Genomic DNA, 461,373 nt, shown 5'->3' with positions numbered 1-461,373 from the left:
GGCGCAGCTGATAGAGCAGATCCTCGCGCTGCGCTCGACCGACCTGATAGGCCGCGCGCAGGGCATAGGTTTTCAGCAAATCATTGCAGTGCGCCAGCAGCGCCTGGCGCTCATTTTGCGTCAGGTACAGACGCTTAAGCTCAAGCAGATAATTGCCCTGCTCGGCGCTGCTCAACCCGGCACCTGGCTCAGCAGAAAATACCGGCGAGACGCCCAAGCAGCTGCTCAACAGCGCAGCGGATACTAGCTTTCTTGTCAGTCGCAATTGCATGATGCACCCTTACCCGACGCTATAAATGAAGTGAGTCAATTGCCGCTTCAATCAGCATACTGGAAGCCAGCCATCGAATGAAAAGCCATCCCGATGCCGCGAGTCGTTTAGCGGCCGAGGTTGTGACACAGTTGCCAGTGCCTTCGCGCCTTGGCTTACTGCGTTTCGAGCGCTTGAATGAAGCCAGCTGGAGCCTGCTGTACCTCGATTCTGGCTGCGAACAACAGTTCGGTCTGCCGGCTCAAGAACTCTGCTCCATGCTCGACGCCCCGTACGCCAGCCTGATGGAGCCCACGGTTCGCTACCAGTTGCACGACAGCATTCAGCAGCAGTTAGCCGAGCGGCGGCATTACAGCGCGCAGTACCGCCTGCACACCCCGCGCGGTAGCCTGAACCTGATGGAAGTTGGTGAAGCCTTCAAGCAGCGCGGCCGACACATGCTCCGCGGCTATCTGCTGGTGTTGACCGAGCCGAACGCCGCCTCGCCACAGACTCTCGACCTGTACCAGCGCAGCCAGGCTGAGCTCCAGGCCCAGCAGCGCCGTACACAAGCCCAGCAACAGTTACTCGCCACTCTCGCGCAGCAGCACTACGGTGACAGCGAGCCGCTGCGTGAGGCGGCTGAGCTAATCAGCAAAAGTGCCTGCCTGGTATTTGCGGTAAGCCGCGTCAGCATTTGGAACCTCAAGGGCCACATTCTTCAGCCGGTGGCCATGTATCAGCGCGAAGCGGCTCAACACGTCCCACAGTCTGACCTTGATGCCAGCCCCTACCCCGCCTACCTGCAAGCACTGCACAGCGGCCGCGCCCTGGACGCCCACGATGCGCTGCAAGACCCGCGCACACGTGAACTTGGCGACAGCTACCTGCGCCCGAATGGCATTACCGCGATACTGGATGCAGGCATACGCATCGCCGGCGAGATAGTCGGCATATTGTGCATGGAGCATACCGGCCCTGCGCGCACCTGGCAGGCCGATGAAGTTGCCTTTGCCGGCGCACTGGCCGACCAGTACGCGCAGGTACTGGCTAACCAGCAACGGCGCTCGGCCACCAATGCCCTGTACCTGTTCCAACGCGCGGTCGAGCAAAGCTCCAGCGCGTTTATCCTGCTCGACCGCGACGGTTTGGTGGAGTACGTCAACCCGAGCTTTACCGCCATCACCCTGTACAGCGCCAGTGAAGTGCAAGGCCGCCGCCTGTCTGAAATGCCCGCCCTCGACAACCTCAGCGACCTGCTGTTCGACGCACGCACCAGCTTGGCCGAACACACCAGCTGGCAGGGCGAATTCAAGAGCCGACGCAAGAACCTCGAACCGTACTGGGGACAATTGTCGCTGTCCAAGGTGTATGCCGACGATGGCAGCCTGACTCATTACATCGGCATCTACGAAGACGTCACGGCCAGCAAGCAGGCGCAACAGCACATCGAGCGCCTGGCCTTTCGTGACAACCTCACCGGCCTGGGCAATCGCTATGCCTTTATCCGCTCGCTGGAAAGCCACTTCCGCGAGCACCCCGGCAAACCGATCAGCCTGCTGCTGGTGGACATCGACAACTTCAAGCGGATCAACGACAGCCTCGGCCACCAGACCGGCGACAAACTCCTGATCAGCCTAGCGCGGCGCTTACGCAACACCTTATCGCCCAGCAACGTGCTGGCACGCTTTGCCAGCAACGAGTTTGCCGTGCTACTCGACGCCAGCCCGGCCGATAGCCAGCTGATAGCGCAGCAACTGCTGAACACGCTGGACAAGCCACTGTTCGTTGACAACCAACTGATCAGCGTCACCGGCTCCATCGGCCTGGCCTGTGCGCCCGAACACGGCGACGACCCCCAGGCGCTGATGAAACACAGCGGCCTGGCCCTGCACAAAGCCAAGGCCAACGGTAAAAACCAGCTGCAGGTGTTTACCGATGTGCTGAATGCCGAGGCGCACCACAAGCTGTTCGTCGAGAGCAACCTGCGCCGCGCACTGATGCAAAATGAGCTGGAAGTGTTCTACCAGCCCAAGCTGTGCCTGAAGAGCGGCAAGCTGCTGGGTTTGGAGGCGCTGTTGCGCTGGCATCACCCGGAAAAAGGCATGATCAGCCCGGACAAGTTTATCGGCGTGGCGGAAGAAACCGGCTTGATCATCCCCATTGGCAAATGGGTGGCGCGCCAGGCCTGCCGCATGAGCAAACAGCTGATCGCGGTCGGCCATCAGCCGCTGCAAATGGCCATCAACCTGTCACCCAAACAGTTCTCTGACCCCGATCTGGTCAGGGAAATCGCCACCATCCTGCAAGAAGAACAACTCGACCCGGCCCTGCTGGAGCTGGAGCTGACCGAGAGCCTGCTGCTGGAAGCCACCGACGATACGCGCCAGCAACTCAACAGCCTGAAAAGCCTGGGCCTGACCTTGGCCATGGACGATTTCGGCACGGGCTATTCCTCGCTCAGCTACCTGAAGAAATTCCCCATCGATGTGATCAAGATTGATCGCAGCTTTATCAAGGACATTCCCGATAACCAGGACGACATGGAAATCACTTCCGCGGTGATTGCCATGGCCCACAACCTGAAACTCAAGGTGGTGGCTGAGGGTATCGAAACCGCCGCGCAGCTGAGCTTTCTACGCCGCCAGCAATGCGATATCGGCCAGGGCTACCTGTTCGATCGGCCTATCCCCGGACGCGAGCTGCTGGAAAGCCTGAAACGCTACCCTAACCGCGGTTGATCCCCCTGTAACAAGCCCGCCTATTAACGGTCTATGACACACATGCTTCTACTAAGGAAATAGCTCATGGTTCTGCGCTCGCAAATTCTCGCCCACAAACTCGAACTGCCGACGGCCGAGCAAGCCTTGCCGGGGCGCGCCGAAGCCATGCAAGTTGACCGCGCACACTTCGTTAACGGCAACGCGCTGCAAGGGCCATTCCCGGCAGGCTTGCAACAGGCGGTATTTGGCCTGGGCTGTTTCTGGGGTGCCGAGCGCCGCTTCTGGCAGCAGCCCGGCGTATGGAGCACGGCCGTCGGCTATGCCGGCGGCCACACGCCGAATCCGACCTATGATGAAACCTGCTCGGGCCTGACCGGCCACACCGAAGTGGTGCTGGTGGTCTTCGACCCGCAACTGACCAGCTACGAAGCCTTGCTGAAAGTGTTCTGGGAGGCGCACAACCCAACCCAGGGCATGCGTCAGGGTAACGACACCGGCAGCCAATACCGTTCGGCAATCTACTGCTATGGCGCCGAGCAACTGGCGGCGGCGCAAGCCAGCCAAATGCAGTTCCAGGCCGAGCTGGAAAAAGCCGGCTTAGGCCTCATCACCACCGAAATCCGCGAAGCACCGCCCTTCTACTACGCCGAAACCTACCATCAGCAGTACCTGGCGAAAAACCCCGAAGGCTACTGCGGCCTAAAGGGTACCGGCGTGTGCCTGCTGCCCTGAGCCTCGAGCGGATTCAGGGCCGCTAACGCCCTGAATCCGCGCGACCTCACTGCACCTGGGTCTGCGCCGCGCGCTCTACTGGCGAATCAGGCTGCCAGCTCTTCAATAGCTTGCCCACCTGATAACCGCGCCAGCCCAGCATGCGTGAGGCGGTCAGCACACCGGCCATCAGCGCGCCACCGACGCCAGCCGTTACGGTGTCCGCGCCGGTCAGGTACAGCCCCTTGATCGGCGTCTGGCTGTGAATCCAATGCTGTTGAAAACGCTGCACCGTGTGGTCGAGGCCATAGATCTCACCCTGCTCATTCCACTGATACCACTCGGTAGACAGCGGTGTGCCCAGCTCGCAGAAGTCCAGCGCCCCACGTAACTGCGGCTGATGTTGGTAAAGGGTTTCCAGCAAGCCAGCGCCGAGCTTGGCTTTCAGCGCTTCGTACTCGGCACCGCGCTTGCCCCAGGTGCTGCCTTTCCACTGGGCAAACCACTCAGGCAAGGCCAGGGCGACAATTTCCACCGTTGCCTTGTTCGGGTACTGGGCGTCCCAGCCGGGATCCTTGGCCGAGGGGAAGGAGATGTAGGTCAGTGGGGTTTGTGCCGTGTCGCCTTGTTTGAACGCACTGACATTGCGGTCGTGATCAAAGCTCGGGTAGACCCAGTAATTGCGCTTTGGCAGTTTCAGCTCGGTGCTGCTGCCCTTAAAGCCGGCGTACAAACACAGGGTCGCGGCTGACACTTCGACCTTGGGCATATTCGCCAACAGACCATGCTGACTGGCCACCTGCGGCTCCAGCAGGCGCGTGTAGGTGGGCACCAAACCGGCACAACTGACGATCTGTGCGGCGCGGATTTCCACGCCGTCCTTGTGCATACGCACGCCCACGGCGCGACCATTCTCAACCAAAACCTTGTCGACACCGGCATAGGTAAACACATGCCCGCCGGCGGCTTCGATCACCGGGATAATGCTTTCGGAAATCTTCGTCGCGCCGCCCACCGGGTAGTTACCGCCAGTGATGTAGTGCTTGGCGACCATGGCATGCATAACGAAGGCGGCCTGGCCAGGCGGCAGCCCGTAATCGCCCCACTGCGCGGTCAGCGCGCCGATCAATTGCTGATTCTGGGTCAGCCCTTCGAGCACTTCGCGGGTGGTCTTGAAAAAATAATCCGGCAGCCAGAAGCGGCGCAGCTTGCTGTACAACACGCCCAGTGAGCGCGGTAACGCCTGACCGGCGAAGAAACGCGGCACTTTGCCACTGACCTCGCCGAGCAGTTCCACGTAGCGATCAATCGCCGGCCCATCATCCGGAAAGTGCAACTTCATCTCGGCCTTGAACTCTTCGCGCCCGGCCACGTAATCGATCACCGTATCGCCCAGCACGATGCGGTCGTAGCGCGCATCCATCGGTGCCCATTGCAGCTTGCCGTCACTGATCACATCGAATACCCGACGGATCGTCGACCAGGGTTTGTGCACCTCACCGACGTAGTGCACGCCCACATCCCACTCGTAGCCTTCGCGCTCATAACTGTGGGTGTAACCGCCGGCGGTGTAGTGCTGCTCCAGCACGCAGACGCGCTTGCCGAGCTTGGCCAGCAGCGCGGCTGTAGTCAGCCCGCCCATACCGGAGCCGATGATGATGGCGTCGTAATCGTCACGCACTAGACGTGGGCGGAAGCGAGTACCGGTACGTTTCATAAAAGGCTCCTGCGTTATTTTTGTTATGCAATTTTTTGCATACTAGATAGCGACTGAAGCCAATGCAACTTTTTGCATAATCCGTATACTGCCGCGCACACTCATTAGCGCCGGTGAAACCCGCCCATGTCGCTCAAGCACGCCATTCTTATCCTGCTGGAAGGCGAGCCCGGCAGTGGCTACGACCTGCTCAAGCGCTTCAAGGATGGTCTCGGCTACTTTTGGAATGCCAAGCATCAGCAGGTCTACCTGGAGCTAAAAAAGCTCAGTGAAGCCGGCTGGCTGGAATTTGAAGCGCAGGCGCAGGACACCCGCCCAGACAAGAAGAACTACCGCCTGACACCGGCCGGCCACGCCGAACTGCTGCGCTGGCTGGGCGAGCCGGTGCAGCCCAACAAAATCAATGATGCATTGCTGGTCAAGCTCTACGCCGGCGCGCACACCAGCCTGGATAACCTGCGCGAGGAAATGCAGCGTCACGTGGCCGTGCACCGCAAGACCTTGGACAGCCTGCTGCAGATCGAAAAGGACTTCCACGCGTTGCCCGACGCACAACGCAACACCCTGCGCCTGCCCTACCTGACGCTGCGCCGTGGCATTCTCGGCGAGCAGTCCTGGCTGGCCTGGGCAGCAGAGGTGGAGCAGGAATTAAACCGCCACTGAGTCGGCGGGCAGTTCAATCCGCTGTCACGGCGCGGGCGCGAAGCTGCTGGCCTGGGCCATCTGCCACATCCGCGAATAGAACGCCCCGGACACCTCGCCAGTGAGTAACTCACCCGGCTTGAGGAAAACGTGCAGTTGCGAGTAAAGCTTGATCTCACTCGCCGACATGCGCCGCACCAAGTGCTTCGCCTCCAGTTGCGCGGGGCTATCCAAGCCGGCAGCAGTGAGCATCTCGGCCAGCGCCTTGAGCGTATTACGGTGAAAGCTGTACACGCGATCGGCCTTATCCGGCACGTTCAGCGCGCGCTGACGCAACGGGTCCTGGGTCGCCACCCCGGTCGGGCATTTGTTGGTATGGCACGACTGGCTCTGAATACAGCCAATGGCAAACATAAAGCCACGGGCTGAGTTGGCCCAGTCAGCCCCCAGCGCCAGCACGCTGGCAATATCGAAGGCGCTGACAATTTTGCCACTGGCGCCGATGCGGATCTTGTCGCGCAAGCCAATGCCGACCAGGGTGTTGTGCACAAACAGCAGCCCCTCACGCAGCGGTGCGCCGATGTGATCGGTGAATTCCACGGGCGCCGCTCCGGTACCGCCTTCCGTGCCATCGACGACGATAAAGTCGGGCAGAATGCCGGTCTCTAGCATGGCCTTGGCGATGCCCATAAACTCCCACGGGTGACCCAGGCAGAACTTGAAGCCCACCGGTTTACCGCCCGCTAGCTCACGCAGCTGGGCAACAAACTGGAGTAACTCAATAGGCGTGGAAAACGCACTGTGGCTGGCCGGAGAGACGCAATCCTGACCCATCGGCACGCCACGGGTCTGGGCAATTTCGGCGGTAATCTTGTGCTTGGGCAGAATCCCGCCATGCCCCGGTTTGGCCCCTTGGGATAGCTTGATCTCAATCATCTTCACTTGCGGGCTGGCCGCCTGTTCGGCAAAGCGCTGCGGGTCAAACTGGCCGTTGTCCTGACGGCAGCCGAAATAGCCGCTACCCAGTTCCCACACCAAATCGCCACCGTGCTCACGGTGATAAGGGCTGATACTGCCTTCACCGGTGTCGTGATAAAAACCGCCGCGCTTCGCCCCCTGGTTCAACGCGCGAATGGCATTGGCACTGAGCGAGCCGAAGCTCATGGCCGAGATATTGAATACCGAGGCCGAATACGCCAGCGTGCACTGCGGGCCGCCAATCCTCACGCGAAACGCGCTGGGGTCGGCATGCGCCGCCGGCTGCATCGAGTGGCTGATAAACTCAAAACCGCCTTGGTAGACGTCCGCCAAAGTGCCGAAGGCTTTGTCCGCACTCTGATTTTTTGCCCGCGCATAGACCAGCGAGCGCTGCGCCCGCGAGAACGGCAGCTGCTCACTGTCGGACTCCAGCAGGTATTGGCGAATTTCCGGGCGAATCGCCTCGACCAGGTAGCGGATATTGCCGAGGATAGGGTAGTTACGCAGCACCGCATGACGGCTCTGCAGCAAGCCATACAGGCCGATCGCACTGAGCAGCCCAGTCAGCACGACCAGCATCCACAACCAGGGATGCCCGGCGACAAACGGCAAGCTGCCCAAGGTGAACAGCACGCAAAAGGCAAAAAACGCATAGCGATTCAACAGCGACAAACTCATACAAGCTCCTTGCGGTATGCGGTGTGGCACTTCATCAGTGCGCCGAGGCTTCATCAGCAACGCTTAGCCGGCATTTTCCTCAATCAGCCAGTCCATGCGCCAACCGCCCTGGGTCTGGCCGAGCAATTTCGCCAACCAAGGCAGGATCTGCTTAAGCTCATCCTCGAGCCCCCATGGCGGGTTGCTGATCACCAGGCCCGAGCCATTCAGGCGCGTCGGCTCATCGGTTGAGTGCACATAAAGCTCCACGCGCAGCAGCTTCGGTGCCTTGCTCTTTTCCACGCCACTGTAAAAACGCCGCAGCTGGCGTAGGTCCTTGATCGGGTACCAGATCGCCACCACGGCCTGGCGCATACGCCCGATGGCTTCGCTCAACGACTGGGCGCAGCGCTCCATTTCGTCGGCCTGCTCGAACGGAGGGTCGATCAGCAGCAGTGCGCGTTTCTCACGGGTCGGCAGCAAGGCACGCGGCACATACCAGCCCTCGCCCAAATGCACGGCCACGCGGCGGTCACCGTGCATATTCTCCTTGAGCAAACGACCGTCTTCCGGGTGCTTTTCATTGAGGTGCAGGCGGTCCTGCTCACGGGTCAGCAGGCGCGCCAACTCGGGCGAACCGGGGTAGTGGCGCAGCTCGCCATCGGGGTTCATCGCGCGGATCACTTCCAGATAATCCAGCAGAGGGTCCGGCACATCGCTGGCCTGCCATAGCCGGGCGATACCCTCCAGCCACTCGCCCGTGCGACTGGCTTGATCACCGTGCAGGTCATACAGGCCAATACCGGCATGACTGTCGAGGTAGGCAAAAGGCGCCTCCTTGCGTGACAGCAGCGCAATCAGACGGCTCAAGACATAGTGTTTCAGTACGTCGGCATGGTTGCCGGCATGGAAGGCGTGGCGGTAGTTCATTGGGCGGGACTCCTCTGGCCGCACAGTTTAACCGCTTAACGCGGCATACAGATGCTCGGTTGCACTCAGCGGCACCCAGATAAGCAGTACCCGCAGCGCGCGGCAGAGCGCCTTATCACCCAACCGTGGCTCAGCGCAGAAAGTCCACGCGCAGAGCTGCGTTCAACCACCACCAGACCGACACGCAAAGGCGCTGCACTGGCAGTCTTGCGCCGACAACCGGTAAGGTGGCGCCACACGCTAAAAGAGTGCTCCCATGCCAGCTGTTGCTCCGCGTCAAATCTTCCTCGCCCTGTTTGCGGGCAGTGCAGCCCTGGTGGTGGTGCATGCCTTGGGGCGCTTCGCCTTCACCCCGCTGCTGCCGCACTTTCTCGCCGATCAGCTGTTTAGCCTGGAACAGGGTGCGCACCTGGCCAGCTCAAACTACCTCGGCTATCTGCTCGGTGCGCTGCTGGCACTGGCGCTATACACACCTTCGCGCTTGCGCCTGGCGCTGCCGCTGGCACTGCTGCTGAATGCCCTGCTGACCCTGGCACAGGGGCTCACCGGCGATTACCTGACACTGATGGGGCTGCGCTTGGCCAATGGCATCAGCAACGGCGTGGTCTTTGTACTGGCCCCGGCACTGGTACTGGAATGGCTCGCCATGCGCCAGCGCGCCAGTCTCAGCGGCCTGGTCTACCTTGGTTTCGCCGCAGGGCTGTTGCTCGCCGGTTGGCTGGCTGACGCCCCGGCCAACTGGCTGCACGGCCCCGAACGCTGGTGGCCGATGGCAGCCATTGCCCTGCCGCTGGCCCTGCTCAGCGCCTGGTTGCTTAGTCACCTGCAGCTGCAGCAACGGCATAGTGCGCCGGTCGCCAACCGCAGCCGCTTGTTTGACCGGGCCAGCACCCCGCTGTTTCTCGCCTATGCCGGCGCAGGGCTGGGTTACATCCTGCCGATGACATTTCTGCCGACCCTGGCGCAGGAGCAGTTACCGCCTGGCCACAGCCTGATTAGCGGAGCCTGGCGCTGGACGGCCCTGGCCTGCCTGATTTCGGTCCCGCTATGGAATACGCTGGGTGCACGCTTCGGCGACCGCCATGCCTTGCTGGCGACCTATCTGCTGCAAGCGGTGGGCTGCGCCGCGCCCTGGCTATTCCCCAGCGCCAGCGGCGTCCTGCTGTGCGCCGTACTCGTCGGCGGTAGCTTTATCGGCAGCGTGCTGCTGACGCAACGCCTGGCGCGTACCCTACAACCCCATCAAGGCCCCCGCCTGTCGGCCGCCCTGATCGCCTTATACGGCGGCGCACAACTGGCCGGCCCCTGGCTCGCCGGGGTGTGGCTGAGCTTCGGTGGCAACCTCACGCAAAGCTTCGCCCTAGGGGTTGCCGCCATGCTCTGGGCACTCGCCTGGACCTGCTACACCCCCACCGCCAACCCGGCCTCTGGAGCGCCGCACCCATGACTCTGCAATCGCTACTCGGCTGCACCTTACCGTTGATCCAGGCCCCGATGGCCGGCTCGCACAACCACACACTGACTGCCGCCGTGTGCAATGCCGGCGGCCTTGGCTCGCTCGCCTGTGCGCTGTTCGATGCCAGTGCGTTACGCCGCGAACTGCAAGCCCTTACTCGCAAAACCACGCAGCCGTTCAACCTGAATTTCTTCTGCCACACCCTGCCACTTGTCGACGCCACCCGTGACGCGGCCTGGCGGGAGGCGCTACGCCCTTACTACGCCGAGCTGGGCATCGATCCAGCCAGCATCAGCGATGGGCCCGGCCGCCAACCGTTTAGCGCCGAATTGGCCGACCTGCTCGATGAGTTCCGCCCGGCGGTGGTTAGCTTTCACTTCGGCCTGCCCTCGGCCGAGCTATTGGCGCGGGTCAAGGCCTGCGGGGCCAAGGTGCTGAGTAGCGCGACCACGGTCGAGGAAGCGCTGTGGCTGCAAGCCAACGGGGTCGACGCGATCATCGCCCAGGGCCTGGAAGCCGGCGGCCATCGCGGCATGTTTCTCAGCGCAGACCTGAACAGCCAACTCGGCACCTTCGCCCTGCTGCCACAGGTCGTGCAGGCCGTGCAGGTACCGGTGATTGCCGCCGGTGGCATTGCCGATGCCCAAGCTGTGCGCGCCGCCATGGCCCTAGGCGCGGCCGGGGTGCAGGTCGGTACGGCGTATTTGTGCTGCGTGGAAGCCAGCACCAGCGCCATCCACCGCGCCGCCCTGCTCAGCCCGGCGGCGCAGCACACCGCGCTGACCAACCTGTTCAGCGGCCGTCCGGCGCGCGGCATCGTCAACCGGCTGATGCGCGAGCTGGGTCCGATCAGCTCACTGGCACCGACCTTCCCCCTGGCGGGCGCCGCTATTGCACCGCTGCGCAGTCAGGCGGAGCAACACGGCAGTGGCGATTTCTCGCCGCTCTGGGCCGGACAAAACACCAGTGGCTGCCAGGCCATCGGCGCCGCCGAGCTGACGGCGCAACTGGCTCAGGGCTTTGTCACCGGCTAATCCACACGCGGCTTACAACGCCTCAGGCTAGGCGCGGCACCCGGCCCTACGGCTCGCTATCACGCTCATTGATAATGCTGGGAGCCATGCCCACGGCTGCTTAGACTCGGCACATTGCAACCGGAGGTATAAGCATGTCCGAGTCCCTGCTCAGTTCCCGTAACCTGGCCTTCGAGCTGTACGAAGTGCTGGACGCCGAAGGCCTGACCCAGCGCGAGCGCTTCGCCGAGCACAGCCGCGAAACCTTTGACGCGGCCATCGACACCGCCCGCAGCATCGCGGAAAACCTGTTCGCCCCGCATAACCGCAAGAATGACGAACACGAGCCTGAGTACGTCGACGGCGCAGCGGTGCTGATCCCCGAGGTCAAACCAGCGGTCGATGCCTTCCTCGAAGCCGGCTTCCTCAATGCCACCCGCGAGTTCGACGTCGGCGGCATGCAGCTGCCTAATCTGCTGTCGCAGGCCTGTTTCGCGCACTTCCAGTCAGCCAACGCCGCCACGACCTCCTACCCGTTCCTGACCATGGGCGCGGCCAACCTGATCGAAGCCTTCGGCAGCGCGGAACAAAAACAGCGCTTCCTCGAGCCGATGATCGACGGTCGCTTCTTCGGCACCATGGCCCTGACCGAGCCGCACGCCGGCTCATCGCTGTCCGACATCCGCACCCGTGCTGAGCCGGCAGATGACGGCAGCTACCGCCTCAAAGGCAACAAGATCTTTATCTCCGGCGGCGACCATCCGCTGTCGGAAAACATCGTGCACATGGTGCTGGCCAAGCTGCCGGACGCCCCCGCTGGCGTGAAAGGCATCAGCCTGTTTATCGTGCCGAAGTTCCTGGTCAACGATGATTGCAGCCTGGGCAAGCGTAACGACGTGGTGCTGGCCGGGCTGTTCCACAAGATGGGCTGGCGCGGCACCACCTCTACCGCGCTTAACTTCGGCGATAACGGCGACTGCGTCGGCTATCTGGTGGGCAAGCCGCACCATGGCCTGGCGTACATGTTCCAGATGATGAACGAAGCGCGGATTGGCGTCGGCATGGGCGCGGTGATGCTTGGCTACGCCGGCTACCTGTACTCACTGGATTACGCCCGTCAGCGCCCGCAAGGTCGTCTGCCCGACGGCAAAGACCCCAGCTCCAGCCAAGTGGCGATCATCGAGCACGCCGACGTACGGCGCATGCTGCTGACCCAAAAAGCTTACGTGGAAGGGGCCTTCGACCTCGGCCTGTACGCCGCGCGACTGTTCGACGACACCCAGACCCTGGCCAGCGAAGAGGAACGCCGCACCGCCCTGGAGCTGCTCGACCTGCTGACCCCAATCGTCAAATCCTGGCCTTCAGAGTTCTGCCTCAAGGCCAACGAACTGGCCATCCAGATTCTTGGTGGCCACGGCTACACCCGCGACTACCCGGTGGAGCAGTACTACCGCGACAACCGCTTGAACCCGATCCACGAAGGCACTCACGGCATCCAGTCGCTCGACCTGCTGGGGCGCAAGGTCTCGATGAATGGCGGTGCGGCGCTCAAGCAACTGCTCAAGTTGATCCACGGCACCTGCCAGCGCGCCGCAGCCCATGACTCGCTGGCAGCTCTGCGCCAACCACTGGAGCAACTGCTCGCGCGCCTGCAGGCAGTCACCCTGGCGCTGCTCGGCGACCTGATGAGCGGCAAGGTCAACCAAGGCCTGGCCAACTCGGCGCTGTACCTGAAGGTATTCGGCCACACCGTGATCGGCTGGCGTTGGCTAGAGCAGGCGATTCGTGCGCAAGAAGGCCTGGTCAGCGGCAACGTAGCCGATGCCGACTTCTACCAGGGCAAGCTGCAAGCCGCGCGCTACTTCCTGACCTGGGAAGTGCCGAGCTGCCACCATGACCTGGCCATCCTCGAAGCCCGCGACGACACCTGCCTGGGCATGCAGGACGCCTGGTTCTGAGCACAACCCTAGGCTCAGCGGCGCGCTGGCCCTGATGTGTTAAAAGCTGCAGCAGACCCTGCACCTGACACCGGCGCCCCGCTTAATGCGGGGCGTTTTTTTTCAGCGTCAACGCTGGCCAACGGTTAGAATCGCTGGCACGCGCCATGCATAGGTGGCACGTCCACCAACCCGCTCGGAGTACCCGCCTTGGATGCAAGCGCCATCAATAATCTGTTCTTGATCGGTGCAATGCTGGTAGCCATGAGCATTCTGGTGAGCGCTTTCGGCGCACGCTTCGGCATCCCCATTCTGGTGATCTTTCTCTGCGTCGGCATGCTCGCGGGCACCGACGGCCCGGGCGGTATCGTCTTCAACAATTACCCACTGGCCTACCTGGTCGGCAACCTGGCCCTGGCGATCATTTTGCTCGACGGCGGCATGCGCACCCGCGTATCGAGTTTTCGCGTGGCCTTGTGGCCCTCGTTATCCCTGGCCACGCTGGGCGTACTGCTCACCGCCGGGCTTACCGGCATAGCCGCCGCCTGGCTGTTTGACCTGACCTGGATGGAAGGTTTGCTGATCGGCGCCATCGTCGGTTCCACCGATGCCGCGGCGGTGTTCAGCCTGCTCGGCGGGCGCGGCCTTAACGAACGGGTCAGCGCCACCCTGGAAATCGAGTCCGGCAGTAACGATCCAATGGCGGTGTTTCTCACCGTCACCTTGATCGCCATGCTCGCCAGCGGCCAGGACGGCATAAGCTGGAACCTGCTGTTGCAACTGCTGCAACAGTTCGGCATCGGCGCTCTGTTCGGCCTTGGGGGCGGCTGGCTGCTGCTCAACCTGGTCAATCGCATGGCGCTGGCCAACGGCCTGTACCCGCTGCTGGTGGTCAGCGGCGGCCTGATCATTTTCGCCATCACCACGGCGGTCGGTGGCAGCGGCATTCTGTCGATCTACCTGTGCGGCCTGCTACTGGGCAACCGCCCAATCCGCTCGCGCCACGGCATCCTGCACATGCTCGACGGCCTGACCTGGCTCGCGCAGATCGGCATGTTCTTGGTCCTTGGCCTGCTGGTCACCCCGCACGAACTGCTGCCGATTGCCCTGCCCGCGCTCGGCCTGGCGCTGTGGATGATCCTCTTTGCCCGGCCACTGTCTGTGTATCTCGGCCTGCTGCCCTTTCGCGCCTTTCATGACCGCGAGCGGGCGTTTATCGCCTGGGTGGGACTGCGTGGCGCAGTGCCGATTATTCTCGCGGTGTTCCCGCTGATGGCGGGGCTGCCGAATGCCCAGCTGTTCTTCAACGTGGCGTTCTTTATCGTGCTGGTTTCGCTGCTGCTGCAAGGCACCAGCCTGCCCTGGGCGGCGAAACTGCTGCGGGTGACGGTGCCGCCAGAACCTGCACCAGTGTCACGCGCCGGCCTCGAGGTGCACCCGACCAGCCAGTGGGAACTGTTTATCTACTGCCTCGGCGCGGAAAAGTGGTGCATCGGCGCGCCCCTACGTGAGCTGAAAATGCCCGAAGGCACGCGTATCGCTGCACTGTTCCGGGGCACGGAGCTGCTGCACCCCTCCGGCAGCACCACCCTGGAGGCCGGCGATTTGCTCTGCGTGGTGGGCCATGAGAGCGACCTCGCCGCCCTCGGCAAGCTCTTCAGCCAAGCCCCGACCCGCGGCCAAGACCTGCGCTTCTTCGGTGATTTCGTCCTCGAGGGCGATGCCGAGCTGGCCGCCGTGGCGGCGCTGTATGGCTTGAAGCTGCAAGGCGCCGAAGGCCAGTTGCACCTAGGGCGTTTCATCGCGCACAAGATTGGCGGCGAGCCGGTGATCGGCGACCAGGTGGAGTGGCAGGGCCTGACTTGGACAGTGGCAGCAATGGAAGGGAACAAGATCCGCAAAGTCGGCGTCAGATTCCCCGAAGGTACTCGCCCTGGGCCTGGCCTCTTCCTCTAAACTCAGCGTCTTTTCGAGCCAACGATCACCATTATGTCTTCTCTGCGCACATACCTCGCCATTGCCCTACTCGGGCTTTGCCTGAGTTCAACCCTGCTCCAGGCCGCCGATACGCCGAGCAGCGCCAGCATACAAAGCAGCCTGGACAACCTGGCCGAGCGCAAGCTGCCGGAAGCCGAGCAACTGGCGATCAAGCAGACGCTGGAGAAAGCCCTGGCCCTGCTGGGCGAAAAAGCCGACAGCGAGCAACGCCTGGCGGCCCTGGAAAAGCAGCTGGAGCAAGCGCCGCGCATGATCCACGAGGCGCAGCGTGATTACGAACGGCTGAAAAACAGCCCGCCCACCCAGGTCAGCCTGCGCTATGGCAAAAGCGATCTGCCGCAGCTCGAACAGCTGTTGGCCGAACGCAACGCGCAATTGAGCGAATGGCAAAAGCAGATCATCGAAGCCAACAGCCTGGTGATCACCGCGCAAACCCGCCCGGAACGCGCCCAGGCCGAAATCAGCAGCAACCAGACCCGCAGCCAGGAAATCAACAGCATCCTGAAAAGCGGCCGTGACGCCAGCAAACCGCTGAGCAACGAACGCAGTGTCCAGTTAAAGGCCGAGCTGGCCAAACTCGACGCGCAAACGCAAATGCGCCGCCAGGAACTGGCCGGCAACAGCCTGCTGCAAGAGCTCGGCAACAGCCGCCGGACCCTGCTGGAGGAGCGCATCAAACGTATCGAGCAGGAACTGCTCGACCTGCAAAACCTGATCAACGAAAAACGCCGCAACCTGTCCGAGCAGACCGTGGCCGAGCAATCGCGTGAAGCCGAGAAAGCCGGTAGCGGCACCCTCCTGTCCCGCGAAAGCGCGCTCAACCTGAAGCTGTCCGACTACCTGCTGCGCTCCACCGACCGGCTCAATGAGTTGACCCGCCTCAACCTGCAGACCAAGCAGCAACTCGACAGCCTGAACCAGAGTGACCAAGCTCTGGCTGAGCAAATCAGCGTGCTGCAAGGCAGCCTGCTGCTCTCGCGCATTCTCTACAAGCAGCAACAGGCGCTGCCAACGCTGCAGATCGACAGCAGCCTGCCTGATCAAATCGCCGATTTGCGCCTGTATCAGTTCGAACTCAACCAGCAGCGCGAAGCCATCAACAACCCCAGCGCCTATGTCGACCAGTTACTCAGCGCTGCCCCAGGCAATGCTATCGACAACCTGGCCCTGCGTAACAACCTGCTGGAGATCATCAATACCCGCCGCGAACTGATCGACCGCCTCAATCGCGAGCTGAATACCCTGCTCAATGAGTCGATCACCCTGCAGCTCAATCAGAAACAACTGAAAACCACCGCCGAAACGCTGCGCAACACCCTCGACGAACAGATGTTCTGGATCCCCAGTAACAAACCGCTGGATCTGGAGTGGTTCAAGTCCGTACCACAGCTGCTCAAGCGGCAGATCGCCGAGTCACCCTGGGGGGCCAACCTGCGTCAGTTAGGTGCCGGTCTGACTGAGCGGCCGCTGCTGTTCCTGCCGCTGCTGCTGCTGATCGCCGTGTTGCTGTGGCGGCGCGGCTTCCTCTACCGCAAGCTGGGGGAGCTGCACCAAGACATCGGTCACTTCAAGCGTGACAGCCAGTTGCATACGCCGATGGCAATCATGCTCAACATGCTCCTGGCACTGCCCGGCACCCTGTTTCTGGCCTTGTGCGGCTTTGCCTTGCAGATGGATGCCCGCGGACAAAACGTCAACCTAGGTGATGCACTGTTCCAGATGGCCCAGGCCTGGCTGGTGTTCTACACCCTGTATCGCATCCTCGCCGATGCTGGCGTGGCCGAGTTGCACTTCCACTGGGGTCGTCCGCAAGTGGCCTTCCTGCATAAGCAGGTACGGCGTCTGGGCTTAGTGGTGATGGCGTTGGTGGCCGTGGTAACAGTGGCTAAACACCAACCGGCAAGCCTCGGCGATGACGTCATCGGCCTGACCGTGGTGCTTAGCTGCTACGCGCTGATGGTCTGGTTGCTGCACAAACTCCTGCTCAGTGGCCCGGCGCGCGAACACGCCTCCGTATTGCGCATGCTCATCGGCATCGCCCTCAGCTTACTGCCACTGGCACTGATCATCGCGGTCGGCCTCGGCTACTACTACACCGCGCTGAAACTCAGTGAACGCCTGATCGACACGCTCTATCTGCTGGTGATTTGGCTGGTCATTGAAGCCACCTTCATCCGTGGTCTCTCGGTGGCCGCGCGCCGCTTGGCCTACCAACGCGCCATGAGTAAACGCCAGGCGCAGATCAAGGACAGCGGCGAAGGCTCGGAAACCGTGGTCGAAGAGCCGACACTGGATATCGAACAGGTCAACCAACAGTCGCTACGGCTCATTCGCCTGGCCTTACTCGGCGCGTTTATCTTCAGCCTGTACTGGGTCTGGGCAGATCTGATCTCAGTCTTTGCCTACCTGGATAACATCGCCCTGTATGAATACAGCAGCGGCAGCGGCGACGCCGCCACCTTAGTGCCCATTAGCCTCAGCGACGTGTTGGGCGCGCTGATCATCGTCGGCATCACCGTGGCTCTGGGGCGCAACCTGCCAGGTTTGCTCGAAGTGCTGGTGCTGTCGCGCTTGAGCCTGGCCCAGGGCAGCGCCTACGCCACCACCACCTTGCTGTCCTATCTGATTGTGGCAATCGGCTTTGTCACCACCCTGTCGACCCTCGGGGTCAGTTGGGACAAGTTGCAATGGCTGGTGGCAGCGCTGTCGGTGGGCCTGGGCTTTGGCTTGCAGGAAATTTTCGCTAACTTTATTTCCGGCTTGATCATCCTCTTCGAGCGTCCGGTGCGGATTGGTGACGTGGTGACCATCGGCAATCTGTCCGGCACGGTGAGCAAGATCCGCATTCGCGCCACCACCATCACCGATTTCGACCGCAAAGAAATCATCGTGCCGAACAAGACCTTCGTCACCGATCAACTGATCAACTGGTCGCTCAACGACACCATCACCCGGGTTATCATCAAAATCGGTGTGGCCTACGAGACCGACCTGCCGCTGGCGCGCAAACTGATGATGCAGGCCGCCGAGGAAAACCCACGGGTGCTGCGTGATCCCGCCCCGCTGCTGTTCTTCCTGACCATCAGCGCCAGCACCTTTGACTACGAGTTGCGTTTTCATGTGCGCGAGCTGGGTGACCGCAACGCGGCCACTGACGAAATCCTCACACGCATCGCCTTGAGCTTCCGCGAGCACAACGTGGAGATGGCCTTCAATCAGGTCGACGTGATGGTCAAAAACCTGCAAGGCCAGGAGTTCAACCTGAGCACTGGGCAACTGATCACCGCCGCTGCCGCCGCCACCAAGCAAGAGCCACCGCCGCCGGCCTCGACCGTAGACCCGCTGTAACCCAGCGCCGCGGCCCGCCATGGCGGGCCTGAACCCTCACCACTGCCGGGCCGTTCTGCCCGGCTGGAGCCTGACCGTGAAGTCGCTCATCGAGCTGCAGTTCGACAATCGTTTCGCCCGCCTCGGCGATGCGTTTTCCAGCCATGTGCTGCCAGAGCCGATTGCCGAGCCGCGTGTGGTAGTGACCAGCCCGGCGGCCATGGCGCTGCTCGACCTCGACCCAAGCGAGGCCGAGAGCGCGGTGTTTGCGCAGATATTCACCGGACACAAGCTGTGGAGCACCGCCGAGCCGCGTGCCATGGTCTATTCCGGGCATCAGTTTGGCGGCTACAACCCGCGCCTGGGCGATGGTCGCGGTTTGCTGCTCGGTGAAGTAATCAACGAAGCCGGCGAGTATTGGGACCTGCACCTCAAAGGCGCCGGGCAAACCCCTTACTCACGCATGGGCGATGGCCGTGCGGTGCTGCGCTCCTCAATCCGCGAGTTTCTCGCCAGCGAGCACTTGCATGCCCTGGGCATTCCGACCTCAAGAGCGCTGTGCGTAACCGGCTCCAGCACGCCGGTGTGGCGCGAGCAGCAGGAAAGCGCGGCCATGGTCCTGCGCCTGGCCCCCAGCCATGTGCGCTTCGGCCACTTTGAATACTTCTATTACACCCAGCAGCACGAACAGCTGAAGCAACTGGCCGAGCACGTGTTGCACTGCCACTACGCCGACTGCCTGCAGCACGAGCAGCCGTACCTGGCGATGTTCCGCGAAATACTCGAGCGCAACGCCGCGATGATCGCCTACTGGCAGGCCTATGGTTTCTGCCACGGGGTGATGAACACCGACAACATGTCGATCCTCGGCATCACCTTCGACTACGGCCCCTATGCCTTCCTCGATGACTTCGATGCCCAGCACATCTGCAACCACTCGGACGACACGGGGCGCTATAGCTTCAGCAACCAGGTGCCCATCACCCAATGGAACCTCGCCGCCCTCGGTCAGGCGCTGGTGCCGCTGGTTGAGGTCGACGCCCTGCGCGAAGCCCTTGGCCTGTTCCTGCCGCTATATCAAGCGCACTACCTCGACCTGATGCGTAAACGCCTGGGCCTAGTCAGTGCCGATGAGGGCGATGAAGCCCTGGTGCAGCGCCTGCTGCAACTGATGCAAAGCAGCGCGGTGGATTACACCCGGTTCTTCCGTGAACTGGGCGACAGTCCGGCAGCCCAGGCCGTGGCGCGCCTGCGCGAGGACTTTACCGACCTGGCCGGCTTCGATGCCTGGGCCGCCGACTACCTGGCGCGCAGCGCTCAGGATGACGACGAACAAGCCCAGCGGTGTGCGCGCATGCACGCGGTTAACCCCAAATACATTCTGCGTAACTACCTGGCGCAAGAAGCAATCACGGCCGCCGAACAGGGTGACTATGCCCCGGTGCGTGAGCTGCATCAGGTGCTGTCACAGCCCTTCGCCGAGCAGCCAGGCTTCGAACGCTATGCCCAGCGCCCGCCGGAGTGGGGCAAGCACCTGGAAATCAGCTGTTCTTCCTGAACAACGCCGTAGGGAGTCATCCTCCCTACGAACGCAGCAGCCACTCTAGCCCCATCGCCACATGCACCTCGGCGCTGTCGAGCAACGGCAGCGGCGCGTCCACGCCGTCGAGCAACAAGCCGATTTCAGTACAGCCAAGAATCGCCACCTCGGCGCCCTGGTCGCGCAGCGTGCGCAAGCAATCCAGATAGAAATCGCGAGCGGGGGCAAGGAACTGGCCCTGACACAGCTCGGCAAAGATCACCCGGTCGATTTCCGCCATCTGTGCAGGCTGCGGAGTGATCACCTCAATCGCAAAACGCTCAGCCAGACGCTGACGATAGAAGTCTTCCTGCATGGTAAAGCGCGTACCGAGCAGGGCTGCACGGCGCACACCCTGCCGCTGCAACGCCTGACCGACGGCATCACCGATATGCAACAAGGGGATATCGACGGCGGCCTCTAACGCTGGAGCCACCTTGTGCATGGTGTTGGTCGCCAGCAACACGGCTGTCGCGCCCGCCTGCTGCAAGCCCTGCGCGGCCCCGGCCAAAAGAGTGCCCGCCGCGTGCCAGTCGCCACGTCGCTGCAGATCGGCAATTTCAGCAAAATCCAGCGAATGCAGGAGCAAGGGCGCCGAGTGCAAACCACCCAAACGCGCGCGCACGCCCTGATTAAGCAGACGGTAATAGCTGGCCGTCGACTCCCAGCTCATGCCACCCAAAATCCCTAGCTGACCCATACCCACCTCCTTCTGCGCAAAGCCTTGAGCCTAATCCGCATGCCAGTCAACGCACAGGCACAGTGCGCGGTAGAGCCACCCGTACAGCCTTATTCATTAAACCGAAAAGGCATATAAACCTTTCCAAACATTCTTAGACTCTCTAAGCAGCAACCCTTATCTTCGCAGCCTTGCGTGACTTACCCCTGTGGATTTGGCGCGCCCGACACCTCATACGAGATTCGCCGCTAAGGATGTCCATGTTCTGGGATTCACTGCCTCTGCCCCTGCTGTTTGTCGGTGCCCTGCTGGTGTGGGTGCTGTACGCCTTTGTGCGCGAGAAGTGGAGCCCGGATATCGTCGCGGCCATCGCCGTGGCGGCCCTGCTGGTCACTCAGCTGCTGGAGCCCAAGGAAGTGCTCAGCGTGCTGAGCAACTCGGCCCCAGTGACCATCGCCTGTATGTTCGTCCTCTCCGCAGCCCTGGAGCGCACTGGCTGTATCGATGCGCTGGGCAACTGGCTGGGCGACCTAGTCGGCACCAGCCCAATCCGCGTGCTGACTGGTCTGACGATTACCGCCCTGGTGATCTCGGCCTTCCTAAACAACACCCCGGTGGTGGCCATCCTCACTCCGGTGGCGATCTCCCTGGCGCGCCGCGCCGGGACGCTGCCTTCCAAGCTGCTGATTCCCCTGTCTTACGCCACCATCCTCGGCGGCACGCTGACGATGATCGGCACCTCGACCAATATTCTGGTCGACGGCGTGGCGCGTAAGGCCGGCCTGGAGCCGTTCGGCATGTTCGAAATCACCGGCGCCGGGTTGATCCTTGCCGCAGCAGGCATGCTCTACCTGCTGACCATCGGCCGGCACTTGCTGCCCGATCGCGAAACCCTGTCCAAGCAGCTGCGCCCGGACCTGGTGCGCACCTTTATGACCGAGTTACTGGTGCCGCACGACTCACCCGTCATCGGCAAGACCCTGCACGAAGCCAACCTCAACGGTGGCAGCGGCCTGCAGGTGCTGAAAATCTTCCGTGACGAACAGGAGCTTACCGAGCCCGCCTCCGACACCCAGCTGCGTGCCGGTGATCAACTGGTGCTGCACGGCCAGGTCAAAAATGTGGTTGAGCTGCGTGAAAGCGGTCATCTGATTTTCAACCGCAGTGATGCCTTCGAAACCATCAGCAGCCACGACGTGATCCTCGCCGAAGCCATAGTCGGGCGTAACTCGCGCTACAGCCACCGGCCGATGCGCGACCTCGACCTCACCGCGCGCTATGGCATCGCCGTGCTCGCCGTACACCGCCAGGACGAAAATATTCAGGGCAACCTGGATGACTTCGAATTGCAGTTCGGCGACGTGATGCTGGTAGAGGGCACACCCACGCAGATCAAGCGCTTCGCCGACAACGGTGAACTGATCAGCCTCAACGCCGTGCAGGAACGCGCCTTCCGCCGCGACAAGGCGCCGATTGCGATCATCGCCACCTTGGCCGTAATGCTGATGGCCGCCTTCGGCGTGATGCCGATCGAAGGCTTGGCGATCATCGGTGCCGTCACCGTGCTGGCGACCCGCTGCCTGGATGTGGAAGATGCCTACAAGGCCGTGGACTGGAAAATTCTCAGCCTGATTTTCGGCATGCTGGCCATCAGCATCGCCATGGACAAGGTCGGCCTGGTCAAGATGCTGGTGGAAAACACCATGACCCTGCTGCCGTGGGCCGGCCCACTGCTGATGCTGTCGTTCATTTACCTGTTCACCTCGATCCTCACCGAAATGCTCTCGAACAACGCCGTAGCGGTGCTGGTCACCCCCATCGCCATCGGCGTGGCGCAGCACCTCGGTGTCGACCCACGGGCGTTCGTGGTCGCGGTGATGTTTGCCGCCAGCGCCAGCTTCGCCACGCCCATCGGCTACCAGACCAACACCTTCGTTTACAACGCCGGCGGCTACCGCTTTACCGACTTCATGAAGGTCGGCATCCCGCTGAATATCATCCTGTGGATCGTCGCCAGCTTTGTCATCCCGTGGTTCTGGCCCCTGGTGCCGGTCTAAGGCTGAGCGTCAGCCAGCCAAGGCCTATTTCATTGCGCTAACGCATTGACCAGGCCGCGTTGCTTTGGCCATGCTGCGTGCTTGCACTCTGCCCTGAAGGAACGCACGCATGAAACTGGAAACCCTGGCCATCCACGCCGGCTATAGCCCTGACCCGACCACCAAGGCGGTGGCGGTGCCGATCTATCAGACCAGCTCCTTTGCCTTCGACGACACCCAGCACGGGGCAGACCTGTTCGACTTGAAGGTCGCGGGCAATATCTACTCGCGGATCATGAACCCGACCAACGACGTCCTCGAACAGCGCATCGCAGCGCTGGAAGGCGGCGTCGGCGCGCTGGCGGTGGCTTCCGGCATGGCGGCTATCACCTACGCCATCCAGACCGTGGCTGAAGCCGGCGACAACATCGTCTCGGTGGCCAAGCTCTACGGCGGCACTTATAACCTGCTAGCCCACACCCTGCCGCGCTTCGGCATCCAGACCCGCTTCGCCGCGCACGACGACATCGCCGCCCTCGAAACGCTGATCGACGACAAGACCAAGGCGGTGTTCTGCGAGTCCATCGGTAACCCGGCCGGCAATATCGTTGATTTGCAGGCGCTGGCCGACGCCGCGCACCGCCATGGTGTGCCGCTGATCGTCGACAACACCGTGGCCACACCGATCCTCTGCCGACCGTTTGAACACGGCGCCGACATCGTCGTGCACTCGCTGACCAAGTACATCGGCGGCCACGGCAGCAGCATCGGCGGCATCGTCGTCGACTCCGGCAACTTCCCCTGGGCCGACAATAAAGAGCGCTTTGCCCTGCTCAACACGCCGGACCCGTCGTACCACGGCGTGACCTACACCGAGGCCTTCGGCCCAGCCGCCTTTATTGGCCGTTGCCGCGTGGTGCCGCTGCGTAATACCGGCGCAGCGCTGTCGCCGTTCAACGCCTTCCTGATCCTGCAAGGCTTGGAAACCCTGGCGCTGCGCATGGAACGCCACTGCGAGAACGCCCTGAAAGTCGCGCACTACCTGCAAAATCACCCGCAGGTGGCCTGGGTCAAATACGCCGGCCTGCCCGACCACCCGGAACACGCACTGGCGCAGAAATATTGCGCAGGCACCCCGGCCTCGATTTTGTCGTTCGGTATTGTCGGCGGCCAGGAAGCCGGGGCGCGCTTTATCGATGCGCTGAAGTTGGTGGTGCGCCTGGTGAATATCGGCGACGCCAAATCACTGGCCTGCCACCCGGCCTCGACCACTCACCGCCAGCTGAATGACGAAGAGCTGGAACGCGCCGGCGTACCGCGTGACATGGTGCGCCTGTCCATCGGCATCGAGCACAGCGATGACATTCTCGCCGACCTCAGCCAGGCATTACAGGCGGCGCAAATCATCTAAGCCGGCACGGCGCACTTGATATCTGCGCCCGCGACTCCAGATTAGGACTATCCCGCCTCTGGAGTCGCCCGTGTCCAATCCCCTGCTGATCCCCTGCCCACAGTGCAACGGCCTTAACCGCATTCCCGCCGAGCGCCTGAGTGATGCGCCGCGCTGTGGCCGCTGCAAGTCCGAGGTGCTACCCAGCACGCCGTTTGACCTCAGTCAGGCCAGCTTCGCCGCGCAGAACAAGGGTGATCTGCCCTTACTGATCGACGTATGGGCCAGCTGGTGCGGCCCCTGCCGCAGCTTTGCGCCCATTTATGCGCAGGCCGCCAGCCAGCTGCAGGGCCGCTGTCGCCTGGCCAAACTGGACAGCGAAGCCAACCCGCAACTGTCGAGCCAGATGGGCATCCGCTCGATCCCCAGCCTGGTCCTGCTCAAGGGCGGCGTGGAAGTTGCGCGCCAGAGCGGCGCCCTGCCGTTGCCGCAATTACTCGGCTGGCTGCGTGAGCAGGGCATCTGAGCGAATCGGTCAACCCGGCAACGCCCTCGGGGTCATTACCCGAACACCGGGCAAGCTTTAGGCTGGTGACACAACCTCACTGTGGAGCCAGCCATGACCATGCCCCTTGAATTGGTGCGCCAACTCACCGAAGAACAGATCGCCTTCGTCCAGCGCAGCGGCCTCAAAGCCGAAGCCCTTGAGCCTGGCTATGTGCGCCTGCGCATGCCGCTGGCCGGCAACCAGAACCACATAGGTAGCATGTACGCCGGCGCGCTGTTCACCCTGGCGGAAATACCCGGTGGTGCCTTGTTCCTCACCAGCTTCGACGCCCAGCGTTTCTACCCCATCATCAAGGAAATGAACCTGCGCTTTCGCCGCCCGGCCACCGGCGATATTCGCGTCGAGGCGCGCCTTAGCGTGGAGGAAATCCAGCACCTGCAAAAACAGGCAACAGAGCAAGGAAAAGCCGAGTACCTTTTAGAGTTGCAGCTGACCGATGACAGTGGTGAAGTAGTGGCCTTAAGTCGTGGTGTGTACCAATTGCGCGCACGCTGACCTTGTCCTAGGTCAAAAGTCCAGCTATGACTTGAGGTCACAATACATGTGCCGACATGCATCGGCAGGAGATCGCCGCTCATGCCCAGTCATATCCTTATTGCCCACGACCTGCGCGGCACCGCCGATATGGCACTGTGCCGCGCCGCCCAGCTGGCCGAGCAGTTCGACGCCAAGCTAACCGTGCTGCACGTGCTTGATCCGAGCAAAAGCAGCAAGGAACACGAGCAGGCCAAGCAAGCGCTTGACCGCAGCCTGACGCAATATGCCCCCGCCGGTACGCAGTTGCTGGTCCGCAGCGGCAGCAAGCCCTCGGACACCGTGCTGCAGCACGTGAGTAGCCTGGATTGCGACCTGCTGGTACTCGGCGGTCATCACCAGCGTCACGACTTTTTCTCCGGCACCAGCCTCGACCGCATCGCGCGCAACTGCCCGGTGCCGCTGCTACTGGTCGCGCGCAATGATTTCCGCCCGTATGCGCGCGCCCTGGCCGCCATCGACTTCTCGCTCTGCGCCTGTAGCGCACTCGGCCAGGCCTACCGGCTCTTGCCAGAGACGGCCGAACTGCATGCCCTGCACGTGTTCGAGCCCGACAAAGGCCCGGCCAAGCAGGTCGAAGCGCAACTGGCCACGCAGAAAGCCCTGATTAGCCAGCTGCTGGAGGATGAAGCGCTGAACCTGCCAGAAAAAGGCCCAAGCCTCAGTCACTCGGTGCAGCAGGGTGGCATCCTGCGCTGCCTGCAAACTCACCTGAAAAATAACCACAGCGAGCTGCTGGTACTCGGCAGCCACGGCCGCAGCGCGCTGTCACAAGCCCTGCTGGGCAGCCTGGCGCAGCACTTCCTGCACAAGGCACCCTGCGATATCTACGTGGTGCGGTAGGGTGGGTTAGCCGCGCAGCGGCGTAACCCGCCATTGAAGGGGTGCGCATCTTGTCCGCAGGTACACCTTCGGCGAACTCGCCCCCATCTGCGGACCACAAAAAAAGCTGCCGCGGCAGCTTTTTTAATGTTCAGGCCCGGCTCAATCGGCGCTGTTCAGCAGGTCATGCAGCTCGACAAACTGCTGGCTCAGCTTGTGGTTGCGGTCCAGGTAGACCAAAGGCCGGCACGCCTGATGCGATTCACGCATCTTCACCGAACTCATCAGGTTGACCGGCAGCACCGGCAAGCCTTCGGCAACCAACTCATCAAGCAACTGCTGCGGCAGGCTGGCGCGCGGCTGGAACTGGTTAACCACAATACCTTCGACCTCAAGGCCCTCGTTGTGGTCTTCCTTGAGTTCTTCGAGTTCCCGCAGCAGGCCATACAGCGCCTGGCGCGAGAAGCTGTCGCAGTCGAACGGGATGAGCACGCGGTCGGCAGCGATCAGCGCTGAAACGGTGTAGAAGTTCAGCGCCGGCGGGGTGTCCAGGTAGATTCGTTCGTAATCCTCACTCAGATCCTCAAGCAATTTACGCAGCTTATTGATCTTGTGTTTCTGCTCCAGCTTGGGCTGCAGGTCAGCCAACTCGGCGGTAGCGGTGATCACATGCAGGTTGTCGAACGGCGTCTCATAGATATCCACACGGCCTTTCTTGCCGAACGGCGCGGACGACAAGCTGTTCTTGAAGAATTCAGCGATGCCCATGGGGATCTCATCGCCAGTCAGGCCGGTGAGGTAATGGGTTGAGTTGGCCTGGGCATCCAGGTCAATCAGCAGCGTGCGATAGCCCTGGGAGGCACTGACTGCGGCCAGGTTGCAGGCAATGCTGGACTTGCCCACCCCGCCCTTCTGATTGAAGATCACGCGCCGCATAAAATACTCTCCCTGAATCCCACATAAACCCCGAAATGGTCCCGGATTCTATGCAAAGTACATGACAAGGGCGAGATTTTCGGCAAATCCACCAGCGCCTAAGGCCCGCAAGGCAGCGCATGGATTTGCGCAGGGCCCGCGTGGTCTGGATAATGCCCGCACTTTGCCACACCTGCTGCCAAGCCCTCCGCTGGTTGCGGCTGGCGGTAGCCGACACGGACGCCCACCGCGTGACACATTTCAGGATCGAAAAATGGCGTGCCTGGGCACCTGGCCTGGACAGCACGGCTGACTGGTGCGCCTGGCATCAGGCCCCGTCACGCCTGGCTGACAGCGGTGAGCAACCCGACGTCAGCGCACTCCCGGCCATGCAGCGGCGGCGCTTGAGCCGCCTGGCGCGGATGGCCTTCCATGTCGCCTGGCCGCTGGCCGAAGCGTACCCGCAACTGCCCATGGTGTTCGCCAGCCGGCATGGCGAAACCTCGCGCACCCTAAGCATTCTCAGCGACCTGGCGCATAATGAGCCGCTGTCTCCGACCCAGTTCAGCCTCTCGGTGCACAACGCGATCATCGGCCTGTGGTCGATTCAGCGCGCTGACCACAGCGAAATGAGCGCTATCGCCGGTGCTGGCGACGGCCTGGAAAACGCCGTACTGGAAGCCTGCGGCATGCTCCACGACGGCGCGCCGGCCGTGTTGCTGGTAATCGCCGAGGAAGCACCGCCGGCGCTCTACGCGCCCTTTGTCGATGATGTGCCATTTCCTTATGCCGTGGGCCTATTGCTGACTCCCGGCACCGACTGGCACTTGCAGCTCGGCCGTGGCGACGCCGCCTGCAGCGAATGGCCGCATGCCCTCAACCTGGTCCGCGCGCTGTGCAGCGACCAGGCCACCCTGCAGCATCACTGGAAGAGCCGGCAATGGACATGGTCACGCAACAAGGCCTGAGCCGTTACAGCGCGCCCTATATCTGGCGGCTGTTTGCCACGGCCCTGAGTTTCAGCCTATTCGGCATCGGTGGCCTCCTGCTGCGCGTGCTGATCTTCCCACTGCTTGCCCTTTTGCCCGGCGACGCCCTGGTCCGGCGCACCCGCGCCCGTGCCGTGGTGAGTAAAACCTTCTACCTATTCGTACAGTTTATGTACCGCAGCGGCGTGCTGACCTACGAAGTCGAGGGGGTCGAGCGCCTCGGCCGCCCCGGGCAGATGGTGATAGCCAACCACCCCTCGCTGATCGACGTGGTGGTACTGATCGCCTTTATCCGCAACGCCAACTGCGTGGTCAAACAAAGCCTGTGGGACAACCCGAGCATGCGCGGGCCAATCCGTTCAGCCGGCTATATCAGCAACAGCGGCAGCATGGACATGCTCGACGAAGCGGCCGGTGCCCTGCAAAGCGGCCAGACCCTGGTGATTTTTCCCGAGGGCACGCGCACCACTCCAGGGCACAGCCCAGCGTTTCATCGTGGCGCATCGGCGATTGCCCTGCGCGGTGCGCGCCTCGTCACCCCGGTGGTGATCAGCGTCACGCCCACCACCCTGACCAAAGCCGAGCCTTGGTACAGCATTCCGTCGCGGCGTTTCCACTTTCGCCTGCGTGTAGGCGAGGATATTGACCCACAACAGTTCAATGCCATGGGGCCGCCACCGATCGCCTCACGCAAACTCAACGACTTTCTGCATCACCACTTTATTAAGGAGCTCGCCAAAGATGAGCGATTTACAGCTGGAAATTAAACACCTGATCATCGATGCCCTCGGTCTCGAAGACATGGCTGCCGAAGACATCGCCGCCGACTTAACCCTGTTTGGCGAAGGCCTGGGCCTGGATTCGGTCGACGCCCTGGAGCTCGGCCTGGCCATCCAGAAGCGTTTTGGCATCAAGATCGACGCCGAAGCCAAAGACACCCGCAAGCACTTTGCCAACGTAGCCAGCCTGGCGGCATTCGTGTCATCGCAACAGACCGCCTGAGGAAGCCACTGATGCAAACCCGTGAAGAAATTTTCGACACCCTGCGCGACGCCCTGGTCGAGTTGTTCGAATTGGACGCCGAGCGCATTACCCCGCAAGCCAACCTCTATCAGGACCTGGAAATCGACAGCATCGACGCCGTCGACCTGATCGACCACATCAAGCGCCAAACCGGCAAAAAGCTCGCCGCCGAGGAGTTCAAAGCGGTGCGCACCGTTGGTGACGTGGTCGAGGCGGTGCTGCAACTGGTCAACGCCCCAGTCAGCGAATAATGAGCCGCCTATTGGGCCTGCTCCTGCTGCTGGTCGGGCTGCTCTATCCGTTTGCCGTGTACTACGGCATCGAGCACCTCTCACCGCGCCTGTTTGCCGCGGTGCTCGGCGGCTTGTGGCTGGTGCGCGCGCTGAGCCAGTGGGGCAAACCCGGCAACCGCTGGATGACCGCCGTGGCTCTGGGCTTCTGCCTGCTACTGGGCCTGGCCGGCGACCCTGCGCTATTGCGCTGGTACCCAGTGTTACTGAACGGCCTGCTGCTGGCGCTGTTCGGCCTCAGCTTGAAGTTCGGCCCGCCGCTGATCGAGCGCCTGGCGCGTTTGACCGAGCCACAACTGCCCGAGGTCGCGGTGCGTTATACGCGCACCGTCACCCAGGTCTGGGCCGGGTTCTTCCTGGTCAACGGCCTGGTGGTAGTGGCGCTTAACTTCTACGCGCCGCTGAGCTGGTGGACCCTGTATACCGGGCTGATTGCCTACGGCCTGATGGGCCTGCTGTTTGCCGGCGAGTGGCTGGTGCGCCAGCGTGTAAGGAGACATGCATGAGCCTTTGGCTAGCTCTGGATCAACTGCTGCTGCAAGCCCACGCAGGACGCCCAGCCACTCCGGACATGGACCAGCCGCGCCTGCGCCAGCAGGCGTTGCAGCTGGCGGCAGAGCTGCAGCGCCGAAACGCACAGCGCGTGGCCCTGTACCTCGACGATGCCGGCGAACTGGCGATTGCCCTGCTGGCCGCCTGGCGCGCCGGCATCGCCGTGCTGCTACCCGCCGATGCCCAGCCGCAGACCCGCCAGCGCCTGAGTACGCAATGCGACCTGTGGCTGGACAGCCTCGACGGCCTGCTCAGCGCTGACGGCCCGGCCCTGTCGCCCGCGCCGTTGGCGCTCGACCACTGCCAGCTAACCCTGTGCACCTCCGGTTCCAGCGGTGCCGCTAAGCTGATCGACAAGTCCCTGCGTCAGTTAAGCAATGAAGTCGAGGCGCTTGAGCAACTGTGGGGCGCGCAGCTAGGCCGTGCGACCATCCTCGGCAGCGTCGCCACCCAGCACATCTACGGCCTGCTGTTTCGCGTGCTGTGGCCACTGTGCGCCGGCCGCACCTTGCTGCGCCGCGCCCAGCCGTTCCCGGAAGATTTGCAACGCGAAAGCCTGGCCACCGGCACAGCGTTCGCCTGGGTCGCCAGCCCGGCGTTACTGAAAAGAATGGGCGACAACCTTAACTGGCCGGCACTGCGTGCGGTGCGCCAGGTGTTCTCCTCCGGCGGCGCACTGCCTGCTGAAACCGCTGCCGAGCTGCATGGCCTGCTTGGTCAATGGCCCACGGAAATCTACGGCAGCTCGGAAACCGGCGGCATCGCCTGGCGTCAGGGCGGCGAGCTATGGACACCATTCGCCGATGTCGTGCTTGGGCAAAACGCCGAAGGCGCGCTCAACCTGACCTCGCCCTATCTGCCGGCCGGCCACCGCGAGCAGACCGCCGATGCGGGTGAGCTGCAGGCCGATGGCCGCTTCGCCCTGCGCGGCCGCCTCGACCGGATCGTCAAACTGGAAGAGAAACGTATTTCCCTGCCCATGCTGGAACAGGCGCTGAGCTGCCATGCATGGCTCAGCGACGCGCGCCTCGGGGTGGTCCAGGAAGGCCGCGCCTACCTCGGCGCGCTAGTAGCCCTGAGCCCGGCCGGCCTGCACGCGCTGCGCAATCAAGGGCGCAAAACCGTCATCGAAACCCTGCGCGGTCACCTGGCCGAGCATTGCGAGGCCATTGCCCTGCCACGCCGTTGGCGGCTGCTCGCGCAACTGCCCTACAACAATCAGGGCAAGCTGGCGCAAGCCACGGTGGAAACACTGCTGGCCGAACCGCGGCCGACCCAGGTAGAGCCGCTGTCGGCAGTCGAGCACGACGGCGAATGGCTGCTTGAGCTGGATGTACCGCTGGACCTCGCGTATTTCACCGGCCACTTCCCGCAGACCCCGGTGCTGCCAGGCGTGGTGCAGGTCGATTGGGCGCAACAACTGGCCCGCCGCCTGATCAACGACCTGCCGCCGCGCTTCAGCGGCATGGAAGTGCTGAAGTTTCAGCAGCTGATTCGCCCCGGTGACCGCTTGCAGCTGAGCCTGCGTTTCGACGCCGCGCGCGGCAAACTGTATTTCACCTTCCGCAACGGCGAAGCGCCCTGCTCTTCCGGGCGCATCTTGCTGGGGCAGGCGCAATGAGTGGCTTTGCTAGGTTGGCGTTGAGCGCAGCGATACCCAACAAGTTGGCGATGGGTATCGCTGCGCTCCACCCATCCTACGGGGTTGTGCGCCATGCATAAGCCCTGCGCGGTAATCCCGGTGTACAACCACGAACACGCTCTGCCGCTGGTGGTCGATGCCCTGCGTGATGCCGGCCTGCCCTGCGTACTGGTGGATGACGCGTCAAGCCCGGCCTGCGCGGCGGTGATCGATCAGCTGGCTGAGCAGCCTGACACCTATCTGCTGCGCCTTGCGGTCAATCAGGGCAAAGGCGGCGCGGTGATGGCCGGCCTGCGTGAGGCGGCGCGCCTGGGCTTTAGCCATGCCTTACAAGTAGATGCCGACGGCCAGCATGATCTGAATGATCTCGGCGCTTTTCTCGCCGCGTCCCGAGCCGCACCCGCGGCGCTGATCTGTGGCTACCCGCAATACGACGCGAGCGTGCCGAAAGGCCGTCTCTACGCACGCTACCTGACCCATGTGTGGGTGTGGATCAACACCCTGTCGCTGAGTATCCGCGACTCCATGTGCGGCTTTCGCGTCTACCCGCTGCCGGCCACCCTGGCGCTGATCGACTCGGTGAACATCGGCAAGCGCATGGACTTCGACACCGAGGTGCTGGTGCGCCTGGCCTGGCGCAATCAGCCCATGCATTGGTTGCCAACCAAGGTGCATTACCCGCTGGACGGCCTTTCACACTTCCGCCTGTGGCACGACAACGTTTTGATCTCGAAAATGCACAGCAAACTGTTCTTCGGCATGCTCCTGCGCGCCCCGCAGCTCCTCTGGCACAGGTGGCGCGGATGAGCCAGCAGCACTGGGCCGGGCAGCGCGAGCGCGGCAGTTTTATCCTGATGAAATTCACCGCCTGGCTGGCGCGCCTGCTCGGTCGCCGGCTGATCAGCCCGCTGCTGTACCTGATCGTGCTGTATTTCTACCTGTTCGGCGGCAAGGCGCGGCGCAGCATCCAGCAGTACCAACGCAACCTGGCCACCTGGAGCGGTCGCGCCGAGTTGCACCCCAGTCGCCGCTCAGTATTTCGTCATTTCATGAGTTTCGCCGACACCCTGCTCGACAAGCTCGACGTGTGGAACGGCAAGCTCGGCCTGGAACACATCACCCTGGTTGACCCGAGCAATACCTGCGCCCAGCTGCACCAGCAAGGCCGTGGACAAATGCTGGTGGCCGCGCACCTGGGCAACCTGGAAGTCTGCCGCGCCCTCGCCGAGCTCGGCGAGCAAGTGACCATGAATGTGCTGGTGCACACCAAGCATGCTGAACAGTTCAACCGCCTGCTCGGCGAGGCTGGTTCTAGCCACTTGCGCCTGATCCAGGTCAGCGAACTGGACGCGGCAATCATGCTGCAATTGTCCGAGCGCCTGGAGCGTGGCGAGTGGCTGGCGATTGCCGGCGACCGCGTGCCGCTCAAGGGCAGCCGCAAGGTCAGCGTGGACTTTCTCGGCAAGCCCGCGGCCTTCCCGCAAGGCCCGTGGTTGCTGGCTGGGCTGCTGCAATGCCCGGTCAACCTGATTCACTGCCTGAAGATCGACAAACGCTATCAGGTGATCATCGAACCCTTCGCCGAGCGCCTGCGCTGGAAGCGCAACGAACGTGATGAGGTGATCCGCCACTGGACCCAACGCTACGCCGACCAGCTCGCGCAACGCTGCCTGGATGCGCCTCTGCAATGGTTCAATTTCTACCCGTTCTGGAATAAAGATGACGACACATCAGCCTGATCCCATCGTGTTTGGCGAGCGCCCCTTGAGCATCGAACAGGTTGTCGCCCTGGCCAGCCGCAGCGCCCCGGCGCAGTTGCAAAGCGATGCCGTCTACCGTGAAAAAATCGCCAAGGGCGCGCGCTTTCTCGACAGCCTGTTGGATAAGGAAGGCGTGATCTACGGCGTCACCACCGGCTACGGCGACTCCTGCGTGGTGGCCGTGCCACTGCATCAGGTCGAAGCGCTGCCGCGCCACCTTTACACCTTCCACGGCTGCGGCCTGGGCAAGCTACTCGATGAGCCGGCCACCCGCGCGGTACTCGCTGCACGCTTGCAGTCGCTGTGTCAGGGCGTATCCGGGGTGCGTGTGGAATTGCTCGAACGCCTGCAGGCCTTTCTCGAATTTGATGTGCTGCCGTTGATTCCGGAAGAAGGCTCGGTCGGCGCCAGCGGTGACCTCACCCCGCTATCCTACGTGGCCGCCACCCTCAGTGGTGAGCGCGAAGTAATGTTCAAAGGTGAGCGCCGCAGCGCTGCCGACGTGCACGCCGAACTGGACTGGACGCCACTCACCTTGCGCCCGAAAGAAGCGCTGGCGCTGATGAACGGCACGGCGGTAATGACCGCCCTGGCCTGCCAGGCTTATTCGCGCGCCGACTACCTGCTCAAGCTGGCCACGCGCATCACCGCGCTTAACGTGGTGGCGCTGGAAGGCAACCCGGAGCACTTCGACGAGCGCCTGTTCGCCGCCAAACCGCATCCGGGGCAGATGCAAGTCGCCGCCTGGTTGCGTCAGGACCTGGCCATCGACGCACCGACCGCGCCGTTGCACCGCCTGCAGGACCGCTACTCGCTGCGCTGCGCACCGCATGTACTCGGTGTGCTGGCCGACAGCCTGGGCCTGCTGCGCCAATTTATCGAGATCGAGCTGAACAGCGCCAACGACAACCCGCTGATCGACGCCGAAGCCGAACGCGTGCTGCACGGTGGGCACTTCTACGGCGGGCATATCGCCTTCGCCATGGACAGCCTGAAGAACCTGGTGGGTAACGTCGCCGACCTGCTCGACCGCCAGCTCGCCCTGCTGGTCGACACGCGCTACAACCATGGCCTGCCGAGCAACCTGTCCGGCGCGCCGAGCGTCAGCGCGATGATCAACCACGGCTTCAAAGCGGTGCAGATCGGCACCAGCGCCTGGACCGCCGAAGCGCTGAAAAACACCATGCCGGCCAGCGTGTTCTCGCGCTCCACCGAGTGCCATAACCAGGACAAGGTGAGCATGGGTACCATCGCCGCCCGCGACGCCCTGCGCAGCCTGGAGCTGACCGAACAGGTCGCCGCCGCCACCCTGCTGGCCGCTAACCAGGGCGTATGGCTGCGTCAGCGCGACGGCAAAATCGACATCCCCGCCCCAGTGGCCGCCATGCGCGAGCAACTGGCCGTGGACTTCCACCCGGTCATCGAAGACCGCGCCCTGGAAGCCGAGCTGCGCCTGTGCCTGGCGCGCATCCGTGAGCAACACTGGAGCCTCTATGCGTAGCAAGGGTGTGCTGCAGGCCGAGATCGAACTACAGGTGCCGTTCTTCGACGTCGACATGATGGAAGTGGTCTGGCACGGCCACTACGTCAAATACTTCGAAGAGGCGCGCTGCGCCCTGCTCGACAAGCTTGGCCACAACTACCGGCAGATGCGCGACGCTGGCTACGCCTGGCCGGTGATCGACCTGCAGGTGCGCTATATCCGTGGCGCGCAGTTCGGCCAACGGATCACCGTGCGCGCCGATCTGGTGGAGTGGGAAAACCGCCTGAAGATCAACTACCTGATCTTGGACGCCGCCACCGGCGAGCGCATAACCCGCGGCAGCAGCGTGCAAGTGGCGGTGGAAATCGCCACCCGCGAGATGCAATTTGCTTCGCCCAAGGTGCTGCTCGACGCCGTTGCGAAGGTGTTGGCGTGAGCAGTCGTTGGGCTGGACTAAGCCGCGTGTTCAACCCTGTAGGTTGGGTTGAGCTTAGCGATACCCAACGCGGTGCGCGGATAAACGCGCAGGCAGTAAGCAGAACGCTATACGCCCTGTTCCTGCTGCTCTTAACCACCCACGCCCACGCTTTTGACCTCGAGCAACTCAGCGCCCAGCTGGCCAAGCCTGCGGTAGTGCGCGGCCCGTTGATTCAGGAAAAACACCTGCGCGCCCTGCCGCAGCCTCTGACCAGTCGTGGCCAGTTCGTCCTCAGTCGCGACCTCGGCCTGCTCTGGCAGCTGCAAAGCCCGCTGCAGCAGGATTACCGCATCGATAATCAGGGCATTGCCAAGCGCACGGCCAATGGTTGGCAACAGCAGCCCGGCCAGGATGTTGCCGCCCAGCAAAGCCGGCTGTTCCTCGCCGTGCTCAAGGGTGACCACAGCGGCCTGGCCCGCGACTTCGAATTGCAGCTGAGCGGCAGCGCCGAGGCCTGGCAACTACAGCTGATACCAAACTCACTGTTGCTGAAACAGATTTTCAGCCGCATCCAGATCGAAGGTGGTGCGCTGGTGCAACGCATCGAGCTGCATGAAACCCAGGGCGACCACAGCGTTTTGCGCCTGCCTGACAGCCAGGCCGGAACTGCGCTGAACGAACAGGAGCAGCGCGACTTTGCCCAGTGAACGCTGGCTGCCGCGCGGCTTTTTGCTGCTGCTCGTCGCCCTGCTCGCACTCGCCGCCTGGCAGTGGCGTAACGGCCCGCCCGTAGCAGCCGATATGCTCGCGCTATTGCCCGCTGGCAGCGGCGATGCGCTGGTAAAAAAAGCCGAGCAACGCATGCAGGAGCCGCTCAACCGCGACCTGCTGTTATTGATCGGTCACCCGCAACGCGAACAGGCGATTGCCCTGGTGCAGAAGGTGGGCGAGCAATGGCGTGGCAGCGGGCGTTTCGCCCAAGTGCAATGGAGCGTCGACAGCGACCTTGACGCCCTGCGCGACTACCTGCGGCATAACCGCCTGGCCCTGCTCCCCGCCGCCGATCGCCAGCTGTTGCTGGAGCAGCCACAGCAGTTGCTCGAACAACGCGCCGCTCAGTTGTTCGACCCCTTCGCCAGTTTCAGCCTGCTGCCCATCGAGCAAGATTGGCTCGGTCTTGGCCTGCGCGCGCAGCAAGCGCTGAATCCCGGCAGCCGCATCCAGGCCGACCTCAGCAGCGGTGCTCTGCTATTGGAAGAGCCGGGCATGACCTGGGCCCTGCTGCGCGCCAGCGCCCAGGGCAGTGCGTTCGATATGCAGGAGCCGCCGCTGATCGCCGCGCAGGTCGCCAGCACCCGCAGCCAGATCGAACGCGCCGGCGGTCAATTGCTGGCCGCCGGTGGCGTGCTGTATGCCGCTGCCGGGCAAGCCAAGGCGACCCGCGAAATCAGCCTGATTGGCGGCGGTGCCACCCTCGGCACCCTGCTGCTGTTGCTGCTGGCCTTCCGCCGCGTGCGGGTGCTGGTCAGCCTGCTGCCCATCGGCATGGCCCTGCTCGCCGGCTGCACCGCCTGCGTGCTGGTGTTCGGCCAGATCAACGCCCTGACCTTGGTGCTGGGGGCCAGCCTGGTCGGCGTGGCCGCCGATTACCCGCAGCACTATTTAAGTAAGAGCTGGAGCAATACCGAGGGTGCGGAGGACTGGAACAGTTGGGCCGCCCTACGCGCCACCCTGCCGGGCCTGAGCTTGAGCCTGGGCACCAACCTGATCGGCTACCTGGCGCTGGCCTTCACGCCGTTTCCGGCGCTGACTCAGGTCGCGCTATTCTCCGCCGCCGGGCTGATCGCCGCCTACCTCTGCTCGGTGTGCCTGCTGCCAGCCTGGCTCAAGGGCCTGCAACTACGCCCATCGCCGCGTCTGCTCAACTTCAGCAAACGCCTGCTCAGCGGCCGTGCGCGCCTGCTGAGTAACGTCGGGAGTGCGCCACTGCTAATCGTGTTGCTGCTGTTCTGCGCCGGCGGCCTGTGGCAGCTGCACACGCAAAATGATTTGCGCCAGTGGCTCGGCAAAGAGCCACAACTGCTCGCCGAGGCCCAGCGCATCGCCGAGCTGACCGGCCAGCAGCCCACCAGCCAGTTCTTCCTGGTGCGCGCCGCCAATGCGCAGCAACTGCTGGAGCGCCAAGCGGTGCTGAGCCAGCGTCTGGACCAGGCGGTAGAGAACGGCCAGTTGCGTGACTACCGCGCCCTGAGCCAACTGCTCGCCCCTGACAGTCAGCTGCAGCCACTGCGCGCGGCACTGCGCGAACTGCCGCCGCACTGGCAGCCCCTGCTCGACCTGGGCATCCCACCAGCCGCGCTGCACGGCGAACTGCTGGCGCTGCAGCAACGCAATCAGGCCAGCCTTGAGCAAGCCCTGGCCAGCCCCCTAGGCGAACCTTGGCGACCACTGTGGCTGGGCGCCTATAGCAAAGACGGGGCCGAGGGCGTGGCCGGGCTGGTCAGCCTGCAGGGGCTGAGCAACAGCCGCGCACTCAAGCCACTGGTCGAGGACCTGCCGGGCGTGCAACTGGTGGATCGGATCAGCGAACTCAACGCGCTGTTCAGCGCCACGCAGCTCAGCGCGGCCGAACTGAAACTCATCTCCAGCCTGGCGATCCTGCTGTTGCTGTGCCTGCCCTTCGGCCTCGGCGGCGCGTTGCGGGTGGTCTGCCTGCCGCTGCTGGCCGCTCTGGCGGCGCTGGCCTGTCTCGGCTGGCTGGGCCAGCCACTGACCCTGTTCAGCCTGTTCGGCCTGCTGTTGATCACCGCCATTGGCGTTGATTACGCCATTTTGATGCGCGAGAACATCGGCGGCCCGGCGGTGAGCCTGCTCGGCACCCTGCTTTCGGCGCTAACCAGTTGGCTATCGTTCGGCCTGCTGCTAATCAGTGACACCCCGGCAATTGCCAACTTCGGCCTGGCGATCAGCCTCGGTCTGCTGTTCTGTTTCCTCCTCGCGCCTTGGGCCGGCACTCAGCCCGCGCCACGCACAGAGCACGCCGCATGATCCCAAGCCCCCAGCATTCCCACCCAGAAATAAGGCCAGTAGCCGCCATGAAGTCTCTTGAAGTCGAACAACGCCAAGTCGTGGTGATCGGTGCCGGCCCGTCCGGGGCGATTGCTGGCGCGCTGCTCAAGCGTAAGGGGCATGACGTGCTGGTGCTCGAGCGACAACGCTTCCCGCGCTTTTCGATTGGCGAGAGCTTGCTGTCGCACTGCCTGGACTTCGTCGAAGAGGCCGGGATGCTCGACGCGGTCCATGCAGCGGGCTTTCAGACCAAGCATGGCGCAGCCTTCGGCTGGGGCGAGCGCTACAGCGAGTTCGATTTTCGCGACACCTTTACCAAAGGCCAAGGCTCGACCTATCAGGTAGTGCGCGCCGACTTCGACAAACTGCTGGCCGACCAAGCCGAGTTGCAGGGCGTGGACATTCGCTATGAAGAAGAAATTTTCGCCGCCGATTTCAGTGGCGACTGCCCGCGCCTGAGCGTTCGGCGTTTGGCCGACGGCCATGAGTACCTGGTCGAATGCGCCTTCGTCCTCGACGGCAGCGGTTATGGCCGCGTGCTGCCGCGCTTGCTCGACCTCGACATGCCGTCCAGCTTCCCGGTGCGCCAGGCGGTATTCACCCACGTCGAAGACCGCAGCGAAGGCACGGGGTTTGACCGCGAGAAGATCCTCATCACCACCCACCCCACCTTGCGCGATGTGTGGTTCTGGACCATTCCGTTCAGTAACGGGCGCTGCTCAGTCGGCGTCGTCGCCGACGCCAGCCGCTATAGCGGTCGTCCGCAGGATCTGGACGCCTGCCTCAAGCAGTTCATCGAAGAAACCCCCAGCCTGCACAATGTGCTGAAAAACGCCGTGTGGGACACCCCGGCACGGACCATCGGCGGCTACTCAGCCAACGTCAAAACCCTGCACGGTCCAGGCTTTGCCCTGCTGGGTAATGCCGCCGAGTTTCTCGACCCGGTGTTCAGCTCCGGGGTGACCATTGCCATGCGTTCGGCGAGCATGGCCGCTGGCATCCTGCACCGCCAGCTAAGCGGCGAGGCGGTCGACTGGGAGACTGAGTTTGCCATCCCGCTGAAGCGCGGCGTCGACACCTTCCGTGCGTACGTCGAGGGCTGGTATGACGGCAGCTTCCAGGACGTGATCTATTTCGAGAAAGCCCAGCCGGAGATCCGCCGAATGATCAGCTCGATCCTCGCCGGCTACGCCTGGGACCAGAGCAACCCCTACGTCGCCGAACCCAAGCGGCGCCTGCGAGTGCTTGCTGAGCTCTGCGCCAGAACTGAATAAGGACATTTATGAGTAACCCGGCCCCCACTTACGTCGCGGAAACCCGCTTCGGCTTCTGGTTTCTGCAAAGCCATGTGTGGCAGCACCATGTGCTGCGCGTGGCGATCAATGACCTGCGCGGCCTGTTCGCCGGGCCGCTGCCGCAGGCACCGGTGTTGCTGGATGTCGGCTGCGGTCAGGGCAAGTCTTTCGGCCTGCTCGCCGAGGCCTTCCAGCCGGCACGGATGATCGGCCTCGACGCCGACCCGCACAGCCTCGACTGCTCACGCGCCGAGGCCGAGCGTTTGGGCCTCGACGTGCAGCTGATCGCCAGTGACTGCGCCGCCATCGAGCTGGCCGATGCCAGTGTCGACCTGTTGTTCTGCCACCAGACCTTCCACCACCTGGTCGAGCAAGAGCAGGCCCTCGCTGAGTTCTACCGGGTGCTCAAACCAGGCGGCTACCTGCTGTTTGCCGAATCCACCCAGTTCTATATCGACACCTGGGTGATCCGCTGGCTGTTCCGTCACCCGATGCACGTGCAGAAAAGCGCCGAGGGCTATCTGGCCATGCTGCGCGAACAGGGTTTGCAATTCAGCGACGCGAATATCTCCTACCCCTACCTGTGGTGGAGCCGCTCCAAGGACTTTGGCCTGCTTGAGCGCTGGGGCCTGTGCACAGCCAAACCGGTTGGCCAGCGCAATGAAACCCTGGTCAACGTAGTGGCACGCAAGCCGCTGGACGCGCGCAACTGATGCGCAGCGTCCTGCTGCTCGGTCTGTATCTGCTGCTCGTGGCCTGCGCCACGCAGACACCACTGCCCACGCAGACGCCGGTACTGGTGGCGCCGCTGCCGCTGGCCCTGCAGGTGCAACGCAGCCAAGGGCCGAATCAGCAAACCTGGTGGCTGGTCTTGCAGGATGAACCGGGCGAGCTGCGGGCCTCGTTATTCGACCCGCTCGGCGTGCCGCTGGCGCGCCAGTCACTGCGCGCGGGGCAATGGCATAACGACGGCCTGCTGCCGCCCAACCCGGAAGCCCGCGAGCTGTTCGCGGCCCTGCTGTTTGCCCTCACACCCAGTGCACAGTTGGCTCAGCGTTACCCCACCGGCAGCTGGCAACTGCAGGCAGATGGCACGCGCTGGCTTAACCCGCAGTGGCGAATCAGTTACCGTGCGCCGCTGGATTTAACCCTGTACAGCGCGTCCGGCCTGGTTTATCAGGTCAGCGTGCTCCCTGACGACAAGGCACCTTGATGGCCAGTTACTTGAATGCCCTGGGCCTCAACTGCGCCCTCGGCCAAGGCAAACATGCGGTGGCAACGGCGCTGTTTGCCGGCGATGGCAGCGGCATGCGCGCGCAAAGTGGCTGGGTAGCCGAGCGCACGCTGACCGTCGGTGCAGTGCCTGGCTGCCTGCCTGAGCTCCCAGCGCTAGCGGGTCATCCGCCGAGCCGCAATAACCAGCTGCTGCTGGCGGCCGCCCTGGAAATCGAAGCAGATATCCGCGCCGCCATCGCCCAGTTCGGGCCAGAGCGCATCGCCGTGGTGCTCGGCACCAGCACCTCGGGTATCGAAGAAGCCAGCCAGAGCATTGGCCAATACCTCAAGCACGGCGAACTGCCAGCGGATTACCAGTACGCCCAGCAGGAGCTGGCCGCCCCGGCGAACTTCCTCAGTGACTGGCTCGGCCTTAGCGGGCCGTGCTTTAGCATTTCCACCGCCTGCACCTCCGGTGCGCGGGCACTGCTCAGCGCCCAGCGCCTGCTCAACCTGGGCGTGTGCGATGCCGTACTCTGTGGCGGCGTAGACAGCCTGTGCCGCCTGACCTTGAACGGTTTTTCGGCTCTGGAAGCCATCGCGGCTGAGCGCTGCAATCCATTCTCGGCGAATCGTCACGGCATCAACATTGGCGAAGGCGCGGCAGTCTTCTTGATGACCCGCGAGACCCTGCCGGCTAGCGCCACCCGCAGTGCCGTAGCGATCACCCTGCTCGGCGGCGGCGCCAGCTCCGACGCCCACCATATTTCCGCGCCGCAACCCGACGGTCAGGGTGCGCAAGCGGCCATGCACAAGGCATTGGCGGCGGCAGGCATCAGCGCCAGCCAGGTCGACTACCTCAACCTGCATGGCACCGCGACGCAGCATAACGACGCCATGGAAAGCCGCGCGGTGCAGGCCGTCTTCCCGAACGGCGTACCCTGCTCGTCCAGCAAAGCCATGATTGGCCACACCCTCGGCGCTGCCGGCGCACTGGAAGCGGCTTTCTGCTGGCTGACGCTAAGCGCTTACAACCCGGACAACCTGCTGCCGCCGCACCTGTGGGACGCTCAGGCCGACCCTGCCCTGCCGGCACTCGAGCTCGTCGCACCCGGCACCCGTCTGCAAAGCACCGGCCCGCGCCGGCTGATGAGCAACTCCTTCGCCTTTGGCGGCAACAATATCAGCCTGCTGTTGGGCGAAGAGCCAGGAGCGCACACATGAACCAATGGCCGATTGCCGAATTGATCCCCCACGCCGGCAACATGATCCTGATCGATCAGGTGCTGCGCTTTGCCGACGACGACATCGAAACCCAACTGACCGTGCGCGCGGGCGGTCTGTTTAATGACGCCGACGGCAGCCTGCCGGCCTGGGTCGCTATCGAGCTGATGGCGCAGAGCGTGGCCGCCTATGCCGGCTGCCAGGCACGCTTGCGCGGCGAGCCGGTGGAGCTGGGTTTTTTACTCGGCACGCGGAAATTCCAGTGCAACGTCGAGCACTTTCCACTCGGTAGCCAACTGCACATTCACGCCACCCGCTCATTGCAGGATGACAACGGCATGGGCGTATTCGAATGCCACCTCAGCGGCCCAGGGATCCAGGTAGAAGCGCGCCTCAATGTATTCCGCCCGCCTCAGGTGGCCAGCTATCTTCAGGAAGACTTTCAGGAATCACAGCCATGAGCGACACCATTCTGATCACCGGCTCCAGCCGTGGCATCGGCCGGGCGATCGCCCTGCGCCTAGCCAAAAGCGGCCACGACATCGTCCTGCATTGCCGCACCCGGCGTGACGAGACCGAAGCGGTGCAGGCGCAAATTGTCGCGTTGGGTCAGCAGGCGCGCATTCTGCAATTCGATGTAGCCGACCGTGCCGCCTGCCGCGCCGCGCTGGAAGCCGATGTCGAGCAACACGGTGCGTATTACGGCGTGGTGTGTAACGCCGGCCTGACCCGTGACGGCGCGTTTCCGGCGCTGTCCGAAGACGACTGGGACATTGTCATGCGCACCAACCTCGACGGTTTCTATAATGTCCTGCACCCGCTGACCATGCCCATGGTGCGCCGCCGCAAGGCCGGACGCATCGTCTGCATCACCTCGGTGTCCGGGCTGATCGGCAACCGTGGCCAGGTCAACTACAGCGCCTCCAAGGCCGGCATCATCGGCGCAGCCAAGGCCTTGGCGATTGAGTTGGGCAAGCGCAAAATCACCGTTAACTGCGTGGCCCCAGGGCTGATCGATACCGAGATTCTGGATGCCGATGTACCGGTTGAGGAAATCCTCAAAATGATCCCGGCCAGCCGCATGGGCACCCCCGAAGAAGTGGCCGGCGCAGTGAATTTTCTGATGTCTGAGGAGGCGGCCTATATCACCCGCCAGGTCCTCGCGGTGAACGGTGGGTTGTGCTGATGAACGGATGCAAACGGGTTGTAGTCACCGGCATGGCCGGTGTGACCTCGCTGGGCAGCGACTGGCCAACCATCGAAGGCAACTTTCGCGCGGGAAAAAGCGGCATTCGCTATATGCACGAGTGGGACCGTTTCAGCGAGCTGAACACCCGTCTCGGCGGCCCGGTGGATGACTTCGTGCAACCCAAGCACTGGAACCGCAAGCAGACCCGCAGCATGGGCCGCGTCTCCAAGCTCGTGGTGTACGCCGCCGAACGCGCGCTGGAGCATGCCGGCCTGCTCGGCGACGAATCAATCAAGGATGGCCGCATGGGTGTGGCCTGCGGCTCCTCCACCGGCAGCACCGACGAGATCAAAGCCTTCGGCAACATGCTGCTCAATTCGGTGGCCGACGGCCTCAACGCCAACTCCTATATCCGCATGATGCCGCACACCACGGCGGCCAATATCAGCATCTTCTTCGGCCTCAAGGGCCGCCTGATCCCCACCTCCAGCGCCTGCACCAGCGGCAGCCAGGGCATCGGCTACGCCTATGAAGCGATCAAGTTCGGCCGCCTGCCAATGATGCTCGCCGGCGGTGCCGAAGAACTCTGCCCCACCGAAGCCATGGTTTTCGATGCGCTGTATGCCACCAGCCTGAAAAACGATGCCCCGCACACCTCGCCACGGCCCTACGACAGCGGCCGCGACGGCTTGGTGATTGGCGAAGGGGCCGGCATTCTGGTTCTGGAAGAGCTGGAACACGCCCTGGCCCGTGGCGCGACCATCCACGCGGAAATCGTCGGCTTTGGCTGCAATTCCGACGGCCAGCACGCCACCAAACCCGTACAAGCGACCATGCGCGGGGCGATGGAACTGGCCCTGCAGGACGCCGGCTTACAACCGGCTGACATCGGCTACGTGAATGGTCACGGCACCGCCACCGAGCAGGGCGATGTGGCCGAAACCCAGGCCACCGCCGAGTTGTTCGGCAGCCAGATGCCGATCAGCTCGCAGAAGAGCTATTTCGGCCATACCTTGGGGGCCTGCGGCGCACTGGAGTCCTGGTTCAGCATCGAAATGATGAACGCGGACAGCTATGTGCCGACGCTCAACCTAGAGAATATCGATCCGGCCTGCGGCGAACTGGATTACCTGCGCGGCGAATTCCGCCAGATGAGCCACCAGTACGTGATGAACAACAACTTCGCCTTTGGCGGGGTCAACACCTCACTAATCTTCAAACGCTGGAGCTAACAGGCCACTGGCCTAGACTGACAGCAGCTGTAACACCTGTGCGCACCTCACACGCAGTTCCCAGAACAGCCTCATTACAAGGAGCAACTCATGAACGCCAAATCCTGGATTCTCGCAGCCGCCTGCATCAGCCTGTTCCCGGCCGTCAGCCAGGCCCGTGACACCACCCACTTCCTGCCGTTCGACGCGGTGGTGCAGGAAGCCCTGAGTGCCGGTCGCCTGGACGGCAGCGTGAAGTTCTACCTGGCAGGCAACAACCCGGCCGGCTCAGTCAACGTGGTCAAAACCGGCGTCACCACCAGCCAGAAGACCAACGCGTTCAACAAGACTGACGAAGCCGCCTGCAGCTGGGTGCTGCAGTCCGCCTTGATTCGCCTGCAGAACGCTGCCAAGGCCGCTGGCGCCAACGCCGTGGTCGAACTGGCCAGCAACTACAAGAACGTCGAGTACAAAGACAGCCAGAAGTACGAATGCCACGCTGGCGCGATCATGGCCGGCGTCGCCCTCAAGGGAAACCTAGCCAATGTTAAGTAAACCGGCGCGCCTCGGTCTATTTGCCACGCTGAGCCTGCTCGCCAGCCTACCCGCGCAGGCTGAAGTGGATGGCCAGCAGCTGTATCGTCAGCACTGCGTCAAATGCCACGCCGCAGACGGCCGCGCCAACACCCTGCGTGGCTGGCTGTACTTTGCGCAGAACCTGAGCAAGGCCAAGTGGCAAGACAACACCAGCGACCGCGAGATCCTCGAAGCCATTCAGGACGGCCCCCGTGCCATGCCCAGTTTCGCTGACACACTCAACGAGGCTGAACAGCTGGCGCTGGTAAGAGCCGTACGCGACTTGCGCAAGCCCTGAGAGCCTGCCTCTGGTCTGCTGCGCGTCGGCGATACGGCGTTAAAAGTGGCCTCGGAATGCTCATTTACACCAGTAAACTCCGCTTCCTCGGCCACTTTTGCCCTGTCTCGCTCTAGCTCGCGAGCCCCAAAACAGGCTCTAAGAAAACGCAAATAAAACCAAGGCCGCATTCGCGGCCTTGGTTTTATGCGGGTTTTAAACGTGGTACTGCGCGGACAACTCATGCACCGCTTCGAAGAACGCGCCGGCATGCGCCGGGTCGACTTCCGGGGTGATGCCGTGGCCGAGGTTGAACACCTGGCCGCTGCCATGGCCGTAAGCCGCGAGGATGCGTCCGACTTCGGCGCGGATCGCCGCCGGGTTGGCGTACAGCACGCTCGGGTCCATGTTGCCCTGCAGGGCCACCTTGTCACCGACGCGGGCGCGGGCGCTGCCGATGTCGCAGGTCCAGTCCAGGCCCAGCGCCTCGGCGCCGCTGTCGGCCATGGACTCCAGCCATAGACCGCCGCCCTTGGTAAACAGAATCACCGGCACACGGCGACCGTCGTGTTCGCGGATCAAGCCGTCGACGATCTTCTGCATATAGGCCAGGGAAAACTCCTGGTAGGCCGCCGCCGACAGCGAGCCGCCCCAGGAATCAAAAATCTGCACCGCCTGCGCGCCGGCCTTGATCTGCCCGTTGAGGTAGGCGGTGACCGACTGCGCCAGCTTGTCGAGCAGTGCGTGCATGGCCTGCGGGTTGTCGTAGAGCATGGCCTTGGATTTGCGGAAGTCCTTGGAGGAGCCGCCTTCGACCATGTAGGTGGCCAGCGTCCACGGGCTGCCGGAGAAACCGATCAGCGGCACACGGCCATTCAGCTCGCGGCGAATGGTGCTGACGGCGTCCATCACATAGCCCAGATCCTGCTGCGGATCGGGAATCGGCAGCGCCTCGATATCGGCCATGCTGCTGATGACTTTCTTGAAGCGCGGGCCTTCGCCAGTTTCGAAGTACAGGCCTTGGCCCATGGCATCGGGGATGGTCAGGATGTCGGAGAACAGAATCGCCGCATCCAGCTGCGGGTAGCGATCCAGCGGCTGCAGGGTGACCTCGCAGGCCAGCTCGGGGTTTTTCATCAGCTTAACGAAGTCACCGGCCTTGGCGCGGGTGGCGCGGTACTCCGGCAGGTAACGACCGGCCTGGCGCATCATCCACACCGGGGTGACGTCGACAGGCTGCTTGAGCAGGGCGCGAAGGAAACGGTCGTTCTTCAAGACGGTCATGGCTGCATCCGACAAAAGTGTGAGCACCTTGCACGGTGAACCTAGCGCAATGCGGGGGAGTCCACCGCCCATAGGCGAAAAGATTAGCCATTGTCGCAAAGCGCATAACAAAAGGCACGGCAGCGGCCGTGGGTTTTATGCATTGCGACGATTTGCCTCGCCGTGCGGCGCGGTAAATAACGAATCGCTGATGAGTTCTTGACGTGTTTTTCACGCCCGCGCCCCTACTTTGGCAGCGTCTTACCCTCCTCCCTGCCTGACGGACTCCGACGATGAACAAACTGCCTGCCATTACCCTGAGCTTCTGGGTGATGAAGATCTGCGCCACCACCCTGGGCGAAACCGCCGGGGACTTGTTGTCCATGACCCTGGATGTCGGCTATGCCATCAGCTCGCTGATCCTTATCAGCCTGTTTCTCCTCACCCTGATCGGCCAGCTACGGGCGCGCAGCTACAACCCGGCGCTGTACTGGACGGTGATTCTGGCCACCAGCACCGCTGGCACCACCATCTCCGACTTTATGGACCGCACCCTGGGCCTGGGCTACGCCAGCGGTTCGGCGCTGCTGGTGACCTTGTTGATTGCGATCTTCGCGATTTGGTACCTGAGCGAAAAGACCCTGTCGGTCGAGCACATCGACAGCCGCCGGGGTGAGCTGTTCTATTGGGTCGCGATTCTGTTTTCCAACACCCTGGGCACCGCACTGGGCGACTACCTGGCCGATGACTCGGGCCTGGGTTTTGCCGGCGGTGCGCTACTGATCGGCAGCCTGATCGCCGCAGTGGTGGCGGCTAAGTACGTCACGCGCATCTCCCACGTGGTGCTGTTCTGGCTGGCATTTGTGCTGACCCGGCCATTCGGCGCGACCCTCGGCGACTTCCTCAGCAAGCCGCTGGATCACGGCGGCCTGGGCTTCGGCACTGTGGGTTCGTCCGCCGCGCTGGCCATCACCCTGGCCGTGCTGGTAGCTGGCGCGGTATGGAGCACCCGCCGCCAACGCGCAGTTGGTTTCGCGGCCGCGCCCGGCAACTGAATCCGCTCGACCGCTCAGCGCCACCCGCACAGGTATCGCGGGCAGCAGAAACGACAAAGCCAGCCCTAGGGCTGGCTTTGTCTATAACGCCCTGACTGTTCGGTGCTTACACGCCGAGGTAGTCGAGGATGCCTTCGGCGGCGTTGCGGCCTTCGAAGATCGCCGTCACCACCAGGTCAGAACCACGGACCATGTCGCCACCGGCGAAGATCTTCGGGTTGCTGGTCTGGTGCTTGAACCGGCTCTGCTCCGGCGCCACCACACGGCCCTGGCTGTCGGTTTCGATGGTGAAGTCGCTGAACCAGGCCGCTGGGCTTGGACGGAAACCGAAGGCAATCAGCACAGCTTCCGCCGGGATGATTTCCTCAGAACCCGGAATCGGCTCGGGGCTACGACGGCCACGGGCATCCGGCTCGCCGAGACGGGTCTCGACCACCTTCACACCTTCAACCTTGTCTTCACCAACGATGGCGATGGGCTGACGATTGAAGAGGAACTTCACACCCTCTTCCTTGGCGTTCTTCACTTCCTTGCGCGAGCCCGGCATGTTCTCTTCGTCACGACGATAAGCGCAGGTCACGCTCTTCGCGCCCTGGCGGATCGAGGTGCGGTTGCAGTCCATCGCCGTATCACCGCCGCCGAGGACGACGATGCGCTTGCCCTTCATGTCGATAAAGTCTTCCGGCGACTTCTCGAAACCGAGGTTGCGGTTGACGTTGGCAATCAGGAAGTCCAGCGCATCGGTAACGCCCGGCAGATCCTCACCGGGGAAGCCACCCTTCATATAGGTGTAAGTGCCCATGCCCATAAACACCGCATCGTACTCATCCAGCAGCTGCTGCATGGTTATGTCTGTGCCGATTTCGGTGTTCAGGCGGAACTCGATACCCATGCCGGTAAAGACTTCGCGGCGATGGCTGAGCACGGTCTTTTCCAGCTTGAACTCGGGAATGCCGAAGGTCAGCAGGCCACCGATTTCCGGGTTCTTGTCGAACACCACCGGCGTGACGCCATTGCGCACCAGCACATCGGCGCAGCCAAGGCCTGCAGGGCCGGCACCGATTACTGCCACGCGCTTGCCGGTCGGCACGACGCCGGACATGTCCGGACGCCAGCCCATGGCAAAGGCCGTATCGGTGATGTACTTCTCCACCGAACCGATGGTCACCGCGCCGAAGCCGTCGTTCAGGGTGCAGGCACCCTCGCACAGACGGTCTTGCGGGCACACCCGGCCGCAGACTTCCGGCAGGGTGTTGGTCTGGTGGCTGAGTTCGGCGGCGGCGAGGATGTTGCCCTCGGACACCAGCTTCAACCAGTTGGGAATGAAGTTGTGCACCGGGCACTTCCATTCGCAATACGGGTTGCCGCAACCCAGGCAGCGGTGCGCCTGGTCCGCGGCATGGGCAGGCTTGAAGTTGTCGTAAATCTCGACGAACTCTTTTTTCCGCTGACGCAACAGTTTCTTCTTCGGGTCTTTGCGCCCGACTTCGATGAACTGGAAGTCGTTATTCAGACGTTCAGTCATTGCAATACCTCATCAAACCACTTCAGGCGCATTCTTATTGCGGGTTGGCACGGGTGCTGGAGAGCAACGACTTCAGGCTTGCCGCCTTCGGCTTGACCAGCCAGAACTTGCGCAGGTAGTCGTCCAGATTTTCCAGCAGGTTTTGGCCCCACTCGCTCGATGTTTCTTGCACGTACTCTGTCAGCACTTGCTGCAGGTGAGTACGGTAGGCTTCCATCGCCTCGTTACTGATCCGCTGAATTTCCACCAACTCGTGGTTGACCCGGTCGTAGAAGCTGTTGTCCAGGTCGAGTACGTAGGCGAAGCCGCCGGTCATGCCGGAACCGAAGTTGTAGCCGGTTTTTCCCAGCACGCAGACGAAGCCGCCAGTCATGTATTCACAGCAATGGTCGCCAGTGCCTTCCACCACGGTGTGCGCACCGGAGTTACGCACGGCGAAACGCTCGCCTGCGGTACCTGCGGCGAACAGTTTGCCGCCGGTGGCGCCGTACAGGCAGGTGTTGCCGATGATGGCGCTGTCCTGGGTCTTGAACGGGCTGCCTTTAGGCGGGGTGATCACCAGCTTGCCGCCGGTCATGCCCTTGCCGACGTAGTCGTTGGCGTCGCCTTGCAGGTAGAGGTTCAGACCGCCGGCGTTCCACACGCCGAAACTCTGCCCGGCCGTGCCTTTGAAGCGGAAGGTGATCGGCGCTTTGGCCATGCCCTGGTTGCCGTGGACACGGGCGATTTCGCCGGAGACACGGGCACCAATGGAGCGGTCGCAGTTGCAGATATCCAGCTCGAACTCAGCGCCGCTCGCCGCATCAATCGCTGGCTTAGCCATCTCGACCATCTTCTCAGCCAGCAGGCCTTCGTCGAATGGCGGGTTGCGATCAACCAGGCAGAACTGCGGTTTGTCCGCTGGAATGTGGTCGCTGCCGAGCAGCGGCGTCAGGTCCAGGTGCTGCTGCTTGTCGGTTTCGCCCGGCAGCATGTCGAGCAGGTCGGTACGCCCGATCAACTCTTCCAGGCTGCGTACACCAAGCTTGGCCAGCCACTCGCGGGTTTCTTCGGCGACGTAGGTGAAGAAGTTCATCACCATTTCAACGGTGCCGATGAAGTGATCCTTGCGCAGCTTGTCGTTCTGCGTGGCCACGCCGGTGGCGCAGTTGTTCAGGTGACAGATACGCAGGTATTTGCAGCCCAGGGCGATCATCGGCGCAGTACCGAAGCCGAAGCTCTCGGCACCGAGAATCGCAGCCTTGATCACATCGAGACCAGTCTTCAGGCCGCCGTCAGTCTGCACCCGCACCTTGCCGCGCAAATCATTACCGCGCAGGGTTTGGTGGGTTTCAGCCAGACCGAGTTCCCACGGCGCGCCAGCGTACTTGATCGAGGTCAGCGGTGAGGCACCGGTGCCGCCGTCATAACCGGAGATGGTGATCAGGTCGGCATAGGCCTTGGCCACACCGGCGGCGATGGTGCCGACACCAGCTTCTGCCACCAGTTTGACCGACACCAGAGCAGACGGGTTGACCTGCTTGAGGTCATAGATCAGCTGCGCCAGGTCTTCAATGGAGTAGATGTCGTGGTGCGGCGGTGGCGAAATCAGGGTCACGCCGGGTACGGCATAGCGCAGCTTGGCGATCAGGCCGTTGACCTTACCGCCAGGCAGCTGACCGCCCTCACCGGGCTTGGCGCCCTGAGCGACTTTGATCTGCAGCACTTCGGCGTTGACCAGGTACTCTGGGGTGACACCAAAGCGGCCGGTGGCCACCTGTTTGATTTTCGAGCTGCGCAGCGTGCCGTAACGAGCCGGGTCTTCACCGCCCTCACCGGAGTTGGAGCGCGCGCCCAGACGGTTCATCGCCTCGGCGATGGCTTCGTGGGCTTCCGGCGACAATGCGCCGAGGGAAATACCGGCGGAGTCGAAACGCTTGAGAATCTCGCCGAGCGGCTCAACCTGCTCCAGCGGCAACGGCTGGTCGGCCAGTTTCAACTGCAGCAGATCACGCAGCATCGACACCGGACGGGTATCAACCAGCGTGGTGTATTCCTTGAATTTCTCGTAGCTGCCCTGCTGCACAGCGGCCTGCAAGGTGTTCACCACGTCCGGGTTGTAGGCGTGATATTCGCCGCCGTAGACGAACTTGAGCAGGCCACCCTGCTGGATCGACTTGCGCGCATTCCACGCCTCGGCCGCCAGCAACTTCTGCTCGGCTTCGATATCGACAAAGCGCGCGCCCTTGATGCGGCTGGCCACACCACGGAAGCACAGCTCGGTGACGTCATCGGCCAGGCCGACTGCTTCGAACAATTGCGCACCGCGGTAAGACGCCACGGTGGAGATGCCCATCTTCGAGAGGATCTTCAGCAGGCCTTTGGAGATGCCTTTGCGGTAGTACTTGAACACTTCATACAGATCGCCCAGCACTTCACCGGTGCGAATCAGGTCACCCAGCACTTCGTAAGCCAGGTACGGGTAGACCGCCGACGCGCCGAAGCCGAGCAGCACCGCATAGTGATGCGGGTCGCGGGCGGTGGCAGTCTCGACCAGGATGTTGCAGTCGCAGCGCAGGCCTTTCTCAGTTAAACGGTGGTGGATTGCACCGGTGACCAAGGAGGCGTGAGCCGGCAGTTTGCCAGGCGCGATATTCCGGTCGGACAGCACCAGCAGCACCTTACCGGCGCGCACGGCTTCTTCAGCCTGGTCCGCCATGTTGCGCACGGCGGCTTCCAGGCCCATCGACTCGTCATAGTTCATGTCGATCAAATGACGCTCAAAACCTGGGCGATCCAGGTTCATCAGCGCGCGCCATTTGGCCGGCGAGATCACCGGGCTGCTGAGAATCACCCGCACAGCATGCTCGGGCGACTCTTCGAAGATATTGCGCTCGGCACCGAGGCAGATCTCCAGCGACATGACGATAGCTTCACGCAGCGGGTCGATCGGCGGGTTGGTGACTTGGGCAAACTGCTGACGGAAATAGTCGTACGGCGAACGCACGCGCTGGCTAAGAATCGCCATCGGCGTGTCGTCACCCATCGAGCCCACAGCTTCCTGGCCCTGCTCGCCGAGCGGACGCAGCACTTGGTCACGCTCTTCGAAGGTGACTTGGTACATCTTCATGTACTGCTTGAGCTGGTTCGGCTCGTAGAAGGCCGAACCGTGGTCACGGTCTTCCAGAGTCGCGCGAATACGCTGCGCGCTCTTGCGCATCCATTGCTTGTAGGGATGACGCGACTTCAGGCGGTTGTCGATGTCGTCGCTACCGAGAATTTGTCCGGTTTCGGTGTCGACTGCGAGAATCTGCCCCGGGCCGACGCGCCCCTTGGCAACCACATCTTCAGGCTGGTAGTTCCACACGCCGATTTCAGAGGCCAGGGTGATGTAGCCATTCTTGGTGGTGACCCAACGCGCCGGACGCAGACCGTTACGATCGAGCAGGCACACGGCATGACGACCGTCGGTGAGCACTACGCCGGCCGGACCATCCCACGGCTCCATGTGCATGGAGTTGTATTCGTAGAACGCGCGCAGATCGGCGTCCATGGTCTCGACGTTCTGCCAGGCTGGCGGAATCAGCATGCGCACGCCACGGAACAGGTCGATGCCGCCGGTGACCATCAGCTCAAGCATGTTATCCATGCTCGATGAGTCGGAACCCACGCGGTTAACCAGTGGGCCAAGGTCGTCCAGATCAAAGATCTGGTCGTTGGCAAACTTCAGGCGGCGCGCCTGTGCCCAGTTACGGTTACCGGTGATGGTGTTGATTTCACCGTTGTGCGCCAGAAAGCGGAACGGCTGAGCCAGCGGCCACTTCGGCAGAGTGTTGGTGGAAAAGCGCTGGTGGAATACACAAATGGCAGTCTGCAGGCGCTCGTCACCCAGGTCTGGGTAGAACTGCTGCAGGTCGGCCGGCATCATCAGGCCTTTGTAGATGATGGTCTTGTGCGAGAAGCTGCAAATGTAGTGGTCGCTGTCCACGGCATTGGCCACGGATGAACGGCGACGGGCACTGAACAGCTTGATCGCGAATTCCTGATCGGACAGGCCTTCGCCGCCGACAAACACCTGTTCGATCTGCGGCAAGCGCTCAAGGGCTAGACGCCCGAGCACGCTGGTGTCGATTGGCACTTTGCGCCAGCCAACCAAACTCAGGCCGGCAGCCAGAATCTCGCGATTCATATTCTCACGGGCAGCCTCGGCCTTCACCGGGTCCTGGTTGAGAAACACCATACCGACGGCGTACTGCTTGGGCAGCTCAACGGCAAAGTGCTGCTGGGCCATGGCCCGCAGGAAAGTATCAGGCTTCTGGATCAGCAGACCACAGCCGTCGCCGGTTTTACCGTCGGCGTTGATCCCGCCACGGTGGGTCATGCATGTCAGGGCTTCAATCGCGGTCTGCAGCAGGTGATGGCTAGCTTCACCCTGCATATGGGCGATAAGGCCGAAGCCACAGTTATCCTTGAACTCATCAGGACGGTATAAACCTGCTTTCATAGAGACCCTCACCAGACGACCTTTTGCAAGGCAATTACTTTCTAATTCAATAACTTACCGTGCGCGCAGGTCAAAGCACCAGCTTTGCGCAGGCGAAAGGGCAGCCATTGTACATATCCACTCAGGCCGCCACAAACCCAGCTGGCGAAAATATGCAAGCTTATGTCGCTAAAGCGAAGGATAAGACCACAAGGTCGTGCTACCGACCAGCAAGTCACAGCACTTAAATTAGCGCGCCTGAGCAATCTCCTGCTGGATACCGGCGAAATTACGCGGCCACGGCTTGCCCGCCTGCACCTTGGCCGGCAAGGCGCGCAAGGCCGCTTGCGCTGCATCTCGGGACGAGAAACTGCCATAAGTGACCACGTAAAGCGGCTTACCCTGATGCTGCTTCTTGAAATAGTGGTAATCCGCGCCATGAGCTTTTACAAACGCCTGCGCAGCGCTTTCCAAACGAGCACCGAGGATTTGCAAGGTAAAGCGCGAACCCGCCTGAGTGGCATACCAACCACCCGCCACAACAGGTTTAGCGAGCGCTGACACCGCAACAGCCTTGGGCGCAACCGGCTTGAGTACAGGCGCGGCCGGCGGCGCAACCTTCTCTACCTCGACGACCACAGGCGCAACCGGAACGCTCGCCACTTCCACTGAAGCAGGCTCTATTGCGATGTCCGCAGCCCCCGAAGCACCCTCAGCTTCCTCCGCACCGCTCATGCCGGCGGCCTGAGCCAAGGGCTCACGAATAACAGGCTGCGCCTCACCTACTAGAGGCAACGGCAGCGGCTGGCTTGCGCCATCGAACTGGATCGCAGGCGCAACCGCTGCAGTCGCCGGTTGCGCAGCCACTGCAGATGGTGCAACCCCACCAAGAGGCAGTTGGGCAATGACCGGTACAGCTACATCCTTATCAACCCGCCCCTGCATAAACCAGGCGGCCATAACGCCGATAGCGACCACACACAGAGCGAGCAGATGCTTGCGCGGCAAGCTGAAAGAAAAACCACCGCGACTCGCCGCACCGCGCTGCGCCAGCATCGCCTCAATCAGCGACTCCCGCGCAGCTTGATTGATTAACCCCGGCCAACCAGCCGACTGTTCGTAAATATCGGCGATCTGATCATCACTTAACACCTCAATCCCTTGCGCCGCACCCTCAAGCCGCTGAGCCAGATACTCTCGCGTTTCTTCCTCGCTATAGGGTTGCAACTCGATGACATGAAAACACTCCTCGCCCGCAGCAAGATGCTCAAGCCGCGGCAGCAACTGCGTCTCGGCAAAGAGAAAGACATGCGGGCGGCCTTCTGCACTCCCCGCAGCGAGGCTTAACAGGCTGCTCAGCGCGGCATCACTAAGGTCCTCGGCATCATCAACCAGCACGTAAACTTCTTGCCCGGTTAGCGCCAACTGGCCAACCTGGGCAAGGATGCCCGGCAACTCAGGACGCTGCACCTGCAAGCCCTGCGCGACCTGACGCAAAATGCTCGCGGGATCAGACGCGCCCTTTGCGGACACCACCACACTCTGCACCGCCTGCTTGTTGGTACTCGCTACCAGCGCCTGACGCAGCAATGTCTTACCGCTGCCATCCGGCCCACTGACCACCAGCAGCAGCTGACTGTAACGCGCCAGATGGTGCAGCTGCCCAAGCACCGGCTTACGCTGCGCCGGAAAGAACTTGAACCCCGGCACCCGTGAAGCAAAGGGATCATGGGTGAACTGGTAGTGATCGAGAAACGCCTCGTCAGCATGCAAACTTGTCATGGAGTACTCGTTAATTTTTAAGCTGAGCCAGCTGCGCCGCATAGTCTGCGCTCAGCGTGGCATTCAAAATTTCTCGGGGAAAATCACCGGTTACAACTGCCTTACCCAAGCCACGCAACAAGACCAAGCGCAACTTGCCATCAAGCACCTTCTTGTCGACCGCCATATGCTCCATAAAGTCCTCTGGCGTCATATTCTCGGGCGGAACAACCGGCAACCCAGCGGCAATGAACAAGCGAACGGCACGCTCACGCTCGGCCTGGCTAATCCAGCCCAGACGCTCGGACATATCCAACGCCATCACCGTACCCGCCGCAACAGCCTCACCATGCAACCAGGCACCATAACCCTGATGCGTCTCAATGGCATGGCCAAAGGTGTGCCCAAGATTCAACGTCGCACGCACCCCTGACTCACGCTCATCAGCCGCCACAACACTCGCCTTAGCCGCGCAGGAATGCGCTATTGCCGTAGTCAGCGCAGCCTGATCAAGGGCGCGCAGCGCTGGCATATGCTCCTCAAGCCAGGACAGGAACGGCTCATCGCAGATCAAACCGTACTTGATCACCTCCGCCAAACCCGCAGACAGCTCACGAATCGGCAAAGTAACCAGGGTATTGGTATCGATCAACACAGCTTGTGGCTGGTAGAAAGCCCCCACCATATTTTTGCCCAGCGGGTGGTTAATACCCGTCTTGCCACCGACAGATGAGTCGACCTGCGACAACAGCGTGGTCGGCACCTGGATAAAGTTCACGCCACGCTGATAACACGACGCTGCAAACCCAGCCATATCGCCGATCACACCGCCACCCAATGCGATCACCGTCGTGCGCCGGTCATGCCGTGCTCCCAGCAGACCGTCAAAGATCAGCTGCAAGGTTTCCCAGGTTTTATAGCTCTCGCCATCCGGCAAAACCACAGTAGCAATGGCGCAGCCCGCGAGTGAGCGCTCAAGTGCAGCCAAATACAGGGGGGCAACTGTTTCATTAGTAACTATTGCAACTTGCCGACCCACGATGTGCGCTGCCAGCAAATCACCACGAGCCAACAACTCGGCACCGATGTAGATCGGATAACCGCGCTCACCAAGTTCGACACGAAGAGTTTGCATAAAGCCCCCAAGATACAAAGGAGCCTAGGATAGCGCAGTTCAGCCTGCGCTTTAACGGGGAGAAAGCGCCTCGAGGCGCTCAAGAATCTCTTGCACAACCAGGCGCGGTGGACGCTCGTCGGTTTCGATCACCACGTCGGCGATTTCACGGTAGAGCGGATCACGAAGCGCAAACAGCTCAGCCAATACCTTGCCGGGATCTGCGGAGCGCAGTAGCGGGCGATTACGATCACGTGAGGTACGATCAACTTGCTGCTCAACGGACGCATGCAGATAAACCACATGACCGCCGCGCCTTAACGCAATGCGGTTTTCTGCACGCATCACCGCCCCGCCACCGGTGGCTAAGACCATACCGTCAACATCGCAAAGGTCTGCGATTACCGCCTGCTCACGCTCACGAAACCCCTGCTCACCTTCCACATCAAAGATCCAGGGAATATCCGCACCCGTACGCTGTTCAATCTCTTTATCAGAGTCTTTAAACGGCAAGCGCAATTCTTTGGCAAGCAGACGCCCGATGGTGCTTTTGCCAGCACCCATCGGGCCAACGAGGATCAAATTACGCACTGAATCAACGACTCACCGCAATGGCTTGGTTGTTCATAATACGCGGAGTAAGGAATACCAAGAGTTCAGACTTATTATCCTGAACAATATCGCGACGGAACAAACGCCCCAAGTAAGGCAGGTCCCCAAGGAAAGGTACCTTCTCAACACCTTTAGTTTGGGTATTTGAGAAAACCCCACCGAGGACAATTGTCTCGCCGTCGCTCACAAGAACCTTGGCATTAACTTCGTTCTTATTGATCGGCGGCACACCATTCAGGGCCCGGGCAAAATCAGGCGCATCTTTAGTGACCTTGACCTCCATGATAATTCGATTATCCGGAGTGATTTGCGGCGTCACCTCAAGGGACAAGGCGGCTTCCTTAAACGAGGTCGTTGTAGCACCACTCGAGCTTGCCTCTTGATAAGGAATCTCTGAACCCTTCAGGATCTTCGCCGTCTCTTTATCAGAGGTAACAACTTTCGGCTGCGAAATAATTTCACCGTTGCCGGTTTTTTCCATCGCCGACAACTGAAGATCCAAAACAATATTATCGGTCAAGAAACCAATACCGATACCCGAAGTGCTCCCCAACACGCCCATATCTACAAACGGAACAGGCGCCACGCCATCTTCTAGAGTGAAACCACCAATGGTGTCCGTACCAGGCAAAAGCCGCTGCCCCTCATCATTAAACGATTGAGCACCGTCTTTACCATACGCGCTCCAGTTTCCACGCGTGGCAGAACCACCCCAACGCACACCCAAAGCTTTATCGTAATCGACATTCGCCTCAACAATACGAGCTTCGATCATTACTTGGCGCACAGCCACATCAAGCTGCGCGATAATCCGGCGCAACTCATCAAGCCGCTCTTGTGTTTGGTAGGCAATAATACTATTGGTTCGATCATCAACCGTCACCGAGCCGCGCTCAGTTGCTGCACCGTCCGCGCTTGTCACGGACTGGAACAGCTGAGCCATATCGGAAGCCTTGGCATAATTGACCTGAATAAGCTCCCGGCGCAGAGGAGCCAGGTCTGCAACTTGCTTCTTTGACTCAAGCTCTTGACGTTCACGCGCCGCTATTTCGTCAGCCGGCGCAACCAGCAGCACATTACCGACCTTCCGCTTATCAAGCCCCTTGGTCTTGAGCACTAGATCCAAGGCTTGATCCCACGGAACATTCTGCAGGCGCAACGTAATATTTCCAGCCACCGTATCACTAGCAACCAAGTTGAGGTCCGTAAAGTCTGCAATCAACTGCAGGACAGAACGAACATCAATATCTTGGAAGTTGAGCGATAGCTTTTCACCCGTATAGGAGAAGCTATCGGCTTTACGTTGCTCCGCCTGATCCTGGGTCAACGGCTTTACACTAATAGTCAGCTTATTATCTGTTTGGTAAGCCAGATAATCATAAACACCCACAGGCTCAATCAGAATGCTTGCTTTATTGGCTGTACCTGTAGCACTGACAAACTGAACAGGCGTGGCAAAATCTTTTACGTCGAGCTTTACCCTTAGCGACTCTGGCAACTGCGTCCCGGCAAAGTCCAAACGGATTTTCCCGCCTTGATCCTGAATATCAGGGCTAACAGAGGCGTCGGACAAAGTAATTACGATATTACCCTCACCCAACTCTCCGCGCTGAAAGTCGATATTGCTGATCGCATTTGACTGAGCTGCATATTTTTTTGCAGTGACGGCCACTGCTGCTGCAGGCGCCACTGGCTGAGCATTAGACGCAACATTACTACCACCTTCCCCCACCACCACAAAAACGCTATTCCCTTCTGCACGAGTGTTATATGGAGAAAGACTGGTCAAGTTTATGATAAGTCGCGTACGGTCTTTCGCCTCAACAACGGTAACACTGCGCGCATTACCTACGCCTAACTCTCTGGTTTTGGCACCTAGCTTGTTAGAGACCCCAGGCAAGTCAAGCGCAATACGCGCTGGCTGCTCAATGGTGTAGCCCCGCGGCGCCAGCACAGGCTCGTCAAAAGTTAATTTTAATTCAACACGGTCTCCGGGCAACGCAGCCACGTCAAGCGCCTGCAGGTCTGCGGCCATTAGTGATGGCGAGAGAAGCGCAGCCAAAAGAGGAAACCCTAAAAAAGATGGGGATATGTTCATCATATTCCACTGAGCAGATCGGTTATTTTTCTTCATATTCACTCCGCTCCGTTTAAGAGCGCTCCTTAAGGGACAAGCTACGCGGCCGCTCTAACCAACCACCCTCGCCATCCGGAACGATTTCAATTACATCAACCCTTGATTCGTCTATGGCAAGTATTCGACCATGATTACGGCCTAAGTAGTCACCGACTCGAACCCGGTGAACGCCACCCGCGCCACTGACCAACGCAAATGCGCCGGAATCATTCGCCAAGGTACCGACCATCACAAAGGTTTCGATATTAAACCCTTCAAGAAACTGCTTTGTGCGCGCCTCATCGGGCTTCACATCCTTAGAACCTTTCTGCCTATCAGCCATCTCCAGCTTAACCGGCGGCTGAAACGGACTTCTCAGCGCTGCAGCGCTGTATGTAAAGCTTTCATAAGGCTGAAACGTCGGCAGCGGTTCGATCTCCCCCTTAGGACGCGCTCGCACTTCATCCATATAGGCTTGAAGATCAGAAAAGCCACCGCGCCCATCGCAACCAGAGACAATCAAAAATGACAAAACAAAAACAGACTTCATAAGCTTCACTGAACTTCCCCCTTATCGTTATAACGATAAGTCTTGGCCAATATGCTCATTCGCAACTTAGAAGAACTATTATCATTAGCCGGGACAAGATCAAAGTCATGCAGCGTAACAATTCGCGGAAGACTCGCAACACCGCTGACAAAGGTCGCCAAGTCGTGATAGGCACCCACAACTGTAATCTGTATAGGGAGTTCGATATAAAACTGCTGAGCCGCCTCAGGCAGAAGTTTAATCTCTTCGAACTCCAAACCGCTCCCCAACCCGGTCCGGGTTATATCTTCAAGCAAGCCGGGAACCTCGGTATCACTCGGCAACTGTTTCAGCAGCGCACCAAACGACACCTCCATCTCTTGCATTTGCTCTTTATAGGCATCTAAATTTGCCGCTTGAAAAGCCTTACTTGAGAACTGCTCCTTCAGGGACACCTCTTCAGCTTGCTTGCCTTCTAAACTAGCTTGCAAGTCTTTAAGGTGAAAGTTGTAGCCCAACGCAACCACCACCACCAGCAGCAAAGCACCCGCAATAAATTTTACTGCCGCAGGCCACGAGCCAACGTTATTAAAATCAAGATCATTCAAATCAATTTGGCGCAGACTTTCTAAGGAATCATTAAGACTCATTGCGCAGCCCCCTCTGCAGCGAGCGCAGGCTGGGTCTGCTGCACACTTAATTGAAAGACATTCGCTTGATCAACCGCCCCCGCTGTTACAGATTTAACCTCGGTGAGGTTTGGCGCCGTCAACCACTCAGAAGCATCCAGGTTACGCATCAGGTTCGATACACGGTTATTCGACTCGGCCGCACCCACGATAGCGATATTTTTCACTGTCATTTTCACGCCAGTAAAATGCACACCGTCTGGCAGCGTACGAACCAACTGATCGAAGACACGACCGATAATCGGCCGATTACCCTGCAGATCCTGAATAATCTTCATGCGCTCAAGAAGCTGCTGGCGACGAGTTTTAAGCTCGCTAATTTCTTTGATCCGCGCATCCAAGACAGCGATTTCTTTACGAACAAATTCATTCCGCGCGTCTTGCTGCTCGATCGCACCGCTGAGGTACTGGTCACCTAGAAATACAGCACCAGCCGCCACAATGAATACACCAGCAAGCGTTACCAAAAAACGCTGTTTACGCTCTTCGCGTAATTGCTCACGCCAGGGGAGTAAGTTAATCCGCGCCATTAGTCAAAACTCCTCATCGCCAGACCGCAGGCAATCATCAAGGCCGGTGCGTCACTGGCGAGTGCACCGGCATTAACCTTGCCACTCAGCGCCATCTCAGCGAATGGATTGGCGACCAATGTTTGGGTGCCTATTTTTTGCTGGATCAAGCGATCAAGGTCCGGAATTGAAGCCGTACCACCCGCTAGCAGGATGTAATCGACATCGTTGAACTGCCCCGCGGCGAAGAAGAATTGCAGGGAGCGAGCAACCTGCTGAACCACAGCCTCTTTAAATGGCTGCAGTACTTCGCTGTCATAGTCATCCGGCAAGCCGCCCTGCTTCTTGGCAAGACCTGCCTCTTCAACAGAGAGCCCATAACGACGCTGAATTTCCTCGGTGAGTTGCTTGCCACCAAACAGTTGCTCACGGGTGTAGATAGTCCGACCGTTATGCAGGACGCTGAGCGTGGTCATGGTTGCGCCAATATCAACAACCGCCACAGTCAACTCGTCACGCCCCCCGCCAAGCTGATCAACCAGCAAGCTGTATGCACGCTCAAGCGCATAGGCTTCAACGTCAACCACTTTGGCGGTGAATCCAGCAAGCGCTAAAGCAGCCTCGCGAACCTCAACATTCTCTTTGCGGCAAGCGGCAAGCAACACTTCAACCCGATCAGCATTGCGTGCAGATTCACCCTGAACCTCGAAATCGATCGCAACCTCCTCCAACGGATAAGGAATGTACTGATCGGCCTCGATCTTCAGCTGATTTTCCAGTTCATCGTCAGAAAGCCCGGCTTCCATCTCGATAGTTTTGGTAATCACTGCTGATCCGGCCACAGCCACCGCAACGGTTTTTACACCGCTCTTGGATTTGGCGAGCACACGTGAAAGGGCCTGCCCCACGCCTTCTAGGTCGGCAATGTTCTTTTCGACCACAGCGTTTGGCGGGAGCGGCTCGACTGCGTAAGCCTCTACTTTGTAGCGGCTTCCGGAGCGGCTCAATTCGAGGAGCTTGACGGAGGTCGAACTGATATCGATCCCGAGTAGCGTATTCGCTTTCTTATTGAAGAGCCCTAGCACGACCGATTTCCTATTGGCATCCGCGACTTACGGACTAATTATGTTTTTTCACATTAAATAACAGTCTTGACAGAAGCGCAAATGGCGACCCGGCAAAAAACCCGCTTATAATGTGATCAGTTTTTCTCTTTTAACCTTATGTTTCGCTTAACCCATTCTTTTATCTGGAAATCCAAACATCTTGATGCGTCTTTTGCGTTTTCTTTGCTGGTCTTGCCTCGCCGCTTTTTGTGGCGTGGTGCTCAGTTTCAGCGGAGCCTTCCTCTATCTTAGCCCCAGCCTCCCATCCGTCGAATCGTTGCGCAGCATCCAGCTGCAGATCCCCCTGCGCGTCTACAGCAGTGACGCCAAGCTGATTGCTGAGTTCGGCGAAATGCGGCGCTCGCCCATTGCCTTCGCCGACATCCCCGAGGATTTCATCGGCGCGCTGCTGTCCGCTGAGGATGATAACTTTGCCAATCATTATGGCGTCGACCTTAGCAGCCTGATGCGCGCTGCAACGCAAATCTTGAAAAGCGGGCAGATTCAATCCGGCGGCAGCACTATTACCATGCAGGTGGCGAAGAACTTTTTCCTCACCAGTGAGAAAAGTTTTTCGCGCAAGATCAATGAGATACTTCTAGCCCTGCAAATTGAGCGAGAGCTCAGTAAAGACGAAATTCTTGAACTTTATGTGAACAAGATTTACCTGGGCAATCGCGCCTATGGTATTGAGGCCGCCGCTCAGGTTTATTACGGCAAGTCCATTCGCGAGACCAGTCTTGCGCAAATGGCAATGATTGCCGGCCTGCCTAAAGCCCCTTCGCGGTTCAACCCCCTAGTCAACCCAGCCCGCTCGATGGAGCGCCGTGACTGGATTCTCGGACGGATGTACAGCCTTGGACGCATCGATAAGCAGCACTACGAAGAAGCGCTGGCCGAACCAATCAATGTCAGTTACCACGTGCCGACGCCAGAATTAGTCGCTCCTTATATTGCCGAAATGGCACGCGCGGAAATGGTCGGCCGCTACGGCAGCGAGGCGTACACCGAGGGATTCAACGTCACCACTACGGTGCCCAGCGACCTACAACAGGCTGCCAATAACGCGGTTCGTGAAGGGCTGATCAGTTACGACCAACGCCACGGTTATCGCGGCCCGGAAAGCCGCCTGCCGGGCATGACCAAAGAACATTGGCTGAGCGAGCTGAACAAACAGACATCTCTTGGCGGCCTGGAGCCGGCCATTGTCACGAGCGTTGAGAAAAGCGGCATCATGGTCCTGCTGCGTAACGGCGAGGAACACGCCGTGGCCTGGGACAGCATGAAATGGGCGCGCCCCTTCCTTAACACCAACAGCATTGGCCCACGACCACAGCAGCCTGCGGATGTGAGCCAGATCGGCGACCTGATCCGCGTGCAACGCCAAGCCGACGATAGCCTGCGCTTCGTGCAACTGCCCGCAGCGCAGAGCGCACTGGTATCGCTAGACCCCGACAATGGCGCAATTCGCGCGCTGGTCGGCGGTTTCTCCTTCGAGCAGAGTAACTACAACCGCGCCGTACAGGCCAAGCGGCAGCCGGGTTCAAGCTTCAAACCCTTTGTTTATAGCGCCGCGCTGGATAAAGGCTATACCGCCGCCACCCTAGTGAATGACGCGCCGATCGTGTTCGCTGAAGACCCCCAGTCGCAGGTCTGGAGGCCGAAGAATGACAACAACACCTTCCTCGGCCCGATCCGCCTGCGTGAAGCGCTGTACCGCTCACGTAACCTGGTTTCCATTCGCCTGCTGCAAGACCTCGGCATCGACAGCACCCTGAGCTATATCGAGCGCTTCGGCTTTGAGAAAAAGGACCTGCCGCCCAATCTATCCCTGGCCCTAGGCACCGCCAGCCTAACGCCAATGGAAATTGCCGAGGGCTGGAGTGTTTTTGCCAGCGGCGGCTACAAAACCGAGCCGTATCTGATTGAGCGGATCGAGGACCGCACCGGTAAGCAGCTGTTCAACGCCAACCCGGCGCAGACACCGGCAAGCGCTACCTTGCGAGCTGAGCGTGGCAACACCGAACAACTCAATGGCGATGAGCAAGCACTGCCTGAGCCAGTGCTTGCCGAGCAGATCATTGACGAGCGCACGGCTTACATCATGACCAGCCTGCTTCAGGACGTGATCAAGCGCGGCACCGGTCGTCGTGCCATGGCACTGGGTCGAGACGACCTGGCGGGCAAAACCGGCACCACCAACGAGTCGAAAGATAGCTGGTTCTCCGGCTATAACGCCGACTACATCACCACCGTCTGGGCCGGCTTCGATCAGCCGGAAAGCCTTGGTCGTAATGAATATGGCGGCACCGTGGCCCTGCCGATCTGGATGAGTTACATGGCCGCCGCATTGAAGGACAAGCCCAGCCACGTACTGCCAGAACCTGAAGGCATCCTGAGCCTGCGCATCGACCCTCACAGCGGCCGGGCAGCCACGCCCGATACACCGAATGCTTACTTCGAGCTGTTCAAGAGTGAAGACTCACCGCCACCCATGGGTGAGTTTGAGCCTGGCATGTATATCCCAGGCAGCCCACTGCCCGCCGATCAAGTCGCTCCGATCGACCTGTTCTAAAGCTGCTAGCGCCCAAGCAAGTGGCCTGTTAAAGCCGAAATAGCAGCAATAAAAAACCCGCCGTAGCGGGTTTTTTATTGCTTGGGTGCCGAGCGCTTAGCCGTTGAACACGTCATTAACCGACTGCAACGGGTAGTTCTTCGGATAGGGCAGCGTCGCCACACCACTTTCAATCGCCGCCTTGGCAACCGCATCGCAGACCACAGTGATCAGGCGTGGGTCCATTGGCTTCGGAATGATGTACTCACGACCGAACGACAGGGAGATGCCGCCGTAAGCGTCACAGACTTCCTGCGGCACCGGCAGCTTGGCCAGATCACGCAGGGCCAGGGCCGCAGCGATCTTCATTTCTTCGTTGATGCGGGTCGCGCGAACGTCCAGAGCACCACGGAAGATAAACGGGAAGCCCAGTACGTTGTTGACCTGGTTCGGGTAATCGGAACGACCGGTGGCCATGATCACGTCATCACGCACTTCATGGGCCAGCTCCGGCTTGATTTCCGGATCCGGGTTGGAGCAGGCGAAGACGATTGGGTTGGCAGCCATGCGCTTGAGGTCGGCAGGCGCCAGCAGGTTGGCACCGGACAGCCCGACGAACACATCAGCGCCTTCCAGCGCGTCAGACAGGGTTCGTTTGCTGGTTTCGCTGGCGAATACCGCCTTGTACTGGTTCAGATCGTCACGGCCGGCGTGGATCACGCCTTTGCGGTCGATCATAAAGATGTTCTCAACCTTGGCCCCCATGCTCACCAGCAAGCGCATGCAAGAGATCGCGGCAGCGCCAGCCCCCAGGCACACAACCTTGGCTTCTGGCAGGGTTTTGCCGGCGATTTCCAGCGCATTGAGCATACCCGCAGCAGTCACGATCGCAGTGCCGTGCTGGTCATCGTGGAACACCGGAATATCGCACTGTTCGATCAGCGTGCGTTCAATTTCAAAGCACTCAGGTGCCTTGATGTCTTCCAGGTTGATACCGCCGAAGGTGATGGAGATACGGCGCACGGTGTCGATAAAAGCCTGCGGGCTCTCGGACTCGACTTCGATGTCGAATACGTCGATACCGGCAAAGCGCTTGAATAGCACGCCTTTACCTTCCATAACCGGCTTGGACGCCAACGGACCGAGGTCACCGAGACCGAGAATCGCGGTACCGTCAGAAATGACTGCCACCAGGTTGCCTTTGCCGGTGTAGCGATACGCCAACTCCGGATCACGCGCGATTTCGCGCACAGGCTCAGCGACGCCCGGGCTATAAGCCAGAGCCAGGTCGCGTGCGGTTGCGGTGGGCTTGGTTAACTCGACACTCAGCTTACCCGGGCGGGGCTTAGCGTGATACTCGAGAGCGGCTGTTTTCAAATCAGACATATGGGCATTTCCGCTTTGGGCTGTTGAACAGGCAGGCGGCCGAGGATACGCAAGTTGTATACAACTGCACAAGACTGCTAAGTCCGGATACGCACGCAGGCCCTAGCGCACGACCTTCAGCCAATCGCCCGCACGCGGCTGACCTGACGGATAGAGGTTATTCAACAAGCGCAGCGCCTTCAGCGTATCACCCGGCAATTTACTGCCTTTGGCCAGCGCCTCAAGGGTTTGCCCGGACTTGACCTTGACCATGTGCAAGCGCAACGGCTGCGCCTCTTTACGCTCGGCACGGCTCATCGGCCGAAAGCTTTTGATCACGCTTAAAAACTGCTCATCCTGGCTTTCCAGCGCGGCCCGCCCACGCACCGCCGCAACAAACAAATATGACTGTGCGCCGTGCTGAATGATCGCCACGCGCTTGGCCGCGTTACCCGGAATTACCGCGCTGTAGCCCTGTAGACCGGCCTGCTGTAACTCGACGCCTGCCACCAGGCGCTGATTGCCCGCGCGCTGGCGGAGCAACTGCGCGGGCGCTAGCTGCTGCGGGTTAGCTTCCAGCGTCATCGCGATAAACGCCTGCTGATCGGCGGTATGCCCGATCAGCGCGTCCGGGCGATTGATCAGCGTCCAGCCCTTTGGGTAAGCCAGGGTAAAGTTCAGCGGCGCATGGTAGAAACGCTGACCACGACGTACACCGGTTTCAGCGGAGTCACCAAAAGGCAAACCTTCCAGGCGCTTGAGAAAGGCTTCGCGATTAACCTCCTGCTGGCCAGTGGCCAAGGCACGCGCCGGACCCAGCACCTGTTGCAGGCGGCGGTCGTTATCCGGGTGTGTATCAAAAACTCCGTGATAACCGCCGGCAGGCTGCGCCTCACCGCGCTCCGCGGCCTGGTCGCGCGCGAAGTCTTCCTGGTTTTTCAGCACCTTGACCACTTCGATCATCGCCTGCGGGTCATAACCGCTGCGCGCCAAGTACTGCGCGCCCAGGCCGTCCGCCTCAAGCTCCATGTCACGACCATAGCCGCGCACAATAGCGCCGCCCAATGCCCCGGTGACATCAGCGGCCGCACCGACGCCCGTGCCAATTGCCACGGCCTGACCAAGCAGCCCCCAGGCGGTGGACTGGCTTTGCTGCTGAACGCTGTGCCGCGCAGTTACGTGGCCCACTTCATGGCCCAGCACGGCCGCCAACTCGGCCTCAGAACTGAGATAGGCGAGCAGCCCGCGATGGATATAGATGTAGCCGCCCGGCAAGGCAAAGGCGTTGATATCCGGACTGTCGACCACGGTGAACTGATAGGCCAACTGGCTACGGTGGCTGTACTTGGCCACCCGCTCACCGACCTGCTGTACGTAGGCCTGCAGTTTTTCGTCGGCGTAACGCGGGTTTTCTTTGAGGATCTGCTGGTTGTAGCGGCGACCGAGGTCGAGCTCTTGCTGCTCGCTCATCATCACGAAGTTGCTTTGCCCAGTGGCTGGATTAACCGCGCACCCGGCCAATTGCAGCAACACCAGTAATAACCATATACGCATGATCATGGCAGCACCTCCAACATGGACTTGTCCGTCAACGGTAGCATCCAGCGCGCCTGAGCCTTACGCAAACCGCCACGTTTGGCGCGATCAATCACCCAACCACGGGCTTCGACCTGACGCCCCTCAAGCCCTTGGACAGCGCGCCGGTCAAAATTGTCCAGCGCACGGCGGGCGATATGCAGCACCAGGCCGTCAGCCATCTCCAGCCACAACCCGGCGCCATTGCCTTCGATACGCTTAATACGCCCCTGCACCAAGGCAAAACCACCCTGTTTCAGCTGCGCGGGCGCTTGCACGGGCGAGCGCCGCCAGAGCCCAGCACGCGCCTGCCGCGCACTGCGTTCGGCAGCTTGCTGGCAGCGCACCAAAGCCAGATTAGGCGTCACAGCCACCTGATAGCCCAAGCCTTCGCTGAGCAACTGTGCTTCCAGATTGCGGCCACGGTTGTCATAAACATGCGCCAGGGTGCGCCCGTAATGATCTTTACCCTGCTGGCCGACTTGTAAGGCGACGCGCCCGTCACTGGCCGCCAGCAACGCCTGCAAGCGCTGGCGGGCCTGCTCGGCAAAGGGCTCAGCGCTGCGCCCCTGACGGCCCAACTCCGGCGTATTCAGGCCGATCAAGCGGACAGAACGGCCGTCGGCCAGGCGCAAGGTGTCGCCGTCCACCACGCGCTGCACCGTGACGCTCGGCAAATTGCCCGGTGCGGGGCACAACGCCAGCGCGGCATCGAGATAAATGCCGCACACAAAAAAGGCGCCCACTAGGGACGCCTTTTTCAGTAGCGCGGTGCAACCCATGCGGGTCTGCGGCGCTGCGCGCAAGCTTACTGCTTGGCGCCGAACATGCCGAAACGCTGCTTGAAGCGATCAACACGGCCGCCGGTATCCAGCATTTTCTGCTTACCGGTGTAGAACGGGTGGCACTCGTTGCACACGTCCAGAGGCAGTGCTTTGCCCAGGGTGGAGCGAGTTTCAATCACGTTGCCACAGCTGCAAGTGGCGGTGATGGCTACATAGTTCGGGTGGATATCGGCTTTCATGGTGATTCCTCAGGGCTGTCACGCCGCCACCAGACACTATTGTCAGGTACCGCGCGGAATTAGGCCGGCGATAATACCAGCTCACAGCAGTGACGCAAGGCCGGCCGTCGACTGGCTGCGTGCTAAGATCCTGCCCTTTCCGCTGGAGCCTTTGCGTGCCCGACGTCATTCTGCGCCTCGCCTTGCCCTCGCCTCTGCGCCGCCTGTTCGACTACCGCGCCCCCGCCGGGGTAGCGCGCAGCGCGCTGCAGCCGGGCGCGCGGCTGCGCGTGCCGTTCGGGCGGCGCGAGATGATCGGTATTCTGATTGAGGTGACGGATCACAGCGAGGTGCCGGCGGACAAACTCAAGCCTGCCCTGCAGCTGCTCGACGCCCAATCACCGCTGCCGCCGGCGTTGTTCAAACTGTGCCTGTGGACCGCGCAGTACTACCAGCACAGCCTCGGCGACACCCTGAACTGGGCGCTGCCGGTGCTGCTGCGCCAGGGCGAACCGGCGGAAGTGCGCCAGCAGCGCTTCTGGTCCGTCGTCGAGGGCGCACAGCTCGATGACCCTCGCCTGAGTCGCGCACCGCGCCAGCGTGAGGCGCTGCAAACCCTCGCGCAGCACCCGCATGGCGTCGCTCACGCACTGCTGAGCAAACTGCAACTGAACAAGGACAGCCTCGACCTGCTGTTGGAGAAAGGTCTGGTGCAGGTCGACGTGCGCCGTCATGCCCCCAGCGAGCGCCACGCCAAGTGGCTGGCACAGCCGGAACTGCCGCTGAATGCCGAGCAACGCGCTGCCACCGAAGCGATCCGCTCGGGCCTCGACAGCTTCAACGCCTTTCTCTTGGCCGGCGTCACCGGCAGCGGCAAGACCGAGGTGTACCTACAGCTGATCCGCGAAACCCTGGAGGCCGGCAAGCAGGCCCTGGTGCTGATCCCGGAAATCAACCTCGGCCCGCAGACCTTGGCGCGCTTCGAGCAGCGTTTCAATGCGCGCATCGCCCTGCTGCATTCGGCAGTCAATGACCGTGAACGCTTGGACGCCTGGCTGGCCGCCCGCGATGGCGAAGCCGACATCATCATCGGCACCCGCTCGGCACTGTTCACCCCCATGCAGCGGCCGGGGCTGATCATCATCGATGAAGAACACGACGCCTCTTATAAGCAGCAAGAGGGCCTGCGCTATCACGCCCGCGACCTGGCCGTGGTGCGCGCCCATCAAGAGAACATCCCGATTGTGCTCGGTTCGGCCACGCCCTCGCTGGAGAGCCTGCACAACGCCCATAACGGCCGCTACGCCCTGCTGCACCTGCGCGAGCGTGCCGGCGGGGCCAAGCAGCCGCGTTTTCTGCGTTTGGACGTGAAAAGCCGACCGCTGGATTCCGGCATCTCCGGGCCGATGCAACAAGCCATCGCCCAGACCCTGCAAGCGGGTCAGCAGGTGCTGGTGTTCCTCAACCGCCGTGGCTTCGCCCCGACCCTGCTGTGCCATGACTGCGGCTGGCTATCGGAATGCCCGCGTTGCGATGCGCGGATGACCGTGCACCAGCGCTCACGCGAGCTGCGCTGCCATCACTGCGGGCACGCCGAGCGCCAGCCGAGCAACTGTCCGAAGTGCAACAACGTCGACCTGCGTCCGGTGGGGGCCGGCACTGAGCGTGCGGAAGAGCGTCTGGAGACGTTGTTCCCGGACGTGCCGGTGCTGCGCGTCGATCGCGACAGCACCTCACGTAAAGAGGCCATGACCACGCTGTTCAACACCGTGCAGCGCGGTGAACCGTGCATCCTGGTCGGCACGCAGATGCTCGCCAAGGGCCACCACTTCCCCCGCGTCACCCTGGTGGCGATTCTGGATGCTGACGGCGGGCTGTTTTCCGCGGATTTCCGCGCCAGCGAGCGCATGGCCCAGCTGATCGTGCAGGTCGCCGGCCGCGCCGGGCGCGCCGAGGAGCCGGGCAAGGTGATTATCCAGAGCCACCTGGCCGACCATCCGTTATTGGTGCAGCTGACCGAACAAGGCTACTTCGCCTTCGCCGAACAAGCCCTCAGCGAACGCCGTGGCGCGGGCCTGCCGCCGTTCTGCCATCTCGCCCTGCTGCGCGCCGAAGCGCATAACCCCGGGCAGGCCGAAGGGTTTCTCGACGATGCCTGCACAGAAGCGGAGCTGCTCCTCGGCGAACTGCAGCTCAGCGGCATTGAACTGCTCGGCCCCGTTCCCGCACCGATGGAACGCCGCGCCGGCCGCTACCGCGCGCAGTTACTACTGCAGGCCAACGCCCGCGCGCCGCTGCACCGCCTGCTCAACAGCTGGATGCTGGCCCTGGAACAGATGCCCAGCGGCCGTGCAGTGCGCTGGTCGCTCGACGTCGATCCGATCGACCTGTTCTAGAACCGGCTGCGCACCGACCAGCTGTTAGCAACGAGGCCTGCTGCCCAGCCTGTTACACTGCACGCCATTTCGTTTAGCAGGCCTGTACCGTGACCAACACCGCTTTTTCTTCTCTGCCGCTTTCCCCCGCCATGCTGGCGAACCTCGAGTCCCTCGGTTACACCGAGATGACTCCGATTCAAGCGCAGAGCCTGCCGGTAATGCTCAAGGGCATGGACCTGATTGCCCAGGCCAAGACCGGCAGCGGCAAGACCGCCGCGTTTGGTATTGGCCTGCTCAACCCGCTCAACCCACGCTACTTCGGTTGCCAGGCGCTGGTGATCTGCCCAACCCGCGAGTTGGCCGACCAAGTGGCCAAAGAGCTGCGCCGCCTGGCGCGCTCGGCCGACAACATCAAGATTCTCACCCTGTGTGGCGGCGTGCCGTTCGGCCCGCAAATCGGCTCGCTGGAACACGGCGCGCAAATCATCGTCGGCACCCCTGGGCGCATTCAGCAACACCTGAGCAAGGGCACGCTGAAACTCGACGGCCTCAACACCCTGGTCCTCGATGAAGCCGACCGCATGCTCGACATGGGCTTCTACGACAGCATCGCCGAGATCATCAGCCAAACCCCGACACGCCGGCAGACCCTGTTGTTCTCCGCCACTTATCCGAGCGGCATCAAGCAGCTGTCCGCGACCTTTATGCGCGACCCGCAGCAGGTCAAGGCCGATGCGTTGCACGACGACACGCAGATCGAGCAACGCTTCTACGAGATCGCCCCTGAAGAGCGCATGGAGGCCGTGGTCAAGCTGCTCAACTGCTACCGCCCACAGTCCTGCGTGGCCTTCTGCTTCACCAAGCAGCAGTGCCAGGAAGTGGTCGACCACCTGACCGCCAAAGGCATCTCGGCCGCCGCGCTGAACGGTGACCTGGAGCAGCGTGACCGCGACCAGGTGCTGGCGATGTTTGCCAACCGCAGCCTCTCCGTACTGGTGGCCACCGATGTGGCCGCGCGCGGCCTGGATATCGACGCCCTGGACATGGTGATCAACGTCGAACTGGCACGCGATTCGGAAATCCACATTCACCGCGTCGGCCGTACCGGTCGTGCCGGCGAGAAAGGCCTGGCCATGAGCCTGGTTGCCCCGGCCGAAGGCCACCGTGCCCAGGCCATCGAAACCCTGCAACGGGCGCCGCTCAACTGGCACCCGCTGAGCAGCCTGAAGCACCAGGGCGGCGCACCGTTGCAGCCGCCCATGACTACGCTGTGCATCGGCGCGGGACGCAAAGACAAATTGCGCCCCGGCGACATTCTCGGCGCCCTCACTGGCGAGACTGGCATCCCCGGCGCGCAGGTCGGCAAGATCGCTATCTTCGACTTCCAGGCTTATGTCGCCGTTGAGCGCAGCGTGGCCGTGCGGGCGCTCAAGTGCCTCAGTGAAGGCAAGATCAAGGGTCGCTCGCTGCGCGTGCGCGCCCTGTAATTACCGGTGTAAAAACGACCTCGGTGCGGCGACGCGGCCGCGCTGACAGCCTTCTCATGCGGGTTTTCGCTGTCTTACGCCACGCCAGCAAGCTGTCTTGGCGAGGCAGCGTGCGGCACCACGCTGACTTGCGTCTGTATTACGCCTACAACCTGCGCTGTAGGTGTAACTGCTGGTGGTAAGCACCGGCCGAAACGCTGCCAGCCGCACAGCCATCAGTTAAGATGCGCGCTGTTTTGCGCCAGCCTTGGCGCGCGCCGCATGTTGAGGAAATAGTCGTGCTTACACCCCAGGTCGTGATTATCGGAGCCGGTGCCGCCGGGCTTATGTGCGCGCTGACGGCGGCCGCGCGCGGCCGCCAGGTGCTGCTGCTGGATCACGCCAACAAAGCCGGCAAGAAGATCCTGATGTCCGGTGGTGGGCGCTGTAACTTCACCAATATGTACAGCGAACCCAGCAACTTTCTCTCGGAAAACCCACACTTCTGCAAATCCGCCCTGGCGCGTTACACCCAGTGGGACTTTATCGGCCTGGTGGCCAAGCACGGTGTGCCGTACCACGAGAAGAAACTCGGCCAGCTGTTCTGCGACAACAAATCCAGCGACATTCTCGGCCTGCTGCTCAGCGAGTGCGCTGACGCCGGCGTCGAGCTGCGCCTGGACACCTCGGTCCACGAGATTGCCAAACTGGACAGCGGCTATCAGTTACAGACCAGCGCTGGCGCGGTGCGCTGCGAGTCCTTGGTGATCGCCACCGGCGGTCTGTCGATTCCAACGCTCGGCGCTACCGGCTTCGGCTATCAGGTGGCCAAGCAGTTCGGCCACAGCCTGCTGCCAACCCGTGCTGGCCTGGTGCCCTTCACCATTACCGACCCACAACTAAAGGCGCTGTGCACCGAGCTGTCCGGCACCTCGGTGGAAGACTGCCTGGTGAGCTGCAACGGCCAGAGCTTCAAGGAAAATATCCTGTTTACTCACCGCGGCCTCAGCGGCCCGGCGATCTTGCAGATTTCCTCATTCTGGCAACCCGGGGACGCCATCAGCATCAACCTGCTGCCGCACATCGACCTGCCTGAGTGGCTGACGCAGCAGCAACGCGAACGCCCCAACAGCGAGCTGAAAACCCTGCTGGCTGAACTCTTCACCAAGAAGATGGCCGGGCTGCTGGCGGACAACTGGTTCGCCTCCAAGCCGCTGAAGCAATATACCCATGGCGAACTCAAGGCGATTGCCGAACAGCTCGGCGACTGGCAGCTGGTGCCGGCCGGTACCGAGGGCTACCGCACCGCCGAAGTCACCTTGGGTGGCGTCGACACCCGCGAGGTCTCATCAAAAACCATGGAATCGCTAAAATCACCAGGGCTGTATTTTGTCGGTGAGGTGCTCGACGTCAGTGGTCATTTGGGCGGTTTCAATTTCCAATGGGCCTGGGCCTCGGGCTACGCGGCGGCGCAATATGCTTGAGCCTGCGCGAGTAGGTGATGTACCCGACGCGCCAGGCGTGTTTTGCTAAGCCACTGCCTCCAGTGACCCATTTCTAAGGATTGCTTCCTCGCATGAGCCAAGACCAAGGGCTGATCTTCGCCATCCTCGCCGCCACCATGGGCTTGTTTCTGTGGGGCCGCTGGCGGCATGACATAGTCGCACTCGGGGCCCTGCTGGCCTGTGTAATCACCGGCCTGGTGCCGGATCAGGAGGCTTTTACCGGCTTCGGCCATCCGGCGGTCATTACCGTAGCCTGCGTGCTGGTACTCAGCTTCGGCTTGCAGAGAACCGGAGTAGTGGACGCCATGGCGCAACGGGTATTACCCGCCAATGCCGGGCCCATGCTCTCGCTCGCCGCACTGACCGGGCTCGGCGCGGTGTTATCGGCCTTTATGAACAACGTCGGCGCACTCGCCCTGCTGATGCCGATTGCCCTGAAGATCGCCAGCAAGCAAGAGCTGCCACCCGGACGCCTGCTGATGCCGCTGGCCTTTGGCACCATTCTGGGTGGCATGACCACGTTGATCGGCACACCACCCAACTTGATCGTGTCGAGCTTCCGCGCACAGAGCGGTGCCGGCCCGTTCGCCATGTTCGATTTCAGCCCGGTGGGGGTGGCCGTCGCCCTGGCCGGCGTACTGTTTATTAGCCTGGTCGGCTGGCGGCTGGTGCCGCGCAGGGAAGTCGCTGGAGTCGCCAGCTTTGATACCGGCACCTACATTACCGAGGCGCGGGTCAAGGAAGGCGCCAAGGCCGTTGGCAAGAGCCTGCGCGAGGTCGAACAGCTGCTAGAAGAGGCCGACGCCCAAGTGGTAGGCATGGTGCGTAACAAGCTGCGTTTATCGGCCCCTAACCCGCGGCGCATCCTCCAGGCCGATGACGTGTTGATGATCGAGGCCGAACCTGAAGTCCTCGGCGAGGTGCTCAGCAAGCTCGGCTTGAAGCTCGAGGCCGCTAAACAGGCCACGCCAGATGAGGACAAGGACGACAAAACCGACTCAACCAAGAGCAAAGCGGACGAAAAGAAAGACAGCCATCATGAAGACCGGGTGCTGCAGGAGTTGCTGGTACGCCCGGACTCCCAACTGATTGGTTTGGCGGCCAGCAATATCCGTTTGCGCCACCGCTACAACATCAACCTGCTGGCGATCTCGCGGCAGAGTCACCGCTCGATCAAGCGCCTGCGCTCGACCCAGTTCGAACGCGGCGACGTGCTGCTCATGCAGGGCGAGCTGGCCGATATCCATGACTTTGCCAGCGACTATGCCTGCGTGCCGCTGGCCGACCGCGCCATCAGCATTCCTAACCCCGCCCAGGCCAGTTTCGCCGCCGGGGTGATGCTGCTGGCCGTGATCCTTGCCGCGTTCGGTGTGCTCTCGGCGGCAGTCGCCTTCGCCGCCGGCGTGCTGGTGTTTATGGTGGCGCGCATCGTGCCCCTGCGCCTGCTCTATCAATCCATCGACTGGCCAGTGATCGTCCTGCTCGGCGCCATGATTCCAGTCGCCGGAGCGATGTCCGCGACTGGCGCGGCCGACCTGCTGGCGCGCCTGCTGATGGAGCATGTGGCGCAGGGTAATCCGGTGGTGGTGCTGACGCTGATCCTGGTGGTGACCATGACCCTCTCGGACTTTATGAACAATGCCGCCACCGCTGCGGTGATGTGTCAGATCGCCTTAAGCGCGGCCAGCCAGCTCGGGGTCAGCCCAGACTCCCTGTTGATGGCGGTGGCAATCGGCGCGTCCTGCTCATTCCTCACCCCGATCGGCCACCAGAACAACACCCTGATTCTCAGCCCGGGCGGCTTCCGCTTCGGCGACTACTGGCGTCTCGGCCTGCCGATGGAGATCATCGTGGTGCTGGTCAGCGTGCCGCTGCTGCTGCTGGTCTGGCCGCTTTAGCGGCCAGACCAGCAGCAGCGCTTAAGACACCGGCATCAGCCTTGGGCTAATGCCGAAGCGCGCTTAACCGGCCCGCACGCACGCTGGTAGTGGGTCAGCAGGCGCTGGAACCAGGCCCCCACGTTGGAATCCGTTTCCCAGGGCTGGGTGCCCAGGCACCAGGCCCAGAAGAACAGGCCACCGACTAGGTAATCGCTGCCGCCTGCGCTGTCGCCGTCCAGGTAGAGCTGCTCGCCCAGCCAGGCTTCCAGCGGCGCGATGGCTTGGCGTAGCTGCACAGTGCCCGCCTCGGGATCGGCGAAAGCCTCCAGCGTAGCGCCCAACGCCTTCTCGCGAGTGCTGCGGAAATAGTCTTTGTCTGCCTCATCGATCACCGCGTGCACCTGCACCACGAGGATCTTCAGCAAAGGCCTGCGCATTGCCTGAAACACCAGGCGCTCAAGCAAGCGTGCGCGACTCAGCGCAGTTCCCTCGCCCAGCAAGGGACGCTCAGGATAGGCGCGATCCAAGTACTGAAAGATCGCCACGCTGTCATGCACCACGCTGTCGCCATCACGCAGCACCGGCACCTGCTGCTGCCCCGAGCAGCTCAACGGCTCCTTGTCGATAAAGCGCAGCGGCCGACTGTGAAAGTCCAGCCCCTTGTGCAGCAGCGCCAGGCGTACGCGCCAGCAATAGGGGGAAAACAGCAGCTCGGGGTCGGCCCCGCGCAGCTCAAATAGTTCACGCATGCATATCTCCATTGCAGTGGAGCCGAACGACTCCGCTGTCGCGCCAGAAAAAGCAGCCCGCTCACTGCGCCGCCGAGGCGACTGAGGGTTTCAGGCCGCAGAGGGATCACCGGCCGAATTGAGAACCTAACCGCCCTGAAATACAACCTCGACACAAGGCGAGGACGCTTAGGATGTTGGCGTCTTGATTCCTTGCAACAGCTCGATCGGCAACGGGAAGACGATGGTCGAGCTCTTGTCGCCGGCGATGTTGCTCAGGGTCTGCATGTAGCGCAACTGCATGGCCCCGGATTGGCGACCGAGCATCTCCGCCGCCTGCATGAGTTTTTCCGAGGCCTGCAGTTCACCCTCGGCGTGAATGATCTTGGCCCGCCGCTCACGCTCGGCCTCGGCCTGCTTGGCGATGGCGCGAATCATCGACTCATCAAGGTCAACATGCTTGATCTCGACATTGGCCACCTTGATGCCCCAGGCATCGGTCTGCGCATCCAGCACATGCTGAATATCAACGTTAAGCCGCTCGCGCTCGGCGAGCAGTTCGTCCAACTCATGCTTGCCGAGCACCGCACGCAACGTGGTCTGGGCCAGTTGGCTAGTCGCCTTGAGGTAGTCCTCGACCTGAATGATGGCCTTCTGTGGGTCGAGCACGCGAAAGTACACCACGGCATTGACCTTGACCGAGACGTTATCCCGGGTGATCACGTCCTGGGTCGGCACATCCAGCACGATGGTCCGTAGATCGACGCGGACCATCTGTTGAATGCCTGGAATGATGATGATCAGGCCCGGGCCTTTGACCCGCCAGAACCGCCCCAGCATAAACACCACACCGCGTTCGTATTCACGCAGGATGCGAAATGCCGAGACCAGCAGGGCGATGACCAGCACCGCCACAGCGACAAAACTCAGCTCGAAACCCATGGTTATTCTCCTGTAGGCGAGATGCCTTCAGCCGCAGACACCTCCAGCATTAGGCCTTTACGCGCCAACACCCGGACCTGCTGACCGGGCTGTAACGGCGCCTGACTGATCACTTGCCACGTTTCGCCCTGCAGGTGCACCGAGCCGCGTAGGGCGTTATCCGCCGTGACCGTGTTAATCCGCACCAGGCTGCCGAGCAACTCGCCATCACCGCTAACCAGAGCACTGCGCCTGGCGCGTATGGCCATGCTCAATATGGCGAAAATCACCAGCGCACTGGTCAGCGCCAGGGTCAGGATCAGCAGCAGCGGGATGCCGAAGCCCGGCACATCGGTGTCGATCAGAATCAACGCACCAAAGCTGAACGCCACGATCCCGCCAATACCCAGCACACCGAAACTGGGCAGAAAAGCCTCGGCAGCGATAAAGGCGATACCCAGCAGAATCAACGCCACACCGGCGTAGTTAACGGGCAGCAACTGCAATGAATAGAGCGCCAGGATCAGGCAGATGCCGCCCAGCACACCACCGACCCCAGTGCCTGGATTGGAGAACTCGAAGAACAAGCCATAAATGCCGATCATCATCAGCATCAGCGCCACGCTGGGATTAGTAATCACCGCCAGTAGTCGCGTGCGCCAGTCGGGTGCATGGGTCACAAGCAGTGCACCTTCGGTATCCAGGGTGACTTTGACGCCGGCAGCGGTGAAGGATTTGCCGTGCAGCTGTTTGAGCAGCTGCGCCAGGTCGTTGGCCAGGTAGTCAACCACCTTGAGTTGCAGGGCTTCCTCTGCGGACAAGCTGACCGCCTCGCGCACGGCCTGCTCGGCCCACTCGACATTGCGTCCGCGCATCTGTGCCAGGCCGCGAATATAGGCCGCGGCATCGTTAATCTGCTTTTTACTCAAGGTGTCGCTAGGCGCGCTGCTGTTTTCGCCCGTTGACGGCCGCTCGGCCGACTCGCGCTCCTTACTCGCCTCGGGCGGGTTCGGCTGTGGCGATGGTGCACTGGGCATGCCGCCGATCTGCACCGGGGTCGCCGCCCCCAGGTTGGTGCCGGGGGCCATCGCCGCAATATGGCTGGCATAGAGGATATAGGTACCGGCGCTGGCGGCGCGGGCACCGCTAGGGGCGACATAGCTGGCCACTGGAAGCGGGCTGGCGAGGATCGCCTTGATGATGTCGCGCATCGAGCTGTCCAGGCCGCCCGGGGTGTCGATGCTCAACACCACCAACTGCGCCCCCTCCTCTACCGCCTGCGCGAGGCCGCGCACCACATAATCGGCGCTGGCCGGGCCGATCACGCCCTCGACTCGCAGCTCGACCACCGCAGCTGGCGTCGCACTCAGCCAAGCCGGCACCAGTAGCAGAGCCAGGGCGAGACACAGGTGGCGTAGCAACGCCAGGGTCGCGGCAAGATTCACAGGCCTCTCCATGACAGCCTCCAAGCGTGAAGCCCCGCTCGCGGGGCACGGCTGTCTTAACTGAGCGTAGCCCATGCGGGTCTCACCGAGCGCAGCAGGCGCTGACTGGTATTTCCGCGGCACGATGCAGCGTGGCCCGTGTATTGCAGCCGTGTATTGCATTAGTCTTCTGCAGTCTTCCTCGTACGCTGCATGCTCAAGGCCACTGTTTGATGTCGTCACCTTCGCTCCGCCATTCGCTGCGCCGCCTTTGGGCGCAGGACAAATTCAGCTACAGCCTGCGGGTATTTATCGCCCTCAGCGGGGCGCTGCTGCTGTGCTGGTCGCAGGACTGGATGCATGCGCTGATTCCGCTGTTTCTCGGGGTGATCGCCAGCGCCCTGGCGGAAACCGATGACAGCTGGCAAGGCCGCCTGGGGGCGCTGCTGGTGACCCTCGGCTGCTTCAGCGCGGCGGCCTATACGGTGGAGTTCCTGTTCGCCTACCCCTGGCTGTTCGTCATCGCGCTGGCATTGGCCAGTTTTGCCCTGACCATGCTTGGCGCGCTCGGCGAACGCTACGCCACCCTCGGCTCAGCGACCTTGATTCTCGCGGTGTACAGCATGATTGGCGTGGAGCAACGCGGCGGCGCGGCCGGCCTGTGGCAAGAGCCGCTGCTGCTGGTCGCCGGAGCAGCCTGGTATGGCGTGCTGTCGGTGCTGTGGAATGCGCTATTTGCCAACCAGCCGGTGCAGCACAGCCTGGCCCGGCTGTTTCGCGAGCTGGGTCAGTACCTCAAGCTCAAGGCAGCGCTGTTCGAACCCTTGCGCCAACTGGATGTGGAAGAGCGCCGCCTGGCCCTGGCCAAACAAAACGGTCGCGTGGTGGCGGCGCTTAACGCCGCCAAGGAAATCATCCTGCACCGCGTCGGCAATGGCCGGCCTGGGCCTAAGGTCAGCCGCTACCTGAAGCTGTACTTCCTCGCTCAGGACATCCACGAACGCGCCAGCTCCTCGCACTACCCCTATAACGAGCTGGCCGAGGCGTTCTTCCACAGTGATGTGCTGTTTCGCTGCCAACGTCTGCTGCGCTTGCATGGCGAGGCCTGCCAGCGTCTCGCCCAGGCCATCGAGTTGCGCCAACCGTTCGAATACCGCGAGCTGTGTCGCCAGGCGTTGACCGACCTGCACGACTCCCTCGAACACCTGCGCCTGCAGAGCAACCCGGCCTGGCGTCACTTGTTGCGTTCGCTCGGCGCATTAGCCGGCAACCTGCGCAGCCTGGATGTGCTGCTGGGCAATGCCAGTAACCCCGACGCCATGGCCGAAGAGCAGGACAGCAGCCTGCTCGACCGCGAGCCGCAATCACTCAAGGATGTCTGGGAGCGCCTGCGCTTGCAGCTGACCCCCACCTCACTGCTGTTTCGCCACGCCCTGCGTCTGTCCATCGCGCTAGCCGCCGGCTACGGCGTACTGCACTGGATTCACCCCACCCAGGGCTACTGGATTCTGCTGACCACACTGTTCGTCTGCCAGCCGAATTACGGCGCGACCCGGCGCAAATTGGTGCAGCGTATCAGCGGCACCGTGCTCGGCCTGCTGCTCGGCTGGGCGCTGTTCGACCTGTTCCCCAGCCCACTGGTGCAGGCGCTGTTTGCAGTGGTCGCCGGGGTGGCGTTCTTTGCCCTGCGCAACAGCCGCTACACCCTGGCCACGGCCGCCATCACCCTGCTGGTACTGTTCTGTTTCAATCAGGTCGGTAATGGTTATGGCCTGTTTATTCCACGCCTGGTCGACACCCTGCTGGGTAGTCTGATCGCTGGCCTGGCGGTGCTGTTGATCCTGCCGGACTGGCAAGGCCGCCGCCTCAATCGTCTGTTGGCCAACACCCTCAGCTGCAACAGCCGTTACCTGCAGCAGATCATCCAGCAGTACGCCAGCGGCAAGCGCGACGACCTGGCCTATCGCCTGGCCCGACGTAACGCGCACAACGCCGACGCCACGCTGTCGACCGCACTGGGCAATATGCTGATGGAGCCTGGGCATTTTCGTAAGGAGGCGGATATTGGCTTCCGCTTTCTGGTGCTGTCGCACACCCTTCTGAGTTATCTCTCGGGCCTCGGCGCGCACCGCGGTGAAACCAGTTTGAGCAGCAGTGAGCACCCGCTACTGGCCAGTGCCAGCCAGCTGACCGCCAGCCTCGAGGAGATCGCCGCCTGCCTGTATGAGCAACGCCCGGTGGCGATTCACAGCGATGCCGAGGAGCAACTGGCCAGCGAACTGGAGCAACTCAGCGACAACCTGGATGATCAGCAGCGGCTGCTGCAGACCCAGTTGGCGCTGATTTGCCGGCAGCTCGGGCCACTGCGCACCCTCGCTGCGCACCTGCTCAAGGGCGAGCATCAGCGCTGATCCGCCAATGCTGCCTCGCGCAGGAACACGGCCCGGCACTCGCGCTTTTCCGCTACCCTGCAGGCCTGCCCGAAAAGTGCCCGCCATGAACAAGACTGAACTGCTACAACAGGTGCTCAGCCGCCTCGAGGATGACCGTTTACAAGCCCAGCAGGCGGCATTGACCGCCTACGAGACGGCCACCGCCAAAGAGAACATCGCCGAAAACAAATACGACACCCTCGGCCTGGAGGCGTCCTACCTGGCTACCGGGCAAGCCCGCCGGGCGGCGGCCATTCGTCAGACGCTGGCGAACTGGAAGCAACTGGTGCTGCGCAGCTTTGACCCGCAGCTGGGCATTCAACTCGGCGCACTGATCGAGCTGAGTGACGACGAGGACAGGCGTCAGTGCCTGTTCCTCGGCCCGGACGGTGCGGCCATGAAGCTGCAGCAAGACGGCCGGGTGGTGCAGGTCATTGGCCCGCACGCACCGCTGGGGCAGATTTTGCTCGGCAAGGGTGTCGGCGACGAGGTCACCCTGCGCGTGGCCAGCGGCGTGCAACTGTTGGAGATTCTCTCGGTCGACTGAAAGCGGCTATAACTTAAGGGCCGCCCCGCACACCCTCAGGAGACCACCATGTACCCACAGACGCATGACCTTGCCAGCCTGTTCAAACAACTCGGCCTGGCGAATGACGAAGCCGCCATCGAGCGTTTTGTCGAGCAACACTCACCTCTGGCAGAAGGCTGCAAACTCGCCGACGCACCGTTCTGGGATAAAGCCCAGGCGGCCTTTCTGCGCGAGGAGATTAGTGAAGATGCCGACTGGGCCGAGGTGGTTGATCAGCTCAACCTAATGCTACGGGGCTAGAAGCGTACCGGCCGTGCCGGGCAACTCGCGCCACGTCAGATAAACCCGCAGGTCGAACTCCAGCTGGTGGTAGCCGGGGAGCATGTGTTCGCACAGCTTGTAAAAGGCCTTGTTGTGCTCGGCCTCCTTCAGGTGCGCCAACTCGTGCACCACGATCATCTGCAGAAACTCCGGCGCCGCCTCACGGAACAACGAGGCCACGCGTATTTCCTTCTTCGCCTTGAGCTTGCCACCCTGCACCCGCGAGATTGCCGTGTGCAGGCCGAGGGCGCGGTGCGTCAGGTCGAGGCGATTGTCATAGAGCACTTTGTCGATGGCCGGGGCATTGCGCAGGTGCTCCTGCTTGAGCCCCTGGATATAGGCGTACAGCGCCTTGTCACTCTGGATGTTGTGCCGGCCGCTGTAGGAGCGCGCCAGGTAATCACCCAGGCGCTGCTCGGCGATCAGCTGGCGGATCTTCTCTTGCAGCGCGGCGGGGTAGGCTTGCAGGTATTTAAGCGGGGTCATGATCGCTGTGTCAGGGCACAATAAGGCCGACGATTATGCCGCAAGCCGCAAGCCGCACGGCCCAGGGGGCAGGGGGCAGGGGGCAGGGGGCAGCTTTTAGCGCCACAGGAGCACACGCCTACTGGCTCGGGACAACGCGCAGCAAACGCCCTTCAGGGTTGTCGGTCAGCAAATACAGCGCGCCATCCGGACCGCCGCGGACATCGCGTATACGCTCGCCCAGCTCCTCAAACAACACCTCCTGCCCCGCTAACTTGCCGTTCTGCAGACGGATGCGCCGCACACTGCGTTCGGCCAGGGTCGAGGCGAACAGGTCGCCCTGCCACTGTGGAAACAACGCACCGCGGTACTGGCTCAGGCTCGACGGCGCCACCGAGGGCGTCCAGTGCAGCAACGGTTGTTGCAAGCCTGGCAGCTCGGTGTAGGGCGAGATCTGCGCACCGCTGTAGTCAACGCCGTAGGTGATCAGCGGCCAGCCATAGTTGTTGCCCGGCGTAATCAGGTTCAGCTCATCACCACCGCGCGGGCCGTGCTCATGGCTGTAAAGGCGCTGCAACTGCGGGTCATAGACGATGCCCTGCACATTGCGATGCCCCCAGCTGTAAATTTCCGCTGCGGCACCCGCCTGGCCAACCAGCGGATTGTCCTGGGGAATGCTGCCATCGCGGTTCAGCCGGACGATTTTACCGAGGTGGTTGCGGGTATTTTGCGCCTGCTCACGCCAGTCAAAACCATCGCCCAAGGTCAGCACCAGGGTGTTATCCGGGAGAAAGGCCATGCGCCCGCCGTAATGCGCGGCACCTTTTTTAGCCGGCAATGCGCTGAACAGCACCGTGACATCCTGCAACTGCCCATCAACCAGGCGCGCCTTGGCCAGACGGGTGTTGTTGGCCTCGGCGGTGCCGTAGGCGTAGCTCAGGTAGAGCTGCTGATTGCTGGCGAATTGCGGGTCAAGCATGACCTCCATCAGCCCCGCCTGAGCGGCGACAAAGGCTGCGGGCAGACCAGCAACCGGCTGTGGATTAAGGCGGCCGTCCGCCTGAATAATGCGCAGGCGGCCGACCCGCTCGGTCACCAGCATGCGTCCATCCGGCAGGAAGGCCATTGACCAGGGATGCTCCAGCCCAGTGGTGACAGTTTCAATGCGGTAATCCATGGCGTGCGCCAGGCTGCTACCGAGCAGACCAAGCAATAACAGCGCGCGGGATGTTTTCAGCATGGCACAGGCCTTTTCAGCGAAAGTGGATCAATCAGGATTGCGCAGACGCGACGGGGCGTCTCAGCACGGCAAACAACAGCGCACCCAAGCTGCCACTGGCCATCAGCCCGGCGGTGCCGGCCAGGCTGCGATTGGCGGCAATCAGCGTCGGCATCGGCAGCAATGCATTGGCCAACGCCAGCGCCGACCACACCGCCAGCGCCCCCGCCAGGGCAAACACCAGCCAGCGGGCAGTCGGCCAGCTACGCGCCAACCGGCCCGCCAGCGGCAAGGCCAACACAAAACCGCAGATCACCAGCACCGCGAAAGTCGGGCTAAAGCCCAACAGGTCCAGGCCGGTGGTGTGCAATCGCACCATCAGCGGTATCGGCGCGCCGAGGGCCTGCAAGTTAGCCAGGTTGAACTGCGTCTGCAGGACAGCACCCAGCACGCTCGTGAGCAGGACAGCCAGGAGGAAGTACAGCACGGTGCGTGATTTACTCGGCATGAAGGCGGGCATCCAGAAACAACAGTGACCCGAGTATGGACCAGCACGCCGAACGGTATGCGCCCGGTGTTTTACATGGTTTTACCAAGCCGCCCGGTTCAAGCCGCGCTAGGCAGACCTGATCAAGCGCAGTATTCAGCGCGCCCCACATAGCAAAAAGCCCCGCATCGGCGGGGCTTTCAGTACAGCAACAGGCTTAGTTGACCTTGGCGGCCAGCTCACCCTTGGCGTAGCGCTGGAACATGGTTTCCAGGTTCATCGGCTTGATCTTCGAGGCATTGCCGGCAGTGCCGAAAGCTTCGTAACGGGCGATACAGATGTCGCGCATGGCGGTTACGGTGGCGGCGAAGAATTTGCGCGGGTCGAACTCGCTCGGGTGCTCGGCCATCATGCGGCGCATGGCACCGGTGGACGCCAGGCGCAGGTCGGTGTCGATGTTGACCTTACGCACGCCGTGCTTGATGCCTTCGACGATTTCTTCAACCGGCACGCCGTAGGTTTCTTTGATGTCGCCGCCGTACTGGTTGATGATCGCCAGCCACTCTTGCGGTACCGAAGAAGAGCCATGCATCACCAGGTGGGTGTTGGGGATGCGCGCGTGGATCGCCTTGATGCGGTCGATGGCCAGAATGTCGCCGGTAGGCGGCTTGGTGAACTTGTACGCGCCGTGGCTGGTACCGATGGCGATAGCCAGGGCGTCGACCTGAGTCTGCTTGACGAAGTCGGCAGCTTCTTCCGGGTCGGTGAGCATCTGGCTGTGATCGAGCACGCCTTCCGCGCCAACGCCGTCTTCTTCGCCGGCCATGCCGGTTTCCAGGCTGCCCAGGCAACCCAGCTCACCTTCCACCGACACACCGCAGGCGTGGGCGAAGGCAACGGTCTGCTGGGTCACACGGACGTTATAGTCGTAGTCGGCGGGGGTTTTGCCGTCTTCTTTCAGCGAGCCGTCCATCATCACCGAGCTAAAGCCCAGCTGGATCGAGCGCTGGCAAACATCCGGGCTGGTGCCGTGATCCTGGTGCATGCACACCGGGATATGCGGAAACTCTTCGATAGCCGCGAGGATCAGGTGACGCAAAAACGGTGCACCGGCGTATTTACGCGCACCGGCGGAGGCCTGGACGATCACCGGGGAATCGGTCTTGTCAGCCGCTTCCATGATCGCGCGCATCTGCTCGAGGTTGTTGACGTTGAAGGCCGGCACGCCGTAGCCGAATTCGGCGGCGTGGTCGAGCATCTGGCGCATGCTGATAAGTGCCATGGTGTTCTTTCTCCCGGTGGGGCTCGTTAATCGTGCAAGCCTGCCGCAGGGGCAGGCGCTATTCAAGTCATTCAGATCAGGGGTAAGCCTGGCCTGTATTCAAATCGCTACTCGGGCGCTTTGCAGCCACGGCCGATCAGGTTATCGCTGGCGGTCCAGTAGACCAGCCCTTCCTCAGCCTTGGTATGAAAGGACAGCACACCATCGCTGTACAGTGCACCCGAACCAGATACTTGCTGGGTCAGGTGATAGACGTGATCGCCGCCATTGAGGCGTACATCAACGGACTCGCCGCTGCTGTCAACGAAGCGCCACAGCACTTCGGCCTGGCTGTCGCACACCCAGCGCGTCCAAGTCTCCGACGGAGTCGGCTGGCTGGCGCATGCGCCAAGCAAGCTGAACAAGGCCAGCAGGCTGATTGGCTTAATCATTGGCGCGCTGTTCCAACACTGCAACTGCCGGCAGCACCTTGCCTTCGACGAACTCAAGGAAGGCACCACCACCGGTGGAGATATAGCTGATCTGCGCGCCAATGCCGTACTTGTCAATGGCCGCCAGGGTGTCACCACCGCCAGCGATGGAGAACGCCGGACTTTCGGCAATGGCCTGGGCCAGTACCTTGGTGCCGTTGCCGAACTGGTCGAATTCGAATACGCCAACCGGGCCGTTCCACAGAATGGTTTTCGACGATTTCAGCAATTCGGCGAACTGCGCAGCGGTCTGCGGGCCGATATCCAGAATCATGTCGTCTTCCGCCACATCGGCGACCAGTTTGACGGTGGCTTCGGCGTCTTCGGCAAAGGCTTTAGCGACTACCACGTCAACCGGCAACGGCACGCTGACCTTGGCGGCGATGGCCTTGGCCGTCTCAACCAGATCAGCTTCATACAGCGATTTACCAACCGGGAAGCCAGCAGCCGCGAGGAAGGTATTGGCGATGCCGCCACCGACGATCAGCTGGTCGCAGATCTGGCTCAGGCTGTTGAGCACGTCGAGCTTGGTCGACACCTTGGAGCCGGCAACGATCGCCGCCATCGGCTTGGCCGGGTTGCCCAGCGCCTTGCCCAGCGCATCCAGCTCGGCGGCCAGCAATGGGCCGGCACAGGCGACTTTGGCGAACTTGGCCACGCCATGGGTCGAACCCTCGGCACGGTGTGCGGTGCCGAAGGCGTCCATGACAAACACGTCGCACAGTGCGGCGTATTGCTGGGCCAGTTCGTCGGCGTTCTTCTTCTCGCCCTTGTTAAAGCGCACGTTCTCGAACAGCACGATCTCGCCGGCTTTCAGCTCAACGCCGCCCAGGTAGTCAGCCACCAATGGCACGTCACGACCGAGCGCCTTGCTCAGGTAGGCGGCCACAGGCGCCAGGCTGTTCTCGGCGCTGAACTCGCCTTCAGTCGGGCGCCCCAGGTGCGAGCAAACCATCACCGCCGCGCCCTTCTCCAGCGCCAGCTTGATGGTCGGCAAGGAGGCGAGGATGCGCGCGTCGCTCTTCACTACGCCGTCTTTTACCGGCACGTTGAGGTCTTCGCGGATCAGCACGCGCTTACCGGCGAGGTCGAGGTCGGTCATCTTCAGAACGGTCATAGGATCAGTCCTTCACAGCAACAGAATTAGTCATAGAAAGAAAATGCTCGGCCACATCAAGCATGCGGTTGGCAAAGCCCCACTCGTTGTCGAACCAGGCCAGCAGGTTGACCAGTCGCGGCCCGGAGACGCGCGTCTGGCTGCCGTCAACAATCGCCGAATGCGGGTCATGGTTGAAATCACAGCTGGCATGCGGCAACTCGGTGTAGGCCAGCAGCCCTTTCAGCGGGCCGGCCTCGGCCGCCTGACGCAACACCGCGTTGATCTCGGCCGCCGAGGTATCGCGGGCGGTTTGCAGGGTGATGTCCAGACACGAGACGTTCACCGTCGGCACGCGGATGGCTTTGGCCTGAATCCGCCCGCTAAGTTCTGGCAGCAAGCGTTCGATACCACGGGCCAGGCCAGTGGACACCGGAATCACCGATTGAAAAGCCGAACGGGTGCGGCGCAGGTCTTCGTGGTGATAGGCGTCGATCACCGGTTGATCATTCATCGCCGAGTGAATGGTGGTGATCGACACGTACTCGATGCCCACCGTCTCATTCAGCAACTTGAGCAACGGCACGCCGCAATTGGTGGTGCAGGAGGCATTGGATACCAGGCGCTCGCGACCGCTCAGGTTGGCCTGATTGACCCCGAATACCACGGTAGCGTCGATATCCGCTTCGCCGGCCATCGGTTGCGACAACAGCACCCGTGGCGCACCGGCATTGATAAAGCGTTGGGCGTCGGCACGCGTGGTGTACTGGCCAGAGCACTCCAGCAGCAGGTCGATATCCAGCGCGGCCCAGTCAACCCCTTCAGGCGTCGCCTGACGCAGCACTTTCACGCTGTCGCCATTGATATGCAGGCAATCACCGTCGACCCGCACTTCGCCGGGGAAACGGCCGTGGGTGGAGTCAAAGCGGGTCAGGTATTCAATACTGGCCTGATCAGCCAAGTCATTCAGGGCAACGATTTCCAGCTGCGCACCCGCACCGCGCTCATGCAGCGCACGCAGCACGCAGCGGCCGATCCGGCCGTAGCCGTTGAGGGCAATTCGATAGGGGCGCTTGGACATGGCGATCTCAGTGGTGGAGCAGGCGTAGGGTGGGTTAGCCGCGAACGGTGTAACCCACCATGAACGTTGATGGGTATCGCTGCGCTCAACCCATCCTACAGCCGGTTAGGCGTCCAGCAGCTCGGCGGCAGTTTCCAGGATGTTTTCGACGGTGAAGCCGAACTCCTCGAACAGCGCCGGGGCCGGAGCCGACTCACCGAAGGTGGTCATGCCGATGATGCGACCTTCCAGACCGACGTACTTGTACCAGTAGTCCGCATGCGAGGCTTCGATGGCGATACGCGCGCCAACCTGCACCGGCAATACGGCCTGCTTGTAGCCGGCATCCTGCTGGTCGAACACGCTGGTCGACGGCATCGACACCACACGCACCTGACGGCCTTCGGCAGTCAGTTTCTCAAAAGCGGCTACGGCCAAACCGATTTCCGAACCGGTGGAGATCAGGATCAGCTCCGGCTCGCCGGCGCAGTCTTTCAGCACATAACCACCACGGGCAACATCGCTCAGTTGCTGGGCGTCGCGGTTCTGGTGCGGCAGGTTCTGCCGGCTGAAGATCAGCGCGCTCGGGCCGTCGTTGCGCTCAATCGCGTACTTCCAGGCCACCGCCGATTCCACGGCGTCGCAGGGGCGCCAGGTGTCGAGGTTCGGCGTGCCACGCAGGCTGGCCAGCTGCTCGATCGGCTGGTGGGTCGGGCCGTCTTCACCGAGACCGATGGAGTCGTGGGTGAACACAAACAGCACGCGCTGCTTCATCAACGAAGCCATACGCACGGCGTTACGGGCGTACTCCATAAAGATCAGGAAGGTTGCGCCGTACGGCACGAAGCCGCCGTGCAGAGCCACGCCGTTCATGATCGCGCTCATGCCGAATTCACGTACACCGTAGAACATGTAGTTGCCGGACGCGTCGGCAGCCGAGACACCCTTGCAGCCTTTCCACAGGGTCAGGTTGGAGCCGGCGAGGTCAGCCGAGCCACCGAGGAACTCCGGCAGCAACGGACCAAATGCGTTGAGGGTGTTCTGGCTGGCCTTGCGGCTGGCGATGGTTTCGCCTTTGGCGGCGACTTCCTGGATATAGGCAGCGGTCTTCTCGGCGAAGTCGGCTGGCAGCTCACCGGCGACACGGCGCTTGAACTCGCTGGCCAGCTCGGGGAAGGCGGCAGCGTAGGCAGCAAAGCGCTGGTCCCACTCAGCTTCGGCGGCGGCACCGGCTTGCTTGGCGTCCCACTCGGCGTAGATATCAGCCGGGATTTCAAACGGGCCGTGGTTCCAGCCCAGAGTGGCGCGGGTCAGGGCGATTTCTTCGAGGCCCAGCGGCGCACCGTGGCAATCTTCCTTGCCGCCTTTGTTTGGCGAACCGAAGCCGATGGTGGTTTTGCAGCAGATCAGCGTCGGACGGTCATCGGTTTTACGCGCGGTCTCGATGGCCATCTTGATTTCGTCGGCGTCATGGCCGTCGACATTGCGGATCACCTGCCAGCCGTAGGCTTCAAAGCGCGCCGGGGTGTCATCGGTGAACCAGCCTTCGACTTCGCCGTCGATGGAGATGCCGTTGTCATCATAAAAGGCCACCAGCTTGCCCAGGCCCAAGGTGCCGGCCAGGGAGCAGACTTCATGGCTGATGCCTTCCATCATGCAACCGTCGCCGAGGAAGGCGTAGGTGAAGTGGTCAACGATCTGGTGGCCGTCACGGTTGAACTGCGCGCCCAGCACCTTCTCGGCAATGGCAAAGCCGACCGCGTTGGCAATGCCCTGACCGAGCGGGCCGGTGGTGGTTTCCACGCCCGGGGTGTAACCGAACTCCGGGTGACCCGGGGTGCGGCTGTGCAGCTGGCGGAAGTTCTTCAGGTCTTCAATACCGAGGTCGTAGCCGGTCAGGTGCAGCAACGAATAGATCAGCATCGAGCCATGACCATTGGACAGCACGAAGCGGTCACGGTCGGCGAATTTCGGGTTGCTCGGGTTGTGCTTGAGGAAGTCGCGCCACAGTACTTCGGCGATATCCGCCATGCCCATCGGGGCACCTGGGTGGCCGCTGTTGGCTTTCTGCACGGCATCCATGCTCAGGGCACGAATGGCATTGGCTCGCTCACGACGGCTGGGCATCACTGAATCTCCTACGGGGCTGCTTGGGCAACTGGGGGTCGAAAAAGGCGGCCATTTTCGCCCAGCGGGGGCCATGGGGCAATCACAGATGGTCGTTAAACCCAGACAATCGGCAATAGACCCTTGGTTAACCGCCTTAAACCGTCTTCGCCACAACCAGGCACGGTGCTTTGAACAGCTCGCCATGCCAGAGACCTCTCAGAGTGTGACGCATCACCCACATCCATATGAGCGCTAACAAGCCGGCCAGCAGCAGCCCAACCCAGGTGAAAAACGCCAACCCGGTTAACTGCTGCAAGGCAAAGGTAGCGAGGGTAAACACCCCTAGCGGGAAGGTGAATCCCCAGCAGCCCAGGTTGAACGGCAACTCCCGGCGCAGGTAATGCTGAGTAAACATACTGGCCGCCACCAACCACCAGAACCCGGCCCCCCAGAGTGCCAGCCCGCCGACCAGACCCAGCTGCTGCGCCATTTCTGCTGCGCCCTGCAAGGCCGTACCCTGCCAGGCCTGTGGCGCGGCTTGTCCCAGGCTGACCAGGCCCAAGCACCCGGTAGCCAACGGCCCCAGCGGCAACCAGCTGCTGGCGGCGAAATCCATGTCCGGCAATTTATGCAGGGCCAGGCGCAGCAGCACCAGGGCGATCAGGGCAAACGCCAAACTCAGGGACAAGCCCCACAACATATAACCGAGACTCAGCAGTAATTGCGCCGACTCGGCCGGCAGATGTGGGGCCAGCGGCGCAGCACCACTAGCGACCACCTCAGGTGCCACTATCGGCAGTAACCAGACGCCTGTCAGGGTCTCCAGCACATGCTTTTGCCGGGTAAACATCAGGTAAGGCACACCCAGCGCAGCCCCCAACGCCAAGGCCAAGGCCAGCCACCAAAGGCCGTGCGCCAGTTGCACCACTGGCGCGCCATACACCGGTTCGGCAAACAGCAGCATGCCGTTGATCACCTGCACCAGCCCCATGGGAATCGCGCCCAGGAACATCGACTGCACCGGATGATCCAGCATCGGCCACAGGGTGTCGCGAAACAGCAGCAAGCGCGCGACAAACAGCAGGCTGAACAGCCCAAACAGTAGCAGCGTCAGCAGCCATAGGCCTTCGGCCAGCCACAACTGCCCGGTGAACGACAAGGGCAGCTTGGCCACTACCTGGGCCAACACGCCGGTGCCCATGGTCATGGCAAACCAGTTGGGGGTGAACTGACGCACGAACGCCAGCGGTTCATGCAAACGAGTAAAAGGACGAAGCATCACGGCATTCCTCACAAACGACCGGCTGTGGCGGTCTATGCCTGCAAGGTTAGGAGAGGCTGTGCTATAGGTGAAATACATATAGAAGATACGAGGCATGCCTTTTATTTATGAATCTACATCACCTCAAGGTGTTTCTCGCCATCGCCGAAACCGGCAGCATCAGCGCCGGTGCGGCACGCTTGTTTATCAGCCAGCCGGCGGTGACTAGGGAAATCCGCGAGCTGGAAGCGCGCCTAAACTTGCGCCTGTTTGATCGCCAGAGTCGCGGCGTCAGCCCGACCGCCGCCGGCCAGCGGTTACTGCCTTACGCCGAGCGCATCTTTGCCTTGGAACAAGCCGCCGAGCGCGACCTGCACGCTTTCGCCAACCTCAGCTGTGGCGAGCTGGCACTGGGCGCCAGCGCCACGCTGGGCAGCTACCTGCTGCCAGGCCTGATCGCCGGTTTTCACCAGCAGCACCCGCAGTTGCAACTGAGCCTGCTGATCGGCAATACCGCCGACAGCTTGCGGCAACTCGAACGCAATGAAATCACCCTGGCGTTTATCGAAGGCCCGTTTGACCGCGAGCAGTTCAGCCACCGCCTGCTTGGCGCTGACGCCCTGCTACCCGTGGCCAGCCCACAGCACCCGCTCGCGGGCCGCAGCCAGCTGAGCCCGGCAGAGCTGGTCGCCACGCCACTGCTGATCCGCGAACAGGGATCCGGCACCCGCACCACCCTGGAACAGGCCTACCAGGCACTCGGCCTGGAACCATGTATTGCCATGGCGCTGGGCAACAGCGAGGCACTCAAGCGCAGCCTGCTGAACGGGCAGGCCATCGCCTGGATCTCGGAACTGGCAGTGCAAGAGGAGCTGCGCAGCGGTCAATTATGCTGCCTGGCCGTCAGCGGCCTGAGTATCAGCCGCGACCTGCATGCGGTCTGGCAGCGCGAACACAGCCTGAGCCCTGCGGCGGATGCACTGTTAAATCAGGTGCATGATGCTCTGAACACCAGCAAGGCCAATATCAAAACTTTTTGATATTGGCCTTGCTGGATAAAAAATGACCGATTAGACTGCCCCTCCTATGAATATGCGTGCCTCCCATTTGGCCTTTGAGCCAGTCGACGCCCTCGCCGCCCTGTGCAAGGCCAGCGGCGATGCGCTGCGCCTGAACATCCTGCGCGCGCTGGCCAACAACTCGTTCGGCGTGCTGGAGCTGGCGCAGATATTCGCCACCGGCCAATCCGGCATCAGCCACCACCTCAAGGTGCTGGCGCAAGCCGAGTTGGTGGCCACCCGCCGTGAGGGCAATGCGATTTTCTACCGGCGCGCCTTGGCACAGAGTGAACAGCTCGGCAGCCTGTTGCACGCGGCACTGCTGGATGAAGTCGACCGTTTACCGTTACCGGCCGAGGTGCAGCAGCGCATTGGCGCAGTACACAGCCAGCGTGCCGCCGCCAGTCAGGCGTTCTTCAGCCGCAGCGCGGCCAGCTTCCAGGCGCAGCAGGACCTGATCGCCGGCCTGCCGCAATACCGTGACAGCGTGCTGGCCCTGCTCGACTCCCTGGGGTTTGCCGCCAACGCCTGCGCGGTGGAAGTTGGCCCCGGCGACGGTGGCTTTCTGCCGGAGTTGGCGCGGCGTTTTGAGCATGTACTGGCACTGGATAACAGCGCGGCGATGCTCGAACTGGCCCGCCTGCGCTGCGCCGAAGAGGGCTTGAATAATGTTCAGCTGCAACTGGCCGACGCCCTGCACGACGATTACCCGGCGGCCGATTGCCTGGTACTGAACATGGTCTTGCACCATTTTGCGGCCCCGGCCGAGGCGCTCAAACAGCTGGCTCAGCGCGTTAAGCCAGGCGGTAGCCTATTGATCACCGAGCTGTGCAGTCACAACCAGAGCTGGGCCCGCGATGCCTGTGGCGACCTGTGGCTGGGCTTCGAACAAGACGACCTGGCGCGCTGGGCCAGCGCCGCCGAGCTAAACACCTGCGAAAGCCTGTATGTGGGCTTGCGCAACGGCTTCCAAATTCAGGTACGGCACTTCGCCAAACCTTCACTACCTTATGGCCCACGGGCTGCAACTATCGATCACTCACAGGAACCCGAACGATGAGCGAATACTCCCTCTTTACCTCCGAGTCCGTCTCCGAAGGCCATCCCGACAAGATCGCCGACCAGATTTCCGATGCCGTGCTCGACGCCATCATCACCCAGGACAAACACGCCCGCGTCGCCTGTGAAACCATGGTTAAGACCGGTGTGGCCATCGTCTCCGGCGAAGTCACCACCAGCGCCTGGGTCGACCTGGAAGAAATCACCCGCAAGGTGATCTGCGACATCGGCTACACCAGCTCCGACGTCGGCTTCGACGGCAACACCTGCGGCATCATCAACATCATTGGCAAGCAGTCCCCGGACATTAACCAGGGTGTTGACCGAGCCAAGCCGGAAGACCAGGGTGCCGGCGACCAGGGCCTGATGTTTGGCTACGCCAGCAACGAAACCGACGTGCTGATGCCCGCACCGATCGTGTTCAGCCACCGCTTGGTTGAGCGCCAGGCCGAAGCACGCAAGTCCGGCCTGCTGCCGTGGCTGCGCCCGGATGCCAAATCCCAGGTCACCTGCCGTTACGACGGCGGCAAAGTGGTCGGCATCGACGCCGTGGTGCTGTCGACCCAGCACAACCCGGATGTCTCGCTGCCCGACCTGCGTGAAGCGGTGATGGAACTGATCATCAAGCACACCTTGCCGGCTGAACTGCTGCACAAGGGCACCCAGTTCCACATCAACCCGACCGGTAACTTCGTTATCGGTGGCCCGGTGGGCGACTGCGGCCTGACCGGCCGTAAGATCATCGTCGACTCCTACGGCGGCATGGCCCGTCACGGTGGCGGGGCGTTCTCCGGCAAGGACCCGTCCAAGGTTGACCGTTCAGCCGCTTACGCCGGTCGTTACGTGGCGAAGAACATCGTCGCTGCTGGCCTGGCCGAGCGCTGCGAAATCCAGGTGTCCTACGCCATCGGCGTGGCCCAGCCAACCTCAATCTCGCTGAACACCTTTGGCACCAACAAGGTGGCTGAAGAGCTGATCATCAAGCTGGTGCGCGAGCTCTTCGACCTGCGCCCGTACGCCATCACCAAGATGCTCGACCTGCTGCACCCGATGTACCAGGAAACCGCCGCCTACGGTCACTTCGGTCGCACCCCTGCGCAGAAGACGGTCGGCGACGACACCTTCACCACCTTCACCTGGGAACAAACCGACAAAGCCGCCGAGTTACGCGCGGCTGCCGGCCTGTAACCCTCGCAGCAGCAAAAGCCCCGCCTGGTGCGGGGCTTTTTATTGCGCGCGTTTCAACCCACAGGGCTAAAAACGACTAGCCTTGAATGGTCACCCGCCGAGCAAGGATGCTCATGATGAAAGCGCTGATCGCCGGCCTCCTGCTACTCAGCAACCCGTTATGGGCCGCCTGCCCGGACTGGCCCGCGCCACGCGCCGCACTGGAAATCAGCGCACTGGCCCAGCAACTCAGAGCCTGGGACGACGCCTACCATCGCCAGGGACAAAGCCCGGTCGCTGACGAGCTTTATGACCAAGCCAGCGCCACCCTGCAGCACTGGCGCAGCTGCTTCGCCACTGCCAGCCCGCCCCCCGGGAACCCACTGAGCACCAGTAGCGGGCCACTGCGCCACCCCGTGGCACAAACCGGGCTGCGCAAGCTGGCGGACCAACGCGCCGCCGCCCGCTGGATCGCTCAGCGCAAAGACCTGTGGATTCAGCCAAAGGTCGACGGCGTTGCCGTGAGCCTGGTGTATCGCCAGGGTCGGCTGCAGCAACTGATCAGTCGCGGCGATGGCCGCAGCGGCCAAGACTGGACTGCCGTGGCGCGCCAGCTGCCGGCCATCCCCGCACAACTGCCGCGGCCGCTGGACGTGATACTGCAAGGCGAGCTGTATTGGCGGCTGCCAGGGCATATTCAGCACCGAGCCGGCAGCCTCGGTGCGCGTAGCAAGGTCGCCGGACTGCTGGCCCGGCAAGCGCTAACGGCTGAGGAGGCTGCGGGCATCGGGCTGTTTGTCTGGGACTGGCCCGACGGCCCGGAGCAGATGCAAGACCGCTTAGAGCAACTCGGCGCACTGGGCTTTGCCGACAGCCAGCGCTTTAGCCAGCCCATTCGCACGCCCCGCGAAGCCGTCCAGTGGCGCGAGCGCTGGTACAACAGCGCCCTGCCCTTCGCCAGCGATGGCGTGGTGCTGCGCCAGGGCCAGCGCCCGTCTGCCGCACGCTGGCAAGCCGAGCCACCGCATTGGGCAGTGGCCTGGAAGTACCCGGCCAGCCAGACAGTCGCCGTCGTGCAGGCCGTGGATTTTCGTATCGGCCGCAGCGGACGCATCACCCCGGTGTTGCGCGTGCAGCCAGTTATATTGGACGACCGGCGCATCGAATATGTCAGTGCTGGCTCGCTACATCGTTGGCGGGCCTTGGACATTCGCCCCGGCGACCAGGTGGTGATCCGCCTCTCCGGGCTAACCATTCCCACCTTGGACCGCGTGCTCTGGCGCACGCAACAACGCGCCGAGCTGCACGTGCCAGATGCCACGGTTTACCACCCCCTTAGCTGCTGGCGCCTCTCCGCCGCCTGCGCCAGCCAGTTCCGCGCGCGCCTGGCGTGGCTCAGCGGCAAACAGGGGCTGGCCTTACCGGGTGTGGGCCCCGGCACTTGGGAGAAGCTGTTGCGCGCGCAACAGGTCCATAGCCTCAGCGACTGGCTGCAGCTCTCGACCGAGCAGCTCAGTCGCGTGCCCGGCCTCGGCCCGCGCAGCGCCGCCAGCCTGCGACAGAGCTTCGACCTGGCCCGCGAACGCCCACAGCACCGCTGGCTGCGCGCAATAGGTGTACCGAGCCAGGTAAAACTGGATGCCGACTGGGACACCCTGGCGCTACGCAGTCGCGCCGACTGGCAACGCCAACCTGGCATCGGCCCCAAACGGGCGGCGCAGCTGCAGGCGTTTTTCCAACACCCGGAAGTACAGGCCTTGCGCGCGCAATTACGCGACGCGCAGATCGCCGGCTTTTAAACGCCAATAAACTTTACCCAGCCACTGCGGTCGACTGCACACACCAATATAAGAGAAATGATCATGCGCAAACCCCTGTTAGTAAGCGCCCTGCTACTGACCAGCGCACTGGCCTACGCGGCCACAAGCGCAACGCAGCCACTCAGCGGCTGCGCCGGTAAACGCCAAGCCATCAGCGAACAACTCGACATCGCCAAACGCCACGGCAATAGCAATCAGCAAGCCGGTCTGGAGAAAGCCCTGAAGGCAGTGGACGATAATTGCAACGATGCCGACCTGCGCGCAGAGCGCGAAGCCAAGGTGGTCAACGCCATCGAGGACGTTGACGAGCGCGAGAAGGATTTACGCGAAGCGCTGGCCGATGGCGACCAGGACGACATCAACAAGCGCCAGGACAAATTGCAGGCCTCGCGCGCGAAACTGCAGCAAGCCCGCGATGCGCTCGGCCAATAGCTAAAGCCGCTAACTGTGCAGCTTTAACTCAATAGCGCTGACGCGCAGCGCCTTTAGGACTGTTGCTTAGAACGCGCGGAACTCTTCATGGCACGCCTTGCAGCTGTCTTCGACCCGCTGCACCGGTGCCGTCAGCGCCTCAGGCGTGAGGGGTTGAGCATGGGTCGCCACTACCAGCGCCGCCGTGCTGGCCTCCATCGCCCGCGCCAATTCCTGAAAACGCGCCTGGCGCTGCCAGACATCATCTTTGGCACGGGTTTCGCCACTCTCCTCTTCGCGCACCTGCGGAAAGTGCTGCCAAGGCTTGCGCGTCAGTTGGTCGAGCTCGGCCGCCCCGGCAACAAACGCTGCTTCCTTGAACGCAACCCGCCCACGCAACATGCCGCCAAGGTTTTCGCTGACCTTGAGCATCTGCTTAAAAATGCTCTGCCGCTGGCCTTCTGGCGAGTTGGGGTCAACACCGCCGCAACCACTCACAGCCAGCAGCAATAAAATCAGGGACAGGGTTTTAAACTTCATAACACCTTCATGGCCAACAACCGGGTGGATAACGGCTGACAGTATCGCCACCCGCCGCCCAGTGGCCAAGCGTGGTGTTTTGCCGCAGCTGACAACAGCCGTACAGGCGAACGCCAGCAGGCTTAAGCCGCAACCACGAACAGGCTGATAATCAGCCCCATGTTGACGAACCACATCAGCGAACGCACAGGAGCCCAGTCCGCCAGGTAGCAAACGAGATAGAGGAGGCGGCTGACAATAAACGCCATCGCCAACTGATCGATCAGCGCCTGCTCGGCTCCGCCAGCCAGGTGAGCAATGATCACCGCAGCGGAAAACGCCGGGGTCACCTCGAAGCTGTTGAGCTGGGCATTGTTGGCGCGCCGGCCAATACCGCTGAGGTTATCCAGCAGCGCACGCGGATCGTGGTTGTGCTTAGGGCTGAACCCGCCGCTAACGGCCTTGGCCGTCACGGCCGACACGTAAGGCAAAAACAGCGCAATCAACACACACCAGTAAGCAACGGTCATGGCAACACCTAAGGTCAGGACAAAGAAGCCGAAGCTTGGCCTGCAACCTTAGCGGCGTCCATGACTCGCGCTCACAATACGACGGCAATTCAGCCAATCATGCCGCCTGTTTCTCCTTGGCCAGCGCTACCGAGGCCGCGAGCATGGCGCGCAGCAACACCGCGCAACCGGCAGCCAAGTCGGCTGGCGCCGCATTCTCGATTTCGTTATGGCTGATCCCGCCTTCGCACGGCACAAAAATCATCCCGGCCGGCCCCAGCTCGGCAAGAAAGATCGCGTCATGCCCGGCGCCGCTGACGATATCCATATGTGTCAAGCCCAGCCCGGCCGCCGCACCACGCACCGCCTCGACGCAGCCTTGGTTGAAATACAGCGGCGGGAAATCCGCCGTCGGCGTCATCTCGAAGCTCAAACCGTGCTTGGCACATGTAACCTCGATCACCTCTCGCACCTCGGCAATCATCGAGTCCAGGCGCGCCGGTTCCAGATGGCGAAAATCCAGGGTCATACGTACCTCACCGGGAATCACATTGCGCGAGCCTGGATAAGCCTGCAGGCAACCCACCGTGCCGCACGCATGCGGCTGGTGCTCCAGGGCCACCCGGTTGACTGCCGCCACTACAGCCGCCGCGCCGACCAGCGCGTCTTTGCGCAGGTGCATCGGCGTGGGGCCGGCATGCGCTTCAACACCCTTGAGGTTGAGGTCGAACCACTTCTGCCCAAGGGCACCGAGTACCACACCGATGGTTTTGCCCTGATCTTCGAGAATCGGCCCCTGCTCGATATGCGCCTCAAAGTAAGCACCCACCGCGTGCCCCGTCACAGCGCGCGTGCCGGCGTAACCGATGGCGTTCAATGCTTCGCCGACACTGACACCCTCGGCATCGCGCTTGGCCAGGGTTTCTTCCAGGGTGAATTTCTCAGCGAAGACCCCGGAGCCCATCATGCACGGGGCAAAACGCGAGCCCTCTTCGTTGGTCCACACCACCACTTCCAGCGGCGCTTCCGTTTGCACATCCAAATCATTCAGGGTGCGCAGCACCTCGACGCCAGCCAGCACGCCGAAGCAGCCGTCAAACTTGCCGCCGGTGGGCTGGGTATCGATATGGCTGCCGGTCATGACCGGTGGCAGTGCATTATTGCGCCCAGGCCGGCGGGCAAAGATGTTGCCTACGCCATCCACGCTTACCGTGCAGCCGGCATCCTCGCACCAGCGCACGAACAGGTCGCGGGCCTGTCGATCGAGATCGGTCAGCGCCAGCCGGCAGACCCCGCCTTTAACCGTGGCGCCAAGCTGCGCCAACTCCATCAGCGATTGCCACAGGCGCTCGCCGTTGACGTGCGGGCGGCTGGATTGCAAAACCTCAGTGGCCGTGTTCATGCTCAACTCCTCTACTTGTCATCTGTTACGCACTCACCGCAGGAGCGCGCCTGCTGAATCACGTCGCGGGCAAGCCCGCGCTGTTTATCCGTCAAACCGGGGCTTTGGCCGCCACAGGCTGCGCGCTACGCAAGCTGCACAAGGCGAAATAGATCAGGCCGCCAAGGAAGGAGCCGGTAAACCAGCCGTAGTCATAAAACCAGCTGAAGGCGTTACTGCCGAGCGACAACAGGGTGAGCGCCACTGGCACCGCAAAGGCGGCAAAGCCGATCCAGTTCCATGCCGGATAGACGTCGTCGCGGTACAGACCAGCCAGGTCGAGGCGCTGCTTTTTGATCAGGAAATAATCCACCACCATGATCCCGGCAATCGGCCCGAGCAGGCTGGAGTAACCCAGCAGCCAGTTGGAGTAGACGCTTTCCAGGCTGAGGTCAGAGACCAGCAGGCCGAGCTTTTTCAGCAGCTCGTGACCCATCAATCCCAGTCCAATCAGCCCGGTCAGCATCACCGCCTTGGTGCGGTTGATCAGCTTGGGCGCGATGTTCTGGAAATCATTGGTCGGCGAGACGATGTTCGCGGCGGTGTTGGTCGACAGCGTGGCGACGATAATCAGCGCCATGGCCAGGGCAACCCAGCCGGGGCTCTGGATATGCCCGATCAGCGTGACCGGGTCGGATACGGTCTCACCGACCAGCGAGGCCGAAGCCGCCGTCATGACCACACCGAGGGCGGCGAAGAGGAACATGGTCAACGGCAAACCAATGACCTGGCCGATGATCTGGTCCTTCTGGCTCTTGGCGTAGCGGCTGAAGTCAGGAATGTTTAACGACAGGGTGGCCCAGAAACCGACCATCGCCGTCAGCCCAGCGAGAAAGTAACTGGTCACGCTGGCGCCCTCCGGACGGTTCGCCGGCTGCGCCAGCAGTTCGCTCATCGACACATTGGGCAACGCCCACACCAGCAGACCGGCACCGACCAGCACCAGCAGCGGTGCTGAGAGGGTTTCCAGCCACTTGATCGACTCGGCCCCGCGCAGCACCACCCACAAATTGAGGGTCCAGAAGATCATAAAGCCGATCACCTCACCGGTACCGCCCAGGCTTTTCCAGCCCTCGAAGATCGAACCGAGCAGCAGGTGAATGGCCAGGCCGCCGAACATGGTCTGAATACCAAACCAGCCGCAGGCCACCACGGCGCGTATCAAGCAGGGCACGTTGGAACCGATCACCCCAAATGAAGAGCGCAATAACACCGGAAACGGTATGCCGTACTTGGTGCCGGGGAAGGCATTCAGTGTCAGCGGGATCAGTACGATGATGTTGGCAAACAGGATGGCCAGCAGTGCCTCGCTGACCGATAGACCGAAGTAGGCGGTCAGCACGCCGCCCAGGGTGTAGGTCGGCACGCAGATCGACATGCCGACCCACAGTGCGGTGATGTGCCACTTGTTCCAGGTGCGCTCGTGCACCTGAGTGGGGGCGATGTCGTGGTTATAGCGCGGGCTGTCGAGTACGTCGGGGCCAGCGGCCAGTTCGTACAAGCCATCGCGTTCAGTCACTTGTGATCTGCTCTGTTGCATGGGCCTCTCCAGTGATTGTTCTGATTATTCGCACATCGGGATGACCAGCCGCCTGGCAGTGTTTACACCACCAATCGGCCGCTCACGATGGCCGGAGTACTCTTCCACCTCAGGGCCGGCCAGCTCGATAGCGAGGGCCATCAATAAGCGTGCCGAGAACCTGCTGGCTCATCTACTGCCTCGATAAAACCTTTATAAACAGATGATTTTTATAGGCTTTATAAAAAATCAGGCTTTTCTCTCAACGTCTTACAGGCACTTTCCAGCTCGGCCCAACCAGCCTGTCTAACTAGTCAGGATTCAAAGTGGTGCAGGCCAATAATTTTTCGTTTGTCGCAGTCTCTCCACCAACCCGCTCAAACGCCTGATTTTGCATAGGAAATCTTGTTCATATTTGGTTCTTGTCAAGTGAGTCAAAATGGTGAGGGCCTGCACCATTATGTGTAATTAATATTTTTACGTTTATTTTCAATAACTTATACGAATAAATTGATCGCAATAAATATTCTTGCCCAATCGCAAAACAGCGACTAGATTCAATTCCTGTCAGCAGTGGCAGGAATAAAAACCGCCCTTCTGACAGGCCATAACACCAAGAACCGGCACGCACCGGTCAGCCTGAAAGGAGTTCGCTATGTCGCTGTTGATCCGTGGTGCCACGCTGGTCACTCATGAGGAAAGCTACCGCGCCGATGTTCTCTGTGTTGGCGGCCTGATCCAGGCCATTGGCGACAACCTCGACGCCCCCGCCGGCTGCCAGGTACTCGATGGCAGCGGCCAGTACCTGATGCCCGGCGGCATCGACCCGCACACCCATATGCAACTGCCCTTCATGGGCACCGTGGCCAGTGAAGACTTCTTCAGCGGCACCGCCGCCGGCTTGGCGGGCGGCACCACCTCAATCATCGACTTCGTCATTCCCAACCCGCAGCAATCGCTGCTCGAAGCCTTCCACACCTGGCGCGGCTGGGCGGAAAAGTCCGCCGCTGACTATGGCTTCCATGTCGCCATCACCTGGTGGAGCGAGCAAGTCGCCGCCGAAATGGGCGAGCTGGTGGCCAAGTTCGGGGTCAACAGCTTCAAGCACTTTATGGCCTACAAGAACGCCATCATGGCCGCGGATGACACCCTGGTCGCCAGCTTCGAGCGCTGCCTGCAACTGGGCGCAGTGCCCACGGTGCACGCGGAAAACGGCGAGCTGGTCTATCACCTGCAACAAAAACTCCTGGCCCAGGGCATGACCGGGCCGGAAGCGCACCCACTGTCACGCCCCTCGCAGGTCGAAGGTGAAGCGGCCAGCCGCGCCATTCGGATTGCCGAAACCCTGGGTACGCCGCTGTACCTGGTGCATGTTTCCACCCAGGAAGCGCTGGATGAAATCACCTACGCCCGCGCCAAGGGCCAGCCGGTGTACGGCGAAGTATTGGCCGGGCATCTGTTGCTGGATGACAGCGTCTACCGTCACCCGGATTGGCAGACCGCTGCCGGTTATGTGATGAGCCCGCCGTTCCGCCCCAAAGCGCATCAAGCCGCGCTGTGGCGTGGCCTGCAGTCGGGCAACCTGCACACCACCGCCACCGACCATTGCTGCTTCTGCGCCGAGCAAAAAGCCGCCGGCCGGGATGACTTCAGCAAGATCCCCAACGGCACCGCCGGCATCGAAGACCGCATGGCCGTGCTGTGGGATGAAGGAGTGAACAGCGGCAAGCTGTCGATCAACGACTTCGTCGCGCTGACCAGCACCAACACGGCAAAGATCTTCAATCTGTTCCCGCGTAAGGGCGCACTGCGCGTCGGCGCCGACGCCGACTTGGTGCTCTGGGACCCGCAGGGCACGCGCACCATTTCGGCGAAGACGCATCACCAACAGGTCGACTTCAACATCTTCGAAGGCAAGACCGTGCGCGGCATCCCCAGCCACACCATCAGCCAGGGCAAGTTGGTCTGGGTTGACGGTGACCTGCGCGCCGAACGCAGCGCCGGTCGCTATGTCGAGCGCCCACCATACCCGGCGGTGTTCGACTTGCTGAGCAAGCGCGCCGAGCGGAATCGACCGACGGCCGTCGAGCGTTAAGCCGCGCACACCGGCGCTACACATTACTTCGCCACACCGGCCCGTAGAGGCCGGGCGGCGGCTTATCAGCTGTTAACTGCCCAATAAAAGCCACAAAACCGTGAGGCAATAACCGTGATAGACACCCTTAGCCATTTGCCACGCGCGGATGCCGACGCAGCCGAATTGGCCGATCGCTTCAGCGATCTGGCCCCGCCGCTGAATGCTCGCCAAGCTGCTCTGGAAAGCGCCCGCTGCCTGTATTGCTACGACGCGCCGTGCATCAACGCCTGCCCCAGTGAGATCGACATCCCCTCGTTTATCCGCAATATCAGCCATGAAAACGTTCAGGGCGCGGCCGAGAAAATCCTCTCGGCGAATATCCTTGGCGGCAGCTGCGCTCGCGTTTGCCCGACCGAAGTCCTGTGCCAGCAGGCCTGCGTGCGGAATAACGCGCAAGAGTGCGCGCCGGTGCTGATCGGCCTGCTGCAGCGCTACGCCATCGACAACGCGCAGTTCAGCGAACACCCCTTCCAGCGCGCGCCACTCAGCGGCAAGCGTATCGCCGTGGTCGGCGCAGGGCCGGCGGGTTTGTCCTGCGCCCATCGCCTGGCAATGCACGGTCACGATGTAGTGATTTTCGAGGCCCGCGAGAAAGCCGGCGGCCTCAACGAATACGGCATCGCCGCCTACAAGCTGGTGGACGACTTCGCCCAGCGCGAGGTGGAATTTCTCCTGCAGATTGGCGGCATCGAGATCCGTCACGGGCACAAACTCGGTGACGACCTCAGCCTGAGCGAGCTGCACCAGCAGTTCGACGCGGTGTTCCTCGGCATCGGCCTGGCCGCCAGCAAGTGCCTCGGTTTGCCACACGAAGACGCGCCGGGCCTGCTCGCCGCCACCGACTATATCCGCGAGCTACGCCAAAGCGATGACCTCAGCCAGCTGCCGGTGGCCGACCGCTGCATCGTCCTCGGCGCTGGCAATACCGCCATCGACATGGCGGTACAAATGAGCAAGCTCGGCGCTCGCGACGTCAACCTGGTTTATCGCCGTGGTTTTGAGGAGATGGGCGCCACCGAACACGAGCAGGAGATTGCCAAGGCTAACCAGGTACGCCTGCTGACCTGGGCACAACCACAAGACGTGCTGCTCGATGAGCAAGGCCAAGTGCGCGGCATGCGCTTCGCCCGCACCCGCCTGGAAGATGGCCGTTTGCACAGCACCGGGCAGACCTTCGAGCTGGCCGCCGACGCCATCTTCAGCGCCATCGGCCAGGCCTTTGACGGCCAAGCCCTGAGTGACCCGCTGGCCCATGAATTGAAACGCGAGGGCGAACGCATCTGGGTTGATGCGCAACTGCAGACCAGCGTGCCCGGCATCTACGCCGGCGGCGACTGCACCGCCCAGGGCCAGGACCTCACCGTACAAGCCGTGCAACACGGCAAGCTGGCCGCCGAGGCCATCCACTCTCACCTGATGCTCACTGTGGAGGCCGCATAAATGGCCGATCTATCCATCGAATTCGCCGGTATTAAGGCACCTAACCCGTTCTGGCTGGCCAGTGCGCCGCCCACCGACAAGGCCTACAACGTGGTCCGCGCCTTCGAAGCCGGCTGGGGCGGCGTGGTCTGGAAGACCCTCGGCGAAGACCCGGCAGCGGTCAACGTATCGTCGCGCTACTCGGCGCACTTTGGCCCCAACCGCCAGGTACAGGGCATCAACAACATTGAGCTGATCACCGACCGCTCGCTGGAGATCAACCTGCGTGAAATCACCCAGGTAAAGAAGGACTGGCCAGACCGCGCGCTGATCGTGTCACTGATGGTGCCGTGCGTCGAAGAATCCTGGAAAACCATCCTGCCGCTGGTGGAAGCCACCGGCTGCGACGGCATCGAGCTGAACTTCGGCTGCCCCCACGGCATGCCCGAGCGCGGCATGGGCGCGGCGGTCGGCCAGGTGCCGGAATACGTGGAAATGGTCACCCGCTGGTGCAAGACCTACAGCTCGTTGCCGGTGATCGTCAAACTGACGCCGAACATCACCGACGTGCGCCTGTCTGCCCGCGCCGCCCATCGCGGCGGCGCCGATGCGGTGTCACTGATCAACACCATCAACTCGATCACCAGCGTCGATCTGGAGCGGATGGTCGCCCACCCCATCGTCGGCAACCAAAGCACCCACGGCGGTTATTGCGGCTCGGCGGTTAAACCCATCGCGCTGAACATGGTCGCTGAGATTGCCCGCGACCCGGAGACCCAAGGCTTACCGATTTGCGGCATCGGCGGTATCGGCAGCTGGCGCGACGCGGCGGAGTTCGTCGCCCTCGGTTGCGGCGCGGTGCAGGTGTGTACAGCCGCCATGCTGCACGGTTTTCGCATCGTCGAGGAGATGACAGACGGCCTGTCGCGCTGGATGGACAGCCAGGGCTACACCAGCCTCGCAGACTTCTCCGGCCGTGCGGTGGGCAACACCACCGACTGGAAGTACCTGGACATCAACTACCAGGTGATCGCCAAGATCGATCAGGACGCCTGCATCGGCTGCGGCCGCTGCCATATCGCCTGCGAAGACACCTCGCACCAAGCCATCGCCAGCCTGCCCCAGGCCGACGGGACGCATAAGTACGAGGTAATCGACGATGAATGCGTGGGCTGCAACCTGTGTCAGATCACCTGCCCGGTAGAGGACTGCATCGAGATGGTGACTCAGGACACCGGCAAGCCGTTTCTCGACTGGAACCACGACCCGCGCAATCCGTATCGCGTGGCCAGTTGATTGACTCTTGCGGCTAAAGCCCCTCCCACGGATCGTGTGCAATTCGTGGGAGGGGCGCGACAAGTCACGATCAGGGCTCCAGCCCAATCCCGCGCAGTATCACACTGGTCACGGTCTGCACCGCGCGCTCGAACTGGCGCTCGGACAGCGTCTGGTGATCGTTAAGCACACTGACCTGATGGCTGAAATCGGCGTAGTGCTGGGTTGAGGCCCAGATCATATAGAGCAGGGCCGAGGGCTCGACGGCCAGGATGCGCTTGTCTTCGACCCACTGGCGGATCTTCGCTTCTTTCATCTTGGCCCAGGTGTAGAGGCTGTCGTCGAGGGTGGCGCCGAGCATCGGCGCACCATGGATGATCTCGTTGGCCCAGACCTTGGAGCCGTGCGGGCGGCTGCGCGAGTGGTTCATCTTGGCGCGGATATAGGTACTGAGCACCACCCGCGGGTCGTCATACATCTCGAAGCACAGCGCGTCCTGCTTCCACACCTCAAGCAGGTCAAGCAGCACCGCACGGTACAACTCGTCTTTGGTGCTGAAGTAGTAGTGCAGGTTGGAGCGTGGCAGCTCGGCCTCTTCGGCGATGTCGCCCATGGCGGTGCCACCATGGCCTTTCTCGGCGAAGACTTTTTCCGCAGCCAGCAGGATCTTCTCGACGTTGCGCCGGCGAATCTCGATTTTGTGATTGCCCATGGCAGGTCCTTAACTTCACAAGGCAGCAAGGCTACCACCCACACTAAACCGGAGCGACGGAAAGCCTTGGGCTAAATCGTCAGCCTCGCTATAATCGCCTCCGTTTCACGCGACCGGCACAGCTCCGGCCGCTCCCGCCACCTGTCCGAGGGGCGCTGCAGCAAACTCTGCCTAGTAGAGATTTGTCAGGCTCGGATGGGGCGTTAACCATACGCATCAACGGCGCCCATTCGCAGACAACGAATGGAGTGCTTTATGAGCGCCGCTTTTAACGATTACAAAGTCGCCGATATGTCCCTGGCTGCCTGGGGCCGCCGCGAAACCATCATCGCCGAATCGGAAATGCCTGCCCTGATGGGTCTGCGCCGCAAATACGCTGGCGAGCAGCCGCTGAAAGGCGCGAAGATCATCGGCTGCATCCACATGACCATCCAGACCGCCGTGCTGATCGAAACCCTGACCGCACTGGGTGCCGAAGTACGCTGGTCGTCGTGCAACATCTTCTCGACGCAGGACCAGGCCGCTGCCGCCATCGCCGCCGCCGGTATCCCGGTCTTCGCCTGGAAGGGCGAGACTGAAGAAGAGTACGAGTGGTGCATCGAGCAGACCATCCTCAAGGATGGCCAGCCATGGGACGCCAACATGATCCTCGACGACGGCGGCGACCTGACCGAGATCCTGCACAAGAAATACCCGCAGATGCTTGAGCGCATCCACGGCGTTACCGAAGAAACCACCACCGGCGTGCACCGCCTGCTGGACATGCTGGCCAAGGGCGAACTGAAAATTCCGGCCATCAACGTCAACGACTCGGTGACCAAGAGCAAGAACGACAACAAGTACGGCTGCCGTCACAGCCTGAGCGACGCGATCAAGCGCGGCACCGACCACCTGCTGTCCGGCAAGCAAGCGCTGGTGATTGGCTACGGTGACGTAGGCAAGGGCTCGGCCCAGTCGCTGCGTCAGGAAGGCATGATCGTCAAGGTCACCGAAGTTGACCCGATCTGCGCCATGCAGGCCTGCATGGACGGTTTCGAGCTGGTCTCGGCTTACAAAGACGGCATCAACGACGGCACCGAAGCCAGTGTTGACGCGCAGCTGCTGGGCAAGATCGACCTGATCGTGACCACCACCGGCAACTACAACGTGTGCGATGCGAACATGCTCAAGGCGCTGAAAAAGCGCGCGGTGGTGTGCAACATCGGCCACTTCGACAACGAAATCGACACCGCTTTCATGCGCAAGAACTGGGCATGGGAAGAGGTTAAGCCGCAGGTACACAAGGTTCATCGCACCGGCAGCGGCAGCTTCGACGCACAGAACGATGACTACCTGATCCTGCTGTCGGAAGGCCGCCTGGTAAACCTGGGCAACGCTACGGGCCACCCGAGCCGCATCATGGACGGCTCGTTCGCCAACCAGGTGCTGGCGCAGATCTTCCTGTTCGGTCAGAAGTACGCCGACCTGAGCCCAGCGCAGAAGGCCGAGCGCCTGACGGTGGAAGTGCTGCCGAAGAAACTCGACGAAGAAGTGGCCCTGGAAATGGTCAAAGGCTTCGGCGGCGTGGTGACGCAGCTGACCACTAAGCAAGCCGAGTACATCGGCGTGCCACAGGAAGGCCCGTTCAAGCCACACGCTTACCGCTACTAAGCACAAGCGTAGAGTGGGTTAGTCGCGCAGCGGCTTAACCCACCGGCCCGATCAACCTATGGAGGGTTACGCCTGCGGCTAACCCGCCCTACGGAATTTTCTTATGTCTCAAGAACGCCGTTACAGCTTCGAGTTCTTCCCTACCAAGACCGAAGCCGGGCACGAAAAGCTGATGAATGTGGCGCGCCAGCTGGCGACCTACAACCCAGATTTTTTCTCCTGCACCTACGGTGCCGGTGGCTCCACCCGTGACCGCACCCTGAACACCGTGCTGCAACTCGATGGCGAGATCAAAGTGCCGACCGCGCCGCACCTGTCCTGCGTCGGTGACAGCAAAGCCGAGCTGCGTGACTTGCTCGGCCTGTACAAAAACGCCGGGATCAAGCGCATTGTCGCCCTGCGCGGCGACCTGCCATCCGGCATGGGCATGAGCAGCGGCGAGTTACGTTATGCCTGCGACCTGGTCGAGTTCATCCGTGAAGAAACCGGCGACCACTTTCATATCGAAGTTGCGGCCTACCCAGAAATGCACCCGCAAGCGCGCAACTTCGAAGACGATATCGCCAACTTCGTGCGCAAGGCCAAGGCCGGTGCCGACAGCGCGATCACCCAGTATTTCTTCAACGCCGACAGCTACTTCTACTTCGTCGAGCGCGTGCAGAAACTCGGCGTCGACATCCCAGTGGTCCCGGGCATCATGCCGATCACCAACTACAGCAAGCTGGCGCGTTTCTCTGACGCCTGCGGTGCGGAGATTCCACGCTGGGTGCGCAAGCAACTGGAAGCCTACGGCGATGACACCGGCAGCATCCAGGCCTATGGCGAACAGGTCATTAGCGAAATGTGCGAACGCCTGCTGCAAGGCGGCGCACCGGGCCTGCACTTCTACAGCATGAACCAGGCCGAGCCGAGCCTGGCGATTTGGAACAACCTTAAGCTGCCACGCTAAGCTGAACGGCAGTCGCATCGGTGCCTGCGTCTTGCGGGTGCCGATGGCTTTTCCGGCCCTGGGGCATGCCCCACCCTACTTGCACCGCAGTCTTTTCCCCACGCACCCGGCAAACCGCGGTAGCCTTTTGCAACGCACGGCACGCTCAACGCACAGGCCAAGGCATTCAGCCGCGACCCTACTTTCAGCAAGCGTCTAGCCATGCAGGGCTTAGGCGGTTCACAACCATGGAGCGCCGCAATGGCCGCACGAAAAACAATCAATGCCTCCGTATCCCCCAAAGGCAGCCTGGAAACCCTCTCGCAGCGCGAAGTACAGCAGCTGCGCGAAACCGGTTCCGGCGGCGTCTATGCGCTGTTCCGCCAGTGCGCGCTGGCGATCCTCAACACCGGTTCGCACAGCGATAACGCCAAGACCATTCTGGAAGCCTACCCGGACTTCGAAATCCGCATCCTGCAACAAGACCGCGGCATCCGCCTGGAGCTGTTCAACGCCCCGGCCGACGCCTTCGTCGATGGCGAGATGATCGCCAGCACCCGTGAAATGCTGTTCAGCGCCCTGCGCGACATCGTCTATACGCAGAGCGAGCTGGAGAACAAGCGGGTCGACTTCAACAGCTCGCAAGGCATCACCGACTACGTCTTTCACCTGCTGCGCAACGCCCACACCCTGCGCGCCGGCGCCGAGCCGAAGATCGTGGTGTGCTGGGGTGGCCACTCGATCAGCACTGAAGAATACAAGTACACCAAGAAAACCGGCCACGAGCTGGGCCTGCGCGGGCTGGATATCTGCACCGGCTGCGGCCCCGGCGTGATGAAGGGGCCGATGAAAGGCGCGACCATCTCCCACGCCAAACAGCGCAACGTGCATGGCCGCTACCTCGGCCTCACCGAGCCGGGCATCATCGCCGCCGAAGCACCTAACCCGATCGTCAATGAGCTGGTGATCCTGCCGGATATCGAGAAGCGCCTGGAAGCCTTCGTACGCGTCGGCCACGGCATCATCATTTTCCCCGGCGGTGCCGGCACGGCCGAGGAACTGCTGTATCTCCTCGGCATCCTCATGCACCCAGATAACCAGAACATCCCGTTCCCGCTGATCATGACCGGGCCAAGCAGCGCTGCCGCCTACTTTGAGCAGTTGCACGAGTTTATCGGGGCGACCCTGGGTGAGGCCGCGCAGCAGCGTTACAGCATCATCATCAACAACCCGGCACAGGTCGCCCGGGAAATGGCCGAAGGAATCACCGCAGTCAGGCAGTTCCGCCGTGAACATAACGATGCGTTCCACTTCAACTGGCTGCTGAAGATCGACGAAAGCTTCCAGCACCCCTTCGAGCCAACGCACGCCAACATGGCCAGCCTCGAGCTGTCGCGCGAGCAGCCTGCACACGAACTGGCGGCCAACCTGCGCCGAGCGTTTTCCGGGATTGTCGCGGGCAACGTCAAGGACAAGGGCATCCGCCTGATTGAGCAACATGGCCCTTACACAATCACCGGCGACCGCGACATCATGCGCCAGCTCGATAAGCTGCTGCAGTCCTTCGTTGACCAACACCGGATGAAGCTGCCAGGCAACACGGCCTATGTACCCTGCTACCAGCTGACCCAGTAGCCGCCCGCCCAGCGGATTGCGCAATAGCTCAGCATGGGCAGCCCTGGCAAGGCGCTGCCCATGCTGAACCGAAAAACGCGTTGGCGACTATCACCTGAAGAACAATCATTCGGCCAAGCCCTCTACTCAGAGTCGAGCCAAGTCGATACTCTGGCCCTATGCCAGCCTTCCTACAACCGATCATCGCCGCACTATGCCTGCTGGGCCTGAGCCTCTGCGCTCAAGCCCAGACGCTGCGTATCGTCAGTGAAAGCTGGGCTCCCTACATTTATGAAGAACAAGACACGCTAAAAGGCCGCGACTACGAGGCGGCCCAAATCGTCCTGCAACGCCTGGGCGTAGAGGTCGAATGGCAACTCCTGCCATGGAAACGTTGCCTAATGGCGATTGAACTAGGGCAGGCCGACGCCATTCTGGATATATTCCGCACCCCCGAACGCGAAGTCAGCATGATCTACCCCGACGAGCCCATGTCGCAGATCGAGTTCGTGCTGTTCTACGCTAACGCCAGGCCTTACCCATTTCGCCAGTTACCAGACCTGCGAGGCCTGAAAGTCGGGGTATCCGCCGGTTACTGGTATGCCAACCGGCAGTTTCGCGACTCCACCCTATTCACCCGCGAAGCCGCCCCCAGCCATAGCGCCAACCTCGGCAAGCTGTTGCGCGACCGTGTCGACCTGGTGATCAACGACAGGCGCGGCGGCACCTTCCTTATCAAGCAGATGGGCATCCAGGCTGACATTAGCCACCACCCTCAGGTGATTAGCCGCGACCAGCTGTATCTGGGCCTACGCCGCAGCGCCGGCCTGGAAACGCTCGCCCAGCGCTTCAGCAACGAACTGCGCCGCTTTAAACGTGAGCCGGCCTATGCCACCCTCAGCGCCCGCTATGAACCACGCGCAATGACTCACGCGACTGGCAGCGCCACCGCCCGTTAAGCAGGCCAATGCTGCAGATCAACCCAGCTCTGTTATACTCGGGCCTTCCCGCCAGGCTTGCGCCCGGATGCTAGCCCCCAGAGGCCAGTAGTACCGGACGGGATTACGCCCCCCAAGCGTGATTCAAGCCAGGCAATACACCCCATAGGGCAACGCCCTCACTAGACAGGATTACACATGTCCTTTGCCTCCCTCGGTCTCTCCGAGGCTTTAGTCCGTGCGGTCGAATCCGCCGGCTACACCCAACCCACTCCGGTGCAACAGCGGGCCATCCCCGCCGCGTTGCAAGGTCGCGACCTGATGGTTGCCGCCCAGACGGGTACAGGTAAGACAGGCGGTTTTGCCCTGCCGATCCTCGAACGACTGTTCCCCAACGGTCACCCGGATCGCGAACAGCGACACGGCCCGAAACAACCGCGCGTGCTGGTGCTGACACCGACCCGCGAACTGGCCGCTCAGGTGCATGACAGCTTCAAGCTGTATGCCCGTGATTTGAAATTCGTCAGCGCCTGCATCTTCGGCGGCGTTGGCATGAACCCGCAGGTCCAGGCCCTGGCCAAAGGCGTCGACGTACTGGTGGCTTGCCCCGGACGCCTGCTCGACCTGGCTAACCAGCGCGCCATCGACCTGTCGCACGTGGAAATCCTCGTGCTCGACGAAGCCGACCGCATGCTCGACATGGGCTTTATCCATGACGTGAAAAAGGTCCTCGCCAAGCTGCCGACCAAGCGCCAGAACCTGCTGTTTTCGGCGACCTTCTCGAAGGACATCACCGACCTGGCCGGCAAGCTGCTGCACAACCCGGAACGCATCGAAGTCACGCCGCCGAACACCACGGTCGAGCGTATCGAGCAGCGCGTATTCCGCGTCCAGGCCAGCCACAAGCGCGCCCTGCTCGCCCACCTGGTTACCGCCGGTGCTTGGGAACAGGTGCTGGTATTCACCCGCACCAAGCACGGTGCCAACCGTCTGGCCGAATACCTCGACAAACACAACCTGCCGGCCGTAGCGATTCACGGCAACAAGAGCCAGAACGCGCGCACCAAAGCCCTGGCTGACTTCAAAGCGAACAAGGTGCGCATTCTGGTCGCCACCGATATCGCCGCGCGCGGTCTGGATATCGACCAGCTGCCGCATGTGGTCAACTTCGAGCTGCCGAATATCGAAGAAGACTATGTGCACCGCATTGGCCGCACCGGCCGTGCCGGACGCAGTGGCGAGGCCATCTCCATGGTCGCCCCGGATGAAGAAAAGCTGCTCAAAGGCATTGAGCGCATGACCAAGCAGAAAATCGCCGACGGCGACCTGCTCGGTTTTGATGCCAGCACCGTTGAGGCCGAGCGCCCGGAAGTGCGTGAGCCGCAGAAGCCACGCCAACCACGCGGGGCCAAGCCAGAAGGCGAACGCCATGGCGGCGGGCGTAAAGACAAAGGCAAGGACAGCAGCCGTGACAACAGCCGCAGCAAGCCCCAGGGCGGCCGCAGCCAACAGCCACGCAGCCCGTCAGCGCCCCGTGCGAGCACGCCGGCCGTGCCCACACTGCCTCCAGACCGTGCGCCGGACGAATTCCGCGATGATGAAATCGATAATTTCGGCAACCGTGCCGACTATGTAAGCCCGAACCAGAACAAGCAGCAGAACCGTGGCCGTCGGCCCGGTGCGCCTGCTTCCGGTCCGAGCGCCAGCAATGGTGTCGGTCAAGGTGCTCGCCCAGCCAATAAGCCACGCAGCAATGGCGGCGGGGCAAATGCGGGCGCTGGCGCGCAAGGCCGTCGCCAGGGCGCGGGTTCAGGTGGTCAAGGTCGTAATGGCTCCGGCCGTGCACGGCCGCCACGCGACACCCGTACCACCTCGCTGAACCGCGATGAGCTGCCACGCGCGGAAGCGGCCGTGAAAAGCCCGCGCGACAAGCAGCCGGTGATCGTGCACAAAGGCTCACGTCTGGATCGTCTGCCGACGGCCGAGCAGCTAGACGAGCTGGCGAGCGCACGCCCGCGTGGCGAAAAGCCGGCCCTGCTGACGCGTAACCGCGAAGAGTCATAGTCAGCTAGCCGCACACGAAAACGCCGCCCATTGGGCGGCGTTTTTGCTCCTGATGAGCACCATCTTTCCTGCTTAGGCTTAAGGCACCACCTACAGCGCCATAAAGAACTAAGCGCAAACGCACGTCTCAGGAAGAGCGGGCTCGCTCCGACGAGTCGCGGCCCACAGGGCACAGCTGGTTTCTAGTCATGCGCCGAGCTCGCAAGCTGAATGCACCCGGCAGGCAATAACAGCGTTTCTCTGCTTATGCATGGCGTTATAGTGCCCCCCCCTAACATCCACCCCAAACAGCACCGAGCCCGTACAAAGGTAGGTTTCATGCTTCTCAGCAGTTATAGCAGCGTACTCGTAACATCCTCACTGATTGTGGCTATTCTCGCCTCCTACACAGCACTGAACATGGCGAGTCGCGTATCCGAGTCGACGGGAAGAGCATCCGCGCTATGGCTGACTGGCGGATCATTCGCTATGGGCTTCGGCATCTGGTCGATGCACTTTATTGGCATGCTTGCCTTCAACCTTCCCATTCCACTGGGCTATGACATACCGCTCACCCTGCTTTCACTGTTAATGGCCATCGCGTCTTCAGCCTTTGCCCTTTGGCTAGTGTGTCAGAAGGATCTACCGTGGATGCGACTGGGCCTGGGTGGCCTGCTGATGGGCTCCGGGATTGCCGCCATGCACTACACCGGCATGGCGGCCATGCTGATGACACCTAGCGTCATCTACATTCCCTGGGTAGTTGCCCTGTCCGTTGTCATCGCAATTCTTGCATCAGGTGCGGCGCTGTGGCTCGCCTTCCGCCTGCGCGGCGGCTCAAAAAACGCGACCTACGCCCGCATCGGAGCATCGCTCGTAATGGACTGCGCCATCGTCGGCATGCATTACACCGGAATGGCGGCTGCGCAGTTTCCTGAAGGCAGCTTCTGTGGGGCTGCCAACAGCGGCATCGACACCAAGTGGCTGGCGGTATTGGTGATTGTCGTGAGCCTGGCGGTTTTCGCCATTGCCTTAATTGTTTCCATGCTGGATGTACGCACCCGCGTGATAGCAACCTCACTCGATCAGGCGAACAGCGAACTGCTTCAGCTTGCCTTACGCGATAGCTTGACCAAGCTACCTAACCGCGTCCTTTTCGATGACCGACTGGAGCAGGCGATTTATAAATCCGCGCGCGAGAAGCGCCAATTTGCTGTGCTCTTTATGGATCTGGATGGGTTTAAAACCATCAACGATGTGTATGGGCACCACACCGGCGACCTGCTCCTGATCGAAGTGTCGCAACGGATATTAAATACCAAGCGCAACGAGGACACCGTCGCCCGCTTGGGTGGTGACGAATTTGTCCTGCTGATTGATCCAGGCGAACCCGTGGACGCCGCGGTGCTGGCGCAACGGTTAATCGACAGCATTGGTAAAAGCTACGCTATCGCCGGCAATAACATGCATGTATCCGCGAGTGTGGGTATCGCGCTGTACCCTAATGATGGGCTTACCGCGCACGAGCTTATGGTCAATGCAGATGCCGCGATGTATCACGCCAAGGAACTGGGGCGTAATGGCTATGCGTTCTTTGAAAGCACAATGAACACCAACGCCCATCAGCAGATGCAACTGCAACAAGACCTGCACAAGGCGCTGAATCAGGGCGAATTCACCCTACACTACCAACCCAAAATGCTCGCGCCCAACGGGCCGATGATTGGCGTCGAGGCCTTGTTGCGTTGGCAGAATCCGGTGCTGGGCCTGGTTCCGCCGGATCGCTTTCTCCCCCTCGCGGAACGATCCGGCTTGATTATTCCCATTGGCAACTGGGTCATCAACGAGGCCTGCCGACAACTCCGCGCGTGGCACGACGCAGGTCATGAGAACTGGAGCATTGCCGTCAATCTGTCCACCGTTCAACTGGGCCATGCAAGCCTGGTGAATGTTGTACGCGAAGCTCTGCAGCGCCACTCACTTGATGCCCGCCACCTGACGCTTGAGATCACAGAGTCAACTGCCATGCGCGATGCCGAGAGCAGTCTGGTGATCCTGCAACGCCTGTCAGAACTGGGGCTCGGTATTTCCATTGACGACTTCGGCACGGGCTACTCCAGCCTGCTTTACCTAAAACGCTTGCCCGCCAATGAGTTGAAAATCGACCGCGGCTTCGTCACCGAACTCACCAAGGACAATGACGACGCAGCGATCGTCTCGGCGATAGTCGCACTGGGCCAAACGCTCGGGATGAAGATTGTCGCCGAGGGCGTGGAGACCGCCGAGCAGCAGGCGCTGCTGACTCGCCTGGGCTGCCATACGTTACAGGGCTATTTACTGGGCAAACCTATGCCTGCGGAGCTTTTGATCAAAAACCTCCCAGTGAGCGGATGAGCAGTTAACAGCTCCGCGAAGTAACCGCTGCCTGGAAAAGCGCGGAATATGCACAGACAACAAAAACGCCGCCCACTGGGGCGGCGTTTTTGTTACTGCAACCTCTGCAACAGCGATGGCTTACTGGCGCACACCTTCAACCGAGATGATCAGCTCAACTTCCTGGGAAGTCGGACCGAGGTCTTTCTGGATGTCGAAGTCTTTCAGCTTCAATGTGGTGCTGCCCTCAAAACCAGCGCGATAGCCGCCCCATGGGTCCTTGCCTTCACCGATGAACTTGGCGGCAATCACCACTGGCTTGGTCACGCCATTGAGGGTCAGGTCACCGGTGATATCGGCAGTGCCTTCACCCGTGGATTTTACCGCCGTCGAGGCGAAGGTCGCGGTTGGGTGCTCGCCGACGTTGAGGAAATCATCACTGCGCAGGTGCTTGTCGCGCTCGGCATGGTTGGTGTCAACGCTGCTGGTGTTCAACGTGACGTTGACCTTGCTGTCCTGCGGCTTGGCGGCATCAAAGCTGAAGCTGCCATCGAAATCCTTGAATGTGCCATACAGCCAGCTGTAGCCCAGGTGGCTGATCTTGAAGTTGACGAAGGCGTGCTGGCCTTGCTTGTCGATGGCGTAATCGGCGGCCATCGCCTGACCGGCACCCATCAGTGCGCCACCAAATGCCAGGGCTACGAGGGTTTTCTTCAACATGGGCATGCTCCTTGTGAGTATGGGATGGGGCCAACCCGGCCCCGTAAACAACAAACGCAACTAGCGGCCGAACATGCGTACAAGCGTCCGGTCGCGATCAATAAAGTGGTGCTTCAGCGCCGCCAATGCATGGATACCGGCGAAAATCACCAGCGCCCAGGCCAGGTATTCATGTACCAGCCCGGCGATATCTTCCTGGTCTGGGATGCTGGTCAGGGTCGCCGGCACCTCGAACAGACCAAACACTTCGATACCACGGCCATCGGCAGTGGAGATCAGATAACCGGTGATCATCAGCACAAACAGCCCAAGGTACAGAAAGCTATGGCCTAACTTGCTGGCCAGGCGAGTGATCCGTCCGTGGTTCGGCAAGCTGGCCGGTGGCGGGCTGAACCAGCGCCACACCACCCGCCCCAACATCAGCGCAAAGAGCAGCAGGCCGATGCTCTTGTGCAGGTCCGGCGCAGTCTTGTACCAGCCACTGTAATAGTCCAACCCGACCATCCAGTAACCCAAGGCAAACAAACCGAACACGGCCACGGCCACCAGCCAGTGCATCAGGATGCTGACCAGGCCGTAGTGAGAAGAGCTATTGCGCCATTGCATTGCAAACGTTCCAAGAAATAAGGGTTAGCACTATCAATCGAGCAAGACTATCAACAAACCCATCGACAAAAAGCGGATTTTTTCGCTTTGAAATATCGAGAAATACGATGTTTTATCCAGCCCATTTGCTTAAGCACATTAGTCTAGCGGCGCTCGGCAAAGTTCTACTGGCCCAGCTATACAGCTCAATCTAGAACGGATCAGCAGGCGACTAGGGCAATCGTGCCAGTGCTTCTGATAGGCTTGCTGCTGATGATTAAGTGTCGAGGGATGAGTAAACGATGAGCCTGAATGACCAGTGGATGCAACGTGACCTGAAGGTGCTGTGGCACCCCTGCACGCAAATGAAGGATCACGAGCAGTTACCTCTGGTGCCAATCAAGCGCGGCGAAGGCGTTTGGCTGGAAGACTTCGACGGCAAGCGCTATATCGACGCCGTCAGCTCCTGGTGGGTCAACGTGTTCGGTCACGCCAACCCGCGCATCAACCAGCGCATCAAGGACCAGGTCGACCAGCTGGAGCACGTGATTCTTGCCGGCTTTAGCCATCAACCGGTGATCGAACTGTCCGAGCGCCTGGTCAAGATGACCCCGGCAGGCCTCGACCGGGTGTTCTACGCCGACAATGGCTCTTCGTGCATCGAAGTCGCGCTGAAGATGAGCTTTCACTACTGGCTCAACGTCGGTAAACCGGCGAAGAAGCGCTTCGTCACCCTAAGCAACAGCTACCACGGCGAAACCATCGCGGCGATGTCGGTGGGCGATGTCGCGCTGTTTACCGACACCTACAAGGCGCTGCTGCTCGACACCATCAAGGTGCCCAGCCCGGACTGTTACCACCGCCCCGAAGGCGTGAGCTGGGAAGCCCACTCGCGGGTCATGTTCGCCCATATGGAGCAGACCCTCGCCGAGCACGGCCATGAGGTTGCCGCGGTGATAGTCGAGCCGCTGATTCAGGGCGCTGGCGGCATGCGCATGTACCACCCGATCTACCTCAAGCTGCTGCGTGAAGCATGCGACCGCTACGGCGTGCACCTGATCCACGACGAAATCGCCGTGGGCTTCGGCCGCACCGGGACGATGTTCGCCTGCGAACAGGCCGGCATCCGCCCGGACTTCCTCTGCCTGTCAAAAGCCCTCACCGGCGGCTACCTGCCGCTGGCCGCGTGCGTGACCACTGATGAGGTGTACCAGGCGTTCTATGACGATTACTCGACCCTGCGCGCCTTCCTGCATTCGCACAGCTACACCGGCAACCCGCTGGCCTGCGCGGCGGCCCTGGCGACTCTGGACATCTTCGAGCAGGACAACGTGATCGAAGCCAACAAAGCTTTGGCCGCGCGCATGGCCAGCGCCACGGCGCATCTGGCCGATCACCCGCATGTCGCCGAAGTACGCCAGACCGGTATGGCCCTGGCCATCGAGATGGTGCAGGACAAAGCCAGCAAAACCGCTTACCCCTGGCAGGAACGCCGCGGCCTCAAGGTGTTCCAGCATGCCCTTGAGCGTGGTGCGCTGCTGCGCCCGCTGGGCAGCGTGGTGTACTTCCTGCCACCCTACGTAATCACTCCCGAACAGATCGACTTCCTCGCCGAGGTGGCCACTGAAGGCATCGACATCGCCACCCGCACCTCGGTCAGCGTGGCAATGGGCAATAGCAATTACCCCGGCTTTCGCGACCCGGGCTAAATCCAGCAGTAGGGTGGATGGCGCTTTAGCCATCCACCGTTGCGGTCGCGTGGTGGATTAAAGAGCGGCTTCCACCCTACGGATATCCATGCGCACCGCGCGACCTAAGGCTAGAATTCGCGCCTTTACTCTAGGTTCACGTCTTATGCGCCTATCCCGATTCTTTATCGATGCCCCCCTGTCCCTCGGCCAGCACGAGCTGCCGGAAGCCCAGGCCCACTACATCGGCCGCGTGCTGCGCCATGCCGTAGGCGACCCGGTGCAACTGTTCGATGGCAGTGGCCAGGAGTACCTGGGCGAGTTGATTGAAGTGGGCAAGAAGAACGTGCGCGTCGAGTTGCGCGAAACCTTCACCGGCCAGGCTCAATCACCCTTGCAGATTCATCTCGGCCAGGGCCTGTCGCGCGGTGAGCGGATGGACTGGGCGATTCAGAAAGCCACCGAATTGGGGGCTAACGAGATCAGCCTGATTGTCAGCGAGCGCTGCGAAGTACGCCTCAAAGATGAGCGCGCCGACAAGCGCATGGCGCACTGGCGGCAAGTAGCTATCAGCGCCTGTGAGCAATGTGGGCGCTCGGTGCTGCCGATCATTTATCCGCCGATCAGCCTCAATGAGTGGCTGCTGCAGACTAGCGCCGAATTGAAGCTGGTATTGCACCCGGTTGCCGAGCCCTGGGCCAGCCACCCGCAGCCTAAGTCCCTGGCCTTCTTGATCGGCCCGGAGGGCGGCCTCAGCGACAATGAAGTGGCTCTGGCCAAGCAGCACGACTTCCATGCCGCACGCCTCGGCCCGCGAGTGTTGCGCACCGAAACCGCGCCGGTGGTGGCGTTGAGTGTCGCTCAGCAGCTGTGGGGCGATTTCTGACAGCCCTACCAGCCCAGTAAAAAGCCCGCAGAAGCGGGCTTTTTGTTTTCCTGATGGTTAGATCAGTCCGGCGTCCGCCAGTTTCTGCTCCAAGCCAAGCAGATCCGGAATCTTCAACACGGCTTCGCCAAATTGCACCGCATCCAGCTCCAGTGGCGACAACCCGACATCAGCACGCACCAGCTCGGCGCCGACCTTGATCGAGCGTGGAATACCTTGCACCAGCACGGCAATAAATTTGACCGCTGGACGCCCGCCCAAGGCATTGATCACCGCCACCCGAGAGCCAGAGCTGACCGTCGCCTGGCCATCCGAAGCCGCCTCGAACGACAACAGCGGCAGGCGTAGATCACGCCAGGCAATCTGCCCGAGAAACCAGTTAGGCATGCCTTCACTGGCCTGCGGCGCACGGTAAGGAATCAGCTCGGCGACCGCCACGTTGGGCAATAACAGAGTACGGTCAGTCAACGGCATCAACAGGCCGGTCAGGCTAGTAACGCTGTTCTGCGTGGCAACGGCTTGGCTCATGAAAATATCCTAATTAACGGCACTGCTCGGCCAAGTGGTTGACCAGGGCGGTGGCCAGCTCGCGTGGGTCACCGCTGTAGCTGCTGTAGCCCGCTTCACGCAGACTGTCTGGCATGCTCGGGCACGCGCAGCTGTCGCCGCGCTGGGTCCAGATCAGGCCTCCCTGGCGGAGCACATAAGCGGCCGCTGCACTGCCGTCGCTGCCCATACCGCTGAAGGCAATGACGCCGCTCAGCGCGCCGAAATGCTGGGCCAGGTTGAGCATCATCTGATCAATCGACGGGCTGTAGGGTTCCGGCCAACCGCGTTCGGCTATGTGCATCTGGCCTTGATCGTCGAAGCCCAGCTCGTGACTGATCGGCACCACCACCACTTCACCACAGCGCAACGCATCACCGTGGCGCGCCAGATTGACATGCCATTGGCTGTGGCGGCCCACCGCCTGCGGCAGCGTGCTCTCAAAACTGGCATCAATATGCTGGGCGTAGACAAAGCCCACCGGCAAACCACCGGGCAAGGCATCGAGAAAAGCCTTCACCGCCGCCGGCCCCCCCAAGGAAGCCGCCAACAACCAGACTTGGCGGGCCGGCTCCCCTGCAACCAGCGGGGTATCCGCTAGCACGGCCGGCAAATCCAGACGCGACGGCCGCTGCGCGTCTGCCAGCAAGGCTTCCAGGCTCTGACCTACGGCTTGCGACGGGTCGCCGACCAGCTTCTTCAGCTTGCCAAACAGTCGCCGCTCCCAGCGTGGGTAGTTCTCCGAGTGACGCTCAGGCGCGTGGCCTTCGCCAAACAACACGGGTACTAGGGCATTTTCCATCAGGTTATCAATCAGCGGCGAGTCATCCGACTGGGCCAGATCAACCAGCCACAAATCAGTCTCGCAAGCGCTCAGGGTTTCCTGGTCAAGGCGTGCCGGGTCGCTGTTCATCACCACCTTATAGCCACTGCCCGTCAGCGCTTGCTGCAGCACATGACGCTGCAATGAGGTGTCGGCAATCACCGCAATGCGGGCTGCAGTTTTCTCACTCATGTGCGGTTTACCGGGTGGCGACCCACCAGTTGCTGAATAGTCTCGAGCAACAAGGTCTCCTGATAAGGCTTACCCAGGTACTCGTTGACACCGATACTCATGGCCCGCTCACGGTGCTTCTCACCGGTACGCGAGGTGATCATGATGATCGGCAGGTCTTTCAGGCCATCATCGTGGCGCACCAGGGTTGCCACTTCGAAACCATCCATACGCGGCATTTCAATATCCAGCAGCATGATGTCGGGCTTGCGCTCCTGCAGCTGGGAGATGGCATCGACGCCGTCTTTGGCGGTCAATACGTTCATCCCGTTACGTTCCAGCAGGCGACTGGTGACCTTGCGCACGGTGACCGAATCATCGACCACCATGACCAGGGTCGGCCGATCCGCCTCAATCTCGGCGGCGCTGGCTGATTGTTTAAGCTGGCGCGGCTGCAACTGGGTAAGCAGATGCGCGTGCAACACCCGAATAGTCGCCAGCAGATCAAGAATTACCACCACGCGGCCGTCACCGAGAATGGTTGCACCGGAGATCCCGTGCACACCAGCGAACTGCGGGCCAAGGCTCTTCACCACGATCTCGCGTGAGCCGGCCAGGGAGTCGACCTGCACGGCCACGGCGTGCTCCTTGGAGCGCACCAGAATCACCGGTAGCGGCAGGCTCTGCCCGACCAGCTTGGGCTGCTGACCGTTGTTCAACAGGTCACCCAGGTAGCGCAGCTCATAGCTCTGCCCGGCGTACTCAAAGCGCGGCGCATCCGGCGCGTAATAGGCCTCAAGCTCATACGGCGATACCCGCACGATACCTTCGATGGTGTTCAACGGAATGGCGTACAAGTCTTCACCGGAGAGCACCATCAGCGCACGGTTGACCGACACGGTGAACGGCAGGCGAATGGTGAAGGTAGTGCCGGTACCCGGCAGCGACTCGATGCTCATCGAGCCACCGAGCTGCTTCACTTCCGAATGCACCACGTCCATGCCCACACCACGACCGGAAATCTGCGTGATTTTCTCAGCCGTAGAGAAGCCGGCTTCAAGAATAAACTGCAGCACTTCGTAGTCAGTCAGGTCGGAATCGGCGTCCATCAGGCCGCGCTCAATGGCTTTGCGTTTGACCGCCTCCAGACGGATGCCGCCGCCGTCGTCCGCCAGCGTCATGACGATATCGCCACCCTCGCGACCGAGCGCCAGGCGAATGCTGCCCTGCTCCGGCTTACCGGCCGCACGGCGCACCTCGACCGCTTCGATGCCGTGGTCGACGGCGTTACGCAGCATGTGCTCCAGCGGCGCGACGATACGTTCGAGTACGGTACGGTCCATCTCGCCATCGGCGTTGCCGACGACAAACTCGACTTGCTTGCCCAGCTCAGCGGAAATCTGCCGCACGATGCGGCGCAGGCGCGGCACCAGGCGGTCAAATGGCACCATGCGCGTACGCATCAGACCTTCCTGCAGCTCGGAGTTGACCCGCGCCTGTTGCAGCAGCAGGGTTTCCGCATCGCGGTTACGCGCGGCCAGGGTTTCCTTTAGATCGAGCAGGTCGGAGGCGGATTCGAACAGTGCGCGCGACAGCTGCTGCAACTGTGAATGACGGTCCATCTCCAAGGGGTCGAAGTCTTCATACCCCATACGCTCGGCTTCCGCCTCGATGCGGCTAAGAATCTGCGCTTGGGTTTCGGTATCGAGGCGGCGCAGCTGATCACGCACGCGGTCGATGGTGGCTTCCATCTCACTCAGGGTGAAACCAAAGTCACTCACCTGTTGTTCGACACGGCCACGGAAAATCGAGGTCTCACCGGCCAGGTTAACCAGGCCCTCGAGCAATTCGGCAGGCACCTTGACCAGCTCCTGCGGCGCACGGCGCGAAGCGGCTTCCTGCGCCGCCTCTTCGGCGCGTCTAACGAACGGCAAGACCTTGGCCATCAGCTCCTGCGCCGGCATGGCACTGGCCGCGACGATCGGCGAACTCAGCTCTGGCATACGCGCGGCGTGCTCGGCAGCGGGCGTAAGCGCTGGCGTAGCCGTCGCCTCGTCGACCAGGCTGTCGTGCAGACGCTGACGCAGCACGTCGAGCTCTTGCTGCAACCCTTCAAAGCCCGACTGCACATCGACAAACACACTCTGCGGCCAAGGCGCGCCTTGGGCTTGAGCTTCAGTCAGGTGCTGCTCGAGGTCATGGCTCTGGTCGCCCAGTCGCTTCTGCCCAGCCAGACGCGCGCCCCCCTTAAGGGTATGCAGGATGCGCAGCATATCGTCGATGGCGCTGCCGTCTTCACGATCAGCCTCCCAACGGCCGATCGCAACCTCCATGGCCTCCAGCAGGTCGTCAGCCTCTTCGAGGAAGATATCGAGGATATCCGTCTCGCCTTCATCGGGCTGAGCGTCGGCGGCCTTAAGGGCAACCGCCGAAGGCATGCTCAGCTGCTCATCCGGGTTAGCGCGAAAACCCTTGATGGTTGCGATCAGCGCATCGCCGCTCGGCACGCCGCGCTTGTCGCGAACGGCCTCCAGCATCTCCGCCAGGCTGTCGTGACAGGTCTGGAGCAGGCCGAACAGGTCTGGGCTGGCGCGCAAACGGCCATCGCCGAGGCCTTCGTAGAGGAACTCCAGTTCGTGCGCCAGATCACCAATCTCGCGAATTTCGGCCATACGTGCGCCACCCTTGAGGGTGTGCAAATCACGCTGCAGCGATTCCAGTTCGAGGCTGTTATTGACGTCGTCCATCCAGCGTTGCAGCGCCGCACCGGCGCTGTCGATGATGTCGAAACCTTCCTCAAGGAAAATCTCCACCAGCTCCTGATCGCGCTCCTCATCAAGCCCCCCAGCCGCAGCAGCCGGCTCGGGTTTACTGTCTGGGGCGTCTGGACGCTGGATCTCGGCTGCAGGTGCAGGCTCAGCCAGAGAGGGCTCGTCACATTCAACAACCGACAGTTCGAGCGCTTCGTCTTCCAGCGGCTCCTGCGCCCCATCTGCAAGGACAGAAACCTCGACTTCTTGGTCTACCGCAGGCTCAGGCTCTGCCAAATCGAGTAACTCGAACATTGGCACGACTTCGGCTTCGGCTTCGGCTTCGGCTTCGGCTTCGGCTTCGGCTTCGGCTTCGGCTTCGGCTTCGGCTTCGGCTTCGGCAACAGGCTCTGGGGTCGCGGTGCTTAACGGCAAGTTTTGCCCACCGCTTTGGCGGAAACTGCGAATGGCGTCAATCAACGCTTGCGGGGCGTGCATCATGGCGCGCGCCTGCAACTTCTCCAGCAGTTGCGCCAGGCTGTCATGGCTTTGCTGCAACAGCGTCGCCAAGCCTGGCGAGGCGCTGTAACGGCGATCCACCAGGCCTTCGTATAATGATTCGAGTTCATGGGCGAGGTCGCCAATCGGGCGAATTTCGGCCATACGCGCGCCACCCTTGAGGGTGTGCAGATCACGCTGCAACGATGACAGTGCGGCTTTGTTATCCGGGTCGGCCACCCAGCGATCCAGCGCCTGGCCGGCACTTTCCAGGATATCGACCGCCTCTTCGAGGAAGATCGACACCATTTCCTCATCGAGCGACTCGTAGAGCGAAGCAGGCGGCGCTTCGCTGGCGGCTTCGACCTGCGCGTCATCCTGGCTGAGTGCGTCAAGCGCAGCAGTGGCATCAGCCAGCTCGACAATCTCGATACCAGATGCGCCGTCGTTGGACAGCAGCGACAGGGTATTAGGGTCCAGCGCTTCCATCTGCAAGCTGCGCAGTGCGTTCACGCGCTCAGGAGCAGCGCTGACCTGAAGGCCAGCGGCGACCTGATCCATCATGCCAATCAGGGCTTCGTGAGCCTGTTCGGCTTCGCTGAAGAAGCGCTCGCTCACCGCCAGCCGGCCCTCTTCAACCGCACCATAGAGGTCGAGTAAGGCTTCGCAGAGTTCGTCGATCTGCGGCAACTCGGCCATCTCGGCGCCGCGGCCGAGGGTGGTCAACTCGTCCAGCAGGGAGTTGAGTTCCTGGCGCTCGGTCGGGTGCTCGCGCCAACCGCGCAGCAGCGCTTCGGCATCCAGCAGAATATCCATGCCTTCGGCCAGGAAGATGCTGATCATCTGCGGATCGCGCTTTTCACCCTGCCCGTTCTCACGGCTGTTTTCTGCATGCTCGAGCCGCTCGCCATGCAATTTCTGCACGCGCTCAAGAAACTCGGCGGCACCTGGCAGCACGCCCAGTGGCTGACTTTCCAGCTGCTCAAGGCCGAGGCGGAATAGTTTCTCGGCACTGCTTAGCAACTCCGCCTCTGCCAGATCCATGGGGATCAGGTTGGCTTTGAATTCCTTAACCAGTTTCTCCAAGGGCGAGGCAATTTCAGCTACCGGCAGAATGCCTGCCATCGAGGCGCTGCCTTTGAGGGTGTGCAAGGCCCGCTGCAGGTCATCGGTAACAGGCTGCGGCAATTCCTGGGCACAGTCAGCCAGGAAGCTGACCAGTGTATCGAGGTGCATCTCCGCTTCGTTACGGAAGATTTCCAGTAACTGCGGATCCAGGCCTTCGTCGTTGTGGCTCTCGGCGGTAGCAGTTGGCAGACCCTCGGGTTCAGCTACCTGCTCAACCGGGGCTTCAGGTTTTGGGAGGCTTCGACCTTTGGCCAGGGCGTGGGCCGTCGCAGCCAGAAGATCGACATCATCACGCTGGCGCTGCGCCTTATTGGCAAATTCATCGACCAGCGCCGGCATCAGGGCGACCACATCGGCGATCACCTGCTGCACCTCGGCAGCGGGCTGAATGCTGCGATCGAGCACGCGGTTGAGCAGGTTTTCAATTGACCAGCCCAACTCACCGATTACCAAGGCGCGAACCATCCGCCCACTGCCCTTGAGGGTGTGGAAGGCGCGGCGGATTTCGCTCAGGGCATCTTTGTTGTCCGTGTCAGCGCACCACTGCGGGAAATACTCCGCGATGGTTTCGAGGACTTCGCCCACCTCCTCGATAAAGACCTCCATGAGCTCTTCATCAATCGGCTCTTCATCGGCCGGTGGCGGTAGCAGGCTTGGTGGAACATCGTGCGCGGGAGGATTGATCGCCTGCACTGGCGCGGCCATAACATCGGCCATCGACACAGTCTTCTCGGCGTCAGGCTGCGCCAGCTCTGCAGTTAGCGGCGCACTTGGCAGGTCAACCTCGGGCAGCTCAAGCGCGGCCAGCTCGTCTTCATCCCAATGCACAGGGCTGCCGCTTTCATCCAGCTCAAAGCTGCTGAGTTGCAGCTCTTCGTCGGCAACCAGCGGTTCCTGCTGCATGTCGGCCAGTGGCAATGGCTCGGCTTCGCTTAGGTCACTCGTGAAATCGATCAGCTCAGGCCCAGCCGACGGTGCTTGCACCTCGGACGAATCCAGATCGGCAAACTCGGCGCTCAAATCTTCCGCCAGCTCCAGGTTAAGTGGCTCGTCGAGCAGCGGCTCGAGACTCAGCTCGATTTCGTCCGCAGGCTCTGGTTCGGCACTCAGTACTTCCATATCGTCCAGCGGATCGGCCAATGGCGCGAAGGTCTCTGCTGGCGGCTCAATACGGTCAAGAATCGACGGCTTTTCTTTCAGCGGATAGCCCAGGCTTTCCAGGCTTTCCTCGGCCACATCGAGAATCATGTCGCCCTGGCTCGCATGGTCCTCAGTCAAACGCTCAAGGTAGTACTCCACGCTGGTGATGGCGTCCGCCAGGGTGTCGAGGTGCTGCCAGTTAGGTACAGCCTTGCGCGCCAGCAGTTGTTCCTGGATATAGCGGTTGCACGCGTTGAGCAGGTCGGCGGCGCGCTGCAGCGGAATCATTGCCAGGCCGCCACGCACCTGAGTCAGTAACTCAGGCACACGGGCCAGGTGCTCGTGATTCCACTGCGAGGCAATAAATTCGATGATTGCGTCTTTGGCCTGCTCCAGGCCATTACGCGCTTCTTTGATCACCAACTGGTGAATCTGCGCCACGTCGGTGGTCGGCAGATGGCTTTCTTCGCGGCTGTCATCCTGCGCGGGACCCACCATGCCAGCCAGGGTAGCCTCGACATACAGCAGAGCACCGGCGACATCCATCAGTACCGCATCGCTGGGTTCGCCCTGGCCCTTCGCCAGACCGTTGATCACATCGAGTTGGTCGACGATGACTTTGCGCGGCTGGGCAAAGCCCAGCACCGCCAGGGTGTCGGCAATCTGCTTCAGTGGCGCGGCAAGCGCGTCCAGGTCAGCAACCTGTGTGCGGTCGCTGCGTACAAATAGATCAAGGCTGTCTTTGACACGAACCAACTCTTCACAGAGCGCGGCAACCACCGAGCGCATGGCGTCGCGGTCGGGGCCAGCCAGGCGGGCACGTTCTTCGTCGACAACATCGTTATCCGGCAGCGCATCGTTGAGGCGGTATTGCTCTTTGAGGCTGCGCACCCGCGGCGACTGGGCCGTGGATTTCGCCACATAGAACAACAGGTTCTTGCTCAACTCATCGGGCGCCGGCTGATTCAGGCCATCGGCACCCTGTTCAAGCAGGCGCTTGAGTTCTTTATCCACCTGACGCAACAGCGTACGCACCGACGAGCCGTTGGCCACGCTGCCATTGGCCAGGCCTTCGACCACACCCGAGGCGATTTGCCAAAGCGGACCAAGAGGCGAGTCCTTACACAGATTTTCCAGGCGCGCGAAGACTCGTGCCATATAGCCCAGGTTGGTCGGCAGGTCTTGATTGCGCAGCACCCCAACCAAAGCCATCTGCAGCATCTGCCGCAGCTTACGCAGCAGCCCTGGCAGCTCAGCAGTACTTAGCTGCGCGATAGACTCATTGGACAGCGCGGCGTTGCGCCCGGACATATCCGGGGCAAACAGGCTAGTTTCCGAAAGTAGTTTTTCCCCGCGTGCAGAGCGCAGATCGTTGAGCAGTGGCAGCACGACCATCGGCAAGTCGCGGCGGGCAGTTTGGATACGGTCGAGGTAAACCGGCAGCTGCAGAATCGACTGCATCAGCACTTCCAGGGCTTCACCCTGATTGCTCACCCGGCCGTCGATCAGCGCACCGGCCAGCTGCTCCATTTCCTCAGCCAGCAGTGCCGCGCCGAAAAACTCGACCATCTGCAAGGTGCCCAGTACCTGGTGCACATAGGTCTGGCAGAAACGCATACGCGTAGCGTCCTGGGGGTTCTCAACGAACGCCTCCAAGGCCTGACGCGCCTGCTTCAGGGTTTCCGCGATCTCGCCCTTAACCCATTCCAGGGCGACATAATCGTGCCGATCACCCATAGCCACTCCACTCATAAACTTGGCTCTTCTGCCTTATCCCTTGCGGGTAAACGCCAGCACTCGTTCGTCGGCCACCGGAATCAAGTCCGGATGCTGCCAACCTGCTACTTCGCCCACTCCTACCACCAGCAATCCTCCGGGCACCAGGCGCTCGGCCAGGCGGTTGAGGATCTCGCGGCGACGCCAGCGACGAAAATAGATCAACAAGTTCTGACAAAAAATAACGTCCATTCCGGACATAGGTGCCTTGGCCAACTCCAACACATTGAGCCGGGCGCAACAGACACGCGCGGCTAAATCCGACACCACTTTGAAGCGTCCATCGGCCTGGGCCAGGAAATAGCGCTGGCACAAATCGGCATCTAACTGTTCCAGTCGGCGCGCGCCATACTGGCCATCACGCGCCTTACTCAAAGCGTTCAGGCTGATATCGGTACCTGTTACCCCGAAATGCTCCGGAAACTCACTGTCACGCAACACTTCGGCAGCACTGATAGCGAGCGAATACGGTTCTTCGCCGCTGGCACAACCTACGCTCCACAGCTCCCAAGGCTTCGTCATGCCCTGCTGCAACCGCTCACTCAAGTAACTCTCGAGTACATCGAAGGATGGGCGATGGCGGAAAAACCGGGTTTCCTGAACAGTCAGCCGATCCAGCAGGGTCGACCACTCCACAGCACCTCGGGGGCCATCGGTTACCTGCCGGTAATACGTGGCGTAGTCCAACACGCCCAGCTCGCGCATGCGCGCACTCAGATTGGTTTGCAAAAACGCCCGGCGCTGCTCATTGAGAACGACCCCAGTGCGCTCTTCAAGCAGCACCTGCCAGTCACGAAACTCCGTGGCTGACATGTCTGCCAAAGGTTGCAAGGCCCAGACGCCTGACTGCATGTCGTGCCCCTCGCTTAAGACCATAGTCATTTGCAGCCAGCCTCTCGGCCAGCCGCAACGGCGATGTTAGGCCTGCTCCCCATCCGGCAAGGTAAAGCCGGATACCGACTTACGCATCTCACTGGCCATCTTGGCCAAGTTACCAATGCTCTTAGCGGTTGCGGTGGTACCGGACGAGGTTTGCGAGGTAATTTCCTGGATCACGTTCATCGTGTTGGAAATGTGACCCGCCGAAGAGGCCTGCTGACGAGCAGCGTTGGAGATGTTCTGAATCAAGGCCGCAAGGGTCTTGGATACCTTCTCGATCTCCTCCAGTGCGACCCCGGCGTCCTGCGCCAGACGTGCACCGCGTACCACTTCGGAGGTGGTTTGCTCCATCGAGATAACGGCTTCGTTGGTGTCGGTCTGAATCGTCTTAACCAGCGCCTCGATCTGCTTGGTTGCAGCGGAAGAGCGCTCTGCGAGGCGCTGTACTTCGTCCGCTACCACGGCGAAGCCTCGGCCGGCATCACCGGCCATGGAGGCCTGGATCGCAGCGTTCAGGGCGAGGATGTTGGTCTGGTCGGCAATGTCGTTAATCAGACTAACAATGTCACCAATCTCCTGGGACGACTCACCGAGGCGCTTGATTCGCTTCGAGGTGTCCTGGATCTGCTCACGGATGTTATCCATGCCGGTGATGGTGTTGTGTACGACCTCGTTACCCTTGTTGGCGATGGCTACGGAACGTTCCGCTACTGCGGACGACTCCGAGGCGTTCGCCGATACCTGGTCAATCGACACGGCCATTTCGTTAATCGCCGCCGAAGCGCCGGCAATTTCCTGCGCCTGGTGCTCGGAAGCCTCAGCCAGGTGCATCGCCGTGGCCTGGGTTTCCTGGGCCGCACCGGCTACCTGAACGGCGGTCAGGTTAATCGTGGCAACCAGGTCACGCAGCTGGTCAATGGAGTAGTTGATGGAGTCAGCGATGGCGCCGGTAAAGTCTTCGGTTACCGTCGCAGCTACAGTCAGGTCACCGTCGGCGAGGTCGGCAATCTCGTCGAGCAGTCGCAAAATCGCCGTTTGGTTACGTTCGTTCTTCTCGGCGGTGGAGGCCAAACGACTGTTGGTTTCGCGCACCATCACCAGACCGATCAGGATGATTGAACCCAGCGCCAGGGCAGCGAGCACGTAACCGATCAGGGTGTTGATGGCACGGCCGGTGGCTTGCTCATCGAAGCCGGCGGCCAGATTAGAGGCCTTATCCAGCAGGGTCTGGGATACGCTAAAGATTACGTTGGCCGACTCACGCACCTGGAACAGCTCAGGCGAAGTTTCGAGAATCTCGTCCACCGAGCCGGAGACGAACTCAAACAACTCGGAAATTTCAGCGAGACGCTCCAGGGCTTCCGGATCGCTCACCTGGGCGATTTCCATGGCGGCGTTGCCTTCCAGCATCGCGCTCAGCACGCGACCGAACAGGCTGGCATCGCGACCAAACATGTCGGCAGCCTGAACCGAGTCCTGGTCACCGGCCAGTACCTTGTTCACCGAACCTAGGATACGTTCTGCCAGCAAGGATTGACGCTGGGCGACCGAGACCTGAACCGCCGGAGCGCCGCTTTCCAGCAGAATATCGACCACCTCTTCGTACTCGACCTGCAGCTGCGGAATGGTTTCCGCCAACGTCGCAGCTACTTGGTGCAGCGACAGCACCGTCTGTTCGTTAGCCAAAATGGCATCGGTATTTTGCCGCAGCGTATCCCAGTCCTGCTGCACAACAGCAATCTGCGGCTGCAAGGACTCTGGCGCAGCCGGCAGCCCGGTCTCTTCGTTACCGTCAGTCAGATAGCCCCAGCGCGCCTGGAAGTCGTTACGTGCATCGCGCAGCAAACCGAACGCTTCAGGCGTACCGGCCGCCGCTTCGGTGGAGTTCTTGGCGATACGCTGGGACAGTACGCGCAGCTCACCGGCGTGGCCGATGTACTCCGTGTCATAGTTGGACTGGGTGTTGATGTAGGCGAAGTTGGCGAACAGCAGCACGATCGAAACGATCAGGACGATAAACAGCCCCGCAATCAAGGTGCTACTACGCGTACCTGCTAACAAATTACCTGCATTTAGTTTTTTCATTTACTGGCCCCCGCCTGGACCGACCGCACTACGGTTCCCATGTAACGCCAAAAGGCCGGCAATCCCGACCCCACCGATAAACTGTTAATACGCCACGTCGAGAAAACCCGAGTTCTGGGCCAGCGCGTGTGGGCTGAACACCAGCCAGGGCTGTTCACGTTGAAATACTCCGTGGATAAAAGGTGTGATGGACGCCTCGAGCGGCGGTAGCTGCTCGGAGAAGGTGTCCACAGGGAAGTGCTGCATACCGAACACTTCATCGACCGTAAGGCCAGCGAAGACATCCTGGTGGTCGACCACCAACACTCGGCGCTTTTTGCGCAGCGGCGACAACTCATTGCCGAAGAAGCCGCACAGATCCATAACCGGCAGCAGACGCCCGCGCACGTTGGCCACGCCCTTAACCCAGCTTTTCACGCCGGGCAGCAAGGTGTAACGCGGCTCATGCAGAACCTCGCCAACCTCGCCCATCGGGGCAACGAAAAAGCGCTCGCCCATGCGAAAACCGATACCACTCCAGGTTTGCACGACTGCTTGCTGTGAAGGCAAGCCAGCAGCCAGCGAACGACACAGCGTGTCGATATCCAGGAGAGTTTGAAAAGGTGTTTGCGCGTCCGACATGCCAGCTGCGGCCTTATTGTTTTTAATTGCCGACCGACTCGGGGTTAACCGGCCAATACCGCATTCAAGGTTTTAACCAGGGTATCTTCATCAACCGGCTTGGTCAGGTAATCCTTCGCGCCCTGGCGTTTACCCCAGACCTTGTCGGTCTCCTGGTCCTTGGTGGTGACGATGATCACCGGGATATGGCTGGTGTCCGCATCTTTGGTGAGCTGACGGGTCGCCTGAAAGCCGTTGAGGCCAGGCATGACGATATCCATCAGTACCGCGTCGGGCTTTTCCTGGCGCGCCAAGGCGACGCCATCAGCGCCATTCTCCGCCTTGAGTACCTGATGACCGTGCTTTTCCAGCATGGCGGTCAGTTTGTACATCTCAGTCGGCGAGTCATCAACAATCAGAATTCGAGCCATGGTGTTTCCTAATACTTTAAAAAGACGCGCCGCTTTTCAGCCGGGCGTCAGGACGCTTGTTCCACCGGTACAAAGTCAGGCACATGAGCTTTGATCGCACCGAGCAACTCTTCTTTGCTGAAGGGCTTGGTCAGGTATTGATCGGAGCCGACGATGCGCCCCTTGGCTTTGTCGAACAAACCGTCTTTAGAAGACAGCATGATCACTGGAGTGGATTTGAAAGCACTGTTGTTCTTGATCAAGGCGCAGGTTTGATAGCCATCGAGCCGCGGCATCATGATGTCGACAAAAATGATATTGGGATGGGTATCAGCGATCTTTGCCAAGGCATCGAAGCCGTCAACTGCGGTAATTACCTCGCAGCCCACCTTTTTCAGCAGGGTTTCCGCGGTACGACGAATCGTTTTCGAGTCGTCGATCACCATCACCCTCAAGCCCTCGGAATGCTGTTCCATGTTTGCCCTACCATCGCCTCGGTGAGTCGTTATTTTTGCGTTATATCAGTGCGTCTGAGGCCCTGTCACCGACGGGCTACCCCCCGATCGTCGGGCCTTTTTAGCACACTCTCTAGATGCAATCTATAAGCCGGGGCGGGCCAAGGTTTTTCCTTGACCCCCTGACATGTCAGCGCCACCCTGACGCAATATTGGCCCCAGCACACTTTAATCACTGCCACTTTACGGAGAACACCGCCATGAGCGTCCGCCTCGGCATTGTCATGGATCCCATCACCCAAATCGCCTTCAAAAAGGACAGTTCGCTGGCCATGTTGCTAGCCGCCCAAGCGCGCGGCTGGTCCCTCTTTTATATGGAACAGAAAGATCTTTACCAAGCCAAGGGCGAAGCCCGCGCTCGGCTTTCAGAGCTTAACGTATTCAACGACCCACAACGCTGGTTCGAGCTAGGCAGTGAGCAGGATGTTGCGTTAAGCGAGCTGGATGTGATCCTGATGCGCAAGGATCCACCCTTCGATAACGAGTTCGTCTACTCCACTTACCTGCTGGAACAAGCCGAGCAAGCCGGCACACTGGTGGTTAACCGCCCGCAAAGTCTGCGCGACTGTAATGAAAAGTACTTTGCCACCCAGTTCAGCCAATACACACCGCCGACCGTGGTCAGCCGTAGAGCCGACATTCTGCGCGAGTTTGCCAAAGAGCAGCGTGACATCATTCTCAAACCCCTCGATGGTATGGGCGGATCGATGATATTTCGTCATCGCGAGGGCGATCCCAACCTTTCGGTGATCCTCGAGACCCTGACCAACCATGGCCAGCAACAGATCATGGCCCAGGGTTATCTGCCGGCGATCAAGGATGGCGACAAGCGCATTCTGATGATCGACGGTGAACCTGTGCCCTACTGCCTGGCGCGTATTCCGGCTGCCGGCGAGACGCGCGGCAACCTTGCCGCAGGTGGCCGCGGTGAAGCCCGACCGCTGAGCGAGCGCGACCGTGAAATCGCCGCCGCTGTCGGCCCCACCCTGCGTGAGAAAGGCCTGCTGTTTGTTGGCCTGGATGTAATCGGCGAGCACCTGACCGAGATCAACGTGACCAGCCCGACCTGCATCCGCGAGATCGACGAAGCCTTTGACACGCGCATCGGTGAGCGCCTGATGGACAAAATTGCCGAGAAGCTCAATGCGCGCAGTGCTTCATAGACTTTTCCATGCACCCTCGGCAGACTGCGCAGCAACCTGAGCAGACCCGATACGCGATGAACGCAGCAGCCCAACCACCTGAACTTTCCAGCGCCGGCGTAAAGCCGGCGGACCGCCTGGGCTTTACCCTGTTCCTCGCCGCCGTGTTGCATGCCGCCCTGATCCTCGGCCTGGGCTTTACCCTGGCCGAGCCCAGCCAGATCAGCAAAACCCTGGAAATCACCCTCTCCACCTTTAAAAGTGAAGAAAAGCCCAAGCAGGCTGATTTTCTCGCCCAAGACAATCAGCAAGGCAGTGGCACCCTGGAACATAAAGCGGCGCCGAAAACCACTGAGCAGGCCCTGTTTCAAGACAGCGAAGTCAAGCGCGTAACGCCACCCGCTGCCCCGCAACAGCCGGCCATACGCCAGCAAGCCCCCAAAGCGGCGGTCGCCACTCGCGCTCCGCAGCAGCAGAAAACTCCGGTCAAGCGCGAAGAAGCCAAGCCCACCCCGCAAACCCGACCAGCCCCGGTGTTCGACAGCGCGCAACTGTCCGCGGAGATCGCCAGCCTGGAAGCCGAGCTGGCCCTAGAAGTGCAGCAATACGCCAAACGGCCGAAAGTTCACCGCATCAGCGCCGCCTCGACCATGCGCGACAAGGGTGCCTGGTACAAGGATGAATGGCGCAAAAAGGTCGAGCGCGTCGGCAACCTCAACTACCCCGATGATGCGCGACGCCAGGGCATCTACGGCAACCTGCGCCTGCTGGTATCGATCAATCGCGATGGCACGCTGTACGAAGTACAGGTACTGGAATCTTCCGGGCAGCGCCTGCTGGATCAAGCTGCGTTGCGCATCGTGCGCCTGGCAGCACCGTTCGCCCCGTTCACCGGCGACCTGGCCGATGTCGACCGCCTGGAAATCATCCGCACCTGGCGCTTCGCGCGCGGCGATCGCCTGTCGAGCAACTGAGCGAATCCACAAAAATCGCCCAGCGCAAACCGGGGCAAAAGTTTGCAGCTTGAGGCTTGCCGCGCAAAGCTCCAAACTACCCCCATGAAAGACGCCAGCCCCAGCTACCTCAAGCACCACTTCCTGATTGCCATGCCGCACATGGCCGATCCGCGTTTTGCGCAGACCGTTACCTACCTGATCGACCATAACGAGCACGGTGCCATGGGCCTGGTGATCAACAAGCCCAACGGCCTCAACCTGGCCGACGTTCTCGAACAACTGCGCCCGGATGACGAGCCACCGGTGCTGTGCCAAAGCCTGCCGATCTTTACGGGCGGCCCGGTGCAGACCGACCGCGGCTTTGTCCTGCACCCCAGCGGCCCGCAGTACCAGGCGACGCTGGAGCTGGGCGAACTGGGCCTGTCGACATCGCAAGACGTGCTGTTCGCCATTGCCGACGGCAGCGGCCCGGAAAAATACCTGATTACCCTTGGCTATGCCGGCTGGGAAGCCGGACAACTGGAAGCCGAGCTGGTTGATAACGCCTGGCTGACCTGCCCAGCCGACAACAGCATCCTCTTCGACCTGCCCTTCGACCAGCGCCTCAATGCGGCCGCCGCACGCCTGGGCGTCAACCTCAGCCTGCTCACCTCACAAGCGGGACACGCCTGATGACTGAAACCAAGGCAAAACCGCTGCGCCTGCTGCTGGGCTTTGATTACGGCAGCAAACAGATTGGCGTGGCGGTCGGCCAGATCATCACCGGCCAGGCCCGTGAGCTGTGCATCCTCAAGGCGCAGAACGGGGTGCCGGACTGGCAGAAAGTCGAAGCCTTGATCAAGGAATGGCAACCCGATGCCATCGTCGTCGGCCTGCCGCTGAACATGGATGGCACGAAAAGCGAGATGAGCGAGCGCGCAGAAAAATTCGCCCGCCGCCTCAACGGCCGTTTCAACCTGCCCGTACACACCCACGACGAGCGCCTGACCACTTACGAGGCCAAGGGCCAACGCTTGCAACAGGGGCAGACCAGCGGCTACCGCGAACGCCCGGTCGACGCCCTTGCCGCTGCGCTGTTACTGCAAGGCTGGCTAGAAGAAAATTGCTCGGGCTAACTGCCCGCCGAATCTGTATCTGGAGTGTTGCCATGAGCTTACCCAACCCGGCCGAACTGCTGCCGCAAATGGCCGCCGCGCTGACCAGCCACCTGAACAAGCGGCGGATCAGCGAGCCGCGCTTTATCGGCATCCGCACCGGCGGCGTCTGGGTCGCCCAGGCCCTGCTCGAAGCGCTGAACCGCGAAGACCCGCTGGGCATTCTCGACGTGTCCTTCTACCGGGATGACTTCACCCAGAACGGCCTGCACCCGCAGGTGCAGCCGTCCGAGTTGCCGTTCGAGATCGAGGGCCAGCACCTGGTGCTGATCGACGACGTGCTGATGAGCGGCCGCACCATCCGCGCCGCGCTTAACGAGCTGTTCGACTACGGCCGCCCAGCCAGCGTAACCCTGGTTAGCTTGCTCGACTTGAATGCCCGCGAACTGCCGATTCGTCCCGACGTAGTCGGCGCAACCCTGTCGCTGGCGGTGGATCAACGGGTAAAATTATCCGGCCCGACGCCGCTGACCCTCGAATTCCAGACGCTTGCCAACTGAGACTCGCTCGATGACGACCCTAGCCACCAAGCGCCCGCTGCAGCTCAATGACCAAGGCCAACTGCGCCACTTTCTGTCCATCGACGGCCTGCCGCGCGAACTGCTGACAGAAATTCTCGACACTGCCGATTCCTTCCTTGAGGTCGGCGAGCGGGCCGTAAAGAAAGTCCCGCTGCTGCGCGGCAAGACCGTGTGCAACGTGTTCTTCGAGAACTCCACGCGCACCCGCACCACCTTCGAGCTGGCCGCCCAGCGCCTGTCCGCCGACGTAATCAGCCTCAACGTGTCGACCAGTTCGACCAGCAAGGGCGAAACCCTGTTCGACACCCTACGCAACCTCGAAGCCATGGCCGCCGACATCTTCGTCGTGCGCCACGGCGACTCCGGCGCCGCGCACTTTATTGCCGAGCATGTCTGCCCGAACCTGGCGATCATCAACGGCGGCGACGGCCGCCACGCACACCCGACCCAGGGCATGCTCGACATGCTGACCATCCGCCGCCACAAGGGCAGCTTCGAGAACCTCTCGGTGGCGATTGTTGGCGACATCCTGCACTCGCGGGTCGCGCGTTCGAACATGCTCGCGCTGAAGACCCTGGGCTGCCCGGACATCCGCGTGATCGCGCCCAAAACCCTACTGCCGGTCGGTATTGAGCAATATGGCGTCAGCGTTTACAGCGATATGGCCAAGGGCCTTAAGGACGTCGACGTGGTGATCATGCTGCGCCTGCAGCGTGAGCGCATGAGCGGCGGCCTGCTGCCCAGCGAGGGCGAGTTCTACCGCCTGTTCGGCCTGACCGAAGAACGCCTCAAACTGGCGAAACCCGATGCGCTGGTAATGCACCCTGGGCCGATCAACCGTGGCGTTGAGATCGAATCAGCGGTAGCCGACGGCCCGCAATCGGTGATCCTTAATCAGGTTACCTACGGCATCGCCATTCGCATGGCCGTGCTGTCCATGACCATGAGCGGGCAAAACGCCCAACGCCTACTCAATCAAGATGCCGAGGAGCAGAACTGATGCGTATCCGTATCCTCGGAGCCCGGGTGATCGATCCCAGCAGCGGCTTCGATCAGGTCGCCGATATCTTTATCGAAAGCGCCAAGATTGTCGCCATTGGCCAGGCTCCCGCCGGCTTTGTCGTCGAGCAGAACATCGACGCCCAAGGCCTAGTCGCCGCACCTGGCCTGGTCGACCTCAACGTCGCCCTGCGCGAACCGGGCTACAGCCGTAAAGGCAGTATTGCCACGGAAACCCTGGCCGCCGCTGCCGGTGGCGTCACCAGCCTGTGCTGCCCCCCCTTTACCAAACCGGTACTCGATACCCCGGCCGTGGCCGAGCTGATTCTCGACCGCGCCCGCGAGGCCGGGCACACCAAAGTCTTCCCGATCGGCGCGCTAAGCAAAGGTCTGGAAGGCGAGCAGTTGGCCGAACTGGTGGCATTACGCGACGCCGGCTGCGTGGCCTTCGGCAACGGTCTCGAGAGCTTTCGCAATAACCGCACCCTGCGCCGCGCCCTGGAGTACGCAACCACCTTCGACCTGACGGTGATCTTCCATTCTCAAGATCACGATCTAGCCGAAGGCGGTCTGGCACATGAAGGCGCAATGGCCAGTTTCCTCGGCCTGCCGGGCATTCCGGAAAGCGCCGAGACCGTGGCCTTGGCGCGTGACTTATTGCTGGTCGAACAAACCGGCGTGCGCGCGCATTTCAGCCAGCTGACCAGCGCTCGTGGCGCGCAGTTAATCGCCGATGCTCAGGCGCGCGGCCTGCCAGTCACAGCTGACGTGGCCATGTACCAGTTAATCCTCACTGACGAGGCGCTGGAGGGCTTTTCCAGCCTGTACCACGTGCAGCCTCCGCTGCGCACGGCAGCTGACCGAGATGGTCTGCGGGCGGCGGTGAAAAGCGGTGTAATTTCAGCCATCTCCAGCCACCATCAGCCGCATGAACGTGACGCTAAACTGGCCCCATTCGGCGCCACGGAAGCGGGTATCAGCAGTGTGCAGTTGCTCCTGCCGTTGGCGATGAGCCTGGTACAAGATGGCTTACTCGACCTGCCTACTTTGCTAGCACGCCTAAGTAGCGGCCCGGCAGATGCCTTGGGCCTACCGCTCGGCCGGCTCAAGGTCGGCGCAGCAGCTGACCTGCTGCTGTTTGACCCGCAGGCGTCAACTCTGGCTGGCGAAAGCTGGTTTTCCAAAGGCAGCAACTGCCCGTTTATTGGCCACTGCCTGCCTGGCGCAGTGCGCTACACCCTGGTTGATGGCCACATCTGCTACCAGGCCTGAGAACCTGCTTACGGTCGCTGCGCGTCTGCCCTGCGCCGTTAAAAACCAGCAACAGGGACAAGCAAAAACAAAAAGCCCGCCAAATGGCGGGCTTTTTTTACCGAACACTCAGGCCCGCTGTGCGTTCTTCAGCGACACCTGGGTGTTCAGCGTCCAGAAGTCATACAGCACGCCTAGCAACAACAAGCCGCCAGTACAGAGGTAAATAATCCCGGTGATCCACTTACCCTGATACATGCGGTGCACACCGAAAATACCGAGGAAGGTCAGCAGAATCCAAGCCACGTTGTAATCGGTATCGCCTGCGGTAAAACGTAGATCCGCTTCACGATCCATTGCCGGAATCAGAAACAGATCGACGATCCAGCCGATAAATAGCAGGCCAAAGGTAAAAAACCAGATGGTCCCGGTAACCGGCTTACCGTAATAGAAACGGTGCGCACCGAGAAAACCAAAGATCCACAACAGGTAGCCTATAACCTTGCTATGGGTATCGTGCCTTGTATCCATATAGCTCTCCTTGTTTATCCTGTGCGCTTAAGACCGGTCATGCGCCTCAAGGTTTCGCTGCAATAAAAAACCCGCTGACGCGGGCTTGTTTACCACCGCCGTCAGCGGAAACGCCGGCCGGGCTCCTCATCACTGACTTCCAACGAGAGGCCCTGAGCCATGCTGCTCAGGTGATCGCCATCGGTTTCCGAACCGAGCTTGATCATCAGGCGCAGGTCGTTGGCCGAGTCTGCGTACAGCAGCGCATCTTCGTAGGTGATCTCGCCCTGGCTGTAGAGGTTGTACAGCGCCTGATCGAAGGTTTGCATACCCTGCTCGGTGGAGCGCTTCATCAGCGCCTTGAGCTCGTGCACCTCGCCTTTGCGGATCAAGTCCGCCGCCAGCGGGGTGTTGATCAACACTTCGATCACCGCACGCCGGCCTTTGCCATCGGGAGTTGGTATCAGTTGCTGTGCGACGATGGCCTTGAGGTTCAGCGACAAGTCCATCCACACCTGATTCTGCCGATCGGCCGGGAAGAAGTTGATGATCCGGTCCAACGCCTGGTTAGCGTTGTTGGCGTGCAAGGTGGCCAGGCACAGGTGCCCGGTTTCGGCGAAGGCCACGGCATGGTCCATGGTTTCGCGGGTGCGCACCTCACCGATCAAGATCACATCCGGAGCCTGACGCAGGGTGTTTTTCAGCGCCACCTCAAACGATTCGGTGTCGATACCCACTTCACGCTGGGTGACAATGCAGCTCTGATGCTGATGGATGTATTCGATCGGGTCTTCAATGGAGATGATGTGACCGCTACTGTTCTTGTTGCGATAGCCGATCATCGCCGCCAGAGAAGTCGACTTACCGGTACCAGTGGCACCCACAAAGAGCACCAGCCCGCGCTTGGTCAGCGCCAGCTTCTTGAGAACTTCCGGCAACTTCAGCTCATCCAGGGTCGGAATATTGGTCTCGATACGACGCAAGACCATGCCGGCCAGGTTGCGCTGATAGAAGGCGCTGACCCGGAAACGCCCAATACCACGGGCGCTGATGGCGAAGTTACACTCGTGATTCTCAGTAAAGTCACGGCGCTGCTGCTCGTTCATCACCGCGTGTACGGTTTCACGGGTTTGCTCTGGCGACATGGGCGTCTTGGTAATCGGCATAATTTTGCCGTTGACCTTCATCGACGGCGGCACGCCTGCGGTAATAAACAGGTCGGAGCCACCCTTCTCGACCATCAGACGCAGCAGTTTCTCGAATTCCATTAGTGTTCGCCCATGTGCATCACGCGGTTATGCAAAGCCAGCGGCAGGCGCGCGTGCTACCGCCGGGCTAAACCCGACAGGCAATTGCCGGCCGGGTCCTGTCAATTTAGAAGTTTTCCGGGGTCTTGGCCTTTTCACGGGCCGCTTCACGGCTGACGATGCCCTTGGAAACCAGGGTTTTCAGGCAAGAATCCAGGGTCTGCATGCCCAGCGAACCGCCGGTCTGAATCGCCGAGTACATCTGCGCCACCTTGTCTTCACGGATCAGGTTACGGATGGCCGGGGTACCGATCATGATTTCGTGGGCGGCGACGCGGCCGCCGCCGATTTTCTTCAGCAGGGTCTGCGAGATAACCGACTGCAGTGACTCGGAAAGCATGGAGCGAACCATGGACTTTTCTTCGGCAGGGAATACGTCCACCACGCGGTCGATGGTCTTGGCCGCCGAGGTGGTGTGCAGGGTGCCAAAGACCAGGTGCCCCGTTTCTGCGGCCGTCAGGGCCAGGCGGATGGTTTCCAGGTCACGCATCTCGCCGACCAGAATGATGTCCGGGTCTTCACGCAGCGCCGAGCGCAGGGCTTCGGAGAAGCCAAGGGTGTCGCGGTGCACTTCACGCTGGTTGATCAGGCACTTTTTCGATTCATGAACGAATTCGATCGGGTCTTCGACGGTCAGAATGTGGTGATACTTATTGCTGTTGATGTAGTCGAGCATCGCCGCCAAGGTGGTCGACTTACCGGAACCGGTCGGCCCGGTCACCAGCACCAAGCCGCGTGGCACATCAGATATTTTGCGGAAGATCTCGCCCATACCGAGGTCTTCCATGCTCAGCACTTTCGACGGAATGGTGCGGAATACCGCGCCAGGGCCGCGATTCTGGTTGAAGGCGTTAACCCGGAAACGCGCCACACCCGGCACTTCAAAGGAGAAGTCAGTCTCGAGAAACTCCTCGAAATCTTTGCGCTGCTTGTCGTTCATGATGTCGTAGATCAGCGCGTGTACTTGTTTATGGTCCAGTGCAGGCAAATTGATCCGGCGAACATCACCATCGACCCGAATCATCGGGGGCAGACCAGCGGAGAGGTGCAGGTCCGATGCACCTTGCTTGGCGCTGAAGGCCAGCAATTCAGTGATATCCATGGGACTCCCTAATGACAAACAAGCAGGTAGAATGCCGCTAAACCCAGGCGGCGGGCGCAAGTAATGTCCACGATAGCAGAGAATATTGCAAAGGTCGGAATGCGCATACGTGAGGCGGTGCAAGCCTCACAGCGAGATTGTGGGTCTGTCGGCCTGCTCGCAGTGAGCAAAACCAAACCGGCGGAAGCCGTGCGTGAGGCGTTTAGCGCCGGCACGGCGGATTTCGGCGAGAACTACTTGCAGGAAGCCCTGGATAAACAGGCGCAACTGTGCGATTTGCCACTGACCTGGCATTTTATTGGGCCGATCCAGTCGAACAAAACCAAACCTATCGCCGAGCACTTCAGCTGGGTGCACTCGGTGGACCGCCTGAAGATCGCCGAACGCCTGTCTGCACAGCGCCCGACTCACCTGCCGCCGCTAAATATCTGCCTGCAGGTGAATGTCAGTGGCGAAGCCAGCAAGTCCGGCTGCAGCCCAGATGAACTAGCGGCCCTGGCACAAGCGGTTACACAACTGCCCAACCTGCAGTTACGCGGATTGATGACAATTCCCGAGCCTACCGATAACCCTGCCGAACAACGCGCGGCCTTCGCCCGCCTGCGTGAGCTGCAGCAAGGTCTGAACCTAGACCTCGACACCTTGTCCATGGGCATGAGCCATGACTTGGAAGCGGCCATCGCCGAGGGCGCAACCTGGGTGCGTATCGGCACCGCATTATTCGGCGCGCGTGATTACCGCAACACCTGATTGAATGTGCCTTCATCCTTACCAAGGAAGCCTTTATGACCACTCCTCGCATTGCCTTTATCGGCGCCGGCAATATGGCCGCCAGCTTGATTGGTGGCCTGCGCGCGCAAGGCATCGACGCCAGCGCCATTCGTGCCAGTGACCGCGGAGCCGAACAACGCAGCAAAATCAGCGCCGAGCATGGCATCGAAACCTTCGCCAGCAACGCCGACGCAATCAAGGCTGCCGACGTGATCGTGCTGTCGGTCAAGCCGCAGGTCATGAAGGACGTCTGCCTAGACCTCGCCGCCCATATCAGCGAGCAGCAATTGGTGGTTTCGATTGCTGCCGGCATCAGCTGCGCCAGCCTGGAAAACTGGCTTGGCCCACGCGCCATCGTGCGCTGCATGCCCAACACCCCAGCCTTGCTGCGCCAGGGCGTCAGCGGCCTGTATGGCAACGCCCAGGTCTCGTCGCACCAACGCGAGCAAGCCGAACAGCTCCTCAGCGCCGTTGGTTTGGCCCTGTGGCTGGACACAGAAGAACAGATCGATGCGGTCACGGCGGTATCTGGCAGCGGCCCGGCCTACTTCTTCCTGCTGATTGAGGCCATGACCGCCGCTGGCGAGAAACTGGGCCTACCGCGCGACACCGCCGCCCAGCTGACCCTGCACACTGCCCTCGGCGCGGCGCGCATGGCCGTCGCCAGCGATGTCGATGCCAGCGAACTGCGCCGCCGCGTCACCTCGCCCGCCGGCACCACCGAGGCGGCGATCAAAAGCTTCCAGGCTGATGGCTTCGAAGCACTGGTCGAAAAAGCCCTAAACGCTGCCGCTCACCGCTCAGCCGAGCTGGCCGAACAACTGGGTCAATAAGGAACGAAGATGACTGGATTCACCACCGCCGCCGTTTACATCCTGCAAACCATCGGCAGCCTGTACCTGCTTATCGTGTTGCTGCGCTTTATCCTGCAATTGGTCCGTGCGGACTTCTATAACCCGCTCAGCCAGTTCATCGTGCGCGCCACCCACCCGCTGCTGAAACCCTTGCGCAAGATCATCCCCAGCCTGGCCGGCCTCGACCTGGCGTCCCTGGTGCTGGCGATTCTGGTACAGCTGGTGCTAATGGCACTGACCCTGATGTTGCTCGGCTACGGCCTGGAAAACCCGGTTCAGCTGCTGGTCTGGTCGGTGATTGGCGTTACCGCACTGTTTCTCAAGGTGTTCTTCTTTGCTTTGATCATCAGCGTGATTCTCTCCTGGGTCGCACAAGGCAGCCATAACCCGGCCGCCATGCTGGTCAACCAGATCTGCGAGCCGTTGCTGGCGCCGATTCGCCGCATCCTGCCCAGCATGGGAGGGCTGGACCTGTCGCCGATCGTGGCCTTCTTGCTGCTCAACCTGATCGACATGTTGGTGATTCGCAACCTGGCCGTCATGACCGGCATGTACAAAGGCCTCAGCCTGGCGCTCTGACCCCGAGCGACCGATGAGCCACTTCCGCTGGGACGGCGAAGACCTGATCCTCGCGTGCCACCTGCAACCCAAAGCGAGCACAGATGAGTTCGCCGGGCTGCACGGCGGGCGCGTGAAGATCCGCCTCACTGCGCCGCCTGTGGATGGCAAGGCCAATGCCCACCTGCTGGCCTTTCTGGCCAGCGCCTTCGCCGTGAGCAAAAGTCAGATCAGCCTGGAAAGCGGCCAGCAGAGCCGACAAAAGCGCGTACGCATCAAACAGCCGCTGCGCCTTCCAGGCGAACTCGGCCTGACCATTCAGTCGCCCTGAGCGACCACAAGGCGGGCGCATAACCGCCTGCAATTGACGTCACAGCTGCGACCCGCATAATGCCCGGCAGGTCTATCCACGGATGCATGGACCTGAGGTCATGCCACAGCCTTTAAAGCGCTAGCGGCCACATCAGCCTGGCGCGGCATCGCTCAATGGTTACCCGACTTGATTCGGCCAGCGTATACAATCGCCCCACAATGGATGCACCACCAGAGGAAAGCCAAGGATGAGCATGGAACGTCTCAGTCAACAGGTCGATGCTTACGTCACCTGGAAGCGCGAGCTGATGCGCGAGATCACGCGCTACCGCAGTTGGCTGGCAAACAACCGGCTGAACTCCGCAGCGGTGGAAGACAAGCTTGAGCGCGCCCTCAAGCTGCTGCGCACCGACCACATCACCCTGGCCTTTGTCGGCGAGTTTTCTCGCGGCAAAACCGAACTGATCAACAGCCTGTTCTTCTCCTCCTACGGCCAGCGCATGCTGCCGTCCCAGGCCGGGCGCACCACCATGTGCCCCACCGAGCTGTTCTTCGACCCACGCTCGGAGCGTTCCTACATCCGCCTGCTGCCCATCGAGACCCGTGTGTCCGAAGCCAGCATCGCGCAGTTCAAGCGCATTCCGGCGCACTGGGTGAATATCACCCTGGACCTCAGCGACCCGGACAACATGGTCCAGGCCTTTAACCAAGTGGCGCGCTGCAAGCCCATGCCGGTCGAGCAAGCCATTGCCCTGGGTTTCCACCCGGACATGCTGGAAAGCACCCATCGGCCTGGCGAAGTGCTGGTGCCCGCCTGGCGCCATGCCATGGTCAACTTTGACCACCCGCTGCTGCGCCAAGGCCTGCGCATCCTCGACACCCCCGGCTTGAATGCCCTCGGCAGCGAGCCGGAACTGACCCTGTCGATGCTGCCCAACGCCGAGGCGATCATCTTCCTGCTGTCCGCCGACACCGGAGTAACAGCCAGCGACATGGCGGTCTGGCAGCAACATATTCGCCAGCTCGACGAAGACACCCAGGCCTGCCTGTTCGCCGTGCTGAACAAGATCGATGTGCTCTGGGATGACCTGGCGGGCGAGACCTTCGTGCAAAACGCGATCCGCCAGATACAAACCAACACGGCCAAACAGCTCGGCATCCGGGTCGAGGACGTGCTGCCGCTGTCAGCCAAACAGGCGATGCTGGCCAAGGTGCGCAAGGACAAAGAGCTGCTGACCCGCAGCCAGATCAGCAACCTGGAAAACCTGCTCTGCGAGCGCATCATCGCGCAGAAGGAGCGCCTGCTCGAAGACCGCGTGGTGTTCCAGGTCATGGCCCTGCTGCAGAACAGCCAGCACGTGCTCAATCTGCGTCTGGAGAAGGTCAACGAGCAACAGGCCCTGCTGAGCAACCACCAACACGACAACGGCCAGATGCTGTTTGAACTGACCGCCAAGACCAAGGAAGACCACAGCCAGCACCACAAACGCCTACTGGGTCTGAAAACCAACCAGCGCCTGCTCAAGCGCCAGGGCGACCTGCTGCGTCACGCCTCGCGCAGCGAGCGCCTGGACGAACACCTGAACAAGGTGCGCATGGACCTCACCGGCAGCTGGACCACCCTGGGCATCAACCAGGCAATCCTGCGTTTCTTCCGCAGCGTGGAGCAGGATCAGCACAACCTGAGCCAGGAAGCCGAGATGGCCAACAAGATGGTCGCGGCCATCTATCGCCGGCACAACGAAGAAAACCCGCTGCATGGCGTCGATGCGCCGCAGTTCAACATCAGCCGCTACCTGCGTGAGCTGAAACAGCAGCAGGCCAAGGCTGACCAGTTCCGCCTGCAGCTGAAAACCCTGCTGACCGAACAGCGCAGCCTGACCAAACGTTTCTTCGCCACCCTGGTGCAGGAAGTGATCGGCCTGCACCAGCGCATGCGCCAGGACGCCGAGCAGTGGGCCAACGATGCGCTGATGCCCTTGATGCAACACACCCTGGAGCACAAACAGCTGCTGGAAACCCACATGCTGCGGCTCAAGGCCTTGGCTCAGGAAACCCAGCAAGCGCGCCAGCGCGGCCAGCAACTGGCGCGTTACAGCGCCGAGCTGGAGCAGCAGCTGGCGCAGGCCGCTGACATGCTGCGCACCTTGCGCCGCCCAGCCCCCGTGCTGCGTCAGGGCAAAGTCGTCAGCCTGCCAGGAATCGCCCGCCCGCACAGCATGGGCGAATAGCCGCACACACTGCGCCGGTTCGCGCCGCCCCACGCGCTTGCTGCCTGGGGCGGCGCTCTTTAGACTGCGGCTCTTCCTTTATTGCGAGCAGGGTCGATGTCGATTGCTTTCCCCCAAGACTCTGTTGGCCTGGTCACTCCACAGGTTCTGCACTTTGCCGAACCGCTGGCATTGGCCTGCGGGCGCAGCCTGGCCGACTATGAGCTGATCTTCGAAACCTATGGCGAGCTCAACGCCACGGCCAGTAACGCCGTGTTGATCTGCCATGCCTTGTCTGGCCACCATCACGCCGCCGGCTATCACAGCCCGGATGACCGTAAACCCGGTTGGTGGGACAGCTGCATTGGTCCCGGCAAGCCGATCGACACCAACAAGTTCTTCGTCGTCAGCCTGAACAATCTCGGCGGCTGCAACGGCTCCACCGGCCCCAGCAGCCTCAACCCGGCCACCGGCAAGCCGTTTGGCGCGGACTTCCCGGTGATGACCGTGGAGGACTGGGTGCACAGCCAGGCGCGCCTGGCCGACAGCCTGGGCATCCAGCAATGGGCCGCCGTCGTCGGCGGTAGCCTCGGCGGCATGCAGGCCATGCAATGGACCATCAGCTACCCCGAGCGCGTGCGTCATTGCCTGGCAATTGCTTCAGCGCCCAAGTTATCGGCGCAGAACATCGCCTTCAACGAAGTCGCGCGCCAGGCGATCCTCACCGATCCACAGTTCCATGGCGGACACTTCCAGGAACAGGGCGAGATCCCCAAGCGCGGGCTGATGCTGGCGCGCATGGTCGGGCACATCACCTACCTGTCGGATGACGCCATGGGCGAAAAATTCGGCCGTGGACTGAAGAGCGAGAAGCTCAACTACGACTTCCACAGCGTCGAGTTCCAAGTGGAAAGCTACCTGCGTTATCAGGGCGAGGAGTTCTCCACCCGTTTCGATGCCAACACCTACCTGCTGATGACCAAGGCGCTCGATTACTTCGACCCGGCGGCCCAGCACGATGGCGATCTGGCCAAGACCCTGGCCGGGGTGACCGCCGATTTTTGTGTGATGTCCTTCACCACGGACTGGCGCTTTTCGCCGCTGCGCTCGCGGGAAATCGTCGACGCGCTGACCGCCGCGCGGAAAAACGTCTGCTACCTGGAAATCGACGCGCCACAGGGCCACGACGCCTTCCTGATCCCCATTCCGCGCTATTTGCAGGCATTCGACAGCTATATGAAACGGATTAAGGTGTAGCCATGCGCGCGGATCTAGAAATCATTCAAGAGTGGATTCCGGCTGGCAGCCGCGTGCTGGACCTCGGCTGCGGTAACGGCGAATTGCTCGCCTGGCTGACGGAGCACAAACAGGTCAGCGGCTATGGCCTGGAGATCGATGCGGACAATATCGCCCAGTGCGTCAGCAAGGGCGTTAACGTGATCGAGCAGAACCTCGACAAAGGCCTGAGCAACTTCGCCAGTAGCAGCTTCGATGTGGTGGTGATGACCCAGTCACTGCAGGCCCTGCACTACCCCGACAAGGTGCTCGCGGAAATGCTCCGGGTCGGCAAGACCTGCATCATCACCTTCCCCAACTTCGCCCACTGGCGTTGCCGCTGGTACCTGACCACTAAAGGCCGTATGCCGGTCTCGGACTTTCTGCCCTACACCTGGTTCAACACGCCGAACATCCACTTCTGCACCTTCGAAGATTTCGAAAACCTCTGCCACGATCAGGGTGCGAAAATCAAAAATCGCTTGGCCGTGGATCGCGACCACCGGCACGGCTGGGCCAGCCGTATCTGGCCTAATCTGTTAGGTGAGATCGGTATTTACCGGATTAGCGGCGCCCCCCCCAAGCCCGACACCTCAACCGTTGAACGGGCTGCTGTTCAGGTTGATTGAATCAGGAGAATCACCATGCATCGTATTGCCGTGTTGTTTATCGCCCTATGCCTGAGCCTGCCCGCGCTGGCTGAGCGCAAGCAGAGCTTTGGCGATCTGGATGTGCACTACATCGCCTTCAACTCCAGCTTTCTGCAGCCGGACATTGCCGCTGCCAACGGCCTGGCCCGCAGCAAGACCCTGGGGGTGCTCAACATTTCCGTGCTCAAAGCCGGCAAAGCCAGCAGCGCCAGCGTCAGCGGCGAGGTCAAAGACCTGGTCGGGCGTAGCCATACGCTCAGCTTCAAGCAGGTCAATGAAGGCGAAGCCATCTACTACCTGGCGCAGTTCCCCTTCACCCAGCAGGAAATGCTGCGCTTCACCCTCTCTGTCCGCGTGGCCGATGGCGTCGCGCACAGCGTCGAGTTCAACCAGGAGTTTTTCCCCGACCGATGATCCACTTCAACGAACTGGTGCTGGCCAGCCACAACGCCGGCAAACTCAAAGAACTGCAAGCCATGCTCGGCAGCAGCGTGCGTGTGCGCTCGGTCGGTGAGTTTTCTGCCGTCGAGCCGGAAGAAACCGGCCTGTCGTTTATCGAGAACGCCATCCTCAAGGCGCGTAACGCGGCGCGGGTTTCCGGCTTGCCGGCATTGGCTGACGACTCCGGCCTGGCGGTGGACTTTCTCGGTGGCGCACCGGGCATCTATTCGGCGCGTTATGCCGATGGCCAGGGTGATGCGGCGAATAACGCCAAGCTGCTCGACGTATTAAAGGCTGTGCCGGACGCTGAGCGCGGCGCGCAGTTCGTCTGCTGCCTGGCACTGGTACGGCATGCCGACGACCCACTGCCGATTATCTGCGAAGGCCTCTGGCACGGGCGCATCCTGCACGCCGCGCAAGGCATCGAAGGCTTTGGCTATGACCCGCTGTTCTGGGTGCCCGAACGTGACTGTTCCAGCGCCGAGCTGCCGGCCGCCGAGAAGAACCAGATCAGCCACCGCGCCCGCGCCATGGCCCTGCTCAAACAGCGGCTGGGGCTGGTATGAACGACTCCTCCGGCGGCGGCTTCGCGCTGCCGCCGCTGGCACTCTATGTGCACATCCCCTGGTGCGTGAAGAAGTGCCCGTATTGCGACTTCAACTCCCACACCGCCGGGCCGAATCTGCCGGAGGAAGCCTACGTCGACGCCCTACTCGCTGACCTGGATGCCGACTTGGGCCACGTTCATGGCCGGCCGCTGACCTCGATTTTCTTCGGCGGCGGTACGCCCAGCCTGTTTTCAGCCAAGGCCCTCAGCCGCCTGCTGCAAGGCGTCGAGCAACGCGTGGCGTTTGCGCCAGACATTGAAATCACCCTGGAAGCCAACCCAGGCACCTTCGAACAGGCCAAGTTCCGCGACTACCGCAGCCTGGGCATCAATCGCCTGTCGATCGGTGTACAGAGCTTCCAGGCGCCCAAGTTGATCGCGCTGGGGCGCATCCACGATGGCGATGAAGCCGTGCACGCCGCCGACATGGCTCGCGCCGCCGGTTTCGATAATTTCAACCTGGACCTGATGCACGGCTTGCCGGATCAGTCCATCGAGGATGCCCTCAGCGATTTACGCATCGCCATCGCCCAGCAGCCGACGCACCTGTCCTGGTACCAGCTGACGGTAGAACCGAACACGGTGTTCTGGAACCAGCCGCCAGTGATGCCCGAGGACGACATCCTCTGGGACATCCAGGAGGCCGGGCAGGCCCTGCTGGCTGCCGAAGGCTACGCGCAGTATGAAGTGTCGGCTTACGCCCAAGCCGGCAAAGCCGCGCGGCATAATCTCAATTACTGGACCTTTGGCGATTTTCTCGGCATCGGTGCCGGCGCCCACGCCAAGCTGAGCAGCCCGGACGGGCGCATCAGCCGCAGCTGGAAGACCCGCCTGCCCAAGGACTACCTCGACAGCAGCAAGCGCTTCAACGCCGGCGAGCGCGTACTGAGTGCCGATGAGTTGCCCTTTGAATTTCTGATGAATGTGCTGCGTCTCACCGACGGCGTCGCCAGCGAGCTATTCACTCAACGCACCGGCCTGCCGCTGAGCCAGCTCACAGCGGCACGTACAGAGGCCCAGCAGCGCGGCCTGCTGCACAGCGATCCGACGCGCCTGAGCGCCACCCGCGAAGGCCAGCTGTTCCTCAATGACCTGCTGCAACACTTTCTCCCCTAACGCATGCGCCAGCACGGCTAAGGAAACCTTGATGGACCTGCTACTCGACCTGATCGTCACCCTGTCGCGCTGGAGCCGCAGCCACCTCTACGACATCTCGCTGACGATCATGGCGACCCTGCTGGTGCTGTTCGGCCCCGGCATCAACGCCTGGGTGCAACGCAATACCAGCAGCATGAACTTCATCTTGCGCACGCTGATCTTCGTGCTGCTCTGCGCCTTGGGTTACGGCTTGCTGATCGTCTTCGCCACGCCTTACCTGGCCAAGGGCCTGGGCTTGTTTAACAACTTCACCCTGGCGCCGATGCTGATCCTGGTGTTCTTTATCATCGGCATCCTCGCCGACCGCAACTAGGCCAGCAGCCCGCCCGGGGCAGGCGCTGGCGCGTTCAAGCGTCGGTGAAGCGCTGTAACTGCATCTCGTGCAGACGGCTCAGGGTGCGGCGGAAGGGAAAAGCCAGATACCCCTCGGTGTACAGCTGTTCCAACGGCACCTGGGCCTCCAGGTACAGCGGCACGCGGCGGTCGTAGCACTCATCGACCAGGGCGATAAAGCGCCGCACACTGTCGTCATGCACTGACAGCGCCGGCAGCGCTCGATCACCAGCAGCCACCCGTTCGACACCGTCCTCGGTGCCGCGGGCGATCTTCACCACGCGTTGCTGCGCACTCAGATTCGGCACCTCGCTCAGCACAATCGCGGCGAAGCGGTCGCACAAGTCGATGAAATCCAGGGCCGACAGCGGTTGCTCGCACAGTTCGGCATAGCGGCACCAGAGCACCTGCTCGCTGCGCTGCACCACGTTAACCGCCCTCCGGCCCAGCACAATCTGCTCGGTGGATGCCGGCAGCCCCGCCGCCAACTGCGCGAACAGCTGATTCAAGCCACTCGGCCGCTCTGGATGCGCCACCCAATAGCGCTGACGCGCAGCACCGGGGTGCAGGCGATGGTCCTGCCCGCCATCGATGCCCAACACCTGCATGTGCTGCTCGATCGCCGCAATCGCCGGCTGAAAGCGCTCGCGGTTGAAGCCATCGGCATACAGCTGCTGCGGCGGCTGGTTGGAGGTGGCGACCAGCACCACGCCGGCCTCGAACATCGCCTGCAGCAAGGGGCCGACGATCATCGCGTCGCCGATGTCATTGACGAACAGCTCGTCGAAACACAGCACCCGCACCTCTGCGCTCAGCTCGCGCGCCAACGCCCGCAAGGGATCGGGGGTGCCGGTCAGCTGAAACAAGCGCCGATGCACCCAACTCATAAAGTGATGAAAGTGCTGACGCCGAGCCGGCACCCGCAGGCTGCGATGGAACTGATCCATCAGCCAGGTCTTGCCGCGCCCCACCGGCCCCCAGAGATACACCCCGGCCGGCGTTAGCGCGGCGCTGTCGGCTTGATGCAAGGCTTGATAACAGTCCTCTAGCAGCCGCGCGGCCTGCCACTGCGCCTGATCCGACTCGAAGCCCAGCTGCTCGATGGCCTGTCGATAGGCTACCAGGGGTGACACCACTTCCATACAACCTCAACTAACCCAACCCGTGATGGCGGCGGCTATATTACAGCGCCGGGGCTGGCACGCAGCAATACGCTGGCGACCGCCCTAGCCCTTGAGCGACCCGAAGCGCAGACCCTAAGCAGCAGGATGGGTTGAGCGTGGCGATACCCATCGCCCTTTCGCGGCGCAGCATCTATGCGGCGGTCATTTGCTTACGCACCACCGCTGGCGTAGGCACTGAAAAATCAAACGATGCTGGATCTGCTTTGATGGGTATCGCTTCGCTCAACGCCATCCTACGAGGTGGTGCCTGCTCTAGCGCGGGCACGAAGCGTGGCGCTACACCAACAACCGCCACAGGCTTTGCCCCAACAGGCCACTGGCCGCCAGCAGGGACAGCAGCAGCAACAGCTGGCGCGGGCTGTGTTTGTCAAAGCGGCCGTCCAGGTAACGGGCCAGGGCGTAGCCGGCGAGCACGGCGGGGGCCAGTTTGAGGGTGCTGTACAGGTAGTCCAGCGGCATGCGCCCTTGGTAGAGCAGCACCAGCACCGAGACCGGGGTGGTCAGGAGGAAGAAGGCGGCCAATTCATCGCGCGCGCTGATGCGGCTGCAACTCTGGTAGACCAAGGCCATGGGCGGGCCACCGACCGAGGTGGCGGTGCCCATCAGCCCCGAGCAGAAGCCGGCGAATGCCAGGTTGCGCGGGTTGCAGCGGATTTCCAGCCAGCGGTAGCTGGTGGCGGTGGCGAGCAGCACGCAAGCGCCAAGCAACAGGCCGAGCCAGGCGCCGGGCAATAAGCCGAGCAGCAGGCCGCCGCACCAGGCGCCGGGCAACCGCGCCAGAATCGCCGGCATCGGCCGACGCCAGGCCAGCGCCTGGTGGTTGCCGAGCAGCATGCAGCACGCCAGGAGAAAACCCAGCAGCAGGATCGGCCCGGGTACGTAGCTGGGCTCCAGCAGGTACAGCAGCGGTGCGGCGAGCAGGCCGAAGCCGATGCCCAGCAAGCCTTGCACCAGGCTGCCGCCGAGCACGATCAACAGTGCCAGGCACTCACTGCCGCTGTACTCCAGCACGGCCTACTCCCGTCCGTCGCGGGTCTGTTAGCGGCCGCCCGCGCCGCTGCGCGATTGCTCGGAGCTTTCCACCAGCACCGCCTCGGCCAGCTGGTTGAGCTGTTGCCAGAGTTCGATGGAGATATCCATGCCGCCTTCCAGAGTGCCCTGACCGGCACGCGCAAACTGCTCCGGGCTAACCTGGCGGTAACCAGTGCGCTGGCTAGCGTTGCCATGCAACTGGCCGAGCAAGTCGATGCGCGTGCTCAGCAGCAGAGTCAGGGTCTGGGTATCGGGCACGCTGCCAGCGCCGAGCAGGGCCTCGCTGTAGCTCGGATGGGTCGCACCGGCGGCGATGCTAGCGACATGCTCGCTGATCGGCTGCTTGCCGTTCTGCCAGTAGGCCAGGCCACTAATGCCCTGGCGTGCGCAGTCAACCAGCAGTTTGAGGACAAACTTGCGGTTATGGCAGTTACGCACCTTAACGTTGACGCAGCCCTGCTCCAGGGCCTTGGTCTCGGCCAGTTCAACAATGCTCGGCAGGCAGTTCAGGGCACTGCGGCCATGGCAGTCAAACAGCAGCGCCTGGCTTTCTTCGGCAAGCAGCTGCGGGGCTGGACGCTGGCTGTCGGCGACAAAGGGCAAGGCGCGTTGCAGCTCGCCAAAGCCCTGCTCGCCATGCACCTGCAGCCACTTCACCAGGCCGGCGGCATCTTCGTAATAGCCGACCGGGTAGCCCATGCCTTCGAAAACCCGCTTGAGCAGAGAGGTCAGTTCGTTAGACGAAATCAGCATCAGCGTGCCTCCAAAGTCGGCGCCAGGGGCAGAAACCAGTCGTCCTCGAACGGCTGGCCGATGTCCTCCAGCAGCGGTGCGCCCTGGAACATGGTGTTGCGCACCCACAGGCGCGAGCGCGGGTCGAACTTGCTCACCCCGAAGAAAGCCAGTTTGCAGCGCAGCAGGTGCATCGGCAGCACCTCGCGATCGAGCAAGTTAGCCTGAATTTCGCCATAGTGGGTCTTGGCCATGCTTTGCATGCGCCGCACGATGCCGCGCTGCTCGGGATGACGCAGGAGGAAGCTGGCCGTGCACTGCTGCGGATGCTCGGTCAGGTAGGCCGCCAGTTGGCGATGGCACTGCTGCGCCAGGTAGCCGATGCCCAGGGGCATCTGCTTGTCGCGGCCGTTTTCCAGGTTGCAATTGCCCAGGCGCGGCTCCTGCTTTTCTTCGGAGCGGTACCAGAACGTCTCTGCGGCACCCTCGGCCTCGAAGTCGATGGCCAAGGCCCAGGCGTAGCGCTGCTCGATCAGGCTCAGCAGCTCGCTGGCAAGCATCTGCGGTTGCAGTTCAAGGGACTCGGTCAGAGCGAAGCGATCCTCGAGGTTGTCCACCAGCTCGGGATAGAGCTCCAACAGAATGCAATTGAGCAATTCCTGAGCCTGCAGGCTCAGCGTGTGTTCGGCCCAGCCGAGCAACGCTGCCCAGCTTTGCAGCGGCTCGGTCGCAAGCCAGTCCTGCAGGGCCGCGAAGTCCTCCAGCACCTGGCGATTATTGCCGGTTTGCCAGGCGTCTTCGGTGACGGTTTGCTCGATATGCAGGATGCCGCGCTCAATCAGGCTGTGCAGACGGGCCAGGCGCTCAACGGTGACCTGACCGAGGCCACGCACGCGCGCCAGCGCCAGCTCACGCATCTCGACCCAGCGGCTGATCAGCTGTGGATGGTTGATCAGGTACGGAGCCATGCCCAGGCCGGTGGAGTTGCCGATGCCAAAGTAGCGCTTGAGCTGGGGCTGCAGTGCAACAGCGGTCTGCGGCGCACGCTGGCGGGCGATGTGCTCGACCTGCTGCAGGCTGAAGTTGCGCAACATAAAGCAGTTAAACATTTCTGCGGCGAAGGGCCGGGCGAAGTCCGGGTGCTTGCTGCTGACCTTCTCCCAGTCGGCCATGCCCAACTTGCCGCTGCCATACACCGCGGTGGTGCGATAGAGGTAGCCAACCTGGGCGATTTGCTCGACCTTGGGCTGCTGGCCGGCACTTAGAGCCGCGACCACGCTGTCAAAGTTGCGCACGCTGCGGTTGGCCCGCGACAGCACCATGACCTTGGCGTCCAGGCGACCGGCTTCCTGCAGCGGCACGTTACGGCGCAGGTACTCGACGTAGTCATCGTCCACCTCGCCCTCGCACAGCGCCATGGTCAGGTCCCACTCGCTGGCGATCACCCGGTCATTGCGCTTTTCCGGATCGAGGTATTGCGAGAACAGCACGAAGCTGAACAGGTCTGCGTTGGTCTGAATGCGATAGATCACCGTGCCATAGCCGTCGGAGTCCAGATCAAAGCGCGTAGGCTCGATCTGCCAGCCCTCACGCATGATCTTGCGCACCAGGCTGCGCATAAAGCTCAGCCGGCTCTGGTGCAGGCTGCCGAGACGTTCCAGGTCCATGACCACGTGGGGCGGTCGCATCCGCAGGGTCTGCCCCGCGCTGATGCTGGTATCGGTGCTGGAAGAAGTGCTCATAGGCGTGGCCTCGACAGGGTACGGCGGATTGTTTTTATCTAGCGCCGATGGTGGTGCAAGCCCCGCCTCACAGCAATTCAGATCGACCTATCAGCCGATAAGTGAAACTTATTTAGATCGCCTATTTAATCAAACAGAATCGTTATCAGCCCGCGCCGGATTGAGTTCGGCATCACGCAAAATGAACTCAAACAGCGCCTTGGCGGCGACCGGCAGTGAGCGGTTGGCGGCGCAGACGATACCGATATCACGGCTGATCAGCGGATCACTCAGGGGAATAAAGCTCAGCTGTTCATGCCCGACAGGAAAGGCGAAACGCGGCAGCGTGGTAATGCCCATGCCGGCCTCCAGCATGGCCAGCAGGGAGATCATGTTGGACATATAAAACTGTGAGTCGGCCACCAACTCCTGCGCCGCCGTGCCGGCCAGCAAGCGCGAGGTGCCGTTGGCGATCAGGCGCTCGCCACGCAGTTGCTGCCAGCTGAGCTCAACTTCCCCGGCCAGGCGGTGATCCTTGCGGCAAACCACGCCGATGCTGTCGGCCCAAATGGGGGTGAAGCGCATGTCGCTGTCGGCTTCCCACAAACTGGCGATGCCAAAGTCCACCTGCTGGTTTTCGACCATCGCCAGCACCGCTTCGGAGCTGTCATCAAACAGGCTGACGTGCAGGTCGGTGGCATCACCAATAAAGCGCGCGAGGATATCCGGCAGCAGGCGGCTGGCAATCGACGGCACCGAGGCGATGCGCAGATGCCCGGACTTGTGCTGGGCGATCAGGTTCATGTCATTGACCACGCGGTCGTGGTGGGCGATCAGTTCCTTGGCGTAGACCATGAACTGCGCGCCGAAAGGCGTCAGCTCCGGGCGCGCCGCCCGCGCATTGCGCTTCTCGAATAAACCCTGGCCGAGTTTGCCCTCCAGGTCGCGGATCGACAGGGAAATCGCCGGCTGAGTGCGGTGCGCCTTTTCCGCCGCTGCGTGGAAACCCTGCAACTCGGCGACCCAGACGAAATGCCGCAGTTGGGCGATTTTCAGCTCAGGCAGCATGGTAAGTTTTCCTTATCAAACAATATTTACTACTAATTTTAGTTTATTACGGAGCGCGCCTACCATTCAGCTACAGCTTGAGAGGAGGCGCATATGTCCACTGATACGTTCCGCAACTACATCAACGGTGAATGGGTCACCGCTACCCGCAGCCTGACTAATATCAGCCCGGCAAACACCGCAGACATACTGGGCGAATATGCCCAGGCCGATGCCGAGCAGGTCGAGCAGGCCCTGGCCGCTGCCCACGCCGGTCAGGCGCTGTGGCAAGAGAGCGGCCTTGAGCAGCGCTACCAGGTGCTGATGGCCATCGGTGATGAACTGATCGCCCGTAAAGCTGAACTGGGCGAGCAACTGGCCCGCGAAGAAGGCAAGACCCTCGCCGAGGGCATGGGTGAAGTCTACCGCTCCGGGCAGTTTTTCCATTACTACGCCGCTGAAGTATTGCGCCAAATGGGCGAAACCGCCGATTCGGTGCGCCCCGGCGTGGAAATCGAAACCCGCCGCGAGCCGGTCGGCGTGGTCGCCATCATCACCCCGTGGAACTTCCCCATGGCCACTGCGGCCTGGAAGATTGCCCCGGCGCTGGCCTTCGGCAACGCCGTGGTGTTCAAGCCAGCTAACGCGGTCCCTGCCAGCGCCTGGTCACTGACCGAAATCATCGCCCGCCAGGGCCTGCCGGCCGGTACCTTCAACCTGCTGATGGGCAGCGGCGCCACGGTTGGCGACGCACTGATCCACTCCAAGCAGATTCAAGCCCTGAGCTTCACCGGTTCGGTGGAAACCGGGCGCAAGGTGGCCGCCGCCACCGCCGCCAACTTCGTCCGTTGCCAACTGGAAATGGGCAGCAAGAACGCCCTGATCGTGCTCGACGACGCCGACCTGGAGCAAGCCGTGGAATGTGCGCTGAACGGCGCGTTCTTCGGCACCGGGCAGAAGTGCACCGCGTCCTCGCGCCTGATCGTCACCGCCGGTGTGCATGACCGCTTCGTCGCGGCGCTGGTCGAGCGCATGGGCCAGCTCAAGGTCGGCTACCCACTGCGCGAAGGCACGCAGATCGGCGCGGTGATCGACGGCAAGCAGCTGGAACAGAACCTGCGCTACATCGAGCAAGCTAAGGCCGACGGCGCGGTGCTGGCCTGTGGCGGCGAGCGTATCGAGGAAGAGTACGAGGGCTTCTATATGCGCCCGGCGCTGTTCGTCGAGACCCGCAACGACATGCAGATCAACCGCGACGAAGTGTTCGGCCCGATTGCCTGCGTGATCAAGGTTGCCGATTACGCGGAGGCTCTGGCCACGCTCAACGACACCGACTTCGGCCTCACCGCCGGGATCATGACCCAGTCGCTGAAGGTCGCCACTGACTTCAAACGCCGCGCCAAGACCGGCTGCGTGATGATCAACCTGCCTACCGCCGGTACCGATTACCACGTGCCGTTCGGCGGCCGTAAGAACTCCAGCTTCGGCCCGCGCGAGCAGGGCCAGTACGCCCGCGAGTTCTACACCGTGGTTAAAACCACCTACATCCGTGCTTGAGGATCGCGCCATGCATGACGACCTGATCGTGATCGACGGCCTGCAATACTCCAACTGGTCGCGCGAGATTTTCAGCCAACTGCGCGAGGGCGGCGTCAGCGCCGTTCACGCCACCCTGGTGTACCACGAGAATGCCCGCGAGACCTTGAGCCGCCTCGGTGAGTGGAACCGCCGCTTCGAGCAGCACAGCGACCTGATCATGCCGGTGGCTGGTGCCGCCGACATCCGCCGGGCGAAAGAGCTGGGCAAGGTGGGGATTTTCTTCGGTGCGCAGAACTGCTCACCGATTGAGGACGATATCGGCCTGATCGAGGTGTTCCGCCAGCTCAACCTGCTGATCATGCAACTGACCTATAACAACCAAAGCCTGCTGGCCACCGGTTGTTACGAGAGCAGCGACAGCGGCATCACCCGCTTCGGCAAGCAGGCCATCGCCGAGATGAACCGGGTCGGCATGCTCATCGACATGTCGCACAGCGCCGAGCGCAGCACCCTGGAGGCGATCGAGCTGTCGAGCCGACCGATCATCATCTCCCACGCCAACCCGGAGTTCTTCCACGCGGCCAAGCGCAACAAGTCGGAAGACGTGCTGCGCGCGCTGGGCGAGTCCGGCGGTTTGCTCGGTTTCAGCCTGTATCCCTTCCACCTGCAGAACGGCTCGGACTGCACCCTCGCGCAGTTCTGCGACATGGTCGCGCGTACAGCTGACCTGATGGGCATTGAGCGCATCGGCATTGGCACCGACCTGTGCCAGAACCAGCCGCAGTCGGTGCTGGAGTGGATGCGCAGCGGCCGCTGGTCGAAGCAGGTCGACTATGGCGAAGGCTCGGCGAGCAACGCCGACTGGCCCAACCCACTCGGCTGGTTCGGCGACAGCCGCGATTTTCCGAACATCACCCAAGGCTTGTTGCAGCGCGGTTTCAGCGCCGAAGACACCGCCAAGGTGATGGGCCTCAACTGGCTCAACACCCTGGAGCAGGGCCTCAAGCCTGCCCCGTAACGTTCCTGAACAATCTACAAGTACAAAATTCTTGTCAGGAGAACAGCATGAATAGCAAGTCGCACGCGGCCCCGTTGGGGGTCGCCGAAAATAGCAAAAGCACACTGCTGCAGAGCATCGACATGCCGGTATTCCTCATCAGCGGGGGGGCTGTGCTGCTGTTTGCCATCCTCGCGCTGTGGGATATCGAGCTGATGACCCATTGGGTCAACAGTGCATTCGCCACCTCGACCAAGTTGTTTGGCGCCTACTGGCAGGTGCTGCTGCTAATGACCTTCGTCATCGGCCTGCTCCTGGCTATCGGCCGTACCGGCCGTGTGCGCCTGGGTGCCATGAGCGCACCGGAGATGCCCACCTACACCTGGCTGTCGATCATCATGTGCACCCTGCTCGCCGGTGGTGGCGTGTTCTGGGCGGCGGCTGAACCGATGGCGCACTTCCTCTCGCCGCCGCCGCTGTACGGTGGTGAGGCTGGCACGCCTCAGGCGGCCTACAACGCCTTGGCGCAAAGCTTTATGCACTGGGGTTTTCTCGCCTGGGCAATTCTCGGCACCCTCAGCGGTATCGTGCTGATGCACCTGCACTACGAAAAAGGCCTGCCACTCAAGCCGCGCACCCTGCTCTACCCGGTGTTTGGCCAGCGCGTCATGACCGGCTGGTTCGGCGCCCTGATCGACGCCTGCTGCGTAATCGCCGTGGTCGCCGGCACCATTGGCCCGATCGGTTTCCTCGGCCTGCAGGTCAGCTTCGGCCTGGAAAAGCTGTTCGGCATCAGCAATAACTACGGCACCCAGCTGACCATCATCTGCATACTGGTCGGCATCTACACCCTTTCGGCTGCATCCGGAGTCAACCGTGGGATCAAGATTCTCAGCCAGCTGAATGTGGTGCTGGCGGTGGTGTTGATGCTGTTCATCCTGGTGTTCGGCCCCAGCGCGTTTATCTTCGATGCCTACCTGCAGTCCATGGGCATCTACCTGGATAAGTTCATCCCGATGGCCACCTTCCGCGCCGACCCGGCCTGGCTGGACTGGTGGACGGTGTTCTTCTGGGGCTGGTTCCTCGGTTACGGCCCGCTGATGGCGATGTTTGTCGCACGCATCTCGCGTGGCCGCACCATCCGTGAGCTGGTGACGGTGATCGCGATCGTCGCACCGGTGATTACCTGCTTCTGGTTCACCATCGTCGGCGGCAGCGGCCTGGCCTTCGAGCTGAGCAACCCCGGCTCGGTGTCTGAAGCCTTTGCCGGCTTCAACCTGCCCGGCGCACTGCTGGCGATTACCGCGCAGCTGCCACTGGGCTACCTGATGTCGGTGCTGTTCCTGCTGCTGACCATCATCTTCGTCACCACCACCGGTGACTCGATGACCTACACCATCTCCATGGTGATGACCGGTACCGACCACCCACGTACTGAAATCCGCGTGTTCTGGGGCGTGATGATGGGCGTGGTAGCAGCCTTGCTGATCTCGATCGGCTCCGGCGGTATCAGCGCACTGCAATCGTTCATCGTCATCACCGCCGTGCCGGTCTCTCTGGTACTGCTGCCGGCGCTGTGGAATGCCCCCCAGATCGCCCGCCGCATGGCTGACGAGCAAGGCCTTTAATCCCCACCTTTGAGGGAGCCCGGCAATCCCGGCTCCCTGTTTTTTATCCCCTCAAACACCTAGGAGCACGCCATGAAGCAGGCCGTGAAAACCCAACTGTTCCCCTCTAAAGCCCCACTGGAGTGGGCGGTGATCGGCAACGGCACCCTGTACACCGCGCAGATCCCCATCGACGTCACCGGCCAGGTGGTGGCCGGCGGCATCGAAGCGCAAACCCGCCAGACCCTGGACAACCTCAAGCACACCCTGGAATGCGCCGGCCTGGGCATGGACGCCGTGGCCCAGGTGCTGATCTACGTCACCGACCGCAGCTACCTGGCCACGGTCAACGCGGTGTATGCCGAGTACTTCAGCGCGCCCTACCCAAACCGTGCAGCCATGGTCATCGCCGGCTTGGCCCGCGAAGAAATGCTGGTTGAGCTGGTGGTGTACGCCACCGTCTAACCCCCGGTGTCCGCGCGGCACAACCGGCGGACCCACAGCCCTGACGCTGCCACCCGCACAGCCATGGGCCTCTCCTTATCTCGACAGCAATGCCCAGTCGTCACAAGCGAGGACGGCTAACTGTCACCGCGTCCGCGCCAGCCAAGGCCGCCGCGCCAATAAAAAACCGCCTGCGAAGAGGCGGTTTTTTCGTACGAGCGAGGCTTAGTTGCCTTCGCGACGCAGCGCTTGCGGGGTGAAATCGCGTGGCGACAGCTTGGCGTTGAAGTTGTACATCGGCTCGTTGTTATCCAGGCCATCGACGAAGTAGCGCTCGCCCTTGAAGTCGTAGATGGTTTCCAGGGTGCTGCCAAACATCGGCACGTCGTAGTAGCTGATCGGGTGGCTTTCCTGCACGCCGCTCAGTTCACCGCTCTTGTCATACAAGTCGACAGCAAGGATCTGCCAGCTGTCTTCGTCGAGATAGAAACGCCGCTTGGCATACGGATGGCTAAAGCCCTTGCGCAGATCGGCCTCGACTATCCACACGCGGTGCAGCTCGTAGCGCAACAGCTCAGGGTTGACGGTGTTGCGGCGCAGGATGTTGTCGTAGGCAATGCCCTTCTGGTGCACGGCATAGCTGTTGTACGGCACCAGCATTTCCTGCTTGCCGACCAGGTTCCACTCATAACGATCCGGCGCACCGTTGTAGGCGTCGACCACGTCGGCGGTGGCCATGCCGTTGGTGTCTGGCTGCAGGGTGTCGTAGGCCAGCATCGGCAAGCGGCGCACGCGGCGCTCGCCACGGTTGAAGCGCCAGGCCTTGCGGATCGCCAGCACCTGGTCGAGGGTTTCCTGCACCACCAGTGCCGAGCCGGCCAGCTTGGACGGCGCGACCACCTTGTACTTGTAATAGAACAGGGTGTTGTCTAGGTCCAGCGGGCTGACGCCTTCACGGCCATACAGAAAGTACACATCGCGCTCGAGCTTGAGCAGGTTGTAGGCGCCGTTAGACAGCACCGCCGCCTGGTTGGTGACGAAACTGATCTGGTCACCGCGGTAGCGCATGATGTGGTTCCAGATCGCTTGCTGGCCGGTTTGCGGCAGCGGGAAGGGAATCCCGGCCGCCACGCCGGCAACCCCATTGCCGCCGGAAATCAGCTCAGCCGTCTGTGCGTTGAAACGCGTGGCGTCATATATGCGCTGTGGCGCGGCGGCACTGCGCCGGGTCGGGAACACGCGCAGGAAGTACTCGGGGTTCTTTTCCAGCAGCGCCTGCAAGCCAGCCGGCAACTGCGCCCGGTACTGCGCCCGGTACTGCGCCAGGTTCTGACTGTTGACCTGATACAGCGCGGCATCGCTGCTGTAAGGGTCCGGATGGTGCATGCCCGGCTGATAGTTGGCCGGCGGTTGCGCCAAGCCACCGCTCCAGGCTGGAATGGTGCCGGCGGCATTGCCCGCGCGTTCACCGCCCAGCGGGGTCAAGTCCTGGCCAAGGCGTGCGGCCTGGACATTGTCGACCTTGGCCTGAGCCTGCAGCGCGCAGGTTGCCAGCAGCAGAATTGCAAACGTTCTCAACACAGCGTTCTCCTCGCAGCCTGGCCAGAGGCAGGGCTGCTGTTTTTATGACCAGGCAGTCCTGCCCGGATTATTGGTGCCGTCTTGGTGAGGAGGCCGTCCTGGCATGCGCCGGATTATTCCGGTCTAGTGCAATCATCCCTGGCTTATGGTCTTGCTGCGCTGTTAGCTCAGCGCGGGGGGATCAGCTGATGCGCTGGAACTTCAAGTCCCATACGCCATGCCCGAGGCGCTCGCCGCGGCGCTCGAACTTGGTGGTCGGCCGCTCTGTCGGGCGCGGCACATACTGGCCATCCTCAGCCAGGTTCTGATAACCGGGGGCGACATTCATCACTTCCAGCATGTACTCGGCATAGGGCTGCCAGTCGGTGGCCATGTGCAGCACACCGCCAACCTTGAGCTTCTGCCGCACCAGCTCGGCAAACGCCGGCTGTACGATTCGCCGCTTGTTATGCTTGGCCTTGTGCCATGGGTCCGGGAAGAACAGCAGCACGCGATCCAGGCTGGCGTCGGCGACACAGTCGCGCAGCACTTCCATGGCATCGCAGCTGTACACACGCATGTTGCTGAGGTTCTGCGTCATCAGGCCGTTGAGCAGCGCGCCGACACCCGGACGGTGCACTTCGACCCCGATAAAGTCCTGCTCGGGCGCAGCGGCGGCCATCTCCAGGGTCGAGTGGCCCATGCCAAAGCCGATTTCGAAGGTGCGCGGCGCGCTGCGGCCAAACACCTGATCGAAGTCGCGCAGGCCATCTTCCAGCTGCAGGCCGAACTTCGGCCAGCCCTGATCGAGGCCGCGCTGCTGACCTTCGGTCATACGCCCGGCGCGCATCACAAAACTCTTGATCGCGCGGTGTTTAGAGGTGTCTTCAGCCGGCTCGGGCTGTTGTGGCAAGTCAGTCATGCGGTGCTCTTAGAGTGCTTTACGATTTCGCCAGCTAAGCCATGCAAGGCGCTACGTTAGTAACAGCCTCCGGCGGGTCAAAACAGGCGAGGATGCAGAGTTTACGAGTTGTAAATGAGCATTACGACCGGGCTGGCGCTGCAGCCTGCGATTAACACCGCAGGCTGCAGCGCAGCAAATCGCATACGTGCTCTTACTTAATCAGGCCATCCAGCGGCGACGAGGCGCTGGCATAGAGTTTCTTCGGCATGCGCCCGGCCAGGTAGGCCATGCGCCCGGCAATGATCGCGTGCTTCATCGCTTCACCCATCAAAATCGGGTTCTGCGCGTGGGCAATTGCGCTGTTCATCAACACGGCTTCGCAGCCCAGTTCCATGGCGATGGTGGCATCGGATGCGGTACCCACGCCGGCATCGACCAGCACCGGCACGGTGGCTTCTTCGAGGATGATGCGCAGGTTATAAGGGTTGCAGATGCCCAAGCCGGTGCCGATCAAACCGGCCAACGGCATGACCGCGATGCAGCCCATGGCCGCCAGTTCGCGGGCAATAATCGGGTCGTCACTGGTGTAAACCATCACGTCAAAACCATCTTTGACCAGCACTTCGGCGGCCTTGAGGGTTTCGATCACGTTAGGGAACAGGGTCTTCTGATCGGCCAGCACTTCCAGCTTGACCAGCTTATGGCCGTCGAGCAGCTCACGGGCCAGGCGGCAGGTGCGCACGGCTTCTGCAGCGTCGTAGCAACCGGCGGTATTCGGCAGGATGGTGTAGCGCTCGGGGCTGATCACATCGAGCAGGTTCGGCTCGCCGGGGTTCTGCCCGATATTGGTGCGGCGTACCGCCACGGTAACGATCTCGGCACCCGACGCCTCGATGGCCAAACGGGTTTCTTCGAGGTCCTTGTACTTGCCGGTACCGACCAGCAGGCGCGATTGGTAAGTGCGGCCGGCCAGGGTAAAAGGCTTGTCGTTGGCAGCGTGGCTCATGGGTAATCCTCTTGATGTGGGCAGGCAGTGATCGATCAGGCGGCGGGCGAGCTGGCCTTAACCGCCACCAATGGCATGCACCACTTCAACCTGGTCACCTTCACGCAGGGCGGTGGTGAGGTGCTGGCTGCGCGGCACGATATCCAGATTGAGCTCGACCGCTACGCGGCGGCCAGCCAGATCCAGGCGGTCGATCAACCCGGCAACGCTTTCGCCATCGGGCAACTCGAATGTTTCACCGTTTAACTGAATACGCATGACGGCTCGGCCCCAACTGGGAAAAGGGCCGGCATTCTAGCCTGATCACTGGCGTTGACCAAGACTAAAGGCGCGCCCGCGCCCGGCTTTCTGACCTATGGGTCAGGGCGCGCCGCGCTCTTTAAGCCGCCACGCTGCAGCACCGAGGCACGCCCAGCCTGCGAGAAATGCCAGGCCGCCCAAGGGCGTGATCAGGCCCAGTGCACTGCTGCCGCTCAAGGTCAGCGCGTAGAGGCTGCCAGAGAACAGCAGGATACCGAGGGCAAATAAGCTGCCGGCGCAGTTGACCATGCGCGACGGGCGCAGCAAGGCCAGCAGGCCGACGCCAAACAGCGCCAAAGCGTGAATCATCTGGTACTGCACCGCGGTGTGAAACACCGCCAGGTACTCGGCAGACAAGTGGGCTTTCAGGCCATGGGCGGCGAAAGCCCCTAAGGCAACCCCGCTAAAGCCGAACAGCGCGGCCAGCAGCAGATAAATTCGCAGCATGCACAACCCCTTCAAATGATCGGATATCAGATTGTTCCTGCAGCAATACGCACGGCGCAATGAGCGGACGGAATCCAGGCCATAACAGGTCGGTTACAGACATGTCCGAGCCTATGAGCTGGCCTATGGTAGCCGCTCAAACACACCGATTACCTGTCAATGGAAGGCATCATGTCTAATTCTATTACTGTACTCAGAGACACCCAGCCGCTGCCCATGCTGGATGCGTGTAAGTGGAAACGCGTCGCCGGTGACCCGCACACGGTGAACCTGAACGCCTACACCTCTGAGGACGGCAAGAAAATCATGGGCACCTGGATCTGCACACCAGGCACCTGGGAAGTCGAATATGACCGCTGGGAGTACTGCCACTTCCAAGAGGGCTACTGCATCCTCACCCCGGAAGGCAAAGAGCCGGTTCACCTGCGAGCGGGCGATATTTTCGTCCTTGAGGTGGGCTTCCGCGGGACCTGGCAAGTCGTCGAAACCGTGCGCAAGTATTTCGTCTTCGCTTAACCGCTGCCCCACTGTCGCCGTCCGGTACTGACGGCGGCAACCCCACGCCAGTGCGCCCAAGGCAGGCAAACCTGCCGACCACTGACGGCTCGACAAAGCAGCGTGCCCGCCTCACCCGTCGCTATAATGCCCGGCACCCTTGCCTGGCCCCGCTCGCATGTTTCGATCCTTCTTCCGTCGACTGCTCAAACTCCTGCTCTGGCTGATGCTCGCCTCGGCCTTACTGGTGCTACTGCTACGCTGGGTGCCGCCACCGGGCACGGCGCTGATGGTCGAACGCAAAGTCGAGTCCTGGCTGAACAACCAGCCGATTGACCTGCAGCGCAGCTGGCGACCCTGGAGCAAACTGCCAGACGACCTGAAAATGGCGGTTATCGCCGGCGAAGACCAGAAGTTCGCCGAACACTGGGGCTTCGATGTCGCGGCCATTCAGGCTGCGCTGGAACACAACCAGCAAGGCGGCTCGCTGCGCGGCGCCAGCACTCTTAGCCAGCAGGTGGCGAAGAACCTGTTTCTCTGGTCGGGGCGTAGCTGGCTGCGCAAAGGCATTGAAGTATGGTTCACCGGGCTGATTGAACTGCTCTGGTCCAAGCAGCGCATTCTTGAGGTGTACCTCAACAGCGTTGAGTGGGGCGATGGCGTATTCGGTGCCGAAGCGGCGGCGCAGCATCACTTCAAGGTCGGCGCGCCCTACCTGTCGCGCCAGCAAAGCAGTTTGCTGGCGGCCGTCTTGCCCAACCCGCGCGAGTGGAGCGCCAGCCGCCCCAGCGCCCGCATCAGCCGCCGCGCCAGCTGGATTCGCCAGCAGATGTGGCAACTGGGCGGCAGCCATTACCTCAACCGCCTGCAGCCCAACCGCCCCGACTGGTTAAACCAGTGGCTACCCAGCGGACTGTAACCTAGCGCTGTTTGAGTAGATGCCGCGGCACGGCATAGAGGAAATACAGCTGTTCATCCTGCAAATGCGCGGTCATGCCCAACTCGGGATACACCCAGGCCTGACCTTCCGCCAGCTCTAGGGTCAGGCGCGGCTGGCCGATGCTCGCCGCTAGCCGCGCCGCATCCAGCGGCGCTGGCGGTAACAGGGTCAGCGCAACAATCGGACGATTGGCCAGGGACACCAGCAGCTGACTGCCGAGAGGCTGCTCTTTATCCGCAGGCTTCAGCCCCGCCGCCGCGAGCAAGCTGTCGCGCTCAGCGTTCTGCAGACCCACTTCCGCCTCCAGCGACCAATTGCCATCCGCATCCTGCAGTTCGCCGCGATACAGCAGGCGCGCGCCATCCAGATTGGGCTGCAGCCACAACTCGCCCTCCAGGGCATCGCGCAGGTGCACCACGCTGAGCCGGTCATCGGCAAGCGGCGCAAGCACCTCGGCTTGCCATTGCGCAAGCCAGGGCAAAGGTTGCGCGGCCGGCTGCGGGCGCATCAACCACGCGCCCCAGGCAAAAAATAAAGCAGCAACCACGGTAACGATCAGCCAATGCAACGGCCGCAATGGGGGGAATTTCATTGAGTTTTCCTTGACCATAAAAAATCGCCGGGAGCGATTTTTAACGTCGCATAGCGACGGCCCGAAGGGTGGCCGCCAGGGATGGCAGGCCATAAAAAAGCCGCACCTAGGTGCGGCTTCTGACAGTAACGCGATTTACGCGGCGATCGAACCTTTGAGCTTGTTCATCGCGTTTTTTTCCAGCTGACGGATGCGCTCGGCCGATACGTTGTACTTGGCGGCCAGGTCATGCAGCGTGGCTTTCTCTTCCGCCAGCCAGCGCTGGTAAAGGATGTCACGGCTGCGCTCATCCAGACCGTCCAGCGCCTCGTGCAGATTGGCGCTGGAGCTGTCGCTCCAATCGGAGTCTTCCAACTGCCGCGCCGGGTCGTAGCGGTGGTCTTCCAAGTAGTTGGCCGGCGACTTGAAGGCACTTTCGTCGTCGGCTTCGGCGGCCGGGTCGAAGGCCATGTCGTGGCCAGTCAAGCGGCTTTCCATCTCGCGCACTTCCCGTGGCTCAACCCCGAGGCTTTCAGCCACGGCGTGCACTTCATCGTTGTTCAGCCAGGCCAGACGCTTCTTCTGGCTGCGCAGATTGAAGAACAACTTGCGCTGCGCCTTGGTGGTGGCGACTTTAACAATGCGCCAGTTACGCAGGATGAATTCGTGAATCTCGGCGCGAATCCAGTGCACGGCGAAGGACACTAGGCGCACTCCCATCTCCGGGTTGAAGCGCTTGACCGCCTTCATCAGGCCGACGTTGCCTTCCTGGATCAGGTCAGCCTGGGCCAGGCCATAACCGGAGTAGCTGCGGGCGATATGCACAACAAAACGCAGGTGAGCCAAGACCATTTGCCGGGCAGCTTCGAGGTCTTGTTTGTAGAAAAGATTTTCCGCCAGCTCACGCTCCTGCTCGGGGGTCAACAGCGGGATGCCGTTTACCGCATGCACGTATGCTTCCAGGTTGGCACCCGGAACCAAAGCATGAACAGGTTGCAAAGAAGTGGACATTTGGATCCTCCGACTAACAAATCGTGACGCAGTCTAGCACTGCTCAATGGGACTTTGGGCGCACCTACAAGTTCCCTTACACATAGTCAACATCAAGCAAAACAATAACTTACTACCTAGGCGACAGTTCATTCAAGTGGCGCGCGACAGCCAGCCAGGCGCCAATATAGCCCAACAGTACCGCGCCGAGCAGCAGTGATAGACCATCGGCCATCGGCACGCCATCCAGGGCAAAGTCGCTGCCGTACAAACCCGCTAGGCGCACCACGGCATCATTCAGCCAACCCAGGCCGTAGGCCAGCAGCAACCAGGCCAGTAACCCGGCACCGAAACCGTAGAGCGTGCCCATATAGAGGAAGGGCCGGCGTACATAACTGTCGGTGCCACCGACTAGCTTGATCACTTCGATCTCGGTGCGACGATTCTCGATGTGCAGGCGAATGGTGTTACCGATCACCAATAGCAACGCCATGACCAGCAGCAGGGTCAGGCCAAAGACAAAGCGCTCGCCGAGCTTGAGCATGGCGCTCAAACGCTCGACCCAGAGCAGATCCAACTGCGCCTGCTGCACCTGCTGCAGCTCAGCCAGACGCAGACGCAAGGCTTCCAGGGCAATTTTGTCGACTTCCTTCGGGGTGACCACAATCACCCCCGGCAGCGGGTTATCCGGCAACTCTTTCAGCGCCTCACCGAGACCCGACTGCTGCTGGAATTCCGCCAGCGCCTGCTCACGACTGATCCACTCGGCCTCGGCCACGTCATCCATGGCGGCGATCTGCTCGCGCAGCGCCTGACCCTGAGACTCACTGGCATCGATCTGCAGGAACAGGGAGATCTGCGCCGCACGCTGCCAGGAGCCGCCGAGACGCTCGACGTTGTCCAACAGCAACGCCAGGCCCATGGGCAGGCTCAGAGCCACGGCCATTACCAGGCAGGTAAAGAAGCTGCCGATCGGCTGCTTGCCCAACCGGCGCAGGCTGTCGACCAAACTGGCACGGTGGCTTTCCAGCCAGGCATGCAATTGGTGGGAAAAGCTTGGGCCGTCGTCCGGGGTCGGCGACTCGGTTTTTTTCGCGGCCGCGCCGACGCGCTGCGCCGGTTGCGGAGGCGGCATGCGTGTGGCGCTCATACGAAAGCCTCCCCATCACCAATCAAACGCCCGCGCTGCAGGGTCAACATGCGGTGGCGCATGCGGGCAATCAGCGCCAGGTCGTGACTGGCAATCAGCACGGTGGTGCCCAGACGGTTGATGTCTTCAAACACACCCATGATTTCTGCGGCCAGACGCGGGTCAAGGTTACCGGTGGGCTCATCCGCCAGCAGCAGGGCCGGACGGTGCACCACGGCGCGGGCGATACCGACCCGCTGCTGCTGACCGGTGGACAGGTCGCCGGGGAACTGCTCGGCCTTGTCAGCCAGGGAGACGCGCTCCAGCGCCGTGCGCACGCGGCTGCCGATCTCATCCTTGGCCAGGCCAAGAATCTGCAGCGGCAGCGCGACGTTGTCGAACACGCTGCGGTCGAACAGCAGCTGGTGATTCTGGAACACCACGCCGATTTGCCGACGCAGGAAGGGAATCTGCGCATTGGTGATGTGCGACAAGTCCTGCCCGGCCAGCAGCAACTTGCCGCTGCTCGGCCGTTCCATGGCCAGGAGTAGGCGCAACAAGGTGCTCTTGCCGGCCCCGGAATGGCCGGTAACGAAGAGGAACTCGCCACGGCGCACATGGAAACTCAGTTCGTGCAGCCCGACGTGGCCGTTGGGGTAGCGCTTACCGACCTGCTCGAATTTGATCATCCTATTTCTCCGCGAACAGCGCCTGAACGAAGGCTTCGGCCTCGAAGGTACGCAGGTCGTCGATGCCCTCACCGACGCCGATATAGCGAATCGGCAAGGCAAACTGCTTGGCCAGGGCGAAGATCACCCCACCCTTGGCGGTGCCGTCCAGCTTGGTCAGCGCCAGGCCCGTCAGGTTGATGGTCTGGTGGAACTGTTTGGCCTGGTTGATCGCGTTCTGCCCGGTGCCGGCATCCAGCACCAGCAGCACTTCATGCGGCGCAGTGTCATCCAGCTTGCCGATCACCCGGCGGACTTTCTTCAACTCTTCCATCAGGTTGTCTTTGGTGTGCAGACGTCCAGCGGTGTCGGCGATCAGCACGTCCATGCCGCGCGACTTGGCTGCTTGCACCGCATCGAAGATCACCGAGGCGGAATCGGCGCCGGTGTGCTGAGCGATCACCGCAATCTGGTTGCGCTCGCCCCACACCTGCAGCTGCTCGACGGCGGCGGCGCGGAAGGTGTCGCCGGCGGCGAGCATGACTTTCTTGCCATCCTGCTGCAGCTTCTTCGCCAGCTTGCCGATGGTGGTGGTCTTGCCTGCGCCATTCACGCCGACCACCAGAATCACATAGGGCTGCTTGCTGCTATCAATCTTCAGCGGCTGCTCGACCGGTTTGAGCAGCGCGCTCAGTTCGTCCTGCAAGGCCTTGTACAGCGCACCGCTGTCGGCCAGCTCCTTACGCGCGACACGCTTGGTCAGGTTGCCGATGATCGCCGTGGTGGCCTCAACGCCCACGTCAGCGGTCAGCAGGCGAGTTTCCAAGTCTTCCAGCAGGTCGTCATCAATGGCCTTCTTGCCCAGAAACAGGCTGGCCATGCCTTCGCCAAGGCTGGCACTGGTTTTCGACAGGCCTTGCTTGAGACGCTCGAGAAAACCTGCACGGCTTTCTTCGTTGCTTTTGGCCGGGGCCTCCGCCTTGACCGGCTCAACCAGCGGAGCCGGCACAGGGACGGGCGGCTCAACGACTGGCTCAACCGCCACGGGCTGTTCAACATGCGCATGCAGCACTTCGCTGCCGGCATTGATGCGGAACCGCGATGGGCGCGGTGGCTGAGCCGCAGCACCAGGCTCAGGTTGCACGGCCTCTGGCGTTGGCGTTGGCGTTGGCGTTGGCGTTGGCGTTGGCGTTGGCGTTGGCGTTGGCGTTGGCGCAGCGTGCTCAACCGGAGCAACCGGAGCAACCGGAGCAGGCTGCGGCTCAGCCACAGCCGGGTCGAGCGATTTCACCTCGGTCGGCGGGGTTTCCCTGGCCGGTTCAACGGGGACAGGCGCAGTCACCTCGGGAGCGACCGGCGCAGCAGGCTGCTCGCTGGCGGGCGCGGGCTGCGGCTCAGGGATGGCCGGCGTTTGCGGCTTTTTGCGCAGCCAGCCAAACAGGTCTTTTTTCTCCGCAGGCTTCTCGGCAGAGGCCGGCGCAGAGGGCGCGGGCTTGTTCTTATCGTCGTTGGAACCAAACATGGAGGACGGCTATCTCAAAGGTGCGACGCGCGGGGCAAAGGCTCTGAAAAGCATTACTCACGCAACAGTAAAAAGCTGAAGAGTGCACGCAGTAACAATCAGATGCCTTAGCAGGCGTGGTCGCCAGTAAAACGGATGCGTATCCTAGCACCTCCGCGCCCGCTGACGCTAAATCCAAGCGGGCCCGTCCGACAGGTCGAAAATCTATGCCTATGATTGCCCAACGCACTGCAGCTTTATTGCTCAGTGTGCTCTGTACACCGCTGCTGGCATTTGCCGCCGCGCCGCAGCCAACCCACGAATTTAGCCTGGATAACGGCCTCAAGGTCGTCGTGCGCGAAGACCATCGCGCACCGGTGGTGGTCAGCCAGCTCTGGTACAAGGTCGGCTCCAGTTACGAGACGCCGGGTCAGACCGGCCTGTCCCACGCCCTCGAGCACATGATGTTCAAGGGCAGCCGTAAACTCGGCCCTGGCGACGCGTCACGCATCCTGCGCGAGCTTGGCGCGGAAGAAAACGCCTTCACCAGCGACGACTACACCGCCTATTACCAAGTACTGGCCCGCGACCGCCTGGCCATCGCCCTGGAGCTGGAGGCCGACCGTCTGGCCAGCCTCAAGCTGCCGGCCGATGAGTTCGCCAAGGAGATCGAGGTAATCAAGGAGGAGCGCCGCCTGCGCACCGACGATAAACCGTCGAGCCTGGCCTACGAGCGCTTCAAGGCCATGGCCTACCCCGCCAGTGGCTACCACACGCCGACCATCGGCTGGATGGCCGACCTTGAACGCATGACCGTCGAGGAACTGCGCGCCTGGTACGAGGCCTGGTACGCGCCGAACAACGCCACCCTGGTAGTGGTCGGCGACGTCAGCGCCAGCGAAGTGAAGACCCTCGCCGAGCGTTATTTCGGCGCGATCCCCAAGCGCACGGTGCCCACCGCCAAAGCGCCGCGTGAGCTGGCGGCCCCCGGCGAGCGACGTCTCACCCTGCACCTGAAAACCCAGTTACCCAGCCTGATGATGGGCTTCAACGTGCCCGGCCTGGCCACCGCTGAACAGCCGCGCCAAGTGCACGCCCTACGCCTGGCCGCCGCGCTGCTCGATGGTGGTTACAGCGCCCGCCTGCCGACGCGCCTGGAACGTGGCGAGGAGTTGGTGTCCGGCGCCTCGGCCTGGTACGACGGTTTCTCCCGTGGCGATAGCCTGTTCATCCTCTCGGCCACGCCCAACGTACAGACCGGCAAAACCCTGGAGCAGGTCGAAGCGGGCCTGTGGCGCGAGCTGCACGACCTGCAGAGCAACCCGCCAAGCGCTGAGGAGCTGGCCCGCGTGCGTGCGCAAGTGATCGCCGGGCTGGTCTACGAGCGCGACTCGATCACCAGCCAGGCCACCGCCATCGGCCAACTGGAAACTGTCGGCCTGTCGTGGAAGCTGATCGATCAGGAGCTGGCTGAGCTGGAGGCCGTGACCCCAGCGGACATTCAACAAGCCGCCAGCACCTTCTTTACCCGCGACCGCCTGAGCGTCGCCCATGTTTTACCTGAGGAGAAGGGCAATGAGTGAGCGCAACGGCCTACGTTACGGCCTGCTCGGCCTGGCGCTACTGATATTGCTAGCGCTGCTGGCTTTGGTGGTCAACAGCACGGATAACCACCAAGCCCAAGCCCCTGCACCGGCAGGCGAATCGCACAGCATCGAATCCCTCGCCGCCCTCGGCGATCAAGCGCCGAGCCGCCGCGACCTGGCTATCCAGACCTGGCAAACCGCCGAAGGCGCCAAGGTGCTGTTCGTCGAGGCCCGCGAGCTACCGATGTTCGACCTGCAGCTGACGTTTGCCGCCGGCAGCAGCCACGACGATGGCGTCGCCGGCTTGGCCATGCTGACCAACGCCATGCTCAATGAAGGCGTACCCGGCAAGGATGTCGGCGCGATTGCCGCCGGCTTTGAGAACCTCGGCGCCAACTTCGGCAACGGTGCTTACCGCGATATGGCCATCGCCAGCCTGCGCAGCCTGAGTGCCGCCGAGCAACGCGAACCGGCACTGCAGCTGTTCAATCAGGTGCTTGGCCAGCCGACCTTCCCCGAGGACGCGCTGGCGCGGATCAAGAATCAGCTGCTGGCGGGCTTCGAGTACCAGAAACAAAACCCCGGCAAGCTGGCCAGCCTGGCCCTGTTCGAGCGGTTGTACGGCAGCCACCCATACGCCCACCCTAGCGACGGCAACGCCGAGTCGATCCCTGCGATCAGCCGTGAGCAGCTGCAAGCCTTCCACGCCAAGGCCTACACGGCGAACAACGCGATCATCGCACTGGTCGGCGACCTCTCGCGCAGCGAGGCCGAGGCCCTGACCAGCGAGGTGTCCGCCGCGCTGCCAAAAGGTCCGGCGCTACCACGTATCACTCAGCCTGAAGAGCCGAAAGCCGGTTTGCAGCATATCGAGTTCCCGTCGAATCAGACCCACCTGATGATCGCCCAGCTCGGCATTGATCGCCGCGACCCGGACTACGCTGCGCTTTACCTGGGCAATCAGGTTTTCGGCGGCGGTGGCTTCGGCACCCGTCTGATGACCGAGGTGCGCGAAAAGCGTGGCCTGACTTATGGCGTCTACTCGGGCTTCAGCGCCATGCAGGCGCGTGGGCCGTTTATGATCAACCTGCAGACCCGCGCCGAACTCAGTGACGGCACCCTGCAACTGGTGAAAAGCATGCTCAGCGAGTTCATCGCCAACGGCCCGACTGCCGAGGAGCTGAACAACGCCAAACGCGAACTGGCCGGCAGCTTTCCGCTGTCCACCGCGAGCAACGCGGCCATCGTCGGCCAGCTCGGCTCCATGGGTTTCTATGACTTGCCGCTGAGCTACCTGGAAGACTTTATGCGTGACGTCCAGGCGCTGACTGTTGAACAAGTCAAGAACGCCATGGCCAAGCACCTGGATACGGACGCACTGGTCATCGTCACCGCCGGTCCGAGCGTGGAACAGAAAGAACTGCCAGCGCCCACCGACACCCCCGCCGAACAACCTTCAGCAGTCCCGGAGCATTGATGAGCAAGCGACCCAAGCCGCCCAAAGCCAACCCCGCCCACAGTGGCGATGGCCAGCTGCGCATCATCGGCGGGCAATGGCGCTCGCGCCAGTTCAACTTCCCGATGGCGGCGGGCCTGCGACCAACGCCAAACCGGGTTCGCGAGACCCTGTTCAACTGGCTGGCGCCCTATGTCGAAGGGGCCAAGGTGCTCGACCTGTTCGCCGGCAGCGGTGCGCTGTTTCTCGAAGCGCTGTCGCGTGGTGCCGGCAGCGCCCTGGCGCTGGACCTCAACCCGGCGGCCGTCAACAGTTTGCGCAGCCACCTGCTGACGCTGCAATGCGACAACGGCCAACTGCAGCAAACCGACGCGCTGGCTTACCTGCAAAACCCAGCCGCTACGCCTTTTGACTTGGTGTTTCTCGACCCCCCGTTCAATCAGGACCTGCTGCTCCCGGCCTGCAGCCTGCTGGAGCAAAACGGCTGGCTGGCCGCCGATGCCTGGGTCTACACGGAAAGCGAGAACTCGCCCTCCAGCCTCGGTATGCCCGGCAACTGGCGCTTGCACCGCGAACAGAAAGCCGGCCAGGTGTATTACGCACTCTGGCAACGCACGGCATAACGCGGTGAAGTCGCCCTTCAAACCCGCCTGGTGGCTGCCCGGCCCGCACCTGCAAACGCTGTGGAACCCGATGTGCAGGCAGCCGGCCAAGCTTGAGCGCACGCGTGAACGCTTATGGCTGGAAGACGGCGACTTTCTCGACCTCGACTGGCACGGCCCGCACCAAGCCGACACCCCGCTGGTGCTGGTGCTGCATGGCCTGACCGGCTCATCCGACTCGCTGTATGTCCTCGGCGTGCAGCAAACGCTGGCGGCTCAAGGCTGGGCCAGCGTGGCACTGAACTGGCGTGGCTGCTCCGGCGAGCCGAACCTATTGCCCCGCGGTTACCACTCGGGAGCCAGCGAAGATCTGGCGGAAACCGTGCGCCACCTGCGCGCGCAGCGGCCGATGGCACCGTTGTACGCAGCAGGCTATTCGCTGGGCGGTAATGTACTGCTCAAGTACCTCGGCGAAACAGGCGCGGACAGCCAATTGCAGGGCGCAGTAGCGGTGTCGGTGCCGTTTCGCCTGGACCAATGCGCGGACCGCATCGGCATGGGCTTTTCCAGGGTTTACCAGCGCCGCTTTATGCGCGAGATGGTCGCCTACGTGAAGGACAAACAGCGCCTGTTCGCCCACCAAGGCATGGCCGACCGCCTGTCCACCCTGGAACAGCTCGGCCCGCTGGATAACATGCGCACCTTTTGGGATTTCGACGGCCGCATCACCGCGCCGCTGCACGGCTACGCCGATGCCGAGGACTACTACCGCCGCGCCTCCAGCCGCTACTTCCTCGGCCAGATCGAAACACCGACGCTGATCATCCAGGCCGCTGACGATCCTTTCGTGTTTCCTCACAGCCTGCCAGAGGCCGATGAGCTGTCAGCCAGCATCACCTTCGAACTGCACGCCCACGGCGGCCATGTCGGTTTTGTCGAAGGCAGCCTGAGCAAACCGGGCTACTACCTGGAGCGGCGGATTCCTGAGTGGTTAAGCAAACAGGCCGCCACCCATCCGTAGGGTGGAAAACCACGCAGCGTTTTCCACCACCGCCCCATCGGTCTCTACGACCGGCGGATGTAAAAAAACACACCCACCCTACAGCCAAAAGCGCAACGCAGCCCTGCTCACTGCCCTATCACCTGTTCTAGCGGTACATGCAGTTTGGCGTACAACGCCTCCACCGCTTCACGGGCCTGCGGGGCGGTGTAGCCGCCTTCCAGTGCCAGCACTTGGTAGATGCCACGGCGCAGCATTTCCTCGCTGAGGTCGCTGGGATTACCGCGTGTGGTGCAGAGAAAGCGCACCCAGGAGGTCATGATGATCCAGCTGTTGAGGGTTAGTGCCTCGATCTGCGACGCATCCATCAGCAAGATGCCGGCCTCGACGAACCCCTGATAAATGCCCTGCGCCTGCACCAGGCAGCGTTGCGAAAACAACCGGTAACGCCCAGCCAGTTCCGTATCGCTTTCCAGCAAATGCTCAAGGTCGCGGTGCAAGAAACGGTAATGCCACATGGCTGCCAGCAGCGCCTCCAGATAGAAGGTCTTGTCCTGCACGGTCAGCGCACGGCCTTCAGGACGGCGCAGGAAGGTCTCCACCTGGCTTTCGTAGAGGGCAAACAGCTCGGCGATAATCGCCTGCTTATTGCGGAAGTGGTAATACAGATTGCCCGGTGAAATCCCCAGGTGTGCGGCGATGTGATTGGTGCTGACGCTGCGCTCACCTTGGGCGTTGAACAGCGCCAGGCTCTCTTGAATGATGCGTTCGCGGGTTTTCAGTGGGGCCGACATAGAGGGATCGTTCTCGATTCAAAAGCCCGGCAAAGGTACACGCTCAGGCGCACAAAGGGCTAGCCAGCGCCCAGCCAGAGCAGTCGCTCACGCTTCGCCGACATACATCCGCCAACTGGGCGCACTTGCCATTTGACAGATTAGAGCAATTGCTCTAAAAATCCAGCATACCTTTACGCAGCCTCCGTGAATCACGGGTTAGTGCTGCACGCTGGATTACCGAGGAGCACAGCATGGTCGCCGACGGCGCTTACCTAGAACAAAGCCTACAGAGCAGCCAGCAGCAGTTTGATCAGCTGACAAGCAGCTTTGCCCGTCAGCGCCAGGCATTCAAGGCCAACCCCATGCCGTCGGCCGAACAGCGCATTCAATGGCTCAACAGCCTACGTGACCTGCTTAGTAATGAGCGGGAGGCGTTGATCAGCGCCATCAGCCAGGACTTCAGCAACCGCAGCGCTGACGAAACCCTGCTTGCCGAGCTGATGCCCAGCCTGCACGGCATCCACTACGCCACTAAACGCATCAAGAAATGGATGAAACCTTCGCGACGCAGCGTGAGCATGCAGTTCATGCCCGCCGCCGCCAAGGTGATCTACCAGCCACTCGGCGTGGTAGGGGTGATCGTGCCGTGGAACTACCCGCTGTTTCTCGCCATCGGCCCGCTGGTGGGGGCGTTGTCGGCCGGCAACCGGGTGATGATCAAGATGAGCGAGTCGACCCCAGCCACATCGCTATTGGTTAAGGACTTGCTGGCTAAAGTATTCCCCGAAGACCTGGTGACAGTGGTGCTGGGCGAAGCTGAAGTGGGCATGGCCTTCTCCAAGCTGCCGTTCGATCACCTGCTGTTCACCGGTGCCACCAGCATTGGCAAGCACGTAATGCGCGCCGCCGCCGACAACCTCACGCCAGTCACCTTGGAGCTGGGCGGCAAGTCGCCGGCCATTGTCTCCAAAGATGTGCCATTGACCGATGCGGCCGAGCGTATTGCCTTCGGCAAAACCATGAACGCCGGGCAAACCTGCGTGGCCCCGGACTACGTGCTGGTACCGCAAGACCGCATAGAGGGCTTCGTCGAGGCTTATCGTCAGGCCGTGCAGGGCTTCTACCCGACGCTTGCGGACAACCCGGACTACACCGCAATCATCAACGAGCGCCAACAGCAGCGTCTCAACAGCTACCTGCAGGACGCCGAGGACAAGGGCGCCACTGTCATCGCGCTGTACCCAGAAGCCCAGGGCCGGCGCATGCCTTATGCCGTGCTGCTGAATGTGACGGATGAGATGAAGGTGATGCAGGACGAGATCTTTGGCCCCCTGCTGCCGATCATCCCGTACGACACGCTGGAAGCTGCCTTCAGCTTTATCAACGGGCGCGACCGCCCGCTGGCGTTGTATTACTTCGGTTACGACAAGCGCGAGCAGCAGCGCGTGCTGCACGAGACTCACTCCGGCGGTGTATGCATCAACGACACCTTGCTGCACGTGGCTCAGGACGACATGCCATTCGGCGGTGTCGGCCCCTCCGGCATGGGCCACTACCACGGTCATGAAGGCTTCCTGACCTTCAGCAAAGCTAAGGGCGTGTTTATCAAGCAGCGTTTCAACGCCGCCAAAATGATCTATCCGCCCTACGGCAGAGCGCTGCAGAAGCTGGTGTACAAGCTGTTCGTTCGTTAATCCATCCTGCCCTTCGGGGCAGTGGCCTGACCCGGTGATAACAATAAATGCATACCACCCCTCTTGAAGCACCGAATCTGTCCCGGCGTAGCCTGCTCAAAGTTGGCCTGTTGGGTACCGCCCTGCTCGGTACGGCAGGGCTGACTGCGACCCTCAGCGGCTGCTCGGCCAGCACAGCCAAAGCCGGCTTTGCGGTGATTCGCGAATCCGATCTGGCCTTTTTACAGGCCTTGATCCCGGTCATGCTGGCGGGTGCGGTCACGCCCGCACAGATGCCCCAGGCTGTCAGCGCTACGCTGGAGAACCTCGACTACAGCCTCAACCACCTCTCGCCTGAATTGCTCAAGCTCACCCTGCAGCTGTTTGACGTGCTGGCCCTGCCTATCACCCGCGGCCCGCTGACGGGCGTCTGGGGCAGCTGGCAGAACGCCTCGACTGCCGATGTACAGAGATTCCTCGAGCGCTGGCAAAACAGCTCCATAGCGCTACTGAAAATGGGTCATGCCTCGCTGCTGCAACTGGTGATGATGAGCTGGTACAGCCGCACAGAGTCGTGGGCACACTGCGGCTACCCCGGCCCACCGACTGTCTAGCACCCTGCATAAGTAGGATGGGTAGCGCACAGCGACACCCATCGCACAGCCGCACGGCGGTCCAGCACAACAAGAGAATGCGAAATGCCTGTACCCGATATGTTCAAGCAAGGCCTGGCCAGCGGCTGGAAGACCTACAACGGCTCACAGCTGGACAGTGACCTGACACTTGAAGCCGACGTAGCCATCGTCGGCAGTGGCGCAGGCGGCGGCACCACGGCTGAAATCCTCAGTGCGGCCGGCTTCAAGGTGCTGCTGATCGAGGAAGGCCCGCTAAAGACCAGCGACGACTTCAAGATGCTCGAAGACAAGGCCTATGCAGAGCTGTATCAGGAAGGCATCGGCCGCATGAGCAAAGATGGCGCCATTACCATCATGCAGGGCCGCGCGGTGGGCGGCACCACCCTGATCAACTGGACCTCAAGCTTTCGCACGCCCACGCCGACGCTTGAACACTGGGCCACAGAACACGGCGTTAAAGGCCACAGTGCCGAAGACATGGCGCCCTGGTTCGCACAGATGGAACAGCGCCTGAGCGTCGCACCCTGGGCCGTGCCACCCAATGCCAACAACGAAGTGATCCGCACCGGCTGCGACAAGCTCGGCTATGAATGGCAGGTGATTCCGCGCAACGTGCGCGGCTGCTGGAACCTCGGCTATTGCGGCATGGGCTGCCCGACTAACGCCAAACAGTCGATGCTGGTCACCACCATCCCGGCGACCCTGGAACAAGGCGGTGAGCTGCTCTATCTGGCGCGCGCCGAGCGCCTGTTGCTGGACGGCGACACGGTCACCGGCATCGAATGCCTGGGCATGGACGCGCGCAGCGTGGCACCCAACGGCCGCCGCATAATCGTCAAGGCTAAGCATTACGTATTGTCCGGCGGCGGCATCAACACGCCGGGCATTCTCCTGCGCTCGGGGGCTCCTGACCCGCATAAACGCACCGGCAAGCGCACCTATCTGCACCTGGTTAACTTCTCCGCCGCGCTATTCGAGCAGGTGATTAACCCGTTTTATGGCGCGCCACAATCGATCTACTCCGATCATTTCCAGTGGGATGACGGCGCGGCTGGGCGGCTGTCCTACAAGCTTGAAGTGCCGCCGCTGCAGCCGGCGCTGACCGCCACCCTGCTCGGTCGTTTTGGCATCGACAACGCCATGCGCATGGAGCAACTGCCCAACACCAACGTGATGCTGGCGCTGCTGCGCGACGGTTTTCACCCGGACAGCGCCGAAGGCAAGGTCGAGTTACGCGGCGACGGCAGCCCGGTGCTCGACTACCAGATGACCGATTACACCTGGGACGGCGTGCGCCGCGCCTTCCATACCATGGCTGAAGTACAGTTCGCCGCCGGCGCCAAAGCCGTGCTGCCGCTGCATGCCGACGCCGGTTACGTGAAGACCCTAGGCGAGGCCAAAAGCCTGATCAACAACCTTAGCCTGGAGCTGTATCGCACCCGTCTGGGCAGCGCTCACGTGATGGGCGGCTGCGCCATGGGCGAAGACCCGCAGCACGCGGTGACCGACAGCCTCGGCCGCCATCACCAGCTGAGCAACCTGTCGATCCATGACGGTTCGCTGTTTCCCACCAGTATCGGCGCCAACCCACAGCTGTCGATCTATGGCCTGACCGCCAAACTCGCGACAAAACTCGCCGAGCGCCTCAAGCGCGCCTGATAGCAAGGTATTCACGGGCCGTTCTACGCCCGTGAATAGTGACGATCAGCAGCGTCTGACTTGGCCGCGAAGAAACGCTGCGCTACCATCCGACTCCCCAACGGACCCGCCAGGACGTCACGATGAATCGAGTGTTATACCCAGGCACCTTCGACCCCATCACCAAAGGGCATGGCGACCTGATCGAGCGTGCTTCGCGGCTGTTCGACAGCGTGATTATCGCGGTAGCTGCCAGCCCGAAAAAAAACCCGCTGTTCAGCCTGGAACAGCGCGTCGAATTGTCCCGAGAAGTGACCAAGCACCTGCCCAACGTTGAAGTGGTGGGGTTCTCGACCCTGCTGGCGCATTTCGCCAAAGAACAGGGGGCCAATGTATTTCTGCGTGGCCTGCGCGCGGTGTCCGATTTCGAATACGAGTTCCAGCTGGCCAACATGAATCGCCAGCTGGCTCCAGACGTGGAGAGTCTGTTTCTGACGCCGTGTGAAAAGTACTCGTTTATCTCCTCGACCCTGGTACGCGAGATCGCCGCGCTGAACGGCGACATTTCCAATTTCGTGCACCCGGCCGTAGCCGCCGCGCTGACCGAACGCTTCAAGCGCTGAGCCATTCCTGCCAGGCCGCGTGCAAGCGCGGCCTCGATGCGGCACAATTTACCTCATCGTTTACTGCACACATCTAGGCTGCGCATCAAGGCTGCAGCAGGAGTGGTTCCGTCATGTCCCTGATCATCACCGACGACTGCATCAACTGCGACGTCTGCGAACCCGAATGCCCCAACGCCGCGATCTCTCAAGGCGAAGAAATTTATGAGATCGACCCAAACTTGTGCACCGAATGCGTCGGCCACTACGACGAGCCGCAGTGCCAACAGGTCTGTCCCGTAGACTGCATCCCGCTCGACGAGAACAATGTCGAAAGCAAGGATGACTTGATGCAGAAGTACCTGATCATTACTGGTAAAGCATGAACGCCGGCCGCCTGATCCGCGGCCTGCTCCCCTGGCGCCCCCTGCTCGGTGCGCTGGCCTTACTCTGTGCCCTTGAGCTGCATGCCGCCGCCCTGCCTGAACGCATTGCGATTGCTACGGCGCACCCTGCCGCCACCGTGGCCGGTCAGGAAACCCTGGCGCAGGGCGGCAATGCTTTCGATGCAGCCGTGGCCATCAGCGCCGCCTTGGCGGTAGTCGAACCTTACGGTTCAGGGCTGGGCGGTGGCGGCTTCTTTCTGCTGCGCGAAGCCGGCGAATCGCCCACTTATCGCTTCCTCGATGCACGCGAACGCGCGCCCTTGGCGGCCCATGCCGACTTGTACAAGGTCGATGGCGAAGTAGATAAAAAATTGTCTTTAGACGGCGCGCTGGCTGCCGCCATCCCCGGTTTACCGGCGGCGCTGGTGCAGCTGGCGGAGCGCTTCGGCCGCCTGCCGCTGCGTGACTCGCTGGCACCGGCCATCCGTCTGGCGCGCAGCGGGGTCAGTGTCGACCGGGTTTATCGCGAGCGTGCGGGCTGGCGTATTGAGGCCATGCGCAAGGACGCAGAGACCGCGCGGCTGTTCCTCGACAAAGGCGAAATTCCTGAAGAGTTCGGCCTACTGCGCCAACCCGAACTGGCCCGCACCCTTGAGCAATTGGCCGCAGACGGTCATCAGGGCTTCTACGGCGGAGCGCTGGCCGACAAGCTGGTCAAGGTGGTGCGTGATGCTGGTGGTATCTGGTCGCTCAACGACCTGGCCAACTACCGCATCGTCGAACGCCAGCCGTTGCGTGTCAGCCTTAATCAAGGCCGCGAGCTAATCAGCGCCCCGCCGCCGTCAGCCGGCGGCATCGCATTGGGGCAGAGCTTGCTGATGCTGCAACAACTGCCCTGGCAACAGGCCGACGCCGTGCAGCGCAGCCACTTGGTGGTTGAAACCCTGCGCCGCGCTTACCGCGACCGCGGCTTACTGGGCGACCCTGACTTCGTCAGCAACCCAGCCGCGCAACTGCTTGCCCCCGATTACCTGAAGCAGCTGGCGAGCAGCATCGACCCGCAACACGCCACACCCAGCGACAGCTTGCCGCCAAGCAGAGCCTGGAAAGAAGGCGATCACACGACCCATTTCACAGTGCTCGACGCCAAGGGCAATGCGGTAGCCGCCACGCTGTCGGTCAACCTGCCTTTCGGCGCAGCCTTCACCGTGCCCGGTACGGGTGTATTGCTGAACAACGAGATGGATGACTTTGCCGCCGACATACAAGGCGCCAATGCTTATGGCTTGAGCGGTAGTCAGGCCAACAGCATTGCCGCTGGCAAGCGCCCGCTGTCGAGCATGAGCCCAAGCTTTATCGAGAGCACTGAAGACTTTGCCAGCTTCGGCACGCCAGGCGGCAGCCGGATTCCCAGCATGGTGTTGCTGGCGATGCTCGAGTACCTGGACCAACAACCCATCGAGCGCTGGCCCAGTGTCGGTCGTTATCACCATCAATTCCGCCCAGATATGATCGAGCATGAACCGGAAACATTTAGCGCCACAGAAATTTCGGCGCTAGAAGCACTGGGTCATCAAATGAAATCGACGGGGCGCAGATACGGCAACCAGCAGGTGCTGTATTGGAACAAACAAGATGGGAAGGTCAAATCTGCAAGTGATCCGCGTGGCATTGGCACGGCGGTGAGTACGCCCATTACGCCGCAGTAACTCGGATCATTGAAGTGTCAGACAAGATGCACAATACGGGGCTGCCTAGCCAAGTATCGCGGCAGCCCAGAAGCCGAAGGCTATCAATCCTTACGATAACCGCTGGTGGTGCACCCCAGGCAGCGCACGAAAGCAGCCATGCCCGGCTCAACAACCAGCGACTTACCTGCTTCACCTATATTGCCGCCAGCGGCGGTGAACGGCAGGCTCACCACAAATGCCACAGCACCAATCGCGGTTGCCGTAATCAGCAACGGCCGTGCGATCAACAGATCACCAATCATAGAATAGGCTTTGGGGGCGTTGGCCGTATAAAGAGGGTCGCCGCTAGTGTTCTGCTGCGCTACGTCAGCATGGGCTGGCAACGCCAGTAGGCCAGTGGTCAGCGCCAGAGCAGCAGCAGTTGAGCGGAACAGTTTCATGGGGCGATCCTTCAGGTATTAGGAGGCGGTGAGACTAACTATAACAGCGGATTAATAATTGTCAGCGTGACGCCCGTCAATCCCCATAAAAGGCATATTCAGGTTTTTTCGGAATAAAGGGCCGGTAAAACGCCAGAATCATCTTGATATCAGCCGCTTCATCCCCCGTCGGCATAAAACTCGGCCCGATAAATACGCGGCGGTTTTGGTAATCCAACGCCCCAAGAATGATCGGTACGCCGGCACCCAGGGCGATGTGATAAAAACCCATTTTCCAGCGTTCGACTTTCTTGCGCGTGCCTTCGGGCGAAAGTATCAACATAAATTGCTTATGCTCGCGAAAGGCCCGCACCGCCTGCTCGACCGTATTGCCCTGGCGTTCTCGGCGAATCGGGATACCGCCCCACAGGCGCATCAGCGCGCCAAAAGGCCAGCGAAAAATCGTGTGTTTGCCAAACCAGCGAGCATTCAGACGCAGGACGAACTTCAGCGCAATAAAGATCACGAAGTCCCAGTTGGAGGTGTGGTGCGCGCCGATGACGACAAACTTGTCGAGCTTCGGTAACTCGCCTTCAATGCGCCAGCCCATCAGTTTCAGCGCCACGCGGCCAACCCATTCAGCCAGCGGGTTGCGGGGCAGATAATTACCGGACATCAATACCTCGGCCTTTCTTATTGTTGTGCGCTCAGAGCATTCAGTCATGGACGAGCAGTCAAATCTACACCTGCCGCAAATCCCCTAACGCTGGCAACGCGGGCAATAGACGCTGGCGCGCTGGCCCAGTTTGACCTCGCGCAGGGTGCTGCCGCAGTGCTTGCAGAACTCGCCGCCACGGCCATAAACGAACAGCTCCTGCTGGAAATACCCCGGCTGCCCATCGCCGCCGACAAAGTCGCGCAGCGTGGTGCCGCCGCGCTCGATGGCGTGGACAAGGATGCGTTTAATCTCAGCCGCCAGCTTTAGATAGCGCGCCCGCGACACCGAGCCGGCTTCACGACGCGGATCGATACCGGCGGCAAACAGTGCTTCCGATGCATAGATATTGCCCACCCCGACTACCACGGCGTTATCCATGATGAAGGGTTTGACTGCCATGGCGCGCCCACGGGACAGCTGAAACAACCGCTCACCATCGAACAGATCGGTCAACGGCTCCGGGCCCAGCTTGCTCAGCAGCACATGACTCAAGGGATCATTGCTCCAGAGCAGTGCGCCAAAACGCCGTGGATCGGTGTAGCGCAAGGCCAGGCCGGACTCCAGTTCGATATCCACATGTTCGTGCTTAGCAGCGGGCAGACCGCACTCGACCAGGCGCAGGCTGCCGGACATGCCCAGATGACTGATCAGCGTGCCGCTTTCGGCCTTGATCAGCAGGTACTTGGCGCGGCGCTCAACGCATTCGATACGCTGCCCGGACAGCTGAATATCCAGGTCCTCGGGGATCGGCCAGCGTAAGCGCCGTTCGCGCACGATCACCCTACTGACGCGCTGACCTTCAAGGTAGGGCGCAATGCCGCGGCGGGTGGTTTCTACTTCAGGAAGTTCTGGCATAGCGAATCATCAGCTGAGCAATTCGAGCGGGCGTTTACCTTAGCAGGAATGCCCCGAAAACGACGAGGCGAGCTAACGCGCACCCAAGTCGCGAATACTCTCGCGCAGGTTTTCAAAGTCATATTCGGACAAGCCAACATACTCCAGCACCAGCTGTTCGATGCTCTGCCATTCATGGTCGTCTGGCTGATTACCCAGTACCCGGTGGCTTTCACAGATGTGCTCGGCCATCTTCAGGATTGCCAGCAAGGTTTTCAGCTGCGCATCGCGGCTGGCGTCTTCGCTAAAAATCGCCAAGGCGTTGTGATGGCTGGCAATCGCTTCACACAGGTGCAGCGGCAGGTTCCACGACTTGGCGGTGTAATAGCCCACCACCGCATGATTGGTATTAAGCAGACGGTTTTCGGTATCCACCACCCGGCGTTCATCCGTGGCGCTGGCATAAGCCTCTTCCAGCACCGTCATATAGTTGGGGAAGCGCTTGAGCATCAGCGGAATGCCGCAATTGTGAAACAGGCCGAGGGCGTAGGCCTCATCCGGCGAGTGGTAGCCGATGCGTTTGGCCAGGCTCAGGCAGGTTACGGCCACATCCTGGGCGGTGTCCCAGAAGCGGTTAAGGGTGACGATGGCCTCATCCGTCAGCTCGCCGCGAATCGACTGCGCATTGATCAGATTGATCACCGTGTTGCAGCCCAGCAGATTGACCGCCTGCTGGATCGAAGCGATGCGGTTGGTCAGGCCGAAAAACGGTGAGTTCACCAGTTTCAGCAGCGCACCAGACAACCCTGGGTCCTGTCCGATCAGCTTGGCGATGGCACGCAGATCCGGATCGGGCATCACCTGCTCCATCTGCAAATCCACCATGATCTGCGGCTGCGGCGGCACGCTGATGCCTTGCAGGACTTGCCGGATATAGTCGGCGGTGAGCTCTTGAGACATGACAGGGAAAGCCGAAATGAGAGATGGCGCGCAGTTTAGCGAAACCCCGCCACTTCTACAGACGTGTTTTGTAACCGCCGCGACGTTACTTAACCCGCTATAATTTCGCTCTTTTTTCGGAGTCCTCCAGCATGTCCCTGCCCAGCCTGCGCCTGAAAGCCAACGCCGATCGACGCCTGCGCGCCGGCCATCTGTGGATCTACAGCAACGAAATCGACGTCGCCGCCACGCCGCTGAGCGGCTTTGCCGCCGGCGACCAAGCCATCCTCGAAGCAGCCGGCGGTAAAGCGCTGGGCGTCGTGGCGATGAGCCCGAACAACCTGATCTGCGCTCGCCTGCTGTCACGTGACGTCAAGCATGTGCTGGACAAATCCTTGCTGGTGCACCGCCTCAACGTCGCCCTGTCATTGCGCGAGCGTCTGTTCGACAAGCCCTGCTACCGCCTGGTATTCGGCGACTCCGACCTGCTGCCGGGCCTGGTGGTCGACCGCTTCTTCGACATTTTGGTGGTGCAACTGGCTTCAGCGACCATGGAGCGGCATAAAGACGACGTCCTCGCCGCCCTGATTCAGGTGTGCAAGCCGAGCGGCATCCTGCTCAAGAACGATTCTGCCGCGCGCGATGCCGAAGGCCTGGCGCGTTACGTCGAGACCCCATTCGGCGTGGTGCCGGAGTGGGTCGCCCTGGAAGAGAACGGGGTGAAGTTCGAAGCCCCGGTGATTGAAGGGCAGAAGACCGGCTGGTTCTACGACCACCGCATGAACCGCGCACGCCTGGCCCCCTACGTTAAAGGCAAGCGTGTGCTCGACCTGTTCAGCTACATCGGCGGCTGGGGTGTACAGGCTGCAGCCTTTGGTGCCAGTGACGTGATGTGCGTGGACGCCTCCGGCTTCGCGCTAGACGGCGTAGAGCGCAACGCCGCGCTGAACGGCCTGACCGATAAGGTCGCCTGCGTTGAAGGCGATGTGTTCGAAGCACTGAAACAGCTCAAGGCTTCGGAAGAGCGCTTCGACGTCATCGTTGCCGACCCGCCCGCCTTTATCAAACGCAAGAAAGACCTGAAGAACGGCGAAGGCGCCTACCGCCGCCTCAACGAGCAAGCCATGCGCCTGCTCAACAAGGACGGCATCCTGATCAGCGCCAGCTGCTCCATGCACCTGCCGGAAGATGACCTGCAAAACATCCTGCTGACCAGCGCGCGCCACCTGGATCGCAATATTCAGTTGCTCGAACGCGGCGCCCAAGGCCCGGATCATCCTGTGCATCCGGCGATTGCCGAAACCCGTTACATCAAGAGCCTGACCGTGCGCCTGCTGCCCAACAGCTAAACCCCGCTGCACGCACCAAAATATCAATCACGCTAAGCGTGCGCACCTGCCGAGAGCATCTCGGCAGGTGCTTCCTTCTGCCCCGCACTGTTACCACTCCCCACACCGGCCTGGCGTAAACACGCCGCTGAGCTAGGCTCAAATCCAGTACGGCTGCGACCGCAATGCGCCGCAACAGACTGGCACAGAGCTTGCGTAGCTTGATCATTCAAACAAGCGCTTGTCTCACCATAAAACGAGCCTACGCATTCAAGCATTCAGTCAACGGCCACAAGCCTGCAGCTGTTAAGAGCACATTTGGGGAGGGGTATGGCTGACCTAGCGGGGGACAAACCGTTCCTGCAATTCACCAACGTGAAAAAGACTTACGACCAAAAGAATTTGGTCGTCAAAGACTTCAATCTGGACGTGGCCAAGGGCGAATTCATCACCCTGCTCGGCCCTTCGGGCTCAGGCAAAACCACCTGCCTGATGATGCTCGCCGGGTTCGAAGACGTGACCAGCGGTGAGATCCTGATCAACGGCCGTTCGGTCACCAGCATTGCGCCGTACCAGCGCAATATCGGCATGGTGTTCCAGCAGTACGCACTGTTCCCGCACATGACCCTGCGCGAGAACCTGGCCTACCCACTGAAAATTCGCAAACAGCCCAAGGACGTGATTAACGCCAAGGTCGATGAATACCTGTCGCTGGTCGAATTACTGGACTTCGGTAACCGCTTCCCCGGCCAGCTCTCTGGCGGCCAACGCCAGCGAGTCGCCTTGGCCCGCGCCTTGATCTTCGCCCCGGACATCGTGCTGATGGACGAACCCCTCGGGGCCCTCGACAAGAAGCTGCGCGAGCAGATGCAGTTCGAGATCAAACGCCTGCACGAACAGCTCGGCTTCACCGTGATCTACGTGACTCACGATCAGACCGAAGCGCTGACCATGAGCGACCGGATTGCCGTATTTGAAAGCGGCATCGTCCAGCAATGCGCCGCGCCGCATGTGCTGTATGAACGTCCGGCCAACCTGTTCGTCGCCGGCTTTATTGGCGAGAGCAACAAACTCAAGGGCGTGATCGAAGCCGTCCACCAGGACAGCGTTGAGGTTCGCCTGGAAGCCGGCGGCGTGGTCAGCGCCCTAAAGGCCAACTGCACGGAAGTCGGCCTACCCACCACCGTATCGATTCGCCCGGAAAAACTCAGCTTTACCGAGCGCCTCGGCAGCAACGGCAATCAGGTCATGGCCCGATTCGTCACCCGCCACTACGTTGGCGAATACATTCGCTATCACTTCATGACAGCTGACGGCACCGAGCTGGTGGTGAAGAACATGAATGACAGCAGTGCCCCGCAACTCAGTGCCAAGGAAGAAGTCGCCCTGGCCTGGCTGCCGCAAGACAGTCAGGCCCTGGATCGCCCCGTCGTCACGACACCCTGAACGATAAGAAGCAATGGAGCTTAGCAATGGCTAGAATACTGACCACCCGCTTTTCCACCTTCGCCCTCGCAGCAGCACTGGGGACGGCGAGTTTCGCCGCCAGCGCCGAGGAAACCCTGACAGTTGTCTCCTGGGGCGGTGCCTATGGCGCAGCCCAGCAAAAACACGTGATTGACCCGTACCAGAAGGACACCGGCAACAAGGTGCTGTTCGAGGACTACACCGGCGGCGTGGCCGAGATCAAAGCCCAGGTCGAGTCTGGCAATATTCAGTGGGACGTAGTCGACTTCGAGGTGATTGACCTTGAGCGCGCCTGTTCCGAAGGGCTGCTGGAAACCATCCCGCACGACATCCTGCCGGCCGGCATCGATGGCGTCCCCGCCGACCAGGACTTTATCCCCGAAGCCCTGGCCAGTGAGTGCGCAGTCGGCAACATCGTCTGGTCCGTGGTCTTCGCGTACAACGAGAAGACCATCGGCGGTACCAAGGCGGCGAGCATCACCGATTTCTTCGACACCAGCAAAATCCCCGGTAAGCGCGCCCTGCGCAAACGCCCACAGGTCAACATGGAATGGGCCTTGCTGGCTGATGGCGTAGCCCCGGGCGACGTCTACGAAATGCTCTCCACCCCAGAAGGCCAGGCCCGCGCCTTTGCCAAGCTGGATACCATCAAGCAGGACATCGTCTGGTTCGACTCGTGGTCGCAGGCTCCGCAGCTGCTCAACGATGGCGGCGCCGTGCTGGTGCAATCCGCTAACGGCCGCTTCTATGACGCCATTCGCCAAGAGAAGAAGCCGTTCGTTATCGTCTGGGACGGCCACGTCTATGACCTCGACGCCTGGGCCATTGTCAAAGGCTCGAAGAAGAAGGACCTGGCGCTGAAGTTCATTGCCTATGCCACCGGCTCCAAGCCACTAGCGGGCATGCCGGATGTGGCCTATGGCCCGACCCGCAAGTCGTCCATGCCGCTGGCTGATCAGAGCGCTGCTCCGCACCTGCCTACCGCGCACTTGGACAAAGGTATGCAGGCCGGCTCGGACTTCTGGGCTGACTACGGTGAGTCCCTTGGTGAGAAGTTCAACGAGTGGCTGCTGAAGTAATACCTCGGACACCCCGCGCGGATTGGCGCGGGGTGTCGCTTTCAGGTTAAGGAGTTAACGCTTGTCCACTCTCACCCGCACCGAAGCCAGCCAAGCCTCCAGCGCCCTCAATAAGAAGCGCCTCACCGCCTTTCTATTTGTCGTGCCGTTGCTGATCTTTATCCTGCTGAGCTTTGTTGCACCGATTGCCAGCATGCTCTGGCGCAGTGTCCACCACCCCACGGTGGCCACCCTGATTCCGCTGACCCTGAGCGAGCTGCAACGCTGGGACGGCAAAACGGTTCCTGACCAACAAACCCTGAACGTATTTGCCCAAGAGCTGCACAGCCTGGCCAAAGTGCGTGAATCCGGCAAATTAGCCGAAGAAATCAACCGTGCCTCAGCTGGCATGTCCAGCGTGGTCAAATCCACCGCTCGTAAAGTCTCACGCTTGGATAGCCAGCAACTGGCACAGCAAGGTGGCGACATCCTGCTCAAATCGCATCGAAAATGGAGCAGGCCGGATATCTGGTTCGCCATCCAGCGCGCAGGCAAACCCTACACCTATGACTACTACCTGACGGCCCTCGACCTCGAACTCGATCAAGAGCACGGCATCCAGGTGCGCGAGGACACACAGATTTACCTGCAGCTGTACAGCAAGACCCTGAGCATGGCGCTGGTGATCACCATGTTCTGCGCCCTGCTCGGCTATCCGCTGGCCTATTACCTGGCGCGCCTACCGGAAAACCGCGCCAACCTGCTGCTGGTGCTGGTGCTGTTGCCGTTCTGGACCTCGCTGCTGGTACGCACCACCGCCTGGATAGCGCTGCTACAAACCAATGGGGTGATTAACACCTTCCTGCTCGGCATCGGCGTGATCAACCAACCCTTCGAGATGCTCTACACCTCGTTCGCCACGGTGGTGGCGATGACCCATATCCTCTTGCCGTTTATGATTCTGCCGCTGTACAGCGTGATGCGCGGCATCGACCCCAGCTACCTGCGCGCAGCACTGTCGCTGGGTGCGCGACCGATTCCGGCCTTCGCCCGCATCTACTTCCCGATGACCCTGCCGGGCCTGAGCGCGGGGGCTTTGCTGGTGTTCATCATCTCGGTGGGCTACTACATCACCCCGGCACTGGTCGGCGGCACCGATGGGCAGATGATCAGCAACATCATCGCCTTCCACATGCAGCGCTCGAACAACTGGGAACTGGCGGCCGCGCTGGGCTCCTTGCTACTCGCGCTGATCCTGCTGCTGTACTGGCTGTACGACCGCTTTGTCGGCGCCAGCAATATCAAACTGGGATGAGCTGATATGTCCAAGATTCCCGCCTACTACGGCTTTTGGTATCACTTGGGTAGCTGGTTGTTGAAGACCAGTTCCTGGCTGGTGCTGCTGTTTTTGATCATGCCGATCCTGGTGATCATTCCACTGTCGTTCAACGTCGAACCGTTCTTCAGCTTTACCGAAGGCATGCTCACCCTGCAGCCCGAGGCTTACTCGCTGCGCTGGTACAGCGCGATTTTCAGCGATGACAAATGGCTGCTGGCAATCAAGAACAGCTTTCTCATCGGTTTCTTCGCCACCCTGCTGGCCACCGTGCTGGGCACCTGCGCGGCGGTAGGCTTGGCCCGTGACGACATGCCAATGCGCCGACTGATTACCGCGCTGCTGCTGTCGCCGATGATCGTGCCGTTGATCATCACCGCCGCCGGCATGTTCTTCTTCTATTCCGACCTCGGCCTGGCCGGTAACTACCTCGGCGTCATCATTGCCCACGCCGCCCTTGGCACGCCGTTTGTGATCATCACCGTCACCGCCACCCTCACCGGTTTTGACTACAGCCTGGCGCGCGCCGCGATCAATCTCGGGGCCACGCCGCTGCGGGTGTTCTTCGACATCATCATGCCGCTGATTCGTCCAGGGGTGATTAGCGGTGCGCTGTTCGCCTTTATCACCTCGTTCGACGAGGTGGTGGTGATCCTGTTTATGGCCGGGCCACAGCAACGCACCATCCCCCGGCAAATGTTCTCGGGCCTGCGCGAGCAGATCAACCCGAGCATTCTGGCCATCGCCACCCTGCTGATTCTGATGTCGATTGTGCTGCTGATCACCATCGAGCTGCTGCGCCGACGCGCCACCCGCATGCGCGGTATCGAGCAGATTGAATAAGCGCCCTGCACGTTGAATACACAGCCCGCGCTTTCGCCTCAGGCCGCCTGGGATTAGAATCGGCGTTCTCCTGCCACATCCTAGGCGGACTTGTAGCCCGGCCACGCCAGCGCCCACACCGCGCCAAGCAGCGCCCCAGCCCTGCAAATGCTCACTTGCGTTTGCCTTGGGCCTGAACCCGGCTCAACATACGCACCAACAGCCCGTTGCCAGCACAGCGCCAGTGTCTGTGAACGCGTGACCTGATTAGCCTTTGCAGGATTTATCGCCATGCCTGATTACCGCTCAAAGACCTCTACCCACGGCCGCAACATGGCCGGCGCTCGTGCCTTGTGGCGCGCCACCGGGATGAAGGACGAAGACTTCAAGAAGCCGATCATCGCCGTCGCCAACTCCTTTACCCAGTTCGTGCCCGGCCACGTGCACCTGAAAGACATGGGCCAACTGGTTGCCCGCGAAATCGAGCGTGCCGGTGGCGTCGCCAAAGAATTCAACACCATCGCGGTCGATGACGGCATCGCCATGGGCCACGACGGCATGCTCTATTCGCTGCCGAGCCGCGAGATCATCGCCGACTCCGTCGAATACATGGTTAACGCCCACTGCGCCGACGCCATCGTCTGCATCAGTAACTGCGACAAGATTACCCCCGGTATGCTGATGGCCGCTTTGCGCCTGAACATCCCGGTAATTTTCGTCTCCGGCGGGCCGATGGAAGCCGGCAAAACCAAGCTGGCCAGCCACGGCCTGGACCTGGTTGACGCCATGGTGATTGCCGCTGACGAAAGCGCCAGCGATGAGAAGGTCGCCGAATACGAGCGCAGCGCCTGCCCGACCTGCGGCAGCTGCTCCGGCATGTTTACCGCCAACTCGATGAACTGCCTGATGGAGGCCCTGGGGCTGGCCCTGCCGGGCAATGGTTCGACCCTGGCCACTCACAGCGACCGCGAGCAGCTGTTCCTGCAGGCCGGGCGCACCGTGGTCGAGCTGTGCAAGCGCTACTACCAGGGTAACGATGAGTCGGTATTGCCGCGCAATATCGCCAACTTCAAGGCGTTCGAAAACGCCATGAGTCTGGACATCGCCATGGGCGGTTCGACCAACACCATCCTGCACCTGCTGGCGGCGGCCCAGGAAGCCGAGATCGACTTCGACCTGCGCGACATCGACCGCCTGTCGCGCATCGTGCCGCAACTGTGCAAAGTCGCGCCGAACATCCAGAAGTACCACATGGAAGATGTACACCGCGCCGGCGGCATCTTCAGCATCCTCGGTTCGCTGGCCCGTGGCGGCCTGCTGCACACCGACCTGCCGACCGTGCACAGCACATCCATGGCCGAAGCCATCGCCAAGTGGGACATCACCCAGACCGCAGATGAAGCCGTGCACACCTTCTTCCGCGCCGGCCCCGCCGGCATCCCCACGCAGACGGCGTTCAGCCAGAGCACGCGCTGGGATACGGTCGACGACGACCGCGAGAACGGCTGCATCCGCAGCGTCGAGCATGCGTACTCGCAAGAAGGCGGCCTGGCCGTGCTCTACGGCAACATCGCTCTCGACGGCTGCGTGGTGAAAACCGCAGGCGTGGATGAGTCGATCCACATCTTCGAAGGCAGTGCAAAAATCTTCGAGAGCCAGGACAGTGCCGTACGCGGCATCCTCGCCGACGAAGTACAGGCCGGCGACATCGTGATCATCCGCTACGAAGGCCCGAAAGGCGGCCCGGGCATGCAGGAAATGCTCTACCCAACCTCGTACCTGAAATCCAAGGGGCTGGGTAAGGAATGCGCCCTGCTCACCGATGGTCGCTTCTCGGGCGGTACTTCGGGGCTGTCGATCGGCCACGCGTCGCCGGAAGCCGCCGCTGGCGGGGCCATCGGCCTGGTGCGCGAGGGTGACAAGATCCTGATCAACATCCACGAGCGCACCATCAATCTGCTGGTCAGCGACGAAGAGATTTCCCATCGCCGTCACGAGCAGGACAAGAAAGGCTGGAAGCCGGTGGAGCAGCGCCCACGCAAAGTCACCACGGCACTGAAGGCCTACGCCCTGCTCGCCACCAGCGCCGACAAAGGCGCGGTCCGTGACAAGGCGCTGCTGGAAAAACTGGTGCCCTAGCCCTAGGCCACAGCCCAACGAAAACCCGGCCCTGCGCCGGGTTTTTTATGCCGGGGCCAGTGCTCCGCCGCTAGGCCGAAGGCGATATGCCCTACAAGCCAGCCGACGCAGCGTCGTTAGCACAGGCGGCTGGGTATCAGCCAACGCTGGGCGGAACCAGTATTGCTCAGTAGAATCGCGCTCTTTTTCCGGAGCACCGCCATGAGCGCACTCGAAAAGCCGCCTGCGACCGACGAATTGGTGTTCGGTCTGGAAGACCGGCCCAAGCCCCTGATCAGCCTGCTGGCGGCCCTGCAGCATCTGCTGGCGATCATCGTGCCGATCGTCACCCCAGGCCTGCTGATCTGCCAGGCGCTCGGCGTGTCGGCGCGCGACACCAACCTGATCGTCTCGATGTCGCTGGTGATTTCCGGGATCGCCACCTTCGTTCAGTGCAAACGCTTCGGCCCCTTCGGTGCCGGTCTGCTGATCGTGCAAGGCACCAGCTTCAACTTTGTCGGCCCGCTGATTGCCGGCGGCGCACTGATGGTGCAGCAAGGCACACCAGTGGAAGCGGTGATGGCGGCGATCTTCGGCGTGGTGATCGCCGGTTCGTTTATCGAGATGGGCGTGTCGCGCATTCTGCCGTTCGTCAAACGCCTGATTTCGCCGCTGGTCACCGGCATCGTGGTGCTGATGATCGGCCTGACCCTGATCAAGATCGGCCTGATCAGCATGGGCGGCGGCTTCTCGGCGATGGCCGACGGTACCTTTGCCAACACTGAAAACCTGCTGCTATCCGGCGTGGTGCTGGCGGTGATCGTGGTACTCAACCGCATTCCGCTGATCTGGATGCGCAGCTGCGCCATCATTATCGCCCTGGCGATCGGCTATGCCCTGGCCGGCTACCTGGGTCGCCTGGACTTCACCGGCATGCGCGAAGCCGAGCTGTTTCAGGTGCCCATGCCGCTGCATTTTGGCCTGGGGTTTTCCTGGAGCCTGTTTATTCCCATGCTGGTGATCTACCTGGTGACCTCGCTGGAAGCCATTGGTGATGTCACCGCCACCAGCAAGATTTCCCGCCAGCCGGTCGAAGGCCCGTTGTGGATGCAGCGGATCAAGGGCGGCGTGCTGGTCAACGGTGCCAACTCGTTGCTGGCCGGGTTGTTCAACACCTTCCCCAGCTCGGTGTTTGCGCAGAACAACGGGGTGATTCAGCTGACCGGCATCGCCAGCCGCCATATCGGCCTGTGGATTGCTGCCATGCTGGTGATTCTCGGCCTGTTCCCCAGCGTGGCCGGGGTGATTCAAGCGGTGCCGGAGCCGGTACTGGGTGGCGCGGCGCTGGTGATGTTTGGTGCCGTTGCCGCCGCCGGGATCAATATCCTCGCCGGCGTGCACCTGGACCGTCGCGCCCTGCTGATCATCTCGGTGTCCCTGGCCCTCGGCCTCGGCGTGTCGCAGGTGCCGGAGTTCCTCGCGCACATGCCAGCCGCCCTGCGCAACGTGCTGGAGTCCGGCGTCGCCACCGGCGGCATCTGCGCCCTGGTGATGAACTGGTTCCTGCCTGACAGTAAAATCAGCGCCTAAGCCTGACGCTTAATGCAAAACGCCACCTATTCAGGTGGCGTTTTGCATTCTAGCTAAGCCGCAACCCTGTGGCGGCGGCATGCCTGATTAGCCCGCTATATGCCGTTCCCAGGTCTCAAACACATAAGCGGGTGTTTCTGCCGTGCCGGCATGTGCGGTTTCTTCGCTGAGCTGCCAGTCAGCCTGGCTCAACGCCGGGAAATACGCGTCACCCTCAGGGCTGAGCGCCACGCGCGTCAGGTACAAGCGCTGGGCTTGGGCCAAGCCCAGCTCATACAGCTGCGCGCCGCCAATCAGCATCAACTCCTCGGCACCATTGGCCTGCGCCCAGGCTTCGGCGCGCTCAAGTGCCACCTCTAGGCTGGCGAAGACTTCCGCACCTTCTAGCTTTAAACCGGGCTGGCGACTGACCACCAGATTGAGCCGGCCCGGCAGCGGCCGACCGAGCGAGTCCCAGGTCTTGCGACCCATGATGATCGGCTTTCCTAGAGTCAGCGCTTTGAAGTGTTTGAGGTCCGCTGGCAGGTGCCAGGGCAGTTGGTTGTCGCGGCCGATCACGCGGTTTTCCGCGAGGGCGGCAATAAGGCAGAGGGGCAGTGAAGTTTTCATAGGCGCGAGAATACCGACTCCGCTGCGATCATTGAAGCCTTAGCCCACGTTCAGCGCGCTTAATCGTCCTGGCGCTTGCCCACCACGCGGTTGCGCCCTTGCTCCTTGGCCAGGTAGAGGGCGACATCCGCCAGACGCAGGGCATCGCTCAGGCTCTGATGCGGCAGCGGCGCCAGGTAGGCCATGCCGATGCTGAGCGTCACCACCTCGGCTGCATCCGAGTAGGCATGCTCGAGCGCTAGGGCTTCGATGGCCCGCCGAATGTCCTCCAGGATCACCAGCAGTTGCGCTTCACTCAGGCCATACCAGATGCCGACAAACTCCTCGCCGCCGTAGCGCGCGGCACAATCCAGCGGCCGCCGCGCATGCTCACCGATCACCTGAGCAATCTGACGCAGCGCCTCGTCACCCGCCGCATGGCCGTAGTGGTCGTTGTAGCGTTTGAAGAAATCGACATCCATCATCACCACACCCAAGGCCTGCGTTTCCCGCTGCGCCTGACGCCAGCTGCGCTCGGCACGCTCGGTGAAGGCGCGGCGATTGAGCAGCCCGGTCAGGAAGTCCTTCTCAGCCAGGTCCTGCAGCAAACCATGGGCGAGGAAGTTCTGCCGCGAGGCGTATTCCAGCGAGTAGCACCCCACCGAGCCGATGATATTGGCCAGGGTCAGAAACAGGGCATTGCTCAGCAGCCACTCACCGGTCAAGCCAACACTCATTTCCACCGCCAGGTACGCCAGCAACGTCAGCCAGCCGCACAGCACTGCGGTGCTAAAACGCAAACCGGTGAGGAAATAGAAGAACACCGTGACCAGGATGATGCCCTCATAAGGCAGGGCAAAGTTGTGATAGCGCGCCAAGCCGATAATAGCCGCCACGGCCAACCCGCAGAGCAGCGCCACTGCGCCGCCAAGCAGCTGCAAGTGATCGCGCAGCGCGCGCCGATAGGTCGCCAGCCAGGCCAACAGCAGCAGCGGCTGAATCACCCCCAGGCGCAGGGCCAGTACCTGACCGCGCAGAGGCTCCGGCATGTTGAGCGCATCCAGCAGCACAAACAGCAGCGCCAGCACCGTGGCTACCAGCAATGCCCAACGCATGCGCCGCAGGTACTCATTGGCGTGGTAGCGCTTGAACGCCTGCTCCAACTCAGCATCAAATCGCAGCGCGCGAAACCCCTGCTGATGCTGACGCAGGTACGACGAATCCTGATTAACCCACTCTAGATGCGGTAACTTCACAAGGGCACTCGCTTTTATTGTTATTCACCCACGCGGGATGACCGTGGCAGACGGCCGATCATTACCAGCAGCCTAGCGGGAGTGGCCGTAAGCGTACACACGCACAGCGCTGCCATACACCACCGGCTGCGGTTATCCTCTGTTTACCACTCAGCAATGGAACCCCGCGTGCGCCCACTTGAGAACCCCACGCCCAGCCGCCTGCAACGCCTTTGGTTAAGCGAAACCATTCGCCTGCGTGAAGAACATGCCGGCCCACTGGACGACAGCGAAGCCAACCGCCGCGCCCAGGCCCAGGGCGGTGCACTCAGCGTACGCATCCAGATCCGCGCCTGGCTGCTGGGCGAGCGCGACGGCCAGGTGCAGGCGCTGCAGCATTGGCTGCACGGCGCACGCCTGGCTGGGCTGCTGCTCGTGCTACTGGCCATCCTTAGCGGCAGCGGTCTGGCAGTGGCGGCACTGGGCGACGGCCTGCGTCCGGTCAATGTGTTTTGGGCCTTGGGTAGTTTGCTCGGCCTGCACCTGATCATGCTGCTGGGCTGGGCTCTGGGCCTGCTGCTGAGCCGTGACAGCGCAGGTGCCCTCGGCCATCTATGGCTGTGGCTGAGCGCCAAGCTCGCCCGCGACGCCCAAGCCGCGCAACTGGCACCCGCACTGCTGTTGATGCTGCAACGCCAGCGCCTCAGTCGCTGGGGGTTGGGCGTGCTGGTACAGAGTTTCTGGTTGCTGACCTTGCTCACGGCACTACTGACCCTGCTGGCCCTGCTGGCAACCCGGCGTTATGGCTTTGTCTGGGAGAGCACCTTGCTCGGCGGTGACAGTTTTATCGCCCTCACCCAAGCCCTCGGCAGCTTGCCGGCATTGCTCGGTTTCAGCCTGCCGGACGCCGAACTGATCCGCGCCAGCGGCGACAGCGCCCTGACCAACGAAAGCGCGCGGTTGAGCTGGGCCGGTTGGCTGGTTGGCGTGCTGGTGGTCTACGGTTTGCTGCCGCGCCTGGGCCTGCTGCTGCTCTGCCTGTGGCGTTGGCGGCGTGGCACTGCGGCGCTGAGCTTGGACCTCAAATTACCCGGCTACAGCTTGCTGCGCGAGCGTTTGCAACCGAGTAGCGAACGCCTGGGCGTGTGCGATGCAGCGCCCGCGCAGCTGCATCAGCCGCATGCCGGCAACAGCGCCGGCGCTAGTCAAGGCGCACTGCTGGTGGCGGTCGAACTGGATCCGCCGCGCAGTTGGCCGCCCGCCCTGCCCAAAAACATCGGCAATGCCGGAATAATCGACAGCCGCGAACAACGCAAACAGCTGCTCGACCAACTCAGTCGCTTCCCCCCAGAGCGCCTGCTGATTGCCTGCGACCCGCGCCGCTCGCCGGATCGCGGCAGCCTGGCGTTGCTCGGTGAGCTGGCCCGCAGCGCAAGCGCCACGCGTATCTGGCTGTTGCAACCAGATGCAGGTGAAGCGCTCGACAGCGCCCGCCTAGGCGATTGGCACCGCGCACTGGATCAACTGCAACTGCGGCATAGCGACAGCCTGCCGCTCAGCTGGCTGGAGCATGGCCATGACTAAAGCACTGAAGCTCGCGGTAGTCGGCCACACCAATGTCGGCAAAACCTCACTGTTGCGCACCCTGACCCGCGACGTCGGCTTCGGTGAGGTCTCGCATCGCCCCAGCACCACTCGGCATGTCGAGGGTGCGCGCCTGTCGGTAGACGGCGAAGCGCTGCTGGAACTGTATGACACCCCGGGCCTGGAAGACGCCATCGCCCTACTCGACTACCTGGAACGCCTCGACCGCCCTGGCGAACGCCTGGATGGCCCGGCGCGGCTGTCGCGATTTCTCGAGGGCAGCGAAGCCCGCCAGCGTTTCGAGCAGGAAGCCAAGGTGCTCCGGCAACTGCTCGCCTCGGACGCCGGCCTGTATGTCATCGACGCCCGCGAACCGGTGCTGGCCAAATACCGTGACGAACTGGCCGTGCTGAGCATGTGTGGCCGGCCGCTACTGCCAGTGCTGAATTTCGTGAGCACGAGTAACCACCGCGAACAGGAATGGCGCGACGCCCTGGCTCGCCTGGGCCTGCATGCGCTGGTGTGTTTCGACAGCGTAGCGCCGCCGCTGGACGGCGAGCGACGCCTGTATGACAGCTTGGCCTTGCTGCTGGAAAAAGCCCGGCCGCAACTGCAACGGCTGGTCGATGACCATCTGGCACAACGCCAACTCAGGCGCAGCAGCGCGACGCGATTGATCGCCGAACTGCTGCTCGACTGCGCCGCCTGCCGGCGCAGCGTGGCCGCGCAAAGCACGCTGGAACAAGGCGCAATCCGCGACTTGCACCAGAGCATTCGCCAGCGTGAACAGCGCAGCGTGGAAGCGCTACTGCGCCTGTACGCCTTCCGCCAGGGCGACGCTAAAGCCGGCGATTTGCCTTTGCTCGACGGGCGCTGGGGCGACGACCTGTTTAACCCGGAAACCCTCAAGCAACTCGGGGTCAACGTAGGCGGCGGCATGGCTGCAGGCGCGGCTACCGGCGTCGGCGTTGATTTGCTGGTTGGCGGCATCACCCTGGGCGCAGCCGCCGCCCTCGGTGCACTGATCGGCGGCAGCGCGCAGACCTTGCGCAGCTACGGCGAGCGGCTCAAAGGCAAACTCAAAGGCCAACGTGAGCTGAGCGTCGACGACGCCGTGCTGCGCCTGCTTGCCCTACGCCAACAACACTTGCTGCACGCGCTTGAGGCCCGTGGCCATGCTGCCGTCGAGGCCATCAAGCTGGCCACTCCGCAAGAGGCCAGCTGGCGTGAAGGCAAACTGCCGGACGCCCTGCACAAAGCCCGCGCCCACCCTGAGTGGTCGTCGCTCAATTACGCCGCTCGCCTGGATCAGCCCGAGCGACAAAGGGCCTTGGAGAGCCTCGCCAGCGTCATCGGCGCAGAATAACCGCGCGCCCCAACTTAACCCAACACCGCAGAGTCGCTGAGCGCAGGCCCGGCCTCTTCACCCAAAGCTGCCGGATCGAAACCGCGGCTGTGCATGAAGCGCCCAAACAGCTCCGCCTGGGAGCCGACCATCAGTTTGCGGTACAGATGACGTCGGTGGATCTTCACGGTTTCCGGGCTAATGCCGAGTTGTCGGGCGATGGCCTTGCCGGCGAAGCCACGCAAAATCAAGTGGGCCACCTGCTGCTCGCGCGGACTCAGCTGCTCCTCGCCGGGCAAGCCACTCAGCAGCGCCGGTACCGGGCTGTCAGCTTCAACCGAGCTCAACGTGCCAATGCCCTCGATCAGAAAAGCCCTGAGCAGCGGCTGCAGAAGCGCTAAATCATCCCGCAAGCTTCTGGGGACACGCCGCCCGTAGAAGCCAATGGACAGCACCAGCAGTGCATCGTCGCGGCGAATACACAGCGCCATCTCACCATCTAACTGTAGGTTGCGGTAGTACTGACGGTAGTAGTCGCTCTGCCGAAAACCGATCGGCATTATCTGTTTCAGCGATACCAATGCATCGGCGGGGCATTCTTGCGCGTAATTATAGAGCGGGTCCAACTGGTACATGCCGCCCAGATAGGGGCCAATCGCCTGGTGCCCCTTGCTCGGGCTGAGGTTATCCACCAGACAGCGCGGGGCCTGGCCTGGGCAGAAGGCGAACAGTACAAAGCCCAAGCCGGGAAAGAGGCCCTCCAGAGCCTGGGGCAGCAGGGTCAGCAATTGCCCCTGGCGCACGGCGGCAACCAGGGGCGCAAGGGGCTTAAGGTCGAGGGCTTTATTCATCCGCGGAGCATGTCAGCCCGCGTGGATATCGTCCAGCAACGGCTCGAGCGACTCAATCAGCGCCTGCTGATGCGGCTGCAGCGCCTGACCGTCCCAGCGGCTAATGTCATCGGCCAGAGGATCGCAGACCTCGGTGACAATCCCCGACAGGGTTTCGATCACCGCTTGGGCGCAGAACGGAACGTAGCCTTCCGAGTAGCCGCCCTCATGGACCATCACCAAACGTCCGCCACACAGGCGCTCTGCGGTCTGGCGAAGCTGCTCGGTCATCCAGGCGTAGTCGCGACTGGTCAGGATCATGGGGCCGAGCGGATCCATGGCGCTGGCGTCAAAACCACAGGCAACCACTATCACTTCAGGCTGAAAGCGCTCAAGAGCCGGCAGCACCAGGCGACTGAACGCCTCGCGGTAGACCCCACCACCACAGCCAGGTGGCAACGGGATGTTCAGGTTGTAGCCATGGCCAGCCGCCTCGCCGCGATCGCTGCTGTCGCCCGAATCCACTGGGTAGTTATGCCCGTGGTGCAGGGAGATCGTTAGCGCCTCGGCGTCGGCATAGAACGCTTGCTCGGTGCCGTTGCCGTGATGCACATCCCAGTCCACCACCGCGACCCGGCGCATCAACCCCTCAGCCCGTGCGGTTCCGATGGCCACGGGGATATTCCCCAGCAGACAGAAACCGCGACCGCGGTCGCGTTCGGCATGGTGACCCGGTGGACGGCACAGTGCGTAGGCATTGTCCGCCTCACCCTTGAGTACCGCGCGCAGCGCATCGATAGCTAGACCGGTCGAATGACAGGCGATGGCGTAGGCATCCTGGCGAAATGGTGCACATTCACCGGCATTGCCATGCCCCTGCGCGCTCTGGGCTTCCAGCCAGTCCAGATAACGCGGGGTGTGGAAGTGCAGCAAGTCCTCGCGGCGCGCCGCTTGGCTGGCCGGCTGCAGCAGGCGATCGAGCAGACCACTGACGTCAAGCAGGTTACGGATGCGTCGCTTGGTTTCCGGGTGTTCGGCGGCGGCCAGCGGCTGAATAAAGCCACCGGGCTTGTCGAATGGGCCGCAAGGGCCCGGGTCGTGCCAGAAACAAATTTCCTTGCTGAAGAATGCAGTGCGACGCATGCGTCTACTCCGGTCAGAGTTAAGTGGGAATTGAGATGGGCTGCCCTGGGGCTAGCCCATGACGATAAACATCAGAGTGGCCAGGGCCGCGGCAATCAGCACATAGGGCAACTGGGTGACTGCATGCTGCAACGGCGTGCAACCACTGCCCTTGGCCGATAGCACCGTGGCGTCGCCATAGAAGCAGGCGTGACTACCGAAGGCGCCAGCCGAGACGACCGCGCCGATGGTCAGCGACAGGTTGGCGTCAAGGGCCGCAGCCAGCGGAATGACAATGGGAAAGGCCACTGCGAAGGTGCCCCAGAAAGAACCGGTGCTAAAGGTAACCAGGCTGAGGGTGATAAAGATCACCGCTGGCAGCCAATGGCCGGCCATCAACGGCTGGAGCGAATCAATCACGTACTGGGTCAAACCCAGTTGCTCGTTGATGTCCTGCAGGACGAAAGAGGCGACCACGATGCCCAGCGGCATCAACATGCTCTGGAAGCCCTTCTGCACCGCATTGAACAGTTCCTCCAGACTGGCCAGGCGCTGCGCGGCGTACAACACCAGGGTCAGCAGCAAGGCGCAAACCACACCCTTGAAGGCATCCACACCCAGGTACAGGGTAAAGCCGATGAGCGCCGCCAGCGGCAGGAGAAAGTTCACCAGGCGCGGCGTGGCCTGGGCCGACGGTTCGTCCAGGTCGCTGTCTTCTATTTGCGCACGGCCCTCGGCAGTCAGGCGCTCGGCGGTACGCATCGGCCCCATAACCGGAATAATCCCCAGCGCCACCAGCGGCACCATCAGCAGGGCGATCCAGGCGTAGAACATGTAAGGCACAGCGGCCAGGTACACCGCCAGACCTTCGCCCGCCGCCGCCACCCCATTAGCCTCCAACAGCCCGGCGCTATAGATCGCCCAGGTGGACAGTGGCACCAGCACGCACATAGGCGCGGCAGTGGAGTCGACCACATAGGCCAGCATCGGTCGGGAAATCTTGTAGCGATCGCACAGCTTGCGCATCGAGGCGCTAACCGCCAGGGCGTTGAGGTAGTCGTCGATGAAAATCAGCAGGCCCAGCAGCCAGGCACTGAACAACGTGCTGCGCCGACCATGAACCCGGGTGCCCAGCCAGGTACTGAAGGCCTGGGTCGCGCCGGACAGTCCGAGCAAGGCAATCAGGCTGCCGAGAAAGCCGCAGACCAGAATGATCCAGCCAATGGTGGGATTACCCATCACCGCCAAGCCGGTGTCGGCGAAGCGTACTAAAAAGTCCGTTCCGGCGAGCATCAGGTAGCCGAACAGGCAACCACCCACCAGCGCCTCCAGAGTACGTCGCATGACCAGGGCCAGGGTCAGCACCGCCAGGGTCGGCAGCAGTGCCAGCCAGCCCACATGCGCGGCTTCGCCAAGCTCGATGGGGCCGAGCCATAGGGTGATCAGGGCGATAGCGCTGAGCAAGGCCCAGCCAAGAATAGTGCGTGTGTTCATCGATGGCAGCGTTTGCACGCCGCGCTCAGCCAATTCGGCCATAGCGGCACCTATTTTTTTTGTGGTTGTAGAAAGGTTGTCGCGAGGCTAGGCGTAAAAGCCAGCAGAACCAATAACCCTATGGGGTTATTGGTTCTGCTGAGGCGGCTCAGGGAAAGGCGAGCGAGCGTATGGCCCAGCCCGTGCAATGACGCGGCTAGGAGAGCCTCTGAGCGAGCGTAGCCACAGCGCTCTGAGCCCGACCGCACCACCCGCTGGGAGCAGCCACGCGGCCTGCCCTGCCTGTTTTTAGCCCCAAGGCCTGAACCGGCAAGGTTGTCGGCGGCACTGTCCTCGATGCGTCACGGCTTACCGAGGTAAATTTCCAGCAGCTTGGTCCAATCGTCGCTGCCAGTGACACGCAGGATTTCCTGGCTGAGTGGCTCGCGATAGGGGCTGCCGCTGGCCACGGCGAAGGCGTAGGCCTGATTCTCGAAGGTGCCGGGCAACACGCGCAAACCACCGCGATCCATCTCGGTATTGCGGTACTGCAGGATCGGCAGGTCGTAGACCACCGCGTCCGACTCGCCCTGCTGCACCGCGCGCATGGCGCTGAGCAGGTCCGGATAGCTACTGTGGCGGATGCGCTGACCTTCCAGGTAACGGGCGCTGACGGTCTTATCGATGGTCGCCACATGGGATCGGCGCAGGTCTTCGACGCCCTGAATGCCGCCCTGCAAATTGCCCACGGTCAGGGCGCTGGCGACCGCCGCCGTGAAGGTCGAGACCATGATCAAGCCGGCGAACATCCACACCAGGCCAATCAAGCGGCCGCCCAGGGTGACCGGCGCCTTGTCGCCATAACCCACCGTGGTCATGGTCACTGCAGCCCACCAAAAACTGGAACCCAATCCCTCGGCCGGGCTGCCGCCGAACTGCTCCTGATTGTGGCGCCGCTCGAATACCCAGACCAGGCCGCCGACGATCAGCATCAATGCCGCCAAGCCCAGCACCAGACTGACGAACTGCCAGGACAGCAACCCCTTGACCGTCCTCCAAGCACTGCCTTCCCCCCCACGGGGTACGGCGATGGCCAGCCCGGTCTGGTAGAAGGGATGGGTGAAGTCGAAGCGCGCTTCGCGCTCAGCGGTCATGGTCAGGGCACCGACCACCACGTCCAGTTTGCCGGCCTCGAGAGCGGGCAGCAGCTCCTTGAAGGCCATGGGTTGCAACTCGAAGCGGTAACCCGCCTGCTCGGCAATGTCCTTCCACAGATCAATGCTGATGCCGCGCCAATCGCCGTTTTCCTCATGGATCACGAATGGCGGCACTTCACTGATACCAACACGTAACAGTGGCCCGGACGGCTCGTCCGCCCAGCTCGGCAGGGCCAGACAAAACAGCAGCAAGGCGCTCAGAAATTTCGACATAAACAACCACTTCCCCGGTGCACAAAGCCCCAGAGTAGCAAAACAGCACAGATACCGATTACCCAACGCGCCGTGCTGAGCGCCTAGGCAGGCGATTCGCCTCGGCGCTCAGCACACACGCAGATGAGCTCAGACCGCTACAGGCGCACTGATATGCGGATGAGCCTGATAGCCAACCAGCTCGAAGTCCTCGAACTTGAAGGCCAACAGATCCTTCACCTCGGGGTTGATTTTCATGGTCGGCAGCGGCAATGGCTCGCGGCTCAGCTGCAAGTCGGTCTGCTCGAGATGGTTGGCGTACAGGTGGCAGTCGCCGCCAGTCCAGATGAAATCGCCCGGCTGCAACCCACAGACCTGGGCGACCATCAACGTCAGCAGGGCATAGCTGGCGATGTTGAACGGCACGCCGAGGAAGATGTCCGCCGAGCGCTGGTACAGCTGACAACTCAGCTTGCCGTCGGCCACATAGAACTGGAACAGCGCATGGCACGGCGGCAGGGCCATTTGCTCAACCAGCGCCGGGTTCCAGGCCGAGACGATCAGGCGACGCGAGTCCGGGTTCTTTTTGATCATCTCAATCAGCTTGCTGATCTGGTCGATCGACTCGCCGTTCGGCGCGGGCCAACTGCGCCACTGGTAGCCGTACACCGGGCCGAGGTCGCCGTTCTCGTCGGCCCATTCGTCCCAGATACGTACGCCGTTGTCCTTCAGGTACTTGATGTTGGTGTCACCCTGGAGAAACCACAGCAGCTCGTGAATGATCGACTTCAGGTGGCACTTCTTGGTGGTCACCAGCGGGAAGCCGTCAGCCAGGTTAAAGCGCATCTGGTGGGCAAAAATGCTGTAAGTGCCGGTGCCGGTGCGGTCACTCTTGAAGGTGCCGGTCTCACGCACCAGGCGCATCAGGTCGAGGTATTGCTGCATTACACGGTCTCCTGTGCGGCCTGACGTTTGTAGGCGTAGGCGATCAAGCCCAGGCCGCCGAGCACCATCGGCACGCAGAGCACCTGCCCCATGGTCAGCCAGCCGCCAGCCAGGTAACCGAGCTGGGCATCCGGCACCCGGACGAACTCAACGATAAAGCGGAACACCCCGTAACTCGCGGCGAACATGCCGGACACGGCCATGGTTGGCCGCGGCTTGCGCGAGTAAAACCAGAGGATGGCAAACAGCGCCACGCCTTCCAGGGCGAACTGATACAGCTGCGAGGGATGCCGCGCCAGTTGCTGTGGGTCGGTAGGGAAGACCATCGCCCACGGCAGGTCAGTGGCTTTGCCCCACAACTCGGCATTGATGAAGTTACCGATGCGCCCGGCACCCAGACCGATCGGCACCAGCGGGGCGATAAAGTCCATCAGCTCGAAGAAGCTCTTGTTGTTGCGCTTACCGAACCACCACGTGGCCAGCATCACGCCAATCAGGCCACCGTGGAACGACATGCCGCCTTCCCAGATGCGCAGCATGCGCACCGGTTCGGCGATGTAGGCCGCCAAGTCGTAAAACAGCACATAGCCCAGACGGCCACCGAGAATCACCCCCATGGCCACCCAGAACACCAGGTCGGAGAGTTTTTCCTTGTTCCAGGTCGGCGCGAAGGCGTTGACCCGCCGCGAAGCCAGCCACCAGGCACCGCCAATGCCAATCAGGTACATCAGACCGTACCAGTGAATTTTCAGCGGGCCGAGGGCCAGTGCAACCGGGTCGATCTGCGGGTAAGGCAGCATTTCAATTCCTCAAATCAGAAAACTTAGGCCCACGCTGAACAGCAGCACGGCAAACAAACGCTTAAGCAGGCGTGGCGACAGCTTGTGCGCCAGGCGTGCGCCCACACGGGCAAAGTACATGCTCGGAATAGCGATACCCACCAGCGCCGGCAGGTAGACAAAACCCAGGCTCCACTCCGGTAGTGCGGGTTTATCCCAGCCCAACCAGATAAAACTCAGGGCACTGGCAATGGCAATCGGCAGGCCGCAAGCCGAAGACGTCGCCACCGCTTTCTGCATTGTCACGCTGCGCCAGGTCAGGAACGGCACGGTTAACGAACCGCCGCCAATCCCGAAAATTGCCGAGGCCCAGCCAATCACGCTACCGGCCAAGGCCAGGGCTGGCTTGCCTGGGACAGTGCGGCTGGCTTTGGGTTTCAATTCCAGGGCCATCTGCACGGCAATGGTGATGGCGAATACACCGATAATTTTCTGCAGCATGGGGCCCTTAATGGCTGCAGCGGTCAGCGCGCCAATGGCGGCACCAAACAGAATGCCCACAGTCATCCAGGCAAACACCGGCCACAACACCGCGCCTTTGCGCTGGTGCTCAAGCACCGAGTTGATCGAGGTGAAGATGATGGTCGCCAGCGACGTGCCGACCGCCAGGTGCGTTAAGACTGCCGGTTCAAAGCCCTGCGCGGCAAAACTCAGCACCAACACCGGCACGATGATAATGCCGCCCCCCACACCAAATAACCCGGCCAGGGTTCCAGCGGCAGCCCCCAAGACTAAATACAGCAGCAGTTCCATCAGCACCCCCGCAAACAATCCGGCATGGTAACGGATGCACAGGGCCGGACTCTAGTTTGGGCGATGGATGTACGCTCAAGCTTTGCGTAGAGTGCCAAAACTCACTCTGGAATTAACCATCTTGCGCCCGACCCTGTACCTCAAGTTGAGCTCTAACCAGATGCACCTGACGCACCTGCAAAGCGGCCGCCAACTGCACTTGCCGGCTGATCCACCGTTCAGCAATCAGCGCTTGCTGGTGGCCGACTTTGCCGCAGCCGAGCACCTGCTGCAGCGCGGTATCGCGCAGCTGCTGCCTAAGCGCTTTTTGCGCCTGAGCCTGCCACCACAATTACTGATTCAACCGCTGGAGCACCTCGAAGGTGGCCTGTCGCAGGTCGAGGAGCGCATCCTGCTGGAGCTTGGCCTGGGCTGCGGTGCGCGCAAGGTGCGCCTGCACATGGGGCCCGAACTGGACAGCGCCGGCGTACTGGCGAAGTTGAGGAGCTAAACCATGTGCCTGATCGTCCTGGCCTGGCGCCCCGGTCATGCCCAGCCGCTGCTGGTCGCGGCCAATCGTGATGAGTTCTATGCCAGGGCAAGCCAGCCACTGGCCGAGTGGCCCGACGTACCGGGGGTATTTGCCGGGCGTGATCTAGAAGCCGGCGGCACCTGGCTGGGAGTCGGGCCAAACGGGCGCTTTGCCGCCCTGACCAATATCCGCAACCCAAACCTAGCCCTGGGCACACGCTCGCGAGGCGAATTGCCGCTGGCCTTTCTGGCGGGCGACCTGAGCACCCTGGACTTCCTCCAGCAGCTGAAGGCGCAAAGCGCGCACTACAGCGGTTTCAATCTGCTGCTGGGTGATCACCAACAGCTCTGGCACTTCAACTCGCTGGAACAACGCGCCACGGCATTGCCAGCAGGCGTGCACGGTATATCGAATGCCGACCTAAACACGCCCTGGCCCAAGCTGTTACGCAGCAAAAGCGCGCTGCACAGCGAACTGCAGGCACCACACCCGCACCGACTGCTCGAGCTATTGGCCGACCCAACCCAGGCGGCGGACACAGAGCTGCCGCAAACCGGTATCGGCCTGAGCTTCGAACGCCTGTTGTCCAGCGCCTTTATTGCCAGCCCGACTTACGGCACGCGCGCCAGCACCGCCCTGATCGTCAATGCCGATGGCAGCCGCCAGATAGTGGAGCGCAGCTTCGGCATCAATGGGGTGTATCTCGGAGAGGTTGCACTGAACTGCTGATTGGCATCAGCAGCGCCACACCTGTTACGCCTGAATATCCGATGCAGGATTGATCATACGGCCCAGGCCGAGGTTACGCAGGGCCAGCTGCAAGGTGCTGTGAGTCACCTGCGGACTGTCGTTGCTCATCACCTGAGCGAGCAACTCTTGGGCCTTGCCCATGCTGATCTGGCGTAGCAGCCATTTCACCTTGGGCAGGTTGGTGGCGTTCATCGACAGGCCATCAAAGCCCATGGCCATCAGCAATACAGCCGCGGCTGGGTCACCCGCCATCTCGCCACAGATACTCACCGGCTTGCCTTCGGCATGGGCGCCGGCCACCACAATTTGCAGCGCCTGCAGCACGGCCGGGTGGAGGAAGTCATACAGGTCGGCGACCCGTGGATTGTTTCGATCCACAGCCAGCAGGTATTGGGTCAGGTCATTCGAGCCGACCGAAAGGAAATCCACTTGGCGCGCCAGCTCGCGCACTTGGTAAACCGCAGCGGGAATCTCGATCATCACCCCGATTGGCGGCAGCGGCACATCAGTGCCCTCATCGCGCACCTCGCCCCAAGCGCGGTGAATCAGGTGCAGCGCCTCTTCCAGCTCCTGAGTGCCGGAAATCATCGGTAAAAGAATGCGCAGGTTGTTCAGCCCCTCACTGGCCTTGAGCATGGCGCGGGTCTGCACCAGGAAGATTTCCGGGTGGTCGAGGGTCACGCGGATACCGCGCCAGCCGAGGAAGGGGTTTTCTTCTTTGATCGGGAAGTAGCTCAGCGCCTTGTCGCCGCCGATATCCAGGCTGCGCATGGTCACCGGCAGCGGGTGGAAGGCCGCCAGCTGCTCGCGATAGATTGCCAGCTGTTCCTTCTCGCTGGGGAAGCGCTCTTTGATCATAAAGGGCACTTCAGTGCGGTACAGGCCGACGCCTTCGGCGCCACGTTCCTGAGCGCGCTTCACATCGGCAAGCAGGCCCGTGTTGACCCACAGCGGCATACGGTGACCGTCTAAGGTCTCGCAGGGCAAGCCGCGCAACGCATCCAGGCCCTGGGCCAGCTGGCGCTCTTCCTCGACCACTTCGGCATATTGCTTGCGCAGTAGCTCACTGGGGTTGGTGAACACTTCACCGTGGTAGCCATCGACGATCAGCTGGATGCCATCGATCTTCGAATACGGCAGATCGACCGCGCCCATCACCGTGGGAATACCCATGGCGCGGGCGAAGATCGCCACATGCGAGTTGCCCGAGCCCTGCACCGACACCAGGCCGACCAGCTTGCCTTCGGGCACCTCACCGAGCATTGCCGGCGAAAGCTCTTCGCTAACCAGGATACAGTTGTCCGGGTACACCAGCGTTTGCTGCCGTGCCTGCTGCAGATAAGCCAACAAGCGCCGGCCGAGGTCTTTGACGTCGCTGGCGCGCTCGCGCAGGTAGGCGTCGTCCATCAGCTCAAAACGGTTAACGTGCTCGCTGACCACCTGACGCAAAGCACCCTGCGCCCATTGGCCAGTGCGGATGATCTTGACCACCTCGTTACCGAGGGCGGCGTCTTCCAGCATCATCAGGTAGACGTCGAACAGCGCGCGCTCTTCGGGACGCAACTGAGTGGCCATCTTCGCCGAAAGCGCGCGCATGTCGCCGCGCACCCCCTCTAAAGCGTTGTTGAACAGGGTCAATTCGGCGGCAATGTCATCGACGGACTTGTCTGGCACCACGTCCAGATCAGCCGGTGGCAGTACAACTACAGCCGTACCCACCGCCGCACCAGGCGAGCCCGGCACGCCAACAAACTTGGCTTCCTGGATGCCCTTGCCCTGCCTGCCCAGACCGCGGATCGAACCCGTCGCTTCAGCATGGGCGATAACCCCAGCCAGCTGGGCGCTCATGGTAACGAGGAAGGCTTCCTCACCTTCGTCAAACTGGCGTTGTTCTTTTTGCTGGACGACCAATACGCCCATCACCCGACGGTGGTGAATTATCGGCGAGCCGAGGAAAGAGGCGTAACGCTCCTCGCCGGTTTCAGCAAAGTAGCGGTAGCGCGGGTGTTCGGAGGCGTGTTCGAGGTTGAGCGGCTCTTCACGGGTGCCGACCAAGCCGACCAGGCCTTCGTTGGGGGCCATGCTGACTTTGCCGATGGCCCTCTTGTTAAGGCCCTCGGTCGCCATCAGCACGAAGCGATTGGTTTCCGGGTCCATCAGGTAGACCGAGCAGACCTGACTGCCCATCGCCTCGCGCACCCGCTGCACGATAATGCCCAACGCCGCTTTAAGGTCCTTAGCGGCGTTCACTTCCTGGACAATCTTGCGCAGCGTATTGAGCATGCTTGGCTCTAGCCTGTATCAGTCCCGCGCCAACAGGCGCGGGGCAAGTTCTTTTAAGGCGCGACGATAAACCTCGCGCTTGAAGGTGACCACCTGGCCCAACGGGTACCAGTAACTGACCCAGCGCCAGCCGTCGAACTCCGGCTTGCCGGTCAGGTCCATCCGCACACGGTCTTCGGTGCCGGTCAAGCGCAGCAAAAACCACTTCTGTTTTTGCCCAATGCACAGCGGCTGGCTGTGCGTGCGCACCAAACGCTGAGGCAGACGATAACGCAACCAGCCACGGGTGCAGGCGAGAATTTTCACATCCTGCTGTTCTAGGCCGACTTCTTCGTTCAATTCGCGGTACAGCGCTTCTTCCGGCGACTCATGGTCATTAATCCCGCCTTGCGGGAACTGCCAAGCGTCCTGGTTTATCCGACGCGCCCACAGCACCTGGCCGTCATCATTGGTCAGAATGATGCCGACATTAGGGCGAAAACCATCAGAATCGATCACGGCGCACAACCTCGTAAACGCATGTTTCGGCATTGTTCCACAAAGGTCGCGGCAGCAGCAACGCGAGCAGCCCGCGCAATAGGAATGACCTACAAAAGCCGTTATCCTCAGCGCCCTCAGACTCTTGCGATGATAGGTGCCCCGTGCGTTTGGCTTTATTCGATCTCGACAATACCCTGCTCGGCGGCGACAGCGACCACGCTTGGGGCGATTACCTGTGTAAACGCGGCATTGTGGATGCCAGCGTCTATCAAGCCCGCAATGACGCCTTTTATGCCGATTATCTCGCCGGTCAGTTGGACGTGAAGGCTTATCAGGACTTCTGCCAGGAACTGCTCGGGCGTAGCGAAATGGCCCAACTGGCCGAGTGGCACCGCGAGTTTATGAGCGACTGCATCGAACCCATGATCCTCGCCAAGGGTGAAGCGCTGCTGGCTGAGCACCACAAAGCAGGTGACCGGGTGGTAATCATCACCGCGACCAACCGCTTTATTACTGCCCCGATTGCCGCCCGCCTAGGCGTCGAGACCCTGCTGGCCACCGAGTGCGAAATGATCGATGGCCGCTACACCGGCCGCACCACTGACGTGCCGTGTTTTAAGGAAGGCAAAGTCATCCGCCTTAACCGCTGGCTCGCCGAAACCGGCCTGAGCCTGGCTGGCAGCAGCTTCTACAGCGACTCAATCAATGACCTGCCGCTGCTCGAACAGGTTGCAAGCCCCTGCGCCGTCGACCCCGACCCGACGCTACGCGCCGAAGCTGAAAAGCGCGGCTGGCCGATCATCTCGCTGCGCTAAACCTGCCACAACGAAAAAATCACCGGGAGACATTTTTAACGTCGTGCAGTAATGACTCGAATGGCGGGCCATAAAAACGCCGCCCAATCAGGCGGCGTTTTTATGTGCAGCAGATCAAGCCGGCTTAGCCCCCATCAACCCCATGATCACCAGCAACAACAGCACGATCAGGCCGGCATACAGCGCACAGAAACGCAGCAGTTTGGCCGGTGCAGGGCTATCGCCCAGGGCTTGCCAGGCGGCCAGTCGACCGTTGAGCAGCAAACCAGCCAGCACCAACACGCCAAACAGCACGCTGCTAGCCAATAACCAGGTTTGCCCTAACGAGAAGCCCGCCAGGTTGACCATCCACCAGCCGCTGACCGGCAAGCTCAGGGCCAACAGGCCGAATACCGGCAGGCTGATCAGCCGAGTCCGTTTAAGCTTGCCTTGCAGCACAGCGCTATCGCCACCGCGCGCGGCCTTCCGCAGCATGAACACGTGTGCCAGCACGCCGAGCAGCAACAGCACGCCGGGGGCGCTGTGGAGGATTTTCAGCAGTTGGTAATGTTCCATCGATTCAGCTCCTGCCGATTAACCTAAAAAGAGTTTGTACGCCGGGTTGTCGCTCTCATCCCAATAGCGATAGCCAATGGCATCCAGCGCGGCGGGCAACAGATGCCGCTCGGCACTGGGTACCTGCAGGCCTGCCACTACGCGCCCATCGGCAGCGCCGTGGTTGCGGTAGTGGAACATCGAGATGTTCCAGCGCCCGCCGAGCTTCTGCAGGAAATTGAACAGTGCGCCCGGGCGCTCGGGAAATTCGAAACGCAGGACCACCTCGTCCGGCACCGCCGCAGCGTGACCGCCGACCATATGACGGATATGCAGCTTGGCCAACTCGTTATCGGTCAGGTCCAACACCGGAAAGCCCTGCTCACACAGGCCCTGTACCAGCGCTGCGCGTGGATCGTTTTCCGGATGGGTCTGCACGCCGACGAAGATATGGGCTTCGCGGTCTTGGTGATAGCGGTAGTTGAACTCGGTGATTTGCCGCTTGCCGATTGCTTCGCAGAACGCCTTAAAGCTGCCGGGCTGCTCGGGAATGGTCACGGCGATGATCGCTTCGCGCTTCTCGCCCAGCTCAGCGCGCTCAGCCACGTGGCGCAGGCGGTCGAAGTTGACGTTAGCGCCGGAGTCGATGCCGACCAGCACCTGAGCGCTGCAACCTTCACGTTCCACGTATTTCTTGATCCCGGCCACGCTCAGCGCGCCTGCGGGTTCGGTGATCGAGCGGGTATCGTCGTAGATATCCTTGATCGCTGCACAGATCTCGTCGGTGCTGACAGTGATGACTTCGTCGACATAGTCCTTGCACACCGCAAAGGTGTGCTCACCAATTTGCGCCACTGCCACGCCGTCGGCAAACAGCCCAACCTGCGGCAAGACCACCCGTTCACCGGCGGCCATGGCGGCTTGCAGGCAGTTGGAATCGTCCGGCTCAACGCCAATGATCTTGATTTCCGGGCGCAGGTATTTCACGTAGGCGGCGATACCGGCGATCAGCCCACCGCCGCCGACCGGGACGAAGATCGCATCGAGCTTACCCGGCTGCTGCCGGAGGATTTCCATGGCGACGGTGCCCTGACCAGCGATGGTGTGCGGATCGTCGTAAGGGTGGATATAGATGTAGCCCTTCTCGTCGACCAGTTTCAGCGAATAGGCCAGCGCCTCGGGGAAGCTGTCGCCGTGCAATACCACCTTGCCGCCCCGCGAGCGCACGCCCTGCACCTTGATTTCCGGGGTGGTCTTGGGCATCACGATGGTGGCTTTAACACCCAGCACCTTGGCCGCCAGCGCCAGCCCTTGGGCGTGATTGCCGGCCGAGGCCGTGACCACGCCACGCCCCTGCTCTGCAGCCGAGAGCTGGGCCAGCTTGTTATAAGCGCCGCGAATCTTGAACGAGTACACCGGCTGCAGGTCTTCACGCTTGAGCAAAATCTGATTGCCCAGACGCTCAGAAAGCTGGGGGGCAACTTGCAGCGGAGTTTCCACCGCGACGTCGTAGACGCGCGAGGTGAGGATCTTTTTAACGTACTGTTCGAGCATGGCGTGATCGCAGGCGGCTTTTCAGGGAGTCCGCGAGTCTACCCCAGCGCCGCGCCGAACGACCACACAACACATGGGTTTTCCCGCCCCCCGGCCCACTGGCCGCCCAGGCGCGCTATAATTTGCCCCTCCTAATTCCCACGCCAGGCCCCTCGATGAACCAGGATCAACTCAAGCAAGCCGTCGCCCAGGCTGCCGTCGACTTCATTCTCCCCAAGCTCGACGCCAAGAGTGTGATCGGGGTTGGCACCGGCTCCACCGCCAACTGTTTTATCGACGCCCTGGCCAAGCACAAGATGGAATTCGACGGCGCGGTGGCCAGTTCCGAAGCCACTGCCGCGCGCCTCAAGGGCCACGGCATTCCGGTGTATGAGCTGAACAGCGTCAGCGACCTGGAGTTCTATGTCGACGGTGCCGATGAAAGCGACGAACACCTCAACCTGATCAAAGGCGGCGGCGCAGCCCTGACCCGCGAGAAGATCGTTGCCGCCGTGGCGCAAACCTTTATCTGCATCGCCGACGCCAGCAAGCTGGTGCCGCTGCTCGGTGCCTTCCCACTGCCAGTGGAAGTGATCCCGATGGCGCGCAGCCATGTCGCGCGCCAGCTGGTCAAACTCGGCGGCGACCCGGTGTACCGCGAGGGCGTGCTGACCGACAACGGCAATATCATCCTCGACGTGTTCAACCTGTCGATCAGCAACCCAGCCGAGCTGGAAAGCCAGATCAACGCCATCGTCGGCGTGGTCACCAATGGCCTGTTCGCCGCACGTCCGGCCGACTTGCTGCTGCTCGGCACGGCAGAGGGTGTGCAGACACTCAAGCGCGCCTAACACCTAACACCACCGGATACGCTGGCTACGCGGAAATGGATTAAGTCGGCAGACAGTCCGCCTGCTTCGCGTCATGCTGCCGACACTGCTTAGTTATCAGGATTGTCAGGGAGTTATATGTCCGCATTCGTCTCGTCCAGCCATGATCGCCAACTGGAACTCGCCGACCTGCTGCGCGAACTGGTCGCCCAGGGCCGGACTGACCAGGACAATGCCGAACAGTGCCTGGCGATCCGCCGCAGCGCCGTCAGCAATCAGCAACATCCGCTGGAGTTTATTGCGGCGCAGCAGCTCGATGACCTCAAGCATCCGGGCAAGAAGCTCGAGCTGGAAGGCCTGACCAGCTGGCTGGCAGAACAATGCGGGCAACCCTTCTTGCGTATCGACCCGCTGAAGATCGATGTCGCCGCTATCACCCCGCTGATGTCTTACGCCTTCGCCCAACGCCACAAAATTCTCGCCGTGGCGGTGGACAACGACAGCGTGACCATCGCCAGCAGCGAGCCGTTGGTTACCAGCTGGGAAGCCAACCTGACCCATGTACTCAAGCGCCCGATCAAACGGGTGATGGCCAGTCCGACAGATATCCAGCGCTTTACTGTGGAGTTTTACCGCCTGGCCAAATCGGTCAGTGGCGCGTCGGCAGGTGACAGCAAGATCAGCGGCATCGGCAACTTCGAGCAACTGCTCAACCTCGGTGCGCAAGACCAAGAGCCCGACGCCAACGACGCGCACATCGTCAATATCGTCGACTGGTTGTTCCAGTACGCCTTCACCCAGCGCGCCAGTGACATCCATATCGAACCGCGCCGCGAACAGGGCAGCGTGCGCTTCCGCATCGACGGGGTGCTACACACCGTCTATCAATTCCCGCCCCAGGTGACCATGGCCATCGTCAGCCGCCTGAAAAGCCTCGGGAGGATGAACGTCGCGGAAAAACGCAAACCCCAGGACGGCCGGGTCAAAACCAAGATCCCGGATGGCGGCGAAGTTGAACTGCGCCTGTCGACCATGCCGACGGCCTTCGGCGAAAAGATGGTGATGCGGATTTTCGACCCGGAAGTGTTGCTGAAAAGCTTCGATCAGCTGGGTTTCTCCGCCGATGACCTGAAACGCTGGCAAGGCATGACGGCGCAGCCCAACGGCATCATCCTGGTCACCGGCCCCACCGGCTCGGGCAAGACCACCACGCTGTACACCACGCTCAAGCAGTTGGCGACTCAAGAGGTCAACGTCTGCACCATCGAGGACCCCATCGAGATGATCGAAGGGGCCTTCAACCAGATGCAGGTGCAACACAATATCGACCTGACCTTCGCCAGTGGCGTGCGCGCTCTGATGCGTCAGGACCCGGACATCATCATGGTCGGCGAAATCCGCGACCTGGAAACCGCCGAAATGGCGATCCAGGCGGCGCTGACCGGGCACTTGGTGCTGTCGACCCTGCACACCAACGACGCCCCCAGCGCCATCACCCGCCTGCTCGAGCTGGGTGTCCCGCACTACCTGCTCAAAGCCACCCTGCTCGGCGTTATGGCGCAGCGTTTGGTACGCACCCTGTGCCCGCACTGCAAAACGTCACAGGCGCTGAATGAGGACGACTGGCAGAGCCTGACCAAACCCTGGAACGCGCCGCTGCCGACTCAGGCGTGTAGCGCTGTCGGTTGCCTGGAGTGCCGCGATACCGGCTATCGCGGGCGCGCGGGTGTGTATGAAATCATGCTGATCAATGATGCGATGAAGCCGCTGATCAGCGCCGACACCGACCTGGTGGCCCTGCGCCGGCATGCGTTCAAGGAGGGCATGCGCAGCTTGCGCTTATCCGGCGCGCAGAAGGTCGCTGCGGGCCTCACCACCATCGAGGAAGTGCTGCGGGTTACCCCGCAGAGTGAACAGAAATAGTCTTAGCCGCGAGTTTCAGCTGCGTGGCAAAGGCTGCTGGTGGGCCTGGCTGCTGGCCACGCGCTGCGGTTTGCAATCCAGATAAGCCGAGCCTTGTAGCCAGCGTTGATTGGAGTGCCAGGCAAACAGAAACTGCCCGCCCTTGAGCTGATCAACCACCATCCGCGCCACCTCCGGGCGCACTGCCGGGCAACCCAGGCTACGGCCGATGCGCCCCTGGCTCTGCACCAGTCGCGGGCTGACATAGGCCGCGCCGTGAATGACGATGGCGCGCTCGCGGGCCAGGTCATTCAGCCCCGGCTCCAAGCCATCCATGCGCAGCGAATAGCCATGTTTACCACGGTAGCTTTCGGCGGTACGAAACAGACCGAGACTGCTCTGGTTACTCCCCAGGCGATTGGAGAAACTCTCGGCGAAGTTCTCCCCCGACTGACGCCCGTGGGCGACAAAGTCACGCAACACTAAGCTCTTGCGCTGCAGGTCGAAGATCCACAGGCGGCGCTCGGTGGAGGGCCGCGAATAATCGATTACCGCCAGGCGGCGAGCGGGTTCAGCACCATGATTAACCGCGCACTGCATCGCCGCCAGGGCATGCTTCAGCGCCTGCTGATTGAGCCCAGGGGCTATCCGCGCCAGCTCCCTGAGCTGGCCATCCGGCGCTGCCGCCATTGCCGATAACGGCATACAAACAAGCCAAAAGCCGATCAGGCAGAACCTGCCAATACGTCCAAACATATGGGTAAATACCTCGAGGCGCTTAGTCCTGTAACAAGATCCAGTCATGTCGAGCCTATACTGGCTACGACTAACTCGCACTGAGGCCAAGGACTGGAGCAGTAGATTGTTCAAAAAACGCACACTTTACCTGAGCGCTGCCCTGCTCACCCTGCCACTGGTCGCGAATGCCTCCACTGCGCCTTTCGCCACCGGCAGCGACCTGCGCCCAGTATTGACTCAGCTGACGCAGTACTGCAGCGCGTTAGCAACCAGCCTAGACGAGCAAGCACTGCACCTGTTGCAGGCTTTTTATGCTCAACGCGAGGGTCAACCCGCCTGGCAAAGCACTGAACTACGGCTGCAATTACGCGAACAACTGGCTCAGTTGGCCGATGACGGGCTGCAACCCAGCGACTATGTACTGCCCACCCCCACAACAGGCCAAAGCGCCGAGCAGCGCGACTGCGCAGAGCTGTTGACCAGTCACAGTTACCTGCAGGCCCTGCTGCACCTGCGGCGCGGACGTTTATTGCAACAGCACTGGGAACCTCTGTGGCATGCGCCTGGGCACACCGTTCAAGACCCGCAACAGGCAACCCTGTCGCTGGCCCTGCAGCACCTGCACACGCCGGCAGCGGCCTTTGCCAGCGCACGGCCGACCACCGTGCAATACCAGCAGCTGCGCAGCGCCTATGCGCAACAACGCCTGCAACCGCTAAGCCCATGGCCAACGCTAACCAGCGGCCCACTGCTCAAGCCTGGTAGCCAGGATGCGCGGCTGCCGGCACTGCGCGCACGCCTGCTCGCCCAAGGCTATCTGGCAGCAGAGGATGGAGCGCTGGGCGATGCCTACGATCTGGCCACCCAGGCTGCCCTGGCGGACTTCCAGCGCGACCACGGCCTCAACCCAGACGGCATTCTCGGCCCCGCCAGCCTTACTGAACTGAACATCAGCGCCCTGATGCGCCGCGAGCAACTGCGCGCCAATCTGGAGCGCCTGCGCTGGCTCGCCGATGACATGCGCAACGCCGCCGTGATGATCAATATCGCCGCGGCTGAACTGCAGGTGGTGCGCAATAACCAGGTGCTCTGGCGCACCCGCACACAGGTCGGGCGGGCCGAGCGGCAAACGCCGTTACTCGCCTCGCGCATTGCGCGACTGACCCTTAACCCGACTTGGACCGTGCCGCCCACCATCCTGCGCGAAGACAAGCTACCGGCCATTCGTGAGGACATCGGCTACCTGGAACGCCACCAAATGAGCGTGCTCGACTATGACGGCAACCTGCTCGACCCGCAGAGCATCGATTGGGACCGGCCCGGTGCGATCCTCCTGCGCCAGTCGGCTGGCAGCCACAACCCGCTTGGCCGGGTCGCGCTGCGCTTCGCCAATCCGTTCTCGGTGTACTTGCATGACACGCCCAGCCAACGACTCTTCAGCAAGGCCCCGCGCGCCTTCAGCTCCGGCTGCGTGCGGATCGAGGCCGTCGACACCTTGCTCGCCTGGCTTCTCTCGCCAGAGGAACTGGAGCATGTACAAACGCGCATCGCCAGCGGCGACACCCAGCAATACCGCCTGCAAAATCCCGCGCCACTGCTGATTGCTTACTGGACAGTCGAAGCCGGCCTCGATGGCACGCTGCGCTACTACCCGGATATCTATGCCCACGACGCCCGTTTGATCCACGCACTGGCTCAGCCTGTGCCCTGATCAACAGATGCGGCTGCTGCCTCGCGCACCTTGCAACACCATCGACAGCCGTACCCACAGCAACTGTGCTTAGATAAGCCATCAGCAAACATCACTCAACAAGGAGCTACACCACATGGAAATCGGCAGCGTCATTTTTCTGTTTGTCGGCCTCGCCGTCGCCATCGTCTTTATGGGCTTCAAAGTCGTGCCGCAGGGCTCTGAATGGACAGTCGAGCGCTTCGGCCGCTACACCAACACCCTCAAGCCGGGCCTGAACATCATCGTGCCGGTGATGGACAAGATTGGCCGCAAACTCAACGTGATGGAAAACGTGCTGGATATTCCGGCACAGGAAGTGATCACCGCCGATAACGCCACAGTAGAAATCGACGCCATTTGCTTCTTCCAGATTATCAATGCCGCCCAGGCCGCCTATGAGGTGAACAACCTCGAACACGCCATCCGTAACCTGGTGATGACCAATATCCGCACCGTGCTCGGCTCCATGGAGCTGGACGCCATGCTCGGCCAGCGCGATGCGATCAACGAAAAGCTGCTGCGCACCGTCGACGAGGCCACCGCGCCCTGGGGCATCAAGATCACCCGTATCGAGATCAAGGACATCAGCCCGCCCGCCGACCTGATGGCCGCCATGTCCGGACAGATGAAAGCCGAACGGATCAAGCGCGCGCAGATTCTCGAAGCCGAAGGCATGCGCCAAGCGGCCATCCTCACCGCCGAAGGACAAAAGCAGGGCGATATCCTCAAGGCCGAAGGCCAGCGCCAGGCGGCGTTCCTCGAAGCCGAAGCCCGCGAGCGCGCAGCTCAGGCGGAAGCGGAAGCCACACGCATGGTCTCCGATGCCATCGCCAGCGGTAACGTGCAGGCGGTCAACTACTTCGTCGCGCAGAAATACATCGAAACCCTCGGCCAGCTGGCCAGCGCCAACAACAGCAAAGTGATCCTCATGCCGCTGGAGGCCAGCCAGGTCATCGGCGCGGTGGGCGGCATTGGTGAAATCGTCAAAGCCACCTTCGGCGAGCACAAGGGTTAAGCCATGTGGGACTTCTTACAGCACCTGTCGTACTGGAACTGGCTGGCCTTCGGCACCCTGCTGCTGATTCTCGAAGTGTTTGGCGCGGGCGGTTACCTGCTGTGGATCGGCCTGGCGGCCGCCAGCGTCGGCCTGCTGACGTTTATCTTCCCCGCGCTGCCTTGGGCTGCGCAGTTCATCCTGTTCGGCCTGCTCTCGGTATTGACGGCGGTGTTCTGGTGGCAACGCCAGCGCAGCGCGGCGAAACCATCTGACCAGCCAGGGCTGAACCAGCGCGGCAGCGAACTGGTCGGCCGCACCTTCGCGCTGCATGAGCCGATCAACGGCGGGCGCGGCAAGATCAAAGCCGGCGACAGCTTATGGCTGGTGATCGGCAGCGACCTCCCGGCGGGTACGCCGGTGCGCGTAGTCGGCCAGAATGGCGTGCTGCTGCAGGTTGAAGCCGTGCAACAGGACTGACACACAGCCCTGTAAACAACAAAGCCCCGCATTGCGGGGCTTTGTTGTTTAGCGCTAAACCTTAGGCATCGCTGTCAGCGCTGGCCTTGTAGGTGGCCGCATCGAGCAGCTTGTCCAGCTCGCTGGCGTCGCTTGGCTTGAGCTTGAAGAACCAGCTGCCGTACGGATCGCTGTTGACGCTTTCCGGGCTGTCGGCCAGGCCCTCGTTGATCGCAATCACTTCACCGGAGATCGGCGCGTAGATGTCCGAAGCGGCCTTGACCGACTCCACCACACCCGCTTCTTGACCGGCATTCAGTGTTTTGCCAACGTCGGGCAGTTCGATAAACACCACATCGCCCAGTGCTTCCTGGGCGTGGTCGGAAATACCAACGGTAACGCTACCATCGGCTTCCAGACGCGCCCACTCGTGGCTAGCGGCATAACGCAGATCGGCGGGGATATTGCTCATGTGTCGTTCCTCATCTGGCATGACGGCGACCGCGCCGTCATGGAAATTTAGCAGGCCTTGGCCATACCGAAAGAAAGTCTATAAAACGAGCGATTCGTAGGGAAACGAACACGCTGCACCATCCTTGGCCAGATCAGGGCTTAAATCAGCGCTTTACCGTTACGCACAAAGGTCGGTTTTACCACGCGCACCGGGTACCACTTGCCGCGAATTTCCACCTCGGCACGCTCACTGGTCGCCGCCGGCACCCGCGCCAGGGCAATCGATTTACCCAGGGTTGGGGAAAAACTGCCGCTGGTGATCTCCCCCTCACCCACCCCTTCGACGCGTACCACCTGATGCGCACGCAGCACACCGCGCTCTTCCAGCACCAAGCCTACCAGCTTGGCACTCACGCCCTCAGCCTGCTGCTTCTGCACAGCGCGGCGACCGATAAACTCGCGGCTGGCCGGCTCCAAGGCGATGCTCCAGCCTATGTTGGCGACCAACGGGGTGACGCTCTCATCCATGTCCTGGCCATACAGATTAAGCCCGGCCTCCAGACGCAAGGTATCGCGTGCGCCAAGGCCAATGGGCGAAATACCGGCCCCCACCAAGTCATTGAGGAAGGCCACCACCTCACCGGCTGGCAAGATGATTTCCAGACCGTCTTCGCCGGTGTAACCGGTGCGGGCGATAAACCAGTCACCATCCGGCTGACCCTCGAAGGGTTTGAGGCTTTGGATCAGGCTGGCACGGGACGCGTTGACCAGCTCGGCGGTCTTGCTCCGCGCATGCGGGCCCTGAATAGCCAGCATGGCCAACTCGCTTCGCTCTTGCAGCTGCACATCAAAGCCGACGCTGTGCAGGCGCATCCAGGCCAGGTCCTTGTCACGGGTCGAGGCGTTGGCCACCACGCGGTAACCGAAGTCCATCAGGTAGACGATCAGATCATCCATCACCCCGCCCTGCTCATTGAGCATGGCGCTGTAGAGGGCCTTGCCGATGCTTTGCAGGCGCTCGATATCGTTGGCCAGCAGGTGTTGCAGGTAGGCCTTCGCCTGGCTGCCAGTGACATCCACCACGGTCATGTGCGACACATCGAAAACCCCACAATCGCGGCGCACCTCGTGGTGCTCCTCGACCTGCGAGCCATAGTGCAACGGCATGTCCCAACCGCCGAAATCAACCATCTTGGCACCCAACGCGAGGTGCAAGTCGTAGAGCGGTGTGCGCTGTCCCATAAGTCTCTCCTTGCGGGCTGGGCAGTGCAGCGGCAACCCGGCTGAAGCCCGATGAATTGGGCACAGGCGCAGGCAAAATAAGGCTGGGCCGCTGCGAATGGCGCGCATTGTAGCCGCAACGCCGAGGCCGGTCATCCCGACCCGGCGGCCGGGCGCGTTAGCCCAGGCGGCGCGCCGAACGACGGATCAGCAAAATCACCGGCAACAGGCCCACCATGACCAGGGTCAGGGCCGGCAGCGCGGCACGCGCCCACTCGCCTTCACTGGTCATTTCAAACACCCGTACCGACAGCGTGTCCCAGCCAAAGGGCCGCATCAGCAGGGTGGCAGGCATCTCCTTGAGCACATCGACGAACACCAACAACGCCGCCGACAACGCGCCCGGCACCAGCAAGGGCAGGTACACCTTGAAGAACAGCCCGACACCACCAACCCCCAGGCTACGCGAGGCCTCCGGCAGCGACGGACGAATGCGTGCCAGGCTGTTTTCCAGCGGCCCATAGGCCACCGCCATGAAGCGAATCAAGTAGGCCAGGAGCAGCGCCGAGAGGCTGCCCAGCAACACCGGCTTACCGGCGCCGCCGAACCAGCTGGACAACGGGATCACCAGTTCGCGATCCAGGTAACTGAACGCCAGCATGATCGCCACCGCCAGCATCGAACCGGGCAAGGCGTAGCCGAGGTTGGCCAAACCAACGGTTGAGCGCATCAGCCGGGTTGGTGCCAGGCGACGGGCAAAGGCCAGCAGCAGCGCCACGCTGACGGTGATCAATGCCGCGAGTGCGCCTAGATAGAGGGTATGCAGGATCAACGCGCTGTAACGTTCATCCAGATCGAAACGCCCGCGCTGCCAGAACCACACCAGCAACTGCAGCACCGGAATAACGAAGCCGCAGGCGAACACCAAACCGCACCAGGCGCTGGCCGCAAAGGCCTTGCCACCGCGCAGGTGATACAGCGCCTTGCCGCGTGGCCGCTCATTCACCGGGCGTACCGCACCACGGGCGCGGCGCTCGCCATACAGCACCAGCATCACCGCCAGCAGCAGCAGGCTGGCCAGTTGGGTGGCGCTGGTCAGGCTGTAAAAGCCGTACCAGGTCTTGTAGATAGCGGTGGTAAAGGTGTCGAAATTGAACACCGAGACCGCTCCGAAATCCGCCAGGGTTTCCATGATTGACAATGCCAGGCCCGCGCCAATGGCGGGACGCGCCATCGGCAGAGCAACGCGCCAGAAGGCTCGCCAGGGGCTCAATCCAAGCACCCGCGCAGCTTCCATCAAGCCCTTGCCCTGAGCCAGGAAGGCATTACGCGCCAACAGGTAAACGTAGGGATAGAACACCAGCACCAGGACGATGATCACCCCGCCAGTGGAGCGCACTCGGGGGAAGCGCACGCCACTGCCGAACCACTCACGCAGCAGGCTTTGCAGCGGCCCGGAGAAATCCAGTAAGCCGACAAACACAAACGCCAATACATAAGCAGGAATGGCAAACGGCAGCATCAGCGCCCAATCCAGCCAGCGCCGCCCGGGAAACTCGCACAGGCTGGTGAGCCAAGCCAGGCTGACCCCCAGCAACGTCACCCCAACGGCAACGCCCATCACCAGCATCAGGGTATTGCCGAGCAAGCGCGGCAGCTGGGTTTGCCACAGGTGCGCCCAGATTTTCTGGTCGATTTCATGCCAGCTGAACAGCAGCACGCTCAATGGCAACAGCACCAGCAAGGCAACGGCAAAGGCGATGGGGTACCAGCGACGCTGGGCGGGATGGGCCACGCAAAATCCTCGAAACAGTTTGTTCGGCAGCGGAAACACAACGCCCCGGACTAAGCCGGGGCGTCGAGTATAACGGCAGACGTCGGGTGGATTGCGCGGCCTAGCTCCGGAGGATGGGGTGAGCGCAGCGCTGCCCATCGATCCGATCGCGCTGGGTATCGACGCTTTGCGTCTCAACCCATCCTCCGCGTGGCAATCAGTTCCAGCCGGCGCGATCCATCAGCATGATGGCTTCGGCCTGGCGCTTGCCGGCCACTTCAACCGGGATAGAGTCGGCCTTGAAGCTGCCCCAAGCCTGCACTTCCTTGGAAGCCGGCACCTTCGGGTTAGCCGGGAACTCCTGATTGAGACCGGCGAACAGGGCCTGAGCCTCTTCGGTGGTCATCCACTCCAGCAGTTTCTGCGCCGCGTCGGCATGCGGTGCATGCTTGGTCACGCCGGCACCGGCCAGATTGACGTGTACACCACGGTCATTCTGGTTCGGCCAGTACGGCTTCACTTTCAGGTCCGGCTGCTGCTGGTGCAGGCGGCCGTAGTAATAGGTGTTGGTGATGCCGACATCACACTGACCGGCGTCGATGGCCTGCAGCAGCGCGGTGTCGTCGGCGAAGACATCAGTGGCGAGGTTATTGACCCAGCCCTTGATGATGTCTTCGGTCTTGCCCGCGCCGTGGGTTTCGATCAGGGTGGCGGTCAGCGACTGGTTGTAGACCTTCTTGCTGGTACGCAGGCACAGGCGGCCTTCCCAGTTTTTGTCGGCCAGGGCTTCGTAAGTCGACAGCTCGCTCGGCTGAACCCGCTCGGTGGAATAGAAAATCGTCCGCGCACGCAGCGACAGGCCGGTCCAGCTATCGGTGCTGGAACGGTACTGCGCAGGGATGTTGGCATCGATCACTGCGGACTTCAGCGGCTTGAGCACGCCCTGCTGCTCGGCCTGCCAAAGATTGCCGGCATCCACGGTGATCAGCATATCGGCCGGGGTGTTTTCCCCTTCGGCCTGCAGGCGCGCCAGCAGTGGCGCTTCCTTATCGGTAATGAACTTCACCGCGACACCGGTCTTGGCGGTGTAGGCATCGAAAACCGGCTTGATCAGCTCGTCGATACGCGAGGAGTAAACCACCACTTCATCGGCGGCCTGTACGGTGCCGGCCAGCGCCGTGAGAGAGAGTGCGGCGAATAAACGCTTGCTTACCTGCATGGAGACTGCCTCTTGGTATAGACGAGTTGAGTTACCAAATAGTAGTGAATGGCATTTAGTTTCTCAACTCGTTATCCGCTTAAACCTGTAACAAGCGCCTTCAATTTCTCATCAGATCAGGCCAGGCAGAGGCAGGCAGAACCTCAGGCTACCGCCTGCTGTGCGGCCAATGCTTTGGCCTGCTCACGCAGGACAAATTTCTGCACCTTGCCGGTGCTGGTTTTCGGCAAATCACTGAACACCACACAACCTGGCACCTTGAAGCGCGCCAAACGCTGCTGACAAAAGCTGATCAGCTCCTCGGACGTCAGCTCGGCTCCCGGCTTGAGGGTGACGAAGGCGCAGGGTGTTTCGCCCCATTTGACGTGAGCCATGGCCACCACCGCCGCCTCAAGAATCAGCGGATGGCGGTACAGCACATCTTCCACTTCGATGGAGGAAATGTTCTCGCCGCCGGAAATGATGATGTCCTTGGAGCGATCCTTGATCTCCACATAGCCATCGGCATGCCACACCGCCAGGTCGCCGGAGTGAAACCAGCCACCGGCAAAGGCCTCGGCGGTGGCTGTGGGGTTCTTCAGGTAGCCCTTCATCACCACGTTACCGCGCATCATGATTTCACCAATGCTCTGCCCATCCTTCGGCACTGGCTGCAAGGTGTCAGGGTCCGCCACCATCAGGCCGTCGAGCAAAGGCGCACGCACACCCTGGCGGGACTTCAGGCGAGCGCGCTGCTCCGGGGTTTCGCTGTCCCACTCGCTTTTCCATTCACAGGCCACGCTGGGGCCGTAGGTTTCGGTCAGGCCGTAAACGTGGGTGACGCGAAATTCCAGCGCCTCCATGGCCTCGATCACCGCCGCCGGCGGCGCCGCTCCGGCGGTGAGTACCTTGACCGGCTGGGTTTTCAGCGCCTTCAACTCATCACCGGCGTTGGCCAGCATGTTCAGCACGATGGGCGCGCCACAGAAATGATCGACGCCATGCTCGGCGATCGCCGGATAAATCGCCTCGGCGCGGACATGGCGCAGGCATACGTTCACCCCAACATAAGCGGCCAGCGCCCAGGGGAAACACCAACCATTGCAGTGGAACATCGGCAGCGTCCACAGGTACACCGGGAAGCGACTCATGTCCCAGCACATGGCATTGGACAGCGCATTCAGATGCGCGCCGCGGTGGTGATACACCACGCCCTTGGGGTTGCCGGTGGTGCCGGAGGTGTAGTTGAGGGAGATCGCCTGCCATTCGTCTGCCGGCAACTGCCAGGCGTAATCGGCGTCGCCTTCGGCCAGTAGTGCCTCGTAATCCAGTTGGCCGATCAGCAAGCCGCCTGCATATTCCGGGTCGTCGATGCCGATCACCAGAGGTGGCTGCGGCAAGTGCCCGACCACGCGCTGAGCCAACTCGCCGAACTCCTTATCCACCAGCAACACCTTGGCCTCGCCGTGTTGCAGGATAAAGGCAATGGCTTCGGCATCCAGACGGGTGTTGATGGCATTCAGCACCGCGCCACACATCGGCACACCAAAGTGCGCCTCGAACATCGCCGGGCCGTTGGGCGCGATCACCGCGACGGTATCGCCCAGGCTAATGCCGCGCTGGGCCAGGGCCGAGGCCAAACGAATACTCCGGCTGTAGGTTTCACCCCAGGTCTGACGCTGGCTGCCATTGATCAGCGCCAGGCGCTGCGGATAAACACTGGCGGCGCGCTCAAGAAAGCTCAATGGGCTGAGCGCTTGAAAATTCGCCGCATCGCGCGGCATGCCGTATTCGTAAGGATTGACGCTGTGCATTGTTATTCTCCAGCAGGACCTTGGACTGCAGAAACCATAGCAGCGGTAGGGTTTTAGTGATGTTCTACCTTGGTCGAAACCGTGACTCACAGGTCAGCAACCACGTCAGCATAGGCATCTGCACAGCCATGCTGAGCGCCTGAACGAAGCGGAACACCCGCCGCAGGGCGCCCCAGCAACCAGGACAAGCTGCCATCGCTTCATCTGCGCTTGTCCGGCGTTATCTTTTCAAGGAGTTATCGAGTGACCTCACGCTTACCTGTGATCGTTGGTTTTGGTGGCTATAACGCAGCCGGGCGTAGCTCCTTCCATCATGGTTTCCGCCGCACGGTGCTGGAATCCATGGACACTCCAGCACGCCAGCAGACCCTCGCGGGCCTGGCGGTGATGATGAAACTGGTCAAGGTGGTTAATGGCGACTACCAGGACGAGCAGGGCAACAGCCTCAGCCTGGCCGACATCGACAGCCGCTTCGCCGAGCAGATCATCGCCTCGACGCTGGTGCGACGCATCGAGAAACAGCACCTCGACCCCGACGCCGCGCACTGGCAGAAGACCATCGACATCAGCGCCACTGCCGGCCAGCCGCTGAGCTTTATCACCCTGCGCAAGCACCTACCGGACCCACTGCCGTCGGACTGGGCGGTGGACGAATTGAACGCCACCGAAGTGCTGGTCACCCTGCATGACAACTGCGAGTTCAAGGTCGACAGCTACCGCGCCCTGCCGGTGAAATCCGCCGGGCAATTGCCCACGGGTTTCGAGCCGAGCGAGCTGTACAACGCACGCTTCCACCCGCGCGGCCTGGCCATGACCATAGTCGGCGTCACCGATGCCCTGCGCGCCACCGGCATCGACTGGCAAACCATCATGCAGCACGTGGCCCCCGACGAAGTCGCGGTCTTCTCCAGCTGCATCATGAGCCAGCTCGACGAAAACGGCTTCGGCGGCCTAATGCAGTCCCGCCTCAAGGGCGGCCGCGTCACCGCCAAACAGCTGGCCCTGGGCCTCAACACCATGTCGGCGGACTTTATTAATGCCTACGTGCTCGGCAGTGTCGGCACCACCGGCAGCATCACCGGGGCCTGCGCCAGCTTCCTCTACAACCTGCAAAAAGGCATCGAACAGATCGCCAGCGGCAAAGCGCGGGTGGTGATCGTCGGCAGCAGCGAAGCGCCGATCAACCAGGAGTGCATCGAGGGCTACGGCGCCATGGGCGCGCTGGCCACCGAGGATGGCCTACGGCAGATCCAGGGCAGCGATGACGTGGACTTCCGCCGTGCCAGCCGCCCGTTCGGTGAGAACTGCGGCTTCACCCTGGCCGAAGCCTGCCAGTTCGTGGTGCTGATGGATGATGAGCTGGCGCTGCAACTGGGCGCAGACATTCACGGCGCGGTGCCGGATGTGTTTATCAATGCCGACGGCTTCAAGAAATCCATTTCCGCCCCCGGCCCCGGCAACTACCTGACGGTGGCCAAGGCCGTGGCCAGCGCCGTGCAACTGCTGGGGATCGAAGCTGTACGTGAGCGCAGCTTCGTCCACGCCCACGGCTCCAGCACCCCGGCCAACCGGGTGACCGAGTCGGTGATTCTCGACCAGATCGCCAGCACCTTCGCCATCGAGCAGTGGCCCGTGACGGCGGTTAAAGCCTTTGTTGGTCACTCGTTGGCCGCGGCCAGTGGCGACCAAGTCATCTCTGCTTTAGGCAGTTTCAAGTACGGCATTATCCCCGGCATCAAGACCATCGATAAGGTGGCGGATGACGTGCACCAGCAGCACCTGAGCTTCGCCACCGCTGACCGCACGCGTGCAGCTGAGCAACTGGATGTGTGCTTTATCAACTCCAAGGGCTTTGGCGGCAATAACGCCAGCGCCCTGCTGCTGGCCCCGCATGTGGCCGAGCGCATGCTACGCAAGCGCCATGGCGAAGCGGCGTTTGCCGCCTACCTGCAGCGCCGCGAAGCGACCCGCGCCGCCGCCCAGGCTTACGACGCGCAAGCCCTGCTGGGGCAATTGGGGATCATCTATAACTTCGGTAACGACCTGATCGACGAGCAGCAGATCAGCATCAGCGCCGAGCAGATCAAGGTGCCGGGCTTTGCCCAGCCGCTGGTGTTCAAGAAGGATGCGCGTTACGGCGATATGCTCGACTGAGCCGCAATGATGGGTTACGCCGCGTCGCGGCTAACCCATCCTACAGTTTTGCGTTGCCGGTTTAATCCAGCGCCCGAGCCAGCTGGATCAGCTCTTCACGCCACTCAGCGGCCGCCGGTAGCGCGAGAAAGTACGGATTAAGCAACGACTCCCGCGCTTCATAGGTCAGCGCCTCGCCTTGCAGCGTCAGCACCTCGCCCCCCGCACCTTCCAGTACGCCCTGAGCCGCAGCAGTATCCCACTGCGAGGTCGGCGCCAGGCGGGGATAACAGTCGGCATTGCCCTCGGCGAGCAGGCAGAATTTCAGCGAGCTGCCGACGCTGGCCAATTGCAGGTCGCCAAAACGCTCACTCAAGCCGGCCAGCAAGGCCTCTTGCGCGGGGCTGGAATGGCGGCGACTGGCGACCAGGGTAAAGGCTTCCTGCGGGGCCAAGCGCACACTGATCGAGGCCTGCACAGCGCCCGCACTGTCACGCCAGGCACCCAGGCCAGCGCCGCCGTAATAACACAGGCCAGTGGCGGGAATGCCAACCACGCCAAACACCACCCGACCGTGCTCAATCAGCGCCACATTGACGGTGAACTCCTCGCTACCGGCGATAAATTCCTTGGTGCCGTCCAGCGGATCGACCAGCCACCAGGAACTCCACTGCGCGCGCTCGCTCAGGGCAATGTCAGCCGCCTCCTCGGACAGCACCGGGATATGCGGGGCGAGGGCCAGCAGGCCATCGTTAAGGATATGGTGCGCGGCCAGATCGGCGGCGGTCACCGGCGAGGCGTCGGCTTTCTCATTGACCGTCACATTGGCACGCCAGTGAGGCAGGGTCGCGGCACCGGCCTGGCGCACCAGTTCGATCACCGCCGGAATCAGGGGATGGCTCACGGCTGGAACTCTCCACGTTGCGTTAGTAGGTCGCGGACCAGATACAGCGCCGCCAGGGCACGGCCCTCGGTGAACTGCGGCTGCTGAATCAGGCTGCTCAGCTCGCGCAGGTTGGTTTTATCGACGCGCATCGGCTCTGGTTCGTCGCCGGGCAGGCGCTCCTCATAGAGGTTCTGAGCCAGCACCACCTGAATCTTCTGGCTCATATAACCGGGCGACAGGCTCAACTCGGTGAGAAGCTCCAGATGCCGCGCGCCGAAACCGGCTTCCTCCTTAAGCTCACGATTGGCCGCGTCCAGCACGTCTTCACCCGGCTCAATCAGGCCCTTGGGCAGCGACAGCTGATAGTCATCGGTGCCGCCGCAATACTCCTCGACCAGCAGGGCATGTTCGGCATCCACCATCGCCACGATCATTACCGCGCCATAGCCCGAACCCTTGCCCACCAACCGCTCGTAGGTGCGCTCCACGCCATTGCTGAAGCGCAGCTGCAGCTCCTCAACACGAAACAGGCGGCTGCTGGCGACGATTTCGCGAGCGAGTACGGTGGGCTTCTGACGCATGGGATAGCTCCTGGGCAGGACGTAGCGGGTTATCATAACGCGCCTTTTCCTATTATCCGCGGAGGAGATTGCGCGATCTCGACGTCAACGGCGCAAATCGCCCTTTCCTGCGCATCAGACCGAAGAGCCCGCATGCCCGCCTTGCCCTGGAACGCCATCGACACCGTCCTGCTGGATATGGACGGCACCCTGCTCGACCTGCACTTCGACAACCACTTCTGGTTGCAGCATCTGCCGCAGCGCTATGCCGAACACCACGGCATCAGCCGCGCCCTGGCCGACGCCGAACTGCTGCCGTTATTCCGTGAGCACGCCGGCACCCTCAACTGGTATTGCACGGACTTCTGGAGCCGCGAGCTAGACCTGTCGATCCGCGAGCTCAAGCGTGAAGTGGCGCACCTGATCGCCCTGCGCCCGGATGCCGACAGCTTTATCAGCGCCCTGCGCGACGCCGGCAAGCAGGTGGTGCTGATCACCAACGCGCACCGCGACTCGCTGTCGTTGAAGCTGGAGCGTATCGAGCTGGCACCCTATTTCGACCGGCTGATCAGCTCCCACGACTATGGCTTCCCCAAGGAAGACCAACAGTTCTGGCACGCCCTGCAGCAGGATTGCCCGTTCACCCCGGCACGCAGCCTGTTTATCGATGATAGCTTGCCGATTCTGCGCAGCGCCGGGCGCTTTGGCGTCGGCCACCTGCTGGCCGTGCGTCAACCCGACAGCCAGGCTGCGCCGAAGGACACCGAAGAGTTTGCCGCCGTCGAAGATTACCGCGCACTGTTGCAGGGTTTGTAGTGACCGGCGGGCGCCCGCACTCCGCCTGCTAGAATCGCTGCCAAACAGGCCCTTAAGGACGCATCGTGGATATCAAACAGCTGAAATTCCTGATCGCCCTGGATGAGACCCGTCACTTCGGCCAGGCTGCCGCGCGCTGCCATATCACCCAGCCAACCCTGTCGATGCGCCTGCGCCAGCTGGAGGACGAACTGGGTCTGGAGCTGGTGCATCGCGGCCAGCGCTTCGAAGGTTTCAGCGCCGAAGGCGAGCGCATTCTGGCCTGGGCGCGCAGCCTGATGGCCGCGCATGACGGCCTGTATGCCGAAGCGGCGGCCTGTCGTGGGCAACTGGTCGGCACCTTACGTCTCGGCGTAGTGCCGCTGGCCGGGTTTGACCCGATGCGCCTGGTGCAGTTCTTCGCCGAGCAGCATGCCGGGCTGCGCTTTCAGTTGTTTGCCCTGAGCAGTGAGCAGGTTCTTGAGCGGCTGGGGCGTAACCAGCTCGACCTTGGCCTGTCTTACCTCGACCGCCTGGACCGTGAACACTTCGACAGCCTGGAGTTGGCCGAGACGCGTATGGGCCTGCTGTATGACCGCCGGCATTTCCAGTTCACCCGCACCGCCCTGCGCTGGGAAAGCCTGATTGAGTTACCCCTCGGCCTGCTTTCGGCGGGCATGCATTTTCGCCAATCGATCGACCACAGCTTCCGCTCGCGCGGCCTGACGCCCAGCCCACGGCTGGAAACCGATGCCGTGCATCAACTGCTGCAAGCCGTCAGCGCCGGGCTGTGTTGCGCGATCATGCCGCTCAATAGCGGCCTGGCGGAATTCACCGAACACTTGGCGCTGACGCCCATCGAGGACGCTCACACCCTCGCCCCGCTGGGGCTGATTATGCGCCGCAGCGCCCCCCGCTCCGCGTTAGCCGATGCCTGCTTCGCCGAAGCACAGCGACTTTTTCAGCCAGAATCACGCTAAGAAGCCCGCGCCAGCGCCTCGATAGAGCGCATCGATCAGTACATCAGCAACAGCGATTAGACGCCCTGATTGCAGCGGCCTAGGCTGAGGTTTACTTCCGTCGCCGGGAAACCATGCCCATGCCACGCCATGCCCCGCTCAGCGTCAACGCCCAGGCACCCGCGCTGCTGCCTGCACCGACCTACAACTATGTCGAACTCGCGGTGGAGCAGCAGGAAGGCGCTGCCGCTCTGGCACAAGAGTGCGCCCTGGCCATCAGCTATAACGGCCTTAGTCACAGCGTGATGATGGTATCGCCCAGCGATCTGGAAGACTTTATCTATGGGTTTAGCCTCAGCGCCGGCCTGATCGACTCAATCGATGACATCTACGACATCAGCCTCCACGCGCATGACCACGCCATCAGCGCCGAAGTGCAGGTCAGCAACCGCGCCTTTTGGGCGCTCAAGCAGCAACGCCGGACCCTGGCCGGCACCAGCGGCTGCGGCCTGTGCGGGGTCGAAGCCCTGGAGCAGGCGTTGCCGCAACTGCGCAGTCTGGCGCCCAGCCCACTGCCTGCGCCGGCTCACCTGCAGGGGCTACGCCAGCGCATGCAAACCGTACAAACCCTGGCCCGTCACAGCGGTGCCGTCCACGCCGCCTTGTTTGTCGACGACCAGGGGCAGATCCGTCATTGCCGCGAAGACATCGGCCGGCACAACGCCCTGGATAAATTACTCGGCACCCTGCACCGCGAGGGTGAGAACTTGCGTCAGGGCTTTGCCGTAGTCACCAGTCGTTGCAGCCTGGAGCTGATCCACAAAGCCCTGCGCGCTGGCATTGGCACTCTGGTCAGCCTGTCCGCACCGACCAGCCTGAGCGTGCAATGGGCGCGCCGGCACAACCTCAACCTGATCCATATTCCCCAGCAGAGCGCACCGCGGGTTTACAGCCCTGCCGCGCCCGGAGCGAAGTAAGCATGAGCCTGCAAGAGATCAAGCCACGTTATAAACCTTACTCGGGTGCAGCCGCTGGCTGGGGCGCACTGCGTAGCGTCACGCACTTCTGGCTGGACAGTAAACAACCGTTCAAAAACCTCCGCGCCCTGCTCAAGACCAACCAGCACGGCGGCTTCGATTGCCCCGGCTGCGCCTGGGGCGATTCGCCGGAAGATGGCCACATCAAGTTCTGTGAGAACGGTGCCAAGGCGGTTAACTGGGAGGCCACCAAGCGTCGTGTCGATGCGGCCTTCTTCGCCCGTTACAGCGTCAGCCAGTTGCGCGAACAGAGCGATTACTGGCTCGAATACCAAGGCCGCCTGACCGAGCCGATGCGCTATGACGCGGCCAGCGATCACTACGTGCCGGTCAGCTGGGACGTCGCCTTCACGTTGATTGCCCAACACCTCAACAGCTTGGAGAGCCCAGATCAGGCCGAGTTCTACACCTCGGGCCGCGCCAGCAACGAAGCGGCGTACCTCTATCAGCTGTTTGTGCGCGCCTTCGGCAGCAACAACTTTCCCGACTGCTCGAACATGTGCCACGAAGCCAGCGGCGTGGCTCTCGGCCAGAGCGTGGGCGTGGGCAAAGGCAGTGTGACCTTTGCCGACTTTGAACACAGCGATGCGATCTTCGTGCTCGGGCAGAACCCTGGCACCAATCACCCGCGCATGCTCGAGCCGCTGCGCGAAGCGGTGCAGCGTGGTGCCCAGGTGGTGTGTTTCAACCCACTGAAAGAGCGCGGCCTGGAGCGCTTCCAGCATCCGCAACACGCCCTGGAAATGCTCACCAATGGCTCAGAGCCATTGAATACCGCCTTCTTCCGCCCAGCGCTGGGCGGCGACCTGGCCGCCTTGCGCGGCATGGCCAAGTTCCTCCTGCAATGGCACCGCGAGGCACTGGCCAAGGGCGAGCCGGCGGTGTTCGACCTGGCCTTTATTGCCGAACACACCGACGGGGTGGACGACTACCTGGCGTTGCTCGACGCCAGCAGCTGGGACTCGCTGGTGGAGCAATCCGGCCTCAGCCGGGATGACCTGCAACACGCGGCCCTGCTCTACCGCCGCGCCGAGCGGGTGATCATCTGCTGGGCCATGGGCATCACCCAGCACCACAACTCGGTGGCGACCATTCAGGAAATCGTCAACCTGCAACTGCTGCGCGGCAACCTCGGCCGGCCTGGTGCCGGACTGTGCCCGGTACGCGGCCACAGCAACGTGCAGGGCGACCGCACCATGGGCATCAATGAGCGGCCCTCCACAGCCTTTCTCGATGCGCTGGAGCAACGCTTCCAGTTCCAGGTCCCACGTCAGCAAGGCCACAACACCGTCGAGGCGATCAACGCCATGCTCAACGGCCAGGCCAAGGTATTTATCGGCCTGGGCGGCAACTTTGCCCAAGCCACCCCGGACAGCCCACGCAGCCATGTCGCCCTGAGCCGCTGCGCCCTGACCGTGCAGATCAGCACCAAGCTCAACCGCAGCCACCTGACCACAGGCACGGACGCGCTGATCCTGCCATGCCTCGGCCGCACGGATATCGACCACCAGGCGGGCGGCCCGCAGGCAGTCACCGTGGAAGACTCGTTCAGCATGATCCACGCCTCCTACGGTCAGCTTGAGCCACTGTCCAAGCAGATGCGCTCGGAGCCGGCGATCGTCGCCGGCATCGCCAAGGCCACCCTGGGTGACCGCCCCGTGGACTGGGATGCACTGATTGCCGACTACAGCCGCATTCGTCTGCTGATTGCCGAGACCATTCCCGGCTTCAGCGACTTCAACCAGCGTTTGCAGCACCCCGGCGGCTTCTATCTGGGCAATGCGGCGGCTGAGCGGCGCTGGCTCACGGCCAACCGTAAAGCCAACTTCAAGGCCAACCCGCTGCCCGTCGATCTACTACCACCGCAGGTGCGCAACAGCGGGCAAACACCGGACCTGATCCTGCAAACTCTGCGCTCCCACGACCAGTACAACACCACCATCTATGGCCTGGACGACCGTTATCGTGGGGTCAAAGGTCAGCGTCAGGTGTTGTTTGCCAATGAAGCCGACATCCTGCGCCTGGGCTTTCAGCCGGGGCAGAAGGTCGATATCCAGTCCATCTGGGATGACGGCATTGAGCGCAAGGTCGCCGGCTTTACTCTGCTGGCCTTCGATATTCCCGCTGGCCAGGCGGCTGCCTACTACCCGGAAGCCAATCCACTGGTGCCACTCGAGAGCTACGGCGAGGGCAGTTTCACCCCAACCTCGAAGTACGTGGCCATCCGCCTACAGGCCAGCCAAGTCGCGTCGCGTATCCTGTAAACAGGCGAATCTGTGCTGCTATTCACAGACGCGACCAGCGGCAGGGAATTTTTCGCCAATACGACATCTAAGACTGCACCTCGCTTTATCAATAAAGCACCGAGGTGCGGATGCCTGGCCCGAAGACAACGGCCGTGATACAGCGCACCGCCTGACCATTTATCGAAGAAGGTTGCCGTATGCGTACATTATGTTCTGCGCTGTTATTCAGTGCCTTGGTCTCCCCTCTCGCCTTCGCTGGCGACACAGGCAAAGTGGCCATTGGTGGTGGTATTGGTGGAGCCTTGGGCAACGTGATTGGCCAACAGGTCGGCGGTAGCACCGGCGCTGCCATTGGTGCAGGCTTGGGCGGCGCAGCCGGCGGGGTGATTACTGCACGTGATGGCAGGAAGACCGAAGCCGCGCTGGGTGGTGGCCTCGGTGCTGCGGGTGGCTCGGTATTAGGTAACAAGGTAGGCGGCAGCACGGGCTCAACTATCGGTGCCGGCCTGGGTGGCGCAGCCGGTGGTGCACTGGCCAACGAATACGCGGGTGGCGGTAAGCGTGACCGCGACCATTACCATGGCCACTACCATGGCAAGAAGCACAAGAAGCACAAAAAACACTGGAAGTACGACGACTAAGTAACGGGTTCCGATAACCAAAAGCCGCCTAAGGGCGGCTTTTTACTGGGCGCGCTCTAACACATTTGTGGGCGAAGCTTTGCCCGCGACAGTCGCGTCAAAGGCTCGCGACTAACAGCGCGGCCTACACGCCTTGAGCATTCGGCCTGTCTATATGCAGAACTGCCAGCGCCTCTCGCAACTGCGCCGGGATACTGACCGGGCGGTTACTGCTGCGGTCGACAAACACATGCACAAAGCGCCCGGCCGCACAGGCCTCATCTTCGCCGGCCTTGAACACCGCCAACTCATATTGCACCGAGCTATTGCCCAGCTTGCCGACACGCAAGCCGATCTCGATGCGCTCGGGGAAGGCAATTGAGGCGAAATAGTCGCAACTAGAGCTGACCACAAAGCCAACCACGCCGCCGGCGTGGATATCCAGACCGCCGACCTCGATCAGGTAAGTATTCACCGTACTGTCGAAGAAGCTGTAGTAGGTCACGTTGTTGACATGGCCGTAGACGTCGTTGTCGTGCCAACGCATGGTGATCGGCTGAAAATGGCAATAGTCGCTGCGCAGGTGTTGGGGCTGGCTCATCGAAGCTCCTTGAAGTAGACGGCAATCTGTAGCGGCACGGCTAAAGCCTGTTAATAAGCCACTTGGTAGATGGCCAGCGCGTGGGCCTCGGTCATTTCCCGAGGGTTGTTCACCAGCAGGCGTTGCTGCTGCATGGCATCACTCGCTAGGGTTGGCAGCATATCCTGCGGCACACCCACTTCACGCAAGCGCGTCGGCAGGCCGCTGCGCTCGCTGAAGTCGGCCAGGGCCCCGATAAACTGCTCGGTCTGCTGCAGCACCCCACCGGCGCGTAGCTGCTTACCCACGACCAGCGGTGCCAGTTCGGCATACAAGGGTGCGGCCACGCTGGCGTTAAAACCCAGCACGTGTGGCAGCACCAGCGCGTTGCTCAGCCCATGGGGGATATGCAAGTGCCCGCCCAGTGGATAGGCCAGCGCATGCACCGCCGCCACCGGCGCGTTGGCAAACGCCTGTCCGGCCAGGCAAGAGCCAAGCAACATGGCCTGGCGCGCTTCGCGGTTGGCGCCGTTGTGCACCACTTCATCGAAATTGGCAGCCAACAGACGCAGGGCCTCGCGGGCCAGCAGGTCGGAGAGCGGGTTCTTCTTGATCTTGCTGGTATAGGCCTCAATGGCGTGCACCATGGCGTCGATGCCAGTGGCTGCCGTCACCGCTGGCGGTAGCCCGAGGGTCAACTCCGCATCCAGTACGGCCAGGTCGGGCAGCAGCAACGGCGAGACCACGCCCATCTTGCTGGTTGCGCCGGTGGTGATGATCGAGATCTGCGTGACTTCCGAGCCGGTGCCGGCGGTGGTCGGCAGCAGAATCAGCGGCAAGCGCTGACCACGGGCATTGCCTACGCCGTAGATCTGCGCCAGCGTCTGGGTGCAGTCCGAGTGCGCGAGCAGCGCCACCAGTTTGGCCACATCCATCGAGCTGCCGCCACCAAAGCCGATAATCAGCTGCGCCTTGAGCGCTTTAGCCTGTGCCACCGCCGCCAGCAGAACCGCCTCCGGCGGGTCAGCAAGCACCTGGTCGAACACCTCGACACTGACACCGGCCGGCGCAAAGCCCGGCAGTACGTCATCAAGCAGGCCAAGCGCGCTGATACCTGGATCGGTCACGACCAACACCCGCTGCGCGCCGCGCTCCCGGCACAACTCGGGCAGACGCCGGGACGCGCCGATTTCACAGAGAATCTGCGCCGTGGTGGCAAAGCTAAAGGGCAGCATAAGGCTTCCTCTTATTGTAATAAGTCACACGTCTAGCGCCCATCCTACGCGCCTAAGCAGGCAAAACTCGTTTCAGCGATGTCATCATTGCTGGCGGCCATGCTTGATCAGTGGCGCACCAGTGCCTGGCACAGGCACAAAAAAGGCCGCTACCGATCAACCATGATCAGCAGCGGCCCATGTAAATGCTGGGCAGGCGTCAGAGCGCGACATCACCAATCAACATGCCGTGCATGACCCTACAACTCTTGCGCCCGGACTGCAGGGTCAACGGGTTACGCGCGGCGATCACCCAGCCCTTGGCCAGTAGCTGGTCGATATAGGCCCGCAGCTCTGGCAGATAGCGTTGTTCCTGCTGAAGCGATTCCACTCTGCTCATCCTCTAGAAAATTCCCCTGTGATAGCAGCCAGATAGCTCTGGTTCTTCATCCGTGAACGCGATCACAAAGTATACCGGCCCGATGCCCGCCTCTAAAGTGGCAAGTGGCCATATATCTGTAAGCATCACGCTCTACACGTTATGCCGCCCGGCTTACGTTACTTTTTAGCCTAGACCGCTGTCGAGCCTACCGCCGATTCACCGACCTGCGGTGAGCTGAACTCCAGGTAATCGTCCTCAACCTTGCCATAACGTAGCAACGCCAAGTCCAGCAGGTAGTTCTGGTAGAGCTTCCAGGGCGCGCGATCGCCCTGGCTAGGAATCTTGTCCGCCGCACGCTGAATATAGCCGGAGGCCAGGTCGAGGAATGGTGCGTCCTTGACCTGTCGCGCCGGATCGCGCGGGGTGCATTGGCGCATACCGCTGGCGTCCATGTGGTTGATCAGGCGGCAGAAGTACTCGCTGGAGAGGTCCGCTTTAAGCGTCCAGCTGGCATTGGTGTAACCCAACACCATTGCAGCATTGGGTAAGTCGCGCAGCATGATGCCGCGATAACCCATGCTCTTGGCTGCGTCGAATGGCACGCCATCCACCGCCACCTGCATGCCGCCAAACAGCTGCAACTGCAAACCGGTGGCGCTGATAATGACATCTGCGGGGAGTTCCTCGCCGGTTTTCAGGCGAATGCCCTTAGCGGTAAAGCCATCGATATGCTCGGTCACCACCGACGCCTTGCCTGCTCGCAGCACCGTGAACAGATCACCATTGGGCACTACGCACACGCGCTCATCCCAAGGTTTGTAGCGCGGGCTGAAATGGCGCATGTCGAAATCGGCGCCGAGCTGGCGCTTGGCCAGCCCCAGCAACAGCTTACGCACTAGGCGCGGGCAGGCTTTGGCGAGTGAGTAAAACAGCATCTGCATCGCCACATTGCGCGTGCGGGCCAAGCGATAAACCCAGGTTTCCGGCAGGAAGCGCCGCAACAATGCGGAAAGCGGATCGCCCTCGGGCAGGCTGAGCACGTAACTTGGCGAACGCTGCAGCATGGTCACGTGGGCCGCTTTATCGGTCAGCGCCGGCACCAAGGTCACCGCAGTGGCACCGCTGCCGATCACCACCACACGCTTGCCGCTGTAGTCGAAGTTGTCCGGCCACAACTGCGGATGGATAAACTCGCCCTGAAACTGCTCGCGCCCTTTGAAGTCCGGGGTGTAGCCCGCTTCGTAACAGTAATAGCCGGTGCACATCAGCAGGTGCTGACAACTCAGTAGGATCGGTTCAGCCTGATCACCCCGCTGCACCTGTACGGTCCAGGTAGCGCGCTCACTGCACCAGTCGGCCTTGAGCACCTTATGTTGAAAGCGGATTTTTTCCTGGATGCCGTTTTCCCGTGCGGCTTCTTCGATATAACGACGGATCGACGAGCCGTCGGCAATCGCCAGCGGGTCGCTCCAAGGTTTGAAGTTGTAGCCGAGGGTGAACATGTCCGAATCGGAACGAATACCCGGATAACGGAACAGGTCCCAGGTGCCGCCTAGGGCGGCGCGGCCTTCAAGAATGGCGAAGCGCTTACCGGGACAATGCTTCATCAAGTGATAGGCCGCACCCACGCCGGACAGGCCCGCGCCAATGACCAAAACATCCAGGTGCTCAACAGACATGCGGGCTCCTCAGGCTTGTTTTTATCGACGACTGGCCGCTAGCTGTCAGCCCGTCGTACTCGCCAGACTCACCGCAAACAATCGTTTTGTCATCCCATCTTTAGTGACGTGAATAGCCACAGGCTAAGCTCCGTGATGGTAAAGATGACCGAAGCGCGAGCAGCCTGACACCGGATCAGAAGCGATTACGCAGCACCACCTCGTTGAACGGCAGCTTGCCGATGCGCGGCTTCGGCTCCAGGGTTTTCTTGCCGACCGCGACCATCAGGGCAATCACATGGTTGTCCGGCAGGTTGATCAGCTTGGCCACCGCATCGAAGTCAAAGCCATCCATCGGGCAGGAGTCCAAGCCCTTGCCGCGCGCGGCCAACATCAAGGTTTGCGCCAACAGGCCACAGCTGCGCATGGTTTCGTCGCGCTGCACCTGCGGCTTGTCGCGGTAATAGGTGTCGATGGCGCCGCTCATGTAGTTCTGCACCTCCTCTGGCGCACCTTCCCAGACGCGGCCGACATGCTCCTGCCAGCTGTCGACCTGGGCACAGACCACCACCAGCATCGACGCATCCGTCACCTGCGCCTGACCCCAAGCCACTTCGCGCAGTTGCTGACGCAGCGCCGGATCGCTGACCTCGACCAGACGCACATGCTGCAAGTTGAACGCCGACGGCGCGTGCAGCGCCAACTGCAGCAGCTCATTCTTGTCCACCTCACTGAGGGTGAATGCCGGGTCATACGCTTTAACGGCGCGGCGGCTGCGTATGGCTTCATCAATATGCATGGGAGTACCTTCAAGGCGATTAAGAAAGACGAGCATGCTAGGCACTGCACCGGGGCAATGCCAAACGCCTTTACCGATAACAATTATCGACACAGGCGATCAGCGCTCCGGGCTCGCCTGCTGCCTGCTAAAATCGCCGCCTTATCTGCCTGATCGCCGCCCATGACCCCAACTGCGCTCGCCACCCTGCAACACCAGCTGATTGCCGCCCTGAATGCTGCGCCCGAGGAAACCCGCCGACTGTTTCACGGCCGTGGTCGTTGCTGGCCGGGGCTGGAGCAGATCACCGTGGACTGGCTACAAGGCGTGCTGCTGGTGGCGCTGTTCAAACCACTGAGCGATACCGAACTGCAGGCGCTGCAAGCCTTGCTGCTAGATCTCAGCCAAACCACGACCTGGCAACAGAGTGGCGCACACAGCCTGCTGTTGCAGCAACGCTACCTGCCTGAAAGCCCGACGCAATGGCTGCTCGGCGAGCCTGTGGAGCACTGGGACATTTGCGAGCACGGCCTGCATTACCGCCTCGACCTGGGCCGCAAGCAGAACAGCGGGCTATTCCTCGACATGCGCCACGGCCGTCAATGGGTGCAAGCCCAGGCCAAGGGTAAGCGCGTACTCAACCTGTTCGCCTACACCTGCGGTTTCTCGGTGGCGGCGCTGGCCGGCGGCGCGACGCAGGTGGTCAACCTGGACATGGCCAAAGCCGCGCTCAGCCGGGGCCGCGATAACCACCGGCTGAATCAACATGACCTCAGCCAGGTGGTGTTCCTCGGCCATGACCTGTTCAAGTCCTGGGGCAAGGTAGCCAAGTACGGGCCTTATGACCTGATCATCATCGACCCGCCGTCCTTCCAGCGCGGCAGCTTTGTATTGAGCAAGGATTACCCAAAAGTCCTACGCCGCCTGCCCAACCTACTCAGCGCCAACGGCGTGGTGCTGGCCTGCAGCAACGAACCGGAGATTGGCCCGGACTACCTGATTGAGAGCATGGCCAGTGAAGCGCCCGGCCTGCACTTCAGCGAGCGCCTGAGTAACCCGCCTGAATTCCCCGATAGCCAGCCGGACAGCGCCTTGAAAGCGCTGGTATTCCGCCAAACCTGAGCCTGCGCACGCTTGCAGGGGCGCGATCGGGTGGGCGTAACGCCAACGACACGGTTAAGCTGTGGTTATGAGTACAGCGCCCTTTATCACCCCGCTTGAGTCCAACAACAGCGATGCGCCTTACGGCTTACGCATCGGTGGTGACTGGACGCTGGCGCATTACGCCCGCCTCGAAGCCGAGGTGCTGCAACAGCGCGATACGCTGGGCAGCACGGCCAGCGTCGACCTGCAGGAACTCGGTGCCCTCGATACTGCGGGTGCGGCCCTGCTGGTGGAGCTGCTCGGCAGCCAGCGCTTGGCCGAACTGGCTCACAATGCACCAGGCCTGGCCAGCGAACGCCGCGCGCTGTTGCAGGCCGTCGGCAACGCCATCGTCGACGCGGGGGATGTCGTGCCGGGCAGACGCATAGCGGCTTGGCGCGAATTCTTCGGGCAGATCGGCCAGGCCCTGGAAGAGCTCTGGCTGCAAAGTGTGGCGCTGCTCGGTTTTATCGGCATGACCCTCGCCGCCATGGCCGCGATCACCCTGCGGCCCAATCGCTGGCGCATCACCTCGCTGGTCGCCCACCTGCAGCAGAGCGGCCTGAATGCCGTACCCATCGTCGCCCTGCTGACCTTTCTGGTCGGCGCCGTGGTGGCCTTTCTCGGCGCCACGGTGCTCGCGGACTTTGGCGCGAGCATCTACACCGTCGACCTCGTGGCGTTCTCCTTCCTGCGTGAATTTGGCGTGCTGCTCACCGCCATTCTCATGGCTGGGCGCACCGCCAGCGCCTTTACCGCGCAAATCGGCTCGATGAAAGCCAATGAAGAAATCGACGCCATTCGCACCCTGGGCCTCAACCCGCTGGAGCTGCTGGTACTGCCACGGGTGTTTGCCCTATTGATCGCCCTGCCGATCCTGACCTTTATCGCCATGCTCAGCGGCATCCTCGGCGGTGCGGTGGTGTGCGCCCTGAGTCTGGATATTTCCCCGGCCATGTACCTGGCCATGCTGCAGGAAAATATCGCCCTCAAGCACTTCCTCGTCGGTATGGCCAAAGCACCGCTGTTTGCCTTCCTGATTGCTGTAATCGGTTGCCTGGAAGGTTTTAAAGTCACCGGCAGTGCGCAATCGGTCGGTGAGCGCACCACCTCCAGCGTGGTCCAATCGATTTTTGTGGTGATTGTGCTCGACGCCCTCGCCGCACTGTTCTTGATGGAGATGGGCTGGTGACAGACGAAGCCATCATCGAAGTGCGCCAGCTGGTTAATCGCTTCGGCAGTCAGACCGTGCATCAGGATCTGGACCTGGATCTCTATCGCGGTGAAGTACTGGGGGTGGTCGGCGGCTCAGGCACTGGCAAGTCGGTGCTGCTGCGCAGCATTCTTGGCCTGCGCCACGCCAACTCCGGCAGTGTGCGGGTGTTCGGTGAAGAACTGCTGAGCCTGCCATCCGAACGGCGCTCACAGCTGGAACGGCGTTTCGGCGTGCTCTATCAACGCGGCGCGCTGTTTTCCTCGCTGACCGTGACCGAGAACATCGCCCTGCCGCTGATCGAACATGCCGGCCTCACCCGCGCAGCGGCCGAGCGCCTGGCTCAGGTCAAGCTGGCGCTGGTTGGGTTGCCGCGTGAAGCTGGCGACAAATACCCGACCGAGCTCTCCGGCGGCATGATCAAGCGCGCCGCCCTGGCCCGCGCCTTGGCGCTGGAGCCGGAGATTCTGTTTCTCGACGAACCCACCGCCGGCCTCGACCCGATTGGCGCGGCGGCCTTCGACCAACTGATTCTGACCCTGCGCGATGCCCTCGGCCTCAGTGTGTTCCTGGTCACCCATGACCTCGACACGCTCTACACCATCTGCGACCGGGTGGCGGTGCTGGCGGAAAAGCGCGTGCTGGTGGCCGACCACCTGGACGTGGTGGCCGCCACCAACAACCCTTGGATTCACGAGTATTTTCACGGCCCGCGCGGACGCGCAGCCGAACAGGCGGCCAACGGCGCGCCAGGGAGCGACTAAATGGAACCGCGTGCTCACCACGTGTTGATTGGCCTATTCACCGTATTAATGGTCGCGGCCGGACTGGCCTTTGCCCTGTGGCTAAGCAACGCCAGCTCGGATCAGGAACTGCGCGACTATGACGTGATTTTCAACGAGGCCGTCAGCGGCCTGTCTAAGGGCAGCGTGGTGCAATACAGCGGCATCAAGGTAGGCGACGTGATCAGCCTGCGCCTCGACCCGCAAGACCCACGCAAGGTGCGGGCGCATATCCGGGTCGACGCCAATACGCCGATCAAACAAGACACCCAGGCACGCCTGTCGATTACCGGGATTACCGGTGCGGCATTGATCCAGCTGCACGGCGGCTCCCCGGCAAGTCCGATACTCGAAAGCCAGGGCAACCAACGGGTGGAAATCATCGCCGACCCCTCGCCACTGTCGCGCCTGATGGCCAACGGTGAGGACCTGGTGGTCAGTGTCACGCGCCTGCTCGACCGCGCCAATCAGCTGTTCTCCGGTGACAATATCGGGCGCATTTCACGCACCTTGGCAAATATCGAACAAACCAGTGCCAGCGTCGCCGATCAGCGCGATGAGCTGCGCCAGGCCCTGCAACAGATGAGCACAGCCAGCCAGGAAGCCGCCGAGCTGATGCGCAACGCCAACCAGCTGCTCAGCGGCCAGGGCCGTGAGGCGCTGGACAGTGCCAGCCGCCTGATGACCTCGCTGGAGCGCAGCAGCAACACCATCGAACAGCTGCTGACAGACAACCGCAGCGCGCTCGACGGCGGCATGCAAGGCGTCGCCGAGCTCGGCCCGACCATTATCGAGCTGCGCGAAACCCTCGGCAGCCTACGCTCCTTCGCCCGCCGCCTGGAGGAAGACCCAGCCGGCTACCTGCTGCGCAGCGACACCATCAAGGAGTTTCAACCATGAGCCGCTTCCGCCTGTTCGCCACTCTGCTGCTGCTTGGCAGCCTGGCCGCCTGTTCGGTCTTGCCGAAAAGTCAGGTGCTAAGCACCTACCGTCTGCCGGCCAGCAACCTGCCAAGCCACGCCGCCAGCGCCAACTGGACCTTAAGGGTGAACACACCTTTCAGCAGCCAACTGCTCGACAGCACACGGATTGCTGTGGTGCCGCCGGGCGGTCAGATCAGCGCCTACCAAGGCGTGCGCTGGAGTGACCCCGCGCCAATGCTGCTGAGGGATCGGCTGATCGACGCCTTTCTCGATGACGGTCGCCTTAAGGCAGTCAGCAGCGATGAAAGCCGCCTGCAAGCCGACCTTGAACTAGACGGCGACCTGCGCAGCTTCCACAGCGAATACCAGAACGGCCAGCCGGTCACGCGTATCCGGTTCGAAGCGCGGCTGGTGCAAAGTGGCTCGCGGCGCATCCTTGCCAGCCACCGCTTCAACGTCAGCCAAGCGGCCAACGACACCTCGGTACCCGCCGTGGTCAGCGCCTTCGGCCAGGCCGGCGACCAATTGGCCCGCGAGGTATTGGAATGGACCTTGAGCCAAGGTAAGGCGGCGCGGCAACCATAAGCTACGCTCTGCGCTGCTAGCCAGCGGCGCACCGCCCGGCTTAATCAACCCCCTGCTGAACAACCAATTGCGGTAATGGCGCTGAAGTCACAGTGTCACTTAACGGCAGGTGCAGGGTAAAACACGCACCGCCTTGGCTCGCATTGCGCGCTGTCAGGCTACCGCCCTGCCACTGTGCAAGTGTCTGGGCAATCGATAATCCCAAGCCGATACCGGAAATGCTCTGCACCTGCTCACTGCGGTAGAAACGCTCGAACACCCGCGCCAAGTCATGCTCGGCGAGGCCTTGACCGTAGTCGCGCACACTGCAATAGAGCACTCCCTCACGCACCACCACGGTGATTTCAATCGGCTGCGTGTCAGGGCTGTATTTGTCGGCGTTAGACAATAAATTGCAGAGTATTTCCATGCACCACATGCGGTCGCAGGTGACCCACAGCGGCGCGCCGTCATCAGGCATCCAGCGCAGCATCACTAAACGCTGAGCGGCCACGTCAGCGAAGCGCTCCAGTGCTTCCGCCACCACCTCACGCCAGTCGCACCGGCACAATTGCAGGGACGCCTGCTCGTTGCAGGTAATCTGCTCTTCATCCAGACGCAGCCCTTCCAGCACCCGCCCGATCAGCTGATTCAGTTGTTTAACTGACTTGCGAACGCGCTGTATACGTTCGCTAACGCTCTGCACCATCTCGCCATCGTCGCGTTGCCGCAGCAGGCGTTGCGCACTGGAGTCGATCACCGCCAGCGGTGTGCGCAACTGGTGCGACATCAATGAAACGAAATCGCGATAACGCAGCTTGGTCAAACGTTCTTGCTGCAATGCATCCAACAGTTCACGAGCTTGCTCATGCTGACGGACGATTTCGGCATGGGCGCGGTTGGCGCGCCGCAAGCTGCCCATCAACTGCCAACACAGCAGCGACCCGGCCAATAACACCCCAAGCACCGCTAGCATCACTTGGAACATCAGCCGCCGGTGGGCGTCGCGGCGCTTGCCGGCGAGCTCACGGTCGGCGAGCATCACCTGATTGCTGATGCGCTGTAAGCGCTGTTGTATCCCGTCGTAACTCAGCCGCGACTGACCGAGCATGTCGATACACACCAGCAACTCGGGTAAGACCCCCACCCTCTGCATATAACGGCGCTGCGCACCGCTGGTGAGCAGAGTCAACTGGGCCATGAGCAAGTTATTGTGCAGGATTTGCGCGCTATCGCTGACTGCAGTTGGCGGCGTCGTTAACGCCGCCTGATGCAGGCGGGCGCTCTGATAAGCCGCCTGACTCAGCGCCCACACCATATTTTCGCCTACATCAGTGCGAAGTTCGTCCTGCAGGGCGGCGAGTTTGTACAGTGTATAGCCCAGCAACAAGATGAAGCAGAGCACCGCCGCCAAGGCCACCACTTGCACGCGCCGAGCATGACTGGCCGCTTGGCTCACGACGCGACTGCTGCGGCCATAGCTAAGTCCGGCAGCGCCGTACCGGCACTGAGCACCAAGGCGACCAGATCAGCCTGACGAGCGACCCCGGTCTTCGAAAACAGATTACGCAGGTGGAAAGCCACCGTACTGGCCGAAACATCCAGTTCCTGCGCCACTTCGTCGCTACGCAGGCCTTGCGCAAGAAGCAGTGCCACCCTTGCTTCAGTGGGCGTCAGGGAAAAAATCAACCGCAGTGTTTCCAACTCCGGCAGCGATCGGCTTTGTACGCAAGACACGAAAATCGCCAACAGATTGCCGGCCGACTCGGTCAGCATCTGAGAGCCCGGCGCCAGGCTTAATAGGCTGACAAACACGGCGCCGCCACTGCTGTAGCGCTCCAACGCCAACACGCGGCGCGCACCCACGGCCACGAGTAGCTCGCTGGCATACTGCCGGAAGGTTTGTAACGACGAGGGTTTGACCTCACACCAACTCAACCGACCGCGGCTGTCCTGTGTCCAGACCCCCTCTTCTTGGGCCATGCGCCGCGCTTTCGGGTTGGCATACAACAATTGGCCATCCGGGTCACACAACAGCACCGCGCCCGGCAACTGAGCAAATATGCTCTGCAGGTGTTCAAGAAAACGACCCTGATTGCTGCTCGCATGCCCGCGCAACCGTTCGATTTGCGCCAAACGCCCACTAACGGTAGCCAGCAGCATGTCGTAGTCGACCGGCTTTACTAGATAATCGTCCACGCCCACCCGCCTAGCTTCAAGCAAGGCGCTGCGCTGTCCCAGTGCCGAGAGGAAAATAAACGGCAAGTCCGCCAGGTCTGGGCGACGCTCGCGGATGTGCTGGTGGATAAAGTAGCCATCACGGGTACTGTCGTCACCGAGCATGACATCACACAGCACAAGGTCCGGGCGCTGCTGCTCCAGCTGCAACAAGGCCGAATCCACAGAGTTGGCCGCAATCACCCGGTAACCTGCGGCGCTCAATTCCTCAACCAGATCGGCCAGCAACGTGGCTTCATCTTCAATGCACAAAATACAGGCAGACATACGGACGTCCTGTCTCAGCTCAAGGACCAACAGTGATGCTGCGCAGCATCCAGGCCCAGCTATGATCGAAGCGCGAATCCTGTAACTCGACATGCTGATCGCGGGGATAAACGACCCAGAGTGGACCGTAGTCGAGCAACGTCAGTGGCGTACCATCCATACGATGAGCGAGGATCGCATCCCACTGGTAGTAATCCTCAATACCTACCGCCACCTCATAGTCATTCCATGACCGCAGCGTAGCGGTTGCCGGAGCCACCGGCACAACGGCCAGCAGCGCCAACACATCACGCACCAGCGGACCTTCGAAAACCTTGACCCCACTCGTCCAAGCCGTAGTGGTAGCAACCCGCTGCTGGGGCAGCGCCAACAGTTGCTCTTGAGTCAGCTCGAGGGTTTGCTCGCCCGCGTGGAGGGCCAACAACGGGCCAGGGATTGCGCTCTTGTCAGACGCTGCCAACAAAGGTGTTGAGGCCAATAAACACAAGATGAAGACCACGCAACATCGGCCCAAAAACAGCTCTCGCGTGAGTAACAACATGCCTAAACGCGCACCTGTATCTGCGCGCAGCTTACTCGGCCCAAGCATATTTCCTCCTTGAATTAAGACAGTAGGCCTCGCATTGGCCCAACTAATGCCGGCTTATCTTTAACCAGACAAAATATTTTATCCAACTAAAATATCTTGTCCCCGAGGCTCCGCCGTAAGCAGCGGCGGCTTTTCGAAAGATATTTGGGCTGAAAAAGAAGGGCTGATGCTAAGGCCTGAGACCGGTGAAGACCAACTCAGCCACCCGACGAACCTGTAACGCGTGAGCGGCTTCATCAGGTTCGTCCTGATGAACAAAGCGGGCGAACAGCAAGATGGCGTAGTCATTTAGAAAATCAGCGACAGTCTCAGGGTCGAAACCGGCGCTGAGCATGCCGCGCCCTTGGAGCTCGCGCAGCAAGCCGGCGATTTCGCTGACGAGGCGCTTGTCCGTTTCAACCATACCTGCGGAGGACGAGCCGTTGACGCTCAAGCTCATCAAGTCTCTCCAGATAGGAATGGGCAACGCTTCTAACTCATATCGCATAACCGCAGCCTGAAGGTTACACAGGGCATCGACGGCATTGTCGAAAGTTGCCATCCGGGATCGAATATCATGGATCGCGCTGCGATCTGCTCTATCCACCAGAGCGAAGATAATTTCCTGCTTATTGCCGAAGTAGTTGAACACCGTTGGCGGTGAAACCCCGGCAGCTGCAGCAATCTGCTCTACCGTGGTTGCACTGTAGCCATGGCTATCGAAGAGACTCATGGCGGCGACAAGGATCGCTTCCTTGCGCTGTTCTTTTTGCTTCTCGCGCAAACCTCTCATGTGCTCTCCGTTCTACGGCAGGATTCAAGCTTAAAATTTTATATGAAATCCTGAAATCTGAAATATTTCACCTCAATATAAAAATGTCGTGGCCTATAGATTTTGCATGGCAGTGAAAGCTGGCTCAACCGCTTGCGCCTGCCCATCAACCCCTATCTCGGCTTTTCAGACTGAGATGGGGGCTGCTATGCCAGCACCTCGCACGGCTTGCCTTCCAAGCTTGTTGAGTATGCGACCAATTAAACCCGTACAGCCCCCCGCCTAACCATGCCGTCGCAATCGAGCGGAGAGCTCTGAACTGCTGGTGATGATAGTGGCCCCGCTCACTGCAAAGAGGTTTGCCGTCCCTATCTAAACGAAGGGGGCGCTGCGTGTTCGGCCTGCGTTACTGTCAAAAAACGACGAGTGACTGGAACTTTCCGCAAGCCAGAAGGTACCGCATGACTCTCGGTCGTTGGTTCAAACCTGGGCGCAGCGCGTGCAGGGTTTGGCTGTATTCACTCGTTTTGTAATCAGCAAACGACTCCGCAGAGTCCAAGAGGAAATCACCATGTCGATCAAATCCCGCGCTCGCCAATTGGGCCAAGGCATGACCGAGTACATCATCATCGTCGCTCTGATCGCGATCTCCGCCATCGTGGTTTACAACCTGTTTGGTAGCACCGTGCGCGAGCAAGTCGGTGACATGGCGGCCGAATTGGGTGGTGGTGAAGCCACACAGGCAGCCGCAGGCACCGGCGCCGAGGCTCAGGGAGCTGCGGGCGCCAAGCACAACCTGGGTAGTTTCAAGCAAGACGAACGTAAGTAACGCGCGGGTATCGGCAGCATGAACAGGAAGCTCCAGCAAGGCCAGGCTATGGTCTTTGGCCTGCTGTTTATCGGCATTACCCTGATTGCCCTGATTGTGATGTTCAATCAGGGCATCCTCACCCGTGACCGGGTGCAGGTGGAAAATGCCGCCGACGCTGCTGCTTATTCGCAGGCCAAGCTGTTTGCTAGGCACCAGAATTTAATCGCCTACACCAACCGCGCCATCATCGCCAACGAGTTGTCGATCGGCCAGGTGGTGGCGCTGATGTCCTGGTCCAAGCGTTACGCGAACATCCCCCGCTGGGTTAACAGCTTCCCGGCGTACCAAATTCCCGTCGCACTGATCCCGCCAAAGCCGATGATCAGCGACATCCTGGCCGCAGTGACGCTGCCTTATCAGATCATGGGGCAGGTCGTGCGGACCGTATCGACCCCCGTGGTGTCGATCTACCCCACGGTGGCCTCCAGCTTCAACATGATCATGGGCTTTTTCCAGAAAGCCTTTGCTATCGCTACCTTCGAGGCGCAGATATCCGTGCCTCAAGAAGTGGTCACACAACATCAGGCGACACACCGCAACGACGATGAGCTGGAGGTGGCAACCCTCTCGCAACTGTTCCTAATCCAGAATTTCATCCTGACCTATCTGGCCGATTATTTACCGGTCGACGCCATGCTGGATGCGGCAACTGGGGCCGGGGCCGCACCGAATAACTCGCCGGGGCCCGGCCCGGCTCCCGGCGCGGATGGTATGGAAGAATCCGACCCGACACCGGGCAGCGTATTGAGTGATTTCCTCGGCGGCGATCTGCCCTCCTCGATGCTCGTCAATAACGCACCAGAAATGCACAACAAGAAAGCCAACAACCCAACCAGCATTGATGCCCGCAATGCCGCTCGACAATTTGCCGCGCTGCTCAACAACCAGCGCAACGACTGGCTAGACGCGCGTAACTTCAACGCCACCGTGGGCTTTGGCGTACCGGAAATCCCGATTTACCTGGGTTTCATCAATATCAAACTGGGTTTCAAGTTCGAAGTCGGCGTGTTTAACAACGGCGGCACAGCCTACGTCTACAACCCGCTGAGCGTTGCTAATGCCAGCAAGGGCATCCCAACCTATGGCTGGGCCTCAATCGACTACAGCTCCATGGGTTTCAAGCTCGACGTTAAACTGGCTGTAGAACTGTGCATGCCCCTGGTCGGCTGTGTAAGTATTTTCGATGGAAATCTGGGCTTTGGCCTTGGCCTGCCGCTGGGCGCCGGCTCTCATCAGTTGGTGACCAACCCTGGGGATCAACGCATGTTCCCCGGCCAATGGGGCAACCCGGCGCAGGGTATGCTAATTAAGAAACACCGCCCCTATGGCGACACCATGCATCCGCTGCACGCCACGACTTGGGGCTGGGGCCATGTCATACCGTCACACGGTATCAGCCCCGAGGATTACAACACTGGCTACAGCGGCTCGCCGTCCTTCTTCACCCTCGGCGCGGATCACGCCGAAAGTGGGCGCAGCAAGGAATTTACTGTGGCGGTGGCCAAGCCGCTGAGCAGTGTCCGGACCAGCGACAACCCCAACAGCCTGAACATCCGCCAAGGCAAATTCACCCTCGACACCCATGGTGTGGACGACAATCCGCTGGTGGCCCTATGGGGCGATGGTGAGCGGATGATGACCGTCTCCTCGGCGGAAACCTACTTCGCCCCGCCCTCCGGCCGCGATGAGTCGCCCAACCAGTACAGCCCCTTCTGGGATGCACGCCTACGCGAGCCGAGCACGTTCGTGCAGTTCATTGCCGCAGGCAAAATCGACCTCCAGGAAATTCTCGGCATGAACAGCCTGAACCCTTCCTATGTGGTGGGCTTCTTGATGGACCTGGCGCTGGACTACGTAATCAAACCTGGCCGCGACCGCTTGCTCGACAAACTGCCGCCGCTGATTCAGCCAGTGACCAAGCCAGCCATCGAGAAGGTCACCGACACGGTGCTCGACAAAGTCACCGACGGCATAAAAGGGGCTCTGGAATGAACGAGCGCGCCTTAACCTCACGCTGCCAGCAGGGCCAGGCCATGGCTGAGTTCGTGGTGATGACCGCCGGTTGCCTGTTGCTGCTATTCGTCTTGGTACCGGTGGTGGCCAAGCTCGCTGACATGTCCTACAAGGCCCAGGAGGCGGCCCGCTATACGGCTTGGGAACGCACCGTTTGGTACAAGAGCGCCGACACAAACGATAAGACACTGCCGACTCAGTGGGGCGAAGGTAAGACTGATGCTGGCCACCTGGCCAGCCGCAGCGACGATGACGTGCTCAATAGCGCCGAACGCCGCATCCTCAGTTTCACCCAGTCGCCGGCCGCGTTCAGCGCACAGGATATTGACCCCCAAACCACCGAAAATGCTAACCACTACTGGCGCTGGCCCCATGGTAACGGCGGCTTGGCGATGAACAATCCTGGCGCCATGGCGGCCAACTCGACCCTGGCTGACAGCAAGACCCCCTCATTCGCCTATGACGTCATCGATGTCTACAACTCGGCCATGGGCGGCATCGCCAAGGTGGTCAGTATTTTCCAACTAGGCAAAGGCGACGATGATTTCCTACAAGTTGCCCACCCAACTCACAACTTCTATACCGCGGCGGTCAACATCCCGGTGCCCATGACTGGCAGCCAACTGGGCAGCCAACCGCTACTGGGCGAGCGCTTTAATAACGGCTTGAACGTCACTGCCCGCTCGGCGGTGCTGGCCGACGGTTGGGTGGCGCAAACAGCCGACGGCGAAGATAGCCATTTAGACCAGAAGGCCAACGACTTCGTGCTCGGTAACCTGATTGCCGATAACCCGATAGTTGAAACGGTGCAAAAACTGATCGGCATCTTCGAGCCGTCGATCAAAGATCTCGATTTGGGCTATGTCAACACGGACCCAATCCCCGATGCCGGCGTGAAGTGCAACGTCACCACTGGATTCTGTTACCTCGATGAATAACTTCATGTGCGCCTCACTGGCGCTGCTGGCATCGTCCGCCAGCCTGGCCTACGCCGATTGTGACTACGACGACTTCCCGCGGATGGACGGCATGCTGGTCAGCAGCCTGGGCACAAGTGTGCAGTGGAATCACGTGCCATTGCAGGGGCGGGCATTCCGGGTCCCGGCCAGCGTGGCCAGCGTGAGAGATTTTTACGCCGAGCAATGGGCGGATGCCGTCGACTTCACCGAGTTCAACGACTGGCAGCAGGTCCTCCACCTCAACGAAGACTGCATCATGATGCTGCAGGTCAGGGCACAGAACGACCGCTACAGCTACGGCCGCATGACCATCACCAACCCAGCACAAGCAGGTGCCGGAAGCGAGCAGCTGGGTAGCGGCATGCCAGTGCCACCGGAGGCGCAGGTGGTCAGCGACATGCGCAGCGACGACACGATTCGCCAAGGCCGCCTGGTACTGCTGCTCAACGACGACAACATCCACGCCACCCGCGCCTGGTACGAGGCCGAGCTGCTCAACCAGGGCTGGAACCTCGACCACCGCAGCCTGCAGGACAACGCCACCGTGCTCACCTACAGCAAGGGCCGCGAGCTGATGACCGTGGGCTTGCTACGCCACGCCAGCAAGACCCAAGTGCTGGTCAACCGGATGGACCGCTGATGAGAAAGCAATCAGGCCAATCCATGACCGAGTACCTCGTCGTGCTCGGTGTCACCGGTGCCGGGCTGCTGGCAGCCACCTCGGATGTCAGCGCGCTATTCGCCAACGTGCAGCAGAGCTACCAAACGCAATCGAGCGAAATGAACAAGGTGCAGATCTACAACAACCCCAAGCTGCAGATCATCGAGACCGAACGCGAGGAAGGCGATGGCGACGACGGCGAAGACGTACCCAACACCCCGCCGAACAATCCAGAAGCTGACTTTCCACCGGTACTGGAAAGCGTCTATGACCAGTCAGGTAACTTCATTGGTTATGTCAAAGACGGCGTGCTGGTCGATAACAACGGCAAGGATTTGGCCACTTGCGTGCGCGACTTCAGCGGCCAGTGCACCTTCGTCGGTGCCGATGGCAAGCCCATTTATGACGGCGCGGTTACCGATGCGCAATGGGTCGATGACGACGGTAAGCCGTTGCCGCTGCTGGCCCTGAGTAGAGGCGGCGCCGTGGTGGGTTTCGCCTACTTGTACAAGGACAAGTATCACGACGCCAGCACCCGCAAGCGCCTCAGCCCGCAACCGAGCAACTTGAGCGCCGTGCAGACTCGCCGCGTCAGCAGTTACGACGCCGACGGCAAGCCCTTCTCTTCCGGCTATGAAGCCAACGGCCTGATCTACAGCGAAAGTACCGTTCTGTCGGGCAATACCCAGGATTTCAGCACCGAGAAAAAAATCGAGGGCGAGCTAGTCACCGTCGAGTTCGTCGACCCGTCACTACCTACAAATGATCCAAAAAAGTACAAACCCTGCGTGGTGGCCAAGCATAACTGGAGCACCAGCACTTCTGCCGGCAGCAACGTGCCGGGGCTTTGGGGCGACCCATTGTTCAGCAACCCCAGCAGTTATATCGACACCACCTCAGCCGGGTGCAACGGCCGCCATACGGTGAGGCTTGAAACAGACGGCAGCTGGACACTGGTCAAGTAAGCCAACCGAATGCCGCACACCGGCAGACCACTATTAAAAACTCATAACCGCGCGACTAGCGCCTTTGTGTGACGGGGAGCGACATGTCATCTGTTTCAGGAAAAAAGCTGCTGATCATTGCCATCGCCTGTGGCGTGCTCGCGGCCTTGTTGGGCTGGGCTTATCTCAAAGCCAAGGAGTCGCAATACAAGGCCGCGTATCGCCCGGTGAATCAGGTCAAAGTATCAGTGGTGGTGCCCAAAGCCGACATCGGCAAATCGCAGACGCTCAAGCGTGAGCAGGTTGCCGCACTCGATGTGCCTAGCGAGTACCTGCCCTCCAACGTGGTGATGGCCGAGGACTGGCCGCGCCTGGAGGGGCGCATGGCCATCATGCCGTTGCAGGCCGGTCGGCCGATCACCTGGGATGCGATTGAGCAGGATGGCGTATCGCGTTTCTCCGAGAACGTTGAGCTGGGCAAACGCGTCAAGACAGTCAAAGTGAACAAGATCAACTCCTTCGACGGCATGCTGCGTCCGGGCGACCGCATTGATTTGTTGGGCAGTTTTTCTGCCGGCGATGTGGGCCTGCAGCAGCAACCCAACTATGCCGACGGCGTGGTCATGACGGTACTGGAAGACATCGCCGTGCTGGCGGCCGGGCGCGAAGACGCTAATGGCCGCAAGTACGAGAACCACTACGACCGCAGCACGCCTGACGGTTTCAACATGAATTTCTCCACCCTGTCGCTGATGTTGACCCCCGCCCAAGTAGCCCGGGTCGAACTGGCGGAAAAATCGGGCGAACTGATCGCCGTGCTGCGCCACCCAAAGGACACCAGCAGCGCCAGCCTGGGGCAGACCACCGTCTCCAGCCTGCTCGACCCACCGCCGGTGGAAACTGTCGACGTCGTGCTAGACGCCGATGGCAAGCTGCTCGGGCGCATCGTTGGCGACAACATCGTCGACGCCAACGGCAAGATCATCGGCAAGATCGTTGACGGCCAGGCCATTGGCCTTGATGGCAAGGTCATGGGCCGCATCGTGCGTGGGCTGTCGCCAGACGACCCGATTTTACGCATGCATGAAAGGGCCACAGTGGTGCGTGATGCCCAGGGCAATGTGATTGGCCGGGTGGTCGATGGCAAGGTGGTCGATGCCAGTGGCAATGCCATCGGTACCGTCGTAGACGGCAAGGCGGTCGGGCTGGATGGTTCCAGCCTGGGCCGGGTGGAAAAAGACGTGGCGCTGGATGCCGAAGGCCGGGTGATCGACATGCGCGGCTCACAGGTGCAAGCACAAGCCGCCGCTCAGGGCAGCGAGCGCCTGGTGGTCCGTGACCCCAGCGGCAAGATCATCGGTTTTATCGTCGGCGATGAAGTCCATGACGCTAACGGCAAGGTCATCGGCAGCTACCGTGACGGCAAGGCCTATGGGCTCGACGGCAAGATCCTTGGCAATGTCGGTACTGCCCTGTTTGATGCCGACGGCAACCTTATCGGCGAGCTTGGCGAGGTGGTGCGCAATGCCGACGGCAAAGTCATCGGCACCATCGTCGATGGCAAGCTGGTCGATGCCGACGGCAAGGTACTCGGCACCGTTAAAGACGGCCAGGTTGTCGATGCCAGCGGCAAGGTACTGGGCCACGTCGAACAGGCCATGCTCGACGCCGACGGCAAGGTCATCGCCGATGCCGCGCGCGTGGTCCGCGATGCTGACGGCAAGGTGATTGGCAGCGTCGTCGGCAACGACATCATCGACGCCCAGGGCCGCAAGGTCGGCAGCGTTAAGGATGGCCAGGTTCGCGACCTGTCCGGGCAGGCCATCGAAGGGGCCAATGTCAGCCTGCACAAAGATGTCGCCCAAGTCGTGCGCGATGCCAACGGCAACATCATTGGCACGCTGCGAGGCAACACCGTGTACGGCAGTGACGGCAAGGCAATCGGCACCCTAGTCGACGGAAAAATCATCGACGCCAACGGCAACGTGCTCTATCGCGGTGTCACCGTGGGCTTAGAGCCGCCGCATAGCGGCACCACCGAAAAGAAAAAACGTAGCGATGCCACGCGGATGATCCAGTTCATCCCAGGGGGCACTGGCAAGGAAGGGGTTATCCCGGTGCAGACCTTGCGCCTGGAATAACTGGGCAACTCCGTGCCGGAGTCCCGGCACGGAACACCGCACATCTACGAAATTCGCTGGGGCGACAATGAACATTCGACGCGTATTGGTTTTTTTCTGTGCCATGTGCCTGAGCGCTTACGCCCAGGCCAACGAGATCCCACCCTCCATCGTGCTGTATGACGGTGATGTCAGCGTACTCAAGGCACCCGGAATCGAGCGGGTAGCTGTGGGTGATGTAGAGATCATCAGCGCCACCCTGCTGAAGAATGAAGAGGTGGTCATTACCGCGCAGAAGCCCGGCGAAACCACCGTGCAAATCTGGTTCGAGGATGAAACCCGCCAGCAAATGAGTGTGGTGGTAGCCAAAGCCAATGGTTATCGCCAAGTTAGTGAGCTCAAGGCGCTGCTCAACGATATTCCAGGTTTGAAAATTCGCACCGTAGGCCGTCAGGTGGTACTGGAAGGCCGCTTGAGCGGTGAATACCTGGCCCGCGCCAAAGAGGCGGCGAAGTTCTACGACAATGTGCTGGTATTGGCCGAGGAGCAAAGCGGTGCCGCCACCAAAGCCGACTCCGCGCAAGTACTGGCGGAAGTCCAGGCCATGCTCGGGCAGATTCCCGGCATCAAGATCAAATCGGTAGGCCGCCAGATCATCATTGATGGTGACCTGCACCAGGTCGACATGTCGCGTATCGAACTGCTCAAAGAGCGCTATCCGGATGTGCTGGTACTGGCCCAGCCGATGTCCGAATTCCTCGCACCAATGATCTACTTCGATGTACGCATCACCGAGTTTGCCAAAGACGATGTGGAAGAGCTGGGGGTTAACTGGAGCACCAGCATCAATGGCCCGACCCTGGCTTTCAACGCCGACGGCGGCACCAACAAGCTCTACCGCGGCCAGTTCCCTAGCAGCAGTGGCACCTTCGACACCTTGAACCAAGTTGTCGGAGGTGCCGGCTCACACGCTTACTGGGGTATCGCCAGTGAATTGACATCGCGCATCAACCTGCTGGAGAAAAATGGCTCGGCCCTAACTCTCGCATCGCCACGCCTCGGAGCTCGTAGCGGCGGCAAAGCCGAGCTGACGGTCGGCGGCCAGGTGCCAGTGGTCACCAGCAGCATCAACGGCCCATCGGTGGAGTACAAAGATTACGGCGTGCTGCTCAACATCGAACCACAGCTGTACGGCAACGAGCACATTGCAACCCGTGTACTCGCCGAAATCAGTCAGGTCGACAAGGCCAACCAGGTCGGCGACTACCCAGCATTCAAGACCCGGCGCACCGAGAACGAGGTGCAGCTAAAGGTCGGTGAAACCTTAGTGCTTTCTGGCTTGGTCTCCGAAGACAGCCAAGCCACGATCGAAGGCATCGTCTGGCTCAAAGATCTGCCGCTTATCGGCTCGCTGTTCCGCAATAAGAGCGCCAAGAACAACCGCACCGAACTGGTGATTTTCATCACCCCGCGCCTGATGACCAATGGCCCTGACTCGCCGACCGCGCAAGAACAAACGCGCATGAACAACATGGTCGAGCGCTATCAGAAATCCTTCGGCTCCATTGAGCTTATCGACTGAGGCGGCCATGTTCGAAATTGAAATCACTTACAAAGACGGCCAGCCGGTCGATAAGTTGACCTGCGCCAGTGCGTCTTGCGAGTTGGGCAAAGCACGCACCGGGCTGGTTCGCTTGCGCGGCTGGAAGGTCGCACCAACCCATGCGCGCATCGAACAATCGCTGGCCGGCTTGTTTGTCGAAGACGTCAGCAGGGGTTATGAGGTACGGGTCAACGACAAACCGGTGAGCCGCCATGGCCCCCTGAACCCAGAGGATATTATCGCCATCGGCGGTTATCTGCTCCGCGTGCGTTCGCTGATCCAGCCACTCAGCGAGGACACGCCGGAGGCCGTGCTGGCTCCGGACACCCCAGAGGTTAATAACGACAGTCACCTGGCTTACATGGAGTGGTCGCAGTTCATTCAAGCCGAACTATTCCGCGCCCTCGACCTGCGCCGCATGAACCTCGACAGCATGGGGCCGGAAGAGGTTCGGGGGATTCTCTCCGAGCTAATCGACGGGCTGATCGAGCAGGTACTCGCCCGCCTCCCGGCCAGCGTCAAGACCGAAGTGCTGCGCAAGATCGTACTGGATGAAGCCGTGGGCCTCGGGCCGCTGGAAGATCTGCTGGCCGACAAGAGCGTCAGCGAGATCATGGTCAACGCCCACGATGATATTTATGTCGAACGCAGCGGCCGCCTGGAGAAAACTCCGATCAACTTCAGCTCAAACGCCGCTGTGCTGTCGACCATTGAGCGGATTATTTCCCCGTTGGGTCGCCGCATCGATGAAAGCTCTCCAATGGTCGATGCGCGCCTGAAAGATGGCTCGCGGGTCAACGCCATCATCCCGCCGCTGGCGCTACGTGGACCGTGCTTAACCATTCGCAAATTCTCCGAGAAAAAACTCACCACCGACGACCTGCTCAAGTACGGCTCAATCAACGAGCCGATGGTGGAATTTTTACGCACGGCCGTTGAGCAGCGCATGAACATCGTAGTGTCTGGTGGTACTGGCTCGGGAAAGACCACGCTGCTGAACATTCTGTCCAACTTTATCCCGCTAGAGGAACGTGTGGTCACCGTCGAAGACGCCGCCGAACTGAAGCTGGTGCAACCCCACGTGGTGTCGCTGGAGGCCCGTCCGGCCAACATGGAAGGCAAAGGCCAAGTAACCATCCGTGACCTGGTGCGCAACTGCCTGCGCATGCGCCCCGACCGCATCGTGGTCGGCGAGTGTCGGGGCGGTGAAGCACTGGACATGCTGCAGGCGATGAACACCGGTCACGATGGCTCACTGACCACCGGCCACGCCAACACTCCACGCGACATGATGCGCCGTCTAGAGGTAATGGTGCTGATGGCGGGCATGGACCTCCCCGTGCAGGCCATCCGCGAGCAGATCGCTTCGGCGGTGCAGATTATCGTCCAGCAAACCCGTTTCGGTGATGGCTCGCGGCGCATCACCAGCATCACCGAAATAACCGGTATGGAACAAAGCACCATCCTGCTCAATGAGATTTTCAACTACCAGCAGCAAGGCTTCGATGAGAATGGCCGGATCAAAGGCTACTACCACGCAACGGGGCAGGTCCCCGAGTTTTACGAGGAGCTGAGCAAGCGCGGCATCGGGGTGAACATGGACATCTTCCGTTCGGTGCCGCGCAATGTCTGAATGGCTGCTGTACCTCAGCGCTGGATTGATCGCCGTGGCCGGCTTTGCCCTGGCCATGCTGCTGGCTGAAAAGGTCGGCGATAACCTGGAGTTTTATCGCAGCCAGTTTTCGCGCAATGCCGAGCTGGAAATGGCCGACATGTTTATCTTCGCCAGTGGTCGGCAGATGTTTATCGTCAATGCCATGTTGTTGGTGCTGGTGCCACTGTTTTTGCATGCGGTGTTCCAGATCACCCTGGTCACCGTGATCGGCGCACTGCTCATGCTGTTCGTGCCCAAGTTGTTGCTCAACCAGATGAGCAAAAGCCGCCTGAGGAAATTCGAAGAGCAGTTACCCGATGCCTTTATGCTGCTGTCCAGCAGCCTGCAATCCGGGGCCAGCCTGAACATGGCCTTGGAGAACGTGGTGCATCAGTCACCGCCCCCCCTGAACCAGGAGTTCGGCTTGCTGATCAAGAACATCCGCCTGGGGGTAACCCTGGAGGATGCTCTACTCAAGCTGGAAAAACGCCTGCCGCTGCCCTCGTTCATCATGGCCAGCTCGGCCATCCGCATCAGCCGCGAAGTCGGTGGCAACCTAGTGGAAACCATCAATACCATGGCCGCCATGCTTCGCCGCAAGCGCGTGATGGAAGGCAAGATCGACAGCCTCACCGCTCAGGGCAAGGCGCAAGGGGCGTTTATGGCGATGCTGCCGATATTTCTCGCCCTGATCCTCAGCGCGATCGAGCCCGAGGCCATGAGCCAGCTCTACACCACTCGCAATGGCCTACTCGTGCTGACCGTGATGATCATCATGGAAGTGCTGGGCTTTGTCTTCATCAGAAAAATCACCCGGATCGACGCCTAGACCATGAACGAAATCCTTGTTCTGCTCAGTAGCGCCAGCCTGGGCATCACCGTCACCTGCAGCCTGCTGTTGCTGATCTCACTGCTGTCACTGCTGCCGGAAGAAAACCGCGCCTACATGGATCCGGTGCCCGGTTGGATTCGGCCAATCTGGCCGCTGGTACGCCTGGTCAGCCATCACTTTTGCAGCAACCTGTCGCCACGCATCATGGACTGGCTGGATATACGCCTGCAGAAAACCGGCGCCCTTTATGTGCTCACCGCCGAAGACTTCCTGGCGCTGTGTATCACCATGAGCCTGCTGCTGCCGGCTCTGGCAATCCTGCCTATGGCCAGCGGCCAGAGCGGCATCATCTGGTCGGTAGTGCTGTTGATGGCCGCCATGGGGGGCGCCCTGCCGGTGATGTGGATCAGCGATACACACAAGCGTCGCGATCGCGACATCATCCGCAACCTGCCGGTATTCCTGGAGTACCTGACCATGTGCGTGGACGCCGGCCTGAACTTCCTCGGTGCCCTGCAGCAGGCGGTGGACAAAGGTCCGAACGGGGCGATGAAAAACGAGTTCCGCATCGTTCTGCGCGACATACGTTCCGGCCTGCCACGCGCTGAAGCCCTGACGCGCATGGAGCAGCGGGTCAACCTGAAAGACGTGTCAACCTTCGTACGCTCGGTGATCCAGGCCGAAAAAATGGGTAGCAGCCTGCGCAACACCTTGCAGATCCAGGCCCAGCAACGTCTTGAAGAGCGCTTTCAGCGTGCCGAGAAAACCGCCATGCAGGCCCCTGTGAAACTGGTTATCCCGCTGATCATGTTCATCTTCCCGCTGACCTTCGTGATCCTGCTGTTCCCTATCGTGGTCAAATTCATGGGTGAAACCTGATGCCCTGCCAACTGATCCGTACCGATGGCAGCCAACAGCCTCTCGCGCTTGAACAAGCCATCAGCCTTTGGCCGCGACTCAAGGGGCTACTCGGCCGTAATCGGCTGCCCCCCGCCCAGGGGATTTGGCTCAAGCCCTGCAACTCGGTGCATTGTTTATTTATGCGGTTCAGCATCGACGTGCTCTACCTCGACGCAGCGCAGCGCATCATCGCCATCCGCGCCGACCTCAAGCCTTGGCAACTAAGCCTGTGCTGGCCGGCCAAAAGCGTGGTCGAGCTCGCCGCAGGCGAATGTCAGCGTTTAAGCATCACTATTGGAGATCAGATTCAATGCGTGTCCTGAGTATTGCTGTATTAGCCCTATGCCTGGGCGGTTGTGCTGGCCTGCAACCAAAAAACCAAATGCTCGAGCTGCAACAGCAAGCCGATACCGCCTACGCCCAGGCGCAATATGCCCAGGCCAGCGAGCTGTATCGTCGCCTAACCGTGAAGTTGCCCACAGATGCAGGGGTGCGCTATCAGCTGGGCAACAGCCTAGCGCGCCAGGGCGATAACCTCGGAGCGATTGCCAGTTACCGTGATGCATTGGTGCGCGACCCGCAGCATGCCCGCAGCTGGCATAACCTGCTCCAGGTTCAGCTGCGTGAAGCCACGTTGACCGCTGCCGAGATGCAGCGCTATCTGAGTGCGCAGACCCCGTATGCCGAGCGGGCCCTGAAGCGTGCCGAGCAGTTGCTCGATGTGTTCCACGCGACGGAGTAACACGTATGCGCAGGCACTCTCAATCGGCCCAGGCCATGGTTGAATTTCTGATCATCATTCCGGTGCTCATCCTGCTGATTTTCGGTGCCGCGCAAGCGGCATTCATCTATTCAGCGAAGAATGGACTGAACTACGCAACCTTTCAGGCCGCGCGTATCGGGGCCATGAACCATGCCCAGTACAGCGATATTCGCCGTGGTTTGATCCGGGGCATGTACCCAATGTTCTCTCGGGTGAAGGATGAGCGCATGAAGTACACGGCCACGGAAGCAGACAACTACGTGCTCATCACCCGTGTCAGCCCTGAACAGGCGAGCTTCGATGCCTTCGCCGAAGAGGTCGACACGCTTGGCGTGCAGGCCATCCCCAATGACAACCTGATGTTTCGCTCCACCCAACAAACCCCGGTATCGATTCAGGACGCCAACCTGCTCAAGCTACGGGTGCAGTACTGCATGCGTCTGATCGTACCCATGGTCGAACACATTTTAAGCTCGGCCTCACGCTTCAACACCGATCGGGTTGCGGGCAGCTTCAATGAAGTATCAAAGAGAAACCCGGATTACGCCGACATCTGCGCAGCCCGTAATGGCTTCATCATTACCGCCGAAGCGACAGTGCGTATGCAATCGGCGGCAATTAATGACGCCGAGTACTGCGGTGCCGGCAATAAAATGCATTGCCCTTAGTCAGCCTAACGCTGAGCCTCGTTCATTCGTAGGCTTTTAGTGAGTCTTATATCCTGGCAACCACGCTCGAACCTCGGCATAGGGATAATCTTCCAACGCCGCGAAACCGCTAATCTGACGCGCCTTGAGCTTGGTAAACAGCGGCACACTAATGCCGCAGAGAAAGCGCGTCAGGCACTCGCCGCTCGGTTCGCCACCTTTCACTTCCTGATACTTGCGCACAAAGCTGTCACACAGCTCATCCAAATTTTTCTCGCTTAACGGCGGCAACGCTGGCGGCGCCGGCAGATGGGCAATCTGCCCGCGGCACACCGAACAATGCCCGCATTGCTGCGGCGCGTTGGTATCACCGAAGTAAGCAGCCAATCGCTGACTCAGGCACTGCTCGCTGGCAAACAGGGCGAGCATGGCGTGAATCCGGCGGATTTCGCTGGCCTCTTGCTGGCTGAAATAACCGTGCAATTCGGCGCTTAACGCCAGCGGGTCAAAGTCGGGGTCGAGCAGCGCATAGACCTCGGTCATCTGCTTACTTTCCAGCTCGATCCAGGCTTTTTCCTGAAAGTAATCCAAGGCCTTGATCACCCGCCCGCGCTCGGCCTGATGCTGCTGATAGAGCGCGTCGAAATCCACCGTGCACCAGGTGCGTGCGCGCTGCGAGGTGTTGATCAGCGCCTCGACAAATTGCCGGCGTTCGCCGTCGAACTTGGCCAGTAACGCCTCGGGTTCCAGCAGGTATTTGAAGCGATACTCGGCGAAATAGGCATAACGCGGGGCAATGATGCCGCGCAGCTCAAGCTGCACCAGCAGGGTTTTCAGCGGCAACTGGCGGATATTGCTCTGCTCGCTCAAGGCATTGAGCATCAGCTCCCACTCGCCGTTCTGGCTGCTACCCAATAGTTCATCGAGCACACAGCGAATGCCGTCCAGCTCCGGGGTATCGCCGTAAACGAAGTTTTCCAGCACGTTAAGGCTGTCGCGGTTGGCCAACACCAGGCAATCGGAGGGCTGTCCATCGCGCCCGGCGCGGCCTATTTCCTGACTGTAGTTCTCGATGGACTTGGGCAGATCGAAGTGCACCACATTACGAATGTCACTCTTGTCGATACCCATACCGAAGGCGATGGTGGCGACGATGCAGTTGATCTGCCCGGCCATAAACTGGCGCTGAATCGCCTCACGCGCCTCATGTGGCATGCCCGCGTGGTAAGCGCTGGCGGCAATACCACCCTGGCTCAGACGCGCGGCCACTTGTTCGGCGGTCTTCTGCTGGGTCACGTAAACAATGCTCGGCTGCCCGGCCTTGGCCCCCAGCCACTGCTCTAAGCGGCGCTGCTTGTCGGCACCGCTGACCGGTTCGACCAGCAGGTTAAGGTTGGCGCGGTAGAAACCGGTGGTGACCACATCGTCCGCCGCGATGGCGAACTTCTTCTGCATGTCGGCGATCACCGGCGGCGTGGCCGTGGCGGTCAGCAGCAACACCTGGGGAATAGCGAACTGACGCTGGTAGTCCGGCAGCTTGAGGTAGTCCGGGCGAAAGTTATGGCCCCACTCGGAGATGCAGTGGGCCTCGTCAATCACCAGCAGGGAGATCGGCACCTGAGCGATAAAGTTACGGAAGCGTTCGTTTTTCAGCCGCTCGACCGAAATCATCAGAATCTTCAGCTCACCAGACTTGGCCTTGCTCATCACCGCACTGGCGTCTTCACGGCTTTGCGCCGAATCAATACTGGCCGCGCTGATACCGCGAGCATGCAGAAATGCCAGCTGATCCTGCATCAACGCCAACAGCGGCGACACCACTAGGGTCAAATTCGGCAGATGCAGCGCCGGCAACTGGTAGCACAGCGACTTGCCCGAGCCAGTCGGAAAGATCGCCGCCGCCGATCGCCCCGCCAGCACGGCGCTGACCACGCGCTCCTGACCGGGGCGCAGTTGCTGAAAACCAAACACGCGCGCAAGGGTACTCATAGCGGTTACTCCATGGACCGCGTCTGCGGTAAACAACGATTAAGACCTACAACCTGCCGGGCTATTACTAATCCAACTAACAGCACTCGCTGCAGTGGCGTACAGTCAACTCATGCAGGCAAAGAAAGGAGACGAGTATGCAGGTATCTGGTTTAAACGGCAGCTTGCCGGTTACCCACTGAATCGTTCAGCAATGCCAAATGGCTCCGCCCGGTCACTCAGAGTAGCGACCGCAAACAGCGGGCTGATGAGTAAAGCGGTTGGTAACAGTAACGCTCGCCGTAGTGCTACAGACCAAAGGCTAACGCCGCCATACAACTCGAAAGCCCCAGCGACGCCCGCGACATATCGACACCTACCTGGCAGTAGCCAGCCATATGCACGTCGACAGCCACGGATACCGACGCCGGAAATCGCCTGAGTTGCCAACCCGTTAAACCTATTGGTCAGATCGACCACATAGCAACACCAGAGGCCGTGCTAAGCGGCCACCTAAGCAAGATGCAACGCAACGTAGACCACGTGCTCAATCTGCTAGCAGATACGCACAAAAAGCCGCCTCAGGGCGGCTTTTCCGTTTCTTGTTACATCAGCAAAGCACTGTGGCAGTGAGCGTTAACCGCGCCGATACGACAGTAACCGCCCCAGCAAAGCCCCTCCGACCGTTACCGTTTCGATTCCCGGGCATAAAAAAACCGCCGATGAAGGCGGTTTTTTCAGCGCAATGGCTACAGCTTAGAGCTGCGGACCGGCATTGCGGATGGCGTCGGACACATCGAACTTCTTGAAGTTCTCAATGAACAGACCGGCCAGGCCTTTGGCGGCTTCGTCGTAGGCGTTCTGGTCTGCCCAGGTGTTACGCGGGTTGAGCAGGTTGGTTTCAACGCCTGGCACCGACGTTGGCACGCTGAGGTTGATGATCGGCAGTTGCTCGGTTTCAGCACCGATCAGCGCGCCGCTCTGAATCGCCGCGATCACGCCGCGGGTAGTCGGAATGTTGAAACGCTTGCCAACGCCGTAGCCACCGCCAGTCCAGCCGGTGTTAACCAGATAGACCTTGGAGCCGAAGCCACGGATACGTTTGATCAGCAGCTCAGCGTATTCGCCAGCCGGACGCGGGAAGAATGGCGCGCCGAAGCAGGTGGAGAAGGTCGACTTGATGCCGCCGCCGCTGCCCATTTCGGTGGAGCCAACCAGCGCGGTGTAACCGGAGAGGAAGTGATAAGCCGCTTGCTCTTCGTTGAGGATCGACACTGGCGGCAGTACGCCGGTCAGGTCGCAGGTCAGGAAGATCACCGCATTCGGCTCGCCGCCGAGGTTCTTCTCGCTGCGCTTCTCGATCAGCTCCAGCGGATAGGCCGCGCGGCTGTTCTGGGTCAGGCTATCGTCGGCATAGTTGGGTACGCGGTTCTCGTCGAGCACGACGTTTTCCAGCACGGCACCAAACTGGATGGCTTTCCAGATAACCGGCTCGTTCTTCTCGGACAGGTCGATGCACTTGGCGTAGCAACCGCCTTCGATGTTGAACACCACGCCCACGCCCCAACCGTGCTCGTCGTCACCGATCAGGTAACGGCTCGGGTCGGCGGACAGGGTGGTCTTGCCAGTACCGGAGAGACCGAAGAACAGGGTTACGTCGCCCTCTTCACCGATGTTGGCGGCGCAGTGCATCGGCAGCACGTCGGCGTCCGGCAGCAGGAAGTTCTGCACGCTGAACATGGCCTTCTTCATCTCACCGGCGTAACGCATGCCAGCGATCAGGACTTTTTTGGCCGCGAAGTTGATGATCACGCAACCATCGGAGTTGGTGCCGTCACGCTCGGGCACGCACTCGAAGTTGGCCACGTTGAGTACTTGCCACTGGTCTTTGCCCGCCGGATTGAACTGCTCCGGGTTGATGAACAGGCAACGGCCGAACAGGTTCTGCCACGCAGTCGCGGTGGTCATCTTGACCGGCAGGTAGTGCGCATCGGCAGAACCTACATGCACGTGGGAGACAAAGCTGTCCTGGGCATCGGAGAACGCCTGCACGCGGTCCCACAGGGCATCGAACTTGTCGGCTGGGAACGGACGGTTGATCGCGCCCCAGGCGATTTTTGCCTCGGTGCTCGGTTCTTGCACGATGAAGCGGTCAGCCGGCGAACGACCAGTGCGATGACCGGTGCGAACAACCAGCGAGCCATTAGCGGCCAGCTCGCCTTCACCGCGACGAAGGGCTTCTTCGACCAGTTGAGCGGCGCTGATGTCGGTGTGCACGGCGTTGTTGGCTTGCGTCATGTGGGTCCCCGTCGGCCATGCGGCCGAGTCTTCCGAACGTTTTGTAGTAGAAAACAGAGCACTACTACAGCGAAAAAAGTGCGCCGGATTATGCCAGAAAAGCACGCTGCAGGTGCAGCCTCTGATCAGATCTTCACGGCGCTGTTTGCGGCTATTTGTCTCAGTGGCGCGTATCTGACGGCTCGTCACTGCTGCCATCGATGAACAGTTGCAGTATATCGGCCGCATCAAACAGGTAGCGCTCGTTGCAGAATTGGCAGTCGATTTCCACGCTCCCGCCATGTTCCTGCACCAGCGCCTCAGCGTCGGCCTGACCGAGGCTGATCAGCGCACGGCCGGAGCGCTCACGCGAGCAACTGCAGCGGAACTGCAGCGCGCGCGGTTCGAACAGTCGCAATGTTTCCTGGTGATACAGACGATGCAACAGCGTTTCGTTATCCAGGCCCAGCAGCTCTTCAGGCTTGACGGTGTCGGCCAGAGCCATGGTGTGCTGCCAGCTGGCTTCGCGCTCATCGGCGTCCGTCAAGCGGTCGGCGGGCAGTTGCTGCAGCAGCAGACCGCGAGCCCCCTGACCGTCTGCGCAGAGCCAGAAGCGCGTGGGCAACTGCTCGGAGGTGGCGAAGTAGTTAGTCAGGCAGTCGGCCAGGGTTTCACCCTCAAGATCGACGATACCCTGATAGCGCTGCCCGGCTTTCGGGTCGACGGTCATGGCCAGCACGCCATCGGGCATCAGCTCAGACAGGCTGGCATTGGCGGCAATCTGCTCACCGTGATAACGCGCAATACCACGCAGGTCGCCTTCGTTGGAGCACTCAACCATCAGCAATGGCACCGCGCCAGAGGAGCGCGCCTGGAGAATCAGCAGCCCCTCGAATTTTAACGTGCCGATCAGCAGGGAGGCCGCCGCAAGCAACTCACCCAGCAGCTGAGCGACCGGTTGCGGGTAGGTGTGTTTGGCCAGCACATGGCTGTAACTGTCGGTCAGGCCGACCAGTTCACCGCGGATGTCGCTGTCGTCGAACAAGAAGCGTTGGGAAAAATCAGACATGCCAACTTCACTGAATGTGACTCGGCCCGCGATTTTAGGCGCAAACGCCCGCCCGACCAAGCGCCTCTTATCTATCAGCCTGGTCGGCACACGCTATCGCTGGCTACGCGCAGCACAATCCGCGACCAGCGGCCGGGCAAATCTTTGCAATCGCCAGACAGAATCCCTAGGATTCCGCCGCCTTAATCCCTACAGATGACAAGGACGCCATTGCATGAACCACTCCTTTCTCAACGAACAATGGCGCACTCGGCCATTGCTCGCCTGCCATATTGTTGCCCTATTGCTGCTTGCCAGCTGGTTGTGGATGCCCAGCCGCGCGCTGTGGGATGAGTTCGATCTGCAATTTTTCGCCCTGCTCAATCAGCCGGTGCATGACGCCGGGCTGTGGGCGAAAACCTGGGCGATTGGCAGCATGCGCCCAGTCGACATGGGCGTTGGCCTGCTCATGCTGGCGGTGATGCTCAAGGCCGACCTGGTGTTCAGCGGCGCGCAGGTGCGCAAGGCGCTGTATGCCTTCCTGGCGACGCTATTCGTCATGTTGCTGTTTCGCGTCGGCTTCGCCGAGCTGGTCAAACTGATGGGCTGGCAGCGCCCGAGCGCATCCTTGGTGGTGGAAGGTGCGGCACGACTGACCGAGCTGTTCCCTACCTGGGAAAACCGTTGGAACATGAAGGACAGCGCCACCCGCAGCTTCCCCGGCGATCACGCCTCGGTGCTGCTGATTTGGGCGATGTTTATGAGCTTTTTCGCGCGTAACTGGCGCTTGCTGTTGGTCTGGGTAATGGCCCTGGTGTTTATGCTGCCGCGCTTGGTGGCAGGCGCGCATTGGGGCTCGGACGCCCTGGTTGGCGGCGTATTCCTGGCGCTGCTGGGCCTGGCCTGGGCCTGCTTCACCCCCTTTGCCTGCAAGGCCAGTGAGTGGCTGGAGGCGGCCACTCAACCGCTGACGCGCGTGCTCGGCAAACTGCCGCTGCTCGGCCGTTTAAGCATCATCAGCGGTCGCTAGCCTGACCTGACGGCGGTTTGCCGCGTGCAACCGCCGCCGCTTATTCCTGATTACCGTGAAACTGATGCAGTTGCCGCCGCTGCTTCTTACTCGGCCGGCCATCCGTCTGCATACCCAGCGCGCCGGCCTTGCGCTGCGCCGCCGCCTGTTCACGACGCTCGACACTGTCAGGCGTTTCGGCATACAAGGTTTGCGCTTCAGGCGCACCACGGCGCACCGCCGACAGCGCCTGCACGACCACGCTGCGCTCATCGAAACCACTGCGAATTACGTAAATATCGCCGATTTTCGGCTCTTTACCCGGCTTGCAACGCTCGCCACGGTGATGCACCTTGCCGCCTTCGATAGCCGCCTTGGCCAAGGCGCGCGTCTTGAAGAAACGCGCGGCCCACAGCCATTTATCCAGGCGCACCTTATCGTCATCTTTATCGCTCATCGCATCCTCGTGGCTCACGCTGCACAGGCGGACATTTTGCCTGATGCAGTTGTCATAAGGGCCAACTAGAATGCGCGCAATTATGACGGATGGGCCCTTTGAAGACTTTTGACCAACTTGGCGTGATCGGCCTGCGCGAATGGATCAACCTGCCGCAACTGGGCATGGTCGGCCTGCGCGCGAAGATCGATACCGGTGCCAGCACGTCCTGCCTGCATGCCAGCGATATCCAGCCGTTCGACCGTGATGGCGAACCTTGGGTGCGTTTTACCGCACACATCGGCACCCTGGTACAACGTCGTCACCGCTGCGAGGCGCAACTGGTTTCAGTGAAAACCATCAAGAGCTCCAACGGCCACAGCCAGTCACGCTATGTCATCCGCACTAACCTGACCCTGGGCGAGCGCGAATGGCCGGTGGAGTTCACCCTGACGTGCCGCAAAACCATGCGCTACCGTGTGCTGCTAGGCTCCAAAGCGTTAATAGCCGGGCAGTTGCTGGTCAACCCTGCGCTGACCTACGTACAAAACAAACCCATTCTTGCTGACTCATCTGGTGCTCAATGAAGATCGCTGTGCTGTCGCGCAACCCGCGCCTGTATTCCACCCGCCGCCTGGTCGAAGCCGGCCAACAGCGCGGCCATGAGATGGTGGTGATCGACACCCTGCGCGCCTATATGAACATCGCCAGCCACAAGCCGCAGATCCACTACCGCGGCAAGCCGCTGGAAGACTTCGACGCGGTGATTCCGCGTATCGGCGCGTCGGTGACTTTCTACGGCTGTGCGGTGCTGCGTCAGTTCGAGATGATGGGCGTATTTCCACTCAACGAATCGGTGGCGATCGCCCGCTCGCGGGACAAACTGCGCTCGCTGCAACTGCTGTCACGGCGTGGCATCGGCCTGCCGGTGACCGGTTTCGCCCACTCCCCGGATGACATCGCCGACCTGATCGACATGGTCAACGGCGCTCCGCTGGTGATCAAGGTGCTGGAAGGCACCCAGGGTATCGGCGTGGTGCTGTGTGAAACGGCGACCGCGGCCGAGTCGGTGATCGAGGCCTTTATGGGCCTCAAACAGGACATCATGGTGCAGGAATACATCAAGGAAGCCGGTGGCGCGGATATCCGCTGCTTCGTGGTCGGCGACAAGGTCATCGCGGCCATGAAGCGTCAGGCCAAGCCCGGCGAGTTCCGCTCCAACCTGCACCGTGGCGGCAGCGCCAGCCTGATCAAAATCACCCCGGAAGAACGCATGACCGCGATTCGTGCGGCCAAGGTCATGGGTTTGAGCGTGGCCGGGGTGGATATCCTGCGCTCCAATCACGGCCCGCTGGTGATGGAAGTCAACTCGTCGCCCGGCATGGAAGGCATCGAAACCATCACCGGCAAGGATGTGGCCGGCATCATCATCCAGTACATCGAGAAGAACGGCGGCCCGCACCTGACCCGAACCAAGGGCAAGGGCTGAACCTCACAGCTGCAGTTGCGCTGGCGCCTGTACCTGCAACTGCGGTTCCAAGTGCTGCGCCACCCAGTGGATAAAGTCGCCCTCGGTCAACGGCCGACTGAAGTAATAGCCCTGGCCCAATGAGCAGCCATGCTCGCGCAGATAATCAAGCTGTTGCGAGCTTTCGATACCTTCAGCGATGCATTCCAGCCCCAGGTTGTGGGCAATCATCAGAATGGTTTGCACCATCATCAGGCCGCTTCCATCTTCGCCGTCCATGTCCCAAGTAAAGCTGCGGTCGATCTTCAGACGATCCAGCGGCAAGCGCTTGAGGTAGGTCAACGAAGAGTAACCGGTGCCGAAGTCATCAATCGCGAAACGAATGCCCAGCGCTTTGAGCGCCTGCATATTACTGATGCACAGCTCAACATCCTCCACCAACACCCCCTCGGTGATCTCCAGCTCCAATGCCGACGCCGGCACCTGATGGCGCTGCAGGCACTCCCTGACGCGCTTCACACAGCCGGGCTGACGCAACTCGCGCGGGCTGAGATTGACCGCCAGGACCAACTGCGGCCATTGCGGTAGCCAACGCGCCAGCGCAGCACAGGCTTGCTCCAGCACCCAGACACCGAGCTCCTCGATCAGCCCGGTCTCTTCCGCCAGTGGAATAAAGTCGTCGGGCGCAATCTCGCCGCGCTCGGGGTGCACCCAGCGCAACAACACCTCGGCGCCGGCAATGCGCGCGCTGGCCAGGCTTATCTGCGGCTGAAACACCACATGCAACTGGCCACGCTGCACAGCCTGGCGCAAGTCGTTCTGCAATTGCAGGCGCTGGTCGATGGCCGCCTGCATCTCCGGAGCGAAGAAGTGCAACGCATTACGGCCGCCCTGCTTGGCTTGATACATGGCAGTGTCCGCCTGTTTCAGCACATCGGCGGCCACCTCATTGCCAAACGGATGCAGGGCAATGCCGATACTGGCACTGATGGTTAATTCATGGCCGTCGACCCAGCAACTGCCGAGCAGACTTTTCAGCAGTTTTTCTGCCGTGATTGCCGCCGCTTTGGCCGCCAGTTGCGGGTTGCTGTCGAGCCCCTCAAGCAGCACCACAAACTCGTCGCCGCCCATCCGCGCCAGCGTGTCTTCGGCGCGCAAGCTACTGGCCAGACGCACGGACACCTCACGCAGCAGGCCGTCACCGACCAGGTGCCCCAGACTGTCGTTCACTGTTTTGAAGTGATCAAGGTCAATAAACAGCAGCGCGCCCAACGTGCGCTCACGCAGCTCACGGTCCATCGCGTGTTGCAGGCGATCGAGCAGCAAGCGTCGATTGGGCAACCCGGTGAGTTCATCGCTAAAGGCCAACCGCTCAATTTCGCGCTGATAACGCTGGCGGTCAGAGATATCGGTGATGCTGCAGCGAATCATCGCCGGCTCGCCGGGCATCAATACCAGATGCACCTCGCAGGGGATCTGCCGGCCTTTGCTGTCAATGATCAGCCAATCGAATACCGGTGCTTCGCCGGCCAGTACTTGCTCGAAGTAAATCTTGCCCAATTCGGCAGTCAACTGACCATCTACCTGCTGGCTTTGGCTCAGGTCAATTACATGCTTACTGGCGATTTCTTCGCGGCTATAGCGCAGCAGACGCAGGGCATTGTCGTTGCATTCGACCACTTTGCCTTGCAGATCAAAGAGCATGATCGCTTCGGGCGCATTCTCAACAATGGTGCGATAACGCGCCTCGGCCTGCAGGCGCTGGCTGATATCTTCAACCAGCAGCAGGAACATCAACACTCGCCCCGTGCTATGCCGCACCGCACGCAAGCTGACTCGGGTATGCACCAGGCTGCCATCGACACGCCGAAAGCGCTTCTCCAGCTCGAAGCCTTCGCGCTCGCCGTTGAGCACCTGGTCCAGCAGCGGTTGCTCGCTCAGCAAGTCCTCCTGCAGTGACAAGCTTTCCCAGCTACAGGCCATTAACTCGTCACGGCCACGCCCGAGAATACTGCACAGCTTATGGTTGACCTCCTCCCAGGCGAAGCTCTGACTGGTCAGGGCCATGCCGATCAACGGTGCCTCGAAGAACAGCCGCAGGTGCTCATCCCGCTCGCGCAGTTGCTGCTCCGCATGCTTGCGCGCACTGACATCCTGCAGCGCCCCATACACCCGCACCAGCTCAGCCCCATCGCGCTCGCTGACGCCGCGAATCCGCAACCAGCGCGCGTTACCCTTGGCCGTGAGCAAACGCACTTCAATATCGAAGTGCTCTAACCCATCAACCAGTTGTTGCAGAACCTGTTCAGCGAGCACCCGCCCACTGGCATCCAGATAGCTCAAGGTTTCTTGCAGGTCTGGGGTGCCATTTCTGGGGTCCAGCTCGTAGATGCGAAAGCAGCCAGGGCTCCAGTCCATGGTCTGTTGCGCCACATTCAACACCCAGCCACCCAGGTCGGCGATGTGCTCGGTCTGGCTGGACAGGAAGCTCTGCTTGAGCAACTCCTCGCGCTGTGCGTGCACTTGGCTTGCCAGTTGTTCGCGAGCGGTCACATCGCTCTGGATGGCGACGTAATGGCTAATGCCCAACTCATCACGCATCGGCGCGAGGGTGAGCTCACTCCAAAACGGTTCGCCGTTCTTCCGGTAGCTGCGCACGACCACATCGCAGCCCGTGCCTTCGCGCACGGCTTTGCGCAGGCGACTCAGCGCCTGCTGTTGCTGGTCAGCGCCGAGCAGAAAGCCCCAATTTTTACCCTGGATCTCCTCACGGCTGTAACCCGTGACCTGCTCGAACGCGGGGTTGCAATAGATCATCGGCAAGGTCGGCTGCCGCGCGTCGGCAATAATCACCCCCAGCGGGCTGGCCTCAAAGGCTAGATTGGCCAGGGCCAGTTGCTGCTGTATTTGTGCACTGCGCGCCAGCGCCTGACGCAGATCACTGAGGCTACGCCCCACCAACAGCGCCGCGAGCATAAACAACAGCACACTGAAGTGCAGTTCCAAGCGCGGCGGACTGATCCAGGCCGCCGTATCCATCAAACCACTCAGCAAGGGCAGAATCAGCACCAGCAACACGCTCAGCAGTGCCCCGCAGACGCCTCCGGCAACCCCCCACACCAGCGCCAGGCCAAGCGCCATGACGCCGATAAGCGGCAAGTTGAGCGTCAACGGCAAGACCCCAAGCAGCCAGGGCATCCCGGCTAACAGCAAAAGCAGCAATGGCCAAGGCGGCAGCTGACGAAGTATTACCGGCACGTGCTGAGCGCCACTCAGCGCCGAAGTGGCTAACCAGCCTCGGCGACGCAGCATGGGCGTTAGATAAGCCAACAAGGGTGTGGCGATGGCTAGAGCGGTCAGGCTGTCGGCCAGCCACAGGGTCACGCTACCGGGTAGCAGCTCCGACGTTGCGGCATGACCGAGCACCCAGAGATTACCCTGTACCCCTAACGCCACAGGCATGGTGGGCAACAGCACGCCAAGTAGGATAAAGCGCGCCATATGACTGAGGTCGGGCAAGGCCGGATCAAACGGGCGCAGCCGCAACAACGCCCAGGCCAGCGCCACACCAAGGGTTTCCGGCAGGGCATAGAGCGCCGCCCACTGCCACTCCAGCCCCCACAACGGGATCGACAACAGGGCATTGAGGTACACCGCCAGCAGCACCCGCGGGCCCCACCACAGGGTAAAAACCAGGGCTAGAGCAAACGTCGGGTACCAGAGTGCTGCCCCGTGAGTGAACTGGGTAGCCAAGGATAGCCAAGTGGCCAGATGAAGCAGTGGCAGCGGCAGCAACCACGTCCATGGTGAAAGGCGTTCTGGAGCTGCAGGCATGCTGACCTCATGTCATGGCGCCGTTGAAGCATAGTTCAGCGTTACAGGCACAGCATGCCAGAGGTTTCTACACCGCGTCGCGCGGTAACAGCAAACCCAGCGGTAGACAGACCCGCGCCTCTAGTCCGCCGCCTGAGCGGTTGCGCAATTCGACACTGCCACCATGCAATGCAGCGATGCGCTTGACGATGGCCAGCCCCAACCCCGCGCCCTGGCCGCCACGGGCGCGGTCGCCGCGAATAAAGGGGTTGATGATGCTGCCCAGCTCAGCCGGATCAATCCCCTGGCCGCGATCGAGCACACTCAGCACCACGTAGGGCGCGCTGTGATCACCCGACAGCGAAACCGCCACCTCTACGGCATTGCCACCGTAGCGCAGGGCGTTTTCAATCAAGTTGACCAGCAAGCGTTTGAGCGACACCCGGCGCAGCGGAAAGGCCGGTACAGGCTCCAGGCACAGCCGCACCATTTCCTGCTTCTGGTTGTAGGGCGCGACCACTTCGCGGATCAGCTCAAGCAGATCGAGCTGTTCCAGCGGTTCGTCACGGCCATCGCGGATAAAGGCGAGGAACTGGTCGAGGATCGCGTCCATGTCCTCGATATCGCGCACCATGTCTTCGGTCAGCTCCGAATCGGTGTGCAGAAACTCCATCGACAGGCGCAGCCGGGTCAGCGGCGTACGCAGGTCATGCGACACCCCGGCGAGCATCAGCTCACGCTCGCGGGCGGCCTGCTCGACGTCTTCGGCCATCTGATTGAAGGCGCGGTACACCTCGGCCATCTCGCTCGGCGTATCACTGATCGGCAAGCGCACGCTACGGCCCTTGCCGAGTTGCCGGGCGGCAAACACCAGGCGCTTCAGCGGCGCATTCAGCTGGCTGACGAAAATCCAGGCGGCCGCCGTCGACAGCAAACCGATGGCCAGAAACCAGCCGAGCACGCTCCAGATGCGCTGGCCACGCAGCGGATGCGGGTAGAGCGGCACTTTCAGCCAGTCATCACCCAAAGCCGGCGCATGCACCCAGAGCGCCGGCGGGCTCTTGGCGCGCACCCTAACCTCGGTTTCCGGACCCAGCTCGGTCTGCATCTGCCGCGCAAAAATCTCGCTATACGGCCAGTGCTGCTCGGTGGCCGGCACCTGCTCATGCGGCACCCGCGTCAACCCGGCGGCCTCGGCAATGGTGGCGCGGTCTTCCGGGTCTGCCGCCCAATAGGCGCGCAAGGTCAGCGCTGCGCCGTGGCTGTACTGGCGGTCAACCAGCACGTCCTCGTTCATCATCAGATAAACCAGGGTCAGCGCCTTGGAGAACAGCACGACCACCAGCACCAGCCACAAGGTGCGGGCGAAGAAGCTTTGCGGGAACCACAGCGGGGTTTTCATGGCAGGTTATCAGGCCGTTGAAAAATGTAGGCGAGGCAGCCGAGGCAAGGCAAAAACAGGCGAGGAAGCGGAGTTTACGAGCTGTAAATGAGCATTCCGAGCCTGTTTTTAACGCCGTATCGGCAACGTAGGTAGTTTTTCAGCGGCCTGTTATTTATTACCGTCCGGCACAAACACATAACCCACGCCCCAGACCGTCTGGATATAGCGCGGTTTGGACGGGTCCGGTTCGATCAGCCGGCGCAGCCGCGAGATCTGTACATCGATGGAGCGCTCCAGCGCATCCCACTCACGACCACGGGCCAGGTTCATCAGCTTGTCGCGGGTCAGCGGCTCGCGCGCGTGCTGCACCAGGGCCTTGAGCACGGCGAACTCACCGGTGGTGAGCATGTGCACCTCGTCACCCTTCTTCAGTTCGCGGGTGGCCAGGGACAATTCGTACTCACCGAAGCTCACGCTTTCATCTTCGCTGCCCGGCGCACCCGGCACCACCGGCGCCTGGCGGCGTAGCACAGCCTTGATCCGCGCCAGCAACTCGCGCGGGTTGAACGGCTTGGCCAGGTAATCGTCGGCGCCGATCTCCAAGCCCTGAATCCGGCTGGCTTCATCGCCCTTGGCGGTGAGCATGATGATCGGCACCTGATTGTTTGCTTCGCGCAGGCGGCGGCAGGCGGACATGCCATCCTCGCCCGGCAGCATCAGATCCAGCACCACCAAGTTGAACAGTTCACGCGACAGCAGGCGGTCCATCTGCTCGACGTTTTCCACAGCGCGCACGCGGTAGCCCTGCTCGTCGAAGAAGCGCTCAAGCAAGCGGCGCAGGCGGGCGTCGTCGTCGACGATAAGGATTTTTTCGCCTTCAACAGGAAGTGCAGTGCTGCTCATTCAGGGCTCCTTGACCAGGCATCCGCCGGGCGCGGACGCGCTGGCAGTGTGCAATTGCCAGCATTATGGCTCAGGAGCCGCAGCCGACGTGCAGGCCATTGTTAGCAGATTTTTCCCAGTACGGTTCCCGGTGCACTGGCGGGCAGTGTTTATAATGCGCGGCTTTCGTGTCTGGCCCGTGGTCTGCGTGGCCGGTTTTTCGTATCCGTGTGGGTAGCTTTTTATATGCTCAGCATCAACAACCGCATCGCCGAAGAACTGGGCGTACGCCCGCAACAGGTCGCCGCCGCCGTGGCGCTGCTCGATGAAGGCTCAACCGTGCCGTTTATCGCGCGCTACCGCAAAGAGGTCACCGGCAGCCTGGATGACACGCAACTGCGTAACCTCGAAGAGCGCCTGCGCTACCTGCGCGAACTCGACGACCGCCGCGCCAGCATCCTCGCCAGCATCGAGGAGCAGGGCAAACTGACCGCCGAGCTTACCCGCGAAATAAATTTGGCCGAAACCAAAACCCGCCTCGAAGACCTTTACCTGCCGTTTAAGCAGAAGCGCCGCACCAAGGGCCAGATTGCCCTGGAAGCTGGTCTGGGCGAGTTAGCCGATGCCCTGTTCAACGACCCAAGCCTGACCCCGGAAACCGAAGCCGAGCGCTTTATCGACGCGGAAAAAGGCTTTGCCGATATCAAGGCCGTGCTCGAAGGTGCCAAGTACATCCTCATGGAGCGCTTTGCCGAGGATGCCAATCTGCTCGCCAGCCTGCGCAGCTACCTGAAAGACCATGCCATCCTCAGCGCCCGCGTGATCCCCGGCAAAGAAAACGAAGGGGCCAAGTTCCGTGACTACTTTGAGCACGACGAAAAATTCAAGGGCGCACCCTCGCACCGTGCCCTGGCGATCTTCCGTGGCCGTAACGAGGGCATCCTCAGCGCCAGCCTCAAGGTCGGCGATGACACCCCCGGTGCCATGCACCCCTGCGAGGGCATGATCGGCGAGCGATTTGGCATCAGCGCGCGCGGCCGCGCTGCGGACAAATGGCTGGGCGAAGTGGTGCGCTGGACCTGGAAGGTCAAGCTTTACACCCACCTGGAAACCGACCTGTTCGGTGAGCTGCGCGAAGGCGCCGAAGCCGAGGCGATCAACGTCTTTGCCCGTAACCTGCATGACCTGCTGTTGGCCGCCCCGGCCGGGCCGCGCGCCACCCTGGCGCTCGATCCGGGCCTGCGCACCGGCTGCAAGGTGGCGGTGGTCGACGTCACCGGCAAAGTGCTGGAAACCAGCACGGTTTACCCGCACGCACCGCGCAATGACTGGGACGGCACCCTGGCGATTCTGGCCAAGCTGTGCGCCAAGCATGCCGTTGACCTGATCTCCATCGGTAACGGCACCGCCAGCCGCGAGACCGACAAGCTGGCCGCCGAGCTGATCAAGAAGCTGCCAGGGCTGAATCTGACCAAGGTCATGGTGTCTGAAGCCGGCGCCTCGGTGTACTCGGCGTCCGAGTTGGCCGCCAAAGAATTCCCGGACATGGACGTGTCGCTGCGCGGCGCGGTGTCCATCGCCCGCCGCCTGCAGGACCCGCTGGCCGAGCTGGTGAAAATCGACCCGAAATCCATCGGTGTCGGCCAGTACCAGCACGACGTGTCGCAGCTCAAGCTGGCGCGCTCGCTAGATGCGGTGGTCGAGGACTGCGTAAACGCGGTCGGCGTCGATGTGAACACCGCCTCCGCCGCCTTGCTCGCGCGTATCTCCGGGTTGAACACCACGCTGGCGCAGAACATCGTCGCCTTCCGTGACGCCAACGGCGCGTTTAACAGCCGCGCCGAGCTGCTTAAGGTGCCGCGCCTGGGTGACAAAACCTTCGAACAGGCCGCCGGCTTCCTGCGCGTGATGAACGGCAGCAACCCGCTGGATGCCTCCGCCGTGCACCCGGAGACCTACCCGCTGGTGCAGCGCATTGCCGCCGATACCGGCCGCGATATCCGCTCGCTGATCGGCGACTCGGGTTTTCTCAAGCGCCTCGACCCCAAGCAGTTCACCGATGACAAGTTCGGCCTGGTGACCATCGGCGACATTTTGAGTGAGCTGGAAAAACCCGGCCGCGACCCGCGCCCGGAGTTCAAGACCGCCGAATTCCAGGAAGGCGTAGAAACCCTTAACGACCTTAAGCTCGGCATGATGCTCGAAGGCGTGGTGACCAACGTGACCAACTTCGGTGCCTTCGTCGACATCGGCGTGCATCAGGACGGCCTGGTGCACATCAGCGCGCTGTCGGAGAAGTTCATCAAAGACCCGCACGAGGCGGTCAAGGCCGGCGACGTGGTCAAGGTCAAGGTGATGGAAGTCGACATCCCGCGCAACCGCATCGCCCTGTCCATGCGCATGGGCGACACTCCCGGCGAGAAGGTCGAAGGCCCACGCGGCGGTGCACGCGGCGGTAAGCCGGCCGGCAATGCGCCGCGCAGCGAGCGCCATTCCAGCCAAGATAAGCCCGCCCCGGCCAACGGCGGCATGGCAGCGTTGTTTGCCAATGCCAAGCAGTTGAAAAAATGAGTGACTCAAGCTCTGCCGGCACCAGCAGCGCCTTTTCCCGCCTGCTCGGCCTGAATATTCTGCAGGTCGGCGGCGGCGAGGCACGTGTGCGCCTGACCCTCACCGACGAGCTGCGCAACTTACACGGCAAGCTGCATGGCGGTGCGCTGTTCTCGCTGATTGACACCGCCATGGGTCAGGCCAGCCACAGCCTTGGGGATGGAGGCCCGAGCAGTGTCACCCTGGAGTGCAAGATCAACTACATTCGCCCGGTTGCTGAAGGTAACGTGCTGTGCCACGCCAAAGTGCTGCACGCCGGTCGCCGCACCCAGGTGGTCGAAGCCGAGGTATGGCAGGAAGACAAGCTGATCGCCAAGGCGCAAGGCACCTTCGCCTGCCTCTGAGCCGCCATGACCAGATGCATAGCTGCGGTTAGCCGCAGCTATAATCCGCAGAACGGTTATCTGGGCCGGTGGCGCATGACGCCTCTGGCCAATCCGCTCAAGGACACTGCGGGTAAACTCTCACCACTTGAAGAGTGCAGACACGCACCCCATATTGTGCAAATTGCCTCACATATTCGGCACCTGCCAGCTAGGAAACCACCTTGAGCGACCTTCTTTCCCGCCGCATGACCCTCCTGGCTGAGCCGGCCAACCTCCCCCTGCTGTCCCAGTGCCTGCACGGTATCGAGCGCGAATGCCTGCGCGTCGACAGCGACGCTCAGCTCGCCCTGACCCCGCACCCGACAACCCTCGGCTCGGCGCTGACGCACGCGCAGATCACCACCGATTATTCCGAATCGCTGCTGGAGTTCATCACCCCGGCCGTGGCTGATCCGGCAGCGACCCTGGCTGAGCTTGAGCAGATTCACCGTTTCGCCTACAGCAAGCTCGACGACGAATACCTGTGGAGCCCGTCGATGCCGTGCGCGCTGCCGGACGAAGAGACGATCCCTATCGCGCGCTACGGCAGCTCGCATATCGGCGAGCTCAAGTACGTCTACCGCAAGGGTTTGGCGCTGCGTTACGGCAAGACCATGCAATGCATCGCCGGCATCCATTACAACTTTTCCCTGCCGGAAGCGCTGTGGCAGCTGCAACAGCAGGCGGAGGGCGACACCAGCAGCGCACGCGATTACCAATCGGCGCGCTATATCGCCTTGATCCGTAACTTCCGCCGCTACAGCTGGCTCTTGATGTACCTATTCGGTGCCTCGCCGGCCCTGCATAAAAGTTTTATGCGCGGTAATCCGCATCAGCTTGAAGAACTCGACGCCGAGACGCTTTACCTGCCCTACGCTACCAGCTTGCGCATGAGCGACCTGGGCTACCAGAGCAATGCCCAGGCTGATTTGACCCCCTGCTACAACGACCTGCAGAGCTACACCGACAGCCTGCGCCTGGCCGTCGGCACGCCTTACCCGCCCTATGTCGATATCGGCGCGAAAAAAGATGGCGAATGGCTGCAGCTGAACACTCACGTTCTGCAGATCGAAAATGAGTACTACTCGAACATCCGCCCCAAGCGCGTAACCGACAGCGGTGAGCGCCCTATCCAGGCGCTGATGGCCCGTGGCGTGCAGTATGTTGAAGTGCGCTGCCTGGACATCAATCCGTTCCTGCCGGTGGGCATCGACCTGACCGAGTCGCGCTTTCTCGATGCTTTCCTGCTGTTCTGTGCCATGCAGGACAGCCCGCTGCTGGAGAGCGATGAGTGCCATACCTGCACTGATAACTTCCTCAGCGTGGTCAAGGAAGGTCGGCGTCCAGGCCTGCAACTGCAGCGCGATGCTCAGCCGGTGGCGCTGCAGACCTGGGCCAGCGAACTGCTTGAGCAGATCCTGCCGCTGGCCGAGTTGCTCGACCAGAACCAGGGCGGCAACACCCACCGCCAAGCCTTGCAGGCACAACAGGCTAAGGTCGTCGACCCCAGTCTGACGCCGTCCGCGCAAGTGCTCGCACAGTTGCAACAGGGCCTGAACTTCAGCGAGTTCGCCATGCGCCAGAGCAAACTGCACGCCGAGTACTTCCGCAGCCAACCATTAAGCGCCGAGCAACAGGCGAGCTTCGAAGCCCGCGCGGCTCAGTCACTGCAAGCCCAGGCCGAGATAGAAGCCCAAGAAGAAGGCGACTTCGACAGCTTTGCCGCAGCCTATCAGGCCAGCATCCTCGCACCGGCGGTTTAAACAGCAACAGCCTTAAGGCCCAGGCCAGTGCCGGCGTGACCCCGCCGGCACTTTGCCAACTGCATCACATAAACTGCCAGCGGTGGCAAAAGCGGGATCGGCGGCGCAGTCTCGTTCGGCCTATGCGGCTAGCATTGCACAGGTGAATTAACTGCGAGCTGCCGCTATGGCCTGCGCCAACCTCAACATGGAAGATGACCAGCACTGGAGCCTGGAAAGCCTCAACAAGGCTTACCAGCAGGGCTACATGGCCGGGCTAACCGGGCAAACCAACACTCCACGCGCGCTCGCCGCCGATGTATTGATCGCCGCCTGGGAAGCAGGCTGGGACGATGGCCACGAACAATTCGAACTGCATAATCGCCACAGCGCCTGACTCGCCTTACAGGATTAAGCGGCAGACTCCTGCTTGCTGCGGGGCAGACAGGCCACCAACGGGGTTGACGCTTTAGCGCCAACCCCGCTTGCATTTCAGCGCCGAGGCAATGGCGGCGTGCGGGGTGGTACCACACGCTTCGAACCAGTCGCCTCAAACGCCGCCGCAAAGCGCAGCAACGCCGAGTCGTCATAGGCGCGGCCGGCGAAGGTCAGACCGGCAGGCATGCCGATGTCGGCCATCACGCCCATCGGCACGGTGACGGTGGGCACGCCCAGGTGACGGATGGCCAGGTTGCCGTTGGCCACCCAGACGCCGTTGCTCCAGGCGATATCTGCCGAAGCCGGGTTCACGTCTGCATCGGCTGGGCCGACGTCGGCGACGGTGGGGAACAGCACGGCGTCGAGGCCGAGGCTGTCCATCCAGTCTTCGAGGTCGAGCTTACGCGTTTGCTCCAGCCCGCGCAGGCCGTCGGCCAAGGTTTCGATCTCGTCCCATTTTTTCAAGCCGCGCTTGGCCATCTTGACGTATTCATCCATGCCGGCGGCCAGGTCGCCCTCACGGTTGGGCAGGGTGCCGGGGTCATGCGGGAAGATCTGCGGGCCGTCAACGTCAGCCAGGCGGTTGAGCTTAGGGTCGCCGTTGGCCTGGAGGAAATCGTCGAAGGCCCAGCCTGAGAGCTCCCACAATTCGTCATGCAGAAACTCAGGGCTGACGATGCCTCGGTTGTACACGGTTGGCGCGCCGGGGCGGTCGCCTTCGCAGTTGGATACCAGCGGGAAGTCGACCTCGATGACGTCCGCTCCGGCGGCTTCCAGCGCTGTGCGGGCCTGCTCCCAGAGGGCGATCACCGTGGGCCGGGTATGAATGCGTTGGCCGGTTGGACCGCCGATGCCCGGTGCTTCGCTGCTACCCGCGAGCTCATCCTTGTTGATAAACATGCGTGGCACACCGAAGCGTTTACCGGCCAGCGCTTCAGGGCTCGCGGCCAGTTCGGCATAGGAAGCTGGGCGTACGCTGCTGACACTGGGGATGGGCACCCAAGGTTGCAGTCGCCATAGGTCGCCACGCGTGTCCGGATCTTCAGCCACCACCACGTCGAGTACAGCGAGCAGGTCGGCCATGGTGCGGGCATAGGGCACCACCACGTCCATGGTCGGCGTCAGCGGCCAGTTGCCGCGCACCGAGATCACCCCGCGTGACGGCGTGTAGGCGCACAGACCGTTGTTGGACGCCGGGCCGCGACCGCTCGACCAGGTTTCTTCGGCCAGACCAAACGCGGCAAAGCTGGCGGCGGTGGCGGTACCGGCACCGTTGGATGAGCCAGAGGCGAAGGGCGCGGTGAGGTAGTCAGCGTTATACGGGCTTTCCGCGCGGCCATAAACGCCGCGCTGCATGCCGCCGTTGGCCATCGGCGGCATATTGGTTTTGCCCAGGCAGATGGCCCCGGCAGCGCGCAGGCGTTCGATGGTGAAGGCATCGCGATGGGCGACCAACTCCTTGAAGGCCGGGCTGCCGGAAGCGGCGGTGAGGCCTTTGACCAGGTAGCTGTCCTTGGCGGTATAGGGAATACCATCGAGCGGGCCAAGGCTCTCGCCACGGGCGCGGCGCGCATCGGAGGCCTCGGCCTCCTTGAGCGCATCTGGGTTGCGCACCACCACGGCGTTAAGTGCGCTGGTTGTGTCGGCGCCGTTATAGGCGTCGATGCGCGCGTGATAGGCCTGCACCAACTCGACGGCTGTGGTTTGGCCGGCTTCGAGCGCGGCGCGCAACTCGGCAATGGAAACTTCGGTTACTTCGATCATGTGGTCACCACTGGCTGCCGGTGGGTTATGCAGTGCTTGCACTGTAGCGTGAGATCAGGGGCATTCGGTGTCACCGAGACGGCTCGCATATCGTTCCTCGTTTCACAGCGTGACCCAGCCAGAGCTGAGAGTGACCTCGGGCTAAGCCGAAGTCGTTGCCGATAGCATGCGCGCATTACAGGCATTTGCGCAGCGCTTAGCGGATTTATATTTGATATTAATCGATTAAAATTCTGAAAATAAAGTAGTTAATCCTTTAAAGACCGATTTTTATCGGATATAAATAACGCATTGATGTTGTTCTTGCATGCAGTGCTACCGTGACAGCGCAGCGCCAGCGCCAGATAAACGCCATTCGCCGCACGGTCAGGTGCCAGTCCATGCAATACCTTGCCCTCTGCCTACTAAGCCTGTTTCGTACTTTGGTGAACCTATGACAGCCCTGAATACCACACCCCGCGCCGATGGTTTCCGCATGCCTGCCGAGTGGGAACCCCACAGCCAAACGTGGATGGTCTGGCCCGAGCGCCCAGACAACTGGCGCCTGGGTGGCAAGCCGGCGCAGGCTGCCTTTAGCGCCGTGGCCAGGGCGATTGCCGAATTCGAACCGGTGACCGTGTGCGCCTCCGCCGGGCAGTACGAAAACGCCTGCGAGCGCCTGGCCCACACCAATATTCGCGTTGTCGAAATCAGCACCGATGATGCCTGGGTGCGTGACACCGGCCCAACCTTTGTCGCCAACAACAGCGGCGAAGTGCGCGGGGTGGACTGGGCGTTCAACGCCTGGGGCGGCCTGAATGGCGGCCTGTACGCCAACTGGGTGCGCGACGATCAGGTAGCACGCAAGATTCTGCAAATCGAAGGCCAGCAGCGCTACCGCACCGATGAGCTGATCCTCGAAGGCGGCTCGATCCACGTCGACGGTCAAGGCACCCTGATCACCACCGAGGAATGCCTGCTCAACCCGAATCGCAACCCGCACCTGAACCGCGAGCAAATTGAGCAGTACCTGGCCGAGCACCTGGCCATCGACACGGTGATCTGGCTGCCGGACGGCCTGTTCAATGACGAGACCGACGGCCACGTCGACAACTTCTGCTGCTACGTGCGCCCCGGCGAAGTGCTGCTGGCCTGGACCGACGACGCCAACGACCCCAACTACCCGCGCTGCCAGGCCGCCATGCGCGTGCTGGAAAACGTCCGCGATGCCAAGGGCCGTCAGTTGGTTGTGCACAAAATGCCGATTCCCGGCCCATTGCATGCCACGCAAGAAGAATGCGCGGGCGTCGACTGGGTCGCCGACAGCCAAGAGCGCGATCCTTCGATCCGCCTGGCCGGCTCTTACGTTAACTTCCTGATCGTCAACGGCGGCATCATTGCCCCCAGCTTTGACGACCCCAAGGATGCCGAAGCGCAGGAGATTCTCCAGCGCCTGTTCCCGCAGCATCGCGTGGTGATGGTGCCGGGGCGGGAGATTCTCCTGGGTGGCGGCAATATCCACTGCATCACCCAGCAGCAACCCGCACCGCAGCACGGTTAAGCGCAAACGCCCGGCCCTTGCCGGGCGTTTGCCAGCAGCCGCTCGGCACGTGACACTCGCGGCCCTGCACACGCAAATTCCTGCGCTACAGCGCGAGTGTTATTCTCACTCCCATGAAATCACCCTCGCCGCCTTCCAGCCATAACCCGCACCAGCACAGCCGCACGGACACCAACGCCATCATCCAGGCGCTGGCCAGCGGCAAGAACAAACGCGTGCGCAAACTGCTCGCGCGCATGCACCCCGGCAAGATTGCCGCGCTGCTGGAGTTGCTGGATGCCGAACAGCGTCTGAAGCTCTGGCAACAGACGGGGCTCGAGCTGGAAGAACGCATCCTGCCTCACCTGAGCCCCAGCCTGCGGACGCAGTTGGCCGGGGATTCGGCCGAAGCCAGCCTGACACCCCATGATGAGGCAGACAACGCCCCGAGCAGCCAGCTGGAAGCGGTGCGCCAGGCGCTGGCTCAGGGCAAGCTGAAACGCCTGGGCAAGGTGCTGCACCGCATGCACCCGGCCAAAGTCGCCGGGTTGTTGGAAGCCCTGCCACCTGAGGAGCGTCATCGTGCCTGGAGCATGGTGGAAACCGAGCGGGCGGGCAAAGTGCTCACCTACCTGCATGACGAAATCCGCACCGCGCTGGCCCTGGAACTCGACCCGGAAGACCTGATCGCCGCCACCGCCGAGCTTGAGCTGGATGACCGCGTCGACCTGATCCAGGCCTTGCCTGCCGAACTGGGCAACCAGTTACTGCATGCCAGCAGCACCGCGCAACGCCAGCAGCTCGAATCGATGTTGTCCTACCCAGAGGACTCGGCCGGCGGCCTGATGAACGCCGACCCGATTCAGGTGCGCGCCGACGTCACCGCCAGCGCCGTGCTGCGCTACCTGCGCCTGCTCGAGCGCCTGCCGCCGCAAACCGACCTGTTGATGGTGGTCGACCGTAAAGGTCACTACCAGGGCGCCCTGCGCCTGAGCGAGCTGGTCACCGCCGAACTCGACCAGCGGGTGAGCGAGCTGATGCATCACGACATCGCCGGCATCGCCGTGACCACCAGCGGCAACGAAGTGGCCCAACTATTCCAGGACCACGACCTGCTTTCCGCGCCGGTGATCGATGAGCACAACCGGCTGCTTGGGCGCATTACCGTGGATGATGTGATCGACCTGATCCGCGAAGACTCCGACCGCGCCCTGATGCACATGGCTGGCTTGAACGATGAAGCCGATATTTTCGCCCCCGTATTGGTCAGTTCACGCCGCCGCGCAGTGTGGCTGGGTATCAACCTGTTGACGGCCTTCAGTGCTGCCTGGGTGATTGGCCTGTTTCAAGCCACCCTTGAGCAACTGGTGGCCTTGGCCGTGCTGATGCCGATTGTCGCCAGCATGGGCGGCATCGCCGGCAGCCAGACCCTGACGCTGGTGATCCGCGGCCTGGCCCTCGGCCAAGTGCAGAAAGGTAATATCCACATCCTGCTCAACCGCGAGCTGGGCATCTCGATACTCAACGGTCTGTTGTGGTCGGTGGTCATCGCCCTGCTTGCCGTGTGGTGGTTCGGCAACTGGGGGATAGGCGCGGTACTGGGCGCGGCGATTCTGCTCAACCTGCTGTGCGCCGCCCTGGCGGGCTGGGCCATACCGCTGGTGCTGGATCGCATGGGCATCGATCCGGCACTGGCCGGCAGCGTGATTCTGACCACGGTGACCGATGTCGTCGGCTTCTTCGCCTTCCTTGGCCTGGCCACCATCCTGCTGCTCTAGACGCCGGCTACTCCGGCGTCAGTGCGCGCACGGCACACACCGGATCCAGCGTGCACAGCGCGTGGTACTGGCTGAGAAACACCTGGCCGCCAAAGCTTTCGAGGAAGTCCGAGCGCTGCAAGCGATCCATCACCGGGCCTTTGACTTCGGACAGGTGCAGTTGCACCTCGGCACTGCGCAGCTGCTCGGCAATCGCCTCCAAGGTATCCAGGGCACTGGCATCAATCTGGTTAACCCCCGAGCACATCAGTACCAGATGACGTACTTCAGGGCTCACCGCAATCAGCTCACCGATGCGCGCCTCCAGGTAACGGGCATTGGGGAAATACAGGCTTTCATCCACCCGCAACGACAGCACGCTGGGGCTCTGCACGGTTTTATAGCGCTGAATATTGCGAAAATGCTGACTACCCGGCACCTGCCCCACCACCGCCATATGCGGCCGACTGGTGCGCCACAGAAACAACACCAGCGACAGCACGACGCCAAGCATGATGCCAGCCTCAACGCCTTGCAGCAGCACACCAAAAAAAGTGGCCAGCTGCGCGCCGCCTTCAGCCTTGGAATAGCGCCAGGTGTGGCGCAAGGTCGGCACATCCACCAGACCAAGCACCGCGACCAGAATGCTCGCGGCCAATACCGCTTGCGGCAGGTGTTGTAATACCGGGGCCAAGCCAAGCACTGCAGCCAACATCAACCCCGCCGCAAAAATACCCACCAATGGCGTGGCCATATTGCTTTGCCGCGCCATCGCCGAGCGGGAAAAACTCGCCGCCACCGGCATGCCGCCGCTGCAGGCCGAGGCCACGTTGGCCGCCCCCTGACCCAACAGCTCCAGATTAGGGCTGATCAGCTGGCGCTTGCGCATGGCCAGGCTCTGGGCAATAGAAATGGACTCGACAAACCCCACCAGAGCAATCAACAACGCGGCCGGCAGCAACTCACGCAGCAGGCCCAGCTCCAGGTTCGGCAGGCCCAGCGTCGGTAACCCGACCGGCACCTGCCCCACCACCTTGACCCCATAAGCCTCCAGCTGCAGCAACGCCCCCAGGGCCATCGCCACCAACATCACCAGCAAGGCGCTCAGCTGTTTCACCCGCAACGCCCAAGCAGCCGGCACGCCTAACAGGCTCAGGTTACGCAGCAGCACCAGCAACACCAGGCTCAGTACGCCCAACAACAGCGTCGGGCGATGCACCGCCGCCAACTGCTCATATAGCGCAGGCAGCACCTGCGGCAGGGTCAGACCATCGGCTGATACGCCGAGGAGATAGCGCAGCTGGCTCACGGCAATCAGCACCGCGGCGCCACTGACAAACCCGGAGATCACCGGGTGGCTGAGGAAATTGGCAATAAAACCCAGCCGCAGCAGGCCCATGAGCAACAGCAAGACGCCCACCAGCAGGGTCAACCCTACGGCGGCGGCACTGTAAGCCGCAGTGCCGGCTGCGGCGATCGGTGCTAATGCCGCCGCAGTCATCAGCGCCAACACAGCCACCGGGCCGAATGACAAGGCCACGCCGGGGCTTGCGCCGATCAGCGCATACACCACCAACGGCAAAATACTCGCATACATCCCCGCCACGGCCGGCAGCCCGGCCAGCTGCGCGTAGGCCAACGCCTGCGGCACCAATAACAGGCAAATTAAACAGGCCGCCAAGAAATCGCGGCTCGCCTGACTGCGGTTGTAGTCGCGTACGGTGTTCAGCAGCGGCCACTTATAAGACATTCAATGGAACCTTGAGGTAGCGCACACCATTGGCTTCGGCGGGCGGTAAATGACCGGCGCGCATATTCACCTGCACCGCCGGCAACATCAGCGCCGGCATCCCCAGGGTGGCATCACGCGCCTGGCGCATGGCGACAAAATCGTCCTCAGCAACACCTTGATGCACATGCACGTTGTGCTCACGCTGCTCAGCCACAGTGGTTTGATAACGATGCTGCTCGCGCCCCGGGGCCAGATAATCGTGGCACATAAACAGCCGGATGCTGCCGGGCAGGGCAAACAATCGGTTAATCGAGCGATACAGAGTACGCGCATCACCGCCGGGGAAGTCACAACGGGCGGTGCCGTAGTCCGGCATAAACAGGGTGTCGCCGACAAACGCGGCATCGCCAATCAGGTAGGTCATGCAGGCCGGCGTATGCCCGGGGGTATGCAGCGCGCGGGCGTTTAGCGTGCCGATCTGAAAAACCTCGTCATCCTGCAACAGCTGATCGAACTGGCGACCATCGAGCGCAAACGCCGGGCCGGCATTGAACAACTGGCCGAAGGTGTTCTGCACCACGCGGATCTGCTCGCCAATCGCCAAGCGTCCGCCCAGCGCAGCCTTGAGATAGGGCGCAGCGGAAAGATGATCGGCATGCACGTGGGTTTCCAGCAGCCACTGCACGCTCAGGCCCTGCTCGCGCACGTAACTAATCAGCTTATCGGCGCTGGCATAGTTGGTGCGTCCAGCCGCCGCGTCGTAGTCGAGCACCGAGTCGATAATCGCGCACTGTGCCGTGCTCGGATCGCTGACGACATAGCTGTAGGTCGAAGTGGCCGCATCGAAAAACGCCTGAATATTCACGGCCGAGGGCCTCCATTAGGTATTGATAGCGCGCTCATTTTGCGCGTACAAACGCGGCCGAACGCTGCTCCAGCGCAGTAAACACCAACATGCCCAGCAGCATCGCCGCCATGAACAACAGCACCTGCCAACGCCCCGTCAGCAGCAGCGCCACGGCCGGCCCAGGGCAGATACCGGCAATCCCCCAGCCTATGCCAAACAGCAGGCTGCCGCCGATCAGCCGGCGATCCAATTCGCGCTTGCCGGGCAACTGCATCGGCGCGCCGAGCAGGCTGGTGCGCTGCAACCGCGCCCAACTAAACGGCAAGAACGCCACGCCGATAGCCGCGACCATCACCAGCGCCAAGGAAGGATCCCAGGCACCGCTCAGATCGAGGAAGGCCAATACTTTACCCGGATTAGCCATGCCGGCCGTCAGCAGGCCAATGCCGAAGGTTACTCCGGCGAGAAACGCCATCAATTTGCGCATATTCAGCCCCCCAACAGATGACGCAGAACAAATACCGTGGCGAAGCCGGCGGCCATAAAGCTCAAGGTAGCCGCCAGTGAACGCGGCGATAACCGCGATAAGCCGCAGACGCCGTGGCCACTGGTGCAGCCCGAGCCATAACGGGTGCCGATACCGACCAGCAAACCGGCAACAGTCAGCGTCAGCCAGCCACTGTGAATTTCAATCACGGGCAACACACTGAAAAGCTGCCAGAGCAGTGGCGCGAGCAGGATGCCGAGGAGAAACAGGGCCTTCTCGCCGCGCCCCTCACCCGCCCCCAGCAGGCTGCCGAGCAGCCCGCTAATACCGGCAATCCGGCCATTCATCACGACAAACAGGCTCGCCGCCAAGCCGATCAGCGTGCCGCCCGCCAAGGCGCTCCAGGGCGTGAAGTTGTACCAATCAATCGTCATTATTCGGTACCTGCGCAGAACAGTTGATAGAGGGTGTTGATCACCGCCAACGCCGCCGGGCTGCTGATGCAGTAGTAGATTAGCTTGCCCTCGCGCCGGGTCTCCACCAAGCCTTCACGGCGCAGCACGGCTAACTGCTGGGACAAGGTGGGCTGCTGAATACCGAGCAGCGCCTCCAGCTCGCTGACATTGCGCTCGCCCTGGGACAACTGACACAGCAACAGCAGGCGGTCTGGATTGCTCAGGGCCTTAAGCAACTGCCCTGCCGCATCGGCATTGGCGCGTAGCTGCTGGATATCGAGTGAGACTTCGTCGGCTTTCATAATAGGCAGTTCAATTAAGACAAAAACAATCTATCTTTTTATATATTGAATGGCAAGCCCTCGTCCACCCCATCAACATCCACCAGACTCTGGCCAGCAATACCTCGTCGATTGACCGCGGATAAATCGCACGCAGAAAAAACCCGGAACGCAGTCCGGGCTTGTTTTTCTGTGCTGGCTGAGCTGGATTCAACAGCTCAGCCTTACCACGCGCTAGATCACAGCAGTGGCAGGGTGTAGCTGACGATCAGGCGATTCTCGTCGATGTCGTTGGCGAAGTTCGAGCGCACAGCCGCGTTGCGCCAGCGCACGCCGAGGTTCTTCAACGCACCTTCCTGGAACACATACATCAGCTCGGTGTTGCGCTCCCACTCCTTACCTTCGGAAAGGTTACGGCCGCGGTCGACGTTGTCGCCGGTCAGGTAGCGGGTCATAAAGGTCAGGCCCGGAATACCGATGGAGGCGAAGTTGAAGTCGTAACGCGCCTGGTAGGACTTCTCGTCCTTGTTGGCAAAGTCACTGATCTGTACATAGTTGACCAGGAACGGATCGGTACCGTTGATGTAGGCAAAACCGGTGTCGCCGCTCATCTTCTGGTAACCCAGACCGAAGGCGTGGCCGCCCAGACCGTAGGTGACCATGGCGCCGATGGCGCTGTTGTCGACGTTGCTGCGGTTGCCGTCATCGGTGGAGCGCGCATAACGCAGGTCGGTCTTCAGACTCTGCTTGTCGCCCAGCGGCAGTACATGCACGGCGTTGAAAGAGTGCTGCTTGTACAACTCGTCCAGGTTGGAATAGTAGTAGCCAGCCGTCAGGTCTTTAGTGAGCTTGTAGGTACCGCCGATAAAGTCGAACGAATCGGTGGCGGCGCCACTGCTCAGGCGAATGCCACGAGCGCCTACTTTGTCGCTAGCGCCCTTAGTACCCTTAGTGAAGCTATTGGCGATAGAGATGTCTTCGTAGTCATTGGAGTTACGGTTGTTCACTTCGCGGATGTGCGCCGCTTCAAGCATCAAGCCGTCAATTTCCTGGGAAACCAGGTGTCCGGCCTCGAATACCTGTGGCAGCAAGCGACCGTCGCTGGAGGCGATGGCGGCGTTCTTGAACTGCATCTGACCAACGCGCAGGGTGCTATTGGAGATCTTCGCCTTGGCCGCGACGGCCAAATCGGAGTTGTTGTCCTGCGAGCCGCCGGAGGACTTATCCGCAACCAGCAAACCGCTACCGGCAGTACCGTCACCGGAGTCCAGCTTGAAGCCGAACATGCCAATGGCATCAGCGCCGAAGCCCACAGTGCCTTCGGTAAAGCCCGAGTTTGCGCGCAGAATAAAGCCCTGCGCCCACTCTTCCTGCTTCGACTGCTTCGGCGTCGGAGTATTGGTGTTGCCCTGACGGAAGTCACGGTTGAAATAGAAGTTACGCGCTTCCAAGGTGGCCGTGCTGTCGCCAATAAAATCGGCAAACGCCGCCTGACTCAGAGACAAGCCCAAGGTGCTGGCCGCAACGGCCAAGGCTAGGGAGGTCTTTCTCATTATGATTTCTCCAGTTGTGTGTGTGGGTGGCATATCGATGCGCTAACAGGCTTCAGCCAGTGAAGCGGCAGGCGCGCAGCGAATTCGGGGTTTACTGCAGGGCCAGGCGATTGGCAGACGAACATATCCTCCAGCCAGAGGCCGGCCGGGCAATAAACAAAATTAGGTGAGCGCGTGAAGGCAGTTAGCGCGAACTGGGGAGCCAGGGCATAACAGCGGGCAGGTACAGATCATGGTGCATGTCTCTTCATTGTTATTGTCGGCCGATGATCCCGGCCGTTATGCGCTGTCTTAGGCAGATACTGTGCCAGCTACCCCCAGCCGCTCGCCAAGCGTGGTATTACAAGGCTCTGTAGCCCCCCAGAAAAATCTAAAAAGGTCCGCAGGGGGCACAAATAAGCGGCTTCTTGCCTATGTCGAAACACAAAGGGGCGGATTCCCGCCAGACACCTCAAAGCACGACCGCCCTGAATTCCAGACCATAAAAACCCGCCGACAGGCGGGTTTTTACAAGCAGGTGCTGGATTAAGCGGCGCTAACCGGACGCAACGAATAGGTTTTCAGTTGTTCGGCGAACTCGCGCAGTGACTGAATACCACTGGCTTCGGCGTCGTTAATCCAGTGTTTGATCGCTTCGAGCATGTCGTGGCCATTGCTGCTGGTCTTGACCCAGATCTGCTGGAGGGCAAGGCGCTTTTCGTAGATCACCTTGAGTGCCTGGCTCTGCTCCAGCATGCGCTGAATGCGCGCATGGTGACCATCATCGAGCAGGCTCGGCTCACGCGACAGCAAGCGCTTGGCCCGATGAAAGTGGTGACGCACCGAGGCATCGGCCTTGGCCAGTTCCTGTTGCACCAGCGGCGCGATCACCAGCTTGCGGTACTGCGCCATGATCTGAAAGCGGTTGTTGAGGATGGCCATGGCGGTGTCCATGTCCAGGCTGCGCTTGCCTTCCACCCGGTGAGCGATCGGTGCAACGCGCTGCACGCGGGCCAGGCCAAGCAGGCTGAACAGCTTGATCCAGAACCAACCCATGTCGAACTCCCACTTCTTCACCGACAACTTAGCGCTGTTTGGGTAGGTGTGGTGGTTGTTATGCAGCTCTTCGCCGCCGATCAGAATGCCCCACGGCACGAGGTTGGTCGCGGCATCACGGCATTCAAAGTTGCGGTAACCGACCGCATGACCAAGGCCGTTGATCACCCCAGCCGCCCATACCGGGATCCACATCATCTGCACCGCCCATACGGTCATGCCGAGCACGCCGAACAGGGCGAGGTCGATCACCCCCATGATGACGATACCGCCGACCGGAAAACGCGAATAGACATTGCGCTCGACCCAGTCTTCCGGACAGTTCTTGCCGTAGATCCGCAGGGTTTCCGGGTTCTTCGCCTCTTCGGCGTACAGTTCGGCCCCCGTGCGCAGTACGGTGCCCAGGCCTTTGATCACTGGGCTGTGTGGGTCATCAACGGTTTCGCATTTGGCATGATGCTTGCGATGAATCGCAGTCCATTCGCGGGTGTTCTGCGCCGTGGTCAGCCACAGCCAGAAACGGAAGAAGTGTTTCAGCGCCGGATGCAGCTCCAGTGAGCGGTGCGCCGAGTAGCGGTGCAGATAAACCGTGACGCTGACAATGGTCACATGCGTCAGCAGCAGGGTGAGCGCGACCAGCTGCCAGACCGACAGATCAAGAAAACCGTTGTACCACATGAATCGTGTGCCTCGTGCAGAAGGAAAGACGCTGCCGTTTTTTAGCACACGCCGCCGAGCATTATCCCTGACCCAGATCAGAAAACCAGTTGGTCTTTCGCATAAGAATGCCGCCCCCGCTCCACCTCTAAACTGCCTGCCTTAGAAAAAGGACTGATTTAACGCCCATGAATGCCCCACAAAGCCCTTGGCGCCTGACCCTCACCTATGTGCTGGCCGCAGGACTTTGGGTGTTTTTCAGCGACGCTTTGCTGATCGCCCTGGGCCTGTCATTGCCCCAGCTGGAGCGTGCACAGCTGCTCAAGGGGCTGGCATTTGTAGTGTTTATGGCCGCCCTGCTGCACTCGCTCCTGCGCAGCCACCAGCAGCACCAACTGCAGGTGCATCAAGCCCTGCAGCGCAGTGAAAAGCGCTTGCACCAAGCGCTGGAGGCCGCCGATGGCGGGATTTGGGACTGGGACCTGCAAACCCAGACGGTTTACTTTTCCCCCAGCTATGCCGCCCTACTGGGTCTTCACCCCGAGGCCCTGGGCGATGATCCGCAGCACTGGAAGCAGCGCTTGCACCCCGATGACCGCGTGACGTTCGAGCGTAATATCCAGCGGCGTCTGAGTACGCTCTGCATCGCCCCCTACGATGTCAGCTATCGGCTGCTGCACCAGGACGGCAGCTACCGCTGGATTCAATTGCGCGGGCGTCTGTTGCTCAACAAACAGGGCCAGCCTGAACGCCTGCTCGGCACCGCCAGCGACGTCAGCCAGCGGCGCAAGGACGACGACAGTCTGCGCCAGGCCGCTGCGGTGTTCGACGCTACGCAAGAAGGCGTGCTGGTCACCGATGCCCAGCAGCACATCGTCCACTGCAATCCGGCGTTTACCCGCATTACGGGCTACAGCCAGGCGGAGATCCTCGGCCAGCTGCCCAGCATGCTGCAGTCCGGGCGACACGACAAAAGCTTCTACCGTGAGCTGTGGCAGGCTTTGCAAAATCGCGGGGCGTGGAGCGGCGAGGTGTGGAACCGGCGCAAGAACGGTGAGATCTACCCGCAATGGCAATGCATTCGGGTGATTCACGATGAACAGGGCGAGATCAGCCATTACGTGGCGGTGTTCTCCGACATCAGCGCGCTGAAACGCTCGCAACGCGAGCTCGACTACCTGGCGCACCATGACCCACTGAGCAACCTGCCCAACCGTTTACTGTTTACCGAACGCGTCGAGCAAGCCCTGGAGCGCACGCGCATTGACGGGCAATCTGGCGCGGTGTTGCTGATCGACCTCGACCACTTCAAGCACATCAATGAAAGCCTCGGCCACAGCATCGGTGACCTGCTGCTCAAGGACGTCGGCGAGCGTCTTAGCCAGCAACTCGGTAAACGCATGACTCTGGCGCGCCTGGGCGGCGACGAATTCGGCCTGCTCGACGAGAGCTGCCGCAGCGCCGAGCAGGCCGCAGTGATGGCGCAACGTCTACAGGCTTGTCTGACCCCGGCCTTCAAGGTCAGCCATCAGGAGTTGTTTATCACGGCCAGCATCGGCATCAGCCTCTACCCCGGCGACGCCAACGATGTCGGCCAGGTATTGCGTAATGCCGATTCGGCGCTGTTCAAGGCCAAAAACAGCGGCCGCGAGAACTATGCGTTCTACAGCCAGGAGCTGACTACCCAAGCACGCCAGCGCGTTGAGCTGGCCAGCGCCCTGCGCCATGCCCTCGACCATCAGGAGCTGCGCGTCTACTACCAACCACTGATTTGCCTGGGCAGCCGGGAACTGATCGGCGTCGAAGCGCTGGTGCGCTGGCAGCATCCACAGCGTGGCCTGGTAGCACCCGGCGAATTTATCCCGGTGGCCGAAGAAACCGGGCTGATCGGCGCAATCGATGCCTGGGTGCTAGAGCACAGTTGCCGGCAGATGGTTGCCTGGCAACGCGCAGGCACTGCGCCGAAGTTTGTCGCGGTGAACGTCTCCAGCCGTCTATTCAGCCGTGGTGAGCTGGATCAGCGGGTGGCTGAGGTGCTGCACGATAGCGGCCTCGCCCCCGCTTGCCTGGAGCTGGAAGTGACTGAAAGCGCGGTGATGGACAATCCCGATGCGGCGCTGGCCTTACTCCAACGTTTACGCACACTCGGCATACGCTTGTCCATCGATGACTTCGGCACCGGCTATAGTTCCCTGGCACGCCTCAAGCGCCTGCCGGTGCACAAGCTCAAACTCGACCAAAGCTTTGTCCGCGGTCTGCCGCATGACCCGAGCGATCTAGCCATCACCCGCGCGGTCATCGGCCTCGGCCACAGCCTGGGGCTCAAGGTACTGGCCGAGGGCATTGAACGGCCCGAGCAAGTCGAGTTGCTTCAGCAACTCGGTTGCGACCATGCGCAGGGCTATTATTTCGGGCATCCTCAACCTGCAGAGCAACTGGCCGCACCATTGGCATCACGCCCAGACACGCTAAGGACTTAGGCATAACCCATGCTCGTAATGATTCTTGAAGACGACAGTTGGATCGCCGACCTGCTCAAACAGATCGTCCTCAGTCTGCGCCCTGCTTGCCAGGTGGTATGCCTGGACAACGTCAGCGCCGCCCTGCAGGAGTGGCAGCAACGCCCGGCTGATTTGATCATCAGCGACTGGAACCTGCCGGACGGCCCCGGCACCCGCTTGCTGGAACAGGTTCGTCACGACAACAGCAGCACGCCGCTGGTAGTGATCACCGGCCGCTCCGACCGCGCCAGCGTACTGGCCGTGCGTGCCTTGAAGATCAACGCGTTTATCAGCAAGCCGTTTCAAGCCGCGCATGTTGCCGCCAGCCTGGAAACCCTGTTACCGCCAGAGACTGATGAGCCACCCGCACAGGCCAGTGCGGCCCAACACGACCTGCTCGCGCACCTGCACAGCCTGCCCAGTAGCGAGCTGCAATTACCGCTCAAGGCGCATGTTCGCGATCGCCTCATGCAAAGTTTCAAAGGCGAGCAAATCGATCTGCGCGAGTTGGCCAGTGAATGGCAACATGACCCCGCGCTCAGTGCCCGCCTGCTTAGCGTCGCCAATAGCAGCGCCTACAACCCAGTTGGCAAGCCCTGCGCCAACCTGCTCGAAGCCCTGCAAAAACTGGGCGCCAACAACAGCCTCAACCTGGCCATGGGCCTGGCACTGCGTCACTCCAGCGCACTGGAGAACCCACTGCTGAGCATGTTTGCCCAGGCGCACCTGGACAGCACCGAACAATTGATCGAGCGCAGCACCAGCCTCGCCCGCCAATGTGCCTTGGACCCGGCACCGTTTCACTGCGCCGCGTTACTGCACCGCATGGGCGAATTGTGCGTGCTGTACCAGGCGCAGGTGTGGCAAGACAGTGGCCAGAGCTTCAGCGAAGAGCAAGTCATGCAGGCCCTCGACCAGTTCAGCGGCCCCTTTGCCATCAGCATCAAGGCCCAGTGGCACTTGCCCATGCACCTGCGCGAGTTGATCGGTGCGTGCTATGGCCTGCCGAGCAGTAACGTCAAACGCGAGAATATCCTCATGCGCTTGGCCGCCTGCGAACTCAACAGCAACCCCGACGACACCGAGCAGGCACGTTTGCGCAGACTGGCGGGCCTGGCCTGAATGCGGTTATTTCGTGCACGAGTGGGCGGGGCTGATTGATGGCTAAGCAGACCAGGCTCAGCGCCATCCACTGGATTGTCGGCCTCGGCAGCCTCGGTTTGGCGATTTTTTTTAGCGGGCTTGGCGGCCTTGCCCTGAATCAGCAGCAAGCCCTGTGGAACCTGCAAATCGCCAAGCAGCATGAACTGCAAAGCCTGACCCTGCGCAACAGCCAACAGGAGCTGCAACAACAGGCACAATTGCTCGCCGAAACCATCGCCGCCGATGCCTGGCTGGTTGATCTGCTGCGCCAGGCCCATGCGTTGCAGAGCAGCGAGCCGGGCAATATACAAAGCCTTAGTTTCATTCGTAACCAGCTCTATACCCGCCTCGCCCCACGCTGGCGCAGCCTGCAAAACATCCGCCCGTTCACCCTGAGTGTGCATCTAGCCCCAGCCGCCGACGTACTGCTGCGGGTGCACAAGCCGCAGTGGTTTGGCGACCAACCGACACCGCAGCGACCCATGCTGCTCGACAGCCTGCGCCAGGCCTCAACGGCGGCCGGCCTGGTGGCGAGCGGTAAAAACCTGAGCATGCGCGCCATCGTGCCACTCCAGGTGGAAGGTCGTGAGGGGCCGGTCAGCGTCGGCGCGCTGGAGGTTAGCCTCGATGTACTGAGCAACCTGCAGCAGCTGGATCACGAGCTGGATGCTGGGGTTGCTCTGCTGCTCAAGCGTTCGCTACGTGCGCCAGGCAGCAGCAATGACGTGCAAAACGTTGCCATTACCGGGCCTGATTACTGGCATCTGGCGGGGTTTTCCCAGGTACAGGTACAGAACTGGCAAGCGCAGCACCTGCTGCCAGCTCCAGAAGCGGGCGGCACCTTTAAGCTGCTGGAGGATCAGGAGCGCACTTACCTGCTCAACCAAGTGCACTTAAGTGACTATCAATCCGCCGCGAGTAACAGCGCCAGCCCCGTACTGGCCCTGACCTGGCGCGATATCAGTTCACTCTACCAACAGCACCAACACGAGCAGCGTTGGCTGGTAGGCAAGTGGCTGCTGGCCTGGCTCGCCGCCGAAGCGCTGCTGCTATTGCTGCTGCAGGCCACCCGGCACAGCAGCCAAAGGCTGATGCGCCGGCACAACGCCGACTTACAAAAGCAAAATCAGCAAACCGAAGAATCGCGCCAACTGCTGGCGCTGATCACCGAGACGCAGGCCGCGTACATCAACGCAGACAACCAGCGCGAAGCCTTCGACACCTTGCTCACCCGCATTCTTGAAGTCAGCGCCAGCCAGTTTGGTTTTGTCGGTGAAATTCTCCAAGACCAGGCGGGGGCGCGGTACCTACGCACCTTTGCCATCAGCAATATCGCCTGGAACGCAGACACCCGCGCCTTCTATGCCAGCCATGCCGCACAGGGCCTGGAATTTCGCAACCTCGATAACCTGTTCGGCCAGGTGATCCGCAGCGGCCAGGCGCTGATCACTAACGACCCGAGCAACCACCCAAACAGCGCGGGCCTACCCCCGGGGCACCCGCCGCTATTAGCGTTTGCCGGCCTGCCGATTCACGCCAACGGCGAGCTGCTCGGCATGCTCGGCCTGGCCAACCGCGAAGGCGGCTACAGCGCCGATTTCATCACCCAGTTGCAGCCGCTCCTGGCTACCCTGGGCCAGTTGTTTGACGCGCTGCGCCGCGACCGCCAACGCGAGCTGGCCCAGCAACGTATGCAGCGACAGCAGGCGGCTCTGCGCGTGCTCAACGAAATTGCCGCACTGCCCAAGCTGGGCACTAAAGAGCAACTGCGTCAGGCTCTGCAATTGGGCGCACAGTTCTATGACATGCCAATCGGCATCATCAGCCAGATCGAGGCCCAGACGTACCGCGTGATGGTGCACGTGTCGCCGCCCGATAGCTTGCAGGACGACCAGTGCTTCACCCTGGGCGACACCTACTGCAGCATCGCCCTGCATGGTCATGACGTACTGGCCATTACGAGCATGGGCGAGAGTGAATATGCCGCGCACCCCTGCTACCCGCTATTTGCCTTGGAAAGCTATATCGGCACCAGCATCTGGGTCGCCGGTCAGCGCTTCGGCACTCTGTGTTATGCCGCCAGTGAGGCACGCAGCTCAGGCTTCGATGAAGCTGACAAAGAGTTCCTGCGCCTGTTTGCCCGCTGGGTTGGTGCCACCCTGGAACGCTTGCGCCACGAAGAACAAACCCTTGAGGCGCGGCGCTTTCTGCAAGCGGTACTCGATTCGGCCACCGGCGTGTCGATCATCACCACAGACACCCAGGGCCTGATCACCCTGTTCAACTCCGGTGCAGAACGCCTGTTGGGCTATAACAGCACCGATGTCATTGGCCAACACAGCCCAGCGCTGTTCCACCGGGCAGAAGAAATCCAGGCCCGCGGCATTCAACTCAGCAGCGCGGAAGGCCGCGAGGTCAGCGGCTTTGAAGTCCTCACCTACATACCCAGCAAGGGCGGTCCGGAAACCCGCCAGTGGACCTATGTGCGCAAGAATGGCGAAGCGTGCATCGTCAACCTCACCTTCAGTGCCATGCGCGACAATCAGGGCGCTATCAGCGGCTACTTGGGTATCGCCAGCAACATTAACGATTTGCATCAAGCCACCCGTGCCCTGCAAAAGAGCGAGAGTCGCTTCCGCGGCATGGTCTCCAATCTGCCGGGGGCGGTATACCGCTGCCGCAACGATGCCGACTGGACCATGAGCTACCTGAGTGAGGAAATTTTCAATCTCAGTGGCTACCCCGCCTCCGACTTTATCAACAACCGTGTGCGCAGCTATGCCAGCGTGGTGCACCCCGACGACCTGTCTATTACCTACAGCGCCATAACAGCCATCGAACGCCAGGAGTCCTTCGAGCTGACCTACCGGCTGCAGCATGCCGATGGCCACAGCGTCTGGGTCAGGGAAAAGGGCCGTGGCGAGTTCAACAGCCATGGCCAACTGCTGTGGATCTCCGGGTTTATCTGGGACATCAGCGACCGCAAAGCCGTAGAGGACCAACTGCAGGTGAGCCAGCAGCGCTTCAGTAACGCATTCAGCACTGCGCCTCAGGGCATGGCCTTGGTGTCTCTGCAAGGCCAGTGGATGGAAGTTAACGATCAGCTCTGCGACATGCTCGGCTATAGCCGCGAACAGCTGCTAAGCAAAGACTTCCAGCAACTCACCCACCCTGACGACCTGAATACGGACCTGCAAAACATCGAAGAGCTGCTGGCCGGTGAGGTCAATACCTATGAGATGGAGAAACGCTACCTGGACAGCCAGGGGCGAATCATCTGGGCCTTGCTCAGCGTATCGCTGGTGCGCGACAGCAACGGCCAACCCGTGCATTTCGTATCGCAGATTCAAGACTTCAGCGAACGCATCGCCACCGAAATGGCCATTCGCGAACGCGAGGACTACCTGCGCACCCTGCTCGACAACGTCCTCGACGCGATCATCACCATCGACCAGCAAGGCTATATCGAAACCTTCAACCACGCCGCCGAGCGCATCTTCGGCTACAGCCACCTGGAAGTTTCCGGGCATCGCGCCACCCTGCTGCTACCGGAACCACAACGCTCGATGCGCGCCCGCTATATCAGCCACTTCTTAAAAACCGGCATTCAACAGATGCTCGGCAAGGATATCGAGCTGACCGCCATGCGCCGCAACGGCGAATCCTTCACCGTCGAGCTGGCCGTCTCGCAGATCAGCTATCAGGGCGAACGGCGTTTTATTGCGGTAATCCGTGATATCGAAGAGCGCAAACGCATCGAGCGGATGAAGAGTGAGTTCGTCTCCACCGTCAGCCATGAGCTGCGCACACCGCTCACCGCCATCGCCGGCTCGCTGGGCCTGATTAACGGCGGCGCGCTGGGTGAAGTGCCTGCCGCCATTCAGCAGATGCTGCAAATCGCCGAAGACAATAGCCAGCGCCTCAACCTGCTGATCAACGACCTGCTCGACATGGACAAACTAGTGGCCGGCAAGATGCTCTTCGCGCTGCACGATGAAGCGCTGCAACCGCTGCTGGAGCAGGCCATCGAAGAAAACCAGCCGTATGCCAGCCACTACCAGGTGCAACTCAAGCTGCAAGGCCCGCCCACCGTCGCGCGGGTGCGGGTCGATAAGCTGCGCCTGGCTCAGGTGCTCGCCAACCTGCTGTCGAACGCCTCGAAGTTCTCTCCCCGTGGCAGCACCGTAAATATCCACGTGGATGAGCACCGCGAACGAGTCCGCGTCAGCGTGACCGACCATGGTCCCGGAGTGCCGGAGAATTTCCAGGCGCGGATGTTTAGTAAGTTCTCCCAGGCAGATGCCACCGACACCCGGCAAAAAGGCGGTACCGGCCTTGGCCTGGCGATCAGCAAGGAAATCATTGAGCGCATGGATGGTCTGATTGGTTTCGAGTCCAGCCTGGGTAAAGGCGCGACTTTCTGGTTCGAACTGACTAATCTGGCCCAAGAGGCGACGCCGGTACCCGCATCACGCCCCGAGGACAACAGACTTGCCTGACCTACAACGCATCCTGCACGTGGAAGACGATCCATCGATCCAGGCCGTGGCCAAGCTGGCCCTCGAGGCTGTAGGTGGCTTTCAGGTACTCAGCTGCGCCTGCGGCCAAGATGCCCTCGACCAATTGCAGGGCTTTGCCCCGGACTTTATCCTGCTGGATGTGATGATGCCGGACATGGACGGCCCGCAAACCTTGCTGCGCATCGCCCGACTGATCGACATCAACCGGGTGCCGGTGGCCTTTATGACCGCCAAGGTACAGCCGGCAGAGATCGCCCATTACCGCAGCCTCGGTGCCCGCGACGTGATCATCAAACCTTTTGACCCAATGCAGCTGGCCGCACAGGTGCGCAAAATCTGGAGCCAAGCGCATGAGTAAAGGCAAGCACGCCGCCGCTGAACTGCAGCAGCACCTGCAACAATTGAGCAAAGACTTTGCCCTGCGCCTGCAGGAGGAACTGCCGGCTCTGGGGCAAAACGCCGAGCAGCTTCTGCGCGCCGCTGACCCGCAGGAACAGCAGCACTATTTGCAGACCTTACGCGACCAACTGCACAAGCTCGCCGGTGCTTCCGGCACCTTCGGTTACAGCAGCCTGGGCAAACGTGCCCGCGAGCTGGAACAGGAAGCCAATCATTGGCTGCAAACCCTGCAACAAGAACAGCAAAGCTTGCAGGACTTCAGCCGCAGCCTGCAGGAACTGGCGCAGCAGGTGTTCCAGGCCGACCCCGAGCAAGCGCCAGCAGCGCAAACGGTCTCAGCGGGCAAACCAGCGCAGACTGAACAGCGCATTTACATACTCGAAGATCAGCTGGCGATTGGCGAAAACATGCGTCAGACGCTGAATAACTTCGGCTATCAGGCGGAACACTTCTCGCGCATCGCCGACCTGGATGCCGCCTTGCAGCTGCAATTGCCGGACGCGCTGATCGTCGACGTCAATCTGCCCGAGGAAAGCCTCACCGGCCTGCAATACGCAGCCGAACTGCAAGAGCGCTTGCAGGAGCCACTGCCGCTGCTGGTGATCACCACCCAGGACGACTTCGCCACCCATCTGGAGGCCGTGCGTGTCGGCGCGATGGGCTTCTTCACCAAACCGGTGGACATCCCGCAGCTGGAAAACCGCCTGGAACGCTGCTTCTCCCAGCAGCAAGGTGAACCTTATCGGGTGTTGATCATCGACGATGACCGCGAATTGGCCAGCCGTTTCAGCCTGATTCTGCGCGGTGCCAACATGCTGGTAGAGATGCTGCATGAGCCCGCCGAAATCTTTACCCGGATGCGCTCCTTCAACCCTGAAGTCATCTTGCTGGACGTCAACATGCCTGGCTGTACCGGCCCTGAGCTGGCGCAGATCATCCGCATGGACGACGACTGGCTGCGCGTGCCGATCATCTACCTGTCAGCGGAAACCGATATCACCCGGCAGATGGATGCCCTGATCAAGGCCGGTGATGACTTTGTCACCAAGCCGATTTCTGATAATGCCTTGGTCACCGCCGTCTTCTCCCGCGCCCAACGCGCCCGCCTGCTGAGCAACGCGCTGTCACGCGACAGCCTGACCGGCCTGCTCAAACACGCGGACATCAAGGAGCAAGCCGCCGTCGAACTGGAGCGTGCGGTGCGCAGCGGTAAACCCGCCAGCGTGGGCATGCTGGATATCGACTTCTTCAAGAAGGTCAACGACAGCTATGGCCATGCCGCCGGCGATAACGTGATCCGCGCCCTGGCTAATTTGCTGCGCCAGCGCCTGCGCCGGATCGACAGCCTGGGCCGCTATGGCGGCGAGGAATTCCTCGTGGTGCTGCCCGACTGCCCAGCCGAGCAAGCCCTGCGGGTTATCGATGAAATTCGCATGCGCTTCGCCGAGTTGAAGTTTATCGCCGGTGACAGCGAGTTCTCAGTCACCCTAAGCGCCGGCATCGCCTCGACTGAAGCCGTCTCAAGCAACGCCAGCGAACTGCTGGAGAAAGCCGACCAGGCGCTTTATGCGGCCAAACACGGTGGTCGTAACCAGGTGCGTTAAACGCCGCCAGCAGGGGCTGCGGCGCTGTGCCCACAGCGCCATGCAGGCAAGCGTCGAGCTCGGCTGAGCATGACGCCTGAGCTGCAAGCTGACGTCTGCACTTGGCTTTATGAAATTTATAGCGTAGATTTTCATGAAATTATTAAAATAAAATTTCATGAGGCGCGCCATGTTCAAACAATCCGCCCAGCACATCAGCACCTACTATGCCGGCACCTACCCGGGGCTAATCCCGTTGCGTGCGCGCCTGCAGGAGCCGTTGCAGTGCGATGTATTGATCATCGGCGGCGGTTTCAGCGGCTTGCACACGGCGCTGCGTCTGGCCCTCGCCGGCAAAAAAGTGGTGCTGCTAGAGGCCAGTCGCCTGGCGTGGGCCGCGTCCGGGCGCAACGGCGGCCAGGCGCTGCCGGGCTGGTCGTGCGACATGCCACCGTTCGAGAAAGCCCTCGGCCTGGAACGCGCCCGCCGCCTGTGGGACAGCATGACCTGGGCCGCCACGGAGATGCGCGAGCTGCCCGAGCGCCACAACTTCGATATCGATTACCGCACCGGCGCGATCTACACCGCCGTACTGCCGCGCCGCGTTAAGCAACTGCGGGAGAGCCTCGAAGAAGCCGAGCAGAAATACGGCTACACGCAGCTAAGCTGGATCGACAAAGAACAACTGCCGCAGTGGATCGCCAGCCCGCGCTACCTGGCCGCACTGCACGACGCAGGTGCCGCCCACCTCAACCCGCTGAAACTGGCCCAGGGCCTGGCAACAGCCATTGAGGCGGCCGGCGGGAAGATTTTTGAACAAACCAAGGCGCTGGAATACCGCGAAACTGCAGGTGGTTATGTCGCGCGCAGCGAGCACGGCGAAGTGCGCAGCGATGTGCTGGTGATGGCCTGCAACGCCTATATCGACAAGCTCGACCCACAACTGGCGAAGCGCCTGCTGCCGGTCGGCTCCTATCAAGTCGCCACCGCGCCACTCGATCCGCAGCTGGCCCAGTCGCTGTTCCCGCGTGGCACCTGCGCCATCGACAACCAGTTTGTGCCGGACTACTTCCGCGTCACTCCGGACAATCGCTTACTGTTCGGCGGTGGCTGCACCTACCTGGGCGGCATCCCCAAGGATGTACCCGCAGCCACCCGGCCGTATCTGGAGCGGGTATTTCCGCAACTGCGCGGGGTGCAGATCGACTACGGCTGGGGCGGGCATATCGACTGCACCATGCACCGCACGCCGGATGTCGGTCAGCAGGGGCAGAAGTACTGGCTGCAAGGTTTCTCCGGCCACGGCATCCTGCCGACGCTGACGGCGGCCCGTGCGGTCAGCGATGCGATTCTCGGCGACAGCGAGCTGCTTGAGCTGTATCAGGGCCTGAGCAACCCACGCTTCCCCGGCGGCGACCTGCTCGCTGCGCCGATCGAAGCGCTCGGCAAGGCCTGGTATCGGCTGCGCGACGTCATTTGAACAGAGGCAAAGCCATGGACATGCAGGAAGAAATCGAAGGTCTGGCAATCCTGATCCGCGATCTGCGCAAGCATAAGAACCTCACCTTGGGTGAGTTGGCCGCGCGCATTGATCGTTCGGTGGGGTTTCTCTCCCAGGTCGAGCGTGGCCTATCGCGGCCCACCGTGGCCGACCTTACCGCCATCAGCGAAACCCTGGGCGTGCCGACCACTTACTTCTACAGCCTGAGCAAGCCGCGTGAAGTGCCGTGGGTCACCCGCCCCGGTGAGCGCCGCACCCTGTATTACGCCGGCGGCATTACCGATGTATTGGCCTCGCCGACCATGGCCGGCGGCTTCTCGATGCTCGAAAGCCACCTGCATCCCGGCGCCACCAGCGGTGAAGGCCACCTGAATGACAGCTCCGAGCAAGGCGGCTTCGTCCTCGAAGGCGAACTGACGCTTTGGTACGGCGAAAACGCCGAGCCAGTCACCCTGGGCCCGAATGACAGCTTCCAACTGCCGCCGCATGCGCAGTTCCGTTACGCCAACCTCTCCGACCAACCAACGCGAGTCCTCTGGGTCTTCACCTGAAATTCGGCCAAAACCTACTGCGCTCGGCCATGCTGCGTTGAAAGCAGGCTCGGACTGCTCATTTACTACTTGTAAACTCCGCGCCCTCGCCTGCTTTCGCCTTGCCTGACCTTCGCTCGTGACGGTTTTGATCCGAATTTTCTTAGTATCTATGAGAGCAAGAGCAAAACATGAACACAGCATTTCCCGACCTAATAAGTGAAGTTCGCGCGTTCCGCGCCGCGCACCCTGAGGTGCGTTACGTCGACCTGATCAGCCTGGACATTCCTGGGCATTTCTACGGCAAGCGCTACCCCATCGACATGCTGGAAAAAGTTGCCGCTGGCGGCCCGCTGAAAATCCCGCAGAACTGTGTGCTGCTGGGTGTACAGGGTGGCCTGTACCCGATTGGTGATTACTGCTTCAACGACGGTGACCCCGACGCACCGCGCCGCCTGATCCCCGGCACGCTGAAACCGGTGCGCTGGGAAAGTCAGCCGCTGGGACAGATGCTGATCAGCTCGGACGGCACCGCAGCACCGATCGAATTCGAACCGCGCGAAGTCCTCGCCCGTGTGCTCAAGCGCCTGGCCGCGCGAGGCATTCGCCCGGTGGTGGCCTTCGAACTGGAGTTCTACCTGTTCGACCGCAAGTTGCAAGACGGCCTACCGCAGTTCCCCCGCGACCCGCTGTGCGGCGACGAAGACGACCAGCCGAATATGCACATTGAGCGCCTGTCACGCTTCGCCGACGTGCTGCACGAGATTGTCGATGCCGCCAATGAGCAGGGTGTCGACGCCAACGTGATCACCGCCGAACTCGGTCCGGGCCAGTTCGAGATCAACTTCGGCCACTGTGACGACGGCTTGCGCGCCGCCGACTGGGCCGCCCTGTTCTGCCGCAGCACCCGTGGTGTGGCGCTCAAACACGGCCAGCGCGCCAGCTTTATGAGCAAGCCCTACCTGCACGCACCGGGCAGCGGCATGCACGTGCACGTCAGCCTGTATGACGACGCCGGCAACAACCTGCTGGCCGCCGACGAGCAGCGGCCGATGCGCCATGCCGTGGCCGGCTGCCTGGAACTGCTACCGCATTGCATGCCGATCTTCGCCGCCAACCACAACGCCTTCCGCCGTTACGGCGCCATGGTCAACGCCGCCAGCCGCGCCAGCTGGGGCTTTGAAGACCGTGATGCGTGCATCCGCATTCCCGAATCGGATGGCAAGAACCTGCGCATCGAACACCGCCTGGCCGGCGCCGATGCCAACCCGTATCTGGTACTGGCCGCCATCCTGGTCGGTATGGAACATGGCCTGGATGCCGCCAAGGAACCGATTGCACCGCTCAACGACGACCGCAGCAGCGGCATCGACTTCCCCCAGGACATGCTCGGTGCCGTCAGTGCCATGCGCGACCATCCCGTGGTCAACCAAGGCCTGGGCAGCGAATTTGTCATGGTCTACTGCGAGAACAAACGCCAGGATCACCTGGCCTTTATGCAAGAAGTCAGTGCGCGGGAGTACCGCTGGTTTATGTGAGCCATACATATGCAAATTCGTAAGGTGGGTTAGCGACGCCATGCTCCACGCACCCAGGCGCAGTGGCTCTAGGTGCGTCGCGTAACCCACCCTACGGGGCGGATTTTTGTGAACCGTCATGCTTCAACGCAGCAGAAAAACCGCCAACCCGGCCAAGGCCGACACCAGCAGCACTTCCATCACCCCACGCTTAAAGCGCAACAAGGCTAGCGCCGCCGCAGCTGCGATTAGCGCCGACGGCCAATCGAAGGTGCCTGCATAGCCCTGCGGCCAAAGCACGTGGTAGGCAAAAAACAGCGCCAGATTGAGGATCACCCCGACCACGGCGGCGGTAATCGCGGTCAGCGGCGCGGTGAATTTCAGCTCGCCATGGGTCGATTCCACCAGCGGCCCGCCGGCGAGGATGAACAGAAACGACGGCAGGAAGGTGAACCAGGTAACCAGCGCCGCCGCCACTGCGCCGCTGACAAACCCCGAATCACCGCCGAACACCGGCTGCAGGTACGCGCCGACAAACGCGACAAAGGCCACCACCATAATCAGCGGCCCCGGCGTACTTTCGCCCAACGCCAAGCCATCAATCATTTGGGTCGGCGTCAGCCAGCCGTAGTAGCCGATCGCCCCCTGATAGACGTAAGGCAGCACCGCATAAGCGCCGCCAAAGGTCAGCAGCGCCGCCTTGGTAAAGAACCAGGCCATCTGCGTCAGGGTGCCATCCCAGCCATACAGCGCTGTCAGCAAGCCCATCGGCAGCAGCCAGAGCAATGCCCCGACCAACAGCAACAGCGCCAGGCGTGAAGCGCGAAAGCGCGTGTGCGCGGCGGGCGGGCTGTCGTCGTCAATCAACGCCGGGCCATAAGACGTCTCCTGCGCCGCATGCCCACCGCCCAAGCTGAACTGTTCGGGCAAAAACCTGCCACCGAGGTAGCCGAGCAGCGCGGCGCTCAAGACGATCAGCGGGAATGGCAGGTTGAAGGCGAAAATCGCCACAAAGGACGCCCCGGCAATGCCCCACAGCCAATTGTTCTGCAGCGCCCGTGAGCCGATGCGCCAGGCGGCCTGCATGACAATCGCGGTGACCGCCGGTTTAATCCCATAGAAGATCCCCGCCACCAACGGCACATCGCCAAAAGCGATATACAGCCAGGACAGGCCGATCAGGATAAACAGCGACGGCAACACAAACAGCACCCCGGCCAGCACCCCGCCCCAGGTGCGGTGCAACAACCAGCCGATATAGGTTGCCAGCTGCTGCGCCTCCGGCCCCGGTAGTAACATGCAGTAGTTCAGGGCGTGCAAAAAACGCCGCTCGGACAGCCAGCGGCGCTTCTCCACCAGTTCCTGGTGCATGATCGCGATCTGCCCAGCCGGCCCGCCGAAGCTGATCAGACCGAGCTTCAGCCAGAACCAAAAGGCCTCGCGCAGGCTGACGACTGGCGGCCTAGTGTGTGCAGATGACTCGGGCATGGGACAACTCACGGCAATAAACGCGGTCGCACTATAGCGCGCCTGGGTGACAATTTAACTCGGCCGCACGCAAGCCCAGGCGCGGATTTCCGTATACTTGGCAACGCTGCGCCCTCCCTTAACCTGCCCGTGAAGCCCTCTGTGAACATTCGCCATTCGCTCGTAAACCTGCTGCTGATTTGCAGCTGCGTTGTAGTTGCCTCGAATACCCAGGCCGCCGCCCCCAAGCAACAGGAACTGGCCGCCGGCAGCGCCCTGCTGGTCGACCTGCAAACCAATCAGGTGCTCTACGAGCGCAACGCCGACAGTGTGGTACCAATCGCCTCGGTGACCAAGCTGATGACCGCCATGGTCACCCTCGACGCCAAGCTACCGCTGGATCAGCAGCTGCCGATCATGATCCGTGACACCCAGGAAATGCGTGGGGTGTTCTCCCGCGTGCGCATAGGCAGCGAGCTGAGCCGCCGCGACATGTTGCTGCTGGCCCTGATGGCCTCGGAAAACCGTGCGGCGTCGAGCCTGGCGCACCACTATCCAGGCGGCCACGGCGCCTTTGTTGCGGCGATGAATGCCAAGGCCAAAGCCCTGGGCATGACTCATTCACGCTTCGTCGAGCCCACCGGGCTGTCCGAGCACAACGTCTCCAGCGCCCGCGATCTGGTGCTAATGCTCAAGGCCGCGAACCAATACCCGCTGATTCGCCAATTCACCACCACTTCGGAAAAGACCCAGGCGTTCCGCAAGCCCAACTACACCCTGGGCTTTCGTAACACCAACAACCTGGTGCGCAAGCCCGGCTGGAGCGTGCAGCTGAGCAAGACCGGCTACACCGGTGAAGCCGGCCGTTGCCTGGTGATGAATACCGTGATGGATAAGCGGCCCGTGGCGTTCGTGGTGCTGGACGCCTTCGGCAAATACACCCACATGGCCGACGCCAATCGCCTCAAGCGCTGGTTGGAAACCGGCATCGTCACCGCCGTGCCACCCGCCGCCATCAGCTACCGCCAGCAGAAATTAGCGCAGCGTAAGGCCCAGGCCGCGCAGTAAGCCATCAGGCAAAGGAGGCCCGGAACCGTTCCGGGCTTCGCCAGGTGCAGGCAGGTGAAACGGCGTACTAGCCGTTATTAACACCCGGCAGAGGCTGCCGCATGCCAAACACCATAAACCGCACCAACTCACTGAGCGGCAGCGCCTTGCTGATCAGGTAACCCTGCACCTGATCGCAGCCGTATTGACGCAGCAACGCCAGCTGCTCGGCGTCCTCGACGCCCTCACCGACCACCTGCAAGTTGAGGTTGTGCGCCAGATTGATCATCGCCCGCACCAGCTGACGATTCTCGGCGCGCTCACCCATGCCGCCGACAAAGCTCTTGTCGATTTTCAGCAAGGTAATCGGCAGGCTGTTCAGGTGCACAAAAGAGGAGAAACCGGTGCCAAAGTCGTCCAGCGAGAAACGTACGCCCAGACGTCCCAGCGCCAGCATGGTCTGCTGCACCTGATCACTGCGGCGCATCACCGCGGTTTCGGTCAGCTCAAACTCCAGCCACTGCGCATCCACTCCACGCTCCTCAATCAAGCGACTGAGGGTCGGCAGTAACTGGCTGTCCTGAAACTGGCGGAACGATAGGTTGATCGCCATGTGCAGCGGCGGCACCCCACGCCCGCGCAGCCATTGCATGTCACGCAAGGCGCGGGAGATCACCCAATAGCCCAACGGCACGATCAGCCCGCTTTCCTCTGCCAACGGGATGAACTCATTGGGGGCCAGCAGGCCGTGCTCGCTGTGCTGCCAGCGCACCAGCGCCTCTAGGCCGACGATACGCCCGGTCTGCAGGCACAGGCGCGGCTGGTAATGCAGCACCAGCTCATCGCGGCGCAGGGCACGACGCAGCTCGCTTTCCTGGTCGGCCTGATTGCGTGCGCTGCGGTTGATCCGCTCGTCATAGCGGTAGAAGCTGCACCCCTGCTGACTTTTGGCCTGCTGCATGGCGATGTGTGCATGCCACATCAGCGTGTCGGCACTGTTGCCGGGTCGCGAATGCGCCAGGCCCAGGCTGCACCCGACCAGTAGGCTTTCGCCGTTGATCCAGTAGGGTTCGCCGAGGGCTTCACTAAGTTTTGCCGCCAGCCGTTCAGCGCGCTGCGGATCGCGCCGGCTGTCGAGTAACAGGGCAAATTCATCGCTGCCGAGGCGCGCCAGCTGATCGCCGTCTTGCAGCTGCGCCTTGATCCGCGCCACCACCTGCAGGATCAAGCTGTCACCGCCCTGGTAGCCAAGGGCATCGTTGGCGTGACGGAAGTTGTCCAGGTCGAGATGGCCGAGGGTCAGCCCACGCCCTGCGTATTCAGCCAAACGCGCGGCCAGCAGATTGAGAAACCCCTGGCGGTTGGCAATCCCGGTCAACGTGTCCTGCTCGCCCAGACGCCGCAGGCTGTCATGCAGTTTGCCGCGCTCGCCGGCATAACGCAGGCAGCGGCGCAGCACCTCGACACTCAGCTGATCACGCACCAGCCAGTCGCTCACCCCTTCAGGCACAGCGTTGGGCTCGCTATCCAGCAGCAGGATAATCGGCAGGGAACAGCGCCCCGGGGCCGGCAGATACTGGGCGGTGGTCAGCAGCAGGGCGTTACTGGTTTTATCGAACAGCGTGCTGGCGGCTTCCCAGGACGGCGCCGTTATCAGCGCATAACCACTGCCCAAGGCACTCAGGCGCTCGCGCAGCAACTGCGCCCAGGCGGGCGTCTCCGCCAACAGGAGCAAGCGTAATGGTTCGATAAACGCAGACAAACAACTCCCCCCACAGCACAAATAAAGAGCATTGATAGCGCTCGCATGCGTCGTAATCGACGTCTAACTCACGCACATCCATGTGTCTACGGCGAGCCCTGCAGCGAGGCGAGGGGCCAGAAGTGGCACCAGAGTACTGGATTACACAAATTAGCCAAGCCTGGCGCTTAGCCATTACGTGCACTGCAACACAGTTCCAGATGGTCACGGCAGAAAGCCTCAGGCCTGTTAAAATGCGCGCCCATTTCGCCTGACGATTGATTCCATGTCCCGACTGAACCCCCGGCAGCAGGAAGCCGTGAACTATGTCGGCGGCCCTCTTTTGGTGCTCGCCGGCGCAGGCTCCGGCAAGACCAGCGTAATTACCCGCAAGATTGCCCACCTGGTGCAGAACTGCGGCATCCAGGCGCGGCATATCGTCGCCATGACCTTTACCAACAAGGCCGCGCGCGAGATGAAGGAGCGCGTCGGAAGCCTGCTCAAGGGGCCAGAAGCGCGCGGCCTGACGGTGTCGACCTTCCACAACCTGGGCATGAACATCATCCGCAAGGAATACGCCGCGCTGGGCTACAAACCAGGCTTCTCGATCTTCGATGAGGGCGATATCAAGGCGCTGCTGTCGGACATCATGCAGAAGGAATATGCCGGCGACGACGGCATCGATGAGATCAAGAACTACATCGGCAGCTGGAAGAACGATCTGGTGCTGCCCGAGCAAGCCCTTGCCGAGTCACGCAACCCCAAAGAGCAGACCGCAGCGATCGTCTACCTGCATTACCAGCGCACGCTGAAAGCGTATAACGCGGTGGACTTCGACGACCTGATCCTGATGCCGGTGAAGCTGTTCCAGGAGCGCCCGGACATTCTGGAGAAGTGGCAGAACCGCATCCGCTACCTGCTGGTCGATGAATACCAGGACACCAACGCCAGCCAGTACCTGCTGGTGAAGCTGCTGGTGGGCATGCGCAATCAGTTCACCGTGGTTGGCGACGATGACCAGTCGATCTACGCCTGGCGCGGCGCACGCCCGGAAAACCTGATGCTGCTGAAAGAGGATTACCCGTCGCTGAAGGTGGTGATGCTCGAGCAGAACTACCGTTCCACCAGCCGCATTTTGAAGTGCGCCAACATCCTTATCGCCAACAACCCGCACGCCTTCGAAAAACAGCTGTGGAGCGAAATGGGCATGGGCGACGAGATTCGCGTGATCCGCTGCCGCAACGAGGACGCCGAATGCGAGCGGGTGGCCCTGGAAATTCTCACCGAGCATTTGCGCACTGACCGCCCCTACAGCGACTACGCCATCCTCTATCGCGGCAACTACCAGGCCAAGCTGATGGAGCTGAAATTGCAGCACCATCAAATTCCTTATCGCCTGAGTGGCGGCACCAGCTTCTTTGCCCGCCAGGAGGTGAAGGACCTGATGAGTTACTTCCGCCTGCTGGTCAACCCGGATGACGACAACGCCTTCCTGCGGGTGATCAACGTGCCGCGCCGCGAGATCGGCTCGAGCACCCTGGAGAAGCTCGGCAACTACGCCACCGAACGCAAGATCAGCATGTACGCCGCCACCGGCGAAATCGGCCTGGGCGAGACACTGGATGCGCGCTTTACCGAGCGCCTGGCGCGCTTTACCCGCTGGATGGATCGGGTACGCCAGGAGTGCGCGCAGAATGACCCGATCGCCGCAATCCGCAGCATGGTCATGGACATCGACTACGAGAACTGGCTGCGACAGAACGCCTCCAACGACAAGGTCGCCGATGCGCGCATGGGCAACGTCTGGTTCCTCGTTGAAGCGCTGAAGAACACCCTGGAGCGCGATGAAGACGGCGACATGACCATCGAGGACGCCATCGGCAAGCTGGTACTGCGCGACATGCTCGAACGTCAGCAAGAGGAAGAGGACGGCGCCGAGGGCGTGCAGATGATGACCCTGCATGCCTCCAAGGGCCTGGAGTATCCCTCGGTGTATATCCTCGGGGTTGAGGAAGAAATCCTCCCGCACCGCTCCAGCATCGAGGCCGATACGGTTGAAGAGGAGCGCCGCCTGGCCTATGTCGGCATCACCCGCGCCAAACGCAACCTGACCATGACCTTTGCCGCCAAGCGCAAACAGTATGGCGAGATCATCGACTGCTCGCCGAGCCGCTTTCTCGACGAGCTGCCGCCCGAGGACCTGATCTGGGAAGGCCAGGAAGACGCCCCGGCCGAAGTCAAGGCGGCCACCGGTAACTCGGCACTGGCCAATATGCGCGCCATGCTGAAAAAATAACCTGCCGCTAGCAACGACGCAGGCAGCGAGTGTTTCGCCGCCATTTGCATCCGCGCTACGCTGCATCACTTCACCCCGGCGCAGGCCGGGCACCAGAAACAACGAGGGTAACCGCGTGGAAGCGCTGAAACAGAAGATTCGCGATGAAGGCACCGTGCTCTCGGAGCACGTACTCAAGGTCGATGCCTTTCTCAATCACCAGATTGATCCGGCACTGATGCAGCAGATCGGTCATGAGTTTGCCCAGCGCTTCGCCGGCCAAGGCATCACCAAGATTGTCACCATTGAAGCCTCAGGCATTGCCCCCGCGGTGATGGCGGGCCTGGAACTGGGCGTGCCGGTGATCTTCGCCCGCAAGTACCAATCCCTCACGCTCACCGAAAACCTGTATATCTCCAAGGTGTTTTCCTTCACCAAGCAGACCGAAAGCACCCTGGCCATCTCGTCCAAGCACCTCAACGCCGAAGATCACGTGCTGCTGATCGACGACTTCCTCGCTAACGGCCATGCTGCCCACGCCCTGATCGACCTGATCGGTCAGGCGGGCGCGAGCATCGCGGGCATTGGTGTGGTGATCGAAAAGTCTTTCCAGCGCGGCCGCGCCGAGCTGGATGAGCAGGGCTACCGGGTCGAGTCGCTGGCACGCATCGCCTCGCTGAAAGATGGCCTGGTCAGCTTTATCGACTGAACCCCTAGACTGACTGCCCGGAGCATGTTTCACCGGGCACAAAAAAGCCGCCTGAACAGGCGGCTTTTTTACAGCAGAGTCAGGCGACTTACAGGCCGGACATCTTTTGGATAGCTGCACGCAGCTCATCGTCCGAGCAATCCGCGCAGGTGCCTTTCGGCGGCATGGCGTTGATCCCGGAAATGGCCTTGGCCAGGATGCCGTCGAGGCCGCCCTGGTGGTCAGCGCGCTCTTTCCAGGCTGCAGTGTCGCCAATCTTCGGCGCACCCAGAATACCCGGGGTATGGCAGGCGCCACAGTGCTTGGCGATGATGTCATCGGCCGTACGCGCAGCACCGCCAGCGGCAACAGCGACAGCACCGACACCCTTGCACTCTTCGCCCATCACACAGACTTGGCCAACCGGCTTCAGGCGCTCGGCAATGGCATCGTCGGTCGTGGCCTGAGCAGTCACTGCCCACAGGGCCAATACGGTAGCCGGTGCTACCAGGATCTTTTTAATCAGGTTCACGGTACACCCTCTTCGTGGCTAGTCACGCTCGCGGCCACGGTTTCGCGAGCTGGGCGCAGTATAACGGCAAGCCGCTAACGCTGAAACAGCCCAGATTGCCGCAGGGTTATTTAAAAGTTGGCCGGTGTAGTCGCACTGATCAGCCGCGCAGGCTGCTCGAACGGATTACGGAAACGATGCGGCTTGCTGCTTTCGAAGTAATAACTGTCGCCCGGCTCAAGGATAAATACCTCACTGCCAACGGTCAGTTCTAATTTGCCGGAGACCAGCATGCCCGCCTCTTCACCTTCATGGGCGTACATCTCGTCACCCGTATCAGAACCCACTGGGTAGGTTTCATCGAGGAAGGAAATGGCCCTGCTCGGGTGCGCCTTACCCACCAGCTTCATGGTGATGGCACCGCTGCAGATGTCGGTAAGCTCGGCGGCCCGATAGACCACCTGGGCCTGGCTATCCTGCTCGGCATCGAGGGAGAAGAATTCCACCAGCGACATGGGAATGCCCGCCAACACCTTTTTCAACGAGCTGATCGAAGGGCTTACGCTGTTCTTCTCGATCATCGAAATGGTGCTGTTGGTGACGCCTGCCCGTTTCGCGAGTTCGCGCTGGGAAAGGCCTTTGAGTTTGCGAATGGATTGCAGTCGAACACCGACGTCCAATGCTGGAGTCCCCCTCGGGAAGATACGGAAATGTGACCGTATCATCGCATAGCGTTCGGAATTTACAACACTTGCGTTCAAACTCGTCTACAGCGCCGCGCGTTAGGGCCTATTCAAAGGCTTGCGAGCTAGAGCCATGCAAGGCGCTACGTTAGTAACAGCCTCCGGCTGGTCAAAACAGGCGAGGACGCGGAGTTTACGGGTTGTAAATGAGCAGTCCGAGCCTGTTTTTAACGCAGCAGGGCCGACGCGCAGCAGCCTTTAAACAGGTTCTCAGCCACCGAGATAAAGCAGCGGCGCCCGGCGCAGGTTACAGAACAGCTGGTAGGGGATGCTGCCCGCCTGGGTTGCCACATCGCTGGCCAGCACCTGCTTGCCCCACAGTTCGACCCGACTGCCCAGGCCGGTTTGCGGCAAATCGGTGAGATCGACCGTGAGCATGTCCATCGACACCCGGCCGATCAGCCGGGTTAGCTGACCGTCGACCGCCACCGGCGTCCCCGTAGGCGCATGTCGCGGGTAGCCATCGGCGTAACCCATGGCAACCACACCAACCCGGGTCGGCCGCTCACTGATAAACCGCGCGCCATAGCCCACCGGCTCGCCAGCTGGCAGTTCACGTACGCTGATGACCTTCGACTCCAGGGTCATCACCGGCTGCAAGCGCGCGGCCACAGGCTGAGCCTGCTCAAACGGGGTGGCGCCGTAGAGCATGATGCCGGGACGCACCCAGTCACTCGGCACGTTCGGCCAACCCAACAACGCGGGAGAATTACGCAGGCTGACCTCGGCCACAATGCCTTCGCGTGCCTGCTGGAACACTGCAAGCTGCTCGTCGCTGCGCGGGCAATCGAGCTCATCGGCGCGGGCGAAGTGGCTCATCAGTACGACCTTGGCCACCTTGCCGCTGGCCAGCAAGCGCTGATACGCCGCCTGGTATTCAGCCGGGTGCAGGCCCACCCGGTGCATGCCGCTGTCCATCTTCAGCCAGACCGTCAAGGGCGTGCTGACGTGGCTGCGCTCAATAGCTTCGAGCTGCCACCACGAATGCACCACACACCACAGCCCGTGCTGCTCGATAAACGGCAGTTCATCGGCCTCGAAAAAGCCCTCTAGCAGCAAGATCGGCCCAGCAATACCTGCCTCGCGCAGTTGCAGCGCCTCTTCGATACAGGCCACGGCAAAACCATCGGCTTGTTCCTGCAACGCCTGCGCACAGCGCACAGCGCCATGGCCATAAGCATCCGCCTTGATCACCGCCAGCGCGCGCGCGCCGCTCAACTCGCGGGCCAGTTGATAGTTATGACGCAGGGCTTGCAGATCGATCAGGGCACGAGCAGGACGCATGATGGTCTCGATTATCAGCAGTTTTCAGAGTTAAAAAGGCCACAGGCCGTTTTTAACGTTGCGCAGCAATGGCCCGCAGGGCCCATCAGCAATGGCAGGCTATAAAAAAGCCCGGCGGTACCGGGCAACAGCCTATTACGATCGTTGCGGGTCGGCTCAGAGCGCCGCCACCACGGTGATTTCTACCAACACTTCAGGCTTGTACATATTCGCCTCAACGCAGGCTCTGGCAGGCGCGGTGCCGGGGGCGACCCAGGCATCCCAGACTTGATTGAAGCCGGCGTAGTCGCGCGCCATGTCGCGCAAGAAGATGGTCACCGAGAGAATCTTTGACTTGTCGCTGCCCGCCTCGGCCAGCATGCGCTCGGTGCTGGCCAGGGTTTCGCGGGTTTGTGCCACGATGTCGCCGCTGTAATCATCGGCCAATTGCCCGGCCAGGTAGACCGTGCCGTTATGGATAACGATTTCGCTGTGACGAGTTTCAGTGAGCAGGCGCTGTACTGACATGCTTGTGAGTCTCCTTGGAACGGCTGTAACGGGAAATATCCAGGCCTTCGGCGCTGATCTGTGGACGCTTTTTCGCCATCAGATCGGCAAGCAGGCGACCGGAGCCGCAGGCCATGGTCCAGCCCAGTGTGCCGTGACCGGTGTTGAGGAATAAATTAGCAAACCGGGTGGCCCCGACTATCGGCGTGCCATCTGGCGTCGCCGGACGCAGCCCCGTCCAGAATTCAGCCTGGCTTAGATCACCCCCTTGCGGGTAGAGATCAGCGGTGATCATTTCCAGGGTTTCGCGCCGACGCGGGTTAAGGCTCAGGTCGAAACCGGCAATCTCCGCCATGCCACCCACACGGATGCGGTTGTCGAAACGGGTGATCGCTACCTTGTAGGTCTCATCGAGAATGGTCGAGGTCGGTGCCATGGCCGCATTGGTGATTGGCACGGTCAAGGAGTACCCCTTGAGCGGGTAGACCGGTGCCTTGATCCCCAACGGCTTGAGCAGTTGCGGGCTAAAGCTGCCGAGGGCCAGCACGTAGCGGTCGGCGGTTTCCAGCTTGCCGTCGATCCACACACCATTGATGCGCTCACCGGCGGCATCCAGGCGCTGGATATCCTGGCCAAAGCGGAATTCCACACCGAGCGCCTTGGCCATCTCGGCCAGCTTGCTGGTGAACATCTGGCAGTCGCCAGTCTGGTCGTTGGGTAAGCGCAGCGCCCCGGCCAGCTTCTCTTTGACGTTGGCCAGCGCCGGCTCCACACGAACGATACCGTCGCGGTCGAGCAACTCGAAGGGCACGCCAGACTGCTTGAGCACGGCGATATCTTTCGCCGCGTTATCCAATTGCGCCTGGGTGCGGAACAGCTGGGTAGTGCCCAGGCTGCGGCCTTCATAGGCAATACCGGTTTCAGCGCGCAGCTCGTCGAGGCAGTCACGGCTGTACTCGGACAGGCGCACCATGCGCTCCTTGTTCACCGCATAGCGGGCGGCGGTGCAGTTACGCAGCATCTGCGCCATCCACAGGTACTGATCGATATCGGCGGTGGCCTTGATCGCCAGCGGTGCGTGCTTCTGCAGCAACCACTTGATGGCTTTCAGCGGCACGCCTGGCGCAGCCCACGGCGAGGCATAACCAGGCGACACCTGGCCAGCGTTGGCAAAGCTGGTTTCCATGGCCGGGGCATTCTGCCGATCGACCACCACCACTTGAAAACCCTGACGCGCCAGGTAATACGCACTGACGGTACCAATCACACCGCTACCGAGAACCAGAACTCGCATGCCGCTCTCCTCATCGTGTCCGAGCACGACGGATAATTCTTAAAATCACAATAGAGCGCAGTATAGGAAGAGAAAGGCAGTGTTTTTCACTATATAAAAAGCTATATTTGGCGACAATTATTGGCAATATCGCCTTCTGCAGAGGGGTATCCACCATGCGCACCCAGCATCAAAGTCGTCGTGAACTGGACAAGATCGACCGCAACATCCTGCGCATCCTGCAGGAAGATGGGCGTATCAGCTTTACCGAATTGGGCGAGCGGGTTGGCCTGTCGACCACCCCGTGCACCGAGCGCGTACGTCGCCTGGAGCGCGAAGGCATCATCATGGGCTACCACGCGCGCCTCAACCCGCAGCAACTCAAGGCCAGCCTGCTGGTGTTTGTCGAGATCAGCCTGGACTACAAGTCTGGCGACACCTTTGAAGAATTTCGCCGCGCCGTACTCAAGCTGCCGCATGTACTGGAGTGCCACCTGGTGTCAGGCGATTTCGACTACCTGGTGAAAGCGCGGATCAACGAGATGGCCAGCTACCGCAAGCTGCTCGGCGACATCCTGCTCAAACTGCCACACGTACGCGAGTCGAAGAGTTATATCGTCATGGAGGAAGTGAAGGAGAGCCTCAGCCTGCCGATTGCCGAGTAGCACTGAGGCAGGCGCAGGTGTATCTAACGCGCTGGATACACCTGCGCGCACGCCAAGCTACACCAGCACTTGGCGCGTCGTGGCGATCAGCTTATGCACCTGTTTCGCCACCGCCGGCTCGGTCATCTGCTCCGGCCCACGGCCCTGTGGGCAGGGCAGGCTTGGCGTGGTGCCGAACAAACGGCAGATCAACGGGCGCTGGTCGTATACCGTGCAGCCCTGCGGGCCGAGGTGCACACAGTTGTACTCGGCCAGGGCAGCATCGTGCTCGGCAGCGCTTTTCACCGGCAGGCGCGACATTTCTTCGGATGAGGCCGTCACCGGGCCGCAGCAATCGTGACAGCCCGGCACACAGGCGAAACTGGGAATCTGCAAACGCAGCTGGTCGATTTTACGGCGGGTGCAACTCATGGGCAGGGTCCTGAAACAGTGGCCGGCATAGTAACCGCGCGGCAGGCAACTTCGGTGGATATGGCGCGCTTAATCGACGAAAAACCGGTTAGTTACCGATTGCCTCTTGGCGTTTGGTAAAACTCGCGCTTATGCTTCGTAAAAATTTCCAAACATAATAATCAGGATTCCACACATGAACGCCCGCGTTCACCAACCCGCTCACAGCAGCCAGCACACTCACTCCTACTACGCCGCCAGCGCCAATCGGCAACTGGCCTATCCAGCCTTGGAGGGCGAGCTGCGGGCTGATGTGTGCATTGTCGGCGGTGGCTTTTCGGGCCTGAATACGGCCATCGAACTGGCGCAGAAAGGCCTCTCGGTGGTGTTGCTGGAAGCCCATAAAATCGGCTGGGGAGCCAGCGGGCGCAACGGCGGGCAACTGATTCGCGGCGTCGGCCACGGCGTCGAACAGTTCGAATCGGTGATCGGCAGCCAAGGCGTGCGTGAACTGAAACTGATGGGCCTGGAGGCCGTGGAAATCGTCCGCCAGCGCGTCGCGCAATTCAACATCGACTGCGACCTGACTTGGGGCTACTGCGACCTGGCCAACAAACCAGCACACATGGACGACTTTGCCGAAGACAAGGCCGAGCTGGAAAGCCTCGGCTATCGCCACGAACTGCGCCTGCTGCAAGCCGAACAAATGCACCAGGTGGTCGGCTCCGACCGCTACGCCGGCGGCATGATCGATATGGGCTCTGGCCATCTGCACCCACTTAATCTGGCCCTCGGAGAAGCAGCAGCCGCTGCCAGCCTGGGCGTGCGGCTGTGCGAGCATTCGTTAGTCACCCATATCGACTACGGCAGCGAAGTGCAGGTGCATACCGCGACTGGCAAGGTGCGCGCCAAAACCCTGGTACTGGCCTGCAACGCTTACCTCAATGGCCTCAACAGCAAGCTCGGCGGCAAGGTGCTGCCCGCCGGCAGCTACGTGATTGCCACCGAGCCGCTATCCGCCGCCCAGGCGCGCAACCTGATCCCGCAGAATATGGCACTGTGCGACCAGCGCGTGACGGTCGATTACTTCCGCCTGTCCGCCGACAACCGCCTGCTATTCGGCGGTGCCTGTCACTATTCCGGTCGCGATCCAGCGCATATCGCCGGCTATATGCGGCCGAAAATGCTGCAAGTCTTCCCGCACTTGCAAGACGTGAAGATCGACTACCAGTGGGGTGGCATGATCGGCATCGGTGCCAACCGCCTGCCGCAGATCGGTCGACTCCAGGAGCACAGCAACGTGTTCTACGCCCAGGCTTACGCCGGCCACGGCGTAAACGCCACCCACCTGGCCGGCAAACTACTGGCCGAAGCCATCAGCGGCCAGCAAGGCGGCGGCTTCGAGTTATTCAACAAGGTGCCGCACATGACCTTCCCCGGCGGCAAGCACCTGCGCTCACCATTGCTGGCGCTGGGCATGCTCTGGCACCGCTTGAAAGAAGCGCTGTAACGCTCGATGCGCGGCGTCTTACCCCCGCACACGCCACTCTAGACACTAGGTTACGGTCGACCGGCGGATGTAAGGCCCAACCACCGACAAGCTATGCGCCACAGCCGAGTCTTTTTCGCCAACAGGCGCCACATAGTGAATGGCCGCCGCAGCGGCCTCATTGCCGGCCAGCTTGGTAATGATCCACGCCGCCAAGTATTGCGAGGCCATGCAACCACCGGCGGTGGCGATGTTGCCTTCGGCGAAAAACGGCTGATTCAACACCTCAACCCCCGCCTCAACCACCCACGGTTTGCTGGTTAAGTCAGTACATGCGGGCACGCCGTTCAACACCCCCAACACCGATAACAGCAAAGTGCCTGAACACTGCGCGCACACCAGTTGCCTGGCTGGGTCAAGCTTGAGCCGCTCCAGCAATCTCGCGGGTGTAGATGCCGCTGCCAATCAACACGACATCGGCCGTATTGGCAAACTCCAGGGGCTGCTGCGCCGTAATCCGCAGCCCATTCATCGAGGTTACGGAGTCCTCAGGACAGGTAATTTGCACGTTCCAGCCCTGCCCCTGCATACGCTGCAAAATACCTGCGGCGATAAATGAATCAAGTTCGTTAAAGCCTTCGAAGGTCAAAATGGCGATGTTCATGCATGACCCCTATCAGCGCTTAGCCACCTCAGAGCTTCCAGAACGGCAGGCTAGCTTCGCGCAGGGCTTCTGCGCGGGTCAGGCCGATATCCGCGAGCTGCTGTGCATTGAGCTTGAGCAGGCCACGCCGCGTGCTCAACCGGCGCAGCAGTATTGTCCAGCGTGACATCGCCGGAGCATACGCCGCGCCCACCAACAGACGCGGTGACACATCGTGCGGCTGCCCTTGCTGAGCCAAGGTCAACCGAACATCGCTTAAACCATTCATCTCCTTGCTCCTGAAATTTAATCATTGCGAGGCTTGATAATGGTCTTACGCAGAAAAGCATGACAGATTCAAAAAACACATATTAAATCCATACAGAAATCCTATCTCGGCTACTGAATTGTGAAAATCAGCCGCATCTGTACTGGTTTAACTTCAAGTGAAAACTGCATCATTTGCACGCCGGAGCCTGTATGAGCCTTTATGTCGACCTCGCCACCATGCTCAGCGCGCGTATTGAACAAGGCTTGTACCGCCCTGGTGATCGCCTACCGTCGGTGCGTGCACTGAGCGTTGAGCACGGTGTCAGCCTAAGCACCGTGCAGCAGGCTTATCGTCACCTTGAGGATCAAGGCATGGCGACGCCACGACCCAAGTCAGGCTATTTCGTACCGCCAAGCCGCAAAAAACCCGAACTGCCGATCGTCAGCCGCGCTGCACAGCGTCCGCTGGATGTCTCGCAGTGGGATCACGTACTGGAGCTGATCAGCATTCCACCCGGCAGCAACATTCTGCAGCTAGGTCGCGGCATGCCGGACATCAGCAGCGCCACCCTAAAACCCCTGCTGCGTTCGATGTCGCGCCTGAGCCGGCGGCAAAGCGTGAAAGAGCTCAGCTACGGCTGCATCAATGGCGACCCGGCCCTGCGTGAGCAAATTTCGCGACTGATGCTCGACTCGGGCTGCCAAATCCCGGCCGAAGACATCGTCACCACCACTGGCTGCCACGAGGCCCTCTCCGCCGCCATTTGCGCCACCTGCAAGCCCGGCGACGTAGTGGCGGTTGACTCGCCCAGTTTCCATGGCGTGATGCAGGCGCTTAAAGGCTTTGGCATGAAGGCCTTGGAACTGCCCACCGACCCGCTCACCGGCATCAGCCTGGAGGCGCTGGAGCTCGCACTGGAGCAGTGGCCAATCAAAGCCATCCAGCTCACCCCAACCTGTAACAATCCGCTCGGCTACATCATGCCGGACGCCAACAAGCGCGCGCTGATCGCCCTGGCCCAGCGTTTTGACGTGGCGATTATCGAAGATGATGTGTATGGCGAGCTGGCCTACAGCTACCCGCGACCGCGCACCATCAAATCCTATGACGAAGACGGTCGGGTGCTGCTGTGCAGCTCATTTTCGAAAACCCTGGCACCCGGCCTGCGGATCGGCTGGATCGCGCCCGGGCGCTACCTGCAAAAGATTCTGCACCTGAAATACATCGGCACCGGCATGGCCGCGCAACTGCCACAACTGGCCCTGGCCGAGTTCATCAGCGGCGGCCATTACGAGCCACACTTGCGCCGCATGCGCAGCCAGTACGCACGCAACCGTGACGTGATGATTGATTGGGTAAGCCGCTATTTCCCGCCAGGCACACGCGTCAGCCAACCTGACGGTGGTTTTATGCTGTGGATTGAGTTGGACCGCCAATTCGACAGTCAGCGCCTGAACCGCGCCCTGCTGCCACACGCGATCCAAATTGCGCCGGGCAGCATCTTCTCGGCGGCAGGTAAATACCGTAATTGCTTGCGCATGAACTACTCGGCACGACCCAGCGCGGAGCTCGAAGCAGCTGTGCGCCAGGTCGGCAGTACGGTCAGCGCGCTGCTCGCCGACTGCGGTTAATCGCTACCTGCGGTGGCGACCAGTGGCTCACCGAAACCCGAGTTGCGCCAGGCGAGCACCACGAAAACCGCCGCCCCCAGCGCCATCATCATCGGCAGTGCGTGGCCGCTAACCCACTGGCTGACGGCACCGGTACTCAACGGCCCGATCAGACAGCCCAGCCCCCACAGCTGGGCGACATGGGCGTTGGCGCGCACCAGCTCGTCGTCGCGGTAACGCTCACCGATCAAAATTAACGACAAGGTGAACAGCCCGCCAGCGCTGGCGCCGAACGCCACCAGTACCGGCCAGATCAACACCGTGTGCAGCGTCAGCGGGATTGCCAAACTGGAGACCAGCAACACCACGCCACAGCCGCGGAACAGCATCTGCCGCGACACACGATCCGCCATCCAGCCAATCGGCAGCTGCAATGCGGCATCGCCGACCACCACCACGCTGACCATCAGCAGGGCGATGTCCTGAGTGAAACCCTGGCGCAGGCCATAGATCGGCAACAGGGTCAGCATCATCGCTTCGAACGCGGCAAACAGCATCACCGCCCAGGCAATCGCCGGCAACTTACGACAGAACGCCGGCAGACCACGCCCTGATGCGCTGCGTCCGTCTACCGCAGGTGCGCCTGTGCGCCCCAGCAACAGCAGCGAGCCGCCGATCAGCAGGACGACTCCGGACCAGAAGCCGCTGTCACTTTCGGTACCCAGCGCGGTCAGCAACAACGGGCCACACAGCTGGCTGAGTGCGTAGCCAGTGCCATACAGCGCCACCAGCCGGCCACGCCATTTTTCCACGGCCAGCTGGTTGATCCAGCTTTCACCGAGGATAAATACCACCGTCAGCGCCACGCCGAGAAACAGGCGCAAGCCGAGCCACACCGCATAACTCTGCACCAGCGCCAACCCGGCAACCGACAAGGCACCTAGCAATAAACACAGCTGCATCAGCCTAGCGGTGCCCAAGCGCGCCGCCAGCCGCCCGGCCAGCGATGCGCCGAGCAGAATACCCACCGCCGGCGTTGCCGCCATCACACCGATGGCAAACGAGTCGTAGCCCCACGCTTCAAGGCGCAGCGACACCAAAGGCATGGTCACCCCAAGCGCCAGGCCGATGCTGATGACCGCCGAACAGACGGCGAAATAGGTACCCCAACGCATTGCCAGACTCCTTGCTGTCGTGGCCGCTGCAAACAAAACGGCCGGGCTTCCTAAGGAAACCCGGCCGCAGGTGTGGCTACTAGAGCCGAGCCTCTGTGGGGAAGGTAGACCTTGGGCAGTGCCCCGCCTACTACCCCGAAATCACGCTGTTACAGCTTGATCCAGGTGGCTTTGATTTCAGTGTACTTGTCGAACGCATGCAGCGACTTGTCGCGGCCGTTGCCCGACTGCTTGTAACCACCAAACGGCGCGGTCATGTCCCCACCGTCGTACTGGTTGACCCACATGCTGCCAACACGCAGCGCCTTGGCCGCCAGATGGGCCTTGGACAGGTTGCTGGTCCAGATCGCCGCCGCCAGACCGTAGATGCTGTCGTTGGCGATCTGAATCGCTTCCTCAGTGCTGTCGAAGGCAATCACCGTCAATACCGGGCCGAAAATCTCTTCCTGAGCGATGCGCATGGCGTTGTGGGCGTCATCGAAGATGGTCGGCTCAACATACATGCCGCCCGTCTCTTCCAGAACGCGCTTGCCGCCGCAGAGCAGCTTGGCCTGATCCGCGTGACCCGTCTCGATATAACCGAGTACCGAGTTCAGATGGCCCGCATCGACCAGCGCGCCGACCTTGGTGTCTGGGTCCAGTGCGTGGCCGGCTTTCCAGCCCTGCATGGCTTCCACCACCATCGGCATAAACTGATCCTTGATCGAGCGCTCCACCAGCAGGCGCGAACCCGCGGTGCACATCTCGCCCTGATTAAAGCAAATCGCCGCCGCCGCCGCTTCAGCCGCTGCCTTGAGATCCGGCGCATCGGCGAAGACGATGTTGGCGCTCTTACCGCCGGCTTCCAGCCAAACGCGCTTCATGTTCGATTCGCCGGCGTAGATCATCAGCTGCTTGGCGATCTTGGTCGAACCGGTGAACACCAGGGTGTCGACATCCATATGCAGGGCCAAAGCCTTGCCCACGGTGTGACCGTAACCCGGCAGCACGTTGAGCACGCCTGCTGGAATACCCGCCTCAAGCGCCAACTGGGCCAGACGCAGTGCAGTGAGTGGCGACTTCTCCGACGGTTTGACGATTACCGAGTTACCGGTGGACAGCGCCGGGCCGAGCTTCCAGCAGGTCATGATCATCGGGAAGTTCCACGGCACGATGGCCGCGACTACGCCCACCGCCTCACGGGTCACCAGTCCCAGCTCGTCATGCGGGGTGGCGGCGACTTCGTCGTAGATCTTGTCGACGGCTTCACCGCTCCAGCGGATGGCACGCGATGCACCCGGCACATCGACACCGAGGGAGTCGCTGATCGGCTTACCCATGTCGAGGGTTTCCAGCAGGGCCAGCTCCTCGGCATGCTGATCCATCAGGTCAGCGAAACGAATCATGATGCGCTTGCGTTGCACCGGTGCCATACGCGACCAGACACCAGACTCGAAGGTGGCGCGCGCATCCGCTACGGCCAGTTCGGCGTCGGCCAGATCACAGCTGGCGACTTGACCCAGCAGGCGGCCATCGACCGGGCTGATGCACTCAAAGGTGTCACCCGAAACCGCCGCGCGGTACTCGCCATGAACAAAGGCGCGCCCTTCGATTTTCAGATTCTTGGCACGCTGCTCCCAATCGGCACGAGTCAGGTTAGTCATTCGAACATCCTCTATCGCTAGTAAAGCGCCGCAGGTCGGCCGCACGCGCTGTCAATTATTTTGCATGGGTTTAACAAACCCAATCGTGCCGGCAACACTAAACTAGCGGCCTGCGTAGTTCCAATATTTTTTACAAATAGAGGCAAAGCTGCCTTGTTATGTGCGCTTTATTAAACATAGACTGCCGAAATTACCATTCAACTGAAAACGAGCCTGACTGGACCTTCTTATGAACATTGAGCAGATCGTCGACTTCGCCCAAGCCACCACCACCCCAGAGCATTACCGCCCGGCCGCAGAAAAAGTCCTTGCAGGCGACCCCGAGCAAAGTGTGCGCAACCACTACGGCAGCCCGTGCGGTCAATTCAACGCCGGTATCTGGGAAGGCGGCATCGGCCACTGGACCATCAACTACACCGAGCACGAGTACTGCGAAATTCTCCAGGGCGTCTCGGTATTGCGCGATAAGGATGGCAACGCCAAGACCCTGCGCGCCGGCGACCGCTTTGTGATCCCCGCTGGCTTTTCCGGCACCTGGGAAGTACTGGAGCCATGCCGCAAGGTCTATGTGATCTTCGAGCAAGCCAGCAGCTGATCACTCTCCATGCACCACCCTTTTGCCCGCCTTGCGCGGGCTTTTTATCGCCTGCGATTCAGGGCAGCCACCCTCAAGGGCCGTTGCTAGGCGACGTTAAACACCACCCCAGGCAATCTCTAAATGCCTGGGGGTTTTCCAGGCCAAATCACAGGCAAGAAAAAACCCGCCATAAGGCGGGTTTTTTCGGCAAGGAGCCAGATCAATTACTTGATCTTGCCTTCCTTGTAGATCACGTGCTTACGCACAACCGGATCGAATTTTTTAATTTCGATTTTGTCCGGAGTGGTGCGCTTGTTTTTGTCGGTAGTGTAGAAGTGACCAGTACCGGCACTCGAGATCAAACGGATCAATTCACGCATGACTTTCCCCTTAAACCTTTTCGCCGCGAGCACGCAGCTCGGACAGAACGACGTCAATACCACGCTTGTCGATGCAACGCATGCCTTTGGCAGAAACGCGCAGACGGACGAAACGGTTCTCAGACTCGACCCAGAAGCGGTGATGCTGCAGGTTCGGCAGGAAACGACGACGGGTTTTGTTGTTTGCGTGGGAAATGTTATTCCCAGTTACCGGACCCTTACCGGTAACTTGACAGACTCTCGACATGCCTCAGCCCTCTAAAACCACATGCCCAACCCGGCATGGGTTGGCCGCTAATATTCAATCTTGGCGCGCAGCGCCGCGTATCTCGAGGGTCTTACCGGCCGTACCTGAAAGCGCAAGAACCGGGCCCCTACAAAAGAGCGCTGCTTTATACCAGAAAGCCCAAAGCGCAACAAGAATAAACGTACTTTTCCTACTCAAGCCCTGCCGCCATTTCCCGCCGCTAAGCCAGCTATTGGTAGGGATAACGCAGCTCGACCGCTCGTCGCCAAGATTGATTGCCCTGCTGCCAAGTAATGGCCTAGGGTAAAGCGTTCACCTACGGCCACCCTAGGAGTTTGCCATGCGCCTCGCCTTCCTACCGCTGCTGCTCGCCCCCCTATTGGCGCCTGCACTGGCCCAAGCCAGCACCCTCAGCGTCTGTACCGAAGCCAGCCCGGATGGTTTCGACGTGGTGCAGTACAACTCCCTGACCACCACCAACGCGTCAGCTGACGTATTGATGAACCGCCTAGTGGATTTCGACGCAACCAGCGGCACTCTGCAGCCAAGCCTGGCGCAAGCCTGGGACGTTAGCGCGGACGGCCTGACCTATAGCTTCACCCTGCGCCCTGATGTGAGCTTTCACCGCACTGCCTACTTCACCCCCAGCCGCACCCTGAACGCGGATGACGTGCTGTTCAGCTTTCAGCGCATGCTCGAGCCGGCCCACCCCTGGCACAAGGTCGCGGCCAGTGGCTATCCGCACGCACAATCGATGCAGCTGCCCAGCCTGATCAAACGCCTCGATAAAACCGGCGAACACAGCTTGCGCTTCACCCTTAACAACCCGGATGCGACCTTCCTGGCCACCTTGAGCATGGGTTTCGCGTCGATCTACTCCGCCGAGTACGCCGCGCAACTATTGGCTGCCGGCACTCCGGAAAAGCTCAACAGCCAGCCAATTGGCAGCGGCCCGTTTGTCTTCAAACGCTTTCAGAAAGACGCCAGCGTGCGCTACAGCGCCAACCCGGACTACTTCGCTGACAAGCCCGACGTGGACAATCTGATCTTCGCCATCACCCCAGACGCTAACGTACGCCTGCAAAAACTGCGGCGTGGCGAGTGCCATATCGCGCTGTCGCCAAAACCCCAGGATGTGACGACTATTGCTGGCGATAACAACCTACAGAGCGTGCATACCGCGGCCTTTATGACCGCCTTCGTCGGCATCAACAGCCAGCATCCGCCACTGGACCAGGCCGCGGTACGCCAGGCCATCAACCTGGCCTTCGACAAAACCAGCTACCTGCAAGCCGTGTTTGAGAACAGCGCCGAAGCAGCTAATGGCCCCTACCCGCCAAACACCTGGAGCTACGCCAGCGAACTGCCCGGGTATGCCTATGACCCAGAACAAGCCCGCCAGTTGCTGAAAGCAGCCGGGCTGGCTGACGGCTTCAGCACCACCATCTGGACTCGCCCCAGCGGCAGCGTGCTCAACCCCAACCCAAACCTCGGCGCACAGTTGCTGCAAGCCGACCTGGACAAGATCGGCATCAAGGCCGAGATTCGCGTGATCGAATGGGGCGAGCTGATTCGCCGCGCCAAAGCCGGTGAACACGACCTGCTATTCATGGGCTGGGCCGGTGATAACGGCGATCCCGACAACTTCCTCACACCGCAGTTTTCCTGCGCCTCGGTTGAATCCGGGCTGAACTTCGCGCGCTACTGCGACCCGCAACTGGACCAGCTGATCGCCGATGGCAAACGCACCAGCGATCAGGACCAGCGCAGCCAGCTGTACAAGCAAGCGCAACAGATCATCCAACAGCAAGCGCTGTGGCTACCACTGGCTCACCCGACCGCCTTCGCGCTGACGCGCAAGCAAGTCCAGGGCTATCAGGTTAATCCGTTCGGCCGGCAAGACTTCGCCAAGGTTCGCCTAGCACCCTGAAACCTAGAGCCAACCGTACTCGGCCATCGACAGCGGCTCGCCGTCGCCGACGATAAAGTGGTCGAGTACGCGCACATCCACCAACTCCAGCGCCTCTTTCAGGCGGCGCGTCAGTACGCGATCCGCCTGACTGGGTTCGGCAACCCCGGACGGGTGGTTATGGGTCAGAATCAACGCCGCAGCATTATGTGCAAGCGCACGTTTAACCACCTGGCGGGGATAAACGCTGGCACTGTCGATGGAGCCATGAAACAGCGCCTCGAACGCCAGCACACGGTGCTTGGCATCAAGAAACAGGCAGCCGAATACCTCATGGGGCTCATGGCGTAATAACGCCTTGAGGTAATCGCGCACCGCCTGCGGACTCTCCAGCGCCGAATCGCGGCGCAATTGCTCGGCAAGATGACGCCGGGCCATCTCCAGCACGGCCTGTAACTGGGCAAATTTGGCCGGCCCCAGACCCAGGCGCTGGCTGAACGAAGGTAAATCCGCCTGCAACAGCGCGCGCAAGCTGCCAAAGTCGCCGAGCAGATGGCGCGCCAGGTCCACCGCGCTTTGCCCGGCCACCCCCGTACGCAAGAAAATCGCCAGCAATTCCGCATCAGTCAGGGTGCTAGCGCCCTGGGCCAAGAGCTTCTCCCGCGGGCGCTCGGCCGCAGGCCAGTCACGAATACTCATCACACCTCCTTGTGTTATCAGACGCGGCAAACTGCCTCACCTACGTGCCGCAAAGCCAAGCCTGGCAAGCGTTTGGCAGCACTACTCGACTGCAGGCTCTGTGCTATCGTAGCCCAACTTTTGCGCAGCGCCTGGCCTGGGGAGGTGTCGGCGCGGCGTTCTAACCCTCTTTGACAAAAGCCATTTTCATATAAGGCAGGCCTATGCAGCGGCTGTATCGGAAACGCATCATTGTTGGCGTGGGCGGCGGTATTGCCGCGTATAAAAGTGCTGAGCTGATTCGCCGACTCAAGGACCAGGACGCCGATGTACGGGTGGTCATGACCAAAGGTGGTCGGGAATTCATCACCCCGCTGACCCTGCAAGCCTTGTCCGGGCATCCGGTGCACCTCGACCTGCTCGACCCTGAAGCAGAAGCGGCCATGGGCCATATCGAGCTCGCACGCTGGGCCGATCTGGTCTTGATCGCACCAGCCACCGCCGACCTGATGGCACGCCTGGCCCAGGGCGTGGCCGATGACCTGCTGACCACTCTGGTGCTGGCCACCGATGCGCCGGTGGCCCTGGCTCCGGCGATGAACCAGGGCATGTGGCGCGACCCGGCGACCCAAGCCAATGCGGCGCTGCTGAGCGCCCGCGGCCTGCACCTGTTTGGCCCCGCCGCTGGCAGCCAAGCCTGTGGCGATGTCGGCCTGGGTCGCATGCTGGAGGCCGAGCAGCTGGTGCAATGCGCCGCCGACTGCTTCCAGAATCAAGCGCTGACCGGCAAGCATGTGTTGATTACCGCCGGGCCGACCCAGGAAAACATCGACCCCGTGCGCTATATCACCAACCACAGCTCCGGCAAAATGGGTTTCGCCCTCGCCGAAGCAGCGGCCGAAGCCGGGGCTAAAGTCACCCTGATCAGCGGCCCGGTGCACCTGCCCACGCCTGAGCGCGTCACCCGCATCAACGTCACCAGCGCCCGCGACATGCTCGCCGCCTGCGAAGCCGCGATGCCCTGCGACCTGCTCATTGCCGCTGCGGCAGTGGCCGATTACCGCCCGGAAGTGGTCGCCCAGCACAAATTGAAGAAAGACCCCAGCAGTGGCGACGGGTTACTCCTGCAAATGGTGCGTAACCCGGATATTCTCGCCACTCTGGCCACGCGCGCTGATCGCCCGTTCAGCGTTGGCTTCGCCGCCGAAACCGAGAACCTGCTGGAGTACGCCTCGCGCAAACTCAAGGACAAGAACCTCGACCTGATCGTCGCCAACGACGTGGCCAACCCGAACATCGGCTTCAATAGCGAAGAAAACGCCATCACCATCATCGACCGTGAGTTACAACAGAGCAGTTTCGCCCAGACCAGCAAAAGCAAGATCGCCCGCCAACTGGTGAGCTTTATCGCCGAACGCCTGGCCCGCAGCTGACGCCCCACTCACCGACCACAGAGCCTGATATGCACGCCTTACAAGCCAAAATTCTCGACCCCCGCCTGGGCAACGAATTCCCCCTGCCGCACTACGCCACGCCTGGCTCTGCGGGCCTCGACCTGCGCGCCATGCTCAAGCAGGAGCTGGTACTCGAACCTGGGCAAACCGTGCTGATTCCCACCGGCCTGTCGATCTATATTGGCGACCCTGGCCTGGCCGCGATGATCCTGCCGCGCTCGGGCCTTGGCCATAAACATGGCATTGTGCTTGGCAACCTGGTCGGCCTGATCGACTCGGACTACCAGGGCGAGTTGATGGTGTCCTGCTGGAACCGTGGCCAGAGCGCCTTCACTATCACCATTGGTGAACGTATCGCTCAACTGATTCTGGTTCCGGTGGTGCAGGCGCACTTCGAGCTGGTCGAGCAGTTCGATGAGAGCCAACGCGGCGCCGGCGGCTTCGGCCACTCCGGTAGCCAATGATTGCCCCAAGCTAATTCCAGGATGAATGACCGAGGAGACGCGGCATGAAACTCTTCACGCGCACGGCCAAGGATGCAGGCGCGCTTAGCCCTAGCGCCCAATTAATCAGCGCGCCCGACAAACGGAAAGCCGCTGAAAAGCGCTTAAACGCCTTGCTGCCGGGCATGCTGGCGGCTTTTATCGGCATCATCCTGGCCGGCGCACTGTTGTGGTTCGGCCCGCTCAACAGCGCCTATCAACAGCAACTGCAGCAGCTCAGCCAGGCCTGGGGCGGCGGCCAGGCGACCGTGCTGCAGAAAGCCCTGCTGCAACTGAGTGCCGACACTCAGGCCGCCGCACGCAACCCACAACTGCTGCAAGCCCTGCAAAGCCAGGATATCGACCAGGTGCGCGCCGCCGAGCGCAACCTCACGTACTGGCACGGCGTGGTCGACGCTCACCTCAACGCGCGCAACCAGGCTGTGCAGGACATGGGCCGCAGCGCACCGATGAATTTTGCCGCTTTGGACATGCTGCGCCGCGTCGAAAACGGCCAAACCCCGCCACCTGAAGCCTACAAAGTGGGCCAGCGCTGGCTGGTTTACAGCGCTGCGCCGTTGCGCCTGAGCGACGGTGAGCCGCTGCATGGCACCCTGCTCCTGGCCGTAGACCTAGAGCGCTTGCTCGCCAGCCTGCCGCTGATGCCGGCAGAAATTGGCCAAATCCAACTGATTCAGCAGTTCAACAACACCGCCGCCCAAGTATTAGCGCAACGCGGCCAGGCTCAAGGTACCGCGCAGACATTCAGCACCGGCAACCCCAACTGGACGATCAGCTTCACCCCTGGCCCCTCGTTGACCAGCCCGGTATTTTCGCCAGTGCTGCTGGCCATCGCCGGACTGCTGGCCCTGGCCGGCGCGATTGTCGGGCTTTATCTGCAGCAGAGCAGCCTGCAACGCCGCCTGCGTAACGACGTAGAACAACTGAGCCAGATGCTTAAAACGCTGGCTGCGGGCAAGACCGTCAAAGCCTTCAGCCTGAGCCTGCCCGCCTTAGATATACTTGCGCAGAGCCTGGCACGCATGCCACGCCGCGCCAGCGAGCAGACTACGCCACCGGCGTCCAATACCGCTGCCGCCAACCCGGAACGCAACGCCCCCCGGCAAGCGCCGGCAAGCGCCATGCTCGACCCCCGGTTTCAGGACACTGACATTCTCGATATCGATATTCTCGACGAAGACCAGGACCTGTTCGGCCTCGATGAGCCAACACCTATGCCCATACAGACAAAAGCCCCTACGCTACCGGCGGATATCTTCCGCGCCTACGATATTCGCGGCATCGTCGGCCGCACCCTGAATGCCGAAACCGCCTACTGGATTGGCCGCGCCATCGGCTCACAGAGCATCGCTCAGGGCGAACCGAACATAGCCGTCGGGCGCGACGGGCGCCTGTCCGGCCCAGAGCTGGCGCAGCAGCTGATCCAGGGCCTGCTTGATTGCGGCTGTACCGTCAGCGATGTCGGCATGGTGCCGACGCCCGTGGTGTATTACGCCGGACATATCCTCACCGGCAAATCCGCAGTGATGCTCACCGGTAGCCATAATCCGAGCGACTACAACGGTTTCAAAATTGTCATCGCCGGCGACACCCTGGCCAATGAGCAGATTCAGGCGCTGAAAGCGCGTATCGATAACAACGACCTGATCAGCGGCGTCGGCACAGTTGAACAAATCGATGTGCTGGCGAACTACTTCAACCAGATTCGCGATGACATCGCCATGGCCAAACCCATGCGCGTGGTGGTCGACTGCGGCAACGGCGTAGCCGGGGTGATCGCTCCGCAGCTGATCGAAGCCCTGGGCTGCTCGGTGATCCCGCTGTACTGTGAAGTCGATGGCAATTTCCCCAATCACCATCCAGATCCCGGCAAACCGGAGAACCTGGTCGACCTGATCGCCAAAGTGAAAAGCGAAAACGCCGATATCGGCCTGGCCTTCGACGGCGACGGTGATCGCGTCGGCGTGGTGACCAATACCGGCACCATCGTCTACCCAGATCGCCTGTTGATGCTGTTCGCCAAGGACGTGGTGTCGCGCAACCCGGGTGCCGATATTATCTTCGACGTCAAATGCACGCGCCGCCTGACCCCGCTGATCAGCGGCTACGGCGGCCGCCCGGTGATGTGGAAAACCGGTCACTCGCTGATCAAGAAGAAAATGAAAGAAACCGGCGCGTTGCTGGCCGGCGAAATGAGTGGGCATATTTTCTTCAAGGAGCGCTGGTTCGGCTTTGACGACGGCATCTATGCCGCCGCCCGCCTGCTGGAAATCCTCAGCCAGGATCGCCGCGACGCCGAGCATGTGTTCAGCGCCTTCCCCAACGACATCTCGACCCCGGAAATCAACATCCAGGTCACCGAGCAGAGCAAGTTCAGCATCATCGAACAGCTGCAGCGCGATGGTGTATGGGGCGAAGGCAATATCACCAACCTCGATGGCGTGCGCGTCGACTACCCCAAAGGCTGGGGCCTGGTGCGCGCCTCCAATACCACGCCAGTGCTGGTATTGCGCTTTGAGGCGGAAACCGAAGAGGAACTCGAACGCATCAAGGAAGTCTTCCGTGCGCAGCTATACAGCGCCGCGCCTGACCTCGACTTGCCGTTCTGATTGATTAGTCAATTTCTACTGGAGCCCTGCATGACTCTCGAACTAGATGCCGCCACCAACGTCGCCAAAGTACTCTCCGAAGCATTGCCCTATATCCGCCGCTTCGTGGGCAAAACCCTGGTGATCAAATACGGCGGCAACGCCATGGAAAGCGAAGAGCTCAAGCAAGGCTTCGCCCGTGACATCGTGCTGATGAAGGCCGTGGGCATCAACCCGGTGGTGGTGCACGGCGGCGGCCCGCAAATTGGCGACCTGCTCAAGCGCCTGTCGATCGAGAGTCATTTCGTCGACGGCATGCGCGTGACCGACACCGCGACCATGGATGTGGTAGAAATGGTCCTCGGCGGCCAGGTCAACAAAAGCATCGTCAACCTGATCAACCAGCATGGCGGCAGCGCCATCGGCCTGACCGGTAAGGATGCCCAGCTGATCCGCGCCAAGAAGCTCAAGGTCAGCCGACAAACGCCGGAAATGACCCAACCGGAAATCATCGATATCGGCCATGTCGGTGAAGTCACCGGGATCAATACCGACCTGCTCAACATGCTGGTCAAGGGCGACTTCATTCCGGTCATCGCACCAATCGGCGTTGGCGCGAACGGCGAGTCCTACAACATCAATGCCGACTTGGTCGCCGGCAAAGTCGCCGAAGCACTGCAAGCTGAGAAACTGATGCTGCTGACCAATATCGCCGGCCTGATGGACAAGCAAGGCGATGTGCTCACCGGCCTGACCACCGCGCAGGTGGATGGCCTGATCGCCGACGGCACCATCTACGGCGGCATGCTGCCGAAAATCCGTTGCGCCTTGGAAGCGGTACAAGGCGGCGTCACCAGCGCGCACATCATCGATGGCCGTGTACCCAATGCGGTGCTGCTGGAAATCTTCACTGACAGCGGCGTGGGCACCCTCATCTGCAACCGCGAACAGCCCTAAGGCCTAGCAGAGCCAGCCATGCTCACTGATCGTGGCTGATTCACCCGCCTGATAGCTTGCTGCATCCCTTGCAGCAAGCGCTATCAACACCGAAGCTCAGCGACTAAGCACTGCCAGCCGAGGTCTACCACATGCCACCCATACCTTCCCGAGAAGCCTTCAGCTTTTTCCACACGCTGCGTGTGCGCTGGGCAGAGGTCGACCCGCAAAGCATCGTGTTCAACGGTCACTACCTGACCTATGCCGATGTCGCCATCACCGAATATTTTCGCGCGCTGGGCATGCGCTACCCAGATGACCTGGGCCGTGACGGCAATGACTTCTTCGCGATCAAGACCGTACTGGAGTACCTAGCCCCCGCACGCTTCGACGATGAGCTGCAGATCGGCATTCGCGTCTCTCGCCTGGGTCGATCGAGCTTGAGTTTTGCCATGGGCATCTGGCGTGGGGAGCAGGTGCTGACCAGCGGTGAAGTGATTTACGTCCACGCAGATAGCGCAACCCGTAGTAGCAGCCCGCTACCGGCATGGCTGAGAGAAAGGCTGCTGGCCTTCGAGCGCTACGCGCCGCAACTATCAGCGATCAATGGCGCCCCAGCAGAACCTTGAGCCGATCACGGTCGGCATTAAAGCTGCTGTCCGCCGCCTTGCGCGCAGCCTGATAGCGCAAGATGTCGCTTTTGAGGCGTTCCTGCTCGATTTTTTGACTGTCGATTTGCGCCAGTAAATGTGCTGGCACTGCACGCCCTGCGCGCTCATGGTTGGCTGCCTGGCTTTGCAGGTTGGCCTGCTGAGTGCGCACCGACTGCAAATTGCCGCGCGCCACACCAATCAGGCCATCCAGCTCGGCCAGCTTGCGCTGGCGCGCGCGCTCCACGTCTTCCGGGGTGCTGTAAAAGCGCAACAATTGCGCATCAGAGCTGGCGCGCGCCTTCTCCGCCAGGATGTGCTTCATTTCTTCAGCGGTAGGGGCCGGCGGGATTACTTTAATCACCCGGCCCTGATCGTTCAGCACCTCATAACCCTTGCCGATGTGCTCAGGCGGCACGCCCTGGCGGCTTAATACGGTGGTTCCCCGATCATCGACATAGCGGTACAACTCGGTTGCACCTGCCACAACCGGCAACAGTAGGCCAAGCAACAGCGAACAGCGGGTCAGGGCAGACTTATGCACACGCAGCACCTTATCAGCAGGTTAGATGCCGTACTCGGCACGATAGGCTTGTACAGCCGGAAGATACTGCTTGAGTTCAGCATCCTCTGCCAGATATTCCAGTACCTGTTCGAGTGACACAATACTCACTACCGGCATCGCGTAGTCACGCTCAACTTCCTGAATCGCCGAAAGCTCACCTTTACCGCGCTCCTGACGATTCAAAGCAATCAGCACGCCAGCGGCCTGCGCGCTCTGCGCCTGGATGATCTGCATCACCTCACGTATCGCGGTACCTGCAGTGATCACGTCGTCGATGATGAGTACGCGGCCAGCCAGTGGCGCGCCGACCAAGGTGCCGCCTTCGCCGTGATCCTTGGCCTCCTTGCGGTTAAAACACCAGGGCATATCGCGCTGATGATGCTCAGCCAGCGCCACTGCCGTAGTGGCCGCCAATGGAATACCTTTATAGGCTGGGCCGAACAACACATCGAAGTCGATGCCGCTGTCGACCACTGCGGCGGCATAGAAGCGCCCCAGCTGCGCCAGCGCCAAACCGCTGTCAAACAAGCCGGCATTGAAGAAATAAGGACTGATACGCCCGGATTTCAGGGTGAACTGACCAAAACGTAGAACCCCACGCTCGATGGCAAAACGGATGAAATCGCGCTGGTACGCTTGCATGAAAAAGTCCCGAACGGCACGGTTTTACTAGGAAGTTACTTATTAGAGACGAGCTCGGGTATCATACACGCACGTGATTTTTGGGGCCATTTATGCGGATCATCAGTGTGAACGTGAATGGTATTCATGCGGCAGTCGAGCGCGGTTTGCTCAGTTGGCTGCAAGCACAGAATGCCGACGTCATCTGCCTGCAGGACACCCGCGCCTCCGCCTTTGAACTGGACGACCAAGCCTTCCAACTGGATGGCTATTTCCTTTATGCCTGCGATGCAGAAGTACCAAACCAAGGTGGTGTGGCGCTGTATTCGCGGTTGCAACCCAAGGCGGTAATCAGCGGCCTCGGCTTTGAAATGGCCGACCGCTACGGGCGCTACCTGCAGGCTGATTTTGACAAAGTAAGTATTGCCACCCTGCTGATGCCTTCCGGGCAGCAGGGTGACGAGAGCTTGAATCAGAAATTCAAGTTCATGGACGATTTCACCCATTACTTGGACAAGCAGCGCCGTAAGCGCCGCGAGTACATCTATTGTGGCTCGCTCTATGTGGCGCATCAGAAGCTCGACGTGAAGAACTGGCGCGACTGTCAGCAATCACCGGGCTTCCTCGCCCCTGAACGGGCGTGGATGGATGAAGTGATTGGCAGCATGGGCTATGTCGATGCGCTGCGTGAAGTCAGCCGTGAGGGCGATCAGTTCAGCTGGTGGCCAGACAGCGAGCAGGCTGAACTGCTCAACCTGGGCTACCGTTTCGACTATCAGTTGCTCACCCCCGGCCTGCGCCGCAGTATTCGCAGCGCCCGCTTGCCGCACCAGCCGCGCTTCTCACAGCACGCGCCACTGATTGTCGATTACGACTGGATGCTCAGCGTATAGCCTGACAACAGGCAGAAAAAAGCCGACGCATGCGTCGGCTTTTTTGCATCTGGCAAACGCTTATTTGACCAAGCGCCAGGCAAAGGGATAGCGATACGCCTGGCCTTCATTGGCCTTGATTCCAGCAATAATGGTCAACACCAGCGCCGCAATGCTGACCAGCACCAGCAGCGGGAAGCCCACGACCACCACCATCAGCAAGAAACACAGCATCGCCGCCAAGGCCACGCTGATCTGAAAGTTCAGCGCCTCCTTGCCCTGGGCATCAACGAACGGATCAAGGTCCTTCTTGATCTGCCAGACGATCAACGGCCCAAGCAGATTGCCAAAGGGAATCACCAGCCCGAGAAAGGCCGCGAAGTGGCACAACATTGCCCACTGGCGGGCTTCCGGGCCGGGAACCGGCTGTGGCGCTTGAGTCTCGTCGTTCATCATGCCTCTCCTTGGGTTAGCGACTTGCAATACCGCTCAATCAGTCCGCCAACGCCGCCTGTTGCAGCGCGAACAGCTCACTCATACCTTTCTGCGCCAACGCCAGCATGGCATTCAACTCAGCCGGCTGGAACGGCGCGCCTTCGGCAGTACCCTGCACTTCGATGAAACCGCCGCTGCTGGTCATCACCACGTTGAGGTCAGTTTCAGCGGCAGAGTCTTCCAGATAATCCAAGTCCAGCACTGGCTCGCCCTGGTACATACCGACCGACACAGCGGCAATCATCTGCTTGAGCGGGTCGCCACCTTTCAGACCGCCACGTTTCTTGATCACTTTCAGCGCATCAATCACGGCCACCATAGCACCGGTAATCGATGCAGTACGGGTGCCGCCATCGGCCTGGATCACGTCGCAGTCAACATACAGGGTGTTCTCGCCCAGCTTCGACATATCCAGCGCAGCGCGCAGCGAACGACCGATCAAGCGCTGAATTTCCAGGGTGCGGCCACCCTGCTTACCACGGCTGGCTTCACGCTGGTTACGGTCACCGGTGGCACGCGGCAGCATGCCGTACTCGGCGGTCAGCCAGCCCTGCCCCTGGCCTTTCAGGAAGCGCGGAACGCCCGACTCGACACTCACCGTACAAATCACTTTGGTATCGCCAAACTCCACAAGAACCGACCCCTCGGCATGCTTGGTGTAGTTGCGGGTGATACGAATCGAGCGCAACTGATCGGCGGTGCGGCCACTGGGACGTTTCATCTAGGAATACCTACTCTGAATAAAAATCTGCCGGCCATTATAGGGCCGTAAGCCTGTGCTGGCATGCCGAATTGGGAGCGGCCGACGCACTGCGCTACAATCCCGCGCCTTTCGTTACGACTTTTCGCGAGGTTCGCCCCATGATCCATAGCATGACTGCCTTCGCCCGCGCCGAACAGGCGAGTGCCAACGGCACCCTGAGCTGGGAGCTGCGCTCGGTCAACCATCGCTACCTGGAACCTCACCTGCGCCTGCCCGAAGCCTTCCGCGACCTCGAAGGCGCAGTGCGCGAAGCCCTGCGCAATGGCTTGTCGCGCGGCAAAGTCGAATGCACCCTGCGCTTTAGCGATGACAATGCCGGCAAAGCCTTGCAGGTCGATCTAGAGCGCGCCGCGCAGCTGGTCACCGCCGCCGAAAGCGTCGCCAGCCTGATCAAACAGCCCGCCGCGCTTAACCCGCTGGAGGTATTGGGCTGGCCCGGCGTGCTGGTCGCTGATGCCGCCGACCCGCAAGCGCTCAATAAAACCGCACTGACATTGTTCACCGAAGCGCTGGACGAGCTGAAAAAAGGCCGCTTACGTGAAGGTGCCGAACTGGCCAAGCTACTCAACGAGCGCTTGGACAGCATTGCTGGCGAAGTCGTTGCGCTGCGCGAACTGGTACCGCAGATGCTGGCCGCCCAACGGCAGAAGATTCTCGACCGTTGCGCCGAAATGCAGGCCGACCTCGACCCGCAGCGCCTGGAGCAAGAGCTGGTGATGCTCGCGCAGAAAAGCGATGTCGCCGAAGAGCTCGATCGCCTGGTCACCCATGTCAGCGAAGTGCGCCGCGTGCTGAAAACCGGTGGCCAAGCGGGCCGACGCCTGGATTTCCTCATGCAGGAGCTCAACCGCGAAGCCAACACCCTCGGTTCCAAGGCCTTCGACACACGCAGCACCCAGGCCGCCGTCAACTTGAAAGTGCTGATTGAACAGATGCGCGAACAAGTGCAGAACATCGAGTAAGCCAAACCGCCACTGCTACTCTTCGAACAACGCGTCCCAGGACTGATCCATGAGCATAACCACCGGTACCCTGTACATCATTTCTGCCCCCTCCGGCGCGGGCAAGACCAGTCTGGTCAAGGCGCTGATCGACAGCGAAGCGCAGATTCGCGTGTCCGTCTCGCACACCACGCGCGCCATGCGCCCGGGTGAAGTGGACGGCGTGAACTACCACTTCGCCAGCCGCGAGCAGTTTCACGCCATGCTCGACAAAACCGAGTTCCTTGAGCACGCGGAAGTCTTCGGCAACCTCTACGGCACCTCACAGGAATGGGTTAAACAAACCCTGCGCGACGGCTTCGACCTGATCTTGGAGATCGACTGGCAAGGCGCGCAACAGGTACGCCGCTTGATGCCAGAGGCCAAATCGATCTTTATTCTGCCGCCAACCCAAGAAGCCCTGCGCCATCGCCTGACCAATCGTGGCCAGGACAGCGGCGAGATCATCGAGCAGCGCATGCGTGAAGCCGTCAGTGAGATGAGCCACTACGTCGAATATGACTACTTGCTGATCAACGATGACTTCGCCCACGCACTGAGCGACCTAAAGGCTATTTTCCGCGCCAACCGGCTGCTGCAAAGCCCGCAACAGCAACGCCACAGCGGCCTGCTGAGCGAGTTACTGGTCTGACTTATCGTGCAGCGCTAAATCAATGCTTCCCTTAATGCTGGTGATTTTTTAGACTATTCAGTCCGCTCGCCCATTTGGGCCCAGCTCTATTACGCATTTGCTACGAGGAACACCATGGCTCGCGTTACCGTCGAAGATTGCCTGGATCACGTTGATAACCGCTTCGAGCTGGTCATGCTCGCTACCAAGCGCTCACGCCAACTGGCTACCGGTGGCAAAGAGCCGATGCTGGCTTGGGAAAACGACAAGCCAACCGTGGTCGCGCTGCGTGAAATCGCCGCGGGCCTGATGAGCTATGACGTCATCGCCCAAGAGGAAATCGTTGAGGAAGAGCCGCTGTTTGCCGCATTCGAGGAAGAGGCTAACGAGCCTCTGTAAGCCTATGCCGGGTCGACGTCGTCAGGCGCAGGGTCATCTGAATCGGCAAGGGGAATACCCATGCCGAGCATAGACGTCCTCGCCGGCAGACTTTCGACCTACCTCGACGACGACCAGGTTAACTTGGTCCGTCGCGCCTACTTCTACGCCGAACAAGCCCACGACGGCCAACGCCGCCGCAGCGGCGAAGCCTACGTCACCCACCCTCTGGCTGTGGCGTGGATCCTGGCAGACATGCACATGGACCATCAGAGCCTGATGGCTGCGATGCTGCATGACGTGATCGAAGACACCGGCATCGCCAAGGAAGCACTGGACACCCAGTTTGGCGAATCCGTGGCCGAGTTGGTCGACGGGGTCAGCAAACTGACCCAGATGAACTTCGAAACCAAGGCCGAGGCGCAGGCGGAAAACTTCCAGAAGATGGCCATGGCCATGGCCCGCGATATCCGCGTGATCCTGGTCAAGCTGGCCGATCGTCTGCACAACATGCGCACCCTGGAGGTGCTGTCCGGCGAAAAGCGCCGGCGCATCGCCAAAGAAACCCTGGAAATCTACGCGCCAATTGCCAACCGCCTGGGCATGCACAGCATGCGCGTCGAGTTCGAAGACCTGGGCTTTAAAGCCATGCACCCGATGCGCTCCGAGCGTATCCGCGCAGCGGTCAAGCGCGCTCGGGGCAACCGCAAGGAAATCGTCAACAAGATCGAAGAATCGATCCTCCATTGCCTGGCTCGCGAAGGCATGGAAGGCGAGGTGTCGGGCCGCGAGAAGCACCTCTACGGCATCTACCAGAAAATGCGCGGCAAGCGCCGGGCGTTCAACGAAATCATGGACGTTTACGCCTTCCGCATTGTCGTTGACAAGGTCGACACCTGTTACCGCGTACTCGGTGCCGTGCACAACCTGTACAAGCCCCTGCCCGGCCGCTTCAAGGACTACATCGCGATACCCAAGGCCAACGGCTACCAGTCGCTGCACACCACGCTGTTCGGCATGCACGGCGTACCGATCGAGATCCAGATCCGTACCCGCGAGATGGAAGAGCTGGCCAACAACGGCATCGCCGCGCACTCGCTGTACAAATCCAACGAGGAAGACCTGCCCAAGGGCAGCCACGCCCGCGCGCGGCAATGGGTCAAAGGCGTGCTGGAAATGCAGCAGCGCGCCGGCAACTCGCTGGAGTTTATTGAGAGCGTGAAGATCGACCTGTTCCCGGACGAGGTCTACGTGTTCACGCCCAAGGGGCGCATCATGGAGCTGCCGAAAGGCTCCACGGCGGTCGACTTCGCCTACGCGGTGCACACCGACGTCGGCAATACCTGCATTGCCTGCCGCATCAACCGCCGCCTGGCACCGCTGTCGCAAGCCCTGGAAAGCGGCTCGACAGTGGAAATTGTCAGCGCACCGGGCGCTCGGCCAAACCCGGCCTGGTTGAACTTCGTGGTCACGGGCAAGGCCCGCACGCATATTCGCCATGCGCTGAAACTGCAGCGCCGTTCAGAGTCCATCAGCCTAGGCGAACGCCTGTTGAACAAGGTCCTCGCCAGCTTCAACAGCCACATCGAGAGGCTCGCGCCGGAACGCGTGCAGGCCGTACTCGCCGAATACCATCAGGATGTGCTCGAAGACCTGCTCGAAGACATCGGCCTGGGCAACCGCATGGCCTATGTGGTGGCGCGCCGCCTGCTCAGCGACAGCGGCGAAGCCCTGCCAAGCAGCGAAGGCCCGCTGGCCATTCGCGGCACCGAGGGCCTGGTGTTGAGCTATGCCAAGTGTTGCACGCCGATTCCGGGCGATCCGATTGTCGGCCATCTGTCTGCCGGCAAAGGCATGGTGGTGCACCTGGACAGCTGCAAGAACATCGGCGAGATCCGCCACAATCCAGAAAAATGCATCCAGCTGTCCTGGGCCAAGGATGTCACCGGCGAATTCAATGTCGAATTGCGCGTCGAACTGGAGCACCAGCGCGGCCTGATTGCCCTGCTGGCCGGCAGCGTCAATGCCGCCGATGGCAATATCGAGAAAATCAGCATGGACGAGCGCGACGGCCGCATCAGCGTGGTTCAGTTGGTAGTCAGCGTGCACGACCGTGTGCACCTGGCCCGCGTGATCAAGAAGCTGCGCGGCCTGATTGGGGTCATCCGCATCACCCGCGCCCGCGGCTGACCCGCCGCTGGGCTAACCGCAGCAATCAGCCGCCAGCTGTATTTTGACAGCAGCTGTGGCTTTCACCCAACCTAGGCAATCTAACTGGCAGTGCGCCAATGCGCGCTGCAGTGTTCTTCCACATCAACTTTGCAGGAGTTCCCATGAGCAAGAGCGTTATCACCAGCGACAAGGCCCCGGCCGCTATCGGCACTTACTCCCAGGCAATCAAGGCAGGCAATACCGTCTACATGTCCGGGCAGATTCCGCTGGATCCAAAAACCATGGAACTGGTGGAAGGCTTCGAAGCCCAGACCGTGCAGGTGTTCGAGAACCTCAAGTCCGTCGCTGAAGCGGCTGGCGGCTCGTTCAAGGACATCGTCAAACTGAACATCTTCCTGACTGACCTGTCGCACTTCGCCACGGTCAATGAAGTCATGGGCCGTTACTTCGAGCAGCCTTACCCAGCTCGCGCCGCCATCGGCGTTGCCGCTCTGCCGCGTGGTTCGCAGGTGGAAATGGACGCGATTCTGGTACTCGAATAAGTCCCTCGGCGGGGCCGCTGCCCCGCCCTTTCCTCTCGAGGACGCGCCATGCGTTGCCTGTTTGCTGCCCTGTTATTCAGCGCGCTACTCAATGGCTGTGCCAGCACGCCGCAAGACCCTAACGGTACCTGGATCAACCAAGCCGCCATTGATGCTGCTGTCGAAGGGGGCAGCCTACGTGAGGCCCTGCTCGCCTATGGCCCTAATCTGGAATGGCAGATTGATAGCCCACGCCAGCAGGCCAGTTTCAGCAACGGCTTCGAGCGCGGCGAAGGCACCTTCGTACGCCAGGCCGATGGTCACCTAAACGTGCACTTCTACGCTGACGATCAAGAGTCCCTGAGTCTTAACGAGCGCGAACTGGTTCAGGCGCAAAGCGCTACCTGGCCCGAGCAACACTTTGTCCGTGCCCCAGCAACCCCCAAGCCACTTGCGCCACCCGGCAGCAGCTTCGTACACGCCTTGTACAGCGCCTACCTCGGCGGCAGCTGGCTGATCGAGGAGGGTTTGGGTAAAGGTGGTCTGGTGATATTTCAGGCCGACGGCGGCGTGCAAGGCCTACCCGGCGCCGAACGCTATGCGCTGTGCCTGGCAGGCGACTGCGCGGCCATGAGCGGCGAATCCGACAGCCTCTGGCTGCAACAGGGTGAGCAAGGGCACAGCTGGCTGTTTGAGCGTGAAGGCGATCAGCTGCGGGTTTTCACTGCACTCAATCGCGCCCAGATCGATGAAATGCCCGACTACTACAAAGGCCAGCAACGCTGGTTGCTAGTCAAACGCTAAACCACGCTGAGTAACAGCCTACAACTGCTGCAGAATCTCCCAATAGCCTTCGCGATAACTCGGGTACCGCGGCTGCCAGCCTAGGGCTTTGGCGCGAGCGTTGCTGCAACGCTTGCTGCCGGCGCGGCGCACAGTGGCGGTCTCGGACCAGTGCTCGACAGCCAACTGCTCGCGCAACCAGGCCACCACCTCGTGCAGCGGTGCCGGCTGATCATCAACGCCGATATAGCAGTCATCCAGCGCCACCCCACGGGCATCGGCCTGCAGTAGATAGGCCAATAGCCCAGCCGCATCATCAACATGAATGCGATTGGCATACAGCGGCGGCTCGCTAACCACCCGATAACCCTGGCGTACCTGCTTGAGCAGCCATTCGCGGCCCGGCCCATAAAGCCCGGTAAGGCGTATCACGCTGGCCGGCAGCCCGCTGTGCAAGGCCACTTGCTCAGCTTCACGCATGATTCGCCCGGAATAGCTCTCGGCTTCAGCCGGCGAGCTTTCATCGACCCATTCGCCCTGCAACTGACCGTATACGCCGCTACTGGAAACAAACAGCAGGCGCTTGGGCCGCTGGCCGTGTTGCGCCAACCAGTCGAGGACCCGGCGCAAACCGTCAACATAAGCGGCGCGATAGCCCGCCTCATCGCGCTCGGTAGCCGCAGCGCAATACACCAGGTAATCCAGCGGTTCGCTCGGCCAGGCAGCTGGGCAGGCGTCTGCATGCAGATCACCGGCAACCGGGCGAATGCCTTCAGGCAGCAACGCCACCGAGCGGCGCAGGCCATACACAGTCCAGCCCGCCGTGTTCAGCTGCTGGCCCAGACGGCTACCGACATCACCACAGCCAGCAATCAAGAGTGTTTTACGCATCGACTCGCCAGCTCCCTGATCATTCATTACGGTACCAATGCCACCAGCCCGGCCTGCTGCACCAACTCCAGCAGCGGTTGCGGGTACACCCCAAGGAAGAAGGCTAGCACGGCCACCACCAGCAACATGATGCCGCCGGCGCGCTGCGCCCAGTCAAACGGTGCATCGTGGCGATGCATGTTGGGCTCGGCCATAAACAGGGTGACCATCACCCGCAGGTAATAAAACACGCCAATGGCGCTGCCGATCACCAGCGCAGCGAGCAGCCACCACTGCTGCGACTGCACGCCAGCGGCGACCACGTAGAACTTGCCGATAAAACCAGCCGTGAGCGGAATACCCGCCAGCGACAGCATCATCACCGTGAGCACGGCCGTCAGGTAGGGACGGCGCCAGAACAAGCCACGGTATTCAAACAAGGCATCCGCATCGCGGCCACTGTAGGGCGTGGACATCAGGGTGATCACGCCGAAGGCGCCGAGACTGGTCAGCACATAGGTCGCCAGGTACACACCCACCGCTTCCACGGCCAGGCCTTTGCTGGCGATCAGCGCCACTAGCAGGTAGCCGAAGTGGGCGATGGAGGAATAACCGAGCAGGCGCTTGAGGTTGTTCTGCAACAGCGCCAGCAGGTTGCCGAAGATGATCGAGGCAATGGCGATCAGCGTCAGCAGCTCATTCAACCAGCCGCCCGCCATCGCCGGCGACATCTGATACAGGCGCAGCAGCACGGCAAATACCGCCACCTTGCTGGCCGTGGCGAGAAACGCTGCCACCGGCGCTGGCGCGCCTTCGTAGACATCCGGCGTCCACAGATGGAACGGCACCAACGATAGCTTGAAGGCCAGGCCGATCAGCATCATGCCCACGCCTAACTGCGCGAGCATGCTCGGCAGACCATCGGCGGCCAACTGGGCACCGATACCGGCGAAAGTCAGGCTGCCCGATTCGGCATACAGCAGCGCCATGCCAAACAGCAAAAACGCGCTGCCTGCGGCCGACAACACCATGTACTTGATGCCGGCTTCCAGCGAGCGTTTGTTGAAGAAGGCGTAGGCGATCATGCCGTAGGTCGGCACCGACAGCAGCTCCAGGCCGATAAACAGCCCGGCCAGATGCTGCGCGCTGACCAGCACCAGGCCACCGGCAGCAGAGAGCAGCATCAGCAGGTACAGCTCTTCACGGTTGCCCGGATAGCCCTTACCGGACTCACCGCCCAAATAGGCATGGGTCAGGGTGACGCAGGCCAGGGTCGCGGCCAGCACCAGCGCCATGTAATAGCAGGCGAACTTATCCACCAGCAACAGCGGCGTGACCTGAATGGGCGTGACTTCAAGCGCCGGCAGCAGCGACAGCAGCGCCAGGTTGAGGCCCAGCACCGACAGGCCAAAGGTCAGGGTGTGGTGGCGCTTCCAGGCGATGGCCAGCATCACCAGCACCACGGTGGCGCTGGTGATCAGCAACGGCAGCAGCGCGATGAAATGTTGAGTCGTCAGTTGCATAGCATGGCTTTCCATTAAGCCGCTCACCGGGCCAGAACAGGTTGATTGAGGGCGTTACCCAGCCACTGCTGCACGCCTTGCATGCTGGCAGCGGAGGTATCGAGCACCGGTTGCGGGTAAACCCCCAGCAGGATCAGCAGCACGGCGAGGCCAAGCACCATACTCAACTCGCGTAGCTGCAAACCAGGCAATGCGCTATCCGCCTTGGCCGGGCCGAAGTAGGCACGGTGAATCATGATCAGCGCGTACACCGAGCCAAACACCAGGCCGGTGGCGGCCACCACGGTGACCCACGGTGCGCCCTGGAAGCTGCCGAGCAGAATCAGAAACTCACCAACAAAGTTGCCTGTGCCCGGCAGACCCAGCGCCGCCGCGGCGAAGAACAGGCTGAGCGCCGGTAGCCAAGGCATACGCGCCCAGATACCGCCCATTTCGCGCATGTCGCGGGTGTGCAGGCGCTCATACAGCTGGCCGCAGAGGATAAACAGCGCCGCCGCCGACAAGCCGTGGGCGAGCATCTGCACCACCGCGCCCTGCAGGGCGATCTCGCTGGCGGAATAAATCGCGATCAGCACAAAGCCCATGTGCGACACGCTGGAGTAGGCCACCAGGCGCTTGATGTCGGTCTGCGCGAACGACAGCAGCGCGCCATAAATGATGGCGAACACCCCGAGCCACTGGGCGATCGGGGCAAACTCCGCCGAGGCATTGGGGAATAGCGGCAGGGCAAAGCGCAGCAGGCCATACGCCGCGGTTTTCAGCAGGATGCCGGCCAGGTCCACCGAACCGGCCGTCGGCGCCTGGGCGTGGGCATCCGGCAGCCAGGAGTGGAACGGCACCACCGGGAACTTCACCGCAAAGGCGATAAAGAAACCGAGCATCAGGATGTATTCGGTGCCGGCGCTCATCTTGGTTTGCAGCAGGTCGGCGTAGTTAAACGTCAGCACGCCGGTCTGCTCGAAGTGCACAAACACCAGGCCGAGAATCGCCAGCAACATGATCAGGCCGCTGGCCTGGGTGAAGATAAAGAACTTGGTGGCCGCGGTAATACGCGTCTTGCCGTCACTGCCGCTATGACCCCAGAGCGCGATGAGGAAGTACATCGGCACCAGCATCATTTCCCAGAAGAAGAAGAACAGGAACAGGTCGACCGCGAGAAACACGCCGACCACGCCACCGAGAATCCACATCAGGTTGAGGTGAAAGAAGCCAACACGCTTCTGGATCTCGCTCCACGAGCACAATACCGAGAGCACGCCGAGCAGGCCGGTGAGGCTGATCATCAGCACCGACAGGCCATCCAGCGCCAGGTGAATGCTGATACCGAAACGCTCGATCCACGGCAGCTGAAACTCGGCCGCCCACTGCGGCGCCGCGCCCGGCCCATTACCAGGAGCAGGCGCCAGGCTGAAGTCACCCGTGGCCCACAGCCACAGGCCTAGAGCAAACAACAGGCCCATGGTTAATAAGGCAATCCAGCGTGGCAGAACATTGCCGAAGCGCTCGAACAGCCAGCACAGCAGGCCGCCGATAAAGGGGATCAGGATTAGCCAAGGCAGAATCATGACGGGCTATTTTCCTTAATTCAGAAACAGGAGGACGGCGAGCACCAGTACGGCACCCCCGGCAATCGATGTGGCGTACCAGCGCACCTGGCCGGTTTCGCTGCTGGCCAGCAAGGCGTTGCCGCCACGCACAAGAAACGGAATCAGACCAATGCTGCGGTCGATCGGGTCACGCCCGAGCAGCCGGCAAAGCAGCAAATACGGCTGCACAAACAGCTTGTCGTAAAGCCAGTCGAAGCCCCAGGCAGCGAACCACCAGGCCGAGAGGAAACGCCCGGGCGCACTCTGCGCCAGCGCCGTAGCGAAGCGGCGCTTACCGAGGAACAGCAGCGCGGCGAGCACGATGCCGATGATGGCGATGGCCCCAGAGGCGATTTCCAGGCTGTGTTTGGCCTCACCACCGGCATGCCCAACGCTTTGCGGCAACACGCCAGCCAGCGGTGGGCTGATCAGCGCACCGATAAAGGTCGACAACACAATCAGGGTCACCAGCGGCAGCCAATGGGCGACGCCGTGGCCAGCATGCGCTTCGGTTTTTTGCTCGCCGTGGAAGGCGATAAAGATCAGGCGGAAGGTGTAGAGCGAGGTCAGGAATGCGCCCATCAAGCCGGCATAGAGCAGCCACTGATGACCGCTGGCAAAGGCCTCCCAGAGGATTTCATCCTTGGAGTAGAAGCCGGCGGTGATCAGCGGCAACGCCGCCAATGCCGCGCCGCCGACGATAAAGCTGGCGTAGGCCAATGGCAGCTTCTTCCACAGCCCGCCCATCTTGAAGATGTTTTGCTCGTGGTGGCAGGCATTGATCACCGCACCGGAAGCCAGGAACAGCAGCGCTTTGAAGAAGGCATGGGTCATCAGGTGGAAGATCGCCGCATCCCAGGCCCCGACGCCCAAGGCGAGGAACATGTAGCCGATCTGGCTCATGGTCGAGTAGGCGAGGATGCGCTTGATGTCGGTCTGCACCAGCGCGGCAAAACCGGCCAACACCAAGGTGATGCCGCCGACTATGCCGACCAACTCGAGGATGTCCGGGGTCAGCAGGAACAGGCCGTGGGTGCGCGCAATCAGGTAAACGCCGGCGGTGACCATGGTCGCCGCGTGGATCAGTGCCGACACCGGGGTCGGGCCTGCCATCGCGTCGGCCAGCCAGGTCTGCAGCGGCAACTGGGCGGATTTACCCACCGCGCCACCGAGCAGCATCAGCGTGGCGATCCACAACCAGCTGTCACCTTGCACATACTTCTGCGGGGCCAAGACCATCAGCTCCTGAATATTCAGGGTGCCCAGATGGAGGAACAGGATAAACAGGCCGATGGCCATAAATACGTCGCCGACGCGGGTGACGATAAACGCCTTGAGCGCCGCGTTGCCGTTGGCCGGGTGCTTGAAGTAAAAGCCGATCAGCAGGTAGGAACACAGGCCCACGCCTTCCCAGCCGAAGTACAGCATCAGCAGATTGTCGCCGAGTACTAGCAGCAGCATGCTGAAGATAAACAGGTTGGTGTAGGCGAAAAAGCGCGAGTAGCCCTCTTCTCCGCGCATGTACCAGCTGGCGAACAGGTGGATCAAAAAGCCGACGCCAGTCACCACGCCGAGCATGGTCACGGACAAGCCATCCAGATACAGGGTGAAGCTCGGCGCGAAGCCGCCGACATCCATCCACTGCCACAGCACCTGGGTGAATACGCCGTTTGCCGGCGGGTTGAGGTTGAACTGCACAATCACCCAAGCCGACGTTAATGCAGACAGACCCACCGAACCGACGCCAATCAGCGCCGAGAGGTTTTCGGAGAAACGCCCACGGGAGAAGGCCAGCAGGAACCAGCCCAGCAGCGGAAACAGGCACGTCAAAAATAGAAGGTTCATCCGCGCATCTCGCTGGCAGCGTCGACATCCAGGGTGTTGAAGCGGCGATACAGCTGCAGCAGGATCGCCAAGCCAATACTGGCTTCCGCCGCCGCCAGGGTGATCACCAGAATAAACATCACCTGGCCGTCAGGCTGGGCCCAGCGGCTGCCGGCCACAACAAAGGCCAGGGCAGTGGCATTCATCATCACTTCCAGGCTCATCAGCACGAAGAGGATATTGCGTCGCACCATCAGGCCAATCAGGCCAAGACTGAACAGCACGCCGGCCAAAGCCAAGCCATGCTCCATGGGAATCGCATTCATACGGTGGGCTCCTTGGCATCGTGGCGGCCGAGGTGGTAGGCCGCGACCAATGCCGCCAGCAGCAGCATCGAGGCCAGCTCCACCGCCAGCAGATACGGCCCGTACAGAGCGATACCAACGGCTTTCGCCTCGATAGTTTGCAAACCGATAGCTCCACCACTCGGCGACTGGAACAGCACATAGAGCAACTGCCCCAGCAGCAACGCCGAGAGAATCGCCGGGCCAACCCAAATACCCGGAGTCAGCCACTGCCGCTCTTGCTCCACCGCAGGCGGGCCGAGGTTGAGCATCATCACCACAAACACGAACAGCACCATGATCGCGCCGGCATAAACGATGATCTCCAGCGCCCCGGCAAAAGGCGCACCGAGGGCGAAGAAGGTCATGGCCACGGCCAGCAACGAGAGAATCAGGTACAGCAAGGCATGCACCGGATTGCTCGCGGTAATCACCCTGAATGTGGCCGCCACGGCAACGCCGGCGGCGAGGTAGAAAGCGAATGCCATTAGAGGCTCCTCATAACGCCCCTCGCCCACTTATGGGAGAGGGGCTGGGGGAGAAGGTATTGATTCGAGGCGCAACAGGTCATGGCAACAACCCCTTGACGTTAATCGGCTCGGCCTCGTTTTGTGCGGCGCCTTTCGGCTTGCCGGCGATGGCCATACCGGCGACGCGGTAGAAGTTGTAGTCCGGGTTCTTGCCTGGGCCGGAAATCAGCAAATCTTCTTTCTCGTAGACCAAGTCCTGGCGCTTGTACTCGCCCATCTCGAAATCCGGGGTGAGCTGGATCGCAGTGGTCGGGCAGGCTTCTTCACAGAGGCCACAGAAGATGCAGCGTGAGAAGTTGATGCGGAAGAAATCCGGGTACCAGCGGCCGTCCTCGGTTTCAGCCTTCTGCAACGAGATACAGCCCACCGGACAGGCCACCGCGCACAGGTTGCAGGCCACGCAGCGCTCTTCGCCATCGGGGTCGCGAGTCAAGACGATACGGCCGCGATAGCGCGGCGGCAGGTACACCGCTTCTTCCGGGTATTGCAAGGTGTCGCGCTTGCGGAAGCCGTGACTAAACACCATGACCATGCTGCGTAACTGGGTGTAGGTGCCGGTCACAACGGCTTTGATATAGCTAAACATGTGTACGTCTCCTTACTGGGCCGTCGCCAGCACAACAGCGCCGGTCACCAGCAGGTTGATCAGGGTCAGCGGTAGACAGAACTTCCAGCTGAAGGCCATGACCTGGTCATACCGTGGCCGTGGAATCGAGGCGCGCAGCAGGATGAAGATCATGATGAAGAAGCAGGTCTTCAGGGCGAACCAGAAGAACGGAATCTGTGGCAGGATGCCGAACGGGCCATGCCAGCCGCCGAAGAACAGGGTTACCAGCAGCGCCGAAATGGTCACGATGCCGATGTACTCGCCAACGAAGAACATGCCCCATTTCATCCCGGCATATTCGATGTGATAACCGTCGGCCAGCTCCTGCTCGGCTTCCGGCTGATCGAACGGGTGACGGTGAGTCACCGCCACGCCGGCAATAAAGAAGGTACAGAAGCCGAAGAACTGCGGAATGATGAACCAGAGGTTCTCGGCCTGATAATCGACGATATCGCGCATATTGAACGAGCCCACCTGGGCGACGATGCCCATCAGCGCCAGGGCCAGAAACACCTCGTAAGACACGGTTTGCGCCGAAGCGCGCAGCGCGCCGAGCAGGGCGAACTTGTTGTTACTCGCCCAGCCGGCAAACAGCACCGCATACACCGACAACCCGGCCATGGCGAAGAAGAACAGGATGCCGATGTTCAGGTCGGCCACGCCCCAGCTCGGGGTGATCGGGATGATCGCGAAGGCCATCAGCATGGCGGCGAAGGCGATCATCGGCGCGAGGATAAAGATGAACTTGTCGGCAAACGGTGGCGTCCAGTCTTCCTTGAAGAACATTTTGATCATGTCGGCAGCGATCTGAAACATACCGAACGGCCCAACCCGGTTCGGGCCGTAACGGTCCTGCCACCAACCGAGCAAACGGCGTTCGACAAAGCTCAGCAGCGCACCACAGACCACCACCACCAGCAGAATCACGATGGCCTTGAGCACGGCAATCAGCACGTCCAGCACCTCAGGCGTCAGCCAACTCATTGCGCGGCCTCCTGCAGATTGCTGACCACTACACCGGCAACCTGCGCCGGAATACCGGGCAAACCAAGCGGCAGGCCAATCACGCCAATGGCCAGCTCTTCGGTGACCTGCAGCGGCAGACGCAGGGTCTGCCCCGCCACGCTCAGGCTGAGCAGTGCGCCGTCATTCACGCCCAGGCGATCCGCTTCGGCCTTGGCCAGCAGCGCATAGGGCGCAGGCATCCGCTCCTGCAGCGGCGCAGCCTTGGCTGAGGTTTCTTCACTGCCAAACAGGTGATGCAGCGCGACCACTTCCAGCGTGCCAGGTGCTGGGTTGAACGCGGCGGGCACGTTGAACCAGGGCAACGCCACGCCTTGGACGGTGAGCAAGCGCACACCAGGATCGCCGGCACGCAGGTGGCCGCCGACTTCGTCCTGAAACTTGTTCCAGGCTTGTGGCGAGTTCCAGCCTGGCGCCCAGGCGAAGGGAATCTGCTGACGGGCCTCAACACTGCCGGAATAGCCTTCCATGGAGAAGGCAAAGGCTGAGTCCTGATCCTGCGGCTGACGCGGCTCATGCACGCTGATATTGGCGCGCATCGCGGTGCGGCCACTGTAACGGTGCGGCTCACGGGCCAGCTTCAGGCCCTTGATGCGAAACGAAGCCTTCGGTGCGGCTTCGCCGATACGCGCCAGCAGGCTGTTGCTGGCCGCGCAGGCGGTGGTGACTTCATCCAGTTGCGTCCAGTCGAGCGGCTTACCCAGCAAGGTGCTGTGCAAGGCATGCAGCCAGCGCCAGCCTTCACGGATGAGAATACTGGCGTCGTAGTAGCTCGGCTCGAACACCTGAAAGAAGCGCTGGGCACGGCCTTCAAAGCTGACCAAGGTGCCGTCGCCTTCGGCGAAGCTGGCCACGGGCAGCAGCAGATGGGCTTTTTCGCTGGTGGCGGTGTGCTGATGATCGGCGACGATCACCACCTGCGCGGCAGCCAGTGCGGCATCGACCTTGCCAGCCTCGGCGCGGCGATACAGGTCGTTCTCCAGCACGATCAGCGCATCAGCCTGACCCGCTGTGAGCGCCTGCAGTGCGGCGTCCACCGAGCTGTCGGCAGCGCTTTCGCCCAGCAGCAGGGCCAGGCCCATGCTGTTGGCCTCCGGCACCACCAAGCTGATCGAGGCGTTCTTCTCACGGTTTTTCAATGCGCTGGCGATGTTGGCTGCGGCTTCGATGATCTCCCGGCTGCCCGACGAGGCCCCGGAGACGATCAGCGGACGCTTGGCTTCCAGCAACGCCTCGGCGATCAGCTCGACCAGCTCGACCACGTCGGCATCCAGGCCGTTAACGGCTGGCGCGCTGGCGTCGATGGCGTGGGCCACGGCAAAGCCGATACGGGCCAGATCAACCGGCGCGGCATGCACGCAGGCTTCGGCAATATCATCCAGGCGGGTGGCGGTGACGCTGGCAATAAACAGCGGGTGCAGCGCATCCTGCGCGACGTTCTGTACCGCCGCCATGTGCCACTCTTGAATCTTCGCCGCGGCGGCGATTTCTGTGGCCTTGCCTTTAACCGTCTGGCGTAGGGCCAGGGCCAGGCGTGCGGCGGTCTGGGTGAGGTCTTCACCGAGGACAAACACCGCATCGTGGTTTTCCACTTCGCGCAGAGTCGGCACCGGCAGCGGGCCGTTTTGCAGGATGTCGCGGATCAGCTGGATATTCGCCAGCTCACAAGCCGCGATACCGCTGTAGTAGTTGGCCTCGCCGACCAACTCGCGCAGGGCAAAGTTGCTTTCCAGGCTGGCGCGTGGCGAGCCGATACCGATCAGCCGCTTGCCTTTGAGTAGCTCAGCGGCTTTATCCAGCGCGGCGTCGATGCCCAGCTTTTCGCTGCCACCCGCTTTATTTACAAGCACTGGCTGACGCGGACGGTCTTCGCGGTTGGTGAAGCCATAACCGAAGCGGCCACGGTCGCAGAGGAAATACTGGTTCACATCGCCGTTGAAGCGATTCTCGATACGGCGAATCTCACCGTAGCGCTCGCCAGGGCTGGTGTTACAGCCGCTGGCGCAGCCATGGCAGATGCTCGGGGCAAACTGCATGTCCCACTTGCGGTTGTAGCGCTCGGAGTGGGTTTTGTCGGTGAACACCCCAGTCGGGCAGACCTCGACCAGGTTGCCGGAGAACTCGCTTTCCAGCGTGCCGTCTTCGACACGGCCGAAGTAGACGTTGTCGTGCGCGCCGTAGACGCCGAGGTCGGTACCGCCGGCGTAATCCTTGTAGTAACGCACGCAGCGGTAGCAGGCGATGCAGCGGTTCATCTCATGGGCGATAAACGGGCCGAGCTGCTGGTTCTGGTGGGTGCGCTTGGTAAAGCGATAACGGCGCTGGTTGTGGCCGGTCATCACGGTCATGTCTTGCAGGTGGCAATGACCACCCTCCTCGCACACCGGGCAGTCGTGCGGGTGGTTGGTCATCAACCATTCGACGACGCTGGCGCGGAAGGCCTTGGACTCTTCATCGTCGATGCTGATCCAGGTGTTGTCGGTGGCCGGGGTCATGCAGGACATAACGATGCGCCCGCGCGTATCGTTTTCATCGCTGTACTGCTTGACCGCGCACTGGCGGCAGGCGCCGACGCTGCCGAGCGCCGGGTGCCAGCAGAAGTAAGGGATATCAAGACCGAGGGACAGGCAGGCCTGCAGCAGGTTGTCCGCCCCATCGACTTCGAAATCGTTGCCGTCTACGTGGATAGTGGCCATGGTTCAAGTGTCTTCTTTACCCGCGTGAGCAGGCTTGGCTAATGGAATCACGGTGTGTCACGGGGCCAGGTCAGTGGCCGCCCTAACGCCAGTTTCTTATGCGGGGACGAATTGCCCCGTCGCTGCTGGAGCCGCCGAGCTGGACACGCCAGCCTCGAACTCCGAGCGGAAATACTTGATCGCACTGCCCAGCGGCTCGACCGCGCCCGGTGCATGGGCGCAAAAGGTTTTGCCAGGGCCGAGAAAGTTAACCAAACCCAGCAGGGTGTCGATGTCCTGCTGAGTACCTTGGCCGCGCTCCAGGGCGCGGAGAATCTTCACGCTCCACGGCAGGCCGTCGCGACACGGCGTACACCAGCCGCAGGATTCTCGGGAAAAGAACTCTTCCATATTGCGCAGCAGCGAGACCATGTTGACCGTGTGATCGACCGCCAACGCCAGGCCAGTGCCCATGCGCGTGCCGACCTTGGCAATACCCCCGGCATACATCGAGGCCTCCAGGTCCTCGGGCAGCAGGAAACCGGTGCCGGCGCCGCCGGGTTGCCAGCATTTCAGGGTGAAACCGTCACGCATGCCGCCGGCGTAGTCCTCGAACAGTTCGCGGGCGGAAATACCGAACGGCAGCTCCCACAAACCCGGGTTCTTCACCTTGCCAGAGAAGCCCATCAGTTTGGTGCCGTGGTCTTCACTGCCGGGGCGGGCCAGGGTCTTGTACCAGTCCACGCCATTGCCGATGATCGCCGGCACGTTGCACAGAGTCTCGACGTTATTCACGCAGGTCGGTTTACCCCACACGCCAACTGCAGCCGGGAACGGTGGCTTGGCGCGTGGATTGGCGCGACGGCCTTCCAGCGAATTGATCAGCGCGGTTTCTTCACCGCAGATATAGCGACCGGCACCGGTGTGCACGATCAGCTCGAAATCGAAACCGCTGCCGAGGATGTTCTGGCCGAGCAGGCCAGCGGCTTTGGCCTCTGCGATAGCGCGATTGAGGTTGGTCGCCGCATCAACGTATTCGCCACGCAGGAAGATGTAGCCGCGATAGGCCTTGAGCGCCCGTGCCGAGATCAGCATGCCTTCCACCAATAGGTGCGGCAGCTGCTCCATGAGCATGCGGTCTTTCCAGGTGTTGGGCTCCATTTCATCGGCGTTGCACAGCAGGTAGCGGATGTTCATCGACTCATCCGCTGGCATCAGCCCCCACTTCACCCCGGTGGGAAAGCCCGCGCCGCCACGGCCCTTGAGGCCGGAGTCTTTCACCGTTTGCACGATATCGGCCTGAGCCATTTCGCTCAGGGCCTTGCGCGCAGCGGCGTAACCGTTCTTCTGCTGGTATTCCTCCAACCACACCGGCTGACCGTCATCACGTAGACGCCAGGTCAGTGGATGGGTCTCTTCGCTGCGGGCGATGCTGTTGGCTGGACCGATGGAGGTCAGGCGCTTGGCGTTAGTTCCGCTCATGAATAAGCCTCCAACAGTTGGCTAACGCTGCCGGGGCTGACATCACCAAAGGTGTCGTCGTCGATCATCAGCGCCGGGGCCTTGTCACAGTTGCCCAGGCAGCACACTGGCAGCAGAGTAAAGCGGCCGTCGGCGCTGGTTTGGCCGAGGCCGATGCCCAGCTGCTGCTGAATGCTCTCGACCACCGACTCATGGCCGCCGATGAAGCAGGTCATGCTGTCGCACACGCGAATGATGTGGCGCCCCACCGGCTGACGGAAAATTTGGCTATAGAAGGTGGCAACGCCTTCGACGTCGCTGGCGGGGATGCCGAGCACCTCACCAATGGCGTCGGCGGCACCGTCCGGCACCCAGCCACGGGCCTTCTGCACGATTTTCAGCGCTTCGATCGACGCCGCACGCGGGTCTTCGTAGTGATGCATTTCATGCTCGATGGCCGAACGCTCGGCGTCGCTCAGGGCAAAACGGTCAGTCTGGATAAGTCTGCTCATCATCAACGGTCCACGTCAGCCATAACGAAGTCGATACTGCCCAGGTAGGCGATCAGGTCAGCGACCATGCTGCCGCGAATCACCGAGGGGATTTGCTGCAGGTGCGGGAAGCTCGGCGTGCGGATGCGCGTGCGGTAGCTCATGGTGCTGCCATCGCTGGTCAGGTAATAGCTGTTGATACCCTTGGTCGCTTCGATCATCTGGAACGACTCGTTGGCCGGCATTACCGGGCCCCACGACACCTGCAGAAAGTGGGTGATCAGGGTTTCAATGTGCTGCAACGTGCGCTCTTTCGGCGGCGGCGTGGTCAGCGGGTGGTCGGCCTTGTACGGCCCTTCCGGCATGTTGCGCAGGCATTGGTCGATGATCTTGATGCTCTGGCGCATCTCCTCCACGCGCACCATACAACGGTCGTAGGCATCGCCATTGACCGCCAACGGCACTTCGAACTCGAAGTTCTCGTAGCCGGAATACGGCCGCGCCTTGCGCAGGTCGAAATCACAACCGGTGGCACGCAAACCGGCACCCGTGGTGCCCCACTCCAACGCTTCTTGGGTGTTGTACTGCGCCACGCCGATGGTCCGCGCCTTGAGAATGCTGTTCTTCAGCGCGGCCTTTTCGTACTCGTCGAGGCGTTTGGGCAGCCAGTCGACAAACTCTTTGACCAGTTTGTCCCAGCCGCGCGGCAGGTCATGGGCGACGCCGCCAATACGGTACCAGGCCGGGTGCAAACGGAAACCGGTGATGGCCTCGATCACCTTGTAGGCGCGCTGACGGTCAGTGAAGGTGAAGAACACCGGGGTCATCGCGCCGACGTCCTGGATGTAAGTGCCGAGGAACAGCAGATGGCTGGTGATGCGGAAGAACTCGGCCAGCATGATACGGATCACGTCGACCTTCTGCGGCACGGTAATGCCGGCGAGCTTTTCCACGGCCAGCACATACGGCAGGTTATTCATCACCCCACCGAGGTAATCGATGCGGTCGGTGTAGGGGATAAAGCTGTGCCAGCTCTGCCGTTCGGCCATCTTCTCGGCACCACGGTGGTGGTAACCGATCTCCGGCACGCAATCGACGATCTCTTCACCATCCAGCTGCAGGATGATGCGGAACGCACCGTGGGCCGAAGGGTGGTTGGGGCCAAGGTTGAGGAACATATAGTCCTCATGCTCGCCGCCGCGCTTCATGCCCCAGTCTTCCGGCTTGAAGCGTGCCGACTCTTCTTCCAACTGCTGTTTGGCCAGGGTCAGGCTAAACGGGTCGAATTCAGTGGCGCGCGCCGGGTAATCCTTGCGCAGCGGATGCCCTTCCCAGGTCGGCGGCATCATGATCCGGGTCAGGTGCGGATGACCGCTGAAGTGAATGCCGTACAAGTCCCACACTTCACGCTCGTACCAGTTGGCATTGGGCCAGATGCTAGTAACGCTGGGCAGGTTCAGGTCACGCTCATTGAGCGCCACCTTAATCATGATGTCGCTGTTACGTTCCAGCGACATCAGGTGGTAGAACACGGTGAAATCCGCACCGGGCAAGCCACGCCGTTGAGTGCGCAGGCGCTCATCGACGCCATGCAAGTCATACAGCATGACGTAGGGGCGCGGCAGGTTACGCAGAAAGGTCAGCACCTCGACCAAGCGCTCGCGCGCCACCCACAGCACCGCCATGCCGGTACGGGTGCTCTGCACGGTAAAGGCGTCAGCGCCGAAATGGGAATTCAGTTCGACGACCACGTCTTGGTCGTCAGCTTTGTAAGGCGGTATGGACAGAGTGCTCTGTGCAGTCATGGTCTCGATCGCTTAGGTCAACGGCGTCAGTAGGCGGGCTCAAGCGAGCCCAGGCTCACACTTCGTCGGGGCTGCGCAGGTTGGTTACAGCGATGCGCTCTTCGCGGCGTTGCTCTTTCTGCGAAGGCATGTCGGCGCGGTAAACCCCTTGATCACCAACCACCCAGGACAACGGGCGACGCTCCTGGGCGATCGATTCCTGCAGCAGCATCAAGCCTTGCAGGAATGCCTCAGGACGCGGTGGGCAGCCAGGGATATAGACGTCGACCGGCAAGAACTTATCGACGCCCTGGACCACGGAATAGATGTCATACATGCCGCCGGAGTTGGCGCACGAACCCATCGAGATCACCCACTTAGGCTCCAGCATCTGTTCGTACAGACGCTGGATGACCGGGGCCATTTTGATAAAGCAGGTACCGGCGATGACCATGAAGTCTGCCTGGCGTGGGGAGGCGCGGATTACCTCCGCACCAAACCGTGCCACATCGTGCGGCGCGGTAAAGGCGGTGGTCATTTCCACATAGCAGCAGGACAGGCCGAAGTTATACGGCCACAGGGAGTTCTTGCGCCCCCAGTTCACTGCGCCATTAAGAACATCCGAGAGCTTGCCCATGTAGATGTTCTTGTGGACTTGATCGTCTAGCAGCGGATCGGAAACCGTCTCCCGCTCGCCGACCGGATAGCGCTCGTTAGGCGCATCCGGATCGATCCGGGTAAGTTTGTATTGCATCGCCAAAGCCTCATTGTTTTAGCTTCGCCTGCCGCTCACGACGACCCTGAGGTGCCCAATCGAGCGCCCCGACCCGCCAAAGGTAGACAAGACCTGCCAACAGAATTGCTATAAAGACTGTAGCTTCGATCAGCCCAGCCCAGCCGCTTTCGCGTACCGAGACTGCCCAAGCGAAGAGAAAGAGGGCTTCAACGTCGAAGATCACGAAGAGCATCGCGACCAGATAGAATTTGGCTGACAGGCGCAGACGCGCGCTGCCGACGGGCAACATGCCGGACTCAAAGGGCTCGTTCTTGCTGCGGCCCCAGGCTTTGCTCCCCAGCAGGCTGGACAGCCCAAGCATAAAGGCGATGAGCCCGCAGACTCCAAGCAGGAACACAGCAAAAGCCCAGTTATGGGACATGGTCGTTACCGCATCAGGCATGCCGGTACTCCTTGGGTAAAAGGAACGGCCTGTTTATTTTTTTATGGCGAGTGCGAAAGCCCGGCCTGGGTCGCCCGCCAAGTATGCTCGCAATTCTATGCGCACAACTGATTAGTAACTAATTATTTTCTGTTCACAAAGCGACATTAATAAGTAGCCAATCGCCAAAACTGCTCTCCGCCTTCAGCCTGCGCCCCTGGACGGCATCAACTGTTGGTTCCATTGAATACAGCCGCTATGCTTGGGCCCAACTTAATGGATAAAGACTATGACCCTCACTGAACTGCGCTACATAGTCACCCTCGCTCAGGAACAGCACTTCGGCCGCGCCGCTGAGCGCTGCCATGTCAGCCAGCCAACGCTGTCGGTGGGGGTGAAAAAGCTCGAAGATGAACTCGGCGTGCTGATCTTCGAGCGCAGCAAGAGCGCCGTGCGCCTGACGCCCGTCGGTGAAGGCATCGTCACCCAGGCGCAAAAGGTCCTGGAGCAGGCCCAGGGCATCCGTGAACTGGCCCAGGCCGGCAAGAACCAGATGGCCGCGCCGCTGAAAATCGGTGCAATTTACACCGTCGGGCCTTACCTGTTCCCACATCTAATCCCGCAGCTGCACCGGGTCGCCCCGGACATGCCGCTGTATATCGAGGAAAACTTCACCCATGTGCTGCGCGACAAGCTGCGCAACGGTGAACTGGACGCGATCATCATCGCCCTGCCGTTCCATGAAGCCGATGTGCTGACCAAGCCGCTGTACGACGAGCCGTTCTACGCCCTGCTGCCGTTTGGCCACCCGTGGGCGGCGATGAAAACCATCGACAGCAAGCTGTTGAATGACAAAAGCCTGCTGCTGCTTGGCGAAGGCCACTGCTTCCGTGATCAGGTACTGGAAGCCTGCCCGACGCTGCGTAAAGGCGGCGAAGACAGCGCCAAACACACCACGGTGGAGTCCAGCTCGCTGGAAACCATCCGCCATATGGTCGCCTCTGGCCTGGGGGTGTCGATCCTGCCGTTCTCCGCCGTCGACAGCCACCATTACGCCCCCGGCGTGATCGAAGTGCGCCCACTCAGTGCGCCAACGCCGTTCCGCACCGTGGCCATCGCCTGGCGCGCCAGCTTCCCGCGGCCAAACGCCATTGAAGTGCTGACCGACTCGATCCGCCTGTGCTCGGTGGCGCGTCCGCTGCCCAAGCACGACTAAGGCCAGGGCATGTCCGAACTGGCTGCCGTCTCTGTCACCGCGCTGAAAGGCGTGGGCGCAGCGCTGGCCGAAAAACTTGCCAAGGTCGGCCTGGAAACCTTGCAGGATGTGCTGTTCCACCTGCCGCTGCGCTATCAGGATCGCACCCGCATCGTACCGATTGGTGCGCTGCGCCCCGGCCAGGATGCCGTAGTTGAAGGCATAGTCGCCGGTGCCGACGTGGTTATGGGCCGCCGCCGCAGTTTGCTGGTGCGCCTGCAGGACGGCAGCGGCACCCTCAGCCTGCGCTTCTATCACTTCAGCCAGGCGCAGAAGGAAGGCCTGAAACGCGGCACCCAGGTGCGCTGCTATGGCGAAGTACGCCCCGGCTCTTCCGGCCTGGAAATCTATCACCCGGAATACCGCGCCCTCTCCGGTAGCGAGCCAATCGCGGTCGAGCAGACGCTGACGCCGATTTACCCGACCACCGAGGGCCTGACCCAGCAACGCCTGCGCCAGCTCAGTGAGCAAGCCCTGGCGCGCCTGGGCCCACACAGCCTGCCGGACTGGCTACCGCGCGAGCTGGCCGACGATTACCAGCTCAGCCCGCTGGATCAGGCGATCCGCTACCTGCATCGACCACCGCCAGACGCTGATCTCGAAGAGCTCGCCGAAGGCCGCCACTGGGCCCAACACCGCCTGGCCTTCGAAGAACTGCTGACCCACCAGCTGTCGTTGCAACGCCTGCGCGAGAGCGTGCGCGCACAGCAGGCGCCAGCGTTGCCACTGGCGAAAAGCCTGCCGCAGCAGTACCTGGCCAACCTGGGCTTTACCCCCACCGGCGCACAACAACGGGTCGGCGCGGAAATCGCCTACGACCTCAGCCAGAGCGAACCCATGCTGCGCCTGGTGCAGGGCGATGTGGGTGCCGGCAAGACCGTGGTTGCCGCCTTTGCCGCGCTACAAGCGCTGGAAGCCGGTTATCAGGTGGCGTTGATGGCCCCCACCGAGATTCTCGCCGAGCAACACTTTATCAACTTCAGCAAATGGCTGGCCCCGCTGGGCCTGGAGGTCGCCTGGCTGGCTGGCAAGCTCAAAGGCAAGGCTCGCGCCAGTGCCCTGGAACAGATCGCCAGCGGTGCGCCCATGGTGGTTGGCACCCATGCGCTGTTTCAAGACGAGGTACGCTTTCAGAAGCTCGCCCTAGTGATCATCGACGAACAGCACCGCTTCGGTGTGCAGCAACGCCTGGCCTTGCGGCAGAAAGGCATTGGCGGACGCATGTGCCCACACCAGCTGATCATGACCGCCACGCCAATCCCCCGAACCCTGGCGATGAGTGCCTACGCCGACCTCGACACCTCCATCCTCGATGAGCTGCCGCCCGGCCGTACCCCGGTCAACACCCTGGTAATCGCCGACAGTCGCCGCCTGGAAGTGGTCGAGCGCGTGCGCCTGGCCTGCAACGAGGGCCGTCAGGCTTACTGGGTGTGCACGCTGATCGAGGAATCCGAAGAGCTGACCTGTCAGGCCGCCGAAACCACCTTCGTCGACCTCAGCGCTGCACTCGGCGGGCTGAATGTCGGATTGATCCACGGGCGCATGAAACCCGCGGAAAAAGCCGCAGTGATGGAGCAGTTCAAGCAGGGCCAACTGCAATTACTGGTTGCCACCACGGTGATCGAGGTGGGCGTCGATGTGCCCAACGCCAGCCTGATGATCATCGAGAACCCTGAGCGCCTGGGCCTGGCCCAGCTCCACCAGTTACGCGGACGAGTCGGCCGCGGCAGCGCCGCCAGCCATTGCCTGCTGCTCTATCACGCGCCGCTGTCGCAATTGGGTCGCCAGCGCCTGGCCATCATGCGCGAGACTTGCGATGGCTTCGTTATCGCCGAAAAAGACCTGGAACTGCGCGGCCCCGGCGAGATGCTCGGCACCCGCCAGACCGGCCTGCTGCAATTCAAGGTGGCCGACCTGATGCGCGATGCTGACCTGCTGCCCGCCGTCCGCGACGCGGCCCAGGCACTCCTGGATCACTGGCCGCAACATGTCAGCCCGCTGCTTGAGCGCTGGTTACGGCATGGCCAGCAGTACGGTCAAGTGTGAGCCAGTACACAACACAACTGTCAGCTAGCGCGCATTTTCGCCAGCACGCTGTTTATACTCAAAACATTGCTGCCTTTGCCGGATACCGCCATGACTGAGCTCGCCCTTGCCCCCGACACTGCTCCGCGCCCGCCAGCGGTGATTTTGCAAATGCTGGACAAGCTCGGTCTGGCCTACCAAGTCTGCCGTGACCTGCCCGGTTTACCGGCCGCGCAACGCCTGCAAGCGGTGTTGCTGGATGATGCCGTGGGCGCGCTGCTGGTACTTTTCCCGCAGGACCAGTTGCTCGACCTTAACCGCCTCACTGAGCTTACCGGGCGTCAGCTGGTGGCGGTTAAACCGGATCGCCTGGAGCGCATGCTCAGCAAGCACAACCTGAAAATGCTGCCCGGCTTACCACCACTGACCAGCTCGCCGTGCCTGTATGACGAGCGCCTGCTGCAGGTACCCAGCCTGTATATCGAGTCCGGCCAGCGCGGCGTACTGCTGGAGCTGAGCAGCGAGGCATTCAAGAGCCTGCTGAGCAAGGCCAGTGCCGCACGCTTCGGTGAACCCCTGAGCAATATCCGCCTGAACCTCGACCGCCCGGATGACGACCGCGCGGAAATCACTCAAGCGGTGCAGGCCTTTACCGCCCGACGCATCCAGCAACGCCTGGAAGAAACCATCGAGATTCCACCGCTACCGGAAACCGCACAGAAGATCATCAAGCTGCGCGTCGACCCCGACGCAACGGTCGATGACATGACCGGCGTGGTCGAAACCGACCCTGCCCTGGCCGCTCAGGTGGTCAGCTGGGCCGCTTCACCCTACTACGCCGCGCCGGGCAAGATCCGCTCGGTGGAAGATGCCATCGTTCGCGTGCTGGGCTTCGATCTGGTGATCAACCTGGCGCTGGGCCTGGCTCTGGGTAAAACCCTGAGCCTGCCCAAGGACAACCCGCAACACGCCACGCCGTATTGGCAACAAGCGATTTACAGCGCGGCGGTGATCGAAGGCCTGACCCGCGCCATTCCGCGCGCGCAGCGCCCGGAAGCCGGCCTGAGCTACCTCGCTGGCCTGCTGCATAACTTCGGCTACCTGGTGCTGGCGCATGTGTTCCCGCCGCACTTCTCGCTGATCTGCCGACACCTGGAGGTCAACCCACACCTGCCCTCCAGCTATATCGAGCAGCATCTGCTGGGTATTACCCGCGAGCAAATCGGTGCCTGGTTGATGCGCTACTGGGATATGCCGGAAGAACTGCTCAGCGCCCTGCGCTTCCAGCACGACGCCGAGTACAACGGCGTACATGCCGCCTATCCAAACCTGGTGTGCCTGTCGGTTAGCCTGCTGCGCAACCGCGGCATCGGTGCAGGGCCACAGAGCGAGATTCCGCAAAGCCTGTTCGACAACCTCGGCATCAGCCGTGACAAGGCCGAGGAAGCGGTGAGCAAGGTCCTCGCCGCCGAGGTCGCGCTGCGCGAACTGGCTGCGCAATTCCATCCGGCGCACTGAGTTCGCCGCATAAAAAAGGGGCCTAAGGGCCCCTTTTGGCTTTGTGCTGCCGGTTATTGCTTCAGCTGCGCACGCCGCGCCGCAAACAACTCTGGCAGTAACCGCACGCTGCTATCGAGTAGCTGGGTGACTGCTGGCTGCTCATATAACGCCGCATACTCAGCCAACTGTGCGCTGGGCATCTGCCGGTAGGCGTAGAACATAAAGGACTCCACCGCCTCGGCACTGGAGACGCGCAACGCGGCTTCCTGTGCCTGGGTCTGGCGGCTCAGGGCTGCCTCGTCGATGCTTTCGCCACGGGCCTGCAAGGCCAGGAACGCCTGGGTTTTACCGACCTCATAACGCAGCAGGGTAGCCAGCGCAGTGGTGTGTGCGGCCGCATCCAGGCGCCGCACCAAGGCCAAACGCTCTTCACGCGGTGGACGCTCGCGCAGCTGCTGGCGATAGGCCGCCAGCGCTTCTGCGCCGTCCTCACCGACAGCCCGCTCGGCAGCGGTAAAGCCCTGCGCCAACGGGCTTTCCAACAGGCGCTGAGCCTGCTGCAACTGCGTTTGCTTGAGCTGGCCGGCCAGGCGCTTGGCCAAATCCAGGCACAGGCTATCGGCGGAAAACACCTTGGCCAACTGCGCTTGCTGTTTATCCGGCAGGCCGCGCTGAACCAGCGGCGCAGTCTGTTCGCAAAGCAAACGAATACCGGCCAGTTTGAAGACTGGCGCCAAGGCTTCGACTTTAGACGGCGCAGCGTAGGCAAGGGAAGACGACAACAGCAAGGCAATCAGCGGCAGACGCATGGGCAAACTCTCACTATGGCAACGACCAGCCTAGCGAAAGGCGTACGCGGCGACCAGCGCCGACGCGCACGGCTACGAAGTCAGGCGGCTTTTTTCGAGGCGCTTTTGTTCTTCGGCATCAGGTATTTGGTCAGGCCCTGGAACCAGATCACCAGCGCCGGGTTGCCCTGAATCTGGATGTCCTTGTTTTGAATGCCCTGCATAAACGCCAGCTGCTTGTTCTTCGCGCTCATGGTGGCGAAACCATAAGCCGCGTCCTTGAAGCCGAGGGCGAATGCGGGCGCATTGGCCGGGCCACGCTTACTGCTGATGCGCTGGTCTTTGACGATGAAGTGGCGCGCCACCTTGCCGTCCAGGGTGTGCAATTGGAAGGTCATATCGCGGTCAACAAGCTGCTGTTGGAACGCCGGGTTTTCACGACTGGCCTTGGCCATCAAGCGGCCCAGCATCCACAGAAGAAAACGGAATTTCATGCGCGAGGCCTCGCAAAGGGGAAGGAAAAGGCGGCGCATTGTAGCGGGTTGTCGCGAGGACTACATCCGGCCGGAAGAAGGGCGTGAACACGCAGGCCGGTGCGCAGCCGCCCGGAGCCAAAGGCCCCGGGTCTGAGGACTCAGTTAACCGCGTCTTTCAGGGATTTACCTGGCTTAAAGGCGACAGTGTTGCTGGCCTTAATCTGTACCGGCTGACCGGTTTGCGGGTTTTTACCGGTGCGAGCACCGCGGTGGCGTTGTACGAAAGTACCGAAGCCCACCAAGGTAACGCTGTCCTTACGGTTCAGGGCGTTGGTGATTTCTTCGAGTACGGCGTTAAGTACACGGTTTGCCTGATCTTTAGTCAGATCCGCCTTATCGGCGATGGCGGCGGCGAGTTCCGGTTTACGCATAAATGCCTCTTTACGGTTTTTTGTTGTTGTGTCCGGGCTGCTCTGCGTGAGCAGATACCAAGGCACCGCAACAGCTCTAGGCTGCGGCAGGCTGAGGGAGAATGGCATGGCATTGGGCCCTGCGCCAGTCTTGTCAGACAGTTAAACCGGGCAAATTTGCGGCATATCCGACAGAACAGCCGTCATTCAGGCCAGCAGCGCCGGCAGCTGCTTATTCAAAGCCAGTTTATCTTGCACGGCCGTACCGGTGAGCGCGTAGCCGAGCAGCGCGCCGCTGCTGTCGTGGCACAGCGCCTTGATGTCAGCGCCACTGCCTGCAACGCTCCATTCGCCCTGCAGCCCGCGCGGAGGCGGCGACACCACCAATGGGCAGACCGGGGTTTTTACCGTCACCGGCATGGGGCCGTAGCTCACCGCAGTGGGGTTGCCGGCCAGGGTTTGCGCCAAGGCACGGGCGCAGGTCATCAGCGGCATGACATAGAGCAGGTTGATGCCATCCACCTCGGCGCAGTCGCCCAGGGCGTAGATATTGGTGTGGGTAGTACGCAGCTGGCGATCGACCACCACCCCGCGATTAACCGCCAGGCCGGCAGCCGCCGCCAAGTCGATGCGCGGGCGCAACCCCACCGCCGAGAGCACCAGGTCGCACTCAATCAGCGTGCCGTCAGACAGACGTGCTTGCAGTGCATCGCCCTGGTGATTCAGGCTGGCCAACACCGGACCGAGGTGAAACCGCGCGCCCAGACCTTCCAGACCCGCCTGCACAGCGGCGGCAGCGGCCGGATGCAGCAAGCCAGGCATCAGCTGCTCGCAGGGTGCCACCAACTCAACCTGATAACCGCCGAGGCTCAGGTCATTGGCAAACTCACAACCGATCAGGCCAACGCCGAGCAACAATACCCGTTGCTTACCGGCGGCGGCCGCGCGAAAGCGCGCGTAATCCTCTAGGTCATTGATCGAGAAGATTGCATCGCCAGCATCACCCTGCACGGGTACGCGAATAACCTCCGCGCCGCAGGCCAGCACGAGGTCGCGATAGGCGACGGCCTCTTCACCGATCCACAGCTGCTGATGAGCGGGATCGATGCCGCTGATGCGGGTATGGGTGCGGACTTCCGCCTTGAGTTGCTCGGCCATGGCGCCGGGTTCGGCCATGCTCAGGCCATCGGCATCCTTGTTTTTGGCAAAGCCGGTGGACAGCATCGGCTTGGAATACGAGCGACCGTCGTCAGCGCTGATCAGCAGCAGCGGAGTTTCGCTGTCGAGCTTGCGAAATTCACGGGCCAGGTTGTAGCCGGCCAGGCCGGTGCCGACGATGACGACAGGTGCACTCATATTGCTTTCCTCACACTGGCCGCGCAGAACGGCGGCGCTAATAAATTTCAGGACGCGTAGATAAGAATCTGCTCGTGATCTCGCCAGCTAGAGACCTGCAAGCCTGTTTTTAACGCCGCAGGAGCGACGTGCAGCAGATCATCAACAGGCTCTCAGGCGATTTCGATCATCTCGAAATCCTGCTTGCCGACGCCGCAATCGGGGCACAGCCAGTCGGCGGGAATGTCTTCCCAGGCGGTGCCAGGGGCGAGGCCTTCCTCGGGCAAGCCGAGGGCCTCGTCATAAATAAAACCGCACACCACACACTGCCACTTGCGCATAACCACCTCGCCACTTGTTAACCCGCCCGAGGCGCTCAGTATGTGTCTGAGCGCAGCAAAACGGCGACCCATAGGTCGCCGCTTTTCACAGCCTGAGCGCCTAACCTGCGGCCAATTTTGCGAGCTCGCGGGCGGCCATTGCGAGCGCCGTCGATCGGCAACAATGGCTTAGCCGATTTCGATCATTTCGAAATCCAGCTTACCCACGCCGCAGTCAGGGCACAGCCAGTCTTCCGGCACATCCTGCCATGGCGTACCGGCGGCGATGCCTTCATCAGGCCAGCCCTGGCTCTCGTCGTAAACCAGCCCACAGACCACACATTGCCACTTTTTCATAACTACCTCAGGGGATCACACAGCTATTGCGCGGGGAAACTACCGTATATGGGCAGGTGCGCCAAGCCGCAAGACGAGAAAGGCCGCCTTGCGGGCGGCCAATCAACATAGGCGTCTGCCCGCCGGGTGGCGGGCAGACGAGTGGGCGATTAACCCGCCGCTTGCATCAGCGGATCGGCTATCCCCATGCCGTACATGGCAATCATGGTGATGCTACCGGCTGCCACGAGGTAGTAGAGGGTCGGCAGGATGGTCTTGCGCAGGGTGATCCCTTCGCGACCGAGCAGACCGACAGTGGCCGAAGCCGCTACCACGTTGTGAATGGCAATCATGTTACCCGCCGCCGCACCCACCGACTGCGCGGCCACCATCATCGCCCCGGACAACCCGAGCAGGCCTGCCGCGTTGAACTGGAACTGCGACAGCATCAGGTTAGACACGGTGTTGGAACCGGCGATAAAGGCACCCAGAGCACCCACTGCCGGGGCGAAGAACGGATAAACCCCGCCTACGCTGTCGGCCACCAGTTGCGCCATGGCCACCGGCATCGACACCAGATCAGCACCGTTGACCCCGGAGTTGATCAGGATCCGCACCATTGGGATGGTGAAGATCAGCACGAAACCCGCGCCCAGCAGGGTACGGCTCGACTCATGCACAGCAGCGCCCAGTTCGGACAAGCGCATGCGGTGCAGCAACGCGGTGACCAGCACCACCATGCACAGAATGCCGCCCGGCAGGTACAGCGGCTCGAGTTTGCCGGAGATACCGGTTTCACCGAGGATGTCGATCCAGCCGAAGCTGACCGACAGCAGGGCCGCCTTCAGCTCAGGGAAGACCCGCGACGCCACCAGGAAAATCGCCAGCAGCACATAAGGAGCCCAGGCCATGCGCACCGAGATCGGCGTTTTACCGGCGATGTCTTCGAGCTTCATCTCGATCTTGCCCATCCACTCGGCTGGCCACTCGCTGGCCGGCGCAAAGTCCCAAGCGGTCTTAGGCAGCAGGAAGCCCGCCTTGGCCGCCGGGATGACAATCGCCAAGCCCACCATCGCACCTATCATCGACGGGAACTCAGGCCCGAGGAATACCCCAGCGGCGATGTAAGGGATGACGAACGCCAAGCCGGTGAAAATGGCAAACGGGGCCATTTCCAGGCCTTCTTTCCAGGACTGATTCTTGCCGAAGAAGCGCGTCATGATCGACAGCATGATCAGTGGCATCAGGATGCCGATCAGGCCGTGGGTAATCGCCACGCGCGAGAAGATCAGGTGGAAGAACACCTCCCAGCTACTGCCCAGCGCGGCCAGTTGGGCACTCATGCCCGCCTGGTCCAGGCCACCGGCCACCCCGACCAGAATCGGCGTACCCACGGCGCCGAAGGACACCGGCGTGGATTGCACCATCATGCCCAGTACCACTGCAGCCAGCGCCGGGAAGCCCAGGGCCACCAACAGCGGCGCCGCCACGGCGGCAGGCGTACCAAAGCCCGAGGCACCTTCGATAAAGCAACCGAACAGCCACGCCACGATCAGCGCCTGGACCCGACGGTCCGGGGTGATGGTGGCGAAGCCGCGGCGGATGGCAGCGATGCCACCCGAATGCTTGAGGGTATTAAGCAGCAGGATCGCGCCGAAGATGATCCAGAGGATCGCGGCGGTAAGAATCAGGCCTTGCAGGCTGGACGCCAGCACCCGATTAAAGGACATATCCCAGGCCGTCAGACCAATGATCGCGGTGAGCAGGAAGACCACCGGCATGGCGTACTTGGCTGGCCAGCGAAAGCCGATCAGCAGTACACCCGCCAGTACCAGCGGCACGAAGGCCAGTATCGACAGCAGTGTTTGACTCATGAGTAGGTTCCTATTTGTTATTGTGAACCACAGTGTTCCGGGGGATGCCCGGTGCCACGCATAGGGACCTGTCAGGCCGCCGAGAAACCCTCAACAACACCTGCGCAGATCCTTGGATGACGGACCGGGCTGTTGCCCCGGCCGGCACCAATGCTCAAGCGCCCCGGCAGGCAAGCCTGACGGGGCGTTTTTATAAATCGGGTCGGGTTAGCCCTCCTGCTGCTTGAAGCGCAGACGCCAGGCATGCAGCAATGGTTCGGTGTAGCCGCTCGGCTGCTCGCGCCCCTTGAACACCAGATCACTGGCGGCCTGGAAGGCAGCTGACCTCGCGTAATCCGCCGCCATCGGCCGGTAGGCGCTATCACCGGCGTTCTGCTGATCAACCACCTTGGCCATGCGCTCCAGCGACTCCCGCACCTGGGCCTCACTGATCACCCCGTGGTGCAGCCAGTTGGCAATGTGCTGGCTGGAGATACGCAGGGTCGCGCGGTCTTCCATCAAGCCGACGTTGTGGATGTCCGGGACCTTGGAGCACCCTACGCCCTGCTCAACCCAGCGCACCACATAGCCGAGGATGCCCTGGCAGTTGTTGTCCAACTCTTCCTGAATCTGGCTGGCGCTCCAGTTACGCTCGGCCGCCACGGGCACGCTGAGCAAACCGTTAAGCAGTTCGTCACGCTGGCTGGCCAAGTTGATGGCCTCCAACTCACGCTGCACGGCCTGCACGTCCACCTGGTGGTAGTGCATGGCGTGCAGGGTCGCAGCGGTCGGCGACGGCACCCAGGCGGTGTTGGCACCGGCCTTGGGGTGGCCAATTTTCTGCTCAAGCATGGCGGCCATCAGGTCCGGCATGGCCCACATGCCCTTGCCGATCTGCGCACGACCACGCAGGCCGCAGCTCAGCCCCACCAGCACGTTGTTGCGCTCGTAGGCCTGGATCCAGGCGCTGCTCTTCATGTCGCCCTTGCGCAGCATGGCGCCGGCCTCCATGGCGGTATGCATCTCGTCGCCGGTGCGGTCGAGGAAGCCGGTGTTGATAAAGGCCACCCGCGCGCCGGCGGCGGCGATGCAGGCCTTGAGGTTGATACTGGTGCGGCGCTCCTCGTCCATGATGCCCATTTTCAGGGTATGCCGCGGCAGCTTGAGCAGGTCTTCGATACGGCCGAACAGCTGGTCGGCGAAGGCCACTTCGGCCGGGCCGTGCATCTTCGGCTTGACGATGTAGACGCTGCCAGTGCGCGAGTTACCGCGACGCTGCAGGTCGTGCAAGGCGCACAGGCTGGTCATCACGCCATCGAGAATGCCCTCGGGGATCTCATTGCCTTCGCCGTCGAGGATCGCCGGGTTGCTCATCAGGTGGCCGACGTTACGCACGAACAGCAGTGAGCGACCGTGCAGCGTCAACTCGCCGCCGGCAGCGGCGGTGTAGGCGCGGTCCGGGTTAAGCCGTCGGACAATGCGCTTGCCGCCCTTCTCCAGCTCTTCGCTGAGGTTGCCCTTCATCAGGCCGAGCCAGTTGCGGTAGATCACCACCTTGTCGGCCGCATCGACCGCCGCCACCGAGTCTTCACAGTCGAGGATGGTCGACAGCGCGGACTCGAGCAGCAGGTCTTTTACCCCAGCCGCGTCGGTCGCACCGATCTGGCTGCTGGCATCAATCTGAATTTCTACGTGCAGGCCGTTGCTTTTCAGCAGCACGGCGGTCGGCGCGTTGGCCTCGCCCTGGTAGCCGACAAACTTGTCAGCCTGAGCCAGGCCGCTTTGTCTGCCATCTTTCAGGGTCACTTGCAGCTGGCCGTCAACCACCTGATAGCGGGTCGAATCAACGTGGGAGCCTGTCGCCAACGGCGCAGTTTGATCGAGGAAGGCGCGGGCGAAGGCAATCACCTTGTCGCCGCGTACCTGGTTGTAACCTGGGCCCTTCTGCGCACCACCGTCTTCGCTGATGGCGTCGGTGCCATACAGGGCGTCATACAGCGACCCCCAACGGGCGTTGGCAGCATTCAGCGCGTAGCGCGCGTTCATCACTGGCACCACCAGCTGCGGGCCGGCCTGAGTGGCGATTTCGCTGTCGACGTTAGCGGTGCTGGCTTGCACGCTGTCCGGCTGTGGCAGCAGGTAGCCAATGGATTCAAGGAAGGCGCGGTAGGCCGGCATGTCACTAATTGAACCCGGGTGCTCGCGGTGCCAGGTGTCCAGTTGGACTTGCAGGGCATCGCGCTCGGCCAGCAACGCTCGATTCAGCGGCGCAAGGTCGTGCACCAGGGCATCGAAGCCGGCCCAGAATGCCTCGCGCTCGATGCCGCTACCTGGCAGCACTTCCTCGTCGACAAAACGTTGCAGATTGGCGGCCACTTGCAGGCGCTGGCAGTTCACGCGATCGGTCATTTTCCACTCTCCTAAAATCACTACATGTTCGGCGCTAGGCGCCCGCGCGGCCACTCAGGGACCGCCTCAACAGCCCGTCAGCTCAGTGCGGCGATACCGGCTTTGGCCACTTGGGCATCTTGCTCAGCCTTGACCCCGGAAACGCCCAGTGCGCCGACGACCTGGCCATCAACGATGACTGGCACGCCGCCTTCCAGCGAGGTCACCAGCGGCGCGGAGAGAAATGCCGTGCGCCCGCCATTGACCATCTCCTCAAAACCCTTGGTTTCGCGGCGGCCGAGGGCGGCGCTGCGGGCTTTCTCGCTGGCAATGTAGGCACCAATCGGCGCGCAACCGTCGAGTCGCTCCAGGGCCAGCGGGTGGCCGCCGTCATCCACCACGCTGATGGTCACTGCCCAGTTGTTTTTCTCGGCTTCGCTGCGAGCAGCGGCGAGCATGCGGCTGACATCGGTCTGGCTCAGTACGGCTTTGCTGTGCATGGTGTTCTCCAATTAATTAAGGGCTTCTTCGACGATTTCGATCCAGTGCCGCACAGGGGTGCGGCCGGCGCCGTCGAGGTGGGTTTGGCAACCGATATTGGCGGTGACGATCACCTCCGGCTTGCCGCTTTCCAGGGCATTCATTTTGTTGTCGCGCAGCTGTTTGGACAGCTCCGGCTGGGTCAGCGAATAGGTCCCCGCCGAGCCGCAGCACAGGTGGCTGTCGGGCACGGCCGTGAGGCCAAAACCGAGACGTCCGAGCACGCCCTCAACGGCGCCGCCAAGCTTCTGTGCATGCTGCAAGGTGCAGGGGCAATGGAACGCCAGGCGCTTGTCGGCGAGCACACCGAGCTGCTCCAGCGGTTCGCCGCTGAGCACCTCAACCAGGTCTTTGGCCAGGGCGCTGACGCGCTTGGCCTTCTCGGCATAGGCCGGGTCTTGCGCCAGCATGTGGCCATAGTCTTTGACGAAGGCACCGCAACCGCTGGCGGTTTGCACGATGGCCTCAGCGCCTTGCTCGATGGCCGGCCACCAGGCGTCGATATTTTTCCGCGCACGCTGCAAGCCTTGCTCTTGGGCGTTGAGGTGGTAATCCACCGCGCCGCAGCACCCGGCCTCATGGATCGGCGTGACGCTGATCTTCAGGCGATCGAGCACCCGCGCCGTGGCGGCATTGGTGTTGGGTGCCAAACCAGGCTGCACGCAGCCTTCGAGCATCAGCACACGGCGCACATGACGCGGTTCGGGGCGTGGCTTGGCGACACTCACAGCACGGGGCAACTTGGCCTTGAGGCTGGCCGGCAACAGCGGCCGGAACACCTGACCGACCTGGGTCAGGCCTTTGAACAGGGTGGCATTCGGCACCACCGCGCGCAGGCTTTCGCGCAACAAGCGCTGGGTCAACGGGCGCGGCACGGCGGCATCGACCACGGCGCGGCCAATGTCCAGCAGGTTGTGGTACTGCACACCCGACGGGCAGGTGGTTTCACAGTTGCGGCAGGTCAGGCAGCGGTCCAGGTGCAGCTGAGTCTTGGCGGTGACTTCGTTGCCTTCGAGCACCTGTTTGATCAGGTAGATACGCCCGCGCGGCCCATCCAGCTCGTCGCCGAGCAGCTGATAGGTCGGGCAGGTGGCGTTGCAGAAGCCGCAATGCACGCAGCTGCGCAGGATGCTTTCGGCTTCCTCGGCGCGCGGCAGACTTTTGGCGTGTTCACTCAGGTTGGTCTGCACGGCTTATACCTCGGAATACATACGGCCAGGGTTGAAGATGCCCTGGGGGTCGAGCTGGGTTTTCAGCTGGCGGTGATAACGCAGCAGCGGCGCGGCCAGCGGCTGGAACGGGCTGTCACAGTGGCCAGCGGTGAAGCAGGTGGCGTGCCCTCCGACTGCGGCAACGCTTTGGCGAATCAACGCGGCATCAGCATCGGATTTCAGCCAGCGCTGCGCGCCGCCCCAATCGATCAGCTGTTCGCCGGGCAGCACCAGCACGCCGGTGTGGCTCGGCACGGACAAACGCCACAGCGGCCGTGGATCCGCGAAGAAGTCCAGGCGCTGCTCGCGCAGGCCCGCCCAGTAAGCGCTCTCCAGCAGCTCCCCACCGAGGCGCTCACGGGCCGCTGCCACCGAGCCTTCGCCACCTTCCAGGCGCAGATGCAGGGCACGGCCGTCATGACTGGCGGCGCTCAGTGGAATCGGCTGCTGGCCCCACTCGGCGAGTTTTTGCAGGGCAAAAGCTGCATCCATTTCCAAGCGCAGGCTGAGGCACTGGCGCGGCTTGGGCAGCACCTTGAGCGACACCTCGGTGATCACCCCCAGGCAGCCGAAGCTGCCGGCGAGCAGGCGCGAGAGGTCGTAGCCGGCGACGTTCTTCATCACCTCACCACCAAAGCGCAGGTGCTTGCCCATGCCGGTGATCAAGCGCGTGCCCAGCACCAGGTCGCGTACCGCACCGGACCACGGCCGGCGCGGGCCCGACAAGCCGGCAGCCACCATGCCGCCCAGGGTCGCCGCGCCAGCGTATTGCGCGGGCTCGCAGGTGAGCATCTGCCCCGCCTCGCCCAGCACCGCTTCCAGCTCAGCCAGCGGCGTGCCGGCGCGCGCAGTAATCACCAGCTCGGTTGGGTCATAGCTAACGATGCCGCGATGTGCGCGGGTATCGAGCACTTCGCCCTCGACCTTGCGACCGAGAAACGCCTTGCTGTTGCCGCCCTGAATGCGCAGCGCAGTGGCGCTGTTGAGGGCGTGATTGACTTGTTCCAGCAGCGCCGCACTGGCATCGAAGTCGTGACGCATAACCATCAGAAACGCTCCAGTTCAGGGAAAGGCAGCTTGCCGTGGTGCACGTGCATGGAGCCGAATTCGGCGCAGCGGTGCAGGGTCGGAATGTTCTTACCGGGGTTGAGCAGGCCACTCGGATCGAAGGCCGCTTTCACCGCATGGAACAAGGTCAGCTCGTCACTGTTGAACTGGGCGCACATCTGGTTGATCTTCTCGCGGCCCACGCCGTGCTCGCCGGTGATGCTGCCACCGACCTTGACGCAGAGTTCGAGGATCTTGCCGCCCAAGGCCTCAGCGCGCTCCAACTCGCCAGGCTGGTTGGCATCAAACAGGATCAGCGGGTGCATGTTGCCGTCACCGGCATGGAATACGTTGGCCACGCGCAGGCCAAATTCTGCGGACAAATCGCTGATGCCCTTGAGCACCCCCGGCAGCTCACGGCGCGGGATGGTGCCGTCCATGCAGTAATAATCCGGCGAGATCCGCCCGACCGCCGGGAAGGCATTCTTGCGCCCGGCCCAGAACTTGACGCGCTCGGCTTCATCACGGGCCAGGCGCACTTCGGTCGCCCCGGCCTGGGTCAGTACGGCTTCAACGCGGGCGCATTCGTCATGCACGTCGGCTTCGACACCGTCCAGTTCACACAACAAAATCGCTTCGGCCTCAACCGGGTAGCCGGCGCGGATAAAGTCTTCGGCGGCGCGAATCGCCAGGTTGTCCATCATCTCCAGGCCGCCGGGGATGATGCCGGCAGCGATGATTTCGCCCACCGCACGGCCGGCTTTCTCCACCGAGTCAAAGCTGGCGAGCAGCACTTTCGCCACCTGCGGCTTGGGCAGCAGTTTGACCGTGACTTCGGTGATGATCCCAAGCATGCCTTCGGAACCGGTGAACAAGGCGAGCAGGTCGAACCCCGGTGAATCCAGGGCGTCGCTGCCCAGGGTCATGCGCTCGCCTTCAACCGTGAGGATGTCCACCTTGAGCAGGTTGTGCACGGTCAGGCCGTATTTCAGGCAGTGCACACCACCAGCGTTCTCGGCGACGTTGCCACCGATCGAACAGGCGATTTGCGAAGACGGGTCTGGGGCGTAGTAGAGGTCGTAAGGGGCCGCTGCCTGGGAGATGGCCAGGTTGCGTACGCCGGGCTGAACCCGCGCAAAACGCCCTTCGGGGTTGACCTCAAGAATGTGCTTGAAGCGCGCCATCACCAGCAGCACGCCTTGGGTCAGAGGTAAGGCACCGCCCGACAGGCCCGTACCGGCGCCGCGTGCGACCACGGGAACATTGCGCTGATAACAGAGTTTGAGCAGGCGCTCGACTTGCTCAATGCGCTCAGGCAGTACCACCAGCATGGGCGTGGTGGTGTAGGCGGAGAGCCCATCGCACTCGTAGGGCTTGAGGTCTTCCTGGGTGTGCAGCACTTCCATATCTGGAAGCAACTCACGCAGAGCAGCCAGCAGGGCTGGCTTATCGACCGTGGGCAATGCCCCATCAACGCGCTCGTCGTACAGAATACTCATGGCAGGCTTTCTCGCGTGACGTTGTTTTTGTGCAACACCGGTAGCGACCCGGCCTGCTTAGTTATGGCCTATGTGTAGTGCTTCAGACGCCGAACGTCTATCGCCTCAAGCACTGGTATGACCAGTTCTTTAAATCGCACACTATGTGCAATACTGCCTGCCGTCATACGGCCTGTGGATTAGCCCCTGTTCCTGATGGCCTAACGAGCAACCCGTTAAAATTGGTCCTACCAGCTGATCGGAGTACGAATATGCCCGAAGCCCCCCCCGAAACACGTCGCCAGGTCAGCGATGTGGTCGCCGAGCGGATCGAGCGCTTGATCGTCGATGGCGTGCTCAAGGTCGGTCAGGCGCTGCCTTCGGAGCGCCGCCTGTGCGAGAAACTGGGAATATCCCGCTCGGCCCTGCGTGAAGGCTTAAAAGTGCTGCGCGGGCGCGGCATCATCGAAACCGCCCAGGGTCGCGACTCGCGCGTCGCCACCCTCAACGGCCCGCGCGATGCCAGCCCCTTGATGCACCTGTTTAACTCGCAGCCACGCACCCTCTTCGACCTACTGGAAGTGCGCGCCCTGCTGGAAGCCGAATCGGCGCGCCTGGCCGCCTTGCGCGGCACCGACGCGGATTTCGTCTTGCTCACCCGGCGTTACGAAGAAATGCTCGCCGCCCACAGCCAGACCGTACCGGTTGACCCGCGCGAACATGCGCGCCTCGACCATGCCTTCCATCTGGCGATCTGCGAGGCCTCACACAATCCGGTGCTGCTGCACACCCTGCAGTCGTTGACCGACTTGATGCTCAGCACGGTGTTTGCCTCGGTCAACAACCTCTACCACCGGCCGCTGCAGAAACGTCAGATCGACCGCCAACACACACGGCTCTACCACGCAGTAATCGAGCGCCTACCGGAGCAGGCGCAGCGCGCGGCGCGCGAACACATCCACAGCATTCGCGACAACCTCAAGGAAATTGAAGAGGAAGAGCAACGCCTGGTGCGCGCGACCATGCGCCTTGAAGGCTGGGCATAGGTACGCGCACTCAAGGCTTAAGATTCAGCCCGGCAGGCATCTGGATGCGCACGGGCATTTGTTACACTCGCGCGCTTTCATTTCTGGTGACTTGCCGACCGTGCCCGACGCTCCCCTCGCTTATCCGCCGCGCTGGCTGAGCGCCAGCCAATTGCAACCGCCTCCGGCGGCGGACGTTTACGGCTGGTTGTTCGTCAACCAGGACTCGCTCACCCAGCGCCTGGTCGAACTGTCAGCCAAGCACTTCAGCGTATTACCGCTGAGCGAAGGCTGGCAGGTCCTGCGCGATGATGAGTGCGCCGCACTGAATGTCGCCACAGGCAGCCAGGGCTGGGTGCGTGAAGTGTTCCTGCGCGGCCATCTGCAGCCGTGGGTGTTCGCCCGCAGCGTGGCGGCGCGCAGCGCGCTGGAAGATTCCGGCTTGGGCCTCGATCAGCTCGGCAGCCGTTCACTCGGCGAGTTGCTGTTCAGCGACCGCGCCTTCGCCCGCGGCCCCTTACAAGCCTGCCACTACCCGACCGCCTGGCTGCCGGAACAGGTACGCGGCGAAGACTTGTGGGCCCGCCGTTCGTGCTTCAGCCGTGGCGCGCTGAGCGTATTAGTCGCCGAGGTGTTTCTGCCGGCTTTCTGGGCCGCAGCTGCCATTGAGCCGTAGGATGGGTTAGCCGCAGGCGTACCCCATCAATAAGCAGCGCCACCCGTACCGCATGGGTATCGCTATGTTCACCCATCCTACAGCTCAACCCTGGCCCCACCCCGCCCGCCGACTCCGTATAATCCGCGGCAACCCGCACGGAGACGCGCCCGATGTATACCCGCCTGCTGCACTCGCTCAACCGCCTGCACCCGCGCACCTGGGACTTTATCCAGCTGATGCGCCTGGACAAACCCATCGGCATTTACCTGCTGCTGTGGCCGACCCTGTGGGCGTTGTGGGTAGCGGCCGAGGGCGTACCGAGCGCCAAGAACCTGTTTATCTTCGTCGCCGGGGTGTTCCTCATGCGCGCCGCTGGCTGCGTAATCAATGACTACGCCGATCGCAACATCGACGGCCATGTCAGCCGTACCCAAGCGCGGCCGCTGGCCAGCGGCAAGGTACAGCCGCGTGAAGCGCTGATGCTGTTCGCCGTGCTGGTGGCGCTGAGCTTTGTGCTGGTGCTGTTTACCAATGCCACGACCATCTGGCTGTCGTTTGGCGGCCTGGCACTGGCCGCGTGCTACCCCTTTATGAAGCGCTACACCTTTTACCCGCAAGTGGTGCTGGGCGCGGCGTTTTCCTGGGGCATGCCCATGGCTTTTACTGCCGAAACCGGCAGCCTGCCGCCCGAGGCCTGGCTGCTATACATCGCCAACCTGTTGTGGACGGTGGCCTACGACACCTACTACGCCATGGCCGACCGCGACGACGACCTGAAGATCGGGGTGAAGTCCACCGCCATTCTGTTTGGCGATGCCGACCGCCTGATCATCGTGACCCTGCAGGGCCTGGCGCTGCTCTGCCTGCTGCTCGCGGGTGGGCGTTTTGAACTGGGTGGGTACTTCCACCTCGGCCTACTGGCGGCGGCAGGCTGCTTTGCCTGGCAATACCACACGACTCGCAATCGCAAGCCGATGGCCTGCTTCAAGGCTTTTTTGCATAACCACTGGGCCGGGCTGGCGATCTTTATCGGCCTGGTCCTCGACTACGCCTTACGCAGCTAAGATGGGCCGCTGATGCAGTGAAACCGACCCTACGGGGACGGCGGCGCTGGGCCATGACGCGCAGCTGTCATATGGCTGCAATAATTCCGTTATCTAATGCAGTCCATTACTGCGAGATGACTTGAGGTTTGATCCATGGTTGGCAAAAACATCCTGATCGTCGATGACGAAGCACCAATCCGTGAAATGATCGTCGTGGCCCTGGAGATGGCCGGCTACGAATGCCTGGAAGCGGAGAACACCCAGCAAGCCCACGCCATCATCGTCGACCGTAAACCCGACCTGATTCTGCTCGACTGGATGCTGCCCGGCACCAGCGGTATCGAGCTGGCACGGCGACTCAAGCGCGATGAATTGACCAGCGATATTCCAATCATCATGCTCACCGCCAAAGGTGAAGAAGACAACAAGATCCAGGGCCTGGAAGTCGGTGCCGATGACTACATCACCAAGCCGTTTTCCCCACGCGAGCTGGTCGCGCGCCTGAAAGCCGTGCTGCGCCGCGCCGGGCCAATCGACAACGAAGGGCCAATCGAAGTCGGCGGCCTGCTGCTGGACCCGGTCAGCCACCGCGTGACCATCGACGGCAAACCCGCCGAAATGGGCCCTACCGAATACCGCTTGCTGCAGTTTTTTATGACCCACCAAGAGCGTGCGTATACTCGTGGCCAGTTGCTTGATCAGGTCTGGGGCGGCAATGTCTACGTTGAGGAACGCACGGTCGATGTGCACATTCGGCGCCTGCGCAAAGCCCTCGGCGAGGTTTACGAGAGCCTGGTGCAGACCGTACGCGGCACCGGTTACCGTTTTTCCACCAAAAGCTAGGCCGCGCCCCTACCCGCACCTGGCAACCACGGATTGATTGGCGGATGAGGTTGATTTGAACCAAGACTGGCACCCCCTGACTCGCCAATTGTCGCTGCTGGTTGGCGTTTGCCTGCTGCTCGGTTTGATCAGCGGCGAATACGCCTGGGCGCTGGTGCTCGGCCTGGCCGGCTATCTCGGCTGGCATCTGCAACAACTGCTGCGCCTGCACAAATGGCTGCGCACCCGCGCGGACGATGAAGCGCCGCCGGATGGCTATGGCCTGTGGGGCGAGGTACTCGACAGCATCTATCACCTGCAGCGCCGCGACCAAAAAGTCCGCGGGCGTCTGCAGGCGGTAATCGACCGCGTGCAGGAATCCACCGCCGCGCTGAAAGATGCGGTGATCATGCTCGACCGCGACGGCAACCTGGAGTGGTGGAACATCGCCGCGGAGAAACTCCTGGGCCTGAAAACCCCGCAAGACAGCGGCCAGCAGATCACCAACCTGCTGCGCGACCCGCGCTTTATCGAGTATTTCGACAACCACAATTACAACGAGCCGCTGGAACTGCCATCGCCGGTGAATAACCACCTGCGCCTGCAATTCCACATCACCCGTTACGGCAACCGCGAGCACCTGATGCTGGTGCGTGATATCACCCGGCTGCACCAGCTGGAGCAGATGCGCAAAGACTTCGTCGCCAACGTCTCCCACGAGCTGCGCACCCCGTTGACGGTGATCAGCGGCTACCTGGAGACCCTGCTGGATAACGTCGAGGAGGTTAATCCACGCTGGCTGCGCGCCCTGCAACAGATGCAGCAACAAGGCGGACGCATGCAGAACCTGCTCAACGACCTGCTGTTGCTAGCCAAACTGGAAGCCACCGGTTACCCCTCGGACAACCAGCCGGTGGCGATTGATCTGCTGCTGCTGAGCATCAAAAACGATGCCCAGGCGCTGTCCGGCGAGCGCCACCACCGCATCAGCCTGGAGGCGGACCCGCACCTCAAGCTCAAAGGCAGCGAAGCCGAGCTGCGCAGCGCCTTCTCCAACCTGGTGTTCAACGCGGTGAAATACACCCCGGACGAAGGCGAGATCCATGTGCGCTGGTGGAGTGATGAGCAGGGCGCGCACCTCAGCGTGCAGGACACCGGCCTGGGCATCGAAGGCAAACACCTGCCGCGCCTGACCGAGCGCTTTTACCGCGTTGACTCCAGCCGCGCCAGCAACACCGGCGGCACCGGCCTGGGCCTGGCCATCGTCAAGCATGTGCTGCTGCGCCACCGCGCGCGCCTGGACATTGCCAGCCAGCTCGGCAAGGGCAGCACCTTCACCTGCCACTTCCCAACCCTGCAGATGGTGCGCCGCGGTCAGTAGCTACGGCCAGTCGCTGCGCCCCTCTTGCAAAGCCGCTGGCCAGCCCCCACCCTTTAGCCCTCATCCACTACCCGAACCCTGTATGGACCCCTCCTCGAGTTACACCGCTGCCACTTACTTCGCCGATTTCGGCCTGGTTTTATTCGCCCTGTTTCTGGTCTTACTCAACGGCTTTTTCGTCGCCGCCGAGTTTGCCATCGTCAAGCTACGGGCCACCAAGGTCGAAGCCCTGGCCGCGAAAAACGGCTGGCGCGGACATATTCTGCGCACCGTACACAACCAGCTCGACGCCTACCTCTCCGCCTGCCAGCTAGGGATTACCCTGGCCTCCCTCGGCCTTGGCTGGGTCGGCGAGCCGGCCTTTGCTCACCTGCTCGAACCGCTGCTCGGCTACATCGGCATCGAGTCGCCGAAGCTGGTGCATGGCATCGCCTTCTTTACCGCGTTCTTTATCATTTCCTACCTGCACATCGTGGTCGGTGAGCTGGCGCCCAAGTCGTGGGCGATCCGCAAACCCGAACTGCTGTCGCTGTGGACGGCCGCGCCGTTGTACCTGTTCTATTGGGCCATGTACCCGGCGATCTTCCTGCTCAACGCCAGCGCCAACGCCATCCTGCGCGTGGCCGGTCAGGGCGAGCCAGGGCCGCACCATGAGCACCACTACAGCCGTGACGAGCTCAAGCTGATCCTGCACTCCAGACGTGCCAGCGACCCCAACGATCAGGACATGCGCGTACTCGCCTCGGCCGTCGAGCTGGGCGAATTGGAAGTGGTGGACTGGGCCAACTCCCGCGAGGACCTGGTGTCCCTGCCGCTGACCGCCACGCTGGATGAAGTGTTCAGCGTGTTCCGCCGGCACAAATACAGCCGCTACCCGATCTGCGACGAGAGCAGCGGCGAATTTGTCGGCGTGCTGCATATCAAAGACCTGTTGCTGCACCTGTCCTTGCTGGAAATGCTGCCCTCGGCGTTGAAACTGGCCGAGCTGATGCACCCGGTCGAACGGGTCAACCGGCATATGCCGCTGTCCAACCTGCTGGAGCAGTTCCGTCAGGGCGGCTCGCACTTCGCTCTGGTCGAGGAAGCCGACGGCAAGGTGATCGGCTACCTGACCATGGAAGACGTGCTGGAAGCCCTGGTCGGCGACATTCAGGACGAACACCGCAAGGCCGAACGCGGCATCCTCGCCTACCAGCCGGGCAAGTTGCTGGTGCGCGGCGACACGCCGCTGGCCAAAGTCGAGCGCCTGCTCGGGGTCGACCTCGACCATGTCGAAGCCGAAACCCTGGCCGGGCTGATCTATGAAACCCTCAAGCGCATGCCTGAAGAAGAGGAAGTGCTGGAGGTGGACGGCCTGCGCATCATCGTGAAAAAGATGAAAGGCCCGAAGATCCTCCTAGCCAAGGTGCTCAAGCTGGATTGAGGCGACCGGGCGCATCTGATGGGTATCGCTGCGCTCAACCCATCCTACGCACTAGCGCAGAGAGCCACCGGCAGCAGGTATTTATTCACCGCCTACGGCGAAGTTAGGCAGGCTGTTGACCGGCTGTGAGAAGTCGAAGGGAATCGACTCCAGGGCCAGGCCGACGTTGCGCTGCACCACAAAGTGCAGGTGTGGGCCGGTGCTGTTGCCGGTATTGCCGGAGCGCGCCAGCAGGCTGCCGGTGTTAACCCTACTGCCCTCGCGCACCACCACCGAGCCTTGCATCAGGTGCAGGTAGACGCCCATGGTGCCGTCGTCATGCAGGATGCGCACATAGTTGCCAGACGGGTTGTTGCCACGGCCACTCTGGCGATTCTCGGTTTTCACCACCATGCCGCCGCGCGCGGCGACAATCGGCGTGCCCTCGGGCATGGCGATGTCCATGGCGTAGCGGCCTTTGGGGGTGAAGTGGCTGTACTTGCCGTTGGCGCCCTGGGTCAGGCGGAACGGCCCGCCGCGCCACGGCAGCGGATAGCGTTGCTGGGTCGGCAGCAAACGTGGGTCGCCCATGGCATAACGCAGCTTGGGGGTGTAACGCATGGGTTTGCGGGCATCACGCGGAGCCAGGGTCAGCAAGCGAATATTGCTGCGTGGAGGCAGCACCCAGCTGATCGGCTCGTCCGGCACGCCGGCGACGTTGTCCGTGGCGTGCAGGCGCAGCTCAATCTGTACCGGGGCGTACAGGTCGTTGCGCACCATCAGGGTTTCACCGGCTTCGTGTTTCTTGGTTTGCAGCTTTACCTGGTTGTCCAGGCGCTCAACCATACGGTCGCGAAACACAAACACTTGCGCGCCGGGCGCAGCCTGATCGGTATAGGTGACCACGCCGTTGGCATCGGTGTACTTATAAATAGTCAACGCCACTGCCTGGCCGGCAAGGCTCAACAAACTGCAGAGAAGTAGCAAACGCCCTAGCATATCGACTCGGATCTTATGATTTGTATGTCCGGAGGAATGAGACTAGCAGCCGCCCCGGCGTGAAGCGAGCCGGCGCGCCAAGCCTGTGAGCCATCTCGCATGCGCCGCGCCCGGTCGGGATTATTCAGGCGCTCGGGCTGAAGTGCTTTTGCGCGGTGCCACGGGCAATCAGCCGCGAAAGGTAATCGAGCTTCTGCGGGTCTTTGTCGACGAACTTAAACGTCAGCTGCAGCCATTCGCTGTCCGGCTTCGGCTCGAACGCGGCGACCGCATGCAGGTAACCATTAAGCCGTGCGGTTTCCGCGCTCTCGCCCTGCTCCAGGTCTAACACCGCGCTTTCCAAGACCTGCGGTAACGCCTCGGTGCGCTTAACCACCAGCAGGGCCTCTTTCAGGCTGAGGGCCTTGATCACGCAGCTCATGCTGCCGCTAGGCAAACGCAACTGACCCTGACCACGGCCTGCGCTCGCGCTGGGTACAGCGGTCTTACTGACTGCCGGTTTAGCCGCGAAAGCGGCGGCCGACTGCACGGCAGGAACCGCAGCGGGCTTGACCACATCGGCCTTACCAGCAGTCAGCGCAGACAACGAATCGTTGGCGTAAGCCCCAGTACTGAGCATCTTCGGCGGCGCGCTGGCGGCCAGCGCCTGCAACTTGCCGGCACGGCTGAGGGCCTTTTTGACCTTGGTGACCAACTGTTCGTTGGAAAACGGCTTGCCGATAAAGTCGGAAACGCCGGCCTGAATCGCCTGCACGACGTTGTCCTTGTCGCCTCGGCTGGTGACCATGATGAAGGGCACGGTCTTCAGGTTGTCTTGTTCGCGGCACCAACTGAGCAGTTCCAGACCGGACATTTCCGGCATTTCCCAGTCACAGAGGATCAGGTCTACCGGCTTGCGTGTCAGCATTTGCAGGGCTTTGCGCCCGTTAACGGCTTCCTCGATCTGAATGCCGGGAAAGTGGTCGCGCAGCCCCTTTTTCACCAGATCTCGGATAAAAGTTGCGTCGTCCACTACCAGCACACTGACTTTGCTCATCGGCCACTCCCATTTTGATGGCCTTAAGCATAGTCATGGCGACTGGCCAAAGGCCAACCGAAATACAGCCTATGCCGCGATCAGCGGCATTTTCCTCAACGGGCAGCGCACCAACGCTGCCCGGCACCGCCAACTCAGTTGCCTTTTTTCGTACCCTGCACTTCTTCCTGCATCCGCGTCAGGCCGATGTGCTTCACGTCGGTGCCACGCACCAGGTAGATCACCAGCTCGGCGATATTGCGCGCATGGTCGCCGATGCGTTCCAGCGAGCGTAGCGCCCAGATGACGTTGAGCACCCGCGAGATCGAGCGCGGGTCTTCCATCATGTAGGTGACCAACTCACGCAGGGCAGTCTTGTACTCGCGGTCGACGACTTTGTCGTATTGCGCCACCGACAGCGCCAGGTCGGCGTCGAAGCGGGCGAAGGCGTCCAGCGCCTCGCGCACCATCTTGCGCACCTGATCGCCGATATGGCGGATTTCCACATAGCCGCGCGGCGACTCGCCCTCCTCGCACAGCAGGATCGCGCGCTTGGCGATCTTGGTCGCCTCGTCGCCGACGCGCTCGAGGTCGATCACTGCCTTGGAGATGCTGATGATCAAGCGCAAATCGGAAGCCGCCGGCTGGCGTCGGGCGAGGATGCGCACGCACTCCTCGTCGATATTGCGTTCCATCTGGTTGATCTGGCCGTCGACTTCGCGCACCTGCTGGGCCAGGCCGGAATCGGCATCGATCAACGACGTGACCGCATCGTTGACCTGCTTCTCGACCAGCCCGCCCATGGCCAGGAAGTGGCTGCGCACCTCCTCCAACTCGGAGTTGAACTGCTGGGAAATGTGCTGGGTAAGGTTTTCTTTGTTAATCATGTGCAAACCCTTGAATTAACCGAATAACGTCTCTGCTTAGGATGGGCTTGCCATCAGCCGTAACGACCGGTGATGTAGTCTTCTGTCTGCTTCTTCGCCGGGTTGGTGAACAGCGTATCGGTATCCCCGAACTCGATCAGCTTGCCCATGTACATAAACGCCGTGTAATCCGAGACTCGCGCCGCCTGCTGCATGTTGTGGGTGACGATGACGATGGTGTATTTGGATTTCAGTTCGTAGATCAGCTCTTCGACTTTCAGCGTGGAAATCGGGTCGAGGGCCGAGCAGGGTTCGTCGAGCAACAGCACTTCCGGCTGCACCGCCACGGTACGGGCGATCACCAGACGCTGCTGCTGACCACCGGAGAGGCCGAGCGCCGAGTCATGCAGGCGGTCTTTGACCTCATCCCACAGCGCCGCGCTTTTCAGTGCCCATTCCACCGCTTCATCGAGCACACGTTTCTGGTTGATGCCCTGGATGCGCAGGCCGTAGACCACGTTCTCGTAGATGCTCTTGGGGAACGGGTTGGGCTTCTGGAACACCATGCCGACACGGCGACGCAGCTCGGCGACGTCTTCGCCCTTGCGGTAGATGTTGTTGCCGTCGAGGTTGATTTCGCCTTCCACGCGGCAGCCATCGACCAGATCATTCATCCGGTTGAAGGTGCGCAGCAGGGTCGATTTACCGCAACCGGACGGGCCGATAAAGGCCGTGACACGCTGGTTGGGGATGCTCATTTTGACGTCGAACAGCGCCTGCTTTTCGCCGTAATACAGGTTCAGGCCGGGCACATCGATGGCCACGCGCTCGTTGGCCATGTTCAGGCCCTGGCGCTCACGGCCGAGGGCCGCCATGTCGATACCGCGAGTGTGTGTGTCGTGCTGCATGGGATGCTCCCTACGCTAACAAATTCGTGAGCCGCCGCGGCCTGCTGGCCGCGGCGCGATAATTAATGGTCGAGCGCCTTGTACTTCTCGCGCAGGTGGTTGCGGATATACACCGCCGCCATGTTCAGCACCACAATGACCAGCACCAGCAGCAACGCGGTGGCGTACACCAACGGTCGCGCGGCCTCGACGTTGGGGCTCTGGAAGCCAACGTCATAGATGTGGAAGCCCAGGTGCATAATCTTCTGGTCGAGGTGCAGGTACGGGTAGTTGCCATCGAGCGGCAGCGAAGGCGCCAGCTTGACCACACCCACCAGCATCAGCGGCGCCACTTCGCCGGCGGCACGCGCCACGGCGAGGATCAGGCCGGTCATCATCGCCGGGCTGGCCATCGGCAGCACCACGCGCCACAGCGTTTCGACCTTGGTCGCGCCAAGCGCCAGGGAACCTTCGCGCACGGCACGCGGAATTCGCGCCAGGCCTTCTTCGGTAGCCACGATCACCACCGGCAAGGTGAGGATCGCCAGGGTCAGCGAGGCCCACAACAGACCCGGCGTACCGAAGGTCGGCGCCGGTGCCGACTCGGGGAAGAACATGCGATCAAGCGAGCCGCCGAGTACGTAGACGAAGAAGCCCAAACCAAACACGCCGTAGACAATCGCGGGTACGCCGGCGAGGTTGTTCACCGCAATGCGGATCACCCGCGTCAGCGGCCCCTGCTTGGCGTATTCACGCAGGTAAATCGCCGCGACTACGCCGAATGGGGTGACGATCACCGCCATGATCAGGGTCATCATCACGGTGCCGAAGATCGCCGGAAAAATCCCGCCCTCGGTGTTGGCCTCACGCGGGTCGTCGCTGACAAATTCCCACAGCTTGGCGAAGTAGAACCCGAGCTTGTCAGCCGTGCCCATGGCGTTCGGCTGGAAAGCCCGCACCACCTTGCCCAGGCTGATGGTGATTTCGCGACCATCAACGGTCTTCAGCGTCACGCTGTCGCGGTTGAACGCCTGGTTGAGGGCGATCAACTCGGTTTCCAGCACCTTGTATTCGGCATCCCACTGCGCGCGCTCGGCATCCAGTTCAGCCTGGGCGACCTCATCCAGCTTGCCTTGCAGCTCCAGCTTGCGGGTTTGCAGACGGATGCGCTCCAGCCCGGCATTGATCCGGCCGATGTCCTTCTTCTCCAAGCGCACCAGCTGACTGTGCAGCTTCTCGACCCGCGCAATACGCGCCTGCAGCTCTGGCCAGCTGGCGTCGCCCTCGGCCACCAGCTCACCCGACTGCTTGATATTGACCAGGTAGCCGTAGAAGTTGCCCCACTCGCGGCGCTCCAGCGCCGTGAGGTTTGCCGGGGTGCGCAGGTTGCTCAACCACTCGCCGACCACCCAGGTGAAGTCCGCGCCATACACGTCGCGGTTACCCACCTTGAAAAGCTCGCGGGTCATAAACTCGCCGCCTTCAGCCTGCACCGGCAAACCGGAAGCCGCCAGGCGCGCACGCGGAACTTCTTCGACCTGAGTGATCTCACCGGCCATTACCCGGACTTCCTGACCCGGGATCTGGTAGTCGGCTTCGACGATATCCGCCGGCCAGAAATGGCCGAGGCCGCGCACGGCGATCACCGTCATCAGGCCCAGAGTCATGATCACCGCGATCGACACCGCACCAGCATTCATCCAGATCCACGGCGTGCCGCTCTTGATCCAGGTTTTCAGGTTGTTTTGTTTCACGGACATATACCTTCCCAGACCTTAGAGCGAGGCGTACTTGACGCGCAGACGCTGGCGTACCAGTTCTGCCAGGGTGTTCATGACAAAGGTGAAGCCGAGCAGCACCAACGCCGAGAGGAACAGCACGCGGTAGTGAGTACCGCCGACTTCCGACTCAGGCATTTCCACCGCGACGTTGGCGGCCAGGGTGCGCAGGCCTTCGAAGATGTTCATGTCCATGATCGCGGTGTTGCCCGTGGCCATCAGCACGATCATGGTTTCGCCGACAGCGCGGCCCATGCCGATCATCACCGCCGAGAAGATGCCCGGGCTGGCGGTGAGAATCACCACCCGCGTCAGAGTCTGCCAAGGCGTAGCGCCCAGGGCCAGAGAGCCGAAGGTCAGGCTCTTGGGCACGCTGAACACGGCGTCTTCGGCAATCGAGAAGATCGTTGGAATCACCGCAAAGCCCATGGCCAGGCCGACCACCAGGGCGTTGCGCTGGTCGAAGGCGATGCCCAGGTCATTGCTCAGCCACAGGCGCATATTGCCGTCGAACAACCAGTTCTCCAGATGCCCGCTCATGGCCAGCGAGACATAGCCCACCAGCAGGATCATCGGGATCAACAGCAGCGACTCCCAGCCGTCCGGCACGCTCAGGCGGATCGACTCAGGCAGGCGGCTCCACAGGTAGCCGGCGAGCAAAATGCCGATGGGGGTGAAGATCAGCAGGCTAAAGATGCCCGGCAGATGACCTTCGACATAAGGCGCGAGGAACAGGCCGGCGAAGAAACCGAGAATCACCGTCGGCAGCGCTTCCATCAGTTCGATCACCGGCTTGACCTTACGGCGCAGTGCCGGGGCCATGAAATAGGCGGTGTACAGCGCAGCGGCGATGGCCAGTGGCGCAGCCAGGAGCATGGCGTAGAACGCAGCTTTCAGGGTGCCGAAGGCCAGCGGGGCGAGGCTCAGCTTGGGTTCATTGTCGGTGCTCGCCGACGTCGACTGCCAGACATGGCCAGGCGCGTCGTAGTTCTCGTACCAGACCTTGCCCCACAGTGAGCTCCAGGAAATTTCCGGGTGGGGGTTGTCGACGATCAAACGTTGCAGTTGGCCGTCGCGCTCCACCAGCATACGGTTGGCGCGCGGCGACAGGGCGGCCATGGCCTGGCCCTCAGCGACCGACTCAACCAGCAAGGTGCGGTGCGCGGTGCTGTGGAAGATACCCAGGTTGCCCTTGGTATCCAGAGCGAAGAAACCCTTGCGGCGCTCTTCGGGAATAATCTGGGTGATTGGGCTATCGGCCAGCTGGAAACTGCGAATGGCGGTCAACGAGGCCTTGCCGTCGTCCTCGCGCACCATAAACCACTGGCTGATACCGCCACGGCTGTCACCGATCATCAGCGAAATGCCACCGAGCAACGGCGTGGCGTTGCTGACTTCGCGCTTGCCGTCTGCCAGCAGCTTGTAACGGCCATTCAGGCTGTTGCTGCGCAGGTCGAAGACGTCGGCGGTGGCGCGACCGTTGATCACGTACATCCACATATGCCGCGGGTCGATAATCAGCGACTTGATCGGCTCGGCAATCTGCGGCAGGGCGATACGCTCTTCGCTGAGCGTCACTTCACCGGTCATCAGATTTTCTTCGCGGCCCATGCTCAGCACATGCAACTCAGTGCCGGTGGAGCCCGCCAGCATCAAGGTGCCGCTGTTCAGGCTGAGGGCAACATGGTCCAGCGCACGGCCCTGGCCGTCGAGCGCAATCGGCTGCTCGCCGAACGGATACTCGATGCTCGGGCTGATGGTCTTTACGTCGTTCGGGTAAGTAATCTTGTAGGCATGCTGGAACACCAGCACCTGACCGTTGGACAGGCCGAGGGCGACCCGGTTGCTGCCCGGCTGATCCTGACCGACCGAGACAATCTGCGTATCCGCCGGCAACGGCAGCTGCACAGTGCTCAGCGCGCGCATGCTCTTGGCATCGAAGAATTGCACCTGAGCATTCTGGTCCAGGCGCATGGCGACCCGGTTCTGCTCTTCCAGGGTCAGCAACAGCGGCGCGGCGGCGTCACTCAGCCAGGCCGCCGGCACGGGCTCGCGGCTCTCGATGCTGGCGCCTTGAAACATCGGCAGCACCACGTAGGCCAGGTAGAAGAAGATCAGGGTGATGGCGCCCAGTACGGCCATACCACCAATCGACACTGCCCAGCGGGCCATACGATCTTTGAGTGCACGCAAGCGGCGCTTGCGCTGCAGGGCCGGGGTATTGAAGTCCAGCCCGAGGGATTTGGATGTGGCGGTCATGGTTTCACTAGCCAAGTCATTCATAGGTAAGAGCGTCTCTGCGCAGCCATGAGCGCGCCATAGTGAGTTCTGTCGCTATTCGAGTGGCTAACTTTAGCCGCTGTATATGACAGAAAAGTTACAGCGCTGTGACAAAGCAACGCCCGCCTCTCGTAAACGAAGGCGGGCGTGCGACTTACTGGGTAATCAAACCAGTCAGGCGGTCCTTACAGACCCAGTTCCTTCATGGTTTTCTCGACCACTTTGCTTGGCAGCGGGATGTAGCCGTCTTTCACCACAACCTCCTGGCCTTGCTTGGACAACACCAGCTTGACGAACTCGGCGTCCAGCGGGCTCAGCGGCTTGTTCGGCGCCTTGTTGACGTAGACGTAGAAGAAGCGCGCCAGTGGGAACTTGCCCGCCAGAGCGTTTTCTTCGTTGGCGTCAAAGGCTTCGCCGCCTTTCTTCGACAACGGTACGGTCTTCACGCTGGAGGTCTTGTAACCGATGCCCGAGTAACCAATGGCATTCAGGGTGCTGGAGATCGACTGCACCACGGAAGCCGAACCCGGCTGCTCGTTAACGTTAGCCTTATAGTCGCCTTTGCACAGGGCTTCTTCTTTGAAGTAGCCGTAGGTGCCGGATACCGAGTTACGACCAAACAGCTGAATTGGCTTGGCCGCCCACTCGCCGGTCAGGCCCAGATCGCCCCAGGTCTTGATGTCGGTCGCGCCGCCACACAGGCGAGTGCTGGAGAAAATCGCATCAACCTGAGCGATATCCAGGCTCTTGATTGGGTTGTCCTTGTGCACGAACACCGCCAGGGCGTCGATGGCCACTGGTACGGCAGTCGGCTTGTAGCCGTATTTTTCTTCGAAGGCCTGGATCTCGGCATCCTTCATCGCACGGCTCATCGGGCCCATGCTGGCAGTGCCTTCAGTCAGTGCCGGTGGCGCGGTAGAAGAACCAGCGGCCTGAATCTGGATATTGACGTTCGGGTATTCTTTTTTGAACTCTTCAGCCCACAGCGTCATCAGGTTGGCCAAGGAGTCGGAACCCACGCTGGACAGGTTGCCCGATACGCCAGAAGTCTTGGTGTAGCTCGGCAGAGCCGGGTCGACAGCAGCAACCGCAGTGGCGGTAGCCACGCCAGCGGCGACAAATGTCATGGCCGCCATCAAACGCTTAAGTTTCATGCCTTACTCCTGAAAAACCAGTGTTGGATTGAACGGGGCCAAGTATCTGTAGGCCGCATGACGACTGTATGTAATCAATGTGACAGTTAGATGACGCCGCCGATGTTTTACCTGCAGCGATGTACAGTCCTGGCCCCCGCTGGCAAAGCGCTATGGTCGCCCTGCGACTGCTGAGTCGTTATACTCGCTGCGCCCGCAGTCCCGCGGGCCTGCCGGGTGTACCCGCAATAGCCGTAGAGCCTGCCTCACGGCCAACGCTGTACCCCGCAACGCGCCAATAAAAACAACCGCGCCGCGAGCCTATCCGATGCACGATTTCGAACAGGAAGACCCCATCCCGCAAGGCGATCTGGCTTTGCAGATCACCGCACTGCCGCGTGAAACCAACGGTTTTGGCGATATTTACGGCGGCTGGCTGGTTTCGCAAATGGACCTGGCAGGCACCGCCATGGCCAGCAAAGTGGCCGGCGGGCGCGTCGCCACAGTCGCCATCGATCGCATGGCCTTCCTCGTGCCGGTAGCGGTGGGCGCACAGCTGTCCTTCTATACGCAGACCGTGGAAGTGGGCCGTAGCTCAATCCAGATGCTGGTCGAAGTGTGGAGCGATGACCCGCTGTCCAGCGAATGGCGCAAGGTCACCGAGGCGGTGTTCGTGTTTGTCGCCATCGATGGCAGCGGCCGTACCCGCCCAGTACCCGCACGGCGCTGACGCCCGATAGAAAACCAAAACGCCGGCTCAAGAGCCGGCGTTTTGCTGTGTGCTAAGAATCTATTTCTGATCTTGCGAGCGAGACTAGGCGCTACGTTAGTAACAGCCTACGGCTGATCAAAACAGCCGAGGAAGCGGAATTTACTGGCTGTAAATAAGCACTCCGAGGCTGTTTTAAAGCAGTTTCGCCGACGCGCTGCAGGTCCTAGGCAGGTTCTCGGGATTAGCCGCGAATGTTGTAAATATCCTTCTCGTTCAGCTCGGCGTAGTCATACAGACGCTGCAGATAAGCCTTCTGCTGCGCCCACACCTTGCTCGCCACCGGATCGGCAGCAGCGCTGGCGTCGACCACTTCGGCGGCCACGCCCTTGAGCTTGGCCAACACCTCGTCCGGCAGACGGCGAACGTCTACGCCCTCAGCCTTGAGTTGCTCCAGAGCCTCCATGTTTTTCGCGTTGTAATCGTCGAGCATGTCGGCGTTCACATCACGGGCAGCCGCGCGAACGATCGCCTGCAAGTCGGCCGGCAAGGTTTCCCAGGCCTTGATGTTGATATCCAGTTCAAAGGTTACGTTCGGCTCTTGCCAGCCTGGGGTGTAGTAGTACTTGGCTGCTTTGTGCAGGCCCAGCGCCTGGTCGTTGTAAGGACCGATCCACTCAGTGGCATCGATAGCACCGGTTTGCAGCGCGGTGAAGATTTCACCCGCCGGCATGTTGACCACGGTACCGCCCATCTTGGTCAGCACTTCGCCGCCCAGGCCGGGGGTACGCATCTTCAGTCCGTTGAAGTCTTCAACACCGTTGATTTCTTTATTGAACCAACCTGCGGTTTGCACGCCGGTTGCGCCGCAGGCTATCGGCAGCACGCCGAAGGGTTTGTAAGTTTCTTCCCACAGCTGCATGCCGCCGCCCTTGTGCAGCCAGGCGTTCATTTCCTGAGCATTCGGGCCAAATGGCAGGGCGCAGAAAAATTGTGCGGCAGGGACTTTGCCCTTCCAGTAGTAAGGCGCGCCATGGCCCATCTCGGCCGTACCGCGGCTCACCGCATCGAACACTTCCAGTGCCGGCACCAACTCGCCCGCGGCATAGACCTTGACCTTCAGACGGCCATTACTCATTTCCTCCACCAGCGTGGCAAAGCGCTCAGCACCGACACCTACGCCGGGGAAGTTTTTCGGCCAGGAGGTGACCATTTTCCAGTTAAAGGTTTCAGCGCTCGCGCCTTCTTGGGGCTTACCAGCGGTTTCAGCTTCTTGCTTGCAGCCGGCCAGGGCCGTGGCCGCAAGGCCGACGCCTGCTGCTGCGAGAATTTGACGACGTTTCATGCAATGCTCCTTTATTGTTGTATTGGTCTGACCACAGGATCACTGCGGACCCACCGCGCTTAACTAAAATAGAGCTAAGTGACTCTCAAGCCTAGCGGATACGACTAAAGTTGTAATGCCATTGCCGCACATACCCAGGCCTGCATAGAATCGCCGGCCTGCCTGCTCACAAAGCTCATAACCATAAGGACTTATGATGTCCGAAAAACCTCCCCTGCTGCTCGGCCTTGCTCATCTGATCGACTCACTCAATAGCAACTTAGGTAAAGCCTGCGCCTGGCTGACCCTGTTTTTGGTGATCGGCACCGCCATCGTGGTGGTGCTGCGTTACGGTTTTGGTATCGGCGCGACCGCCTTACAGGAAGCCGTTTTGTACGCTCACGCCTTAGTGTTCATGGGTGCTAGCGCCTGGGTGTTGCAGCGCAACGGCCATGTGCGCGTCGACATCTTCTACCAGAAATTCAGCCCCCGCCGTAAAGCCCTGGTCGACAGCCTGGGTACGCTGTTTTTTCTCCTGCCGGTCTGCCTGTTTCTCGGCTGGGCCAGCTGGGATTACGTCGGTAACGCCTGGGCGACCCTGGAAGGCTCCAGCGAGTCGGGCGGCCTTAAATTCGTCTACCTGCAGAAGAGCATCATCTTGGTGCTGGTCTTCAGCCTGGTCTTACAAGGCATCGCCGACTTGATCAAATTTGCCAATATCCTCAGCGGCCGCTTGCCAGCCGAGGAGGTGCCGCATGGCTGAGTTAATGGCTATTCTGCTGTTTATCAGCATTTGCGCAGCCCTGATGGCCGGTTACCCGGTGGCCTTCACCCTGGGGGGCGTGTCGCTGTTGTTTGCTGGCATCGGCATCCTCACCGGCACCTTCGATGGTAGCTACCTGAGCGCCCTGCCCAACCGCCTGTTCGGCATCATGAACAACCAGACCATGCTGGCGGTGCCGCTGTTCGTGTTTATGGGGGTGATGCTGGAGAAATCCCGGGTCGCCGAGGACCTGCTGGAGTCCATGTCACGGCTGTTCGGCACCCTGCGTGGCGGCCTGGCGATTTCCGTGTGTGTGGTCGGTGCGCTACTCGCCGCCTCTACCGGGATTGTCGGCGCCACTGTGGTGACCATGGGCTTGCTGGCCCTGCCAACCATGCTGCGGCGCGGTTATGACCCGGCGATTTCCACCGGTACCCTGGCCGCCACCGGCACCTTGGGGCAGATCATTCCGCCGTCCATTGTCTTGGTACTGCTGGGTGACGTGATGTCCAGCGCCTACTCTCAGGCGCAGCTGAAGATGGGCATCTTCTCGCCGAAAACCGTTTCGGTGGGCGACCTGTTCGTCGGTGCGCTAATCCCCGGCTTACTGCTGGTCGGCATGTACATTCTCTACATCATCGCCGTGGCAATTTTGCAGCCGAAGAAGCTGCCGGCATTGCCGCAGGAAGAGCTCGGACCGATTGAGTGGGGCAAGCTGATCAACGCCCTGGTACCGCCGCTGCTGTTGATCGGCGCGGTGCTCGGCTCGATTCTCGCCGGTTACGCTACACCGACTGAAGCGGCCGCGCTCGGCGCACTGGGCGCCATGCTGCTGGCCTTCTGCAAGGGCAAGCTGAACTTCGGCCAATTGCGTGAAGTGGCCTCTGGCACCACCGAAATCAGCGCCATGGTCTTTATGATCCTGATCGGTGCATCGCTGTTCTCCCTGGTATTCCGCGGCTTCGGCGGCGAGGCGATGATCGAGGACGTGTTCGCCCAGTTACCCGGCGGCGTGCTCGGCGCGTTCTTCCTGGTGATGGTGGTGATCTTCCTGCTCGGTTTTATCCTCGACTTTATCGAGATCACCTTCGTCGTGGTGCCGATTGTCGGCCCGGTACTGCTGGCCATGGGCCTGGACCCGGTCTGGCTCGGCGTGATGATTGCGCTGAACCTGCAGACCTCGTTCCTCACCCCGCCATTCGGCTTCGCGCTGTTCTACCTGCGTGGCGTCACCCCGGCGTCCGTGCCCACCAGCACCATCTATAAGGGTGTGCTGCCGTTTATCCTGATCCAGATCTTTCTGCTCGTGATTGCCTACCAGTTCCCTGGGCTGATCACCTGGCTGCCGGAACAGATCTACGGCAAGTAAGGTTTGCGCTCACATCAAAACGCCCGTCGCTGACGGGCGTTTTGCTTTTTGCGGGTAAGCTGAGCTCCAATAGCCTTCTTTAACTGCACCTACGAGTACGCCGATGGCCAGATCCCATGTTGAACGCCTTGAACTGGACGAACTGACCTGCTGGCGCGTGCGCTATGGGGCCAGCGAGCTGCTGATCAGCCAGCAGGGCGCGCAAATTCTCAGCTACCAGGAGGATGATCAGCCCCCACTGATCTGGCTGAGCGAGCAAGCCGCCTACCGCCGCGGCCAAGGCGTACGTGGCGGCGTGCCGGTGTGCTGGCCGTGGTTCGGTAACCTGCAACGCAATCCACAGGCCGTGCAAGACATGCACGCGCAACCTGCCACGGCCCCCGCCCATGGCCTGGTACGGAGCATGGATTGGCAACTGCAGGACATCGACAGCCAAGAGCATGGCATCTGCCTGGACTTTGCCTTCAACACGCGCAATCAGCCGCTAACCGACTGGCCACATGCCGCCGAACTGCATCTGCGTATACGCCTGGATGAGCGCCTGCATATCGAATTGCACAGCCACAACCTAGGCGATACGCCACTGGCAATCAGCCAGGCGCTGCACAGCTACTTTGCCGTCAGCGACATTCGCCACGTCAGCGTCGAAGGCCTGCATGGCTGTCGTTACCTCGAAACCCTGGAAGACTGGCAAACTCGCCAACAGTACGGCGCGTTGGATTTCAGCGGCGAGACCGACCGCATCTACCTGGACACTCCAGCGCAACTGAGCATCCTTGATCGCGCCTGGCAGCGGCGCATCCAGCTGCACAGCAGCGGCTCAAAGTCGGCCGTGCTGTGGAACCCCTGGATAGACAAAGCCCAACGCCTCTCACAATTCACCGCCGATGCCTGGCAGGGCATGCTGTGTATCGAGCACGCCAACGTGATGGACGATATCTGCCTATTGGCTGCGGGTGAACAGCGTCAGTTGAGCGTCACCATCAGCAGCCAGCCGCTATAGCGGCTGGTCTACAAATCCTCTTCCTGCACAGTCCGCACTTCTGCCGCCTGCATCGCATAGGCCGCATCCGCCAGTTCGTTGTTGACCTGCTCGATCTTCAGTGTGCCGCTGACCCACAGCGGCGCGTAGATGTCTTCCAGCTCGATGCCTTGGGGGTAGCGCACCAGTACCAGCTGGTTCGGTGGTGGCGGTGGGACGTGGATGCAGGCGCCCGGGTAGGGCACCAGGAAAAACAAGGTGCTGCGGCCTTGGCTGTCGGTTTCCAGCGGCACGGGGTAGCCACCCAGGCGCAGCGCTTTGCCATTCAGGGCGGTAACGGTGTTGGTTGAGTACATCACCGCTGGCAGGTTCTTGGCCTGCTGTTTGAGGCCGCCAGGGCTGTAGAACTCGCTGTCTTGTTCTGCGCCTTGATGGTCGATTTCCGGCATGGCTTCCAATGCCGCCCGGTCTTGCGGCGGCATCAGTTCAAGCCAGTCGGTTTCCGGCAGCTCGGCACAGGCCAGGCGGCTCAACAACAACAGCGGAAGTAGCAAGTAACGCATCGGCAAGCTCATCTATGGATCAGGTAGGAACCTTCAGTCCTTTTTCACTGCGGCATAAATGATCAGCAACACCACAGCCCCCACTACAGCGCCAATAAAGCCGGCAGACTCGCCGACCTTATAAATACCCAGCGCCTGGCCACCGTAGGTCGCGGCGATTGAACCACCGATACCCAGCAGGATGGTCATGATCCAGCCCATGCCGTCGTTGCCGGGTTTGAGGAAGCGGGCGATCAGGCCGACGATCAGGCCGATAAAGATGATGCCGATAATGCTCATGGCGAATTGCTCCAGGTCAGTTGCGGGTCAGCCATAGTGGCGTTAGGCAATCAGATGGTATTCGCGCGGCAAGGTTCAATCTGACGCCGCCACCAGGGCGGCGTCTGGCTGTACTCAGCTCTTGGCGATCAGCGCTTCGACGGCGGCAATCTGCTTGTCCAGCGTGGCGCGATCGGCGCAGCGCAGGGTGGCGTGGCCAACCTTGCGCCCGACCTTGAAGGCCTTGCCGTAGTGATGCAGGCGGCAGTCGTCGATGGCGATAACCTGCTCCACCGGCGGTACCACACCGAGGAAGTTGAGCATGGCGCTCTCGCCGATCTTCGCCGTCGAGCCCAGCGGCAGGCCGGCAACGGCGCGCAGGTGGTTCTCGAACTGGCTGCACTCGGCACCTTCGATGGTCCAGTGCCCGGAGTTGTGCACGCGCGGGGCGATTTCGTTGGCTTTCAGGCCGCCGTCGACCTCGAAGAACTCAAACGCCAGCACGCCGACGTAGTCGAGCTTGCTCAGCACGCGGCTGACGTAGTCTTCGGCCAACGCCTGCAACGGATGATCGCTGCTGGCAATGGACAGCGCCAGCACACCGCCGTCGTGGCGGTTGTGCACCAACGGGTAGAAGCGCGTTTCGCCATCACGGGCGCGCACCGCGACCAGCGATACCTCGCCAGTGAAGGGCACGAAGCCTTCAAGGATGCAGGGCACGCTGCCCAGCTCAGCGAAAGCGCCGACAACATCGGCCGGCGCACGCATGACCTTCTGGCCCTTGCCGTCGTAACCCAGGGTACGGGTCTTCATCACTGCGGGTAGACCAATTGCCGCCACAGCGGCATCCAGGTCGGCCTGCGACTGGATATCGGCGAAATCCGGGGTGGGGATGCCGAGGTCCTTGAACATCGACTTTTCAAACCAGCGATCACGGGCGATACGCAGGGCTTCGGCGCTCGGGTAAACCGGCACGAACTGCGAGAGGAAGGCCACGGTCTCGGCCGGTACGCTCTCGAATTCAAAGGTCACCAAGTCGACTTCGTCAGCCAGCTGACGCAAGTGATCCTGATCGCCATAATCGGCGCGGATGTGTTCACCCAACGCTTGCGCACAGGCATCTGGCGCAGGGTCGAGAAAGGCGAAATTCATCCCCAGCGGAGTGCCTGCCAGGGCCAACATGCGACCCAGTTGGCCGCCACCGATTACGCCGATTTTCATGGGTTAGGCCTCACGCGGGTCCGGGTTGTCCAGCACGGTTTCGGTCTGTTCCTGACGGAACTGCTTAAGCGCCGCGTGAAACTGCGGGTGCTGGTGACCGATGATGCTCGCCGCGAGCAGCGCAGCGTTGACCGCGCCGGCTTTGCCGATGGCCAGAGTAGCGACCGGAATACCGGCCGGCATCTGCACGATCGACAGCAGCGAATCGACGCCCGAAAGCACGGCTGACTGCACCGGTACACCAAGTACTGGCAGGTGGGTCTTGGCCGCACACATGCCCGGCAGGTGCGCCGCGCCGCCGGCACCGGCGATGATCACCTGAATGCCACGCTCGTCAGCCTGCTCGGCATACTGGAACAGCAGGTCCGGGGTGCGGTGGGCGGAAACCACCTTCACTTCGTACGGAATGCCCAGCTTGTCCAGCATATCGGCGGTGTGGCTAAGGGTGGACCAATCGGACTTGGAGCCCATGATCACGCCAACCAGTGCGCTCATCGTCGTGCCTCTTCTCAATTGCGCCTGCTGGCGCGACAAAAACCAACAAGCCACGCGGGAAAACCGGCGTGGCTTGTGTGCGAATTCCGACCGGTGCGACCGGCCAAAGGCCGCGCAGTATACCGTAAAGCCTGCGCAGGCGGGCACCCCGGAGCGCCGTTTGTCGAGGCCTACTCCAACAGGGCCTCGGCCAGCATGCTGGGTAATCACCTTGGTCGTTTCGGCCAAGATCAGACTTAGCCGGCCTAGCGGCGCGCAACCGCTCGACGGGCCACCTTACGTATAGCTTCGATGGCGCGAAAGCCGCCAACGGCATAGTTCTTGCCTTGCTCAGAGCACTCTAAGCAGTTGCGGTCGACCTGATGTTGCATGCCCACCTGACCACCCTGCATGTGGTCTCACAAATTCTCGAAATATTTGTCCAGCAACCTGAGCTGACCGAGCAACTCATGGCCGGCAGCGGCATTACTGCGGCCGATCTAGCCTGCGCCGATACGCGCATCACCCGCACTCAAGAACTACAGGTATGCGCCAACGCCCTGAATGAACGTAGCGACCTCGGCCTGGAATTGGGCCGGCGCATGCATGTGTCGGCGTATGGCATGGTCGGTTACGCCGCCCTATCAAGCGCCACCTTTGGTGACGCTTGGCAGCTGATGCTGCAGTACCCGGCGTTACTCGGCACCTACTTCAAGCTGGATTTGCTGATTGAAGGCGAACTGGCGTGGGTCTGCGCCAGTGATTACCAGCACCGCCCGGAGCTGGAGGTGTTCAACCTGGAAATGTGCCTGGCGTCACTCAAGCTGATGTGTGACGACCTGCTCGGCCAAGCGCTGCCGTTGAGCGCTGCGCAGTTCCGCCATCACGAGCCTGATTACAGCGCGCACTACGCCAACAGCTTTGCCTGCCCACTGCAGTTCAATGCCGAGCGCAACGCCTTCGCCTTCCCCGCCAACTGGCTCGCACAAGCTTTACCGCTAGCCGATGCGGTGACCCATCGCGAAATGCTCAGCCGGTGCCGCAAACAAAACACCGAGTTCGCCACCCGCCAAGCCTGGCTGGGGCGTATTCGCCAACTGCTCAGCGAGCAGCTCAGCGCACCTCCCGGCCTGGAACAGCTGGCGCAACAGATGCACTGTTCGCCGCGCACCCTGCGCCGGCACTTGCAGGCGCTCGGCACGCACTACCAAGAGCTGCTCGACGAACTGCGCTTTGAACAGGCCAAGACCCTGCTCGGCGAAGAAGACTGGCCCATTTGCCGCATCGCCGAACACCTGGGCTTTAGTGAAACCGCCAGCTTCCGCCATGCCTTCCAGCGCTGGAGCGGCGTCGCGCCCAGCCGCTTCCGTGCCTAGCCAATCATTAACGGCGCTTGGCGATCCAGGCTGGGTTAGATCGTTTCGCCGCTAACCCGGCCGCCACAGACTGCACCGGCCGGAAAATTTGGCCACTTTGATCCCCTTTTGGCCGTTGTCAGCGTTCAATCGCAACCCATTAACTGCGAACAATGGGGACAAGAACAACAAGCCTGGGAGCCACCTGCATGCTGACCTTTTACAGCGACGACCATCACCTGCACCACGGCAGCTGCGAGCTAATCGACGGCCAGTTGATGCCTTGCTTCGAAAAGCCGCAACGCGCCGACCACATCCTGCAACGGGTCAAGAATCGCCAGCTGGGCGAAATCCACGCACCAAAAGACTTCGGCCGCGCACCTATCGAACGCATTCATAGCGCCGCTTACCTGGACTTCTTCAAGGGCGCCTGGGATCGCTGGCAAGCACAGAACGGCAATGGCGATCTGCTGCCCTTCACCTGGCCGGCGCGTACCCTGCGGCCGGTGATCCCCACCGACCTGCACGGCCAGCTGGGCTATTACAGCTTTGACGGCGGCGCGCCGATCACCGCCGGCACCTGGCAAGCCGCGTACAGCGCCGCGCAAGTAGCGCTCAGCGCACAACAGGAAATTGCCAACGGTGCGTACAGTGCGTTTGCCCTGTGCCGTCCGCCCGGCCATCACGCCGCCGGCGAGTTGATGGGCGGCTACTGCTACCTGAATAACGCCGCCATTGCCGCCCAGGCCTTTCTTGATCAGGGCAAACAACGCGTGGCCATTCTCGATGTCGACTACCACCACGGCAACGGCACGCAGGACATTTTCTATTCGCGCAGCGATGTGCTGTTCACCTCGATTCACGGTGATCCTGCTGAAGAGTTTCCGTTCTTCCTCGGCTACAGCGATGAGCGCGGTGAAGGGGCTGGTGAGGGCTATAACTTCAACTATCCACTGCCCATGGGCAGTCCCTGGGAGGTGTGGAGCGCAGCGCTGGATCAAGCCTGCCAGCGCATCAGTGAATACGACGCCGAGGTTATCGTCGTCTCACTGGGTGTGGACACCTTCAAGGACGACCCGATTTCCCAGTTCAAACTCGACAGCCCGGATTACCTGGCCATCGGCCGGCGCATTGCCGCCCTGGGTAAACCGACGCTGTTCGTCATGGAAGGCGGCTACGCCGTTGAGGCCATCGGCGTGAATGCCGTGAATGTTCTGGAAGGCTTCGAGGGCGCTTAAGCCCTCCCCCAAACAACCAGAGGTGATCATTATGAAAACAATTAAACACCTGCTCGCCGGCGCCATCTGCAGCGCCACTTTATTCACCTGTGCTGCACAAGCCGCAACAGCCGAGCCGCAACGCGAACTGCGCGTGTACAACTGGGCCGACTATATGCTGCCCTCGGTGCCCAAGGACTTTGCCGCCGACACCGGGATCAAGCTGACCTGGGACGTGTTCGACACCAACGAAGGCCTGGAAGCCAAGCTGCTCACCGGCAACTCGGGGTACGACCTGGTGGTGCCGACCAACACCTTCCTCGACAACGAAATCAAAGCCGGGGTGTTCCAGAAGCTGGATAAAGCCCAGCTGCCCAACTGGAAAAACCTCGACCCCGGCCTGCTGCAACTGATGACCGCCAACGACCCCGGCAACCAGTACGCCGTGCCTTATATGTACGGCACCGTGTTGATCGGTTTCAACCCGGACAAGGTCAAAGACGTACTCGGCGCCGATGCCCCGGTGGACAGCTGGGACCTGATCTTCAAAGAAGAGAACCTCAGCAAGCTCAAGCAGTGCGGCGTGGCCATGCTCGACTCACCCGGCGACATCCTGCCAATAGCCCTGCACTACCTGGGCCTTGACCCCAACAGCACCAAGCCGGATGACTACAAGAAAGCCACCGAGCTAATGCTGAAAGTTCGCCCCCACGTCGCCTACTTCCACTCGGCCAAATACATGACCGATATCGCCAACGGCAACATCTGCGTGGCCATCGGTTACTCCGGCAGCTTCTACCAATTCGCTAACCGCGCCAAAGAAGCGGGCAACGGTGTAGTGGTCGATTGGCGCTTGCCGAAGGAAGGCGCGCCACTGTGGTTTGACTCCTTCGCCATTCCGAAAAGCGCACAGAACGTCACTGAAGCCCACGAGTTCCTCAACAACTTGCTCGACCCAAAAGTCGTCGCGCCAATCAGTGACTTCCTCGGCTACCCCAACCCGAATAAGGCAGGCATGCCGCTGGTAGGCCCGGAGATTCGCGACAACCCCGGCCTCACCCCAACCGCCGAAGCGCAAAAGACCCTCTACGTGCTGCAACCGCTGCCGCAGAAGATCGAACGCATCCGCACCCGCGCCTGGAACACCATCAAGTCCGGCACCTGATCCGCCGCTAACCTTGGGCGGGCCAACTCCGCCCCCTCCGTACCACCGCACTCACGCCACCAGCCCATAGGGCTGGCGCGCGCTGAGCTGTGCCTGAAAAACAATAAAAGGAATTCAACTCTTGCCACCTATCCGTCAATTCGCCCTGATCAGCCTGCTCCTCAGCCCACTGAGCCCGGCAGTGGCCGTCGAACTCAACGACCAGTTGGACCTCAGCCTGAATGTCACCGCGCTGAGCGACTACCGCTCGCGTGGCCAATCACAAACCCTCGGCGACCCAGCCTTGCAGGCGTCGGCCACCCTGGCCCACAGCAATGGTCTGTACCTGGGTGCTTGGACTTCCAATGTCGATTTTGGCTTCGACTACAAAGCCCGTCAGGAAGTCGATTATTACGCCGGCTACTACTGGCAAATGAGCGCCGATGTCAGCCTGGACATGGGTTATGTGCACTACAGCTACCCACGCCAGAGCAATTTCAACTTCGCCGAGACCTACGGTATTTTGAGTGCCTACGGGGTCAGCCTGGGCCTGCAGTATGCCGACGATTTCACCGACAACCAGAGCTACCTGTGGAGCTATCTGGGCTACGCCACAACTCTGCCAGCCGACGTGGGGCTTAACCTGCGCTATGGCAAGGTGGACTACAAGGATCCCGTGCTGGTTAGCAATAGTGGCAGCAGCCGCTCCAATTACAACGAATGGGAGGTCAAGCTGGATCGCGACCTGATGGGCCTTAACTGGAGCTTGAGCTATGTCGACAGCGATATGTCCAAAGCTGAGTGCCTGAACTATCTGGGTTTCGACGATATCTGCGGCGCAGCTGTGGTGGCCGGCATCAGTAAGGATTTCTAATCGCCACTCACCTGCATCACAACGCCATAACCGGGTCTGCCTCCACAGACGGGGGCAGATTTATATTCGGCGCAAAGACGCTATGCCGCGCACAGAACTCAGCCGACCTCGCCGCTCTCCAGCTTGCGCCAGAGCAAGCGCACTGACGCCTTGCGCACCAAGGCGCAACGGTACAGGCGAATCTCCAGTGGCACCTGCCACTGTTCATTGCCGCACACCACCAGCTCACCGCGAGCCAGCTCGCCGGTCACCGACAAGCGCGGCACCCACGCCACGCCCATGCCCTGCAAGGCCATGCTTTTTAGGCTATCGGCCATCGCCGTTTCATACACCGTGGTCGAGCGCAGCCCGCGTTGGCGCAGCAACAAATTGACTGAACGGCCGAGGAACGCACCGGCGCTGTAGGCCAGCAGCGGTACGCTTTGTGCGCCGCCAAGATCGAACAGCGGCACGCCGTCTTCACCCACCGCACAGACCGGCAGCATCTCGGTGCGCCCCAGGTGCAGCGAGGGGAAAATCTCCGGATCCATTTGCAACGCGGCGTCCGGGTCGTAAAAGGCCAGGATCAGGTCACAGGCCCCGTCACGCAAAGCATGCACCGCTTCGCCGACGTTGGTGGCCACCAAGCGGGTGTTCAGCGGCAGCCCTTCCCGGCGCAGGCGGGCGATCCACTGGGGGAAAAACCCCAAGGTCAGCGAGTGCGCGGCGGCAATTTGCATCACCTCGCCTTGCTGACCTTCGAGGTTGTGCAGGTGACGCACCACCTCACCCAGTTGCTCGACGATGCTGCGCGCCGTAACCAGAAACAGCTGGCCGGACTCGGTCAACTCAACCGGCGTGCAACTGCGGTCCACCAACGTCAGGCCGAGCATGTTCTCCAGGCTGCGAATCCGTCGGCTGAACGCCGGCTGCGTGACGAAACGCTTTTGCGCCGCCTGGGAAAAGCTGCGGGTGGCGGCCAGGGTGACAAAGTCTTCCAGCCACTTACTTTCTAGATTCATCGCTCACTCCGCCATCCGGATTTAATCGCGCAAATGCTCGGCGATTCAGGGAATTTTCTCGGCAACCGCCGCGCGACCTCAGGTATCTGGCTTTAGCCTGCTTATGCGTCGACCAGGCCTAAGAGTCACAGCCACATTATGCCGATTATGCATGACCCAGCGATTAACAGCATTGGCCAGCATCAAGCCGCAGCCCCTAACCTACGGGACATCGCGGCATATGCCGCACTTCCTGAGATAGTAACCATCATGTCCGCTGCTGCATCAACTCGCCTTGAAAAAGACCTGCTCGGCAATCTCGACGTTCCCGCTGACGCCTATTACGGCATTCAGACCCTGCGCGCCGTGCAGAACTTCCGCCTGTCCGGCGTGACGCTGTCGCATTACCCGAAACTGGTGGTCGCGCTGGCCATGGTCAAGCAGGCTGCCGCCGACGCCAACCGCGAGCTGGGCCACCTGTCCGCAGCCAAGCACACGGCAATCAGCACCGCTTGCGCACGCATCATTCAGGGTGAGTTCCACGATCAGTTCGTGGTCGACATGATTCAGGGCGGGGCCGGCACCTCGACCAACATGAATGCCAACGAGGTGATCGCCAACGTCGCCCTAGAGGCCATGGGTTTCGAGAAGGGTGACTATAAGCAGCTGCACCCAAACAACGACGTGAACATGGCGCAGTCAACCAACGACGCCTACCCGACGGCCATTCGCCTCGGCCTGCTGCTGGGCCATGACAGCCTGCTCAACTCGCTGGACAAGCTGATCCAGTCGCTGTCGAAAAAGCACCTGGCGTTCAGCCACGTGCTGAAAATGGGCCGCACCCAATTGCAAGACGCCGTGCCGATGACCCTCGGCCAGGAATTCCGCGCCTACGCCACCACCCTCAGCGAAGACCTGCAGCACCTCAAGCTGCTCGCCCCGACCCTGCTCACCGAAGTGAACCTGGGTGGCACCGCGATCGGCACCGGTATCAACGCCGACCCGCAGTACCAGCTGCTGGCGGTTAAGCGCCTGGCGATCATCAGCGGTCAGCCGCTGACCCCGGCCGCCGACCTGATCGAAGCGACCTCGGACATGGGCGCGTTCGTGCTGTTCTCCGGCATGCTCAAGCGCACTGCGGTGAAGCTGTCGAAGATCTGTAACGACCTGCGCCTGCTCTCCAGCGGCCCGCGCACCGGTATTAATGAAATCAACCTGCCAGCGCGTCAGCCAGGCAGCTCGATCATGCCCGGCAAGGTCAACCCGGTGATCCCGGAAGCGGTCAACCAGGTGGCCTTCGAAGTGATTGGCAACGACTTGGCGCTGACCATGGCGGCCGAAGGTGGCCAACTGCAGCTCAACGTCATGGAGCCGCTGATCGCCTACAAGATTTTCGACTCGATCCGCCTGCTGACCCGCGCCATGGATATGCTGCGTGAGCTGTGCATCGACGGCATCACCGCCAACGAAGCACGCTGCCGTGAACTGATGGAAAACTCCATCGGCCTGATCACCGCGCTCAACCCCTACATTGGCTACGAAAACGCCACGCGCATCGCCAAGATTGCGCTGGACAGCGGCCGCGGTGTGCTGGAACTGGTGCGTGAAGAAAAGCTTCTGGATGACGCCACTCTGGACGACATCCTGCGCCCGGAAAACATGATTGCTCCACGTCTAGTCCCGCTGAAGCCTTGAGCCAGGAGAATAGTCATGCACAGTCAACCAGCGCCCCCCGGCTTTCTCGCTATTCATCCGCCTCGCCGCCTGTGGCCTAGCGTGCCGGTGTTCTACAGCCAGAGCCTGCCCGGCACCACGCAACAGTCGCCGCAGCGCGCAAAACCTGTGATCATTGCGCAACAGGTAGCGCTAGCCACCTGACACACAGAGCACGACAACGCGCCGCATCCGTAAGGATGCGGCGCGTTTTTTGTTTTAAAAACGGCATTTATGCCGCGCCTAACCCCTTTCCGCCCGAGCCTGCCGGGCAGCATCGCGCAAGGCCATAACAAACGGCCCCAGCTAATCGACAATCTGGATAATCACCATGAGTCAGAGCACCACTTCTTCCCTAAGCTTCCTGCGCCGCATGCCGCTGTGGCAGCAAATTCTCATCGGCCTCGGCCTCGGCGTACTCACCGGCGTGCTGTTGAAAACCGACGCATTGGTGCTCGCGCCCATTGGTACGCTGTTCCTCAATGCGATCAAAATGCTCATTGTGCCGCTGGTGTTCGTTTCGCTAGTGGCCGGCATTACCGCCATGAGCGACAGCGCCAAGCTCGGCCGTATCAGCGTCAAGACCATCGCCATCTATCTGGTCACCACGGCGTTTGCGGTGAGCATCGGCCTGCTCTTCGGCGCGCTGTTCACGCCCGGCGAAGGCATGAATATGCTGGCCAGCGGCACTCAGGAAGTGAAGCAGGCGCCCTCGCTGGTACAGATTCTGGTTGGCCTGGTGCCGACCAATCCGGTCAGCGCTTTTGCCGAAGGCAATATCCTGCAGATTATTGTGTTCGCCATCGCCCTGGGCGTGAGCATGAACCTGATTGGCGAGAAAGCCGCGCCAGCGGTCAAGCTGTTCGACAGCCTGGCAGAGGTGTTTTACAAGCTCACGGACTTGATCATGCGCTGCGCCCCGGTCGGCGTATTCGCCCTGATCGCCGGCGTGGTGGGTTCCCACGGCATCGAAGTGCTGCTGCCGCTGGCCGAGGTGATCGGGGTGATCTACCTGGCCAGCATCACCCATATGCTGCTGATCTATGGCGGCTTGCTGGCCCTGCTGGCGCGGCTCAGCCCGCTGCGTTTCTTCAAGGGGATTGCGCCGGCACTGGCCGTGGCGTTCAGCACCTCAAGCAGCGCCGGCACGTTGCCGATTTCGATTGAGTGCGCGCGGAAAAACCTCGGTGTATCGCAAGGTGTAGCCGGCTTCGTGCTGCCGGTGGGCGCCACCATCAATATGGATGGCACCGCCATTTACCAGGGCGTCTTGGCGCTGTTTATCGCTCAGGCGTTCGGGGTCGACCTGAACGGCGGCCAGTACCTGATGATTATCCTCACCGCCACCCTGGCCTCGGTGGGCACCGCAGGCGTACCGGGTGCCGGCTTGATCATGCTCGGCCTGGTCCTGACCTCGGTCGGCCTGCCGCTGGAAGGCGTGGCGCTGATCGCCGGTATTGATCGCATCCTCGACATGGCCCGCACCACGGTCAACGTGGCCGGCGACCTGATGACCACCACCCTGGTTGGGCGCAGCGAGAACGAACTGGATCAACGCATCTACAACAGCGACAACCCGCAGTAACCCTCGCCGCACTGGCCTTAACAGCGCCCCGTGAATCTTGCGATCACGGGGCGCTGTGCTATCTAGCCGCCGCAATAGCTCTTGCGCCTGAGCGGCATACTCCCCACCTCATCGACAAGCTGAGCGCTCAGCCAGTCGCCGTTCTGCGCATCCGTGTAGGCTAATGTATTGATTGCCGCCTTAACTCGGAGCCGCCTGCGATGACGTTTTCCATCAAGCCCTCGCGCAATACCCTGCTGGCATTGGCTCTGCTAAGTGCTTTATTGCCTGGCCAAGCCCTCTTGGCCCAGAGCGAAGACGCGGCGCTGGCCGAGCCAGTCGTGATGGAGATCGAGCCAGAAGCGGCCGAGCGTGATGAGAAGATTCAGGCACGTATCGAGAACATTTTTGCCGAACTGGAGCCCCTGCGTAACGTCACCGTGTATGTCGGTGAAGGCGTGGTCATCCTGCGCGGCGAGGTGGCCAATGAGCAGGCGGCGCAACAAGCCCAGCGCCTGGCGAACCGGCTCGCCGGGGTGGTCACGGTAACCGATGAGATGAGCCGGACGCTGGCCGTGGCCGATAACGTGCGGCCGGTGATCGAGCGCATCCAAACGCAAAGCCTGAATTTTATTAAAGCCCTGCCGTTGCTTGGCCTGGCGCTGCTGGTATTAGTCGCCTTCATCTTGCTGGGTAGCTTCCTCGCACGGCAGAAAGCGCTGTGGCGAAAACTGGCACCCAACCCCTTTCTCGCCGATTTGCTGGCGCAAGCGACCCGCGTGGTCATCCTGCTGTTGGGGATTATCCTGGCGCTCAATTTGCTCGGCGCGGCGGCGGTGATCACCACGATCCTCGGCGGTGCAGGCGTGATCGGCCTGGCCATTGGCTTTGCCGTGCGCGACACGGTGGAGAACTACATCTCCAGCGTGATGCTGAGCCTGCGCCAGCCGTTCCGCGCCAAGGATCACGTGATCATCAATGACATCGAGGGCATCGTCGTGCGCCTGACCTCGCGCGCCACAATCTTGATGACCCTCGACGGTAACCACATGCGCATCCCCAATGCGGCGGTGTTCAAGGGCATCATCCTCAATTACTCGACCAACCCGGAGCGGCGCTTTGAGTTTGAACTCGGCGTGGATGCCGATGATGACCCCGTGGCCGGCATGCAGGCCGGTTTGGACGCCATTCGCAGCCTCGACTTTATCCTGCAAGACCCCGAGCCCGATGCGCTGATCAACACGGTGGGCGATTCCAACATCGTGCTGACCTTCTACGCCTGGATCGACCAACGCCAAACCAACTTTGCCAAAGCCCGCAGTTTGGCCATTCGCGCCGCCATGCGCGCATTGGCAGAGCAAGGCTTCACCTTGCCTGAGCCGATTTACCGTTTGCGCTTCGATTCCGAGGTCAATACGGCGCTGTTTGCCGCGCTGGATGCCACGCATGTCGGCATCGCACCGGCTGCAAGCCGCACAGTCAAAGAACAGCGCCCGGCAAGCCAAGTGGAGCGCGCTGATGACGTGCTGGATGTCACCCCGGACAAACACCTGGAGCAGAAAGTGGACGCGGAAATCCAATCGGAGCGGGGCAACGACTTGCTCGATAAGGATGTGCCACAGGAATAGGATCGCCCTTCACTAATAGATCAACCTAAGAGCCGCGACGTGGACTGTGCCGGTAAAAGTCGCCGTAACTGCAGCTTATCCGGCCCGGTGCAGCGCGCTAGGATGCAGCCTCGCCGCCGGAGCCCCGTCATGTACACGCCACCTGCATTCCGCCAAAACGACCTCGCCCAGTTGCACCAGCAGATCAGCGCCTGTCCACTGGCGACGCTGATAAACCAGGGCGCAAACGGCCTGCTGGCCAGCCACCTGCCGCTACTGTTGGCCGCCGACGAGGGCGAATTCGGCACCCTCTATGGCCACTTCGCTCGGGCCAACCCGCACTGGCGCGAGCTTGAGCAGGGCGAAACTCTGGTGATTTTTCAGGGACCACAGGCCTATGTCAGCCCGAGCTGGTACCCGAGCAAGGCCGAACACGGCAAAGCGGTGCCCACCTGGAACTACATCGCCGTGCACGCACATGGTCAGGCGACGCTTATTGAGGATAGCGAGGGGCTGCTGCAACTGGTCAGCCGCCTGAGCGCACAGCATGAGGCCGGACGCGAGCGCCCCTGGGCGGTCAGTGATGCGCCGCCGGACTATATCGACACGATGCTGCGCGCCATCGTTGGCTTCGCCCTGCCAATCCAGCGTATTGAGGGGCAATGGAAGCTTAGCCAGAACCGCACGGCCGTCGACCGCGAAGGGGTGCGTGAGGGCCTCAACGCCAGCCCTGTCGCCGCAGATCGTGCTCTCGCCGAACGACTGAACGACTGAACGACTGAAGCCTTGCTGGCGCGTCACTCGATCTCGAACAAACCATTACGGATCTGCGCGCCGCTCAGGCGCTGGCGGATGTCGGGGTCGATGCGCGGGTCATCCGGGCTGTAGAGCATGACCTGACGGTAGGCATTTACCCGGTTGATGTCATTGCCGAGAAACTCCCAGACCACCCGGGTGCACGCAGGCGTGCGCAGGTCGCCGCTGGACACGCCGGTTTTCAGGCCGTTAAGACGAGTAATGCGGCTTTTAAAGCTGGGAATCAAAATGGTCTGGGTCATTTCATTGCCGGTCAGCGACTCGTAGTCGACCAGGAACAGCCGGTCCTGCAGGAAAAACGCCGCGCCCAGGTAGCGGCAACGTACCCAGTCTTCCGCCTTGCCACTGTCGGCGCGCGAGGGCTCCTGGCGCTCTTGGCGCTCGAACAGAAAACTGCCGCGCTCCTCGCGCAGTTGTACCAGCGACAACAGAATCTGCCCCGGCACGGACATGCAATTGGAGTACTCGAAGTAATAGCCGCAGTAGCGCGACAAGCTGCTGGAGTGCTCGCCCAGGGGCTGAAAAAACTCCAGCAAGGGATCACTGCTTACCCGCGCGTCCTGGCTACCGCTGCGGACACCAATCAAGTCGGCAAATTGCTCGGCAGGCAGGCTCAACTCGTAGGCCTCAACCCCGAAAAAATCACAGATACGTTTAAGGTTGTAGGCCGTCGGCCGGCTCTGCCCACTGAGGTACTTGTTGAATTGGGCGCGATTGATCGTGAGCTTGCGGCACACCTCGGCGATCGAGCGGTAATGGCTGCAGAGCAGCTTTAGGTTGGGCCCTAGGTGATCGGACATGCGGCAATTCCTGATGATGCGAGCGACGCCATTTTAGCATCAACTCGCGTCATATCGCCGCCACCTGCGTAATTGCACGACACGCCCGCCTGCTCAACTATTCCGCCCCTGAAAATTTCCTCCTCACAGAACAACAAGAGAGACTGCGCTGCCATGCTCGATATTCTCAATGACCTGATCTGGAGCAAGCTGCTGATCGTGATGCTGATCGGCCTTGGTCTGTACTTCACCATCGCCTCGCGCTTCGTCCAGTTCCGCTACTTCGGCAGCATGTTCCGCATCTTCGCCGAAGCCTTCCAGCGCCAGCCCGGCCAGCTCAGCTCGTTCCAGGCGCTGATGCTCTCGGTCGCCGGCCGCGTGGGTGCCGGCAACATCGCCGGTGTCTCGGTGGCGATCATGCTCGGTGGCCCGGGCGCGATCTTCTGGATGTGGATCGTGGCGCTGGTCGGCATGGCCACCAGCTACTTCGAGTGCTCCCTGGCGCAGCTGTACAAGCGCCGTGAAGACGACGGCACCTACCGTGGTGGCCCGGCCTTCTACATCGAGCACGGTCTCGGCCAGCGCTGGTTGGGCATCGTCGTGTCGATTCTGCTGCTGGTGACCTTCGGTTTCGGCTTCAACGCCGTGCAATCGTTCACCGTGGCCAGCTCGATGCATGACACCTTCGGCATGCCGACCTATGTCAGCGGTCTGATCCTCACCGCGGTGATCGGCCTGATCATCTTCGGCGGCATCAAGCGCATCGCCAAGTTCGCCGACGTGCTGGTACCGGTGATGGCATTTGCCTACATCGCCATGGCCCTGTTCGTGATCGGCAGCAACGTCGAGGCCATCCCGGCCACCTTGAAGCTGATCGTCAACAGTGCCTTCGGCCTGGAACCGGCATTTGCCGGCGGTATCGGCGCAGCGATCATCATGGGCGTGAAGCGCGGCCTGTTCTCCAACGAAGCCGGTCTGGGCAGTGCGCCGAACGTCGCCGCCGTGGCCGAGGTCAAGCACCCAGTGGCCCAGGGCATCGTGCAGTCGCTGAGCGTGTTTATCGACACCATCATCCTGTGCAGCTGCACGGCGTTGATCATCCTGCTGTCGGGCGTCTATCAGCCGGGCATGGACATGGCCGGCGTGGTGCTGACCCAAACTGCCGTCGCCAGCGTGGTCGGTGAATGGGGCCGAGTGTTCGTCACCGTCGCCCTGTTGATGTTCGTGTTCACCACCCTGATCTACAACTACTACCTCGGTGAAAACGCCCTGGGCTTCTTCAGCAAGAAGCGCGCGCCGGTGATGGTCTACCGCGTGCTGGTAGTGGCTCTGGTACTGTGGGGCTCGGTTCAGGACCTGGGCACCGTGTTCGCCTTCGCCGACGTGACCATGGGCCTGCTGGCCATTACCAACCTGGTCGCCCTGGCGCTGCTGTTCAAGGTTGGTATGCGCCTGATGCGCGACTACGACAGCCAAATCAAGGCAGGCGTGGCGTCACCGGTACTGGATGCGAAGAATTTCGCCGACCTGGACCTCGACCCAGCCGTCTGGGCGGCTAACTCGCAGAATGCCGCGCCCCAAGCGGACATCGGCAACAGCGTGCATCAGCGCTAAACGCTGCACGGGTTGTGACAAACAGGGGGCTTAGCCCCCTGTTTTCTTATAAGAACAATGTGAACACGGAGAGCTCATATGGGTTGTAGAAAACTCCTGGTGCTTTATACCGGCGGCACCATCGGTATGCAGATGAGCGCCACCGGCCTGGCCCCGGCGTCCGGCTTCGAGGCGCGCCTGCGCAGCCAGCAAGCGCAGGAAGCCCAGCCACTGCCGCAATGGACCTTCCGCGAGCTGCTGCCACCGATCGACAGCGCCAATATGAACCAGCACAACTGGCTGGCGATGGTCGCGGCGATTCGCGCCGGCGTCGAGCAGGACGGTTGCGATGGCGTGCTGCTGCTGCACGGCACCGACACCCTGGCCTACAGCGCCGCCGCCCTGAGCTTCCTATTACTCGGCCTGCCGGTACCGGTAGTGCTCAGCGGCTCAATGCTCCCGGCCGGCGCCGAAGGCAGCGATGCCTGGGACAATCTATTCGGTGCCATGCGCGCGCTGCAGGCGGGTGTTACGCCGGGCGTGCAGCTGTACTTCAATGGCGCACTGCTGCACGGCGCGCGGGTCAGCAAGCTGCGCAGCGACGCCTTCGACGCCTTCCACGTGCTACCGCGCCAGCGCCACAGCGCACGGGCCAAAAGCCTCCCGGCGCGCATTGACTACCGCCAGCCGCGCCAGCCGGTCAACCTCGCCGTATTGCCGTTTTACCCTGGCATCCAAGCGAGCCACGTCCACGCATTACTCAACAGCGGCGTGCAGGGCTTATTGTTGGAGTGCTACGGCAGCGGCACCGGCCCAGCGGATGACGCCGAACTGCTCGGCGTGCTCAAAGCTGCGCATGATCGCGGTGTGGTACTGGCGGCGATCAGCCAATGTCCACACGGACATGTCGAGTTCGGGGTGTATGCTGCAGGTAGTCAATTGGCCAACGCCGGGTTGATCTCCGCCGGTGGTATGACTCGCGAGGCGGCGCTGGGCAAGCTGTTCGCCCTGCTCGGTGCGGGTCTTAGCCAGAGCGAAGTGGAACACTGGTTTGCCCTGGATGTCTGTGGTGAACGCGCCGATTGAAGCCAGCGTGCTTGCAGCTAGCCTGCAAGCAGCTATTTACGTTTCAGGGCTTTAGCCAACCGAGGAGCCAGCGTCATGTCGATTCGCATTCCCGTCGAGATCCGCCCCATCACCAGCGCCGACCATGCTGCCTGGCTGCCTCTGTGGCAGAGCTATCAGCGCTTCTATATGACCGAGATTGCCGCCGCCACCAGCGACACCACCTGGCAACGCTTCCTCGACCCCGCCGAGCCGATGCACGCGGCGCTGGCCTGGCACGAGGGCAAAGCCATCGGCCTGGTGCACTGGATCTACCACCGCTCGACCTGGACCAGCGGTGACTACTGCTACCTGCAGGACCTGTTTATCGCCAAGGATGTGCGCAGCAGCGGTGCCGGGCGCAAGCTGATTGAGCACGTCTACCAGCAAGCCAAGGCCGAAGGCTGCTCGCGCACCTACTGGCTGACCCATGAGAGCAACAGCAAAGCCATGCTGTTGTATGAACGTATCGCCGAACGCTCGGGTTTTTTGCAGTACCGTAAACTGCTCAGCTAACGGCGCGGCACACGCAACAAACTTGCAGCGGATAATTCACGGCGTTATCGTCTGCGCCACGCCCGGCGACTCAGCCGTCCGCGTACCTGGATCAGCAGACAGGGTAAACACTGAGCTGGCTAACCTGAACCCCACTTCAGAGGAGCCAATTCAATGGCTGCTACCCGTACCTGGATCAAAAACCCCCTCGCTATTTTCACCGCCAACAGCCTCGACGCCACCGGCGGCCTGGTGATTGAACATGGGGTGATAGTCGAACTGCTCAAGGCCGGCCAACAACCGTCCTTGCCCTGCGAGCAAACCTTCGACGCCCGCGAGCATGTGGTGCTGCCCGGGCTGATCAACACCCACCATCACTTCTACCAAACCCTCACCCGCGCCTGGGGCCCGGTGGTCAACCAACCACTATTTCCCTGGCTGAAAACCCTCTACCCGGTATGGGCACGCCTGACCCCGGAGAAGCTAGCCCTGGCCAGTAAAGTCGCCCTGGCCGAACTGTTGCTGTCCGGCTGCAGCACCGCCGCCGATCACCATTACCTGTTCCCCGGCGGCCTGGAAAACGCCATCGACGTGCAGGTCGAGGCAGTGCGCGAGCTGGGCATGCGCGCCATGCTCACCCGCGGCTCGATGAGCCTGGGTGAAGCCGATGGCGGTCTGCCGCCACAACAAACCGTACAGCAAGGTGAGGTGATTCTGGCTGACAGCCAGCGCTTGATTCGCCAATACCATCAGCGTGGCGACGGCGCGCAGATCCAGATCGCCCTGGCACCCTGCTCGCCCTTCTCGGTGACTCAGGACATCATGCGCCAGAGCGCCGAGCTGGCTGAAAAACTCGACGTGCGCCTGCACACCCACCTGGCGGAAACCCTCGACGAAGAGGACTTCTGCCTGCAGCGCTTCGGCCTGCGCACCGTGGATTATCTGGACAGCGTCGGCTGGCTCAGCTCACGCACCTGGCTGGCCCACGGCATCCACTTCAACCCGGATGAAATCCAACGCCTGGGCGCGGCCGGCACCGGTATTTGCCATTGCCCAAGCTCGAACATGCGCCTGGCCTCGGGCATCTGCCCGACCCTCGACCTACAAGCCGCCGGCGCGCCGATCGGCCTCGGCGTCGATGGCTCGGCCTCTAACGATGCCTCCAATATGATCCTCGAAGCGCGCCAAGCCCTGTATATCCAGCGCCTGCGCTACGGTGCCGAGAAGATCACCCCGGAACTGGTACTGGGCTGGGCCAGCAAAGGCTCGGCCAAACTGCTGGGACGCAGCGATATCGGCGAACTGGCGGTGGGCAAACAGGCCGACCTGGCCTTGTTCAAGCTGGATGAGTTGCGCTTCTCCGGCAGCCACGAGCCGATCTCCGCCCTGCTGCTGTGCGGCGCGGACAAGGCCGACCGAATGATGATCGGCGGCCAGTGGCGGGTGATCGACGGGCAAATTGAAGGCCTGGATGTAGCGCAGCTGATCGCCGACCACCGTCAGGCTGCCAAGGAGCTGATCGCCGGCTGATGGTATAGAGCCGTAGGGTGGGGCGCTGAGTCCATCACCCTCGGTTAACTCGCCCTTGGCGGCGCCGTAACCCACCAGATGAGTGGAGACCGCTTGGTGGGTTACACGGCGCACCAGCATCGCAGTACCTGCAAAATGGTGACTTGCGCCGTTAACCCACCCTACGTGTCGTGAACTTGCCGCAGATCCAAGTCAGCCCCTAGAACACTGACCAGCCAATCCGCTCGCTCAGCAGTTCGAGCGCCTTGATGCCCGCAAGCGAGTTACCGGCAGCGTTTAGTTCCGGTGACCACACGCAAACACTAAAGCGTCCCGGCACCACCGCGACGATGCCACCGCCGACGCCACTCTTGCCCGGCAAACCGACGCGATAAGCAAAGTTGCCGGCCTCGTCATACAGGCCGCTGGTGGCCATGATTGCGTTGATCTGTTTGCTCTGCCGCGCGCTGAGAATCTGCGCGCCGCTGTGTTGACAGAAGCCGTCATTGGCCAAAAAGCAAAACGCCCGCGCCAGGTCGACACAGCTCATGCGCAGCGCGCAGTAACTGAAATAGCTGCGCAGCACCGCTTCCACGTCGTTATGGAAATTGCCAAAGGACTGCATCAGGTAAGCTGCCGCCGCGTTACGCGCCCGGTATTGGTATTCCGAGTCAGCCACCTTGCTATCCACCGACACCTCGGGATTACCGGCCAGGCGTCGGACAAAGTCGCGCATCGACAACACCGGCGCGGCAAAGCGCGACTGGTTGATGTCGCAAATCACCAGGGCTCCGGCATTGATAAACGGATTGCGCGGGCGGCCACGCTCGAACTCCAGCTGCACCAGCGAGTTGAACGGCTGACCAGAGGGCTCGTGACCCAGGCGCTGCCAGATGGCTTCGCCGGAATGCTGAATGGCCTGCACCAGGCTGAATACCTTGGAAATGCTCTGCACGGAAAACGCCGTATCGGCGTCGCCGGCACAAAACAGCTCACCCTCGTTGCTGTACACCGCAATGCCCAGCTGGTTGGCCGGCACATCGGCGAGCGCCGGGATGTAATCGGCCACCTTGCCCTGGCCGATTAACGGACGTACCTCATCGAGAATTTCATTCAGCAACGCTTGCATGCTCAGGCTCACCACAAAGCCCGAGTGCATCTCGGGCGATGGCAGGTAGACGCTTGCCTGATGCGGCTGATCACAGGCTCAAAATTTTTCCTGGCGCAGCACTTCCACCTGCGCCAGGTAGCACACCATGGCGAAATCGGCGTAGTAACGCGCCTGCAAATGCTCGGCGATCCGCTCGGCCACATCCCGCGCGCAGATGACTTCCAGACGGATATTGCCCTCGGTCTCCCAACCCGCGCTGCGCACGCCGCGGGCACCACGGCCACGGGCGTCGGAAATGGTCCAGCCGGGAGCACCGAGGGTCTGCAAGTCGGTGACCAGTTTTTTCTCCAGCGCCGCTTCGCAAATCACGGTGAGCAGGGTGCGCGTGTGTGCGTTCATATCAGAGCCCCCAGGCAATGAGCTGTTCGGCCAGCATCAGGTACAGCGGGATGCCAAACAGGATGTTGAAGGGAAAGGTTATACCCAGTGAGGCGGTCAGCGACAGCGATGGGTTGGCTTGCGGCAGGGCCAGACGCAGCGCCGCCGGCACCGCGATATATGAGGCCGAAGCGGCCAGCGTCGCCAGCACCGCAGTACCGCCCAGCGACAACTCCATAAAGCGCGCGAGCAATGCACCAATCAACGCACCCAGCAGCGGCATCAGCAAGGCGAAGCCGAGCAGGCGCAGGCCGAACTGTTTCAGCGCGCCGAGTTGCCCGGAGGCAATCAGGCCCATTTCCAGCAGGAAGAACGCCAGCACCGGTTTAAACATGCTGGTGTACAGCGGCTCCAGCGGCTTGATTGCCTCTTTGCCGGCGATCGCGCCAATGATCAGGCCACCGAGCAACAACATGATGCTCTTGCCGAGGAAGATCTCCCGGCCCAGCTCACCCCAGTCGGTATCGCGCGCCAGCCCTTTGGCCAGGAGGATGCCGACCAGAATCGCCGGGATTTCGAGAATCGCCACAAACAGCGGCATGTAACTTTCAAACTCGATGCCCCTGGCCAGCATGTAGGCCACCACCACGGCAAAAGTACCGGCGCTGACCGAGCCATAGTGCGCCGCCACGGCTGCCGCGTTGACCCGGTCAAAACCCAGGCCGCGCAACACGGCAAAGGCCAGCAGGGGTAACGCCACGCCCAGTAACAGCACCAGCGCCGCCTGCCCGAGTAACTGCCAGCTGGCTTGTTCGGCCAGTTCCACGCCGCCGTGCAGACCAATGGCCAGCAACAGCATGATCGACAGGGTTTCATAGAGCGCAGGCGGGAGCTTCAACTCGCTTTTCAGCAAGCCAGCCGCGAGACCGAAGACAAAAAACAGCACTACCGGATCCAGACTCACAGCGCATACCTCGTTCTATTTACCCGTAGGGAGACGCTCGCAGCGTCACACCTCTTGCTTGCCTAAATGGTCATGCCCCTCCGCAAGTTGTGCTGTTACTCGCAGTTTCGCACGCTACCCGGCCAAGAGCCTTGCAGCGTGCGACGGGGCATAACCGAAAAAAAGGGAGCCCTAAGGCTCCCTCGGGACTCAGGCACATGGCCTAAAACCCTTGCCAGACGCAGAACCCGCGCCGGCGATGTAAAAAGAAGCCCCAAAAAAGCTCTTCAAATGCCTGTTCAAACAGCCGGGGCTTCCGAGGTTAACCTTCGATTTCCACCAATACATCACCCGGATTGACCCGGTCACCCTTGGCCACATGCACCGCTGTGACGCTGCCGGCAATCGGTGCCTGCACTTCGGTTTCCATCTTCATCGCTTCGCTGATCAACACGGCCTGACCAGCCTTGACCGTGTCACCGACCTTGACCAGTACATCGACAATATTGCCCGGCATGCTGGTGCTGACATCGCCCGGCGCACTGGCCTGCTTGCGCTTGCCACTGCTGCCGGCGACAAAGTCATTCAGCGGCTCGAACACCACTTCTTCCGGCATGCCGTCGATGGACAGGTAAAAGTGCCGCTTGCCGTCGCTCTTCACGCCGACGCCGGTGATATCAACGCGGTAGCTTTCGCCATGCACGTCGACCACGAACTCGGTCGGCACACCCTCGCCGCCCGCCGGGGCCACACCGCCGGCTTCGGGAATCGGCAACAGCACTTCCGGGGTCAGGCTGCCAGCCGCGCGTTCTTCGAGGAACTTGCGCCCGATATCCGGGAACATCGCATAGGTCAGCACGTCTTCTTCGGATTTCGCCAGGCTGCCCACTTCCTCACGCAGCTTGGCCATTTCCGGCTTGAGCAGATCCGCCGGGCGCACGTCGATGACGTCTTCGCTGCCGATCGCCTGCTTGCGCAGCTGCTCGTTGATCTTGCCCGGCGCCAGGCCATAACGGCCCTGCAGATAGAGCTTCACCTCGTTGGTGATGGTCTTGTAGCGCTCGCCGGCGAGTACGTTGAACACCGCCTGGGTGCCGACGATTTGCGAGGTCGGCGTGACCAGTGGCGGGAAGCCAAGGTCTTCACGCACCCGCGGGATTTCCGCGAACACTTCGTTGATGCGGTTCAGCGCGCCCTGCTCTTTGAGCTGGTTGGCCAGGTTGGACATCATCCCGCCCGGCACTTGGTTGACCTGCACACGGGTGTCGACGGTGGTGAATTCGCTTTCAAACTGGTGGTACTTCTTGCGCACGGCATGGAAGTACAGGCCGATGTCCTGCAGCAGCGCCAGGTCCAGGCCGGTATCGTACTGGCTGCCCTTGAGCGCCGCGACCATCGACTCGGTGCCCGGATGGCTGGTGCCCCAGGCCATGCTGGAGATGGCGGTGTCGATATGATCGGCACCGGCTTCAATCGCCTTGAGCTGGCACATGGCACCCAGGCCGGCGGTGTCGTGGCTGTGGATAAACACCGGCAGATCGACCTCGGCCTTCAACGCCTTGACCAGATCAAAGGCCGCATAAGGCGTGAGCAGGCCGGCCATGTCCTTGATCGCCACCGAGTCGATGCCCATGGCCTGCATGGCTTTGGCCTGCTTCACGTAGGCCTCGACCGTGTGCACCGGGCTGACGGTGTAGCTGAGGGTGCCTTGCGCATGCTTGCCGGCGGCCTTCACCGCCTCGATCGACACGCGCAGGTTACGCACATCGTTCATCGCGTCGAAGATGCGGAACACGTCGATGCCGTTGACTGCCGCCTTGGCCACGAAGGCTTTGACCACGTCGTCGCTGTAGTGGCGATAGCCCAGCAGGTTCTGCCCGCGCAGGAGCATCTGCAGGCGGGTGTTGGGCAGCGCCGCCTTGAGCTTGCGCAGGCGCTCCCAGGGGTCTTCCTTAAGGAAGCGAATGCAGGCGTCGAAGGTCGCGCCGCCCCAGACTTCCAGCGACCAATAACCGACCTGGTCAAGCTTGTCGCAGATCGGCAGCATGTCTTCGGTGCGCATGCGTGTGGCCAGCAACGACTGGTGGGCATCGCGCAGGACAGTGTCGGTGACGGTGATTTTCTTCTTGGAAGAGGGCGTGCTCATGTTCTGATTCCTTCCCTTACAGGCCAGCGTGGGCAGCAATGGCGGTGGCGATGGCGATGGCCAGGTGCGACGGGTTGCGCTTGATCGAGTACTCGGTCAGCTCAGGGTGCGCCTCGACGAAACTGGTGTTGAACTGACCGCTGCGAAATTCCGGATTACGCAAAATTTCCTGGTAATAGGCCGCCGTGGTCTTCACCCCTTGCACGCGCATGTCATCCAGGGCGCGCAGGCCACGGGCCAGGGCTTCTTCCCAGGTCAGCGCCCAGACCACCAGCTTCAGGCACATGGAGTCGTAGTACGGCGGAATGGTGTAGCCAGTGTAGATCGCCGTGTCGGTGCGCACGCCGGGGCCGCCAGGGGCGTAGTAACGGGTGATCTTGCCGAACGAGGGCAGGAAGTTGTTCTTCGGGTCTTCGGCGTTGATGCGGAACTGCAGGGCGAAGCCACGGTGGATGATGTCTTCCTGCTTGATCGACAGCTCCAGGCCCGAGGCGATGCGGATCTGCTCGCGGACGATGTCGATACCGGTAATTTCTTCGGTGATGGTGTGTTCCACCTGCACCCGAGTGTTCATCTCCATGAAGTACACCTCGCCCTCGGCGAGCAGGAACTCCACGGTGCCGGCATTCTCGTAACCCACCGCCTTGGCCGCACGCACGGACATGTCGCCGATGTAAGCGCGCTGCTCCGGGGTTAGCTGCGGGCTGGGGGCGATTTCGATGAGCTTCTGGTTGCGCCGCTGGATCGAGCAATCACGCTCGTACAGGTGCACAGTGTTGCCGAAACTGTCAGCGAGGATCTGTGCCTCAATGTGCTTGGGGTTAACGATGCACTTCTCCAGGAACACCTCGGCACTGCCAAAGGCCTTGGTCGCCTCGGAAATCACCCGCGGGAAGTTCTGCTCCAATTCCTCACGGCTGTTGCAGCGGCGAATACCACGGCCGCCGCCACCGCTGGTGGCCTTGAGCATCACCGGGTAGCCAATGCGGTCGCCTTCGCGCAGGGCTTCGGTGATATCGGCGACGTTGCCTTCGGTGCCGGGGGTGACCGGCACGCCGGCCTTGATCATGCTGCGCCGCGCTTCGGTCTTGTCGCCCATGCGGCGAATCACTTCCGCGCTAGGGCCAATGAACTTGATCCCACGCTCGGCGCAGATATCCGCCAGCTCGGCGTTTTCTGAGAGAAAGCCATAACCGGGATGCAGGGCATCGCAGCCGGTTTCCACCGCCAGGTTGACCAGCTTGCGCGGGTTCAAATAACCGGCCAGCGGGTCCTCACCAATGCCATGCGCCTCGTCGGCCCGTTTGACATGCAAGGCATGGCGGTCAGCATCGGAATACACCGCGACCGAGCGAATGCCCATTTCGGCGCAAGCTCGCACAATGCGTACGGCAATCTCACCGCGGTTGGCTATCAGGATTTTCTTGATCACGAGCCAGCATCCTCGATCACGTGAGCAGGCAACCGACAACAGCGGTCGACGAGTGACCGCTACAGCAACCGCGGTCAGGCGCTAAAACTACGCCCGCCGAATGAATAACCAAAATCAGTATTTATTGGGTTTAGTATTAGTTAAGACTTATAGTTGCCTGACAAATCATCAGCACAACAGGTTATAAACGTGCGTAAGTCATTGCTGCGTATGACATTTCGTCAGCTTCGGGTATTCCGCTCAGTGTGCAACCATCTTTCTTACAGCCGTGCGGCTGAGGAGATGGCCCTGACTCAGCCCGCAGTCAGCCTGCAGATTCGCCAACTGGAAGAGCTGATCGGTCAGCCGCTGTTCGACTACGTCGGTAAGAAGCTCTACCTGACCGAGGCTGCCGAAGCCCTGCAACGCGCCAGCGCGGATATTTTTGGCCGCCTGGAAAGCTTCGACATGCAACTCTCCGACCTGCAAGGCTCGCTACAAGGCCAGCTGAGCTTAGCTGTTGAGTCCAGCGCAAAGTACTTCGTTCCACACCTGTTCGCCGCTTTTCGCCAGCAATTCCCGGAAGTTAACCTGCAGCTAGTGGTGACCAATCACAGCCAGGCGATCAAGCGCTTGAACGCCAACCGCGATGACCTGCTGATCATGTCGCGGGTGCCCACGGACATGAATCTGGAATTTCTACCTTTCTTGAATAACCCGATCATCGCCGTGGCGCCGCCCGATCATCCGCTGTGCCACCAGGGCGCGCTGAGCCTGCAGGACCTCACCGCCTTCCCGCTACTGACCCGCGAAGCCGGCTCCGGCACCCGCCAGGCTAGCGAAGAGTACTGCCACCAAAAACGCGCACACTTCGCCCAGACCCTGGAGGTCGGCTCTATAGAAGGACAGTGTGAAGGGGTGATCGCCGGCCTCGGCCTGGCTCTGTTGCCACGTCACGCCGTGCGCCGCGAGCTGGAATGCGGTGCCCTGCGCGAACTACCGGTGGCCGAGCTGCCGCTGCTGCGTAGCTGGTGCCTGGTGCACCCGCGCGGCAAATACCTGTCGCCGGTGGCCCAGGCATTTTTCGCCTTTGTGCGCGATCAACGCAGCCTGATCAACGCCCTGGCGGAGCGCTTCGCCGAGCCGACGCCTGCTTCCCAGCCAGGTAGTTAGCCGCGATCAGCTCTGGGTAATCCACCCATTGCTGCTGCAACCGGCGCTGCTCGGCATGCGCCTCGATGGCACGGCGGTATTCCATACGGCGTTGATCAAGCAGCTTGCGCCGTACTTTGGCGTCGCTGTTTTCATGAGACTGCGATTTATCCAGGTAACCAGACATAGCGGCAACTCCCAAGCTGAATAAGGGAGTACCAGCATCGGCCCTGGATATGACGCTTTGATGGCCATGCGATAACGCGGCGATGACATTAGCAGCGCAGAAACCTGATTCGGGATTTCGCGAGCCAGAACATTCCGAGCCTGTTTTTAACGCCACAGGGCCGACGACGCGCAGCAAATCCTGGACAGGTTTCAGTCTTCGACGGTCTTATGCGCCTTGGGCGACAGGCGCAGGCTGCGCAGACTGCGCTTGACGCTCTTGAGGTGATTGACTAGCCCCGGACCACGGGCCATGGCCACACCCATGGCAAGCACGTCGATCACCACCAGGTGGGCGATGCGCGAGGTCAGCGGGGTGTAGATTTCGGTGTCTTCCTGCACGTCGATGGCCAGGTTGACCGTGGCCAGGTCGGCCAAGGGTGTTTGGCTCGGGCACAGGGTGATCAGCGTCGCGCCGGTTTCACGCACCAGATTGGCGGTGATCAGCAGATCCTTGGAGCGCCCGGACTGGGAGATGCAAATCGCCACGTCGGTAGGCTTCAGAGTCACCGCACTCATCGCCTGCATATGCGGATCGGAATAGGCCGCCGCCGTCAGCAGCAAACGGAAGAACTTGTGCTGCGCATCTGCCGCCACCGCGCCCGACGCGCCAAAGCCGTAAAACTCGACGCGCTGGGCGTTGGCGATGGCAGCGATGGCCTGTTGCAGGGCTTGGGTATCGAGTTTTTCACGCACCTCGATCAGGGTGTGTAGGGTGGTGTCGAAAATCTTCAGGCTGAAGTCGGCCACCGAATCATCTTCATGAATGGCGAACTGGCCAAAACTGGCGCCAGCGGCCAGGCTCTGCGCCAGCTTGAGCTTAAGATCCTGAAACCCGGTGCAGCCAATCGCCCGACAGAAGCGCACGATGGTCGGCTCGCTGATACCAACGTTGTGCGCCAGCTCAGCCATGGAGCTGTGCATGACCGACGCCGGGTCGAGCAGAACATGGTCCGCAACTTTGAGTTCTGATTTGCGGAGGAGATGACGCGACTGGGCAATGTGCTGCAACAGGTTCACAGGTTTAGGCTCGACTTTTGGCTAACGAATCCATCTAGCACGCCGCATCGGAGTCACGACTCGGTTATGATCGGCGCACGACGGGTTGTAGTGGTTTTGTAGTTATACTACATGACCGCCGCTCCCGCACGGCTAAACCGAGTCGGAGTTCCCACCTTGAGCATTCCCTGCGACATGCTGGTGTTTGGCGGCACCGGTGATCTGGCCCTGCATAAGCTGCTGCCAGCGCTCTACCACCTGCATCGCGCTGGCCGCCTGCATGGCGACACGCGCATTCTTGCCTTGGCCCGCAGCGCCAACAGCCGCAGCGCCTACCAAGCCCTGGCAGAACGTCACTGCCGCGCCCAAGTCGCGCGCAATGACTTCAATAACGACACCTGGGCCAGCTTTGCCGCGCGCCTCGACTACTTCGCCATGGACGCCAGCCAGAGCGCCGATTTCGGCCTCCTGAGCAAGCGCTTGGGCGAAGACCCTGAACGGGTGCGCATCTATTACCTGGCCACCGCGCCGGACCTGTTTGAAGACATCGCCTCGCACTTAAAGACTGCCAGACTGGCCGGGCCCAAGGCGCGTATCGTGCTGGAGAAACCCATCGGCCACTCATTGCAGTCGGCCCAGGCGATCAACGCGGCCATTGGCGCGGTGTTCGATGAGTCGCGGGTGTTTCGCATCGACCACTACCTGGGCAAGGAGACGGTGCAGAACCTGATGGCGCTGCGCTTCGCCAACGCCTTGTTCGAGCCGATCTGGCGTACCGGGCATATCGACCACGTGCAGATCAGCGTGTGCGAAACCCTCGGCGTGGAGAACCGTGGCGCTTACTACGAAAAAGCCGGGGCCATGCGCGACATGATCCAGAACCACCTGCTGCAGTTGCTCTGCCTGGTGGCCATGGAAGCGCCGGTGCGTTTCGACGCCGAAGCGGTACGTAACGAGAAGGTGAAAATCCTCGAAGCGTTGAAGCCCATCACCGGCCTCGACGTGCAGGACAAAACCGTGCGCGGCCAGTACACCGCCGGCAAGATCGGCGGTCAGGAAGTGCCAGCCTACTACTTCGAGAAAAACGTCGACAACGATAGCGACACGGAAACCTTTGTCGCCGTACAGGCCGAGATCGACAACTGGCGCTGGGCCGGCGTGCCGTTCTACCTGCGCACCGGCAAGCGCCTGGGGCACAAAACCTCGGAAATCCTGATTCAGTTCAAACCCGTGCCGCACCAGCTGTTTGGCGGCGGCGAAGCCAACCGCTTGCTGATCCGCCTGCAGCCGGAAGAGCGCATCAGCCTGCAATTGATGGGTAAAAGCCCCGGCAAGGGCATGCACCTGCAACCAGTGGAACTCGATCTCAACCTGGCCGATGCCTTCCACAAGCAGCGCCGCTGGGATGCTTACGAACGCCTATTGCTGGATGTGATCGAAGGCGACTCGACGCTGTTTATGCGCCGCGACGAAGTCGAAGCGGCGTGGCACTGGGTCGATCCGATCATCAAAGGCTGGCACCAGCACTACCAGAGCCCGCGCCCTTATCCGGCCGGCAGCGACGGCCCGGAGCAGGCTAGCAACCTGCTGGAACGCCACGAACGGCAGTGGATGGAATAACCCCGGGGCCGGCGGGCCACGGCTGCAGCACTGACTATTGGGCGCTGGCCAAGGCGTCAGGCTGCGCCCGGCGGAAGTACAGCAGTACCAGCGGTAACGCCAGCAAGCCCAAGACGCCCGCCCCGACAAACAACGCCTCATAGCCCAGCCACTTGGCCAGCAAGCCACTGCTAGCGCCCACCAGCCCGGCCAGCAACAGCTGCACACTGGCCTGCAAGGTAAAGTCGGCGCCCTCATGCTCAGGCCGGCACTGGCGCATCATCAACGCAAACAGCGCCACCGTGGACATGCCATCGGCGGCCTGCTCAAACAGCGCCACGGCGTACACCAAGCCCGAATCGCCGCCCGCATTTACCAGCAGGGCCATGGCCGCGATGCCGCAGGCCTGCAACAGGCCGAACAGCAGCAACGCCCGCAATGCGCCGATTCGCGCATAAAGCAGGCCGCCAAGAACGGCCCCGGCAATCCCCACCAGGCTGCTGATCAAGGTCAACTGACCCAACTCGGCATTGCTCCAACCTTGATCGACCAACATCGGCTTAATCATCGGTGAGCCCAGCGCATCACCTAACTTGAAACTCAGTAGCACCGCCAGCCAAAAGAGCATGCCGGGCTGCAGCAGCAAGCCGCGATAATGCCGCAGCAGCAATCCGGGACCAGCCGGCTCGGCCTGCGCCGGCCGGAACGGTAGCTGGCGCTTTTCGGCAAAACGCCAGATCGGCACGCTCATCAGCACCAGCAGCGCCGCTACCAGAGCCAGGCTGAGGTGCCAGCCTAACGTGTCCATCGCCAACAACAGGCCACTGCCACTGACCAGCATACCGACCTTGTAGCCACCCACCTGCAGGCTGTTACCCAGCCCGCGCCAGCGCTCAGGCAACAGGCGCACGGCCAAACCATCGGTGGCAATGTCCTGGGTCGAGGCCGCCAGATTGACCAGCAACAACAGGCCCATCAGCAGCAGAAAATGACTGCCAAACAAGCGCTCAGGGTCCATCAGCGCCAAGCCCGCCAGCACCGCGATAACCCCCAGCTGCAACGGCACAATCCAACCGCGCCGATGGCCCAGCCGTGGCGAGGCCAAGCGATCCACCCAGGGCGCCCAGAGCACCTTGAGCAGCCAGGGCAACGCCAGCAACTTGAGCAAACCAATCAGTGCCAAATCGACCCCGTGCTGACGCAGCAGCACCGGCAGCGAATGCGCCAACAGGCCGGAAGGCAGGCCCTGTGCGCAATACAGCGAGGCCAGCAGAATCAGGGTGCTGCGCGGGGGAGCAGTAGAAAACAATCGACTCATGGCAGTAGCAAAACGCCCCAATGGTCAAGCCGGAGTACATGATGGGTGTGACAGGATCGACCTTTACCCCCAACAACTCCTTTGATTAGAATGCTGGCCGACTGCCATGCTTAGTCGGAAATGAGCTGGTAAATGGATTTTTTATAATCATCAAGGAATAAAGGAATGATGATCAAACGTTGTCTGGCACTTTCTATCGCCGCCGTATTGGCAGGCTGCCAAGCCACTGGCGAACAGTACCAAGCGGATGTCTTCGACGCGAGTCAGGTTAATACTCAGCAAGAAGCCAAAACCATCAAGATCATCACGGTTTCCCCCACCAAGATCAAAGTCAGCAACGAGAAAAACAAGAAGGCCGCCATGATGGTTGGCGGTCTGCTCGGCGCAGTGGGTGGCGCTGCACTGGGTGCACAGAACCATCGTGACACCGCGATTGTTGGTGGTGTAGCCGGCGGCGCAGCCGGTGCCATGGCCGGTTCGCTGGTTAACGACACCACCCTGGTGCCTGGCGTACTGATCGGTTACTCCGAAAACGGCAAAATCTTCACCTCTGCTCAGGTCGGCCGGACTTGCGAGTTCAAGATCGGCGAAATCTCCCTGATGGTCATGATGCTGTCCAACGAGACCCGCATCCAGCCTAACGCCACGTGCCCTGAACCAACCAAAGGCTGAGGGCCACGCAGATGAAACATATCGTTCTAGGCTCTGCCCTGGCATTGCTGACCCTGCCCGCCCTGGCCAATCAGTTCGATCAGCTGTACCAAATCGAACAAGAAACCAAGCAAGCACAAGCCAATGCCGAAGCCGAACGCTTTCGCCAGGCCGCCGCCGAGCAGGCGCGTGCCAACGCGCGTGATGAGGCTAATCGCCGCCAACGCGCCGCTGCCCAGCAAGCCGCCGCCCAAAAGGCCGCGGCGCAGCGCCAGGTTCAGGAAGCGGAAAACAAGCGCGTGCGCAGCCGCGAAGAGGGTTTTGAAGACGAGTTGCGCGCGCTGGAGCTGGAGGAGCGCAAGCTGGAGTTGCAGGCCAAGCGCGCCCGTGCGGCACGGGCTAATGACTATATCGATGCCGAACTGCGTGAGAGCGCGGCCCGCACCGATGTCATTCAGTCGGATGCGGACGCCTCACGCAACATCACCTCAGGCACCAAAGCCTTGCTGGAAGACACCGGTAAAGCCGAGGTCAACCGCTCCAACAGCCTGTTCGGCAAATAGCCCCACCACCTGCCCTCGGCTCACCGCCGGAGGCAGGTCTTCAAGAGAACTCACCATGCTGCGTTTAGTGACGCTGGTAGCCACCAGCCTGCTGCTGGCTGCCTGCAAAGAAGATAAAGCGCCGGAGTTTCCCGCGGTCGACCTGCACGGTCGCCTGGTCGTCGATCAAGAAATGACCAACAGCCGGCAAGCACAGGGTATTCAAGGTGAATACTTCAACCGCGTGCTGACCGTGAACGGTCAGGACATGGCGTTTGCCGACTTTATCAAGCAGTACTGCGCGGACAGCAACACCCGCAATGAGACCTGCCTGAAAGCCTTGCGCATCAAGAAAATCGACGACGTCAGCGGGGCCACCCGCTTTCTGCCCAACGGGCTCTGAAACCCTTTGCTGCGCCTGCTTGCAGGCGCAGCTTAGTGCCGGCTAAAGCACACTGTCCTGCTCACGCAGCAGCTGAGCAAACTGCTCGGCGGGCACTGGCTTGCTGATCAAATAACCCTGAATCTCGTCACAGCGCTGACTCTTGAGGAAGTCCATCTGTGCCTGGGTTTCCACGCCCTCGGCCACCACCTTGAGTTCCAGGCTGTGGACCAGGGCGATGATCGCGCGGGTGATCGCGGCGTCTTCACTGCCGGGAGTGAGGTCGCGGATAAAGGTCTGGTCGATCTTCACGTAGTCCACCGGGAAACGCTTGAGGTAGCTGAGCGAGGAATAGCCGGTGCCGAAGTCATCAATCGCCAACTTAACCCCCAAGTTGCGCAATTGCTGGAAGGTACTGATCACACTTTCGACATTATCCAGCAGCTGGCTTTCGGTCAGCTCCAACTCCAGAAACTGCGGGGCCAGGCCAGTTTCCTTTAGCACCTGACGCACCAGGCTGAGCAGGTTGCCCTGGCGCAGCTGATGCACCGATAGGTTCACCGAGACACGAATCTGCGCCAGACCTGCATCGCGCCAGGCACAGGCTTGTTTACAGGCCTGGCGCAAGACGAACTCGCCAATCGCACCGATCAGCCCAGTTTCTTCGGCCAGGCCGATGAAGTCGCTTGGCGGGACCAATCCCAGTTCTGGATGACGCCAGCGCACCAACGCTTCGGCGGCATTAAGGCTGTCAGCGGCCAGGCACAGTTTGGGTTGGTAGAACACTTCCAACTGCCCGTCTTGGATGCCTTTGCGCAGCTGATTTTCCAGCTGAATGCGCTCTAGGGTGCAGGCCTGCAGATTGTCAGTGAAGAACTGGAAGGTGTTGCCGCCCAGATGCTTGGCATGCTGCGTGGCCATATTGGCTTGGCTAATCAGCGCAGAGATTTCCCGCGCGTTGTCTGGCAGCAAGCTAATCCCCAGCGAAGCACTGACCACCAACTCATGGCCGCCCACCGTCATTGGCACACGCAGCTTGCTGAGCAGACGACTGGCCAGACGCGCCAGGCTGGAGAGGCTGCCGTAGGAGTCGAGGAGGATGGCAAACTCGTCAGCAGACAGCCGCGCCAGGGTGTCTGCCTCAGGCACGGCTTGGGTTAGTCGACGGCTGATCTGCCGGAGCAGCTGGTCAGCCACTTCATGGCCGAGGCTGTCGTTGAGCAGCTTGAAACGGTCTAGATCGATATGCAGCAGGGCGATGCTGCGGCCATTCTGCCGCGCCCGCTGGCTGGCTTCATGCAGCCGCTGCTTGAACAGGCTACGGTTGGCCAGGCCCGTCAGCTCGTCATAGTGCGACAGGTAACGCAGGCGTTCTTCGGCCTCACGCCGCGATGACAGATCGGCAAAGAAGCCGACGATATGACTGACACTGCCGCGCGCATCGCGCACCACATTCAATTGCAGCCACTGCGGATACAGCTCACCGTTCTTGCGCGTTTCAATCAATTCGCCGCGCCAGGTGCCGCTGCTCTCCAACTCTAGGCGAATCCGCTGGTACTGGCGGCGACTGTCGGCGCTGCCAATCAAGCTGATCACGCTTTTGCCGACCACCTCGTCCTGGCGATAACCGGTGACGTCACTGAAGGCCTGGTTGACCGATAGCAGACGGTAGTCCGGGTCAAGAATCACGATACCTTCACTGGCGGCCTCGAACACCGTGGCGGCCAGTTGCTGCTGCTGCTCCTGCTCCTTGCGCGCGCTGATATCGCAGCGTGTACCGAGCATGCGCAGCACGCGGCCCGCAGCATCACGCTCGACCGCACGACCACGATCCTCGACCCATACCCAGTGACCTTGCGCATGCTTGATGCGGTATTCGACCTGATAATCCTCACTGCGCCCTTTCATGTGCTCGACCAGCGCACGGCGCAACAGTGGCAGATCCTCCGGGTGCAGGCGCGGCTTGAGGTCGCGCAGCATGACCTGCACCTCATGGGGCTCCAGGCCAAAGATTTCCTTAAGGCGCGAGTGGTGCACCTCATCGCTCTGCAAGTCCCAGTCCCACAAGCCTAACTCGCTGGCTTCAATGGCCAGGCTCAGGCGCGTGCGGCTTTTGCTCAGGGCGTAGGTGGTTTCATCCAGCTCCAGGGTGCGTTCGGCTACGCGCATCTCCAGCTCGCCATGCGCCTGGCGCAGCTTGCGTTCGGCGCGGCGGCGCTGCTCCACTTCATGGGCCAATTCGCTGTTGAGCCCTTCAGCCTGCAACTTGGCGTGTTCCAGATTGCTAATCAGCGCCTGATTATGAAAGCGCTGCAACAAGCTGCGCTGCACCAGGCGGTTAACCTGCCAGGCGACCACCAGCAGGGTCAGCATCAGAATGCTGGCGAGCAGGCCCCAGCCCTGTTGCAGCGCATTGCCGCTGAGCAGCAGGTAGCTCACCGAGGGCAGCAGGCACGGCAGGGCAAAGGTCAGAAAGGCCGAGAAACTGATGGCATACGCCACACTGGCAGAGAGGATGACCGCGGAAATCAGGCCATAGACCAGCGCTTGCAGATAAAACACATCGGCAGGCACCAGGGCGATTACCGCAAACGCCAGGGTCAGCCCAGACGCCCCGGCCCCGAGCAGAAACAGCCGCCGCCAATGCGGCGCGGCCTGGCGACTGGGCAGCAGCTTATTAAAGGCCCGCACTTGCACCTGACGCAGCACGGCAAGGATCACCAGCCAGAGCGACCAACCGCTCAGCAGCAGCGGCGGCAACGCGCCCCACAGGAGGAAGGTGCAGGCCACGCCACTGAGCAGCATCAGCAGGGTCGGCACCTGCGAGCCCTGGTAGAGCATGCGGGTGCGTTCGGCGGCAATATCTGTGGCAAACAGCTGAGTGACTTCCCGCCCGGAAGTCACCTTAAGGCCATTTACCTCAACGAATGAAGTCACAGCAGTCATAGGCGATGTTCTTATAATGGTTGCCTAAAGATCGGCGCAGCATACCCGAGCTAGACGCATCGCCCAAGCCGGATGTGGACTCACTCACAGCGCCCACGCGGCACTTCTGCTAAGCCCTGCCACAGCCCAGCTGCACCCGCTGAGCTGACTCACCAGTCGTCGAAAACAATTCGCACGACGGCCTGGTTTGCCCTGCCCGGCCGCGCCCCCTAGAATGCCGCGATGCAAAATGACCCCGAACTCCTGATCGCCTCTCTCAATGATGCCCAACGCCAGGCTGTTGCCGCGCGCGTGGGCCGGCAACTGGTGCTGGCCGGTGCTGGCTCCGGTAAAACCCGCGTGCTGGTGCACCGTATCGCCTGGTTGATCCAGATCGAGAACGCGTCGCCGCACAGCATCCTGTCGGTGACCTTCACCAACAAGGCCGCCGCCGAAATGCGCCAGCGCATCGAGCAGATGCTCGGCGTCAGCCCGGCCGGCATGTGGGTCGGCACCTTTCACGGCCTGGCGCACCGCCTGTTGCGCGCGCACTGGCAGGAAGCCGGCTTGGCGGAAAACTTCCAGATTCTCGATTCCGATGACCAGCAGCGCATCGTCAAGCGGGTAATCCGCGAGCTCGGCCTGGACGAACAGCGCTGGCCGCCCAAGCAGGCGCAGTGGTTTATCAACGGGCAGAAGGATGAAGGCCTGCGGCCGAAAAACATCCAGCCCGGCGGCGACCTGTTCCTCGCCACCATGCTGAAAATCTACGAAGCCTATGAGGCCGCCTGCGCGCGCGCCGGGGTGATCGACTTCTCCGAGCTGCTGCTGCGCGCCCTCGACTTGTGGCGCGACAAGCCGGGCCTGCTGGAACACTACCAGCGCCGTTTCCGGCATATCCTGGTCGACGAGTTCCAGGACACCAACGCCGTGCAGTACGCCTGGTTGCGCCTGCTCGCCAGGGGCGGCGAGAGCATGATGGTGGTCGGCGACGACGACCAGTCGATCTATGGCTGGCGCGGCGCGAAAATCGAGAATATCCAGCAGTTCTCGACTGACTTTGCCGACGCCGAAATGATCCGCCTGGAGCAGAACTACCGCTCCACCGCCGGCATCCTCAAGGCCGCCAACGCCTTGATCGCCAACAACCAGGGGCGCCTCGGCAAAGAGCTGTGGACCGAAGACGACGACGGCGAGCCGATCAACCTGTACTCGGCGTTCAACGAACACGACGAAGCGCGCTACGTGGTCGAATCGATTGAGGACGCCCTGCGCAAAGACGGCCTCAAGCGCAGTGAAATCGCCATTCTCTACCGCTCCAATGCCCAGTCGCGGGTGCTTGAAGAAGCCCTGCTGCGCGAGAAGATTCCGTACCGCATCTACGGCGGTCAGCGCTTCTTCGAACGTGCCGAAATCAAGAACGCCATGGCCTACCTGCGCCTGCTCGACGGCCGTGGCAACGACGCCGCGCTGGAGCGGGTGATCAACGTGCCAGCGCGTGGTATCGGCGAGAAGAGCGTCGAAGCGATTCGCGAATACGCCCGCGTGCATGACGTGTCGATGTGGGGCGCCATTCAGCTGATGGTCAGCGCCAAGGCCCTGCCAGCCCGTGCTTCGGGGGCCCTGGCCGGGTTTATCGAGCTGATCGAAAACCTCACGGCCAAAGCCCTGAGCATGCCGCTGCATCTGATGACCCAGACGGTCATCGAGCAAAGCGGCTTAATCGCTTACCACAAGGCCGAGAAAGGCGAGAAAGCCCAGGCGCGCATCGAAAACCTTGAGGAGCTGGTCAGCGCCGCGCGGACCTTCGACAACAACGAAGACGACGAGCTGAGCCCACTGCAAGCCTTTCTCAGCCACGCCTCGCTGGAAGCCGGCGACACCCAGGCGGCGGAGAACGAAGACAGCATTCAGTTGATGACCCTGCACAGCGCCAAAGGCCTGGAGTTCCCCCAGGTGTTCCTGGTGGGCATGGAAGAAGGCCTGTTCCCGCACAAGATGAGCCTGGAAGAGCCCGGCCGCCTTGAGGAAGAGCGCCGCCTGGCCTATGTCGGCATTACCCGCGCCATGAGCAAGCTGGTGATTACCTACGCCGAAACGCGGCGTTTATACGGCACCGAGACCTACAACAAGGTTTCGCGCTTCGTCCGTGAAATTCCGCCGCAGCTGATTCAGGAAGTGCGCCTGAGCAACAGCGTCAGTCGGCCGTTTGGCGCGGTGAGCCGCAACATGGGCGGCGCAAACAATGACAGCAGCCTGTTCGCCGGCAGCGCCGTGCCAGACACCGGCTTCAACCTCGGCCAACGCGTGCAGCATTCGCTGTTCGGCGAAGGCACCATCCTCAACTTCGAAGGCTCAGGCGCGCAGGCGCGGGTGCAGGTTAACTTCGAGAGTGAGGGCAGCAAGTGGCTGATGCTCAGCTACGCAAAATTGCAAGCGCTGTGACCAACCGTCTATTCAAACAATAAGGAGCCCCCATGATCCGCCGCCCTCTGCTGCTTGCCAGCGCCCTGCTCGCCGCCATCGGCCTGGCTGGGTGCAAGGAAGAACCTGCCGCACCGCAAGCAGTTGCTACGCCAGCCGCAGGGTCGCCTGCCGCAGAAAGCTTCCAGTGGAAGATGGTTACCGCCTGGCCGAAGAACTATCCCGGCCTGGGCACGGCGGCTGAGCGCCTGGCCGAACGGGTCAAGGTAATGAGCAACGGTCGCCTGACCATCAAGGTGTATGCCGGCGGTGAGCTGGTGCCACCACTGGAAGTGTTTGACGCGGTGTCGCGCGGCACTGCCGAGCTGGGCCATGGCGCGGCGTATTACTGGAAGGGCAAGGTGCCGGCGGCGCAGTTCTTCACGGCCGTGCCATTTGGCCTTTCCACCAGCGAGATGAACGCCTGGTTGAGCAAGGGCGGTGGCCAAGCATTGTGGGAAGAAGCCTATGCTCCGTTCGGCGTTAAGCCATTGGCGGTGGGCAATACCGGCATGCAGATGGGCGGCTGGTACAACAAGGAAATCAACTCGCTGGATGACCTCAAGGGCCTGAAAATTCGCATGCCCGGCCTCGGTGGCGAAGTGCTGAGCAAGCTCGGTGCGACCACCGTCAACTTGCCCGGCGGCGAAGTGTTTACCGCGCTGCAAACCAACGCGATCGACGCCACCGACTGGGTCAGCCCCTACAACGACCTGGCCTTTGGCCTGCACAAAGCCGCCAAGTTTTATTACTACCCAGGCTGGCAAGAGCCGCAGGCCGTGCTCGAACTGCTGATCAACCAGAAGGCCCTCGATAGCTTGCCGGCCGACCTGCAGGCGATCCTGACTGAAGCCACCCGCGCGGCTAACCAGGACATGCTCGACGATTACGTCTACAACAACGCCCTGGCGCTGGATCAGCTGAAACAGCAAGGCACCCTGCTCAAGCGCTTCCCCGATGACGTACTGGCTGCCATGCAACACCAAAGCACCCTAGTACTCGGTGAGCTGGCCGGGCAGAACGAACTGAATGGGCGCATCTGGGCCTCGATGCAAGCGTTCCAGGCACAGGTCAGCCTGATGCATCAGCTGTCGGAAAAAGAGTTGTACAACTGGCGCTAACGCGCCCACCGCAGGATGTGTTGCGCGCGCAATAGCCCGCTGCAAGCGCTGATGGGTTAAGCCGCTGCACCACGCAGCCATCCTACGCATCTGACCCCACTGCAAACGGAACCCTCGGGTTCCGTTTGTCGTTTGCGCGGCTGGCCTACGTATCAGCGGTCATACTCAAACACGAGGTGAGCCGATGAAACGCGCAACTGTCTCCGCCGCACAGATTCTCGATAGCGCCCTGCGCCTGGCCGATGCCTGCGGCTGGGAGCGCCTGCACCTGTTTGATGTGGCCGCCGACTTGAATGTGGAGCTAAACAGCATCGCCAGGCATTACCGCGACAAGGATCAGCTGGTCGAGGCCTGGTTTGACCGCGCCGACCAAGCCTTGCTGGCCCGCGCCACGGCCGCTGACCTGCTGCCGCTGGAGCCGACCAAACGCCTGGAGGAGTTGCTCATCGCCTGGCTCGACAGCCTGGCGGCACACCGTGCGGTGACCGGGCAGATGCTGCTGTACAAGCTCGAGCCCGGCCACCTGCACCTGCAAGTGCTCGGCCTGCTGCGCATCAGCCGTACCGTGCAGTGGTGGCGCGAGGCGGCGCAGCGGGAAACCCTGCACCTGCGGCGTATTGCCGAGGAAAGCTTGCTAAGCGGGGTCTACCTGCGCAGCTTTATCCACTGGTTGCGCCATCCCGAGGAAGGGCCCGCCGAGTTCCGCGCGCTGCTGCGCAGACAGTTACGCTGCGGGCCGTTGCGGGTGTTGCTACGCCGCTAAGCAGTGCGCTGGCACGGGCAAAGGCAAAAGCCGGAAACATTCTATGGCTAGCCAGCGACGGTTACGCCGGGCAAGATGCCGCGCGTAGATCCAATAACCAAGAGACAGCTAATCATGCAGCGTTTCCTTAGCATCGCCCTGGCCATGTTCCTCAGCCTCGGCCTGACCATGAGTTTCGACGCCGAAGCCAAGCGTATGGGCGGCGGCAAATCCTTCGGTTCCGCGCCAAGCCATCAGGCTCGCCAGGCACCCACCCAGCAATCTGCAGCGCCAGCGACCGCCGGTCGTCAGCCCGCCGCCGCCAGCGGCGCTTCGCGCTGGTTGGGTCCATTGGCCGGCCTCGCGGCAGGCGGCCTGCTCGCCTCGATGTTTATGGGTGATGGCTTTGAAGGCCTGCAGATCATGGACATGCTGATCTTCGGCCTGATCGCCTTCCTGCTGTTCCGTTTCCTCGCCGCCCGTCGTCGCCAGGCCCAGCCAGCCGCCGCCGGTGGCGCGCCGTATCAGCGCGAAATGCCAGCCCAGGCCGCACCCAGCTCGATCTTCGGCGGTAACGGCGCAGCTGCCGCCATCAAGCCGGTGATCAACGCCCCAGCCTGGTTCAACGAGCAGAGCTTTGTCAGCGCCGGCCGTGAGCACTTCCTCAGTTTGCAGCAGCACTGGGATGCCAACGAGATGGATAAAATCGCCGAGTTCGTCACCCCACAGCTGCTGGAGTTCCTCAGCCGCGAGCGCGCTGACCTGGGTGATGGCTTCCAGTCCACCTATGTCGACGACCTCGACGTGCAGCTGGATGGCGTCGATGACCTCAGCGACAAGACCGTCGCCACCCTGACCTTCACCGGCGTGGCCAAAACCTCGCGCTTCGACCAAGGCGAAGCGTTCAGCGAGAGCTGGCGCATGGAGCGTGCGGCCGGTGACAACCAGCCGTGGCTGGTCGCCGGTATCCGCCAGAACGGCTAATACCCGCAGCAACAAAGAAAACCCGGGCATGCCCGGGTTTTCTTTGTCCGTCATTCAGCAAACGTATGCGCTGGCGCCGGATACACTCAAGGCGCAAGCTGTACCCTTCCTAGCGCTCCACCACGAGGACTGCACAATGATCGGATACACAACGGTCGGCACCGCCGACATGGAAAAAGCCAAGGCCTTCTACAGCCCCTTGCTCGCCGAAATGGGCGCCAAGATCGTCATGGATATGGGCCGCATCGCCTTCTATGGCGTTGCCAAGGGCCAGCCGATGTTTGCCCTGTGCGTACCTTACGACAAGCAAGCACCCAACCCCGGCAACGGCAACATGGTCGCCCTGCCCGGCGGCTCCCGCGAAGGTGTGGATAAGCTCTACGCCAAGGCCATTGCGCTCGGCGCGAGCAGTGAAGGCGAACCCGGTGAGCGCATTCCAGGCTTCTACGGCGCTTATTTCCGCGACCTGGACGGTAACAAGCTGGCCTTCTTCCATATGGGCTAACGCATTAGCCCGGGTCGACAACAGCACCCGGTGGCTCAGCCGCCGGGACAGGCTGGCGGGCCTTATCACTCCAGGCCTGAATTTCTTCACTGCGCTGACGACTGTTGAGCTGAGCGCGGTCAATCATCTCCTGATAATCCGCCAGCCAGCTGCGTGAACCCGGCAACATATTGGCCAGATCACGCATCCCCACTTTGAGCCCCTGCATCACCTGTTGATAGTCGCGCTCTTGGGCCTGCAACACCTGGCTCACTTGAGCAATGCTATCGGGGTTCTCTGTGCGCTCGAACAGAGCGTTCAGCTGCGTAGCCTGCTGGCTGGCCACCAAGGCTTCCTGGTTGCTCAGGGCAGCCTGCTGCACTACCAGCCGCTGTTCAAGTTTGCGTACCTGCTGCTCTAACGCCTCGATACGTGGTCCATCACCGGTGCTGAACAGGCTATACATGTTCAAACCGACCGAGATCAACATCAGGCTACCGAGCAACACGGCCAAGGCGATGATGAACAAACGATTACGCTTGCCTGCCGAGGTCAGCAACTGCAACCGCTGCTCCTCACTCAATACGCCGTCTTCAGGTTCTTGCGCTGAGCTTTTCATGACCAGACCATTTTATGACGTTAAAAAATTGGCGAGCCGATTAAACAGGAAGATAGCACTTTGCCAGCTTTTTGCTTAGCCGCGTCTAGGGTATAAGACGCTCCCGTTATTACCCGTAAAAGAGACAACGCCCGTGGAAGAAGTCATCGAACAACTGCGCGAACTCAACGAACCCGTGCCGGTGCCGCTGGAACTTCCGGAAGAAGAAGTGCTGGTGGAAATCCAGGAACAGATCCTCATCCACCTGCCCTACGCCCTGCGCGAGTATCTGTTACAGGTCAGCGATGTGGTCTATGGGCGCCTGGAGCCGGTGACCGCCAGCGATCCACAATCGCACACCTACCTGCCAGAAGTCGCCGCCACCGCCTGGTCCCTCGGCGTACCGCGCGAGTTCGTTCCGCTGTGCGAAGACCACGGTAACTACTACGTCGTAGAAGAAGACGGCACCGTGCTGCTGTGGGAAGCCGAGACCACCGAAATCAACGAAGACGAAACTTGGGAATCGGTGTGGCACTGGGTGCGCGACGTCTGGCTGGAGAGCTAAACCGTCACGCCTGCCGCCAAGCGCGCTAAAGCCGCTTGGTGGCCTGCTCCAAGTCCAACAGATTCAACAAAAACCGCGCAAAATAGCTTAGATCCTGCTCCATCGCCTGGCGGGCGGCTTTGGCGTCGCCGGCTTCGATGGCGGCAAAGGCTTGTTCATGGAAGTCATTCAGGCGCAGCGACAGGTCGGCTTCGGTGAACAGCCGGTTGAAGAATGGCCCGACCTGCAGCCACAGCGACTCGATGCTGCGCAGTAACACCGGGTTGCCGCAGGCAGCATACAGGTGCAGGTGGAACTGGCTGTTGGCATCCAGGTAGCGCTGCACCTGGCGCTGCTCAATGGCGGCATCCATGCGCGCGACGCAATCGCGCAGCTCGGTAAGATCGGCGGCAGTCAGGTTGGGGGTGGCCAGTTCCACGGCCAGGCCTTCAAGGCTCAGGCGCACCTGGAAGATGTTCTGGTAACGCTCGCGGGTCATGGGTGGCACGCGCACTGAGCGCTGCGGCTCACCTTCCAGTGCGCCCTCGGCGACCAGGCGTTGCAGCGCTGCACGCACCGGCATTGGGCTGGTGCCCCATTCGGCCGCCAGATCACGGATCTTCAAGCGCTCGCCGGGTTGAAAGCGCCCGGCCAGCAAGCCAGCGCGGATACGTTGATAGAGCTGGTCTTGCAGGTTATCGGCCATGGCTCAGCGAAGTCCTTGTGCCGGCGGTGCAGGGAGTTGGTCGAGGGTCAGCGAGCAGTTATGCATGGATTCTCCAAAGTTCAGCACATTGGTCTGAGTGGTTCTGCTAGAGGCAGGTTAGGCGCAGGGCTGCTTGAAAAGCGGAGTTGACTGCAGTCAATGAGCATTTTCGAGCAGCCCTGCAACAACGCCTGACCGACGCAGAAGCGCTCAGGGCGCTTTGTTTTCGATCAGGCAGTTACCACCATCCACCACCAACACTTCACCGGTGATATAGCTCGCCTCGCGGGACGCCAGGAAAGCCACCGCCGCCGCCACTTCCGCTGGACGGCCGGCACGACCCAACGGGGTGTATTCTGCCGCGTGGCGCTCTTCTGCGGTACTCGAACCGGTGGCAATCCAGCCGGGCGCGACGCTATTGACCGTAATGCCCTGCTTGGCCACCTCCAGCGCCAAGCCCATGGACAGGCCGAGCATGCCCGCTTTAGCCGCACTGTAGGCCGCCTCACCAGGGTTGCTGCCACGGGTGCCGGTGGTCGAGCTGATATTGACGATGCGTCCATAGCCACGCGCGCGCATGCCCGGCAGCACTGCACGGGTGAGCAGAAAGGCCGTGCCGAGATTACGCGCAATGGACAGGTTCCAGGTCGCCAGGTCCATCTCTGCCAGTTCGGCAAAGGGCTCGGGGCTGCCTTGCATGGCCATGCCGGCGTTGTTGACCAGAATGTCGATATGACCCCACTGCGCCTGCGCCCATTGCATAAGCTCGGCCACCTGCTGCTCATCGGTCAGGTCAGCAACCTTGGCCCGCGCGTCTAACCCTTCGGCACATAACTCGGCGGCGCGTTGTTCAATCCGCGCGCTGCTGGCCGTTAATAGTAGGCGTGCGCCGGCTTGGCCCAGACGCCGCGCAATGGCTAAGCCAATGCCGCTTTCACTGCCCGCTCCGCTGATCAGTACCACCTGCTTCTGGAAGGTCATTTGATTTATCCTGTGATCACAAAATATTATTAAATCTAACAATAAAGCCATTAACAGCCAATTATTGCTATTTATGTGATCACAAAATAGCATGATCGAATAACCAATGAGGTGTTCAGCATGACTGCCAGTGGTATCAGCCCAGCCGCTGTAGAGGCGTTCGCCAAGCGCGAGCGTCAGCGCTTTATCGAGCGCAACCCACAATCCGTGGCCCTGGCCGAGCGCGCGCGTAACTCGCTGTACGGCGGCGTGCCGATGCACTGGATGGCCGACTGGTCGACGCCCTGCCCATTGTTCGTCGAGCGGGCCAAGGGCGCGCGCTTCTATGACGTCGATGGCCATGAATATGTCGACTTCTGCCTGGGCGACACCGGCAGCATGTTCGGCCACTCGCCGGAGCCGATCGCCAAGGCCATTGCCGAACAAGGCAATAATGGCCTGACTACCATGCTGCCCGGCGAAGATGCGGTGGTTTGCGGCGAACTGCTGGCTGCACGCTTCGGTCTGCCGTACTGGCAGGTGACCGCCACCGCCACTGACGCCAACCGTTACGTACTGCGCTGGGCGCGGGCGATCACCCAGCGCAACACCCTGCTGGTATTCGACGGCTGCTACCACGGCACCGTTGACGATGTGATGGTGCGCCACCGCGACGGCCAGACCGTGCCGCGCTCAGGCTTGGTTGGCCAGGCCTACGACCTGACCCAGCACAGCCGCTCGATCCCCTTTAACGATATCGATGCGCTGGAAGCGGCGCTGGCGCAAGGCGATGTCTGCGCCCTGCTCTGTGAACCGGCAATGACCAACATCGGTATGGTGCTGCCGGAGCCAGGCTTTATGCAGCAATGCCGCGAGCTGACGCGCAAGTACGGCAGCCTGCTGATCATCGACGAGACCCACACCATCTCCACCGACATCGGCGGCTGCACCCAGCTGTGGAACCTTGAGCCGGACTTCTTCGTGGTCGGCAAACCGATTGCCGGTGGCGTACCGTGCGGCGTCTTCGGTTGCAGCGCGGCGATGGCCGAGGCCATGAGCGCCGCCCAGCACCGCGCCAGTGCAGGCAGCCACGGGCATGGCCATAGCGGCATGGGCACCACGCTGTCAGCCAACGCGCTGGCCATGCACTGCATGCGCGCCAACCTAGAACAGGTGATGACCGAGGCGGCCTACGCGCACATGCTGCCGCTGGCTAAACGCCTGGCCGATGGCTGCCGCGCACTGATCGGCAAACACGGCCTCAAGTGGTCGGTGACCGAGCTGGGCGCGCGCAGCGAGTTTCAGTTCTGCCCGCTGCCGCCGAAAACCGGCGCGCAGGCTGAAGCGGGGTTCCACGACGAATTGCAAATGGCCCTGCACCTGTACCTGATCAACCGCGGCATCCTGATCACCCCGTTCCACAACATGACCCTGTGCTGCCCGAGCACCACGGCGGCGGATGTGGACCAACTGATCACCACCCTCGATCAGGCCCTGAGCGAGCTGCTGGCGATTCCCGACGCCCGCGAATAAACCAAATTCGTCGGATGGGTCGGCTCGCTCAGGTTGAGCGCAGCGATACCCATCAGACCGCATCGATGGGTTACGCCGCTTCGCGGCTAACCCATCCTACCCAGGACACCGCCATGCAATTCGCCGATATTCAGGAAGCCCGCGACTTCCTCGCCCAACACCCGGACGTGCGCAGCATCGAGCTGATGTTGATCGACGCCAACGGCATCCCGCGCGGCAAGCTGTTGCACCGTGACGAGTTGCTGGCCGTCTACGAGAACGGCCGGCCGCTGCCCAGTTCGATCCTGGCGCTGACCATTCAGGGCGAGGACGTGGAAGCCAGTGGCCTGGTCTGGGAAGTCGCCGACGCCGACTGCTGGACCTACCCGCTGCCCGGTAGCCTGACCCTGCAACCCTGGCGCACCCGCCCCACCGGTCAGTTGCAGGTGAGCATGCACCCAACTCAGGGCCTGCCCGCCGCACCGGCCGATCCACGGCATGTGCTGGTGCGCGCCATCGACCGGCTCAAAGCCGATGGCTACCACCCGGTGATGGCGGTGGAGCTGGAGTTCTACCTGCTGGAGCAGCAGCGCGACAGTAACGGTCGCCCGCAGCCGGCGCTGCAAAGCAATGGCGTGCGCCCGCAAGCGCCACAGGTGTATGGCGTGTATGAGCTGGAGCAGTTACAGCCGTTTCTCGACGACCTCTACGCCGCCTGCGAGGTGCAGGGCTTGCCGGTGCGCACGGCGATTTCCGAATACGCCCCGGGCCAGCTTGAGTTGACCCTGGAGCACCGCTTCGACGCCCTGCGGGCAGTGGATGAAGGCGTGCGCTACAAGCGTCTGGTCAAGGGCGTAGCCAACAAGCACGGGTTGCAGGCCTGCTTTATGGCCAAACCCTTCGCCGATTTGGCCGGCAGCGGTATGCACATGCACGTCAGCCTGGCCGATGCCGAGGGCAACAACCTGATGGCCAGTGACGATCCAGAGGGCACGCCGCTGCTCAAGCACGCCATCGGCGGCATGCTGAGCACACTCAACGATGCGCTGGCGATCTTCTGCCCCAACGCCAACTCCTACCGGCGCTTCCAGGCCAACAGCTACGCGCCGCTGGCCAAGAGCTGGGGGGTGAATAACCGCACCGTGTCGCTGCGCGTGCCCGGCGGCCCGGCCAACAGCCGGCATATCGAGCACCGCATCTGCGGCGCCGACGCCAACCCCTACCTGGCGGCTGCGGCAATCCTCGCTGGTATCCACCACGGCATCCAGAATCAGCTTGACCCCGGCGCAGCCATCGTCGGCAACGGCTATGAACAGGCCCGCGAAACCCTGCCGAGCGACTGGCTGACCACACTGCGCGCCCTGGAACATTCCGCCTGGGCCAAACACGCCCTGGGCGAGGAGTTCCTCTCCGTATTCCTGGCGATCAAATGGGCCGAGTTCCGCCAGTTTATGGGCGAAGTCGGCGAGCAGGATTGGCGCTGGTACCTGAGCCACGCCTAAGCGTGCTTGGCAACTTCGGTATATATTGCGGGCCATAACGACGGGGGGAATCTCCACCTGCATATTTCGCTCAGCGCTCCATCGCCAGGAAGGTTCCACCCGCAAATCATGGCCACTATCGCTAAGTTGCAGGCGTTACTCGGGCGCGACAGCCTCGGACTGTGGATGCTCTTGCGTCTGAGTGCCTTGCTGTTTGTCGTCGGCGGCGTGTTCCTGTGGCTTTCGTACTACGTCTTGGATCAGCGCTTCGATGAGTTCGACCAAACGCGCTATCAACAAGAGTTACTGCGCGTGAACGCGGTGTTTACTCAAGGCCAGACGAGCATGAAGGCGACGCTCAAGGACTATGCCTACTGGGATGACACCTATGCCTTCATTGAGGACCAGGACCCCGACTATGCCGGCAATAACTTCACCCCGGACTCACTGCACAACCTGCGCCTAAGCGGGGTGGTGATCACCGACGCCGCGGCCTCCTCGCTGCTGAGCCTGATCATGGATGCCGAGGGCGAGGTCGTGCCAATGCCCGACGACCTGCTGAGCCAACTCAAGCCTTATCTGACACCGCTGAATCCAACAGATACCGCAGACAGCCCCAGCTCGTTTCTGCAGATCCTCAACGGCCAACCCTTTTTGATTGCCCGTTCAGCAATAAACAACACCCTGGCCAGCCTTCCGGCCAACGGCGTGATGTATTTTTTGCGGCCGCTGGATGAGCAGTACCTGCAGTACCTGCAAGCGCTCACCGCAGTGCAGTTTGACCTGCTCAGCACTGCACATGCGGCGGGCTCAGCCTTCGCCGTGACTCGCCATGAAACGCCTGCGGGGCCGCGCTGGGCGGTAACCACCCAATTAAGCGACCTGCCAGCCACGTTGCAAGTCAGCGGGCCTTCTGCTCTGCTGAAGGAACGCCGCTTGACCCATCAAACCCTCGCGGTGAATGCCATTGCCCTGATGCTCTGCTCATTACTGGGCGTTTACCTGATCGTGCACTTTCGCTTGCTGGGCCGCTTGCGGCGTTTCTCCGGGCTCGCTGACCGCCACCGGCAGGCCCCTGACGCGGCGACTCGCTGGCCCGTGGAGGGCGCAGATGAACTCGATAATCTTGGTACATCGCTGAATGAGCTGATCAGCGAGGTCGAATCCAGGCACCGCGACCTGAGCCACATCGCCGAGCATGACTCGCTCACCGGCATTGGTAATCGACGCATGCTGATGTCGCGCCTGACGGTGCTGCAAGCGTATGACACGGCGACAGCCAAACCGCTCAGCAGTTTGCTGTTGCTCGATCTGGATAGCTTTAAATTGCTCAATGACGGCCTGGGCCATGAAGCCGGTGATGATGTCCTCAAGATAACCGCACTGCGCGCCCAGGAGCTGGTGAGAAGCGACGACACCGTTGCCCGCCTGGGGGGCGACGAATTTGCCATTTTGTTTGAGGGCATCGAACCACTCAAGGCACTGCCATTGGCCGAACGCCTGCTGAGGGCGCTGGAACAGCCCATCCGCTACCAGGGGCAGCAGATCAGTATTCGCGCCTCGGCCGGCCTCACCGCGGTGGATGCCACGCTCAGCAAGGAAGACACGCTGCGCAATGCCGACCTGGCGCTGTATGAAGCCAAGCGCCGCGGCAAAGGCCAAATCGCGGTCTTCGATCGCGGCCTGCTGATTCAAGCATCGCGGCGCATGTGCCTTGAACAGGCCTTGCACACGACCCTGCAGGCCGAGCAATTAGAAGTCTGGTTTCAGCCGATTGTCGATGCGCAGAACAGTACCCTAGTCGGCATGGAAGCCTTGTGCCGCTGGAACTTTGAGGGTGAATACATTCCACCCGGTGAGTTTATCCAGATTGCCGAAGAAACCGGGATGATCGCCACGCTGGGCCGCTTGGTTTTCGACCAAGCCGGGGCAGCACTGAGACGGTTGCGCGCCGATTACCCAGATTTGGCGTGCAACGTGAATTTATCGATCCGCCAGTTCCGCGACAGCGATCTGGTGGCGGACCTGAACGACTGCCTGCAGCGTTATGACTTACCCGCCGCTGCGCTGCATTTGGAGTTGACCGAGAGCATGGTGGCTGAATCCAGCACAGAGATCCTGCCGACCATGCGCCGCTTGGTCGACCTCGGCTTTAAGTTTCATTTGGACGACTTTGGTACCGGCTATTCCTCATTGAACCGCCTGCACGTGCTGCCTTTTGACGCCCTCAAACTCGATCGATGCTTTGTCACACCGCTGAGCGACGGTGACGACCTGATCGCGCGCGTGATCATCAATATCGGCCACGACCTGGGCATGCGGGTCATCGCTGAAGGCGCAGAAACCGAGCTTGAGGTGATGCGTCTACAGGCGTTGGGCTGCCACCACATTCAAGGGTTTTTCTTTGCCAAGCCCATGCCGCTGGATGACCTGCAACGCTGGATTGCAGAGTACCTTCAGCACTCGTCAGACACTCATAGGCGCGACTAGCCGCCAGTGCCGAGCACCGCCTGAAACCTGCAACGCTAAACCTGTAAACCCGACGCCTGTAGCGCCCCAAGCCCCATGCGTAGGCTTGCAGGAGCTAATCCACAGACCTGAGCAGCCACACCACCCTGAATATCGGCTTCGGCCCTTCGGCCGGTAAATAACCCGCGCTGCCTCGCTGCAGGGCAGTGACCCGCATCCTCCAGCAGCGCGGCAAGCCGCTTGCTTATGCTTTGCCGCAACCAGTACCGTAGCGGGCTTATCGTGCGTCAGTGCATTTCACCCGCTCGATCAACCCGTCACAGAGTGCCCTATGCAAGCCGGAACCGCCCAGCTGTCGATGACCGTCCTGATGACCCCAGACATGGCCAATTTTTCCGGCAATGTTCACGGCGGCACCCTGCTCAAGTACCTCGATGAAGTCGCCTACGCCTGCGCCAGCCGCTATGCCGGCTGCTACGTGGTGACCCTTTCGGTGGATCAGGTGATTTTCCGCCAGCCGATCCATGTCGGCGAACTGGTGACCTTTCTCGCCTCAGTCAACTACACCGGGCGCACCTCGATGGAAGTCGGCATCAAGGTCATCACGGAAAATATCCGCGAACGCTCGGTACGCCATACCAACAGCTGCTTTTTCACCATGGTCGCGGTCGATGAAGAGCGCAAGCCGGTGGTCATTCCAAGCCTGAGCCCGGACACGCCGGACGGTCTGCGCCGGCAACGCCAAGGTCAGCAGCGCCGGCAAATTCGCCACGAACTGCAACAGCGCTATGAGGCGCTTAACCAAGCAGAAGCCTGAGGCATAACGCCCTGCTGCTGGAGCTGCGATGATCGACCTCTTCGATGTATTTCTGCTGATGCTGTTCGCCACCGCCTGCGCCTGGCTGTGGCATGCCCATGGCTTGCGCGAGCGGGCGCTAACGCTGGTGCAGCAACACTGCGCCAAGGCCGATATCGAACTGCTCGACGGCAATGTTGCCCTGCGCCGGCTCGCGCTGCTGCCCGATGCCCGCGGGCGCAAACGCCTGGCGCGGGTGTATGGTTTCGAGTTCACCGTAACCGGCGAGCAGCGGCATATCGGCAGCATCACCCTGTTTGGCAAACAGCTGGGTCGGATTGAGCTGGCCCCGCATCCGTTTCGTGAGCCGCCAGCAGCCAACGCTCAGGTGATCGAGATGCAGCAATGGCGCAGCCAGCATCCGCGCAGGGATGACGACAGCTCGCCGCACTAAGTCGCTACAACAGGCCGAGTGCCTTGAGGCTGGCTTTGCCCAATTCGACGCGTTTGCCGGCATCCTGCAAGTCGTTCATCGGCATATTCAGGGCAAAGCTGTAGACCCTACCTGCTTGCTCCAGCCAGCCCACCCACCAGCCAACACCCGGTTTGACGGCGGTTGCCCAGCCGGTCTTGCCATACAGGCGCCAGCCGCTCTGCTCTTCAAGCAAACTGATCTCACGCACCGTCACCTGAATATCCTCAGCAATGGCTAACTGACCTTGGGCCAGGCGCGCGAGGAACTGGGTTTGCTCAACCGCGCTGATTGCTAATGGCCCCTTGAGCCAGAACTGATCGACTTGCTCACCGATCTCAGCATTACCGTAATCCAGCGCCGCGACCTGACTGCGCATTGTGGTTAAACCAACGCGCCGCGCCAGCACCTGATAGACCGCTACGTTGGACACCTTGAGCGCCTCACGCAGGCCCATGTCGTGCTCCCAGGCTTTGAGGAATTTAGGCTCACCGTCGTAGGGGAACACCTCATCAACACTGCTAACCGCCCCAGTCGAAAGGCCAATCAGAGTATTCGGGATTTTGAAGGTGGACGCTGGCAGGTAGCGGGTTTCGGCTCGTTGGCGGTTATACCCCTGCACCTGCTCGCTGCCCACCTCGTGGAGGACAAAGGTGCCCTGCACCCCCGCGTCCTCAAACACCTTGGCCACTGCGGGCTGATCCAGCCATTCGAGAGCAGAAGCTTGACCGGCGACACACAACAAGGCGGCACACAACCAACGCATCATGGAAACTCCTTGAAAAATAGGCCTGCTTAGACCGACTCAATGGCGGCCAGCACCGACAACGCGCACAGCCTCGCGCTCATCGAGGGCTAATCACGCTGCAACAGAAAGTGCACCACGCGAGCCGCGCTGTCGACCGGCTGCTCCTGCATAAAGCAATGCCCACCCGCCACCACATGGGCGCTGACATGCGCATTGCGGGCGCACCAGCGCGCCACTGACTTGGCCACAAAAGGGTAACTGTGCTGGCCGTACAGCACCTGAGTCGGGGTGCTGACTTTGCCCAGGGACGACCACAGACGCTTGGGAAAGGAGCTGAAGATATCCGCCTCACGACTTGGCCGGCACTTCAGCTCGACACCCTGCTCGCTGTCTTTCAAGGCGTGCTGGATATAGGCGGTAAACGCCTCTTCGGTCCAGCCGCGAAACATGCCCCGGCCGTGCAGTGCGGCATGGGCGGCGGCGCGATCCGGCCAGCTGCTGCGGCGCTTCAGGGCCTTACTGGCCAGGGTGGTACGGCGGTTCAGGCCGACCACATCGGACAGCGCCATGACCCCAATCATCGCAGGGCTGAACAGCACCGGGTCGAGCAACACCGCGCGCTGAAACAGCTGCGGCTGCTGGGCCAGCATCAGCCCGGTCAACACCCCGCCAAAGCTGTGGCCCACGGCAAACACCGGGGCATCGGCAAAACGCTCACGCCCCAGCGCAAACGCCTCCAGCGCCAGCTCGGCACTGCGGTTCCAGCCGTGAAAACGCCCGCCATGATCACTCTCGCCATGGCCCTGCACGTCGCACAGCCACAGGTCGAAATCCTCGGCCAGCGCCTGCAGCAGCGGTGTATACACCCGCCCGCAATAACCGTTGCCATGCAGAAAATGCAGCAACGGCTTACCCGAAGGTGGCGAGTGCCAGCCGCGCAGGGTGAAGCCGGCCGAGCAGTCGTGAGACCAAGAAAGCAGTTGCATGGGGCTTATCCAGAAAAAAGTGCGCGCAGTTTATCAAGAGTCGCCAGCCTTGCGCCTCAAGGCAGACGGCACTGGGCAAACCCTCGCTGCAAGGCAGCGCTGTCCTGCGCTTCGCTAAAAATCAGCTCCAGGCGCGAGTCCTTGCGCCATTCGCTGTTGCGCCAATGCACGACCTGGCCATTCAAGGCATTGGCGGACAGCCAGCCGGCATTGGTGTGCAGCACCAACTTGGCGCGCTGCCAGGGCAAACGACTGAGCCATTGTTCAACCTGCACCCGCTCAAACTGCTGGCTGGGGTGCCAACGCCAGCCGATGCTCCAGCCTTCGGCCTGCTGCTGAATCTGACAAATCGGCTCACTTGGGCGGCGCCATAGCTGCGGCAACGGCGCAGCAGCATCCGCCAACTCAATCAGCGCATCGGCCTGGGCCTGGGCCTGAGCATTAAAGCCGGGCAGTTGCGCCAACGGCAGCTGGCCCTGGCGGGTCCAATACAACGGGCGTGCCGGCAGCTGCGCCTGGATTCGCACTTTAGTCGCTTGGTCCAAGCCTTCGGCCTTGTTCAGCAGCAACAGCCCGGCACAGTTCAGCGTTGCCTGCTGACTCTGCGGCAGGGCTTCACCGGCGGCCAGCGCCTGGGCGTCCAGCACCAGCAAGGGCGGCTGCACCGCCAGCACGCCAGCCCAGGGCGCTTGGCGCAGTTGTTCGAGTAATTGCAGGGGATGACCTAAACCAGACGGCTCGATCAGCAGCCGATCCGGCCTGGCCTGGCGCAGCAGGCGGCTTAAGCCGACCTGAAAGGGCACACCATTGACGCAACACAGGCAGCCGCCCGCCACCTCGCCGAGGGCAACGCCGTCGTCATCAGTTGCCAGCAGGGCCGCGTCGAGGCCGATCAGGCCGAACTCATTGATCAGCACCGCCCAGCGCTCGTGGCCGGGCCGTTGCGCCAACAAATGGCCAATCAGGCTGGTCTTGCCGGCACCGAGCGGGCCGGCAATAACATGGGTGGGGATATTTTTCAGCATGGGCGCAGGTTGTGTTGTCCATCGGCAAGGAAGGTGGCGGCTGTGGCCATTCTACCGCCCTAGCCGCGCCACCCCCAACGCAGCCCGCAGACTGATTAAAGCCTGCGTGCTAGAGTCGCCGGCATATTTTCAGAGGGTCGCTCAATGCGCGTTTTTCTGCTGCTAAGTCTGTTTACTGTGTCCAGCCTGGCCTGGGGTGAAGCCTGCGTGGTGCGTAGCCAGGCCGAGCGCTTGGATGTGAAGGTCTGCCAGCAAAACCGCAGCATCCCGCCCAACCTGTTTCGCACCGGTTTCTGCCAGCCGCAGCTACAAGGGCAGAAGGTCGCCGTCGAGTTTGTCGAGCAGTGCCCCATGGGCTCCTTCGGCGTCTGCCGTAACGCCACGGTCGGCGGCACACTCTACAAACAGGACGTGCACTATTACGGTGTCGCCAGCGACGCCACCTACCTCAAGCCCTTCTGCGAGAAGCAGAGCAGAGGCGTGTGGATGGCGCGCTAGGCCAACCAATCCAGAGTCAGTAACAAACGCCGCTCAGCCAACGCGGGCGACGGCGAGCGGTGGATCAGCCCAGCCCCTTCATTACCGATCCAGCGCTCGCCTTTGGCCAACAACACATCGCCAGCCTTGGCCCGCTCGATCAGTGCAGCATCGCTGGGCTCAGCCGCCGGATCGCCCAGACGACGGCGAGCCATCACGCCCTCGGCCAACCACTCACTGCCTGCCCCTGCGTAACTGGTTATTAGCCTCACAGGCACATGGTCGACGTGAAAACGCGGGCACATCGCGTTGTCGAGAATACGCAGGCGCAGGCCGATGCGTTTTGCGTCAAACAGGCAAGCAAACGCACTGACCAGCCAGCGAATGTCTGCAACAAAGGCCGCCTGCCCCGGCAGATCGCGGTAACGATCGACGAGCCCACTCAGGTTCGGCGTACTCTCCGGGTTGCCCAGCTCCAGCACGATGGCGTGCCCCAACGGCTCGCCCTGGGCGAGCAAGGCGGTGGCGAAATCACTGACCGGCGCTGGCAATTGGCGCTGCCAGACAGCCAGGTTGACCTCATCACGCAGCACCTCACCAAGCACCTCGATCTGCTCGCTGCTGACCTGCTGCAGCGGCGGTCGCAGAACCGGCGCCAGCATCAGGCGACCTCCTCATGCCAAGGGCCGAACGGATCAGGCAGCGTCCGCCAGGCGTCACTGCCCAAGGCCATTTCGGCATCGGTTAACAGGCAGGCGTCCAGCTCAGCGGTCAGTTGTGCGAAGTCGATGTTCTGGCCGATAAACACCAGTTCCTGGCGGCAATCACCGACCTCGGCGTGCCAGTGCTGCATGATCGTCTGCAGACCCTCCTGGTCTTCCGGCCACTGTGCTTTCGGCACAAACCGCCACCAGCGCCCGGCAAACCCATGGCGCATCAGGCCGCCGGCCTGCGACCAACTGCCAGCCTCCTGGTACTTACTGGCCAGCCAGAAGAAGCCCTTGGAGCGCAGCAGCCGACCATTGCTCCATTCACGGTTAATCAAGTTGAAGAAGCGCTCGGGGTGCAGCGGCCGCCGCGCTCGGTATACGCTGGAAGAGATGCCGTATTCCTCGGTTTCGGGAATGTGCTCGCCGCGCAGCTCCTTGAGCCAGCCCGGGGCCTGCGCAGCGCGCTCGAAGTCGAAGCGGCCGGTATTGAGGATTTTCGCCAACGGCACCGCGCCCATGGCCATCGGCAGAATCTCGGCGTGGCTGTTGAGGCCACGCAGAATGGCCATCAGCTCTTCACGCTCGTAACTGCTGATCAGATCAATCTTGCTCACCAGCAGCACGTCGGCGAACTCCACCTGCTCGATCAACAGGTCGGTTATCGAGCGCTCATCCTCTTCGCCGAGGGATTCGCCACGGCTGGTAAGGCTCTCGGCCTCATGGAAGTCACGCAAAAAATTCACCCCGTCGACCACCGTGACCATGGTGTCCAGGCGCGCCACATCGGCCAGGCTCTGGCCATCTTCACCACGGAAGGTGAAGGTTTCAGCCACCGGCAACGGCTCGGAAATGCCAGTGGACTCGATCAGCAGATAATCGAAGCGGCCAGCGTTGGCCAGACGACTGACCTCCTCCAGCAGGTCTTCACGCAAGGTGCAGCAAATGCAGCCGTTGCTCATCTCCACGAGTTTTTCTTCGGCGCGGTTCAGGCTGACATCACGCTGAACTTCGCTGCCATCAATGTTGATTTCGCTCATATCGTTGACGATGACTGCAACTTTCAAGCCCTGACGATTTTTCAGGATGGTGTTAAGCAAGGTGCTTTTGCCGGCACCGAGAAAGCCGGACAGAACGGTTACGGGAAGGCGGTTGGGCATAGCAGGTGACTCCAGCGTTGATCAGGCATGGCAAGTAATAGTTATAACATAACATTTAATTTAATGGACGGAAGCTCAATTAGCGCTGAGCAACCCGCCCTACTCACCCAGAAAATGCCTAGGCATGGGCTGAGAGCCAGCATCCATAGGGGTTTCACGTGGAACGCTTGAATACGCCTGGGTTTGCGCCTGCCCCGCGAGCTGAATAGTGATGCCGCCTTCGCTCAGGTGTTTTTTACCCGCCAGGGATTTTCTGTGCAGCAGGCACAGACGCTGACGCTTGGCGCTGTTACTTTGCCGCGCATGCTGATGTACAAAAACCTGGAGCCCTGATGAACACCCTGACGATGATCATGCTCGCGGCAGTGCTGCTGGCCGCCTGCGCGTTGGCCCTGTGGAGCTGGCGCAACCAGAAGAGGCTGGAGAAGCTCGATGAGCACATAAACCGACAGAGCGAGCTGATCGAACAACTCGACAACGTGCTGGAAAACCCGCAACTCAGCGAAACCGAGCAGCGCGTGCAAAGTGAAGCCTTGCTGGCCAAGCTGCAGGCCACCCGCAAATCCAGGTAGCGACCGGCGCTGCCGAGCGGAACACCCGGTAACGTCCCGCAAGGGGACACCGCGCCGGGATGCTCGTATCCTGTAGGGCCAGCCAACCCGCGAGGCACCCATGCAGATCGAAATACTGGAAATCCGCGATCACCTGAATCGCTTCCCGCCCTTCGAAGCTCTGCCCGAGGAAAGCCTCGACAGCATCGCCAGCCAGGTCGAAGTGGCCTATTTCAAGGCCGGCACCGACATCCTGCTGTACGGCGCTGCCATCCACGACCTGCATTACGTGCGCAGCGGCGCGGTGGAAATCTACCGGCGCAACGGTGAGCTGTATAACCGCCTGAGTGAAGGCGACATTTTTGGCCAAGCCGGCCTGCTGCGCAGCAACAAGGTGCGCTTCCCTGCCCGCGCCATCGAAGACAGCCTGGTCTACTTCATCCCCGGCGCCCTGTTCACCCAGCTGTGTGAGCAACACGAAAGCTTTGCCGACTTCGTCGAGGCCGAGGGCCAGTCTCGCCTCAAGTCCGCGGTGGAAAGCCAGGGTAAAGCCAGTGACCTGATCCAGGTCAAAGTGCGCAAGCTGATCTCCCGTCAGCCGGTCTGTGCCAGCCAGCACACGCCGGTGCAACAGGCGGCGCAACTGATGACCGAGCAAGGCGTCTCATCGCTGGTGATTCTTGACGGTGAAGAGCCAGGCGCGGCCATGGTCGGCATCCTCACTGACCGCGATCTGCGCACCCGCGTACTGGCCGTCGGCCTCGATGCGGCGACCCCGATCGGACAGGTGATGTCGCCAAATCCTATCACTATCCGCGCTGATGACAGCGTGTTCGAAGCCATGTTGAGCATGTTACGCCACAACATTCACTACCTGCCGGTGGTGCATCGGCGTCGCCCGGTCGGCATGATCAACCTCTCCGACATCATTCGCTACGAGTCGCAAAGCAGCCTGTACCTGGTCAATTCAATCTTCAACCAGCCGGATGTCGCCGGCCTGCAAAGCCTGCTCCCCGACCTGCGCGGCACCTTCGTGCGCATGGCCAACGAGCAAGCCACCGCACATATGATCGGCAGCGCCATGGCCGGCATCGGCCGCGCCTTTACCCAGCGGCTACTGGAGCTGGGTGAACAACAGCTCGGCCCGCCGCCGGTGCCTTACTGTTTTCTCGCCGCCGGCTCCATGGCCCGCGACGAACAGCTGGTGGTGACGGACCAGGACAACGCGCTGATTCTCGATGATCGCTTCGATCCTGAGCAGCATGACGGCTACTTTGCCGAGCTGGCGAAGTTCGTCAGCGATGGCCTGGCCGCCTGCGGCTACACCTATTGCAAAGGCGGGATCATGGCCACGAACCGCCAGTGGCGGCAGCCGCTCAAGGTCTGGCGTGACTATTTCAGCCAATGGATCGACCGGCCCAACCCGCAAACCCTGCTCAACAGCTGCATTTTCTTTGACCTCGATGGCGTGCACGGCGAAATCGAACTGGCGGAAAACCTCAAGGAACTGCTCGCCGAAAAAGCCAGCAACGCCCCCGCCTTCCTCGCCGCCCTGGCGCGTAACGCGCTCAACCGCACGCCGCCGCTGGGGTTCTTCCGCACCTTTGTGATGGAAACCGACGGCCAGCAGAAGCACATCATCAACCTCAAAGGCCGTGGCACCGCACCGCTCACCGACCTGATCCGCGTGCACGCCCTGGCCTGCGGCAGCAAGGCGCAGAACTCGCTGGATCGCCTGGATGCCATCGCCCAGACCAAACTGCTGCAGCCGGAAGCCATCAGCCAACTGCGCTACGCCCTCGAGTTTCTCAGCATGGTGCGGATCCGCCATCAGGCCGTAGCCGTAGCCGAGGGCCGCGAGCCGAACAACTACATCGAGCCGGAAAAAGTCTCCGCCACAGATCGGCACAACCTCAAGGAGGCCTTTCAGGTACTCAGCAACGCACAGAAATTTATGCGTTTTCGCTACCCCGCCCAGCCGGGCAAAAGCCTATGAGCGCGCCGACTGCCGCCGCGCAAAACCCGCAGCTGGACTGGGCGGCGCGATTTGCCAGCCTCGCCGCCAGCGCTCAGGACCCTCGCCTGAAAGCCTTCTATCAAGCCGGCTGCGTAGCCGCTGACACGCCACTGGAACAGGTGCCGCTGCTGGCCCTGGATGTGGAAACCACCGGCCTCGACGCCAGCCAGCACGCCATCGTCAGCCTCGGCCTGCTGCCCTTCAACCTCAAGCGCATCCGCTGCGGCGAGGCCTGTTACTGGGTGGTCAAGCCAGCCAGTGAGCTGAGCAACGAGTCGGTGACCTTCCACCACATCACCCACTCGGACATCCAAAACGCCCCACGCCTGGAGCAGATACTCGATGAACTGCTAACGGCCATGGCCGGCAAGGTGATGGTGGTGCACTACCGCAGCATCGAACGCAGCTTCCTCGACCAGGCGCTGCGCCAGCAGATCGGTGAGGGTCTGCAGTTCCCGGTGATCGACACCATGCAACTGGAAGCGCGCCTATACCCCAAGCGCCAGCCCGGCTGGTTCGACCGCCTGCTAGGCCGCCAACCGATATCCATCCGCCTGGCCGACAGCCGCCTGCGCTACAACCTGCCCGCCTACCAAGCGCACCACGCCCTGACCGATGCCCTGGCCACCGCTGAGTTATTGCAGGCGCAGGTGGCCACCCATTACTCGGCGGAAACACCGCTGGGTGAGTTGTGGAGTTGAGCCAGGCGCTACGCAAACCCTGTCGGAGCGGCACTCTCGGTATCGGATATTGTGGCGCACTACGTAGGATGGGTTGAGCAATGCGATACCCATCATTGCTTGGCTTGAGCTTGGCGCTCGACATTGCAGCGAGTGTGTTGAAGTTTTGGTTGCGCCCCCTCGGGCGCCTTACTTTTCTTTGCCCGTGCAAAGAAAAGTAAGCAAAAGAAACACGCCCCTGCATCCGGGCTTCGCTGCGCTCAACTACCCTCGCTCCGGTATTGCTCCGGGGGCCGGCTTACAAGGGCCATCCCTGGCCCATTAAGCCTCTCGGCCGCATCCATGCGGCTCGTCCCCCTACGCAACACCTCCACTCGGCCTCCTGACGAGGTCTTGGCGTGTGGCTGATATCTCAAGTGAAAGAGAATGGGCAAAGGCAAAACCTGGCCGCACTCCGCCATGGACAGCATCGTCTCGAATGAATTAGCTTCTGGCTCAAGCGTGCCAGCATGCATTACCCCAGCAGCTCAGGCTTGCCGTCCTCCTTGTCGCGTTTCTCTCTAGATGATGTCGCCCTGCCGCGACCACCTTCAGCCAAACAAGGACTTAAACGACGACAAGAAAATTGTGCGACAAGTGCCGCGTATAAGCGCAACACCTGTCACCTAATTAATAGTTAGGCATTATAAATGCTCACTGAACCGCAGTTACTCAGGGCCATCTATTCACTTTGGGATTTTCAGCAAGCATTGTCAGCGCTGACATTTCTCTTAGAAGACTGTGATTTTGATAAGAATTACTCAAAGATAGAACTGCGTCGTTTTAGGTGCTATGAAACTACTACCATAGTTTCCATGGCTCGCCCGCTCGAACAA

410 protein-coding genes, 1 pseudogene and 1 riboswitch (2 of these 412 only partly in view) are annotated in these 461,373 nt (G+C 61.4%); of the genes and pseudogenes, 219 read left to right on the top strand and 192 right to left on the bottom strand.

Annotated elements, in window-relative coordinates; genetic code table 11:
- Positions 1-271, bottom strand: partial view of a hypothetical protein gene (locus Q0V31_RS08240; protein ID WP_298186698.1) — the 5' portion only. Its footprint begins 260 nt before the window's first position; the window shows 271 of its 531 coding nt (coding positions 1-271); its start codon is at positions 269-271; its stop codon lies beyond the left edge, outside the window.
- A gap of 77 nt (positions 272-348) precedes the next feature.
- Here Q0V31_RS08240 and Q0V31_RS08235 point away from each other — a divergent pair, with 77 nt between their 5' ends.
- A complete protein-coding gene (locus Q0V31_RS08235) occupies positions 349-2,991 on the top strand; it encodes an EAL domain-containing protein (RefSeq protein WP_298186695.1) in 2,643 nt (880 codons plus the stop codon).
- A gap of 66 nt (positions 2,992-3,057) precedes the next feature.
- Complete coding sequence (msrA, locus tag Q0V31_RS08230) at positions 3,058-3,705, top strand: peptide-methionine (S)-S-oxide reductase MsrA (RefSeq protein WP_298186693.1); 648 nt, start codon at positions 3,058-3,060, stop codon at positions 3,703-3,705.
- Between the two features lie 46 nt (positions 3,706-3,751).
- Here msrA and Q0V31_RS08225 read toward each other — a convergent pair whose 3' ends face one another.
- Positions 3,752-5,401: an NAD(P)/FAD-dependent oxidoreductase gene (locus Q0V31_RS08225; RefSeq protein ID WP_298186692.1), complete on the bottom strand. Its 1,650-nt coding sequence runs from the start codon at positions 5,399-5,401 to the stop codon at positions 3,752-3,754.
- 126 nt (positions 5,402-5,527) lie between these two features.
- On the opposite strand from Q0V31_RS08225, the gene Q0V31_RS08220 reads away from it, so the two are divergent.
- Positions 5,528-6,064 (top strand): PadR family transcriptional regulator, encoded by a 537-nt coding sequence (locus Q0V31_RS08220; protein WP_298186689.1) that lies wholly within the window; start codon positions 5,528-5,530, stop codon positions 6,062-6,064.
- 24 nt (positions 6,065-6,088) lie between these two features.
- Here the strand turns inward: Q0V31_RS08220 and Q0V31_RS08215 are convergent, their stop codons facing one another.
- Complete coding sequence (locus Q0V31_RS08215; RefSeq protein ID WP_298186686.1) at positions 6,089-7,699, bottom strand: FMN-binding glutamate synthase family protein; 1,611 nt, start codon at positions 7,697-7,699, stop codon at positions 6,089-6,091.
- 63 nt (positions 7,700-7,762) lie between these two features.
- Positions 7,763-8,608 carry a 23S rRNA (adenine(2030)-N(6))-methyltransferase RlmJ gene (rlmJ, locus tag Q0V31_RS08210; RefSeq protein WP_298186684.1) on the bottom strand — a complete coding sequence of 282 codons (846 nt, stop codon included), beginning with the start codon at positions 8,606-8,608 and terminating at the stop codon, positions 7,763-7,765.
- Between the two features lie 256 nt (positions 8,609-8,864).
- Here rlmJ and Q0V31_RS08205 point away from each other — a divergent pair, with 256 nt between their 5' ends.
- The 6 genes from Q0V31_RS08205 (at position 8,865) to selO (ending at position 19,897) form a co-directional block, all read left to right on the top strand.
- Positions 8,865-10,055, top strand: a complete 1,191-nt coding sequence (locus tag Q0V31_RS08205; protein ID WP_298186682.1) for a YbfB/YjiJ family MFS transporter — start codon at positions 8,865-8,867, stop codon at positions 10,053-10,055.
- A complete protein-coding gene (locus Q0V31_RS08200) occupies positions 10,052-11,098 on the top strand; it encodes a nitronate monooxygenase (protein ID WP_298186679.1) in 1,047 nt (348 codons plus the stop codon). Before Q0V31_RS08205 ends, Q0V31_RS08200 begins: the two co-directional genes overlap by 4 nt.
- Before the next feature lie 134 nt (positions 11,099-11,232).
- A complete protein-coding gene (locus Q0V31_RS08195) occupies positions 11,233-13,035 on the top strand; it encodes an acyl-CoA dehydrogenase (protein WP_298186677.1) in 1,803 nt (600 codons plus the stop codon).
- 189 nt (positions 13,036-13,224) lie between these two features.
- Complete coding sequence (locus tag Q0V31_RS08190) at positions 13,225-14,970, top strand: potassium/proton antiporter (protein WP_298186674.1); 1,746 nt, start codon at positions 13,225-13,227, stop codon at positions 14,968-14,970.
- 33 nt (positions 14,971-15,003) lie between these two features.
- Positions 15,004-18,360: a mechanosensitive channel MscK gene (gene mscK, locus Q0V31_RS08185; RefSeq protein ID WP_298186672.1), complete on the top strand. Its 3,357-nt coding sequence runs from the start codon at positions 15,004-15,006 to the stop codon at positions 18,358-18,360.
- A 76-nt stretch (positions 18,361-18,436) separates the two neighbouring features.
- Complete coding sequence (gene selO, locus Q0V31_RS08180) at positions 18,437-19,897, top strand: protein adenylyltransferase SelO (RefSeq protein ID WP_298186670.1); 1,461 nt, start codon at positions 18,437-18,439, stop codon at positions 19,895-19,897.
- Positions 19,898-19,922: 25 nt separating this feature from the next.
- Here selO and Q0V31_RS08175 read toward each other — a convergent pair whose 3' ends face one another.
- Entirely contained in the window at positions 19,923-20,618 is a 696-nt protein-coding gene (locus tag Q0V31_RS08175) for an aspartate/glutamate racemase family protein (protein WP_298186667.1), read from the bottom strand.
- Between the two features lie 239 nt (positions 20,619-20,857).
- Between Q0V31_RS08175 and Q0V31_RS08170 the strand changes: the two genes are divergently transcribed.
- From Q0V31_RS08170 to Q0V31_RS08150, 5 genes are all read left to right on the top strand, one after another.
- Positions 20,858-22,654, top strand: coding sequence for an SLC13 family permease (locus tag Q0V31_RS08170; RefSeq protein WP_298186665.1), 1,797 nt, complete (start codon positions 20,858-20,860; stop codon positions 22,652-22,654).
- Positions 22,655-22,763: 109 nt separating this feature from the next.
- Complete coding sequence (locus tag Q0V31_RS08165; RefSeq protein WP_298186662.1) at positions 22,764-24,044, top strand: bifunctional O-acetylhomoserine aminocarboxypropyltransferase/cysteine synthase; 1,281 nt, start codon at positions 22,764-22,766, stop codon at positions 24,042-24,044.
- Between the two features lie 70 nt (positions 24,045-24,114).
- Complete coding sequence (gene trxC / locus Q0V31_RS08160; RefSeq protein WP_298186660.1) at positions 24,115-24,549, top strand: thioredoxin TrxC; 435 nt, start codon at positions 24,115-24,117, stop codon at positions 24,547-24,549.
- Positions 24,550-24,642: 93 nt separating this feature from the next.
- A complete protein-coding gene (locus Q0V31_RS08155) occupies positions 24,643-25,086 on the top strand; it encodes a YiiD C-terminal domain-containing protein (RefSeq protein WP_298186656.1) in 444 nt (147 codons plus the stop codon).
- Between the two features lie 81 nt (positions 25,087-25,167).
- Positions 25,168-25,968, top strand: coding sequence for a universal stress protein (locus Q0V31_RS08150; protein WP_298186653.1), 801 nt, complete (start codon positions 25,168-25,170; stop codon positions 25,966-25,968).
- Between the two features lie 141 nt (positions 25,969-26,109).
- On the opposite strand, the gene Q0V31_RS08145 is transcribed toward Q0V31_RS08150, so the two are convergent.
- Positions 26,110-26,883 carry a ParA family protein gene (locus tag Q0V31_RS08145; protein ID WP_298186651.1) on the bottom strand — a complete coding sequence of 258 codons (774 nt, stop codon included), beginning with the start codon at positions 26,881-26,883 and terminating at the stop codon, positions 26,110-26,112.
- A 230-nt stretch (positions 26,884-27,113) separates the two neighbouring features.
- Between Q0V31_RS08145 and Q0V31_RS08140 the strand changes: the two genes are divergently transcribed.
- The 21 genes from Q0V31_RS08140 to Q0V31_RS08040 all read left to right on the top strand — a co-directional run bounded on the left by Q0V31_RS08140 (position 27,114) and on the right by Q0V31_RS08040 (position 45,096).
- Entirely contained in the window at positions 27,114-27,830 is a 717-nt protein-coding gene (locus Q0V31_RS08140) for a beta-ketoacyl synthase chain length factor (protein ID WP_298186649.1), read from the top strand.
- Positions 27,803-28,618: a lysophospholipid acyltransferase family protein gene (locus Q0V31_RS08135; RefSeq protein WP_298186646.1), complete on the top strand. Its 816-nt coding sequence runs from the start codon at positions 27,803-27,805 to the stop codon at positions 28,616-28,618. Before Q0V31_RS08140 ends, Q0V31_RS08135 begins: the two co-directional genes overlap by 28 nt.
- Positions 28,593-28,853 carry a phosphopantetheine-binding protein gene (locus Q0V31_RS08130; protein ID WP_298186644.1) on the top strand — a complete coding sequence of 87 codons (261 nt, stop codon included), beginning with the start codon at positions 28,593-28,595 and terminating at the stop codon, positions 28,851-28,853. The genes Q0V31_RS08135 and Q0V31_RS08130 overlap by 26 nt, the downstream gene beginning before the upstream one ends.
- A gap of 11 nt (positions 28,854-28,864) precedes the next feature.
- Complete coding sequence (locus tag Q0V31_RS08125; protein WP_298186641.1) at positions 28,865-29,125, top strand: acyl carrier protein; 261 nt, start codon at positions 28,865-28,867, stop codon at positions 29,123-29,125.
- Positions 29,125-29,670 (top strand): hypothetical protein, encoded by a 546-nt coding sequence (locus Q0V31_RS08120; protein WP_298186639.1) that lies wholly within the window; start codon positions 29,125-29,127, stop codon positions 29,668-29,670. The genes Q0V31_RS08125 and Q0V31_RS08120 overlap by 1 nt, the downstream gene beginning before the upstream one ends.
- Positions 29,667-31,337, top strand: coding sequence for an acyl-CoA synthetase family protein (locus Q0V31_RS08115; RefSeq protein WP_298186636.1), 1,671 nt, complete (start codon positions 29,667-29,669; stop codon positions 31,335-31,337). Before Q0V31_RS08120 ends, Q0V31_RS08115 begins: the two co-directional genes overlap by 4 nt.
- A 93-nt stretch (positions 31,338-31,430) precedes the next feature.
- Complete coding sequence (locus tag Q0V31_RS08110; protein ID WP_298186633.1) at positions 31,431-32,165, top strand: glycosyltransferase family 2 protein; 735 nt, start codon at positions 31,431-31,433, stop codon at positions 32,163-32,165.
- Positions 32,162-33,097, top strand: a complete 936-nt coding sequence (locus tag Q0V31_RS08105; RefSeq protein ID WP_298186630.1) for a glycosyl transferase — start codon at positions 32,162-32,164, stop codon at positions 33,095-33,097. The genes Q0V31_RS08110 and Q0V31_RS08105 overlap by 4 nt, the downstream gene beginning before the upstream one ends.
- Positions 33,078-34,619, top strand: a complete 1,542-nt coding sequence (locus Q0V31_RS08100; RefSeq protein WP_298186628.1) for a histidine ammonia-lyase — start codon at positions 33,078-33,080, stop codon at positions 34,617-34,619. Before Q0V31_RS08105 ends, Q0V31_RS08100 begins: the two co-directional genes overlap by 20 nt.
- Positions 34,612-35,037 carry an acyl-CoA thioesterase gene (locus tag Q0V31_RS08095; RefSeq protein WP_298186623.1) on the top strand — a complete coding sequence of 142 codons (426 nt, stop codon included), beginning with the start codon at positions 34,612-34,614 and terminating at the stop codon, positions 35,035-35,037. The genes Q0V31_RS08100 and Q0V31_RS08095 overlap by 8 nt, the downstream gene beginning before the upstream one ends.
- A 116-nt stretch (positions 35,038-35,153) precedes the next feature.
- Positions 35,154-35,726 carry an outer membrane lipoprotein carrier protein LolA gene (locus Q0V31_RS08090; protein WP_298190978.1) on the top strand — a complete coding sequence of 191 codons (573 nt, stop codon included), beginning with the start codon at positions 35,154-35,156 and terminating at the stop codon, positions 35,724-35,726.
- Entirely contained in the window at positions 35,716-38,067 is a 2,352-nt protein-coding gene (locus Q0V31_RS08085; RefSeq protein ID WP_298186620.1) for a hypothetical protein, read from the top strand. The genes Q0V31_RS08090 and Q0V31_RS08085 overlap by 11 nt, the downstream gene beginning before the upstream one ends.
- 47 nt (positions 38,068-38,114) lie before the next feature.
- Positions 38,115-39,362, top strand: coding sequence for an NAD(P)/FAD-dependent oxidoreductase (locus Q0V31_RS08080; protein WP_298186618.1), 1,248 nt, complete (start codon positions 38,115-38,117; stop codon positions 39,360-39,362).
- Positions 39,363-39,370: 8 nt separating this feature from the next.
- Positions 39,371-40,096, top strand: a complete 726-nt coding sequence (locus Q0V31_RS08075) for a class I SAM-dependent methyltransferase (RefSeq protein ID WP_298186615.1) — start codon at positions 39,371-39,373, stop codon at positions 40,094-40,096.
- On the top strand, positions 40,096-40,596 hold the full coding sequence (locus Q0V31_RS08070; protein ID WP_298186613.1) for a DUF3261 domain-containing protein: 501 nt from the start codon (positions 40,096-40,098) through the stop codon (positions 40,594-40,596). Before Q0V31_RS08075 ends, Q0V31_RS08070 begins: the two co-directional genes overlap by 1 nt.
- On the top strand, positions 40,596-41,822 hold the full coding sequence (locus tag Q0V31_RS08065) for a beta-ketoacyl-[acyl-carrier-protein] synthase family protein (RefSeq protein ID WP_298186608.1): 1,227 nt from the start codon (positions 40,596-40,598) through the stop codon (positions 41,820-41,822). The genes Q0V31_RS08070 and Q0V31_RS08065 overlap by 1 nt, the downstream gene beginning before the upstream one ends.
- Positions 41,819-42,283 (top strand): hotdog family protein, encoded by a 465-nt coding sequence (locus Q0V31_RS08060; protein ID WP_298186605.1) that lies wholly within the window; start codon positions 41,819-41,821, stop codon positions 42,281-42,283. Before Q0V31_RS08065 ends, Q0V31_RS08060 begins: the two co-directional genes overlap by 4 nt.
- Positions 42,280-43,008 (top strand): 3-oxoacyl-ACP reductase FabG, encoded by a 729-nt coding sequence (gene fabG, locus Q0V31_RS08055; RefSeq protein ID WP_298186602.1) that lies wholly within the window; start codon positions 42,280-42,282, stop codon positions 43,006-43,008. Before Q0V31_RS08060 ends, fabG begins: the two co-directional genes overlap by 4 nt.
- Positions 43,008-44,243, top strand: coding sequence for a beta-ketoacyl-ACP synthase (locus Q0V31_RS08050; RefSeq protein ID WP_298186600.1), 1,236 nt, complete (start codon positions 43,008-43,010; stop codon positions 44,241-44,243). The genes fabG and Q0V31_RS08050 overlap by 1 nt, the downstream gene beginning before the upstream one ends.
- Before the next feature lie 90 nt (positions 44,244-44,333).
- On the top strand, positions 44,334-44,777 hold the full coding sequence (locus Q0V31_RS08045; protein WP_298186597.1) for an excinuclease: 444 nt from the start codon (positions 44,334-44,336) through the stop codon (positions 44,775-44,777).
- Complete coding sequence (locus Q0V31_RS08040; protein WP_298186594.1) at positions 44,767-45,096, top strand: c-type cytochrome; 330 nt, start codon at positions 44,767-44,769, stop codon at positions 45,094-45,096. The genes Q0V31_RS08045 and Q0V31_RS08040 overlap by 11 nt, the downstream gene beginning before the upstream one ends.
- A gap of 195 nt (positions 45,097-45,291) precedes the next feature.
- Here Q0V31_RS08040 and hemE read toward each other — a convergent pair whose 3' ends face one another.
- The gene (hemE, locus tag Q0V31_RS08035; protein WP_298186592.1) at positions 45,292-46,359 is read right to left on the bottom strand and encodes a uroporphyrinogen decarboxylase; all 1,068 of its coding nucleotides are present in this window, start codon (positions 46,357-46,359) and stop codon (positions 45,292-45,294) included.
- Between the two features lie 272 nt (positions 46,360-46,631).
- Here hemE and Q0V31_RS08030 point away from each other — a divergent pair, with 272 nt between their 5' ends.
- On the top strand, positions 46,632-47,393 hold the full coding sequence (locus Q0V31_RS08030) for a hypothetical protein (protein WP_298186589.1): 762 nt from the start codon (positions 46,632-46,634) through the stop codon (positions 47,391-47,393).
- Between the two features lie 106 nt (positions 47,394-47,499).
- Here Q0V31_RS08030 and Q0V31_RS08025 read toward each other — a convergent pair whose 3' ends face one another.
- From Q0V31_RS08025 to Q0V31_RS07980, 10 genes are all read right to left on the bottom strand, one after another.
- Positions 47,500-48,918: an FAD-dependent oxidoreductase gene (locus tag Q0V31_RS08025; RefSeq protein ID WP_298186586.1), complete on the bottom strand. Its 1,419-nt coding sequence runs from the start codon at positions 48,916-48,918 to the stop codon at positions 47,500-47,502.
- 34 nt (positions 48,919-48,952) lie between these two features.
- Positions 48,953-53,401 (bottom strand): glutamate synthase large subunit, encoded by a 4,449-nt coding sequence (gene gltB / locus Q0V31_RS08020; RefSeq protein ID WP_298186583.1) that lies wholly within the window; start codon positions 53,399-53,401, stop codon positions 48,953-48,955.
- Between the two features lie 228 nt (positions 53,402-53,629).
- Positions 53,630-55,162: an AAA family ATPase gene (locus Q0V31_RS08015; protein ID WP_298186580.1), complete on the bottom strand. Its 1,533-nt coding sequence runs from the start codon at positions 55,160-55,162 to the stop codon at positions 53,630-53,632.
- A 10-nt stretch (positions 55,163-55,172) separates the two neighbouring features.
- Positions 55,173-56,276 (bottom strand): 3-dehydroquinate synthase, encoded by a 1,104-nt coding sequence (aroB, locus tag Q0V31_RS08010; RefSeq protein WP_298186577.1) that lies wholly within the window; start codon positions 56,274-56,276, stop codon positions 55,173-55,175.
- A gap of 51 nt (positions 56,277-56,327) precedes the next feature.
- Positions 56,328-56,846 (bottom strand): shikimate kinase AroK, encoded by a 519-nt coding sequence (gene aroK / locus Q0V31_RS08005; RefSeq protein WP_298186575.1) that lies wholly within the window; start codon positions 56,844-56,846, stop codon positions 56,328-56,330.
- A gap of 4 nt (positions 56,847-56,850) precedes the next feature.
- Complete coding sequence (gene pilQ / locus Q0V31_RS08000) at positions 56,851-58,965, bottom strand: type IV pilus secretin PilQ (protein WP_298190975.1); 2,115 nt, start codon at positions 58,963-58,965, stop codon at positions 56,851-56,853.
- A 52-nt stretch (positions 58,966-59,017) separates the two neighbouring features.
- A complete protein-coding gene (gene pilP / locus Q0V31_RS07995; RefSeq protein ID WP_298186572.1) occupies positions 59,018-59,533 on the bottom strand; it encodes a type 4a pilus biogenesis lipoprotein PilP in 516 nt (171 codons plus the stop codon).
- 5 nt (positions 59,534-59,538) lie between these two features.
- A complete protein-coding gene (pilO, locus tag Q0V31_RS07990; RefSeq protein WP_298186570.1) occupies positions 59,539-60,162 on the bottom strand; it encodes a type 4a pilus biogenesis protein PilO in 624 nt (207 codons plus the stop codon).
- Positions 60,159-60,731, bottom strand: coding sequence for a PilN domain-containing protein (locus Q0V31_RS07985; protein ID WP_298186568.1), 573 nt, complete (start codon positions 60,729-60,731; stop codon positions 60,159-60,161). Before Q0V31_RS07985 ends, pilO begins: the two co-directional genes overlap by 4 nt.
- Entirely contained in the window at positions 60,731-61,795 is a 1,065-nt protein-coding gene (locus tag Q0V31_RS07980) for a pilus assembly protein PilM (RefSeq protein ID WP_298186566.1), read from the bottom strand. The genes Q0V31_RS07985 and Q0V31_RS07980 overlap by 1 nt, the downstream gene beginning before the upstream one ends.
- Positions 61,796-61,976: 181 nt before the next feature.
- On the opposite strand from Q0V31_RS07980, the gene Q0V31_RS07975 reads away from it, so the two are divergent.
- Entirely contained in the window at positions 61,977-64,391 is a 2,415-nt protein-coding gene (locus Q0V31_RS07975; RefSeq protein WP_298186563.1) for a penicillin-binding protein 1A, read from the top strand.
- Positions 64,392-64,487: 96 nt separating this feature from the next.
- Here Q0V31_RS07975 and Q0V31_RS07970 read toward each other — a convergent pair whose 3' ends face one another.
- The 4 genes from Q0V31_RS07970 to rpmE all read right to left on the bottom strand — a co-directional run bounded on the left by Q0V31_RS07970 (position 64,488) and on the right by rpmE (position 68,334).
- Positions 64,488-65,756, bottom strand: a complete 1,269-nt coding sequence (locus Q0V31_RS07970; protein ID WP_298186560.1) for a malic enzyme-like NAD(P)-binding protein — start codon at positions 65,754-65,756, stop codon at positions 64,488-64,490.
- Positions 65,757-65,858: 102 nt separating this feature from the next.
- Positions 65,859-67,292, bottom strand: a complete 1,434-nt coding sequence (locus Q0V31_RS07965; protein ID WP_298190972.1) for a M48 family metalloprotease — start codon at positions 67,290-67,292, stop codon at positions 65,859-65,861.
- Positions 67,292-68,092 (bottom strand): thermonuclease family protein, encoded by an 801-nt coding sequence (locus Q0V31_RS07960; protein ID WP_298190966.1) that lies wholly within the window; start codon positions 68,090-68,092, stop codon positions 67,292-67,294. The genes Q0V31_RS07965 and Q0V31_RS07960 overlap by 1 nt, the downstream gene beginning before the upstream one ends.
- 26 nt (positions 68,093-68,118) lie before the next feature.
- Positions 68,119-68,334, bottom strand: coding sequence for a 50S ribosomal protein L31 (gene rpmE / locus Q0V31_RS07955; RefSeq protein WP_274088969.1), 216 nt, complete (start codon positions 68,332-68,334; stop codon positions 68,119-68,121).
- Between the two features lie 155 nt (positions 68,335-68,489).
- Here rpmE and Q0V31_RS07950 point away from each other — a divergent pair, with 155 nt between their 5' ends.
- From Q0V31_RS07950 to Q0V31_RS07935, 4 genes are all read left to right on the top strand, one after another.
- Positions 68,490-70,709 (top strand): primosomal protein N', encoded by a 2,220-nt coding sequence (locus Q0V31_RS07950; protein WP_298186553.1) that lies wholly within the window; start codon positions 68,490-68,492, stop codon positions 70,707-70,709.
- An 89-nt stretch (positions 70,710-70,798) separates the two neighbouring features.
- The gene (gene dbpA / locus Q0V31_RS07945) at positions 70,799-72,178 is read left to right on the top strand and encodes an ATP-dependent RNA helicase DbpA (protein WP_298186550.1); all 1,380 of its coding nucleotides are present in this window, start codon (positions 70,799-70,801) and stop codon (positions 72,176-72,178) included.
- A gap of 278 nt (positions 72,179-72,456) precedes the next feature.
- Entirely contained in the window at positions 72,457-73,641 is a 1,185-nt protein-coding gene (locus Q0V31_RS07940; protein ID WP_298186547.1) for an NAD(P)/FAD-dependent oxidoreductase, read from the top strand.
- A gap of 92 nt (positions 73,642-73,733) precedes the next feature.
- Positions 73,734-75,560, top strand: a complete 1,827-nt coding sequence (locus tag Q0V31_RS07935) for an SLC13 family permease (protein WP_298186545.1) — start codon at positions 73,734-73,736, stop codon at positions 75,558-75,560.
- Positions 75,561-75,595: 35 nt separating this feature from the next.
- On the opposite strand, the gene Q0V31_RS07930 is transcribed toward Q0V31_RS07935, so the two are convergent.
- The 3 genes from Q0V31_RS07930 to Q0V31_RS07920 form a co-directional block, all read right to left on the bottom strand.
- A complete protein-coding gene (locus Q0V31_RS07930; RefSeq protein ID WP_298186543.1) occupies positions 75,596-76,291 on the bottom strand; it encodes a glutathione S-transferase family protein in 696 nt (231 codons plus the stop codon).
- Between the two features lie 168 nt (positions 76,292-76,459).
- Positions 76,460-77,212, bottom strand: a complete 753-nt coding sequence (locus Q0V31_RS07925) for a slipin family protein (protein ID WP_298186541.1) — start codon at positions 77,210-77,212, stop codon at positions 76,460-76,462.
- Positions 77,213-77,214: 2 nt separating this feature from the next.
- A complete protein-coding gene (locus Q0V31_RS07920; RefSeq protein WP_298190964.1) occupies positions 77,215-78,561 on the bottom strand; it encodes a nodulation protein NfeD in 1,347 nt (448 codons plus the stop codon).
- Positions 78,562-78,848: 287 nt separating this feature from the next.
- Between Q0V31_RS07920 and yccS the strand changes: the two genes are divergently transcribed.
- The 3 genes from yccS to Q0V31_RS07905 all read left to right on the top strand — a co-directional run bounded on the left by yccS (position 78,849) and on the right by Q0V31_RS07905 (position 81,876).
- Positions 78,849-81,026 (top strand): YccS family putative transporter, encoded by a 2,178-nt coding sequence (gene yccS / locus Q0V31_RS07915; RefSeq protein WP_298186539.1) that lies wholly within the window; start codon positions 78,849-78,851, stop codon positions 81,024-81,026.
- Between the two features lie 85 nt (positions 81,027-81,111).
- The gene (locus Q0V31_RS07910) at positions 81,112-81,594 is read left to right on the top strand and encodes a GreA/GreB family elongation factor (protein WP_298186537.1); all 483 of its coding nucleotides are present in this window, start codon (positions 81,112-81,114) and stop codon (positions 81,592-81,594) included.
- 48 nt (positions 81,595-81,642) lie between these two features.
- On the top strand, positions 81,643-81,876 hold the full coding sequence (locus Q0V31_RS07905) for a DUF2789 domain-containing protein (RefSeq protein ID WP_298186535.1): 234 nt from the start codon (positions 81,643-81,645) through the stop codon (positions 81,874-81,876).
- Here Q0V31_RS07905 and Q0V31_RS07900 read toward each other — a convergent pair.
- From Q0V31_RS07900 to Q0V31_RS07860, 9 genes are all read right to left on the bottom strand, one after another.
- On the bottom strand, positions 81,865-82,383 hold the full coding sequence (locus Q0V31_RS07900; RefSeq protein ID WP_298186533.1) for a YgjP-like metallopeptidase domain-containing protein: 519 nt from the start codon (positions 82,381-82,383) through the stop codon (positions 81,865-81,867). The genes Q0V31_RS07905 and Q0V31_RS07900 overlap by 12 nt on opposite strands.
- Before the next feature lie 118 nt (positions 82,384-82,501).
- The gene (locus Q0V31_RS07895; protein WP_298186530.1) at positions 82,502-83,602 is read right to left on the bottom strand and encodes a PQQ-dependent sugar dehydrogenase; all 1,101 of its coding nucleotides are present in this window, start codon (positions 83,600-83,602) and stop codon (positions 82,502-82,504) included.
- Positions 83,603-83,633: 31 nt separating this feature from the next.
- Positions 83,634-84,089 carry a hypothetical protein gene (locus Q0V31_RS07890; protein ID WP_298186528.1) on the bottom strand — a complete coding sequence of 152 codons (456 nt, stop codon included), beginning with the start codon at positions 84,087-84,089 and terminating at the stop codon, positions 83,634-83,636.
- Between the two features lie 196 nt (positions 84,090-84,285).
- On the bottom strand, positions 84,286-85,350 hold the full coding sequence (fba, locus tag Q0V31_RS07885; protein WP_298186525.1) for a class II fructose-bisphosphate aldolase: 1,065 nt from the start codon (positions 85,348-85,350) through the stop codon (positions 84,286-84,288).
- A 107-nt stretch (positions 85,351-85,457) separates the two neighbouring features.
- Complete coding sequence (locus Q0V31_RS07880; RefSeq protein WP_298186523.1) at positions 85,458-85,781, bottom strand: MliC family protein; 324 nt, start codon at positions 85,779-85,781, stop codon at positions 85,458-85,460.
- Complete coding sequence (locus tag Q0V31_RS07875) at positions 85,774-86,937, bottom strand: phosphoglycerate kinase (RefSeq protein ID WP_298186520.1); 1,164 nt, start codon at positions 86,935-86,937, stop codon at positions 85,774-85,776. Before Q0V31_RS07875 ends, Q0V31_RS07880 begins: the two co-directional genes overlap by 8 nt.
- 4 nt (positions 86,938-86,941) lie before the next feature.
- On the bottom strand, positions 86,942-87,997 hold the full coding sequence (epd, locus tag Q0V31_RS07870; RefSeq protein WP_298186518.1) for an erythrose-4-phosphate dehydrogenase: 1,056 nt from the start codon (positions 87,995-87,997) through the stop codon (positions 86,942-86,944).
- Between the two features lie 105 nt (positions 87,998-88,102).
- Positions 88,103-90,103, bottom strand: coding sequence for a transketolase (gene tkt, locus Q0V31_RS07865; RefSeq protein ID WP_298186515.1), 2,001 nt, complete (start codon positions 90,101-90,103; stop codon positions 88,103-88,105).
- A gap of 136 nt (positions 90,104-90,239) precedes the next feature.
- The gene (locus tag Q0V31_RS07860; RefSeq protein ID WP_298186512.1) at positions 90,240-91,364 is read right to left on the bottom strand and encodes a TDT family transporter; all 1,125 of its coding nucleotides are present in this window, start codon (positions 91,362-91,364) and stop codon (positions 90,240-90,242) included.
- A gap of 110 nt (positions 91,365-91,474) precedes the next feature.
- Here Q0V31_RS07860 and Q0V31_RS07855 point away from each other — a divergent pair, with 110 nt between their 5' ends.
- The 5 genes from Q0V31_RS07855 (at position 91,475) to Q0V31_RS07835 (ending at position 96,882) form a co-directional block, all read left to right on the top strand.
- Positions 91,475-92,386, top strand: coding sequence for a LysR family transcriptional regulator (locus tag Q0V31_RS07855; protein ID WP_298186509.1), 912 nt, complete (start codon positions 91,475-91,477; stop codon positions 92,384-92,386).
- 46 nt (positions 92,387-92,432) lie between these two features.
- Positions 92,433-93,464 (top strand): metalloregulator ArsR/SmtB family transcription factor, encoded by a 1,032-nt coding sequence (locus Q0V31_RS07850; protein ID WP_298186507.1) that lies wholly within the window; start codon positions 92,433-92,435, stop codon positions 93,462-93,464.
- Positions 93,461-94,651 (top strand): methionine adenosyltransferase, encoded by a 1,191-nt coding sequence (gene metK / locus Q0V31_RS07845; RefSeq protein ID WP_298186502.1) that lies wholly within the window; start codon positions 93,461-93,463, stop codon positions 94,649-94,651. The genes Q0V31_RS07850 and metK overlap by 4 nt, the downstream gene beginning before the upstream one ends.
- 107 nt (positions 94,652-94,758) lie before the next feature.
- Complete coding sequence (ligB, locus tag Q0V31_RS07840; protein ID WP_298186500.1) at positions 94,759-96,429, top strand: NAD-dependent DNA ligase LigB; 1,671 nt, start codon at positions 94,759-94,761, stop codon at positions 96,427-96,429.
- Positions 96,430-96,492: 63 nt separating this feature from the next.
- Entirely contained in the window at positions 96,493-96,882 is a 390-nt protein-coding gene (locus Q0V31_RS07835) for a DUF1090 domain-containing protein (RefSeq protein WP_298186497.1), read from the top strand.
- Between the two features lie 66 nt (positions 96,883-96,948).
- Here the strand turns inward: Q0V31_RS07835 and Q0V31_RS07830 are convergent, their stop codons facing one another.
- From Q0V31_RS07830 to Q0V31_RS07815, 4 genes are all read right to left on the bottom strand, one after another.
- On the bottom strand, positions 96,949-97,401 hold the full coding sequence (locus tag Q0V31_RS07830; RefSeq protein ID WP_298186494.1) for a cytochrome c: 453 nt from the start codon (positions 97,399-97,401) through the stop codon (positions 96,949-96,951).
- Positions 97,402-97,523: 122 nt separating this feature from the next.
- Complete coding sequence (locus Q0V31_RS07825; RefSeq protein ID WP_298186492.1) at positions 97,524-97,910, bottom strand: MAPEG family protein; 387 nt, start codon at positions 97,908-97,910, stop codon at positions 97,524-97,526.
- A 97-nt stretch (positions 97,911-98,007) separates the two neighbouring features.
- A complete protein-coding gene (locus tag Q0V31_RS07820) occupies positions 98,008-99,291 on the bottom strand; it encodes a Zn-dependent hydrolase (protein ID WP_298186489.1) in 1,284 nt (427 codons plus the stop codon).
- 91 nt (positions 99,292-99,382) lie between these two features.
- Positions 99,383-100,870: an NCS1 family nucleobase:cation symporter-1 gene (locus tag Q0V31_RS07815; RefSeq protein ID WP_298186487.1), complete on the bottom strand. Its 1,488-nt coding sequence runs from the start codon at positions 100,868-100,870 to the stop codon at positions 99,383-99,385.
- Between the two features lie 634 nt (positions 100,871-101,504).
- On the opposite strand from Q0V31_RS07815, the gene hydA reads away from it, so the two are divergent.
- From hydA to preA, 3 genes are all read left to right on the top strand, one after another.
- Complete coding sequence (hydA, locus tag Q0V31_RS07810) at positions 101,505-102,944, top strand: dihydropyrimidinase (protein WP_298186485.1); 1,440 nt, start codon at positions 101,505-101,507, stop codon at positions 102,942-102,944.
- Positions 102,945-103,058: 114 nt separating this feature from the next.
- On the top strand, positions 103,059-104,426 hold the full coding sequence (locus tag Q0V31_RS07805) for an NAD(P)-dependent oxidoreductase (protein WP_298186482.1): 1,368 nt from the start codon (positions 103,059-103,061) through the stop codon (positions 104,424-104,426).
- Entirely contained in the window at positions 104,427-105,701 is a 1,275-nt protein-coding gene (preA, locus tag Q0V31_RS07800) for an NAD-dependent dihydropyrimidine dehydrogenase subunit PreA (protein WP_298186479.1), read from the top strand.
- A 70-nt stretch (positions 105,702-105,771) separates the two neighbouring features.
- Here preA and Q0V31_RS07795 read toward each other — a convergent pair whose 3' ends face one another.
- Complete coding sequence (locus Q0V31_RS07795) at positions 105,772-106,392, bottom strand: TetR/AcrR family transcriptional regulator (RefSeq protein ID WP_298186476.1); 621 nt, start codon at positions 106,390-106,392, stop codon at positions 105,772-105,774.
- Positions 106,393-106,533: 141 nt separating this feature from the next.
- Positions 106,534-106,627, top strand: a riboswitch (S-adenosyl-L-homocysteine riboswitch).
- Between the two features lie 8 nt (positions 106,628-106,635).
- Here Q0V31_RS07795 and ahcY point away from each other — a divergent pair.
- The 6 genes from ahcY (at position 106,636) to Q0V31_RS07765 (ending at position 115,959) form a co-directional block, all read left to right on the top strand.
- Positions 106,636-108,042, top strand: a complete 1,407-nt coding sequence (gene ahcY / locus Q0V31_RS07790; protein ID WP_298186475.1) for an adenosylhomocysteinase — start codon at positions 106,636-106,638, stop codon at positions 108,040-108,042.
- Between the two features lie 103 nt (positions 108,043-108,145).
- Positions 108,146-108,991, top strand: coding sequence for a methylenetetrahydrofolate reductase [NAD(P)H] (gene metF, locus Q0V31_RS07785; RefSeq protein WP_298186472.1), 846 nt, complete (start codon positions 108,146-108,148; stop codon positions 108,989-108,991).
- 240 nt (positions 108,992-109,231) lie between these two features.
- Positions 109,232-110,605 (top strand): nucleotide 5'-monophosphate nucleosidase PpnN, encoded by a 1,374-nt coding sequence (ppnN, locus tag Q0V31_RS07780; RefSeq protein ID WP_298186470.1) that lies wholly within the window; start codon positions 109,232-109,234, stop codon positions 110,603-110,605.
- A gap of 158 nt (positions 110,606-110,763) precedes the next feature.
- A complete protein-coding gene (locus Q0V31_RS07775; protein ID WP_298186467.1) occupies positions 110,764-111,543 on the top strand; it encodes a transporter substrate-binding domain-containing protein in 780 nt (259 codons plus the stop codon).
- A 177-nt stretch (positions 111,544-111,720) separates the two neighbouring features.
- Entirely contained in the window at positions 111,721-113,586 is a 1,866-nt protein-coding gene (locus Q0V31_RS07770; protein ID WP_298186465.1) for a DEAD/DEAH box helicase, read from the top strand.
- Between the two features lie 318 nt (positions 113,587-113,904).
- Complete coding sequence (locus Q0V31_RS07765) at positions 113,905-115,959, top strand: bifunctional diguanylate cyclase/phosphodiesterase (protein ID WP_298186463.1); 2,055 nt, start codon at positions 113,905-113,907, stop codon at positions 115,957-115,959.
- A gap of 120 nt (positions 115,960-116,079) precedes the next feature.
- Here Q0V31_RS07765 and Q0V31_RS07760 read toward each other — a convergent pair whose 3' ends face one another.
- Complete coding sequence (locus Q0V31_RS07760; RefSeq protein WP_298186462.1) at positions 116,080-116,658, bottom strand: YceI family protein; 579 nt, start codon at positions 116,656-116,658, stop codon at positions 116,080-116,082.
- Between the two features lie 60 nt (positions 116,659-116,718).
- Positions 116,719-117,264, bottom strand: coding sequence for a cytochrome b (locus tag Q0V31_RS07755; protein WP_298186459.1), 546 nt, complete (start codon positions 117,262-117,264; stop codon positions 116,719-116,721).
- A gap of 281 nt (positions 117,265-117,545) precedes the next feature.
- Between Q0V31_RS07755 and Q0V31_RS07750 the strand changes: the two genes are divergently transcribed.
- Together Q0V31_RS07750 and Q0V31_RS07745 are read left to right on the top strand one after the other, a co-directional pair.
- Entirely contained in the window at positions 117,546-118,952 is a 1,407-nt protein-coding gene (locus tag Q0V31_RS07750; RefSeq protein ID WP_298186457.1) for an adenosylmethionine--8-amino-7-oxononanoate transaminase, read from the top strand.
- A 145-nt stretch (positions 118,953-119,097) separates the two neighbouring features.
- A complete protein-coding gene (locus Q0V31_RS07745; RefSeq protein WP_298186455.1) occupies positions 119,098-119,817 on the top strand; it encodes a 16S rRNA (uracil(1498)-N(3))-methyltransferase in 720 nt (239 codons plus the stop codon).
- A 57-nt stretch (positions 119,818-119,874) separates the two neighbouring features.
- Here the strand turns inward: Q0V31_RS07745 and Q0V31_RS07740 are convergent, their stop codons facing one another.
- The 8 genes from Q0V31_RS07740 to pilG all read right to left on the bottom strand — a co-directional run bounded on the left by Q0V31_RS07740 (position 119,875) and on the right by pilG (position 133,099).
- Positions 119,875-120,345: a chemotaxis protein CheW gene (locus tag Q0V31_RS07740; RefSeq protein WP_298186453.1), complete on the bottom strand. Its 471-nt coding sequence runs from the start codon at positions 120,343-120,345 to the stop codon at positions 119,875-119,877.
- 13 nt (positions 120,346-120,358) lie between these two features.
- Entirely contained in the window at positions 120,359-121,378 is a 1,020-nt protein-coding gene (locus Q0V31_RS07735) for a chemotaxis protein CheB (RefSeq protein ID WP_298186451.1), read from the bottom strand.
- Positions 121,375-128,610 (bottom strand): Hpt domain-containing protein, encoded by a 7,236-nt coding sequence (locus Q0V31_RS07730; RefSeq protein ID WP_298190961.1) that lies wholly within the window; start codon positions 128,608-128,610, stop codon positions 121,375-121,377. The genes Q0V31_RS07735 and Q0V31_RS07730 overlap by 4 nt, the downstream gene beginning before the upstream one ends.
- 33 nt (positions 128,611-128,643) lie before the next feature.
- Positions 128,644-129,501: a protein-glutamate O-methyltransferase gene (locus Q0V31_RS07725; protein WP_298190949.1), complete on the bottom strand. Its 858-nt coding sequence runs from the start codon at positions 129,499-129,501 to the stop codon at positions 128,644-128,646.
- 66 nt (positions 129,502-129,567) lie between these two features.
- Positions 129,568-131,613, bottom strand: coding sequence for a methyl-accepting chemotaxis protein (locus tag Q0V31_RS07720; protein WP_298186449.1), 2,046 nt, complete (start codon positions 131,611-131,613; stop codon positions 129,568-129,570).
- Between the two features lie 84 nt (positions 131,614-131,697).
- Entirely contained in the window at positions 131,698-132,234 is a 537-nt protein-coding gene (locus Q0V31_RS07715; protein ID WP_298186448.1) for a chemotaxis protein CheW, read from the bottom strand.
- A 44-nt stretch (positions 132,235-132,278) separates the two neighbouring features.
- A complete protein-coding gene (gene pilH / locus Q0V31_RS07710) occupies positions 132,279-132,644 on the bottom strand; it encodes a twitching motility response regulator PilH (protein WP_090250086.1) in 366 nt (121 codons plus the stop codon).
- Positions 132,645-132,691: 47 nt separating this feature from the next.
- The gene (gene pilG, locus Q0V31_RS07705; protein WP_160012893.1) at positions 132,692-133,099 is read right to left on the bottom strand and encodes a twitching motility response regulator PilG; all 408 of its coding nucleotides are present in this window, start codon (positions 133,097-133,099) and stop codon (positions 132,692-132,694) included.
- Between the two features lie 239 nt (positions 133,100-133,338).
- Between pilG and gshB the strand changes: the two genes are divergently transcribed.
- The 7 genes from gshB to Q0V31_RS07670 all read left to right on the top strand — a co-directional run bounded on the left by gshB (position 133,339) and on the right by Q0V31_RS07670 (position 139,182).
- Entirely contained in the window at positions 133,339-134,301 is a 963-nt protein-coding gene (gene gshB, locus Q0V31_RS07700) for a glutathione synthase (RefSeq protein WP_298186447.1), read from the top strand.
- A gap of 56 nt (positions 134,302-134,357) precedes the next feature.
- Entirely contained in the window at positions 134,358-135,254 is an 897-nt protein-coding gene (locus Q0V31_RS07695) for an energy transducer TonB (RefSeq protein WP_298186446.1), read from the top strand.
- 84 nt (positions 135,255-135,338) lie between these two features.
- Positions 135,339-135,908, top strand: coding sequence for a YqgE/AlgH family protein (locus tag Q0V31_RS07690; RefSeq protein ID WP_298186444.1), 570 nt, complete (start codon positions 135,339-135,341; stop codon positions 135,906-135,908).
- Complete coding sequence (ruvX, locus tag Q0V31_RS07685) at positions 135,908-136,351, top strand: Holliday junction resolvase RuvX (protein WP_298186441.1); 444 nt, start codon at positions 135,908-135,910, stop codon at positions 136,349-136,351. The genes Q0V31_RS07690 and ruvX overlap by 1 nt, the downstream gene beginning before the upstream one ends.
- Positions 136,352-136,383: 32 nt before the next feature.
- On the top strand, positions 136,384-136,890 hold the full coding sequence (pyrR, locus tag Q0V31_RS07680) for a bifunctional pyr operon transcriptional regulator/uracil phosphoribosyltransferase PyrR (protein ID WP_298186439.1): 507 nt from the start codon (positions 136,384-136,386) through the stop codon (positions 136,888-136,890).
- Positions 136,891-136,900: 10 nt separating this feature from the next.
- Positions 136,901-137,911, top strand: coding sequence for an aspartate carbamoyltransferase catalytic subunit (locus Q0V31_RS07675; protein WP_298186437.1), 1,011 nt, complete (start codon positions 136,901-136,903; stop codon positions 137,909-137,911).
- Complete coding sequence (locus tag Q0V31_RS07670) at positions 137,911-139,182, top strand: dihydroorotase (protein WP_298186434.1); 1,272 nt, start codon at positions 137,911-137,913, stop codon at positions 139,180-139,182. Before Q0V31_RS07675 ends, Q0V31_RS07670 begins: the two co-directional genes overlap by 1 nt.
- 108 nt (positions 139,183-139,290) lie before the next feature.
- On the opposite strand, the gene Q0V31_RS07665 is transcribed toward Q0V31_RS07670, so the two are convergent.
- The 3 genes from Q0V31_RS07665 to Q0V31_RS07655 form a co-directional block, all read right to left on the bottom strand.
- Positions 139,291-139,692 (bottom strand): NINE protein, encoded by a 402-nt coding sequence (locus tag Q0V31_RS07665; protein ID WP_298186432.1) that lies wholly within the window; start codon positions 139,690-139,692, stop codon positions 139,291-139,293.
- Between the two features lie 101 nt (positions 139,693-139,793).
- Positions 139,794-140,939, bottom strand: a complete 1,146-nt coding sequence (locus tag Q0V31_RS07660; RefSeq protein WP_298186431.1) for a PilT/PilU family type 4a pilus ATPase — start codon at positions 140,937-140,939, stop codon at positions 139,794-139,796.
- A 106-nt stretch (positions 140,940-141,045) separates the two neighbouring features.
- Positions 141,046-142,080, bottom strand: coding sequence for a type IV pilus twitching motility protein PilT (locus tag Q0V31_RS07655; protein ID WP_298186429.1), 1,035 nt, complete (start codon positions 142,078-142,080; stop codon positions 141,046-141,048).
- Between the two features lie 63 nt (positions 142,081-142,143).
- Here Q0V31_RS07655 and Q0V31_RS07650 point away from each other — a divergent pair, with 63 nt between their 5' ends.
- From Q0V31_RS07650 to Q0V31_RS07600, 11 genes are all read left to right on the top strand, one after another.
- Positions 142,144-142,830, top strand: coding sequence for a YggS family pyridoxal phosphate-dependent enzyme (locus tag Q0V31_RS07650; RefSeq protein WP_298186427.1), 687 nt, complete (start codon positions 142,144-142,146; stop codon positions 142,828-142,830).
- A gap of 35 nt (positions 142,831-142,865) precedes the next feature.
- Positions 142,866-143,684 (top strand): pyrroline-5-carboxylate reductase, encoded by an 819-nt coding sequence (proC, locus tag Q0V31_RS07645; RefSeq protein ID WP_298186425.1) that lies wholly within the window; start codon positions 142,866-142,868, stop codon positions 143,682-143,684.
- A gap of 9 nt (positions 143,685-143,693) precedes the next feature.
- The gene (locus Q0V31_RS07640) at positions 143,694-144,284 is read left to right on the top strand and encodes a YggT family protein (protein WP_298186423.1); all 591 of its coding nucleotides are present in this window, start codon (positions 143,694-143,696) and stop codon (positions 144,282-144,284) included.
- 13 nt (positions 144,285-144,297) lie between these two features.
- Positions 144,298-144,594: a DUF167 family protein gene (locus tag Q0V31_RS07635; RefSeq protein ID WP_298186419.1), complete on the top strand. Its 297-nt coding sequence runs from the start codon at positions 144,298-144,300 to the stop codon at positions 144,592-144,594.
- A 229-nt stretch (positions 144,595-144,823) separates the two neighbouring features.
- On the top strand, positions 144,824-146,806 hold the full coding sequence (locus tag Q0V31_RS07630; protein ID WP_298186416.1) for a dynamin-like GTPase family protein: 1,983 nt from the start codon (positions 144,824-144,826) through the stop codon (positions 146,804-146,806).
- 96 nt (positions 146,807-146,902) lie between these two features.
- The gene (locus Q0V31_RS07625) at positions 146,903-148,042 is read left to right on the top strand and encodes a homoserine O-acetyltransferase (protein WP_298186414.1); all 1,140 of its coding nucleotides are present in this window, start codon (positions 146,903-146,905) and stop codon (positions 148,040-148,042) included.
- A gap of 2 nt (positions 148,043-148,044) precedes the next feature.
- Entirely contained in the window at positions 148,045-148,689 is a 645-nt protein-coding gene (metW, locus tag Q0V31_RS07620) for a methionine biosynthesis protein MetW (RefSeq protein ID WP_298186411.1), read from the top strand.
- 15 nt (positions 148,690-148,704) lie between these two features.
- On the top strand, positions 148,705-149,124 hold the full coding sequence (locus tag Q0V31_RS07615; protein ID WP_298186409.1) for a DUF4426 domain-containing protein: 420 nt from the start codon (positions 148,705-148,707) through the stop codon (positions 149,122-149,124).
- Positions 149,121-149,717 carry an RdgB/HAM1 family non-canonical purine NTP pyrophosphatase gene (gene rdgB, locus Q0V31_RS07610; RefSeq protein WP_298186406.1) on the top strand — a complete coding sequence of 199 codons (597 nt, stop codon included), beginning with the start codon at positions 149,121-149,123 and terminating at the stop codon, positions 149,715-149,717. Before Q0V31_RS07615 ends, rdgB begins: the two co-directional genes overlap by 4 nt.
- Positions 149,714-150,874 carry a radical SAM family heme chaperone HemW gene (hemW, locus tag Q0V31_RS07605; protein WP_298186403.1) on the top strand — a complete coding sequence of 387 codons (1,161 nt, stop codon included), beginning with the start codon at positions 149,714-149,716 and terminating at the stop codon, positions 150,872-150,874. Before rdgB ends, hemW begins: the two co-directional genes overlap by 4 nt.
- A 31-nt stretch (positions 150,875-150,905) precedes the next feature.
- Entirely contained in the window at positions 150,906-151,229 is a 324-nt protein-coding gene (locus Q0V31_RS07600) for a DUF3392 domain-containing protein (RefSeq protein WP_298186400.1), read from the top strand.
- Between the two features lie 34 nt (positions 151,230-151,263).
- On the opposite strand, the gene zapE is transcribed toward Q0V31_RS07600, so the two are convergent.
- The 5 genes from zapE to Q0V31_RS07575 form a co-directional block, all read right to left on the bottom strand.
- A complete protein-coding gene (gene zapE / locus Q0V31_RS07595) occupies positions 151,264-152,391 on the bottom strand; it encodes a cell division protein ZapE (RefSeq protein ID WP_298186398.1) in 1,128 nt (375 codons plus the stop codon).
- Positions 152,392-152,709: 318 nt separating this feature from the next.
- Positions 152,710-153,444, bottom strand: a complete 735-nt coding sequence (locus Q0V31_RS07590) for a TSUP family transporter (protein WP_298186395.1) — start codon at positions 153,442-153,444, stop codon at positions 152,710-152,712.
- A gap of 27 nt (positions 153,445-153,471) precedes the next feature.
- A complete protein-coding gene (locus Q0V31_RS07585; protein ID WP_298186391.1) occupies positions 153,472-154,218 on the bottom strand; it encodes a DUF3726 domain-containing protein in 747 nt (248 codons plus the stop codon).
- Complete coding sequence (locus Q0V31_RS07580; protein WP_298190947.1) at positions 154,218-155,885, bottom strand: hypothetical protein; 1,668 nt, start codon at positions 155,883-155,885, stop codon at positions 154,218-154,220. The genes Q0V31_RS07585 and Q0V31_RS07580 overlap by 1 nt, the downstream gene beginning before the upstream one ends.
- 183 nt (positions 155,886-156,068) lie before the next feature.
- Positions 156,069-156,986, bottom strand: coding sequence for a LysR family transcriptional regulator (locus Q0V31_RS07575; protein WP_298186389.1), 918 nt, complete (start codon positions 156,984-156,986; stop codon positions 156,069-156,071).
- A 93-nt stretch (positions 156,987-157,079) separates the two neighbouring features.
- Here Q0V31_RS07575 and Q0V31_RS07570 point away from each other — a divergent pair, with 93 nt between their 5' ends.
- The 4 genes from Q0V31_RS07570 to Q0V31_RS07555 all read left to right on the top strand — a co-directional run bounded on the left by Q0V31_RS07570 (position 157,080) and on the right by Q0V31_RS07555 (position 161,573).
- Entirely contained in the window at positions 157,080-158,522 is a 1,443-nt protein-coding gene (locus tag Q0V31_RS07570; protein WP_298186387.1) for an aldehyde dehydrogenase family protein, read from the top strand.
- Positions 158,523-158,532: 10 nt separating this feature from the next.
- The gene (locus Q0V31_RS07565; RefSeq protein ID WP_298186385.1) at positions 158,533-159,522 is read left to right on the top strand and encodes a membrane dipeptidase; all 990 of its coding nucleotides are present in this window, start codon (positions 158,533-158,535) and stop codon (positions 159,520-159,522) included.
- Between the two features lie 47 nt (positions 159,523-159,569).
- Entirely contained in the window at positions 159,570-161,129 is a 1,560-nt protein-coding gene (locus Q0V31_RS07560; protein WP_298186381.1) for a BCCT family transporter, read from the top strand.
- Between the two features lie 72 nt (positions 161,130-161,201).
- A complete protein-coding gene (locus tag Q0V31_RS07555) occupies positions 161,202-161,573 on the top strand; it encodes a RidA family protein (protein WP_298186379.1) in 372 nt (123 codons plus the stop codon).
- Positions 161,574-161,777: 204 nt separating this feature from the next.
- On the opposite strand, the gene Q0V31_RS07550 is transcribed toward Q0V31_RS07555, so the two are convergent.
- The 5 genes from Q0V31_RS07550 to Q0V31_RS07530 all read right to left on the bottom strand — a co-directional run bounded on the left by Q0V31_RS07550 (position 161,778) and on the right by Q0V31_RS07530 (position 165,769).
- Entirely contained in the window at positions 161,778-163,133 is a 1,356-nt protein-coding gene (locus Q0V31_RS07550; RefSeq protein WP_298186377.1) for a DUF1329 domain-containing protein, read from the bottom strand.
- Positions 163,134-163,314: 181 nt separating this feature from the next.
- Positions 163,315-164,034: a tRNA (guanosine(46)-N7)-methyltransferase TrmB gene (gene trmB, locus Q0V31_RS07545; RefSeq protein WP_298186375.1), complete on the bottom strand. Its 720-nt coding sequence runs from the start codon at positions 164,032-164,034 to the stop codon at positions 163,315-163,317.
- A 193-nt stretch (positions 164,035-164,227) separates the two neighbouring features.
- Positions 164,228-165,022, bottom strand: a complete 795-nt coding sequence (locus tag Q0V31_RS07540; RefSeq protein ID WP_298186373.1) for a thiazole synthase — start codon at positions 165,020-165,022, stop codon at positions 164,228-164,230.
- A 57-nt stretch (positions 165,023-165,079) separates the two neighbouring features.
- The gene (thiS, locus tag Q0V31_RS07535) at positions 165,080-165,280 is read right to left on the bottom strand and encodes a sulfur carrier protein ThiS (RefSeq protein WP_298186371.1); all 201 of its coding nucleotides are present in this window, start codon (positions 165,278-165,280) and stop codon (positions 165,080-165,082) included.
- Positions 165,281-165,382: 102 nt separating this feature from the next.
- Entirely contained in the window at positions 165,383-165,769 is a 387-nt protein-coding gene (locus tag Q0V31_RS07530; protein ID WP_298186368.1) for a DUF423 domain-containing protein, read from the bottom strand.
- A gap of 171 nt (positions 165,770-165,940) precedes the next feature.
- Here Q0V31_RS07530 and Q0V31_RS07525 point away from each other — a divergent pair, with 171 nt between their 5' ends.
- The gene (locus tag Q0V31_RS07525) at positions 165,941-166,285 is read left to right on the top strand and encodes a cupin domain-containing protein (RefSeq protein WP_298186366.1); all 345 of its coding nucleotides are present in this window, start codon (positions 165,941-165,943) and stop codon (positions 166,283-166,285) included.
- Positions 166,286-166,442: 157 nt separating this feature from the next.
- A complete protein-coding gene (mtgA, locus tag Q0V31_RS07520) occupies positions 166,443-167,183 on the top strand; it encodes a monofunctional biosynthetic peptidoglycan transglycosylase (RefSeq protein WP_298186364.1) in 741 nt (246 codons plus the stop codon).
- 1 nt (position 167,184) lies between these two features.
- Here the strand turns inward: mtgA and Q0V31_RS07515 are convergent, their stop codons facing one another.
- From Q0V31_RS07515 to ftsY, 5 genes are all read right to left on the bottom strand, one after another.
- Positions 167,185-167,796, bottom strand: coding sequence for a hypothetical protein (locus Q0V31_RS07515; protein ID WP_298186361.1), 612 nt, complete (start codon positions 167,794-167,796; stop codon positions 167,185-167,187).
- Between the two features lie 135 nt (positions 167,797-167,931).
- Entirely contained in the window at positions 167,932-168,786 is an 855-nt protein-coding gene (gene rpoH, locus Q0V31_RS07510; protein WP_298186359.1) for an RNA polymerase sigma factor RpoH, read from the bottom strand.
- A 112-nt stretch (positions 168,787-168,898) separates the two neighbouring features.
- Positions 168,899-169,915, bottom strand: a complete 1,017-nt coding sequence (gene ftsX / locus Q0V31_RS07505; protein ID WP_298186357.1) for a permease-like cell division protein FtsX — start codon at positions 169,913-169,915, stop codon at positions 168,899-168,901.
- Complete coding sequence (gene ftsE, locus Q0V31_RS07500) at positions 169,912-170,583, bottom strand: cell division ATP-binding protein FtsE (protein WP_298186354.1); 672 nt, start codon at positions 170,581-170,583, stop codon at positions 169,912-169,914. Before ftsE ends, ftsX begins: the two co-directional genes overlap by 4 nt.
- Position 170,584: 1 nt before the next feature.
- Positions 170,585-172,084, bottom strand: a complete 1,500-nt coding sequence (gene ftsY / locus Q0V31_RS07495) for a signal recognition particle-docking protein FtsY (protein ID WP_298186352.1) — start codon at positions 172,082-172,084, stop codon at positions 170,585-170,587.
- Positions 172,085-172,290: 206 nt separating this feature from the next.
- Between ftsY and Q0V31_RS07490 the strand changes: the two genes are divergently transcribed.
- From Q0V31_RS07490 to Q0V31_RS07475, 4 genes are read left to right on the top strand one after another with little or no spacing between them, the layout of a single operon-like run.
- Entirely contained in the window at positions 172,291-173,646 is a 1,356-nt protein-coding gene (locus tag Q0V31_RS07490) for a pitrilysin family protein (RefSeq protein ID WP_298186350.1), read from the top strand.
- Positions 173,639-175,126, top strand: a complete 1,488-nt coding sequence (locus tag Q0V31_RS07485; RefSeq protein ID WP_298186348.1) for a pitrilysin family protein — start codon at positions 173,639-173,641, stop codon at positions 175,124-175,126. Before Q0V31_RS07490 ends, Q0V31_RS07485 begins: the two co-directional genes overlap by 8 nt.
- On the top strand, positions 175,126-175,728 hold the full coding sequence (rsmD, locus tag Q0V31_RS07480; RefSeq protein ID WP_298186346.1) for a 16S rRNA (guanine(966)-N(2))-methyltransferase RsmD: 603 nt from the start codon (positions 175,126-175,128) through the stop codon (positions 175,726-175,728). The genes Q0V31_RS07485 and rsmD overlap by 1 nt, the downstream gene beginning before the upstream one ends.
- 4 nt (positions 175,729-175,732) lie before the next feature.
- Positions 175,733-176,728: a hydrolase gene (locus Q0V31_RS07475; protein ID WP_298186343.1), complete on the top strand. Its 996-nt coding sequence runs from the start codon at positions 175,733-175,735 to the stop codon at positions 176,726-176,728.
- A 107-nt stretch (positions 176,729-176,835) separates the two neighbouring features.
- Here the strand turns inward: Q0V31_RS07475 and Q0V31_RS07470 are convergent, their stop codons facing one another.
- On the bottom strand, positions 176,836-177,501 hold the full coding sequence (locus tag Q0V31_RS07470; RefSeq protein ID WP_298186341.1) for a TetR/AcrR family transcriptional regulator: 666 nt from the start codon (positions 177,499-177,501) through the stop codon (positions 176,836-176,838).
- 233 nt (positions 177,502-177,734) lie between these two features.
- On the opposite strand from Q0V31_RS07470, the gene Q0V31_RS07465 reads away from it, so the two are divergent.
- The 6 genes from Q0V31_RS07465 to ggt all read left to right on the top strand — a co-directional run bounded on the left by Q0V31_RS07465 (position 177,735) and on the right by ggt (position 184,126).
- Positions 177,735-179,177 (top strand): coniferyl aldehyde dehydrogenase, encoded by a 1,443-nt coding sequence (locus Q0V31_RS07465; protein WP_298186339.1) that lies wholly within the window; start codon positions 177,735-177,737, stop codon positions 179,175-179,177.
- A gap of 47 nt (positions 179,178-179,224) precedes the next feature.
- A complete protein-coding gene (locus Q0V31_RS07460; protein WP_298186336.1) occupies positions 179,225-179,770 on the top strand; it encodes a twin-arginine translocation pathway signal protein in 546 nt (181 codons plus the stop codon).
- 84 nt (positions 179,771-179,854) lie between these two features.
- Complete coding sequence (locus tag Q0V31_RS07455; protein WP_298186334.1) at positions 179,855-181,450, top strand: GMC family oxidoreductase; 1,596 nt, start codon at positions 179,855-179,857, stop codon at positions 181,448-181,450.
- A gap of 122 nt (positions 181,451-181,572) precedes the next feature.
- Complete coding sequence (gene coaD, locus Q0V31_RS07450) at positions 181,573-182,052, top strand: pantetheine-phosphate adenylyltransferase (RefSeq protein ID WP_298186331.1); 480 nt, start codon at positions 181,573-181,575, stop codon at positions 182,050-182,052.
- 113 nt (positions 182,053-182,165) lie between these two features.
- Complete coding sequence (locus tag Q0V31_RS07445) at positions 182,166-182,417, top strand: YfhL family 4Fe-4S dicluster ferredoxin (protein ID WP_136663464.1); 252 nt, start codon at positions 182,166-182,168, stop codon at positions 182,415-182,417.
- A complete protein-coding gene (gene ggt / locus Q0V31_RS07440) occupies positions 182,414-184,126 on the top strand; it encodes a gamma-glutamyltransferase (protein ID WP_298186324.1) in 1,713 nt (570 codons plus the stop codon). The genes Q0V31_RS07445 and ggt overlap by 4 nt, the downstream gene beginning before the upstream one ends.
- 83 nt (positions 184,127-184,209) lie before the next feature.
- Here ggt and Q0V31_RS07435 read toward each other — a convergent pair whose 3' ends face one another.
- From Q0V31_RS07435 to Q0V31_RS07420, 4 genes are all read right to left on the bottom strand, one after another.
- Complete coding sequence (locus Q0V31_RS07435; RefSeq protein ID WP_298186322.1) at positions 184,210-184,548, bottom strand: multidrug transporter; 339 nt, start codon at positions 184,546-184,548, stop codon at positions 184,210-184,212.
- 76 nt (positions 184,549-184,624) lie between these two features.
- Entirely contained in the window at positions 184,625-185,203 is a 579-nt protein-coding gene (locus tag Q0V31_RS07430; RefSeq protein ID WP_298186320.1) for a lysophospholipid acyltransferase family protein, read from the bottom strand.
- A gap of 84 nt (positions 185,204-185,287) precedes the next feature.
- Positions 185,288-186,100: a bifunctional DNA-formamidopyrimidine glycosylase/DNA-(apurinic or apyrimidinic site) lyase gene (mutM, locus tag Q0V31_RS07425; protein WP_298186318.1), complete on the bottom strand. Its 813-nt coding sequence runs from the start codon at positions 186,098-186,100 to the stop codon at positions 185,288-185,290.
- Positions 186,101-186,172: 72 nt separating this feature from the next.
- Complete coding sequence (locus Q0V31_RS07420) at positions 186,173-186,985, bottom strand: HDOD domain-containing protein (protein ID WP_298190945.1); 813 nt, start codon at positions 186,983-186,985, stop codon at positions 186,173-186,175.
- A gap of 185 nt (positions 186,986-187,170) precedes the next feature.
- On the opposite strand from Q0V31_RS07420, the gene Q0V31_RS07415 reads away from it, so the two are divergent.
- From Q0V31_RS07415 to Q0V31_RS07385, 7 genes are all read left to right on the top strand, one after another.
- Positions 187,171-188,367, top strand: coding sequence for a class I SAM-dependent rRNA methyltransferase (locus Q0V31_RS07415; RefSeq protein ID WP_298186315.1), 1,197 nt, complete (start codon positions 187,171-187,173; stop codon positions 188,365-188,367).
- A 309-nt stretch (positions 188,368-188,676) separates the two neighbouring features.
- Positions 188,677-189,792, top strand: coding sequence for an ABC transporter ATP-binding protein (locus Q0V31_RS07410; RefSeq protein ID WP_298186312.1), 1,116 nt, complete (start codon positions 188,677-188,679; stop codon positions 189,790-189,792).
- Positions 189,793-189,818: 26 nt separating this feature from the next.
- Complete coding sequence (locus tag Q0V31_RS07405) at positions 189,819-190,892, top strand: ABC transporter substrate-binding protein (RefSeq protein ID WP_298186309.1); 1,074 nt, start codon at positions 189,819-189,821, stop codon at positions 190,890-190,892.
- A gap of 61 nt (positions 190,893-190,953) precedes the next feature.
- Positions 190,954-192,186 carry an ABC transporter permease gene (locus tag Q0V31_RS07400; protein ID WP_298186305.1) on the top strand — a complete coding sequence of 411 codons (1,233 nt, stop codon included), beginning with the start codon at positions 190,954-190,956 and terminating at the stop codon, positions 192,184-192,186.
- Positions 192,187-192,192: 6 nt separating this feature from the next.
- A complete protein-coding gene (locus Q0V31_RS07395) occupies positions 192,193-193,050 on the top strand; it encodes an ABC transporter permease (protein ID WP_298186303.1) in 858 nt (285 codons plus the stop codon).
- Positions 193,051-193,320: 270 nt separating this feature from the next.
- Complete coding sequence (gene ilvD, locus Q0V31_RS07390) at positions 193,321-195,168, top strand: dihydroxy-acid dehydratase (RefSeq protein WP_298186301.1); 1,848 nt, start codon at positions 193,321-193,323, stop codon at positions 195,166-195,168.
- Positions 195,169-195,369: 201 nt separating this feature from the next.
- Complete coding sequence (locus tag Q0V31_RS07385) at positions 195,370-196,737, top strand: nucleobase:cation symporter-2 family protein (protein ID WP_298186299.1); 1,368 nt, start codon at positions 195,370-195,372, stop codon at positions 196,735-196,737.
- An 87-nt stretch (positions 196,738-196,824) separates the two neighbouring features.
- Here the strand turns inward: Q0V31_RS07385 and Q0V31_RS07380 are convergent, their stop codons facing one another.
- Both Q0V31_RS07380 and Q0V31_RS07375 read right to left on the bottom strand, forming a co-directional pair.
- Positions 196,825-197,346, bottom strand: a complete 522-nt coding sequence (locus Q0V31_RS07380; RefSeq protein WP_298186297.1) for a dihydrofolate reductase — start codon at positions 197,344-197,346, stop codon at positions 196,825-196,827.
- A 59-nt stretch (positions 197,347-197,405) separates the two neighbouring features.
- The gene (locus Q0V31_RS07375; RefSeq protein ID WP_298186294.1) at positions 197,406-198,581 is read right to left on the bottom strand and encodes a GGDEF domain-containing protein; all 1,176 of its coding nucleotides are present in this window, start codon (positions 198,579-198,581) and stop codon (positions 197,406-197,408) included.
- A 168-nt stretch (positions 198,582-198,749) separates the two neighbouring features.
- Here Q0V31_RS07375 and Q0V31_RS07370 point away from each other — a divergent pair, with 168 nt between their 5' ends.
- Both Q0V31_RS07370 and Q0V31_RS07365 read left to right on the top strand, forming a co-directional pair.
- Complete coding sequence (locus Q0V31_RS07370) at positions 198,750-200,144, top strand: DUF2868 domain-containing protein (RefSeq protein WP_298186292.1); 1,395 nt, start codon at positions 198,750-198,752, stop codon at positions 200,142-200,144.
- Positions 200,137-201,510, top strand: a complete 1,374-nt coding sequence (locus Q0V31_RS07365) for a GTPase/DUF3482 domain-containing protein (protein WP_298186289.1) — start codon at positions 200,137-200,139, stop codon at positions 201,508-201,510. The genes Q0V31_RS07370 and Q0V31_RS07365 overlap by 8 nt, the downstream gene beginning before the upstream one ends.
- A gap of 14 nt (positions 201,511-201,524) precedes the next feature.
- On the opposite strand, the gene Q0V31_RS07360 is transcribed toward Q0V31_RS07365, so the two are convergent.
- From Q0V31_RS07360 to Q0V31_RS07330, 7 genes are all read right to left on the bottom strand, one after another.
- On the bottom strand, positions 201,525-202,340 hold the full coding sequence (locus Q0V31_RS07360) for a helix-turn-helix transcriptional regulator (RefSeq protein ID WP_298186287.1): 816 nt from the start codon (positions 202,338-202,340) through the stop codon (positions 201,525-201,527).
- A 12-nt stretch (positions 202,341-202,352) separates the two neighbouring features.
- Entirely contained in the window at positions 202,353-203,462 is a 1,110-nt protein-coding gene (locus Q0V31_RS07355; RefSeq protein WP_298186285.1) for a class II histone deacetylase, read from the bottom strand.
- A 51-nt stretch (positions 203,463-203,513) separates the two neighbouring features.
- Positions 203,514-204,977 (bottom strand): Na+/H+ antiporter NhaC family protein, encoded by a 1,464-nt coding sequence (locus tag Q0V31_RS07350; protein WP_298186283.1) that lies wholly within the window; start codon positions 204,975-204,977, stop codon positions 203,514-203,516.
- A 299-nt stretch (positions 204,978-205,276) separates the two neighbouring features.
- Positions 205,277-206,344, bottom strand: coding sequence for a transporter substrate-binding domain-containing protein (locus Q0V31_RS07345; protein ID WP_298186280.1), 1,068 nt, complete (start codon positions 206,342-206,344; stop codon positions 205,277-205,279).
- 129 nt (positions 206,345-206,473) lie between these two features.
- Positions 206,474-207,268, bottom strand: a complete 795-nt coding sequence (locus Q0V31_RS07340; RefSeq protein ID WP_298186277.1) for a thymidylate synthase — start codon at positions 207,266-207,268, stop codon at positions 206,474-206,476.
- Positions 207,268-208,068, bottom strand: coding sequence for a prolipoprotein diacylglyceryl transferase (gene lgt / locus Q0V31_RS07335; protein ID WP_298186273.1), 801 nt, complete (start codon positions 208,066-208,068; stop codon positions 207,268-207,270). Before lgt ends, Q0V31_RS07340 begins: the two co-directional genes overlap by 1 nt.
- A 9-nt stretch (positions 208,069-208,077) precedes the next feature.
- Positions 208,078-208,860: a sulfite exporter TauE/SafE family protein gene (locus tag Q0V31_RS07330; RefSeq protein ID WP_298186269.1), complete on the bottom strand. Its 783-nt coding sequence runs from the start codon at positions 208,858-208,860 to the stop codon at positions 208,078-208,080.
- A 121-nt stretch (positions 208,861-208,981) separates the two neighbouring features.
- On the opposite strand from Q0V31_RS07330, the gene Q0V31_RS07325 reads away from it, so the two are divergent.
- Positions 208,982-209,350 (top strand): hypothetical protein, encoded by a 369-nt coding sequence (locus tag Q0V31_RS07325; protein ID WP_298186266.1) that lies wholly within the window; start codon positions 208,982-208,984, stop codon positions 209,348-209,350.
- 3 nt (positions 209,351-209,353) lie between these two features.
- Positions 209,354-210,100 carry an NRDE family protein gene (locus Q0V31_RS07320; protein WP_298186264.1) on the top strand — a complete coding sequence of 249 codons (747 nt, stop codon included), beginning with the start codon at positions 209,354-209,356 and terminating at the stop codon, positions 210,098-210,100.
- A gap of 24 nt (positions 210,101-210,124) precedes the next feature.
- On the opposite strand, the gene ptsP is transcribed toward Q0V31_RS07320, so the two are convergent.
- Positions 210,125-212,404 (bottom strand): phosphoenolpyruvate--protein phosphotransferase, encoded by a 2,280-nt coding sequence (ptsP, locus tag Q0V31_RS07315; RefSeq protein WP_298186262.1) that lies wholly within the window; start codon positions 212,402-212,404, stop codon positions 210,125-210,127.
- A gap of 18 nt (positions 212,405-212,422) precedes the next feature.
- A complete protein-coding gene (locus Q0V31_RS07310; protein ID WP_298186259.1) occupies positions 212,423-212,902 on the bottom strand; it encodes an RNA pyrophosphohydrolase in 480 nt (159 codons plus the stop codon).
- Positions 212,903-213,045: 143 nt separating this feature from the next.
- On the opposite strand from Q0V31_RS07310, the gene Q0V31_RS07305 reads away from it, so the two are divergent.
- Positions 213,046-213,699: an HAD family phosphatase gene (locus Q0V31_RS07305; protein WP_298186257.1), complete on the top strand. Its 654-nt coding sequence runs from the start codon at positions 213,046-213,048 to the stop codon at positions 213,697-213,699.
- A 114-nt stretch (positions 213,700-213,813) separates the two neighbouring features.
- On the opposite strand, the gene Q0V31_RS07300 is transcribed toward Q0V31_RS07305, so the two are convergent.
- Positions 213,814-214,254, bottom strand: a complete 441-nt coding sequence (locus Q0V31_RS07300; protein ID WP_298186254.1) for a DUF2269 family protein — start codon at positions 214,252-214,254, stop codon at positions 213,814-213,816.
- A gap of 18 nt (positions 214,255-214,272) precedes the next feature.
- A complete protein-coding gene (gene ilvA / locus Q0V31_RS07295) occupies positions 214,273-215,787 on the bottom strand; it encodes a threonine ammonia-lyase, biosynthetic (RefSeq protein ID WP_298186251.1) in 1,515 nt (504 codons plus the stop codon).
- Between the two features lie 155 nt (positions 215,788-215,942).
- Between ilvA and rpiA the strand changes: the two genes are divergently transcribed.
- Positions 215,943-216,617, top strand: a complete 675-nt coding sequence (rpiA, locus tag Q0V31_RS07290; protein WP_298186248.1) for a ribose-5-phosphate isomerase RpiA — start codon at positions 215,943-215,945, stop codon at positions 216,615-216,617.
- Positions 216,618-216,734: 117 nt separating this feature from the next.
- On the top strand, positions 216,735-218,519 hold the full coding sequence (locus Q0V31_RS07285) for a GspE/PulE family protein (protein ID WP_298186246.1): 1,785 nt from the start codon (positions 216,735-216,737) through the stop codon (positions 218,517-218,519).
- Between the two features lie 15 nt (positions 218,520-218,534).
- Here Q0V31_RS07285 and Q0V31_RS07280 read toward each other — a convergent pair whose 3' ends face one another.
- A complete protein-coding gene (locus tag Q0V31_RS07280) occupies positions 218,535-219,203 on the bottom strand; it encodes a murein L,D-transpeptidase catalytic domain family protein (protein ID WP_298186243.1) in 669 nt (222 codons plus the stop codon).
- Positions 219,204-219,300: 97 nt separating this feature from the next.
- Between Q0V31_RS07280 and Q0V31_RS07275 the strand changes: the two genes are divergently transcribed.
- The 3 genes from Q0V31_RS07275 to Q0V31_RS07265 all read left to right on the top strand — a co-directional run bounded on the left by Q0V31_RS07275 (position 219,301) and on the right by Q0V31_RS07265 (position 222,442).
- Complete coding sequence (locus tag Q0V31_RS07275; protein WP_298186241.1) at positions 219,301-220,947, top strand: L,D-transpeptidase family protein; 1,647 nt, start codon at positions 219,301-219,303, stop codon at positions 220,945-220,947.
- A 115-nt stretch (positions 220,948-221,062) separates the two neighbouring features.
- A complete protein-coding gene (locus tag Q0V31_RS07270) occupies positions 221,063-221,983 on the top strand; it encodes an SPFH domain-containing protein (RefSeq protein WP_298186238.1) in 921 nt (306 codons plus the stop codon).
- 3 nt (positions 221,984-221,986) lie between these two features.
- A complete protein-coding gene (locus Q0V31_RS07265; RefSeq protein ID WP_298186236.1) occupies positions 221,987-222,442 on the top strand; it encodes an NfeD family protein in 456 nt (151 codons plus the stop codon).
- A gap of 61 nt (positions 222,443-222,503) precedes the next feature.
- Here the strand turns inward: Q0V31_RS07265 and gcvH are convergent, their stop codons facing one another.
- The 5 genes from gcvH to Q0V31_RS07240 all read right to left on the bottom strand — a co-directional run bounded on the left by gcvH (position 222,504) and on the right by Q0V31_RS07240 (position 228,881).
- Complete coding sequence (gcvH, locus tag Q0V31_RS07260) at positions 222,504-222,893, bottom strand: glycine cleavage system protein GcvH (RefSeq protein WP_298186232.1); 390 nt, start codon at positions 222,891-222,893, stop codon at positions 222,504-222,506.
- A gap of 140 nt (positions 222,894-223,033) precedes the next feature.
- The gene (gene gcvT / locus Q0V31_RS07255) at positions 223,034-224,116 is read right to left on the bottom strand and encodes a glycine cleavage system aminomethyltransferase GcvT (RefSeq protein WP_298186230.1); all 1,083 of its coding nucleotides are present in this window, start codon (positions 224,114-224,116) and stop codon (positions 223,034-223,036) included.
- Positions 224,117-224,273: 157 nt separating this feature from the next.
- Entirely contained in the window at positions 224,274-225,890 is a 1,617-nt protein-coding gene (locus tag Q0V31_RS07250; RefSeq protein WP_298186227.1) for an iron ABC transporter permease, read from the bottom strand.
- A 196-nt stretch (positions 225,891-226,086) separates the two neighbouring features.
- Entirely contained in the window at positions 226,087-227,088 is a 1,002-nt protein-coding gene (locus Q0V31_RS07245) for an extracellular solute-binding protein (RefSeq protein ID WP_298186224.1), read from the bottom strand.
- Positions 227,089-227,231: 143 nt separating this feature from the next.
- Positions 227,232-228,881 (bottom strand): acyl-CoA synthetase, encoded by a 1,650-nt coding sequence (locus Q0V31_RS07240; protein ID WP_298186222.1) that lies wholly within the window; start codon positions 228,879-228,881, stop codon positions 227,232-227,234.
- A 243-nt stretch (positions 228,882-229,124) separates the two neighbouring features.
- Here Q0V31_RS07240 and Q0V31_RS07235 point away from each other — a divergent pair, with 243 nt between their 5' ends.
- Complete coding sequence (locus Q0V31_RS07235; protein WP_298186219.1) at positions 229,125-231,035, top strand: beta-ketoacyl synthase; 1,911 nt, start codon at positions 229,125-229,127, stop codon at positions 231,033-231,035.
- A 61-nt stretch (positions 231,036-231,096) separates the two neighbouring features.
- Here the strand turns inward: Q0V31_RS07235 and cysQ are convergent, their stop codons facing one another.
- A complete protein-coding gene (gene cysQ / locus Q0V31_RS07230; RefSeq protein ID WP_298186217.1) occupies positions 231,097-231,918 on the bottom strand; it encodes a 3'(2'),5'-bisphosphate nucleotidase CysQ in 822 nt (273 codons plus the stop codon).
- Positions 231,915-232,481, bottom strand: coding sequence for an ADP compounds hydrolase NudE (nudE, locus tag Q0V31_RS07225; protein WP_298186214.1), 567 nt, complete (start codon positions 232,479-232,481; stop codon positions 231,915-231,917). Before nudE ends, cysQ begins: the two co-directional genes overlap by 4 nt.
- A gap of 132 nt (positions 232,482-232,613) precedes the next feature.
- On the opposite strand from nudE, the gene yrfG reads away from it, so the two are divergent.
- The 5 genes from yrfG to Q0V31_RS07200 all read left to right on the top strand — a co-directional run bounded on the left by yrfG (position 232,614) and on the right by Q0V31_RS07200 (position 238,138).
- Positions 232,614-233,276 (top strand): GMP/IMP nucleotidase, encoded by a 663-nt coding sequence (gene yrfG, locus Q0V31_RS07220; protein WP_298186212.1) that lies wholly within the window; start codon positions 232,614-232,616, stop codon positions 233,274-233,276.
- A gap of 65 nt (positions 233,277-233,341) precedes the next feature.
- Positions 233,342-234,235, top strand: a complete 894-nt coding sequence (locus Q0V31_RS07215) for a LysR family transcriptional regulator (protein WP_298186209.1) — start codon at positions 233,342-233,344, stop codon at positions 234,233-234,235.
- A gap of 113 nt (positions 234,236-234,348) precedes the next feature.
- Positions 234,349-235,191 carry a formate dehydrogenase accessory sulfurtransferase FdhD gene (gene fdhD / locus Q0V31_RS07210; protein ID WP_298186206.1) on the top strand — a complete coding sequence of 281 codons (843 nt, stop codon included), beginning with the start codon at positions 234,349-234,351 and terminating at the stop codon, positions 235,189-235,191.
- A 2-nt stretch (positions 235,192-235,193) separates the two neighbouring features.
- Positions 235,194-237,515, top strand: coding sequence for an FdhF/YdeP family oxidoreductase (locus tag Q0V31_RS07205; protein WP_298186203.1), 2,322 nt, complete (start codon positions 235,194-235,196; stop codon positions 237,513-237,515).
- A 179-nt stretch (positions 237,516-237,694) separates the two neighbouring features.
- Positions 237,695-238,138 carry a glycine zipper domain-containing protein gene (locus Q0V31_RS07200; protein WP_298186201.1) on the top strand — a complete coding sequence of 148 codons (444 nt, stop codon included), beginning with the start codon at positions 237,695-237,697 and terminating at the stop codon, positions 238,136-238,138.
- A 124-nt stretch (positions 238,139-238,262) separates the two neighbouring features.
- Here Q0V31_RS07200 and Q0V31_RS07195 read toward each other — a convergent pair whose 3' ends face one another.
- The 5 genes from Q0V31_RS07195 to Q0V31_RS07175 form a co-directional block, all read right to left on the bottom strand.
- The gene (locus Q0V31_RS07195; protein ID WP_298186198.1) at positions 238,263-238,718 is read right to left on the bottom strand and encodes a thioesterase family protein; all 456 of its coding nucleotides are present in this window, start codon (positions 238,716-238,718) and stop codon (positions 238,263-238,265) included.
- Positions 238,719-238,768: 50 nt separating this feature from the next.
- A complete protein-coding gene (locus tag Q0V31_RS07190; RefSeq protein WP_298186196.1) occupies positions 238,769-239,932 on the bottom strand; it encodes an iron-containing alcohol dehydrogenase in 1,164 nt (387 codons plus the stop codon).
- Between the two features lie 199 nt (positions 239,933-240,131).
- Positions 240,132-240,302, bottom strand: coding sequence for a hypothetical protein (locus Q0V31_RS07185; protein WP_298186194.1), 171 nt, complete (start codon positions 240,300-240,302; stop codon positions 240,132-240,134).
- A 179-nt stretch (positions 240,303-240,481) separates the two neighbouring features.
- The gene (locus tag Q0V31_RS07180; RefSeq protein WP_298186192.1) at positions 240,482-241,972 is read right to left on the bottom strand and encodes an NAD(P)/FAD-dependent oxidoreductase; all 1,491 of its coding nucleotides are present in this window, start codon (positions 241,970-241,972) and stop codon (positions 240,482-240,484) included.
- A 175-nt stretch (positions 241,973-242,147) separates the two neighbouring features.
- Positions 242,148-242,750 carry a nitroreductase family protein gene (locus Q0V31_RS07175; protein WP_298186189.1) on the bottom strand — a complete coding sequence of 201 codons (603 nt, stop codon included), beginning with the start codon at positions 242,748-242,750 and terminating at the stop codon, positions 242,148-242,150.
- Between the two features lie 162 nt (positions 242,751-242,912).
- On the opposite strand from Q0V31_RS07175, the gene Q0V31_RS07170 reads away from it, so the two are divergent.
- From Q0V31_RS07170 to Q0V31_RS07150, 5 genes are all read left to right on the top strand, one after another.
- Positions 242,913-243,851 (top strand): class I SAM-dependent methyltransferase, encoded by a 939-nt coding sequence (locus tag Q0V31_RS07170; RefSeq protein ID WP_298186186.1) that lies wholly within the window; start codon positions 242,913-242,915, stop codon positions 243,849-243,851.
- 67 nt (positions 243,852-243,918) lie between these two features.
- Positions 243,919-245,064, top strand: a complete 1,146-nt coding sequence (locus Q0V31_RS07165) for an ABC transporter permease (RefSeq protein ID WP_298186184.1) — start codon at positions 243,919-243,921, stop codon at positions 245,062-245,064.
- A complete protein-coding gene (locus tag Q0V31_RS07160; RefSeq protein ID WP_298186182.1) occupies positions 245,061-245,849 on the top strand; it encodes an ATP-binding cassette domain-containing protein in 789 nt (262 codons plus the stop codon). The genes Q0V31_RS07165 and Q0V31_RS07160 overlap by 4 nt, the downstream gene beginning before the upstream one ends.
- Positions 245,850-246,767 (top strand): MlaD family protein, encoded by a 918-nt coding sequence (locus Q0V31_RS07155; protein WP_298186180.1) that lies wholly within the window; start codon positions 245,850-245,852, stop codon positions 246,765-246,767.
- Positions 246,764-247,375, top strand: a complete 612-nt coding sequence (locus tag Q0V31_RS07150; RefSeq protein ID WP_298186178.1) for an ABC-type transport auxiliary lipoprotein family protein — start codon at positions 246,764-246,766, stop codon at positions 247,373-247,375. Before Q0V31_RS07155 ends, Q0V31_RS07150 begins: the two co-directional genes overlap by 4 nt.
- A 40-nt stretch (positions 247,376-247,415) precedes the next feature.
- Here the strand turns inward: Q0V31_RS07150 and Q0V31_RS07145 are convergent, their stop codons facing one another.
- The 4 genes from Q0V31_RS07145 to Q0V31_RS07130 form a co-directional block, all read right to left on the bottom strand.
- Entirely contained in the window at positions 247,416-248,813 is a 1,398-nt protein-coding gene (locus Q0V31_RS07145; RefSeq protein WP_298186175.1) for a HAMP domain-containing sensor histidine kinase, read from the bottom strand.
- A complete protein-coding gene (locus Q0V31_RS07140; RefSeq protein ID WP_298186173.1) occupies positions 248,810-249,859 on the bottom strand; it encodes a response regulator in 1,050 nt (349 codons plus the stop codon). The genes Q0V31_RS07145 and Q0V31_RS07140 overlap by 4 nt, the downstream gene beginning before the upstream one ends.
- Before the next feature lie 19 nt (positions 249,860-249,878).
- Positions 249,879-250,280 (bottom strand): hypothetical protein, encoded by a 402-nt coding sequence (locus Q0V31_RS07135; RefSeq protein ID WP_298186171.1) that lies wholly within the window; start codon positions 250,278-250,280, stop codon positions 249,879-249,881.
- A gap of 337 nt (positions 250,281-250,617) precedes the next feature.
- Positions 250,618-251,220, bottom strand: a complete 603-nt coding sequence (locus Q0V31_RS07130) for a TetR/AcrR family transcriptional regulator (protein WP_298186168.1) — start codon at positions 251,218-251,220, stop codon at positions 250,618-250,620.
- Positions 251,221-251,770: 550 nt separating this feature from the next.
- Between Q0V31_RS07130 and Q0V31_RS07125 the strand changes: the two genes are divergently transcribed.
- The 13 genes from Q0V31_RS07125 (at position 251,771) to Q0V31_RS07065 (ending at position 265,187) form a co-directional block, all read left to right on the top strand.
- Positions 251,771-252,028 (top strand): hypothetical protein, encoded by a 258-nt coding sequence (locus Q0V31_RS07125; RefSeq protein ID WP_298186166.1) that lies wholly within the window; start codon positions 251,771-251,773, stop codon positions 252,026-252,028.
- Positions 252,029-252,046: 18 nt separating this feature from the next.
- Entirely contained in the window at positions 252,047-254,062 is a 2,016-nt protein-coding gene (locus Q0V31_RS07120) for a hypothetical protein (RefSeq protein ID WP_298186163.1), read from the top strand.
- The gene (locus Q0V31_RS07115) at positions 254,059-255,021 is read left to right on the top strand and encodes a hypothetical protein (RefSeq protein ID WP_298186161.1); all 963 of its coding nucleotides are present in this window, start codon (positions 254,059-254,061) and stop codon (positions 255,019-255,021) included. Before Q0V31_RS07120 ends, Q0V31_RS07115 begins: the two co-directional genes overlap by 4 nt.
- Complete coding sequence (locus Q0V31_RS07110) at positions 255,014-255,682, top strand: hypothetical protein (protein ID WP_298186158.1); 669 nt, start codon at positions 255,014-255,016, stop codon at positions 255,680-255,682. The genes Q0V31_RS07115 and Q0V31_RS07110 overlap by 8 nt, the downstream gene beginning before the upstream one ends.
- On the top strand, positions 255,682-256,668 hold the full coding sequence (locus Q0V31_RS07105; RefSeq protein ID WP_298186155.1) for a hypothetical protein: 987 nt from the start codon (positions 255,682-255,684) through the stop codon (positions 256,666-256,668). The genes Q0V31_RS07110 and Q0V31_RS07105 overlap by 1 nt, the downstream gene beginning before the upstream one ends.
- An 83-nt stretch (positions 256,669-256,751) precedes the next feature.
- A complete protein-coding gene (cpaB, locus tag Q0V31_RS07100) occupies positions 256,752-258,788 on the top strand; it encodes a Flp pilus assembly protein CpaB (protein WP_298186152.1) in 2,037 nt (678 codons plus the stop codon).
- A gap of 67 nt (positions 258,789-258,855) precedes the next feature.
- Positions 258,856-260,349, top strand: a complete 1,494-nt coding sequence (locus Q0V31_RS07095; protein WP_298186148.1) for a pilus assembly protein N-terminal domain-containing protein — start codon at positions 258,856-258,858, stop codon at positions 260,347-260,349.
- Positions 260,350-260,356: 7 nt separating this feature from the next.
- On the top strand, positions 260,357-262,003 hold the full coding sequence (locus tag Q0V31_RS07090) for an ATPase, T2SS/T4P/T4SS family (protein ID WP_298186146.1): 1,647 nt from the start codon (positions 260,357-260,359) through the stop codon (positions 262,001-262,003).
- Complete coding sequence (locus Q0V31_RS07085; protein ID WP_298186143.1) at positions 261,996-262,853, top strand: type II secretion system F family protein; 858 nt, start codon at positions 261,996-261,998, stop codon at positions 262,851-262,853. Before Q0V31_RS07090 ends, Q0V31_RS07085 begins: the two co-directional genes overlap by 8 nt.
- Before the next feature lie 3 nt (positions 262,854-262,856).
- A complete protein-coding gene (locus Q0V31_RS07080; protein ID WP_298186142.1) occupies positions 262,857-263,735 on the top strand; it encodes a type II secretion system F family protein in 879 nt (292 codons plus the stop codon).
- A complete protein-coding gene (locus Q0V31_RS07075; RefSeq protein WP_298186140.1) occupies positions 263,735-264,079 on the top strand; it encodes a DUF192 domain-containing protein in 345 nt (114 codons plus the stop codon). The genes Q0V31_RS07080 and Q0V31_RS07075 overlap by 1 nt, the downstream gene beginning before the upstream one ends.
- On the top strand, positions 264,067-264,498 hold the full coding sequence (locus Q0V31_RS07070) for a tetratricopeptide repeat protein (protein ID WP_298186138.1): 432 nt from the start codon (positions 264,067-264,069) through the stop codon (positions 264,496-264,498). The genes Q0V31_RS07075 and Q0V31_RS07070 overlap by 13 nt, the downstream gene beginning before the upstream one ends.
- A 5-nt stretch (positions 264,499-264,503) precedes the next feature.
- Positions 264,504-265,187, top strand: coding sequence for a TadE/TadG family type IV pilus assembly protein (locus tag Q0V31_RS07065; RefSeq protein ID WP_298186135.1), 684 nt, complete (start codon positions 264,504-264,506; stop codon positions 265,185-265,187).
- A gap of 36 nt (positions 265,188-265,223) precedes the next feature.
- On the opposite strand, the gene Q0V31_RS07060 is transcribed toward Q0V31_RS07065, so the two are convergent.
- The 3 genes from Q0V31_RS07060 to hslO form a co-directional block, all read right to left on the bottom strand.
- Complete coding sequence (locus tag Q0V31_RS07060) at positions 265,224-267,155, bottom strand: ATP-dependent DNA helicase RecQ (protein WP_298186132.1); 1,932 nt, start codon at positions 267,153-267,155, stop codon at positions 265,224-265,226.
- A gap of 735 nt (positions 267,156-267,890) precedes the next feature.
- A complete protein-coding gene (locus Q0V31_RS07055) occupies positions 267,891-269,432 on the bottom strand; it encodes a phosphoenolpyruvate carboxykinase (protein WP_298186130.1) in 1,542 nt (513 codons plus the stop codon).
- A gap of 160 nt (positions 269,433-269,592) precedes the next feature.
- Positions 269,593-270,480, bottom strand: coding sequence for an Hsp33 family molecular chaperone HslO (gene hslO / locus Q0V31_RS07050; protein WP_298186128.1), 888 nt, complete (start codon positions 270,478-270,480; stop codon positions 269,593-269,595).
- 214 nt (positions 270,481-270,694) lie between these two features.
- On the opposite strand from hslO, the gene Q0V31_RS07045 reads away from it, so the two are divergent.
- Positions 270,695-271,489: a phosphatase PAP2 family protein gene (locus Q0V31_RS07045; protein ID WP_298186126.1), complete on the top strand. Its 795-nt coding sequence runs from the start codon at positions 270,695-270,697 to the stop codon at positions 271,487-271,489.
- A 40-nt stretch (positions 271,490-271,529) separates the two neighbouring features.
- Here the strand turns inward: Q0V31_RS07045 and Q0V31_RS07040 are convergent, their stop codons facing one another.
- Positions 271,530-271,925, bottom strand: a complete 396-nt coding sequence (locus Q0V31_RS07040; protein WP_298186123.1) for a S4 domain-containing protein — start codon at positions 271,923-271,925, stop codon at positions 271,530-271,532.
- Positions 271,926-272,056: 131 nt separating this feature from the next.
- Between Q0V31_RS07040 and Q0V31_RS07035 the strand changes: the two genes are divergently transcribed.
- The gene (locus tag Q0V31_RS07035) at positions 272,057-272,491 is read left to right on the top strand and encodes an ATP-dependent zinc protease (RefSeq protein WP_298190944.1); all 435 of its coding nucleotides are present in this window, start codon (positions 272,057-272,059) and stop codon (positions 272,489-272,491) included.
- A complete protein-coding gene (rimK, locus tag Q0V31_RS07030; RefSeq protein ID WP_298186120.1) occupies positions 272,488-273,393 on the top strand; it encodes a 30S ribosomal protein S6--L-glutamate ligase in 906 nt (301 codons plus the stop codon). Before Q0V31_RS07035 ends, rimK begins: the two co-directional genes overlap by 4 nt.
- A gap of 3 nt (positions 273,394-273,396) precedes the next feature.
- On the opposite strand, the gene Q0V31_RS07025 is transcribed toward rimK, so the two are convergent.
- The 3 genes from Q0V31_RS07025 to ompR form a co-directional block, all read right to left on the bottom strand.
- Complete coding sequence (locus Q0V31_RS07025) at positions 273,397-277,206, bottom strand: EAL domain-containing protein (protein ID WP_298186117.1); 3,810 nt, start codon at positions 277,204-277,206, stop codon at positions 273,397-273,399.
- Positions 277,207-277,273: 67 nt separating this feature from the next.
- A complete protein-coding gene (locus Q0V31_RS07020; protein ID WP_298186114.1) occupies positions 277,274-278,587 on the bottom strand; it encodes an ATP-binding protein in 1,314 nt (437 codons plus the stop codon).
- A gap of 150 nt (positions 278,588-278,737) precedes the next feature.
- Positions 278,738-279,472, bottom strand: a complete 735-nt coding sequence (ompR, locus tag Q0V31_RS07015) for a two-component system response regulator OmpR (protein WP_298186111.1) — start codon at positions 279,470-279,472, stop codon at positions 278,738-278,740.
- Between the two features lie 225 nt (positions 279,473-279,697).
- On the opposite strand from ompR, the gene Q0V31_RS07010 reads away from it, so the two are divergent.
- From Q0V31_RS07010 to Q0V31_RS06995, 4 genes are all read left to right on the top strand, one after another.
- A complete protein-coding gene (locus Q0V31_RS07010; protein WP_298186108.1) occupies positions 279,698-282,022 on the top strand; it encodes a Tex family protein in 2,325 nt (774 codons plus the stop codon).
- Positions 282,019-282,405: a PaaI family thioesterase gene (locus Q0V31_RS07005; protein WP_298186105.1), complete on the top strand. Its 387-nt coding sequence runs from the start codon at positions 282,019-282,021 to the stop codon at positions 282,403-282,405. The genes Q0V31_RS07010 and Q0V31_RS07005 overlap by 4 nt, the downstream gene beginning before the upstream one ends.
- A gap of 203 nt (positions 282,406-282,608) precedes the next feature.
- Positions 282,609-284,189: a glutamate--cysteine ligase gene (gshA, locus tag Q0V31_RS07000; RefSeq protein WP_298186102.1), complete on the top strand. Its 1,581-nt coding sequence runs from the start codon at positions 282,609-282,611 to the stop codon at positions 284,187-284,189.
- A 187-nt stretch (positions 284,190-284,376) separates the two neighbouring features.
- Positions 284,377-284,565, top strand: coding sequence for a ribosome modulation factor (locus Q0V31_RS06995; RefSeq protein WP_298190942.1), 189 nt, complete (start codon positions 284,377-284,379; stop codon positions 284,563-284,565).
- Between the two features lie 95 nt (positions 284,566-284,660).
- Here Q0V31_RS06995 and Q0V31_RS06990 read toward each other — a convergent pair whose 3' ends face one another.
- The gene (locus tag Q0V31_RS06990; protein ID WP_298186100.1) at positions 284,661-286,370 is read right to left on the bottom strand and encodes an amidase; all 1,710 of its coding nucleotides are present in this window, start codon (positions 286,368-286,370) and stop codon (positions 284,661-284,663) included.
- A gap of 433 nt (positions 286,371-286,803) precedes the next feature.
- Here Q0V31_RS06990 and aguA point away from each other — a divergent pair, with 433 nt between their 5' ends.
- Together aguA and mgtE are read left to right on the top strand one after the other, a co-directional pair.
- Positions 286,804-287,910, top strand: a complete 1,107-nt coding sequence (gene aguA / locus Q0V31_RS06985) for an agmatine deiminase (RefSeq protein ID WP_298186097.1) — start codon at positions 286,804-286,806, stop codon at positions 287,908-287,910.
- Positions 287,911-288,023: 113 nt separating this feature from the next.
- Positions 288,024-289,667 (top strand): magnesium transporter, encoded by a 1,644-nt coding sequence (gene mgtE, locus Q0V31_RS06980; RefSeq protein WP_298186094.1) that lies wholly within the window; start codon positions 288,024-288,026, stop codon positions 289,665-289,667.
- A 7-nt stretch (positions 289,668-289,674) separates the two neighbouring features.
- Here the strand turns inward: mgtE and sulP are convergent, their stop codons facing one another.
- The 7 genes from sulP to desA form a co-directional block, all read right to left on the bottom strand.
- The gene (sulP, locus tag Q0V31_RS06975) at positions 289,675-291,396 is read right to left on the bottom strand and encodes a SulP family inorganic anion transporter (protein ID WP_298186091.1); all 1,722 of its coding nucleotides are present in this window, start codon (positions 291,394-291,396) and stop codon (positions 289,675-289,677) included.
- Complete coding sequence (locus Q0V31_RS06970; RefSeq protein ID WP_298186089.1) at positions 291,386-292,243, bottom strand: MBL fold metallo-hydrolase; 858 nt, start codon at positions 292,241-292,243, stop codon at positions 291,386-291,388. Before Q0V31_RS06970 ends, sulP begins: the two co-directional genes overlap by 11 nt.
- 34 nt (positions 292,244-292,277) lie before the next feature.
- Positions 292,278-292,712 carry a DUF6691 family protein gene (locus Q0V31_RS06965; protein ID WP_298186086.1) on the bottom strand — a complete coding sequence of 145 codons (435 nt, stop codon included), beginning with the start codon at positions 292,710-292,712 and terminating at the stop codon, positions 292,278-292,280.
- Between the two features lie 2 nt (positions 292,713-292,714).
- A complete protein-coding gene (locus Q0V31_RS06960) occupies positions 292,715-293,146 on the bottom strand; it encodes a YeeE/YedE family protein (protein WP_298186084.1) in 432 nt (143 codons plus the stop codon).
- Positions 293,146-293,469 (bottom strand): metalloregulator ArsR/SmtB family transcription factor, encoded by a 324-nt coding sequence (locus Q0V31_RS06955; RefSeq protein ID WP_298186080.1) that lies wholly within the window; start codon positions 293,467-293,469, stop codon positions 293,146-293,148. The genes Q0V31_RS06960 and Q0V31_RS06955 overlap by 1 nt, the downstream gene beginning before the upstream one ends.
- A 218-nt stretch (positions 293,470-293,687) precedes the next feature.
- Complete coding sequence (locus Q0V31_RS06950; protein WP_298186078.1) at positions 293,688-295,001, bottom strand: OprD family porin; 1,314 nt, start codon at positions 294,999-295,001, stop codon at positions 293,688-293,690.
- Between the two features lie 525 nt (positions 295,002-295,526).
- Complete coding sequence (desA, locus tag Q0V31_RS06945; protein ID WP_298186076.1) at positions 295,527-296,714, bottom strand: delta-9 fatty acid desaturase DesA; 1,188 nt, start codon at positions 296,712-296,714, stop codon at positions 295,527-295,529.
- 167 nt (positions 296,715-296,881) lie between these two features.
- Here desA and dibA point away from each other — a divergent pair, with 167 nt between their 5' ends.
- The 8 genes from dibA to Q0V31_RS06905 all read left to right on the top strand — a co-directional run bounded on the left by dibA (position 296,882) and on the right by Q0V31_RS06905 (position 310,408).
- On the top strand, positions 296,882-299,173 hold the full coding sequence (gene dibA, locus Q0V31_RS06940) for a phosphodiesterase DibA (RefSeq protein ID WP_298186074.1): 2,292 nt from the start codon (positions 296,882-296,884) through the stop codon (positions 299,171-299,173).
- A 9-nt stretch (positions 299,174-299,182) separates the two neighbouring features.
- Positions 299,183-300,316 carry an HDOD domain-containing protein gene (locus Q0V31_RS06935; protein WP_298186071.1) on the top strand — a complete coding sequence of 378 codons (1,134 nt, stop codon included), beginning with the start codon at positions 299,183-299,185 and terminating at the stop codon, positions 300,314-300,316.
- 38 nt (positions 300,317-300,354) lie between these two features.
- Positions 300,355-304,836, top strand: coding sequence for a PAS domain S-box protein (locus tag Q0V31_RS06930; protein ID WP_298186069.1), 4,482 nt, complete (start codon positions 300,355-300,357; stop codon positions 304,834-304,836).
- Entirely contained in the window at positions 304,829-305,215 is a 387-nt protein-coding gene (locus tag Q0V31_RS06925; protein ID WP_298186067.1) for a response regulator, read from the top strand. The genes Q0V31_RS06930 and Q0V31_RS06925 overlap by 8 nt, the downstream gene beginning before the upstream one ends.
- A complete protein-coding gene (locus Q0V31_RS06920; RefSeq protein WP_298186064.1) occupies positions 305,208-306,860 on the top strand; it encodes a diguanylate cyclase in 1,653 nt (550 codons plus the stop codon). The genes Q0V31_RS06925 and Q0V31_RS06920 overlap by 8 nt, the downstream gene beginning before the upstream one ends.
- Positions 306,861-307,029: 169 nt before the next feature.
- Positions 307,030-308,319, top strand: a complete 1,290-nt coding sequence (locus Q0V31_RS06915) for an FAD-binding oxidoreductase (protein ID WP_298186061.1) — start codon at positions 307,030-307,032, stop codon at positions 308,317-308,319.
- Positions 308,320-308,333: 14 nt separating this feature from the next.
- Positions 308,334-308,891, top strand: coding sequence for an XRE family transcriptional regulator (locus tag Q0V31_RS06910; RefSeq protein ID WP_298186058.1), 558 nt, complete (start codon positions 308,334-308,336; stop codon positions 308,889-308,891).
- 170 nt (positions 308,892-309,061) lie between these two features.
- The gene (locus Q0V31_RS06905) at positions 309,062-310,408 is read left to right on the top strand and encodes a glutamine synthetase family protein (RefSeq protein WP_298186054.1); all 1,347 of its coding nucleotides are present in this window, start codon (positions 309,062-309,064) and stop codon (positions 310,406-310,408) included.
- 123 nt (positions 310,409-310,531) lie between these two features.
- Here Q0V31_RS06905 and chrA read toward each other — a convergent pair whose 3' ends face one another.
- A complete protein-coding gene (gene chrA, locus Q0V31_RS06900; RefSeq protein ID WP_298186052.1) occupies positions 310,532-311,875 on the bottom strand; it encodes a chromate efflux transporter in 1,344 nt (447 codons plus the stop codon).
- A gap of 141 nt (positions 311,876-312,016) precedes the next feature.
- Between chrA and pbpG the strand changes: the two genes are divergently transcribed.
- Positions 312,017-312,922, top strand: a complete 906-nt coding sequence (gene pbpG / locus Q0V31_RS06895; RefSeq protein ID WP_298186049.1) for a D-alanyl-D-alanine endopeptidase — start codon at positions 312,017-312,019, stop codon at positions 312,920-312,922.
- A 67-nt stretch (positions 312,923-312,989) separates the two neighbouring features.
- On the opposite strand, the gene Q0V31_RS06890 is transcribed toward pbpG, so the two are convergent.
- Entirely contained in the window at positions 312,990-314,663 is a 1,674-nt protein-coding gene (locus tag Q0V31_RS06890) for a bifunctional diguanylate cyclase/phosphodiesterase (RefSeq protein ID WP_298186047.1), read from the bottom strand.
- 265 nt (positions 314,664-314,928) lie between these two features.
- On the opposite strand from Q0V31_RS06890, the gene rep reads away from it, so the two are divergent.
- Entirely contained in the window at positions 314,929-316,938 is a 2,010-nt protein-coding gene (gene rep, locus Q0V31_RS06885; protein ID WP_298186044.1) for a DNA helicase Rep, read from the top strand.
- 115 nt (positions 316,939-317,053) lie between these two features.
- A complete protein-coding gene (locus tag Q0V31_RS06880) occupies positions 317,054-317,626 on the top strand; it encodes a xanthine phosphoribosyltransferase (RefSeq protein WP_298186042.1) in 573 nt (190 codons plus the stop codon).
- Between the two features lie 88 nt (positions 317,627-317,714).
- On the opposite strand, the gene Q0V31_RS06875 is transcribed toward Q0V31_RS06880, so the two are convergent.
- From Q0V31_RS06875 to dadA, 5 genes are all read right to left on the bottom strand, one after another.
- Positions 317,715-318,137: a c-type cytochrome gene (locus tag Q0V31_RS06875; protein ID WP_298186040.1), complete on the bottom strand. Its 423-nt coding sequence runs from the start codon at positions 318,135-318,137 to the stop codon at positions 317,715-317,717.
- A gap of 110 nt (positions 318,138-318,247) precedes the next feature.
- Positions 318,248-318,796 carry a cupin domain-containing protein gene (locus Q0V31_RS06870; RefSeq protein ID WP_298186037.1) on the bottom strand — a complete coding sequence of 183 codons (549 nt, stop codon included), beginning with the start codon at positions 318,794-318,796 and terminating at the stop codon, positions 318,248-318,250.
- Positions 318,797-319,069: 273 nt separating this feature from the next.
- Positions 319,070-320,143, bottom strand: a complete 1,074-nt coding sequence (alr, locus tag Q0V31_RS06865; RefSeq protein ID WP_298186034.1) for an alanine racemase — start codon at positions 320,141-320,143, stop codon at positions 319,070-319,072.
- 156 nt (positions 320,144-320,299) lie between these two features.
- On the bottom strand, positions 320,300-320,650 hold the full coding sequence (locus Q0V31_RS06860; protein ID WP_298186032.1) for a RidA family protein: 351 nt from the start codon (positions 320,648-320,650) through the stop codon (positions 320,300-320,302).
- Positions 320,625-321,923: a D-amino acid dehydrogenase gene (gene dadA / locus Q0V31_RS06855; protein WP_298186029.1), complete on the bottom strand. Its 1,299-nt coding sequence runs from the start codon at positions 321,921-321,923 to the stop codon at positions 320,625-320,627. Before dadA ends, Q0V31_RS06860 begins: the two co-directional genes overlap by 26 nt.
- Before the next feature lie 155 nt (positions 321,924-322,078).
- Here dadA and Q0V31_RS06850 point away from each other — a divergent pair, with 155 nt between their 5' ends.
- Entirely contained in the window at positions 322,079-322,567 is a 489-nt protein-coding gene (locus tag Q0V31_RS06850) for an Lrp/AsnC ligand binding domain-containing protein (RefSeq protein ID WP_090240673.1), read from the top strand.
- Positions 322,568-322,624: 57 nt separating this feature from the next.
- Here the strand turns inward: Q0V31_RS06850 and Q0V31_RS06845 are convergent, their stop codons facing one another.
- A complete protein-coding gene (locus Q0V31_RS06845) occupies positions 322,625-322,978 on the bottom strand; it encodes a YkgJ family cysteine cluster protein (protein ID WP_298186026.1) in 354 nt (117 codons plus the stop codon).
- A 175-nt stretch (positions 322,979-323,153) separates the two neighbouring features.
- On the opposite strand from Q0V31_RS06845, the gene Q0V31_RS06840 reads away from it, so the two are divergent.
- Positions 323,154-324,467, top strand: coding sequence for an FAD-binding oxidoreductase (locus Q0V31_RS06840; RefSeq protein WP_298186024.1), 1,314 nt, complete (start codon positions 323,154-323,156; stop codon positions 324,465-324,467).
- Positions 324,468-324,512: 45 nt separating this feature from the next.
- Here the strand turns inward: Q0V31_RS06840 and Q0V31_RS06835 are convergent.
- A pseudogene (locus Q0V31_RS06835) lies at positions 324,513-325,110 on the bottom strand (DJ-1/PfpI family protein).
- A gap of 28 nt (positions 325,111-325,138) precedes the next feature.
- Positions 325,139-325,378 carry a DUF1127 domain-containing protein gene (locus tag Q0V31_RS06830; RefSeq protein WP_298186021.1) on the bottom strand — a complete coding sequence of 80 codons (240 nt, stop codon included), beginning with the start codon at positions 325,376-325,378 and terminating at the stop codon, positions 325,139-325,141.
- A 191-nt stretch (positions 325,379-325,569) separates the two neighbouring features.
- Here Q0V31_RS06830 and Q0V31_RS06825 point away from each other — a divergent pair, with 191 nt between their 5' ends.
- The gene (locus tag Q0V31_RS06825; protein WP_298186019.1) at positions 325,570-326,991 is read left to right on the top strand and encodes a PLP-dependent aminotransferase family protein; all 1,422 of its coding nucleotides are present in this window, start codon (positions 325,570-325,572) and stop codon (positions 326,989-326,991) included.
- Here Q0V31_RS06825 and Q0V31_RS06820 read toward each other — a convergent pair.
- The gene (locus tag Q0V31_RS06820; RefSeq protein WP_298186017.1) at positions 326,988-328,145 is read right to left on the bottom strand and encodes an MFS transporter; all 1,158 of its coding nucleotides are present in this window, start codon (positions 328,143-328,145) and stop codon (positions 326,988-326,990) included. The two genes, Q0V31_RS06825 and Q0V31_RS06820, sit on opposite strands and share 4 nt — an antisense overlap.
- A gap of 149 nt (positions 328,146-328,294) precedes the next feature.
- The gene (locus Q0V31_RS06815) at positions 328,295-329,788 is read right to left on the bottom strand and encodes an aldehyde dehydrogenase (RefSeq protein ID WP_298186015.1); all 1,494 of its coding nucleotides are present in this window, start codon (positions 329,786-329,788) and stop codon (positions 328,295-328,297) included.
- Between the two features lie 229 nt (positions 329,789-330,017).
- On the opposite strand from Q0V31_RS06815, the gene Q0V31_RS06810 reads away from it, so the two are divergent.
- Complete coding sequence (locus tag Q0V31_RS06810; protein ID WP_298186012.1) at positions 330,018-330,383, top strand: cupin domain-containing protein; 366 nt, start codon at positions 330,018-330,020, stop codon at positions 330,381-330,383.
- 206 nt (positions 330,384-330,589) lie between these two features.
- On the opposite strand, the gene rpmG is transcribed toward Q0V31_RS06810, so the two are convergent.
- Complete coding sequence (gene rpmG / locus Q0V31_RS06805) at positions 330,590-330,745, bottom strand: 50S ribosomal protein L33 (RefSeq protein ID WP_007894709.1); 156 nt, start codon at positions 330,743-330,745, stop codon at positions 330,590-330,592.
- Positions 330,746-330,755: 10 nt separating this feature from the next.
- Complete coding sequence (rpmB, locus tag Q0V31_RS06800) at positions 330,756-330,992, bottom strand: 50S ribosomal protein L28 (RefSeq protein WP_090240685.1); 237 nt, start codon at positions 330,990-330,992, stop codon at positions 330,756-330,758.
- Positions 330,993-331,332: 340 nt separating this feature from the next.
- Between rpmB and Q0V31_RS06795 the strand changes: the two genes are divergently transcribed.
- Positions 331,333-332,922 (top strand): ABC transporter substrate-binding protein, encoded by a 1,590-nt coding sequence (locus tag Q0V31_RS06795; protein ID WP_298186004.1) that lies wholly within the window; start codon positions 331,333-331,335, stop codon positions 332,920-332,922.
- Between the two features lie 3 nt (positions 332,923-332,925).
- Here the strand turns inward: Q0V31_RS06795 and radC are convergent, their stop codons facing one another.
- Positions 332,926-333,600 (bottom strand): DNA repair protein RadC, encoded by a 675-nt coding sequence (radC, locus tag Q0V31_RS06790; protein ID WP_298186000.1) that lies wholly within the window; start codon positions 333,598-333,600, stop codon positions 332,926-332,928.
- Positions 333,601-333,803: 203 nt separating this feature from the next.
- Between radC and coaBC the strand changes: the two genes are divergently transcribed.
- The 5 genes from coaBC (at position 333,804) to Q0V31_RS06765 (ending at position 339,689) form a co-directional block, all read left to right on the top strand.
- Entirely contained in the window at positions 333,804-335,012 is a 1,209-nt protein-coding gene (gene coaBC / locus Q0V31_RS06785) for a bifunctional phosphopantothenoylcysteine decarboxylase/phosphopantothenate--cysteine ligase CoaBC (protein WP_298185996.1), read from the top strand.
- Positions 335,013-335,041: 29 nt separating this feature from the next.
- The gene (gene dut, locus Q0V31_RS06780; protein ID WP_298185993.1) at positions 335,042-335,497 is read left to right on the top strand and encodes a dUTP diphosphatase; all 456 of its coding nucleotides are present in this window, start codon (positions 335,042-335,044) and stop codon (positions 335,495-335,497) included.
- 1,253 nt (positions 335,498-336,750) lie between these two features.
- On the top strand, positions 336,751-338,145 hold the full coding sequence (algC, locus tag Q0V31_RS06775; protein ID WP_298190940.1) for a phosphomannomutase/phosphoglucomutase: 1,395 nt from the start codon (positions 336,751-336,753) through the stop codon (positions 338,143-338,145).
- Positions 338,146-338,175: 30 nt separating this feature from the next.
- A complete protein-coding gene (argB, locus tag Q0V31_RS06770) occupies positions 338,176-339,081 on the top strand; it encodes an acetylglutamate kinase (RefSeq protein WP_298185990.1) in 906 nt (301 codons plus the stop codon).
- Positions 339,082-339,212: 131 nt separating this feature from the next.
- Positions 339,213-339,689: a thioesterase family protein gene (locus Q0V31_RS06765; protein ID WP_298185987.1), complete on the top strand. Its 477-nt coding sequence runs from the start codon at positions 339,213-339,215 to the stop codon at positions 339,687-339,689.
- Here Q0V31_RS06765 and Q0V31_RS06760 read toward each other — a convergent pair.
- Both Q0V31_RS06760 and pyrE read right to left on the bottom strand, forming a co-directional pair.
- Positions 339,664-340,254 (bottom strand): DUF4124 domain-containing protein, encoded by a 591-nt coding sequence (locus Q0V31_RS06760; protein ID WP_298185985.1) that lies wholly within the window; start codon positions 340,252-340,254, stop codon positions 339,664-339,666. The two genes, Q0V31_RS06765 and Q0V31_RS06760, sit on opposite strands and share 26 nt — an antisense overlap.
- Before the next feature lie 21 nt (positions 340,255-340,275).
- Positions 340,276-340,917, bottom strand: coding sequence for an orotate phosphoribosyltransferase (pyrE, locus tag Q0V31_RS06755; protein ID WP_298185981.1), 642 nt, complete (start codon positions 340,915-340,917; stop codon positions 340,276-340,278).
- A 92-nt stretch (positions 340,918-341,009) separates the two neighbouring features.
- On the opposite strand from pyrE, the gene Q0V31_RS06750 reads away from it, so the two are divergent.
- On the top strand, positions 341,010-341,789 hold the full coding sequence (locus Q0V31_RS06750) for an exodeoxyribonuclease III (protein ID WP_298185977.1): 780 nt from the start codon (positions 341,010-341,012) through the stop codon (positions 341,787-341,789).
- Positions 341,790-341,849: 60 nt separating this feature from the next.
- Here the strand turns inward: Q0V31_RS06750 and Q0V31_RS06745 are convergent, their stop codons facing one another.
- The gene (locus Q0V31_RS06745) at positions 341,850-342,221 is read right to left on the bottom strand and encodes a DUF4870 domain-containing protein (RefSeq protein WP_298185974.1); all 372 of its coding nucleotides are present in this window, start codon (positions 342,219-342,221) and stop codon (positions 341,850-341,852) included.
- Between the two features lie 40 nt (positions 342,222-342,261).
- Positions 342,262-342,984, bottom strand: coding sequence for a ribonuclease PH (rph, locus tag Q0V31_RS06740; protein ID WP_298185971.1), 723 nt, complete (start codon positions 342,982-342,984; stop codon positions 342,262-342,264).
- A gap of 140 nt (positions 342,985-343,124) precedes the next feature.
- Between rph and Q0V31_RS06735 the strand changes: the two genes are divergently transcribed.
- The 6 genes from Q0V31_RS06735 (at position 343,125) to Q0V31_RS06710 (ending at position 348,512) form a co-directional block, all read left to right on the top strand.
- The gene (locus tag Q0V31_RS06735) at positions 343,125-343,988 is read left to right on the top strand and encodes a YicC/YloC family endoribonuclease (protein WP_298185969.1); all 864 of its coding nucleotides are present in this window, start codon (positions 343,125-343,127) and stop codon (positions 343,986-343,988) included.
- A 49-nt stretch (positions 343,989-344,037) separates the two neighbouring features.
- Positions 344,038-344,658 carry a guanylate kinase gene (gmk, locus tag Q0V31_RS06730; protein WP_298185967.1) on the top strand — a complete coding sequence of 207 codons (621 nt, stop codon included), beginning with the start codon at positions 344,038-344,040 and terminating at the stop codon, positions 344,656-344,658.
- 114 nt (positions 344,659-344,772) lie between these two features.
- Positions 344,773-345,036, top strand: coding sequence for a DNA-directed RNA polymerase subunit omega (rpoZ, locus tag Q0V31_RS06725; protein ID WP_298185962.1), 264 nt, complete (start codon positions 344,773-344,775; stop codon positions 345,034-345,036).
- Between the two features lie 60 nt (positions 345,037-345,096).
- Positions 345,097-347,205: a bifunctional GTP diphosphokinase/guanosine-3',5'-bis pyrophosphate 3'-pyrophosphohydrolase gene (spoT, locus tag Q0V31_RS06720; protein ID WP_298185960.1), complete on the top strand. Its 2,109-nt coding sequence runs from the start codon at positions 345,097-345,099 to the stop codon at positions 347,203-347,205.
- A gap of 143 nt (positions 347,206-347,348) precedes the next feature.
- On the top strand, positions 347,349-347,729 hold the full coding sequence (locus Q0V31_RS06715) for a RidA family protein (protein WP_298185958.1): 381 nt from the start codon (positions 347,349-347,351) through the stop codon (positions 347,727-347,729).
- A gap of 48 nt (positions 347,730-347,777) precedes the next feature.
- Positions 347,778-348,512 (top strand): hypothetical protein, encoded by a 735-nt coding sequence (locus Q0V31_RS06710; RefSeq protein WP_298185955.1) that lies wholly within the window; start codon positions 347,778-347,780, stop codon positions 348,510-348,512.
- An 18-nt stretch (positions 348,513-348,530) separates the two neighbouring features.
- On the opposite strand, the gene Q0V31_RS06705 is transcribed toward Q0V31_RS06710, so the two are convergent.
- The 14 genes from Q0V31_RS06705 to Q0V31_RS06640 form a co-directional block, all read right to left on the bottom strand.
- Entirely contained in the window at positions 348,531-349,382 is an 852-nt protein-coding gene (locus tag Q0V31_RS06705; protein ID WP_298185953.1) for an SDR family oxidoreductase, read from the bottom strand.
- A 26-nt stretch (positions 349,383-349,408) separates the two neighbouring features.
- Positions 349,409-350,884, bottom strand: a complete 1,476-nt coding sequence (gene nuoN, locus Q0V31_RS06700) for an NADH-quinone oxidoreductase subunit NuoN (protein ID WP_298185951.1) — start codon at positions 350,882-350,884, stop codon at positions 349,409-349,411.
- Between the two features lie 23 nt (positions 350,885-350,907).
- A complete protein-coding gene (gene nuoM, locus Q0V31_RS06695; RefSeq protein WP_298185948.1) occupies positions 350,908-352,449 on the bottom strand; it encodes an NADH-quinone oxidoreductase subunit M in 1,542 nt (513 codons plus the stop codon).
- 15 nt (positions 352,450-352,464) lie between these two features.
- On the bottom strand, positions 352,465-354,315 hold the full coding sequence (gene nuoL, locus Q0V31_RS06690; RefSeq protein WP_298185946.1) for an NADH-quinone oxidoreductase subunit L: 1,851 nt from the start codon (positions 354,313-354,315) through the stop codon (positions 352,465-352,467).
- Positions 354,312-354,620, bottom strand: a complete 309-nt coding sequence (gene nuoK, locus Q0V31_RS06685; protein WP_090240724.1) for an NADH-quinone oxidoreductase subunit NuoK — start codon at positions 354,618-354,620, stop codon at positions 354,312-354,314. The genes nuoL and nuoK overlap by 4 nt, the downstream gene beginning before the upstream one ends.
- On the bottom strand, positions 354,617-355,126 hold the full coding sequence (gene nuoJ, locus Q0V31_RS06680) for an NADH-quinone oxidoreductase subunit J (protein ID WP_298185941.1): 510 nt from the start codon (positions 355,124-355,126) through the stop codon (positions 354,617-354,619). Before nuoJ ends, nuoK begins: the two co-directional genes overlap by 4 nt.
- Before the next feature lie 79 nt (positions 355,127-355,205).
- The gene (gene nuoI / locus Q0V31_RS06675; RefSeq protein WP_298185939.1) at positions 355,206-355,754 is read right to left on the bottom strand and encodes an NADH-quinone oxidoreductase subunit NuoI; all 549 of its coding nucleotides are present in this window, start codon (positions 355,752-355,754) and stop codon (positions 355,206-355,208) included.
- 12 nt (positions 355,755-355,766) lie between these two features.
- On the bottom strand, positions 355,767-356,759 hold the full coding sequence (gene nuoH / locus Q0V31_RS06670; protein WP_298185937.1) for an NADH-quinone oxidoreductase subunit NuoH: 993 nt from the start codon (positions 356,757-356,759) through the stop codon (positions 355,767-355,769).
- Positions 356,756-359,494, bottom strand: coding sequence for an NADH-quinone oxidoreductase subunit NuoG (gene nuoG / locus Q0V31_RS06665; RefSeq protein ID WP_298185935.1), 2,739 nt, complete (start codon positions 359,492-359,494; stop codon positions 356,756-356,758). The genes nuoH and nuoG overlap by 4 nt, the downstream gene beginning before the upstream one ends.
- A gap of 96 nt (positions 359,495-359,590) precedes the next feature.
- Complete coding sequence (gene nuoF / locus Q0V31_RS06660) at positions 359,591-360,955, bottom strand: NADH-quinone oxidoreductase subunit NuoF (protein WP_298185933.1); 1,365 nt, start codon at positions 360,953-360,955, stop codon at positions 359,591-359,593.
- On the bottom strand, positions 360,952-361,452 hold the full coding sequence (gene nuoE / locus Q0V31_RS06655; protein WP_298185930.1) for an NADH-quinone oxidoreductase subunit NuoE: 501 nt from the start codon (positions 361,450-361,452) through the stop codon (positions 360,952-360,954). The genes nuoF and nuoE overlap by 4 nt, the downstream gene beginning before the upstream one ends.
- Positions 361,449-363,230, bottom strand: a complete 1,782-nt coding sequence (nuoC, locus tag Q0V31_RS06650; RefSeq protein ID WP_298185928.1) for an NADH-quinone oxidoreductase subunit C/D — start codon at positions 363,228-363,230, stop codon at positions 361,449-361,451. The genes nuoE and nuoC overlap by 4 nt, the downstream gene beginning before the upstream one ends.
- 55 nt (positions 363,231-363,285) lie before the next feature.
- Entirely contained in the window at positions 363,286-363,963 is a 678-nt protein-coding gene (locus Q0V31_RS06645; RefSeq protein ID WP_298185926.1) for an NADH-quinone oxidoreductase subunit B, read from the bottom strand.
- A 10-nt stretch (positions 363,964-363,973) separates the two neighbouring features.
- Positions 363,974-364,387 (bottom strand): NADH-quinone oxidoreductase subunit A, encoded by a 414-nt coding sequence (locus Q0V31_RS06640; RefSeq protein ID WP_298185924.1) that lies wholly within the window; start codon positions 364,385-364,387, stop codon positions 363,974-363,976.
- Between the two features lie 268 nt (positions 364,388-364,655).
- Here Q0V31_RS06640 and Q0V31_RS06635 point away from each other — a divergent pair, with 268 nt between their 5' ends.
- From Q0V31_RS06635 to Q0V31_RS06625, 3 genes are all read left to right on the top strand, one after another.
- Positions 364,656-365,582, top strand: coding sequence for a hydrogen peroxide-inducible genes activator (locus Q0V31_RS06635; RefSeq protein WP_298185921.1), 927 nt, complete (start codon positions 364,656-364,658; stop codon positions 365,580-365,582).
- Between the two features lie 9 nt (positions 365,583-365,591).
- The gene (gene recG / locus Q0V31_RS06630) at positions 365,592-367,667 is read left to right on the top strand and encodes an ATP-dependent DNA helicase RecG (protein ID WP_298185919.1); all 2,076 of its coding nucleotides are present in this window, start codon (positions 365,592-365,594) and stop codon (positions 367,665-367,667) included.
- Positions 367,668-367,757: 90 nt separating this feature from the next.
- Positions 367,758-369,164, top strand: a complete 1,407-nt coding sequence (locus tag Q0V31_RS06625) for an aminoacyl-tRNA deacylase and HDOD domain-containing protein (RefSeq protein WP_298185916.1) — start codon at positions 367,758-367,760, stop codon at positions 369,162-369,164.
- A gap of 53 nt (positions 369,165-369,217) precedes the next feature.
- On the opposite strand, the gene Q0V31_RS06620 is transcribed toward Q0V31_RS06625, so the two are convergent.
- From Q0V31_RS06620 to glcD, 12 genes are all read right to left on the bottom strand, one after another.
- Positions 369,218-369,955, bottom strand: a complete 738-nt coding sequence (locus tag Q0V31_RS06620; protein WP_298185914.1) for a hypothetical protein — start codon at positions 369,953-369,955, stop codon at positions 369,218-369,220.
- Positions 369,956-370,035: 80 nt separating this feature from the next.
- The gene (locus Q0V31_RS06615) at positions 370,036-370,428 is read right to left on the bottom strand and encodes a helicase (RefSeq protein ID WP_298185912.1); all 393 of its coding nucleotides are present in this window, start codon (positions 370,426-370,428) and stop codon (positions 370,036-370,038) included.
- Positions 370,429-370,568: 140 nt separating this feature from the next.
- Complete coding sequence (locus Q0V31_RS06610) at positions 370,569-370,841, bottom strand: HU family DNA-binding protein (protein ID WP_298185909.1); 273 nt, start codon at positions 370,839-370,841, stop codon at positions 370,569-370,571.
- Between the two features lie 186 nt (positions 370,842-371,027).
- Positions 371,028-372,176 carry an FAD-dependent oxidoreductase gene (locus Q0V31_RS06605; RefSeq protein ID WP_298185907.1) on the bottom strand — a complete coding sequence of 383 codons (1,149 nt, stop codon included), beginning with the start codon at positions 372,174-372,176 and terminating at the stop codon, positions 371,028-371,030.
- A 152-nt stretch (positions 372,177-372,328) separates the two neighbouring features.
- Positions 372,329-372,496 carry a rubredoxin gene (locus Q0V31_RS06600; RefSeq protein WP_298185905.1) on the bottom strand — a complete coding sequence of 56 codons (168 nt, stop codon included), beginning with the start codon at positions 372,494-372,496 and terminating at the stop codon, positions 372,329-372,331.
- Between the two features lie 168 nt (positions 372,497-372,664).
- Positions 372,665-372,832 (bottom strand): rubredoxin, encoded by a 168-nt coding sequence (locus Q0V31_RS06595; protein WP_090447328.1) that lies wholly within the window; start codon positions 372,830-372,832, stop codon positions 372,665-372,667.
- 149 nt (positions 372,833-372,981) lie between these two features.
- Positions 372,982-374,685 (bottom strand): L-lactate permease, encoded by a 1,704-nt coding sequence (locus tag Q0V31_RS06590; protein ID WP_298185899.1) that lies wholly within the window; start codon positions 374,683-374,685, stop codon positions 372,982-372,984.
- 207 nt (positions 374,686-374,892) lie between these two features.
- Positions 374,893-377,073 carry a malate synthase G gene (locus tag Q0V31_RS06585; protein WP_298185896.1) on the bottom strand — a complete coding sequence of 727 codons (2,181 nt, stop codon included), beginning with the start codon at positions 377,071-377,073 and terminating at the stop codon, positions 374,893-374,895.
- 77 nt (positions 377,074-377,150) lie between these two features.
- Entirely contained in the window at positions 377,151-377,552 is a 402-nt protein-coding gene (locus tag Q0V31_RS06580) for a heme-binding protein (RefSeq protein ID WP_298185894.1), read from the bottom strand.
- Positions 377,553-377,564: 12 nt separating this feature from the next.
- Positions 377,565-378,782, bottom strand: coding sequence for a glycolate oxidase subunit GlcF (gene glcF / locus Q0V31_RS06575; RefSeq protein WP_298185891.1), 1,218 nt, complete (start codon positions 378,780-378,782; stop codon positions 377,565-377,567).
- Positions 378,783-378,785: 3 nt separating this feature from the next.
- The gene (glcE, locus tag Q0V31_RS06570) at positions 378,786-379,844 is read right to left on the bottom strand and encodes a glycolate oxidase subunit GlcE (protein ID WP_298190938.1); all 1,059 of its coding nucleotides are present in this window, start codon (positions 379,842-379,844) and stop codon (positions 378,786-378,788) included.
- A 5-nt stretch (positions 379,845-379,849) separates the two neighbouring features.
- On the bottom strand, positions 379,850-381,349 hold the full coding sequence (glcD, locus tag Q0V31_RS06565) for a glycolate oxidase subunit GlcD (protein WP_298185889.1): 1,500 nt from the start codon (positions 381,347-381,349) through the stop codon (positions 379,850-379,852).
- Positions 381,350-381,600: 251 nt separating this feature from the next.
- Between glcD and glcC the strand changes: the two genes are divergently transcribed.
- The 6 genes from glcC (at position 381,601) to Q0V31_RS06535 (ending at position 387,683) form a co-directional block, all read left to right on the top strand.
- On the top strand, positions 381,601-382,374 hold the full coding sequence (gene glcC, locus Q0V31_RS06560; protein WP_298185887.1) for a transcriptional regulator GlcC: 774 nt from the start codon (positions 381,601-381,603) through the stop codon (positions 382,372-382,374).
- A 100-nt stretch (positions 382,375-382,474) separates the two neighbouring features.
- On the top strand, positions 382,475-383,029 hold the full coding sequence (locus Q0V31_RS06555) for a chorismate lyase (protein ID WP_298185885.1): 555 nt from the start codon (positions 382,475-382,477) through the stop codon (positions 383,027-383,029).
- Between the two features lie 152 nt (positions 383,030-383,181).
- Positions 383,182-384,075 (top strand): 4-hydroxybenzoate octaprenyltransferase, encoded by an 894-nt coding sequence (gene ubiA, locus Q0V31_RS06550; protein WP_298185882.1) that lies wholly within the window; start codon positions 383,182-383,184, stop codon positions 384,073-384,075.
- Between the two features lie 135 nt (positions 384,076-384,210).
- Complete coding sequence (gene phoB, locus Q0V31_RS06545; RefSeq protein WP_298185879.1) at positions 384,211-384,900, top strand: phosphate regulon transcriptional regulator PhoB; 690 nt, start codon at positions 384,211-384,213, stop codon at positions 384,898-384,900.
- Between the two features lie 55 nt (positions 384,901-384,955).
- Positions 384,956-386,260, top strand: a complete 1,305-nt coding sequence (gene phoR / locus Q0V31_RS06540) for a phosphate regulon sensor histidine kinase PhoR (RefSeq protein ID WP_298185876.1) — start codon at positions 384,956-384,958, stop codon at positions 386,258-386,260.
- Positions 386,261-386,342: 82 nt separating this feature from the next.
- A complete protein-coding gene (locus Q0V31_RS06535) occupies positions 386,343-387,683 on the top strand; it encodes a hemolysin family protein (protein WP_298185873.1) in 1,341 nt (446 codons plus the stop codon).
- A gap of 81 nt (positions 387,684-387,764) precedes the next feature.
- On the opposite strand, the gene Q0V31_RS06530 is transcribed toward Q0V31_RS06535, so the two are convergent.
- The 7 genes from Q0V31_RS06530 to Q0V31_RS06500 all read right to left on the bottom strand — a co-directional run bounded on the left by Q0V31_RS06530 (position 387,765) and on the right by Q0V31_RS06500 (position 396,641).
- On the bottom strand, positions 387,765-388,661 hold the full coding sequence (locus Q0V31_RS06530) for a peptidoglycan DD-metalloendopeptidase family protein (protein WP_298185870.1): 897 nt from the start codon (positions 388,659-388,661) through the stop codon (positions 387,765-387,767).
- Positions 388,662-388,785: 124 nt separating this feature from the next.
- Positions 388,786-389,697 (bottom strand): response regulator, encoded by a 912-nt coding sequence (locus tag Q0V31_RS06525; protein ID WP_298185867.1) that lies wholly within the window; start codon positions 389,695-389,697, stop codon positions 388,786-388,788.
- A gap of 134 nt (positions 389,698-389,831) precedes the next feature.
- Positions 389,832-390,563 (bottom strand): phosphate signaling complex protein PhoU, encoded by a 732-nt coding sequence (gene phoU / locus Q0V31_RS06520; RefSeq protein WP_298185865.1) that lies wholly within the window; start codon positions 390,561-390,563, stop codon positions 389,832-389,834.
- Between the two features lie 53 nt (positions 390,564-390,616).
- Positions 390,617-391,450 (bottom strand): phosphate ABC transporter ATP-binding protein PstB, encoded by an 834-nt coding sequence (gene pstB / locus Q0V31_RS06515; protein ID WP_298185862.1) that lies wholly within the window; start codon positions 391,448-391,450, stop codon positions 390,617-390,619.
- 62 nt (positions 391,451-391,512) lie between these two features.
- On the bottom strand, positions 391,513-393,183 hold the full coding sequence (gene pstA / locus Q0V31_RS06510; RefSeq protein WP_298190936.1) for a phosphate ABC transporter permease PstA: 1,671 nt from the start codon (positions 393,181-393,183) through the stop codon (positions 391,513-391,515).
- A gap of 21 nt (positions 393,184-393,204) precedes the next feature.
- On the bottom strand, positions 393,205-395,490 hold the full coding sequence (locus Q0V31_RS06505) for an ABC transporter permease subunit (protein ID WP_298185860.1): 2,286 nt from the start codon (positions 395,488-395,490) through the stop codon (positions 393,205-393,207).
- Between the two features lie 182 nt (positions 395,491-395,672).
- A complete protein-coding gene (locus Q0V31_RS06500) occupies positions 395,673-396,641 on the bottom strand; it encodes a phosphate ABC transporter substrate-binding protein PstS family protein (protein ID WP_298185857.1) in 969 nt (322 codons plus the stop codon).
- 307 nt (positions 396,642-396,948) lie between these two features.
- On the opposite strand from Q0V31_RS06500, the gene Q0V31_RS06495 reads away from it, so the two are divergent.
- Positions 396,949-397,350 carry an acyl-CoA thioesterase gene (locus Q0V31_RS06495; RefSeq protein WP_160342913.1) on the top strand — a complete coding sequence of 134 codons (402 nt, stop codon included), beginning with the start codon at positions 396,949-396,951 and terminating at the stop codon, positions 397,348-397,350.
- 223 nt (positions 397,351-397,573) lie between these two features.
- Here Q0V31_RS06495 and Q0V31_RS06490 read toward each other — a convergent pair whose 3' ends face one another.
- Positions 397,574-398,674 (bottom strand): TRAP transporter substrate-binding protein, encoded by a 1,101-nt coding sequence (locus Q0V31_RS06490; RefSeq protein ID WP_298185854.1) that lies wholly within the window; start codon positions 398,672-398,674, stop codon positions 397,574-397,576.
- Between the two features lie 196 nt (positions 398,675-398,870).
- On the opposite strand from Q0V31_RS06490, the gene Q0V31_RS06485 reads away from it, so the two are divergent.
- The 3 genes from Q0V31_RS06485 (at position 398,871) to Q0V31_RS06475 (ending at position 401,788) form a co-directional block, all read left to right on the top strand.
- Positions 398,871-399,416 (top strand): TRAP transporter small permease subunit, encoded by a 546-nt coding sequence (locus Q0V31_RS06485; RefSeq protein WP_298185852.1) that lies wholly within the window; start codon positions 398,871-398,873, stop codon positions 399,414-399,416.
- On the top strand, positions 399,409-400,785 hold the full coding sequence (locus Q0V31_RS06480) for a TRAP transporter large permease subunit (protein WP_298185849.1): 1,377 nt from the start codon (positions 399,409-399,411) through the stop codon (positions 400,783-400,785). Before Q0V31_RS06485 ends, Q0V31_RS06480 begins: the two co-directional genes overlap by 8 nt.
- Positions 400,786-400,888: 103 nt before the next feature.
- Positions 400,889-401,788: a D-hexose-6-phosphate mutarotase gene (locus Q0V31_RS06475; protein WP_298185847.1), complete on the top strand. Its 900-nt coding sequence runs from the start codon at positions 400,889-400,891 to the stop codon at positions 401,786-401,788.
- Positions 401,789-401,796: 8 nt separating this feature from the next.
- Here Q0V31_RS06475 and Q0V31_RS06470 read toward each other — a convergent pair whose 3' ends face one another.
- The 4 genes from Q0V31_RS06470 to purE form a co-directional block, all read right to left on the bottom strand.
- Positions 401,797-402,330, bottom strand: a complete 534-nt coding sequence (locus Q0V31_RS06470; protein WP_298185845.1) for a DUF3299 domain-containing protein — start codon at positions 402,328-402,330, stop codon at positions 401,797-401,799.
- Positions 402,331-402,363: 33 nt separating this feature from the next.
- Positions 402,364-402,609, bottom strand: a complete 246-nt coding sequence (locus Q0V31_RS06465; RefSeq protein ID WP_298185842.1) for a GlsB/YeaQ/YmgE family stress response membrane protein — start codon at positions 402,607-402,609, stop codon at positions 402,364-402,366.
- A gap of 114 nt (positions 402,610-402,723) precedes the next feature.
- A complete protein-coding gene (locus Q0V31_RS06460; protein WP_298185839.1) occupies positions 402,724-403,809 on the bottom strand; it encodes a 5-(carboxyamino)imidazole ribonucleotide synthase in 1,086 nt (361 codons plus the stop codon).
- 3 nt (positions 403,810-403,812) lie between these two features.
- Positions 403,813-404,304 carry a 5-(carboxyamino)imidazole ribonucleotide mutase gene (gene purE, locus Q0V31_RS06455; RefSeq protein ID WP_298185836.1) on the bottom strand — a complete coding sequence of 164 codons (492 nt, stop codon included), beginning with the start codon at positions 404,302-404,304 and terminating at the stop codon, positions 403,813-403,815.
- A gap of 362 nt (positions 404,305-404,666) precedes the next feature.
- Here purE and Q0V31_RS06450 point away from each other — a divergent pair, with 362 nt between their 5' ends.
- From Q0V31_RS06450 to Q0V31_RS06435, 4 genes are all read left to right on the top strand, one after another.
- Positions 404,667-405,659: an AraC family transcriptional regulator gene (locus Q0V31_RS06450; RefSeq protein WP_298185834.1), complete on the top strand. Its 993-nt coding sequence runs from the start codon at positions 404,667-404,669 to the stop codon at positions 405,657-405,659.
- Positions 405,660-405,847: 188 nt separating this feature from the next.
- Positions 405,848-406,876: a histone deacetylase family protein gene (locus Q0V31_RS06445; RefSeq protein ID WP_298185832.1), complete on the top strand. Its 1,029-nt coding sequence runs from the start codon at positions 405,848-405,850 to the stop codon at positions 406,874-406,876.
- A 31-nt stretch (positions 406,877-406,907) separates the two neighbouring features.
- Positions 406,908-408,020, top strand: a complete 1,113-nt coding sequence (locus Q0V31_RS06440) for a polyamine ABC transporter substrate-binding protein (protein WP_298185830.1) — start codon at positions 406,908-406,910, stop codon at positions 408,018-408,020.
- Between the two features lie 130 nt (positions 408,021-408,150).
- Positions 408,151-408,873 (top strand): TorF family putative porin, encoded by a 723-nt coding sequence (locus Q0V31_RS06435; RefSeq protein ID WP_298190934.1) that lies wholly within the window; start codon positions 408,151-408,153, stop codon positions 408,871-408,873.
- Positions 408,874-408,971: 98 nt separating this feature from the next.
- Here the strand turns inward: Q0V31_RS06435 and Q0V31_RS06430 are convergent, their stop codons facing one another.
- On the bottom strand, positions 408,972-409,874 hold the full coding sequence (locus Q0V31_RS06430) for a LysR substrate-binding domain-containing protein (RefSeq protein ID WP_298185828.1): 903 nt from the start codon (positions 409,872-409,874) through the stop codon (positions 408,972-408,974).
- Positions 409,875-410,123: 249 nt separating this feature from the next.
- Here Q0V31_RS06430 and aspA point away from each other — a divergent pair, with 249 nt between their 5' ends.
- The 5 genes from aspA (at position 410,124) to Q0V31_RS06405 (ending at position 415,511) form a co-directional block, all read left to right on the top strand.
- Entirely contained in the window at positions 410,124-411,548 is a 1,425-nt protein-coding gene (gene aspA, locus Q0V31_RS06425) for an aspartate ammonia-lyase (RefSeq protein WP_298185826.1), read from the top strand.
- A 15-nt stretch (positions 411,549-411,563) separates the two neighbouring features.
- On the top strand, positions 411,564-411,731 hold the full coding sequence (locus tag Q0V31_RS06420) for a hypothetical protein (RefSeq protein ID WP_298185822.1): 168 nt from the start codon (positions 411,564-411,566) through the stop codon (positions 411,729-411,731).
- Between the two features lie 166 nt (positions 411,732-411,897).
- Entirely contained in the window at positions 411,898-413,151 is a 1,254-nt protein-coding gene (locus tag Q0V31_RS06415; RefSeq protein ID WP_298185819.1) for a dicarboxylate/amino acid:cation symporter, read from the top strand.
- A gap of 200 nt (positions 413,152-413,351) precedes the next feature.
- Positions 413,352-414,758 (top strand): mechanosensitive ion channel family protein, encoded by a 1,407-nt coding sequence (locus Q0V31_RS06410; protein WP_298185817.1) that lies wholly within the window; start codon positions 413,352-413,354, stop codon positions 414,756-414,758.
- Positions 414,759-414,887: 129 nt separating this feature from the next.
- A complete protein-coding gene (locus tag Q0V31_RS06405) occupies positions 414,888-415,511 on the top strand; it encodes an FMN-binding negative transcriptional regulator (RefSeq protein ID WP_298185813.1) in 624 nt (207 codons plus the stop codon).
- A gap of 23 nt (positions 415,512-415,534) precedes the next feature.
- On the opposite strand, the gene Q0V31_RS06400 is transcribed toward Q0V31_RS06405, so the two are convergent.
- Positions 415,535-416,353: a helix-turn-helix transcriptional regulator gene (locus tag Q0V31_RS06400; RefSeq protein ID WP_298185811.1), complete on the bottom strand. Its 819-nt coding sequence runs from the start codon at positions 416,351-416,353 to the stop codon at positions 415,535-415,537.
- A 153-nt stretch (positions 416,354-416,506) separates the two neighbouring features.
- On the opposite strand from Q0V31_RS06400, the gene Q0V31_RS06395 reads away from it, so the two are divergent.
- The 4 genes from Q0V31_RS06395 to Q0V31_RS06380 all read left to right on the top strand — a co-directional run bounded on the left by Q0V31_RS06395 (position 416,507) and on the right by Q0V31_RS06380 (position 421,054).
- Positions 416,507-417,946: an alanine/glycine:cation symporter family protein gene (locus tag Q0V31_RS06395; RefSeq protein WP_298185809.1), complete on the top strand. Its 1,440-nt coding sequence runs from the start codon at positions 416,507-416,509 to the stop codon at positions 417,944-417,946.
- 78 nt (positions 417,947-418,024) lie between these two features.
- Positions 418,025-419,011, top strand: a complete 987-nt coding sequence (locus Q0V31_RS06390; protein ID WP_298185807.1) for an asparaginase — start codon at positions 418,025-418,027, stop codon at positions 419,009-419,011.
- Between the two features lie 75 nt (positions 419,012-419,086).
- On the top strand, positions 419,087-419,545 hold the full coding sequence (locus Q0V31_RS06385; protein WP_298185804.1) for a GNAT family N-acetyltransferase: 459 nt from the start codon (positions 419,087-419,089) through the stop codon (positions 419,543-419,545).
- A gap of 153 nt (positions 419,546-419,698) precedes the next feature.
- Positions 419,699-421,054 carry an 8-oxoguanine deaminase gene (locus Q0V31_RS06380; RefSeq protein WP_298185801.1) on the top strand — a complete coding sequence of 452 codons (1,356 nt, stop codon included), beginning with the start codon at positions 419,699-419,701 and terminating at the stop codon, positions 421,052-421,054.
- Between the two features lie 199 nt (positions 421,055-421,253).
- Here Q0V31_RS06380 and glsB read toward each other — a convergent pair whose 3' ends face one another.
- The 5 genes from glsB to Q0V31_RS06355 form a co-directional block, all read right to left on the bottom strand.
- On the bottom strand, positions 421,254-422,162 hold the full coding sequence (gene glsB, locus Q0V31_RS06375; protein ID WP_298185799.1) for a glutaminase B: 909 nt from the start codon (positions 422,160-422,162) through the stop codon (positions 421,254-421,256).
- Positions 422,163-422,240: 78 nt separating this feature from the next.
- Entirely contained in the window at positions 422,241-422,543 is a 303-nt protein-coding gene (locus Q0V31_RS06370; RefSeq protein ID WP_298185796.1) for a DUF3240 family protein, read from the bottom strand.
- Position 422,544: 1 nt separating this feature from the next.
- Positions 422,545-423,486, bottom strand: a complete 942-nt coding sequence (locus Q0V31_RS06365; protein WP_298185794.1) for a sodium-dependent bicarbonate transport family permease — start codon at positions 423,484-423,486, stop codon at positions 422,545-422,547.
- A 301-nt stretch (positions 423,487-423,787) separates the two neighbouring features.
- Positions 423,788-425,611 carry a sodium-extruding oxaloacetate decarboxylase subunit alpha gene (gene oadA / locus Q0V31_RS06360; protein ID WP_298185791.1) on the bottom strand — a complete coding sequence of 608 codons (1,824 nt, stop codon included), beginning with the start codon at positions 425,609-425,611 and terminating at the stop codon, positions 423,788-423,790.
- Between the two features lie 16 nt (positions 425,612-425,627).
- The gene (locus tag Q0V31_RS06355) at positions 425,628-427,043 is read right to left on the bottom strand and encodes an acetyl-CoA carboxylase biotin carboxylase subunit (RefSeq protein WP_298185788.1); all 1,416 of its coding nucleotides are present in this window, start codon (positions 427,041-427,043) and stop codon (positions 425,628-425,630) included.
- A 189-nt stretch (positions 427,044-427,232) separates the two neighbouring features.
- Between Q0V31_RS06355 and Q0V31_RS06350 the strand changes: the two genes are divergently transcribed.
- Positions 427,233-428,195, top strand: a complete 963-nt coding sequence (locus Q0V31_RS06350; protein WP_298185785.1) for a LysR family transcriptional regulator — start codon at positions 427,233-427,235, stop codon at positions 428,193-428,195.
- On the opposite strand, the gene Q0V31_RS06345 is transcribed toward Q0V31_RS06350, so the two are convergent.
- Together Q0V31_RS06345 and hexR are read right to left on the bottom strand one after the other, a co-directional pair.
- On the bottom strand, positions 428,137-428,361 hold the full coding sequence (locus tag Q0V31_RS06345) for a PA3496 family putative envelope integrity protein (RefSeq protein WP_298185783.1): 225 nt from the start codon (positions 428,359-428,361) through the stop codon (positions 428,137-428,139). The genes Q0V31_RS06350 and Q0V31_RS06345 overlap by 59 nt on opposite strands.
- Positions 428,362-428,552: 191 nt before the next feature.
- Positions 428,553-429,419 carry a transcriptional regulator HexR gene (hexR, locus tag Q0V31_RS06340; RefSeq protein WP_298185780.1) on the bottom strand — a complete coding sequence of 289 codons (867 nt, stop codon included), beginning with the start codon at positions 429,417-429,419 and terminating at the stop codon, positions 428,553-428,555.
- 111 nt (positions 429,420-429,530) lie between these two features.
- On the opposite strand from hexR, the gene zwf reads away from it, so the two are divergent.
- Positions 429,531-431,018, top strand: a complete 1,488-nt coding sequence (zwf, locus tag Q0V31_RS06335; protein WP_298185777.1) for a glucose-6-phosphate dehydrogenase — start codon at positions 429,531-429,533, stop codon at positions 431,016-431,018.
- A 34-nt stretch (positions 431,019-431,052) separates the two neighbouring features.
- Here zwf and Q0V31_RS06330 read toward each other — a convergent pair whose 3' ends face one another.
- Positions 431,053-432,315, bottom strand: a complete 1,263-nt coding sequence (locus Q0V31_RS06330) for an MFS transporter (protein ID WP_298185775.1) — start codon at positions 432,313-432,315, stop codon at positions 431,053-431,055.
- A 165-nt stretch (positions 432,316-432,480) separates the two neighbouring features.
- On the opposite strand from Q0V31_RS06330, the gene Q0V31_RS06325 reads away from it, so the two are divergent.
- From Q0V31_RS06325 to Q0V31_RS06315, 3 genes are read left to right on the top strand one after another with little or no spacing between them, the layout of a single operon-like run.
- Entirely contained in the window at positions 432,481-432,987 is a 507-nt protein-coding gene (locus tag Q0V31_RS06325) for a hypothetical protein (protein WP_298185771.1), read from the top strand.
- Positions 432,988-432,998: 11 nt separating this feature from the next.
- Complete coding sequence (locus Q0V31_RS06320; protein ID WP_298185768.1) at positions 432,999-433,529, top strand: DUF5384 family protein; 531 nt, start codon at positions 432,999-433,001, stop codon at positions 433,527-433,529.
- 55 nt (positions 433,530-433,584) lie between these two features.
- On the top strand, positions 433,585-433,911 hold the full coding sequence (locus Q0V31_RS06315) for a hypothetical protein (protein WP_298185765.1): 327 nt from the start codon (positions 433,585-433,587) through the stop codon (positions 433,909-433,911).
- A 42-nt stretch (positions 433,912-433,953) separates the two neighbouring features.
- Here Q0V31_RS06315 and Q0V31_RS06310 read toward each other — a convergent pair whose 3' ends face one another.
- Positions 433,954-436,836: an EAL domain-containing protein gene (locus tag Q0V31_RS06310; RefSeq protein WP_298185762.1), complete on the bottom strand. Its 2,883-nt coding sequence runs from the start codon at positions 436,834-436,836 to the stop codon at positions 433,954-433,956.
- Positions 436,837-437,058: 222 nt separating this feature from the next.
- Between Q0V31_RS06310 and uvrD the strand changes: the two genes are divergently transcribed.
- The 5 genes from uvrD (at position 437,059) to Q0V31_RS06285 (ending at position 442,630) form a co-directional block, all read left to right on the top strand.
- On the top strand, positions 437,059-439,260 hold the full coding sequence (gene uvrD, locus Q0V31_RS06305) for a DNA helicase II (RefSeq protein WP_298185760.1): 2,202 nt from the start codon (positions 437,059-437,061) through the stop codon (positions 439,258-439,260).
- Between the two features lie 32 nt (positions 439,261-439,292).
- Positions 439,293-440,399: a TRAP transporter substrate-binding protein gene (locus Q0V31_RS06300; protein ID WP_298185758.1), complete on the top strand. Its 1,107-nt coding sequence runs from the start codon at positions 439,293-439,295 to the stop codon at positions 440,397-440,399.
- 184 nt (positions 440,400-440,583) lie between these two features.
- Entirely contained in the window at positions 440,584-441,162 is a 579-nt protein-coding gene (locus Q0V31_RS06295; protein WP_298185755.1) for a TetR/AcrR family transcriptional regulator, read from the top strand.
- 114 nt (positions 441,163-441,276) lie between these two features.
- Positions 441,277-442,125 carry a TIM44-like domain-containing protein gene (locus Q0V31_RS06290; protein ID WP_298185753.1) on the top strand — a complete coding sequence of 283 codons (849 nt, stop codon included), beginning with the start codon at positions 441,277-441,279 and terminating at the stop codon, positions 442,123-442,125.
- Between the two features lie 136 nt (positions 442,126-442,261).
- Positions 442,262-442,630 (top strand): VOC family protein, encoded by a 369-nt coding sequence (locus Q0V31_RS06285; RefSeq protein ID WP_298185751.1) that lies wholly within the window; start codon positions 442,262-442,264, stop codon positions 442,628-442,630.
- A 4-nt stretch (positions 442,631-442,634) separates the two neighbouring features.
- On the opposite strand, the gene Q0V31_RS06280 is transcribed toward Q0V31_RS06285, so the two are convergent.
- Positions 442,635-443,228 carry a hypothetical protein gene (locus Q0V31_RS06280; RefSeq protein WP_298185749.1) on the bottom strand — a complete coding sequence of 198 codons (594 nt, stop codon included), beginning with the start codon at positions 443,226-443,228 and terminating at the stop codon, positions 442,635-442,637.
- Positions 443,229-443,361: 133 nt separating this feature from the next.
- Here Q0V31_RS06280 and Q0V31_RS06275 point away from each other — a divergent pair, with 133 nt between their 5' ends.
- Positions 443,362-443,772, top strand: coding sequence for an SMI1/KNR4 family protein (locus tag Q0V31_RS06275; RefSeq protein ID WP_298185746.1), 411 nt, complete (start codon positions 443,362-443,364; stop codon positions 443,770-443,772).
- A 25-nt stretch (positions 443,773-443,797) separates the two neighbouring features.
- Here Q0V31_RS06275 and Q0V31_RS06270 read toward each other — a convergent pair whose 3' ends face one another.
- Both Q0V31_RS06270 and Q0V31_RS06265 read right to left on the bottom strand, forming a co-directional pair.
- Positions 443,798-444,457: a GntR family transcriptional regulator gene (locus Q0V31_RS06270; protein ID WP_298185743.1), complete on the bottom strand. Its 660-nt coding sequence runs from the start codon at positions 444,455-444,457 to the stop codon at positions 443,798-443,800.
- Positions 444,458-444,667: 210 nt separating this feature from the next.
- Positions 444,668-445,438, bottom strand: a complete 771-nt coding sequence (locus Q0V31_RS06265) for an SDR family NAD(P)-dependent oxidoreductase (protein WP_298185740.1) — start codon at positions 445,436-445,438, stop codon at positions 444,668-444,670.
- 120 nt (positions 445,439-445,558) lie between these two features.
- Between Q0V31_RS06265 and Q0V31_RS06260 the strand changes: the two genes are divergently transcribed.
- From Q0V31_RS06260 to Q0V31_RS06240, 5 genes are all read left to right on the top strand, one after another.
- Positions 445,559-446,950 (top strand): aspartate aminotransferase family protein, encoded by a 1,392-nt coding sequence (locus tag Q0V31_RS06260; RefSeq protein WP_298185738.1) that lies wholly within the window; start codon positions 445,559-445,561, stop codon positions 446,948-446,950.
- A gap of 113 nt (positions 446,951-447,063) precedes the next feature.
- Entirely contained in the window at positions 447,064-448,431 is a 1,368-nt protein-coding gene (locus Q0V31_RS06255) for a glutamine synthetase family protein (RefSeq protein WP_298185736.1), read from the top strand.
- Positions 448,432-448,539: 108 nt separating this feature from the next.
- A complete protein-coding gene (locus tag Q0V31_RS06250) occupies positions 448,540-450,900 on the top strand; it encodes an EAL domain-containing protein (RefSeq protein WP_298185734.1) in 2,361 nt (786 codons plus the stop codon).
- Between the two features lie 310 nt (positions 450,901-451,210).
- Positions 451,211-451,696: an acyl-CoA thioesterase gene (locus Q0V31_RS06245; RefSeq protein ID WP_298185731.1), complete on the top strand. Its 486-nt coding sequence runs from the start codon at positions 451,211-451,213 to the stop codon at positions 451,694-451,696.
- Positions 451,697-451,724: 28 nt separating this feature from the next.
- Positions 451,725-452,129, top strand: a complete 405-nt coding sequence (locus Q0V31_RS06240; protein ID WP_298185728.1) for a DUF3301 domain-containing protein — start codon at positions 451,725-451,727, stop codon at positions 452,127-452,129.
- Positions 452,130-452,133: 4 nt separating this feature from the next.
- On the opposite strand, the gene blaOXA is transcribed toward Q0V31_RS06240, so the two are convergent.
- The 3 genes from blaOXA to Q0V31_RS06225 form a co-directional block, all read right to left on the bottom strand.
- Entirely contained in the window at positions 452,134-452,916 is a 783-nt protein-coding gene (gene blaOXA / locus Q0V31_RS06235) for a class D beta-lactamase (RefSeq protein ID WP_298185725.1), read from the bottom strand.
- 86 nt (positions 452,917-453,002) lie between these two features.
- Positions 453,003-453,881, bottom strand: a complete 879-nt coding sequence (locus Q0V31_RS06230; protein ID WP_298185722.1) for an alpha/beta hydrolase — start codon at positions 453,879-453,881, stop codon at positions 453,003-453,005.
- A gap of 56 nt (positions 453,882-453,937) precedes the next feature.
- On the bottom strand, positions 453,938-454,906 hold the full coding sequence (locus tag Q0V31_RS06225; protein WP_298185720.1) for a GTP-binding protein: 969 nt from the start codon (positions 454,904-454,906) through the stop codon (positions 453,938-453,940).
- Positions 454,907-455,050: 144 nt separating this feature from the next.
- Here Q0V31_RS06225 and Q0V31_RS06220 point away from each other — a divergent pair, with 144 nt between their 5' ends.
- Positions 455,051-455,404 (top strand): NADH:ubiquinone oxidoreductase, encoded by a 354-nt coding sequence (locus tag Q0V31_RS06220; protein WP_298185717.1) that lies wholly within the window; start codon positions 455,051-455,053, stop codon positions 455,402-455,404.
- Here the strand turns inward: Q0V31_RS06220 and Q0V31_RS06215 are convergent.
- Together Q0V31_RS06215 and zigA are read right to left on the bottom strand one after the other, a co-directional pair.
- On the bottom strand, positions 455,401-456,045 hold the full coding sequence (locus Q0V31_RS06215) for a DUF1826 domain-containing protein (RefSeq protein WP_298185715.1): 645 nt from the start codon (positions 456,043-456,045) through the stop codon (positions 455,401-455,403). The genes Q0V31_RS06220 and Q0V31_RS06215 overlap by 4 nt on opposite strands.
- On the bottom strand, positions 456,045-457,250 hold the full coding sequence (gene zigA / locus Q0V31_RS06210; RefSeq protein ID WP_298185713.1) for a zinc metallochaperone GTPase ZigA: 1,206 nt from the start codon (positions 457,248-457,250) through the stop codon (positions 456,045-456,047). Before zigA ends, Q0V31_RS06215 begins: the two co-directional genes overlap by 1 nt.
- A 332-nt stretch (positions 457,251-457,582) precedes the next feature.
- Between zigA and Q0V31_RS06205 the strand changes: the two genes are divergently transcribed.
- The 4 genes from Q0V31_RS06205 to Q0V31_RS06190 form a co-directional block, all read left to right on the top strand.
- Entirely contained in the window at positions 457,583-457,822 is a 240-nt protein-coding gene (locus tag Q0V31_RS06205) for a hypothetical protein (protein ID WP_298185709.1), read from the top strand.
- Positions 457,823-457,922: 100 nt separating this feature from the next.
- Positions 457,923-459,797 (top strand): DUF294 nucleotidyltransferase-like domain-containing protein, encoded by a 1,875-nt coding sequence (locus tag Q0V31_RS06200; protein ID WP_298185705.1) that lies wholly within the window; start codon positions 457,923-457,925, stop codon positions 459,795-459,797.
- Positions 459,794-460,519 carry a 3'-5' exonuclease gene (locus Q0V31_RS06195; RefSeq protein WP_298185704.1) on the top strand — a complete coding sequence of 242 codons (726 nt, stop codon included), beginning with the start codon at positions 459,794-459,796 and terminating at the stop codon, positions 460,517-460,519. Before Q0V31_RS06200 ends, Q0V31_RS06195 begins: the two co-directional genes overlap by 4 nt.
- Before the next feature lie 668 nt (positions 460,520-461,187).
- Positions 461,188-461,373 carry the beginning of a hypothetical protein gene (locus Q0V31_RS06190; RefSeq protein WP_298185703.1) on the top strand. Its footprint extends 363 nt past the window's final position, so the window shows 186 of its 549 coding nt (coding positions 1-186); it begins with the start codon at positions 461,188-461,190; the stop codon falls past the right edge of the window.

It is taken from the genome of uncultured Pseudomonas sp., assembly GCF_943846705.1.
Lineage (GTDB): Bacteria > Pseudomonadota > Gammaproteobacteria > Pseudomonadales > Pseudomonadaceae > Aquipseudomonas.
This window is presented reverse-complemented; position numbering and strand designations above follow the sequence as displayed.

Coding starts and splice junctions, on each gene's coding strand:
- Q0V31_RS08235 (WP_298186695.1), top strand. CDS start 349: ATGAAAAGCCATCCCGATGCCGCGAGTCGTTTAGCGGCCGAGGTTGTG.
- msrA (WP_298186693.1), top strand. CDS start 3,058: ATGGTTCTGCGCTCGCAAATTCTCGCCCACAAACTCGAACTGCCGACG.
- Q0V31_RS08225 (WP_298186692.1), bottom strand. CDS start 5,401: ATGAAACGTACCGGTACTCGCTTCCGCCCACGTCTAGTGCGTGACGAT.
- Q0V31_RS08220 (WP_298186689.1), top strand. CDS start 5,528: ATGTCGCTCAAGCACGCCATTCTTATCCTGCTGGAAGGCGAGCCCGGC.
- Q0V31_RS08215 (WP_298186686.1), bottom strand. CDS start 7,699: ATGAGTTTGTCGCTGTTGAATCGCTATGCGTTTTTTGCCTTTTGCGTG.
- rlmJ (WP_298186684.1), bottom strand. CDS start 8,608: ATGAACTACCGCCACGCCTTCCATGCCGGCAACCATGCCGACGTACTG.
- Q0V31_RS08205 (WP_298186682.1), top strand. CDS start 8,865: ATGCCAGCTGTTGCTCCGCGTCAAATCTTCCTCGCCCTGTTTGCGGGC.
- Q0V31_RS08200 (WP_298186679.1), top strand. CDS start 10,052: ATGACTCTGCAATCGCTACTCGGCTGCACCTTACCGTTGATCCAGGCC.
- Q0V31_RS08195 (WP_298186677.1), top strand. CDS start 11,233: ATGTCCGAGTCCCTGCTCAGTTCCCGTAACCTGGCCTTCGAGCTGTAC.
- mscK (WP_298186672.1), top strand. CDS start 15,004: ATGTCTTCTCTGCGCACATACCTCGCCATTGCCCTACTCGGGCTTTGC.
- Q0V31_RS08175 (WP_298186667.1), bottom strand. CDS start 20,618: ATGGGTCAGCTAGGGATTTTGGGTGGCATGAGCTGGGAGTCGACGGCC.
- Q0V31_RS08170 (WP_298186665.1), top strand. CDS start 20,858: ATGTTCTGGGATTCACTGCCTCTGCCCCTGCTGTTTGTCGGTGCCCTG.
- Q0V31_RS08165 (WP_298186662.1), top strand. CDS start 22,764: ATGAAACTGGAAACCCTGGCCATCCACGCCGGCTATAGCCCTGACCCG.
- Q0V31_RS08155 (WP_298186656.1), top strand. CDS start 24,643: ATGACCATGCCCCTTGAATTGGTGCGCCAACTCACCGAAGAACAGATC.
- Q0V31_RS08150 (WP_298186653.1), top strand. CDS start 25,168: ATGCCCAGTCATATCCTTATTGCCCACGACCTGCGCGGCACCGCCGAT.
- Q0V31_RS08145 (WP_298186651.1), bottom strand. CDS start 26,883: ATGCGGCGCGTGATCTTCAATCAGAAGGGCGGGGTGGGCAAGTCCAGC.
- Q0V31_RS08135 (WP_298186646.1), top strand. CDS start 27,803: ATGGACATGGTCACGCAACAAGGCCTGAGCCGTTACAGCGCGCCCTAT.
- Q0V31_RS08130 (WP_298186644.1), top strand. CDS start 28,593: ATGAGCGATTTACAGCTGGAAATTAAACACCTGATCATCGATGCCCTC.
- Q0V31_RS08125 (WP_298186641.1), top strand. CDS start 28,865: ATGCAAACCCGTGAAGAAATTTTCGACACCCTGCGCGACGCCCTGGTC.
- Q0V31_RS08120 (WP_298186639.1), top strand. CDS start 29,125: ATGAGCCGCCTATTGGGCCTGCTCCTGCTGCTGGTCGGGCTGCTCTAT.
- Q0V31_RS08115 (WP_298186636.1), top strand. CDS start 29,667: ATGAGCCTTTGGCTAGCTCTGGATCAACTGCTGCTGCAAGCCCACGCA.
- Q0V31_RS08110 (WP_298186633.1), top strand. CDS start 31,431: ATGCATAAGCCCTGCGCGGTAATCCCGGTGTACAACCACGAACACGCT.
- Q0V31_RS08105 (WP_298186630.1), top strand. CDS start 32,162: ATGAGCCAGCAGCACTGGGCCGGGCAGCGCGAGCGCGGCAGTTTTATC.
- Q0V31_RS08100 (WP_298186628.1), top strand. CDS start 33,078: ATGACGACACATCAGCCTGATCCCATCGTGTTTGGCGAGCGCCCCTTG.
- Q0V31_RS08095 (WP_298186623.1), top strand. CDS start 34,612: ATGCGTAGCAAGGGTGTGCTGCAGGCCGAGATCGAACTACAGGTGCCG.
- Q0V31_RS08080 (WP_298186618.1), top strand. CDS start 38,115: ATGAAGTCTCTTGAAGTCGAACAACGCCAAGTCGTGGTGATCGGTGCC.
- Q0V31_RS08075 (WP_298186615.1), top strand. CDS start 39,371: ATGAGTAACCCGGCCCCCACTTACGTCGCGGAAACCCGCTTCGGCTTC.
- Q0V31_RS08070 (WP_298186613.1), top strand. CDS start 40,096: ATGCGCAGCGTCCTGCTGCTCGGTCTGTATCTGCTGCTCGTGGCCTGC.
- Q0V31_RS08065 (WP_298186608.1), top strand. CDS start 40,596: ATGGCCAGTTACTTGAATGCCCTGGGCCTCAACTGCGCCCTCGGCCAA.
- Q0V31_RS08060 (WP_298186605.1), top strand. CDS start 41,819: ATGAACCAATGGCCGATTGCCGAATTGATCCCCCACGCCGGCAACATG.
- fabG (WP_298186602.1), top strand. CDS start 42,280: ATGAGCGACACCATTCTGATCACCGGCTCCAGCCGTGGCATCGGCCGG.
- Q0V31_RS08050 (WP_298186600.1), top strand. CDS start 43,008: ATGAACGGATGCAAACGGGTTGTAGTCACCGGCATGGCCGGTGTGACC.
- Q0V31_RS08045 (WP_298186597.1), top strand. CDS start 44,334: ATGAACGCCAAATCCTGGATTCTCGCAGCCGCCTGCATCAGCCTGTTC.
- Q0V31_RS08040 (WP_298186594.1), top strand. CDS start 44,767: ATGTTAAGTAAACCGGCGCGCCTCGGTCTATTTGCCACGCTGAGCCTG.
- hemE (WP_298186592.1), bottom strand. CDS start 46,359: ATGACCGTCTTGAAGAACGACCGTTTCCTTCGCGCCCTGCTCAAGCAG.
- Q0V31_RS08030 (WP_298186589.1), top strand. CDS start 46,632: ATGAACAAACTGCCTGCCATTACCCTGAGCTTCTGGGTGATGAAGATC.
- Q0V31_RS08025 (WP_298186586.1), bottom strand. CDS start 48,918: ATGACTGAACGTCTGAATAACGACTTCCAGTTCATCGAAGTCGGGCGC.
- gltB (WP_298186583.1), bottom strand. CDS start 53,401: ATGAAAGCAGGTTTATACCGTCCTGATGAGTTCAAGGATAACTGTGGC.
- Q0V31_RS08015 (WP_298186580.1), bottom strand. CDS start 55,162: ATGACAAGTTTGCATGCTGACGAGGCGTTTCTCGATCACTACCAGTTC.
- aroB (WP_298186577.1), bottom strand. CDS start 56,276: ATGCAAACTCTTCGTGTCGAACTTGGTGAGCGCGGTTATCCGATCTAC.
- pilQ (WP_298190975.1), bottom strand. CDS start 58,965: ATGAACATATCCCCATCTTTTTTAGGGTTTCCTCTTTTGGCTGCGCTT.
- pilP (WP_298186572.1), bottom strand. CDS start 59,533: ATGAAGTCTGTTTTTGTTTTGTCATTTTTGATTGTCTCTGGTTGCGAT.
- pilO (WP_298186570.1), bottom strand. CDS start 60,162: ATGAGTCTTAATGATTCCTTAGAAAGTCTGCGCCAAATTGATTTGAAT.
- Q0V31_RS07985 (WP_298186568.1), bottom strand. CDS start 60,731: ATGGCGCGGATTAACTTACTCCCCTGGCGTGAGCAATTACGCGAAGAG.
- Q0V31_RS07970 (WP_298186560.1), bottom strand. CDS start 65,756: ATGTCTGATTTGAAAACAGCCGCTCTCGAGTATCACGCTAAGCCCCGC.
- Q0V31_RS07960 (WP_298190966.1), bottom strand. CDS start 68,092: ATGGGTTGCACCGCGCTACTGAAAAAGGCGTCCCTAGTGGGCGCCTTT.
- rpmE (WP_274088969.1), bottom strand. CDS start 68,334: ATGAAAGCCGATATCCACCCGAACTATGTAGCCATCACCGCCACTTGC.
- Q0V31_RS07935 (WP_298186545.1), top strand. CDS start 73,734: ATGAGCCAAGACCAAGGGCTGATCTTCGCCATCCTCGCCGCCACCATG.
- Q0V31_RS07930 (WP_298186543.1), bottom strand. CDS start 76,291: ATGCGTGAACTATTTGAGCTGCGCGGGGCCGACCCCGAGCTGCTGTTT.
- Q0V31_RS07925 (WP_298186541.1), bottom strand. CDS start 77,212: ATGGGTTTCGAGCTGAGTTTTGTCGCTGTGGCGGTGCTGGTCATCGCC.
- yccS (WP_298186539.1), top strand. CDS start 78,849: ATGTCGTCACCTTCGCTCCGCCATTCGCTGCGCCGCCTTTGGGCGCAG.
- Q0V31_RS07910 (WP_298186537.1), top strand. CDS start 81,112: ATGAACAAGACTGAACTGCTACAACAGGTGCTCAGCCGCCTCGAGGAT.
- Q0V31_RS07905 (WP_298186535.1), top strand. CDS start 81,643: ATGTACCCACAGACGCATGACCTTGCCAGCCTGTTCAAACAACTCGGC.
- Q0V31_RS07900 (WP_298186533.1), bottom strand. CDS start 82,383: ATGACCCCGCTTAAATACCTGCAAGCCTACCCCGCCGCGCTGCAAGAG.
- Q0V31_RS07895 (WP_298186530.1), bottom strand. CDS start 83,602: ATGCTGAAAACATCCCGCGCGCTGTTATTGCTTGGTCTGCTCGGTAGC.
- Q0V31_RS07890 (WP_298186528.1), bottom strand. CDS start 84,089: ATGCCGAGTAAATCACGCACCGTGCTGTACTTCCTCCTGGCTGTCCTG.
- fba (WP_298186525.1), bottom strand. CDS start 85,350: ATGGCACTTATCAGCATGCGCCAGATGCTCGACCACGCCGCCGAATTC.
- Q0V31_RS07880 (WP_298186523.1), bottom strand. CDS start 85,781: ATGATTAAGCCAATCAGCCTGCTGGCCTTGTTCAGCTTGCTTGGCGCA.
- Q0V31_RS07875 (WP_298186520.1), bottom strand. CDS start 86,937: ATGACCGTTCTGAAGATGACCGACCTCGACCTCGCCGGTAAGCGCGTG.
- epd (WP_298186518.1), bottom strand. CDS start 87,997: ATGTCCAAGCGCCCCTATCGAATTGCCCTCAACGGCTACGGCCGGATC.
- tkt (WP_298186515.1), bottom strand. CDS start 90,103: ATGCCCAGCCGTCGTGAGCGAGCCAATGCCATTCGTGCCCTGAGCATG.
- Q0V31_RS07860 (WP_298186512.1), bottom strand. CDS start 91,364: ATGCTTCGTCCTTTTACTCGTTTGCATGAACCGCTGGCGTTCGTGCGT.
- Q0V31_RS07855 (WP_298186509.1), top strand. CDS start 91,475: ATGAATCTACATCACCTCAAGGTGTTTCTCGCCATCGCCGAAACCGGC.
- Q0V31_RS07850 (WP_298186507.1), top strand. CDS start 92,433: ATGAATATGCGTGCCTCCCATTTGGCCTTTGAGCCAGTCGACGCCCTC.
- metK (WP_298186502.1), top strand. CDS start 93,461: ATGAGCGAATACTCCCTCTTTACCTCCGAGTCCGTCTCCGAAGGCCAT.
- ligB (WP_298186500.1), top strand. CDS start 94,759: ATGCTCATGATGAAAGCGCTGATCGCCGGCCTCCTGCTACTCAGCAAC.
- Q0V31_RS07835 (WP_298186497.1), top strand. CDS start 96,493: ATGCGCAAACCCCTGTTAGTAAGCGCCCTGCTACTGACCAGCGCACTG.
- Q0V31_RS07830 (WP_298186494.1), bottom strand. CDS start 97,401: ATGAAGTTTAAAACCCTGTCCCTGATTTTATTGCTGCTGGCTGTGAGT.
- Q0V31_RS07825 (WP_298186492.1), bottom strand. CDS start 97,910: ATGACCGTTGCTTACTGGTGTGTGTTGATTGCGCTGTTTTTGCCTTAC.
- Q0V31_RS07820 (WP_298186489.1), bottom strand. CDS start 99,291: ATGAACACGGCCACTGAGGTTTTGCAATCCAGCCGCCCGCACGTCAAC.
- Q0V31_RS07815 (WP_298186487.1), bottom strand. CDS start 100,870: ATGCAACAGAGCAGATCACAAGTGACTGAACGCGATGGCTTGTACGAA.
- hydA (WP_298186485.1), top strand. CDS start 101,505: ATGTCGCTGTTGATCCGTGGTGCCACGCTGGTCACTCATGAGGAAAGC.
- preA (WP_298186479.1), top strand. CDS start 104,427: ATGGCCGATCTATCCATCGAATTCGCCGGTATTAAGGCACCTAACCCG.
- Q0V31_RS07795 (WP_298186476.1), bottom strand. CDS start 106,392: ATGGGCAATCACAAAATCGAGATTCGCCGGCGCAACGTCGAGAAGATC.
- ahcY (WP_298186475.1), top strand. CDS start 106,636: ATGGAGTGCTTTATGAGCGCCGCTTTTAACGATTACAAAGTCGCCGAT.
- metF (WP_298186472.1), top strand. CDS start 108,146: ATGTCTCAAGAACGCCGTTACAGCTTCGAGTTCTTCCCTACCAAGACC.
- ppnN (WP_298186470.1), top strand. CDS start 109,232: ATGGCCGCACGAAAAACAATCAATGCCTCCGTATCCCCCAAAGGCAGC.
- Q0V31_RS07775 (WP_298186467.1), top strand. CDS start 110,764: ATGCCAGCCTTCCTACAACCGATCATCGCCGCACTATGCCTGCTGGGC.
- Q0V31_RS07770 (WP_298186465.1), top strand. CDS start 111,721: ATGTCCTTTGCCTCCCTCGGTCTCTCCGAGGCTTTAGTCCGTGCGGTC.
- Q0V31_RS07765 (WP_298186463.1), top strand. CDS start 113,905: ATGCTTCTCAGCAGTTATAGCAGCGTACTCGTAACATCCTCACTGATT.
- Q0V31_RS07760 (WP_298186462.1), bottom strand. CDS start 116,658: ATGTTGAAGAAAACCCTCGTAGCCCTGGCATTTGGTGGCGCACTGATG.
- Q0V31_RS07755 (WP_298186459.1), bottom strand. CDS start 117,264: ATGCAATGGCGCAATAGCTCTTCTCACTACGGCCTGGTCAGCATCCTG.
- Q0V31_RS07750 (WP_298186457.1), top strand. CDS start 117,546: ATGAGCCTGAATGACCAGTGGATGCAACGTGACCTGAAGGTGCTGTGG.
- Q0V31_RS07745 (WP_298186455.1), top strand. CDS start 119,098: ATGCGCCTATCCCGATTCTTTATCGATGCCCCCCTGTCCCTCGGCCAG.
- Q0V31_RS07740 (WP_298186453.1), bottom strand. CDS start 120,345: ATGAGCCAAGCCGTTGCCACGCAGAACAGCGTTACTAGCCTGACCGGC.
- Q0V31_RS07735 (WP_298186451.1), bottom strand. CDS start 121,378: ATGAGTGAGAAAACTGCAGCCCGCATTGCGGTGATTGCCGACACCTCA.
- Q0V31_RS07730 (WP_298190961.1), bottom strand. CDS start 128,610: ATGGGTGATCGGCACGATTATGTCGCCCTGGAATGGGTTAAGGGCGAG.
- Q0V31_RS07725 (WP_298190949.1), bottom strand. CDS start 129,501: ATGCAGTCAGGCGTCTGGGCCTTGCAACCTTTGGCAGACATGTCAGCC.
- Q0V31_RS07720 (WP_298186449.1), bottom strand. CDS start 131,613: ATGAAAAAACTAAATGCAGGTAATTTGTTAGCAGGTACGCGTAGTAGC.
- Q0V31_RS07715 (WP_298186448.1), bottom strand. CDS start 132,234: ATGTCGGACGCGCAAACACCTTTTCAAACTCTCCTGGATATCGACACG.
- pilH (WP_090250086.1), bottom strand. CDS start 132,644: ATGGCTCGAATTCTGATTGTTGATGACTCGCCGACTGAGATGTACAAA.
- pilG (WP_160012893.1), bottom strand. CDS start 133,099: ATGGAACAGCATTCCGAGGGCTTGAGGGTGATGGTGATCGACGACTCG.
- gshB (WP_298186447.1), top strand. CDS start 133,339: ATGAGCGTCCGCCTCGGCATTGTCATGGATCCCATCACCCAAATCGCC.
- Q0V31_RS07695 (WP_298186446.1), top strand. CDS start 134,358: ATGAACGCAGCAGCCCAACCACCTGAACTTTCCAGCGCCGGCGTAAAG.
- Q0V31_RS07690 (WP_298186444.1), top strand. CDS start 135,339: ATGAAAGACGCCAGCCCCAGCTACCTCAAGCACCACTTCCTGATTGCC.
- ruvX (WP_298186441.1), top strand. CDS start 135,908: ATGACTGAAACCAAGGCAAAACCGCTGCGCCTGCTGCTGGGCTTTGAT.
- pyrR (WP_298186439.1), top strand. CDS start 136,384: ATGAGCTTACCCAACCCGGCCGAACTGCTGCCGCAAATGGCCGCCGCG.
- Q0V31_RS07675 (WP_298186437.1), top strand. CDS start 136,901: ATGACGACCCTAGCCACCAAGCGCCCGCTGCAGCTCAATGACCAAGGC.
- Q0V31_RS07670 (WP_298186434.1), top strand. CDS start 137,911: ATGCGTATCCGTATCCTCGGAGCCCGGGTGATCGATCCCAGCAGCGGC.
- Q0V31_RS07665 (WP_298186432.1), bottom strand. CDS start 139,692: ATGGATACAAGGCACGATACCCATAGCAAGGTTATAGGCTACCTGTTG.
- Q0V31_RS07660 (WP_298186431.1), bottom strand. CDS start 140,939: ATGGAATTCGAGAAACTGCTGCGTCTGATGGTCGAGAAGGGTGGCTCC.
- Q0V31_RS07655 (WP_298186429.1), bottom strand. CDS start 142,080: ATGGATATCACTGAATTGCTGGCCTTCAGCGCCAAGCAAGGTGCATCG.
- Q0V31_RS07650 (WP_298186427.1), top strand. CDS start 142,144: ATGTCCACGATAGCAGAGAATATTGCAAAGGTCGGAATGCGCATACGT.
- proC (WP_298186425.1), top strand. CDS start 142,866: ATGACCACTCCTCGCATTGCCTTTATCGGCGCCGGCAATATGGCCGCC.
- Q0V31_RS07640 (WP_298186423.1), top strand. CDS start 143,694: ATGACTGGATTCACCACCGCCGCCGTTTACATCCTGCAAACCATCGGC.
- Q0V31_RS07635 (WP_298186419.1), top strand. CDS start 144,298: ATGAGCCACTTCCGCTGGGACGGCGAAGACCTGATCCTCGCGTGCCAC.
- Q0V31_RS07630 (WP_298186416.1), top strand. CDS start 144,824: ATGAGCATGGAACGTCTCAGTCAACAGGTCGATGCTTACGTCACCTGG.
- Q0V31_RS07625 (WP_298186414.1), top strand. CDS start 146,903: ATGTCGATTGCTTTCCCCCAAGACTCTGTTGGCCTGGTCACTCCACAG.
- metW (WP_298186411.1), top strand. CDS start 148,045: ATGCGCGCGGATCTAGAAATCATTCAAGAGTGGATTCCGGCTGGCAGC.
- Q0V31_RS07615 (WP_298186409.1), top strand. CDS start 148,705: ATGCATCGTATTGCCGTGTTGTTTATCGCCCTATGCCTGAGCCTGCCC.
- rdgB (WP_298186406.1), top strand. CDS start 149,121: ATGATCCACTTCAACGAACTGGTGCTGGCCAGCCACAACGCCGGCAAA.
- hemW (WP_298186403.1), top strand. CDS start 149,714: ATGAACGACTCCTCCGGCGGCGGCTTCGCGCTGCCGCCGCTGGCACTC.
- Q0V31_RS07600 (WP_298186400.1), top strand. CDS start 150,906: ATGGACCTGCTACTCGACCTGATCGTCACCCTGTCGCGCTGGAGCCGC.
- zapE (WP_298186398.1), bottom strand. CDS start 152,391: ATGGAAGTGGTGTCACCCCTGGTAGCCTATCGACAGGCCATCGAGCAG.
- Q0V31_RS07585 (WP_298186391.1), bottom strand. CDS start 154,218: ATGCTGATTTCGTCTAACGAACTGACCTCTCTGCTCAAGCGGGTTTTC.
- Q0V31_RS07580 (WP_298190947.1), bottom strand. CDS start 155,885: ATGCGACCGCCCCACGTGGTCATGGACCTGGAACGTCTCGGCAGCCTG.
- Q0V31_RS07575 (WP_298186389.1), bottom strand. CDS start 156,986: ATGCTGCCTGAGCTGAAAATCGCCCAACTGCGGCATTTCGTCTGGGTC.
- Q0V31_RS07570 (WP_298186387.1), top strand. CDS start 157,080: ATGTCCACTGATACGTTCCGCAACTACATCAACGGTGAATGGGTCACC.
- Q0V31_RS07565 (WP_298186385.1), top strand. CDS start 158,533: ATGCATGACGACCTGATCGTGATCGACGGCCTGCAATACTCCAACTGG.
- Q0V31_RS07560 (WP_298186381.1), top strand. CDS start 159,570: ATGAATAGCAAGTCGCACGCGGCCCCGTTGGGGGTCGCCGAAAATAGC.
- Q0V31_RS07555 (WP_298186379.1), top strand. CDS start 161,202: ATGAAGCAGGCCGTGAAAACCCAACTGTTCCCCTCTAAAGCCCCACTG.
- trmB (WP_298186375.1), bottom strand. CDS start 164,034: ATGACTGACTTGCCACAACAGCCCGAGCCGGCTGAAGACACCTCTAAA.
- Q0V31_RS07540 (WP_298186373.1), bottom strand. CDS start 165,022: ATGAGCCACGCTGCCAACGACAAGCCTTTTACCCTGGCCGGCCGCACT.
- thiS (WP_298186371.1), bottom strand. CDS start 165,280: ATGCGTATTCAGTTAAACGGTGAAACATTCGAGTTGCCCGATGGCGAA.
- Q0V31_RS07530 (WP_298186368.1), bottom strand. CDS start 165,769: ATGCTGCGAATTTATCTGCTGCTGGCCGCGCTGTTCGGCTTTAGCGGG.
- Q0V31_RS07525 (WP_298186366.1), top strand. CDS start 165,941: ATGTCTAATTCTATTACTGTACTCAGAGACACCCAGCCGCTGCCCATG.
- mtgA (WP_298186364.1), top strand. CDS start 166,443: ATGTTTCGATCCTTCTTCCGTCGACTGCTCAAACTCCTGCTCTGGCTG.
- Q0V31_RS07515 (WP_298186361.1), bottom strand. CDS start 167,796: ATGAAATTCCCCCCATTGCGGCCGTTGCATTGGCTGATCGTTACCGTG.
- rpoH (WP_298186359.1), bottom strand. CDS start 168,786: ATGTCCACTTCTTTGCAACCTGTTCATGCTTTGGTTCCGGGTGCCAAC.
- ftsX (WP_298186357.1), bottom strand. CDS start 169,915: ATGAGCGCCACACGCATGCCGCCTCCGCAACCGGCGCAGCGCGTCGGC.
- ftsE (WP_298186354.1), bottom strand. CDS start 170,583: ATGATCAAATTCGAGCAGGTCGGTAAGCGCTACCCCAACGGCCACGTC.
- ftsY (WP_298186352.1), bottom strand. CDS start 172,084: ATGTTTGGTTCCAACGACGATAAGAACAAGCCCGCGCCCTCTGCGCCG.
- Q0V31_RS07490 (WP_298186350.1), top strand. CDS start 172,291: ATGCCTATGATTGCCCAACGCACTGCAGCTTTATTGCTCAGTGTGCTC.
- Q0V31_RS07485 (WP_298186348.1), top strand. CDS start 173,639: ATGAGTGAGCGCAACGGCCTACGTTACGGCCTGCTCGGCCTGGCGCTA.
- rsmD (WP_298186346.1), top strand. CDS start 175,126: ATGAGCAAGCGACCCAAGCCGCCCAAAGCCAACCCCGCCCACAGTGGC.
- Q0V31_RS07470 (WP_298186341.1), bottom strand. CDS start 177,501: ATGTCGGCCCCACTGAAAACCCGCGAACGCATCATTCAAGAGAGCCTG.
- Q0V31_RS07465 (WP_298186339.1), top strand. CDS start 177,735: ATGGTCGCCGACGGCGCTTACCTAGAACAAAGCCTACAGAGCAGCCAG.
- Q0V31_RS07460 (WP_298186336.1), top strand. CDS start 179,225: ATGCATACCACCCCTCTTGAAGCACCGAATCTGTCCCGGCGTAGCCTG.
- Q0V31_RS07455 (WP_298186334.1), top strand. CDS start 179,855: ATGCCTGTACCCGATATGTTCAAGCAAGGCCTGGCCAGCGGCTGGAAG.
- coaD (WP_298186331.1), top strand. CDS start 181,573: ATGAATCGAGTGTTATACCCAGGCACCTTCGACCCCATCACCAAAGGG.
- Q0V31_RS07445 (WP_136663464.1), top strand. CDS start 182,166: ATGTCCCTGATCATCACCGACGACTGCATCAACTGCGACGTCTGCGAA.
- ggt (WP_298186324.1), top strand. CDS start 182,414: ATGAACGCCGGCCGCCTGATCCGCGGCCTGCTCCCCTGGCGCCCCCTG.
- Q0V31_RS07435 (WP_298186322.1), bottom strand. CDS start 184,548: ATGAAACTGTTCCGCTCAACTGCTGCTGCTCTGGCGCTGACCACTGGC.
- Q0V31_RS07430 (WP_298186320.1), bottom strand. CDS start 185,203: ATGTCCGGTAATTATCTGCCCCGCAACCCGCTGGCTGAATGGGTTGGC.
- mutM (WP_298186318.1), bottom strand. CDS start 186,100: ATGCCAGAACTTCCTGAAGTAGAAACCACCCGCCGCGGCATTGCGCCC.
- Q0V31_RS07415 (WP_298186315.1), top strand. CDS start 187,171: ATGTCCCTGCCCAGCCTGCGCCTGAAAGCCAACGCCGATCGACGCCTG.
- Q0V31_RS07410 (WP_298186312.1), top strand. CDS start 188,677: ATGGCTGACCTAGCGGGGGACAAACCGTTCCTGCAATTCACCAACGTG.
- Q0V31_RS07405 (WP_298186309.1), top strand. CDS start 189,819: ATGGCTAGAATACTGACCACCCGCTTTTCCACCTTCGCCCTCGCAGCA.
- Q0V31_RS07395 (WP_298186303.1), top strand. CDS start 192,193: ATGTCCAAGATTCCCGCCTACTACGGCTTTTGGTATCACTTGGGTAGC.
- ilvD (WP_298186301.1), top strand. CDS start 193,321: ATGCCTGATTACCGCTCAAAGACCTCTACCCACGGCCGCAACATGGCC.
- Q0V31_RS07385 (WP_298186299.1), top strand. CDS start 195,370: ATGAGCGCACTCGAAAAGCCGCCTGCGACCGACGAATTGGTGTTCGGT.
- Q0V31_RS07380 (WP_298186297.1), bottom strand. CDS start 197,346: ATGAAAACTTCACTGCCCCTCTGCCTTATTGCCGCCCTCGCGGAAAAC.
- Q0V31_RS07365 (WP_298186289.1), top strand. CDS start 200,137: ATGACTAAAGCACTGAAGCTCGCGGTAGTCGGCCACACCAATGTCGGC.
- Q0V31_RS07360 (WP_298186287.1), bottom strand. CDS start 202,340: ATGAATAAAGCCCTCGACCTTAAGCCCCTTGCGCCCCTGGTTGCCGCC.
- Q0V31_RS07355 (WP_298186285.1), bottom strand. CDS start 203,462: ATGCGTCGCACTGCATTCTTCAGCAAGGAAATTTGTTTCTGGCACGAC.
- Q0V31_RS07350 (WP_298186283.1), bottom strand. CDS start 204,977: ATGGCCGAATTGGCTGAGCGCGGCGTGCAAACGCTGCCATCGATGAAC.
- Q0V31_RS07345 (WP_298186280.1), bottom strand. CDS start 206,344: ATGTCGAAATTTCTGAGCGCCTTGCTGCTGTTTTGTCTGGCCCTGCCG.
- Q0V31_RS07340 (WP_298186277.1), bottom strand. CDS start 207,268: ATGCAGCAATACCTCGACCTGATGCGCCTGGTGCGTGAGACCGGCACC.
- lgt (WP_298186273.1), bottom strand. CDS start 208,068: ATGCTGCCTTACCCGCAGATCGACCCGGTTGCACTGGCCCTCGGCCCG.
- Q0V31_RS07330 (WP_298186269.1), bottom strand. CDS start 208,860: ATGGAACTGCTGCTGTATTTAGTCTTGGGGGCTGCCGCTGGAACCCTG.
- Q0V31_RS07320 (WP_298186264.1), top strand. CDS start 209,354: ATGTGCCTGATCGTCCTGGCCTGGCGCCCCGGTCATGCCCAGCCGCTG.
- ptsP (WP_298186262.1), bottom strand. CDS start 212,404: ATGCTCAATACGCTGCGCAAGATTGTCCAGGAAGTGAACGCCGCTAAG.
- Q0V31_RS07300 (WP_298186254.1), bottom strand. CDS start 214,254: ATGGAACATTACCAACTGCTGAAAATCCTCCACAGCGCCCCCGGCGTG.
- ilvA (WP_298186251.1), bottom strand. CDS start 215,787: ATGCTCGAACAGTACGTTAAAAAGATCCTCACCTCGCGCGTCTACGAC.
- rpiA (WP_298186248.1), top strand. CDS start 215,943: ATGAACCAGGATCAACTCAAGCAAGCCGTCGCCCAGGCTGCCGTCGAC.
- Q0V31_RS07285 (WP_298186246.1), top strand. CDS start 216,735: ATGTCCGCATTCGTCTCGTCCAGCCATGATCGCCAACTGGAACTCGCC.
- Q0V31_RS07280 (WP_298186243.1), bottom strand. CDS start 219,203: ATGCCGTTATCGGCAATGGCGGCAGCGCCGGATGGCCAGCTCAGGGAG.
- Q0V31_RS07275 (WP_298186241.1), top strand. CDS start 219,301: ATGTCGAGCCTATACTGGCTACGACTAACTCGCACTGAGGCCAAGGAC.
- Q0V31_RS07270 (WP_298186238.1), top strand. CDS start 221,063: ATGGAAATCGGCAGCGTCATTTTTCTGTTTGTCGGCCTCGCCGTCGCC.
- Q0V31_RS07265 (WP_298186236.1), top strand. CDS start 221,987: ATGTGGGACTTCTTACAGCACCTGTCGTACTGGAACTGGCTGGCCTTC.
- gcvH (WP_298186232.1), bottom strand. CDS start 222,893: ATGAGCAATATCCCCGCCGATCTGCGTTATGCCGCTAGCCACGAGTGG.
- gcvT (WP_298186230.1), bottom strand. CDS start 224,116: ATGGGACAGCGCACACCGCTCTACGACTTGCACCTCGCGTTGGGTGCC.
- Q0V31_RS07245 (WP_298186224.1), bottom strand. CDS start 227,088: ATGCAGGTAAGCAAGCGTTTATTCGCCGCACTCTCTCTCACGGCGCTG.
- Q0V31_RS07240 (WP_298186222.1), bottom strand. CDS start 228,881: ATGCACAGCGTCAATCCTTACGAATACGGCATGCCGCGCGATGCGGCG.
- nudE (WP_298186214.1), bottom strand. CDS start 232,481: ATGCGTCAGAAGCCCACCGTACTCGCTCGCGAAATCGTCGCCAGCAGC.
- yrfG (WP_298186212.1), top strand. CDS start 232,614: ATGCCCGCCTTGCCCTGGAACGCCATCGACACCGTCCTGCTGGATATG.
- fdhD (WP_298186206.1), top strand. CDS start 234,349: ATGCCCATGCCACGCCATGCCCCGCTCAGCGTCAACGCCCAGGCACCC.
- Q0V31_RS07205 (WP_298186203.1), top strand. CDS start 235,194: ATGAGCCTGCAAGAGATCAAGCCACGTTATAAACCTTACTCGGGTGCA.
- Q0V31_RS07200 (WP_298186201.1), top strand. CDS start 237,695: ATGCGTACATTATGTTCTGCGCTGTTATTCAGTGCCTTGGTCTCCCCT.
- Q0V31_RS07195 (WP_298186198.1), bottom strand. CDS start 238,718: ATGAGCCAGCCCCAACACCTGCGCAGCGACTATTGCCATTTTCAGCCG.
- Q0V31_RS07190 (WP_298186196.1), bottom strand. CDS start 239,932: ATGCTGCCCTTTAGCTTTGCCACCACGGCGCAGATTCTCTGTGAAATC.
- Q0V31_RS07180 (WP_298186192.1), bottom strand. CDS start 241,972: ATGTCTGTTGAGCACCTGGATGTTTTGGTCATTGGCGCGGGCCTGTCC.
- Q0V31_RS07175 (WP_298186189.1), bottom strand. CDS start 242,750: ATGCATATTGATGAAGCCATACGCAGCCGCCGCGCCGTTAAAGCGTAT.
- Q0V31_RS07170 (WP_298186186.1), top strand. CDS start 242,913: ATGACCCCAACTGCGCTCGCCACCCTGCAACACCAGCTGATTGCCGCC.
- Q0V31_RS07165 (WP_298186184.1), top strand. CDS start 243,919: ATGAGTACAGCGCCCTTTATCACCCCGCTTGAGTCCAACAACAGCGAT.
- Q0V31_RS07155 (WP_298186180.1), top strand. CDS start 245,850: ATGGAACCGCGTGCTCACCACGTGTTGATTGGCCTATTCACCGTATTA.
- Q0V31_RS07150 (WP_298186178.1), top strand. CDS start 246,764: ATGAGCCGCTTCCGCCTGTTCGCCACTCTGCTGCTGCTTGGCAGCCTG.
- Q0V31_RS07140 (WP_298186173.1), bottom strand. CDS start 249,859: ATGTCTGCCTGTATTTTGTGCATTGAAGATGAAGCCACGTTGCTGGCC.
- Q0V31_RS07130 (WP_298186168.1), bottom strand. CDS start 251,220: ATGAGAGGTTTGCGCGAGAAGCAAAAAGAACAGCGCAAGGAAGCGATC.
- Q0V31_RS07125 (WP_298186166.1), top strand. CDS start 251,771: ATGTCGATCAAATCCCGCGCTCGCCAATTGGGCCAAGGCATGACCGAG.
- Q0V31_RS07120 (WP_298186163.1), top strand. CDS start 252,047: ATGAACAGGAAGCTCCAGCAAGGCCAGGCTATGGTCTTTGGCCTGCTG.
- Q0V31_RS07115 (WP_298186161.1), top strand. CDS start 254,059: ATGAACGAGCGCGCCTTAACCTCACGCTGCCAGCAGGGCCAGGCCATG.
- Q0V31_RS07110 (WP_298186158.1), top strand. CDS start 255,014: ATGAATAACTTCATGTGCGCCTCACTGGCGCTGCTGGCATCGTCCGCC.
- Q0V31_RS07105 (WP_298186155.1), top strand. CDS start 255,682: ATGAGAAAGCAATCAGGCCAATCCATGACCGAGTACCTCGTCGTGCTC.
- cpaB (WP_298186152.1), top strand. CDS start 256,752: ATGTCATCTGTTTCAGGAAAAAAGCTGCTGATCATTGCCATCGCCTGT.
- Q0V31_RS07095 (WP_298186148.1), top strand. CDS start 258,856: ATGAACATTCGACGCGTATTGGTTTTTTTCTGTGCCATGTGCCTGAGC.
- Q0V31_RS07090 (WP_298186146.1), top strand. CDS start 260,357: ATGTTCGAAATTGAAATCACTTACAAAGACGGCCAGCCGGTCGATAAG.
- Q0V31_RS07085 (WP_298186143.1), top strand. CDS start 261,996: ATGTCTGAATGGCTGCTGTACCTCAGCGCTGGATTGATCGCCGTGGCC.
- Q0V31_RS07080 (WP_298186142.1), top strand. CDS start 262,857: ATGAACGAAATCCTTGTTCTGCTCAGTAGCGCCAGCCTGGGCATCACC.
- Q0V31_RS07075 (WP_298186140.1), top strand. CDS start 263,735: ATGCCCTGCCAACTGATCCGTACCGATGGCAGCCAACAGCCTCTCGCG.
- Q0V31_RS07070 (WP_298186138.1), top strand. CDS start 264,067: ATGCGTGTCCTGAGTATTGCTGTATTAGCCCTATGCCTGGGCGGTTGT.
- Q0V31_RS07065 (WP_298186135.1), top strand. CDS start 264,504: ATGCGCAGGCACTCTCAATCGGCCCAGGCCATGGTTGAATTTCTGATC.
- Q0V31_RS07060 (WP_298186132.1), bottom strand. CDS start 267,155: ATGAGTACCCTTGCGCGCGTGTTTGGTTTTCAGCAACTGCGCCCCGGT.
- Q0V31_RS07055 (WP_298186130.1), bottom strand. CDS start 269,432: ATGACGCAAGCCAACAACGCCGTGCACACCGACATCAGCGCCGCTCAA.
- hslO (WP_298186128.1), bottom strand. CDS start 270,480: ATGTCTGATTTTTCCCAACGCTTCTTGTTCGACGACAGCGACATCCGC.
- Q0V31_RS07045 (WP_298186126.1), top strand. CDS start 270,695: ATGAACCACTCCTTTCTCAACGAACAATGGCGCACTCGGCCATTGCTC.
- Q0V31_RS07040 (WP_298186123.1), bottom strand. CDS start 271,925: ATGAGCGATAAAGATGACGATAAGGTGCGCCTGGATAAATGGCTGTGG.
- rimK (WP_298186120.1), top strand. CDS start 272,488: ATGAAGATCGCTGTGCTGTCGCGCAACCCGCGCCTGTATTCCACCCGC.
- Q0V31_RS07025 (WP_298186117.1), bottom strand. CDS start 277,206: ATGCCTGCAGCTCCAGAACGCCTTTCACCATGGACGTGGTTGCTGCCG.
- Q0V31_RS07020 (WP_298186114.1), bottom strand. CDS start 278,587: ATGAAAACCCCGCTGTGGTTCCCGCAAAGCTTCTTCGCCCGCACCTTG.
- ompR (WP_298186111.1), bottom strand. CDS start 279,472: ATGAGCAGCACTGCACTTCCTGTTGAAGGCGAAAAAATCCTTATCGTC.
- Q0V31_RS07010 (WP_298186108.1), top strand. CDS start 279,698: ATGCTCAGCATCAACAACCGCATCGCCGAAGAACTGGGCGTACGCCCG.
- Q0V31_RS07005 (WP_298186105.1), top strand. CDS start 282,019: ATGAGTGACTCAAGCTCTGCCGGCACCAGCAGCGCCTTTTCCCGCCTG.
- Q0V31_RS06995 (WP_298190942.1), top strand. CDS start 284,377: ATGGAAGATGACCAGCACTGGAGCCTGGAAAGCCTCAACAAGGCTTAC.
- Q0V31_RS06990 (WP_298186100.1), bottom strand. CDS start 286,370: ATGATCGAAGTAACCGAAGTTTCCATTGCCGAGTTGCGCGCCGCGCTC.
- aguA (WP_298186097.1), top strand. CDS start 286,804: ATGACAGCCCTGAATACCACACCCCGCGCCGATGGTTTCCGCATGCCT.
- mgtE (WP_298186094.1), top strand. CDS start 288,024: ATGAAATCACCCTCGCCGCCTTCCAGCCATAACCCGCACCAGCACAGC.
- sulP (WP_298186091.1), bottom strand. CDS start 291,396: ATGTCTTATAAGTGGCCGCTGCTGAACACCGTACGCGACTACAACCGC.
- Q0V31_RS06965 (WP_298186086.1), bottom strand. CDS start 292,712: ATGCGCAAATTGATGGCGTTTCTCGCCGGAGTAACCTTCGGCATTGGC.
- Q0V31_RS06960 (WP_298186084.1), bottom strand. CDS start 293,146: ATGACGATTGATTGGTACAACTTCACGCCCTGGAGCGCCTTGGCGGGC.
- Q0V31_RS06955 (WP_298186080.1), bottom strand. CDS start 293,469: ATGAAAGCCGACGAAGTCTCACTCGATATCCAGCAGCTACGCGCCAAT.
- Q0V31_RS06950 (WP_298186078.1), bottom strand. CDS start 295,001: ATGAGAAAGACCTCCCTAGCCTTGGCCGTTGCGGCCAGCACCTTGGGC.
- desA (WP_298186076.1), bottom strand. CDS start 296,714: ATGTGGTACAACGGTTTTCTTGATCTGTCGGTCTGGCAGCTGGTCGCG.
- dibA (WP_298186074.1), top strand. CDS start 296,882: ATGAATGCCCCACAAAGCCCTTGGCGCCTGACCCTCACCTATGTGCTG.
- Q0V31_RS06935 (WP_298186071.1), top strand. CDS start 299,183: ATGCTCGTAATGATTCTTGAAGACGACAGTTGGATCGCCGACCTGCTC.
- Q0V31_RS06930 (WP_298186069.1), top strand. CDS start 300,355: ATGGCTAAGCAGACCAGGCTCAGCGCCATCCACTGGATTGTCGGCCTC.
- Q0V31_RS06920 (WP_298186064.1), top strand. CDS start 305,208: ATGAGTAAAGGCAAGCACGCCGCCGCTGAACTGCAGCAGCACCTGCAA.
- Q0V31_RS06915 (WP_298186061.1), top strand. CDS start 307,030: ATGTTCAAACAATCCGCCCAGCACATCAGCACCTACTATGCCGGCACC.
- Q0V31_RS06910 (WP_298186058.1), top strand. CDS start 308,334: ATGGACATGCAGGAAGAAATCGAAGGTCTGGCAATCCTGATCCGCGAT.
- Q0V31_RS06905 (WP_298186054.1), top strand. CDS start 309,062: ATGAACACAGCATTTCCCGACCTAATAAGTGAAGTTCGCGCGTTCCGC.
- chrA (WP_298186052.1), bottom strand. CDS start 311,875: ATGCCCGAGTCATCTGCACACACTAGGCCGCCAGTCGTCAGCCTGCGC.
- rep (WP_298186044.1), top strand. CDS start 314,929: ATGTCCCGACTGAACCCCCGGCAGCAGGAAGCCGTGAACTATGTCGGC.
- alr (WP_298186034.1), bottom strand. CDS start 320,143: ATGCGTCCTGCTCGTGCCCTGATCGATCTGCAAGCCCTGCGTCATAAC.
- Q0V31_RS06860 (WP_298186032.1), bottom strand. CDS start 320,650: ATGTCAGTACAGCGCCTGCTCACTGAAACTCGTCACAGCGAAATCGTT.
- dadA (WP_298186029.1), bottom strand. CDS start 321,923: ATGCGAGTTCTGGTTCTCGGTAGCGGTGTGATTGGTACCGTCAGTGCG.
- Q0V31_RS06850 (WP_090240673.1), top strand. CDS start 322,079: ATGCGCACCCAGCATCAAAGTCGTCGTGAACTGGACAAGATCGACCGC.
- Q0V31_RS06845 (WP_298186026.1), bottom strand. CDS start 322,978: ATGAGTTGCACCCGCCGTAAAATCGACCAGCTGCGTTTGCAGATTCCC.
- Q0V31_RS06840 (WP_298186024.1), top strand. CDS start 323,154: ATGAACGCCCGCGTTCACCAACCCGCTCACAGCAGCCAGCACACTCAC.
- Q0V31_RS06830 (WP_298186021.1), bottom strand. CDS start 325,378: ATGAATGGTTTAAGCGATGTTCGGTTGACCTTGGCTCAGCAAGGGCAG.
- Q0V31_RS06825 (WP_298186019.1), top strand. CDS start 325,570: ATGAGCCTTTATGTCGACCTCGCCACCATGCTCAGCGCGCGTATTGAA.
- Q0V31_RS06820 (WP_298186017.1), bottom strand. CDS start 328,145: ATGCGTTGGGGTACCTATTTCGCCGTCTGTTCGGCGGTCATCAGCATC.
- Q0V31_RS06815 (WP_298186015.1), bottom strand. CDS start 329,788: ATGACTAACCTGACTCGTGCCGATTGGGAGCAGCGTGCCAAGAATCTG.
- Q0V31_RS06810 (WP_298186012.1), top strand. CDS start 330,018: ATGAACATTGAGCAGATCGTCGACTTCGCCCAAGCCACCACCACCCCA.
- rpmG (WP_007894709.1), bottom strand. CDS start 330,745: ATGCGTGAATTGATCCGTTTGATCTCGAGTGCCGGTACTGGTCACTTC.
- rpmB (WP_090240685.1), bottom strand. CDS start 330,992: ATGTCGAGAGTCTGTCAAGTTACCGGTAAGGGTCCGGTAACTGGGAAT.
- Q0V31_RS06795 (WP_298186004.1), top strand. CDS start 331,333: ATGCGCCTCGCCTTCCTACCGCTGCTGCTCGCCCCCCTATTGGCGCCT.
- radC (WP_298186000.1), bottom strand. CDS start 333,600: ATGAGTATTCGTGACTGGCCTGCGGCCGAGCGCCCGCGGGAGAAGCTC.
- coaBC (WP_298185996.1), top strand. CDS start 333,804: ATGCAGCGGCTGTATCGGAAACGCATCATTGTTGGCGTGGGCGGCGGT.
- dut (WP_298185993.1), top strand. CDS start 335,042: ATGCACGCCTTACAAGCCAAAATTCTCGACCCCCGCCTGGGCAACGAA.
- algC (WP_298190940.1), top strand. CDS start 336,751: ATGCCCATACAGACAAAAGCCCCTACGCTACCGGCGGATATCTTCCGC.
- argB (WP_298185990.1), top strand. CDS start 338,176: ATGACTCTCGAACTAGATGCCGCCACCAACGTCGCCAAAGTACTCTCC.
- Q0V31_RS06765 (WP_298185987.1), top strand. CDS start 339,213: ATGCCACCCATACCTTCCCGAGAAGCCTTCAGCTTTTTCCACACGCTG.
- pyrE (WP_298185981.1), bottom strand. CDS start 340,917: ATGCAAGCGTACCAGCGCGATTTCATCCGTTTTGCCATCGAGCGTGGG.
- Q0V31_RS06750 (WP_298185977.1), top strand. CDS start 341,010: ATGCGGATCATCAGTGTGAACGTGAATGGTATTCATGCGGCAGTCGAG.
- Q0V31_RS06745 (WP_298185974.1), bottom strand. CDS start 342,221: ATGAACGACGAGACTCAAGCGCCACAGCCGGTTCCCGGCCCGGAAGCC.
- rph (WP_298185971.1), bottom strand. CDS start 342,984: ATGAAACGTCCCAGTGGCCGCACCGCCGATCAGTTGCGCTCGATTCGT.
- Q0V31_RS06735 (WP_298185969.1), top strand. CDS start 343,125: ATGATCCATAGCATGACTGCCTTCGCCCGCGCCGAACAGGCGAGTGCC.
- gmk (WP_298185967.1), top strand. CDS start 344,038: ATGAGCATAACCACCGGTACCCTGTACATCATTTCTGCCCCCTCCGGC.
- rpoZ (WP_298185962.1), top strand. CDS start 344,773: ATGGCTCGCGTTACCGTCGAAGATTGCCTGGATCACGTTGATAACCGC.
- spoT (WP_298185960.1), top strand. CDS start 345,097: ATGCCGAGCATAGACGTCCTCGCCGGCAGACTTTCGACCTACCTCGAC.
- Q0V31_RS06715 (WP_298185958.1), top strand. CDS start 347,349: ATGAGCAAGAGCGTTATCACCAGCGACAAGGCCCCGGCCGCTATCGGC.
- Q0V31_RS06710 (WP_298185955.1), top strand. CDS start 347,778: ATGCGTTGCCTGTTTGCTGCCCTGTTATTCAGCGCGCTACTCAATGGC.
- Q0V31_RS06705 (WP_298185953.1), bottom strand. CDS start 349,382: ATGCGTAAAACACTCTTGATTGCTGGCTGTGGTGATGTCGGTAGCCGT.
- nuoN (WP_298185951.1), bottom strand. CDS start 350,884: ATGCAACTGACGACTCAACATTTCATCGCGCTGCTGCCGTTGCTGATC.
- nuoM (WP_298185948.1), bottom strand. CDS start 352,449: ATGATTCTGCCTTGGCTAATCCTGATCCCCTTTATCGGCGGCCTGCTG.
- nuoL (WP_298185946.1), bottom strand. CDS start 354,315: ATGAACCTTCTATTTTTGACGTGCCTGTTTCCGCTGCTGGGCTGGTTC.
- nuoK (WP_090240724.1), bottom strand. CDS start 354,620: ATGAATGCGATTCCCATGGAGCATGGCTTGGCTTTGGCCGGCGTGCTG.
- nuoJ (WP_298185941.1), bottom strand. CDS start 355,126: ATGGCATTCGCTTTCTACCTCGCCGCCGGCGTTGCCGTGGCGGCCACA.
- nuoI (WP_298185939.1), bottom strand. CDS start 355,754: ATGTTTAGCTATATCAAAGCCGTTGTGACCGGCACCTACACCCAGTTA.
- nuoH (WP_298185937.1), bottom strand. CDS start 356,759: ATGAGTTGGCTGACGCCTGAGGTGCTGGACGTGCTGATTGCCGTGCTC.
- nuoG (WP_298185935.1), bottom strand. CDS start 359,494: ATGGCCACTATCCACGTAGACGGCAACGATTTCGAAGTCGATGGGGCG.
- nuoF (WP_298185933.1), bottom strand. CDS start 360,955: ATGAGCGGAACTAACGCCAAGCGCCTGACCTCCATCGGTCCAGCCAAC.
- nuoC (WP_298185928.1), bottom strand. CDS start 363,230: ATGACTGCACAGAGCACTCTGTCCATACCGCCTTACAAAGCTGACGAC.
- Q0V31_RS06645 (WP_298185926.1), bottom strand. CDS start 363,963: ATGCAATACAAACTTACCCGGATCGATCCGGATGCGCCTAACGAGCGC.
- Q0V31_RS06640 (WP_298185924.1), bottom strand. CDS start 364,387: ATGCCTGATGCGGTAACGACCATGTCCCATAACTGGGCTTTTGCTGTG.
- Q0V31_RS06635 (WP_298185921.1), top strand. CDS start 364,656: ATGACCCTCACTGAACTGCGCTACATAGTCACCCTCGCTCAGGAACAG.
- recG (WP_298185919.1), top strand. CDS start 365,592: ATGTCCGAACTGGCTGCCGTCTCTGTCACCGCGCTGAAAGGCGTGGGC.
- Q0V31_RS06625 (WP_298185916.1), top strand. CDS start 367,758: ATGACTGAGCTCGCCCTTGCCCCCGACACTGCTCCGCGCCCGCCAGCG.
- Q0V31_RS06620 (WP_298185914.1), bottom strand. CDS start 369,955: ATGCGTCTGCCGCTGATTGCCTTGCTGTTGTCGTCTTCCCTTGCCTAC.
- Q0V31_RS06615 (WP_298185912.1), bottom strand. CDS start 370,428: ATGAAATTCCGTTTTCTTCTGTGGATGCTGGGCCGCTTGATGGCCAAG.
- Q0V31_RS06610 (WP_298185909.1), bottom strand. CDS start 370,841: ATGCGTAAACCGGAACTCGCCGCCGCCATCGCCGATAAGGCGGATCTG.
- Q0V31_RS06605 (WP_298185907.1), bottom strand. CDS start 372,176: ATGAGTGCACCTGTCGTCATCGTCGGCACCGGCCTGGCCGGCTACAAC.
- Q0V31_RS06600 (WP_298185905.1), bottom strand. CDS start 372,496: ATGCGCAAGTGGCAGTGTGTGGTGTGCGGTTTTATTTATGACGAGGCC.
- Q0V31_RS06595 (WP_090447328.1), bottom strand. CDS start 372,832: ATGAAAAAGTGGCAATGTGTGGTCTGTGGGCTGGTTTACGACGAGAGC.
- Q0V31_RS06590 (WP_298185899.1), bottom strand. CDS start 374,685: ATGAGTCAAACACTGCTGTCGATACTGGCCTTCGTGCCGCTGGTACTG.
- Q0V31_RS06585 (WP_298185896.1), bottom strand. CDS start 377,073: ATGACCGATCGCGTGAACTGCCAGCGCCTGCAAGTGGCCGCCAATCTG.
- Q0V31_RS06580 (WP_298185894.1), bottom strand. CDS start 377,552: ATGCACAGCAAAGCCGTACTGAGCCAGACCGATGTCAGCCGCATGCTC.
- glcE (WP_298190938.1), bottom strand. CDS start 379,844: ATGCGTCACGACTTCGATGCCAGTGCGGCGCTGCTGGAACAAGTCAAT.
- glcD (WP_298185889.1), bottom strand. CDS start 381,349: ATGAGTATTCTGTACGACGAGCGCGTTGATGGGGCATTGCCCACGGTC.
- glcC (WP_298185887.1), top strand. CDS start 381,601: ATGCCCGAAGCCCCCCCCGAAACACGTCGCCAGGTCAGCGATGTGGTC.
- ubiA (WP_298185882.1), top strand. CDS start 383,182: ATGTATACCCGCCTGCTGCACTCGCTCAACCGCCTGCACCCGCGCACC.
- phoB (WP_298185879.1), top strand. CDS start 384,211: ATGGTTGGCAAAAACATCCTGATCGTCGATGACGAAGCACCAATCCGT.
- Q0V31_RS06535 (WP_298185873.1), top strand. CDS start 386,343: ATGGACCCCTCCTCGAGTTACACCGCTGCCACTTACTTCGCCGATTTC.
- Q0V31_RS06530 (WP_298185870.1), bottom strand. CDS start 388,661: ATGCTAGGGCGTTTGCTACTTCTCTGCAGTTTGTTGAGCCTTGCCGGC.
- Q0V31_RS06525 (WP_298185867.1), bottom strand. CDS start 389,697: ATGAGCAAAGTCAGTGTGCTGGTAGTGGACGACGCAACTTTTATCCGA.
- phoU (WP_298185865.1), bottom strand. CDS start 390,563: ATGATTAACAAAGAAAACCTTACCCAGCACATTTCCCAGCAGTTCAAC.
- pstB (WP_298185862.1), bottom strand. CDS start 391,450: ATGCAGCACGACACACACACTCGCGGTATCGACATGGCGGCCCTCGGC.
- Q0V31_RS06505 (WP_298185860.1), bottom strand. CDS start 395,490: ATGAATGACTTGGCTAGTGAAACCATGACCGCCACATCCAAATCCCTC.
- Q0V31_RS06500 (WP_298185857.1), bottom strand. CDS start 396,641: ATGAAACTTAAGCGTTTGATGGCGGCCATGACATTTGTCGCCGCTGGC.
- Q0V31_RS06495 (WP_160342913.1), top strand. CDS start 396,949: ATGCACGATTTCGAACAGGAAGACCCCATCCCGCAAGGCGATCTGGCT.
- Q0V31_RS06490 (WP_298185854.1), bottom strand. CDS start 398,674: ATGAAACGTCGTCAAATTCTCGCAGCAGCAGGCGTCGGCCTTGCGGCC.
- Q0V31_RS06485 (WP_298185852.1), top strand. CDS start 398,871: ATGTCCGAAAAACCTCCCCTGCTGCTCGGCCTTGCTCATCTGATCGAC.
- Q0V31_RS06480 (WP_298185849.1), top strand. CDS start 399,409: ATGGCTGAGTTAATGGCTATTCTGCTGTTTATCAGCATTTGCGCAGCC.
- Q0V31_RS06475 (WP_298185847.1), top strand. CDS start 400,889: ATGGCCAGATCCCATGTTGAACGCCTTGAACTGGACGAACTGACCTGC.
- Q0V31_RS06470 (WP_298185845.1), bottom strand. CDS start 402,330: ATGCGTTACTTGCTACTTCCGCTGTTGTTGTTGAGCCGCCTGGCCTGT.
- Q0V31_RS06465 (WP_298185842.1), bottom strand. CDS start 402,609: ATGAGCATTATCGGCATCATCTTTATCGGCCTGATCGTCGGCCTGATC.
- Q0V31_RS06460 (WP_298185839.1), bottom strand. CDS start 403,809: ATGAAAATCGGCGTAATCGGTGGCGGCCAACTGGGTCGCATGTTGGCC.
- purE (WP_298185836.1), bottom strand. CDS start 404,304: ATGAGCGCACTGGTTGGCGTGATCATGGGCTCCAAGTCCGATTGGTCC.
- Q0V31_RS06450 (WP_298185834.1), top strand. CDS start 404,667: ATGTTGCATGCCCACCTGACCACCCTGCATGTGGTCTCACAAATTCTC.
- Q0V31_RS06445 (WP_298185832.1), top strand. CDS start 405,848: ATGCTGACCTTTTACAGCGACGACCATCACCTGCACCACGGCAGCTGC.
- Q0V31_RS06440 (WP_298185830.1), top strand. CDS start 406,908: ATGAAAACAATTAAACACCTGCTCGCCGGCGCCATCTGCAGCGCCACT.
- Q0V31_RS06430 (WP_298185828.1), bottom strand. CDS start 409,874: ATGAATCTAGAAAGTAAGTGGCTGGAAGACTTTGTCACCCTGGCCGCC.
- aspA (WP_298185826.1), top strand. CDS start 410,124: ATGTCCGCTGCTGCATCAACTCGCCTTGAAAAAGACCTGCTCGGCAAT.
- Q0V31_RS06420 (WP_298185822.1), top strand. CDS start 411,564: ATGCACAGTCAACCAGCGCCCCCCGGCTTTCTCGCTATTCATCCGCCT.
- Q0V31_RS06415 (WP_298185819.1), top strand. CDS start 411,898: ATGAGTCAGAGCACCACTTCTTCCCTAAGCTTCCTGCGCCGCATGCCG.
- Q0V31_RS06410 (WP_298185817.1), top strand. CDS start 413,352: ATGACGTTTTCCATCAAGCCCTCGCGCAATACCCTGCTGGCATTGGCT.
- Q0V31_RS06405 (WP_298185813.1), top strand. CDS start 414,888: ATGTACACGCCACCTGCATTCCGCCAAAACGACCTCGCCCAGTTGCAC.
- Q0V31_RS06400 (WP_298185811.1), bottom strand. CDS start 416,353: ATGTCCGATCACCTAGGGCCCAACCTAAAGCTGCTCTGCAGCCATTAC.
- Q0V31_RS06395 (WP_298185809.1), top strand. CDS start 416,507: ATGCTCGATATTCTCAATGACCTGATCTGGAGCAAGCTGCTGATCGTG.
- Q0V31_RS06390 (WP_298185807.1), top strand. CDS start 418,025: ATGGGTTGTAGAAAACTCCTGGTGCTTTATACCGGCGGCACCATCGGT.
- Q0V31_RS06385 (WP_298185804.1), top strand. CDS start 419,087: ATGTCGATTCGCATTCCCGTCGAGATCCGCCCCATCACCAGCGCCGAC.
- Q0V31_RS06380 (WP_298185801.1), top strand. CDS start 419,699: ATGGCTGCTACCCGTACCTGGATCAAAAACCCCCTCGCTATTTTCACC.
- glsB (WP_298185799.1), bottom strand. CDS start 422,162: ATGCAAGCGTTGCTGAATGAAATTCTCGATGAGGTACGTCCGTTAATC.
- Q0V31_RS06370 (WP_298185796.1), bottom strand. CDS start 422,543: ATGAACGCACACACGCGCACCCTGCTCACCGTGATTTGCGAAGCGGCG.
- oadA (WP_298185791.1), bottom strand. CDS start 425,611: ATGAGCACGCCCTCTTCCAAGAAGAAAATCACCGTCACCGACACTGTC.
- Q0V31_RS06345 (WP_298185783.1), bottom strand. CDS start 428,361: ATGTCTGGTTACCTGGATAAATCGCAGTCTCATGAAAACAGCGACGCC.
- zwf (WP_298185777.1), top strand. CDS start 429,531: ATGACCGCCGCTCCCGCACGGCTAAACCGAGTCGGAGTTCCCACCTTG.
- Q0V31_RS06330 (WP_298185775.1), bottom strand. CDS start 432,315: ATGAGTCGATTGTTTTCTACTGCTCCCCCGCGCAGCACCCTGATTCTG.
- Q0V31_RS06325 (WP_298185771.1), top strand. CDS start 432,481: ATGATGATCAAACGTTGTCTGGCACTTTCTATCGCCGCCGTATTGGCA.
- Q0V31_RS06320 (WP_298185768.1), top strand. CDS start 432,999: ATGAAACATATCGTTCTAGGCTCTGCCCTGGCATTGCTGACCCTGCCC.
- Q0V31_RS06315 (WP_298185765.1), top strand. CDS start 433,585: ATGCTGCGTTTAGTGACGCTGGTAGCCACCAGCCTGCTGCTGGCTGCC.
- Q0V31_RS06310 (WP_298185762.1), bottom strand. CDS start 436,836: ATGACTGCTGTGACTTCATTCGTTGAGGTAAATGGCCTTAAGGTGACT.
- uvrD (WP_298185760.1), top strand. CDS start 437,059: ATGCAAAATGACCCCGAACTCCTGATCGCCTCTCTCAATGATGCCCAA.
- Q0V31_RS06300 (WP_298185758.1), top strand. CDS start 439,293: ATGATCCGCCGCCCTCTGCTGCTTGCCAGCGCCCTGCTCGCCGCCATC.
- Q0V31_RS06295 (WP_298185755.1), top strand. CDS start 440,584: ATGAAACGCGCAACTGTCTCCGCCGCACAGATTCTCGATAGCGCCCTG.
- Q0V31_RS06290 (WP_298185753.1), top strand. CDS start 441,277: ATGCAGCGTTTCCTTAGCATCGCCCTGGCCATGTTCCTCAGCCTCGGC.
- Q0V31_RS06285 (WP_298185751.1), top strand. CDS start 442,262: ATGATCGGATACACAACGGTCGGCACCGCCGACATGGAAAAAGCCAAG.
- Q0V31_RS06280 (WP_298185749.1), bottom strand. CDS start 443,228: ATGAAAAGCTCAGCGCAAGAACCTGAAGACGGCGTATTGAGTGAGGAG.
- Q0V31_RS06270 (WP_298185743.1), bottom strand. CDS start 444,457: ATGGCCGATAACCTGCAAGACCAGCTCTATCAACGTATCCGCGCTGGC.
- Q0V31_RS06265 (WP_298185740.1), bottom strand. CDS start 445,438: ATGACCTTCCAGAAGCAGGTGGTACTGATCAGCGGAGCGGGCAGTGAA.
- Q0V31_RS06260 (WP_298185738.1), top strand. CDS start 445,559: ATGACTGCCAGTGGTATCAGCCCAGCCGCTGTAGAGGCGTTCGCCAAG.
- Q0V31_RS06255 (WP_298185736.1), top strand. CDS start 447,064: ATGCAATTCGCCGATATTCAGGAAGCCCGCGACTTCCTCGCCCAACAC.
- Q0V31_RS06250 (WP_298185734.1), top strand. CDS start 448,540: ATGGCCACTATCGCTAAGTTGCAGGCGTTACTCGGGCGCGACAGCCTC.
- Q0V31_RS06245 (WP_298185731.1), top strand. CDS start 451,211: ATGCAAGCCGGAACCGCCCAGCTGTCGATGACCGTCCTGATGACCCCA.
- Q0V31_RS06240 (WP_298185728.1), top strand. CDS start 451,725: ATGATCGACCTCTTCGATGTATTTCTGCTGATGCTGTTCGCCACCGCC.
- blaOXA (WP_298185725.1), bottom strand. CDS start 452,916: ATGATGCGTTGGTTGTGTGCCGCCTTGTTGTGTGTCGCCGGTCAAGCT.
- Q0V31_RS06230 (WP_298185722.1), bottom strand. CDS start 453,881: ATGCAACTGCTTTCTTGGTCTCACGACTGCTCGGCCGGCTTCACCCTG.
- Q0V31_RS06225 (WP_298185720.1), bottom strand. CDS start 454,906: ATGCTGAAAAATATCCCCACCCATGTTATTGCCGGCCCGCTCGGTGCC.
- Q0V31_RS06220 (WP_298185717.1), top strand. CDS start 455,051: ATGCGCGTTTTTCTGCTGCTAAGTCTGTTTACTGTGTCCAGCCTGGCC.
- Q0V31_RS06215 (WP_298185715.1), bottom strand. CDS start 456,045: ATGCTGGCGCCGGTTCTGCGACCGCCGCTGCAGCAGGTCAGCAGCGAG.
- zigA (WP_298185713.1), bottom strand. CDS start 457,250: ATGCCCAACCGCCTTCCCGTAACCGTTCTGTCCGGCTTTCTCGGTGCC.
- Q0V31_RS06205 (WP_298185709.1), top strand. CDS start 457,583: ATGAACACCCTGACGATGATCATGCTCGCGGCAGTGCTGCTGGCCGCC.
- Q0V31_RS06200 (WP_298185705.1), top strand. CDS start 457,923: ATGCAGATCGAAATACTGGAAATCCGCGATCACCTGAATCGCTTCCCG.
- Q0V31_RS06195 (WP_298185704.1), top strand. CDS start 459,794: ATGAGCGCGCCGACTGCCGCCGCGCAAAACCCGCAGCTGGACTGGGCG.